The sequence below is a fragment of the Actinoplanes sp. URMC 104 genome (genome assembly GCF_051386375.1).
In the GTDB taxonomy this organism is placed as follows: domain Bacteria; phylum Actinomycetota; class Actinomycetes; order Mycobacteriales; family Micromonosporaceae; genus Actinoplanes.
The window spans coordinates 2247249-2637500 of sequence record NZ_JBPQTO010000002.1; the positions used below are offsets into that span (position 1 = coordinate 2247249).

Annotated in this window: 346 protein-coding genes, 10 tRNA genes and 3 pseudogenes (2 of these 359 running past the window's edge); 211 read left to right on the forward strand and 148 right to left on the reverse strand. The window is 71.5% G+C overall.

Annotated features, from left to right (window positions below; all coding sequences use genetic code 11):
• The 4 genes in view from ACSNN8_RS11525 to kdpF are tightly spaced (at most 1 nt apart) and all read right to left on the reverse strand, a layout consistent with a single transcriptional unit that may run on beyond the window.
• Nucleotides 1-541, reverse strand: the 5' portion of a protein-coding gene (locus ACSNN8_RS11525) for a potassium-transporting ATPase subunit C (protein WP_436648668.1). 305 nt of this gene lie to the left of the window's left edge; the window shows 541 of its 846 coding nt (coding positions 1-541); the start codon lies at nt 539-541; its stop codon lies off the left edge, out of view.
• 1 nt (nt 542) lies between these two features.
• Entirely contained in the window at nt 543-2591 is a 2049-nt protein-coding gene (gene kdpB, locus ACSNN8_RS11530) for a potassium-transporting ATPase subunit KdpB (protein ID WP_436648669.1), read from the reverse strand.
• The gene (gene kdpA / locus ACSNN8_RS11535) at nt 2588-4234 is read right to left on the reverse strand and encodes a potassium-transporting ATPase subunit KdpA (protein ID WP_436648671.1); all 1647 of its coding nucleotides are present in this window, start codon (nt 4232-4234) and stop codon (nt 2588-2590) included. Before kdpA ends, kdpB begins: the two co-directional genes overlap by 4 nt.
• Entirely contained in the window at nt 4234-4323 is a 90-nt protein-coding gene (gene kdpF / locus ACSNN8_RS11540; protein WP_436648673.1) for a K(+)-transporting ATPase subunit F, read from the reverse strand. The genes kdpA and kdpF overlap by 1 nt, the downstream gene beginning before the upstream one ends.
• A 342-nt stretch (nt 4324-4665) precedes the next feature.
• On the opposite strand from kdpF, the pseudogene ACSNN8_RS11545 reads away from it, so the two are divergent.
• Nucleotides 4666-6444: pseudogene (locus ACSNN8_RS11545) on the forward strand (PhoX family protein); the annotation flags it as partial.
• Nucleotides 6445-6517: 73 nt separating this feature from the next.
• Here ACSNN8_RS11545 and ACSNN8_RS11550 read toward each other — a convergent pair.
• Both ACSNN8_RS11550 and ACSNN8_RS11555 read right to left on the reverse strand, forming a co-directional pair.
• Nucleotides 6518-6964 (reverse strand): hypothetical protein, encoded by a 447-nt coding sequence (locus tag ACSNN8_RS11550; RefSeq protein ID WP_436648675.1) that lies wholly within the window; start codon nt 6962-6964, stop codon nt 6518-6520.
• Nucleotides 6965-7136: 172 nt separating this feature from the next.
• Nucleotides 7137-8279, reverse strand: a complete 1143-nt coding sequence (locus ACSNN8_RS11555) for a YibE/F family protein (RefSeq protein ID WP_436648677.1) — start codon at nt 8277-8279, stop codon at nt 7137-7139.
• A 332-nt stretch (nt 8280-8611) separates the two neighbouring features.
• Here ACSNN8_RS11555 and ACSNN8_RS11560 point away from each other — a divergent pair, with 332 nt between their 5' ends.
• From ACSNN8_RS11560 to ACSNN8_RS11575, 4 genes are all read left to right on the forward strand, one after another.
• Nucleotides 8612-9988 (forward strand): Y4yA family PLP-dependent enzyme, encoded by a 1377-nt coding sequence (locus tag ACSNN8_RS11560; RefSeq protein ID WP_436648679.1) that lies wholly within the window; start codon nt 8612-8614, stop codon nt 9986-9988.
• Nucleotides 9985-11292 carry a pyridoxal-phosphate dependent enzyme gene (locus tag ACSNN8_RS11565; protein WP_436648680.1) on the forward strand — a complete coding sequence of 436 codons (1308 nt, stop codon included), beginning with the start codon at nt 9985-9987 and terminating at the stop codon, nt 11290-11292. Before ACSNN8_RS11560 ends, ACSNN8_RS11565 begins: the two co-directional genes overlap by 4 nt.
• Nucleotides 11292-12437 carry an aminotransferase class V-fold PLP-dependent enzyme gene (locus ACSNN8_RS11570; RefSeq protein ID WP_436648682.1) on the forward strand — a complete coding sequence of 382 codons (1146 nt, stop codon included), beginning with the start codon at nt 11292-11294 and terminating at the stop codon, nt 12435-12437. The genes ACSNN8_RS11565 and ACSNN8_RS11570 overlap by 1 nt, the downstream gene beginning before the upstream one ends.
• Nucleotides 12438-12737: 300 nt before the next feature.
• The gene (locus ACSNN8_RS11575) at nt 12738-13466 is read left to right on the forward strand and encodes a class I SAM-dependent methyltransferase (protein WP_436648685.1); all 729 of its coding nucleotides are present in this window, start codon (nt 12738-12740) and stop codon (nt 13464-13466) included.
• A gap of 146 nt (nt 13467-13612) precedes the next feature.
• Here ACSNN8_RS11575 and ACSNN8_RS11580 read toward each other — a convergent pair whose 3' ends face one another.
• Complete coding sequence (locus ACSNN8_RS11580; protein ID WP_436648687.1) at nt 13613-18355, reverse strand: ExeM/NucH family extracellular endonuclease; 4743 nt, start codon at nt 18353-18355, stop codon at nt 13613-13615.
• A 239-nt stretch (nt 18356-18594) separates the two neighbouring features.
• Entirely contained in the window at nt 18595-20172 is a 1578-nt protein-coding gene (locus ACSNN8_RS11585) for a DHA2 family efflux MFS transporter permease subunit (protein WP_436648688.1), read from the reverse strand.
• 353 nt (nt 20173-20525) lie between these two features.
• Here ACSNN8_RS11585 and ACSNN8_RS11590 point away from each other — a divergent pair, with 353 nt between their 5' ends.
• Entirely contained in the window at nt 20526-22121 is a 1596-nt protein-coding gene (locus tag ACSNN8_RS11590; RefSeq protein WP_436648689.1) for a glucuronyl esterase domain-containing protein, read from the forward strand.
• A 44-nt stretch (nt 22122-22165) separates the two neighbouring features.
• Entirely contained in the window at nt 22166-22783 is a 618-nt protein-coding gene (locus tag ACSNN8_RS11595; RefSeq protein WP_436648691.1) for a TMEM175 family protein, read from the forward strand.
• Here the strand turns inward: ACSNN8_RS11595 and ACSNN8_RS11600 are convergent.
• Nucleotides 22769-23791, reverse strand: a complete 1023-nt coding sequence (locus tag ACSNN8_RS11600) for an alcohol dehydrogenase catalytic domain-containing protein (RefSeq protein WP_436648693.1) — start codon at nt 23789-23791, stop codon at nt 22769-22771. The genes ACSNN8_RS11595 and ACSNN8_RS11600 overlap by 15 nt on opposite strands.
• Nucleotides 23792-23912: 121 nt before the next feature.
• On the opposite strand from ACSNN8_RS11600, the gene ACSNN8_RS11605 reads away from it, so the two are divergent.
• From ACSNN8_RS11605 to ACSNN8_RS11615, 3 genes are read left to right on the forward strand one after another with little or no spacing between them, the layout of a single operon-like run.
• The gene (locus tag ACSNN8_RS11605; RefSeq protein ID WP_436648695.1) at nt 23913-24797 is read left to right on the forward strand and encodes a helix-turn-helix domain-containing protein; all 885 of its coding nucleotides are present in this window, start codon (nt 23913-23915) and stop codon (nt 24795-24797) included.
• A 17-nt stretch (nt 24798-24814) separates the two neighbouring features.
• Nucleotides 24815-25762, forward strand: coding sequence for an aldo/keto reductase (locus ACSNN8_RS11610; protein ID WP_436648697.1), 948 nt, complete (start codon nt 24815-24817; stop codon nt 25760-25762).
• 32 nt (nt 25763-25794) lie between these two features.
• Nucleotides 25795-26478 carry a hypothetical protein gene (locus ACSNN8_RS11615; protein WP_436648699.1) on the forward strand — a complete coding sequence of 228 codons (684 nt, stop codon included), beginning with the start codon at nt 25795-25797 and terminating at the stop codon, nt 26476-26478.
• On the opposite strand, the gene ACSNN8_RS11620 is transcribed toward ACSNN8_RS11615, so the two are convergent.
• A complete protein-coding gene (locus ACSNN8_RS11620) occupies nt 26421-27512 on the reverse strand; it encodes a glycoside hydrolase family 19 protein (RefSeq protein WP_436648700.1) in 1092 nt (363 codons plus the stop codon). The genes ACSNN8_RS11615 and ACSNN8_RS11620 overlap by 58 nt on opposite strands.
• A gap of 180 nt (nt 27513-27692) precedes the next feature.
• On the opposite strand from ACSNN8_RS11620, the gene ACSNN8_RS11625 reads away from it, so the two are divergent.
• Nucleotides 27693-28343, forward strand: coding sequence for a hypothetical protein (locus tag ACSNN8_RS11625; RefSeq protein WP_436648701.1), 651 nt, complete (start codon nt 27693-27695; stop codon nt 28341-28343).
• Complete coding sequence (locus tag ACSNN8_RS11630; protein WP_436648703.1) at nt 28340-29236, forward strand: hypothetical protein; 897 nt, start codon at nt 28340-28342, stop codon at nt 29234-29236. The genes ACSNN8_RS11625 and ACSNN8_RS11630 overlap by 4 nt, the downstream gene beginning before the upstream one ends.
• Nucleotides 29237-29257: 21 nt before the next feature.
• Here ACSNN8_RS11630 and ACSNN8_RS11635 read toward each other — a convergent pair whose 3' ends face one another.
• From ACSNN8_RS11635 to ACSNN8_RS11645, 3 genes are all read right to left on the reverse strand, one after another.
• A complete protein-coding gene (locus tag ACSNN8_RS11635) occupies nt 29258-30208 on the reverse strand; it encodes an FAD-dependent oxidoreductase (protein ID WP_436648704.1) in 951 nt (316 codons plus the stop codon).
• A 93-nt stretch (nt 30209-30301) separates the two neighbouring features.
• Complete coding sequence (locus ACSNN8_RS11640) at nt 30302-31096, reverse strand: SCO2525 family SAM-dependent methyltransferase (RefSeq protein WP_436648706.1); 795 nt, start codon at nt 31094-31096, stop codon at nt 30302-30304.
• A 277-nt stretch (nt 31097-31373) separates the two neighbouring features.
• Entirely contained in the window at nt 31374-35717 is a 4344-nt protein-coding gene (locus tag ACSNN8_RS11645; protein WP_436648708.1) for a HEAT repeat domain-containing protein, read from the reverse strand.
• 153 nt (nt 35718-35870) lie between these two features.
• On the opposite strand from ACSNN8_RS11645, the gene ACSNN8_RS11650 reads away from it, so the two are divergent.
• Entirely contained in the window at nt 35871-36893 is a 1023-nt protein-coding gene (locus ACSNN8_RS11650; protein WP_436648710.1) for an SCO2521 family protein, read from the forward strand.
• On the opposite strand, the gene ACSNN8_RS11655 is transcribed toward ACSNN8_RS11650, so the two are convergent.
• From ACSNN8_RS11655 to ACSNN8_RS11675, 5 genes are all read right to left on the reverse strand, one after another.
• Nucleotides 36894-37871 carry an SCO2522 family protein gene (locus ACSNN8_RS11655; protein ID WP_436648712.1) on the reverse strand — a complete coding sequence of 326 codons (978 nt, stop codon included), beginning with the start codon at nt 37869-37871 and terminating at the stop codon, nt 36894-36896.
• Complete coding sequence (locus ACSNN8_RS11660) at nt 37868-38785, reverse strand: SCO2523 family variant P-loop protein (protein WP_436648713.1); 918 nt, start codon at nt 38783-38785, stop codon at nt 37868-37870. Before ACSNN8_RS11660 ends, ACSNN8_RS11655 begins: the two co-directional genes overlap by 4 nt.
• 4 nt (nt 38786-38789) lie before the next feature.
• Nucleotides 38790-40643, reverse strand: coding sequence for an SCO2524 family protein (locus ACSNN8_RS11665; RefSeq protein WP_436648715.1), 1854 nt, complete (start codon nt 40641-40643; stop codon nt 38790-38792).
• Nucleotides 40644-41126: 483 nt separating this feature from the next.
• Complete coding sequence (locus tag ACSNN8_RS11670; protein ID WP_436648717.1) at nt 41127-41843, reverse strand: hypothetical protein; 717 nt, start codon at nt 41841-41843, stop codon at nt 41127-41129.
• Between the two features lie 235 nt (nt 41844-42078).
• Nucleotides 42079-42732, reverse strand: coding sequence for a hypothetical protein (locus ACSNN8_RS11675; RefSeq protein WP_436648718.1), 654 nt, complete (start codon nt 42730-42732; stop codon nt 42079-42081).
• A 2234-nt stretch (nt 42733-44966) separates the two neighbouring features.
• Between ACSNN8_RS11675 and ACSNN8_RS11680 the strand changes: the two genes are divergently transcribed.
• The 4 genes from ACSNN8_RS11680 (at nt 44967) to ACSNN8_RS11695 (ending at nt 46922) form a co-directional block, all read left to right on the forward strand.
• Entirely contained in the window at nt 44967-45278 is a 312-nt protein-coding gene (locus ACSNN8_RS11680) for a hypothetical protein (RefSeq protein ID WP_436648719.1), read from the forward strand.
• 316 nt (nt 45279-45594) lie between these two features.
• On the forward strand, nt 45595-45873 hold the full coding sequence (locus tag ACSNN8_RS11685; RefSeq protein WP_436648721.1) for a hypothetical protein: 279 nt from the start codon (nt 45595-45597) through the stop codon (nt 45871-45873).
• Nucleotides 45874-45949: 76 nt separating this feature from the next.
• Nucleotides 45950-46174 (forward strand): hypothetical protein, encoded by a 225-nt coding sequence (locus ACSNN8_RS11690; protein ID WP_436648722.1) that lies wholly within the window; start codon nt 45950-45952, stop codon nt 46172-46174.
• Nucleotides 46175-46364: 190 nt separating this feature from the next.
• Entirely contained in the window at nt 46365-46922 is a 558-nt protein-coding gene (locus tag ACSNN8_RS11695; RefSeq protein WP_436648725.1) for a hypothetical protein, read from the forward strand.
• 133 nt (nt 46923-47055) lie between these two features.
• Here the strand turns inward: ACSNN8_RS11695 and ACSNN8_RS11700 are convergent, their stop codons facing one another.
• Nucleotides 47056-47865 (reverse strand): hypothetical protein, encoded by an 810-nt coding sequence (locus ACSNN8_RS11700; protein WP_436649536.1) that lies wholly within the window; start codon nt 47863-47865, stop codon nt 47056-47058.
• Nucleotides 47866-48161: 296 nt separating this feature from the next.
• On the opposite strand from ACSNN8_RS11700, the gene ACSNN8_RS11705 reads away from it, so the two are divergent.
• Complete coding sequence (locus tag ACSNN8_RS11705; protein WP_436649538.1) at nt 48162-49691, forward strand: peptide deformylase; 1530 nt, start codon at nt 48162-48164, stop codon at nt 49689-49691.
• 3 nt (nt 49692-49694) lie between these two features.
• On the opposite strand, the gene ACSNN8_RS11710 is transcribed toward ACSNN8_RS11705, so the two are convergent.
• Nucleotides 49695-50807 (reverse strand): globin domain-containing protein, encoded by a 1113-nt coding sequence (locus ACSNN8_RS11710; RefSeq protein ID WP_436648727.1) that lies wholly within the window; start codon nt 50805-50807, stop codon nt 49695-49697.
• Nucleotides 50808-50949: 142 nt separating this feature from the next.
• Between ACSNN8_RS11710 and ACSNN8_RS11715 the strand changes: the two genes are divergently transcribed.
• Nucleotides 50950-51717, forward strand: a complete 768-nt coding sequence (locus ACSNN8_RS11715) for a CPBP family intramembrane glutamic endopeptidase (protein WP_436648729.1) — start codon at nt 50950-50952, stop codon at nt 51715-51717.
• Here the strand turns inward: ACSNN8_RS11715 and ACSNN8_RS11720 are convergent.
• Nucleotides 51714-52535 (reverse strand): hypothetical protein, encoded by an 822-nt coding sequence (locus ACSNN8_RS11720; protein WP_436648731.1) that lies wholly within the window; start codon nt 52533-52535, stop codon nt 51714-51716. The two genes, ACSNN8_RS11715 and ACSNN8_RS11720, sit on opposite strands and share 4 nt — an antisense overlap.
• 1411 nt (nt 52536-53946) lie before the next feature.
• Between ACSNN8_RS11720 and ACSNN8_RS11725 the strand changes: the two genes are divergently transcribed.
• The 6 genes from ACSNN8_RS11725 to ACSNN8_RS11750 all read left to right on the forward strand — a co-directional run bounded on the left by ACSNN8_RS11725 (nt 53947) and on the right by ACSNN8_RS11750 (nt 59870).
• Nucleotides 53947-54037, forward strand: a tRNA-Ser gene (locus tag ACSNN8_RS11725).
• A 36-nt stretch (nt 54038-54073) separates the two neighbouring features.
• Nucleotides 54074-54146 (forward strand) — tRNA-Arg (locus ACSNN8_RS11730).
• Nucleotides 54147-54338: 192 nt separating this feature from the next.
• A complete protein-coding gene (locus ACSNN8_RS11735; RefSeq protein ID WP_436649540.1) occupies nt 54339-55148 on the forward strand; it encodes a MerR family transcriptional regulator in 810 nt (269 codons plus the stop codon).
• A gap of 246 nt (nt 55149-55394) precedes the next feature.
• The gene (locus ACSNN8_RS11740) at nt 55395-58139 is read left to right on the forward strand and encodes an AAA family ATPase (RefSeq protein WP_436648733.1); all 2745 of its coding nucleotides are present in this window, start codon (nt 55395-55397) and stop codon (nt 58137-58139) included.
• Between the two features lie 80 nt (nt 58140-58219).
• Nucleotides 58220-59053 carry an alpha/beta fold hydrolase gene (locus ACSNN8_RS11745; protein WP_436648735.1) on the forward strand — a complete coding sequence of 278 codons (834 nt, stop codon included), beginning with the start codon at nt 58220-58222 and terminating at the stop codon, nt 59051-59053.
• Nucleotides 59054-59063: 10 nt separating this feature from the next.
• On the forward strand, nt 59064-59870 hold the full coding sequence (locus tag ACSNN8_RS11750) for an alpha/beta fold hydrolase (protein ID WP_436648737.1): 807 nt from the start codon (nt 59064-59066) through the stop codon (nt 59868-59870).
• 251 nt (nt 59871-60121) lie between these two features.
• Here ACSNN8_RS11750 and ACSNN8_RS11755 read toward each other — a convergent pair whose 3' ends face one another.
• From ACSNN8_RS11755 to ACSNN8_RS11780, 6 genes are all read right to left on the reverse strand, one after another.
• Nucleotides 60122-60709, reverse strand: coding sequence for an inositol monophosphatase family protein (locus ACSNN8_RS11755; protein ID WP_436648738.1), 588 nt, complete (start codon nt 60707-60709; stop codon nt 60122-60124).
• Nucleotides 60706-61752: a protein-L-isoaspartate O-methyltransferase family protein gene (locus ACSNN8_RS11760; RefSeq protein WP_436648740.1), complete on the reverse strand. Its 1047-nt coding sequence runs from the start codon at nt 61750-61752 to the stop codon at nt 60706-60708. Before ACSNN8_RS11760 ends, ACSNN8_RS11755 begins: the two co-directional genes overlap by 4 nt.
• Nucleotides 61753-61819: 67 nt before the next feature.
• The gene (locus tag ACSNN8_RS11765; protein ID WP_436648742.1) at nt 61820-62443 is read right to left on the reverse strand and encodes a nucleoside/nucleotide kinase family protein; all 624 of its coding nucleotides are present in this window, start codon (nt 62441-62443) and stop codon (nt 61820-61822) included.
• The gene (locus ACSNN8_RS11770) at nt 62440-63225 is read right to left on the reverse strand and encodes an HAD family hydrolase (protein ID WP_436648744.1); all 786 of its coding nucleotides are present in this window, start codon (nt 63223-63225) and stop codon (nt 62440-62442) included. Before ACSNN8_RS11770 ends, ACSNN8_RS11765 begins: the two co-directional genes overlap by 4 nt.
• On the reverse strand, nt 63198-64703 hold the full coding sequence (locus tag ACSNN8_RS11775; RefSeq protein ID WP_436648745.1) for a mannitol dehydrogenase family protein: 1506 nt from the start codon (nt 64701-64703) through the stop codon (nt 63198-63200). Before ACSNN8_RS11775 ends, ACSNN8_RS11770 begins: the two co-directional genes overlap by 28 nt.
• 58 nt (nt 64704-64761) lie before the next feature.
• Nucleotides 64762-65787: an SDR family oxidoreductase gene (locus ACSNN8_RS11780; protein WP_436648747.1), complete on the reverse strand. Its 1026-nt coding sequence runs from the start codon at nt 65785-65787 to the stop codon at nt 64762-64764.
• A 402-nt stretch (nt 65788-66189) separates the two neighbouring features.
• Here ACSNN8_RS11780 and ACSNN8_RS11785 point away from each other — a divergent pair, with 402 nt between their 5' ends.
• Nucleotides 66190-66891, forward strand: a complete 702-nt coding sequence (locus tag ACSNN8_RS11785) for a GAF and ANTAR domain-containing protein (RefSeq protein ID WP_436648749.1) — start codon at nt 66190-66192, stop codon at nt 66889-66891.
• Nucleotides 66892-66960: 69 nt separating this feature from the next.
• Here ACSNN8_RS11785 and ACSNN8_RS11790 read toward each other — a convergent pair whose 3' ends face one another.
• Together ACSNN8_RS11790 and ACSNN8_RS11795 are read right to left on the reverse strand one after the other, a co-directional pair.
• Nucleotides 66961-67920, reverse strand: coding sequence for an NAD(P)H-quinone oxidoreductase (locus ACSNN8_RS11790; protein ID WP_436648751.1), 960 nt, complete (start codon nt 67918-67920; stop codon nt 66961-66963).
• A gap of 65 nt (nt 67921-67985) precedes the next feature.
• Nucleotides 67986-69830: a ricin-type beta-trefoil lectin domain protein gene (locus ACSNN8_RS11795; protein WP_436648752.1), complete on the reverse strand. Its 1845-nt coding sequence runs from the start codon at nt 69828-69830 to the stop codon at nt 67986-67988.
• A gap of 218 nt (nt 69831-70048) precedes the next feature.
• Here ACSNN8_RS11795 and ACSNN8_RS11800 point away from each other — a divergent pair.
• The 5 genes from ACSNN8_RS11800 (at nt 70049) to ACSNN8_RS11820 (ending at nt 73402) form a co-directional block, all read left to right on the forward strand.
• Nucleotides 70049-70133: transfer RNA gene (locus ACSNN8_RS11800), tRNA-Ser, on the forward strand.
• 211 nt (nt 70134-70344) lie between these two features.
• Nucleotides 70345-70680 carry a hypothetical protein gene (locus ACSNN8_RS11805; RefSeq protein ID WP_436648754.1) on the forward strand — a complete coding sequence of 112 codons (336 nt, stop codon included), beginning with the start codon at nt 70345-70347 and terminating at the stop codon, nt 70678-70680.
• The gene (locus ACSNN8_RS11810; RefSeq protein WP_436648756.1) at nt 70664-70975 is read left to right on the forward strand and encodes a hypothetical protein; all 312 of its coding nucleotides are present in this window, start codon (nt 70664-70666) and stop codon (nt 70973-70975) included. The genes ACSNN8_RS11805 and ACSNN8_RS11810 overlap by 17 nt, the downstream gene beginning before the upstream one ends.
• A 518-nt stretch (nt 70976-71493) precedes the next feature.
• A complete protein-coding gene (locus ACSNN8_RS11815; RefSeq protein WP_436648757.1) occupies nt 71494-72123 on the forward strand; it encodes a DUF4352 domain-containing protein in 630 nt (209 codons plus the stop codon).
• A gap of 349 nt (nt 72124-72472) precedes the next feature.
• Nucleotides 72473-73402, forward strand: a complete 930-nt coding sequence (locus ACSNN8_RS11820) for a C40 family peptidase (RefSeq protein WP_436648759.1) — start codon at nt 72473-72475, stop codon at nt 73400-73402.
• Between the two features lie 66 nt (nt 73403-73468).
• Here ACSNN8_RS11820 and ACSNN8_RS11825 read toward each other — a convergent pair whose 3' ends face one another.
• Nucleotides 73469-74665, reverse strand: coding sequence for a GAF domain-containing sensor histidine kinase (locus tag ACSNN8_RS11825; RefSeq protein WP_436648761.1), 1197 nt, complete (start codon nt 74663-74665; stop codon nt 73469-73471).
• A 348-nt stretch (nt 74666-75013) separates the two neighbouring features.
• On the opposite strand from ACSNN8_RS11825, the gene ACSNN8_RS11830 reads away from it, so the two are divergent.
• Nucleotides 75014-75544 (forward strand): YbhB/YbcL family Raf kinase inhibitor-like protein, encoded by a 531-nt coding sequence (locus ACSNN8_RS11830; protein ID WP_436648762.1) that lies wholly within the window; start codon nt 75014-75016, stop codon nt 75542-75544.
• 56 nt (nt 75545-75600) lie between these two features.
• Here ACSNN8_RS11830 and ACSNN8_RS11835 read toward each other — a convergent pair whose 3' ends face one another.
• Nucleotides 75601-76314, reverse strand: coding sequence for a class I SAM-dependent methyltransferase (locus ACSNN8_RS11835; protein WP_436648763.1), 714 nt, complete (start codon nt 76312-76314; stop codon nt 75601-75603).
• A 266-nt stretch (nt 76315-76580) separates the two neighbouring features.
• Between ACSNN8_RS11835 and ACSNN8_RS11840 the strand changes: the two genes are divergently transcribed.
• Nucleotides 76581-78563 carry a hypothetical protein gene (locus ACSNN8_RS11840; RefSeq protein ID WP_436648764.1) on the forward strand — a complete coding sequence of 661 codons (1983 nt, stop codon included), beginning with the start codon at nt 76581-76583 and terminating at the stop codon, nt 78561-78563.
• A gap of 19 nt (nt 78564-78582) precedes the next feature.
• Here the strand turns inward: ACSNN8_RS11840 and soxR are convergent, their stop codons facing one another.
• Complete coding sequence (gene soxR / locus ACSNN8_RS11845; RefSeq protein WP_436648766.1) at nt 78583-79023, reverse strand: redox-sensitive transcriptional activator SoxR; 441 nt, start codon at nt 79021-79023, stop codon at nt 78583-78585.
• 45 nt (nt 79024-79068) lie between these two features.
• Here soxR and ACSNN8_RS11850 point away from each other — a divergent pair, with 45 nt between their 5' ends.
• Entirely contained in the window at nt 79069-79749 is a 681-nt protein-coding gene (locus tag ACSNN8_RS11850; protein ID WP_436648768.1) for a transketolase, read from the forward strand.
• Between the two features lie 8 nt (nt 79750-79757).
• Entirely contained in the window at nt 79758-80627 is an 870-nt protein-coding gene (locus ACSNN8_RS11855; RefSeq protein WP_436649542.1) for a transketolase family protein, read from the forward strand.
• A 3-nt stretch (nt 80628-80630) separates the two neighbouring features.
• Here ACSNN8_RS11855 and ACSNN8_RS11860 read toward each other — a convergent pair whose 3' ends face one another.
• Complete coding sequence (locus tag ACSNN8_RS11860) at nt 80631-81071, reverse strand: hypothetical protein (protein WP_436648769.1); 441 nt, start codon at nt 81069-81071, stop codon at nt 80631-80633.
• Between the two features lie 58 nt (nt 81072-81129).
• The gene (locus ACSNN8_RS11865; RefSeq protein WP_436648771.1) at nt 81130-82260 is read right to left on the reverse strand and encodes an acetyl-CoA C-acyltransferase; all 1131 of its coding nucleotides are present in this window, start codon (nt 82258-82260) and stop codon (nt 81130-81132) included.
• 34 nt (nt 82261-82294) lie between these two features.
• Here ACSNN8_RS11865 and ACSNN8_RS11870 point away from each other — a divergent pair, with 34 nt between their 5' ends.
• Nucleotides 82295-82702 carry a PH domain-containing protein gene (locus tag ACSNN8_RS11870; protein WP_436648773.1) on the forward strand — a complete coding sequence of 136 codons (408 nt, stop codon included), beginning with the start codon at nt 82295-82297 and terminating at the stop codon, nt 82700-82702.
• A 492-nt stretch (nt 82703-83194) separates the two neighbouring features.
• Here ACSNN8_RS11870 and ACSNN8_RS11875 read toward each other — a convergent pair whose 3' ends face one another.
• Both ACSNN8_RS11875 and ACSNN8_RS11880 read right to left on the reverse strand, forming a co-directional pair.
• Nucleotides 83195-84106, reverse strand: coding sequence for a rhomboid family intramembrane serine protease (locus tag ACSNN8_RS11875; RefSeq protein ID WP_436648774.1), 912 nt, complete (start codon nt 84104-84106; stop codon nt 83195-83197).
• A 22-nt stretch (nt 84107-84128) separates the two neighbouring features.
• A complete protein-coding gene (locus tag ACSNN8_RS11880) occupies nt 84129-84653 on the reverse strand; it encodes a peptidylprolyl isomerase (protein WP_436648776.1) in 525 nt (174 codons plus the stop codon).
• A 162-nt stretch (nt 84654-84815) separates the two neighbouring features.
• Here ACSNN8_RS11880 and ACSNN8_RS11885 point away from each other — a divergent pair, with 162 nt between their 5' ends.
• Complete coding sequence (locus ACSNN8_RS11885; RefSeq protein WP_436648777.1) at nt 84816-85499, forward strand: hypothetical protein; 684 nt, start codon at nt 84816-84818, stop codon at nt 85497-85499.
• Nucleotides 85500-85538: 39 nt separating this feature from the next.
• On the opposite strand, the gene eccB is transcribed toward ACSNN8_RS11885, so the two are convergent.
• The 3 genes from eccB to ACSNN8_RS11900 form a co-directional block, all read right to left on the reverse strand.
• Nucleotides 85539-86930 (reverse strand): type VII secretion protein EccB, encoded by a 1392-nt coding sequence (gene eccB / locus ACSNN8_RS11890; protein ID WP_436648779.1) that lies wholly within the window; start codon nt 86928-86930, stop codon nt 85539-85541.
• A gap of 31 nt (nt 86931-86961) precedes the next feature.
• Nucleotides 86962-88068 carry a magnesium and cobalt transport protein CorA gene (locus tag ACSNN8_RS11895; RefSeq protein ID WP_436648781.1) on the reverse strand — a complete coding sequence of 369 codons (1107 nt, stop codon included), beginning with the start codon at nt 88066-88068 and terminating at the stop codon, nt 86962-86964.
• 103 nt (nt 88069-88171) lie between these two features.
• Nucleotides 88172-89266 (reverse strand): PLP-dependent aminotransferase family protein, encoded by a 1095-nt coding sequence (locus ACSNN8_RS11900; RefSeq protein WP_436648783.1) that lies wholly within the window; start codon nt 89264-89266, stop codon nt 88172-88174.
• A 114-nt stretch (nt 89267-89380) separates the two neighbouring features.
• Between ACSNN8_RS11900 and ACSNN8_RS11905 the strand changes: the two genes are divergently transcribed.
• From ACSNN8_RS11905 to ACSNN8_RS11915, 3 genes are read left to right on the forward strand one after another with little or no spacing between them, the layout of a single operon-like run.
• Nucleotides 89381-90112 carry a sugar phosphate nucleotidyltransferase gene (locus tag ACSNN8_RS11905; RefSeq protein ID WP_436648784.1) on the forward strand — a complete coding sequence of 244 codons (732 nt, stop codon included), beginning with the start codon at nt 89381-89383 and terminating at the stop codon, nt 90110-90112.
• On the forward strand, nt 90100-91158 hold the full coding sequence (locus ACSNN8_RS11910; RefSeq protein ID WP_436648786.1) for an iron-containing alcohol dehydrogenase family protein: 1059 nt from the start codon (nt 90100-90102) through the stop codon (nt 91156-91158). The genes ACSNN8_RS11905 and ACSNN8_RS11910 overlap by 13 nt, the downstream gene beginning before the upstream one ends.
• The gene (locus ACSNN8_RS11915) at nt 91136-91882 is read left to right on the forward strand and encodes a CDP-alcohol phosphatidyltransferase family protein (RefSeq protein ID WP_436648788.1); all 747 of its coding nucleotides are present in this window, start codon (nt 91136-91138) and stop codon (nt 91880-91882) included. The genes ACSNN8_RS11910 and ACSNN8_RS11915 overlap by 23 nt, the downstream gene beginning before the upstream one ends.
• Here the strand turns inward: ACSNN8_RS11915 and ACSNN8_RS11920 are convergent.
• From ACSNN8_RS11920 to ACSNN8_RS11935, 4 genes are all read right to left on the reverse strand, one after another.
• The gene (locus tag ACSNN8_RS11920) at nt 91856-92431 is read right to left on the reverse strand and encodes a TetR/AcrR family transcriptional regulator (protein ID WP_436648790.1); all 576 of its coding nucleotides are present in this window, start codon (nt 92429-92431) and stop codon (nt 91856-91858) included. The genes ACSNN8_RS11915 and ACSNN8_RS11920 overlap by 27 nt on opposite strands.
• A complete protein-coding gene (locus tag ACSNN8_RS11925; RefSeq protein ID WP_436648792.1) occupies nt 92424-93257 on the reverse strand; it encodes an alpha/beta fold hydrolase in 834 nt (277 codons plus the stop codon). Before ACSNN8_RS11925 ends, ACSNN8_RS11920 begins: the two co-directional genes overlap by 8 nt.
• Nucleotides 93258-93330: 73 nt before the next feature.
• The gene (locus tag ACSNN8_RS11930; protein ID WP_436648794.1) at nt 93331-94848 is read right to left on the reverse strand and encodes an arylsulfotransferase family protein; all 1518 of its coding nucleotides are present in this window, start codon (nt 94846-94848) and stop codon (nt 93331-93333) included.
• A 29-nt stretch (nt 94849-94877) separates the two neighbouring features.
• Entirely contained in the window at nt 94878-96050 is a 1173-nt protein-coding gene (locus tag ACSNN8_RS11935) for a glycosyltransferase family 4 protein (RefSeq protein ID WP_436648796.1), read from the reverse strand.
• A 24-nt stretch (nt 96051-96074) separates the two neighbouring features.
• Between ACSNN8_RS11935 and ACSNN8_RS11940 the strand changes: the two genes are divergently transcribed.
• Nucleotides 96075-96935 carry an Fpg/Nei family DNA glycosylase gene (locus tag ACSNN8_RS11940; RefSeq protein ID WP_436648797.1) on the forward strand — a complete coding sequence of 287 codons (861 nt, stop codon included), beginning with the start codon at nt 96075-96077 and terminating at the stop codon, nt 96933-96935.
• 148 nt (nt 96936-97083) lie between these two features.
• Entirely contained in the window at nt 97084-98673 is a 1590-nt protein-coding gene (locus ACSNN8_RS11945) for a sugar transferase (RefSeq protein WP_436648798.1), read from the forward strand.
• Between the two features lie 241 nt (nt 98674-98914).
• On the opposite strand, the gene ACSNN8_RS11950 is transcribed toward ACSNN8_RS11945, so the two are convergent.
• A complete protein-coding gene (locus tag ACSNN8_RS11950; protein WP_436648800.1) occupies nt 98915-99784 on the reverse strand; it encodes a poly(ethylene terephthalate) hydrolase family protein in 870 nt (289 codons plus the stop codon).
• Nucleotides 99785-99918: 134 nt separating this feature from the next.
• Here ACSNN8_RS11950 and ACSNN8_RS11955 point away from each other — a divergent pair, with 134 nt between their 5' ends.
• The 10 genes from ACSNN8_RS11955 to ACSNN8_RS12000 all read left to right on the forward strand — a co-directional run bounded on the left by ACSNN8_RS11955 (nt 99919) and on the right by ACSNN8_RS12000 (nt 110632).
• Nucleotides 99919-101112 carry a sensor histidine kinase gene (locus ACSNN8_RS11955; protein WP_436648802.1) on the forward strand — a complete coding sequence of 398 codons (1194 nt, stop codon included), beginning with the start codon at nt 99919-99921 and terminating at the stop codon, nt 101110-101112.
• The gene (locus ACSNN8_RS11960) at nt 101109-101852 is read left to right on the forward strand and encodes a LytR/AlgR family response regulator transcription factor (RefSeq protein WP_436648803.1); all 744 of its coding nucleotides are present in this window, start codon (nt 101109-101111) and stop codon (nt 101850-101852) included. Before ACSNN8_RS11955 ends, ACSNN8_RS11960 begins: the two co-directional genes overlap by 4 nt.
• A gap of 125 nt (nt 101853-101977) precedes the next feature.
• Nucleotides 101978-102808, forward strand: a complete 831-nt coding sequence (locus ACSNN8_RS11965; RefSeq protein ID WP_436649544.1) for an alpha/beta fold hydrolase — start codon at nt 101978-101980, stop codon at nt 102806-102808.
• A 129-nt stretch (nt 102809-102937) separates the two neighbouring features.
• On the forward strand, nt 102938-103624 hold the full coding sequence (locus ACSNN8_RS11970) for a response regulator transcription factor (protein ID WP_436648805.1): 687 nt from the start codon (nt 102938-102940) through the stop codon (nt 103622-103624).
• Entirely contained in the window at nt 103621-104634 is a 1014-nt protein-coding gene (locus tag ACSNN8_RS11975; RefSeq protein WP_436648807.1) for an ATP-binding protein, read from the forward strand. The genes ACSNN8_RS11970 and ACSNN8_RS11975 overlap by 4 nt, the downstream gene beginning before the upstream one ends.
• Nucleotides 104635-104641: 7 nt before the next feature.
• The gene (locus tag ACSNN8_RS11980) at nt 104642-106192 is read left to right on the forward strand and encodes a DUF4153 domain-containing protein (protein ID WP_436648809.1); all 1551 of its coding nucleotides are present in this window, start codon (nt 104642-104644) and stop codon (nt 106190-106192) included.
• A 30-nt stretch (nt 106193-106222) separates the two neighbouring features.
• Complete coding sequence (locus ACSNN8_RS11985; protein ID WP_436648810.1) at nt 106223-106615, forward strand: hypothetical protein; 393 nt, start codon at nt 106223-106225, stop codon at nt 106613-106615.
• Nucleotides 106612-108234, forward strand: a complete 1623-nt coding sequence (locus ACSNN8_RS11990) for a cation acetate symporter (RefSeq protein WP_436648811.1) — start codon at nt 106612-106614, stop codon at nt 108232-108234. The genes ACSNN8_RS11985 and ACSNN8_RS11990 overlap by 4 nt, the downstream gene beginning before the upstream one ends.
• Nucleotides 108235-108275: 41 nt before the next feature.
• Nucleotides 108276-109055 carry an ABC transporter ATP-binding protein gene (locus tag ACSNN8_RS11995; RefSeq protein WP_436648812.1) on the forward strand — a complete coding sequence of 260 codons (780 nt, stop codon included), beginning with the start codon at nt 108276-108278 and terminating at the stop codon, nt 109053-109055.
• A 35-nt stretch (nt 109056-109090) separates the two neighbouring features.
• Entirely contained in the window at nt 109091-110632 is a 1542-nt protein-coding gene (locus tag ACSNN8_RS12000; protein ID WP_436649546.1) for an ABC transporter permease, read from the forward strand.
• A 6-nt stretch (nt 110633-110638) separates the two neighbouring features.
• Here ACSNN8_RS12000 and ACSNN8_RS12005 read toward each other — a convergent pair whose 3' ends face one another.
• Nucleotides 110639-110872 carry a hypothetical protein gene (locus ACSNN8_RS12005; RefSeq protein WP_436648814.1) on the reverse strand — a complete coding sequence of 78 codons (234 nt, stop codon included), beginning with the start codon at nt 110870-110872 and terminating at the stop codon, nt 110639-110641.
• Nucleotides 110873-110962: 90 nt separating this feature from the next.
• Here ACSNN8_RS12005 and ACSNN8_RS12010 point away from each other — a divergent pair, with 90 nt between their 5' ends.
• The 9 genes from ACSNN8_RS12010 to ACSNN8_RS12050 all read left to right on the forward strand — a co-directional run bounded on the left by ACSNN8_RS12010 (nt 110963) and on the right by ACSNN8_RS12050 (nt 119067).
• On the forward strand, nt 110963-111466 hold the full coding sequence (locus ACSNN8_RS12010) for a flavin reductase family protein (RefSeq protein WP_436648816.1): 504 nt from the start codon (nt 110963-110965) through the stop codon (nt 111464-111466).
• Between the two features lie 127 nt (nt 111467-111593).
• Complete coding sequence (locus ACSNN8_RS12015) at nt 111594-111950, forward strand: DUF485 domain-containing protein (protein WP_436648817.1); 357 nt, start codon at nt 111594-111596, stop codon at nt 111948-111950.
• Complete coding sequence (locus tag ACSNN8_RS12020) at nt 111950-113623, forward strand: solute symporter family protein (protein ID WP_436648818.1); 1674 nt, start codon at nt 111950-111952, stop codon at nt 113621-113623. The genes ACSNN8_RS12015 and ACSNN8_RS12020 overlap by 1 nt, the downstream gene beginning before the upstream one ends.
• 124 nt (nt 113624-113747) lie before the next feature.
• A complete protein-coding gene (locus tag ACSNN8_RS12025) occupies nt 113748-114953 on the forward strand; it encodes an LCP family protein (protein ID WP_436648819.1) in 1206 nt (401 codons plus the stop codon).
• Between the two features lie 10 nt (nt 114954-114963).
• Nucleotides 114964-115299, forward strand: coding sequence for a rhodanese-like domain-containing protein (locus ACSNN8_RS12030; protein WP_436648821.1), 336 nt, complete (start codon nt 114964-114966; stop codon nt 115297-115299).
• A 10-nt stretch (nt 115300-115309) separates the two neighbouring features.
• Nucleotides 115310-116101 (forward strand): glycerophosphodiester phosphodiesterase, encoded by a 792-nt coding sequence (locus ACSNN8_RS12035; RefSeq protein WP_436648822.1) that lies wholly within the window; start codon nt 115310-115312, stop codon nt 116099-116101.
• Between the two features lie 46 nt (nt 116102-116147).
• Complete coding sequence (locus tag ACSNN8_RS12040) at nt 116148-117341, forward strand: sensor histidine kinase (RefSeq protein ID WP_436648823.1); 1194 nt, start codon at nt 116148-116150, stop codon at nt 117339-117341.
• A gap of 50 nt (nt 117342-117391) precedes the next feature.
• Nucleotides 117392-118270, forward strand: a complete 879-nt coding sequence (locus tag ACSNN8_RS12045; protein ID WP_436648824.1) for a DUF5926 family protein — start codon at nt 117392-117394, stop codon at nt 118268-118270.
• A 50-nt stretch (nt 118271-118320) separates the two neighbouring features.
• Nucleotides 118321-119067 carry a glycoside hydrolase family 16 protein gene (locus ACSNN8_RS12050; protein WP_436648825.1) on the forward strand — a complete coding sequence of 249 codons (747 nt, stop codon included), beginning with the start codon at nt 118321-118323 and terminating at the stop codon, nt 119065-119067.
• Between the two features lie 9 nt (nt 119068-119076).
• On the opposite strand, the gene ACSNN8_RS12055 is transcribed toward ACSNN8_RS12050, so the two are convergent.
• On the reverse strand, nt 119077-120276 hold the full coding sequence (locus ACSNN8_RS12055; RefSeq protein ID WP_436648827.1) for an arginine deiminase: 1200 nt from the start codon (nt 120274-120276) through the stop codon (nt 119077-119079).
• 311 nt (nt 120277-120587) lie between these two features.
• Here ACSNN8_RS12055 and ACSNN8_RS12060 point away from each other — a divergent pair, with 311 nt between their 5' ends.
• The 5 genes from ACSNN8_RS12060 (at nt 120588) to pheA (ending at nt 124006) form a co-directional block, all read left to right on the forward strand.
• Nucleotides 120588-121322, forward strand: a complete 735-nt coding sequence (locus ACSNN8_RS12060) for a hypothetical protein (protein WP_436648829.1) — start codon at nt 120588-120590, stop codon at nt 121320-121322.
• Nucleotides 121323-121426: 104 nt separating this feature from the next.
• Nucleotides 121427-121888, forward strand: coding sequence for a PAS domain-containing protein (locus ACSNN8_RS12065; protein ID WP_436648830.1), 462 nt, complete (start codon nt 121427-121429; stop codon nt 121886-121888).
• A 96-nt stretch (nt 121889-121984) separates the two neighbouring features.
• Entirely contained in the window at nt 121985-122374 is a 390-nt protein-coding gene (locus ACSNN8_RS12070) for an ACT domain-containing protein (protein ID WP_436648832.1), read from the forward strand.
• Nucleotides 122375-122394: 20 nt separating this feature from the next.
• Nucleotides 122395-123033 carry a hypothetical protein gene (locus tag ACSNN8_RS12075; protein WP_436648834.1) on the forward strand — a complete coding sequence of 213 codons (639 nt, stop codon included), beginning with the start codon at nt 122395-122397 and terminating at the stop codon, nt 123031-123033.
• 25 nt (nt 123034-123058) lie between these two features.
• The gene (gene pheA, locus ACSNN8_RS12080; RefSeq protein ID WP_436648835.1) at nt 123059-124006 is read left to right on the forward strand and encodes a prephenate dehydratase; all 948 of its coding nucleotides are present in this window, start codon (nt 123059-123061) and stop codon (nt 124004-124006) included.
• 55 nt (nt 124007-124061) lie between these two features.
• Here the strand turns inward: pheA and ACSNN8_RS12085 are convergent, their stop codons facing one another.
• Genes ACSNN8_RS12085 through ACSNN8_RS12095 form a run of 3 tightly spaced genes read right to left on the reverse strand, consistent with a single transcriptional unit; the run spans nt 124062 to nt 125688 of the window.
• Entirely contained in the window at nt 124062-124796 is a 735-nt protein-coding gene (locus ACSNN8_RS12085; protein ID WP_436648837.1) for an AIM24 family protein, read from the reverse strand.
• Nucleotides 124797-124846: 50 nt separating this feature from the next.
• Nucleotides 124847-125209 (reverse strand): metallopeptidase family protein, encoded by a 363-nt coding sequence (locus ACSNN8_RS12090; RefSeq protein ID WP_436648838.1) that lies wholly within the window; start codon nt 125207-125209, stop codon nt 124847-124849.
• Nucleotides 125210-125259: 50 nt separating this feature from the next.
• Nucleotides 125260-125688 carry an OsmC family protein gene (locus ACSNN8_RS12095; protein WP_436648840.1) on the reverse strand — a complete coding sequence of 143 codons (429 nt, stop codon included), beginning with the start codon at nt 125686-125688 and terminating at the stop codon, nt 125260-125262.
• A 67-nt stretch (nt 125689-125755) separates the two neighbouring features.
• Here ACSNN8_RS12095 and ACSNN8_RS12100 point away from each other — a divergent pair, with 67 nt between their 5' ends.
• The 4 genes from ACSNN8_RS12100 to ACSNN8_RS12115 all read left to right on the forward strand — a co-directional run bounded on the left by ACSNN8_RS12100 (nt 125756) and on the right by ACSNN8_RS12115 (nt 129600).
• On the forward strand, nt 125756-126535 hold the full coding sequence (locus tag ACSNN8_RS12100) for a hypothetical protein (protein WP_436648842.1): 780 nt from the start codon (nt 125756-125758) through the stop codon (nt 126533-126535).
• A 69-nt stretch (nt 126536-126604) separates the two neighbouring features.
• Nucleotides 126605-127867: a serine--tRNA ligase gene (gene serS / locus ACSNN8_RS12105; RefSeq protein WP_436648844.1), complete on the forward strand. Its 1263-nt coding sequence runs from the start codon at nt 126605-126607 to the stop codon at nt 127865-127867.
• Between the two features lie 117 nt (nt 127868-127984).
• Entirely contained in the window at nt 127985-128797 is an 813-nt protein-coding gene (locus tag ACSNN8_RS12110; RefSeq protein ID WP_436648846.1) for an HAD family hydrolase, read from the forward strand.
• Nucleotides 128797-129600 (forward strand): HAD family hydrolase, encoded by an 804-nt coding sequence (locus tag ACSNN8_RS12115; RefSeq protein ID WP_436648847.1) that lies wholly within the window; start codon nt 128797-128799, stop codon nt 129598-129600. The genes ACSNN8_RS12110 and ACSNN8_RS12115 overlap by 1 nt, the downstream gene beginning before the upstream one ends.
• Here ACSNN8_RS12115 and ACSNN8_RS12120 read toward each other — a convergent pair.
• Nucleotides 129597-130166 carry a bacterial proteasome activator family protein gene (locus ACSNN8_RS12120; RefSeq protein WP_436648849.1) on the reverse strand — a complete coding sequence of 190 codons (570 nt, stop codon included), beginning with the start codon at nt 130164-130166 and terminating at the stop codon, nt 129597-129599. The two genes, ACSNN8_RS12115 and ACSNN8_RS12120, sit on opposite strands and share 4 nt — an antisense overlap.
• Nucleotides 130167-130220: 54 nt before the next feature.
• A complete protein-coding gene (gene ddaH / locus ACSNN8_RS12125; RefSeq protein WP_436648850.1) occupies nt 130221-131045 on the reverse strand; it encodes a dimethylargininase in 825 nt (274 codons plus the stop codon).
• Nucleotides 131046-131113: 68 nt separating this feature from the next.
• Here ddaH and ACSNN8_RS12130 point away from each other — a divergent pair, with 68 nt between their 5' ends.
• Together ACSNN8_RS12130 and ACSNN8_RS12135 are read left to right on the forward strand one after the other, a co-directional pair.
• Complete coding sequence (locus ACSNN8_RS12130) at nt 131114-131572, forward strand: Lrp/AsnC family transcriptional regulator (RefSeq protein WP_436648852.1); 459 nt, start codon at nt 131114-131116, stop codon at nt 131570-131572.
• An 84-nt stretch (nt 131573-131656) separates the two neighbouring features.
• Nucleotides 131657-133504, forward strand: a complete 1848-nt coding sequence (locus ACSNN8_RS12135) for a beta-propeller domain-containing protein (RefSeq protein ID WP_436648853.1) — start codon at nt 131657-131659, stop codon at nt 133502-133504.
• A gap of 163 nt (nt 133505-133667) precedes the next feature.
• Here the strand turns inward: ACSNN8_RS12135 and ACSNN8_RS12140 are convergent, their stop codons facing one another.
• From ACSNN8_RS12140 to mobA, 3 genes are read right to left on the reverse strand one after another with little or no spacing between them, the layout of a single operon-like run.
• Nucleotides 133668-134756, reverse strand: coding sequence for a T3SS (YopN, CesT) and YbjN peptide-binding chaperone 1 (locus tag ACSNN8_RS12140; RefSeq protein WP_436648854.1), 1089 nt, complete (start codon nt 134754-134756; stop codon nt 133668-133670).
• 59 nt (nt 134757-134815) lie between these two features.
• Nucleotides 134816-135091 carry a DUF6457 domain-containing protein gene (locus tag ACSNN8_RS12145; protein ID WP_436648855.1) on the reverse strand — a complete coding sequence of 92 codons (276 nt, stop codon included), beginning with the start codon at nt 135089-135091 and terminating at the stop codon, nt 134816-134818.
• Complete coding sequence (gene mobA, locus ACSNN8_RS12150) at nt 135088-135669, reverse strand: molybdenum cofactor guanylyltransferase (RefSeq protein WP_436649548.1); 582 nt, start codon at nt 135667-135669, stop codon at nt 135088-135090. Before mobA ends, ACSNN8_RS12145 begins: the two co-directional genes overlap by 4 nt.
• 156 nt (nt 135670-135825) lie before the next feature.
• Between mobA and fdhD the strand changes: the two genes are divergently transcribed.
• Nucleotides 135826-136653 carry a formate dehydrogenase accessory sulfurtransferase FdhD gene (gene fdhD, locus ACSNN8_RS12155; protein ID WP_436648856.1) on the forward strand — a complete coding sequence of 276 codons (828 nt, stop codon included), beginning with the start codon at nt 135826-135828 and terminating at the stop codon, nt 136651-136653.
• 8 nt (nt 136654-136661) lie between these two features.
• On the opposite strand, the gene ACSNN8_RS12160 is transcribed toward fdhD, so the two are convergent.
• Nucleotides 136662-137654, reverse strand: coding sequence for a DUF4192 domain-containing protein (locus ACSNN8_RS12160; protein WP_436648858.1), 993 nt, complete (start codon nt 137652-137654; stop codon nt 136662-136664).
• 114 nt (nt 137655-137768) lie between these two features.
• Complete coding sequence (locus ACSNN8_RS12165; RefSeq protein ID WP_436648860.1) at nt 137769-138272, reverse strand: GNAT family N-acetyltransferase; 504 nt, start codon at nt 138270-138272, stop codon at nt 137769-137771.
• 56 nt (nt 138273-138328) lie between these two features.
• On the opposite strand from ACSNN8_RS12165, the gene ACSNN8_RS12170 reads away from it, so the two are divergent.
• From ACSNN8_RS12170 to ACSNN8_RS12190, 5 genes are all read left to right on the forward strand, one after another.
• Entirely contained in the window at nt 138329-139210 is an 882-nt protein-coding gene (locus ACSNN8_RS12170) for a fructosamine kinase family protein (protein ID WP_436648861.1), read from the forward strand.
• A 100-nt stretch (nt 139211-139310) separates the two neighbouring features.
• Nucleotides 139311-140318 (forward strand): GTP 3',8-cyclase MoaA, encoded by a 1008-nt coding sequence (gene moaA, locus ACSNN8_RS12175; RefSeq protein WP_436648863.1) that lies wholly within the window; start codon nt 139311-139313, stop codon nt 140316-140318.
• A gap of 40 nt (nt 140319-140358) precedes the next feature.
• The gene (locus tag ACSNN8_RS12180) at nt 140359-140607 is read left to right on the forward strand and encodes a MoaD/ThiS family protein (protein WP_436648865.1); all 249 of its coding nucleotides are present in this window, start codon (nt 140359-140361) and stop codon (nt 140605-140607) included.
• A 178-nt stretch (nt 140608-140785) separates the two neighbouring features.
• Nucleotides 140786-142021 carry a metallophosphoesterase gene (locus ACSNN8_RS12185; protein ID WP_436648867.1) on the forward strand — a complete coding sequence of 412 codons (1236 nt, stop codon included), beginning with the start codon at nt 140786-140788 and terminating at the stop codon, nt 142019-142021.
• A gap of 75 nt (nt 142022-142096) precedes the next feature.
• Entirely contained in the window at nt 142097-145225 is a 3129-nt protein-coding gene (locus tag ACSNN8_RS12190) for a UvrD-helicase domain-containing protein (RefSeq protein WP_436648868.1), read from the forward strand.
• Here the strand turns inward: ACSNN8_RS12190 and ACSNN8_RS12195 are convergent.
• Nucleotides 145212-145886 carry a prepilin peptidase gene (locus ACSNN8_RS12195; RefSeq protein ID WP_436648869.1) on the reverse strand — a complete coding sequence of 225 codons (675 nt, stop codon included), beginning with the start codon at nt 145884-145886 and terminating at the stop codon, nt 145212-145214. The two genes, ACSNN8_RS12190 and ACSNN8_RS12195, sit on opposite strands and share 14 nt — an antisense overlap.
• Before the next feature lie 131 nt (nt 145887-146017).
• Here ACSNN8_RS12195 and ACSNN8_RS12200 point away from each other — a divergent pair, with 131 nt between their 5' ends.
• The 4 genes from ACSNN8_RS12200 (at nt 146018) to ACSNN8_RS12215 (ending at nt 150073) form a co-directional block, all read left to right on the forward strand.
• Entirely contained in the window at nt 146018-146677 is a 660-nt protein-coding gene (locus ACSNN8_RS12200) for an LppU/SCO3897 family protein (RefSeq protein WP_436648871.1), read from the forward strand.
• Between the two features lie 110 nt (nt 146678-146787).
• Nucleotides 146788-147993 carry an AAA family ATPase gene (locus ACSNN8_RS12205; RefSeq protein ID WP_436648873.1) on the forward strand — a complete coding sequence of 402 codons (1206 nt, stop codon included), beginning with the start codon at nt 146788-146790 and terminating at the stop codon, nt 147991-147993.
• Between the two features lie 28 nt (nt 147994-148021).
• Nucleotides 148022-148585, forward strand: a complete 564-nt coding sequence (locus tag ACSNN8_RS12210; RefSeq protein WP_436648875.1) for a DoxX family protein — start codon at nt 148022-148024, stop codon at nt 148583-148585.
• A 231-nt stretch (nt 148586-148816) separates the two neighbouring features.
• Complete coding sequence (locus ACSNN8_RS12215) at nt 148817-150073, forward strand: glycosyltransferase 87 family protein (RefSeq protein WP_436648877.1); 1257 nt, start codon at nt 148817-148819, stop codon at nt 150071-150073.
• Here the strand turns inward: ACSNN8_RS12215 and ACSNN8_RS12220 are convergent.
• The 4 genes from ACSNN8_RS12220 to moaC all read right to left on the reverse strand — a co-directional run bounded on the left by ACSNN8_RS12220 (nt 150060) and on the right by moaC (nt 153039).
• Nucleotides 150060-150473, reverse strand: coding sequence for a molybdenum cofactor biosynthesis protein MoaE (locus ACSNN8_RS12220; protein WP_436649550.1), 414 nt, complete (start codon nt 150471-150473; stop codon nt 150060-150062). The genes ACSNN8_RS12215 and ACSNN8_RS12220 overlap by 14 nt on opposite strands.
• A gap of 251 nt (nt 150474-150724) precedes the next feature.
• Entirely contained in the window at nt 150725-151960 is a 1236-nt protein-coding gene (locus tag ACSNN8_RS12225; protein WP_436648879.1) for a molybdopterin molybdotransferase MoeA, read from the reverse strand.
• A gap of 9 nt (nt 151961-151969) precedes the next feature.
• Complete coding sequence (locus ACSNN8_RS12230) at nt 151970-152461, reverse strand: MogA/MoaB family molybdenum cofactor biosynthesis protein (RefSeq protein WP_436649551.1); 492 nt, start codon at nt 152459-152461, stop codon at nt 151970-151972.
• An 86-nt stretch (nt 152462-152547) separates the two neighbouring features.
• Nucleotides 152548-153039 (reverse strand): cyclic pyranopterin monophosphate synthase MoaC, encoded by a 492-nt coding sequence (gene moaC, locus ACSNN8_RS12235; RefSeq protein WP_436648881.1) that lies wholly within the window; start codon nt 153037-153039, stop codon nt 152548-152550.
• A gap of 490 nt (nt 153040-153529) precedes the next feature.
• Between moaC and ACSNN8_RS12240 the strand changes: the two genes are divergently transcribed.
• The 3 genes from ACSNN8_RS12240 (at nt 153530) to ACSNN8_RS12250 (ending at nt 158335) form a co-directional block, all read left to right on the forward strand.
• On the forward strand, nt 153530-156085 hold the full coding sequence (locus tag ACSNN8_RS12240; RefSeq protein ID WP_436649552.1) for a putative bifunctional diguanylate cyclase/phosphodiesterase: 2556 nt from the start codon (nt 153530-153532) through the stop codon (nt 156083-156085).
• A gap of 479 nt (nt 156086-156564) precedes the next feature.
• Nucleotides 156565-157941, forward strand: coding sequence for a glycosyltransferase 87 family protein (locus ACSNN8_RS12245; RefSeq protein WP_436649553.1), 1377 nt, complete (start codon nt 156565-156567; stop codon nt 157939-157941).
• 7 nt (nt 157942-157948) lie between these two features.
• Complete coding sequence (locus ACSNN8_RS12250; protein ID WP_436649554.1) at nt 157949-158335, forward strand: zf-TFIIB domain-containing protein; 387 nt, start codon at nt 157949-157951, stop codon at nt 158333-158335.
• Between the two features lie 164 nt (nt 158336-158499).
• Here ACSNN8_RS12250 and ACSNN8_RS12255 read toward each other — a convergent pair whose 3' ends face one another.
• A complete protein-coding gene (locus ACSNN8_RS12255; RefSeq protein ID WP_436648882.1) occupies nt 158500-159681 on the reverse strand; it encodes an SUKH-3 domain-containing protein in 1182 nt (393 codons plus the stop codon).
• Nucleotides 159682-159797: 116 nt separating this feature from the next.
• Between ACSNN8_RS12255 and ACSNN8_RS12260 the strand changes: the two genes are divergently transcribed.
• From ACSNN8_RS12260 to ACSNN8_RS12275, 4 genes are read left to right on the forward strand one after another with little or no spacing between them, the layout of a single operon-like run.
• Nucleotides 159798-160223 (forward strand): YbaB/EbfC family nucleoid-associated protein, encoded by a 426-nt coding sequence (locus ACSNN8_RS12260; RefSeq protein WP_436648883.1) that lies wholly within the window; start codon nt 159798-159800, stop codon nt 160221-160223.
• Nucleotides 160216-160539 carry a hypothetical protein gene (locus tag ACSNN8_RS12265; RefSeq protein ID WP_436648885.1) on the forward strand — a complete coding sequence of 108 codons (324 nt, stop codon included), beginning with the start codon at nt 160216-160218 and terminating at the stop codon, nt 160537-160539. The genes ACSNN8_RS12260 and ACSNN8_RS12265 overlap by 8 nt, the downstream gene beginning before the upstream one ends.
• A complete protein-coding gene (locus tag ACSNN8_RS12270; protein WP_436648886.1) occupies nt 160536-164366 on the forward strand; it encodes a toxin glutamine deamidase domain-containing protein in 3831 nt (1276 codons plus the stop codon). The genes ACSNN8_RS12265 and ACSNN8_RS12270 overlap by 4 nt, the downstream gene beginning before the upstream one ends.
• The gene (locus ACSNN8_RS12275) at nt 164363-164698 is read left to right on the forward strand and encodes a hypothetical protein (protein ID WP_436648888.1); all 336 of its coding nucleotides are present in this window, start codon (nt 164363-164365) and stop codon (nt 164696-164698) included. The genes ACSNN8_RS12270 and ACSNN8_RS12275 overlap by 4 nt, the downstream gene beginning before the upstream one ends.
• Before the next feature lie 2 nt (nt 164699-164700).
• Here ACSNN8_RS12275 and dnaB read toward each other — a convergent pair whose 3' ends face one another.
• Nucleotides 164701-166116 carry a replicative DNA helicase gene (dnaB, locus tag ACSNN8_RS12280; protein ID WP_436648890.1) on the reverse strand — a complete coding sequence of 472 codons (1416 nt, stop codon included), beginning with the start codon at nt 166114-166116 and terminating at the stop codon, nt 164701-164703.
• A 398-nt stretch (nt 166117-166514) separates the two neighbouring features.
• On the opposite strand from dnaB, the gene ACSNN8_RS12285 reads away from it, so the two are divergent.
• Nucleotides 166515-169874 (forward strand): hypothetical protein, encoded by a 3360-nt coding sequence (locus ACSNN8_RS12285; protein WP_436648892.1) that lies wholly within the window; start codon nt 166515-166517, stop codon nt 169872-169874.
• A 152-nt stretch (nt 169875-170026) separates the two neighbouring features.
• Here the strand turns inward: ACSNN8_RS12285 and ACSNN8_RS12290 are convergent, their stop codons facing one another.
• From ACSNN8_RS12290 to ACSNN8_RS12315, 6 genes are all read right to left on the reverse strand, one after another.
• Nucleotides 170027-170803 carry a hypothetical protein gene (locus tag ACSNN8_RS12290; RefSeq protein ID WP_436648894.1) on the reverse strand — a complete coding sequence of 259 codons (777 nt, stop codon included), beginning with the start codon at nt 170801-170803 and terminating at the stop codon, nt 170027-170029.
• Between the two features lie 87 nt (nt 170804-170890).
• A complete protein-coding gene (rplI, locus tag ACSNN8_RS12295) occupies nt 170891-171340 on the reverse strand; it encodes a 50S ribosomal protein L9 (RefSeq protein ID WP_436648896.1) in 450 nt (149 codons plus the stop codon).
• A gap of 14 nt (nt 171341-171354) precedes the next feature.
• Entirely contained in the window at nt 171355-171594 is a 240-nt protein-coding gene (rpsR, locus tag ACSNN8_RS12300; RefSeq protein ID WP_007073789.1) for a 30S ribosomal protein S18, read from the reverse strand.
• A 35-nt stretch (nt 171595-171629) separates the two neighbouring features.
• Nucleotides 171630-172184, reverse strand: coding sequence for a single-stranded DNA-binding protein (locus ACSNN8_RS12305; protein WP_436648898.1), 555 nt, complete (start codon nt 172182-172184; stop codon nt 171630-171632).
• A 113-nt stretch (nt 172185-172297) separates the two neighbouring features.
• Nucleotides 172298-172588 carry a 30S ribosomal protein S6 gene (rpsF, locus tag ACSNN8_RS12310; RefSeq protein ID WP_436648900.1) on the reverse strand — a complete coding sequence of 97 codons (291 nt, stop codon included), beginning with the start codon at nt 172586-172588 and terminating at the stop codon, nt 172298-172300.
• A gap of 290 nt (nt 172589-172878) precedes the next feature.
• Entirely contained in the window at nt 172879-173868 is a 990-nt protein-coding gene (locus ACSNN8_RS12315) for a hypothetical protein (protein WP_436648902.1), read from the reverse strand.
• Nucleotides 173869-173997: 129 nt separating this feature from the next.
• Between ACSNN8_RS12315 and ACSNN8_RS12320 the strand changes: the two genes are divergently transcribed.
• Both ACSNN8_RS12320 and ACSNN8_RS12325 read left to right on the forward strand, forming a co-directional pair.
• Nucleotides 173998-174774 carry a deoxyribonuclease IV gene (locus ACSNN8_RS12320; RefSeq protein WP_436648904.1) on the forward strand — a complete coding sequence of 259 codons (777 nt, stop codon included), beginning with the start codon at nt 173998-174000 and terminating at the stop codon, nt 174772-174774.
• 22 nt (nt 174775-174796) lie between these two features.
• A complete protein-coding gene (locus ACSNN8_RS12325; RefSeq protein WP_436648906.1) occupies nt 174797-176779 on the forward strand; it encodes a hypothetical protein in 1983 nt (660 codons plus the stop codon).
• 54 nt (nt 176780-176833) lie between these two features.
• Here the strand turns inward: ACSNN8_RS12325 and ACSNN8_RS12330 are convergent, their stop codons facing one another.
• From ACSNN8_RS12330 to ACSNN8_RS12340, 3 genes are all read right to left on the reverse strand, one after another.
• Complete coding sequence (locus ACSNN8_RS12330; RefSeq protein WP_436648908.1) at nt 176834-178357, reverse strand: glycosyltransferase family 87 protein; 1524 nt, start codon at nt 178355-178357, stop codon at nt 176834-176836.
• Nucleotides 178358-178471: 114 nt separating this feature from the next.
• The gene (locus ACSNN8_RS12335; RefSeq protein WP_436648910.1) at nt 178472-181222 is read right to left on the reverse strand and encodes a transglycosylase domain-containing protein; all 2751 of its coding nucleotides are present in this window, start codon (nt 181220-181222) and stop codon (nt 178472-178474) included.
• Nucleotides 181223-181411: 189 nt separating this feature from the next.
• Nucleotides 181412-181882, reverse strand: coding sequence for a DUF5318 domain-containing protein (locus ACSNN8_RS12340; protein ID WP_436648912.1), 471 nt, complete (start codon nt 181880-181882; stop codon nt 181412-181414).
• A 155-nt stretch (nt 181883-182037) separates the two neighbouring features.
• Here ACSNN8_RS12340 and ACSNN8_RS12345 point away from each other — a divergent pair, with 155 nt between their 5' ends.
• Nucleotides 182038-182688, forward strand: coding sequence for a PadR family transcriptional regulator (locus tag ACSNN8_RS12345; protein WP_436648914.1), 651 nt, complete (start codon nt 182038-182040; stop codon nt 182686-182688).
• Between the two features lie 20 nt (nt 182689-182708).
• Nucleotides 182709-183788, forward strand: coding sequence for an inositol-3-phosphate synthase (locus ACSNN8_RS12350; protein ID WP_436648916.1), 1080 nt, complete (start codon nt 182709-182711; stop codon nt 183786-183788).
• A 197-nt stretch (nt 183789-183985) separates the two neighbouring features.
• On the opposite strand, the gene ACSNN8_RS12355 is transcribed toward ACSNN8_RS12350, so the two are convergent.
• From ACSNN8_RS12355 to ACSNN8_RS12370, 4 genes are read right to left on the reverse strand one after another with little or no spacing between them, the layout of a single operon-like run.
• A complete protein-coding gene (locus ACSNN8_RS12355; RefSeq protein ID WP_436648918.1) occupies nt 183986-184186 on the reverse strand; it encodes a hypothetical protein in 201 nt (66 codons plus the stop codon).
• Between the two features lie 30 nt (nt 184187-184216).
• Nucleotides 184217-184672 carry a methylated-DNA--[protein]-cysteine S-methyltransferase gene (locus tag ACSNN8_RS12360; protein ID WP_436648919.1) on the reverse strand — a complete coding sequence of 152 codons (456 nt, stop codon included), beginning with the start codon at nt 184670-184672 and terminating at the stop codon, nt 184217-184219.
• 32 nt (nt 184673-184704) lie between these two features.
• The gene (locus ACSNN8_RS12365; protein WP_436648920.1) at nt 184705-185115 is read right to left on the reverse strand and encodes a hypothetical protein; all 411 of its coding nucleotides are present in this window, start codon (nt 185113-185115) and stop codon (nt 184705-184707) included.
• A gap of 35 nt (nt 185116-185150) precedes the next feature.
• The gene (locus tag ACSNN8_RS12370) at nt 185151-186581 is read right to left on the reverse strand and encodes a CCA tRNA nucleotidyltransferase (RefSeq protein ID WP_436648922.1); all 1431 of its coding nucleotides are present in this window, start codon (nt 186579-186581) and stop codon (nt 185151-185153) included.
• Between the two features lie 117 nt (nt 186582-186698).
• Here ACSNN8_RS12370 and ACSNN8_RS12375 point away from each other — a divergent pair, with 117 nt between their 5' ends.
• The 8 genes from ACSNN8_RS12375 (at nt 186699) to ACSNN8_RS12410 (ending at nt 195324) form a co-directional block, all read left to right on the forward strand.
• Nucleotides 186699-187610: a hypothetical protein gene (locus ACSNN8_RS12375; protein WP_436648923.1), complete on the forward strand. Its 912-nt coding sequence runs from the start codon at nt 186699-186701 to the stop codon at nt 187608-187610.
• Nucleotides 187607-189370, forward strand: coding sequence for a murein biosynthesis integral membrane protein MurJ (murJ, locus tag ACSNN8_RS12380; RefSeq protein WP_436648924.1), 1764 nt, complete (start codon nt 187607-187609; stop codon nt 189368-189370). Before ACSNN8_RS12375 ends, murJ begins: the two co-directional genes overlap by 4 nt.
• 205 nt (nt 189371-189575) lie before the next feature.
• The gene (locus tag ACSNN8_RS12385) at nt 189576-191111 is read left to right on the forward strand and encodes a protein kinase family protein (protein ID WP_436648925.1); all 1536 of its coding nucleotides are present in this window, start codon (nt 189576-189578) and stop codon (nt 191109-191111) included.
• A gap of 22 nt (nt 191112-191133) precedes the next feature.
• On the forward strand, nt 191134-191823 hold the full coding sequence (sigM, locus tag ACSNN8_RS12390) for an RNA polymerase sigma factor SigM (protein ID WP_436648926.1): 690 nt from the start codon (nt 191134-191136) through the stop codon (nt 191821-191823).
• Nucleotides 191820-192641, forward strand: coding sequence for a hypothetical protein (locus ACSNN8_RS12395; RefSeq protein ID WP_436648928.1), 822 nt, complete (start codon nt 191820-191822; stop codon nt 192639-192641). Before sigM ends, ACSNN8_RS12395 begins: the two co-directional genes overlap by 4 nt.
• A 123-nt stretch (nt 192642-192764) precedes the next feature.
• Nucleotides 192765-193724 carry a thioredoxin-disulfide reductase gene (gene trxB / locus ACSNN8_RS12400; RefSeq protein WP_436648930.1) on the forward strand — a complete coding sequence of 320 codons (960 nt, stop codon included), beginning with the start codon at nt 192765-192767 and terminating at the stop codon, nt 193722-193724.
• Nucleotides 193725-193750: 26 nt separating this feature from the next.
• Entirely contained in the window at nt 193751-194074 is a 324-nt protein-coding gene (gene trxA, locus ACSNN8_RS12405; protein ID WP_436648932.1) for a thioredoxin, read from the forward strand.
• 101 nt (nt 194075-194175) lie between these two features.
• Nucleotides 194176-195324 carry an N-acetylmuramoyl-L-alanine amidase gene (locus tag ACSNN8_RS12410; protein WP_436648934.1) on the forward strand — a complete coding sequence of 383 codons (1149 nt, stop codon included), beginning with the start codon at nt 194176-194178 and terminating at the stop codon, nt 195322-195324.
• Here the strand turns inward: ACSNN8_RS12410 and ACSNN8_RS12415 are convergent.
• Nucleotides 195321-195989, reverse strand: coding sequence for a GNAT family N-acetyltransferase (locus ACSNN8_RS12415; protein ID WP_436648936.1), 669 nt, complete (start codon nt 195987-195989; stop codon nt 195321-195323). The genes ACSNN8_RS12410 and ACSNN8_RS12415 overlap by 4 nt on opposite strands.
• 175 nt (nt 195990-196164) lie before the next feature.
• On the opposite strand from ACSNN8_RS12415, the gene ACSNN8_RS12420 reads away from it, so the two are divergent.
• The 3 genes and pseudogenes from ACSNN8_RS12420 to ACSNN8_RS12430 all read left to right on the forward strand — a co-directional run bounded on the left by ACSNN8_RS12420 (nt 196165) and on the right by ACSNN8_RS12430 (nt 200566).
• Nucleotides 196165-197469, forward strand: a complete 1305-nt coding sequence (locus ACSNN8_RS12420) for a PLP-dependent aminotransferase family protein (protein WP_436648937.1) — start codon at nt 196165-196167, stop codon at nt 197467-197469.
• Nucleotides 197466-198437 (forward strand): D-alanine--D-alanine ligase family protein, encoded by a 972-nt coding sequence (locus tag ACSNN8_RS12425; protein WP_436648938.1) that lies wholly within the window; start codon nt 197466-197468, stop codon nt 198435-198437. The genes ACSNN8_RS12420 and ACSNN8_RS12425 overlap by 4 nt, the downstream gene beginning before the upstream one ends.
• 834 nt (nt 198438-199271) lie before the next feature.
• A pseudogene (locus tag ACSNN8_RS12430) lies at nt 199272-200566 on the forward strand (IS256 family transposase).
• Nucleotides 200567-200630: 64 nt separating this feature from the next.
• Here the strand turns inward: ACSNN8_RS12430 and ACSNN8_RS12435 are convergent.
• From ACSNN8_RS12435 to rpmH, 9 genes are all read right to left on the reverse strand, one after another.
• The gene (locus ACSNN8_RS12435) at nt 200631-201461 is read right to left on the reverse strand and encodes a hypothetical protein (RefSeq protein WP_436648939.1); all 831 of its coding nucleotides are present in this window, start codon (nt 201459-201461) and stop codon (nt 200631-200633) included.
• Nucleotides 201462-207168: 5707 nt separating this feature from the next.
• Complete coding sequence (locus ACSNN8_RS12440; RefSeq protein WP_436648941.1) at nt 207169-208251, reverse strand: ParB/RepB/Spo0J family partition protein; 1083 nt, start codon at nt 208249-208251, stop codon at nt 207169-207171.
• Nucleotides 208248-209426, reverse strand: a complete 1179-nt coding sequence (locus ACSNN8_RS12445; protein WP_436649555.1) for an AAA family ATPase — start codon at nt 209424-209426, stop codon at nt 208248-208250. The genes ACSNN8_RS12440 and ACSNN8_RS12445 overlap by 4 nt, the downstream gene beginning before the upstream one ends.
• A 798-nt stretch (nt 209427-210224) precedes the next feature.
• Nucleotides 210225-211145, reverse strand: coding sequence for a 16S rRNA (guanine(527)-N(7))-methyltransferase RsmG (gene rsmG, locus ACSNN8_RS12450; protein ID WP_436649556.1), 921 nt, complete (start codon nt 211143-211145; stop codon nt 210225-210227).
• 109 nt (nt 211146-211254) lie between these two features.
• On the reverse strand, nt 211255-211821 hold the full coding sequence (locus ACSNN8_RS12455; RefSeq protein ID WP_436648943.1) for a protein jag: 567 nt from the start codon (nt 211819-211821) through the stop codon (nt 211255-211257).
• A 138-nt stretch (nt 211822-211959) separates the two neighbouring features.
• Nucleotides 211960-212997, reverse strand: coding sequence for a membrane protein insertase YidC (gene yidC / locus ACSNN8_RS12460; protein ID WP_436648944.1), 1038 nt, complete (start codon nt 212995-212997; stop codon nt 211960-211962).
• Nucleotide 212998: 1 nt separating this feature from the next.
• Nucleotides 212999-213256 (reverse strand): membrane protein insertion efficiency factor YidD, encoded by a 258-nt coding sequence (gene yidD, locus ACSNN8_RS12465; protein ID WP_436648946.1) that lies wholly within the window; start codon nt 213254-213256, stop codon nt 212999-213001.
• Nucleotides 213253-213609, reverse strand: a complete 357-nt coding sequence (gene rnpA, locus ACSNN8_RS12470; RefSeq protein WP_436648948.1) for a ribonuclease P protein component — start codon at nt 213607-213609, stop codon at nt 213253-213255. The genes yidD and rnpA overlap by 4 nt, the downstream gene beginning before the upstream one ends.
• A 35-nt stretch (nt 213610-213644) precedes the next feature.
• Nucleotides 213645-213782 carry a 50S ribosomal protein L34 gene (gene rpmH / locus ACSNN8_RS12475; RefSeq protein ID WP_436648949.1) on the reverse strand — a complete coding sequence of 46 codons (138 nt, stop codon included), beginning with the start codon at nt 213780-213782 and terminating at the stop codon, nt 213645-213647.
• Between the two features lie 563 nt (nt 213783-214345).
• On the opposite strand from rpmH, the gene dnaA reads away from it, so the two are divergent.
• From dnaA to ACSNN8_RS12505, 6 genes are all read left to right on the forward strand, one after another.
• Nucleotides 214346-216106, forward strand: coding sequence for a chromosomal replication initiator protein DnaA (dnaA, locus tag ACSNN8_RS12480; RefSeq protein ID WP_436648950.1), 1761 nt, complete (start codon nt 214346-214348; stop codon nt 216104-216106).
• 731 nt (nt 216107-216837) lie between these two features.
• Nucleotides 216838-217008 carry a hypothetical protein gene (locus ACSNN8_RS12485; RefSeq protein WP_436648952.1) on the forward strand — a complete coding sequence of 57 codons (171 nt, stop codon included), beginning with the start codon at nt 216838-216840 and terminating at the stop codon, nt 217006-217008.
• Nucleotides 217009-219497: 2489 nt separating this feature from the next.
• A complete protein-coding gene (gene dnaN / locus ACSNN8_RS12490) occupies nt 219498-220631 on the forward strand; it encodes a DNA polymerase III subunit beta (RefSeq protein ID WP_436648954.1) in 1134 nt (377 codons plus the stop codon).
• Nucleotides 220632-220640: 9 nt separating this feature from the next.
• Nucleotides 220641-221612: a phosphogluconate dehydrogenase (NAD(+)-dependent, decarboxylating) gene (gnd, locus tag ACSNN8_RS12495; RefSeq protein WP_436648955.1), complete on the forward strand. Its 972-nt coding sequence runs from the start codon at nt 220641-220643 to the stop codon at nt 221610-221612.
• A gap of 7 nt (nt 221613-221619) precedes the next feature.
• Nucleotides 221620-222750 carry a DNA replication/repair protein RecF gene (gene recF, locus ACSNN8_RS12500; RefSeq protein WP_436648957.1) on the forward strand — a complete coding sequence of 377 codons (1131 nt, stop codon included), beginning with the start codon at nt 221620-221622 and terminating at the stop codon, nt 222748-222750.
• 409 nt (nt 222751-223159) lie between these two features.
• Nucleotides 223160-223705 (forward strand): DUF721 domain-containing protein, encoded by a 546-nt coding sequence (locus ACSNN8_RS12505; protein WP_436649557.1) that lies wholly within the window; start codon nt 223160-223162, stop codon nt 223703-223705.
• A gap of 4 nt (nt 223706-223709) precedes the next feature.
• On the opposite strand, the gene ACSNN8_RS12510 is transcribed toward ACSNN8_RS12505, so the two are convergent.
• The gene (locus ACSNN8_RS12510) at nt 223710-224276 is read right to left on the reverse strand and encodes a hypothetical protein (protein WP_436648958.1); all 567 of its coding nucleotides are present in this window, start codon (nt 224274-224276) and stop codon (nt 223710-223712) included.
• Between the two features lie 567 nt (nt 224277-224843).
• Here ACSNN8_RS12510 and gyrB point away from each other — a divergent pair.
• From gyrB to ACSNN8_RS12540, 6 genes are all read left to right on the forward strand, one after another.
• Entirely contained in the window at nt 224844-226796 is a 1953-nt protein-coding gene (gene gyrB / locus ACSNN8_RS12515; protein ID WP_436648960.1) for a DNA topoisomerase (ATP-hydrolyzing) subunit B, read from the forward strand.
• A 116-nt stretch (nt 226797-226912) separates the two neighbouring features.
• Entirely contained in the window at nt 226913-229420 is a 2508-nt protein-coding gene (gyrA, locus tag ACSNN8_RS12520; RefSeq protein ID WP_436648961.1) for a DNA gyrase subunit A, read from the forward strand.
• A gap of 3 nt (nt 229421-229423) precedes the next feature.
• Entirely contained in the window at nt 229424-230308 is an 885-nt protein-coding gene (locus ACSNN8_RS12525; RefSeq protein WP_436648963.1) for a DUF3566 domain-containing protein, read from the forward strand.
• A gap of 76 nt (nt 230309-230384) precedes the next feature.
• A tRNA-Ile gene (locus tag ACSNN8_RS12530) sits at nt 230385-230458 on the forward strand.
• A 129-nt stretch (nt 230459-230587) separates the two neighbouring features.
• Nucleotides 230588-230716: a DLW-39 family protein gene (locus ACSNN8_RS12535; RefSeq protein ID WP_436648964.1), complete on the forward strand. Its 129-nt coding sequence runs from the start codon at nt 230588-230590 to the stop codon at nt 230714-230716.
• Between the two features lie 12 nt (nt 230717-230728).
• A tRNA-Ala gene (locus ACSNN8_RS12540) sits at nt 230729-230801 on the forward strand.
• A gap of 149 nt (nt 230802-230950) precedes the next feature.
• On the opposite strand, the gene ACSNN8_RS12545 is transcribed toward ACSNN8_RS12540, so the two are convergent.
• Entirely contained in the window at nt 230951-231319 is a 369-nt protein-coding gene (locus tag ACSNN8_RS12545; protein ID WP_436648965.1) for a hypothetical protein, read from the reverse strand.
• A 763-nt stretch (nt 231320-232082) separates the two neighbouring features.
• Here ACSNN8_RS12545 and ACSNN8_RS12550 point away from each other — a divergent pair.
• The 4 genes from ACSNN8_RS12550 (at nt 232083) to ACSNN8_RS12565 (ending at nt 235366) form a co-directional block, all read left to right on the forward strand.
• A complete protein-coding gene (locus ACSNN8_RS12550) occupies nt 232083-232832 on the forward strand; it encodes a DUF6461 domain-containing protein (protein ID WP_436648966.1) in 750 nt (249 codons plus the stop codon).
• Between the two features lie 64 nt (nt 232833-232896).
• Nucleotides 232897-233433 (forward strand): helix-turn-helix domain-containing protein, encoded by a 537-nt coding sequence (locus ACSNN8_RS12555; RefSeq protein WP_436648968.1) that lies wholly within the window; start codon nt 232897-232899, stop codon nt 233431-233433.
• Nucleotides 233434-233540: 107 nt separating this feature from the next.
• Nucleotides 233541-234833, forward strand: coding sequence for a class I SAM-dependent methyltransferase (locus ACSNN8_RS12560; protein WP_436648970.1), 1293 nt, complete (start codon nt 233541-233543; stop codon nt 234831-234833).
• Between the two features lie 134 nt (nt 234834-234967).
• Nucleotides 234968-235366 carry an NUDIX domain-containing protein gene (locus ACSNN8_RS12565; RefSeq protein ID WP_436648971.1) on the forward strand — a complete coding sequence of 133 codons (399 nt, stop codon included), beginning with the start codon at nt 234968-234970 and terminating at the stop codon, nt 235364-235366.
• A gap of 7 nt (nt 235367-235373) precedes the next feature.
• On the opposite strand, the gene ACSNN8_RS12570 is transcribed toward ACSNN8_RS12565, so the two are convergent.
• Complete coding sequence (locus ACSNN8_RS12570; RefSeq protein WP_436648972.1) at nt 235374-235811, reverse strand: hypothetical protein; 438 nt, start codon at nt 235809-235811, stop codon at nt 235374-235376.
• 112 nt (nt 235812-235923) lie between these two features.
• Between ACSNN8_RS12570 and ACSNN8_RS12575 the strand changes: the two genes are divergently transcribed.
• Both ACSNN8_RS12575 and ACSNN8_RS12580 read left to right on the forward strand, forming a co-directional pair.
• Nucleotides 235924-236682 carry an SDR family oxidoreductase gene (locus tag ACSNN8_RS12575; protein ID WP_436648974.1) on the forward strand — a complete coding sequence of 253 codons (759 nt, stop codon included), beginning with the start codon at nt 235924-235926 and terminating at the stop codon, nt 236680-236682.
• Nucleotides 236683-236700: 18 nt separating this feature from the next.
• Complete coding sequence (locus ACSNN8_RS12580) at nt 236701-237252, forward strand: YbaK/EbsC family protein (protein ID WP_436648975.1); 552 nt, start codon at nt 236701-236703, stop codon at nt 237250-237252.
• Between the two features lie 37 nt (nt 237253-237289).
• Here the strand turns inward: ACSNN8_RS12580 and ACSNN8_RS12585 are convergent, their stop codons facing one another.
• Genes ACSNN8_RS12585 through ACSNN8_RS12600 form a run of 4 tightly spaced genes read right to left on the reverse strand, consistent with a single transcriptional unit; the run spans nt 237290 to nt 240550 of the window.
• Complete coding sequence (locus tag ACSNN8_RS12585; protein ID WP_436648977.1) at nt 237290-237931, reverse strand: DsbA family oxidoreductase; 642 nt, start codon at nt 237929-237931, stop codon at nt 237290-237292.
• A gap of 22 nt (nt 237932-237953) precedes the next feature.
• Nucleotides 237954-238379, reverse strand: a complete 426-nt coding sequence (locus ACSNN8_RS12590; protein WP_436648979.1) for a SufE family protein — start codon at nt 238377-238379, stop codon at nt 237954-237956.
• Nucleotides 238380-238398: 19 nt separating this feature from the next.
• The gene (locus tag ACSNN8_RS12595; protein ID WP_436648981.1) at nt 238399-238791 is read right to left on the reverse strand and encodes a CBS domain-containing protein; all 393 of its coding nucleotides are present in this window, start codon (nt 238789-238791) and stop codon (nt 238399-238401) included.
• Between the two features lie 25 nt (nt 238792-238816).
• Nucleotides 238817-240550, reverse strand: coding sequence for a proline--tRNA ligase (locus tag ACSNN8_RS12600; protein WP_436648982.1), 1734 nt, complete (start codon nt 240548-240550; stop codon nt 238817-238819).
• A 138-nt stretch (nt 240551-240688) separates the two neighbouring features.
• On the opposite strand from ACSNN8_RS12600, the gene ACSNN8_RS12605 reads away from it, so the two are divergent.
• The 12 genes from ACSNN8_RS12605 (at nt 240689) to ACSNN8_RS12660 (ending at nt 258091) form a co-directional block, all read left to right on the forward strand.
• Nucleotides 240689-241456, forward strand: a complete 768-nt coding sequence (locus ACSNN8_RS12605; RefSeq protein WP_436648984.1) for an SGNH/GDSL hydrolase family protein — start codon at nt 240689-240691, stop codon at nt 241454-241456.
• A 46-nt stretch (nt 241457-241502) separates the two neighbouring features.
• Nucleotides 241503-242402: a sulfurtransferase gene (locus ACSNN8_RS12610; RefSeq protein WP_436648985.1), complete on the forward strand. Its 900-nt coding sequence runs from the start codon at nt 241503-241505 to the stop codon at nt 242400-242402.
• A 60-nt stretch (nt 242403-242462) separates the two neighbouring features.
• Nucleotides 242463-244190 carry an HSP90 family protein gene (locus tag ACSNN8_RS12615; protein WP_436648987.1) on the forward strand — a complete coding sequence of 576 codons (1728 nt, stop codon included), beginning with the start codon at nt 242463-242465 and terminating at the stop codon, nt 244188-244190.
• A complete protein-coding gene (locus ACSNN8_RS12620; RefSeq protein ID WP_436648989.1) occupies nt 244187-246997 on the forward strand; it encodes a tetratricopeptide repeat protein in 2811 nt (936 codons plus the stop codon). The genes ACSNN8_RS12615 and ACSNN8_RS12620 overlap by 4 nt, the downstream gene beginning before the upstream one ends.
• A 44-nt stretch (nt 246998-247041) precedes the next feature.
• Nucleotides 247042-247647: a TetR/AcrR family transcriptional regulator gene (locus tag ACSNN8_RS12625; RefSeq protein WP_436648990.1), complete on the forward strand. Its 606-nt coding sequence runs from the start codon at nt 247042-247044 to the stop codon at nt 247645-247647.
• Between the two features lie 44 nt (nt 247648-247691).
• Complete coding sequence (locus ACSNN8_RS12630; RefSeq protein ID WP_436648991.1) at nt 247692-249011, forward strand: acetyl-CoA carboxylase biotin carboxylase subunit; 1320 nt, start codon at nt 247692-247694, stop codon at nt 249009-249011.
• A 4-nt stretch (nt 249012-249015) separates the two neighbouring features.
• On the forward strand, nt 249016-249894 hold the full coding sequence (locus tag ACSNN8_RS12635) for a hydroxymethylglutaryl-CoA lyase (RefSeq protein ID WP_436648993.1): 879 nt from the start codon (nt 249016-249018) through the stop codon (nt 249892-249894).
• A 294-nt stretch (nt 249895-250188) separates the two neighbouring features.
• Complete coding sequence (locus tag ACSNN8_RS12640; RefSeq protein ID WP_436648995.1) at nt 250189-251070, forward strand: hypothetical protein; 882 nt, start codon at nt 250189-250191, stop codon at nt 251068-251070.
• Nucleotides 251071-251387: 317 nt separating this feature from the next.
• Entirely contained in the window at nt 251388-252686 is a 1299-nt protein-coding gene (locus ACSNN8_RS12645; protein WP_436648997.1) for a chaplin family protein, read from the forward strand.
• Nucleotides 252687-252929: 243 nt separating this feature from the next.
• Nucleotides 252930-254459, forward strand: coding sequence for an acyl-CoA carboxylase subunit beta (locus ACSNN8_RS12650; RefSeq protein ID WP_436648998.1), 1530 nt, complete (start codon nt 252930-252932; stop codon nt 254457-254459).
• Nucleotides 254460-254472: 13 nt separating this feature from the next.
• Nucleotides 254473-255630, forward strand: coding sequence for an acyl-CoA dehydrogenase family protein (locus ACSNN8_RS12655; RefSeq protein WP_436649000.1), 1158 nt, complete (start codon nt 254473-254475; stop codon nt 255628-255630).
• A 67-nt stretch (nt 255631-255697) separates the two neighbouring features.
• Complete coding sequence (locus tag ACSNN8_RS12660) at nt 255698-258091, forward strand: ATP-binding protein (RefSeq protein ID WP_436649002.1); 2394 nt, start codon at nt 255698-255700, stop codon at nt 258089-258091.
• A 371-nt stretch (nt 258092-258462) separates the two neighbouring features.
• Here the strand turns inward: ACSNN8_RS12660 and ACSNN8_RS12665 are convergent, their stop codons facing one another.
• Nucleotides 258463-258948, reverse strand: coding sequence for a MarR family winged helix-turn-helix transcriptional regulator (locus ACSNN8_RS12665; protein WP_436649004.1), 486 nt, complete (start codon nt 258946-258948; stop codon nt 258463-258465).
• 102 nt (nt 258949-259050) lie between these two features.
• Between ACSNN8_RS12665 and ACSNN8_RS12670 the strand changes: the two genes are divergently transcribed.
• Both ACSNN8_RS12670 and ACSNN8_RS12675 read left to right on the forward strand, forming a co-directional pair.
• A complete protein-coding gene (locus tag ACSNN8_RS12670) occupies nt 259051-259629 on the forward strand; it encodes a YceI family protein (protein WP_436649006.1) in 579 nt (192 codons plus the stop codon).
• Nucleotides 259630-259779: 150 nt separating this feature from the next.
• On the forward strand, nt 259780-261246 hold the full coding sequence (locus tag ACSNN8_RS12675) for a glutamate--cysteine ligase (protein WP_436649008.1): 1467 nt from the start codon (nt 259780-259782) through the stop codon (nt 261244-261246).
• A 359-nt stretch (nt 261247-261605) separates the two neighbouring features.
• Here the strand turns inward: ACSNN8_RS12675 and ACSNN8_RS12680 are convergent, their stop codons facing one another.
• Nucleotides 261606-263066 (reverse strand): Hansenula MRAKII killer toxin-resistant protein 1, encoded by a 1461-nt coding sequence (locus tag ACSNN8_RS12680; RefSeq protein WP_436649010.1) that lies wholly within the window; start codon nt 263064-263066, stop codon nt 261606-261608.
• Between the two features lie 97 nt (nt 263067-263163).
• On the opposite strand from ACSNN8_RS12680, the gene ACSNN8_RS12685 reads away from it, so the two are divergent.
• On the forward strand, nt 263164-264111 hold the full coding sequence (locus tag ACSNN8_RS12685) for a PASTA domain-containing protein (protein ID WP_436649012.1): 948 nt from the start codon (nt 263164-263166) through the stop codon (nt 264109-264111).
• Here ACSNN8_RS12685 and ACSNN8_RS12690 read toward each other — a convergent pair.
• Nucleotides 264108-264407 (reverse strand): hypothetical protein, encoded by a 300-nt coding sequence (locus tag ACSNN8_RS12690; RefSeq protein WP_436649013.1) that lies wholly within the window; start codon nt 264405-264407, stop codon nt 264108-264110. The genes ACSNN8_RS12685 and ACSNN8_RS12690 overlap by 4 nt on opposite strands.
• Nucleotides 264408-264779: 372 nt before the next feature.
• Here ACSNN8_RS12690 and ACSNN8_RS12695 point away from each other — a divergent pair, with 372 nt between their 5' ends.
• The 3 genes from ACSNN8_RS12695 to ACSNN8_RS12705 all read left to right on the forward strand — a co-directional run bounded on the left by ACSNN8_RS12695 (nt 264780) and on the right by ACSNN8_RS12705 (nt 266476).
• Entirely contained in the window at nt 264780-265661 is an 882-nt protein-coding gene (locus ACSNN8_RS12695; protein WP_436649015.1) for a helix-turn-helix domain-containing protein, read from the forward strand.
• Nucleotides 265625-265849, forward strand: a complete 225-nt coding sequence (locus tag ACSNN8_RS12700) for a DUF397 domain-containing protein (protein ID WP_436649016.1) — start codon at nt 265625-265627, stop codon at nt 265847-265849. Before ACSNN8_RS12695 ends, ACSNN8_RS12700 begins: the two co-directional genes overlap by 37 nt.
• A 174-nt stretch (nt 265850-266023) precedes the next feature.
• Nucleotides 266024-266476 (forward strand): hypothetical protein, encoded by a 453-nt coding sequence (locus ACSNN8_RS12705; RefSeq protein WP_436649017.1) that lies wholly within the window; start codon nt 266024-266026, stop codon nt 266474-266476.
• A 4-nt stretch (nt 266477-266480) separates the two neighbouring features.
• Here the strand turns inward: ACSNN8_RS12705 and ACSNN8_RS12710 are convergent, their stop codons facing one another.
• The 3 genes from ACSNN8_RS12710 to ACSNN8_RS12720 form a co-directional block, all read right to left on the reverse strand.
• On the reverse strand, nt 266481-267092 hold the full coding sequence (locus tag ACSNN8_RS12710; protein ID WP_436649019.1) for a hypothetical protein: 612 nt from the start codon (nt 267090-267092) through the stop codon (nt 266481-266483).
• Between the two features lie 69 nt (nt 267093-267161).
• Nucleotides 267162-267986: a WecB/TagA/CpsF family glycosyltransferase gene (locus ACSNN8_RS12715; protein ID WP_436649021.1), complete on the reverse strand. Its 825-nt coding sequence runs from the start codon at nt 267984-267986 to the stop codon at nt 267162-267164.
• 399 nt (nt 267987-268385) lie between these two features.
• Nucleotides 268386-268471 (reverse strand) — tRNA-Leu (locus ACSNN8_RS12720).
• 202 nt (nt 268472-268673) lie between these two features.
• On the opposite strand from ACSNN8_RS12720, the gene ACSNN8_RS12725 reads away from it, so the two are divergent.
• The 7 genes from ACSNN8_RS12725 (at nt 268674) to pknB (ending at nt 277679) form a co-directional block, all read left to right on the forward strand.
• Entirely contained in the window at nt 268674-269465 is a 792-nt protein-coding gene (locus ACSNN8_RS12725) for an FhaA domain-containing protein (RefSeq protein ID WP_436649023.1), read from the forward strand.
• Nucleotides 269466-269470: 5 nt separating this feature from the next.
• The gene (locus ACSNN8_RS12730; RefSeq protein ID WP_436649024.1) at nt 269471-269959 is read left to right on the forward strand and encodes an FHA domain-containing protein FhaB/FipA; all 489 of its coding nucleotides are present in this window, start codon (nt 269471-269473) and stop codon (nt 269957-269959) included.
• On the forward strand, nt 269956-271452 hold the full coding sequence (locus ACSNN8_RS12735; protein WP_436649026.1) for a PP2C family protein-serine/threonine phosphatase: 1497 nt from the start codon (nt 269956-269958) through the stop codon (nt 271450-271452). The genes ACSNN8_RS12730 and ACSNN8_RS12735 overlap by 4 nt, the downstream gene beginning before the upstream one ends.
• An 80-nt stretch (nt 271453-271532) precedes the next feature.
• Nucleotides 271533-272993 carry an FtsW/RodA/SpoVE family cell cycle protein gene (locus ACSNN8_RS12740; protein ID WP_436649558.1) on the forward strand — a complete coding sequence of 487 codons (1461 nt, stop codon included), beginning with the start codon at nt 271533-271535 and terminating at the stop codon, nt 272991-272993.
• Nucleotides 272990-274486: a peptidoglycan D,D-transpeptidase FtsI family protein gene (locus ACSNN8_RS12745; protein WP_436649027.1), complete on the forward strand. Its 1497-nt coding sequence runs from the start codon at nt 272990-272992 to the stop codon at nt 274484-274486. The genes ACSNN8_RS12740 and ACSNN8_RS12745 overlap by 4 nt, the downstream gene beginning before the upstream one ends.
• A gap of 2 nt (nt 274487-274488) precedes the next feature.
• Complete coding sequence (locus tag ACSNN8_RS12750; RefSeq protein WP_436649028.1) at nt 274489-275823, forward strand: serine/threonine-protein kinase; 1335 nt, start codon at nt 274489-274491, stop codon at nt 275821-275823.
• Nucleotides 275820-277679, forward strand: a complete 1860-nt coding sequence (gene pknB / locus ACSNN8_RS12755) for a Stk1 family PASTA domain-containing Ser/Thr kinase (RefSeq protein WP_436649029.1) — start codon at nt 275820-275822, stop codon at nt 277677-277679. The genes ACSNN8_RS12750 and pknB overlap by 4 nt, the downstream gene beginning before the upstream one ends.
• Before the next feature lie 18 nt (nt 277680-277697).
• On the opposite strand, the gene ACSNN8_RS12760 is transcribed toward pknB, so the two are convergent.
• Genes ACSNN8_RS12760 through ACSNN8_RS12775 form a run of 4 tightly spaced genes read right to left on the reverse strand, consistent with a single transcriptional unit; the run spans nt 277698 to nt 281421 of the window.
• A complete protein-coding gene (locus tag ACSNN8_RS12760) occupies nt 277698-278348 on the reverse strand; it encodes an aminodeoxychorismate/anthranilate synthase component II (RefSeq protein WP_436649031.1) in 651 nt (216 codons plus the stop codon).
• A 1-nt stretch (nt 278349) separates the two neighbouring features.
• Nucleotides 278350-278658, reverse strand: a complete 309-nt coding sequence (locus ACSNN8_RS12765; RefSeq protein ID WP_436649032.1) for a hypothetical protein — start codon at nt 278656-278658, stop codon at nt 278350-278352.
• Between the two features lie 4 nt (nt 278659-278662).
• Nucleotides 278663-280609: a class E sortase gene (locus ACSNN8_RS12770; RefSeq protein ID WP_436649033.1), complete on the reverse strand. Its 1947-nt coding sequence runs from the start codon at nt 280607-280609 to the stop codon at nt 278663-278665.
• The gene (locus tag ACSNN8_RS12775) at nt 280609-281421 is read right to left on the reverse strand and encodes a DUF881 domain-containing protein (RefSeq protein WP_436649034.1); all 813 of its coding nucleotides are present in this window, start codon (nt 281419-281421) and stop codon (nt 280609-280611) included. Before ACSNN8_RS12775 ends, ACSNN8_RS12770 begins: the two co-directional genes overlap by 1 nt.
• A 177-nt stretch (nt 281422-281598) precedes the next feature.
• On the opposite strand from ACSNN8_RS12775, the gene ACSNN8_RS12780 reads away from it, so the two are divergent.
• The 7 genes from ACSNN8_RS12780 to ACSNN8_RS12810 all read left to right on the forward strand — a co-directional run bounded on the left by ACSNN8_RS12780 (nt 281599) and on the right by ACSNN8_RS12810 (nt 288560).
• Complete coding sequence (locus tag ACSNN8_RS12780; protein ID WP_436649036.1) at nt 281599-281862, forward strand: cell division protein CrgA; 264 nt, start codon at nt 281599-281601, stop codon at nt 281860-281862.
• Nucleotides 281863-282020: 158 nt separating this feature from the next.
• The gene (locus tag ACSNN8_RS12785; protein WP_436649038.1) at nt 282021-284171 is read left to right on the forward strand and encodes a (Fe-S)-binding protein; all 2151 of its coding nucleotides are present in this window, start codon (nt 282021-282023) and stop codon (nt 284169-284171) included.
• Nucleotides 284172-284243: 72 nt separating this feature from the next.
• Complete coding sequence (locus ACSNN8_RS12790) at nt 284244-285578, forward strand: hemolysin family protein (protein ID WP_436649039.1); 1335 nt, start codon at nt 284244-284246, stop codon at nt 285576-285578.
• Nucleotides 285571-286596 (forward strand): hemolysin family protein, encoded by a 1026-nt coding sequence (locus ACSNN8_RS12795; protein ID WP_436649041.1) that lies wholly within the window; start codon nt 285571-285573, stop codon nt 286594-286596. The genes ACSNN8_RS12790 and ACSNN8_RS12795 overlap by 8 nt, the downstream gene beginning before the upstream one ends.
• A 34-nt stretch (nt 286597-286630) precedes the next feature.
• On the forward strand, nt 286631-287503 hold the full coding sequence (locus ACSNN8_RS12800; protein WP_436649042.1) for a LamG domain-containing protein: 873 nt from the start codon (nt 286631-286633) through the stop codon (nt 287501-287503).
• 61 nt (nt 287504-287564) lie between these two features.
• Nucleotides 287565-288011: an SRPBCC family protein gene (locus ACSNN8_RS12805; protein WP_436649044.1), complete on the forward strand. Its 447-nt coding sequence runs from the start codon at nt 287565-287567 to the stop codon at nt 288009-288011.
• Nucleotides 288012-288173: 162 nt separating this feature from the next.
• On the forward strand, nt 288174-288560 hold the full coding sequence (locus ACSNN8_RS12810) for a VOC family protein (protein WP_436649045.1): 387 nt from the start codon (nt 288174-288176) through the stop codon (nt 288558-288560).
• On the opposite strand, the gene ACSNN8_RS12815 is transcribed toward ACSNN8_RS12810, so the two are convergent.
• On the reverse strand, nt 288545-288820 hold the full coding sequence (locus ACSNN8_RS12815; protein ID WP_436649559.1) for a YciI family protein: 276 nt from the start codon (nt 288818-288820) through the stop codon (nt 288545-288547). The genes ACSNN8_RS12810 and ACSNN8_RS12815 overlap by 16 nt on opposite strands.
• Before the next feature lie 32 nt (nt 288821-288852).
• On the opposite strand from ACSNN8_RS12815, the gene ACSNN8_RS12820 reads away from it, so the two are divergent.
• Nucleotides 288853-289713 carry an LLM class F420-dependent oxidoreductase gene (locus tag ACSNN8_RS12820; RefSeq protein WP_436649047.1) on the forward strand — a complete coding sequence of 287 codons (861 nt, stop codon included), beginning with the start codon at nt 288853-288855 and terminating at the stop codon, nt 289711-289713.
• 26 nt (nt 289714-289739) lie between these two features.
• Here the strand turns inward: ACSNN8_RS12820 and ACSNN8_RS12825 are convergent, their stop codons facing one another.
• Entirely contained in the window at nt 289740-290660 is a 921-nt protein-coding gene (locus ACSNN8_RS12825; protein ID WP_436649048.1) for a hypothetical protein, read from the reverse strand.
• A gap of 172 nt (nt 290661-290832) precedes the next feature.
• Here ACSNN8_RS12825 and ACSNN8_RS12830 point away from each other — a divergent pair, with 172 nt between their 5' ends.
• Nucleotides 290833-291291, forward strand: a complete 459-nt coding sequence (locus ACSNN8_RS12830; RefSeq protein WP_436649050.1) for a YcxB family protein — start codon at nt 290833-290835, stop codon at nt 291289-291291.
• Nucleotides 291292-291426: 135 nt separating this feature from the next.
• Here the strand turns inward: ACSNN8_RS12830 and dcd are convergent, their stop codons facing one another.
• Complete coding sequence (gene dcd / locus ACSNN8_RS12835; protein WP_436649051.1) at nt 291427-292005, reverse strand: dCTP deaminase; 579 nt, start codon at nt 292003-292005, stop codon at nt 291427-291429.
• 96 nt (nt 292006-292101) lie between these two features.
• Between dcd and ACSNN8_RS12840 the strand changes: the two genes are divergently transcribed.
• Nucleotides 292102-292602 carry a pyridoxamine 5'-phosphate oxidase family protein gene (locus tag ACSNN8_RS12840; RefSeq protein WP_436649053.1) on the forward strand — a complete coding sequence of 167 codons (501 nt, stop codon included), beginning with the start codon at nt 292102-292104 and terminating at the stop codon, nt 292600-292602.
• A gap of 40 nt (nt 292603-292642) precedes the next feature.
• Nucleotides 292643-292716: transfer RNA gene (locus ACSNN8_RS12845), tRNA-Gly, on the forward strand.
• Nucleotides 292717-293358: 642 nt separating this feature from the next.
• Here the strand turns inward: ACSNN8_RS12845 and ACSNN8_RS12850 are convergent.
• On the reverse strand, nt 293359-294519 hold the full coding sequence (locus ACSNN8_RS12850) for an alpha/beta hydrolase family protein (protein ID WP_436649054.1): 1161 nt from the start codon (nt 294517-294519) through the stop codon (nt 293359-293361).
• 22 nt (nt 294520-294541) lie between these two features.
• Nucleotides 294542-295084 (reverse strand): phosphoribosyltransferase, encoded by a 543-nt coding sequence (locus ACSNN8_RS12855; protein WP_436649056.1) that lies wholly within the window; start codon nt 295082-295084, stop codon nt 294542-294544.
• Nucleotides 295085-295184: 100 nt separating this feature from the next.
• Here ACSNN8_RS12855 and ACSNN8_RS12860 point away from each other — a divergent pair, with 100 nt between their 5' ends.
• Nucleotides 295185-296312 carry a PP2C family protein-serine/threonine phosphatase gene (locus ACSNN8_RS12860; RefSeq protein ID WP_436649058.1) on the forward strand — a complete coding sequence of 376 codons (1128 nt, stop codon included), beginning with the start codon at nt 295185-295187 and terminating at the stop codon, nt 296310-296312.
• Here ACSNN8_RS12860 and ACSNN8_RS12865 read toward each other — a convergent pair.
• Nucleotides 296309-296458, reverse strand: coding sequence for a hypothetical protein (locus tag ACSNN8_RS12865; protein ID WP_436649059.1), 150 nt, complete (start codon nt 296456-296458; stop codon nt 296309-296311). The two genes, ACSNN8_RS12860 and ACSNN8_RS12865, sit on opposite strands and share 4 nt — an antisense overlap.
• Nucleotides 296459-296756: 298 nt before the next feature.
• On the opposite strand from ACSNN8_RS12865, the gene ACSNN8_RS12870 reads away from it, so the two are divergent.
• Nucleotides 296757-298613 carry an acyl-CoA dehydrogenase gene (locus ACSNN8_RS12870; protein WP_436649060.1) on the forward strand — a complete coding sequence of 619 codons (1857 nt, stop codon included), beginning with the start codon at nt 296757-296759 and terminating at the stop codon, nt 298611-298613.
• A gap of 46 nt (nt 298614-298659) precedes the next feature.
• Here ACSNN8_RS12870 and ACSNN8_RS12875 read toward each other — a convergent pair whose 3' ends face one another.
• Nucleotides 298660-299178, reverse strand: coding sequence for a SixA phosphatase family protein (locus ACSNN8_RS12875; RefSeq protein ID WP_436649063.1), 519 nt, complete (start codon nt 299176-299178; stop codon nt 298660-298662).
• Nucleotides 299179-299267: 89 nt separating this feature from the next.
• Between ACSNN8_RS12875 and ACSNN8_RS12880 the strand changes: the two genes are divergently transcribed.
• Nucleotides 299268-299564: a DUF6458 family protein gene (locus ACSNN8_RS12880; RefSeq protein WP_436649065.1), complete on the forward strand. Its 297-nt coding sequence runs from the start codon at nt 299268-299270 to the stop codon at nt 299562-299564.
• Nucleotides 299565-299629: 65 nt separating this feature from the next.
• Here the strand turns inward: ACSNN8_RS12880 and ACSNN8_RS12885 are convergent, their stop codons facing one another.
• Nucleotides 299630-300469 carry an SDR family oxidoreductase gene (locus ACSNN8_RS12885; protein ID WP_436649066.1) on the reverse strand — a complete coding sequence of 280 codons (840 nt, stop codon included), beginning with the start codon at nt 300467-300469 and terminating at the stop codon, nt 299630-299632.
• A gap of 117 nt (nt 300470-300586) precedes the next feature.
• On the opposite strand from ACSNN8_RS12885, the gene ACSNN8_RS12890 reads away from it, so the two are divergent.
• Nucleotides 300587-300961, forward strand: coding sequence for a winged helix-turn-helix transcriptional regulator (locus ACSNN8_RS12890; RefSeq protein WP_436649068.1), 375 nt, complete (start codon nt 300587-300589; stop codon nt 300959-300961).
• On the opposite strand, the gene trhA is transcribed toward ACSNN8_RS12890, so the two are convergent.
• Entirely contained in the window at nt 300952-301629 is a 678-nt protein-coding gene (gene trhA, locus ACSNN8_RS12895; RefSeq protein ID WP_436649070.1) for a PAQR family membrane homeostasis protein TrhA, read from the reverse strand. The genes ACSNN8_RS12890 and trhA overlap by 10 nt on opposite strands.
• 110 nt (nt 301630-301739) lie before the next feature.
• On the opposite strand from trhA, the gene ACSNN8_RS12900 reads away from it, so the two are divergent.
• From ACSNN8_RS12900 to ACSNN8_RS12910, 3 genes are read left to right on the forward strand one after another with little or no spacing between them, the layout of a single operon-like run.
• Nucleotides 301740-302351: a 5-oxoprolinase subunit B family protein gene (locus ACSNN8_RS12900; protein ID WP_436649071.1), complete on the forward strand. Its 612-nt coding sequence runs from the start codon at nt 301740-301742 to the stop codon at nt 302349-302351.
• Complete coding sequence (locus ACSNN8_RS12905) at nt 302348-303172, forward strand: biotin-dependent carboxyltransferase family protein (RefSeq protein ID WP_436649072.1); 825 nt, start codon at nt 302348-302350, stop codon at nt 303170-303172. Before ACSNN8_RS12900 ends, ACSNN8_RS12905 begins: the two co-directional genes overlap by 4 nt.
• Nucleotides 303168-303917, forward strand: coding sequence for a LamB/YcsF family protein (locus ACSNN8_RS12910; protein WP_436649560.1), 750 nt, complete (start codon nt 303168-303170; stop codon nt 303915-303917). The genes ACSNN8_RS12905 and ACSNN8_RS12910 overlap by 5 nt, the downstream gene beginning before the upstream one ends.
• 139 nt (nt 303918-304056) lie before the next feature.
• On the opposite strand, the gene ACSNN8_RS12915 is transcribed toward ACSNN8_RS12910, so the two are convergent.
• From ACSNN8_RS12915 to pdhA, 6 genes are all read right to left on the reverse strand, one after another.
• Entirely contained in the window at nt 304057-305865 is a 1809-nt protein-coding gene (locus tag ACSNN8_RS12915; protein WP_436649074.1) for an NHL domain-containing thioredoxin family protein, read from the reverse strand.
• Between the two features lie 69 nt (nt 305866-305934).
• Nucleotides 305935-309426 carry an LppU/SCO3897 family protein gene (locus ACSNN8_RS12920; RefSeq protein WP_436649075.1) on the reverse strand — a complete coding sequence of 1164 codons (3492 nt, stop codon included), beginning with the start codon at nt 309424-309426 and terminating at the stop codon, nt 305935-305937.
• 297 nt (nt 309427-309723) lie between these two features.
• Entirely contained in the window at nt 309724-309861 is a 138-nt protein-coding gene (locus ACSNN8_RS12925; RefSeq protein ID WP_436649077.1) for a hypothetical protein, read from the reverse strand.
• 172 nt (nt 309862-310033) lie between these two features.
• Nucleotides 310034-311509 carry a dihydrolipoamide acetyltransferase family protein gene (locus ACSNN8_RS12930; RefSeq protein WP_436649080.1) on the reverse strand — a complete coding sequence of 492 codons (1476 nt, stop codon included), beginning with the start codon at nt 311507-311509 and terminating at the stop codon, nt 310034-310036.
• A gap of 5 nt (nt 311510-311514) precedes the next feature.
• A complete protein-coding gene (locus ACSNN8_RS12935) occupies nt 311515-312504 on the reverse strand; it encodes an alpha-ketoacid dehydrogenase subunit beta (RefSeq protein WP_436649561.1) in 990 nt (329 codons plus the stop codon).
• Nucleotides 312501-313640, reverse strand: coding sequence for a pyruvate dehydrogenase (acetyl-transferring) E1 component subunit alpha (pdhA, locus tag ACSNN8_RS12940; RefSeq protein WP_436649082.1), 1140 nt, complete (start codon nt 313638-313640; stop codon nt 312501-312503). Before pdhA ends, ACSNN8_RS12935 begins: the two co-directional genes overlap by 4 nt.
• A 1353-nt stretch (nt 313641-314993) precedes the next feature.
• Here pdhA and ACSNN8_RS12945 point away from each other — a divergent pair.
• Nucleotides 314994-315914 (forward strand): hypothetical protein, encoded by a 921-nt coding sequence (locus ACSNN8_RS12945; protein ID WP_436649083.1) that lies wholly within the window; start codon nt 314994-314996, stop codon nt 315912-315914.
• Nucleotide 315915: 1 nt separating this feature from the next.
• On the opposite strand, the gene ACSNN8_RS12950 is transcribed toward ACSNN8_RS12945, so the two are convergent.
• The 3 genes from ACSNN8_RS12950 to ACSNN8_RS12960 are packed head-to-tail and all read right to left on the reverse strand — an operon-like array spanning nt 315916 to nt 320466.
• Nucleotides 315916-317127 (reverse strand): hypothetical protein, encoded by a 1212-nt coding sequence (locus tag ACSNN8_RS12950; protein ID WP_436649085.1) that lies wholly within the window; start codon nt 317125-317127, stop codon nt 315916-315918.
• Between the two features lie 37 nt (nt 317128-317164).
• Nucleotides 317165-318835, reverse strand: a complete 1671-nt coding sequence (locus ACSNN8_RS12955; RefSeq protein WP_436649086.1) for a GTPase — start codon at nt 318833-318835, stop codon at nt 317165-317167.
• The gene (locus ACSNN8_RS12960) at nt 318832-320466 is read right to left on the reverse strand and encodes an ABC transporter (protein WP_436649562.1); all 1635 of its coding nucleotides are present in this window, start codon (nt 320464-320466) and stop codon (nt 318832-318834) included. The genes ACSNN8_RS12955 and ACSNN8_RS12960 overlap by 4 nt, the downstream gene beginning before the upstream one ends.
• Nucleotides 320467-321015: 549 nt before the next feature.
• Here ACSNN8_RS12960 and dnaK point away from each other — a divergent pair.
• The 4 genes from dnaK (at nt 321016) to ACSNN8_RS12980 (ending at nt 325252) form a co-directional block, all read left to right on the forward strand.
• Nucleotides 321016-322899, forward strand: a complete 1884-nt coding sequence (gene dnaK, locus ACSNN8_RS12965; RefSeq protein WP_436649087.1) for a molecular chaperone DnaK — start codon at nt 321016-321018, stop codon at nt 322897-322899.
• A complete protein-coding gene (gene grpE / locus ACSNN8_RS12970; protein WP_436649088.1) occupies nt 322896-323528 on the forward strand; it encodes a nucleotide exchange factor GrpE in 633 nt (210 codons plus the stop codon). The genes dnaK and grpE overlap by 4 nt, the downstream gene beginning before the upstream one ends.
• 67 nt (nt 323529-323595) lie before the next feature.
• Entirely contained in the window at nt 323596-324795 is a 1200-nt protein-coding gene (gene dnaJ, locus ACSNN8_RS12975) for a molecular chaperone DnaJ (RefSeq protein ID WP_436649090.1), read from the forward strand.
• A 22-nt stretch (nt 324796-324817) separates the two neighbouring features.
• A complete protein-coding gene (locus ACSNN8_RS12980) occupies nt 324818-325252 on the forward strand; it encodes a heat shock protein transcriptional repressor HspR (RefSeq protein WP_436649092.1) in 435 nt (144 codons plus the stop codon).
• 40 nt (nt 325253-325292) lie between these two features.
• On the opposite strand, the gene ACSNN8_RS12985 is transcribed toward ACSNN8_RS12980, so the two are convergent.
• From ACSNN8_RS12985 to ACSNN8_RS13000, 4 genes are all read right to left on the reverse strand, one after another.
• Entirely contained in the window at nt 325293-325739 is a 447-nt protein-coding gene (locus tag ACSNN8_RS12985) for a hypothetical protein (RefSeq protein ID WP_436649094.1), read from the reverse strand.
• A 128-nt stretch (nt 325740-325867) separates the two neighbouring features.
• The gene (locus tag ACSNN8_RS12990) at nt 325868-327076 is read right to left on the reverse strand and encodes a cation:proton antiporter (RefSeq protein WP_436649095.1); all 1209 of its coding nucleotides are present in this window, start codon (nt 327074-327076) and stop codon (nt 325868-325870) included.
• A 10-nt stretch (nt 327077-327086) separates the two neighbouring features.
• Nucleotides 327087-327584: a cation:proton antiporter regulatory subunit gene (locus ACSNN8_RS12995; protein ID WP_436649097.1), complete on the reverse strand. Its 498-nt coding sequence runs from the start codon at nt 327582-327584 to the stop codon at nt 327087-327089.
• Between the two features lie 22 nt (nt 327585-327606).
• A complete protein-coding gene (locus tag ACSNN8_RS13000; protein ID WP_436649098.1) occupies nt 327607-328836 on the reverse strand; it encodes a sugar efflux transporter in 1230 nt (409 codons plus the stop codon).
• A gap of 164 nt (nt 328837-329000) precedes the next feature.
• On the opposite strand from ACSNN8_RS13000, the gene clpB reads away from it, so the two are divergent.
• Nucleotides 329001-331589 (forward strand): ATP-dependent chaperone ClpB, encoded by a 2589-nt coding sequence (gene clpB, locus ACSNN8_RS13005; protein ID WP_436649100.1) that lies wholly within the window; start codon nt 329001-329003, stop codon nt 331587-331589.
• A gap of 58 nt (nt 331590-331647) precedes the next feature.
• Here the strand turns inward: clpB and ACSNN8_RS13010 are convergent, their stop codons facing one another.
• Nucleotides 331648-331824: a hypothetical protein gene (locus ACSNN8_RS13010; protein ID WP_436649102.1), complete on the reverse strand. Its 177-nt coding sequence runs from the start codon at nt 331822-331824 to the stop codon at nt 331648-331650.
• A 429-nt stretch (nt 331825-332253) separates the two neighbouring features.
• Between ACSNN8_RS13010 and ACSNN8_RS13015 the strand changes: the two genes are divergently transcribed.
• The 4 genes from ACSNN8_RS13015 (at nt 332254) to ACSNN8_RS13030 (ending at nt 337775) form a co-directional block, all read left to right on the forward strand.
• Nucleotides 332254-333138: a hypothetical protein gene (locus ACSNN8_RS13015; protein ID WP_436649103.1), complete on the forward strand. Its 885-nt coding sequence runs from the start codon at nt 332254-332256 to the stop codon at nt 333136-333138.
• Between the two features lie 72 nt (nt 333139-333210).
• The gene (locus tag ACSNN8_RS13020) at nt 333211-334662 is read left to right on the forward strand and encodes a hypothetical protein (protein ID WP_436649105.1); all 1452 of its coding nucleotides are present in this window, start codon (nt 333211-333213) and stop codon (nt 334660-334662) included.
• A gap of 1953 nt (nt 334663-336615) precedes the next feature.
• Entirely contained in the window at nt 336616-336993 is a 378-nt protein-coding gene (locus ACSNN8_RS13025) for an ArsR/SmtB family transcription factor (RefSeq protein ID WP_014440216.1), read from the forward strand.
• A 107-nt stretch (nt 336994-337100) separates the two neighbouring features.
• Nucleotides 337101-337775: a class II aldolase/adducin family protein gene (locus tag ACSNN8_RS13030; RefSeq protein ID WP_436649107.1), complete on the forward strand. Its 675-nt coding sequence runs from the start codon at nt 337101-337103 to the stop codon at nt 337773-337775.
• 127 nt (nt 337776-337902) lie between these two features.
• Here the strand turns inward: ACSNN8_RS13030 and ACSNN8_RS13035 are convergent, their stop codons facing one another.
• From ACSNN8_RS13035 to ACSNN8_RS13045, 3 genes are all read right to left on the reverse strand, one after another.
• Complete coding sequence (locus ACSNN8_RS13035) at nt 337903-338718, reverse strand: DedA family protein (protein ID WP_436649109.1); 816 nt, start codon at nt 338716-338718, stop codon at nt 337903-337905.
• Nucleotides 338719-338812: 94 nt separating this feature from the next.
• On the reverse strand, nt 338813-338995 hold the full coding sequence (locus tag ACSNN8_RS13040; protein ID WP_436649111.1) for a hypothetical protein: 183 nt from the start codon (nt 338993-338995) through the stop codon (nt 338813-338815).
• The gene (locus ACSNN8_RS13045; RefSeq protein WP_436649112.1) at nt 338992-340515 is read right to left on the reverse strand and encodes a hypothetical protein; all 1524 of its coding nucleotides are present in this window, start codon (nt 340513-340515) and stop codon (nt 338992-338994) included. Before ACSNN8_RS13045 ends, ACSNN8_RS13040 begins: the two co-directional genes overlap by 4 nt.
• A gap of 159 nt (nt 340516-340674) precedes the next feature.
• On the opposite strand from ACSNN8_RS13045, the gene fbaA reads away from it, so the two are divergent.
• Nucleotides 340675-341700, forward strand: a complete 1026-nt coding sequence (gene fbaA / locus ACSNN8_RS13050) for a class II fructose-bisphosphate aldolase (protein ID WP_436649113.1) — start codon at nt 340675-340677, stop codon at nt 341698-341700.
• 116 nt (nt 341701-341816) lie between these two features.
• Nucleotides 341817-342338 (forward strand): hypothetical protein, encoded by a 522-nt coding sequence (locus ACSNN8_RS13055; RefSeq protein ID WP_436649115.1) that lies wholly within the window; start codon nt 341817-341819, stop codon nt 342336-342338.
• Here the strand turns inward: ACSNN8_RS13055 and ACSNN8_RS13060 are convergent.
• Complete coding sequence (locus tag ACSNN8_RS13060; protein ID WP_436649117.1) at nt 342300-343523, reverse strand: LOG family protein; 1224 nt, start codon at nt 343521-343523, stop codon at nt 342300-342302. The genes ACSNN8_RS13055 and ACSNN8_RS13060 overlap by 39 nt on opposite strands.
• A gap of 18 nt (nt 343524-343541) precedes the next feature.
• Here ACSNN8_RS13060 and ACSNN8_RS13065 point away from each other — a divergent pair, with 18 nt between their 5' ends.
• Together ACSNN8_RS13065 and ACSNN8_RS13070 are read left to right on the forward strand one after the other, a co-directional pair.
• The gene (locus tag ACSNN8_RS13065) at nt 343542-344531 is read left to right on the forward strand and encodes an ADP-ribosylglycohydrolase family protein (RefSeq protein WP_436649119.1); all 990 of its coding nucleotides are present in this window, start codon (nt 343542-343544) and stop codon (nt 344529-344531) included.
• A gap of 342 nt (nt 344532-344873) precedes the next feature.
• Entirely contained in the window at nt 344874-345296 is a 423-nt protein-coding gene (locus ACSNN8_RS13070; RefSeq protein ID WP_436649121.1) for a DUF3151 domain-containing protein, read from the forward strand.
• On the opposite strand, the gene ACSNN8_RS13075 is transcribed toward ACSNN8_RS13070, so the two are convergent.
• From ACSNN8_RS13075 to ACSNN8_RS13085, 3 genes are all read right to left on the reverse strand, one after another.
• Nucleotides 345293-347161, reverse strand: a complete 1869-nt coding sequence (locus ACSNN8_RS13075; protein WP_436649563.1) for a chromosome partitioning protein — start codon at nt 347159-347161, stop codon at nt 345293-345295. The genes ACSNN8_RS13070 and ACSNN8_RS13075 overlap by 4 nt on opposite strands.
• An 825-nt stretch (nt 347162-347986) precedes the next feature.
• Entirely contained in the window at nt 347987-348952 is a 966-nt protein-coding gene (locus ACSNN8_RS13080) for a diacylglycerol kinase family protein (protein ID WP_436649122.1), read from the reverse strand.
• 1 nt (nt 348953) lies between these two features.
• Nucleotides 348954-350246, reverse strand: coding sequence for an adenylosuccinate synthase (locus tag ACSNN8_RS13085; protein WP_436649124.1), 1293 nt, complete (start codon nt 350244-350246; stop codon nt 348954-348956).
• Nucleotides 350247-350364: 118 nt separating this feature from the next.
• Here ACSNN8_RS13085 and purD point away from each other — a divergent pair, with 118 nt between their 5' ends.
• The gene (purD, locus tag ACSNN8_RS13090; protein ID WP_436649125.1) at nt 350365-351606 is read left to right on the forward strand and encodes a phosphoribosylamine--glycine ligase; all 1242 of its coding nucleotides are present in this window, start codon (nt 350365-350367) and stop codon (nt 351604-351606) included.
• A 1-nt stretch (nt 351607) separates the two neighbouring features.
• Here purD and ACSNN8_RS13095 read toward each other — a convergent pair whose 3' ends face one another.
• The gene (locus tag ACSNN8_RS13095; protein ID WP_436649127.1) at nt 351608-352060 is read right to left on the reverse strand and encodes an SCP2 sterol-binding domain-containing protein; all 453 of its coding nucleotides are present in this window, start codon (nt 352058-352060) and stop codon (nt 351608-351610) included.
• Nucleotides 352061-352187: 127 nt separating this feature from the next.
• On the opposite strand from ACSNN8_RS13095, the gene ACSNN8_RS13100 reads away from it, so the two are divergent.
• From ACSNN8_RS13100 to purL, 6 genes are all read left to right on the forward strand, one after another.
• Complete coding sequence (locus ACSNN8_RS13100) at nt 352188-352730, forward strand: ArsR/SmtB family transcription factor (protein ID WP_436649130.1); 543 nt, start codon at nt 352188-352190, stop codon at nt 352728-352730.
• Nucleotides 352727-354031, forward strand: a complete 1305-nt coding sequence (locus ACSNN8_RS13105) for an MFS transporter (RefSeq protein ID WP_436649132.1) — start codon at nt 352727-352729, stop codon at nt 354029-354031. Before ACSNN8_RS13100 ends, ACSNN8_RS13105 begins: the two co-directional genes overlap by 4 nt.
• Nucleotides 354028-355449 (forward strand): adenylosuccinate lyase, encoded by a 1422-nt coding sequence (gene purB / locus ACSNN8_RS13110; RefSeq protein ID WP_436649133.1) that lies wholly within the window; start codon nt 354028-354030, stop codon nt 355447-355449. Before ACSNN8_RS13105 ends, purB begins: the two co-directional genes overlap by 4 nt.
• Before the next feature lie 329 nt (nt 355450-355778).
• A complete protein-coding gene (purS, locus tag ACSNN8_RS13115; protein WP_436649135.1) occupies nt 355779-356036 on the forward strand; it encodes a phosphoribosylformylglycinamidine synthase subunit PurS in 258 nt (85 codons plus the stop codon).
• Entirely contained in the window at nt 356033-356737 is a 705-nt protein-coding gene (gene purQ, locus ACSNN8_RS13120; RefSeq protein ID WP_436649564.1) for a phosphoribosylformylglycinamidine synthase subunit PurQ, read from the forward strand. The genes purS and purQ overlap by 4 nt, the downstream gene beginning before the upstream one ends.
• Nucleotides 356737-359301 (forward strand): phosphoribosylformylglycinamidine synthase subunit PurL, encoded by a 2565-nt coding sequence (gene purL, locus ACSNN8_RS13125; protein WP_436649137.1) that lies wholly within the window; start codon nt 356737-356739, stop codon nt 359299-359301. The genes purQ and purL overlap by 1 nt, the downstream gene beginning before the upstream one ends.
• Nucleotides 359302-359367: 66 nt before the next feature.
• Here purL and ACSNN8_RS13130 read toward each other — a convergent pair whose 3' ends face one another.
• On the reverse strand, nt 359368-361146 hold the full coding sequence (locus tag ACSNN8_RS13130) for a carboxypeptidase regulatory-like domain-containing protein (RefSeq protein ID WP_436649138.1): 1779 nt from the start codon (nt 361144-361146) through the stop codon (nt 359368-359370).
• A gap of 182 nt (nt 361147-361328) precedes the next feature.
• Between ACSNN8_RS13130 and ACSNN8_RS13135 the strand changes: the two genes are divergently transcribed.
• The 5 genes from ACSNN8_RS13135 to amcA all read left to right on the forward strand — a co-directional run bounded on the left by ACSNN8_RS13135 (nt 361329) and on the right by amcA (nt 365987).
• Entirely contained in the window at nt 361329-361700 is a 372-nt protein-coding gene (locus ACSNN8_RS13135; RefSeq protein WP_436649140.1) for a sterol carrier family protein, read from the forward strand.
• A 108-nt stretch (nt 361701-361808) separates the two neighbouring features.
• Nucleotides 361809-363365 (forward strand): amidophosphoribosyltransferase, encoded by a 1557-nt coding sequence (gene purF / locus ACSNN8_RS13140; protein ID WP_436649565.1) that lies wholly within the window; start codon nt 361809-361811, stop codon nt 363363-363365.
• Between the two features lie 25 nt (nt 363366-363390).
• Nucleotides 363391-364542 carry a phosphoribosylformylglycinamidine cyclo-ligase gene (purM, locus tag ACSNN8_RS13145; RefSeq protein ID WP_436649141.1) on the forward strand — a complete coding sequence of 384 codons (1152 nt, stop codon included), beginning with the start codon at nt 363391-363393 and terminating at the stop codon, nt 364540-364542.
• Between the two features lie 148 nt (nt 364543-364690).
• Nucleotides 364691-365797, forward strand: a complete 1107-nt coding sequence (amcB, locus tag ACSNN8_RS13150) for a cyclophane-forming radical SAM peptide maturase AmcB (RefSeq protein WP_436649566.1) — start codon at nt 364691-364693, stop codon at nt 365795-365797.
• Nucleotides 365763-365987, forward strand: a complete 225-nt coding sequence (gene amcA, locus ACSNN8_RS13155) for a multiple cyclophane-containing RiPP AmcA (RefSeq protein WP_436649143.1) — start codon at nt 365763-365765, stop codon at nt 365985-365987. The genes amcB and amcA overlap by 35 nt, the downstream gene beginning before the upstream one ends.
• Before the next feature lie 128 nt (nt 365988-366115).
• Here amcA and ACSNN8_RS13160 read toward each other — a convergent pair whose 3' ends face one another.
• Together ACSNN8_RS13160 and ACSNN8_RS13165 are read right to left on the reverse strand one after the other, a co-directional pair.
• Nucleotides 366116-366328 (reverse strand): DUF3073 domain-containing protein, encoded by a 213-nt coding sequence (locus ACSNN8_RS13160; RefSeq protein WP_436649144.1) that lies wholly within the window; start codon nt 366326-366328, stop codon nt 366116-366118.
• 227 nt (nt 366329-366555) lie between these two features.
• The gene (locus ACSNN8_RS13165) at nt 366556-367635 is read right to left on the reverse strand and encodes a Glu/Leu/Phe/Val family dehydrogenase (protein ID WP_436649145.1); all 1080 of its coding nucleotides are present in this window, start codon (nt 367633-367635) and stop codon (nt 366556-366558) included.
• 151 nt (nt 367636-367786) lie between these two features.
• On the opposite strand from ACSNN8_RS13165, the gene ACSNN8_RS13170 reads away from it, so the two are divergent.
• Together ACSNN8_RS13170 and ACSNN8_RS13175 are read left to right on the forward strand one after the other, a co-directional pair.
• Complete coding sequence (locus tag ACSNN8_RS13170) at nt 367787-368626, forward strand: hypothetical protein (RefSeq protein ID WP_436649146.1); 840 nt, start codon at nt 367787-367789, stop codon at nt 368624-368626.
• A 291-nt stretch (nt 368627-368917) separates the two neighbouring features.
• Nucleotides 368918-369127 carry a BldC family transcriptional regulator gene (locus ACSNN8_RS13175; RefSeq protein ID WP_014687221.1) on the forward strand — a complete coding sequence of 70 codons (210 nt, stop codon included), beginning with the start codon at nt 368918-368920 and terminating at the stop codon, nt 369125-369127.
• Nucleotides 369128-369211: 84 nt separating this feature from the next.
• Here the strand turns inward: ACSNN8_RS13175 and ACSNN8_RS13180 are convergent, their stop codons facing one another.
• Nucleotides 369212-369589, reverse strand: a complete 378-nt coding sequence (locus ACSNN8_RS13180) for a PPOX class F420-dependent oxidoreductase (protein ID WP_436649148.1) — start codon at nt 369587-369589, stop codon at nt 369212-369214.
• Between the two features lie 18 nt (nt 369590-369607).
• On the opposite strand from ACSNN8_RS13180, the gene ACSNN8_RS13185 reads away from it, so the two are divergent.
• Genes ACSNN8_RS13185 through ACSNN8_RS13200 form a run of 4 tightly spaced genes read left to right on the forward strand, consistent with a single transcriptional unit; the run spans nt 369608 to nt 372793 of the window.
• Complete coding sequence (locus ACSNN8_RS13185; RefSeq protein WP_436649149.1) at nt 369608-370384, forward strand: class I SAM-dependent methyltransferase; 777 nt, start codon at nt 369608-369610, stop codon at nt 370382-370384.
• Entirely contained in the window at nt 370381-370953 is a 573-nt protein-coding gene (locus ACSNN8_RS13190; protein ID WP_436649151.1) for an RNA 2'-phosphotransferase, read from the forward strand. Before ACSNN8_RS13185 ends, ACSNN8_RS13190 begins: the two co-directional genes overlap by 4 nt.
• Before the next feature lie 32 nt (nt 370954-370985).
• Entirely contained in the window at nt 370986-371552 is a 567-nt protein-coding gene (locus tag ACSNN8_RS13195; protein WP_436649152.1) for a hypothetical protein, read from the forward strand.
• Complete coding sequence (locus tag ACSNN8_RS13200) at nt 371549-372793, forward strand: PrsW family intramembrane metalloprotease (protein WP_436649153.1); 1245 nt, start codon at nt 371549-371551, stop codon at nt 372791-372793. Before ACSNN8_RS13195 ends, ACSNN8_RS13200 begins: the two co-directional genes overlap by 4 nt.
• Nucleotide 372794: 1 nt before the next feature.
• Here ACSNN8_RS13200 and ACSNN8_RS13205 read toward each other — a convergent pair whose 3' ends face one another.
• On the reverse strand, nt 372795-373043 hold the full coding sequence (locus ACSNN8_RS13205; RefSeq protein ID WP_436649155.1) for a hypothetical protein: 249 nt from the start codon (nt 373041-373043) through the stop codon (nt 372795-372797).
• Nucleotides 373044-373138: 95 nt separating this feature from the next.
• Between ACSNN8_RS13205 and ACSNN8_RS13210 the strand changes: the two genes are divergently transcribed.
• Nucleotides 373139-373558, forward strand: coding sequence for a PaaI family thioesterase (locus ACSNN8_RS13210; protein ID WP_436649157.1), 420 nt, complete (start codon nt 373139-373141; stop codon nt 373556-373558).
• Nucleotides 373559-373608: 50 nt separating this feature from the next.
• On the forward strand, nt 373609-373998 hold the full coding sequence (locus ACSNN8_RS13215; RefSeq protein WP_436649159.1) for a hypothetical protein: 390 nt from the start codon (nt 373609-373611) through the stop codon (nt 373996-373998).
• Here ACSNN8_RS13215 and ACSNN8_RS13220 read toward each other — a convergent pair.
• Nucleotides 373995-374303: a hypothetical protein gene (locus ACSNN8_RS13220; RefSeq protein WP_436649161.1), complete on the reverse strand. Its 309-nt coding sequence runs from the start codon at nt 374301-374303 to the stop codon at nt 373995-373997. The two genes, ACSNN8_RS13215 and ACSNN8_RS13220, sit on opposite strands and share 4 nt — an antisense overlap.
• Nucleotides 374304-374344: 41 nt before the next feature.
• Between ACSNN8_RS13220 and ACSNN8_RS13225 the strand changes: the two genes are divergently transcribed.
• On the forward strand, nt 374345-374995 hold the full coding sequence (locus ACSNN8_RS13225) for an HAD family hydrolase (RefSeq protein ID WP_436649163.1): 651 nt from the start codon (nt 374345-374347) through the stop codon (nt 374993-374995).
• Between the two features lie 48 nt (nt 374996-375043).
• Here the strand turns inward: ACSNN8_RS13225 and ACSNN8_RS13230 are convergent.
• Nucleotides 375044-375379, reverse strand: a pseudogene (locus ACSNN8_RS13230) (transposase); the annotation flags it as partial.
• Nucleotides 375380-375705: 326 nt separating this feature from the next.
• Nucleotides 375706-376746, reverse strand: a complete 1041-nt coding sequence (locus ACSNN8_RS13235) for a TDT family transporter (RefSeq protein WP_436649164.1) — start codon at nt 376744-376746, stop codon at nt 375706-375708.
• 70 nt (nt 376747-376816) lie between these two features.
• On the opposite strand from ACSNN8_RS13235, the gene ACSNN8_RS13240 reads away from it, so the two are divergent.
• A complete protein-coding gene (locus ACSNN8_RS13240; protein ID WP_436649166.1) occupies nt 376817-377713 on the forward strand; it encodes a LysR family transcriptional regulator in 897 nt (298 codons plus the stop codon).
• Nucleotides 377714-377725: 12 nt separating this feature from the next.
• Here the strand turns inward: ACSNN8_RS13240 and ACSNN8_RS13245 are convergent, their stop codons facing one another.
• The gene (locus ACSNN8_RS13245; RefSeq protein ID WP_436649168.1) at nt 377726-378148 is read right to left on the reverse strand and encodes a YybH family protein; all 423 of its coding nucleotides are present in this window, start codon (nt 378146-378148) and stop codon (nt 377726-377728) included.
• 98 nt (nt 378149-378246) lie between these two features.
• On the opposite strand from ACSNN8_RS13245, the gene ACSNN8_RS13250 reads away from it, so the two are divergent.
• Nucleotides 378247-378618: a YciI family protein gene (locus tag ACSNN8_RS13250; protein ID WP_436649169.1), complete on the forward strand. Its 372-nt coding sequence runs from the start codon at nt 378247-378249 to the stop codon at nt 378616-378618.
• A complete protein-coding gene (locus tag ACSNN8_RS13255; RefSeq protein ID WP_436649171.1) occupies nt 378606-379802 on the forward strand; it encodes an RNA polymerase sigma factor in 1197 nt (398 codons plus the stop codon). The genes ACSNN8_RS13250 and ACSNN8_RS13255 overlap by 13 nt, the downstream gene beginning before the upstream one ends.
• Before the next feature lie 105 nt (nt 379803-379907).
• Here the strand turns inward: ACSNN8_RS13255 and ACSNN8_RS13260 are convergent, their stop codons facing one another.
• Nucleotides 379908-381233 carry a cryptochrome/photolyase family protein gene (locus tag ACSNN8_RS13260; protein ID WP_436649172.1) on the reverse strand — a complete coding sequence of 442 codons (1326 nt, stop codon included), beginning with the start codon at nt 381231-381233 and terminating at the stop codon, nt 379908-379910.
• Nucleotide 381234: 1 nt separating this feature from the next.
• Complete coding sequence (locus ACSNN8_RS13265; protein WP_436649174.1) at nt 381235-382122, reverse strand: phytoene/squalene synthase family protein; 888 nt, start codon at nt 382120-382122, stop codon at nt 381235-381237.
• 67 nt (nt 382123-382189) lie between these two features.
• Here ACSNN8_RS13265 and ACSNN8_RS13270 point away from each other — a divergent pair, with 67 nt between their 5' ends.
• From ACSNN8_RS13270 to ACSNN8_RS13300, 7 genes are all read left to right on the forward strand, one after another.
• Nucleotides 382190-383323, forward strand: coding sequence for a polyprenyl synthetase family protein (locus tag ACSNN8_RS13270; RefSeq protein ID WP_436649176.1), 1134 nt, complete (start codon nt 382190-382192; stop codon nt 383321-383323).
• Nucleotides 383324-383343: 20 nt separating this feature from the next.
• Nucleotides 383344-384825, forward strand: coding sequence for a phytoene desaturase family protein (gene crtI / locus ACSNN8_RS13275; RefSeq protein ID WP_436649177.1), 1482 nt, complete (start codon nt 383344-383346; stop codon nt 384823-384825).
• On the forward strand, nt 384822-385403 hold the full coding sequence (idi, locus tag ACSNN8_RS13280; RefSeq protein WP_436649179.1) for an isopentenyl-diphosphate Delta-isomerase: 582 nt from the start codon (nt 384822-384824) through the stop codon (nt 385401-385403). The genes crtI and idi overlap by 4 nt, the downstream gene beginning before the upstream one ends.
• The gene (locus ACSNN8_RS13285; protein ID WP_436649181.1) at nt 385393-386289 is read left to right on the forward strand and encodes a MerR family transcriptional regulator; all 897 of its coding nucleotides are present in this window, start codon (nt 385393-385395) and stop codon (nt 386287-386289) included. Before idi ends, ACSNN8_RS13285 begins: the two co-directional genes overlap by 11 nt.
• A 149-nt stretch (nt 386290-386438) precedes the next feature.
• Nucleotides 386439-386511: transfer RNA gene (locus tag ACSNN8_RS13290), tRNA-Glu, on the forward strand.
• A gap of 62 nt (nt 386512-386573) precedes the next feature.
• Nucleotides 386574-386647, forward strand: a tRNA-Asp gene (locus tag ACSNN8_RS13295).
• A gap of 15 nt (nt 386648-386662) precedes the next feature.
• A tRNA-Phe gene (locus tag ACSNN8_RS13300) sits at nt 386663-386736 on the forward strand.
• A gap of 951 nt (nt 386737-387687) precedes the next feature.
• Here ACSNN8_RS13300 and ACSNN8_RS13305 read toward each other — a convergent pair.
• The 3 genes from ACSNN8_RS13305 to ACSNN8_RS13315 form a co-directional block, all read right to left on the reverse strand.
• On the reverse strand, nt 387688-388551 hold the full coding sequence (locus tag ACSNN8_RS13305; RefSeq protein WP_436649182.1) for a hypothetical protein: 864 nt from the start codon (nt 388549-388551) through the stop codon (nt 387688-387690).
• 76 nt (nt 388552-388627) lie between these two features.
• The gene (locus ACSNN8_RS13310; RefSeq protein ID WP_436649185.1) at nt 388628-389641 is read right to left on the reverse strand and encodes a serine hydrolase domain-containing protein; all 1014 of its coding nucleotides are present in this window, start codon (nt 389639-389641) and stop codon (nt 388628-388630) included.
• A gap of 19 nt (nt 389642-389660) precedes the next feature.
• A protein-coding gene (locus ACSNN8_RS13315) for an MEDS domain-containing protein (protein WP_436649187.1) crosses the window boundary here: on the reverse strand, nt 389661-390252 show its 3' portion. The gene runs 221 nt beyond the window's last position; 592 of the gene's 813 nt are visible here — the last part of the coding sequence; its start codon lies off the right edge, out of view — the gene reads right to left on this strand; it ends in the stop codon at nt 389661-389663.

Genomic DNA, 390252 nt, shown 5'->3' on the forward strand with positions numbered 1-390252 from the left:
CAACGGTCACACCCGCGTACGCCTGAATGAACGGCCTCCCCGTCTCGTTGACCGACACCACTCTGGTCACCGGCCCGGTCAGCCCGTCCCGACGGAACACGGCCAGCACCGCCCCCACCCCGTCGGGCGTGCAGAAGGGCCGTCTGCCGTCGACGCCTTCAAGCTTGCCGACCGCCACGCTGCGGGCGCACACCTGGGTGAGCAGGCTGGGCGCGTCGGCGGTGTCCACCACGCTTTCGGGGCCGAGGTTGGACGCGGCGGTCGAGGTGGGGTCGTAGCCGTCGCCGGCGGCGGACGGGCGGCTCTGGAAGTAGCGCGGGTCGGGGGTGCCGTCCGCGTCGGTGAAGGACTGGCCGATGAGGGTGCTGCCGACGGTGGCGCCGGCGGCGTGGACGAGGGAGCCGTCCGCCTTGCCGGACAGGCCGGGGATCCGGCCGATCGCGACGAAGGCCAGCGGGTACGCGATGCCGAGCAGGACGGTCAGGACGAGCAGCGCGCGCAGCGCCGCGAGATGCTGGCTGAGCCAGGCGGGAAGTCGCATGTCAGATCCCGGGTACGAACTGGATGAGCAGGTCGATGAGCTTGATGCCGAGGAACGGCACGATCACGCCGCCGAGGCCGTAGATCCACAGGTTGCGCCGTAGCAGCGCGGAGGCGCTCGACGGGCGGTATCGCACGCCGCGCAGCGCGAGCGGGATCAGCGCCACGATGACCAGCGCGTTGAAGATGACCGCGGAGAGGATCGCGGAGCCGGGCGAGTGCAGCCGCATGATGTTGAGCGCGTCGAGGCCCGGGTACACGGCCGCGAACATGGCGGGGATGATCGCGAAGTACTTGGCGATGTCGTTGCTGATCGAGAACGTGGTCAGCGCGCCCCGCGTGATCAGCAGCTGCTTGCCGATCTCGACGATCTCGATGAGCTTGGTGGGGTCGGAGTCGAGGTCGACCATGTTGCCGGCCTCCTTGGCGGCCGACGTGCCGGTGTTCATGGCGACGCCGACGTCCGCCTGGGCCAGCGCGGGCGCGTCGTTGGTGCCGTCGCCGGTCATGGCGACCAGGCGGCCGCCCTCCTGTTCCTTTCTGATGTACGCGAGCTTGTCCTCGGGCGTGGCCTCGGCCAGGAAGTCGTCGACGCCCGCCTCGGCCGCGATCGCCGCCGCGGTCCGGGGGTTGTCGCCGGTGATCATCACCGTACGGATGCCCATGCGCCGCATCTCGTCGAAGCGGGCGCGCATGCCGGGCTTCACGACGTCCTTGAGGTGGATGACGCCGAGGACGCGCTCGTTCTCGGCGACCACGAGCGGGGTGCCGCCGTCGCCGCTGATCCGGTCCACGATCTCGGTGACCTCGGCGGACGAGCGGCCGACCCACTTGATCACCGCGGCCGCCGCACCCTTGCGGATCTGCCGGCCGCCGAGGTCGACGCCGCTCATCCGCGTCTGAGCGGTGAACGGTACGAAGGTCGCGTCCGGCAGCATCCCGGGCTCGAGCTCGGGCAGATCGGCCAGGGCGACCACCGAGCGGCCCTCCGGGGTCTCGTCGGCGAGGCTGGACAACTGCGCCGCGGCGGCCAGTTCGTGCGGGGAGACGCCGTCGACCGGTACGAACGCGACCGCCTGCCGGTTGCCGACGGTGATCGTGCCGGTCTTGTCGAGCAGCAGCGTGTTCACGTCGCCGGCGGCCTCGACCGCGCGGCCCGACATGGCCAGCACGTTGCGCTGCACCAGCCGGTCCATGCCGGCGATGCCGATGGCCGACAGCAGCGCGCCGATCGTGGTGGGGATCAGGCAGACGATCAGCGAGACCAGCACGATGCCGGTGACGCCGTGCGCGTCGACCGCCAGGGTGTCGGGCGCCGCGGCCTGGTACGCCTTGGAGAAGATCGCCAGCGGCTGCAGCGTCACGACCGACAGCAGGAAGATGATCGTCAGCGCCGCGAGCAGGATGTTCAGCGCGATCTCGTTCGGCGTCTTCTGCCGGTTCGCGCCCTCCACCAGGGCGATCATGCGGTCGACGAAGCTCTCGCCGGGCCGCTGCGTGATCCGTACGACGATGCGGTCGCTGAGCACCTTCGTGCCGCCGGTGACGGCCGAGCGGTCGCCGCCGGACTCGCGGATCACCGGGGCGGACTCGCCGGTGATCGCCGACTCGTCGACGCTGGCGATGCCCTCGATGACGTCGCCGTCGCCGGGGACGACCTGGCCGGCCTCGACGACGACCACGTCGCCGAGCTTGAGCTCGGTGGCCGGGATCTCCCGGCCGTCGCTGAGGTACGCGACCGTGTCCTGCTTGGCCGCGCGCAGGGCCGCGGCCTGGGCCTTGCCCCGCCCCTCGGCGACCGCCTCGGCCAGGTTGGCGAAGACGACCGTGAGCCACAGCCAGGCCGTGATGACCCAGGCGAAAACGCTCGGGTCGGCGATCGACAGGACGGTCGTGAAAACCGCGCCGATCTCGACGATGAACATGACGGGGTTGCGCCACATGACGCGCGGGTCGAGTTTGCGCAGCGCGTCAGGCAGCGAGCGGGAGAACTGAGCGGGCCGGGCCGGTGCGCCCTGAGGCGACCGGGGCTTTTCCAGGACAGCGGTCATGACAGGCCCTCCGCGATGGGACCGAGCGCGAGCGACGGCAGGAAGGTCAGCGCGACCAGCACGACGGTGACGCCGACGACCAGCCCGACGAACAGGGGTTGGTGGGTGGGCAGGGTGCCCTCGGAGGCGGGCACCGGGCGCTGCCGGGCGAGCGAGCCGGCCAGGGCCAGCACGAGCACCAGCGGCAGGAACCGGCCGAGCAGCATGGCCAGGCCCAGCGCGGTGTCCCAGAACGGGGTGTTCACCGTGATGCCCGCGAAGGCAGAGCCGTTGTTGTTGCCGGCGCTCGTGAAGGCGTACAGGACCTCGGAAAGCCCGTGCGGGCCGGTGTTGAGCGCCGTGGAGTTGTTGCCGGTGGCGAAGGCGGCCGCCGTTCCGGTCAGCACGACCGCTGGAGTGACCAGGAAGTACAGTGACGCGAGCTTCATCTCGCGGGCGCCGATCTTCTTGCCGAGATATTCGGGCGTACGGCCGACCATCAGCCCGGCCACGAACACCGTGATCACGGCGAGGATCAGCAGGCCGTACAGGCCGGAACCGACGCCGCCGGGCGCGACCTCGCCGAGCATCATGTTGACCATCGGCATCATCCCGCCGAGAGCCGTGTACGAGTCGTGGAACGAGTTGACCGCGCCGGTGGAGGTCAGCGTCGTGGCCGCGGCGAAGGTGGCCGAGTCCGGCACGCCGAACCGCGTCTCCTTGCCCTCCATGGCCGCGCCGACCGCCTGCGGGACCGTGCCCGCGCCGTGCACCTCGAACGCCACGGTCAGCGCGACCGAGGCGATCGCCAGCACGGCCATGACCGCGACGATCGCGTACCCCTGCCGGTTCTGCCCGACCATGCGGCCGAACACCCGCGGCATGCTGAACGGGATCAACAGGATCAGGAAGATCTGCAGCCAGTTCGTCCAGGTGGTGGGGTTCTCGAACGGGTGCGCCGAGTTGGCGTTGTAGAAGCCGCCGCCGTTGGTGCCGAGCTCCTTGATCGCCTCCTGCGACGCCACCGGGCCGCCGGTGATGTGCTGCGTGGCGCCGGTCAGCGTGGTCACGTCGGTGCCGCCGGAGAGGTTCTGCACCACCCCGCCGATCATGAAGAGCAGCGTGGCGATCGCGCAGATGGGCAGCAGCACGCGCAGCGTGATCCGGGTCAGGTCGACCCAGAAGTTGCCCAGCGTGGCCGACTTGCGGGCGGCGAAGCCGCGGACGAGGGCGACCGCGACGGCGATGCCGACGGCCGCCGAGACGAAGTTCTGCACCGCGAGGCCGGCCATCTGCACCAGGTGGCCCATGGCCGACTCGCCCGAGTACGCCTGCCAGTTGGTGTTGGTGACGAAGCTGACCGCGGTGTTCCAGGCAACGTGTGTGGTCACCGGGTCGAACCCGAGCGACAGCCACAACCTGTTCTGCAGGCGCAGGAAGGCGTACAGGAAGAGGATCGAGACGGCAGAGAACGCGAGCACGCTGCGGGCGTAGACACCCCAGGTCTGCTCGGCGTCCCGGTCGACGCCGACGAGCCGGTAGACACCACGCTCCACCGCGCTGCTGCGGCGCCCGCTCACCACCCGGTACATGTAGTCGCCGAAGGGCCGGTACACCGCGACGAGCGCCACCACGAGCGTGAGGACGAAGATCCAGCCGGCCATCAGAACTTCTCCGGGAACAGCAGGGCGGCGATCAGGAAGCCGGCCAGCAGCACGGCGACGACGCCGCCGGCGAGGTTGACGGCGCTCACCAGCGTTCGACCGCCTTGACCAGCACGGTCAGCGCTGCGAACAGCGCGACCGTGAGCACGACGAACACGAGATCAGCCACGGGGTGTCTCCTTGTTGAGGGCTGTTTTCGCTTACGCCCAAAGGCAATCGCGCCGGACGCCCGCCGTCACCGGTTGTTGACGCGTTCCGTACGCCCGAGGGCCGTTTGTTGACGCGTTGTTGACGCCGCTGCGGCGGCGGTCACAGCCGCTCACGAGCCGGCCAGGTCCCGGCGTTGAGCCTGCGTTCACCTCGGCGCGGCAGCCGCCGCACCGGCTCCGGCCGCCGCGCCCAAGCCCACCGGCAAGGCCGGCCGGATCGGCTTCAAGGCGATACCGCCGAACACGCTCGACACCCTGGTCGTCCCGAACGGGTACGACTCGTCGGTCGTGATCCGCTGGGGCGACCCCGTGGTGCCCGGCGCCCCCGACTTCGACCTGGGCAACCAGACCGCGAAGCGGCAGTCGCAGCAGTTCGGCTACAACAACGACTTCGTGGGCGTGCTGCCGTTCGGCACCTCCGACGACCGCGCGCTGCTCGTGGTCAACCACGAGTACACCAACGAGGAGCTGATGTTCCCGGGCTTCACCAGCCTGGACGCGCTCTCCGTCGAGCAGGTCAAGGTGGCGATGGCCGCGCACGGCCTGTCGGTCGTCGAGATCGAGCGGACCGGACGCACCGGCCAGTGGCAGCCGGTGCGCTCACGTCGGCCGGCCTACAACCGGCGCATCACCGCGCTCGAGACGGTGTTCGAGCTGGACGGCCCGGCGGCGGGCACGGCGGCGCTGAAGACCGCCGCCGACCCCAAGGGCCAGTACGTCATCGGCACGCTCAACAACTGCTCCGGCGGCGTCACGCCGTGGGGCACCGTGCTGTCCGGCGAGGAGAACTTCAACCAGTACTTCGTCGGCGGCGACGCGGTGGCCGAGGCCGACAAGCCCCGCCTGGCCCGCTACGGCATCTCGACGACCGCGCGCTACCCGAGCGGCTCGCGCAAGTGGGAGCGCGCGCAGGAGCGCTTCGACCTGGCCAAGCACCCCAACGAGGCGAACCGGTTCGGCTGGATCGTCGAGGTGGACCCGTTCGACCCGGACGCCCCGCCGCGCAAGCACACCGCGATGGGCCGCTTCAAGCACGAGGGCGCCAACGTCATCGTCGCCAGGAGCGGGCACGTGGTCGCGTACATGGGTGACGACGAGCGGTTCGACTACCTCTACAAGTTCGTGTCGGACAAGAAGTACATCCCCGGCAACCGGCGGCACAACCTGACGCTGCTCGAGTCGGGCACGCTCTACGTCGCCCAGGTCACCGGTGACAGCCCCGCCGCTGAGATCGACGGCACCGGCAAGCTGCCCTCGGACGGGGCCTTCGACGGTACGGGCAAGTGGATCAAGCTGGTCTCCGGGAACAAGTCGTACGTGCCCGGGATGACCGCCGCGGACGTGCTGACCTTCACGCGGCTGGCCGGCGACATCGTCAAGGCGACCAAGATGGACCGTCCCGAGGACGTGCAGCCCTCGCTGCGTACGGGAAAGATCTACGCCGCCATGACCAACAACACCAACCGTGCGGTCGGCGCCAACCCCGGCGTGGACGAGGCCAACCCGCGCGCCAATAACAAGCACGGGCACATCTTCGAGATCGTCGAGGACAAGGGCGACCACACCGGCGAGTCCTTCACCTGGTCGCTGCCGATCGTGTGCGGCGATCCCGCCGCGGCGGACACCTACTTCGGCGGGTACGACAAGACGGCCGTCTCGCCGATCTCCTGCCCCGACAACGTCGCCTTCGACAGCGCCGGCAACCTCTGGATCTCCACCGACGGCAACGCGCTGGGCAGCAACGACGGCCTGTTCGCCACGCCCATCGAGGGCCCCGAGCGCGGCCACCTGCGCCAGTTCCTCACCGTGCCGCGCGGCGCCGAGACCTGCGGCCCGTTCATCACCGGCGACGACCGCTCGGTCCTCGTAGCCGTGCAGCACCCCGGCGAGATCACCGGCGCCACGGTGGACAAGCCCGTCTCCACCTGGCCCGACGGCGACTACGCCAAGCCCGCCGTCGTGGTGAGCTGGCGCCTCGACGGCGGCCCCGTAGGCAGCTGACCCCCGGCGGCCGCGGCGTCCCATAGCCGCGGCCGCCACCGCGGCCGAGCTCGGGGTCCGTTCGGGGGCAACGTCAACGCGGGAGATCCTCGATCGGCGGTAGACCGAGCGCGCCGACGAAGCGGGCCGTCTTCACCTCGACAAACACGTCGGCGTCATCGAGACCGTCCTCTGTGGGCTCCTTGTCACCGGCGAGGTAGGTCCTCAGCTCAGCTTCCTTGGCTACGATCCGCGCGACATCGCCATCGCTGCGGAAGCGTGCCCACCAGGACGCCAGCCCCTTCGCTTCCCGTGCCACGTCCGTCGGATCGGACGCGTTCTGGTTCTCGAAGTACACCCGGGGAGTGAAGCCGAGGTACGCAGCGCCGCTTCCCGGGCCCGCAGGGCGGTAGACGACCTCCGTGAAGTCACTGTCGTGGATATCCACCAGGAGCCAAGGCTCTGAGGCCGAGGGCAGGTCGTCCCGCTCGCACCCATTCCACCGCTCGCCGTCGAACAGGTAGGTGCCGAAGAATCCCACTGTCGCCTCCTGCCGCCTCGGCCATGGGCTTCCTCACGGCCTGGCAAGATCATGCCAGCGGATGCCGAATTTGGTAGCAGCGCATCCAAGATGCGCAGCGGCCCATCTCTGCGGATGTCGGTGGCTGTCACCTGCGAGCAGCCCGGCGATACGCGCGGCAAGCGGCCGGCATCTATGTGAAGCGGTGCCGGCCATTGACGGGCAGGTCGGCGACCAGGACCGCGAGCGCGGTGGTGATCGGGACCGAGGCGACCAGGCCGATCGTGCCGACGGCGCTGCGGAGGATCTCCTGGCCGAGCAGTTCGCCGGTCAGCACGTCGGTCACGGGCTGCGCGCCCGCGGCGAGCAGCAGCAACAACGGGAGCGAGGCGCCGGCGTACGCGAGGACGATGGTGTTGACGGCGGAGGCCACGTGGGCCCGGCCGATGCGGATCGCGGCCCGGTAGAGCGCCCAGCGGCCGAGCCCGCCGGCCTGCGCCATCTCGGCGACCGTGGCGGCCTGGGTGACGGTGACGTCGTCGAGGACGCCCAGCGCGCCGATGATGATGCCGGCGAGCAGAAGGCCGCGCATGTCGATGTCGCCCTGGCTCGCCGACAGGAACGAGTCGTCCTCGTTGGCGACGCCGGTCAGGTGCAGGGCGGCGGTGAACGCGACGCCGAGCAGGCCGGTGACGACCAGGCTGGCGAGCGTGCCGGCGACCGCGACCGACGTGTGCACGGTGACGCCGTGGGTCAGATACAGCGCGGCGAACATGATCGCGGAGGCGCCGACGACCGCGACCAGCAGCGGCGGCGAGCCGTCGAGGATCGCGGGGATCACGAAAAGCAGCAGCACCGCGAAGCTGATCGCGAGGCCGGCCAGCGAGGTGAGCCCGCGCCACCGGCCGAAGACGAGGATCACGGCGATCGTGAGCGCCAGCAGCCAGACCAGCGGGCCGTCGCGCTGGTGGTCGACGATCGAGTAGTCCGCGCCGCCGGGCACCGCGCCGGGGAAGTGCAGCAGCACGACTTCGTCGCCGGGCTGCACGTTCACGGCGCCGGGGCCCTCCGGCCGGTCGGCGGTGACCTCCGGGCCGCCGTCGACGCGTACGGTGACTGATTCACCGTTCACGGCGGTGACCGTGCCGGACACGCGATCCCCGGCCGGCTCGGCTCCGGCGGGCAGGTCGACCCGGCCCGGCCACAGCACCAGCATCGCGATCAGCGTGGCGAGCGCCGCGGGCACCAGCACGGCGGCCACGACACGGCGGGTACGCCGGGACGCCGCCGGGAGGTGGTCGTGGGTGTGTGAGTGCCGGCCGCCCGCGCGATTCATGCGCAGCAGGTTAGCCCGCACGCCGAGCATGAATGAATGCACATATGCACAAGAAACTGCCGCCCCCAAGCGTGCCGAATCAACGACAAAGGTATTGACATATGCATCGGTAACGACGGGATCACCGAATGTATTGATTCCTCTTGGCGAGCGACCGGGCCATCGGCTACGTTGAGGAAACCGTCTCAGCGAAGAGATTGCCGACCCCACCTGACCTGCTCAACGGCCATCCGGGGAGTCGTTTCGTGCCTGCTTCGCATCCCCTTCCGCTGACCCCCAGAATCGAACCGGACACCCAATCGGTTCTCGCCGCGCCCGCGCTTCTGCATCAGTTGACGAACGCGCTCGGATCGCCTCTCAACGTTGTTCTGCCGCAGGCTCTCGCGGCCAATGCGGAGGCGTTCCGGGCGGTCTATCGGCGGCATCGGCTGCGCGGCCGCATCTATTTCGCCCACAAGGCGAACCGGTCCGCCGCCCTGCTGCGCGAGCTGGCCGCCACCGACGCCGGCAGCGGGGCCGGGGCCGACGTGGCCTCGCTGGCCGAGCTGCAGCACGCGCTCGGCGCCGGGTTCGGGCCCGGCCGCATCATGGCCACCGGCCCCAAGACCAGGGAGTTCCTCTGGCTGGCCGCGCGCAGCGGCGTCATCGTGAACGCCGACTCGCTCGACGAGCTGGACGAGCTCGCCGCACTGGTGGCGGCACACCGGCTTCCCCGCGTACGGGTGATGGTCCGCCTGTCCGGGTTCGCCTCGCCCGGCGTCCAGCTGGTCAGCCGCCGCAGCCGCTTCGGGGTGCCGTCCGCATTGCTCGCGGCGGCGCTGGACCGGCTCGAGAAGCACACCGACCGGCTGGAGCTCGTCGGCGTCTCCTACCACCTCGACACGGTCGGCCTGGCCGAGAAGGCGATCGCGCTCGAGTCCTGCCTGGCCGCGCTCGACGAGTGCCGCCGCCGCGACCTGCCGGCCTGGTCAGTGGACATCGGCGGCGGGTTCGGCGTCAACTACCTGGCCGACGGCGAGCAGTGGGAGCGGTATACGTCCGAGCTGGCCCAGGCCGTGCTGGGGCGCCGGCCGCCGATGACCTGGAACGGGCACGGTTACGGGCTGCGCAACCAGGGCGGCACCCTCCGCGGGACGCTGGGCCTCTACCCCGCGTACCGCCCGGTCGCCGGACCCTCCTATCTCGACCGGCTGCTGGCCACCCCGGCTCCGGAGCGACGCCGGCCGCTCGGCACGCTGCTGCTCGACAGCATGATCGACCTCGACGTCGAGCCCGGCCGCGCGCTGCTCGACCAGTGCGGGCTCGTGCTGGCGCGGGTGCTCGAGGTCCGCGACGGGCCGGACACCCTCGTACGGCTGGATCTCAACGCCCGCGACGTGAGCCTCGAGGAACACGGCGTGCTCATGGATCCGGTCGTGATCCCGCGGGAGGAGCGCGCCGCCGAGCCCACCGAGGTGTACCTGCTCGGCAACCTGTGCCTGGAGTCCGACCTGATCACGCGGCGGCGGGTGAGCCTGCCCGTCCGGCCCCGGCCCGGCGACCTGCTCGCGTTCGTCAACACCGCGGGCTACTTCATGGACTTCAGCGCCACCCGCGCCCTGCACCAGCCGATCGCCCGCAAGGTCGCGCTGTTCCGGACCGGCGGCGACTGGGGCTGGTGCCTCGACGAGCAGTACTGGCCCGTCCACGAGCGCGCGGAGGCAGCATGAGATTCGACGACATGACCGAGGCGATCGGCAACACCCCGCTGGTGCGCATCGACCCGGCCGTGCACGGCCTGCGCCACATCGACCTGTACGCCAAGATGGAGCTGCTCAACCCGTTCGGCTCGCTCAAGGACCGCGCCGCCTGGCAGATGGTCCGCCCGCTGCTGCCCGGCGCGGCCGCGCGCGGCGACACCGTGGTCGAGCTCTCCAGCGGCAACACGGCCAAGGCGCTCGCCATGATCGCCGGGATGCACGGGCTGCCGTTCAAGAGCGTGACCAACCGGATGAAGGTTCCCGAGATCAAGGACCTTCTTCTACTGCTCGGCGCCGAGATCGAGGAGCTGCCCGGCCAGGCGGAGTGCCTCGACCCGTCCGACACCGAGGACCCGCTCTCGCGCCTGCACCGCTCGCTGAGCGCGAGCGGCAGCGGATACCTGCACACCGACCAGTACTTCAACGAGCGCAACGTCGAGGCCCACCTGCACGGCACCGGGCCCGAGATCGTCAAGGACCTGGACGGCCGCGCGCCCGACTTCTTCGTCGCCTGCGTCGGCACGGCCGGGTCGTCGACCGGCGTGGCCCGCGCGCTGCGCCAGCACGACCCGGACGTCCGCGTGATCGGGCTGGTCGCGGCGAAGAGCGACTTCATCCCCGGCATCCGCACGATCGACGAGGTGCACGAGGTGGGGCTGTTCGAGCCCGGCGTGTACGACGCGATCGAGACGATCACCGCGGACGACGCCATCGACGGGCTGCTGACGCTGCTGCGCCGGTGCGGCACGCCGGCCGGGCCCACCGGTGGGGGCGCCTACCAGGGGGCCGTACGCCACCTGCGCGCCGTCGACGCGTCGCTGACCTCGCGCAGGACGGCCGTCTTCATCGTGTGCGACCGGGTGGAGAGCTACCTGTCGTATCTGCGCGACCGGCGGCCCGCGCTGTTCGGGCGTCCGGCGCGCCGCCACGACTCCCGCGACCTGACCGACGCGGAGATCGCCGCGGCGCCCACGGTCGACGTCGAGGAGGCGGCGCGGTGGCCCGGGCTCGTCGTCGACCTGCGCAGCCCGCACGCGTATCAGGCCCTGCACATCGACGGCTCGGTCAACATCGTCGACGAGCTGTTCGCCGAGCTGCTCCACGGTGGACTGCCGTTCGGCCGGCGCCGGCCGGTGCTGCTGGTCTGCCCGGTGGGCGAGAAGTCGGCCCGGTACGCCGCCTTGCTGACGCGGATGGGCCACCCGGCCGTACGGTCGCTGGCCGGCGGCATCATCGCGTGGCGCGACGCGGGTGCGCGGCTGGTGCGTGACTGATGACGCCTGCCATCCGCGCGCAGTTCCCCCAGCTCGTGAGCAACCCCGGGGTGGCGTACCTGGACAGCGCCGCCACCTCGCAGCGGCCGCAGGCCGTGCTCGACGCCGTGATGACGTACCTGACCAGCGAGAACGCCAATGCCGCACGCGGCACCTATCCGTGGGCGAACCGCACCACCGCCCGCATCGCGGCGACCGCGGACCTGGTCCGCGAGTTCCTGGGCGCCCCGGACGAGTCGGGCGTGCACTTCGTCGGCGGCACCACCGAGGGCCTGCGCCGAGTCGCGCTCGACTGGCTGCTCCCGCAGCTGCGCGACGGCGACGAGATCATCGTCCCGTACGCCGACCACAGCGCGAACCTCGTGCCGTGGCTGGAGGCGGCCGACCTCGCACGCCGCCGGGGCATCGAAGTCGTGGTGCTCCCGCTGCCGTACGACGCCGCGAACGACTACGACGTGGCGCGCCTGCCGGTCGGTCCGCGCACCCGGCTGATCGCCGCCACCCACGTGCACCACGTCTACGGCAACGACATGAACGTGCACCGGCTGCGCGCGGCGGCTCCCGGCGTCCCGATCTGCCTGGACGCCGCGCAGAGCTTCGGCCACCTGCCCATCTCCGTGACCGGCCTCGACGTGGACTTCCTGGTGTTCTCCGGCCACAAGGCGATGGCCCTGCCCGGCATCGGCGCCGTCTGGGCCGCGAACCGGCGCGGCCCCCGCTTTCAACCGGCCGGGTGGAGCGGGTCGCCGAACACCGCCGGCATCGTCAGCCTCGCCGCGGCCATGGAGTGGCTCTCGTCGGTGGGCCTGGCCCGGATCTCGGCGTACGTCACCGAGCTGGGCGCGCGCCTCACCGACGGGCTCGCCTCGCTGGGCAGCTACGAGGTGCTCGGATGTCAGAGCAGCCTGACGGCCGGCTCATCGGTGCAGCGCCGGCACGGGATCGTCACCTTCCGGCACCGCGGGATCGCCTCCAACGACCTTGGTTTCATCCTGGCCGCCGACGGTTTCCTCGTCCGCGCCGACGGCCATTGCCAGGGCTCCGAGGGAGAGAAGACTTCTTCCGTACGGGTGAGCCTGCACGTCTACAACACCCCCCACGAGGTGGACCGTCTGCTCGACACCCTCGCCGCCCTCAACGCTTGAGCCGCGCACCCGTCTGCTCGCCGCCGCCCTGCCCGCCCTCCCGACCGTCCGCCTGCCTGCCCGGCCCGCTCGCCTGCCCGACCCCCCGACCGGCCCGCCTGCCCGCCCTCCCGACCGTCCGCCTGCCTGCCCGGCCCGCTCGCCTGCCCGACCGCCCGACCGGCCCGCCTGCTCGCCCGCCCGCCCGCCTGCCAGCCCGCCCGACCGCCTGTCCCGCTCGCGTCAGCCGCCCCCGCCGCAACCATCCCCCGCCCACCTGTTAGAAATGGTTGTCATTTCCGTTGCTTCGAGGATGGGCCCATGCCGTCGATCGCCGTTGAATCCGCGTGCTGGCGCACCGCGTGGGACGAGGTGATGACCGGATTCGTGCCCGGCCTCGCGTCGCTGGAGGCGGTCGTTGCCGAGGCCGCCGAGGCGGTGCTTGGCCGGGCGCCCCACCGCGTGCTCGACCTCGGCGGCGGCCCCGGCCTGGTGGCCGCGCGGATGGCCGGCCGCTGGCCGCGCGCCGCGGTCACGCTGATCGACATCGACCCGGTGCTGCTCGCACTCGCCCGCGACGGCGTCCCCGGCACGGTGACGGTCCTCGAGGCCGACCTGGGCGACGACTCCTGGGCCACGACCGCCGGCGACGGCTACGACCTGGTCACCGCCATGATGACCGTGCACTACCTGCGCCCGCCGCTGATCCGGGCGCTCTACCGCCGCTGCCACCGCGCGATGTCGCCGGGCGGCCTGCTGGTCGTCGCCGACCTGATGCCCGACGACGGCCTGCCCTCGGTGACGGACGCGCTCAACCCCGCTCCGGGCGAGGCCGCCGCCGAGCTGGCCTGGGCCCAGTGGTGGGGCGAGGCGGCCGAGTCGTTCGGCGAGCTCATGGCCGCGCGCTCCGAGGTCTTCCGTTCGCGCGCGCCCGCCAACTTCGCCGGCTCGGTCGCCTGGCACGCCGCAGCCGTCCGCGACGCCGGGTTCCGCGAGGCCGGCCTTCTCTGGCGCGACGGCCGCCACGCTGCTCTGGTTGCGCTCGCCTGACACGACAGGGACAGCCGCCACGCCGCCCTGGTCGCGCTCGCCTGAAACGACGAGCGGACAGCCGCCACGCCGCTCTGGTCGCGCTCGCCTGAACGGGCGAGCCCCCGCCTCCGGCAGCGGAGACGGGGGCTCGTGACCGTTCGGTGCTACTTGGTGACCTTGACCGTGTAGGTCTGGGCCTCCGCGGCGTTGCCCGCCCGGTCGGTCGCCGTGTAGGTGACCTTCAGGGTGCCCTTCGCGGCGCCCTTGATACCGATGCTCCACGTGCCCAGCAGCGACGGGGCGTCGGTGAGCCGCTTGGCCTTGGCGGCCGCGTCGGCCTGCGACGAAGCCTTGACCCACGCGGCGCCGTCGTAGAAGAACCACCCGCCGGACCGCTCCTGGATCAGCGACGCCTGGACCGCGGTCGCGCCGACGCCCTTGTCGGTGACCAGGCCCGACACCGCCCGCCACGAGGACGCCGACGCCGGGCTCAACGGCACGGCCAGGTGCACGACCGGGGCGTACGTGTCGGCCGTGACCTTGACCGGGCCGACCGCCACGGCCGTGCCCGCACCGGCCGCGTTGTGCGGCGTGACCGTCACCGCGAAGGTGCCGGCCTTGGGATAGGCGTGCGTGACCAGCGCGCCGTTGGGCGACACGGTGGCGGACGCGCCGTCGCCCCAGTCGACGACGACCTTGGTGGCGCCGTCCACCTTGCTCACCGCGAGCACCGTGGACTGCCCGGCCCAGATCGACTTCGGCGCGAGCAGGTACTTGCCGGGCTGCGCCGTGACCTTGACGACCGCCGGGCCCTGGAAGCCAGCCGTGGCGGTGTTGCCGGCCCTGTCGGTGAGCCGCACCGACACGGTGTACGTGCCGGTCTTGGCGTACACGTGCGAGGTCGCCGAGTCGGACACCCCGTCGCCCCAGTCGACGTCGATCCTGGCCACGTCGTCGGCCAGCGCCACCTGGTTCAGCGTCACCTTCTGGCCGGCCCAGACCGCCGTGGCGCCCAGCGCGAAGGTGCCGGTCGGCGGGGTGCTGTCGGCCACGCCGGCGGTGCTGCGCGGCGCGGTGTCGGCGGTGACCGGTGAGTGCGCGGCGAAGTAGTTCACCAGCATCGTCAGGTCGTTGTCGCCGGTGGTGACGCGGTTGGTGCCCTTGCCGAGCGTGGTGAAGTTGTCGCCACCCGCGGCCAGGAACGAGTTCGACGTGACGCGGTAGGTGGCCGTCGGGTCGATCACGACGCCGTTCAGCTTGAGGGTCGACGCGATGATGCGTGAGCCCTGCGGCTGGGAGGCGTCGTACGAGTAGGTCAGCCCCTTGGACACGCCGAGGTGCAGCACCGGCCGGGACGCCCCAGCCGGCTGCCATTGCTCCTCGAGCACCTGCTTGATCTGCGCGCCGGTCAGCGACTGGGTGACCACGTCGTTGGCGAACGGCTGCACCGCGAACGCGTCGGCGTAGGTGACCGTGCCGTCCGTACGGAACAGCAGGTCCGCCCGCAGACCGCCCGGGTTCATGAAGGCGATCTGCGCGCCGCCGCGGCCGGCCGCGCTGGTCTGGTCGAGCTGCACGTCGGCGATGAAGTTGCCCAGCACCGACTCCGCCCCGCGGTCCTCGGCGCCCGCGCTGGTGTAGGCCCGCTTGATGTCCGCCGTGATCTTGCCGAGCGGCTGCTTGCCGAGCTCGGCGGCGGTCTCCTTGGCCTTCGCCACGATCGCGGCGACCTCGGCGTCCGCCGGGTAGCCGGTCACGTTGAGCAGTTCGGCCGTCGACTTGGTGACCGACTTGGTCGCCGGGTCGTACGTCAGCACGGCCTTGCCGACCCGCAGGCCGTAATCCTCCGCCTGGATCACCGGACGGGTGCGCTCGGTGCCCGGCACGGGCACCTCGAAGGCGTACGGCTGATGGGTGTGCCCGCTGAAGATGACGTCGATGTCGGCGCTGACCCGGGTGAAGTCGCCGAACACCGGGTCGGCCTGCAGCGCCGCCGCCGAGCCGATGTTCTCGGTCGCCGCGCCCTCGTGGGCGAGCAGCACGAGCACGTCGGCCTCGCCGTTGGTCTCGTTGCCGTCGGAGAGCTGCGTGGCCAGCGTGTTGGCCTCGGCGACCGGGTCGCGGAACTCGACGCCGGCGATGCCGTCCGGGCTGACCAGCGACGCGGTCTGCTCGGTGACCACGCCGATGTAGCCGACCTTGACCCCGCCGAGCGTCTGCACGCTGTAGCCGGGCAGCACCCGCTCGCCGTTCTTGTAGACGTTGGCCGCCAGGTACGGGAACTTCGCCCGGGACTCGACGCGGCCCTGCAGGTCGGCGAGGCCCTTGTCGAACTCGTGGTTGCCGACCGCCGAGACGGCCAGGCCGCCGGCGTTCAGCGCGTCGATCGTCGGGTTGTCGCCGTCGATCGCCGAGATGAAGGTGGAGGCGCCGATGTTGTCGCCGGCGGACACCCACGCGGTATTGGGGTTGGCGGTCCGCAGCTGGTCGACCATCCCGACGAGCTGGGCGGCGCCGCCGTTGCCGGCGGACGGCTGCTCGAGCCGGCCGTGGAAGTCGTTGATGCTCAGCAGCTGCAGGTCGACCGGACCGGTGGCCTTGGTCGACAGCCCCACGACGACCGGGTCGTGGTCGCTGGCCCGGTACGGGCCGGGGGCGTAGAACGGCGCGTAGCCGTCGTACTCGTACGCGAACGACTCGACCGAGTTGATGTTCCAGACGTCCACGCCCGTGACCCGCTTCGCGAGCGAGGCGGAGGCCAGGGCGTGGTCCAGCGAGCCGGACTCGCCGCCGAAGACGTACGACGCGTCGTCCACGTCCGCGACGTTGGAGTACCCGGCGTCGGCGAGCACCCGGATCGGGTCCTCCTGGCTGTACGCGTTGAAGTCGCCCAGCAGGAGCACGTCGGAGGTGCCGAGCGTGCCCACGAACGCGGCGAGCGCGGCCGCCTGCCGCTTGCGGTCACCGTTGTACGCGCCCTGCCCGTCGCCGGTGTCCACGTTGTCCCCGGTCGGGGTCGTCGAGGCGCTCTTGGACTTGAGGTGGTTGGCGACCACGGTGAAGGTGGCCGAGCCCGCGGTGAACGTCTGCGCGATCGGCTCGCGGGCGTTCGCCCACACCGACTCGTCGTTCACCGACCGGGCAGCGCCCTTGGGCGTCACCGCGGCCGGCTTGAAGATGATCGCGGTGGTGATGAAGTCCTGCTGCTCGGGGCCCGGCAGGTCGGCCGGCGAGCGTACGTAGTCCCAGGTGCCCGCGCCGTCGGAGGCATTCAGCGCCCCGACGAGCGTCCGCAGCGCCTCCTGCGGGTCGTCCGCCTCGAACCGGACCGAGTTCTCGATCTCCATGAGCGCGACCACGTCGGCGTCCAGCGCGCTGATCGCCGAGACGATCTTCGCCTGCTGCTTGGCCAGCGCGGCCTCGTCCGCCGCGCCGCGGGCCTCGCCGCCGAAGTGGACGAAGTAGTTGAGCACGTTGAAGCTGGCGACGCGGATGTCCCCGCCCACGTTCGCCGGAGCCGGCGTACGCGGGTTGGTGTCCTTGAACGTCGTGCCAGGCTCCGCGGGGTTCGCCGGCTGCAGGCGCCACTCGCTGAAGCCGTAGCTGAGGACGCTGGGCCCGAACTTCTCCACGGTGTCGCCCACGCGGACCGGGTCGTCCTTGGTCAGGTACGCCGGGGGGAGCCCGGCGGTGGCGAGGTTGGTGGTCCGGCCGTCGTCCAGCAGGATCCGCCGCACCTTGTTCGCGGCCTTGACCGCGCCGGCCTCGGGCGAACCCGGGCGGGCCACGTCGGTCGGGATCCTGGCGGGGTCGTCGCCCGCGGCCAGGATGATCTCGCCGTAGCGGTTGGCGTTGTAGACGTCCGAGACCGTGTACGCGCCGACGGGCGCGACCAGCATCGACTCGACCGACTCGCGGGCCGCGTCGTCGAGCGGCAGGCTCAGCGCGACCGGCGCGGGCAGCGGCACCCCGGTCGCGCAGACCTGCGTGTCGGCCTTCGCGGCGGTGGTGAGCTCAGTGAGCCCGTTGTACTCGGTGACCGTGCCGGTGACCCGCACCCGGTCGCCGATCGCGACCGCCGGCGCGTTGGCCGCGCTCGGGCCGAAGAACACGAAGATCGCGTCCGAGGCGGTGCCGGCCGCCACCGGGCGGTCGCCGCCCGTGCCCGCGGTCTGCACGTAGACGCCGTTGTAGCCGCCGGCACGGTGGTCCGCGGTGACGACGCCCTCCACGGTGACCTTGGTGTTGGCCACGGGGGTGTCCGCGCCGGTGCCCTGCACCTGCGCGATGGTGTGGGTGGCCGCGGTGTCGCAGCCGGTCGACGGCTCGTCGGGCTCGTCCGGGACGGCCACGTTGAGCTTGCCGAAGGAGGCGGCCGCCGGGGCCTGCCACTTCCCGTCGACCTTCTGCAGCGACTGCCCGGCGGGCGTGGAGTCGAGCTCCGCGACGCCGAGGTCCACGCTGGTCCGCCCGGAGGCGGGCCCGTTGGTCGCGGTCAGCACGCCCTCGTAGCTGAGGAACTCGACGACCGTGCCGTCGGGCCGCACCAGGGCCACGCCGTCGGGCGCGCCGTTCTGGATGCCGTTGGCGGGATAGGTCTGCACGACCACTCCGGCCTCGGGCACGGCGCCGCTGAGCGTCGCGGTGTGGTAGCTCGCGCCGCCGCTGCCGTTGTAGAGGACGATCTGCCAGCCGGTCAGGTCGAAGCCGGCCGGGGCCTGCACCTCGATCGCCTCACCGCTGTCGGCGCCGGCGTTGTCGTAGTGGATCTCGCTGAGGAACGGGTCTCCGGGGTCGGCGGCCACGGCCGGTCCGGCCAGGCTCAAGCCGATCGTGGTGGCGAGGGCTGCCGCGCCGACTGCTCGTAGCGCCGCCGCGGACGGGCCGCCGCGCAAAAATCGATGCATCGAGAACTTTCCTCCGAACGAAGGTGATCCGCCGGAGGCTAGGTAGCGAGCATGACGATGGACGCTCGAATAGGTAACGAATAGGCATTAGGGCAGGTGAATGCCCGGTGGCGGGTCGCTTTCCGGACACTCGTTGCGCCTCGGCGGCCCCTTCATTGTTCGCTTTTGTACGGCCACCCACAGAAAAACCGCCCCGCCTCACTCTGCGGTGGGGCGGGGCGGTTCTCGAAAGTGGAACGTCAGTGCATCATGATCGGCGCCTCGGCGGCGGGCTCGCCGGCCGCGCCCGCCGGGCCGAACGGGCGGCGCTTCTTGGGCAGGAAGGCGATCGGGATGAACGTCGCCAGCACCAGCGCGAACCCGACCCAGAACGTGGTCCCGAACGAGTCGGCCGCGAACTGCAGGCCGCGCTGGAGGATCTCCGGCGGCAGCGGGATCTGCGCGCCCTGGTTCACCGCGATCGCCGCACCCGCCTCGGTGATCGGCTCACCGGTCTGGGGGTTGTTGAGCCCGGGGATCGGCGTCGACTCGTTGAGCTGGCTGGTCAGGATCACCGACATGATCGCGGTGCCGACCGAGCCGCCGATCTGCTGCAGGATGTTGACCAGCGTGGAACCGCGGGCCACCTCGACGGGCTGCAGCGTCCGCAGCGCCGACGTCATGATCGGCATCATCGTGCCGCCCATGCCCAGGCCCATCACGAACAGCGAGCCGCAGAGGAACACGTACGACGTGTCGGTGTCCACCTGGGTGAAGCCGAAGAACCCGAGCGCGATCAGCGTCATCGCGAACGGCACCGTGCGCCCTACCGGGATCTTGTCGGCGAGCATGCCGGCGATCGGCATGGTCAGCACCGCGCCGATGCCCTGCGGGGCCATCAGCAGACCGGCGTCGAGCGTGGACTCGCCGCGCACCTGCAGGAAGTAGCTGGGGAACAGCAGGCCGGCGCCCATGAACGCGATGATGAAGACGAACAGCGAGATCGAGGCGACGCTCAGGTTGCGGTTGCGCAGCAGGCGCAGGTCGAGCAGCGGGTGCTTCGGCTTGAACGAGTACAGCACGAAGCCGATCACCAGCAGCGCGCCGATCAGCATCGTGACCCACACCTTGGGCGCCGTGATCGTGCCCTCCTCGGGCAGCGACGAGACGCCGAACAGGAACAGGGCCAGACCCGGCGAGAGCATCAGCATGCCGAGGAAGTCGAACGACTCCGACGGGTGCGGCTCGTCCTTGGGCAGCGCGAAGAACGCGTAGACCAGCGCGATCCCGCCGATCGGCAGGTTGATCAGGAAGACCCAGTGCCAGCTCGCGGCCTCGATCAGCCAGCCGCCCAGGATCGGGCCGCCGATCGGGCCGAGCAGCATCGGCACGCCGAGCACGGCCATCAGCCGGCCGATCCGCTCCGGGCCGGCCGCCCGGGTCATGATCGTCATGCCGATCGGCATCAGCATGCCGCCGCCGAGGCCCTGGATGACCCGGTAGGTGACGAGCTGCTGGATCGAGTCGGCGGTGGCGCAGAGCACCGAGCCGAGCGTGAACAACAGCAGCGCCATCATGTAGAGCCGCTTGGTACCGAAGCGGTCGGCTGCCCAGCCGCTCAGCGGGATCACGGTGGCCAGCGCCAGCGTGTATCCCGTCATGGTCCACGCGACCTCGGCGTACGTGGCGTTGAACTCGGTCTGGAACGTGGGCAGGGCGACGCTGACGACGGTGATGTCGAGGATCGACATGATCGCGCCGAGCACCACCACCCCGGCGATCTTGAGGACCGCGGCGTCGAGCTTGGCCGGAGGCCCTGCTGTGGCTTGTTCGGTCACGGGTGAACTCTCCCCCGGTCGGGTGTCTTGGCTCTTCAGGCTCGGCACGGAAGTGCTCATGCTCGCACCTCTGCGTCACGAGCGGCATCTCGTTTTCAGCGTGCCCTCAGCAAAGCGATCCGGGTGCCCCTTCCGCTGTCAGCCTGCCCTCCGATCCGGCGTGAGAGTCGTCACAGAAATGACGACGTCCGCGCAGCCCGCAAGTTTCGCCCCCGCTGACCTGGCGCCGGAGCCTGTCCTCGCCCCCGATGCGCTGGAAGTTTCCGAGAACATTGACACGCTTCTATGGCGCCGCGGAAACTCGATCGGGAGCGCTCCCATTCCCTCCCCCTTCCACCGGAAGGAGCAGCGTCGTGACCGTCCGTTTCCGGTTCCGCACGGCGATCGTGGTGCTGACCGCAGCACTCACGGCCGGCGCCGCGATGACCGCCATCCCCGCCTTCGCCGCTCCCGGCGTCGAGGACGAGGGCGCCGCCTGCGCCGTCCCCGCCCTCCCCGACTCCGGATCCCTGCCCACCGACGCCCGGCTGCCCGACCCGTTCCGCAAGCTCGACGGCACCCGCATCACGACGCGCGCCGAGTGGACCTGCCGCCGCGAGGAGATCAAGCGGCTGTCCGAGAAGTTCGTGTACGGCGAGAAGCCCGCGAAGCCGCAGTCGGTCACCGGCACGGTGTCGAGCAGCTCGATCACCGTCAACGTCGCGGCTCAGGGCCGCAGCGCGAGCTTCTCCGCCAAGGTCGAACTGCCGAGCGGCACGGGCCCGTTCCCCGCCGTCGTGGTGTTCGGCGGGTTCGGCGCCGACACGGCCGCGATCAAGGCGGCCGGCGCGGCGGTGATCAGCTACGACCCGTACGCGGTGGGCAAGGAAGGCACGCCGCGCACCAGCAAGCAGGGCGCGTTCTACAGCCTCTACGGCTCGTCCAGCCCGACCGGCCTGCTCATGGCCTGGGCGTGGGGCGTCAGCCGCATCATCGACGTGATCGAGCAGGCCGGCGGCAGCGTGCTGCGAGGCGACGCAACGGGGGTCACCGGCTGCTCACGGTTCGGCAAGGGCGCGTTCGTGGCCGGCGCGTTCGACCAGCGCGTCGCGCTGACCATGCCGATCGAGTCGGGCAGCGCCGGCGTGCCGATCTTCCGCGGCATCCCCGGCGAGGGGGCGCAGAGCCTGTCCAGCGCGTACGGGGAGCAGCCCTGGCTCGGCGACGCGTTCGGCTCGTTCACCGGCAGCCCCACCCGCCTGCCGGTGGACACCCACGAGATCGTCGCCATGGTGGCGCCGCGCGGACTGTTCATCATGGACAACCCGCACATCGCCAACCTGGGCCCGCGCTCGGCGAGCGTGGCCGCCCTGGCCGGCGCCGAGGTCTACCGGGCGCTCGGCGCGGGCGACGCCATCTCGTACTGGTCGGACGTCAGCGACGGCACCCACTGCGCCGGCCGCGCGGAGTGGCGGACCCCGCTGCAGCAGAACATCCGCAGGCACCTGCTGCGGACCGGCAACGACCCCGGCGCGATCCGCATCTCGAGCCGGGCGCAGGGCCGCCTGGCCGACTGGGTCAGCTGGCAGACGCCGGTTCTGGGCGGCGGCACATCCCCGACACCCACCGATCCCCCTACGACGCCCACCACCCCGCCGCCGTCCACTCCGCCGCCGACCGGCGCCTGCTCGGCGTCGGCGAGCGTCAACGCCTGGACCGGCGGCTTCGTCGCCACGATCCGGGTCACCGCCGGCGCCGCCCCCGTCGACGGCTGGGCCGTCGACCTGACCCTCCCGCCCGGCGCCGCCGTCACCAGCTCCTGGAACACCACCCGGACCACAACCGGCGGCACCGTCCGGTTCACCAACGTCGCCTACAACGGCGGGCTCCCGGCCGGCGGCTCCACCGAGTTCGGCTTCCAGGCCACCGGCTCCCCCGGCACACCCATCCTCACCTGCACCGCCTCCTGACCACGAGGGCGCGGCGGCGACCGCCGCCGCGCCATACTGCCTGCGTGCCCGAGCCGGAATCGGAGGTCACCTCCGAGCGTCTTGTCCTGTTCACCGACGCGGTCGCCGCGCTCGCGCTCACGCTGCTCATCCTGCCGCTGCTCGACGTGATCACCGACCTGTCGGAGGGGCATCCCGGCCTCGGCGACCTGGTGCGCGAGCACCGGGGCGACTTTGCGGCGTTCCTGCTCAGCTTCGCCGTGATCTTCCGGCTGTGGTGGGCCCACCACCGGATCTTCCAGCACCTGTCGCTGATCCGCCCGCGCCTGGTGGCGCTCAGTGCCTTGTGGACGCTGGCGATCGCGTTCCTGCCGATCCCGACCGCCATCATCACCGCGTACGAGCCGTCGGCCGGCAGCGTCGCCCTCTACGGCGGGGCGCTGGTGCTGGCCAGCGGCTCGCTGACGCTCCTTTCCCTGTACGCCCGGAGGCACCCCGCTCTGAGCGCCGGCCGTACCCCCGTGCCGGCCGCGGTCGTGGTGGGCAACTTCGCCGCCTTCCTCGCGCAGGTGGCGGCCACCGTGATCGGCGCCGTCTTCGCCGGCACCGTCAACTTCCTGGCGTTCCTGCTGATGTTCCTGACCACGCCGCTGGAGCGGGCGATCCGCTCACGCTGGAAGTGAGGCGGGCGTCAGCACCATCCGGCCGCGCGCCTCGCCGCTGAGCATCCGGTCGTACGCGGACTGCACCTCGGTCAGCGGGCGCGTCTCGACCAGCGGCCGCACGCCGGTCAGGGCGGCGAACCGCAGCGTCTCCTCGACCTCCCGGGCGGTGCCGGACGGGTGGCCGTGCACCGTGCGGCTCGTCGAGATCAGCTGGAACGGGCTCACCTCGATCGGGGCCGGGTCGGCGCCCACGACGATCAGCTCGCCGTTGGGGGTGAGGCCGTCGATCGTGGCGCTCATCGCCGCTGAGTCGCCCGCGGTGGCCAGCACGGCACGGGCGCCACCGAGCTCCTGCAGCCGCTCGGCGACGTCGCCGGCGGTGCTGTCCAGATAGTGGTGGGCGCCGAGTCCGGCCGCGGCAGCCGAGCGGTCGCCGCGCGCGATCGCCACGGTCTCGAAGCCCAGCTTGGCGGCGAACTGCACGCCCAGGTGCCCGAGCCCGCCGAGGCCGAGCACCGCCACGAGGTCGCCGGGCCGGGCCGAGCTGCCCCGCAACGACGTGAACGTGGCCACCCCGGCGCAGCCCATGGGCGCGGCCTCGGCGGCGGTGAGCGCGTCCGGGATGCGCGCCAGGGCGGTCGCGGGGACGACCAGCGCGTCGGCGTAGCCACCCGGATAGGCCCAGCCGGGCACCTGCAGGCGTACACAGTGGATGAGGTCCCCGGCCCGGCAGCTCGCACAGATGCCGCAGTTGCCGCCGAACCAGCCGACGGCCACCCGGTCGCCGGCGGCCCAGCCCTCGACCCCGTCGCCGATCGCGTCCACGCGACCGGCGATCTCGTGGCCGGTGACCAGCGGAAACGACACGGGGAACGCGGCGTTGACGAAGGCCGCGTCGGTGCGGCACACGCCGCACGCCTCGACGGCGACGCGCACCTGACCCGGGCCGGGCGACGGCTGCTCGGCCTCGACGATGCGGAAGGGGGCGCCCGGCTCGGAGACCTGGGCGGAACGGTATGTGGTCATGGGGACCATCGAACCGCCGCGGAAGGCGCGCTGAGCTGCGGGAACTGGCAAGGCGCACCCTAGGAACACCAGGACCAGGTTCGGGCTTCCACTCGCCCCGGCGCCGCCGATACTGGATCACGTGGCCTCCAACGCTGACCTCAAGGAGTTCCTGCGGTCCCGGCGCGCGCGTCTGCGACCCGAGGAGTTCGGCCTCGGCGAGACGGCCGGGGCGCGCCGCGTGCCCGGGCTGCGGCGCGAGGAGCTGGCCGCGCTCGCCGGCGTGAGCGTCGACTACTACGTACGCCTGGAGCAGGGCCGCAACCTCAACCCGTCCGAGCCGGTGCTCGACGCGATAGCGCGGGCGCTGCGGCTCGACGACACCGAGCGCGCCCACCTGTTCGACCTCGCCCGGCCGCGTGAGGCCCGCCGCCGGGCGCCGCGCCGGCCGCAGCAGGTGGCCCGGGCGACGTACCAGCTGCTCGAGACCCTCGACGAGGCAGCCGCGCCCGCGTTCATCGTCGGGCGCCGCATGGACGTGCTCGCGATCAACCGGGCCGGTCGCGCGCTGATCTGCGACTTCAACGCGTTGCCGGCCCGCCGGCGCAACTACGCGCGGTTCATCTTCCTCGACGACAACGCCCGGGCCCTGCACCCGGACTGGGCGGTGATCGCCGCCGAGACGGTGGCGACACTGCGGGTGGACGCGGGCCGCCACCCGGACGACCCGGACCTGTCGGCGCTGGTCGGCGAGCTGTCCGTGCGGAGCGAGGACTTCCGGCGGTGGTGGGCCGACCACCAGGTGCTGGCGCGCACGAGCGGCACCAAGCGCTTCCGCCACCCGACCGTCGGCGACCTGACCATCACGTACCAGGCTCTGACCCTGCCCGACGACGCCGAGCAGACGATGTTCGTCTACACGGCGCCCGCCGGCACGCCCGACCGGAACGCGCTGCACCTGCTGCTGCTGGGCGGCGACGAAGCTCACCCGATAGACCAGCGGCGCCGGGGTATCCGAACGGTCTGACCGATGAAGGGATGACCATGAGCACTCTGGGCAGCAGCGGCATCGAGGTGTTCCCGCTCAACCTGGGCGGCAACGTGTTCGGCTGGACCAGCGACGAGGCGGCCTCGCACCGGATCCTCGACGCGTTCACCGAGGCCGGCGGCAACTTCGTCGACACCGCGGACGGCTATTCGGCGTGGGTGCCCGGCAACTCCGGCGGCGAGTCCGAGACCATCATCGGCGGCTGGCTGTCCGCCCGCGGCAACCGCGACAGCGTCGTCATCGCCACCAAGGTCAGCCAGCACCCGCAGTTCCGGGGCCTCGCCGCCGCCAACGTCGCGGCCGCCGCGGACGCGTCGCTGAAGCGGCTGGGCACCGACCACATCGACCTGTACTACGCGCACTACGACGACCCGGGCACACCGCTCGAGGAGACTGCGGGCGCGTTCGACGCCCTGGTCAAGGCGGGCAAGGTGCGCGCCGTCGGCGTCTCGAACTACAGCGCCGAGCGGATCCGCGAATGGTTCGAGGTCGCGCGGCGCAACGGCTTCGTGCTGCCGGTGGCCGTGCAGCCGCACTACAACCTGGTCGAGCGGGCCGCGTACGAGCGGGAGATCGCCCCCGTCGCCGCCGACGAGAACCTGGCCGTGCTGCCCTACTACGCGCTGGCGAGCGGGTTCCTGACCGGCAAGTACCGCACGACCGAGGACCTCGCGGTCAGCCCTCGCGGCGGCGGCGCCCAGAAGTACCTGACCGAGGACGGCCTGGCCGTCGTGAAGACGCTGACCGGCATCGCCGAGTCCCGCGGCGTCGAGCCGGCCACGGTCGCGCTCGCCTGGTTGCGTACGCGTCCGAACGTCGCCGCCCCGATCGCCAGTGCCCGTACGGTCGAGCAGTTGCCGGCCCTCATCGCCTCGGCGACCCTCGACCTCACCGCCGACGAGACCACCGCGCTCGACGACGCCTCGGCGCCCCTGGCCCAGTAGCCGTCGGCCCGTCCATCCTGAAGAATCCTCGGATGATCGTGGCGGCAGTCTTTCCCGAGGCGTCGATCGGTACGGGCGTGTTCGCGCTGCGTCCGTCCGAGCAACTCGACGCCGACAGGCTGGAGAAGACCCTCCGTACGGCGGGCATCTGGTTCGTCGAACGCAACAGCCACCCCGAGCCCCTGATCCGAGCCGCAGCCGTCCCCGGCGGCGGCGTCCACCGCGTCGTGCTCGGCTACGGCTTCGGCGGCATGCCCGAGAAGCTGTGGGTGATCGGCCCGCGCGCCCTGCGCCACGTGCTGCGCCTGCTCGAGGTCGACCAGCCACCCCAGCGCCTGCCGGGCGAGGACGGCGACATCCCCACCCTCGACCAGCTGGCCGCCGAGTGGGACCGCTTCGCGCGGTTGCCGGTCGAGGCCCAGGTCGGCGCGAGCGTGCCGTGGCTGAGCCTCACCGGCAGGGCCAACCTCGAGGAGGTCCGCTCGGCGCCACCCCTGACCTTCCCCGTCCCCGCCCCACCGCCCGGCGCCCGCCGCGAGCTGGGGCCGCGGGTGCGGGGCTGGTTCTGGACCCAGCCCCTCGAGGCCGTGGGCCCGACCGAGCGTCGCCGCGTCACCGCCGACGGCGTGAGCGCCACCGCTCACGCCGTCGACGAGGGTCAGCAGGTGAGGTTGCCGCCGGTGGGGACGCCGAGGAGGCCGGCGAAGCGGGTGTAGCTCGCCACCCGGCTCGAGACCTGGCCCGGGTTGCCGCCGTTGCACTCGATGCTGTTGATGGCACGGATCGTCGTGCCGAAGCCCTGGCCGTTGACCATGGCGTTGTGCGACGTCGTGCCGGCCGCGCCGGTGCCGGTCATCCAGTACCAGAGGCCCGTCTGCCACGAGATCGACGAGTTCGTGGCCACCAGGTTGGGGTTGTTGAGCAGGTCGACGCCGAGCGCGTCGCCGGCGGCCTTGTAGTTGAAGTTCCAGCTCAACTGGATAGGGCCGCGGCCGTGGTAGGCCGACTGGCCGGCCGGGCACCCGTACGGCTGGGAGTAGTCGCAGTAGTGCGGCCAGTTCGCCTGGTTGATCTCGTCGATGTAGACCAGCCCGCCGGTCTCGTGGCCCACGTTGGCGAGGAAGGCCGCGGCCTCCTGCTTCTTGACCGTGTCGCTGCCCGAGGTCGCGAACGCGGGGAACTTCTTCATGGCGTCGACGAGACCCGCGTACGTGTAGAAGCTGTTGCGCCCCGGGAACATCGAGTTGAACTGGGCCTCGCTCACCACGAACCCGCTCGTCCCGCCGCCACCGCCGGTGTCCCCGCCGCCACCGCCGCCGTTGCAGGCGTACGGCGACCAGAACCACGTGCTGATGACCGGGTCGTAGCCCGGGTTCTCGTGCGTCGCCTGGTAGAACTGCCCGTTCGTGTACCGCACGACCGCGCCGACGGCGTAGAACTGCCCGGCCACCCAGTTCGGGTAGTTGCAGCCGGTCGTCCCACCGCCACCACCGCCGCTGCCGCCGGTGCAGGCCCCGTTGTCCTGCCACACACCCGAGCCACCGGTGCTGGGCGCCTCGCCCTGCGTCCACCACTTGGCCGTCCAGTTGCGGCTGTTGTACGACGCCGTCATGCCACCCGTGTAGACCGCGCCGCTGTTGTACGGCGTCACGCACGCGGCGGCCGCTTCGGACGCCGCCATGGGCGCCACCACACCCACGACGCTCACCGCCAGCACGGCGAGCATGGTGAGCAGACGTTTCCTCTTCATGGCGGACCTTTCGTGCACCGAGGGGGATAGGGGTGCGCGCGCGACACATCGACCACACCAAATGCGCCGAGGCCCGTCAATATCTGTAAACAAACTTTAGTCATTCGGGCAATCCAGGGAGCGCGTGACACCCGTCGATACCCTGACGACCGACTTCCCGCACTCACGGACGGCTTGGTGATGCCTCGTTCACGCCCACGCGGCGGCCAAGGCGGCGACGACGACGGCCCGCCACCGCCACGACGGTCCCGGCCCAGCCACGGCGGCGACGACGCGGAGAGCATTCGCGCCGCGCAGGACCGAGTGGGCAACTGGGCCGAGGACGGCCGGGCCGGCTCGTCGGCTCGCGGACCGGGCGGCCGCACCACGCCGGACGAGCCGAGCGGACCTCCTTGGCGAGCCGCCGACTCGGTCGTCGGCAGCGCCCGCGGCCTGGACGTGCAGCCGCCGCACCGGCGGCACACCATCGCCGGCGCGCGCGGCGGACGGGTGGACGAGGACAACACCGTCTACCTCCGGGGCTACGAGGGCGTGGCCGCCCAGGACGCGCAGGGCATCGCGGCGGGCGAGGCCACCTGGAACACCAGGACCCAGCGGTACGAGATAAACGGCCGCTCCTACGGCGTGGAGCCCAGCGGCAGGCTGTTTCCCGATTCGGGCATCGGTATGGTCAGGCTCGACCGCAACGAGTACGCGGCGCTCAAGGAGATCGCCAGGGCGGACGGCGACCTGTCCGCGGCGCCGCAGCTCAGCAGGAACCCCCGCTTCACCGCCAACCCCGAGGCGGTGGCCAGGGCAAAGGCGATCTACGACGGGACGTACGAGCCGTGAGCTACGGATTCTGGATCTTCGGCGAGCTGGATCGGGAACGGCTCGCCTCGGCGCTCGCGTCGATGCTGGCACTCGCTCCCGACCAGGTCGACGTCGGCGATGACGGCGAGGACGACCGCAACTGGGAGGCGCCGGTGAGCTGCACGGTCACCCCGCTGACCGGTCACCTGCACTGGCACCTGGACGTCTATCTCGGCGCGACGATCGCTCGGCCGCCCACCGAGCCCGCCGCGGCAGCCTGGCTGGCCGGCAGGCTGCGGACCGTCGTGGCCTACCGGGCGTCGACGTTTCCGCCGAGCGCCTTCTGGCTGGTCGGGCCCGACGGCAAGCGCACCCGGGCAAGGATCTACGAGGAGGACTCCGCCGACGACTACGGCCCCGCCGCCGTCCGCATCGATGTCGTGGAGCACCCGATCGCGGCCCTGCCCGGTCTGCGCGTGGCAGCGACGCCGGAGGTCATCCGGGAGCACCGGATGCCGACGCCGGTGGGTGACCGGCTCGAGGACTCGCTGGGGCCGCTGATCGGGACGGGCACGGCTGCGGCGGAGACGGCCCGGAAGGTCACCATGGTGCTCGGCGCGTGGGAGGCGATGGTGGCCCGCCTCGTCGCAGGCTGGCCGCCGGACGGCTGGTATCCCGCGGCGTACTACCGGGAGGACCTCGAGACCCGGGACGACCTCGCGCGCCTCGCGGAGACGCTGCCGGAACCGGCCCGGGGCGTCGCCGCCCGAGCGGTGGCCGAGGTGGACGGTCGCTTCGCGGAGCTCACCGACGACGACGGCGGCCGGGCGTTGGCCGCTGCCACCGGTCCGTTGCCGCCGGGTTCGTCGGACCGGTGGTGGTGGCACCGCATCCCGCACCCGCTCCCGTGGCAGGATCAGCCCGGCGCCTGACATGAGCCGCCGGGCGTCGCCTCAGGCGAGCAGGCTCACCGCGTATCGGGCGCACCCCCACGAGATGCTCACACCCGCGCCGCCGTGGCCGTAGTTGTGCAGCACGGCGGAGCCGGCCAGGGTGGTCCGCTCGACGCGCACCGGCTCGCGGGCCGGGCGGATGCCCACGCGATGGTCGATGACCTCGGCGTTCTTGAGCAGCGGCTCGATCTCCACGCACCGCGCGATGATGCCGGCGGCTACGGTGTGGTCGCGGTCGCGGTCGACGCGGTCCTTCTCGGCCGAGCCGCCCAGCACGACGAAGTCGCGGTGCGGCAGCAGGTAGGTCAGCTCGCGCTCGGTGTCGTTGTGCTCGGCCACGAACGAGGTGATGCCGGGGTTGGACACGACCACCAGCTCGCCGCGGATGGGCTGCAACCGGGGATCTGGTACGAGCTCGCGGGCGCCCATGCCGGTGCAGTTCGCGACCACGGGCGCCGCGGCGGCGGCCTCGGCCAGCGACGTGATGCGCCGCCGCTCGACGGACCCGCCGCGCTCGGCGAGCCGCTTCTCCAGGTAGGCCAGGTAGACGGGCATGTCGACGACCGGGACCGTGTAGCTCCAGCCGCTCGCGAAGCCGGGCGGCAGCTCCTCGGGGTCGCACATGCGGAAGTCGGGCACGCGCAGCGCCCACGGCGGCGCCTCGGCGTGGGTGCGGCACACCTCCCGGCCGAACACCATCGCGACGCCCGTCCCGTCCTCGCGGGCCAGCGCCTCGAGCTCGGCGAACGTCTGGTCGGCCCACTCCGAGACGCGCTCGTCCTCGATCAGAAAGGGCGAATAGATGGCGCCGGCGGCGTACGACGTCGTGTCCGCCGGGCGGTCCGCGGCCCAGACCCGCACGGAGTAGCCCGCATCGGCCAGACACACGGCCGTGGTCAGGCCGGACACGCCACCACCGACGACAAGGGCGTCCGGGGAGCGGCGACTCATCAGCCGAGCGTAACGGTCGGCAGCCGGTTCCGTGAATATCCCCGGCGCCGCCGCACGCTCATGACGATCAATGAAAGCGGCGGCGAGCAGGCCTTACTGCCGGTGCCCCAGCGCGAGAATCATGCCCTCGTAGCCGTCGCGCAACTGCTTCTCCGGCGCGCCCTCGGACCGATCCTGGGCGTCGATCGACCGGCCGCGGGTGTCCACTGTGTGGACTCGCAGATCCGAGGCGAAGGCGCGGAGACACTCGGCGATGCCGTCCTCGTCGACCTTGACCGCGGGGAACTTGTGGTCCTTGACCACGTAGCCGGTGGAGTTGCGCATGAACGCGGCCGCGAACGGCGCCCCGGGCTTGAGCGCCTCCATGAACGACGCGACCGCGCGCCGGAACTCGCCCTCGTCGCTGGTGATCGACTCGGCGACGAAGAACATCGTCCCGACGTCGAACTGCTGCTCGGGCAGGTCGAAGAGGCTGGCCTGGTGTACGGTCGCGGCCCGGGCCAGCCGGCGCCGGACGTCGCGGGAGCCGAGAGCCTCGTACGCCTTGTGCTCGCGCAGCGTCTGCCAATAGCGGTCCCAGTACGTCGAGTAGTGCGGCAGCTGCTCGCGGAGCCACGCGCAGTTCTGGGCGCCGTACTCCCAGAGCGTGATCTCGTCGGCGAGCGGAAGCATCGACATCGCCGGATAGAGGTTCGCGCCCGAGCCGACGTCGACGCCGGACCCGGCCGGGGTGGAGCTCGCCTCGGCGCCGAAGAAGTCGCGCACCATCTCGAGGAAGAGACGGTCGTCGGCGCGCATGAAGGCGTAGTTGGCCTTCCAGTAGTCGTGCGCCGCGAACGCGTCCCAGTCCACCTGCCCGTCGGGGGTCAGCGGGCGGCTCGGCTCCACACGGGTCCCGCGGGACCCGGCAGTGCCGCGGCGGGCCTGCCTCACAGCGGCGTGCGCCCCCATCTGCCAACAACTCCTCGATGCGGTGGAATCAAACCGGGATCAACGGCCCCTGTCTGGCACAACGTTTCGATCACGCACACGCAATTCCACTCCGGTGTGACATTCCACGTCGGAGCGGTGGTCAAACGGGCCGGACGGAAGCGTATCGGCGTCCCCCTTCGCTCTCAATGTCGGATCCATTACGGCTGAGATACGGCCTCGCCCCGCGGGCAGTTCATCCCGTACGGGGAAGTGGTGGCATTTCGCCGGGATCGGCGCCCGGCAGCCAGCTCAGCGTCTGCCCGGCCACCAGCCTGAGCTGCGGGTCCGCCGTGCCGCCGGCCAGCCTGGTCAGTCTTTCCCGGGTCCGCGGGTCGGCGGCGAAATACAGACCCAGCAGGCGTACGGCGGCCTCGCGCACGGACCAGTCCGGATCCTCCACGCCGGCGATCACGGCGTCGTAGACCTCCGACTGGGTGAACCGATTTCCCAACGTGGTGAGCGCCTCGCGGCGTACCAGCGGATTGTCGTCGGTTCCGGATGCCTCCAGCAGCGTGGGCAGCACCCACGGCGCGGCGGCGTAATGCTCGCCCAGCAATCGCACGGCGCACTGCCGGATCGTCGCGTCGTCGCCCGTGGCCCGTCCGACGAGATCGGTCACGTGCCGGGCCGCCGCCACCGATCCCGGCTCGACCGTCCTCGCGAGCGCGGACGCGGCCGCCTCCACGACGCCGGCATCGCGGTCGGTGCGGACGAGGTGGGCCAACGTGTCGCGGGCGGCCACCGGGTGCAGCCGGCCGAGCAGGGCCGCGGCCGCCGACCGTACGTGCGCGTTCGTGTCCTCTGTGGCGCGGCGGGTCAGGATGTCGTGGCCCGCCGGATGGGTGCCAAGCCAGTCCTCGACCGCCGCGGCGGCGCGCTCGAACACCTTGCCGCTCTGGTCGTGGCGGACCCGGTCGATCAGCGTGTCGCGGGCGCCGCCGGTCACGTCGTCGAGCCCGGCCAGCTCGTGCACCGCGGTCAGGCGTACGTCCCGGTTGTTGTCGGCCCGGCAGCGCTCGGCGATCAGCCGCTGGGCCTCGGCGTTGCCGCCGTGCCGCTGGGCGAGCACGCGCAGGGCCTGCTGGCGCAGCTGCGCCTCGGGATCGGCGACGGCGACCTCGCTGAGCAGCGCCCGCGCGCCGGCGCCGTCCCAGCGCGCGGCCACCAGACCGCTCAGCGCGGCGCTGCGCACGGCCACGTTCCGGTCGCCGGTGGCCCGGCGTTCGAGCACCTGCAGCAGCGCGTCGTCGGCCGGCGCCCACCGGACCAGGGCGGTCACGGCGGCCAGCCGTACGTCGGCGTCGCTGTCCTGTTCGGCGCGGGCGAGCGTGGCCTCGCGGATGTCCGGCCCGTCGCGGAACTGCTCGGTCAGCACCTGCACCGCGGCCAGCCTGATGTCCTCCTGCGGGTCGCCGGTCAGGCGGGCGATCAGGGCCGTGCGGGCGTCGGCCTGCCGGCGGTCGAGCGACCGGGCCAGGAAGCAGCGGGCGGCCTCGCGCAGGGCCGAGGCGTCGGGCTCCTGGGCGATCGCGCGCAGCAGCAGGTCGACCACGAACTCGTCAGCCGGCCACCGGTCGCCGAGCACACGCACGGCCGCCCGCCGTACGGCACCCTCGCCGTCGTTGCGCGCCCGCTGCACGAGCAGGTCGCGCACCTCGTTGCGCGAGCTGAAGTGGTCGAGCAGGGCCTCGGCGGCGAGCGCCACCACCTCGGCGTCGCGGTCCTTGCGCAGCACCGTGACGAGGCTGTCGCGCAGCTCGTGGTCGGGCGGGAAATGCTTGGCCAGGGCGCGTACGGCGTCGCGGCGCACGTTGGCGTCGGGGTCGCCGATCGCCCGGTTGACCATGAGCGCCCGCACCTCGGGCGTGGGTCCGTGGCGCTCGTCGAGGGCCAGCACCGCGGCCCGTCGCACGCCCGGCGAGCCGTCCTGGCGGGCGCGCTCGATCAGCACCTTGGCGAGCTCGTCGTCCACGCCGAACCGCTCCCCCAGGGCCTGGACGGCGTCGAGGCGCACACCCGCGTGCCGGTCCTCGCAGACGCGGCGCACGAGCAGCGCGCGGGCCGGCGACTCGGCCGGGCGCGGGCCCGCGAGGTCGGCCAGCCCGGCCACCGCCGCGTACGCCGCACGGCTGTCGCCGATGCGGGCCAGCTCACCGTCGAACACCTCCTCCAGGTGATCCGACGGCTTGGCCAGCACCGCTGCGAACTGCGCGGCCAGGCTCATCGTCGGCGCCCACAGCAGCCGTACGCCCCGGCGCCGGTACCACCTCAGGTAGTCGCCGCGGTTGGGCCAGTTGGCGCCGATCGCCCGCGCCGCGGGCAGGATCTCGTCGCCGAGCAGCGTGGCGAGCTCCGGGTCGTTGCGCCCGACGCTGTGCTCGAGCAGCAGGATGATCTTGCGGAGCAGCGCCCCGGCGGGCCGGGCCAGGTGCTGGTGCAGCGTGCCCGCCTCGGCCAGGCACTGGGCGGCCAGCGCGAGGTTCCACGGCGGCAGGTCGAACTCGCCCGGCGGCCAGGCGGTGTTGACCTCGTCGACGAGCATGCCGACCAGCTCCGCGGTGTGCGACTCGTGCAGTGACCCGGCGACCAGCCGCAGCACCTCGCGCCAGGACGGGTCGGCCCAGTGCGCCAGGAACAGCTCGCGCAGCTCCGGCATGCGCCACTGCTGGTCGTGCTTGAACTTCGCGACGATCGCCTCGGCGCAGAAGAACTCGAGGAACGTGCGGTGCACGAAGCCGTAGATGTCGAGGCCGTAGCGGCTCAGGATGAAGTTGCGCTCGCGGAACTGGCCGATCATCGCGAGCGCCACCCGGCCGGCCTCGGCGGGCGGCATGGCGTACCGGTCGCGCAGGTAGTCGGCGAAGACGTCCTTGAGGTCGTCCTGGCCGACGTAGTTGGCGCTCAGCGCCTGCGGCGCGGACTGCATGTGCAGCGCGAGCCGGCGCAGCAGGGCCTTCTTGTCGCGCAGGTCGATGAACTCGGCCCGGTCCGGCCGGTCCAGGTGCCGGTGGACGTCCCAGTTCTCGACCAGCACGTCGGTCGCGTGGTCGTAGAGCGTCCAGCGGTCCCGCGGCAGCCGCCGGTGCCGGCCGATGATCGCGAGGATCGTCAGCAGCAGCGGGTTGCCCGCCAGCTCGTGCAGCGCCGGCGACTGCTGCATCGCCTCGACCAGCCGGTGGCGCACCCGGTCGGCGCCGGCCGCGTCGCCGGGCTCGGACGACGGGCCCGGATACCACCGGCCGAGGAACTCGTTGATCTGGTTCTCGTCGAGGTCCTGCAGCGTGTAGTGCTCGAACCTCGCCTCGGTGAACAGCCGCCGCGAATAGCCGACGATGCGTGAGGTCACCACGACCCGTACGGCGGGGTTGCGGGTCTGGAAGTCGACGATCTGCTGCGCGAGCTCGCTGCGCCGGCGGTGGTCGAACACCTCGTCGAGGCCGTCGAAGATGAACAGCGCCCGGCCGCCGGCCTGCAGGTGGTTCTCGAGGGTGTCGCGGTCGAGGCCGAGCCCGTCGTTGTGGCTGCGGTGGTCGAGGTAGCCGAGGAAGTCGGCGCAGCGGCCCTCGCCGGCCGCGGCCACGTAGCTGCGCAGCTCGATGAGGAACGGCAGGTGGTCGGCGAGGCCGTGCGGCAGGCGGCTGCCGCGCGCGCCGGCCAGGCTGAGCGCGAGGTAACGCGACACGGTCGACTTGCCCGAGCCGGGATCGCCGAGCACCACCGTCGCGCGCACATCCGGCGCGGCGATCACGTCGAACAGCCGCTGCAACGGCTTCGCGCGGTACGACTGCTGCAGGCTGGCCAGCTCCGCGGCGTCCACGTGGTCGGGCAGGTCGGACGGGTCGAGGTCACCGCGGTCGCGCAGCCGTTCCAGCCACTCGCGGGGCAGCTCGGCCGGCGGCGGGTCGGCACGCACGTACGGCTCCACGAACACCGTGGTCAGCTTGACCTGCAGATATTCGCTGGTGCGCGGCGGGGTCAGCGAGTCGAGGTCGAGCCCGCCGTAGCTCTGCACCAGGCGCTCGTAGTAGCGGCTCAGGCTCTGCTCGCCGGCCGTCCCCCGCGGCGGGGCGGCGCGGCCGGCGTCGCGGACGTTGGCGATCGCGGCGGCCACCGCGCTCTGCAGGTCGGCCGGCCCGGAGAAGAAGCTGACCACGTGCTCGACCCGCAGCTGGTCGCGCAGCGTCTCGATCGCCCCGGCGTCCGCGCCCTTGTCCATCAGCGACCGCGGCCACGGCGCCTCCTCGGCGACCAGGAAGATCAGGCGCGGGATGCCCAGCCGCTCGGCCTCGCGGTACTCCAGCTCGGTGATGGACCGCGTCTGTCCCGGAGGGATGAATCCGTAGCGCCAGGCGAACACGCCGATGTAGAGATCGCAGCGCGCGACGTCGGCCAGGCAGCGGTCGAGCGGCCGGGCGTCGCCGGCCACGTAGCCCTCCATGCCGAGGACGTCGACGGACTGCCGCTCGAGGGCCAGCCGGACGGCTTCGCGGCATTCCCGGAGGTCGGAGTATGTCGAGGACAGATAGGCTCGCGTCATCACCGCCCCCAGGGCCGAGCGCAGTTGTCCGGTGACTCAACGTACCAGGGCGGCGCCATTCACAGGGATCACAGTCATCGGGATCAAACAATGACAGGGCCGACCGACATGGTTGTGCAACGGGCCGCCGATGCGGTGAAATCTGCACGATCGGTGACCGGTGAGGGGAAGGGTGATCTTACGAGTGCCGACCCGGCGCGCGCCGGCGTGCTGACCTTCGGCGAGATCCACACCGGACTCCTGCAGAACTCGACGGCACTGCCCAGCGATCGCGTCCAGGAGCTGCTCGATCTGGTCGTGGGCGAGCGCGTGCGCCGCTCCGAGCGACCGATCGCGTACGCCGCCTCGCCCGACCGGCTGACCGGAGTGGACTGCTCGCTGCCGTCGGCCACCAACCGCGACACGCGCGCCATCGGCACCGTGATCGGCCACGTGACCGTCACCGGCGGGCACATCGTGCAGGGGTCCGCCCGCACGACCGTCGTGCCGGTGCACCGGCACGGGTTGCGGCTGCCCTGGTCGCACTACCTGGCCCGGCCGGGCACGCTCGAGCCCATCGGCAAGTTCGCCGCCGCCGACGTGGCCGAGGGATTCCTCGCCGGCAACCGCCGCGCGGTCACCCTGGACGTCGGCGCGATCAGCGGCCGCGCCGTCGACGAGATCCAGGCGTCGTCGCTGCTCGACCGCAAGCGCCCGCTGCGGACCAGCCGCACCACGCTGCGCTGGGCCGTCCTGCCGGCGACGAAGGGCAACCGCGCCTCGTTCAGCATCGACTCCAAGACGACGCGCACGCTGCTGATCCACGCCGACGACGGGCAGCACCCGGCCGAACTGCGGGCGCTGTGCGAGGACCTCGCGCTGCACGACTGGCTGCTCACCACGATCCTCACCGTGCTCGACAACAGCCTCGACACGGCCGGGGGCCGTACGCAGCGGGTTCGTAAACTGCACCCCGCGGTCGACTGGCTGCTGCACCTGTGGATGCCCGCCGCGCACCTCGACCCGGCGATGCTGCCGCTGTGGAAGCTGCTCGACGAGCGGGCGGGCTTCAACAAGCAGTGGCGTACGTCGGTGGACCGGATCCGCGACCAGCTCAACCTCAACACGATGACCCTGCTCGAGGAGGCCGCCGAGAACGCCGCGGCGGCCGCTCCGCTGCCGTTCGCCGCGCCCTGATCAGGGCCGGTCGGCCACGAACAGGTACTCGATGCGCTCCCACAGCTCGGCGGGCAGCGTCATGCCCTCGGCGGTGCTGCGGCGGTTCACCTGGTCGGCGACCGCCTGCTCGACGTCGACCTGCTGCATGATCGTCCGGACGGCGTGCTCGACATTGAGGAAGCGGTGACCCAGGATCGAGAACGTCGTGTACGCGCTGAAGGCCGGCGCCTCCTCGTTGACCTGGGTGATCACCGGCAGCCTGTCCCACTCCTCGGGGAACCGCTCCAGGTGCACCGGGTTCGCGACCTTGGCGCCGCCGTAGCGGATCAGGCCGAGCCGCAGCAGCTGCCAGATCGTCGCCAGGTAGGGGCACGAATAGCGCCGCTTGCCGTTGCGCTCGTCCCACAACTGCACGTCGAGGAAGATCGAGTGGTTGTTGAGCGCGCCGTTCTCGGCCGGCGGCTGCCAGCCCAGGCCCGCCGCCGACATGGCCTGCCCCTCGCCGCCCGCGCCGGGGCTGCGCTGGCCGTTGCACAGCCAGCCGCTGACGGTGACCGGTGGGCGTACGCCCGTGCTGCCCGGATGCGGGTCGGGCACGAGCCGGCTGAGCACCAGCTCGGCCAGCGGCACGCCCTGGGCCTCCGCGCAGCCGGACTCGCGCGCGATGTAGTCGATGGTCACGTTCTGCGACTCGGCCGCCTTGATCAGCTGAGGCAGGACCTCGGCCGGCGAGCTGAACCGCTTGTAGTAGTCGTCGATCAGGAAGCACGTGCTGATCCGGGCGCGCTGCGAGGGCACCCGCTGGCGCAGGATGCTGGTGGTCGCCTCGATCCACGGGCGGATCCGCTCGAAGTAGCGCGCGAGCGACTCCGGGCCGGCCGCGAAGTCCTCGAAGTAGAGGTGCCCCAGCTCGATGGAGAGGTGGGACAGCGGCGTCGACCCGGGCCGGGGCTGGGCCTCCGCCTCGTTGAAGGCGACACTCCACGGGCTGCTCATAGTGGCTCCCAGGCCGAGTCGTCGATGATCTTCCTGGCCAGGCTCTCGAACGCGGACCGCGTCGACGGGTTGGCTATGCCCCGCATCAGCACGTCGTTGTCCGAGATGAGCTGCTCGCGCCACTGCAGCACCGGGTCGAGCGGCACGGACCCGAGCAGCAGCGACCGGCCCACGCGCAGCTGGCCGGCCAGGTCCTTGAGGCTGCTGTCGCAGGCCCGCAACCAGGCGACCTGCTCGGCCTGCAACCCGGCCAGCTCCACGGAGTCGGGGTCGACCACCGCGGTGTGCACGAAACGCAGCGAGTCGGCCAGGTCACCCTCCTTGTGACCGTACCTCTTGCCGGTGTCGAAGATGCCCCGCTCGCCGTAGACCAGGCCGGACGCGGCGATCACGTGCTGGCGGGTCCAGCGGTGGTAGACCAGCCAGCGACTCTTCACGGTCTGCATGGCGGGCATCGAGGTGGCGGCCAGCACCATCTCCAACGCGTACGAGCGTCCGGCGCTCAGGTCCACCAGGCAGACGTCGAACTCCTCGTCGAGCCGCAGGAACAGCCGGCAGCACCGGTCGATGACCTCGGAGGTGGCGACGAACTCGCCGCCGTCGATGTCGCCGGGCATCAGCACCATCCGGCCCGCGCCGAGCGGCCGGTCGCGCAGGCTGGCACGGTCGGACTCGGTCCAGATCTCCAGCCGCTGCGGTTCCGCGTTCACCCCCAGCAGGTACGAGTGCAGGCCGCCGTCGCGGGTGCCGCGCTCGACCTCGACCACGTCGAAGATGGACCCCGAGGTGGGCGAGCCGAAGTCGAAGTCGAGGTAGCAGACGTCGTTGCCCTGCAGCGCGCTGCGATAGAGCACGTTGCTGCTGGTGACCGACCGCCCGGTGCCACCCTTGTCGGACGCGGCGAAGATCAGCATGTCGTCACGCCTCCACGGCCACGTTGTGGCGGGCGGCCTCGAGCCGGTCGAGCTGGCGCAGCACGTCGATGGCGAGCGCGGCGGCGGTGCCGGGCCGCTCGGAGAGGATCTCGCGCGCGCGGCTCAGCGTGATGTTCACCAGCCGCAGCACGTCGCGCAGCTGCGGACCGGCCTCGAGCCCGCCGTTGAGCAGCTCGCGGTCGTAGATCTGCTGCGCCTCGCGCAGGAGGTCGACCGCGTAGCGGCCCAGCACCTCGTTGCGGGTGGGCGGCTGGTCGAGCACGTTGGCGACCGCGACCAGCGACTCGACGACCCGCTCGGTGTAGTACCAGGACGGTCCGCTGTCGGGGAAGGTCAGGTCGGGATAGACCGTCGCGGGGTAGTCCCACAGTCCCGCGTAACGGCCGCCCTGCGCGCGCCGGCGGTAGAGGTGGTCCCACACCTGGTCGCCCAGGTCGAGCAGGCGGGTCCGCTCGACCGGGTCGCTGATCAGCGAGGCGATGTTGACCGAGCGCAGCAGCAGCAGCGCCGAGAACTCCGGCACCGACCAGGCCAGCTTGGGCAGGTCGCCCTTGCCGTCTGCCGACCGCTCGCTGCCGCCGAGCGTGAGCTGCACGCCGGGGTAGTGCAACCGGATGTTGGGGTCGTCCTCGATCGGGCGGCTCGTGATGCGCGCCCGCTCGGCGAGGGTGGCGAGCACCCGGCCCACGCGGGCCAGCTCGCTGTCGCTGCCGCGCACCTGGGCCAGCCCCTTCACGGCGAGCGAGGTCACCTGCAGCGTGAAGTAGTCGGACTGCTCGCCGTCGTTGGTCTGCCACGGGATGTTCTCCAGCGGCCAGCGCTCGCCGCCGCCGAAGGTCGCCACCGTCGCCCAGTACGTGCGGGTCAGGTCGGACCGCAGCTGCAGCGCGCGGGCCAGCCGCTGCTGCTCCTCGTTGAGCAGCCCCAGCACCCGGGTGCGCTCGGAGAACAGCGCCTCGACCGCGTTCAGGGCGATGACGGTGAAGTAGAGGTACGGCTTGTCCTCGCCGACGCCGGCCGGCTGCTCGCCAATCTTCTCGCTCGTCTCGATCTCGGGAGCGTCGTGGACCACGCTCCACGACCAGCCGCACTCGAACAGGCGGTCGGGCAGCTCCAGGTCGCTGGTCTGGCCGGAACCGATGAGCACCTCGCGGAAGCTCGCGATCGTCTGCCGCAGCTCGGTGTGCAGCTGCGCCACCACCGACCGGCGCGGCAGACCGCTCTGGTTCACCGTGGTGCACAGCCGGATGCCCTCGTCGGAGTCGACCGCGAAGACGTTGACCGAGAAGCTGCGCAGCAGGCCGACCATCGCGGCGCTGAGCCGCAGGCTGGCCGCGGCCTCGAGCCGGTCGATCTGGGACCGCACGTCGCCGCGGGTCACCGAGCGCCGATAGACGCGGATGAAGCCGAGCGTGGCCAGCGAGAGCGTGATCGAGAGGGCGTACGAGTCGACGATAGGCAGCATGGTGTGCTCGGGCGCCGGGTCCTCGCCGGTGTCGGCGATCTCGTAGTAGCCCCCGCCGGCGAAGATGGGGGCGCCCTTCTCGGTGTAGCGCTCGAAGTAGTCGTTGAGCACCCGCGTGAGGACCCGGGGGATGTCGGTGGCGGTGCCCAGCTTGCGCAGCGCGTCGACCATGCGGTCGTCGGTCTGGTCGGGCCGGTCGAGGCCGAACGTCTCGACCTGGGTCGCCGGCAACAGCAGGCACAGCAGCTGCTCGGCGTCGGCGATCGAGTTGCTCCCGAACCGCCCGCCGGGTATCCATTCGCCGTCGCTCCAGGAGGACTTGGCGACGGCCTCCCAGATGTCCAGCAACTGCTGTCTCGGCTGCACCCTCATATGTATTCCAACCCCGTCCACGACTCGGCTGCCGCAGCCGGAGCGGCCCGCCGAAAGGCCAGTAAGGTTAGCGTAGTGGACAGGCGCCGCAGGTCAGCCCTCCGGAAATGGCCGGCGGGCGTGGCGTCGCCCTATCGGGGCCGTCTTTAGCCGATCTTGACGGCCCACCGAGCGGCGATTCCGGGACAGTAATAGCTGCACACATCGACTTCGCTCACCGCCCGGGCGGGCGCCGTCCTGCGGCGTCGTTCGTGCCTCGGCAGGCGCTATGCCGGAGTTCCGGGAATGCGCTTCGGACGCACCAAGGCACAAAACACCCATCTCGGCTGCACAGAGTGACCGCGGCGTTACCGCTCCCGCCGCTTCGCGCTCGCATTTCCCGGGATGAAGAATCGTCGCGTTCCCGCGCTTTGCCATGCCATTCCGGAGGCCGGCGTTCCGTCTTTGCCGTACGAATGTCAGTCACCATTCGGTGCGCATTGCTCAAGCGCTTCGGGCGCCGTTCGCCGGACCGCCGGGCGCGGGCGTTTCGGCCTCCGGGATGTCGGTGGCCTGCGGGCGGTCGGTCCACAGTGCGCGCAGCTGTCCCTGCAGGAATGCGGTGAGCCGGCGGCGGTAGTCGGCGTCGAAGACCTCCAGGGCCTCGATCTGCTCCTGCAACGCCGTGCGCTTGACCGACAGGCCGCCGACCGCGTCCTCGTACCGCTGCTGGGCCCGCACCTCCAGCTGCTCGGCCATCTTGCTGCCGCCGGCGATGATGCGCTCCGCCTCGGCGCGGGCGTCGGCGAGCTCCTTCTCCGCCTGCATCCGGATCTTGGAGGCCTGCGCCTGCGCCTCCCGCGCGATGGCCTCGGCCGCCATGCGCGCCCCGTTCAACGTCTCGTCCGCCTCGGCGCGCACGCGCTCGGCGTACGCCCGGGCGTCCTGCCGGATCTGCTCGACGACCACTTCGGCCTCGGCGCGCTGCTGCCGGGCCTGCAGGTTCGCGGCGGCGATGTACTCCTCGGCCGTACGCTGCGCCAGCGTCAGCACCTGCAAAGCGTCGCCGGCGGGCCGCTGCTCCGGCGCCTGCTGCTCCGGCGCCGGCTCCGCGGGTGCCGCCTGCAGCGGCAGGGTGATCACGGGGTACACCGCCGTCACACTGTCCAAGGGGGCGCGGCCACGCGGCTTGACGTGCCCGTTCGTCTGGTTGTCGTTCATGGGATCTCCTCGATCGAGGTGACGCGGTGGGGCGTCACCGCGCCGTCGGCACGACCCATAGAGCCCGGTGCCGCCGGGCGATATAACGCCCGGCGGCACCAGGGGTGACTCGAGGAACTCTCAGCCTATGGATCGTGCGATAGGACTCTCTTTCCGAACGATCTCAAACACGTCGTGAGCCTCCTGCCCGACCTGACCCTGGCGGGCTGCCGGAGAGCTCGGACGTGCCGCTGAGTCAGCGGGGGCCGGGGCGACCCGGGCCGTTGTTGCCACGACCGTCGTGGTCCCGGCCGTCGTTGCCCCGGCCGTCGTTGCCCCGGCCGTCGTTGCCCCGGCCGTCGTGGTGGTCCCAGCCACCGCGGTCGTCGTTGTCCCGGCCACCGCGGCCGTCGTGGTCCCAGTCGCGGCCGCCGTGGTGACGACGGTCACGGTCCCGGATCCAGTCCGACCGGTGCGAGCCCGGGCGGAAGTGCACGAACTGACCCGGGCGACCCGGACGGAGCGCGCCCGCCCAGACGGGACGGAACTGGGTCGGGAAGCCACGGACGACCTGGAACGGCCGGCCGAAGCCGAACCGGCCCCAGTTGTCGTAGTCAGCAACCTCGAGGGCCCACGCGCCCCGCCGGACGCCGACGCGGGTCAGGGTGCAGTTGTGGTCGTCCCACGCACCGGCCCGCTCGCCGTACTGGCCGGCCAGCTCGCACTGACCCAGCGTCCGGTAGAAGCCGACGACCTGGCTTTCGCCACGCCACACGTTGTGGCTCGCCACGGTCTTGCTCTCCGGGGTGGCGGCGCTCGGAGTCACAGCCTGCGCCGGGCCGGTTCCAACGGCCAGCGCGGCGAGCACACCGAACCCTCCCATGGTGATGGCGCGGGTGAGCTTGTTCATCGCGTTTCCCTTTCGTGCCGTATTGCGTGGTGTCTTACGGTATGGAAAACCGCATTTCGCCCACGTCGGATGTCGCCCCGGCGGTCATGCTCCAGCGCCGGATCGACCGGGCGTCGCTGACCGTTCGGCGGACCCCTCCCGGAGGGTCACCCCGCCAGCACGTAACGCTTCCTTCGGGCGCTCTCAACGCCCTGACCAGCCACAACACATGCAGCCACCGGTAACGGCCTGCTGGCCCGCCCGCCTCGCCGCTGTCCGCAGCTCCCATTTCCGGGCCGCGCCCTTCGCTGCTCAACTTCCGGCCCCACCGCCGCGCGACGCCTCCGCAGCTCCAACCTCCGGCCCACCGCCTTGCCACGCCTCCGCAGCTCCAACCTCCGGCCCACCGCCGCGCCACGCCTCCGCAGCTCCAACCTCCGGCTCGGACGCCGCGCCGCCCCTTTGCAGCTCCAACCTCCGGTCCGACGCCGCGCCACGCCTCCGCAGCTCCAACTTCCGGCCCACCGCCACGCCGCGTCTTCGCAGCTCCAACCCCCGGCCCACCGCCGCGCCGCCCTTAGCAGCTCCAACTCTCAGCCATCTACCAGGCGTCTGTCGGGAGCGCCTCCTCCCGGCCATCGGCTGTGCTGCTGTCAGCAGTTCCGGCTCGTCGCGGCAACCAGGCCCGCCCGCCGGCTGAGCATTGCCGCTGGGCCCGGTCTCTTGGGACGCCGCGATCCTCGATCTGCCCTGGCTCCGCACCCAGAGCCGATGCTGAAGCGAGCCACCGTTGCCGTTCGCCGTCGGCAGGACGGCCCAGCCCATGGCGCGCCTGATGCTGAACAACGCGTGCCGACCTCCACGGCCGACCTGGTTGGACGCCAGGTCGTCCTCCGTGGCTTGGCATCGTGCTGTCCACCACGCCTCGCGGAGATACCGGGCGGCCGAGCTCCGATCCGGCCGCTCACCACCCACGCCAGCCAGCCACCACGCCCGGGCTGCGGGCGTGCTTCCGTCAGCTACACCAAACGGCGCCCGTCCGAGCCGGGCGCGGCCGCGGGATCGGCCAGTCGGCTCGCTTGTTCCAGCCACCACCGACGGCGGCAAGAACCTCGAACACGGTGAGCGGGCGGCGATCCTGTGACCGTCCCCGTTGTTCGCCGGGTTCGACCTGGTGGTCGGCGACGGTGACCGGGGACGGCGTTTCCCGATAAAGCACCTGACTCATGCGGCACCGACAGCCCTAACACGTCCGCCCACACTGCATATAACGGACGCACCGCATGTGAACACGGGAGTGCAGGACGCTACGAGTGGCGGCCCGGCGGCGAACACGCCGGGTGACAGTGCCCAACCGCAGACGTGGAGACCCCGGAGCGCGTCGCACAGCCTTTGCTTTCACCGTCCGGCCGAAGGCACACCCGGCGTCCAGCACACGCGGTCACCGATGCGTTCCGCGCACCTTCGGTCATGCCCGAGCAGCCTAACGGCCCAGAAGCATCGACAACCATCCGATGTAGACACGCCGCATCCCGGGACATCGGCACCGCCGGCGCTGGAATGGGGTCGCGCTCTCAGGGCTCGATGTCACTACTCGTCAGGCGTAGTACGAGTCGGCAATCAGCGATGACTCTTCGCGCATCACCGGGAAAGAACCGGCCGATGCCGGGACGCCGAAGATCGGAGCAGCACCTGGCCGCGCGACGGCCCTGTTTCGTAGCCCGTACCTCGAATCGGTCTCGAAAACACTTTTCACGCCTCTTGCCCTCCGGCCGACAGCCCTGCTATCTCCAAGATTCATCAGCGCGGCCATCCGCCCGCGGATGGGTCAGACAATTCTGGCAAAATCTTCAAGCATGTCGAGTCACCGTGGACCCGTCGCCGGTCCACTCCGATCACTCTCCGTTTTCCTCCGGCGACTCGCGGTGCCCAAAGGCGACGGCCACAGGGGTGCCAGTGGTGGCGGCTGAAGCGGTGGCCGTGGTGGCGCCTGCGGCGACTGCCGCGGTGACGGACGGAGCGGTGGCCGCAGTGTTGGCCAAGACGGTGGCCGCAGTGGCGGCTGCAGTGGCGGCCGCAGCTATGACCGGGGCAAAACGCGCGGCGGTCACGAGGAAATGGGTGACGCGGCCGCCACGGTCCACCGAACAGGCTTGACGCGAACAATACCGTCACGTCCCTTTGTTTGATGTATGGAAATTGCGCTCTTTGTGTTGTCAGTCCGCGAGGGCGGGGTAATTCCGCGGTCTTGTCGGATGAAGATGGAACAGGGAACACATTTGATGAAGACCACCAATCTCACCCTCCCCGCCAAATGGCGAGCGGCGTACCGGGCGGCACTGGAGCTCCTCGAGAGCGACCTGCCCTACAACGATCCGCAGGACGCCGCGGCCCGCGCCCGCGTGCAACGCCTTCGCACCGACACGCGCCGGTGGATCCGTGAGCAGAAAGAGCTCGCGGCGGCCGGCGGCCTGTCCCCGGTGCAGACCCTTTTCATCAACCACATCCCCGACAACTGGCGCGAGATAGACCTGCGCCGGCGCCAGCGGCGGCCGTTGCACGGCTGAGGCTCGCCGTAACGGGTTGCCTACGCACCGCATCGGCCGATCGGTCAGCCGAGCCCGCTGCTCGTTCGGTCAGGGCTGCACCAGCGACCGAAGTCGGGCGTCGTCGGCTGCAAGTTCTACAACTTGCAACAAGCGGTTCATCAAGCGAACGGCGCTTCTGGAGGGACAGCACACCCGCAACCGGCAGCGGTGCCGGCGGTGGGCTGGTGGTGCGAACTTCGCGGCGTGAACCAACCGGGGATTCCCGTAGTCCCCCTCGGGAATCCCCGGCCGCAAGGCCGTACGGATGCAGAGCTCGGCGTAGATCAGGTGAACCATGACCGCACCCGGCAATGAATTCCTCATCGTGCTTCTCGGATTGAGCGTGCTGCTGTCGAGCGCCTATGCGTTCGGCCGGATGCACCAGTGGCACAGACGCGGCCGCGAACGCGACGACGCCTACCGCACCGGGTACGACATCGCGTCCCGCTCGATCCTGAGCATGATGGCCGCGAACCAGCAGGCCGCCCAGCCGGCCCCCGCGGACTACCGCGCCCGCCGAGGCGGCCGCCATGCGCGCCTGCACGCCGGCAGTGTCGATCGGCAGGCCGCGTAAAGCCGTACGAAAATGGGTGCCGAGGGAACTCGTACGATACTTTTCCCGGACGCTTCCGACGCCTAGGCTTGAATGCATGCCGATCGGAAACAGTAGCGCCTTGCAGATGATTGTCTACATCGTACTCTCGGTTTTGTGCGCGTACGGCGGCGGGCGTATTCATCAGTGGTACATGCACGGCATGGAAAGAGACCGCGCTTTCCGCGAGGGATACAACCACGGTTTCCACGCGCTCTTTCATCTCGCCGCCCGCGGCAGCCGGCCCGAGCCCGCGGCCGCCGACGAGCGGCCCACTCGCTGAGCCGCGGCGGCACATCAAGCCAAGCGGCAGATCAAGCCCGTTGGCAGATCAAGCCCCGGCGGCAGATCAAACGCTTCGCGACGGCTGTTCATCCTATGTGGCTACTTCGGCGTGTTGCTTGACCGATTTGTCCCTTCCTGCGTGCTTTCCTGATCTTGCACGTGATCCGCTTCACCGGAGGGGTATATCGATGTACAAGACGATGCGCGTCATCATGATGGCCGGCATGGGCCTGCTGGCCGGTCTCACGATCAGCGCCGGCCCGGCGCAGGCTTCCGGCTCGACGACGCAGCCGCAGGCGCAGGCCGGCGGCGGTCACTTCCACGGCCGCTACGAGGTGGTCGGCTACTTCCGCTCGCTGCCGGCCTGCGCGTTCGCCGGCCGCGTCGGCGCCACCCACGACAGGTTCGCCGACTACGACTGCGAGCTGGTCCGTATCGGCCTCCGTCGCGGCGCGTGGGCGCTCAAGGTCGAGCGTGACCTCGGCTGGGCCGGCCACGGCCACGGACACGGCCACGGACACGGCCAGTTCAAGGGCGTCAAGGGCGTGAAGGACGACAACGGCGTCAAGGGCGACAAGAACGACGGCTACGGCAACAAGGGCGACGTCAAGAACGTCAAGGGCGACAAGAACGACGGCTACGGCAACAAGGGCGACGTCAAGGACGTCAAGAACGACGGCTACGGCAACAAGAACGCCGCCGCCGACGACGACGACAAGGACGTCAAGGGCGCCAAGGGCTACTGACCAGCGCCGGTCCAGCAGGCGCGGACGGTGGTCCGCTGAACTGTGCGAGGCTCGCCGGTCATCCCTCCACCGGCAGTCACCACGTCTTTCCTGAAGTTGCCGGGCACGCCGATGGCGTACCCGGCAACTTCTGTCAGGACTTGATGCAGCAGCCTCGGCAGACCTTGGGCTGCGGCAGTGTGAACGCCAGGCAGCAGGTCTTGCGCTGCACGTCGAGCTTGCCGTTGTGGCCCGGCACCAGCTCGATCAGGCCGTCGACGCCCAGCGCCTCGTGCAGCCGGGCGATCGTCTCGGCGGACGGGCCGGGCAGCACGTCGGCGGAACGCAGGACGCCGTAGGCCACACCCGAGGACAGCGAGCCGAGCAGCGTGCGCTTTCCCAGCCGTACGCGGTCGTGGATCGCGTCGAGCAGCGGGTTCAGCTGCTCGTCGATCAGCGAGCGGCGCAGCTCGGCCAGCAGCGCGTCCTCGTCGGGCACGACCCGCACCTGGGGAAGGCCGGCGATCGCGATCGGGTCGCCGGGCAGCACGGCCACCGGAATGTCGGCGCGCAGGCCGAGGGTGACCAGCGGGCGCGGGTCGTCGAAGTGCATGAGCACGTCGCCGGCCGTCAGCAGCGGCACCCGGCGCGCCGAGGCCCAGCCGAGCACGGCCGGGAGCGCCAGCCAGTAGGTGTAGGCCTTCCAGGCCAGCGCGGCCGCGGCGTGCGGCTGGGCGTTCCAGCGGCGGCGGGCGGAGTCGAGCAGCGTGTCCAGGTGGTCGCCGGCGAGGGCGCGCGTGGGCAGCCAGCCGGCGGTGTCGTGGACGAGCAGGTCGGGGGCGACGCCGGGAATGTCCGTGCTCGTGCCGAACATGGCACGCAGCGTGGCCGTCACCGGAGCCAGCGGGTGGGCGGTCGTGACGGTGCGTGCGGCGCGCTCGAGGGCAGTGGTCACCGGCGGCATCCGCCCCGCGGCGGCGTGCACGACCGGGTCACCGCATTCACCTCGTCAAATCAACGTGTCGAGCCAGAGGAGGACACGGTGGCCGATACGCCGCCGTGACGACGACCCACCGTACACCTGTAAGGCTAGGCTAACCAAGCCCGACGTGAGGACGAATACCCTGTGCAAGGGCAACCTAACGGTGGGCGCGCACGTTGCCTGATTCGTCAAGGTATCTGTCGTGTACGCGCTACTAGCACCAACCGGACACCAGCGGCGGCGACACTGGGATTCTCGTCGCGAAGGGGACATCGATGATGACCACCTCGCCCGTCGAGCGGGCCGCTGATCAGTTTGTGACGGCTTTGGCGCACTGGCGGGTCGAGCGCGGCATGAGCAAGAAACAGCTCGCCGCGCGCATGGGGTTCGACCCCTCCTACGTCAGCCACGTGGAAGGCCGCCGACATAAGCCCACCGAGGACTTCGCCCGCCGGGCGGAAGCGGTCCTCGGCGCCGGCGGTGTGATCTGGCAGCGCTTCCAGGAGTACGACGAACTGCGGCACGCCCGCGGCACGACGCTGCACCGGGACCCACCGGTGCCTGTGCAGTGGCTGCCACCCGGCACCGGGCTCATCGTCGAGAGCGAGATCGCCGAGCTGACGTACGCCGACGGCGCCTACCGCTGCCGGGTCCGCCGCGCGCTCTACAACGCCGGATCCGAGCCCGTGACCAGGTACCTCGTGAAGATCGCGGTCGACCGGTACCCGAACGACCCGATCGGCTCGAACCGCCACCACCGCGAGCACCCGCTGACCTTCGACGAGATGGCCTTCGGCGCGTGCGCCGGCGAGGGCGACGCGGTGGAGCCGATGCAGTGGCGGATCAAGCTCGACCGGGACGCGTCCAAGGAGGTGTGGCTGCTCTTCGCCAACGAGCGAGGCCAGTTCGCGCTCTATCCGGGCGAGCGCACGACCATCCAGTACGAGTACCGGATCGGCGTCGAGAAGTGGGGCCAGTGGTTCCAGCGGGCCGTACGGCTGCCCACGCGGCGGCTGACCGTACGTCTGGACTTTCCGGACTCCTTCGACCCGCAGGTCTGGGGTGTCGAGACGTCGCTCGCGGCCGAGGTGCCGGTGCGCACCCCGATGGAGCGGCACGACGAGGGCGGCCGGGCGGTCTTCGAGTGGTCGACCGACGCGCCGCAGCTCAACGCGCGATATCGGCTCGAGTGGCGCTTCCGCGGCGCCGGCGCCCCGGCCTGCCCGGCGCTGGCGCCCGAGAGCAGCAGCAACGGCCAGCCGCGGGCCTCCGGGCAGATGCGCGGCATCGGGATCGTCCAGCGCGGCTCCGAGCTGCTGCGGCAGCGTGCCCGGCACTTTCAGCTGCCGCGCGAGGAGACGGCCGCCCGCGAGGCGGTGTCGGCCCTGCACGCGGCGCTGGCCCGGCTCGAGCAGGTGCACGACTTCACCAAGGGCGTGGGCCTGTCCGCGCCGCAGATCGGCCGGTCCGTGGCGGTCGCCGTGGTGCGGTCCGCCGACCGTGACCGCGAGCCGGTGGTGCTGATCAACCCGCGGATCGTCGGGGAGGGCGCCGAGCGCGACGAGCAGTACGAGGGCTGTCTTTCGTTCTTCGACTATCGCGGCCTGGTGCGGCGCCCGCTGCGCATCGACGTGGAACACGCCCGGTACGACGGCACGCGCGTGGTCTCGCGCTTCGAGCGGGCGATGGCCCGGCTGGTCGCGCATGAGATCGACCACCTCGAGGGGCGGCTGTACGTCGACCGGATGCACGCGGAGTCGCAGCTCGTGCCCGACCACCACCAGAGCGGCAAGCCCTGGGTCTACTGACGCTCAGAAGTCGCTGAAGCTGTCGTACTTGACCCGGATCGAGGGCACCTGCATCTCGGCGAGCGTCTTCAGGGTGGCCTTGACCATGGGACCCGAGCCCGAGACGAAGAAGTCGTGCTCGTTCCACGGGCCGTAGCGCGCGACGACCTCGGAGATGTCGCCGTGCTCACCGGGATAGGTCGGGTCGTCGCTGCAGGCGGTCACCACCGACAGCCACGGGTACCGCGCGGCGAGCCGGTTGAGCTCAGGCAGGTCGTACAGGTCCTCGCGGTTGCGGGCGCCGAAGAAGACGTGGACCCAGCGGGTGCGGTTGTAGCGGGTCAGCTCCTCGAGCAGCGACTTCACCGGCGCCAGGCCCGTGCCGCCCGCCACGAACACGGTGTCGCGTGTGGAGCGCCGGTCGAGCTTCATCGTGCCCATCGGCGCGGCCAGCCGCACCATGTCGCCGACCTCCAGCCGGCGCACGAGCGCGCTGGACACCCAGCCCGCACCCACCGCACGCACATGGAACTCGAGCGTGTTGTCGCGACGCGGGGCGTTGGCGATCGAGTACGTGCGCCACAGCCGCGGCTGGATCCGCGAGCACTCCACGCTCACGTACTGGCCGGCGCGGAACTCGAGCGGCTGCAGCGGCTGCACGGTGAAGACCGCGATGTCCCGGGCCCGCCGCTCGTGGGCGACCACCTCGGCGTACCAGTAGGGCGGGTTGGTGTCCGCCTCCGCGCCCTGCAGCATCCGCGCCGCGATCGTCGCGTACGCGTCGGCCCACGCCTGGTCGTACTCGACGCTCCACTGCTCACCGGCGTACGCCCGCATCGCCTCGATCAGCGAGGTGCCCACCACCTCGTAGTGCTCGGGTTCCACGTGGAACTTGCGGTGGTCGCGGCCGAGCGCGCGCAGATACTCGTCGAACTTCTCGGGATCCTCAAGCGTCTGCACGGCGGTTACGATCGCGTTCAGCAGCCGCGACCGCTGCACGTCCATGTGCACGGGGAACAGCTCGCGCAGATCCGGCCGGGACAGGAACATCCGCGCATAGAAATATCCGGCGACCTTGTCCTGATGCTCCTCGACGAGGGTCCAGCTCTCCTTGAGCAAGCGTCCGAGGTCTCCCATGACTTCAGGGTGCTCAAATGAGTCGGAAAGGCGACGCACGGCACGTGCGACGGACCCCGGCGAGCCGCAACGCTTGCCCTGAATAGTCCGTTTACTCCAAGGCCCGGATCATCCGTCGAGGGACAGCTCCTACAGTTGGCGCGTGACCCTAGAGCGCCGGCAGACCACGCGGCCGATCCTCACCGCCGAGATCATCATCGTGCTGATGCTGTCGCTCGGCCAGAGTGCGATCTACTCGGTGGTCTCGCTGGTCGCCAAGCTGACGGCCGACAAGCCGCTCTCGCAGCAGGCGGCGGTGCTCAACGCGTCCCAGTCGCCGCGGCCGTACCTCGACCTCACCTACCAGCTGCTCGACATCGTCTTCGACCTGATCCCGGTCGCGCTGGCGCTCTACCTGCTGCTGCGCGACCGCATCTCGCCCCGCGACGAACTCGGCCTGTCGGCCGACCGGCAACGCTTCGACTGGGGCTGGGGTGCGTTGCTGGCCGCCTGCATCGGGGTTCCCGGGCTCCTTCTGGTGTACGTCGCCAAGCTGCTCGGCATCAACGCGGAGATCGTGCCGGCGGCCCTGCAGCCGGTGTGGTGGGCGGTGCCCGTACTCGTCCTGTCGGCGATCCAGAACGCCGTGCTCGAGGAGGTCATCGTGGTCGGCTACCTGATGACCCGCCTCAAGCAGTGGGGCATGTCCACGGTCGCGATCATCGCGTGCTCGGCCGTGCTGCGCGGCTCGTACCACCTCTACCAGGGCTTCGGCGCCTTTGTCGGCAACGCGGTGATGGGCGTCGTCTTCGCGCTGTTCTTCCTGCGCTTCAAGCGCGTGACGCCGCTGATCGTCGCCCACACCCTGCTCGACGTGGTGGCCTTCGTCGGGTACGCCGTCCTCCCCGACTCCTGGCTGAGCTGGATCTAACCGCGGTAGTACGCCGTCGCCCGCGCCGCCGTGGTCTGCGCCGAGGAGCCGCTGGTCAGCACCGCCATCAGCATGCTCGTGCCCGGGTAGTAGCGGTTGACCGCCCGCAGCGCGGCCCAGACGGCCGCCTGCGGAGCGATCGTGCGCCCCAGACGCCGGATCGCCTCGCTGAGCCCGCCGGTGCCCGCCTCATGCTCCCGCACAGCCGCCAGCGCCGCCTCCGCCTGCTCGGCCGACTCGTGCACCCGGGTGATCACCAGAAGGTCCACCGCCCGCCGCGGATCCGTCGGATCCAGCCCGCGAGCGGCCGCCAGGTGCAGGATCAGCTCCGCGTCCGTCAGCGCCCTCGTGCCGACCAGAGCGAACGGCGCATACGACCCCGCCAGCGCACCGAACACACTGGTCAACGCCCCGAACCGGATGAACTGCCGGGTCGCCAGCCGGGTCAGCGTCTCCGGGGTGGCCGTCGGATAGGCCGACATCGTGGCGGAGGCCCATTCCCGGGCCCGCGGCCCGATGCTCTCCACCGCCGCCAGCGCCAGCAACTCGGGGGTGTGGGCCGGGTCGGACAGGACCTTCGCCCAGCGATCCGCCGTACGGCTTTCCTTCGCTCCGGCCTCCGACGAGCTCGTCGCGGGCGGTTGGTGGGCCGCCCGCACAGCCGACGCCGGCGCCACTTCTTCGGTCTTCTCGGCCGACGCCGCCTCACCGCCGAGCGCCGTCGTCCTGGCCGGCACCGCCTCACCGACCGGCCCGGCCTTCTTGACGGACGCCGCCTCACCGACCGACCTAGCCTCGGTGCCGGATGCCGCCTCCACCGCGGTTGCGGCTTCCGCTCTGGGCCCAGTCACTGCCTCGGGCGCGGTCTCCGCCTTGGGGGCAGTCTCCGTCTTGGGCGCGGTCTCAGCCTTAGGCGCACTCTCAGCCCTGGGCGCGGTCTCCGCCTTAGGCGCACTCTCCGCCTTGGGCGCGGTCTCAGCCTTGGGCGCGGTCTCAGCCTTGGGCGCGGTCTCAGCCTTGGGCGCGGTCTCCGCCTTGGGCGCGGTCTCCGCCTCAGGCGCACTCTCAGCCTTGGGCGCGGTCTCAGCCTCGGATGCGATCTCCGCCGTGGGTACGGCCTTGGCTGCAGGCGCGGCCTCCGCCTTGGCTGCCGAGGCGACCTTCAGTGCGGGCTGCGCAGCATGTGCTGCCGGTGTTGTCTCGTCAACGGGCGCCGACTCGGTGGGCGCAGCCTCCGCTCCCGGCGCCCGCTCTACCGGAGCTGCAGGCGCAGGGGCCGGAGTCGCCGGCGCGGCTCCCGCTGCCGACGTCCGGGCCTCAACCGGAGGTGTGGGCCCCGGCTTGGGAACAGCTGCAGGCGCGGGCCCCGGCTTCGGAACAGCCGCAGGCGCGGGCCCCGGCTTCGGAACAGCCGCAGACGCGGGCCCCGGCTTGGCAGTCACAGGTGTAGGCCCGGACTTCGCAGCGGCAGGCGTGGGCTCCACCTTCGCAGCGCCAGGCGTCGGCTCCACATTCGCAGCGGCAGGCGTCGGCCCCGGCTTCGCAGCGCCAGGCGTCGGCTCCGCCTTGGCAGCGGCAGGCGTCGGCTCCGGCTTCGCAGCGGCAGGCGTGGGCTCTGCCTTGGCAGCGGCGGCCGTCGGCCCCGGCTTCGGGACGGCCGAAGGCGGGGGCCCCGGCTTGGGGGTGTCCTTCACGACCGGCGTGGCCTTTGCGGCCGCGACCTTCTTAGCCGGGCTGCGCTTCGCCGGCTTGTCCGCCGCTTGCGACGACCCGGCCGCCTCGGACGGAGTGGCGGCCTTGGGCGGCCGCGGCTTACGAGCCGGCTGCTTGCGAGAAGCCTGCCCGGCCTCGGTCGACCCTGTGGCGCGCGTCACGCCTGGTTCTTCGCTCGGTTTGCGGCCCTCCTCGGAGCCCGCCGAATCCCCTCGCGGGTGATTCTCGCCACCGGGCGGCTGGAAGGTCACCGGGGGCGCGGCCTTCTTCTGCCGCCGTGGCACCCGGCCCGGCGGCGTCTCACCGGCCGGCTTCTCGCCTGGCGCGTTGAACGGGGGCCGAGGCGTGCGGGCGCGCCGCTCCGCGGGCGGATTCTCATCCATGCCGCAGCAGCCTAGCCCTCACCGCGGCATTTCTCCTGTTGGGGGAGGGTTCGGCGCGCGGGGTGGCAACCTCTTTGTGCAGCCCCGAGCCGGTCCGGTATCCTCAACCGTCGGTAGCCGTTACAGCTACCGGGGAGACTTCGCCTAGTCTGGTCTATGGCGCCGCACTGCTAATGCGGTTGGGGTTTTAAAGCCCCTCCCGGGTTCGAATCCCGGAGTCTCCGCGTGCAGAGCCGGTGTGTATGCTGGCAAAGCACTGAGCGCCCGTAGCTCAATGGATAGAGCATCTGACTACGGATCAGAAGGTTAGGGGTTCGAGTCCCTTCGGGCGCACAGCATGAATTGGCCGTCACCAGCGTTCCGCTGGTGACGGCCAATTTTATTTGGCGGTACCGCGCTGCTGGCGCTGACCACTACGGTCCTCCCGATCGGCCACCTGCTGCGGACGCTGGAACGGGAACACCTCGGCGTCAAGGAGTAGGTCCGGCTTGACCTTGTGCCTGCTGCAAGGGCCACGCTGGAGTGATGTTGTCGATCAAAGACTTCAGCGAGATGACGCACCTGTCCGCGCAAACACTGCGGTACTACCACGCCGAAGGTCTGCTCGTCCCCGCCCGGGTCGACGAGCAGACCGGCTACCGCTCGTACACCTTCGACCAGGTCGAGCAGGTCATGCTGATCACCGTCCTCCGGCAGGCGGGCCTGAGCGTCCAGCAGGTCAGGAGGGCAGTGGCCGAGCCGGACGTCGCGCCCGCTCTGTTACGCGAGCACACCGCGCAGGTCCAGCGGCAACGCCGAGAACAGGACGAGGCCATCCGAACCGCCCGGGACCTGCTGGAAACACAGCCGGAGCCGTCCGTGCGTCACGTGCCGGCGATGACCGTGGTATCCAGAACGGCACCGGTCACCCCGCTCGGACACGACCGGCAGGAGTGGGACGCGGCCGAGGAGATCCTGACCGCCGCGACCGCGGACCTGATCAAGGTGGTGGAGTCGTGCGGCGCGACGCCGACGGGCACGCCCTGGCGGACTCTGGCTCCCGGGGCCGCTCTGGCTGAAGAGGCACCCTCCTGGCTGGTGCACGTTGCGATCGTCGGCGAGGCGACGACACCGGCAGCCTTACCCACGGACGTCGAGGTGCAGGAGTACAGCGGCGGCGACGAGTTGTCGATCACTATGCCGGGTCGCACCTCGATAGCGAAGTACTGCACGGCGATCAGCCGGCTGTTCACCTACCCGATCGGCGATGCCTTTCCGGACGTCGGTCGGCTGCGTCATCTGGTCCGCGAGGACGGCGTCGAGTTCAGCGCGCCGATCCGCCGCGTCGATCAGTAGCGGCCTTGGGACCGATGTGAGGCGCACCACCCTGCCGCGGAAGGGATCCGTGAAATGTTCGGCTTGGTGCTCGAATGTGCCGAAGGCCCCCGGGGACCCGTCGTTCCTGCGAAGCCGGTGCGCATGCGATTGTGCGAATCAAGTCCCCCTCCGGCCGCCCGCCCGGCTCTCGGGAGACAGCCGTGGTCGCCGGACCGCGCCGGCCCTGCGGGCAGGGGAAGGTCGCACGAAGAGACGGAGCAAGGCATGCAACGACGGGCGCTGCTGGGTCGCGAGGCGGAACGCCGTGCGCTGAGTGGCCTGGTCGAGCAGGCGGCCGCCGGGTCGGGCGGCGCGGTGGTCGTCGTCGGCGCCCCCGGGATCGGCAAGTCAGCGTTGGTCGCCGAGGCGGCGGCACGAGCCGCGGACAGCGGGACCCGCGTGATCACGGCGGTGGGGGTGGAGTCGGAGGAGCACGTGCCCTGTGCCGGTCTTCACCAGCTGGTTCACCAATTGCGGGACGGGATCGACGACCTGCCGGGACCTCAGCGTGCCGCGCTGCGCGCCGCCGTCGGCCTCGTCGACGAGATCGTGCCCGATCTCTACCTTGTCGGCCTGGCCGCGTTGACCCTGCTGTCGGACGCGGCCGCGAAGGCACCCCTGCTGGTGATCGTCGAAGACGCCCATTGGATGGACCGGGCCAGCCTGGATGTGCTCGGGTTCGTCGCACGACGGATCGAGTCCGACCCCCTGGTCCTGGTCGCCGTTACGCGTGCCCTCGACAACCGGCTCGGATGCGCCGGGCTTCCGGTGCTGCACCTGAACCCGCTGACGGACGAGGTGTCAGGTGAGCTGCTGGACGCGGTGGCGCCCAGCCTGGGGCAGCAGGTCCGACGGCGGCTGCTGGAGGAGGCGGCCGGCAATCCGCTGGCGCTGACCGAGTTGCCGGTGGCGCTGCAGTCGGTCGGTGGAGCATACGCGCTCACCCCGGGTCCGCTGCCGCTGACCGAGAGGCTGGAGCGGACATTCACGGCCCGGGTCTCCCGCCTTCCGGTCGATACCCGTGCGGTCCTGCTCCTCGCGGCCCTCAACGGTGACGGGACGATGGACGAGTGCATCGCCGCGGCGACCCGGATGCTGGGGGCGGCGGTCGACATCGTCGCTCTCGGGCCCGCGGTCGGCGCAGGGCTGCTGGAGGCGCAAGGGATGACCTTCCGGCACCCGCTGATCCGTTCGGCGATGCACCACGCCGCGACCGCCGCGGAACGACAGGCCGCGCACGCCGCCCTCGCCTCCGTGCTCCAGGGACAACCCGACCGGCAGGCATGGCACCGTGCTGCCGCCACCGCCGGCCTCAACGAGCGGGCAGCGCGGGACCTGGACTCCACTGCCGACAGGGCCCTGCGGCGGGGCGGTGTCGCCGCGGCGCTGGCCGCGCTGCGGCGGGCGGCGGCGCTGACAGCGGACCCGTCCGCGCGTGCGGACCGATTGCTGCGCGCGGCGGAACTCGCCCTGGAGTCGGGCCAGTCCGAAGTCGTCGCGGATCTACTGGCCCAGGCCGGCTCGCTGGACCTCACGCCTCGGGACCAGGGCCGTGCGGCCTGGGTGGGACTCATTCGCGGCGAGTGGGCGCAGAGCGACGGCACCGCGCCTGCTGAGCTGGCCGAGCTGGCCGTCGAGATTGCCGCCGACGAGCCCTTGCTGGGGTTGCGCATGCTGTGGGGTGCGATCCTGCACTGCTATTACGGGGAGCCGGGGCAGGCCGCACGGCAGCGGGTTGCCGCCGCCGCCGACCGCATGCCCGTGGACGCGGACAACCCATGCTTGGTGGCCTTGCAGGCGTACTGCGCGCCGGTCGAACGCGGGCGAGCCGTCATCGAGTCCCTGGCCCGTCAGCTGGGGCGCTCGTCCGAGGACGCCGAGGGCGATCAGCTCCTCGGCGGTGCCGCGGTGACGATGGGTGCTCCCGCCCTGGCGATCCGGCTGACGGCGAGGCCGTTGGACGCTCTGCGGGCACGGGGGCAGCTGTCGATGCTGGCCCGCGTCCTCTGCACCCAGGCGGGGAGCGCCGCACGCCTCGGTGACGTACGCGCTGGTTCCCTCGCTGCCGAGGAGGCCGCCCGACTGGCCCGCGAGACCGGTCAGCCTCTCGTGCACGCGATGGTGCACGCCATCCGCGCGCAGCTCGCCGCCGTATGCGGCGACGCGCAGGTGGAGGAGTGGGCAGCGAAGGCCGAGCGCGCAGCCCTTCCCGGCGGTGTGCGCCCGGTGCTCGCCATCGTGCAGACGGCCCGCGGGCACGCCGCGCTGTGCCAGGGCCGCTACAGCGACGCATTCGGGCACCTGCGCCGGGTCTTTGACCCGGTCGACCTCACCTTCCACCCCTGGCTGCGCTTCTACGCGGTTGCCGAGCTGGTCGAGGCCGCCGTGCGCAGCGATTCAGCAGAGGCGGCACGCGACATCGTCGAGGAGCTGACCCCCCTCGAGGACCTTTCCCCTTCTCCTGCCCTGCTGTGCGGGCTGCGCCTCGCCCGCGCCCTGCTGAGCTCGCCGGACGCCGCCGAGCCGCTCTACCGGGCGGCCCTGGACGCCGCTCCCGTGGACTGGCCCTTCGAGCGGGCCCGGGTGCACCTCGCCCTGGGCGAGTGGCTGCGGCGGCAGCGCAGGCCCGCGGAGTCGCGCGTCGTCCTGCAGGCGGCGCGCGAAGTGTTCGACGCCCTCGGCGCGTCAGCATGGGCCGAGCGGGCACGGCAGGAGCTGCGCGCCGCGGGCGCGTCGTCCCCTCGGCAGGACCCGGCCGCGGTCGACCAGCTGACGTCGACCGAGCTGCACGTCGCCCAGCTAGCCGCACAAGGGCTGACGAACCGGGAGATCGGCGAGCGGCTGTACGTATCGCCCAGGACGGTCAGCACCCACCTCCAGCGGATGTTCCCCAAGCTGGGCGTGACTGCCCGCGGCGAACTCGCGGCGGTGCTGCGCAGCACAATGACGTACGCCGAAGACGTCGCCTGACGGACGCGGCCGATCCTCCCGGCTTCCTAGGTTTGTGCCATGCCCGGTCCGTACACGGCGGACGGGCGGGAAGGCACACCATGGGGACCATCACCGTCGGCATCGAGGGCTCGACCAGCGTCGAGCTCTACTACGAGGACCACGGCTCCGGCCAGCCGGTCGTCCTGATCCACGGCTACCCGTTGGACGGGCAGTCGTGGGAGAAGCAGACCGATGCGCTGGTCAAGGCCGGCTACCGCGTCATCACCTACGACCGCCGGGGCTTCGGCCGGTCGAGCAAGACCATGACCGGCTATGACTACGACACCTTCGCCGGCGACCTGGACAAGGTCCTGACGCAGCTCGACCTGCATGACGTCGTCCTCGTCGGGTTCTCGATGGGTTCGGGCGAGGTCGCCCGCTACCTCGGCACCTACGGCTCGCAGCGGGTGGCGAAGGCGGCCTTCCTGGGCGCGCTCCAGCCGTTCCTGCTGCAGGCGGAGGACAACCCCACGGGCGTGCCGCAGTCGGTGTTCGACGGCATCGCACAGCAGGCCGAAGCCGACCGCTACGCCTGGTACGAGAACTTCTTCGTCGACTTCTTCAACACCGACGAGACGCTGGGGTCCCGGCTCAGCGAGGCCGCGCTTCGCGCGAACTGGGCCACCGCCATCGGCTCGGCACCCATCGCGGCGTATGCGTGCGTCCCGGCGTGGCTGACGGACTTCCGGGCCGATGTGGAGCGCATCGACGTGCCCTCGCTGATCCTGCACGGCACCGCTGACCGCATCCTGCCGATCGACGCCACCGCCCGCGAGTTCCGCCGCCGCCTGCCCGACGCACGGTACGTCGAAATCGACGGCGCTCCGCACGGCCTGCTGCTCACCCACGCAGCCGAGGTCAACGCCGCTCTGCTCACCTTCCTCGCAGACTGAGAGTTCTGACATGCAAACGCTCAAGCACCGCGTCACCGTACGCATCACCGCTCTTCTGGCCGCGCTTGTCGCTGTCGCCGCGGCCGGCACGTCGAACGCGGTAGCCGCCCGCCCCGCCACGCAGAAGCCCACGATCGTTCTCGTCCACGGCGCCTTCGCCGACGGCGCAAGCTGGAACCCCGTCATCGAGCGACTGCAGCGGCGCGGTTTCACCGCTGTCGCCGTCGCCAACCCGCTGCGTGGAGTCCGTTCCGACGCCGAGGCCCTCGACGCGCGTCTCGCCGGCATCGACGGGCCCGTGGTGCTCGTCGGCCACTCCTACGGCGGTGCCGTCATCACCAACGTGAAGGCGCGCTCCCCGAAGGTCAAGGCGCTGGTGTACGTCGCCGCGTTCGCTCCGGCCGAGGGCGAGGCCGCAGCACAGCTCGCCGCGAAGTACCCCGGCAGCACGCTGGGTGAGACGCTGGCGCCGGTCGCACTGCCCGACGGCTCGAACGACCTCTACATCAAGCCGTCGTTGTTCCGGCAGCAGTTCGCCGCCGACGTCCCGGCGCGGCAGGCCGCCCTCATGGCGAGCACACAGCGTCCCATCCGGGACGCTGCGCTGGCTGAGGCGTCCGGTAAGCCTGCCTGGGCGAGCATCCCCTCGTGGTTCCTGCTGGCCGGCGCCGACAAGAACATCCCCCTTCAGGCGCAGAAGTTCATGGCGGACCGCGCCGGCTCCCGCGCCACCGTGACGGTCCAGGGCGCTTCGCACGCCGTGGCGGTCTCGCGTCCGGACACGGTTGTCAAGCTCATCGTCCGCGCCGCGGGCTGACCCGCCTCGGAGCCGTTGGCTACAGGTCGCGCCCGCGCTGCGACGGTCTCGCACGGGGAGAGCGGGGGAGCGACCTGTCACACGATCCGTGAAGTTCGGTGATCACGGCCTCGAACGGCACGACGCTGTCTCCCTGGGCGGGCTACGGAGTCATGCTCGTGTGGGTGGTGGGGGTGGTGCGGCGAAGGGATGCCTGAGGCGGCGTCGGAGCCACGAGCTCAGCCGCCGGGATCCCCGCTACGGATTGGCGGTCAGGGTTCGAGTCCCTTCGGGCGCGAACCCAGCCGCGCCGCCGACCTACTGTGGAGGATCCAACCGAGTGTGAGTGCGAACCTGGCCCGGTTCTTCTCGGTGGCTCCATGCCCGACCGCGTAGTCGCCGAGCGCCACTACGGCCTCGCTCCCCCGTGGCGTCGCACTGATCGCGATGGGCCGGCCGTCCGCATGGGCGCCGTGGCCTTCGGCGGCGGAGTAGCGATTGCCGAGGAATGGCAGGTCGATCACGCCGAGGACGGATCGGTTCTCCGTGATGAGGGCGAGCGAGATGGCGCAGAGCGGTGAGCCGTGGACGAGGTTGACGGTGCCGTCCACGGGGTCGAGGGCCCACAGCAGTCGCTCCGTCGCTCCGCTCAGGCCGTTCTCCTCGCCGAGGAAGCCGATCTCCGGAGTCTGTTCCGACAGGAAGGCACGCACCCGGTCCTCGATGGCGTAATCGACTTCGCTCGCCATGTCCCGATCGCCCTTGGCGGTCAGCACACCGGGCTGCATGGTGCGGATGAGATCCTGAGCGACGTCCAGTGCTCGATGAGCGACCGGCAAAAGGTCCGTGTAGTCGGTCATCGAAGCTGAACTCCGTGCTTCACCTGCACCAGGCGGAGATCCCAGCCGGGCATGCCGTCCGCCGCGAAGGTGAGAACCGGAGTGAAGGCGTCGGCGGCGGGTCGGCCGGCGTGCTCCCATTGCTGCAACCAGCCCCGCAACGCCTGCAGCGAAGGCGACCGTGGGCTGTCGGCAACGATGACGCCGTCGGTCTGCAGGACGGCGGCCGAATGGGGCGTGGTGTGGCCGATGCCTCGCACCTCGGCACGCAGCGAGACCATGCTCAGCTGTGGGCCGGCGTGGACCGCGGTGTGGGCGTTCCACGGTCGCCAGTCGACCGGGCCCTGCTCGTAGGCCTCGGTGTGGCCGGCGTTCATCAGCAGGTCCAGGGCGGTACGGGCGCCGGTGTGCAGCCAGTCGTCCTCCGCGCGCCACGCGATCGCGATCCACGACGGAGCCGGTTGCGGGATGCACCAGTCCACCCAGCGGGGCGGCACGGTGAGGACGTCGGCGACCGCTGCGACGGTGCTCTGCGCGTACCCGCCGAAGGTGAACGCCTCCACGCGTGGCCGGCGGTTGTCGAGGACGATGTTGGCGATGACGGTCGTGGACGGCAGCGCCGCGATCGGGAGGCACGCCACCAGCCGTCCGCCGGGCGTCAGCTGGTCGATCCAGGCGGCCGGGAGTCGCGGCGGCGTGCACCAGGCCACGATGCGGTCGTACGGCGCCTCGCCCGGATAGCCGGCCATGCCGTCCGCGTGGTGACAGCGCACGGTGGTGACGCCGCGCTCGTGGTGCAGCAGGTTCGCCCAGCCGGCGAGGTGCATGTCGACGTCGACGCTGACCACCCGACCGTGGGGGCCGACGAGTTCGGCCAGCAGCGCGCCGGAGTAGCCGGATCCGGTGCCGATCTCCAGCACCCGTGCCCCGGTGGGGACGTCGAGCGAACGCAGCTCCCGGTGGATCGAGGCCGGCTCCGAGCGGTGCACGGTCTCGCCCCGCTGCTCGTTGTGGGTGTAGAAGGTCGCCGAAACGGTGCTGAACGGATCGTCGGAGCTGTCCACACGCCTCCTCGGCGCTAGCAGGAGATGACGAGCCGGCGGCCGGCAGGAGATGACGAGTCGGCGGCGGTCAGCAGGAGATGACGAGGTCGGCGCGGGGGCGGGTGGCGGTGATCAGGCGGGCGTTGGCCTCGTCGGAGCCGAGGACCCACGCGCGGGCGGCGGCGGGCTGTTTGCCGTGCTCGATGTGGCGGTGGATCAGGCGTTCGACGCGCACGGAGTCGCTGATGTGCACGTACCACGTCTCGTCGAGCAGGGGGCGTACGCCGGTCCAAGGCCCGTCGTCGAGCAGCAGGTAGTTGCCCTCGGTGACCACCAGCGGCACGGTCGGCGGCGCGGGGATCGCGCCGGCGATCGGCTCCTCCAGGCGGCGGTCGAAGGTCGGGGCGTAGACGACGTCGGGGCCGGGGTGGCGCAGCCGCGTCAGCAGCGCCACGTAGCCGGCGGCGTCGAAGGTGTCAGGGGCGCCCTTGCGGTCGCGGCGACCCAGGCGGTCGAGCTCGGCGCCGGCCAGGTGGAAGCCGTCCATGGGGACCAGGACGGCCGCGGGTGCGAGGGCGTCGACCAGCTGCGCCGCCAGAGTGGACTTGCCGGCGCCGGGCGCGCCGACGAGCCCGAGCAGTCGCCGCGGCCCGGTGGCCAGCCGCCGGGCGCGGGCCACGAGATGGTCGAACGGCACGGCCGGTTCGGTCATGGGCGCCCCACCGGGGGCCGGTCGAGCAGCGCGACGGCCAGCTCGCCCCAGGAGTCGATCACCCTGCGTACGCCTGCTTCGGTGAAGGCGGCGCGGCGGCTGTCGCGATCGCCGGGGGCGACGAACATCAGGTTGCCGACCGTGGGGATGCCTGCTGCGACGGCCGACTGGGCGCCGGGCAGGGAGTCCTCGATCGCCAGGGCGCTTTCCGGCGCGACGCCGAGGCGTTCGGCGGCGAATAGGTAGACGGCCGGGTCGGGTTTGCTGGTGGGGCGGGCCAGGGAGTCCTCGGCGCTGAAACGGCTCGCGGGTGGGATCAGCTCGGCCAGGCCGGTGGCCCGGAAGCAGGCGTCCAGCCGGGACAGGGCGCTGGAGCTGACCGCGGCCAGCCGGTAGTGGCCGGCCAGCCGGCGCAGCGGGTCGAGCACGGCCGGGTCGGGGCGCAGCACGCTGCCGAGGTAGTCGCTGACCACCTGTTTCTCCTGCGCGACCCAGCCGTCGAGGTGTTCGGGGGTCAGCGTCGCCGCGGAAACACCGTTGGCTCGGGCCAGGTCGATCGCGGTGGTGCGGAAGTTCCGACCGGTGGTGGTCGCCAGCAGATAGTCGGGGGTGTAGGTGGCCGTGACGCCGAGCGAGGCCAGGAACCGGTTGGTGACTCCGGCCGAGGCGACGAACGCCGGTTCCTCCGAGGGGAACAGGTTGCCGTCGGCGTCGAGCAGCAGCACGCGGACGTCGGCGCCGCGCAGGGCTGAGCTCACCGCACACCGCGCACGGTCAGCCACGTCTGGATCGTCTCGCGCGGCCCGGCGGCGAGCGCCTCCGACGCCACGTGCAGGTCGCGGACGAACGAGGGGATGTCGGCGAGGCTGTCGAACACGTCCCTCATGTCGAGCAGCGGGCGCGGGTCGGCGCCCTTCTCGCGGGCCCGGGGAACCATCTCGTCCTGGCGCGAGCCCTCGATGTCGATCGGGTCGCCCGCGTAGTCCTCGCCCTCCAGGTACCGGAACCAGCCGGCCACCGCCAGCGTCAGCAGCGCGTGCGGCCGGTCGGCGTCGATCGCCTCGCGGATCGAGGGCAGCAGATAGGAGGGCACCTTCGTGGAGCCCCGCCGGCACAGGCGGCTGAGCTGGTCGGCGATCTGCGGGTTGGCCAGCCGCTCGAGCAGCGACGTCTTGTAGGCGGCCAGATCCAGACCCTCGACGCGGGGCAGCAGCGGCGTCACCTCGTCGACCAGGGCGGCGATGAACGCGGCGTACGCGGGATCGGCCATCACCTCGGCCGTGGTGCGGTAGCCGGCCAGGTATCCGAGGTAGCCGAGGGCGCAGTGGCTGGCGTTGAGCAGCCGTTTCTTGGTCAGCTCGTACGGGGCGACGTCGTCCACGAACTGCACGCCGACCTGGTCCAGCGGCGGCCGGCCGTTGCTGAAGCTGTCCTCGACGACCCACTGCGAGAACGGCTCCGTGATCACCGGCCAGCGGTCGGCGACACCGAACGAGCCGACGATCGCGTCGCGTTCCTCCGGCGTGGTCTCCGGGGTGATCCGGTCGACCATGCTGCTCGGGAACGCCACCTCCGCCTCGATCCACCGGGCCAGTTCCGGGTCGCGCAGCTCGGCGAACGAGACCACCATGGTGCGCGCCGCGGTGCCGTTGCCGGGGATGTTGTCGCACGAGAGCACCGTGAACGGCGCCACGCCCGCCTGCCGGCGGCGATCGAGCGCCTCGACCAGATAGCCGAACACGGCGTCCGGGCGTCCCGGGTCCTCCAGGTCGGGAGCCACCAGCGGGTCGTCGACGGCGAACTCTCCCTCGGCGTTCAGGTTGTAGCCGTTGCCCGTGATCGTCAGCGTCACCAGCCGGGTGGCGGGGTCGGCGAGCGCGTCGAGCACCTCCTCGCCCTGCTCCGGCGCGAACAGGTAGCGGCCCATCACGCCGATCACCCGTGCGGCCGACCCCTCGCGGCCGCGCTCGACCACCATGTACAGGCAGTCCTGGGACTGCAGCACCTCACCCATCTGCGGCGAGCGCAGCCCGACACCCGTCAGCCCCCAGTCGTCGGCCAGGCCGCGACGGGCCAGCTCGTCGAAGTACACCGCCTGGTGGGCGCGGTGGAAGCCGCCAACGCCGATGTGCACGACCCCGGGGCGCAGCGCGGCGCGGTCGTAGGACGGAACGTCGACGCCGTCCGGCAGCGAGCGCAGCGTCGCGTCGGTCAACGGTGACGCCTCGGCGGTGACGGCGGCGGCAGCTGATGCAGTCATGCAGATCCATTTCCTGGTACGGGATGCCGGCCACGTGGCGCGGGCGGCGGTGAGTTGCTCAGGTCGAGGCGACGGCCCGGGTTCGCGGAGCTTCCCCGGGCTCGCGGCGCAGCCTGCTCAGGGCCGCGGTCACCGCTTCACCGGGACGGATACGCCGGCCGACCAGTCGGGTGAACGCGCTGTGCCGCAACACCCGGCCGGGATAGCTGCCGTGCACCTGTCCGGGCCCGTCCAGCGGAGCGTCCACATTGTCGGTCCCGTTGTCCGGCCGGTCCGTGCGTTGCGTTCCCACGCCGAGGCGGCGGATCGACAGCAGCGCGTCGGTGAGGGCGGGCGAGAGCCGCTGACCGAGGAAGAAGCCCACCGCCGAGCCGCCGACGGGTATCTCCCGCCGTGGGTGGGTGGCCGCGTACACGATGCTGTCGGCGACCAGTTCGGGCGCGTACACCGGCGGCGGGGGCTTGACCATCGCGCCCAGCTTGCTGCGGGCGTGCTCGAAGAACGGCGTGTCGATCGAGGCCGGGAGGATGGTGCTGACCGCGATCGGCACACCCTCCTGAGCCAGCTCCATGCGCAGGCAGTCGTAGAACGCGCGCAGGGCGAACTTGCTCGCCGTGTACGGCCCGTGCAGGGGCACCGCCCGCACGCCCTCCACCGAAGCGACGCCGATCATCGTGCCGCCGCCGGACCGGCGCAGGGCCGGCAGCGCGGCGTGCACGCCGTGCACCTGGCCGAGGAAGTTGACCCGCATGACCCGGTCGAACTCGGCGTCGGTGATGTCCTCGACGCGCCCCCACACGCTGACCGCGGCGTTGTTCACCCAGGTGTCCAGGTGGCCGAAGTGCTGCTCGGCGGTGTCGGCCAGGGCCCGTACGGCCACGGGGTCGGTCACGTCGGTCGGTACCGCGATCGCCGTGCCACCGGCGACGTGGATCTGCGCGGCGAGCACGTCGAGCGCCTCCCGGCTGCGCGCGGCGCACGCCACCTTCGCCCCTCGGGCTGCGAACGCGAACGCGGCTGCCCGGCCGATGCCCGTCGACGCACCGGTGATGACCACTACCTGTTCGGATACCGGTTTGGGCATGTCCTCGCCTCTCTACCAGCCGAGATGTCGCCGTGCCGCCCGGTGGCGACGTGCCGACGACCGGGGCCGGGGCCGCATACCCCTCGGCCTCCGCTCCTAACGGCCCGGGCGAATCACAGGGGAGCGGTCGGCCCGGCGGCTGGTGGTTTCAACCGCCGGACCTGGGCGCGACACTGGCCGGCCAGCGCCGACCCCTGGAGCCCGGCTACCCGGCGATGGGCATCACACACGTACGCGTCTCGTCGCAGCGCGGCCCGGCCGGCCCGGGCGCCGCGTCCATGCCCGTTCACCCATGTCGGGGCGCTCGCGGTTTCCCCGCTCGACACCCCTTCCGCCGACGGTAATGATGGGCGCATGTCGTGGCCGCGATGCGCGGGGCGCGATCGAGGTGGGGGGCGCGTCATGGGCGAGAGAGCGCGTTTCGACGAGCGCCTGGCCACGATCGCCCGCGAACTTCTGCACGAACCCGACGTCCAGCACACCGTGCAGCGTGTGGTCGAGGCCGCCGCGACCCATCTCGGCAGCGAGGTGTTCGCCAGCGTCTCCCTGGTCAAGAAGCGCCGCAGGGTGGAGACGCCGGCCAGCAGCGACGACCGCGCGCTCCGGGCGGACCAGTTGCAGTACGACCTCGCCGAGGGACCCTGCCTGGACGCCATCTGGGAGCAGGAGACGTTCCAGATCGACGACATGACCACCGACGAGCGCTATCCCCGCTGGACGCGAGCGGTCGTCGAGCAGACCGGCCTCCGCAGCAGCCTGTCGCTGCAGCTGTTCACCAACAGGGAGCAGAACAGCCTGGGCGCGCTGAACCTCTACTCGACGCGACCCGGCATGTTCGACAGCGACGTCCGTGGGGACGCGATGGCGTTCGCCGCTCAGGCCGCGATCGCGGTCAGCAGCGCCGCCACCGAGGAGCACCTGCGCTCGGCGATGTCCACGCGCACCGTGATCGGCCAGGCCCAGGGCATCCTGATCGAACGCTTCAAAATCACTCCGAATCAGGCGTTCACGGTGCTCAGCAGGCTCTCCACCGACAGCAACGTCAAGCTTCACGAGGTGGCACGGCGCCTGGTCGAGACCGGTGAGGTGCCTCAGCAGCAGTGAGCAGCGGCGCAGCGCATGCCGCGCCGGGCGGGGCGACGTCGATGCACCGGGTGACGGCCGCGGCGGGGCTCACGGGGTCAGCAGGATCTTGCCCAGGTGGTCGCTGGACTCCATGAGCTCGTGTGCCTTGGCCGCCTCGGCCAGCGGCAGCGTGGTGTGGATGATCGGCTTGACGGCGCCGGCCTCGACGAGCGGCCACACGTCCCGGGCGACCGCGGCCACGATGCGCGCCTTGTCGGCGAGGGGGCGGGCGCGCAGCGACGTCGACGAGACCGAGGCCCGCTTGGCCATCAGCAGGCCGAGGTCGAGCTCGGCCTTGCGACCGCCCTGCATGCCGATCACCGTAAGGCGGCCGCCCGGGGCCAGGGCCTCGATGTTGCGGCTCAGGTATTTCGCGCCCACGATGTCGAGGATCACGTCGGCGCCGCGGCCGTTGAACGCTCGCACGCCGGTCACGAAGTCGTCGGTCGAGTAGTCGATCAGCAGGTCGGCGCCGAGGGCGCGGAGCCCGTCGTGCTTGCTCGTGCGGGCGGTGGCGACGACCGAGGCGCCCAGGGCCTTGCCCAGCTGGATCGCGAACGTGCCGATGCCGCTGCCGCCGCCGTGCACCAGCAGCGTCTCGCCTTTTCGCAGGCGATCACGGTCGACCACGTTCGACCAGACGGTGCAGCTGACCTCGGGCAGCGCGGCCGCCTCGGTGAGCGAGAGACCGGTCGGCACGGGCAGCAGCTGACCGGCCGGCACGGCGACCCTCTCGGCGTAGCCCCCGCCGGCCAGCAGCGCGCTGACCCGTTCGCCGACGTGATGGCCGCTCACGCCCGGCCCGACGGCGCTGATCACGCCGGCGCACTCGAGCCCGGGGTAGTCCGGCGCGCCGGGCGGCGGCGGATAGTGCCCCTGACGCTGGGCGACGTCGGCGCGGTTGACCCCGGCGGCGGTGACGTCGACGACGACCTCGCCCTCGCCGGCCGACGGGTCGGGCACCTCCCGCCGGACGAGCTGCTTGTCCTCGATCACGATCGCGTGCATGCCCTGAGCATGCCCGAGGGGTACGACGAAAAACGGCGGAGCCCGAAAGCTCCGCCGTCTCACCGTCAGCCCACCGACCACTTCTGGTTCGCGGCCCCGGTGCACGACCAGAGCTGGAGCTTGGCGCCGTTGGCCGTGCTGTTGTCCTTCACGTCCAGGCACTTGCCCGAGGCGGTGTTCACGATGTCGCGCGCGGCGGTGACCGTCCACTTCTGACTGGCGACCGTGCCGATGCAGTCCCAAAGGTGCACCACGGCGCCGTCCGCGGTCGAGTTGTTCGCCACGTCGAGGCACTTGCCCAGCCCGCGGATCGTGCCGTCGGCGCCCACGGTCCACTGCTGGTTGGTGTTGTTCGCGGTGCAGTCCCAGAGCTGAGGCTGGTTGCCGTTGGCGGTGGAACCACCGGTCACGTCGAGGCACTTGCCGCCCAGCCCGGTGATCGTCGAGGTGCGCGCGCCGCCGCCGGACTGCGTGCCGCTCCAGGTGAAGGTCGCCGAGGTGCGCGCCGGCAGGCTGTAGACGAACGACTGCCCGCCCCAGTTGACCTTCACGCTCTGCGTGCTCCCGCCGGCGTTGTACGCGATCAGCGCCTTGGAGCCGTCGCTGTTGCGGAACGCCACGTTCGGCACCGTGCCGTTGGCGGTGGAGTCGATGCGGACGGCCCCCGGGCGTACGAACTTGGTCAGGTGGCCCATCGTGTAGTACTCGACGGTGTAGTCGACCTGCCCGCTGCGCGCGTCGCCGCGGTGCACCGTGACCAGGCCGGTGCAGGTGCCGCAGCCGCCGTTGTGCGGGCCCATGTTCTGGTCGACCGCCAGCGACCACTTCGTCCAGCTGCGGCCCCAGTTGCGGAAGTAGTCGACCAGGTCGCCCATGTCCTCGGCGTGCTGGTCGGCCACCCAGGTGCCGCCGGAGTGCTCGGTCATGTACGCGTTGACCGACGGGTACTGGTTGTGCACGGCGGTCGCGGTCGACGGGTTGCCGCCGTAGTCGTGCCACGCGATGCCGCCGAAGTTGGGGTGGTTGCGGATGGCGGCGTCGGACACGAGCGGCGCGACCCACTGGTCGTACGTGTCGAAGTTCCAGTCGCCGACGAGCAGCTTGGTGGAGAGCCCGGCCGCCTGCAGCGCCGGCAGGAGGTCGTTCTTCGCGAACGACTGCAGACCCGGCACCGGCCACTGCATCGAGGGGTAGCCGGGGCAGCAGCCGGGCTCGTTCTGCTCGGTGACGTACCGGATCGGCACGCCCTGCGCCTGGTAGCCCTGGATGTAGCGGACGAAGTACTGGGCGTACGTCTTGTAGTACTGCGCCTGCAGGTAACCCTGGCTGTAGGCGTTGTTGTCCTTCATCCACGGCGGCGCCGACCAGGGCGAGGCCATGACGAAGGCGGACGGGTTGAGGCCGATCGCCTGCTTCGTGAGCGCCAGGATGTCGGCGTCGCGGGCGAGCGAGAAGTCGTTGAGGTCGCAGCAGGTGGTGTCGTACGAGTAGCTGTTCTGCGCCAGGTCGGACGAGCCGATGACGTTGCGGATCGCGCTCACGCCGATGCCCGAGGCGGGGCTGAACAGCTTGCTCATCACGTCGTTCTGCGCGGCCGCGGACAGCGAGCGCAGGTTGACGGCGGCCGTGTCGGTGATCGACGCGCCGGCGCCCTCGAACTGCTGGTAGGTCGTGTTCTCGTCGACCGTGATCGTCTGGGCCGCGGATCCGCCGCCGGTGGAGAACGCGACCGGTGACTGTTGTTGCAGCCCGCGCGTGACGGTGCGGCCGCCGCTGTCGCTGGTGGTGGTCAGATAGATGTTGACCGTCTCGTTGGCGGCGAACGCGTCGGGCGCGACGAGAACGGCCGCCGAGACGACCGCGGCCGCGGAGACGGCCCACGCGGTCTTTCTGGTTGCGGGGATGGACATGACGGGGGACTCCCTTGCCTGAGGTGGGGGCCTTGGCCGGGAAAGGTAAAGGCGGTGAACAATAAACATGGCCGTCGATGCAGTGTCAACCGGCAAGAGACCGCTTGGAGAGCGCATTCCAGCAGCTTGTCACCCTGTTAAGACTCTTAATTTAAGTTTGGCTGTGGACTCCCCGCCGGGACGCGCGCGGGGGTCTGGCACACTGGGACGGCAACACGGGAGGGCTCGCCTAGTGGCCGATGGCGCCGGTCTTGAAAACCGGTAAGGGGAAACTCTTCGTGGGTTCGAATCCCACGCCCTCCGCACCACAATGCCCACGTCAGCGCGGTGCCGTCCTGGGCACGGAAGGCAGCTCCCCGTACGCCTCGAGTACGGCGACCATCTCCGCGAGTGCGGCGGTGAGCCGGGCGCGCATGGCGTGGCCCGAGGGCCATCGACGCCGCGGGAGGCGCCGCCGATCGCACATGTCCGGGCCAGGCTCTCGCGGGCGTGGTCGGCGCCCAACCATCGCGAGGTGATCGGGGCTTTGCTGCCCGATCTGATCCGGGACGGTCAGACCGCCGTCCGGCAGGCCGACACCGCCCCGGGACGTCGCGCGGCGCAATCCGTGCTGGCGGAGATCTACTCGCTCGCGCAGTTCTTCGTGGCGTACCAGCCGGACGCGGCACTGCTGTGGCGGGTTTCCGAACGCGGGTTGATGGCGGCTCAGGAGTCCGAGGACCCGCGTGCTATCGGCGTGGCCGCCTGGCTGGCCGCACAAGCGCACCGCGACGCTGGGCCGGCGCTACCATCCGGTGACCTCGTTCTCCCAAGCGATCATGGGAGCGCACGCAGTGACCATCGCTGTTGAGCTTCGTCAGGGCGGCGAGTCGGTACGACAAGCTGCGGCGACCGATGCGGTGATCATCCCGTCCCGCCCCCGCCGCGCCCGGCACCGGATCGAAGAGGCACGCGGCTACCAACTCGACGGACAGGCGGACGTCGCCCTCGCCACCCTGGAGAAGGCGTACGAGGCAGCTCCGGAAACGATCAAGTACAACGGCTTCGCCAAGCGGATCGTCCTGGGAGAGGCGGAGTCCAGAGTTCCGGCCCGGCGTCAGCGCGCCAGTGAACTCGCCGTGAAGATCGGCCTGCTGGCCGCGTAGCGGTGCGGGCACAAACTGTGCCTCTGCTGCTCACGCCCCCGCCTCGCTGCGCTCGAAGGACGGTGCGGCGTCGTGACCGGCGTGCTGCATCAGCGCGACCCGTACGGCGCGAACGCGATGGACGTCGACCAGCCGGCAGCGAGGTCGAGCTGCTGCTATGTGACGAGCACGCCGAGAAGGCCCGCCATCTGCACGACCACCGGGTCGGGAGACGGGACCCTCCGGCCTGCGGCGTTGGCTGGGTTCGAACCCCGCCCTCCGTCCCGTCATCGGCCCTGCACGCAGGGGGGCACTTCGCGGTTCGCGTCGAAATGGCTCCAGCACCGGTCCCCGACGTCGTCAATATCCTCTTTCGAGTGATTAAACCAGGAAGATCGTCCCGGTTTGACGGTTTCTGCGGCGCGGCGGCGACGACTCGCGGGATGTGCCGCTCAGCATGAGGGAATCTCGGGCCGAGCAATCGGCCGGTGGGCCCGCGCTCAGCGAAACCCACCTGACGAGCGACATCGGGAGGTCTTATGACCAATACACCGTTGCGTCCCGCGCGGTCCGCGCCCCCGAGGCCGGAGCCGCCCGCGAACGCTCCCCGGCGCGGCAGGAAGCCGTGGATCGCGGGTGGCGTGCTGGCGCTCGTGGCCGCGGGAGTCGCCACTTACACCGTCGCCGGCAACGACAGCCCTCCGGTCGCCCCGCGCCCGGCGCAGACGTCGGCGGCGGTGGCGTCGGCCGAGCCTCAGGCGCTGCTGACGGCCCTGCCGGCCGGCGCCACCGCCTCGGAGGGGACGCTCGCCGTGTCGGTCACCGGCACCGAGTGCGGGCTCGCCTCGCTGGGCGAAGCGGATCTTCCCCTCGCCGCAGACGGCGAGTTCTGCCTGGTCAGCGTCGCCGTGCAGAACAAGGGACAGGAGCCGCGGCTGCTCGATCCCGGTGCTCAGCGCGCCGTCGACGCCGCGGGACGCTCCCATCGGGTGGCCGAGCAGGCCGCAGTGTTCGTGAACGACCAGGACCCGTCGCTGCTCGACGAGATCCCGGCCGGCGCGATCCGTGAGGGCGTGGTGCCGTTCGACGTTCCGAGGGGCACGCGACTCACCGCGCTCGTGCTGCACGAGTCGCCGGACAGTACGGGCGTACGGGTACCACTGTCCTGATCACGGGCATATTTCAGAAATCCACATTCACCGATCGAGTGCGTGACTCGCATTCTTTTCCTCGATTGAGGGAGGGTGATTGTGCGATTTCCGCCCCGCAACATTCCTGATGTGTGTTGGCATGGTCGACGGAATTAACGAGTAGTCCGGGTTCCCATTGCTGTCCGTCTTAGGACGGCGCCGGCGCGGCGCATCGTAATGCCCGCCGAGGGATTCGCGCGAGTGCCCCGGACCGATGTCGGAGGCAACACTGCACTGTCCGTCCCCGAGCCGGGCGTTCACCGCCGGCGCTATCGCGCTGGCCGTCATCTCACCGGCTCTAGACCCTACTGAGCACGCCGCAGAGGCAGTGCCACCCGTCCACCCGGCAGGTCACGACTCCCCGGACGACGTCCGGATCGAGGAACGCGCTGCCACCGCCGAGCGCGCTTCACGCGCCACCCCCCGGCGTTTCGCTCTCGCCCGTGCCGCTGCGGCGGCCCGGCCCCAGACCAACCCCTTCGCCGTTCCGGACGGCGGCCAGGCGCTGCGTGCAGCCGTCGAACTGGCCGTCGCCGACGAGCGGGAGGCACTCCGGACCGCCGAGACGCAGGCGGCGGTCGACCTGCGGGAACACCTGCGCGGTGTCCCGGAGGAGGACGAGCCGGCCGTCACGGACCCGACGGCCCTGTTCCGGGCGGCCGACGTGACCGCCCGGGCGCTGGCCGCCCGGCGGGCGACGCAGCTGCGCCGCGTGGCTGCCCTGCGGCAGGCTCAGGCATTGGCGCAGGTGCAGGTGCAGTCCGACTTCGACGTGCGGCCGGACCGGGCGGTCACGTTCGACGACGAGGTTCGTACGGGGTTCAGGCCCCGCTACAACCGCGCCGTGCCGCGCTACAAGCGGTCGGTGGTCGTCCGGCACGCCATCGCCAAGCGGAGCGGTGAGCGCGTCATGCGGCTGGGCAACGGCATGTCCGCGGTCATCGCGTTCGCCCGCTCGCAGGTCGGCAAGCGCTACGTGACCGGCGGGACAGGCCCGTACGGCTTCGACTGCTCGGGGTTCACCAAGCAGGCGTACGCGCTGGCCGGCATCCGGCTGCCGCACTCGTCCGGAGCCCAGGCGGCGCGGTCCCGGTCCGTCTCGCGCTCGCAGGCCCGTCCCGGCGACCTGGTCGTCGGTCCCGGGCACGTGGGCATCTACATGGGCCGCGGCATGATGATCGACGCGGGCAACCACCGCACGGGTGTGGTCTATCGCAAGGTGTATTCCGGCCTCCGGGTCGCTCGCATCGGACGCTAGAAAAAGAACAGAGGGGCGAAAACGGGTCGCATTGCGGCCCGTTCCACCTCGATCGGCACGCTTTTCTCAGCGTGGCAACGTCAGCCGTACGGTCGTGCCGGTGCCCGGCTCGCTCTCCAGGTGCACGCTGCCGTGGTGCGCGTCGACGATCGACTTCACGATCGCGAGGCCGAGACCCGGGCCCTGCGCCGCCATCACTTCGGCGGCGGCGCAGCGGTAGAACCGGTCGAACACGTGCGGCAGCTCGTCGGCCGAGATGCCCACCCCGGTGTCGGTGATGACGAGCTCCGGCTCGCCCCCGCCGGCCGCCTCGATGGTGATCTCACCGTCCGGCTGGGTGAACTTGATGGCGTTGACCAGCAGGTGGTTGAGCACCTGGGCGATCCGCTTGGCGTCCGCCCGGGCCGGCAGCGGGCGCTCGATGCGGTCGCGCAGCTCGACCCCGCGGTGCTCGGCCAGCGCCCGGCACGCCGCGGTGGCCTGGTGCGCGAGCTCGGCCAGGTCGACCTCGCCCAGGTCGAGCTGCACCTGGTCGTCGGACATCTTCGCCACGGTCAGCAGCTCGTCGATGAGCCGAAGCAGGCGGTCCGAGTTGCGCGACATCGTCGTGAGGAACCGGCGCGACGTCTCGGCGTCGAAATCGTCCTCGAGCAGCATCTCGAGGTAGCCGCGGATGGTGGACAGGGGTGTGCGCAGCTCGTGGCTGACCGTGGCGAGAAACGAGTCCTTCATGCGGTCGAGCTGGCGCAGCTGATCCGCGATCTCCCCCGCGTGCCGGGCGTACCGGCGCAGCTCGAGCTGCACCGACGCGTGCCGGGCGAGGCTGCGCAGCGCGCGCCGCTGGGCCACGGTGAGCGTCCGCGGCACGTGGTCGACGACGCAGACCGTGCCGACCGAGTGCGTCCCGTCGAGCACCACCGGCGCACCGGCGTAGAACCGGATCCCGTGCGCGCTCACCGCCGGATTCTCCGCGAAGCGGGGATCGCCGGTCGCGTCCCGCACCTCGAGCAGATCGTGCGAGGTGATGGTGTACGCGCAGAAGGAGAGCTCGCGCGGCACGCCCTCGAGGTCGGTCCCGACCTTGGCCTTGTGCCACTGCCGGTCGCGGTCGACCAGGCTCACCAGGCCCAGCGGCGTACCGCAGATCTCCGACGCGAGCAGAGCGATGTCGTCGAAGTCCTCCTCCGGCGGGGTGTCGAGGACCTGCGCGTCGTGCAGCGCCGCGAGCCAGCCCGGCTCATCGGCAGGCAGAGGGGCCCTCATCGTTCGATCGTCCCACCCTCACGCCCGATTTGGCGCGATTCGTCGACAAAGCGCCGCCGCCGGGGCCAGACAGCAGTCGGCACCCACCTTGGGGGGCGGGTGCCGACTTGCTGGCCGCCGGTTCGCTCTGCAGCGACCTATCGCCACCGGGCGCGGGGATCTCTGCCGCACACACCCGATCGGATGTCAGACAGAAGCATCACCCCGGCACCGGCCGCGGGCGCGCACCTGCTGTGCGTCCGCCCGATCGGGTGACAGCGCGGCGCAACGCGGACGAAAGGCAAGCGACACGCGAACCGACTACCCTTCGTGCGGAGAAGGCCTGCACACCGCCGGAGGATCATCACGATGAGTCTCGAACGCGCCGTAGCCCCGGATCCGTACGATCTCCTGCCCGAGGTCCCGTCGTTCACGGTGACCAGCACGGACGTGACCGACGGCCAGCCGCTCGACGAGCTGTTCGCCCACACCAGCGTGGGCGGCAAGAACCTGTCGCCCCAGCTCGCCTGGTCGGGTTTCCCCGACGAGACCCGCGGCTTCGTGGTGACCTGCTTCGACCCCGACGCGCCCACCGGCAGCGGTTTCTGGCACTGGGTGCTGGTCAACCTGCCGGCCACCGTCACCGAGCTGGCCCGCGGCGTCGACCCGCTGCCGGGCGAGGCGTTCTGCGTCCGCAACGACTACGGCGAGAGCAGCTACGGCGGCGCCGCCCCGCCGCCGGGCGACCGGCCGCACCGCTACGTGTTCGCGGTGCACGCGATCGACGTCGACAAGCTCGAGGTCCCGCCGGAGGCGTCGCCCGCCTACGTCGGCTTCAACCTGGCGTTCCACACGCTGGCGCGGGCGACCATCCGCCCGACGTTCCAGGTCAAGGGCTGAGCGACGCACGAGGAGAGGCCGCCGTCCCCACGGGCGGCGGCCTTCGCTGTGCGAGGTCAGCGGGGCGTGCGCGCCACCACGAAGACCGACTGGCCGAACGGCGGCTTCACGATGCTCTCGGCGGCCTTGGTCACCGGCAGCACGACGGAGTCGTACACCTTGACCATCGGGCCCTCCTTGGGGGCCAGCTTGAAGATGCTGGTCGCGCCGTAGTAGCCGATCAGGCCGAGCGCGTTGGCGTAGTGCATCTTCTCGATCTGCAGACCGGCCGCGTCCATCGCGGCGCGCATCGTCTTCTTGGTGTAGCGGCGGATGTGGCCGGTCGCGATGTCGACCTGGCTCATCGCGAACATGAACGCCGGCACGATGATGATGACCCGGCCGCCGGGGCGGACGAGCTCGGCCATGCTGCGCAGCGCGCCGACGTGGTCCTCGATGTGCTCGAGCACGTTGTAGGAGACCGCAGCGCTGTACTCGCCCGAGGCGTCGGACGCCGGCAGCAGCATCTGGCGCACGTCGATGTTCGGATGGTCGGCCATGCGCTCCTTGAGCTGCACGAGCCGGTCCGGGTCGGCCTCGGTGGCCGTGAACCGCGGAAGGTGCTCCGCCCACTCGATCGCGTAGTCCCCGAGTCCGCTGCCGATCTCGATCGGGTTGTCCCCGAGGTACGGGAGGGCGAGCTCGACGAACCACCGGCGGTGGTTCACGGCCGTGGCAAGGCCTTCGAGCACTTCGGACTGGATCCGCTGGTCTCCAGTGATGTCTGCCATATGTAAGGTTCCCTCGTCTTGCCGGTCCGAGCTGACAGCGGGACCGGAAGAGTTAACCACTTCTCCGCGCGTAACCGAAAGTTGAGCCCTGGGCGGGCGTCCATTATTTGCCTGATTGAGACATAGCCTGCTGGGTACTCGGGCCGGCCGGTTCCGGCGCGGCCGGCCGCGCCGGATGTCTCGAATACGTCGTTCATATCGGCTCGATCACGCATGACCCGCTCGACACTGCACCGTTACCAACCTCGGTTAGGCTCCCCCACGCTATGACGATTACGGGTATTGACTCGACAGGCAAGCCGGCCGGCGGGAACGTGCTGCCGCCGCGTCAAGCGACGGAAGCCCAGGACCTCGACGCGGAGCTCGCCGCGTTCGGCACCGGCGTCGCGCCGGCCGCTCCGGCCTCGGTCGTTCCCGATGTCGAAATAGCCCCTGAGCAGCAAAAACCTGCTCAGCGCCGATGGTGGCGCCGCCTCGACCGGCGCGACGTCCTGGCGACCCTGACATTCATCGCCATCGCGCTCTACCTGACCGCTCCCTTGTGGCTCAATCTCGATCATCAGTTACGCGATGATCCGCAGGATCAGGCTTTCTTTGAGTGGATGATGGCGCATGGTGCGCGGGTGCTCACCGATGGCGCATATCCGTTCTTCTCCGATCGGATGAATTACCCCGATGGTGTGAACATGATGGCCAACACCTCGGTGCTGGCCGTTTCGCTGCCGATGACGCCGGTGACTCTGCTGTTCGGCCCGCATGTGGCGTTCAACGTATTTCTCACGCTCGCGTTGGCACTCACCGGTGTCTCGTGGTATTTCGTGCTCTCCCGCGCCTTCGTCGCATCGCGGCTGGCGGCCTGGGTCGGCGCGCTGTTCTGCACCTTCGCGCCGAGCATGATCTCGCACGCCGGCGGTCATCCGAACATCGTCTCGCAGTTCCTCGTCCCGCTGATCATCTGGCGCACGCTGCGCCTGCGTGAGCCCGGCCGGGCCGTGCGCAACGGCCTGATCATGGCCGCCCTGCTGGTCTGGCAGGCGTTCATCAACCTCGAGATCCTGTTCATGACCGCGGTCGGTCTGGGCGTGTTTTGCCTGATCATGGCCGTGGTCCGCCGCCGGGAGCGCCACGGCGAGGTCCGCAGCTTCCTGCGCGGGCTGGTGGTCGCCGGCACGGTCACGCTGGCCGTGCTGGCCTACCCGCTGGCGGTGCAGTTCTTCGGCCCGCAGAGCTACCACGGCCTGCCGCACTTCGTCCGCAACTTCGGCGCCGACCTCGGCTCGTTCACCGCGTATTCGAGCCACTCGATCGCCGGCAATTCCCTGATCGCCGAGCGCCTCGCCCAGAATCCCGCCGAGGAGAATGCGTTCTTCGGCTGGGGCCTGGTGATTCTGTTCTTCGGCCTGATCGTGTGGATGCGGCGTACGGCCGCGGTTCTCGCGCTCGGCACGGTGGCCCTGCTGTTCGCGGCAATGTCGCTCGGACCGCGAATTTTCCTCAACGGCATCAACACCGGCATCCCCGGCATCTGGTCCGTACTGCACAGCGTTCCGGTGCTCAACTCGGCCGTGCCCACCCGCTGGGCGATGGCCATCGCGCCGGTCGTCGGCATCCTGCTGGCCCTGGGCGTCCAGCGGGCGATCGACCTGGTGCGGGCCCAGCCCGCCGCCCGCGGCCCGGTGCGCGTCGCCATGATCACCGCGGTCGCGATGGCCCTGGTGCCGCTCGCGCCCGTGCAGCTCCGGACGGCGCCGATGGCTCCCGTGCCCGAGTTCGTCACGTCGGGCGCCTGGAAGCAGTACGTCGACGATCAGCACACCGTCGTCACGCTGCCGCTGCCCGACTCGAGCTACCCCGACCCCCTGCGCTGGACCGCGACGACCGGCCAGGACATGCGCATCGCCGGCGCGTACGCCCTGCTGCCCAACCAGAACCCGCTCAACCCGGGCGACCGCACCGCGATGTTCTCCCCCGCGTGGCGCCCCACCAGCGGCCTGATGGCCTCGATCCGGCAGGGCAACCCGATCCCCGAGATCAACGACACCCGCCGCGAGATGACCCTGGCCGACCTGCGCTACTGGAAGGCCGGCGCGGTCGTGCTGACCCCCCAGATCCGCGACGTCGAGATGCTGCGCGCCATGACCGGCCTGCTCGGTCAGCAGCCCGCCTGGCAGGGCGGGGCCTGGGTCTGGGACGTCCGCCACCTGGTCGACGACCCCGACGCCGTGCTCACCGGCCCCGACATCGGCTGAGCCCGTCGGCGGCAGTCGATCAGCCGGGCGGGTTCAGCAGGATGCGGGCGCCCGTGCCCTCCGCCGCCAGGCGGTCGTCCGGGTTGACGAGCTTGCAGCGGTGCAGCGACAGGCATCCGCAGCCGATGCAGCCGGACAGGTCGTCGCGCAACCGCTGCATCAGCGCGATCTTCTCCTCGAGGCGATGCCGCCACCGGTCCGACAGCCGCGCCCAGTCGGCCCGGGTGGGCGTACGGCTCTCCGGCAGCTCGGCCAGCGCGCCGCGGATCTCCTCGAGCGAGACCCCGACCTGCTGGGCGATCCGGATGAACGCCACCCGGCGCAGCTCGGCACGGTCGTAACGCCGCTGGTTGCCCGACGTGCGCGTCGACCTGATCAGGCCCTCGCGCTCGTAGTACCGCAGCGCCGAGGGCGCGACCCCGCTGCGGGCGGACAGGTCGCCTATGGTGAGCGTCTCCATCGCGGTCCTTGAGTTGAAGTGAACTTCAAGTTGCAGCCTATCCCCATGACAGCGACAACGATCTCTACCGACCGGCTCGGTCCGTTGCTGCGTCGCCTCACGGGGGACGAGAAGCACGCGCCGAGCGCCCACTCGACGCTGGACGTGCTGTGGGTGCTGTACGACCGGGTGCTGCACGTGAGCCCCGAGACCGTGGACGCGCCCGACCGCGACCGCCTCCTGCTCTCCAAGGGCCACGGGCCGGCCGCCTACTACGCCGTGCTGGCCGCGAAGGGCTTCTTCCCCGAGTCGTGGCTCGACGACCTCGGCGGCTGGGACAGCCCGCTCGGGCACCACCCCGACCGCGTACGCATCCCGGGCGTCGAGGTCGGCACCGGCTCACTCGGGCACGGCCTCGGGCTGGGCGTCGGCGTTGCGCTCGGCCTGCGCGCACAGGGCTTCAGCCGGACGCGGACCTTCGTGCTGCTCGGCGACGCGGAGCTCGACGAGGGGTCGAACCACGAGGCCATCGCGTACGCCGCGGCGACGCGCCTGCCGATCACCGCGATCGTCGTCGACAACCAGTCCGCGACCCACGGCTGGCCCGGCGGGATAGCCGCGCGGTTCACCGGCTGGGACGTCTCCGTAGTGGACGGACACGACCGGGACCGGCTGGAACTCGCCCTCCGGCCGCGGCACGACCGCCCCAACCTGATCGTCGCCACCGTCGAGCGGAAGGGAAGCTGAGGACGATGATGCGCGACACGTTCGTCGCCACCACGACGCAACTGCTGGACGAGGACCCGCGTACGGCGCTGGTGCTCGCCGACATCTCGGCCGACGCCTTCGTGCGGGCCGCGCGCCGCCACCCCGACCGGGTGCTCAACGTCGGCATCCGCGAGCAGCTCATGGCGGGCGTCGCGGGCGGGCTGGCGCTCACCGGCATGCGGCCCTATCTGCACTCGTACGCCCCGTTCGCCGTCGACCGCGCGTACGAGCAGCTCAAGCTCGACCTGGGCCACCAGGACACGGGCGCGGTCGTGGTCACCATCGGCGGCTCGTACGACGCGGCAGCCGAGGGCTACACGCACCAGTCGCCCGGCGACGTGGCGCTGCTGGACACGCTCGAAGGCTGGACCGTGCACGTGCCCGGGCACCACGACGAGGTGCCCGCGATGCTGCGCGAGGCCGCCCGGCACGACGACCGGGTGTACGTGCGGCTGGGGGTGCAGGAGAACAGCCGGCCCTACCCCGACGGCGGTCGCCTGCGGCTGCTGCGCCGCGGCGGTCCGCTGGTGGTGGCGGTCGGGCCGACGCTCGACCCGGTGCTCGAGGCGACCGCGGGGCTGGACGTCACCGTCGCGTACACGAACCGGCCGCGCCCGTTCGACGCCGAGGGCCTGCGCGCGCTGGTCGACAGCGAGGTGGTGCTCGTCGAGCCGTACCTGGCGGGGACCTCGGCAGCCGCGGTGAGCGCCGCGCTGTCCGGGTTGCCGCACCGCGCGCTGCACCTGGGCGTCGGCCGCCGGGAGGTCCGGCGTTACGGCACCTGGCAGGACCACGCCCGGGCGCACGGCCTCGACGCGGCCGGCCTCCGCGCGTCGATCACCGGCTTCCTGGGGTGAGCCTCAGGCGGCCAGCGCATGCTGGCGGGCGTGGAAGACCTTCCGCAGCCGACCGTCCATGTGCGACACGGTCGCCGGGTTGCTCAGCCGCATCCGGAACCGCTCGCGCACCCCGTCGACCGCGGTCGCCGAGATCTCCAGCGCCGAGCCGGAGACCGACGGGCTCCAGGTCACGTTGCTCAGATGCCGCAGGTTCGCGTTGAGGTGCAGGCGCAGCCGGTGCAGCACCTTGGTCTCCTGGGTCACCACCAGCCGCCGATGCGTGAGCACCAGCATGAACTCGCCGGCCAGCGGGGCGTCCGGGCGCACGCACCGGCCGACCAGCACGGTCGTCTCGTCCGGCTCGACGCAGCGGCGGAAGATGGGCATGTGGCGGCTGACGGCCGGGATGGCGACACCGGCCTCGGCAGCGGCGGGAAGGAACGTACGGGAAAACACGTCCATGTGGCGTTTAACGGCCGTACTTCGGGGAAGAAGCTGCCACCGGACGATGAATGTCGGATTACAACCTTTCGACGATCGTCGCATTGGCCATTCCGCCACCCTCGCACATCGTCTGCAGGCCGTAGCGGACGCCGGACTGTCGCATGTGGTGCAGCATCGTCGTCATGATGCGCGCCCCCGACGCCCCGAGCGGGTGACCCAGGGCGATCGCCCCGCCGCGCGGGTTGAGCCGGGCACGGTCGGCGCCGGTCTCGGCGAGCCAGGCCAGCGGCACCGGCGCGAACGCCTCGTTCACCTCGTAGACGCCCAGCTCGTCGATCGTCAGGCCGGCCTTGGCCAGCGCCTTGGCGGTCGCCGGGATGGGCGCGGTCAGCATGATGACCGGGTCGTCGGCGGCGACCACGGCGGTGTGCACGCGAGCCAGCGGCGTCAGGCCGTGCGCGGCCGCCCACTCCGACGTGGTGACCGCGAGCGCCGCAGCGCCGTCCGAGATCTGTGACGCCGACCCGGCCGTGACCACGCCGTCGCTGCGGAACGGCGTCTTGAGGCCGGCCAGCTTCTCGAGCGAGGAGTCCCGGCGTACGCCCTCGTCGCGCTTCACCCCCGCGATCGGCTCGATCTCGGCGTCGAACTCCCCCGAGTCCTGCGCGCGGGCCGCCGCCGCGTGGCTGGTCAGCGCGTACTCGTCGAGTTGCGCCCGGGAGAACCCCCAGCGCTCGGCCATCATCTCGGCGCCCACACCCTGGCTGAACCCCTCGACGCCGTACCTTTTCAGGACCGCGGCGCCGTACGGGTCGGCGCCCTGCGCGCTCGACCCCATCGGCACCCGGGTCATCGACTCCACGCCGCCCGCCACCACCAGGTCGGCCTGGCCGGACAGCACGGTCGCGGCGGCGAAGTGCAGCGCCTGCTGGCTCGACCCGCACTGCCGGTCGAGCGTCGTGCCCGGCACCGACTCGGGCCACCCGGCCGCGAGCACGGCGTTGCGCCCGACGTTCCACGACTGCTCGCCCACCTGCGACACGCAGCCCCAGACCACGTCGTCGACATCCACCGGATCGAATCCCGACTGCTCGGCCAGGGCCCGCAGCACGTGCGCCGACAGGTCCACCGGGTGCACCCCGGCCAGTCCCCCGCCGCGCCGGCCGACCGGGGTCCGGACGGCTCCGACAATCACCGCATCACGCATGGGTCGACGGTAGCCCGGCTGCCATAGTGGTGACATGCAGTGGCGCATCAAGCCCGTCCTCCCCGTGGCCAAGCTGATCGGCGCCGTGGCCGTCGTCGTGCTGGCGTTCGCCTTCGCCGGCTACGACCCCGTGCGCTGGACGCTCGCCGCGGTCGTCGTCCTGGCCCTGCTCGTCTGGGCGCTGCGCGACCTGCTGCGCCCGGTCCGCCTGGCCGCCGACGCCGAGGGCGTCACGGTGCTGACCGGTTTCGCCACCCGGCGCCGCCTGGCCTGGAGCCAGATCGAGCGCGTACGGGTCGACCGCCGCACCCATCGGGGCCTGCGCAGCGAACACCTGGAGCTCGACGCGGGCGACGCCATCTACCTGCTGAGCGCCAACGACCTGGGCGCCCTCCCCGACGAGGTCGCCACCGCCCTCTCCGACCTGCGAGTCGACGCCTAGGTAGCCGCGCGCCCGTCTCTCCTGCGACCACCGTTCTCAACGCCGGCCACGTCGACGTTCCGCGCCCTTCCCAACGCCGGGACCCGGCCGGCCGCGAGTACGTCCGACATCGTCGACCGGCGACCGGGCCCATTTGTCACGGTTCGATCCAGTCGCCTGCAGACGGCGCACCCGCTACGACCAGGGTGCGTCTCTTGGATAATGGCTTGGTCCGGAGCAGGATCCCGGCGAGGGGTGAGTGCGGCTTGGTAGTGCACGGCGAGTTTGTCGGTGCGCATGGCCAGGCCGCGCCATTGTCTGAGCCGGTTGATGCAGCGTTCGGCGAGGTTGCGTCGGCGGTAGTGCTGCAAGTCGAAGGCCGACGAGTACGCCTTGTCGGCGAGAACCCGGTGGGGGCGTTGACGTGGGCGTCCGGGGCCCTGGCGGGGCACGGCAATCGCGTCCATGACCGCGTTGAACTGGGGTGCGTCGCCGGCCGGACCCGCGGCGCCTTCAGCCGAGGAGGATCTGGGTGCGCATCACCGCGGCTATCAGCAGGACCACGAAGACGGCGGCGCAGCCGGCGGCCTGGATCTGGGTTCGTCTCCTGGCCGGGGCGTACGCCAGGATGAAGGCGACCACGCCGCCGGCGACGAGGCCGCCGAGGTGGCCGGCGACGGAGACGTTGGGGACGCTGAAAGTGAAGATCAGGTTGACCACCAGCAGCGGGATCAGCTGGGTGACGTCGAGGCGCAGGCGGCGGTTGACGACGATCATCGCGAGCACCAGGCCGAAGATCGAGGTCGAGGCGCCCGCGGCGGGGGCGTTGGGGGCGGTGGTGACGTACGCCGCCACGTTGCCGCCGATGCCCGCCAGCAGGTAGAGCGCGAGGAAGCGCAGCGGGCCGAGCTTCTCCTCGAGGTAGCGGCCCAGCTGCCAGAGCAGCATCATGTTGAGCAGCAGGTGCAGCACGCCATAGTGGACGAACATCGCGGTGACCAGCCGCCACCACTCGCCCGCGGCGATGCCGTGCAGCGGGCCGCCGAGCACGTACGGGGCGTAGCCGAGCACCGACGCCCACCGGGTGACCGGGGTGTCGTCGCCCATCAGGCCGAACCAGCCGCCGGCGCCGGCGATCGCGCGTGGGCCACCGGCGATCGCCGAGATCACCATGACCAGCACGTTGATCGCGATGAGCGCCTGGGTCGCGTAGCCGGCGCGGCCGATGCTGCTGCCGCCGAAGGCGGTGCGGGCCTGGCGCTGGGTGCGCTTGCCCTCGGACACGCACTCGGGGCACTGGTGACCGACCGACGCCTCGTTCATGCAGTCGGGGCAGATCGGCCGGTCACACCGCGTGCACCGGATGTAGGTCTCCCGCGACGGATGGCGGTAGCAGACCGGAGCCGTCGAGGGAGCCTCACTCATGCGTCAAAGGTACTTCAGTTGGTCACGCGCGTTCGATCTCCACGCGCTCCACGACGACGTCCTCGCGGGGACGGTCGCCGGGGCCGGTCGGCGTGTTGGCGATCGCGTCGACGACCTTGGCCGACTGCTCGTCCGCCACCTGGCCGAAGATCGTGTGCCGGCGGTTGAGGTGCGGGGTCGGCGCGACCGTGATGAAGAACTGCGAGCCGTTCGTGCCCGGGCCGGCGTTCGCCATGGCGAGCAGGTACGGACGGTCGAACGACAGCTCCGGGTGGAACTCGTCGGCGAACTGGAAGCCCGGGCCGCCGCGGCCGGTGCCGGTCGGGTCGCCCAGCTGGATCATGAAGCCGGCGATGACCCGGTGCGAGATCGTGCCGTCGTAGTAGGGACCACTGCCCTTCTGGCCCGTGCGCGGGTCGGTGTAGTCCTTCGTGCCCTCCGCGAGCTCCACGAAGTTGCGCACGGTCGCCGGTGCGTGATCCGGGAACAGCTGGAGCCGGATCGGGCCGTGGTTGGTGTGCAGGGTGGCGTAAAGCGTCTCGGCCACGGGTACTCCTGTCTGTGTCGCGGTCGCCCCGGCTTGTACTCCTGACGGGGCGGTAGGACAGTTCCTTGCAGTTCGGATCCTCCCCCATGTGTCTGAACGGGCAGCGAGGGGGTACCGACACAGGGCACGATGACGTGAAGAGCCACAGGGAGGTGGGCACTGGTGTTGACGACTTTGCGCCGCAAGAGCCGCAGTGAGCGGATGAAGAACGAGCTCGGACAGGGCGTGGACCACTTCAAGCGGGCGGCGACGCTGGCGGCGCAGGAGACCAGCGCGACCGTCGGACCGACGTTGACCGCTGCGGTCGACAAGGTCCAGCCGGCCGCGGTGAAGGCCAAGGACGCCGCCTCGACCGGGTGGGACAGCGCCGTGGCCACGATCACCCCGCTCGTCGCCGCGGCGAGCGAGAACGCCAAGCAGGTGGGCAAGAGCGCCAAGCAGGTCGGCAAGAGCGCCAAGCAGGTCGGCAAGGTGAGCAAGCGCTCGGCGAAGCAGGCCGCCAAGGACAGCGAGCAGGCGGCCAAGGCCAACAAGAAGGCCGCCAAGCAGCTGAAGAAGAGCGCCGACAAGGCGGCCAAGGGCAAGCGCGGCCGCGGCTCCAAGCTGGCCGGTCTCGCGCTGATCGGCGCCGCGCTGGGCATCGCCGCCGCGTACGCCAACAAGCGTCGCCAGGCCGCGCAGTGGGACGAGTACGACCCGGCCGCGCCCATCACCCCGGCGCCCACGACGGTCGCGACGACGGTTCCGAACCCCGAGGACGCGGCGTTCGAGCCCGAGACGGTGGAGCCGGAGACCCGGCAGACCTTCACCTCTCAGAACGGCACGACGCCGAACACCCCTCGGTAACGACGAGACGATCGGGCGGGCTACCCCTGGTGGCCCGCCCTATTGCGGCGCCGGGCGACGGGCCAGCGCCGGATCGAGCGGCGGCCCCTGCGGCATCAGGGAGATCAGCTCGGACGGCACCTGCTGCAGCCGCACGCCGCCGTAGCCCAGCTTGGGCAGCAGCTCCCGGCCGGCCAGCGGATATTGCAGTCCGGTGTCGGTGACCACGCTGACCGTGCCGGTCTCGACCGGGGCGCTCGGCGACGCCGCCGAGACGGCGACCGCACCCCGGCCGCGCGCCACGAACACGCGGTCGGCCTGCACGCTGCCGGACGCCCTCTCGAGCCCCGAGACCGCTGCGGCGTCGGGGATGGTCGGGTCTATCCGGATGCCGTCGCCCGCCTTGTCGACCGGCAGCGTGATGCACGCCCGGGTCGGGGCGCCGTCGAGCATCTGCGGCACGGCCGGGGGAAGGCCTTCGGCCTCGCCCGCGTCGCTGATCCGCGTCTGCGACGTCCGCAGGCTGATGAAGGTGTTGCTGCTGACCGTGAGCGTCCGGCCCACGCCCGGCACCGTCGCCATGAGCCTGGCCTGCATCTCGGTGAGGGCCGCCTTGCCGTCGGCCAGAATCACCGCGAACTGCTGCCCGTCGGTGACCACCTGACCGACCCGGCCGTTCGTGATGACCGAGTCGCCGCCGAAGCCCGGGATCCGCGGGGCCACAAGGTCGGGCCCGGCAGGCACGGCGTTGAGCCAGGCGGGCGAGACCGGCCACGGCCGGATGCTGCTCAGGCCCAGCGCGTCGAGCGTCTGGGTGTTGCGGGAGATCGGGATCGCGAACCGCCGGTTGCCGAGCACCAGGGAGTTGCGGCCCTGGAAGTCGCGGACCAGCACGCCCCGGCCGGCGCGGGACAGCACGGTGCCGTCGGTGAGCCGGTGTCCGGCCAGCAGGGTGCTGCGAACCGTGGTGCCCGCCCCCTGGTTGTCGGTGCACACCGACCAGCGCTCGGTGAGCAGGGAGTTCTTGCCGGGCAGCGAGTCGGGCGCGTCCGGGATGCCCAGCGGGGCGCCGAGCGGCACCGACGCCAGCTTCTGAGACGAGACGCTCTTGAGCGACGGCTCCTGGCCCGAGGTGAGCAGCAGCCCCGAGGCGAAGTTGAGCACCGGGTGCAGCCGGGCGTCGCTCTCGAGGTAGACGAACCGGGCGCCGGTGCCCTTCTCCTGGAACACCACGCCGGTGTCGCGCGGGTTGACGCTGCTGTTGCCGGTGAGGATGCCGTAGATCGCCGCGGCGCCCACCGCGATGCTCGCGATCAGCAGGCTGACCAGGGCCGTCATGCCGGCGCGGCGCAGCGGCGAGCGCGACGGGTCGGGGTCGTGGGTGACCAGCGCGGCCACTACCCGCTGCAGCGAGTACTGGTACGAGTGGAGCTGGTCCTGACGCGACGGCACACCGCCACTTTAGGGTCCGCTGTCGATGTCCTCACAGCCAGCCGCTGCGCCGGAACACCCGGTACAGCATCACCGAGACCACCACGATGATCAACCACCAGGTGGCGTAGCCGTACTTCGCGGTCAGCTCGGGCATGTACTCGAAGTTCATCCCGTAGATGCCGGCGCCCGCGGTCCAGACGGTCGCGATGGCCGCCCACGCCGCGATCTTGCGCATGTCGTTGTTCTGGTCGACGGTCACCTGCGCGAGCCGTGCCTGCAGGATCGAGTTGAGCAGGTCGTCGAAGGAGGACACCTGCTCGACCGTACGGGTGAGGTGGTCCTGCACGTCGCGGAAGTACTTGCCGATGCGCTTGGGCACGATCGCCACGATCGTCGCGAGCGGACGTTGCAGCGGCACCACCGCGCGCCGGAACTCCACCAGCTCGCGCTTCATCTGGTAGATCGCCGGGATCGGGCTGGCGTGGTCGCGCGAGAAGACGCCCTCCTCGATCAGGTCGAGGTCGGACTCGACCTGGTCGGCCACCGCCACGTAGTGGTCGACCACCCGGTCGGTCACTGCGTAGGCCACCGCCCACGGGCCCTGCTCGATCAGGTCGGCCCGCTGCTTCTCCAGGTCGGCGCGCACCGAGCCGAGCTCGGAGGCGTCGCCGTGGCGGACCGTGATGACGAACTGCTCACCCACGAAAATCATCATCTGGCCGGTCTCGACCACCTGGGACGTCTCGGTGATCTCGCCGTGCGGCACGTAGCGGGCCGTGCGCATGACCAGGAAGTGCACCGAGCCGAACTGCTCGAGCTTGGGGCGCTGCTCCGCCTTGACCGCGTCCTCGACGGCCAGCTCGTGCAGGCCGTACGTGTGCGCGATGGCGCTCATCTCCTCCTCGCCCGGCTCGTGCAGGCCCAGCCAGACGAAGGCGTCGTCCTGCTCGCACGCCGTGCGCAGCGCCTCGTCGGGCGAGAACTCGCCGGGCAGGCGGCGGCCGGCCACGTAGACCCCGCAGTCGACGACCGCGCTGCCCGCGCGCCGGACGCCGTTCTCGGTGTGGTCGTCGGTCGTGCCGAGGATCCGGGTCATCGCCCGCACGGGTGCGGCGAAGGCTCGCGACAACGGCCTGCTCCGGCTTCGATCGCTCACCGGATCCCCCTTTCCACGCCACGACGCGAACCGCCCGAGGTTAACGGTGCCGGGCGGGCTCGTTTTTAGTACCCACCCGGCTTCCGTTCACCGCTGCGACGGCTCAGCCGCGCACCTCTTCGATCGCCTCGGCCAGGCGGCGTACGCCCTCGTCGATCTGGTCGACGGTGACCGCCGAGTACGCCAGGCGCACCGAGCTGCGCCCGCCGGAGAGCAGGAAGTCGCTGCCCTTGACGATGGCCACGCCCTTCTTCATCGCGGCCGGGAACAGCTTGTCCACGTCGACGTCGCCGGGCAGGTCCACCCAGAGGAAGTAGCCGCCGTCGGGCTCGGTGAAGGTGGCGCCGGGGATGTGCTTGCGCAGCGACTCGGCCAGCACGCGGGCGCGCTCGCCGAGCGCCGCGCTCACCGTCTGCACCGAGCGCTCGATGTCGCCCGAGACACAGAACTGGTGGACGATCGCCTCGGAGACCATGCCGGGCGAGATGTAGAGGTTGGTGGCCTTCTTCGCGATCGCGTCGATCAGCGCGGCCGGGCCCACCAGGTAGCCGACGCGGACGCCCGGGCACACCGTCTTGGTGAAGCTGGAGGCGTGGACGACCAGGTTGTCGGAGTCCATCGACAGCATCGAGGGCAGGGCCTCGCCGCGGAACCGGATGTCGACGTACGGGTCGTCCTCGAAAATCGTGAACTCGTACTGCGCGGCCAGCTCGAGCAGGACGCGGCGCTTGTCGGCGGAGAGCGTGATGCCGGCCGGGTTCTGATAGTTCGGGATGATGTGGGCGAGCTTGGGACGCACGCCCGACTCGAGCAGCGTGCGCAGCTCGTCGACGTCGATGCCGTCCGGCTGCAGCGTCACCTGGTGCACCTTGGCGCCGAGGTTCTGCAGGCTGAGCAGCGTGCGGTCGTACGTCGGCTTCTCGACCACGACGTCGTCGCCGGGCTGCACGAGGTGGTTGAACAGGAACGCGTCGGCCTGCAGCGAGCCGTTCGTCACGATGACCTGATCCGGCGAGACGCCGTGCTTCTCCGCGATCCACTTGCGCAGCGGGATGTAACCGACGGAGGTGCCGTAAGCGGTCACACCTGCGGGATCGGCCTCGAAGGCGCGCGCCGCGGCGGCCTTGAGCCCCTCGACGTCGATGATGTCCAGCGACGGGGCGCCCCGGGCGAAAGAGATCAGCTGCTCAGCGGTCATGGGAACAAGCTTACGAGCAGCCTCTATAGAATTTTCCTCTGCCTCTCTCCGTCCGGGGTATGGGACGCCAGCCGTTATTCTCCTGGAGTTCACCCAGTAGATGGAGATAACCCGATGATCGGTCTGATACTCGCCGCCGGAGCCGGACGCAGGCTTCGTCCCTACACGGACACCCTGCCCAAGGCGCTGGTGCCGGTGGACGGGGAGACCACGATCATGGACATCTCCCTGCGCAACCTGGCCGCCGCCGGGCTTACCGACGTGACGATCGTGGTGGGCTACCGCGCGAACGCCGTCGAGGAGCGCCGGGCGGCGTTCGAGTCCGAGTACGGCGTCAAGATCTCGCTCGTGCACAACGACAAGGCCGAGGAGTGGAACAACGCGTACTCGCTGTGGCTCGCCCGCGACCACTTCGCGCAGGGCGCGCTGATGGTCAACGGGGACACGGTTCACCCGATCAGCGTCGAGCAGACGCTGCTCGCCCAGCGCGGCCCGAGCATCCTGCTCGCCATCGACAACGTGAAGAAGCTCGCCGACGAGGAGATGAAGACGGTCTTCGGCCCCGACGGGCGGCTCACGAAGATCACGAAGCTGATGGACCCCGCGGAGGCGTTCGGCGAGTACATCGGCGCCAACATCATCGAGCCGGAGGCGGCGACCGACCTGGCCGACGCGCTCAAGGCGACCTGGGAACGCGACCCGAACCTCTACTACGAGGACGGCTTCGGCGAGTACGCGAACCGCGGCGGCGAGGTGCGGGCCGCGGTCATCGGCGACGTGGACTGGGTCGAGGTCGACAACCACGACGACCTGGCCAAGGCCCGGGGCATCGCATGCCGCTACTAGCCCGCAGCGTCCAGGCGCCGCTGCACATCCACGTCCGCCGGGGGGCGGTCGCCGATCTCGGCCGCATCCTGGCCGACGGCCGCATCTCGGCCGGCGGCGACGTGGCGGTGGTGGTTGGCCCGGGGCTGGGCGAGCGGGTCGTCGAGCTGATCCGGCCCTCGCTCGCGACGGCGGACGTCTTCACGACCACGGGCGGCACCCTCGACGCCGCCCTCGAGCTGGCCGCCAAGCTGCGGTCCCGGCCGTACGACGCGGTGGTCGGCATCGGCGGCGGCACTACGGTCGACGCCGCGAAGTACGCCGCCAGCCGGTGGGGGCTGCCGATGATCTCGGTCGCGACCAGCCTGGCCAACGACGGCATCGCGTCCCCGGTGGCCAGCCTCGTCAACGACGGGATCAAGGGCTCGTACGGGGTGCACATCCCGTTCGGCGTGATCGTCGACCTCGACTTCGTCGACACCGGGCCCGACCGCGTCAACCGCGGCGGCATCGGCGACGCGATCAGCAACATCAGCGCGCTGGCGGACTGGGAGCTGGCCCGCGAGATCCGCGGCGAGCCGGTCGACGGGCTGGCCGCCTCGCTGGCGCGAATGGGCGCCGAGGCGATCCTCGCGATGCCCGGCGACCTGCACGACGACGCGTTCGTGACGGTGCTCGCCGAGGCGCTGATCGCCAGCGGCCTGGCCATGGCGGTCTGCGGTAGCAGCCGGCCCGCCAGCGGTGGCTGCCACGAGATCATGCACGCGATCGACTCGCTCTATCCCGGCACCGCCTCGCACGGCGAGCTGGCCGGGCTCGGCGCGCTGTTCTGCACGTTCCTGCGGGGTGACGAGCGCCGGTTCGAGCAGATGGCCGCCTGCCTGGCCCGGCACCAGCTGCCCCGGGTGCCGGCCGACGTCGGGCTCAGCAGCGACCAGTTCGTCGAGGCCGTGCACTTCGCGCCGCGCACCCGGCCCGACCGCTACACGATCCTCGAGCACCTGGACATGACCCCCGACGAGATCAGCCGAAAGCTGGAACAGTATGTCGAAGCCGTCCACCGCTGACTCCGGCGCGGCCCCGGCGCCCCCGCCGGCTCCCACGGCGGCCGACTACTACGCCGTCAACCGCGGCGGCGGGCTGTTCAGCGAGGCGCTCAGCCAGCGGATCGGCGCGCGCCTCGCGGTGTTCGCGCACAAGCACGACCTGTCGCCGACCGTGCTGACCGTCTTCAACCTGGGCCTGGGCGGGCTCGTGTCGATCGTGGTGGTGGCCTCGGCGGTCCCGGTCGCCGACGGCCGGTTCTGGGCCTGGCCGATCGGGCTGCTGGCCCTGGTGGGCTGGCAGCTCGCGTACGCCTTCGACTGCGCGGACGGGCAGCTCGCGCGGGTCACCGGGCGCACCAGCCCGGCCGGTGCGCGCCTCGACGTGCTCTGCGACGTGGCGGTGCAGATCTCGCTGGTGGCGGCGCTCGCCGCGACCGCCGAGGCGCAGGTGCCCGACACCCCGGCGTGGCTGCTCGCCGCGTTCGCCGGCACCTGGATGGTCAACCTGGTCACCTCGGTGATGCAGACCTCCGACAAGGCCGCCAGCATGGTGACCAGCCGCTCGCTTCCCGTACGCCTGGTCAAGCTCGTGCGCGACTACGGCGCGGTGATCGCGCTGGCCGGGCTCGTGCTCACCGTCGCGCCACAGTGGACGATCTGGTTCGTCGGCCTGTTCACCCTGGTGAACGCGGCCTTCCTGGCCGCCAGCGTGATGTTCTCAGCGCGGGAGGCGCTGCGCCACTAACCCGTGGTGCACAAAGTCGACCAGCCACGCGAAGCTCTCGTCGACGTCGGTGTCCATCTCGAAGCCGCCGGCCGCCTCGATCGTCGCGAACCCGTGGAACAGGCTGCGCAGCAGGCGCAGCGCGTGGACGGTGTCGGCCGGGTCGACGTCGTACCCGGCCAGCACCGCCGCCAGCGAGTTCAGCACCCGCGCTCCAGCGACGGCCAGCGGATCGTCGGGCCCCTGGATGTTCAGCCGCACGGTGGCCGCGTACCGCCCGGGGTGCTCGACCACGTACGCCCGCATCGTCCGGGCGGCCGCCGCGAGCGCGTCCCGGCCGGCCAGCCCCTGCAGCGCGTCCCGCAGCGCGTCGCCCATCTCGGTGGCGGCCAGCACGGCGATCCGCCGGGTGAGGTCGGCCTGCGACTCGATGTGTTTGTAGAGCGAGGGCGCCCGCACCCCGAGCCGCTCCGCCAGGGCGCCCATGGTGACGTTGGCGAGCCCGACCTCGTCGGCGAGCCCGGCGGCGGCCCCGACCACGGCCGCCGGATCGAGCCCGGCCCTAGGCACGGGCGTTGGCCTTGAGGAACGGCAGCAGCAGCGCGACCAGCTCGTCGGGGAACTGCGTGTGCGGGTAGTGGCCCGCGCCCTCGATGACCTCGAGCCGGCCCAGACCCTCCGGCAGCGCCGCCACGATCGCCTCGCCCTCGGCCCGCGGGTCGCCCCAGTCCGGGTCGAGCGAGCCCTGCACGATCAGCGCCGGGCAGCGCACGTTGCCCAGCTGGGCCCCGGCGTCGCTCGCCGGCGTCGTCCCCATCTGCTGCAGCGCCTTCATCCGGCCCGGCTCGCCGAGTTCGGCCGTCATCCGCCGCAGCTGGTCGTCCCAGTCGGCGGGCTTGCGCCCGGGGAACGCGATGTCGAGGTACCGGAGCCACGCTTTCACGCTGCCCAGGATGCCGGTCAGAAGCAGCTGTGTCATGCCGGCGCGGTACCGCTTGAGCCGGAGGTCGCCCAGGTGGAAGGCCTGCGCCCGGGTGAACGACCCGAGCTCGGCGATGCCCGTGACCAGGTCGGGCGCCTGCGCCGCGGCGATCGTGACCGCGCCACCCGAGATCGACTGCCCGACGAGCACGGCCGGGCCGCCGAGGTGCCGGACCACGGCGAGCAGGTCGCCCGCTATGTCGGTGCGGCTGTACGACGGCCAGACGGCGCTCGACTCGCCGCAGCCGCGCAGGTCGACCGCGGCCACCCGGTAGCCCGCCGCGACCAGCTGCGGCACGACGAAGCGGTAGGACGCGCGGCTGTCACCCATGCCGTGGGCGAGCACGACCAGGGGGCCGGCGCCGGCGACCTCGTAGGCGAGGGTGCCACCGTCGACGGCGAGAAATTCGGTCATGACGACCTCCAGGCTTGGCTAATGTTGTTAGCTAAAAGCTAATTCCATTAGCCGAGCCTGTCAACATCCCTGGTCAGACGCGCACCGGAATGGCCGACGAGGCGCCCAGCACCTTCCCGGACGCGTCGAGCGCCTCGGTCACCACGTACTCGGGAATGCCCGGAACCGTCAGCGTCGTCTCGAAGCCGGTCCGCACCTGCTCGACCGCGCCGCCGGCCAGCGCGCCCGGCTGGGTGCCCCACCGGGCGCGCCACCGCGCCACCCCGGTGTGGCCGTTCCAGCTGGCCGAGACGATCACGCTTCCGCCGTCGACGCGGACGCCCATCGCGGGCTGGTCGCGCGGCTCGCCGGTCCACTCGGCCTTGTAGGCGCGGTAGGACTGGTTGTCCGGCGGCAGGTGCCCGGCGAGCCGCACGCTGCCGTCGGCGTTGTGCTCGGTGAAGTGCGGCATCTGACCCCACCCGATGAAGGAGCCGCCGTCGGCGAGCTCGCGGAAGCTGCCCTGGGTGGGCGCCGACAGCTTCTCGGGGTGCACGTGCTCGGCGACGAACGTCGTCCGCCGCGCCGCCTCGTCCACCTTGAACACGACCCCGCGCGAGAACTCCTTCTCCTTCGTGATGCCGGCGCCGTTGTCGAACAGCCCGTACGAGCCGTCGCGCCGCTGCCGGAAGTCGTGCTGCCACGAGAACCTTGTCCGGTCGTCGACCCGGAAGTCGGACTTCTTGCCACCGATGCGCCAGACGACGTCGCCGCTCCGCCGGTCGATCTTGTAGACGGTCCAGGTGTGCCGCGCCGAGATGATGATGTTGCCGTCGGCGGCGAGCCCGACCGAGTTGGCGTGGAAGTAGTCGTACGGCAGGTGTGCCGATTCGCCCTGCGGGAGCGGCGCGTACGACTCGTCCAGCGCCACGTGCTCGCTCGAGCGCCACTCGAAGACCCGTCGGCCGGTGGCGATGTCGATCTCCTGGATCACGCCCTCGTGCAGCACGCCGTCCGCGGGGCCGCCGACCGGCCTCAGGTCGTACGGAATGGGGTCGTAGATCCAGAACAGCGCGGTGTTCCGCGGGGTGAGCACGAGATCGTGCTGGTCGGCCTGCTCGGTGCCGGCCGCGCGCACCCGGGTGATCTCCCGGTACTGCTGGTCGGCGACGACGAACTCGCCCTGGCCGACGCCCTGCCCGCCGGTGCCCCCGATGGTGCCCTCCCACCAGGTCAGCACCGGCCTGTTGCGATAGCGCTGCGCCTTGAGGTCGATCGCGACGGTGGCCGGGTCGGGCACCTTGCGGAACCAGACCGGCGATCCGGTCTCGTCGACGATCAGCGGACCCCACAGCCCGGCTCCCGACGCGGGAGTCAGGAAGATGGAGCCCGCCACCGTGCCGTTGGCCGCCGTCGTGATCGTGACGTCGGGCAGCGTGCGCAGGTCGGGCCGGGATCGGTACTTGGGGTCGCCGGCCGGGGCGGCAGCCTGCGTCGCGGGGCCGGCCTCGCCGCCGTCGTGCCCGATCGCGTAGCCGATGCCGCCGCCGGCCAGACCGGTGAGGACGGCGCCGCCGGCGCCGAGCAGGACATTTCTCCGAGGAACGCTCACCTCGCGGGCGTTCCCGGCACCCCCAAGATCTACCTCCGCAGATGATCCGAGTTCGCTGTGAGATCGGTGTAGATCTCCAGGAGCCGGCCGGTGAGCACGTCGGGGTGGAACTCGCGCAGATAGCGGTCGCGGGCGACGGGCGCGAGCGCGGAGGCTCCGTCGCGGGCGAGCGGCAGGGCGGCGGCCATCGCTTCCGGCTGCGGCGGCACCACCCAACCGGCCGGGCCCACCATGTACGGGACGCCGCCCACGTCGGTGCCGAGCACGGGCCGCCCCGAGGCCAGCGCCTCCAGCGTCACCGTGGGCAGCACGTCGTTCCAGGTGGAGGCCACGATCATCACGGCCGACTCGTCGCGGAGCCGGCGTATCTCGTCGCGGCCGACGACGCCCAGGTAGCGCACGTCCGAGCGCTCGGCCGCCGCCCGCTCGGCCAGCGGCCGCAGCTCGCCGTCGCCCGCGATCCGCAGCGTGCCCAGCGACCCGTCCGGATGCCGCCGCCAGGCGTCGAGCAGCAGCGCCAGGCCCTTCTCGGGCGAGAGCCGGCCGCCGTACAGGAAACCCTCCCCTAGCGGCGCGGGCTCGCCCGGATCCGGCAGGGCGTTGGGCTTGACCACGATCCGCTCGTCCGCGATGCCGTAGTCGCGCAGGTGGGCGGCGATGCGGTCGGTCAGCGCGATGTACCGGTCGACCGAGCGCCAGGTGGGCCGGTGCACGGCCAGCGTCGTCGCCATCAGCGCGCTCTGCGCCGCCGAGCCCCGGTAGCAGCGGTGCTGCACGGCCGGCCAGCCGACCAGCTTGCCCCGGCAGTCCTGGCAGTTGTGGCCGTCGCGGAAATAGAGGCCCGAGGAGCAGACCTGACGGTAGTTGTGCACCGTCTGGATCACCGGCACGCCGTGCTTGTGGGCCGTGCGGACCACCCAGGGCGAGAGCAGCGGGTACGGGTTGTGCAGGTGCAGCACGTCCGGACGCTCGGCCTCGAGCAGCCGGGACAGGTCGCGCTGGGCGGCGCGGCCGTAGATCGGGGACAGCGGCAGCAACGCCTTCTCGGCCGCGGGCAGCTCGCCGATCGAGTCGGAGCTGCGCTGGAACGGCAGCACCTCCACCCCGGCGGCGCGGAGCTGCGCGATCTCGGTGTCCACGATGACGTTCTCGCCGGACGGGATCGCTTCCCGGTAACGGTTGTGCGCAACGACGACCTTCACGGCCAGAAACGCTACCTTTAGATCGTGCCCGAACTTCCCGAGGTCGAGGCGCTCGCTGCCTACCTGCGTGAGCGCGCGGTCGGCCACACCGTGCAGCGCTTCGAGGTCTCCTCGTTCAGCGCGCTGAAGACGTACGATCCGCCGCCCACCGCCGTCGCCGGCCTGCCGATCACCTCCGCCGGCCGCCACGGCAAGTTCCTCGACATCGGCATCGGCAACGAGCTGCACCTGGTCGTCCACCTGGCGCGCGCCGGCTGGCTGCACTACCGCGACGCGTTCAAGTCGCCCGCGCCGCTCAAGCCGGGCAGCGGGCCGATCGCGCTCCGGGTGCGGCTCGACGACGGCTCCGGCTTCGACCTCACCGAGGCCGGCACCCAGAAGTCGCTGGCGGCCTATCTCGTACGGGACCCGGCCGAGGTGCCCGGCGTGGCGCGGCTCGGGCCCGACGCGCTGGCGTTGTCGCGCGACGAGTTCGCCGCCGTGATCAAGAGCCGGAACGGGCAGGTCAAGGGCGTGCTCACCGATCAGGAGGTGCTCGCCGGCATCGGCAACGCGTACTCCGACGAGATCCTGCACGTCGCGAAGATGTCGCCGTTCGCGCTCACCGGCAAGCTCACCGACGAGCAGATCGACACGCTGTGGGCGGCCATGCGCGAGGTCGAGACCGACGCGGTGGCCCGCTCGGTGGGGCAGAAGGCGGCCGAGCTCAAGGGTGAGAAACGCGCCGGCATGCGCGTCCACGCCCGTACGGGATTGCCGTGCCCGGTCTGTGGCGACACCGTGCGTGAGGTGTCGTTCGCCGACAAGAGCCTGCAGTACTGCGCGACCTGCCAGACCGGCGGCAAGCCGCTCGCCGATCGACGGCTGTCCAAGTTGATCCGATAGCGGCGTATCGGTCACGCTACGTACGCGGTCGGTAAACCGGCACCACGTCCGCTTCTTTCCGCCCGATCCATCGGTATAGTGGCCCGGTCCCACGTTTCCGCGGCGTTGGTCACCCCGGTGTCCTGTCGCGGTGCGTAATCTTTTCCGGATGCGGGAGGACGTAGGCGAGGTGACCGCTAGCCTGCATCGCCCGGTTACCGACAGCAGCCGGAGCAAGCCCGTGCCGTACGACAGCTTCGAGTGGCAGCAGCAGCCGCCACCGAGCAACGGCGTACCCCGGTCGGCCTGGAACCGGCAGCACAAGCGCCTGTCGCGCTGGCACCGGCCCTACACGCTGGCTCTGGTCGTCCTCGATCTGATCTCCGTGGTGCTGGCCAGCCATCTGGCCGCGACGGTGATCGAGAAATCCCGCTCCGGTTTCATCGGCCGCAGCCTCGGCTTCCTGCACGGCGAACAGCTGTTCATCTTCTTCGCGTACGTGGTGCTGCCGCTCGGCTGGCTGGTGCTGCTCTGGGCCAACGGCACGTACGACCGCCGCTACCTGGGCCTGGGCAGCGAGGAGTTCAAGCGCGTCGTGCGCACGTCGGTCACCGTCGTGGCCTGCGTGTCGCTGCTGGCGTTCGCGACCAAGGCGCCGCTGTCGCGTGGCACGGTCGCCGCCGTCTCGCTGATGGCGCTGCTGTTCCTGCTCTGCGGCCGGGTCATCGCCCGGCAGGTGCTGCACTTCGCCCGCCGCAAGACCGGCCACGGCGCCCACCGCATGATCCTGGTCGGCACGCTGCCCGAGGCGCTCGAGGTCTACACCGCCGTCACCCGCAGCCCCGCCGCCGGCCTGATCCCGGTGGCCATCCACATAACGGACGGCTATGCGGCCGCCCGCGGCATCGAGACCCCCGTGCCGGTGTACGCCGCGCGCGACGTGCTGTCGCTGGTGCGCGAGGTGGGCGCCGACACGATCGCGGTCTGCGGCTCCGCCAGCGCCGAGCCCGGCGAGCTGCGGCGGCTCGCGTGGCAGCTCGAGGGCACCGGCGTCGACCTGGTCGTCGCCCCGCAGCTCACCGACATCGCCGGCCCCCGCGTGCACATCCGCCCGATCGAGGGCCTGCCGCTGCTGCACGTCGAGGAGCCCACCCTGTCGGGCCCCGGCTGGCTCGCCAAGAACCTGCTCGACCGCGTCGCCGCCGGCCTCGGCCTGCTCGTGATCAGCCCGATCCTGGTGGCCATCGCGATCGGCATCAAGCTCTCCGACCCAGGCCCCGTCTTCTTCCGCCAGCCCCGCGTCGGCCACGAGGGCCGCACGTTCCGGGTGTGGAAGTTCCGGACCATGTACGTGGACGCCGAGGAGCGCAAGCGCACGCTCGAGGAGCTCAACGAGTCCGACGGCATGCTGTTCAAGATGAAGAACGACCCCCGGATCTTCTCCTTCGGCGCCAAGCTGCGGGCCACCTCGCTCGACGAGCTCCCACAGCTGATCAACGTGCTCAAGGGGGAGATGTCGCTGGTCGGGCCGCGGCCGCTGCCCGCCGACGACGGCGACTATCTGGGGGACGTCCGCCGGCGGCTGCTGGTGCGGCCGGGGATCACCGGGCTCTGGCAGGTGTCGGGGCGTTCCGACCTGTCGTGGGACGAAGCCGTGCGGCTGGATCTCTACTACGTGGACAACTGGTCGTTGACCTACGACTTGGGCATCTTGTGGCGGACGATCTGGGTTGTGCTCAAGCGCAAGGGTGCTTACTGATCGCGCTTGGCGCGGTCGCGCTTGGTGCTGTCGTTCCGGTCGTTGCTGGTTGGGCTGATCGCCTTGGTCGCCCTCACCGCCGACATTGTTGGTCGCGCGGCTCGCCAGGCGGGCGGGCGGCGGGTCACCCTCACTGCCGCCGTCGCCGGCCGTCGCTGGTTGGGCTGCACCCCAGGCGCGACTTGCCGCTGAAGGGGCGCCCGCCGAACCCGTACCGCTGGTTCGGCGGGCGCGACATCGCTCAGGAGTAAGGGCAGGTGCTGCGCCACTCCTGGATCGCGGAGCCGGACGGGTTGGGGCAGAGGAACTGGTCGTAGCGGGTGTCGTCGTCGATGAAGCGCTTCAGCCACGAGATGCTGTACTTCGCGACGGTCACGTTCGTCGAGGTTGGCGCGGAGTGCGAAGCGTTGTTGAGCTCGAGGTAAGCCTTGTCGGCCGTGCTGGGCAGGCTCGTGTAGAACGGCTCGGAGTGGGAGCTCACGGGGGCCACGGTGTCGCTCTCGGCGCCGACGATGAGGGTGGGGACGCGGTCGTTCGACCAGTTCTTGGTGCCGTGCCACGGGGTCAGCGGGACGGCGGCCTGCAGCGACGGGCGGGAGACCGAGGCGGACAGGCTGCCGCCGCCGCCCATCGAGTGGCCCATGACGCCCAGGCGTGTGGCGTCGATGCGGGTGCGCACGCTGCTGGTACGGGTCAGGTAGTCCAGCGCCGCCAGCAGTTGCGTGCCGCGGCTCGCGGGCTGGTCGAGGGTGCTGAGCGTGTCGATGGTGATGACCACGAAGCCCTGTGACGCGATGCGCGGTCCGAGCCACGCGACGCTGGACTGCGAGGCGGTGAAGCCGGGCGAGATGGCGACCGCGCCGAACGTGCCCGCCGTGGTGCTGGTCGGGTAGTAGATCGTGCCGCCGCCGAAGCCGCTGACCGCGGACCGGGCGACGGTCGTCTGGGCGATCGCGAAGGAGCCGCGCGACGCCTCGATGCTGCTGGTCGTGGGGGCGGGGCCGCGCTCGTACGGGTTGGCGGCGAGGGCGGGCGAGGCGGGTGACGCCCCGACGAGGGTCACCGCGAGGATGACGGCGGCCAGGACGGCGCGAATTCTGGGAACGGACATGGTCACTCCCGAGGCCGGTATATCGATGTACGTCACAGTGTTAATCGATCCGTTACCAGCCGGTAATACCAATTGGCACCGTGCCAATACGGTATGGCTGGACGCCCGTCCGCTGACCGGTCACTATCTCCTCCGTGGCGGGACAGGTGGGCAGCGTGCTGGCGGTCGTGGCTGTCCTCGCGGCGCTGGCCGGGGCCGTCGTGGCGGTCGTGCGTCTGCGAGCGCGTCGCGGCATCGCCACGGCCATGCAGCGGGCCACGTACGACGTCCTGCACACCGCCGCTCTCGCCGCCGACCCGCTGCGTGCCGGGCTCACGTCCGGCACCGCAGGCAAGGCCGCGCGGCACCTGCGGACGCTGGTCGGCGCGGCGGGGCTCACGATCGTCGAGGACGAGCGCTGCCTGGCCTTCGACGGGCGCGGCAGCCACCACGGCGAGCAGTTCGCGGCGGCCGCCACCCGGGCCGTGGCCGCCCACCGCTCGATCGTGCTGTCCTCCGATGACCTGCCCTGCGACCGGGTCGACTGCGTGGTGCGCGGGGCCGTGGTGGCGCCGCTCTCCGGTCCGGCCGGGCAGGCGACCGCCGCGCTGGTCGCGGTCGCCGACGACCACCCCGCGCCGGGCCTGGTGCAGGCCACGCTCGAGACCGCCCGGTGGGCCGGCTCGCAGCTCGCGCTCGCCGAGCTCGACTCCTCGCGGGAGCGGCTCGCCCGGGCCGAGGTGCGGGCACTGCGCGCGCAGATCAGTCCGCACTTCATCTACAACGCGCTGACCGCGATCGCGTCGTTCGTCCGCACGGATCCGGAGCGGGCGCGGGAGCTGATCCTCGAGTTCGCGGAGTTCACCCGGTACTCGTTCCGCGCGCACGGCGACTTCACCACGCTCGCCGAGGAGCTGCGCTCGATCGACCGCTATCTCACCATCGAGCGCGCCCGGTTCGGCGACCGCCTGCAGGTGCGGCTGCAGATCGCGCCCGAGGTGCTGCCGGTGGGTCTGCCGTTCCTGTGCCTTCAGCCGCTGGTCGAGAACGCCGTACGCCATGGTCTGTCGCGCAAGCCCGGCGTCGGTATGGTGAGCATCGAGGCACGGGACGCCGGCGCCGAATGCCACATCACGGTCGAGGACGACGGGGTCGGCATGGATCCGGCCGTGTTCGCCGCGGGCATGCCCGAGACCGACGACGGGCAGCACGTGGGCCTGGCGAATGTGGACGAACGGTTGCGCTCGGTCTTCGGCGACCACTTCGGCCTGGTGGTGGAGACCGCGCCCGGAGCGGGAACGAAGGTGAGCATGCGAGTGCCGAAATTCCACCCGGGAGTACGGGCATGAGCCTGGTCGTGCTCGCCGTCGACGACGAGCCGCCCGCGCTGGACGAGCTGGCCTACCTGCTCAACGCCGACGGGCGCGTGGCCCACGTGCACCGGGCCGGCGACGCCACCGAGGCTCTGCGGGTGCTGCGCGACACCGAGGTCGACGCGGTGTTCCTCGACATCCGCATGCCCGGGCTCGACGGCATGGAGCTGGCCCGCATCCTGCGCAGGTTCGCCCGGCCGCCGGCGATCGTCTTCGTGACCGCGTACGACGACGGTGCCGTGGACGCCTTCGACCTGGGCGTCACCGACTACGTCCGCAAACCCGTCCGCGCCGAGCGCCTCGGCGAGTCGCTGCGCCGCGTGGCCGGCTCCCGCCTGGCGCCCGTGGCCGCCCCCGCTCCGCCCGCCGACGAGCCCACCATCCCTGTCGAGCTCGCCGGCACCACCCGCATGCTCCCGCGCTCGTCCGTGCGCTGGGTCGAGGCGCAGGGCGACTACGCCCGGTTGCACACGGCGGACGCCTCCCACCTCGTACGGGTCTCGCTGGCCACGCTCGCCGAACGCTGGGCCGACGCCGGTTTCGTCCGCATCCACCGCTCGTACCTGGTGCAGATCCGCCTGATCGCCGAGCTGCGCCTCACCGGTTCCGGCTACGTCGTCTCGGTCGACGGCGTCGAGCTGCCCGTGAGCCGCCGCCACACCCGCGAGCTGAAGGATCGCCTGATCAGGGCCGCCAAGCACGACTGGACCCGCTGATTTCCCACAGAGCTTCCACACGGTTTTCCACAGCTCCACGGACTTCTCCACAGAGTTATCCACAGGCTCGATGGGCGAGTCGCCGTCGAAGGCCCAGTTGTCCACAGGAAGGAACGGTGGTCGTCATGCGGCAGGCGCAGTTGTCCGCCGGCACCGTGGAGTACGACGACAGCGGCGGCGACGGACCGGTCCTGGCGTTCCTGACCGGCGCTTTCGTCGGCGCGACGCTCTGGCGGCACGTGGTCGCCGACCTGCGCCGGGACCATCGCTGCGTGGTGCTGGAGATGCCGCTCGGCGCGCACCGCATCCCGATGCGACCCGACGCCGACCTCAGCTCGCGCGGGCTGGCCGCGCTGGTGGCGGAGTTCCTGCGCGTGCTCGACCTGCGTGCGGTCACCCTTGTCGGCTGCGACTGGGGCGGCGCTCAGCTCGTCGCGGCCTATCACCCCGAGCGCCTGGCCCGGCTGGTGCTGCTGCCCCAGGAGTCCTTCGGCAACTTCCCGCCGGGGTTGCCGGGCCGTCTGCTGTACCTGTCGTCGAAGGTCCCCGGCGCCACGCTGGTGGCGTTGCAGACGCTGCGGGTGCGCGGCCTGCGCCGGTCCCCGGTCAACTTCGGGCTGATGTCCAAGCGCCCGGTTCCCGACGACGTCATGGATGCCTGGCTGGCGCCCGCCCTGAGCTCCGCCGGGGTCCGCCGGGACATGCTGAAGTACCTGCGGTCCACCCGCCGCGGCGAATACCGCGAGGCCGCCGCGAGGCTCGGCGGCTTCGCACGGCCGGCGCTCGTGCTGTGGGCTCCGGAGAGCCGCATGATGCGGGCGGCGAACGGCCCGCGTCTCGCGCGGGCACTTCCGCAGGGGCGGCTGGTCGAGGTGGCCGACAGCTTCACGCTCCTCCCCGAGGACCAGCCGCACGTCTGCGCGGCGCAGATCCGGTCCTTCGTCGCCGCCTCCTGAGCCGGTCCCGCCTCAGGTGATCTCCACAAGTCGTTCACAAACTCACCGCCCGGTCCGCACCGAAGGTCAATAGGCTGCCGCCGACGGCCGGTGCGGCTCGGGGGCTCACCGGCGCGGCTGGAGGTGGGGATGGAGACGGAGCGGCGCGTTCTCGTGGTGGAGGACGAGCGGACGATCGCGGAAGCGGTCGCCGCCCGGCTGCGGGCCGAGGGGTTCCTCGTGGAGGTCGCGGGGGACGGGCCGTCGGCGGTCGAGGCGGCCCGGCGCACGCCACCCGACGCGGTGGTGCTCGACGTGATGCTGCCGGGCTTCGACGGCCTGGAGGTCTGCCGGCGGCTGCAGGCGGAGCGGCCCGTCCCCATCCTCATGCTCACCGCCCGCGACGACGAGACCGACCTGCTGGTGGGTCTCGCGGTGGGCGCCGACGACTACATGGTCAAGCCGTTCTCGATGCGGGAGTTGGCCGCCCGCGTGCACGCGCTGTTGCGCCGCGCGGCCAAGCTGACCGTGGCGCCGCAGGGGCCGCCGACGCTGCGGTTCGGCGACCTCGAGATCAACCAGGCGGAGCGGCGGGTGCTGCGCGGCGGGGTCGAGGCGCATCTGACGCCGACGGAGTTCGACCTGCTGGTGCACCTGGCGGCCCACCCCCGTACGGTCCTCGCCCGCGAACGCCTGCTCGCCGACGTGTGGGGCTGGGCCGACGCCTCCGGCACCCGTACGGTCGACAGCCACATCAAGGGGCTGCGCCGCAAGCTCGGCGCCGACCTGATCCGCACCGTGCACGGCGTGGGCTACGCGCTGGAGGTTCAGCGGTGAGGCTGAAGCTGCCGCGGCCGCTCGACCCGGTGCGCTCGCTCAAGATGAAGATCATCATGGTGCTGCTCGCGGGCGGGGGCAGCGGGCTGATCTGGTTCTACCTCTGGCTGGGCTGGTTCCCGATCTGGACCGGCGTCACGGCGACGGTCATCGGGGTGACGATCGTGCAGTTCCTGGCGCGCGGCATGACCTCGCCGCTGCGCGAGATGACCGCAGCCGCGCGGGCCATGGCGCAGGGCGACTACGACCGGCGGGTGCGCGCCACCTCGGCCGACGAGGTGGGCGAGCTCGCGACCGCGTTCAACCAGATGGCCGCCGACCTGGCCGCCGCGGACCGGCAGCGCCGCGAGCTCATCGCGAACGTCTCGCACGAGCTGCGTACGCCCATCACCGCGCTGCAGGGCCTGCTGGAGAACATCGTCGACGGGGTGGCGAAGGCCGAGCCCGCGATGATGCAGACCGCGCTGGCCCAGACCGAGCGCCTCGGCCGCCTGGTCACCGAGCTGCTGGACCTGTCCCGCGTGGACGCGGGCGTGGCGCCGCTGATCCGCCATCCGATCGACGTGTCCTCGTTCCTCGACGACGTGGTGCGCGAGGCCGAGGTCAACGCCGCGGGCGCCGGCCGGGACGTCCGGTTCGAGGTCGCGGCGTCGCGGATCGTCGTGCCCGGCGATCGGGAACGGCTGCACCAGGTCTTCGCCAACCTGCTCGACAACGCCGCCCGGCACAGCCCGCCCGGCGGCACGGTCGAGGTCCGCGCCGGCCGCCGCGACGACCATCTGCTGGTCGCCGTGTCCGACGAGGGCCCGGGGATTCCGCCGGCCGAGCGCCAGCGGGTCTTCGAACGCTTCACCCGCGGCGAGCGCGCAAGCGCCGACGGCGGCGGCACGGGCCTCGGCCTGGCGATCGCCCGCTGGGTCGTGCAGCTGCACCGCGGCACGATCGCCGTCGTGGACTCGGTCCGCCCGGGCTGCGAGATCCACGTGACCCTGCCCCTGCGCGCTCAGTGAGGTTGCCTTGTCGATAGCCCCTGCCCAGACGAAACCCGCGACGCCGCTCCCGCAACTGCACGGCCCGTGGCTGTCGTACGTGCCGTGGGGACGGCACTGGTCCGGTCCCGGCCGCCCGGCCTCGACGCTCACCGTCGCGGCGGTCGCGGGGGCCGCCGTCGTTGCCGCACTCAGCCTGCCCCTGGACCGGCCGGGCATCGGCTGGCTGCTCACCGTCGTGGCCGCCGTGGCCGCCGTCGCGGTCGCCCGCGTCGCCCCGATCACCAGGGGCCCGCGTCCGCTGGTGTTCCGTCCGGCGCCCCGGCTGCGACCGGAGCAGATCGCCTGGGCCGCCGCGACGGTCGCGCTGATCGCGGTCGGCGCCTTCCGCTCGGCCGGCTGGCTCTTCGCCCTCTGCGTGCTGGTCGCCACGCTCACCGCCGCGCTCGCGCTGTCGGGCGGGCGGTCGCTGCGCAGCATCGTCGCGGCGTACGCCATGCCGTTGATCGCCGCGGGGCGCGCGGTGCCGTGGCTGGCCCGCGGTCTGGCCCGGCCGGGCGAGGAGAGGATCGGCAATGCCCAGGTACGCGTGGTGGCGACCGCGGCCGTGTCGGTCGCGCTGCTCGTCGCGTTCGGCGCGTTGCTCACCTCCGCCGACGTTCGGTTCGCCCACGCGCTCGAGCGGCTCGTCCCCGACCTGGGCGTCGACACGGTCTTCCGATGGATCTTCCTGCTCGGCCTCACGGCGATGGGGGTGGGCGGCGCCGCCTTCCTGCGCGTGGCGCCGGCCGACCTGTCCAGGCTGGACCGGACCGAGGGGCGCAAGGTTCACCGCTGGGAGTGGGCCGTACCGCTCGGCCTGCTGACCGTGCTGTTCGCCGCCTTCGTCGCCGTGCAGGCCCTGACGCTGGTGCAGGGCGACTACCGCGTGCAGGAGTACGCCGACGAGGCCCGCAGCGGGTTCTGGCAGCTCAGCTGGGTCGTCGGGCTGACCCTGATCGTGCTCGGCGGCGCTGCCCGCTGGGCGCCCCGCACCCAACCGGCGGACCGCCGGCTGATCCGGGGGATCCTCGGCGCCCTGACCGTCCTCACGCTGGTCATCGCCGCGACGGCCCTGCACCGCATCACCCTCTACACGGGCGAGTACGGCCTGACCCGGCTGCGGCTGCTGGTCTTCTGCTGCGAGTGCTGGTTCGCCGTCGTGCTGCTCATGGTCGTGGCGGCCGGGCGGACACTCCGGGCTCCCTGGCTGCCGCGCGCCGCGATCGCCGTGGGCGTCGCCGCCCTGCTCGGCCTGGCCGTGGCCAACCCGGACGGCATGATCGCCGAGCGCAACGTGCGGCCGCACGGCGACCGGCCGGTCGACCTGAGCTACCTCGGCGACCTGTCCCCCGACGCGGTTCCCGCCCTGGTCGCGGCGGACGGGCTGACCGACGATCAGCTCCTCTGCGTGCTCGGCCGGCTCAACACCTCGCCCGCGGCGCAGCCCGGCGACTGGCGCAGCTGGAACCTCGGACGGCACCGCGCCGGCGTCCTGATCGCCACCCGCGGCAACCCCACGTTCGACTGCACCGCTTGACATCCTGTCGCCGGCGGTCAGACTCCGGGCATGACCGCCGACGACCCGGGCACGGCCCCGCCGCGTACGCGCGTGGTTCTGGGCGAGGCCGCAGCCCGCCGGCGGCCCGCCGACCGTGCCCGCGCCGACCTCGCGGAACAGACGCCGGTCGGCGAGGCGCTGGTCAAGGGGCTGGTCCGGGCGCAGCTCGCGCTCGCCCTGCGGCTGGCGCTGGTGGTGGTGACCGGCCTGGGCGCCCTGCCGCTGCTGTTCGCGGTCGCGCCGGGCGTGGCCGAGGTCAAGGTCTTCGGCGTGTACCTGCCGTGGCTGCTGCTCGGCGGGCTGTCGTTCCCGTTCCTGATCGGGGTGGGCTGGGCGTACGTGCGCTGGGCCGAACGCAACGAGCAGGACTTCATCGCGCTGATCCGCAGGCCCGAGGCGTGAACCCGTACCTCGTCCCCGGCCTGGTGGTCGTGGTGCTGGTGACCGTCGGGATCGGCGTGTACGGGCTGCGGTTCGCCCGCACCACCTCGGACTTCCTGGTCGCGTCGCGGTCGGTGAGCCCCGCGTGGAACGCCGCGGCGATCAGCGGTGAGTACCTGTCGGCGGCGTCGTTCCTGGGCGTCGCCGGGTTGATCCTGCGCTACGGCGTCGACGTGCTCTGGTATCCGGTCGGCTTCGCCGCGGGCTACCTGGCGCTGCTGCTGTTCGTGGCCGCCCCGCTGCGCCGCTCGGGGGCGTTCACGCTGCCCGACTTCTGCGAGGTGCGCCTCGGCTCGCCGCTGCTGCGGCGCCTGGCCAGCGTGTTCGTGGTGTTCATCGGCTGCCTCTACCTGGTGCCGCAGCTGCAGGGCGCGGGCCTGACCTTCACCACGGTCGCCGGCGGCTCGTACGCCTGGGGCGCCCTGCTGGTCGGCGCGGTGGTGACCGCCAACGTGGCCCTCGGCGGCATGCGGGCGATCACCTTCGTGCAGGCCTTCCAGTACTGGCTCAAGCTCACCGCGCTGCTGATCCCGGTGCTCTTCCTGGTGCTGCAGTGGCAGTCCGACGGCCGCCCGCCGGTCACGCCCGCGGCGGGGGCCGCCTTCCCGGCCGCGACCACCGTGGTGATCGAGCAGGACGCGACGGTCGGGGGCGTGCCCGTCGAGAAGGGGCAGGAGCTGACGTTCGCGGCCGGCGACCCGGTGCCCGCGGTGAGCACTGTGGACGCGACGTTCGGCGCCGACTGGCTGCTCCCGGGCGGCAACAGCACACTGTTCGCCACGTACTCGCTGATCCTGGCGACCTTTCTGGGCACGATGGGCCTGCCGCACGTGCTGGTGCGCTTCTACACCAACCCGGACGGCGCCTCGGCGCGGCGCACCACCCTGGTCGTGTTGTGCCTGGTCGGCGCGTTCTACCTGCTGCCGACGCTGTACGGCGTGCTGGGCCGCATCTACACCCCCCGGCTGCTGATGACCGGCCGCACCGACGCCGTGGTGCTGCTGCTGCCCGAGGCGGCGCTCGGCGGCGGCCACCTCGCCCGGCTGCTCGGGGCGCTGGTCACCGCGGGCGCGCTCGCCGCGTTCCTGTCCACCTCGTCGGGCCTGCTCACCAGCGTCGCCGGGGTGGTCTTCACCGACGTGCTGCGCGGCGGCCGCAGCGGCTCGGTACGCGACTTCCGGCTGGCCACCGTGCTCGCCGCCGCCGTCCCGGTGCTGCTCTCGCTGTACGTCTCCAACATGGACGTGTCGCGGGTGGTCGGCCTCGCTTTCGCGGTGGCGGCCTCCAGCTTCTGCCCGCTGCTGGTGCTCGGCGTATGGTGGCGCCGCCTCACCGACGTGGGCGCGGTGGCGGGCATCCTGGCCGGTGGGGGCGCGTCGATGACCGCCGTGCTGATCACCGTGCTCGGGCCGCCGCTGCACGGCTGGCTCGCCGACGCGGTGGGCCAGCCCGCCGCGTGGACCGTGCCGCTGGCGTTCCTGGTCATGGTCACCGGCTCGCTGCTGACCAGCCGGCGGGTGCCGCACGACGTCGGCGCCACCATGCTCCGGCTGCACGCGCCCGAGTCGTTGCGGGTCTGATTGCGCTGGTCAGGCCGGGAACCACCCGATAGGTTCGGGGCATGACGGTGCCGGTTCCACGGGAGGGGGACCAGCCCGCGGCGATGTCGCTGCGCGGCCTGGTCAAGCGATTCGACACCAAGCTGGCGGTCTCCGAGGTCAGCCTCGACGTGCCCGCCGGCTCGTTCTACGGCCTGCTCGGCCCCAACGGCGCCGGCAAGACCACGACGCTGTCCATGGCCGTCGGCCTGCTGCGCCCCGACGCGGGCCACGCCGTGCTGCTGGGGCACGACGTGTGGGCCGACCCGGCCGCTGCCAAGGCTCGTCTGGGTGTGCTTCCCGACGGCGTACGCCTCTTCGACCGCCTCACCGGCCCCGAGCTGCTCGCCTATTCCGGCCTGCTGCGCGGCATGGACCCCACGGTCGTCGACCAGCGCGCCCGCGAACTGCTCGACGTGCTCGAGCTGGGCGCCGGCAACCGTACGCTGGTCGTCGACTACTCGGCCGGCATGCGCAAGAAGATCGGCCTCGCCTGCGCGCTGCTGCACGCGCCGCGGCTGCTCGTGCTCGACGAGCCGTTCGAGGCCGTCGACCCGGTCTCGGCCGCCCGCATCCGCGACATCCTCCAGCGCTACGTGGCCGGCGGTGGCACGGTCATCTTCTCGAGCCACGTGATGGAGGTCGTCGAGCGGCTCTGCTCGCACGTCGCGATCCTCTCCGACGGTGTGCTGCGCCTGCACGGCACGCTCGCCGAGGTGCGCGGCGACCGCTCGCTCGAGGACGTCTTCGTGCAGGTGGTCGGCGGCCGGGTCAGCACGGGCTCGGAGCTCGCGTGGCTCTGACACCCTGGCCGTTCGTCAAGCTCAAGCTGCGGCTCATGGTCAACGGGCTGCGCGACCGCCCGGCCCGCATCGCGCTGTTCGTCCTCGGCGTCGTGCTGGCCGGCTTCTTCGCCATCGCGGGCTACGCGATGTTCGCGATCCCCGGCGTGGTCGGCGACGAGCGCGCCGCCGGGATGCTGCTGCAGCTGGGCGGCGCGGCGCTGGTCCTGGGCTGGCTGCTGTTCCCGCTGCTGTTCTTCGGCGTCGACGAGTCGCTCGACCCGGCCCGGTTCGCGCTGTTCCCGCTGCGCCGCCGCACGCTGATCATCGGCCTGTTCGCCGCCGCGCTGGCCGGGCTTCCCGCGCTGTCCACTCTGGCCGCGACTGCCGGGATGGTGAGCACCGCGGCGGCCCTCGGCGGTGGTGGCGCGGCCGTCGTCCAGCTGGTCGGCGGCCTCGGCGGCCTGCTCGTGTGCGTCGCGGTGAGCCGCGCGGTGACCAGCGCGTTCGCCACCGGACTGCGGTCGCGGCGGTTCCGCGATCTGGCGGTGGTGCTGTTCGCCGTGGCGGCCGCCCTGCTCGGGCCGCTGCAGCTGGCGCTGCTCGCCGGGGCCGAACGCGCCGACTGGGACGCGTTCGCCGTGCTCGCCGACGTGCTCGGCTGGACGCCGCTGGCCGCCCCCTGGTCGGTGGGGCTCGAGGTGGCCGACGGGCGGCTGTGGGCCGTACCGCTGAAGCTTCTGATCGTCGCGGCCACCGTGGCGGGCCTGCTTCGGTGGTGGAGCGCGACGCTGGAGAACGCGATGCTGGGCTCCGAGAGCCGCGGTCGCGCCGGCAGCACCCAGGACGTGGGCTCGCCCACCGGCCTGCTGCTGGGCCGCCGGCTGCCGCGCACCCGCTTCGGCGCGCTCGTGGCCCGGGAGTCGCGCTACTGGTGGCGCGAGACCCGGCGGCGGGCGGCGCTGATCACGTTCGCCGTGGCGGGGGTGTTCCTGCCGGTGTCGATCTCGCTGAGCGGCGGGCCGGCCGGGACGATGGCGGTGTTCGCGGGCGCGATCGCGGCCATGGCGCTGGCCAACCAGTTCGGGTACGAGGGCAACGCGTACGCGGCGAACGTGACCGCCGGCGTCCCGGGGCGCGTGGAGGTGCACTCCCGCGCCGCGGCGCACGCGCTGTTCGTCCTGCCGTTGCTGCTGCTCGTGGCCGTCGTCGCGGGCAGCGTGTCCGGACAGCCCGAGCGGATCGCCGGCAACCTGGGGCTGCTCGTGGCGACGTACGGCGCGGGGCTGGGCCTGGTACTGCCCTTGTCGGTGCGGGCGCCGTACTCGCTGCCCGAGTCGACCAGCCCGTTCGCCGTGTCGTCCGGAGGCGGGCTGGCCAAGGGCCTGCTCGCGGTCGGGGTGATGCTCGGCACGCTGCTGCTCACCGTTCCGCTGCAGGTGCTGGCGTACGTGCTCGGCGCCGTGTGGCTGTGGGTCGGGCTGCCGGTGGGCGCGGCGTTCGGCTGCGCGGCCTATCTGATCGGCTCGGGCGTCGCGGGCGAGTGGCTCGACCGCCGCGCGCCCGAGGTGCTGGCCGCGGTGACCGCGGGCCGCTGACCCGGCTCAGGCGTACGCGGGACGCAGGCCGTCACGGCGCACGAAGATGCGGCGGCGCTGCACGGCGCTGCCGGACGGGCCGAGCACGTAGCCCTCCAGCCACAACCAGCCGTCGTACGTGCTGCGCGGGTCGACCCGGATCAGCCGGAAGGTCAGCGACCGGGCGCCCTCGAACTGCACGCTCGCCTCGCCGCCGATGTGCAGCACCTCGCCGGGTTGCAGCTGCACTTGCTGATGCACGGGCGCCTCCTCCCGGGTCGAACATAGTTGTTGATCAATCACTCCGGATAGGTCTGTGCACCTTCTGTAACCAAAGCAAGAATGGGATCCGTGACGATCCATTCCACCGACCCGTTCGCCACTCCCGACGAGGACAAGTCCCCGGTGCGGCGGCTGCGCGGGCGCCTGGCCGCTCCGGTCACGCTGTGGACGACGCCCGGGCCGGCCGGCCTCACCGTGTCGTCCACCGTGGTCGCGGACGGCGACCCGGGCCGGGTGCTCGGGCTGATCGACGACGAGAGCGATTTCTGGGACGCGCTGGAGGACAGCGGCCGGTTCGCGGTGGTCGCGCTCACCCCGGCCGACCGGCAGCTGGCCGACCGCTTCGCGGGGCTGATGCCGGCGCCGGGCGGGCTGTTCGCCGGCGCCGACTGGATCGACACCGCGTACGGCCCGGTGCCCGCCGGCTCGCGGACCTGGGCCGGCTGCCGGCTCGAGTCGTCGCGGGTGGTGGGCTGGGCGCTGCTGGTGGAGGCGGTCGTCGAGCGGGTCGAGCCGGCCCCCTCGCCGCTCCCCCTGATCCACTACCGCGGTCGATATCGCGAGCTGGGGTGACCGGCCCGGCCCGTTGAGCGCAGTCAGACGGCCGCTCGGCGCAGGGGCCGACCGGTCGCTCTCGAGCGCACCGAGATCTTCGTACGTTGCCGGAAAGTCCGCTCCACCCCGAAGGTGGTGAACCCCGGTGACTACCGAAGTGCCCTCGTCCTCCTCCGCCGAGAGGTACCGGGCCGTCCAAGATTCCGAGGAATTCGGCCGGCTGCGTTCCGCCGTACGCAGTTACGTCTTCCCGATGACGGTCGCGTTCTTCCTCTGGTATGCGCTTTACGTCCTGCTCTCCGCATATGCCCGCGGCTTCATGGGCGCCAAGATCGTCGGCAACATCAACGTCGCGCTGGTCTTCGGCCTGCTCCAGTTCGTCACGACGTTCCTGATCGCCTGGCACTACTCGCGCTATGCGGCCCGCAAGATCGACCCGCTGGCCGAGAAGATCCACGCCGACCTCACCGCCGGCGACGGCGTCAAGAAGAGCGAGGACTGATGGAGCCGCACACGCTCGCCGCCGAGGTCTCCACCTCCACCTCCCGCGGCCTCACGATCACGCTGTTCCTGATCTTCGTCGCCATCACGCTGGCCATCACGATCTGGGCCAGCCGGCAGACCAAGACGGCCACCGACTTCTACGCCGGCGGCCGCCAGTTCTCCGGCTTCCAGAACGGCATGGCGATCGGCGGCGACTACATGTCGGCGGCCTCGTTCCTGGGCATCGCCGGCCTGATCGCGCTCTACGGCTACGACGGCTTCCTGTACTCGATCGGCTTCCTCGTCGCCTGGCTGGTGGCGCTGCTGCTGGTCGCCGAGTACCTGCGCAACTCGGGCCGGTACACGATGGCCGACGTGCTCGCCTTCCGGATGCGCCAGCGTCCGGTCCGTACGGCGGCCAGCGTCTCCACGATCGTCGTCTCGATCTTCTACCTGATCGCCCAGATGGTCGGCGCGGGCGCGCTCGTCTCGCTGCTGCTGGGCATCAAGCCGGGCACCACGTTCCTCGGCATGGACGCGGACACCGCCAAGGTGGCCACGATCATCCTGGTCGGCGCCCTGATGATCGTCTACGTGATCGTCGGCGGCATGAAGGGCACCACGTACGTCCAGATCGTCAAGGCGTTCATGCTGATGACCGGCGCGCTGCTGATGACGATCCTGGTGCTCGCGCACTACAAGTTCAACCTGTCGCAGCTGCTCGGCGACGCGGCCGCCCAGTCGGGCAAGGGAGAATCCTTCCTCAAGCCGGGCCTGCGGTACGGCGTGGAGACGGCCAGCGCGTCGGCCACCTTCTACAGCAAGATGGACCTGCTCTCGCTGGGCATCGCGCTGGTGCTCGGCACGGCCGGCCTGCCGCACATCCTGACCCGGTTCTACACCGTGCCGACCAGCAAGATCGCGCGGAAGAGCGTGCTCTGGGCGATCGGCATCATCGGCACGTTCTACCTGTTCACGCTGGCCCTCGGCTTCGGCGCGGCGGCCCTGGTGGGCGGCAAGGCGATCACCGCGCAGGACAAGGCGGGCAACACGGCGGCGCCGCAGCTGGCCCAGGCGCTCGGCATCGACTACCTGGGCGGCGAGACCGGCGGCGCGATCCTGCTGGCGGTCATCGCGGCGGTCGCGTTCGCCACGATCCTGGCCGTCGTCGCCGGGCTCACGCTGGCGTCGTCGTCGAGCCTCGCGCACGACTTCTACGCCAACGTGATCAAGCGCGGCACCGCCAACGAGCGCGACGAGGTGAAGGTCGCCCGCATCTCGGCGCTGGTCATCGGCGCGGTGGCGATCGCCCTGTCGATCTTCGCGCAGAGCCTGAACGTGGCCTTCCTGGTCGCGCTCGCGTTCGCGGTGGCCGCCTCGGCCAACCTGCCGGCGATCCTCTACAGCCTGTTCTGGCGGCGGTTCAACACCTCCGGCGCGCTGTGGTCGATCTACGGCGGCCTGATCGCGGCGGTGTTCCTGGTGTTCTTCTCGCCGGTGGTCTCCGGCTCGGCGACCGCCATGTTCCCCGACAGCGACTGGCACTGGTTCCCACTGTCCAACCCCGGCATCATCTCGATCCCGATCGGCTTCCTGTGCGGCTGGATCGGCACGGTGATCTCGAAGGAGGACGACACGGCGAAGTACACGGAGCTCGAGGTCCGGTCGCTGACCGGCCACGGCGCGCACTGACGCGACGGCGATGCGGGGCCGGCCGGGCCGGTCCCGCATCACTCCTGGTAGGGGTCTCCCTACTTCGTGCCGCAGTCCGCGTGATGGCGGGGCGGACGGGCGTGAACTACGTAACCTTGGTTCCATGTCAGCGCCCACGTCCCCTTACGGGAGTTCCGGCCGAGCCTCCGTCCCGTCCTCCGGCCGGGCCCCGGCCCGCCCCACCGGTGCATACCGCGGCGCGTCCGCGCAGCGCGACAACTGGCCGCCTCGCGGCGGCGGGGGCGGTGGCGGCGGAGGCGGCGGCACCGGGGGCGGTCCCGGCGGCGGCAACTCCTACCGCGGTCGCCGGCCGAAGCCGCGCTGGGGCCGGATCGCCCTGCTGGCCGGGCTCGCCGTACTGATCATCGCGGTGATCGCGGGCATCTCGCTCTACGGCTACGCGTCGGGCCTCGACAAGGACCTCAAGCGCACCGACGCCTTCTCAGGCCTCAGCGACGACCGGCCCGCCAAGGCCATCGAGGGCGCGCAGAACATCCTGCTGGTCGGCAGCGACTCCCGCGACCCCGACGCCAAGGACGACGGGGCCGGCAAGTGGCGCGCCGACACGCTGATCCTCATGCACGTCCCCGAGGACCACAAGACGGCGCAGCTGGTGTCGATCCCGCGCGACCTGTGGGTCGTCGTCCCCAAGAGCAACGACGCGGCGTGCGGTGACGGCAGCCGCGCCAAGATCAATGCGGCGTTCGCCTTCGGCGGGCTGCCCCGCGCGGTGCACACCGTCGAGTGCCTGACCGACGTGAAGGTCGACCACGTCATGGCGATCGACTTCGGCGGCTTCAAGGAGGTCACCGACGCGCTCGGCGGCGTCGACCTCAAGGTGGAGCAGACGATCACGTCGATCCACAAGCCGCACCGGGTGTTCAAGAAGGGCATGATGCACATGAACGGCGAGCAGGCGCTCGACTGGGTGCGTCAGCGCAAGCAGTTCGCCCGTGGCGACTTCGCCCGCATGCAGCACCAGCAGGAGTTCCTCAAGGCGCTGATGGACAAGGCGGCGAGCTCGGGCACGATCACCAACCCCGGCAAGCTCAACTCGTTCCTCAAGGCCGTCACCGCCGCCGTCACGGTCGACAACGACTTCTCGTTGACCGACATGGCGGTCGAGATGCGCGGCGTACGCGGCAAGGACCTCACGTTCATCACCAGCCCCAACCTCGGCAGCGACACCATCGACGGCCAGTCCGTGGTGGTCTCCGACCGCGAGAAGGCGCTCGCGCTCTACAAGGCGATGGCCGCCGACAAGATGGGTGACTGGATGGCCGCGAACCTTAAGAAGAGCTCGGCGTAATCTGATTGCCGTGTTCGGACCACAGGTGCCCAGCGTGACCCCCGCCGACGTCGGCGACGATGCCTACCTGCTCGACGTGCGCGAGCCCGACGAGTGGACGGCGGGGCACGCTCCCGGCGCGCACCACGTGCCGATGATGGAGATCCCGGCCCGCATGGCCGAGGTGCCGACCGACGTCGAGGTGGTGGTGGTCTGCCGGTCCGGCGGCCGCTCCGGCCAGGTCGTGAGCTACCTGATGGGCAACGGCTGGGACAACGTGCGCAACCTCGACGGCGGCATGCACAGCTGGGCCGCCGCGGGCCGTGAAGTCGTCAGCGAGAACGGGCAGCCGGCACACGTCCTGTAAAACACAGTTTGTGAACGACTACCGTCCGCTCGTCTTCGCGCACCGTGGCGGAGCCGACGCGCTGCCGGAGCACACGCTCGGCGCCTACCTGCGAGCCCTCGCCGACGGCGCGGACGGGCTCGAGTGCGACGTCCGGCTCACCCGCGACGGCCACCTGGTCTGCGTGCACGACCGCCGGCTCGACCGCACGAGCAACGGCCGTGGCCTGGTCAGCACCAAGACGCTGGCCGAGCTCGACTCGCTCGACTTCGGCTCCTGGCACCCCGGCTATCCGGTGGACGAGGAGCCGCTGCCCGAGCTGTCCCGCCTGCTGACCCTCGACCGGCTGCTGGAGGCCGTGCGGGACAGCGGCCGCGACGTCCGGCTGCTCATCGAGACCAAACACCCGTCCCGGTACGGGGCCGAGGTCGAGCGCCGGCTCGTGGCCACGTTGCGCCGGTTCGGGCTGGCCGACCCCCGTCCGGATGACCCCGTCCGGGTGACAGTGATGTCGTTCGCCGCTTTGGCACTGCGCCGGGTGCGGGCCCAGGCACCGGCCATCCCGACGGTCTACCTGGTCGAGATCCTGCCGCCGGGGATCCGTCGTGGCCGGCTGCCGTTCGGCGCGCGGATCGCGGGGCCGGGGGTGGCGCTGGTGCGGTCCCGGCCCGGGCTCGTCCCGGCGATCCGGGCCGCGGGCCACCAGGTGTACGTCTGGACCGTCAACGACAAGGCCGACCTGGACATGGTGCTGGAGCACCGGGTCGACGGGGTCATCACCGACCGGCCCAAGTTCGTGCTCGACCATCTCGCCACATTGTGAGGTGCCCCACTATCGGGGCCGACGGAAGCGAGGCAGACTCGCAGGCATGCCGGACCGTCCCGACTACGGCGCGCTGACCCGGGGTCAGATCGCGATCCTCGACCGGATCAACGCCGGCGAGGCGGGGCTCCCCGTGCTCCAGCACGTCGTGCGGCTCGCGCAGGAGACGCTCGGCGGGCGCGGCGCGGGCTTCGCGGAGTACGCGTCCGACCACGGCCGCATCATCGCGGCCACCGGGGCGTGCCAGCCCGCGCTCGGCCGCCGGGTCGACCGGGCCGACACCCGGCTGCGCGGGGGTCGCACGCTGCTCATCCCGCTCGACTCGCTCAACGACGAGTTCGCCAAGCAGGTCGAGGGCGGCGACGTGCGCCGCATGCTGGGCGCCCGCTGCGAGGTCGGCGACACGATCGTGGGCTCGCTGCACGTCTACTTCGACGACCGCGACGACGAGCCCGGCCCCGAGCACCACGCCGTGCTCGAGCTGCTCGCCGCCCAGGTCGGCCGGCTCTACGCGGCCCGCGACGGCCTGCCCGTGCACAGCGCCGAGCAGGCCCGCCGGCAGGAGGGCCGCGACCTCTGGGTGGCCGTCACCAGTCACGAGCTGCGCACCCCCGTGACGGTGATCAAGGGGTACGCGGACACGCTGTCGAACCACTGGGACTCGCTGGGCGACGCCGGCCGTCAGGAGGCGGTCCGCATCATCAACACGCGCGCCGGCGAGCTGGCCCGGCTCGTCGACCGGCTGCTCTCGGCCGCCAGCGAGGACGGCGAGATCGGCGCGTCCCCGGCCGGGCCGTTCCACCTGCCCGAGGCGCTGCGCAGCGCCGTCGAGGAGCTGCCGGCCGACCTGCGCCGCCGGATGGTGCTCGACAACCTGCCCGCCGAGATGCCCAAGGCGTACGGGGAACGGGACTCGATCGCCACCATCCTGACCGAGCTCGCCACCAACGCCGAGAAGCACTCCCCGCCCGGCTCGACGGTCGAGCTGTGCGCGGGCGCCGACGAGGAGACGCTGCGCTTCCGGGTCTCCGACCGGGGCACCGGCATCCGGCCCGAGCACGTCGAGCGGGCCTTCGAGCGCTACTGGCAGGCCGAGGGCGGCGACCGGCGGCACCACCCGGGCGCCGGGCTGGGGCTCTACCTCGTACGCCGGTTGGTGGAACGCCAGCACGGCTGGGTGTCGCTGCGCCCTCGCGAGGGTGGCGGGACGACGGCCGAGGTCCGTCTTCCGCGCGCATAGTGCGGGGCGGAGTGTCCCTTTCGGGGAGTGAGCGCCTAGGCTGTCTCGCCGTGAGCAAGCGTCGCAACCAACGCCAGTCCGCACCCAAGCGCGAGAAGGTGCGGGACATCTTCGTGGCCCGCCCGTTCGAGGGCCTGGCCGACGAACCGGAGTGGATCGCGCTGCGCGAGCTGGTGCCCGCCGCCTCCGCGCCGCTCACGCTGCGGCCCGAGATCATCGAGGAGTACGGGGACCGCCCGGTCACGCTCTCCACGGTGCTGCCGATGGCGTGGCCCGCGATGACGCGCCAGGACGGCCGGGTCTTCATCGGCCTGCAGCGGCACGTGCAGTCCGGCGACGTCTCCCGCGACCTCGCCGTGGCGATCCTCAGCGCGCTGCGCACCGAGCCGGGCGACACCGTCTCCGTGCCGGCCCTGCCGGGCGAGGGCCTCCGCCTGCAGGACGTGCTGGCCGACGGCCCGCTCGACATCACCATGCACGACGGCTTCGAGTACTGGCTCGACGCCGAGCAGGCCGAGGACCCGACCGTGAAGGCGTCGCTCGAACGCGCCAACGCCTCGATCTACCCGACCGTGCGGCTGGCGGCGGCGCGGGCGGCGTACTGGTGCCGGGTCGCCCCCGACAAGGGCCACGTGCGCTGGGTGCTGCCCGAGGCCGAGGACCGCGCGCTGGACGCCCTGGCCCGCCTGTCGGCCGCCGGCGAGCTGCTGCTGGGCGAGCAGACCAAGTTCGCCGGCATGTTCCGCGCGCACGGCCTGCTCGTGCCCGTCTGGGACATCCCGGGCGAGCCCGAGGGCGCCGACTGGGAGGCGCCGCTGGCCGACTTCGCCAAGCGCTACGCCGACACGCTCGCCGAGACGGGCCCGCTCGACGCCGACGCCCGCCGCGCCAAGCAGGGCCTGATCGGCCGCCAATTGACGCTGAGATGATGGCCTCGCTCCGCTCGGCGGGCATTGCGTTGCGGTGAGGAGGGACGCGGATGGTGCTGGACGAGCGGTTCACCGGCGACGAGCTGGACCGGTCCGTCTGGGTGCCGTGGTATCTGCCGCACTGGAGCTCGCGCGCGCAGTCGGCGGCGACGTACGAGGTCGGCGGCGGGGAGCTGCGGCTCAGCATCCCCGCCGACCAGCCGCTGTGGGCCGAGGGCGTGCACCCGACGCCGCTGCGGGTGTCGGGCATCCAGAGCGCGAACTTCTCCGGGCCGGTCGGCAGCACGGTCGGCGGCCAGCCGTTTCTGCCCGACCAGCTGGTCCGGGAGGAGCAGGGCGAGTTCTGGGGCTACACGCCGGTCTACGGTGACCTGGAGATCCGCATGCGAGCGACCCTGTCGCCGCGCTCGATGGCGGCGTTCTGGCTCTCCGGGGTCGAGGACATCCCGGAGCACTCGGGCGAGATCTGCGTGATGGAGGTCTTCGGCACCGCCCCGCAGGACGTGGGGATGGGTCTGCACCGGTTCCGCGACCCGCACCTCACCGAGGACTGGGGGACGGTCACGCTGCCGATCGACGTCTCGGCCTTCCACACGTACGGGGTGAGCTGGCGCCCCGGCTCGCTGGAGTTCACGGTCGACGGCGAGGTGGTCAAGCGCGTCGGCCAGGCCCCCGACTACCCCGTGCAGCTCGAGATCGCCGTCTTCGACTTCCCCGACCGGGCGCATCTGGTCGAGGGGCCCGTGCCCGTGCCCGAGCTGGTCGTCTCGCACGTGACGGGTCGCCCGGCCGCGTGAATCACGCTCTCACCCGCCCAGCGGCACCCGCTCGATCGGGCAGCTCATACAGCGGGGACCGCCGCGCCCGCTGCCGAGCTCGGAGCCACTGATCCGCACGACCTCGATGCCCGCCCGCTCGAGCTGGGCGTTGGTCTCGACGTTGCGCTCGTAGGCGACGCAGAGCCGCGGCCCGATCGCGAGGGTGTTGTTGCCGTCGTCCCACTGCTCGCGCTCGGCGGTCACCGGGTCGAGCCCGGTGTCGATGATCCGCAGCCGGTCGATGCCCATCGCCTCGGCGGCGGCCTCGAGGAACGGGCGCGGCGCGGTCGCCCGCGGCTGGCCGTCGGCGTCCGCGGTCACCGTGTACGCCTGCAGGGTGTTGGCGATGTTCGGATACATCACGACGGCGTCCACGTCGACCATCGTGCACACGGTGTCGAGGTGCATGGTGGCGCGCTCCTGCGCGATCGGAACCGCCAGGATCGTCCGGGCCAGACCGGCCGCGAAGACCCGCCGGGCCAGCCGCTCGGCGCCGGCCGGCGTGGTGCGCTCGCCGACCCCGATCGCCAGCACCTCGGGCGCGAGCAGCAGCACGTCGCCGCCCTCCAGCCGTTCGAGGGAGGGGTCGTAGAGCAGCTCGGTGCCGGCGAACCGCGGGTGGTGGCTGTAGATGGCGCGGGTCAGCGTCGTCTCGCGGTTGCGGGCGGGCATCGCGAGGCTGGTGACCGCCACCCGGTCGCGCACCCACACCGACGAGTCGCGGGTGAACAGCAGGTTCGGCAGCGGGTCGATCACGAACTCGTGCCGGTCCATCATCTCGTAGACCAGGCCGCCCGGCCCGGGCTTGAGCTCCTCGTGCGCGAGGCCGGCCATCAGCACCTCGGCCAGCCGGCGCGGGTCCTGGTCGGCGAGGTAACGGCCCACGCTGTCGCGCAGCGTGTCGCCGAGTCGCCGGTCGGCCAGCACGCCAGCGGTGAGCTCCTCGCGGGCCGCGTCGACGGCGAGCGTCTCGGCGAGCAGCTCGCCGAGGTAGAGCACCTCGACGCCACGCTCGCGCAGCGCCGCGGCGAAGGCGTCGTGCTCCTCTTGGGCACGCCCGACCCACGGGATAGCATCGAAGAGCAGACTGTCGTTGTTCCTGGGGGTCAGCCGGGCAAGCTCGGGGCCGGGGCGGTGCAGCAGCACGGTGCGCAGCCGGCCCACCTCACTGTCGACGTAGTGCTCCACGTGCCGACGGTAGCCCACCCGTCGATCTCCTGGTAACCGCCCGGCACTGCGCGCGACGGCTCGATGACGTTCTGTCTAGATCATGGGACATCTGTGCGGGAGCGCGCCACGCCGACTAACTTGTTCTTGAAGTTGGTCGAACGGGGGAACAGGGCCGAGATGCACCATCCGCAAGAAGTAGCGATGCGTGAATGCGGCATTCATCCCCCCTCATTCCACTTTCTTTCCACTCCTGTGACTTGCTTCCGTGTGGGGTTGAGCACGTACGGTAGTGAAAAGAGAGCCCGAAGGACCTTTTGCCGGAGGTCGCAGTGACTGTCTTCCCAGCACGCCCTGCTCTACCCGTCCCATCGAACAGTCAGAGGGTCATCGACCGTCGCCCGGTCCAGCCCCCCGCTCTCGAGGCGCCCCGTCAGTCGCCCGCCGAGTGGGCCCGCCGCCGCCGTGCCGAGCGCGAGGCCCGTCGCCTCGAGGCCGCCGGCGCCCGCGCGCTGACCCGTCTCGACCGTCTCGGACCCAACTGGCACATCGTGGACTGGCCGCGCACCGACGCGCTGGGCTACTACGAGCCGGACCCGGCCGACGACCGCGCCGGCTTCCTGGCCATCGGCCCCGGCGGCGTCTACGCCGTGACCGTCGCCGACCACGGCCGCGCCCGGGTGCTCATCGCCGGCGACGTGGTGCAGATCAACGGCAGGCGTCCCCAATACATCGCCGAGGCGCGCCGCGAGGCCCGCCGGGCGAGCAAGGCTCTCTCCGCGGCCGTCGGCCTGAGCGTGCCGGTGAGCCCCGTGCTGACCTTCGTGGGCTCGGGCGTGATCAGCGTCCACGGGCTGCCCAAGGAGGTGCTCGTCGCCACCGACAAGGAGCTCGACCGGCTGCTGATCGCCGGCGGCGCGCGCATCTCGCCGGCCACCGCGAGCAAGCTCTCCGCCGTGGCGAACCACCCCGCCACGTGGGCGAACGCGCCCTACCGTCCCTCCGGCGACTACCGGTGGCACGGTGACGGACAAACGGCCGCTGACAAGCGGACAGCACGCCGGTAACGTTCCTTCCGGCTGTCGTCGACGGACTTCACGCCGCGGCGCACGCTCGGGAGACCGGGCGTCGCCGCGGCGAGCCGTTGATCCGAAAGAGCGAGGAGGACCGGGTGGCGCACGTCGAACTCTCACTCTCGGGAGCGTTCGTCCCCCAGGCGCGCACGCCCTCCGAGGCCGAGTTCGTGCCCAGCCTCGAGCGGTGGACGGCCCTCGTCGCGGCTGCACCGGAGCCCTGCCTGGTCATCGACGCGACGACCGCGATCATCGCAGTGTCGGCCTCGTGCGCCGAGCTGCTCGGCCTGGGCAAGCCTCCCGAGGTGCTCGGCAAGCCGCTCGGCGCGGTGCTCCACCTGATCGACTTCACCGCGGGCGGCGGCGAGCTCGAGGAGTCCGACGCCGAGAAGATCCCGCCGCTGCTGGCGTTGCGCAGCGAGCGCCTGGCCCGCGGGCTGCTGCGCGTGGTGCCCGCGCCCGGCGAGACCCCGCTGACCGTCGACGCGATCGCCACTCCGCTGCTCGACAACGAGCGCGTGGCCGGCTCGCTGACGTTCTTCTCCGCGGTCCGCTACTGATCCCGGCCCTCGTTACGAGGGTGTTTCACCATTTGTGGTGTTCGCCGCACCCGCGAGGCATGGGCAACTGCTGATCTCGAACCGTAGTCTGCCCTCATGCTTGATCTGGATCTGTTACCGGCGGAGTACGCGGTGTGCCGGCTTGCCGCCGGTTCGCCGGTTCCGGCTTCGCTGAGCGGAGGTCCGGACGACAAGAGCGTGGTGTCGCTGAGCTGGGACGCCGACGAGCTGTCGATCATCTGTCCGGCCGACCGGGCGCCCGAGGGCGCGGACGTCGACACCGCCTGGCGCTGCCTGCGCGTGGTCGGCCCGCTCGACCTCGCGCTCACCGGCGTGCTGGCCTCGCTGATCGGGCCGCTCGCGGACGCGCGGGTCAACATCGTCACGTTCTCCACCTTCTCGACCGACTACCTGCTCGTTCCGACCGTGCGGCTGAGCGAGGCGATCGACACCCTTCGAGCCGCCGGGCATCGAATAGCGTCCTGAGGCGGACTTACGATGGGCGCGTGTCCCCCCGCACACCCCTGATCCCCCTCGTGCTGGCCGCGGCGGCCGTGCTGCTCGGCGCGTGCGGCGAGCCGCCGCAGCCGCTGCCGTCGTCACCGCCGTACGCGCCCCCCAGCGCGGCGCCGATCTCGATCGGCCCGTCCGGCCCGATGCTGCCGACCGGGCTGCCCGACCTTCCGACCGCACTGCCCACCACGCTGCCGACCGGGCTCCCGACCGGGCTGCCCACGCCGCCGATCGGCGGCTATCCGACCGGCGGCCTCCCGCCGGCCCAGCCCCCGCGCACCACCACCACGACGACCGCGCCCGAGACCATCTCGCCGACCCCCACGCCGTCGCACGCGGCAAAGTGCCCGGCCGAGCCGACCGGGGCGCAGATCCTCGAGCTGATCAAGGGCCGGCCCGGCATCCCGGCCAAGCCGATGCGCGTCTTCGAGGGCCCGTTCTGCTCGGGCACGTGGTCGTTCGCCACGGTCGAGGCCACCGGCGACGACGCCGACGACCTGGAGCCGCTGATGGTGGTGGCCACCGGCACGGGCCCCACGCTCGCCCTGGTGGCGGCCGGTTCCGACGTGTGCATCAGCCGGGTGCAGACCGGCGCGCCGCCCGGCATCCGCGTGCTCGCCTGCGGTTTCTGAAGGCCCGACGGCCTAGAATCCCGGCATGCCTGGAACGCCGCCCACACGCTTCGTCTACCTCGGGCCGGAGGGCACCTTCACCGAGGCGGCCCTGCGCACGATCCCGGCCGCCGAGCACGGGTTGCGCACGCCGGCCCGCAGCGTGCCCGAGGCGCTCGAGGCCGTGCGCTCCGGCGAGGCCGACGCCGCGCTCGTGCCGCTGGAGAACTCGGTCGGCGGGGCCGTCCCGGTCACGCTCGACGAGCTGGTCACCGGCAGCCCGCTGATGATCACCCGTGAGGTCGTGCTGCCGGTCGAGTTCGTGCTCGCGGGCCGCGCGCTCGTCCCGCTGGCGGAGATCCGCTCGATCGCCGCCCATCCGCAGGCGTCGGCGCAGTGCCGCAACTGGCTGCTCGCCAACGTGCCGGACGCGGTCGTCGTCGACGTGCTGTCCAACGCCGCGGCGGCGATCAGCGCGGCGGCCGGCGAGCACGACGCGGCCCTCTGCGCGCCGATCGGCGTGCAGCGCAACGGCCTGACCGTGCTGGCCGGCAAGGTGGCCGACCACGCCGACGCGGTGACCCGGTTCGCCCTGCTCACCCGGCCCGGGCCGCCCGGCGAGCCGACCGGCGACGACGTCACGTCGCTGGCCGTCTCGATCCGCCGCGACCAGGTGGGGGCGCTGCTCGCGGTGCTCACCGAGCTGGCGGTGCGCGGGATCAACCTGTCACGCATCGAGTCCCGCCCGACCGGCGAGGAGCTGGGGACGTACGTCTTCTTCCTCGACTGCACCGGCCACGTGGCGGAGGCGAGGCTCGGCGAGGCGCTGCAGGGCCTGCGCCGCATCTGCGCCGCGGTGCACTTCCTCGGCAGCTACCCCCGCCACCGCCTCACGCCCGAGACCCCCGTGGCGTCCCCCCGAGGGCTCTCGAACGCGGACTTCACCGACTCCGAACAGTGGTTGAGCAGACTGCGCGCCGGTCTTATCGACTGATTCTCCGGCCGCAACCAAAGTCGCGTTGCGCCCGTCGGTGTCGAGGCCAGCAAGCTCAGTTACCGAAGATGTTGCCGAGGAGGCCGCCGTCCTGCTGCTGGCCTCCGGCGGCGCCGGCGAGGCCGCCCGGGGGCTCCTCGGAGGGCTGCACGACCACGAAGCCCTGGCCGGCGAAGCTCATCGTGAACCGCTCGCCGGTGTTACGGCCCAGCAGCGTGCCCAGGCCGAGCTGCTCGGCGCGGTGGTAGCCGGTCTGCAGGCTCGCCGACCAGCAGATCGCGGCCTGCGGGTCGACGTACGTCGGCTGGTCGACGGTGAGCACCACGGGGGTGCCCTTGGTGGTGACGGCGATCCGGCCGTACCCGCTGAAGACGCAGTTGAACAGGCCGGCGTTGGACATCATCCCGGCGCCCTGCACCATCTTGATGTCGTACTTCAGCGTCGAGTCGAAGGCCAGCACGTTCGCGCCGTTGATCGACAGCGCGTCACCGCCCTCGAGGTCGATCAGGTGCACGTCGGCGGCGTTGTCGGCCAGGAAGACGTCGCCCTGCCCGCGTACCCGCATGAGCGGCACGCCCTCGCCGGTCAGCTTCTGCTTGAGGAACTTGCCGATGCCGCCCGAGCCGAGCGCCTCGAACTGCACCTGGCCCTGGTAGGCGACCATCGAGCCGACGCGCGCCAGGAACTCGCCGTTCAGCTCGGCCTTGAGGAGCTTGGAGTTCTGGAGCCGCAGGCCGGGCTGGGCCGACTCCTTCTCCAGGTTTTCGGCGGAGAAAAGCTCGCTGCGCATGCACGCCTCCTGTGTGTGGTGATCTCAGGGTAGGGAGGGTGCGCCAGCGGTCAGCCCCACCCGAGCTCGTGCAGACGGTGGTCGTCGATGCCGAAGTGGTGCGCGATCTCGTGCACGACCGTGATCGCCACCTCGTCGATCACGTCGGTCTCGGTGTCGCAGATGCGCAGCGTCGGCAGGCGGTAGATGGTGATGCGGTCGGGCAGCACGCCGGCGTAGTCCCAGCCGCGCTCGGTCAGCGCCGTGCCCTCGTAGAGGCCCAGCAGGTCGTCGGTGCCGTCGGGTGGCTCGTCCTCCACGACGATCACCACGTTGTCCATGACCTTGAGCAGCTCGGCGGGCACCTCGTCGAGGGCCTCGCCGACGAGCTCCTCGAAGCGTTCGCGACTCATGTCGACCGGCACAGGTGCCATTGTGCACCGGCCGCCCTCGACGAGCGGCCGGTGCGCTTGGTGCGGCGGGGTCAGGCGAGCTTGGCGCTCAGCGTGATGTCGGCGCCCGGCGAGAGCAGGCGCGAGATCGGGCAGTTCGCCTTGGCGTCCTCGGCGATCTTCTGGAAGGTGCCGTCGTCGACGCCGGGGACGTCACCGACGGTCTCCAGGTCGATGCGGGTGACGCTGAACCCGGCGTCGGTCTTGTCCATGTGGACCTTGGCGACGGTCTCGACCGAGGTCGGCGTGAAGCCGGCGTCGGCCAGGGCCTTGGAGAACGCCATCGAGTAGCAGCCGGCGTGCGCGGCGCCGATCAGCTCCTCGGGGTTGGTTCCCTCGCCCTCCTCGAAACGCGACTTGAAAGAGTAGTTCCCCTGAAGCCCGCCCTTACCGGTCTGGATGGTGCCGGAACCCTCGGTGAGGTTCCCCTGCCAGCGGGCCGAAGCAGTGCGAATAGGCATGTCCTGAACGCTAGTCCATGTCACGGCTGCTGGCCGCTCGACGGGGGCAGCAGGCACCATGGTTGTCATGCCCCCGCCGCAACAGCAGCCGGTCGAGATTGATCTGACGCCGCCGGAGTCGGTGGTCGAGTTCGGTCCCTCGCCGGAACCGCGCCGCCGCCGCTGGTCCATGTCCGGTCTCGGCCGCGACCTGGCCGCCGACCGCCGGGCGGTGCCGCTGGCCGCGGCCGTCGCCGCACTGGCCGTGCTGGCCTCCCTGTTCTCGGAGTGGCAGGTCACCACGATCGATCCCGAGACGCTGGGCCCGGTGACCGGCGACCGCATCGTGCCCGGCAGCGTGGGTGACCTGGGCGGTTTCGGCTCGGCCTACCTGGTGGGCCTGTTCGCGTTGGTGGCCTCCGTGGTGCTGACCGTCGCCGGCCCGCCGCCGGGCCGCCGCTATGCCCGGCTCGTCGGCCTGAGCGTGGGCGGCACGCTGCTCGGGCTCCTGCTCGCGCTCGCCACCTCGCTGGGCAGCCAGAGCCTGGTCATCGACCGCATCTACACGGTGGCGCTCGACGAGGGCCAGATAACCGTGGCGTACGGGCGGGGCGTCTGGTGCGCGTTCGCCGGAGTGATCCTCGCCATGGCCGCGCTCTACCTCGCGGGGCGCCACGCGCCGACCGGCACGGCCGTCGCCGCAGGCCCCGTCGCGGCGCTGCCTGTCGACGAGCCCGACCCCGTCTGGTCGTGGCGCCGCCCGGCGTCCTCCGGGGACGACCGGCCCGCCGACGAGCCCCTCGACCTCACCGTCTCGCCGGCGCAGCCGTTCACGTCGACCACCGACGACCGCGACCGCCCGCGCTGAGCCCCGGGAGCGGGACGCAGGGGATATCCGGGTGCTGACCGGACTTCGCCGCCGGTAGGCTCGACACTCGTGATTGACCTGCGTCTGCTCCGCGACGACCCCGACCGGATCCGCGCCAGCCAGCGACTGCGCGGCGAATCCACCGAGGTGGTCGACGATCTGCTGCGCGCCGACGAGGCCCGCCGCTCCGCCACCCAGCGCTTCGAGGCCCTCCGCGCCGAGCAGAAGTCGCTGAGCAAGCAGGTCCCCAAGGCGTCCGGCGACGAGCGGGCCGCCCTGCTCGCGCGCACCAAGGAGCTCGCGGCCGAGGTCAAGGCCGCCGAGGCGGAGACCACGGCCGCCGACGAGGCGCTGCGACGGGCGCACCTCGCGGTGCCGAACGTGGTGCAGGACGGGGTCCCGCCCGGCGGCGAGGACGACTTCGTCGTGCTGCGCGAGGTCGGCGACCTCCCGCAGATCGAGGCCCCCAAGGACCACCTCGAGATCGGCGAGGCGCTGCGGGCGATCGACACCGAGCGCGGCGCCAAGGTTTCGGGCTCGCGCTTCTACTTCCTCACCGGCGTGGGCGCGCTGCTCCAGCTGGGCCTGCTGCAGATGGCGATCGCCCAGGCGGTCGAGCACGGCTTCGTCCCGTCGATCACGCCGTCGCTGGTCAAGCCCGAGTCGATGGAGGGCACCGGCTTCCTGGGCGCCCACGCGAGCGAGGTCTACCGGCTGGAGGCCGACGACCTCTATCTGGTGGGCACGTCGGAGGTGCCGCTCGCGGCGTACCACTCCAACGAGATCCTCGACCTCGAGGGCGGGCCGGCACGGTTCGCCGGCTGGTCGTCCTGCTATCGGCGCGAGGCCGGGTCGTACGGCAAGGACGTGCGCGGCATCCTGCGGGTGCACCAGTTCGACAAGGTCGAGATGTTCTCGTTCTGCAAGCCCGAGGACGCCGCCGACGAGCACCTGCGCCTGCTCGCGATGGAGGAGGAGATGCTCGCCAAGGTCGAGATCCCGTACCGGGTGATCGACGTGGCCGGCGGCGACCTGGGCTCGAGCGCGGCCCGCAAGTTCGACTGCGAGGCGTGGGTGCCGTCGCAGGGCCGGTACCGCGAGGTCACCTCGACGTCGAACTGCACGACGTTCCAGGCCCGGCGGCTCAACGTCCGTTACCGCGACGCCGACGGCAAGCCGCAGATCGCGGCGACGCTCAACGGCACGCTGGCGACCACCCGCTGGCTGATTCCGATCCTCGAGAACCACCAGCAGCCGGACGGCTCGGTGCGCGTCCCCAAGGCGCTGCAGCCCTACCTCGGCGGCCGGGACGTCCTCGAGCCTGCCCGGTAGTCACTGCTAACGGTGAATACATCCGTCGGCTACCAGAAGTCATAGTCGCTGGTAGCCGACGGGTGTACCGTTTTCCTTCCGCCCTCCGCGGGGGTTCGACACCCTCGGAGGTTCTAGATGGTCAAGCCTGGACTCCCCAAGCTCGTCGCGACCGACCTCGACGGCACGCTCGTCCGCAGCGACGACACCGTGTCCGCCTACACCCACGAGGTGCTCTCCCGCGTCCGCGCTGCCGGCATCCGCGTCGTCGGAGCCACCGGCCGCGGTCCCCGGCTCGCCTCGCTCACCCGCAACGACATCCGCGACGCCGACTTCCTCGTGATGGCGCAGGGCGGCTGGGTGCTCGACCAGACCGAGTCCGCTTACCTGCTGCAGTCCCGGCTGCCGGGCGCGGCCCTGGGCCGGGTGCTGGACGACCTCGAGGCGGAGGCCGGCGAGCTGTCGGTCATGGTGGAGGCGCTGGAGCACGACGACTCGCCGCTCTGGGGCGACTACGACCCGACCTGGCGCTACCCCGTGGTGGTCGAGCGGCGCACGCGAGCCGAGTGCTGCTCCGGCGAGGTCATCAAGGCCTTCGTACGGTCCTTCGCGTACGACGTCGACGAGCTGCTCGCGGTCGCGCGCCGGGTCGTCCCGCCCGCCGTGGCCTCGGTCACCCAGGCCGGGCTCAACTACGTCGAGATCTGCCCGGCGAACGTGGACAAAGGCACCGGCCTGGCGGTGGTGGCCGAGGCGGTCGGCGTGGACCCGGCCGACGTGCTGGTCTTCGGGGACATGCCCAACGACCTGCCGATGTTCGCGTGGGCCGGCTGGGGACGGGTGGCCGTGGCCAACGCGCACGCGGAGCTGCGGGCCGTCGCGGACGAGGTGACGCTCTCCAACGACGAGGACGGGGTCGCCGTCTATCTCGACCGGCTACTGTCGAGGTGATGTCCCCGTACAAACTCGTCGCCAGCGATATCGACGGCACGCTCATCCGCACCGACGGCACGCTGAGCAAGCGCACCATCGAGGTGCTCGCCGCTCTGCCGGTCCCCTTCGTGGTCGCCACCGGCCGCCCGATCCGCTGGCTGCAGCAGCTCTTCGAGCAGATGGCCGCGCCGGTCCCGGCGATCTGCGCCAACGGGGCGGTGATCTACGACGCGGAGACCGACGAGGTGCTGCGCGCCGAGCCGCTCTCGGTCGACCTGCTGCTCGACGTGAGCAAGCGGCTGCGCGAGGCGATCCCCGACATCGCGCTGGCCGTCGAGGTCGAGGACGGACGCTCCTTCTGGTACGAGGAGGCCTGGCCGGTGCGCTGGGAGGGCGACGACGACGACAAGGCCGTACGCGTCCTCGCCGCCCCCGAGGAGCTGACCAGCGTGCCGGCGGTCAAGCTGCTGGCCCGCTCGGCCCAGCACGGGCCGGACGACTTCGCCGAGCTGGTGACGACCACACTGGGCGGCATCGCCGAGGCGACCCACTCGTCGTCGAGCGCGCTGGTCGAGATCAGCGCGGTCGGCGTGACCAAGGCGGCCGGGCTCGCCTGGCACTGCGAGCGCTACGGCGTCGACAAGTCCGAGGTGGTCGCGTTCGGCGACATGCCCAACGACATCCCGATGCTGACCTGGGCCGGCCGGGCGGTCGCGATGGGCAACGCGCACCCCAGCGTCAAGGCGGTGGCCGACGAGGTCGGCCCCACCAACGACGAGGACGGGGTGGCGTCGCGCCTCGCGGAGCTGTTCGGTCTCTAGAGGTACTGACCCGTGCGGCCGTCGCTCGTGTTGTGCGGGCCGGGCTGGCCGGGCATGCCGGGCAGCGCGCCCATCGGCAGCGCGGGCCGGCCCTGCGGGCCGCGCATCTGCTCGAGCTGGAGCCGCGCTGCCATCTGCTGGGCGACCAGCGCCGCCTGGATGCCGTGGAAGAGACCCTCGAGCCAGCCGACCAGCTGGGCCTGAGCGATCCGCAGCTCGGCCTCGCTCGGCGGCGTCTCGCCCTCGAACGGCAGCGAGAGCCGCTCCAGCTCCTCGCGCAGCTCGGGGGCCAGGCCGTCCTCGAGCTCGGTGATCGACCGCTGGTGGATCTCGCGGAGCCGGCCGCGGCTGGCCTCGTCGAGAGGCGCGGCGCGGACCTCCTCGAGCAGCTGCTTGATCATGCTGCCGATGCGCATGACCTTGGCGGGCTGCTCGATCAGGTTGCCCGGCTCCTCGGGGCTCATGCCGCCCTCGGCGTCCATGGTGCCCAGCGGGCGCCCGTCGGGGCCGACCACGATGACGGAGCCGTCTTCCTGCTTCTCCGCGGTGCGATTCTCGTCGGTCATGCGGTCCATCTTCCCGCACGGCTCCCGGTCATCCGCCAGCGCCCGTGCCCTGTTTCACGGCCGCAGCTCGGCCACGGCGCACTTCACGCTGCCGCCGCCCCGCTTGAGCTCGGACAGATCGACGTGCACGGGCAGATAACCGGCCGCGCGCAGCTTCTCCCCCATCGCCGTCGCCTCGGTGTTGAGGATCACGTGACGCCCGTCGCTGACCAGGTTGAGCCCGAACGCCTCGGCGTCGGCGCGGTCGGCGAGCACCGCGTCGGGGAAGAGCTGGGCCAGCACCCGCTGCGAGGCCGCCGAGAACGCGCCGGGGTAGTAGGTGACGTGCCGGTCGTCGAGCGCGGCGAACGCGGTGTCCAGGTGGTAGAAGGCCGGGTCGACCAGGCGCAGCGACACCACCGGGCGGCCGAGCACCTCCTGCGCCTCGGCGTGCGCGGCCGGGTCGGTGCGGAACCCGTAGCCGGCGAGGACCAGGCCGCCGTACGCGCCGGGAAGGTACGCGAAGTCGCCCTCGCCCTCGTTGATCTGCTCCGGCCCGGCGTAGCGCCAGCCCTGTAGCTCGTAGAACTCGCGGTGCACGTCGGCCTCGGCGGTGCGCTGCGGATGGCGGAAGCGGGCGCCGTAGACGACCCCGTCGACGGAGAACGCCCCGTTCGCGGCGTAGACCATGTCGGGCAGCCCGGCGACGGCGTCGAGCACGTGCACGCGGTGGCCCAGGCTGCCGAGCATGTCGCGCAGGGTCTCCCACTGCTTGAGCGCCAGAACGGCGTCGACCGGAACGGTGGTGTCCATCCACGGGTTGATCGCGTACTCGACCGTGAAGTGCTGCGGCGGGCACATGAGATATGTCCGGTTCCGCGGCTCGCGCTGGTGGTTCATGGGCTAGAGCGTAGGTAGGCTGCGATGCACGAAAACAGCCGTAAGTCTTGTCCGTTAGGGGCGGATCGTTGCAACTGGACGCCGTTGATCAGCGAATCGTTGCGTTGCTCATTGCTGACGCGCGATCGTCGTACGCCGACATCGGGGCGAAGGTCTCGCTCTCCGCGCCCGCGGTGAAGCGGCGGGTCGACCGGCTTCGATCCAGCGGGGTCATCAAGGGCTTCACCACAGTGGTCGACCCGGCCGCGGTGGGGTGGACGACGGAGGCCTTCGTCGAGCTGTTCTGCACCGGGCGGACGACTCCGGCGCAGATCACCGTGGCCACCCGGCGGCACCCCGAGGTCGTCGGGGCGTACACGGTCTCGGGGCAGGCCGACGCGCTGGTGCACCTGCGGGCCGCGGACATCGGGCACCTCGAGCAGGCGCTCGAACGGCTGCGCGCCGAGCCGTTCGTCACCTCGACGCGCAGCATGATCGTGCTCTCCCGGCTGGTCGAGACGCCCACGCCCGTTCCCGCCGCGGAGTGATGCCGGGAACCCGGTGACTTCCCGGCGCGTCCAACCGGCATGTCGCGCCGAACTCCGTTCCGTGCCACTCTCCCGCCGGCCGGGTTGCCTTCACCGCACTCCTCCCGGCCGCGCTGCCTCGCGCCGCGCCTGCTGTCGCTGACCGCTGTCTCGCTGGCCGTCCTGCTGGCCGGTTGCACCGATCAGGCGCCCTCCGCCGCCACGTCGCCCACGCCGCGCCCCGCCCTCGAGCTCGTCGCCTTCGACTCCTGCGCCCAGCTCGAGAAGGACCTGCGGGCCGCCGCGCAGAAGGCCCAGGCCGACGGCCTCGTGGTGCCGGGCTACCAGCGCGGTCCGGCCGCCAACGCCGACACGGCTCGCGCTGCCTCCGAGTCCGCGGCGGGCGCGCCCCCGGCGAGCAGCACCAACGTCCACGAGGCCGGCGTCGACGAGCCCGACATCGTGAAGACCGACGGCCGGCGGATCGTCACGGTCGCGGGCGGCGTGCTGCGGGTCGTCGACCCCGCGACCCGTGCGCAGACCGGCAGGCTGGACCTCGGCATCGAGGCGTTCGGCGAGCCGGAGCTGCTGCTCGCGGGCGACCACGCGCTCGTGCTAGCCGACGGCGGCCCGGTCCGGCCGATGCGCGACGACACCCGGATCATGCGCCCCGCCAACGGCCGCTCCGAGGTGCTGCTGGTCGACCTGTCGAGCGGCTCGCCGCGGCTGCTGAGCCGCTATCGCGGCGACGGCCGGGTGGTGGACGCGCGTCAGCGGGGCGGCGTGGCGCGGGTCGTGGTGAGCAGCAGCCCGAAGATCCAGTTCCCGTACCGGGGAGACCCCGTTCCGGAGAACGTGGTGCAGGACGACCGCGACACGATCCAGTCGGCGACGATCGACGCCTGGCTGCCTTCGTGGGAGATCACCACCGGCGGCACGACCGCGCGCGGCCGGCTGGACTGCTCCGACGTGAGCAGGCCGGAGGCGTTCTCGGGCCTGACGATGCTGCGGGTGCTCACCTTCGACGTCAACGCGGCGGCGCTCGGCAACGGCGACCCGGTGGCGCTGGTCGCCGACGGTGATGCCGTCTACGGCACGAACGACAGCCTCTACATCGCGAACAACCAGGGCCGGCTGACCGGGGACACCGCGATCTACCGCTTCGCCCTGCCACCGGTCGGCAAGCCGGTGCACGCCGCCTCGGGCAAGGTGCCGGGCGTGCTGCTCAACCAGTACTCGATGTCCGAGTGGGACGGTCACCTGCGGGTCGCGACGACGGACGCCTCCGCCACGTCGTCGTCCTCGGCCGTGCGGGTGCTGCGGGAGCAGTCCGGCAAGCTCGTGCAGGTGGGCGCGGTCGAGGGGCTCGGCAAGGGTGAGCGCATCTTCTCCGTACGCTTCCTCGGCCCCCGCGGATACGTGGTGACCTTCCGCCAGACCGACCCGCTCTACAGCCTCGACCTCGCCGACCCCACCGAGCCGAGGGTCACCGGCGAGCTGAAGATCACCGGCTACTCGGCGCACCTGCAGCCGGTCGGCGAGAACCGGTTGGTCGGCATCGGTCAGGAGGCGGACACCCAGGGACGGACCACCGGGCTGCAGGTGTCGCTGTTCGACGTCACCGACCCGGCCGCTCCGAAACGCCTCGACCGGCACGTGGTGGCGAGCGGGCAGTCCGAGGCCGAGGCCGACCCGCACGCGGTCCTGTGGTGGCCGGCGACCAACCTGCTGGTGCTGCCCGTGGCCGACGCCCGGGACGACGGCGCGCTCGCCCTGCGGGTGACCGGCGACCGGCTGCAGCCGGTCACGCGGCTGGCTGCCGAGACGGCCGACGCGGGCCCGATGCGCCGCGCCGTCGTGGTCGGCGACACGCTCTGGTCCGTCACCGACCAGGGCCTGCTCGCCTCGAACGCGTCCACCCTGGCCCGCATCGGCTGGGTGGACCTGAACTGACCGCCGCGTCGCGGCCGGCCCGTCACGCCGGCCCGCGGCCCTCGAGCCAGGGCTCGCCCTGCACGGTCCGCCTCAGCCCCGCGTGGCCGCCAGGATCGAGCCCTGCCAGGCCGCCCGGTGCCCGCCTCCGCCCCGAGGCGGCCCGGGCGGCCTCCGGCTGCGCCTACAGATACATGCCCGTGCGGTGGTCCTCGGTGGGCTGCTTCGACGGGGTGGGCTTGTCGCCCTCGCCGAAGAACCGCTTGCCGCCGAACTCCCCGTGCAGCCGGTCGTCGAGCTCGTCGGCGAGGCCGGTCATCACCTGCACGGCAAGCATGAGGTGGGTCGCCTGGAAGTTGCGCCCGAACACCGGGATCGACGCCCACACCGTGTCCTGCGCGCAGTAGAGCCGCCCGATCGGCATCCGGTTGGTCAGCTCCGACAGCTTCACGTAGAGCTGCTCGGTCGGCTCGACCTCGGTGAGGATCGGCGAGAACACGTCCACCAGCGGCGGATTGTCGCGCACCCGGACGAACACCATCGCCGACCCGGCCCGGATGCCGATGTCGCCGTCCGCGTCGACCTGCAGCTGGTCGACCGTGGTCTTGCTCATCGTCGCGACCACCGTGCGGACCCGCTCGTCGAGCGGCACGACCTCGTCGGCCGCGTCCGCGAGCGCCGCCGCCAGCGTGCCGTCCTCATCGAGGTCGTCGAGGCTCAGCTCGGCGTCGATGCTGGGCTCGTGCCGGGCGGTGGCCAGCGGGGCGCTCTCGATGGGCTCGTCGTTCTCGTCGTGCACGAGGTAGACGAGGAAGGCCGGGTGCGGCGCCCCGTAGACGTCCCGCAGCGTGCGGGCGACCACGGTGGCGAGCCGGTTCGCGCTGTCCTGGGTGGAGCTCAGTCCGAACGAGTCGCCCGAGCCGGCCAGCACGCCCGGCGGCGACCACCCGAGCGCGACCAGGTCGGCGATCGAGCTGCGGTCCATGCGGTAGCCCTCGGGCAGCCCCGCGTTGCCGATCGCGAGCGCCTCGACGACGCCGCCCTCGAGCACGCGGATGCTGACGGAGTAGACGGCCAGCCCCGTGCCGGACGCGGTGGGGTCGAGCGTCAGGTCGACGTGCGCGCCCGGAGCGAGCGTCGGCAGCAGGTCGGCCAGCGCCCGCGCGAACTCCCGCCACGCCTCCCCGACCTTGGCCCGCAGGTCGGCCGTGGTGGGCTCGTCGAGCAGTACGCCCTCGTTGAAGTCGCCGCCGTCGGCGCTGTCAGCCGTCATGATCGTCACCTCCGCTCCCGCCACCCTATCGAGAGGCGTCCGCCCGCTCGCGCCCTCTCTCAGGTGCTGGGCGTGCCACCCTCGCCGGACGCGCCGGCCGGCCAGTCCAGGGCGAGGTCGCTGAGCCGATCGGCCACCACGGCCGGGTCGGCCCCCCGACCTGCGGCCAGCCCCAGCAGGTACGCCGTGACGGGCGCGCCCGGCCGCACGACCCCGTGCGCCACGTCGCGCGCCAGGTCGAGCACGAGCTTGACCGGAACGTCGCCCGGTTCGATGCCCGCCGCCTTCCCCGCCGCGATCACCCAGGCCTCGAGCTCGTCCGGCCCGCCGCTCACCGCGCCCACTCCTCGGCCGTACGCAGGTCGTCGTCGGTGTCGCAGTCGAACCACGGCGGCGGGCCCGGCCGCCGCCAGGACACCTCGGCCACGCGCAGGTGGTTCATCAGCTCGCGCACGGAGGCGCCCTCGAGGCTGCCCCGCTCCTCCGCCAGCCGGCTGACCGCCTGGCGCAGCGCCGCCGTCCGCCACACGCCGCACAGCATCTGCCGGCGGCCCTCGGCGTCGCGGTAGACCGCACCCTGCATCGGCGCGGACTCCGCGGTCAGCCGCAGCACGTCGATCGCCTCGCCGGTCAGCAACGGCAGGTCGGCCGCGAGCAGGGCCGTGTAGGTCACGTCGTCAGGCACGAGCGCCAGCCCCGCAGCGGTGGCCGCCACCGGCCCGGCGCCGGGCGGATCCTCCCTGGTGGAGTGCACGGGCACCGGCAGGTCGGGCGGAACCCGTCCGACCACGATCCGCGGGTCGGCGTCGTGCACCGCGGCCAGCACGCGGGTCAGCATGGGCTGCCCGGCCACGGGCAGGGTCGGCTTGTCCGCACCACCCATCCGCCGCGCAGCTCCGCCGGCCAGCACCACCGCCGCAAATCCCCCCACGTACGTACCGTATCCCGACCGCGTGTCGAGCGTGACCGCGCGCTCAGTTACCGGTCGTGGATCACTCTCGCGCCCCACAAGCCCCATCGATCCCCGCCGTGGCGAGCCGGACGGCACCATCCGGCCTACGCTCGGTTCATGGCGAGGACGATGACACGGCGGCCGGTCGTGAAGATCAATTTGGAGGCGTCCGGGGATCCCCGCCGCCGCCCCGACGACCTCGCCGCCGAGGAGCCGCTGGAGATCCGCGTCCGTAAGGCGCCGCTCGCGGTCACCATGCGGACCCCCGGCCAGGACATCGACCTCGCGATGGGCTTCCTGCTCACCGAGGGCGTGATCGGCGGCGCCGGCGACGTGGTCACCGCCCAGCTGTGCGCCGGCACCGACACGCCGAACACCTACAACGTCGTCGACGTCGTGCTCGGCGCCGACGTGCCGCCCCCGGTCACCGACCCGAGCCGCAACTTCTACACCACCAGCTCGTGCGGCGTGTGCGGCAAGGCCAGCATCGACGCGGTGCGGACCCGGTCGCGCTTCGACGTCTCGGCCGACCCGCTCAGCATCCCCGCGAGCACCCTGACCGAGCTGCCCGACCGCCTGCGCGCGGCGCAGCGCACCTTCGACCGCACGGGCGGCCTGCACGCGGCGGGGCTGTTCGGCTCCGACGGCGAGCTGCTCGTGCTCCGCGAGGACGTGGGCCGGCACAACGCCGTCGACAAGGTGATCGGCTGGGCGCTGCGCGAGGGCCGGCTGCCGCTGACCGGGCACGTCCTGCTCGTCTCGGGGCGGGCCAGTTTCGAGCTCACCCAGAAGGCGTGGATGGCCGGCATCCCGCTGCTCGCGGCCGTGTCCGCGCCCAGCACGCTGGCGGCCGAGCTCGCCGACGAGGCCGGCATGACGCTGGTCGGCTTCCTCCGGGGCAAGAGCATGAACGTCTACACCCGGCCCGAGCGCGTCACCGTCTGATCCGCGTCTCATCGCCACCTGCCCGCCGAGGGCGTGGCCGAGGAGGCGAAGTCGACGACGGACTCGTGGCCGATGCCGGCGGCGAGCAGCCGGTCGAGCACGCCGGCCATCCGGTGGCGCGGATCGTGCCGCAGCGCCCGGTCGACCGCGACGCGAGCCAGCGCGCCGTACCCGGCGCGCCACGCCGTGTAGGCCAGCATGGTCGCCGGCCCCGCGACCCAGAAGGGCTCCACCCGCCGGGTGACCTCCGTCCACAGGGCCGTGCGCCACTGCTCGTCACCGCTGCGGTCGATCGCGTAGCCGAGCACCATCCGGTTGGCCAGCAGCACGCCGAGCCGGGCGGTCTCCTCGAGGGTCAGCGACCGGCCGGCCGCGTACGTCTCCTCGGCCCGGTGGATGGCGGCGCGCCCGGCCCGCTCCACCTCGGCCTCGGGGTTGTCGTCGGTCGCGAGGAACCTGCCGAGCTTGGTGCACACGCCGGCGGTCACCGCGGTCATCCGCTCGCGCTGCTCCCCCTCGATCGGGGCCACCTGCGCCTCCAGCTCGCGCCGGCTGGGGAGGGCGACCTGGCCCTGGAACACCGCGGCCGCCGCGACCGGGTGGTGCGGCGAGGGCATCGGCCTGCCCGCCGATGGGCAGCAACTCTCGTCCGTGCAGTCGCACATCCACCAGCGGCCGGCGGTGATCCGCAGCTTGTCCCGGATGTGCACGCCGCCGCGGGAGAGCCCCGCGGCCAGCGCGTTCACCGCCGGATTCACGCGGTCGGCCGGGCCGTAGCCGAGGATCGTCGCCGCCTCGACGGTCTGCGCGGCGACCAGGGGGGCCAGCTCGTCGGGGGCCGCGCCGGGCGGCGGCAGGTCGTGCCGCGCGGCGAAGCTCACGTGCGGTCCCACCGTGCCGATCACGACGACGCTGTCGGTCGGGTGGAAGCCCAGCAGGTAGGGCGTGACGGCGAGGAGTTCGGCGGTGGAGCTGATGGTGAGCGTGCATTCGGGCTTCATGCCGGGCAGCGTGGCCCCTCGCGCCCCGGCCGCGAATGCCAACCGGCTCGCCTGTGGACGACACGCGGGTTATCCACCGGCGGGCTTTCGATCGGCCCAGCCGGCGGCGTTTCGTCAGGAGCGGAACTGCAGCTCGTGGAGCTCGAGGCCGTCCTCCTGCCACTCGTACGGCGCCCGGTTGAGGTCGAGGGTGAGCTCGATCGACGACACCACGTCGTAGCCGGCCGCGTGCAGGCTCCGGATGGCGTCGACGTTGCGCGACTCGGGCGAGATGGTCAGCGTCGTCATGTTCCGGCGGCGGGCCTCACCGGCGACGTGCCGCAGCAGCTTGCGGCCGACACCCTTGTGGCGGTGCGACACCGTGACGACGATCGGCTCGACCTCGCCGCCACGCCCGCGGATCACGAGTCCGACCAGCCCGATCACGCCGTCGTCCGCGTGGTCGGCCACCCACAGGCCGCCCAGGTCGAGCCGGGTCAGGTATTCCTCGAAACCCTCACCGGCGTCTTCCTCGGGCACGCCGTACATGCGATTGTGCTGGTTGGTCAGCTCGGTCCACAGGCGACGGCCCGCGGAGTGATCACTCGGACGGTACGAACGCACTGTGACAGGGCTCATGCCGACATTTTGACTCCGATTGCGGGCCACCGTAAGCCGAAGCGAAAGATAAGGCCGTGGATCTGGCGTACCTGCGCGCGCACCCCGAGCACCTCCCGACATTTCTCACCCACCAGCGCATCCGGGAGACCCCGGTGGGTGGGGGCAGCATGTCGGTCGCGAGCCGGCTCACGCTCGACGACGGGTCGTCCGTGTTCGCCAAGACGTGGCGCTCCGGCGAGCCGCCCGAGGGGTTCTTCGCGGCCGAGGCGTCCGGCCTGGAGTGGCTGCGGGAGGCGGGCGCGCCGGTTCCCGAGGTGATCGTCGCGCTGCCCACGATGATCGCGACCGAGTGGGTCGAGCCGGGCGAGCCCACGCGCGCGGCGGCCGAGCAGCTGGGACGCGACCTCGCCGCGCTGCACCGCTCGGGCGCCGACGCGTTCGGAGCGGCCTGGCCCGGCTACATCGGCCCGTTGCCCCTCGACAACACGCGGGCGGCCGGACCGTGGGGCGCCTGGTTCGGCGAGCGCCGCCTGCTGCCGTACCTGAAGATCTCGGTGGACCGCGGCGCCCTCTCCGACAGCGAGATCGGGCTGGTCGAGCGCATCCTCGACAACCTTGCGACGTACGCGCACAGCGAGCCACCCGCGCGCACGCACGGCGACCTCTGGCCCGGAAACGTGCTGTGGGCGGCCGACGGGCGGGCGTGGCTCGTCGACCCGGCCGCGCAGGGCGGTCACCGGGAGACCGATCTGGCCGAGCTCACCCTGTTCGGCGGCGCTCCCTTCCTCTCCTCGGTCCTCGGCGCCTATCGCGAGGCGTACCCGCTGGCCGACGGCTGGCAGGCCCGGGTGCCGCTGCACCAGCTGCACCTGCTGCTCGTGCACACGGCGGCGTTCGGCGGGAGCTACCGAGCCGACGTACGCGCCGCCGCGGAATCCACACTGCGCGAGATGTGATCGGATCGGTTGTCCACAGGCCAGGTTCGGTGGAGGTCATCGGGCCGGGAAGCGGCTAGATTCGATCCGTGGACATACGCAGCCGATCGGCGGTCGTGAGGTGATCCCGCTCGCCGACAGGTTCGGCCGGGTGGCCACCGACCTGCGCGTGTCGTTGACCGACCGCTGCAACCTGCGCTGCACCTACTGCATGCCCGAGGAGGGGCTGGCCTGGCTGCCCCGCGAGCAGCAGCTCACCGACGACGAGGTGGTCCGGCTCATCCGGATCGCGGTCGAGTTGCTCGGCGTCCGGGACGTGCGGTTCACCGGCGGTGAGCCGCTGCTGCGGCGCGGCCTGGTCGGCATCGTCCGGGCGGCCGCGCAGTTGACGCCGCGGCCCAAGCTCATGCTGACCACCAACGGCATCGGGCTCGACCGGCTCGCCGTGCCGTTGCGCGACGCCGGGCTCGACCGGGTCAACGTCTCGCTCGACACCCTCGATGCCGACCGGTTCAAGGCCCTGACCCGCCGTGACCGGCTCGCCGACGTGCTGCGCGGGCTCTCCGCCGCCGCCGGGGCCGGACTCACCCCCGTGAAGATCAACACCGTGCTCATGCGGGACATCAACGACGACGAGGCGCCGGCGCTGCTGCGGTTCGCGCTGGACAACGGCTATCAGCTGCGGTTCATCGAGCAGATGCCGCTCGACGCGCAGCACCGGTGGGACAGGCACACGATGGTCACCGCCGACGAGATCCTGGCCGACCTGGCGCCGTACGGGCTGCTCCCCGATCCGGTTTCACGTGGAACGGCGCCCGCCGAGACGTGGCTGGTGCCCGGTCACGTCGACGCCGCGGGCGAGCCGGCCCGGGTGGGCGTCATCGGCAGCGTGACCAGGCCGTTCTGCGGCGACTGCGACCGGGTGCGGCTCACCGCGGACGGGCAGGTGCGCAACTGCCTGTTCGCCACCGAGGAGAGCGACCTGCGCAAGCTGCTGCGCGACGGCGCCACCGACGGTGAGCTGGCCGAGGCGTGGCGGGTGGCGATGAGCGGCAAGCGGGCCGGTCACGGCATCGACGATCCCGCCTTCCTGCAGCCGGCTCGTCCCATGTCGGCGATCGGGGGCTGACGGTGCTCACGGCCATCAGCGCGCGGGGCGGAGGGGTGTCGTGGCGGCACTGACCATTCGTTACTTCGCCGGGGCGCGGGCCGCGGCCAACGGCACCCGGAGCGAGGCCGTCGAGGCGGAGACGCTCGACCAGCTCAAGCAGCTGCTGACCGACCGCCACGGCGAGCGTCTCGGCGTGGTGCTCAAGGCGGCGAGCTTCCTGGTCGACGGGCTGACCTGCCACGACCCGTCGGCCGCGCTGCCGGCGGAAGCCACCGTCGACGTGCTGCCGCCCTTCGCGGGCGGCTGACCCGGAGCTCGGCAGGGCATGGCGGGCTCCAGAGCGCAGGCGCCGGACGGGTAGATCGGCGACATGGCGACGGGTGGGCCGGAGCACGGGCACCATCGACTGTGGCCACCGGTGAGGTCAGGGGCCTCTCAGGAACGACCAGGACACTGTGCGGTGAAGTGAGCTGGGGAGGAAAGTCTTGGTCGCGTTCGTCGCGGTGATCTTCGTGGTCGTCGGGCTGATCCACTTCTATCTGTGGAAGCGGCTCGTCAAGGACCCGCTGCCGAAGGGGCGCGCCCGGCTGATCGGGACGGTCGTCGCCGTGGTGTTGTTCGTGCTGGCGCCGGCGACGCTGATCGGCGTGCGGTCCGGGGCGCTGCCGTGGCTGGCGTGGCCGGGCTACCTCTGGATCGCGCTCATGTTCTATCTGCTGGTCACGCTCGCGGTCCTCGAGATCCCGCGACTCGCGCTGACGCTGGCGTGGCGCTCACGGAGGCGTACGGCGAAGGGAAGCGCAGGCGGCGCCGCCCAGGGCGACCCCGTCGCGGGTGAGGCCGGGCAGAAGGCACCCGTGCTGACCGCCACCGACGGCGACCAAGGGGACGACAAGCAGGGCATCGACCGGCGGCTGCTGCTGGCGCGCGGCACGGCGATCTTCGCGGGGCTCACGGCGGCGAGCATCACGGGCTACGGCGTGAAGACGGCGCTCGGCGGCCCGCGGATCGACAGGCTTCAGATCCCGCTCGCGAAGCTGCCCCGGGCCATGGACGGCACCCGGCTGGCCGTGGTGTCCGACATCCACCTCGGGCCGCTGACCGGCATCGGCCACACCCGGCGCATCGTCGACGCGATCAATTCGGTGCAGGCGGACATCGTGTGCGTCGTCGGTGACCTTGTAGACGGCAGCGTGGCAGAACTCGGGCGGCTCGCGGCGCCGCTGGCCGAGATCCAGTCGCGGCAGGGGGCGTATTTCGTGACCGGGAACCACGAGTACTACTCGGGCTTCCAGCAGTGGGTGGACGAGGTTGCCCGCCTCGGCGTCCGGCCGCTGCGCAACGAGCGCCTCGAGCTCGGCGGCCTGGACCTCGCCGGCGTCAACGACCTGAACGGCGCCGACGAGGGCGACGCGCCGGACTTCGCCAAGGCGCTGGGCGACCGGGACACCGCCCGGCCCGTGGTGCTGATGGCGCACCAGCCGGTCGCCGCCCGCGACGCGGCCCCGTTCGGGGTCGATCTTCAGGTTTCCGGCCACACCCACGGCGGCCAGATGGCACCCTTCAACCTGCTGGTGCGCCTGGAACAGCCGGTCGTGTCCGGTTTGGGCAAGGTCGACGGTGTTCCGGTCTATGTGACCAACGGCGCCGGGTTCTGGGGCCCACCGGTGCGGGTCGGCGCGCCGCCGCAGGTCAGCGTCATCGAGTTGCGCTCGAAATAAGCGCGTCGGGAACATCAAGATCCGTGATTTCGTCAAGGCGTGGCGATTCGTGCAAGCGATGGAGGGCGTGACAGGATGCAGCGCGTGCCCTCGGACGACGCAGAAAATGCCGCGGACACGTACGTCGCGGATCTGCACATCCACTCGCGTTTCTCCCGTGCCTGCAGCCGTGATCTGACCCTGCCCAACCTCGCGTGGTGGGCGCGGCGCAAGGGCATCGCGCTGCTGGGCACCGGCGACTTCACGCACCCCGCCTGGTTCGACCACCTGCGCGAGAGCCTCACCGAGGACGGCCCGGGCCTGTTCCGCTACGCCGACGAGGCCGAGGTCACCAAGCGGCTGCCGGGCTCACTGCAGGCGAGCACGCCGGCGCGGTTCCTGCTCAGCGTCGAGATCTCCACGATCTACAAGCGGGACGACCGTACGCGCAAGGTGCACCACCTGATCTACATGCCGGGCTTCGACGCGGCGGCGAGCTTCAACACCGCGCTGGGACGCATCGGCAACCTCACCGCCGACGGCCGGCCGATCCTGGGCCTCGACTCGCGGGATCTGCTCGAGATCACGCTCGAGGCGGGCGGCTACCTGGTGCCGGCGCACATCTGGACGCCGTGGTTCTCGGCGCTCGGCTCCAAGTCCGGCTTCGACGCGATCGCCGACTGCTACGCCGACCTGGCCCACCACGTCACCGCGGTGGAGACGGGGCTGTCGTCCGACCCCGAGATGAACTGGCGCGTCTCCAGCCTCGACCGATACCGCCTGGTGTCGAACTCCGACGCGCACTCCCCCGCGGCCCTGGCCCGCGAGGCGACGCTGTTCACCGGATCGCCCGACTACGACGCCGTCCGGGACGGCATCGGCCTCGCCGGGACGCTGGAGTTCTTCCCCGAGGAGGGCAAGTACCACGCGGACGGGCACCGGGCCTGCGGGGTGAACTGGGAGCCGCAGCGCACCCGCGAGCACGGCGGCCGCTGCCCCGAGTGCGGCAAGCCGCTGACCGTGGGCGTGCTGAGCCGGGTCGAGGACCTCGCCGACCGGCCCACCGGCTTCCGCCGCGACCAGCACGTCGAGCACCTGATCCAGCTGCACGAGATCCTCGGCGAGATCAACGGCGTGGGCCCGAAGTCCAAGACCGTCGAGATCCAGCTGCACCACCTGGTCGCCACGCTCGGCGCCGAGCTCGACATCCTGCGCAAGGTGCCGCTGGACGCGATCGGGCAGGCGGGCGGCGACGACCTGCGCGAGGGCATCGCCCGGCTGCGCCGCGGCGACGTGCACCGGGTGGCCGGCTACGACGGCGAGTACGGCGTCATCACGCTCTTCGAGCCGGGCGAGCTGCGCCGGGCCGGGGCGCCGCAGGTGGAGACGCTTTTCGACGTGCCGCAGCAGCGCAAGCCCGAGCCGGCGCCCAAGCCCAAGCCGGTCAGGACGGTCAAGGAAGTCAAGAAGGCGCCGCCGCCGATCACCGCCCCGGCGAGCCCGCACGAGCCGTTCGAGCCGATGCTGGCCGGCATGGAGGAGGTCGGCACGGGCCTGCTCGACCGGCTCGACGCGATGCAGCGGGTGGCGGCGTCGGCGCCCGGCGGCCCGCTGCTGATCGTCGCGGGACCGGGAACGGGCAAGACGCGGACGCTCACCCACCGGATCGCCTATCTCTGCGCCGAGCTCGGCGTGTTCCCCGAGCGCTGCCTGGCCATCACGTTCACCCGGCGGGCCGCGGGCGAGCTGCGCGAACGGCTGGACGCGCTGCTGGGCGACGTGGGCGAGGACATCACCGTCGGCACGTTCCACTCCGTGGGGCTGACGATCCTCAAGGAGAACGCGCGGGCGGCGGGGCTGGCCGCGAGCTGGCGGATCGCCGACGAGGCCGAGCGCGAGGAGGCTCGCAAGCAGGCCGGCGACGACGACCACGCGTACGCGAAGCTGCTGCGCCAGCAGGACCTGGTCGACCTGGACGAGCTGATCAGCATGCCGGTCGCCCTGCTGCGCGACGAGCCGGCCCTGGTCGAGAAGTACCGGCGGCGCTGGCAGTGGATCTTCGTGGACGAGTACCAGGACGTCGACGAGACCCAGTACGAGCTGTTGCGCCTGCTCAGCCCGCGCGACGGCAACCTGTGCGCGATCGGCGACCCCGACCAGGCGATCTACTCGTTCCGCGGCGCCGACGTGAAGTACTTCCTGCGCTTCAACGAGGACTTCGTGGACGCGCGGCTGGTGCGGCTGACCCGCAACTACCGCTCGTCGGCGCCGATCCTGGCCGCGGCGGTGCAGGCGATCGCCCCGTCCTCGCTGGTCAACGGCCGGCGGCTCGACCCGGCCCGGCTCGATCCCGAGGCGCCGCTGGTGGGCCGCTATCCGGCGGCGAGCGTGGCCGACGAGGCCGACTTCGTGGTGCGCACCATCGACGACCTGGTCGGTGGCCTGTCGCACCGTTCGCTGGACTCGGGCCGGGTCGACTCGCGGTCGGTCGCGGCGGGCAACCTGTCGTTCTCCGACATCGCCGTGCTCTACCGCACCGACTCGCAGTCCGCCGCGATCGTCGAGGCGCTGTCGCGGGCCGGGGTGCCGGTGCAGAAGCGGTCGCACAATCGGCTGCGGGACCGGCCCGGCGTGCAGGTGATCGCCCGCGAGCTGCGGCACGCCGGCGGGCTCGGCGGTTCGCTGGCCGCCCGGGTCAAGCTGACCGCGCAGGTGCTGGCCCAGCGCTTCGCCGCGCCCACCCTCGACGGCGAGCAGCCGGCGCCGGAGGACATCTGGGCCGCGGCCGAGCTGCTGCTGCCGCTCGCCCAGCGGATCGGCGACGACATGCCGCGGTTCCTTCAGGAGATCGCGACCGGCGCCGAGGTGGACGCGCTCGACCCGCGGGCCGAGGCCGTCAACCTGCTCACGCTGCACGCGGCGAAGGGCCTCGAGTTCCCGGTCGTGTTCCTGGTCGGCTGCGAGGACGGGCTGCTCCCGATGCGCTGGCCCGGCGGCGCGGCGCGGGAGGAGGACATCGCCGAGGAGCGGCGGCTGTTCTTCGTCGGCCTGACCCGGGCGCAGGACCGGCTCTACGTCACGCACGCGGCCCGCCGGTTCCGGCACGGCAGCGAACGCGAGCAGAGCCCGAGCCCGTTCCTCGACGTGATCGATTCCGGCCTGTTCGAGCGGCTCGGCGACACCGTGCCGTCGCGCCCCAAGGATCGCCAGCTCAGACTGTTGTGACGGCCACGAGCGCGCCGCACAGCAGCGCCGGCCCTAGCGGCAGCACCCGTCCGCGCCGCGTGAGCAGCATCGCGAGCGCGATCGGCCCGTTGATCAGGTGCGGCACGACCAGGCCGACGATCACCGCGGGCCAGCCCGCGAAGCCCAGCATCGTGGCGAGCACGGCCGCGAGCTTCACGTCGCCCAGCCCCAGTCCACCCCCGGGCAACAGCGCAACCATCAGGTACGCCGTGAGCACCACCGCGCCGGCCACGAGCGCCCAGCCGATCCGCTCCGGCCGCAGCACGGCGAGCGGCACCACGGCCACCAGCGCGAACACCGCCACCAGCCGGTCGGGCAGGCGCAGGCAGCGCACGTCGATCAGGGCGAGCAGCAGGCCCGGCACCGCCGCGAGCAGGTGGATCGGCAGCAACGGCGACGACCCGAGGGCCGCGGCCGGCAGCGCTGCGACCAGGGCGCCGACGAGCATCACCGCGTACGCCCGGGAACACCGGCAGGATCGGCCGGCCCGCACCCAGGCGGCGAGGTCCTGACCGCACGAGGCGCACGCCGCGCGCGGGGGCTGTCCGAACGGGACGGCCAGCCGGTGGGCGACGCGGGGCAGGAAGGCGGACGAGGCAGCGCCGAAGACGGCGGCGAGGACGACCAGCTGTGCGGACACGGATCGGGACCGTAGCGTGCGGGCGTACGGTGTGCCGGTCGTGTTGACGACACCGGCGGCGATTCCGTCCGGCTTTGTGTCGGCCCCACACGCTACGGTGACAGCAGCAAAACCGTGCCGGAGGATCTCTGATGTCACAGAACGGCCCGTATTCCGGCCCTCCGTGGCCGCACGGGAGCTCCGACGAGCCGTACGCGGAGCCCGCCGACCCCTGGGGTGACCAGGGCGCGCCCGTCGCGGAGCAGTCCTCCTGGGGTGGTCATCCCCCGTCGATCCCGCAGCAGCCGGTGGGCTTCCACTCGGCGCCGATGAGCCCGCCCGCCGGCGAGGGCCCGTCGTGGGACCAGCCGGCGCCCGCGCCACCGAGGCGCAACACCGCGATCGTCGCGCTGGTCGTGACCCTCGGCCTGCTGATCGTGGCCGGCCTCGGCACGACGGCGTGGCTGCTCAACGAGCGTCGCGACAACAAGACGCAGGCTCAGCCCACCGCCTCCGCGACCGTCCCGGTGGCCGGGCCCGCGCCTGTGGGCAGCGAGGACGCGCGGTTCAACGTCAAAAAGGGCGACTGCGTGGTCAATGAGGGCACCGACGAGGAGCCCAACATGCGCGCCACCGCCTGCACGAGCGGGGCCTACGAGGTGCTCGCGCGGATCGTCGGCAAGACCAGCGGCGAGAAGGACGCGGAGCGCAAGTGCGGCAAGGTCACGGGCTACACGAAGTGGTTCTTCTACGACAGCCCGCTCGACGACCTCGACTTCGTGCTGTGCCTCAAGGAGCATAAGGCGCTCTAGCCGCGTCTAGCATCTCAGCTAGAGATTGCTAGATCATCCTCGACGTTCCTTGCGAGGTTTTGCTAGCTGACTCTAGCCATTTCGCTAGACGGCCCGATACGGTGCTATCCGTGGATCCGGTGAGGAACCCGTACGCCCCCGGCGCCGGTCAGCGCCCGCCCGAGCTGGCCGGTCGCGACCGCGAGCTCGACGCGTTCGACGTGGTGCTCGAGCGGATCGCGCGGGGCCGCCCCGAGCGCAGCCTCGTGCTGACCGGCCTGCGCGGCGTGGGCAAGACCGTGCTGCTCAACACGCTCCGGTCGGCCGCGATCGGCCGTCTCTGGGGCACCGGCAAGATCGAGGCCCGCCCCGACCAGTCGCTGCGCCGCCCGGTGTCCGCCGCGCTGCACATGGCGATCCGCGAGCTCGCTCCGCACCACCGCGATCCCGACCGGGTCGACGAGGTGCTCGCCGTGCTCAAGGCGTTCGCGCTGCGGGCCAACGACAGCTCCGCCAAGCTGCGCGACCGGTGGGCCCCGGGCATCGACGTGCCGCCGGCCCGCGGCCGCGCCGACTCGGGCGACATCGAGATCGACCTGGTCGAGCTGTTCACCGACGCGGCGTCGCTGGCCACCGACGTGGGCACCGGCATCGCGCTGTTCATCGACGAGATGCAGGACCTGGGGCCGGCCGACGTCTCCGCGCTCTGCGCCGCCTGCCACGAGCTGTCCCAGCTCGGGGCGCCGCTGATCGTGGTGGGCGCGGGGCTGCCCCACCTGCCGGCCGTGCTGTCGGCCGCGAAGTCGTACTCGGAACGGCTCTTCCGCTATCAGCGCATCGACCGGCTCGACCGCGTGGCGGCCGACTTCGCGCTGTGCGCCCCGGCCGCCCGCGAGGAGGTCGAGTACGAGGCGAAGGCGCTCGACCTGCTCTACGAGAAGTCGGGCGGATATCCGTACTTCGTCCAGGCGTACGGCAAGGCGACCTGGGATCACGCCCCGCAGAGCCCGGTGACCGACGCCGACGTCCGCGTCGCCGCCCCCGAGGCCGAGGCCGAGCTGGCCGTGGGCTTCTTCGGCTCGCGTTTCGAGCGGGCCACCCCAGCCGAGCGCGAATACATGCGGGCCATGGCGACGCTCTCCGGCGACCCGGGCAACGACATGGACGCGGCCGTGCCCACCGCGGAGATCGCGACCGCGCTGGGCCGCAAGCCCGCCAGCCTCTCGCCGGCCCGCGACGCGCTGATCAAAAAGGGGCTCATCTACTCGGGCGAGCGCGGCACGGTCGCGTTCACGGTGCCGCATTTCGGACGTTACCTGCGCACCCAGCCGGTGTGATCGCCGTCGGGCGGGTATAACCAGATCCATGAAGCCTGTACGCACGGCCGCCCGCGCGATGCTCGCGTCGATCTTCGTCGTCTCGGGCGTGCAGTCCCTCACCAAGCCCGACGCCAAGGCGGAGACCGCCGGCCGCGTCACCGAGCGGATCAAGCCGCTGCTCGAGCGGGCCGACCCGCGCATCCCGACCGACGCCCGCACGCTGGTGCGGATCAAGGGCGCCAGCGACGTGGTCGCCGGGCTGGCGCTGGCCACCGGCCACTTCACCCGTCCCGCGGCGGCGGTGCTCGCGGCGAACCTGATTCCGACCACCATCGCCGGCCACCCGTTCTGGGACAGGTCGCGCCCCGACGCCGCGGCGCAGCGCACCCAGTTCCTCAAGAACCTGGGCCTGCTCGGCGGGCTGCTGCTGGCCGCGGTCGACACCGAGGGCCGCCCGGGCCTGAGCTACCTCGCCGGCCACGCCGTCGACCGGTCGCAGCGCTCGATCAAGCGCTCGCAGCGCTCGGTCAAGCGAGCCCTGCGCACCGCCAAGCGGGAGGCCAGGATCGCCGCCATGAGCGCCGCCACGGCCCGCAAGCTGCCCGGCTAACAACCTCCGCGCGATCTCCCGCGTTAGAGCGGACGAGGGGCCGCGCGGCTGGCTCGCGCTCTCTATGCTCGTTCCCGCTCACCCGCGGCCCGCCTCCGCCATGACGCCGCTCTCGGCTTCGTGGCTGGCATGGCTTGGCCGTGCCCGGGTGACGAGAGCGACGGGGGTCGCGCCATGCCGGCGTTTGCGCAAGTGCGGATCGCAAGGTCCGCGGTGGTGGGGCTCGGGTGCGTGGCACTCGGGCTGATCGGGCTCTTCCTTCAGGCGTACGGGTGGCAGGCCCTCGCGCTCGACCACGCCGCGATCCACGGCTGGCTCGCCGGCGACGACCTGTACGGGTACCACTCGCCCGACCTGCGCCTGGGCACCAGCCTTCCGCCGATCGCCGCCGCCCTGATGGCCCCGCTCACCGCCCTGCCGGCGCCCGCGGCCGCGTGGCTGCTCGCGCTGGCCGGCACCGCCGCCCTGGTGCTCGCGCTGATCGTGCTGGCCGGCCCGGTGGCCCGCCGCTACCGGCGCCCCCGCGGCCCGGTCGTGCTGGTCGCAGCAGCCCTGGCCCTGGTCGCCGAGCCGGTCCGCGCGACGCTCGGCCTGGGCCACCTCGACCTGCTGCTGTTCGGCCTGATCACCGCGGACGTGGTCGCGCTGCGCCGCGCGGCGCTGGCCCGCCGGCGGGACGCCTGGTGGCCGCGCCCCGACTCGGCCCGCCCGCCGCGCGGCCGTTCCGACCGGCTGCGGCACATCTGGTCGACCGGGGCGTGGGGCGGCGTGGGCATCGGCGTCGCGACCGCCCTCGCCGTCGGCCCCGCGCTGTTCATCGTCTATCTGGTGGTGATCCGCCGGTGGCGGGCCGCAGCCACCGCCACGGTCACGGCGGTGTCGCTGACGCTGGCCGCCCTCGTGATCGCGCCGGACGCGACTGCCACGTGGTTCGGCACGGTGCTCACCCAGGTCGACCGGTCCGGTCCGGTCGGCGACCCGGCCAACCAGTCGCTCGCGGGGCTGCTCGCCCGCCTCTACGACTCGACGAGCACCCCGGTGCTGGTCTGGCTGTCGTTCGCCGTGCTGCTGCTCGCGGTGGGGCTGATCCGGGCCCGGGCGGCGCACGCCGACGGCGACGAGATCGCGGCGTTCACGCTGGTGGGGCTCACCGGCGCGGCGGCTGCGCCGGTCGCCACGACCCATCGGCTGATCTGGATGCTGCCCGCGGTGCTGATCCTGGTGGACGCGGCGGCCCGCATGCGGGTGACCCCTCGGCGGCCCCGGCGTTTCGCGGGGCTCGGGTACGCGGTGGGGGCGCTCGCCACGTACCTGCTGCTCATCGCGCCTCCGCAGTGGACGGTGGGTTGGAACGCGTACGCCTTCGCCGTGATCGTGCTGATGAACGCGCTGCCGTGGCGGCCCGCCGTCGTGCCGGCGAACCCGGTCGTACGCCGGCCCGTCGCGCCCGTGCGGGTGCCGGCGATCCCCGGGCCTAGGGGCAGTTGACCCACTCCTCGGCGCCGTCGGTGAAGACCTGCCGCTTCCAGATGGGCAGCCGCGCCTTCGCCTCGTCGACCAGCCGGGCGCAGGCCGCGAACGCCGCCGCCCGGTGCGCCGTGCTCACCGACGCGACCAGCGCGACATCGCCGATCGCCAGCGTGCCGACGCGATGCGAGACCGCGACCGCGTAGACGTCGGGATCGGCCGCGATCTCCGCGGCGACCTCGCGCAGCACCTGGGCGGCGCTGGGGTGGCCCTCGTATTCGAGCAGCGTCACCCCTCGGCCGTCGTCGTGGTCGCGCACCACGCCCTGGAACGACACGACCGCGCCGGCCCGCCGGTCCGCCACCGCCTTCTCATGGGCGGCCAGGTCGAGCGGGGTGTCCAGCACCTCGGCGATGACGATCTCACCGGTGGCGGGAGCCGCGCGATCGCCGTCGGCTGTCGTCGCTCGGCCGCCGACGATGATCGCCTCTCCGTCACGGGCGGTGGCTGCTTCCCCGCCGTGGGCGGCTGCGGCTTCCCCGCCGTGGGCGGTGGCTGCGTCGCTGTTGTGGGCGGTGGCTGCGTCGCTGTCGTGGGCGGAGGGTGCGTCGCTGTCGTGGGCGGAGGCTGCGTCGCTGTCGTGGGCGGCGGCTGCGTCGCTGTTGTGGGCGGTCATCGGCGTTCCCCCGTCGTGAGCGGTAGGGGCAGGAAGGGGACCAGGTCGCCGGCGGACGCCTCGGTCCCGGGGCGGACGACGACGAAGCCGTGCGCGTTGGAGAGCCCGCGCAGCATCGCCGAGCCGACGTGGCCGACTGGCGTCGCCGACCGTCCATCGTGGTCGAGCCGGGCCAGCGCGAGGTGGGTGTCGCCACCGCGGCCGCGGACGGGCGCGCTCACCTCGACCGTCGGCAGGGTCGGGGCGGGGCGGCCCTGCAGGCCCGCGAGCAGCGGCGCGACCAGGGTGATCAGCGCGATGACCGCGGACTGCGGGTTGCCGGGCAGCCCGGCCAGGAAGCGCGGCCGCCCGTCCGGCCCGGGCACGCGGGCCAGCAGCATCGGGAACCCGGGCCGCACGGCGACGGTGTTGACGATGTATTCCGCGCCCAGCTCGGTCAGGGTGGGGTGCAGGTGGTCGACCGGGCCGTGCATCGTGCCGCCGGTCGTGCACACCAGGTCGGCATGGGCAAGCGCTCCCCGTACGGCGGTGAGGTGCGCCTCGAGCGTGTCCTGCACCGGGCCGGCGACCGCCGCGGGGTCGACCGTAGCGCCGTAGCGCCGCAGCCAGCCGGGCACCTGCGGCCCGAGCGCGTCGCGGACCCGGCCGGCTCCCGGCGTGCCACCGGTGAGCAGCTCGTCGCCGAAGACGAGCAGCCCGGCGCGCGGCGCGGCAAAGACGGTGAGCGACTCGTACCCGCAGGTCGCCGCGACACCGATCACCGCGGGGTCGACCGGCGTGCCGACCGGCAGCAGCTCCTCGCCCTTGTGAGCCTCCTCGCCCGGCAGCCGCCACTCCGGGACGGGCCCGACCTTGGGCTCCCCGCTGACCCGGCCGTCGGCGTCGACAGTGGACGCCTCGATCCGCACGAGCGCCTCGGCGCCGGACGGGACCATGGCGCCGGTGGCGATCTCGACGCACGTTCCGTCGTCGGTCAGCGGCGGGGCTACGTGGCCGGCCAGCACCCGGCCGACGGGCCGCCACGGCTTCGGGCCCCGGACGGCCCAGCCGTCGATGCTCGAGGTGGGGAACGCGGGCAGGTCGGTCAGCGCGCGCAGCGGCTCGGCCAGCGTGCGCCCGTCGGCCGCCGGCAGCGCGACCGGCTCGGCCGGACCGGCGGCTGCGCGGCCCGCCGCGTACGCCAGCTCGCGTGCCTGCTCCCAGCCGACCGGGTTGGTGTCGTGACCGCTCACCGGTCGAGCCTATCCAGCCGCGCCGGACGCCGGATGATCTCCGCCCCGGATCTGGTCGACGGTGTGCCTCAGCAACGGCCCGAGCACCGCGAGACCGTCCTTGGCGCCGCCCGTCGAGCCGGGCAGGTTCACGATCAACGTGCGGCCGGCGACGCCCGCCAGGCCCCGGGAGAGCGCGGCGGCGGGAACCTTGTCGCGGCTGTACGCGCGGATCGCCTCGGCGATGCCGGGGATCTCGAAGTCCAGGACGTCGCGGGTCGCCTCGGGGGTGCGATCGGTCGGTGTGACCCCGGTGCCGCCGCTGGTGAGCACGACGTCGACGGCGTCGGCCACGGCCCGGCGCAGCGCCTCGGCCACCGGCTCGCCGTCCGGCACGACCACCGGCTCGTCGTCGACGGCGCAGCCGAACTCGCGCAGCCCGGTGACCAGGCGCGGGCCGCTGGTGTCCGCGTACACCCCGGCGGCCGCACGATTGCTCGCGACGATGACGCGCGCCGTGATGCGCGGCTTCTCGTGCGTTGCCCCGATCGCGGCCGCGCTCTCAGCTGCGGCCCCCTTGTCGGCGACGGGCCCGTTCTCGGCGGCCGTCACGGGCGGTCCTCCGGGCGTACCCACTCGCCGGTCTTTCCGCCCTCCTTGCGGAGCACCCGCACCGCCTCGATGCTCGCGGCCGGATCCACCGCCTTGATCATGTCGATCATCGCGAGGCCGGCGGTGGCCACCGCGGTGAGCGCCTCCATCTCGACGCCGGTGCGGTCGGCGGTCTTCGTGGTGGCGGTGATCTCGACGGTCGACGGGGTGAGTTCGAGATCGACGACCACGCCGTGCAGACCGATCGGGTGACAGAGCGGAATGAGATCGGGCGTCCGTTTGGCGCCCATGATCCCCGCGAGCCGGGCGACCGCGAGCGCGTCGCCCTTGGGCAGTTCGTCACCGCGCAACAGCGCGATCACCTCGGGCGTGGTCACCACTCGCCCGGCGGCCACGGCGCGACGGGCCGTCACCGCCTTGGCGGAGACGTCGACCATGCGCGCGGCGCCGGCCTCGTCCACGTGAGTCAGCAGGGATTCGTCGGGCATACCGGGAGCTTATAGAACCCGGCGACGATGATCTCGCGTACCAATAGGGTTGCGCGCTTCACAATTGTCAAGAATGAATCTTGGTGATCTCTTGGCTGGTCAGGTGGGGTCGGAAAAGCCGCGCTAATATCCCCTGGCCACTCGGCAATGGCAATCCGCTGAGTTAGGTGAACAACACACTCCGCCATGCGGACACTGCGGTTCAAAACGACTTCTCCGATTGCGCACGGTTCTGGCCCCGGGACTAGGGGTAATCGATTCACGAACGGTTATCGTGTTCTGCGCAAAACGGCACTAAACGCTATCAATTTCGCGTCTCCGCCTATATCGTTTCTTTCGTCGCGACGCACTTCGACCCCCTGAGAGATCCAGGCTTCCCGGATCCTCTTACCGCGAGGAGAAGAACGATGATCAAGTCGAACGACTGGAGCTGAAGACGGTGCGCGAAGGCGCACACTTGAATACGCTTGAGCCCGGACCTGTGTCCGATGTGCTCGGCGACTGGACGACCTCTTTGCGAAAGACCCAAAGCTCCAACGACGACGCGACCGGTCGGCAGCTCTCGCTGCTCATCGGTCTCGTCGTCGTTCTGGCGTGTGGCGCCGCGGCGGCCGACCTCTGGCATGCCGTTGCCCGGCCCGAACCGGTGCCGCACGTCGGCCTGCTGGCGCTGGTGGCCGTCGGCGCCGCGGTCGCCAACCGGGTGCGGGTCTACGTCCGCGTGCGTTCCAGCCAGGACGGCACCGCGTGGGGCGAGGTGCCGGTGCTGATCGGGCTGGTCTTCCTGCCGCACGGCTGGGTCGTGCTCTGCGCCGCGGCCGGCATCGCCGCGATCAAAATCATTGCCGGTACGCCGTTGCAGCGCACGGTCTACTCGGTCGCGAAGGAAGTGCTGACGGCGAGCACCGCCAGCCTCGTGCTCACGGTCACCGGCTCGCTGCCGGCGTCCGACTCGCTCAGCGCCACGTTCGTTCCCGTGACCTTGGCGTACGTGGCCATGTGGTTCGTCGACGACCTGGTCTTCATGCCGGTCATCTCCGTCGCCTCCCGCACGCCGATCCGGCAGATCATCCGCAAGGACTGGGACAGCCGCTTGATCGCCCACGCGTTCCGGCTGGTCACGATCCTGTACGTCATCGAGGTCCTCGTCTCGGGCGCCAGCCCGCTGCTGCTCGGCTTCGTGCCGCTGCTGATCGCCTGCCTGCACCTGTGGCACTCCCGGCAGCTGCGCACCAAGGAGGAGCGGCGCTCATGGCGCGAGCTGGCCAAGACCACCGACGAGCTCAACTCGGTCGAGCTGACCCAGGTGCTGCATGTGGCGGCGATCCAGGGCGCGCGGGTCTTCTCCTCCGACGAGGTGGAGATCGACCTGACCGGCAGCGGCGTCGACCGGGTGATCCACGCGCGGGGCAGCGAGGTCGTCTACGACGGTCCGGGGCCGCGCCGGTTCGACGCCGCCGGCGAGATCACCGCCGAGCTCGAGACCAGCGACCGCACCTACCGGGCCGGCGTGCTCACCCTCGGCTTCCACGGACGGGTCAAGCTCAACGAGTTCGAGCACTACAAGCTCAAGACGTTCGCCGCCGCGCTGTGCACGGCCATCCGCAACGCCACGGCGTACGCGGAACTGCAACGGCTCAACGAGCAGAACGCGTACGACGCCGCGCACGACCCGCTGACCGGCCTGGCCAACCGCCGCGAGCTCTACGAGCGCGCCGAGCGGCACTTCCAGGGCCGCAGCGAGGACGGCGTGGTCGCGCTGCTGCTGATCGACCTCAACCACTTCAAGGAGGTCAACGACACGCTCGGGCACGCCGCGGGCGACGCGGTGCTGCGCGAGGTGGCCCGCCGGCTGGCCGACGCCGCGCAGCCCGGCGACCTGGTGGCCCGGCTGGGCGGCGACGAGTTCGCCGTGCTGCTGGTCAATCTGCCCACGCCCGCGCTCGCCACGCCCCGCGCCGAGGCGCTGCTCACCACGCTGTCGCGCAGCGTCGCCGTCGAGGGCATGCAGATCACCGTCGAGGCGGCCGGCGGCATCGCGCTCGCGCCCGGCAGCGGCGGCGTCAACGAGCTGATGCGACGCGCCGACATCGCGATGTACCAGGCCAAACGGGCCGGACAGCAGACCGCGACGTACGCGCATTCGCAGGACACGGCCGACGTCAGCCGGCTCATGCTCGGCGGCGAACTGCACCGCGCGGTCACCGAGCACGAGTTCGTGGTCGACTTCCAGCCCATCGTGGACCTGGGCAGCGGCGAGGTGACGTCGGCCGAGGCGCTGGCCCGCTGGCACCACCCCGAGCACGGCTATCTCACGCCGATGGAGTTCCTCGAGACCGTGGAGCGGTCGGGTCAGCTGCCCGCGTTCGCCGACGCGGTGCTCGACCAGGCGCTCGCGGCCTCCGACCTGTGGCGCGAGGCCGGGTTCGACCTGCCCGTCGCGGTGAACGTGTCGCCGCGCAGCCTGCTCGATCCGAGCTTCCCCGAGGCGGTGCTGGCCCGCCTGCGCCGGCACGCCGTCCCGCCCGACCGGCTGATCTTCGAGCTCGCCGAGACGCTGACGCTCAGCCAGCTCGACGTCGTGGGCCGTGCGCTGGCCGACCTGAGCGAGGCGGGCGTACGGCTTGCCCTCGACGATTTCGGCACCGGCGTGTCGCCGCTGTCGGTCCTGTCCCACATCCCGGTCCACCAGCTGAAGATCGACCGTGAGTTCGTGGGCGCCGTCCAGACGTCCTCCGAGGCCGCCGCCGTGATCCGCTCGACGGTCGACCTGGCTCGCAGCCTGCACCTGACGGTGACCGCCGAGGGCGTGGAGAGCGAGCCGCAGCGGCATGCGCTGTGGAATCTCGGCTGCGTCGCCGGCCAGGGCCACCTGTTCGCGCGCCCCATGTCGGCCGCCCGCCTGCTCGCCACCGTCCAGCGCGGCACCGACGGCCGCCCCGGCGCGCTGGCCCCCTCCCTGCACGACGGCGCCGCGGTGGTCCGCATGTCGCGCCGCCGGTCTGCAGGCTCGGGAAGATCGTCTCTGCCACACTTGCGCGCGTGACAGATCGAGGCCAGACGGCGAGCGAACCCGCAGTTGACGGCCCGGCCCCCGGAGACCCGGCTCCCGCGGACGCCGCACCTCCCGCCACTCCGGAGACCGGCAAGGTGCCGGCCCCGCTGCCGGTCGATCGGCCCGCCGCACCCGCGGCCTCCACCTCCCCGGAGGCCACCGCGGCTCCAACCGGCTCCTCGATCCAGGACAAGGCCGCCGCTCCTTCGGAGGCCCCTCCCTCCCCGCGGTCGGCCGCCACTCCCGACGGCGGCCGCGACGAGAAAGCCAAGGTCACCGTCTCCCCCAGCGGTGACACCGCCGCCGGCCACGAAGGGAAGGCGCCGGACTCGGACTCTACGAGCGGACAGGCCGCCGATCGCGACGAGGCGCAGTCCGGGGCGGCCCCCGCCGATGGCCGAGCCACAACCGATGGCGCCTCGGCGACCCCGTCCGAGTCGACGCCCGTCACGGCGCCCCTCGACAAGGCTCTGCCCGAGAAGACGGAGATCGTCCCGGCCGGGCGGGTCGGGCGGTTCTTCGCTCGCGTCGACCAGGCGGGTGGCGGCTACCCGGTCGACCTCGTCCTCTATGGGCTGTCGACCGTCTTCGCGCTGATCACGGCGTTGAGCTCCACCCTCATGCCGCATCGGGCGTGGGGCTCGGTCGCCGTCTGGGCCTACGCCATCGCGTTCGTGCTGAGCGCCGTCCAGTTCGCCGGCTACCGCATCGCCGGCGCGCGACCGATAGCCTCAGTCGTGTTCGGCACCGCGGGAAGAGCGGCCCTCACCTGGCTGACCTGGGCCGGCGCGGCCCTGCTGCCGCTGGTGATGCTCGCGGTGGAGCGGGCCGGCGGCCGCACCGACCGCGCCCAGGAGGAGGTCCTGGTCGTCGAGCGCATGGGCGAACGCCTCGTTAACGACGGCACCCCGTACCTGTCCCGGGACGCGATCGCCGCCCTGCCCGCCGACGAGCGCCTTCTGGGCTACAGCCCGTACCAGCCCGGCATGTCGATCTTCGGCCTTCCCCGCGCGATCGCCGGCGACGCCTGGTGGACCGACGCCCGTGTCTGGTTCGCCCTGGTCACGGCGCTCGCCTTGATCACGGCAGTCCTGCTTCTCCGCCCTCGTCGCGCCGCGGAGCCTCACCCCGACGACTCACCGGCGACGGAACGGTGGCGGTCGTTCGCGATCGTCCGAGCGACACAGGCAGTCACCGTCCTGCCGATCTGCGCCCTCACGCTCGCGACCGGTGGCGACGACATTCCCGTGCTGGCGTTCTGTGTGCTCGCCTTCGCCCTGGCCGCTACCAACCGTTACGGCTGGGCCGGAGTCGCCGTCGGTGCCGCCGCCGCGTGCAAGCTCTTCGCCTTCCCCGTGGTGGCCGTGCTGCTCGTGCTCGCCCTGGCCACCGCACGCGGCGGCAAGCTCCTGCCCGGCGCGCTCGGCCTGCCCCTGCTGGTGCTGGTCCCGCCGTTCCAGGTGGACCAGGACGCGTTCGTCGAGAACGTGATCCGCTTCCCCACGGGCCACGGTCTCGTCACCAGCCCCGCGCAGTCGCCGTTCCCCGGCTACCTGATCGCGCAGAACGTGCCGGACGGCCGCCTGATCGCTCTGGGGTTGCTGATCGCAGTCGCGGTCGCCATCACCGTACGCATGATCTGGTGGTCGCCACGGTCCGCCGCGTCCGCCGCCTCGATCTGCGGCTGGGGTCTGCTCGCGGCGATCCTGCTCATGCCGACCACCCGCTTCGGTTACCTGCTTTACCCGGCCGCGTTCCTCGTCTGGGCCGCCGCCCTGCGCCCGGCACACAGGAACCACACAGCCACAAGTAGCCCGTTGGATGACACAGCCTTGTACCGTCTGTGAGATGCAGATGACCTGTCCGAAGTGTCACGGCGAGATGCGGGTGTACGAGCGCAGCGGCGTCACGATCGACCAGTGCACCGAGTGCCGCGGGATCTTCCTCGACCGTGGCGAGCTGGAGAAACTGTTCGAGGCCGAGTCGAACTGGAGCACTCGCCAGGCACCCCCGCGTCCCGCCGCCGCCCCTCAGCCGGGTTACGGCCAGCCACAGCCGGGTGGTTACGCCCCGCCCCCTCCGCCGCCCGCGCCGGGTTACGGCCAGCCCACCCACGGCTATCCGCCGGCCCCCGCTCCCGGCCACTACGCGCCCGCGCCGGCCTATGGTCACCACGGCCACTACCGGCACCACGGCCACTACAACCGCCGCAAGAGCTTCCTGCACAACCTGTTCGACTGACGGTTCGTGCCGCAGCCGCCGGTTCCCCGGAGCCGGCGGCGCGTAAGGGCTCGTGCCGCCGGTTCCCCGGAGCCGGCGGCGCATGACGGCTCGTGCCGCCGCCGATCCCCGGAGCCGGCGGCAGCACCACCGTGCCTCGCTGACAGCCAAGCGCCGGTCGTGGCTCACCACGTCCCGTCGTCGCGCACCCGCCGCGCCGGGCCGTCACCCGTGAGCAGGCCGGTCACGGCCTCGTCGAGGGTGCTGCCCACGAACCATTCGCCGCCCTGGTCGAGCAGGAACACGCGGCCCACCTCGTCGATCGCCACCACGGCGTCGCCGCCCTCGATCCCGATCGGGAAGAGCCGCGCCCCGATCACCTCGGCGAACTCCTGCAGAGCGGCCACCGCATAGGCACCCGGTACGGGATCGAGCAGCAACAGCCGGATGGCACGCCGCAGCCCCGGCCCCCGCCGACCGCAGCGCACGCCGGGAAAGTCCGCGACCGCGACCCTCGCTGCTTCGAACGGCTCCAACCGCCCGCCGGACGCCTCGACGGCCCGCTCAACAGCGTCATCACCGAGCCCGGCCGCGCCGATCCACCCGCCGCCGGCCAGCGTCCGCGCCACCTCGTGCGGGAAGCGCCCGGCCACCGGAATCCGCTCGGAGCCGTGCCGCCATTCTGTCGTGTACGCCAGATCCGACCACGGCAGCACGGCGAGGTCCACCAGAACACGAAGGCAGGTCTCGCACGGCCGATGCTCCTGTCCCGCCACGGGATCGCCCTGGTCCCGTACGAGATGGGAAGCGAAAGCCGACTCCCTCAGCCAGGCCCTCGCCTCGTCCAGCGACAGCGAACGGCCACGTGAGGCGTCGTGCAGCGCGTCGGACAGGGCGATCACCTCCGCGTGCCGTTCGGCGCCGCGAACCCCGTTCTCCGGCAGCCGCTCGGCCACCAGCGGATGGTGGTTGATCCGCTGGTCACCCTTCGCACCCTGCGCCCGGTACAGCCGGTCACCGGCCGTGAGGTGCGCGGCCGTCGTCGGGGTGGGCTGCCGACGGCTGAGCCGCAGCAGAGCCACCGCGGGGTCCACCGTGCCGGGCGGGGTGGGGCGGCGTTCGCGATAGACGGCCGCGATCTCCTCGGCCGGCACGCCAGGCCAGGTCGACACCGCGCCGGTCTCCCGGTCGATGACTGTGCGTGCACCGTCGCCCGGCACGGAGCGCACACCGGCCGGCTGGCGCGTCCAGACCACGTACCCCAGGTCGAACTCGTCGAGCATTGGCTCGCACCCGTATCCGCGCTGCTCGGACTCGTTGCGTGCCCACCGCGCGGCGATCCGCTCGGCCTCCGCTCGCGTGATCACGTGGCTGCTCCTCTCGCCGTCGGGAGACCCGCTGAACCCGATCGACCCGGGTGACGTTGACAGATTGAAACTAACCGAACACGCAAAGTCTCGGCACGGACGAGGAGTGTGGCCCGGTGGCGGCAACGGCGAATCGCGACGCGAATCGGGAACTACGTGATCGGCTCGCACAGGTGCACGAGCGGTATACGCGCCTGCGGTCCGATCTGGACGACCTGCAAAGGCGACTCGACGCGATCCGGATCTCCGCCGTTTCACCGGACGGACTCGTCCGCGTGACGGTCGGGCCGCGCGGCGAGCTGATCGATGTGCGATTGGGTCGCCGGGCCACCCGGAATATGGACAACGAATACGTTTCCCGGACGATCGTGGCAACCGTCCACAGTGCTTCACAGCGGGCGGCGGAACGCGTACAGGCTTTGATGGCCGACTATCTCCCGCCCGATTCCGGCGCCCTGCGATACCTGCGCGACCACAATTTCGGCTCGCTGCTGGGACGGTCCGACGAGATCGTCCAGGACGTGGCCGGCCGCCATGAGTAGCCGACGGCTGCGGCTCGACGCCGAGGAGGCGCTCGCCGGCTCGCACGCGCTGAGCGCCGCCGGCGAGGACCTCGACGCCCGCCGCACCCGGGCCGGCGCCGAGATCGCCGCCGCCAGCTCCGCCTCACCGTGGGGCCGCGACGAATACGGACAGTCCTTCGAGCGGCACTATCGGCCGTTCGAACAGCAGGTTCTCGTCGCCTGGCAGCAGATCGCGGCGTACGTGTCCGGGCTCGGCGACGCGGGCGCCCAATCGGTGCGCGACAACCTCGAGGCCGACGACCGGGCGGCGCAGCGGATCCGGGGCCGCTCATGAACCTGCTGCCCAGCCCCGTCCCGCATCCGCTCGAGTTCAGCCCGTTCGACGTGCCCGGCTGGGCGTACGAGGCGCTCGAATGGGTCGTCGGCTTCGACTGGCCGGCCGGCAACGAGGTCGCCACCTGGGACGTCGCCGACCGCTGGTACGCGCTCGCGACGTCGCTGACCGGCCCGAACGAGGCGGCGATGGCGGCCGCGAACCGGTTCCTCGCGGGCTACGGCGGCGAGGGCATCACCGCCGAGGGGTTCCAGGACGCCTGGCACCAGGTCGCGGGCGACGAGAACGCCCCGCTGCACGACCTGCTCCGCGCCTCGGACGAGCTCGGCCGGCTGGTCGAGGGCTGCGGCGCCGACATCGAGGCTGCCAAGCTCGAGGCCTGGATCGAGATCGGGATCTTCCTCATCGAGCTGGCCGGCATGGCAGTCACCGTCGCGCTGACCCTGGGCGCGGCCTCCCCCGCGGCCGGCGGCTTGATCGTCGCGACCCGGCTGGCCATCCAGCGGATCTTCCAGCGGCTCGCCGAACAGCTCGGCGCCAAGGCGCTGCGCCAGACCGCCGGCCGCGCAATCAAGCAGGTCGGCAGCCGTGAGGGGCTGCGGCGGCTGGGCCGCGAAGCGCTCGACGAGGGCTTCGACGAGGCGCGCGAGGAGATCGCCACCAACGGCGGCATTCAGCTCTACCAACAGTCGGCCGGCCGCTCCGACGGTTTCGACTTCAACGACCTGGGCCGGTCCGCCGCGGCCGGTTTCGCTGGTGGCGCCGCGGCGACCGGCGCCTCGGCCGGCTCGCACGGGCACGGCGGCTTGCTGCGCGGCGCCGGCGGCGAGGTGCTGGCCGAGTTCGGCGCCGCGGCCACTTTCGGGGAACTGCCCGATGCAGCAGGGATTGCAAAATCGGCTACCTCGGGCGCGGCCGGGTCCGCGGTGCACGCGATGCCGTCCGCGATCGATATCGGTCTCGCGGGTCCCGAGCTGGGCGCCGCCCCGACGGCCCTGCCTTCGGTCGCGGTGGGAGACCCGCTTGCGCCCTTCGCCCGTACGCCCGAAGTCCCGCCGTCGACGAGCGGTGCGGCACCCGAAGCAATCTCCATCGTGTCCCCGCCCACGGATCAGGGCCCAGCATTTCTTGCGCCGGACTCCAGCGTCTCTTCCCCTCCGGCGTCCTCCGCTTCCTCCCTCCTTACGTCTTTCTTTCCGGCATCCGATTCCTCAACGTCACCGGCTACTTCCCCATCCCCGGATTCGCCTGCGCCGCCATCCCCTTCTTCACCGTCCCCTTCTACGCCGTCCCTCTCTTCCGACTCGACCCTTTCCGACCCGCCCTCTTTCTCCGACTCGTCTTCTTCCTTCGCTTCATCCCCTTCTCCAGACTCGTCCCCTTTCTCCGCGCCTTCCTCATCCTCCGCGCCGTCCCCCACCTCGGCCGACCTCTCCCCCTCCGCGTCGTCCCCCTCCTCGGCCGACTTCTCCCCTTCCGCGCCGTCCCCCGCTTCGGCCGACCTCTCCCCCTCCGCGTCGTCCCCTACCTCGGCCGACTTCTCCCCTTCCGCGCCGTCCCCCGCTTCGGCCGACTTCTCCCCCTCCGCGCCGTCCCCCTCCCTGCCGGACGGGTCGAATCTCCTCGCGTCCACGGTCACCGAGCCGACCTCCGCCCCCTCCCCTTCGCCGGCCCCTACCACCAGCGGTTCCTTCGCCGGCTCGGTCGGCATGCCGTTCCTGTCGGCCCGCCGGTTCCCCGTCGACGCACCCGGATCCATCACTCCGGTTGCCCGCCGCACTCCACTCTCCGATCTGGACCGCATCGCCGAGGCCCTGGCTCCCCGGCCGCTGCCGCGCCGCTCGGCCCCGCCGTCCCCATCGCCCGCGGCTCTGCGCCCCGAGGCCCGCGACGAGCAGGCGTACTTCGGCTATGCCCGGCACGCCCGGCAGACCCACGAGCAGAACCGGCGCGACGAATACGCCGCCTACCTCGACGCCATTGCCGAACAGAACCGCGCCAAGATCCTCGACCTGGGCCGTCAGGCCGACGCGGCCATCCGCGCCGGCTCCACCCTGCGCGCCAGGCACCACCGCCGCCAGGCGCTCGAGCTGAGCGAGATCGTCGCCGAGATCGAGGACGAGATCACCCAGATCCGCTCCGGCGACCTGGCTCCCGACCGCGTCGAGGTCGATCCCCCCGAGTGGGCCCGCATCAACCACGACGTCGGCAACCTGGCCCCCGGCGGCGTCCGCACCGGCGACCTGTCCGCGCTCGACGGCTTCGGCGGCCGCCCACCCGTCGACCGCACCCGCCACTACAACGTCACCGGCGGCCTGCGCCCCCCGCTGGCCGTCCACCAGGTCGACCTCGAGAACGCCGTCCCCCGCGACAGCGCCGGCCGCGTCTCCCGCTTCCCCGACCCCCGCGAGGGCACCTGGTTCCGCCTCGCCAACGACGGCGGTCCCGCCGCCGACCCCACCCGGGGCCTGAACTGCGTGGACGGCGTACTGGCCCTCTTCGACACCTACATGCACGGCCGCCCGCGCGTGTCGGCCCCCCGCACCTTCGACGTCTACGTTCACGGCAACCCCGACCGTCCCCTGGGCGGAGAGGTCGAAGGCGTACGCCGCATCCGCCTGGCCACCGGCAGCGACTTCCAGAACCTCTGCCCGTACCTCGCCGACGCCGATCCCGCCCAGGCCAAACCCGCCATGGACCAGGCCGTACGCAACCTGACCCACCACCTGCTGAACACCGGCCACGGCGCGTACGCCTTCATCGTGACCGAACTCGAGGGCGGCGGCAGCCACTCCTGGGCGGCCGTCAACCAGAACGGAACCGTCCTGTTCCTGGACCCCCAGATAGGCCGAGTAGCCGAACACACCCCGATGTACCAGCACCACGGCGTACCCGCCCCCACCAACCTCGTCTCCCTCGAGGCGCTGGTAGTGAACGCCGCCGGCATCCCCACCCCTCTCCCCGGCCACGGCCCAGGCACGTGGTCCACCGAGGCCCCAACGGGAACGGACGAGGGGGTCGAAGCCATCCGCGCAGCGGAGCGGCAAGCGTTCGCCTCGCTCTCCTCCGCCGACCGCGAGGCTCTGATCGAATCGGTCGCGGAATCGGAAGCTACCGCGATACAGGTGTCGACCGATCTCCATGACGTGGTGCGGTCTCTCGCCGGCGACGCCCACATCGTCGACGAGGAGTATCGGGTCAAATCAGTCGAATCACTCGGCCGAAAGTACCTGGAGGACTTGATCCTTACTGGCTTGGACCTCGACACCTACTTGGCAACGGTCAAGGATCGAGTTCGCTTCTCCGTCGAAACACCCGAGCAGGGCTACGGGACTACGGTGGCCAGTGTGCTTGCCGGCCTTCGTCTCCGTGGCTATCGAACAACGCAGATGGCCAGCTTCTGGGCTGATCGCGGGCGGCACAACGGCCTCAACGTCTGGCTTACCGACGCAAGCGGCTTCCGCATCGAGGTTCAGTTTCCAACTCCGCTGTCACGTGCCATCGGTAAAGACACCCACCATAGTTATGAGGTGCTCCGCTTCGGTGGCAGTACCAGCTGGGACCGCGTCGACGCCTTCCTCAAGATCCTTCAAGTCAACAAGCAACGCGGCATCGATGAGCGCCGACCGTCCGATCTACACTTGATCGACGGAATACGAACGAAGGCGAGCACATTCGCCTCTTGGCTGGCCTCGGAAGCCGAAATGCTTACGCAGTACAAAGCAGCGCTCTCCGCGCGACGCATGTCGTTCGAAGATCACCTAAGGCAGTACGGGTTGGAGCGGGACGACGTTCCCGGCCTGGAAGAAATGGGCATGTTCGAATGACGAAGCACGACTTCGCCTACAAGGTGATCCTCAGCAGCCGCGACCCATCCACCATCACCAGCTTGGTCGCGTACCAGGCTGCGGCGGACCAACCCCTCCGGGCTGTGACGTGGAGCGTGCCTCAGCAAGAGTGGATCTTCGCGCCATACCTCGTCTCACGCATCCTTTTCGACGACATGGAACAAAGTCGGGGACGCACAGTTGACCGAACGACCGCCGAGCACGTGGCCCGCGAGGTGCTGCATACCGAACTTCCCAGCGAGATTGATCTTGCCGAGATGTCTGACGAGGGCGAGCGCAACGGCTGGAACTACGGGCCGCCCCGGGGGTGAGGTCAGACGATGGCCATGTCGACGAAGCGGGACAGGTGGAGCTGGGCGGCCACCGTCACGGTGTCGGTGGGGCCGTTTCGGTGCTTGGCCACGATGAAGTCGGCCTCGCCGGCGCGCGGGGACTCCTTGTCGTAGTAGTCGTCGCGGTGGAGGAGGATGACCACGTCGGCGTCCTGTTCGATCGAGCCGGACTCACGCAGGTCGGACAGTTGGGGGCGCTTGTCGGTGCGCTGCTCGGGACCGCGGTTCAGCTGGGACACGGCGATCACGGGGCACTCGATCTCCTTGGCCAGCAGCTTGAGACCACGGGACAGCTCGGAGACCTCCTGCTGGCGGCTCTCGGTCTTTTTCGGCGAGGACATCAGCTGCAGATAGTCGATCACGAGCAGCTTGAGGTTGTGCCGCTGCTTGAGGCGGCGCGCCTTGGCCCGGATCTCCATGAGGTTCATGTTCGGGGTGTCGTCGACGAAGATCGGGGCCTCGCTGATCTCGCCCATGCGGCGGGCGAGCTTGCTCCAGTCGTCGTCGGTGAGCTGGCCGGAACGCAGCACGTGCAGGGGCACGCGGGCCTCGGCGGAGAGCAGACGCATGACCATCTCGATCTTGCTCATTTCGAGCGAGAAGATGGCGCTGGCGCAGTTGGCGCGGATGGCCGCGTTGCGGGCGAAGTCCATGCTGACGGTCGACTTGCCCAGACCGGGACGCCCGGCCACGATGATCAGCTGCCCGGCGTGCAGGCCGTTGAGCAGCCGGTCGAGGTCGGAGAAGCCGGTCGGCACGCCGGTCATCACGCCGCCGGCGGCGCCCACGGCCTCGATCTCGTCCAGGGTGGGCTGGAGCATGTCGCCGAGGGCGGCGAAGTCCTCGCTCACCCGTTTCTCGGTGACGTCGTAGATCGCCTGCTGGGCCAGGTCGACGATGTCGTCGACGTCGCGCCCGCCGTTGCCGTTGGCGCCGTAGCCGAGCTGGACGATCTTGGTGCCGGCCTCGACGAGGCGGCGCAGGATGGCCCGCTCGCCGACGATGCGCGCGTAATAAGAGGCGTTGGCCGCGGTGGGCACGCTCTCGATGAGCGTGTGCAGGTAGGGCACGCCGCCGATGCGCTGCAGGTCGCCCGAGTCGGCCAGGGCGGCGGCCACGGTGAGGGCGTCGGCGGGCTCACCCCGCCCGTACAGGTCGAGGATGACGTCGTAGATCGTGCTGTGGACGGGACGGTAGAAGTCGTGGGTCTTGAGGATCTCGACGACGTCGGCGATCGCGTCCTTGGACAGCAGCATGCCGCCGAGCACGCCCTGCTCGGCCGCCACGTCCTGCGGAGGGGACTTGTCGAAGGAGCCGCCGCCCCCGGACGGCCCACCGCCGGACGACCCGCCGCCCGAGGGCTGGGCCGGCGGCCGCGTCTCGTCGGTGATCGACACCCGGACCTCCTCCGCTCGCCGTCTGTGCACCCCAGATCAAACAGCCTGGGTATGACACTTTCGGCTGATCCACACCATGATCAGGGAAAACTCCTGATCAAGCCCCGCGCCTGCGGCGGACCCACTCTACGAACCGGCCCCCGACCTGCCCAAGCGGCCCGGTGGACGAGCCTCGGGACAACCTGTGGACATCCCGCCTGAGCCTGTGGGCAGGCCTGTGCACAGCCTGTGTACAACGGTTGGGGACGACGCCGGGTGTGCCTTCGCGAGCAGGGATTACGTCGTCCCCACCTGTGGAGGGGGAAAAATACCTGCACAACCGCGAAAAGGTGCCCCTAGTGAGCAAGCCGTCGCGCCGAGACGTTGCGGTTCGGACGCTCGGCAGGCACGCTTTTCGGGTGGACCAACGGGAGTGGGACTACGGCGCCCGCATGTCGCGTGAGCGACGAGCGGCCGAGCCGTGGTCCTCCCGCAGCTCGGATTCGCCCGAATTCGTCGACCCTGAGCCGAAATGGTCCTCCCTGACCGACACCGGCAGCATGCAGCCCAGCGCCGAGGCGCTCGACTGGCAGCGCCGGGCCGACGCGTGGGCGCAGCAGGCCGAGTCCGACGAGCACCAGTCCGTCGAGCCGGCGAACCGCTGGTCCGACGCCGCTTCGACCGGCCGCACCACCTTCCCCGCCGACGGTGTGGGCTGGCGCACCGAGACGGCCGAGTGGCGTGCGACCGGCGCGCGCTGGCGGCAGACCACCGAGTGGCGCTCCACCACCGGCTCGCACGTCTGGCGGTCGACCACCGAGGCGTGGCAGACCGGCGGCAACAGCTCCTACCCGCCGGCCACCGAGACGCCCATGGCGCAGCCGGCGATCTCGAGCACTGCCTGGTCCGACGACGCGGACGCCGACTCGCGCCCGTCCTGGCAGGAGTTCGCCGACCCCGCCACGCCGAGCGAGTCGCACACCTCCACCGAGAGCGCCACCCCGAGCTGGCAACAGCCCTCACCCCGTACGCCCGCGGAAAGCTCCCCGTCGTGGCAGGCGCTCGTCGAGCCGCAGCAGTCGTCGTGGGACTCCCGCCCATCATGGCAGCGTGACGCGATCGAGGGCTCCGCGACCTGGACCGACGTCGCCGACCAGCGCTCGGCGGCGGCGAGCACGGCCGCCGACACGAGCGCTAGCTGGCTGCGCACCGAGAACCCGCGCGACGACGGCCGTCACCTGGTGCGCGAGGACGACCGGGCCGCCTGGCGACGCGAGCCGGCCGGTGGGTCACCCTCGGTGGGGCGGCGCCGCGCTCCCGAGCCACCGGCTCCTCCCACGGGGGGTACGGGCTGGTCCGGCGCACGCTCCGACGCGGACAACTGGGAGAACACGGACAACTGGGCCGGGCACACCGACACGGGCAGCATTCAGCTGTACGGCGACACGCCCGCGCCGCCCTCGACGTCGGCTCCGTGGAGCGCGGGCACCGGCTTCGGCTCCCGCAACGTCAACCGGCGCGACGACGGCGCCCGCCGCCCCTACGGTGACTCGCCCGGCTACCAGATGCCCCCGGCGGCCCCGTACGAGCCGCCTCCGCGCTCGCCCCGCCGCGACGACACGGCCTCGGCCCGCGCCCTGCCCACCGGCTACGACGAGACCCCGCGCCCGCGCTACGCCCCCGAGGACGAGCCGGCGGCCGGGGGACGACGTCAGCGCGGCCACCGTTACGCCGACGAGGAGCCCGCCCAGCCGAGCCGTGGCGCCGGTTCCTACTCGCCGCCCGAGCCGCGCGCCCCCCGCCGGGCCCGCTCCGAGCCCGACGAGACCGCGACGTTCAGCGCCGTCCCGATGCCGGCCCCGCCACCCACGACGCCCCGCAGCGCGCCGCCCTCCGCCTCCCGGAGCGCGCCGCCTTACGCGTCACCCGGCGCACCGTCCTCTGCTTCTCGCAGCGCGCCGCCTTACGCGTCACCCGGCGCACCGTCCTCCGCTTCCCGCAGCGCGCCGCCTTACGCCTCGCCCGGCGCACCGTCCTCCGCTTCCCGCAGCGCGCAGCCGTTCGCGTCTCCCGGCGTGCCGCCCGCTGCACCGCGCAGCGCGCCGCCGTCCGCTCCCCGCAGCGGGTCGGCTGCTGTTCCGCGCAGCGCTCCGCCCGCCGACCAGCGTGGCGGCTCCGGCAGGGGCCGCGCCCGATACGGCGGTGGCGCCGACTGGCGGGAACAAACCGGCTCGTGGGAGGCCGAGCCCGACACGAGCAGCTGGGTCCGCGACCCTGACACCGGTCAGTGGAGCCGCTCCGAGGACGACCCGCGCATCCTGGCGTGGCGGCGCGAGGCCGCCCGCCGCGAGGCGATGGGTGAGGGGCCGCCCGCCCTGCCCCCGGCGCCGGCCGACCCCGAGCCCGAGGCACGCCCGGAACCGCCGACCGGCGGATGGCGCAGCCCGCCGCCGCTGCCTCCGGCGCCCGCCCCGCGCAGCGCAGCCCCGTACGGCGAGACCGCCTACAGCCGCGGTGAGGACGTCGGCTACGACGTGCCTCGCAGCGGCGGCTACGGTTCCGCGCCCGCGCCGCGAAGTGCTGCCCCGTACGGCGACACCGGCTACGGCCCCGCACCGTCCAGCGCCGTCCCCGCGCGCGATTACGACGACGACCGGTACGACCCGCCCCGCGGCGGCGGCTACGGGCCCACGCCTCGCAGCGCAGCGCCGTACGGCGACACCGGCTACAGCCCCGCGCCACCCACCGGCCGCGGCTATCCGGACGAGCCCGGCACCGCCTACGGCTCCCCGGTCGCCGACCCGTACGGCGGCCGGCCCGCACTGCCGAGCGCGCCCAGCTCCCCGCGCTACTCGGGCGCCGCCTCCGTGCCGGTCAGCTCGACGCCCGGCTACCCCGACGCGTACGGCGACTCGCCGCGCTCGGGTCGTCGCCGCGCCGCCGAGGACGACGTGCCCGCCCGGCGCGACGTGGTGGACCCGTCGGCGTACGCGGCCCCGCCGATCACCCCGGAGGCCTGGCAGCCCGGGCCCGCGGCGCGTCCCGCCGAGCCGCCGCCCTGGTCGCAGCCGGCCGACACCGGCCGCCGTTCCGAGCCGGGGGCGTGGCAGCTCGAGGAGCGCCGTGAGCGGGCCCGCGGCAGTGCCACGTACCGCGACGGCGGTGGCGCCGACTGGCGGCGTGAGCTCGCCGACCGGAGCAACCTGACCGAGGGTGAGTCCAGGCGCTTCGGCACCTCGGACTACCAGCCCTTTCGGGCAGGCGGCTCAGCCGCCGTCTCCGGACAATCGAACTTATCCACCACGTCGACGTCGCTGATCTCGCCGGTTCCGCGGGAGGCGACGGCGGTCGCGCAGCGCGGCCCCGCGAGCTGGAACGGTCCTTCGGGCGCGTACGAGCGTCGCCCGGTCGCCGGCGGCTACCCGACGGGCCGGAAGAGCGATCTGCTCGACCCGGACGACGAGGAGGACGATCAGGAGTCCGGCGGCCCGCTCGCCGCGGTCGGCTACACCGTCATCTGGTACGGCGTTCCGGTCGTCCTGTTCGTCGGCTACATGCTGGTGCTCGGCGGGGGCGCGCAGGGGCATGCGCTGCAGACGCTGGGCAAGGCCGCCCCGCAGTTCCTCGTCTCGCTGGTGCTCAGCGTCCTCGTGGCGCTCGGCCTGCGCTTCGTCAGCCACTCATGGAAGGCGATCAGCGTCGGCCTGGCCGCGGCCGTGGTCGGCGGCGGGCTCGCCACCGTGCTGACCTCAGCCATCACCGGCAACAGCCTCAGCTGACCGCGACGCTCCGGCGGGCAGCGGCGAAGGAGCCGCCATCAGCCGACGGCAGCCGGCAAGCAGGCAAGCCGGCGTCAGCCGACCGCGACCGACGCCCGCCCGGCGAGCCGGCATCAGCCGACCGCGACCGACGCCTGCCCGGCGAGCCGGCATCAGCCGACCGCGGCCGACGCCCGTCCGGTGAGCCGGTGGATCAGCACGCCGGCCACCCAGACCAGGAACAACGAGCCGCCGATCAGCGTCACCGGCCGGACGAGGATCGTCATGACCGGCTCCCACAGCAGCGGGAACGGGCCGGTGCCCCAGTATTCGACGACGTCCGCCACCAGGTAGACGCTGACCAGCAGCGTGTGGAACGACAGCAGCGCCAGCCCGAGCACGCCCAGCCCGATCAGGCCGCGGGCCAGCCACGCCAGCCCGGCGCCGAGCAGCGCACCCACCAGCCAGAACACGGCGGCCAGCACAGCCACCCGCACGGGCTGCGCCCGGTGCACCCGGGCGGCGGCCGACTCGCCCACGTCGTACGCGGGCCGGACGACGAGCCGCCAGTCGCCGCTCGCGGCGGTGAGCTCGTCCTGCGACGGATCGCCCACCCGCCAGCCGGCCGCGCGCAGACGGTCCGCCATCCCGCCGAGGTCGCCGGCCGTGCCGGAGAAGCGGGCCTCGGCGTATCCCGCGCCGTACTCCTCGTAGCCGTTCCACAGCACGCCCGGATCGTCGGGGAAGGGCGTGCCGGACAGATAGGGCGCCCGATCGAACTCCGCGCCGCCCTCGTAGCCGGGTTTCGCCACCGCGACGATGGCCCGCATCTGCTCGTCGGTGGGCAGGTCGGCGGCGGCTCGCCAGCCGATCCAGGCGCCGATCGGCGCGGTCAGGGCCGCCACGGTGAGCGCTGTCCACAGCGCGGCCACGATCGCGATCTTGCGCACGGCGACACCCTACTCGGCGGGCACAAACGAAACGGCGCGCCGAGATCCGTGGACCTCGACGCGCCGTCCGAGAACGCGCTGGGCGTCTTACTTGGCGGCGACGACGTTCACCGGGAACGTCGCGGTCACCTCGGGGTGCAGCTTGACCTGGACGTTGTAGGCGCCCGTGGTCTTGATGTGGCCGGGCAGCTCGAGGCGGCGCCGGTCGAGGGACGGACCGCCGGCGGCCTTGACCGCGTCGACGATCTCGGCCGGGGTGATCGAGCCGAACAGCCGGCCGCCGTTGCCGGAGCGGGCGGTCAGCGTGACCTTGAGGCCGGACAGCTGGCCCTTGACCTCGTTGGCCTGACCCAGGTCACGGATCTCGCGCGCCTCACGGGCCCGCTTGATGACCGCGACCTGCTTCTCGGCGCCCTTGGTCCACTGGATCGCGAAGCCCTGCGGCAGGAGGTAGTTGCGGCCGTAGCCGTTCTTGACCTCGATGATGTCGCCGGGGGTGCCGAGGCCCGACACCTCCTGGGTGAGGATGATCTTCATATCGGTGATCCTCCTCAGCGCGCCGTCGCCGTGTACGGCAGAAGCGCCATCTCACGGGCGTTCTTGACCGCGCGGGCGATCTGCCGCTGCTGCTGCGAGGTCACCCCGGTGACCCGGCGGGCACGGATCTTGCCCCGGTCGGAGATGAACTTCCGCAGCAGGGCGGTGTCCTTGTAGTCGATGTAGGTGATCCCGTCCTTGTCGAGCGGGTTCACCTTCTTCTTCGGCTTGCGAAGCGCCGCAGCCTTAGCCATTGCTCTTACTCCTGAACTCGGTAAGCCCCGGAGGGCTAGAAGGGAGGCTCGTCGTCGAACGAGGAGCTGCTGCCGCCGCCGGAGCGGCCGCCACCGGAGGAGGCCGGAGCCGCCGTCGCCCACGGGTCGTCGAAGTTGTTACCTCCGCCGCCACCGCTGGACTGCTGACGGTTGCCGCCGCCACCACCGGAGGCGCCGAAGCCGCCGCCCCCGCCACCGCCGGAGCGGTTCATGCGCTGCACCTTCGCCGTGGCGTACCGCAGCGACGGGCCGATCTCGTCGACCTCGAGCTCGTAGACGGTGCGCTTCTCGCCCTCACGCGTCTCGTACGACCGCTGGCGCAGCCGCCCCTGCACGATCACCCGCGAGCCGCGTTGCAGCGACTCGGCGACGTGCTCGGCGGCGTCACGCCAGATGTTGCACGCGAGGAAGAGTGGCTCGCCGTCTTTCCATTGGCCCGACTCGCGGTCCATGGTCCGCGGCGTCGAAGCGATGCGGAACTTGGCGACCGCTGCACCCGACGGGGTGAAGCGCAGCTCGGGGTCGTCGGTCAAGTTGCCGACGACCGTGATGACGGTTTCTCCTGCCATGATCTTCTCCTCGCCGCTTTGCTCGTTCTCGGAGGAGGTTCTCAGAACCCCCTGACAAAAACGAGGCTTCGCGGTTCTTACCCGTTGCAGTGCGGCGAAGCCGCCTCAGCAACTCAGCGGGTCTCGGGCCGGATGACCTTGGTGCGCAGGATGGACTCGTTCAGCCGCAGCTGACGGTCCAGCTCGGCCACGGCCTCGGGCGTCGCCTGCAGGTCGACGACCGCGTAGATGCCTTCGGCCTTCTTGTTGATCTCGTACGAGAGCCGGCGACGTCCCCAGACGTCGAGCTTCTCCACCGAGCCACCCGCGGTCCTGATCACGTTCAGGTACTGATCGAGCGACGGGCCGACGAGGCGCTCCTCGAGCGAAGGGTCGAGGATCACCATGAGTTCGTAATGACGCAAGACGTTCTCACCTCCTGTGGGCTGAACGGCCACGGTCTCTCCGTGGCAGGAGGTCTTGTGTCGATCGCAGAGAAAAACCGTGGGCAGGCCCACGGCAGTCACACTGCGAACCGGGCAAGCATACCCATGACTGCCGCCCCGCCAAAAACGAAGGACCCCGCCTGCCGGCGGGGTCCTTCCTGGTGAAGCCGCGGGGCGCCCGATCCGCATTCGTTGGGTGGGACCTGGGGAGGAACGACCACACCGATGAGGTTGGACGCGGCCGCCCCGCGGAGCTTGTGAGTCACAGACTAAGCGATTCCCGCCCGATTTGCACGTTGCGACACGATTGACCGAATCGCACCGACGGAAACGCCGACCACGCAGACGGCGGCGATCAGCGCGAGCAGGCCCCGGGGACCCTCGTCCTGCATCGGCTCCAGCGCCGCCACGGGCTCCGCCGCGGCGATGTCGGTGGGCGGTGGAGTGGGGGTGGCCGGCTCGGACCCGACCGTCACCGGCTCCGGTTCCAGCGCCGGCACGCCCGGGAGGAGAGTCGGCTCACTACCGGGCGGCATCCCCGAGAACGCGGGTGTCGCGGCCCCCGGCGTACCGGCCGCGGTCGAGGTCTTGACCTTCGGCTGCGGAGCGGCGCCACCGTGCGGCATGGTCTGGACGGCCGGGGCGACGGTGTCGTGGCGGGGGAGGGTGCGGTGATCCGGATCCGGACGGCTGCCTGCCGGCTTGGCACGCGACGGGCGCTCGGCGGGCGCGGCACCGGGGGCCGACAGGACCGACGGCGGCCCATCGGAGTCACCCGAACGGGTCGGCGGCAGCGACATCGGCTCCTCTTCGTCGGTGGCGGTGGGCTCGGGCGCCGGTTCGGTCGCCGTCGTGGCCGGCGCGGAGGGCGAGGCCGTGACCATGACGGGCGTCGGCTCGTCGCCGAGCGTGCAGTCCGGCTCGAGCGTCACCGCGGTCGTCCCGCGGCGGAAGATCACCTCGGTCGACGCGCCCTCGGCCAGCGTGCCCTCGGCCTTGCCGCCCAGCAGGAGATCGGCGGCGTATCCGGTCTCGTTGACGACGCGGATCGTGCTCTTCGCGGGCACGGTCAGCGACTCCACGCTGGGACGCGACCGGCAGGAGAGGCCGAACATCCCGCCGCCCACGAAGGTCACCTGACGGGCGCCGTCCCCACCGATCGGGTCCGCGCTGGCCGTCCCGTTCGCGAGCATCGGCGCACCGAAGATCAGACCGCCCAGCACGATCGCCGTCACCCGCTGTCGGACCTGCCTCGACATGCACCATCTCCCACTTCGCACCGGCCGGGAGCCGATATCGGTCAAACGTGATCAATGGAGCTAACGAGGCCTCCCGAGGCGCGGTGACGCGCGGGGAGAACTGTCGGGGGGTCGTCGTAGTCTCGACCCATGCGCATCGGAGCCCATGTCGATCCCGCCGCGCCGCTCGAGGAGGCCGCCGCCCGCGGCGCCGAGGCGGTGCAGTTCTTCCTCACCGACCCGCAGGGCTACAAGACGCCCAAGCCGCGTGAGGACGCGGCGGCGCTGCGCGCGTCCGAGGTGGACGTCTACATCCACGCCCCCTACATCGTGAACGTGGCGTCGCCCAACAACCGCATCCGCATCCCCAGCCGCAAGCTGCTGATGGCGCACGCGACGGCGGCGGCCGAGCTGGGCGCCAAGGGGCTGATCGTGCACGGCGGCCACGTCGGCAAGGACGCCGATCTCGCCGCCGGGTTCGAGAATTGGCGCAAGGCGTTCGAATACGCCGAAAAGGACGGTGGATTGCCGCTGCCGATCCTGATCGAGAACACGGCCGGTGGCGACAACGCCTGCGCCCGCCGCTTCGACGACCTGGCCCGCCTGTGGGACGCGGTGGGCTCCTTCGGCGCCGGCTTCTGCCTGGACACGTGTCACGCCTACGCCGGCGGGGAGGACCTCGTCGGCATCGTCGACCGGGTCAAGGCCATCACCGGGCGCATCGACCTGATCCACGCCAACGACTCCAAGGGCGGGTTCGACTCCGGTCAGGACCGGCACGACAACCTCGGCAATGGCAAGATCGACCCCGAACTGATCGTGGCCGCCATCCGGGCCGCCGGTGCACCGGCGGTCGTCGAGACGCCGGGCGGCTCCGAGGGACAGACCGCCGACATCACGCTCCTGCGGGAGCGGACGGCTCGGTGACGCGCCGCACGGGGAGAGGGTCATGACCACCGAGCAGCCAGGGCCCTCGCGGCCCGCCGCCCCCACGGCCGGCCTCGGCACGGCGCTCCCCGTCCCGGCGCAGGCGGGGCCGCCCCGCAAGGAGAGCACCGCCCCGCCTACCGCTTCCACCAAGACCGACCTGCCCGCCGTCGCCGACGGTCCACAGAAGACGAGGCCCGCCGAGCCGCTGCCCTCGGAACGCCCGCCCGGCACCCCGCCGGACCCGTGGACCGCGTTCGCCACCACCGCCGAGCGGCCTCCCGGCCGGATCCGGCGCGGCACCCGCCGGCTCCTCCGGTGGCTGATCCACGAGTACGCCGTGGTGATCTACGCGAGCCTTCTGCTGGCCGTGGCGCTCACCTGGCCCACGCTGCGCTATCCGCTGCACACGCTGCCGCAGGACGTGTGGGACCCGTCGCGCCAGGCCTGGCAGATCGCCTGGGCGGGCCACATCCTGCTGACCGATCCGACGCGCCTGTGGCAGTCCAACGCCTTCTACCCGCTGGCCGACAGCTTCGCGTACGGCAACAGCCTGCTCGGCTACGCGCCGACCGGCATGATCGGCGAGGGACCGCTCGCCGCCACGCTGCGCTACAACATCCTGTTCGTGCTGGCCCACGCCCTGCTGGCGATCGGCGGCTACGCGCTGGTCCGCCAGCTGGGCGCCGGACGCACGGGTGCGGCGGTCGCGGCGGTCGCCTTCGCGTACGCCCCCTGGCGCCTCGCCCAGGAGGGCCACCTCGACATCGTCTCCGCCGGCGGCATCCCGCTGGCGCTCGCGATGCTGGCCCGCGGCCACGGCTGGTCGCTGCGCCGCGGCCTGCGCCCCGACCGGCGCAGCGCCGCCTGGGCGGTGGCCGGCTGGCTGGTCGCGGTCTGGCAGGTCAGCCTCGGCTTCTCGCTCGGCGTGCCGTTCCTCTATGTGCTCGGCCTGCTCCTGGTGGTCATCGCCGTCGGGGTGCCGATCCGCCGCCTGCGCCGCCCCACCGAGCGCCCGGTCCTCGGCTGGCGCCTGCTGATGACCGACACACTCGGCGCGCTGATCCTCGCGGGCGTCAGCGCGTTGATCGCCATCCCGTACTTCCGGGTCGCCGACGCGGGCCCCGCCGCCACCGAGATCGGCTTCTTCTCGCCGCCGCTGCGCAGCCTGCTGATCGGCCCCGCCGAGTCGCGCATCTGGGGTGCGCCCCACCAGGTGCCGCGCTCGTCGCTGCACTGGCCGGCCGAGATGGGGCTGCTGCCCGGCTTCGTCCTCTATGCACTGGCGCTGGCCGGGCTGGCGTTCTCGATCTGGACGCTGCGCCAGCGGCTGGTGCTGCTCGCGGGCCTGGCCGTCACGATCGTGCTCACCCTGGGCACGAATTTCTACGAGGGCCGCTGGAGCTACCTGCCGCTGTTCGGCCACCTGCCCGCCTCGCTCGGGCTGCGCATCCCGGGCCGGCTCATGCTCTGGGCCACCCTGCTGCTGGCGATCCTCGCGGCCGGCGCCGTGGCCGAGTTCGTCCGCCGCGCCGAGCACCTCGCCGAGCACCGCATCCCGCCGTGGCCCGGCCCGTGGCTGAGGCTGGCGACCTTCGTGCCGTTGCTGCTCGTGCTGGGGGAGGGCTGGAACGCGACCGCGCACCCGGTGGTGCCGGCTCAGCCCACCGCCATGCGGATCGTGACCGGGCCCATGGTGGTGCTGCCCACGACCGCCCTGGCCGATCAGACCGTCATGCTGTGGTCGACCACCCGTTTCCAGCCGATGGCCAACGGGTCGGGCGGGTTCGCGCCCGCCCGGCAGGCCGAGCTGCGCCGCAACGTCGCGACCTTCCCCGACGCCGCCAGCATCCAATACCTGCGCTCGCTCAACGTGGAACGTGTCGTCCTGCTGCGGTCGCAGGCGGCGGGCACGCCGTGGGAACGCGCCGGCGACATTCCCGTGGACGCCCTCGGCATCCGCCGCGAAGACCTGGACGACGCCGTCGTCTTCCACCTCCGCTGAGCCAGCCGAGCGCAGACCTGCTCGGCCGGCGACAGCGGGCCGGGGGAGTGGGCGTCAGACTTTCGCGACGACCTGCTCGGCAGGCGGCGGCGGGTCGAGCGGGGCAGGGGAGTGGTCGACGCGGAAGGTCCGGCGCAGGCGTTCGATCCACGGTGCGTCGGGCCCGTTGAGCACGCCGCCGTCGGGGTCGTCGGCGTACGTCCGGCGCACCGGGTCGAGCTCGGGCTTCCAGATCTCGCGGACGACCAGGCCGCACAGCACGATCACGGTGATCAGTCGCAGGCCCGAGGCCAGCACGAACGTGCCCTCGGGGATGACCGGCTTGCCGCCGGCGCCCATGAGCTCGGCGTAGAAGGCGGTGAAGTAGCCGAACTCGGCGACCGTCCACGCGAGGATCGCGCCCCAGCGGGGACGCGCCAGGACGATGAGCGGCAGCAGCCACAGCACGTACTGCTGGGACCAAACCTTGCTGGTGATCAGAAACGCCGCGACCACGAGAAACGCGAGCTGGGCCACCCGCGGACGGCGCGGCGCCAGCCAGGCCAGCAGGCCGATCGCTGCGCACGCCAGACCGAACAGGGCGTACGAGACCAGGTTGAGCGTCGGCACGTGGTCGCTGAGCCACTGGAACGGCCCCTGGTCGCCCGCCGCACCGGAGTTCCACTTGCCGTCGAGGTAGCGGCCGACGTACCACAGCGTGCCCCAGTCGATGGGCCGCTCGCTGTTGAGCCGGAAGAACCGCAGCCAGCTCTCGTGGTACCAGTAGAAAACGGGGAAGTTGACGGCTGCCCAGGCCACCGCGGCCGTGGCCATCGCAACCGCCCACGCCCGTACGGCCTTCGACCGCAGCGCCAGCACGAGCAGCGGCCCGAGCACGAACAGCGGCCACAACTTCGCCGCCCCACCCAGCCCCAGCAGCACGCCGGCCCACGCCGGATGCTTCCTGGCCCACAGGTAGAGGCCGCCGGCGGCCAGCCCGATCGCCAGGAAATCCCAGTTGACCGTCGCGGTGAAGAAGATGATCGGCGAGATCGCGAAGATCGCGGCGTCCCACGGGCGGCGCCGCCGTAGCGCCAGGATCACCGCCGCGGTCAGGACCGCCAGCGCCGACAGCACCAGCGCGTTGGCGTTGTAGAACCACGTGCCCTGGTTGATCTCGGGGTGGTCCTCGCCGTACGCGTGGATCGGCAGCCCCAGAGCGCCCATGAAGTAGCCGGTCACGACCGGGTACTCCACCGCCCAGTCCCGGTAGGGCACCGCGCCCTCGTTGAGGTGCTCGGCGTAGTACAGCGCCAGGACGTCGGTGTAGCAGAACCGCGTGTACTGCACGTTCTCCTGCCAGTCGCCGCTCTGGCACGGCGATTTCTGCACCCACGAGAACGCCAGCGTCAGGCAGGTCAGCGCGAGGATGATCCGCGTGGCCGTCCAGAACCGTCCCCGCCGCGCCTCGGGCCGCACGGCGTGTGACCCGAGCGGCCCGCCGATCGCCTCGGACACGCCTCGCACGAAGCCGTCCGAGGTCGCCGGCGCGCTCGGCTTGTCAGGGCGGTCGATGTCCTCGGACGGTTGCGTGCTCATGTCTTGGCATCATGCCGTACTTCCCCCCGGCGGTCGGGACGACGTACGGCGAGATGTGGAAACGAGACCGGCGCGCGCCCCGCAGGGGGACGCGCGCCGGTTCACGGCTGCCGGCTAGTTGCCGTCGTCGGGCTCGAACGTCGGCGTCAGGGTCGGCTGGGTCTCCGGCGCGTTGCCACCGCCGCCGTCCCCGTTGCCGCCGCCCTCGTCGTTGTTGCCACCGCCGTCGTCGGTGCCGCCGTTGTTGCCGGGGTTGGCGCCGCCGTTGTTGCCGCCGTTGTTCTGGCCGCCGTTGTCCTGGTTGCCGTTGTTGCCGCCGCCGTTGTTCTCATCGCAGTCGGGGCCGATGAAGCCGAGCACGCAGTTGCCGCCGTCATCGTTGTTGGACGGAGCCTGGACCGGCGGCGGCTCCTGGCCGTTGGCGTACGGGCTGTCCGGGTTGCCGGTCTCGACGCGATCGGGGAAGTCCTCCTGCTGCAGGTCCTTCGCCTTGATCACGGCGTCGAGGAACTTCTTCCAGATCTTCGACGGCGTGCCGGCGCCGAACATGTCCCGGCCGTTGGACTCCTTGAGCTCGACCTTGTCGCCGGCGCCGCCGACCCACACCGTGGCGGCGAGCTGCGGCATGCCGCCGACGAACCAGGTGTCGCCGCTGCCCTCCTTGAACTCCCACGTGCCGGACTTGCCGATGCCCTCCTGGCCGCCGCGCAGCTCACGGTCGTCGACCTCGACGATCTCCTTCATCACGGACTGGAGGTTGGACATCTGGTCGGCGTCGAAGACCGGCTTGCCCTCGACCTTCTCGTTGCGGACGGTCGACTTCTCGCCGGTCTCCGGGTCGACCCGGCTCACCGTCTTGATGAAGTGCGCCTCGTGGTGCACGCCACCGCCGACGATCGTGGCGACGCCCTCGGCGTGCTCGAGCGGCACGACGTGGTACTGGCCGAAGGCGACCTCGTTGTCGAAGTAGCCCTTCTTCAGCCACGTCGACTTGTCGGTCTTGGTCAGGTCGACCAGCTTGCCGTCGTCGGTGAACATGTGCTGGATGCCGGCGTCCCGGGCGGCCGCGATGACCTTGTCCCGGCCGATGGCGTCCGCGATCCAGTAGAACGGGAAGTTGTACGACTTGATCGTCGCGGTCTCGAGATCGCAGTACTTGATCTTGCCGCGGCAGACGGTGCCGGGGTCGGCACCCGCGTTGCTGATCTTCGTGCCGTTCGGCCGCAGCTTGGTGCCGTCCCAGGTCGTCTTGAAGGAGATGTCCTCCTTCAGCGCGGCGGCCAGCGTGTAAATCTTGAACGTCGAGCCGGGCGACTGGCCACCGGTGATCTTCAGCGTGTCGCCGCTCATGTAGCCGCCGTAGTCGATGCCCGTCGGGTCGTCACCGCCGTAGTAGCCGAGCACCCGCCCGGTCTTCGGGTCGATGCCGATCACCGCGGCCTGGTACGTCGCCGGCTTGCCGTTCATCGGCGAGCTCTCGCTCTTGCGCGAGCCCGCCTCCTCCGCCGCCTTCTGCACGTCCGGGTCGATCGTCGTCGTGACGGTCAGCCCGCCCTTGTCGAACTCCTGCTCGCTGATGCCCATCTCGACGAGCTCGGCGCGGACGTGCCTCATGATCATGTCGACCGGCTTGGAGACCGCGGTCTTGCTGGACGCCGCCTTGCTGACCTTCTTGACCTGGGGATAGACCCGCTTGTCGTAGACGTCCTGCGAGATCCAGCCCATCTCGAGCATGTTGGCCATCGTGTACTCCCACCGGGCCTTGGCGTCGGTGGGGTTGATGGTGGGGTCGTAGCCCTTGTGGGTGGCGGTCGGCTCCGGCTGCTTGATGATCGAGGCGAGAACCGCGGCCTCGTACGGGGTGATGGCGTTCTTCTTGCCGGGCGCCGTGAGCACCGACTTGCCGAAGTAGCCCTGCGCCGCGGCCTCGATGCCGTACCGGCCCCGGCCCAGGTAGATGTAGTTCAGGTACAGCCCCATGATCTGGTCTTTGCTGTACTTCGACTCCAGCTTGCGGGCGATCACGGCCTCGCGCAGCTTGCGGTTGATGCTGATCTCTTTGAGCTCGGCCGCGTGCCGCGCGTACTGCTGGGTGATCGTCGAGGCGCCCTGCGTGGCGCCGCCGGTGAAGTTGTTCCACGCGGCGCGGACGATGCCCTTCATGTCGATGCCGTGGTGCTTGTAGAAGTTCTTGTCCTCGGCGGCCGCGACGGCGTGCTCGACCACCTTGTTGATTTTCGCCTCGGGCACGACCGTGCGGTTCTGGTCGCCGAGCTTCGCGAGCACGGTGCCCTTGGAGTCGAGGATCACGTTCGACTGGTCCTCGCTGACCGGCGCGGGCAGGTCCACGTCGTCGAAGAAGTACGTGCCGCCCACCACACCGGCGCCGAGCAGGATGACCACCACGGCCGCCGCGGCGGTCAGGATGTTCGTGCGGCGGCGGCGCTTGGCGGCCTTCGACTTGTCGGTTCGCACCGGCCGGCCACCGCCGAGGCTGCCCTCGTCGCCGGGAGGACCCGAAGGACCAGGGCGTACGGCGGCACGCGCGACCGCGGCACGACCGGCGCCGGGCGGAGTCGCGGCGCCGACGGCGGCACGCCCTCCGACGCGGGCCGACCCCACGGAGGCGCTGCCCACGGGCGCGCCACCCACGGCCGCCGACCCGACGGAGGCCCGCCCGGTGGAGGATCCGACCGAGGCGCTGCCCACCGGCGCACGCCCGCCGGCCCCACGGCGGTACGCGTCGGGCGCCGGGCGCGCCGAGGCCGAGTAGGAGCGTGGCTGGTCGTCGTCTGGCGCCGAGCCGGCGGACCCGGGCACACGGGCCCGGGCGCGCGAGGACTGCTGTTCGCCGTACGAGTTCATGCGGTCACACCTCGGTCGCGGAGGCGCACGCGGGGAGAGCCCTGGAGGAGCTCCCGCCGGCGACGCCACGAGCGGACGATTCGGGCTGCGTACCGGCAGCCGCCCAGACGGATGTCAGAAATGACCGGCCGTGGCGCTGGATGCGCGAGCCGGTCGGGGTCGTCTCAACGGTAACGAGGGCGGTGCGCGTCATCCGCGACCGTCCCAGCGCGACGAGGACAACCCGGTTTCGCGGTGGCGGCCCGCGGCGGACGAGGCGGCGACCGCCTCGACCCGATCGAGTTCGTCGGCGGTGAGCGCGTCCCGGCCCAGCAGATATTGCTGGGACAGGTGATTCCACGCGCATGAGGGGCACACCTCAACGACGAACACCTGGAACTCACGCAGCGTCATCGCCAGCACAGGCAGCTCGGAGAGCTTGCGCGCCTGCCCGGCCGACTGCTTGAGCTCGTCGCCGTAGATGTAGTGCACGAGGGTCAGGTTGTCTCGGCGGCAGATCGGGCAGCGCTCCTCGGTCGGCTCGCCATGGAATCGAGCAGCACTTTTGAGGTATGGCGAGGCATCGCAGACCTCGAGCGTGCCGATCTTGCCGTTGTGCACGTCACGCAACACTGCCCGCTTCTGTAGCGAGTAGTCGACAACCTGCCGCTGCGTACGCATGGCGAAGAGAGTACGCGGTGAAAGGGCAAGGGGCGACAGTCATCACGCAGCGTGGCGCGCGTGTAGCTCAAACATGAACGGCTTGCGGACTCGGGACGACAGTTCTACGGTTGCGATGTATCGGGCCGATACATCGGGGCACAGGAGGTGGAGCGATGCTGGAACTGGCGATTCTCGGCCTCCTCCAGGAGACCCCCATGCACGGCTACGAGCTGCGCAAAGAGCTCGCGACCAAGCTGGGCACGATCCGCGCGGCGATCAGCTACGGCACCCTCTATCCCACGCTCAAGCGGCTCCAGGCGGCCGGTTGGATCACCGAGTCGGAGTCGGATCCGACGATGATCCCCCCGATGACGAGCAAACGGGGACGGGTTGTTTACAAGATCACTGCCGACGGCAAGGAGCGGTTCGCCGACCTCCTGGCCCAGGCGGGCCCCGAGACCTACGACGACGCCGGCTTCGGCGTCCACTTCGCGTTCTTCTCCCGGACCGACCGCGCCACCCGGCTGCGGATCCTGGAGGGCCGCCGCCGGCGCATCGAGGAGCGGCGCGAGGGCCTGCGCGACGTGCTCTCCCGGGCCGCCGGCCGCCTCGACGCGTACACGCTGGAACTGCAACGCCATGGACTCGACGCGTGTGAGCGCGAGGTCCGCTGGCTGGAGGAGCTCATCACCAACGAGCGCTCCGGCCGCGCCCCGGCGGCATCCGCCGGGACGCTCGACATCCCCGCCGCTGAGCCGCCACGAGAGCGACCGGCTGGGGACGCCACCCCCGAACCCCCGCGTCCGCATCAGGACCGGCCGTGATGAACAAGGAGGCAAACGCGATGGGCTCCGTCCGCGTCGCCATCGTCGGTGTGGGTAACTGCGCCTCGTCCCTCGTGCAGGGCGTGGAGTATTACAAGAACGCCGACCCCAACGACCGCGTCCCGGGTCTCATGCACGTGACCTTCGGCGACTACCACGTATCCGACGTGAAGTTCGTCGCGGCGTTCGATGTGGACGCCAAGAAGGTCGGCATGGACCTCGCGGAGGCGATCGTCGCCAGCGAGAACAACACGATCAAGCTGACCGACGTGCCGCCGACCGGCGTCACGGTCCAGCGTGGACCGACCTTCGACGGTCTCGGCACGTACTACCGCGAGATCATCGAGGAGTCCTCGGCCGAGGCCGTCGACGTCGCGCAGGCGCTGCGTGACGCCCAGGTCGACGTCGTCGTCTCGTACCTGCCGGTCGGCTCCGAGCAGGCCGACAAGTTCTACGCCCAGGCCGCGATCGACGCCGGCTGCGCCTTCGTCAACGCGCTGCCCGTCTTCATCGCCTCGGACCCGGCGTGGGCGCAGAAGTTCACCGACGCCGGCCTGCCGATCGTGGGCGACGACATCAAGAGCCAGGTCGGCGCGACGATCGTGCACCGCGCGCTCGCCAAGCTGTTCGAGGACCGCGGGGTCGAGCTGCTGCGCACCTACCAGCTCAACTTCGGCGGCAACATGGACTTCATGAACATGCTGGAGCGCAACCGCCTGGTCTCCAAGAAGATCTCGAAGACCCAGTCGGTGACCTCCCAGATCCCGCACGAGATGGTCAAGAGCGACGTGCACATCGGCCCGTCCGACCACGTGCCGTGGCTCGACGACCGCAAGTGGGCCTACATCCGGCTCGAGGGCCGCTCGTTCGGCGACACCCCGCTGAACGCCGAGCTCAAGCTCGAGGTGTGGGACTCCCCGAACTCCGCCGGCGTGATCATCGACGCCGTCCGCGCCGCGAAGATCGCCAAGGACCGCGGCATCGGCGGCCCGATCCTGTCGGCCTCGTCGTACTTCATGAAGTCCCCGCCGGTGCAGTACAACGACCACGACGCCAAGGAGTCCGTCGAGGCCTTCATCCGCGGCGACATCGAGCGCTGACCAGCCCCTGGAACGCATTGAAGGCCGGCCCGCCCCGCGGGTCGGCCTCTTGCGCACCTGTCACCGGATGCGCAGATGGGGAGCGAGCCTGTCAACCACTGCCACGAGAATCCCGGCATCTCGCACCCGGGCGTCATGTCCGGTCCACTCGGCAAGCATGTGCAGCAGATCCAACGCGTCCGGCCAGCTGTGCTTGCTCACCGATCGCCGATCATGTCGAAGAACTCGCGGTGTCCGGCGAGAATTTGGCGAGCCAACTGCCTCGTTTCGTTCTCCTTCGCACCGGCCATGAATGCGGCTATGAGCTGATCGATCGACGGCGCACCGGGCAACTGCCGACTCTCGCCGAGCTCGCGCAGACGTCGAGCGGCCTCCGGCTGCATGTCTTGAGTTGTCATGGAGCGTTTGTACGCGACTATAGGCACGCGTCAACCCCAGGCGCGAGCGAGCGCGATGCGGGCCTCCAGCTCGAGCAGCCGGCGCTTGCGGTCGAGCCCGCCGCCGAAGCCGACCATCTTGCCGCCGGCGCCGACCACGCGATGGCAGGGCACGATCACGGGGATCGGGTTGTGGTTGCAGGCCGTCCCGACGGCGCGCGCGGCCCCGGGGTCGCCCAGCGCGGTCGCGATCGCGCCGTAGGTCACCATCTCGCCGTACGGAATCTTGGCGATCTCACCCCAGACCGCCCGCTCGAACTCCGAACCGCCGCGCATCTCGAACGGCACGCTGAAGTCGGTCAGCTCGCCCGCGAAGTAGGCCTCCAGCTGCGAGACGGCCGGATGCGAGCCGGTCGGCCCGGGTCGCGCACCGAACCGCACGCCCACGACGGTGTCACCGGAGACGGCCACACCGAGCGGCCCGATGGGCGAGTCGACGACGAACATGGCTCGATTCTGCCCCCGGGGTACGACAAGTCCTAGAGGTAGCCGTTGTCGCGGCCCCACTCCTCCAGCGCGTCCGCGGCCCGCTCGCGCCGAGGGTCCGGACGCGGCTGCGTTCTCGCCGGCCGCAGCAGCTCGACAAGAGCGGTGATCGCCGCCAGCGGGACGGCGACGATCAACCCGAGGACCGCGTTCACCGCGACCAGCACGGCGTCGTCCGGCACGGAGGCCAGGCTGCGGGCCCAGTACGCGCCGTCGTCGCCGCCCGAAGTGGGGGAGCCGGGCGCGGCCTTGACCATGTCCGTGCCGAGCAGGCAGGCCGCGATCACGCCCGCCACCGACAGAGCGGCGAACCACAGGCGTGCCCGCCGGCTGCCGCGCCACCACAGGACGACCCACGCCGCGACGAGCGCGCCGGGCAGGAGGAACGGCGTGATCACTTCCACGCGGTGACGCTAACGACCGCGCGCCACCAGGACCGTCAGGACAGGTGCCCGTTGTCGCGGGCCCACTTGTAGAGCTCCGCCTCGGCCTCGTCGCGGGTCAGCGGCCCCCGGTCGAGGCGCAGCTCCTTGAGGAAGCGCCACGCCTGCCCCACGACCGGCCCCGGCGGCACGCCGAGCAGCTCCATGATGGCGTTGCCGTCGAGGTCGGGACGCACCCGCGCGAGGTCCTCCTCGGCGGCGAGCCGGGCGATCCGCTCCTCGAGCGCGTCGTAGTCGGCCGCCAGGTTGGCCGCCTTGCGCTTGTTGCGGGTCGTCACGTCGGAGCGGGTGAGCCGGTGCAGCCGGGTGAGCAGCGGGCCGGCGTCGGTCACGTAGCGGCGCACCGCCGAGTCGGTCCACTCGCCCCGGCCGTACCCGTAGAAGCGCAGGTGCAGCCCGACGAGCTCGACCACGTCGCTGGTGACGTCCTTGGGGTACTTCATGGCCTTCATGCGCTGCTTGGTCAGGCGCGCGCCGACCACCTCGTGGTGGTGGAAGCTGACCCGGCCGTCGCGCCCGACCGCCTTGGTGGCGGGCTTGCCGATGTCGTGCATCAGCGCGGCCATCCGCAGCGTGAAGTCCGGACCCTCGTCGCCCTCGAGCCGCATCGCGTTCTGCACGACGATCAGCGTGTGCTCGTAGACGTCCTTGTGCTGGGCGTGCTCGTCGATCTCGAGCTTGAGCCCGGAGATCTCGGGGATGAAGCGGTCGGCCAGCCCGGTGTCGACCAGCAGCCGGATGCCGGTGATCGGGTCGGCGCCGCACATCAGCTTGGTGAACTCGTCACGGATCCGCTCAGCGGTGATCCGGTCGAGGTCGGCGGCCATGTCGCGCATCGCGGCGAGCACGCGCGGATCCACAGTGAACTGGAGCTTCGACGCGAACCGGGCGGCCCGCAGCATCCGAAGTGGATCATCACCGAATGACTGGGCGGGCGCGGCGGGGGTGCGGATGACCTTGGCAGCGAGGTCGTCGATTCCCCCGTACGGGTCGGTGAACACGTGCCCGGGCAGCGACACGGCCATCGCGTTGATCGTGAAGTCGCGGCGCTCGAGGTCGTCGAGCAGCGAGGTGCCGTACTCGACCACGGGGTTGCGGGTCACACCGTCGTACGCCTCGGCCCGGTACGTGGTGATCTCGAGCCGCAGGCCGTTCTTCTGGATGCCGATCGTGCCGAACTCCCGGCCGGTCTCCCAGATCGCGTCGGCCCAGCCCCGCACCACGTCGAGGGTCTGCTCGGGCCGGGCGTCGGTGCAGAAGTCGAGGTCGTCGCCGAGCCGGCCGAGCAGCGCGTCGCGCACCGACCCGCCGACCAGGTGCAGCTCATGGCCGGCGGCACCGAAGCGGCGCCCCAGCTCGTCGGCGACGGGGGAGACCCGCAGCAGCTCGGCGACGGCGTTCTTCTGGGCGGTGTTCAACACAGACATGGGGTGACCAGGGTATCGGCCTCGGCGGTCAGGGGTGGCGGGCGGGGCGGCCGGATGGGGTGCGGCGTCGGGACGGGTGTCGTGGCAGGCGGCGATGCGAGCGGGCAGGATGGGCGGGTGCCCGTTCCTCCAGTGCTGCTCCGTCTGGCCGAGAATCCCGAATTCTGGGCCGGCAGGAGCGGCGCGACCAGCGACGACGACCCCCGTGAGCTGCGGGTGACCTTTCCGGTCACCGGCGGCTACGCGCTCGTGCTCGACCTCGATGCCGTCACCGGCGAGCGCACGCTCGGCCTGCGCGAGCCGGCCACGAGCGAGCCGGTCCAGCTCGGCTGGGCGCCGCCCGGCGGACCCTGCCCGGCGGCGATGCGCTGGTGGGAGCTCGAGCTCTGCGCCCGGGTGATCGCGTGGGAGGACCCGACGCTGCCCCATCCAGGCCTGGTCGTAGCGCTGCTCTCGCCGTTCGCGCCGGCCACCGCCGACGACGACGAGCACCAGATCGCGGCGGTGCGCGAGGCGGCGTACCGCTCGTTGCGCCGCGACGTGCCCCCGGTCGAGCCGTCGGGACCCGAGCAGGCGCCGCTGCCGCTGTTCACGGGCGACGACTGGTGGCCCGCCCCGGCGGCGCTGTCGCCGCAGGTGCTCGACGAGGCTGCCATCGCCGAGCTGAGCCGGCCGCAAAGAGCCTTCCACGAGGTACGGGCCGGGTCGCGCTTTCCCGCCGAGGGTCTGGCCGACCTGGTCCGCAAGGCCGCCGCTCACCTGCACGCCGTGCCCGGCCTGCAGTGGTACGCCGACACGCTGCCGCTGGCCCGGCTCATCCTCGACTCCGGTGATCTCCGGCCCGTTCCCGCGCTGCTGAGCGCGCTGACCGAGGCGGGCTGCGACCATCCGACGGTGCTCGACGCGCTGAGCGAACCGCTCGTCCCGGCGGAGGCGTGCTGGATGGTGGAAACCCTGGCGGGCGCGAAACCCGGGACACTCGCCTCTATCGTGTCGGGAGTGCCGCACGACGCTCAGGAGGATCGGTGACCGGCGGTCTTTACCGCAGCGCCCACGCCACGCCCGACGGTGAGCCTCCGCGGCCGGAGGACGGCGTCACGCTGATCTCGGTGGACGCCCAGGTGCCCGGCGTGGCGCCGATCGAGGACCAGGCCCTGCCGCCGGAGGACGTCCCGCCGCCCGAGGGCGATAGCACGGCCGGCACCAGCGCGATGATGGCGATCGCCAGCTTCGTGAGCCGGATCATCGGCTTCGTCCGCAACGCGCTGATCGGCATCACCCTGGGCGCGGGCATCGGCGACGCGTTCACCAGCGCGCAGTTCCTGCCCGGTCAGATCTACGAGCTGCTGCTCGGCGGCATCCTGTCCAGCGTGCTGGTGCCGCTGCTGGTCCGGCGGCGCAAGTCGGATCCGGACGGCGGCCTCGAGTTCACCCGCAGGCTGCTCACCTTCGCCGTCGTGTCGCTCGGCATCGCGACCGCCCTGGTGGTGCTGGCGGCCCCGGCGATCACGTGGATCCAGGCCGGCGACGACAACAGTGCCGCCTACCGCAGCCTGGTCACCGACTTCGCGTACTGGATCCTGCCGATCATCTTCTTCACCGGTCTGTCCGCGATGATCGGCGCGGTGCTCAACACCCGCGGGCACTTCGCCGCCCCCACGTGGGCGCCCATCCTGAACAGCCTGGTCGTGATCGCCGCCTGCGGCGTCTTCCTGGCGGTCTTCGGCAACGCCGGCGATCTGCAGCCGGAAGAGATGACCGGCGGCCAGATCGCGGTCATGGGCGGCGGCATGCTGCTCGGCATGGTGGCGCAGGCGCTCGGCCTGCTGCCGGCGCTGCGCAAGGTCGGGTTCAGCTGGAAGTGGCGCTGGGACCCGCGCTCGCTCGGCCTGCGCGAGATCGGCCGGCTGGCGGGCTGGATGCTCTGCTACGTCGCCGCCAACCAGATCGCCATCTTCGTCGTGGTGCGCATCCTCAACCGGGTCGCCGGTGACAGCGCCAGCGTGCTCGCGTTCAACAACGTGTTCCTGCTGATCACCATGGCGCACGGCATCATCGGGGTCTCGGTGATGACCGCGCTGCTGCCCAAGATGAGCGCGGCCGCCGCCGACGGCCGCTACGCCCAGGTGAGCGCGGACCTGAGCCGGGCCATCCGGCTGGTCACCGTCGCGCTGGCGCCGATCTCCGTGGTCTACGGCGTGCTGGGCACCCCGATCGCGGTCATGCTCTTCCAGGGCGGGGCGTACGACAACGGGGACGCGCTGGCCACCGGCACGGTGCTGGTGGTGGCCGCGTTCGCGGTGATCCCGCTGTCGATCAGCTACCTCTGCACGTACACCTTCTATTCCCTGCAGGGCAACAAGACGGCCGCGCTGATCAACCTGCCGGTGGTGGCCGTGCGCATCACCGCCTACTTCGTGCTGGCCGCGGTGCTCGACGCCTCCCGGTCGGCGGCCGGCATGACCGCGGCCAACGCCATCTCGTACGCGGTCTCGGCTCTCATCTCGCTGGCCGTGCTGCGGCGCCGGATCGGCCGGCTCAACCTGGGCACCGTCGCGGCGTCGCTGGTCAAGGTGTTCGTCGCGGCCGCGATCGCCGCCGGGCTCGGCCTGCTGGTCGTGCATTTCCTGCCGGGATCGGGCGAACCGAGCGGACGCGGTGAGGCCGTTCTGCAACTCTTCGCCGGTGGTGCGGTGATCCTCGTGGCCTATCTGGCCGCCGCGACCGTGCTGCGCGTGTCCGAGGTCAGTCAGGTGGTCGGGATGGTCCGCCGCAAACTCGGCCGCTGACCAGGTATTTCTCCAGACTCACCAGGCACACGGGGGCCGTCGGGGACCGTCCGTCCGCGAGCCGCGCCGGGGGGACGACCTGCCGCGGGATGGCCCCGGGCGGGTATGGTCGGTGTCGGCATGTGCTCTTCGCACGTCGTCATTTGCACCGAGCACGGGATTACCCAGCACGGGGTTCTCGTGCGTGGAGCACCGAGGAGGACTGGTGACCCAGGTCGGCGAAGGCCACGAGACCGCGGCCGATGCGGACGGACCGGTCATGACCTTCGGTGCGCCCACCGTCGGCGAGATCCTGGCCGAGCGCTACCAGCTCGAGGAGCACGTCAACGACGACAGCGCCGGCCGGCAGGTCTGGCGCGGCATCGACGTCATCCTGCGCCGCCCGGTCGCGGTGGTGCTGCGTTACCCCGGCGGCGACTCGGCCGCCGAGATGCTGCAGGCCGCCGTCGACGCGAGCCGCGTGATCCACCCCAACCTCGTCGGGGTCTACGACGCGATCGACGAGGGCACCCGGGCCTACGTGGTGCGCGAGTGGGTCGACGGCGAGTCGCTGCGCGAGATGGTCGCCGCCGAGGGCCCGCTCGACCCGGCCCGCGCCACCGCGATCGCCCACTCCATCGCCGACGCGCTGGCCGCCGTGCACGCCACCGGCATGGTCCACGGCAACGTGCACCCCGGCACCACGCTGATCGCCGACGACGGCCGGGTCGTGCTGGCCGACGCGCGCGCCGACTCCGCCGACAACATCGAGAACGACATGCGCGCGGTCGGCGGCATCCTCTACTTCGCGCTCACCGGCCACTGGCCGCACGCCGAGGTGGGCCCGTCCGGCCTGCCCGACGCCAACCGCGACGGCACCGGCAACCCGGCCGCGCCCCGGCAGATCCGCGCCGGCGTGCCCGCCTACCTCGACGACCTGACGATGGACCTGCTCGACCGCCGGGTGGCCGCGCCCGAGGCCGACTCGCTCACCGCCGAGCTGGCCCGGCTCGACGCCGCCAGCGAGGAGGAGTACGAGGAGGTCGGCCCGCTCCGGTTCACGCAGAGCGCGACCAGCGAGCCGGTCCGCAGCGCACCGAAGATCATCATCGGTGTCGCGGCGCTGGTCGTGATCGCGGTGATCGGTCTCGTCTTCGGCATCCGCGCGATCACCAGCTCGAACGACAACGACCAGCCGGCGAAGACGACGCAGGCCGGCGCCGGCACCCAGGCCGACAAGCCCGCCGACACCCAGACGCCCGCGCCCGAGCCCAAGAAGATCCCGCTGACGGCCGACATGGTGCGCATCGTCGACCCGCCCAACGGTGACCGCGACGACACCGGCGAGGCGAAATACACGGTCGACGGTGACGACGACACGGCATGGAAGACGCAGCGGTTCAAGCAGGCCAACTTCGGCAACAACAAGCCGGGCATGGGCGTGCTGATCGACCTGGGCAAGGCCCGCAAGCTCTCCGACGTGCAGGTCGTGATGTCGCAGCCGGGCGTCACCATGGGCATCCGCACGGGCAACGAAGATCCGGGTGACTCATCGTCCGGCGACGGCAAGATCATGAGCACCTACAAGCGGCTGGGTGACGGCGACACCGTGACCGACGGGACCCGCGAGATCTTCTCGGTCTTCAACCCCGACCAGTCCTACCGCTACGTGCTCGTCTTCCTGTCCAAACTGCCCCCGGCCGACGACGGGGACGGCGGCTTCCGGGTCGAGGTTCAGGAGATCGAGGTCTTCGGATACTGACGGTTCCGGTTAGATTGCTCGCGTGACTTCGGGGGACGTTTCGCCGGGCGGCGCACCCAGCGACGCCGAGCTCCTGCGCGCCCACGTCGAGGGCGACCGGGACGCGTTCGGCGAGCTGGTCCGCCGCCACCGCGATCGGCTCTGGGCCGTGGCGTTGCGCACGATCGGCGACCGTGAGGAGGCAGCCGACGCGGTGCAGGACGCGCTGCTCTCGGCTCATCGCAACGCCGCCCGGTTCCGCGGCGACTCGGCCGTCACCACCTGGCTGCACCGCATCGTGGTCAACGCCTGCCTCGACCGGATCCGCCGCCGCCAGGCCCATCCCACCGTCCCGCTGCCCGACGGCAGCCGCTCCGACGACCGGCCGTCCGGTGTGGAGCCGGCCGCGCCGGTGGCCGACCACGAGACCGCCCTGCTGGTACGCCAGGCCCTGGCCGAGCTGCCGGCCGACCAGCGCGCCGCGATCGTGCTCGTCGACGTCCAGGGCTACCCGGTCGCCGAGGCCGCCGAGATCCTCGACGTGGCGGTCGGCACGATCAAGAGCCGGTGCGCCCGGGGCCGCGCGCGCATGGCGCTGGCGCTCGGCGACCTGCGGAGCGGAGACGCCGGTCACGCCGCGGCACGGAACCAGGACGCCACCGAGACCGTCCCATCCGGACCGGGAACGGCGAAGCCGCGACCGGGGGAGCACGATCGGAGGGACCAGAGGTGACCGGGGCCGACTTCGGCAGCGTCGACATCGACCTGCTGGCGGACTACATCGGCGGAGCCCTCGAGGGCACGCCCGACGAGTCCGCGGTGGCCACGCTGATCGCCGAGGACCCGGCGTGGCGGGAGGCGTACGAGTCGCTCGGCGGCGGCATGGCGCTCGTGCAGGCGGAGTTGGGGCGGATGCAACCCGAGCCGATGCCCGCCGACCTGGCCGCCCGGCTCGACGGCATGTTCACCGCGCCGCAGCTCACCCTCGTACCCGGTGAGGCGCCGGCCGCGAAGCCCCGCCGCCGCCGGCGCTGGACCACCCCGATCGCCATCGCCGCCGGTGTGATCGCGTTCGTCGGGTTCGGCGCCGACTATCTCGCGGGCCGCAGCGACAGCCAGTCCGACTCGGTCGCATCCACCAGCGCTCAGGCCGAGGGGGCGATCACGCCCGCCACGACCCTCTTCAGCGGCATCGACTACACCCGCGGCACCCTGGCGTCCGAACCCGCCATCTCGCTCAGCTCGCCCAAGAGCAGCGGCGCCACGGCCTTCGGCGAGCAGGGGCAGGACCAGCGCGCGGCAGACCCCGACCCGGCGCTCGCCCGGCTGCGCGCCGGCGCCGCGCTCCAGGACTGCTTCGAGGCGATCCAGAGCGAGAACGCGGGCGGCGCCATCGCCGTCCAGTCGGTCGACTACGCCCGGTTCACCGGCGCGCCGGCCCTGATCGTCCGGTTCACCGCGGGCAACGGGGCCTGGGCCTGGGCGGCCGGTCCGGCCTGCGGCACGCCCGCCGAGGGCGCCGATACGCTCGACAAAGTCCCGGTACGCTGAACGACCACCCGTGAGGTCGGCCACGGCCGCGCGTACGGGAATGGTGTGTGCCTAGCATGGCGTTCTAGCGTGCAGTGTCGCCGAGCGGAATTCTGCGGCGAAGAGCAGACTGAGGAGTCGGCAGTGGACGAGGTCCGTAATCTGATCATCATCGGTTCTGGACCGTCCGGATACACCGCGGCGCTGTATGCCGCCCGGGCGAACCTCAAGCCGCTCGTGATCGAGGGCGTTCAGTCCGGCGGCGCCCTGATGACCACCACCGAGGTCGAGAACTTCCCCGGTTTCCGCGAGGGCATCATGGGCCCCGAGCTCATGGACAACATGCGTGCTCAGGCCGAGCGCTTCGGCGCCGAGTTCATCACCGACGACGTGACCCGCGTCGAGCTGGGCGACAAGCCCACCGAGGCCGGCACCGAGGGCCTCAAGACGGTCTGGGTCGGCGACAAGCAGTACTTCTCCCGCGCCGTGATCCTCTCCACCGGCTCCGCCTGGCGCCCGCTGGGCGTGCCCGGCGAGCAGGAGCTGCTCGGCCACGGCGTCTCGTCGTGTGCCACCTGTGACGGCTTCTTCTTCCGCAACCACCACATCGTGGTGGTCGGCGGCGGCGACTCCGCCATGGAGGAGGCGACCTTCCTCACCCGCTTCGCCGAGACGGTCACCATCGTGCACCGGCGCGACTCGTTCCGGGCCAGCAAGGTCATGCAGCTGCGGGCGCTGAACAACGACAAGATCAAGGTCGAGTGGAACTCGAAGGTCGAGGAGATCCTCGGTTCCGACGGCAAGGTCTCGGGCGTGCGCCTCAAGAACGTGCAGACCGGCGAGGAGAAGGTCCTCGACGTCACCGGCGTGTTCGTGGCGATCGGTCACGACCCGCGCAGCGAGCTGTTCAAGGGCCAGGTCGAGCTGGACGACGAGGGTTACGTCAAGGTCGACCACCCCTCGACGCGCACCAACATCCCCGGCGTGTTCGCCGCCGGCGACCTGGTCGACCACACCTACCGGCAGGCCATCACCGCTTCCGGCACCGGGTGTGCCGCGGCGCTGGACGCCGAGCGTTTCATCGCCTCATTCGTCGAGCTGTAAAGAGCCGTAGGACCAGGAGGGTCATAGTGGGAGCAGGCAAGCCGGTCACCGACGCCACCTTCGTGAGCGACGTACTGCAGTCGGACAAGCCGGTGCTGGTCGACTTCTGGGCGGAGTGGTGCGCGCCCTGCAAGAAGGTCGACCCGTTGCTGGCCGAGATCGCCAACGAGATGGGCGACAAGGTTCAGATCGTCCAGGTCAACATCGACGAGAACCCGGAGACCACGCGCGCCTACCGGGTGATGTCGGTGCCGACCCTGACCATCTTCAAGGGCGGCGAGGCCGTCAGCTCGGTGACCGGTGCGAAGCCCAAGAGCGCGCTGGTCAACTTCATCGAGTCGGCCCTCTGATCCGTTCCGATCGGCGCCCCGCCCCTGTCTGAGGAGCGGGGCGCTTCTCGTCGGGCGGAGTACGCTGCCCGGAGTCCTTCTTCGTTCCTAGGGAGTCGCGCGTGCGTTCCATCCGACGTGGAGACAGCGGCCCGGCCGTTGCCGAGATCCGATCGATCCTGGTCGGTCTCGAGCTGCTGGAGACCGCGGGAGACGTCTTCGACGACGCCATGGACACCGCGGTGCGGGCCTTCCAGCAGAGCCGTGGGCTCGGCGTGGACGGCCTGGTCGGCGACGAGACGTGGGGGGCGCTCGACGCGTCCCGGTGGCGGCTCGGCGCCCGCACACTGTTCCACTCGGTGCCCGACGCGCTCGTCGGTGAGGACGTACGCACCCTACAGGAGCGGCTCCTCGAAATGGGCTACGACTCCGGTCGCGCCGACTCGATCTACGGGCAGCGCACCGCCCGCGCTGTCGCCCAGTTCCAGCGTGAGGTCGGTCTCACCCCGGACGGCTCCTGCGGGCCCCAGACGATGAAGGCGCTGCGCCGGCTCGGGCGCAAGGTGGTCGGCGGCCGCCCGCAGTGGCTGCGCGAGGCCGAGGCGTTCCGCCAGGCCGGCACCAACCTGGTCGGCAAGACCATCGTGATCGACCCGGGGCACGGCGGCGGCGACGACTCGGGCGTCGTGGTGCCCGACGGCCCGCTGCGCTGGAGCGAGGCCGACCTCGTCTACGACCTCGCCTCCCGGCTCGAGGGCCGGCTGGCAGCGGCCGGCATGCGCGTGCACCTGACCCGCGGTCCCAAGCCCGCTGCGCCGATGAGCGGCGCCGACCGGGCCGCGCTGGCCAACAGCCTCGGCGCCGACCTGCTGATCTCGCTGCACCTCGACGGGCACGACAACGAGGCGGCCGACGGCGTGGCGACCTACCACTTCGGCACCGGCAGCGGCCTGAGCTCGACGGTGGGGGAGCGGCTCGCCAACCTGGTGCAGCGCGAGATCGTCGTCCGCACCGGCATGCGCGACTGCCACATCCACGCCAAGACGTGGGAGCTGCTGCGGCTGACCCGCATGCCCGCCGTCCGCGTCGACCTGGGCTACCTGACCTCGCCGCTCGACCGCGACCGGCTGGTCAACCCGCTGTTCCGCGAGCAGATCGTCGAGGCGATCCTGGCCGCCGTGCAGCGCATGTACTACCCCGTCGAGGCCGACGTGCCGACCGGCTCGATCGACGTGCGCCAGCTGCGCATGGTGCTGGCGCAGCGGGCCTAGCCCTCGGCGCTGCGGGTGGCCGTTGCCGGGCGCACCGGCCGCAGCAGCGTCTCGGGGCTCATCGAGCCGAGTAGCTTTTCCAGCGCGTACTCGACATCGGACTTCCACGACAGGGCCGTGCGCAGCTCGAGCCGCAGCCGGGGATAGCGCGGGTGCGGGCGTACGGTCTTGAAGCCCACCGACAGGAAGAAGTCGACCGGGGCCACGCAGCCGACCTGCTGCTCGTCCTCGGCCTCGCCGAACTTCGCGTCGCCGAACGCCTCGATCGCCTTGACCCCGCGCTTGGTCAGATCACGCGCGACGCCCTGCACGAGCATGCGGCCCAGCCCGCCACCGGCGAACGAGGCCACCACGTGCGCGGTCATCAGCAGCGCGGCGTCGGCGCTCACCGGAGAGGTGGGGAACGCCATCGAACGGGGGACGTAGGCCGGAGGGGCGTACATCACAAAACCGGCGGGCATGCCGTCCACGTAGATCAGCTTGCCGCACGAGCCCCACTCGAGCAGCGTCTGCGAGACCCAGGCCTCCTTCTCGAGACCGGGGTCGCCGGTGGCGCAGGCCCGCTCGGCGGAAACCGGGTCGAGTTCCCAGTACACGCACTGCCGGCAGGGCCGCGGAAGGTCCTCCAACGTGTCCAGGGTGAGGTTGACCAGCCGACGTGACACTGCATCCCCCTCGAGTGTTTCCCGGCCCGCTCCCGCAGGGGATCCTACGCCGCAATACTCATGAACGGGACCAGGTCGGGCACAGTGGCGGGTCAACGGAAGGCCCTCGATCGTTCCCGCCGACTACCATCGGACCTCGGCACCCGGTCCTCTTCCTATGGCGAGGTGAAGCCGCATGACCGGCACGACCCAGGACGACTACACCGATCGGTACGCGCGTCGTGTGCGTGGCATGACCACCTCCGAGATCCGCGCACTGTTCGCCGTCGCCAGTCGTCCCGAGGTGGTGTCGCTCGCAGGCGGCTCGCCCTACATCGCCGCCCTGCCGCTCGACGCGGTCGGCGAGATGCTCAACCAGCTCGCCGCCGAGCAGGGCGCCAGCAGCCTGCAGTACGGCATCGGCCAGGGCACGGTCGACCTGCGCGAGCGCATCTGCGAGGTGATGGCGCTCTCCGGCATCCACGGCGCGTCGCCCGACGACGTGGTGGTCACCGTCGGCGGCCAGCAGGCGCTCGACCTGCTCGCCCGCCTGTTCCTCGACCCGGGCGACGTGGTGCTCGCCGAGGGCCCCAGCTACGTCGGCGCTCTCGGCGTCTTCCAGGCCGCCCAGGCCCAGGTCATGCACGTCCCGATGGACGACGAGGGGCTGATCCCGGCCGCCCTCGAGGAGGCCATCGCCGCGGCCGAGCGCTCGGGCCGACGCGCGAAGTTCCTCTACACGATCCCCACCTTCCAGAACCCGGCCGGCGTCACCCTCACCGACGAGCGGCGCGAGCAGGTGCTCGACATCTGTGAGCGCGCCGGCCTGCTGGTGGTCGAGGACGACCCGTACGGGATGTTGTCGTTCGAGGGGGAGGCGCCGCTGCCGCTGCGGGCGCGCCGGCGCGAGGGCGTGTTCTACGTCAGCACGTTCTCCAAGACGTTCGCGCCCGGGCTGCGCGTCGGGTGGATCCTGGCGCCCCACGCCGTACGGGAAAAGCTCGTGATGATGAGCGAGGCGAACGTGCTGTGTCCGAGCGCGTTCGCGCAGGGCGCCGTGACGCAGTACCTGTCCACCATGCCGTGGCGCGAGCAGATCAAGGTCTACCGCGAGATCTACCGCGAGCGTCGCGACGCCATGCTCGACGCGCTGCGCGACCGCATGCCGCCCGGCACCACCTGGACCCACCCGACCGGCGGGCTGTTCGTGTGGGCAACGCTGCCCGAGGGTCTTGACTCCAAGGCGATGATGCCGCGCGCCATCGCCGCCCGGGTGGCATATGTGCCCGGCACCGGCTTCTACGCCGACGGCACGGGCACCAGCAACATGCGGCTCAACTTCTCGTTCTCGTCGCCCGAGCGCATCCGCGAGGGCATCCGCCGGCTGTCCGGCGTGATGGAGCAGGAGCTGGCCATGCGCGCCGTCTTCGGCTCCGGCCTGCCCACGTCCCGCCGCCGTGGCACGGCCGCCGCGGACGCCCCCGGACCCGACTTGGCATGATCTCTGCCATGACGGGTGACGATGTGCGCGTGATGGTGCTGGCCGGCGGGCTGTCCTACGAGCGGGACGTGTCGCTGCGCTCCGGCCGCCGTGTCCTCGACGCGCTGCGCGCCGCCGGCCTGAGCGCCGAGATGCGCGACGCCGACGTGTCGCTGCTGCCCTCGCTGCAGGAGGACCCGCCCGACGCAGTGGTGATCGCCCTGCACGGCGCGACCGGCGAGGACGGCTCCCTGCGCGGCGTGCTCGACCTGTGCGGCGTGCCCTACGTCGGCTGCGACTCGCGCGCCTCCCGCCTCGCCTGGGACAAGCCGTCGGCCAAGTCGATGCTGCGCGAGGCCGGCATCCCCACCCCCGACTGGGTGGCGCTGCCGCACGACCGCTTCTCCGAACTGGGCGCCGTGGCCGTGCTCGACCGCATCGTCGACCGCCTCGGCCTGCCGCTGATGGTCAAGCCCGCCCAGGGCGGTTCCGGCCTGGGCGCCGCCGTCGTCCGCGAGGAGGCCGCGCTGCCGCCCGCCATGGTGGGCTGCTTCGCGTACGACTCGACGGCGCTGGTCGAGAAGTTCATCCCCGGCATGGACGTGGCCGTCTCCATCGTCGACCTCGGCGACGGCCCGCAGGCCCTGCCCATCGTCGAGATCGTCCCCCGCGACGGCGTCTACGACTACGCCGCCCGCTACACCGCCGGACTGACCACCTGGCACACTCCCGCCCGGCTGGAACCTGAGGTCGCCGCGCGAGTTGCCGAGACCGCGCTGGCCGCGCACAAGGCTCTGGGTTTGCGGGACCTCTCCCGGGTCGACCTGATCGTCGCTCCTGACGGGTCGCCGCAGGTTCTCGGGATCAACGTGTCTCCTGGCATGACTGAGACTTCGCTGTTGCCGCTTGCCGTGCAGGCGGCCGGTCTGGATCTCGGCCACATCCTGAAGACCCTGGTGGAGCGCGCCGCCGTCCGTTCCCAGCCGTGAGGTCTCTTGTGCGCCTCGGCGACAGCCACCGTTGAGAGCGTCGGCTCCTGGAGTCTCGACTTTCAGGGCTTATGACTGCGCGTGGGGAGCCTGAAGCCGGGCCGCGGGTTGGGCGCGAAGCTAGACAACGCGTGGGCTGGGGGTCGTGAAGCGATACCCACGGCGGGTAGCTAGCAGGTGGGTGAGCGGGCGTCGACGCAGCGGATTGGTTGTGGGCGCCCACCGGAACAGCGCGGATGGCAGGACCAGACGCGCGAACAGCTCAGCTCCAACCGTGCGGGCGCAATGAGACCGTCCGGCTCCCGGCGTGCAGCGGTCGGTGCAACGACGCCCGTACGCAGACCTTCGTCGGCGCAACAGTTCCTGCTGCCAACGGGTCTGCCCGCGCGGCAGGCCGGCCGGGATCATCGCGCCGAGCTGTACGCGTCGCCTTAGCGGACGTCCGCGCAAGTGCGACCGTCTGACCGCAGCTCGCCGTGGTTCTAGCGATCGAACCGCTAGGTGCCGTAGCGAGCCGCCGGAATCCGGCGCCGTAGCCCGAACCGTCGAACCGGCGCCTCGCTGTAGCAGAGCCGTCGGACCACCCCGCGCGTAAAGCCCGACCCCGAGCCACGGCGCACGTCGAGGCCCGGCCTCATGCACCTGCGCCAACATCCCCGACAACTGATCACGGAAGCTCCCGAAGCCAACCGCCGCCAAGCCGGGTCAGAACTGCCCCGTCATCGCGCCCGCTACCGGCGCGCTCCGCGGAAATGTTGGCGCTACGAATGCTGCTTGCTGCGGCGGCGGGTCTGTAAAACAAACGGTGTAACTCCTGATCAAGGAGCGAACACCATGACGGATACAACGACGGCGGTGGATACTGCCGCGGTGCCGAAGAAGAGCAATCCTGCTGACGAGGTGTGGATGCCGAGCTGGTCGGCCGGCTGGTCGAGCAGGCCCGCGTAGCGGGCTTGCAGCTGACCGGCGAAGGCGGTCTGCTGCAACAGCTGACCAAACGCGTGGTCGAGGCCGCCCTGGATGGCGAGATCACCGACCACCTCGGCTATGACAAGGGAGACCCGGCCGGCAAGAACGGTGGGAACTCCCGCAACGGCAGCCGGTCCAAGACCGTGCTGACCGACGTCGGGCCGGTCGAGCTCAGCGTGCCCCGCGACCGAGACGGCAGCTTCGAGCCGCAGATCATCAAGAAACGCCAGCGCCGTCTGACCGGGGTCGAAGACATGGTCATCTCCTTGTCCGCCAAGGGCCTGACCACCGGCGAGATCCAAGCCCACCTGGCCGAGGTCTACGGCGCCGACGTGTCCAGGCAGACGATCTCCACGATCACCGACCGGGTCCTGGACGCGATGAGCGAATGGCAGAACCGCCCCCTCGACCCGGTCTATCCGGTGATCTTCCTGGACGCAGTGCATGTGAAAATCCGCGACGGCAAGGTCGCCAACCGGCCCATCTACGTCGCGTTGGCCGTCACGACCGAGGGCACGCGCGACATCCTCGGCCTTTGGGCCGGTGACGGTGGTGAGAGCGCCAAGTTCTGGCTGCAAGTCCTCACCGAGCTGAAGAACCGCGGTATCGCCGACGCCTGCATGGTCGTCTGCGACGGCGTGAAGGGCCTGCCTGACGCTGTCGGGCAGACCTGGCCATTGGCGGTGGTGCAGACCTGCGTGATCCACCTGCTGCGCAACTCGTTTCGTTACGCCGGCCGACAGCACTACGACGCGATCGCCAAAGCCTTGCGACCGGTTTACACCGCGGCAACCGAGCAGGCGGCCAAGGCCCGCCTCGGTGAGTTCGTCGAGGCCTGGGGCGAGCGCTATCCGGCAATCGTGAGGTTGTGGGAGAACGCCTGGGCCGAGCTCGTGCCGTTCCTCGCCTTCGACGTCGAGATCCGCAAAATCGTGTGCTCGACCAACGCAATCGAGAGCGTCAACGCCCGGATCCGCCGAGCGGACCGCGCCCGCGGGCACTTCCCGAACGAGCAGGCCGCACTCAAGTGCGTCTACCTGGCCATCATGAGCCTGGACCCGACCGGCGCCGGACGACGCCGCTGGGCGATCCGCTGGAAACCCGCCCTCAACGCCTTCGAGATGACCTTCGAAGGCCGCCTCACCCCAACCACCAACTAACCGCAGTTACACCGTTCGTTTGACAGGCCCGCGGCGGCTGCGCTGTCATCGCGTACGGGATGGGTCAGGACGGAGTTGACGCTTGGGACTGCGTCGTCTGTGGGCTTGTTGGGACGGTGGGGGCGCCAGGGTCCGTGGAGGCGGGGCGCTGTGTCGGAAGGAAGCCGCGCGGCGGGGAGTCGGTCCGCTCGTCGGCGATTGGGCCAGCGGGCACTTGGTTGCTCGCGTCGGGGGTGTTCGGTGAGTTCGCGTCGGAGTCGAGGGTGCCGGCGGCGGACTGGGCAGCGGTGTCGGCGTAGGTGAGCGTTGCAGGCGACTCCCACTGGATGTGGGGCGGCTCGGCGATCGCGGTGCCGCCGAACTCGGCCAGCCAGGCGGCGACGAGGGCGAGGTTCTCGCGCCACTGCTGTTCGGGGATGGCGGGGAGGATGTCGTCCCACAGCGTGAGGAACGTGCCGCGTAGCTGGAGCTGTCCGTACGGCCGGGCGAGAAACCACATGTGCAGGTGTGCCGAGCCGTCGCCCCAGCGGTTCACGTGTACGCGCGCGACACCCTCGAGGGAGCGGATCGCGCGCTCGAGGCGGACCATCATGACACCGAGCTCGGCGGCGAGGAGGTTTGGAAGGTCCCCGATGTCGAGGTGGGACCGGCATTCGAGGATCAGCACCATGGGCAGGCCGGTCGGCCGATCCATCGCCCGCACGCGCCAGCGATCGCTCACCCAGATGTACGCGTCGTCCGGCGTGTTGCAGGCAACGCAGTCGGCTGCATCTTCGCCACTGCGGGGTGGCTCGACCTCGACCGGGGCGGCGAGCGGTCTGACCCTCATGTCGCCTTCGAAGGGGAAGGACGGCCAGCGCGTGAAGTCCGGCAACGGTGCGGTGTTCTCGGGCACGGACGTGACCTTAGTCGAGCCCAGACCGCCTGTCCCGCGTCAATTTGGGACGTCGCCGCCGGGCGTAACGCCCACGCCGGCGGCCTCGCGACGTAGATCGTCGTCACCATCTGCGGGCATCAGGGCACGCCCAAAGTTATCCACAGAAGTTATCCACAGGTCACCCGGTTTCACGTGAAACACGACGTCGCAGCGTTGTACACCCTGTGGATACCGCGGTGGACAGTCTCCACGACATCAACGCCGTTTCACGTGAAACGAGCCGCCCCCGTTTCTCAACAAGCGCTACCCACAGCCTGTGGATAACCCAAACGGCGCACGACGTCGCAACTTCTCCTCGGATGCATACCGGGGGCATTGTTGGCGGCCTTCACCGACGGCCACGCCCAACCTGAACGGCTCTCACGTCACCCGGCGCGGTGGCGCCGACGACCCGACCACGGACAAAGTTGGGATCGAGTCGCGTCTGAGACCACGCGCCAGCAATATCGCCTCGCGACATGACGTGCCGACGAGCCGTAAGCGAGTGCCGAGACCCGGCTGATCGAGCTCGCTCGGCCAGCCCTGCGACTTGGCTGACAGCCTGCAGGATGGCGTGGCGGTGCGGTGGCCGTGGCCGGGCACGCGCGAGACGTGCACCCCTCGCCATGCCAATCTCCGGTGCTCCCTCAGGCGAACGACAGTCGTCTCGTCAGGGGTCGCCTACCGCTACGCCTCATCCACCGGGTGACGCAGCCCCAGGCTCCGTATGACTGCCACGGTCCAACCCCGCCCCCCGCTTAGGCCGCGCAGTCCGAATCGGCCGCACATGTCTGCCACGATGATCGGTACCTCAAGTGGCCGACGAAGGCATGCTTCTCGTTCAGGATGAGGTGCCTCCCCATCAACGAGCGACCGTGCGGGCGGCTACGCACCGCTTGGCATCGGCCGGTTCCTCCTTAGCAGGTCGAGCTGGCACCGGGGAGCGCAGATCTCTGCGCGTCCTGGGCGAGCGTCGGCGCCTTGGCACGATGCGGTCGAGCAGACGGACGGCGACCGCTGTTCGTCCGCGGTCTTGGCATCGGCACAGTCGTCATCCCGATGCCTACATGCCGCGGCATAACCCGTCCCGTCGACCCCGACCCAACGCGGCGACCAAGCGGTCGCGATGTGACGTCGATACGGACGACCGCGCTTCGATGTCCACCAACCAACCCGAGCCACAGCGCTGTGCCGCTTGTGGGCGAGCCTGCCTCGTACCGCTCATCGCGCGGCGGATTCGAGCAACTCTGGCAATGCACCACGGCAGCTTGGGCCCTCGTCCTGCCGCCCAGCACATCGCTGACCGCTTCAGCCGGCGAGCGTGCTGAGAGCCTGGCAGTCCCTCTACCGCATACCGCTTTCGAACGCGCAACGCGGCGGCTCACCACGACACCTCACTAGCCGACTGCGGTCTGCTTGGGCCGATCGCACCCTGGCCTGAGCCCGCTGCCCTCTCGGGCCTGACACCAGTCGACGTACTTCCCGGTCGTGTCGGAGGTGGTGCTCTTACGTGCGTGCATTGTCCGCCGAGTGTGCGTGGACCCCGATCGGCACGCGTCCTAGCTTTTAAGCCTCACCGCTGAAGGTAGAAGCTGCGGGTTAAGGCGTGTCCAGTCGGTGGCCTCGCGCTGGCTTTCGGCGAGGACCTAGTAAGTCTCTCGCCAATCCCGGCTCGACCGGGCCACGTGAGCAAGAAACAGCAATTGCAACCGTGCGAGCTAGCAGGCCGGGTCTGCGGGTTCACGGCCGACAGCGGGCCGTTCGTCCAGAAGCGAACGCCAGCGCCGCAACGCCGTGGACGCCGGGCGGGACTCGCAACGCCGAGGAGCGGAGAGGCAGGAACCTCGTAACGCGGAGGAGCAGAGACGCCGAGCCCCGCATCGCGTAGGAGCGACTCCGCAACCTCGAACTGCGAAGTAGCAGAGACGCCGGCGCTACACCGCGGAGGAGGCAGACACGCCGGAGCTTCAGACCGCGAAGGAGCAGAGACGCCGGGCCCGGCACGCGGAAGAGCCGGGACGCCAGAACCCCACACCGGGCGGAGAGCAGAGGACCCGGGTCCCGCTCCGCGGAAAAGCAGAGACGCCGGGCCGGCCCCATACCGCGGAAAAGCAGACACGCGGGAACCCGCACCGCGGAGGTCAGATCGTCGCCACGAACATGCCGGAAGTCGGTACGCAAAGGCCGGGAGCGCACCGATGCGAGAAGCAAAGTCGGGATTGCTCAGTCTGCGTCCGAGTCGGCGGGTTCACTCGGGCGTCCTGAAGTGCTCCGGGTGCCACTCCAGCCATAACGCCATCCCTCTGGCAACCCCGGTAATTTGCGCGTCGTGCCCGCCGAGCGCGAGGAAGTCGTCGCGGCCGAAGATCGTCCATGACCGGATGGTGCGACCATGGATCCGAGAAGCCAGGTCTCCAGATAGGCGTCTTCTTGAGCTCCGCCCACCAACGCCGTCGAGACTCGACCGTATCTGCGGGGCTGGCCTTAAGGCGCAGTCGTAGGTTCACGACAACTGCGACGTCTTCACCAGGTCAGCACCGTGCGTCCGTACGTCTGGACGCAGGCCGCGACTGAGCTGTTCCGAGTCAGCTGCGGTGAAGAGCTAGGGAAGCGCCGTTCTGAGATCACGCGCTCCTGCGGCAACAATCGGTCGTCGGCGGGGCTTACGGAGATTGCTTCGGCCATGGCCATCTCAGGCTGCAAGTGCAGGCCCTCGTGCGGTTCCGCGTTGAGACATCAGCACGACCACAGGTCGGACCCGATTGTGCCGCCTTGGGAGACCGATCGGGTTTGGCGCTTTCTTACTCGACGTATATGAACGGTTTCGTCGGCGGTCGGCGTGGCTGAAGGCCGTCGGCCGGCATCCCGGCCCCGGCACGCGTCTAGCGACAGCCGCGGACAGAGATGGCGGGCTGGCGGCTGCCGACTTCAGAACACTTTCGCGGCTCGAACTTCGGAAGAATCCGTAGATACGCGGCGGAGGATGCAGGGAGGAAGGGCGTCCCCGACCTAGCTGAGCTATTGCAGGGCAGAAGCCTACGCAGGAAGTCAGTAAGGCGACGCCAAGTGGCGCCGAGGCGACACTGCCCAGTCGTCACTAGGGCGGAGCCGGGGCCGCAGCGCAAGTCAACGAGCTTAGTCAAGGGAGAGGCGGGATTGCGGCTGTGAAGCGGCTCCTCCGGGCGAAGGCTTGAGCGCTTCGAGTATTCAGCTTGAAGAGCGCCGTTGGGACATCCTGCGTTTCACGTGAAACGGCTCCTGGCTCCTGGCTCCTGGCTCCCGGCTCCCGGCTCCCGGCTCCCGGCTCCCGGCTCCCGGCTCCCGGCTCCCGGCTCCCGGCTCCCGGCTCCCGGCTCCCGGCTCCCGGCTCCCGGCTCCCGGCTCCCGGCTCCCGGCTCCCGGCTCCCGGCTCCCGGCTCCCGGCTCCCGGCTCCCGGCTCCCGGCTCCCGGCTCCCGGCTCCCGGCTCCCGGCTCCCGGCTCCCGGTGAGGCTAACCGAACCGCTCCTGTTTCACGTGAAACGGCGCAGAGTGCGGGATTGAGAAATGCCGAGACCTCCCTCGAGCGGGCCGGCTTGTCGCGGCGGCCGAGCGCACCTCGCGTAGAACCGATGCCCTTGAGCGTGCAGAGCATTCGTAGGAGCACGGGGCACCTCGAGCACACCACAGCAATAGCCCCTGAAGACGTCGCGTCACTACGAGGGGGACTCAATGTGCTCCTCGCACGACGGATAGCCGTCCCCCAAAGTCGGATGCCGTGCCGTCGTCCTTGATTGAGGATGTGATGCCCGCTGGCCGGGAGCAGCGTGATGTCGACCTCCACCGTCAGATGTTGCAATCGTGGTGGCACGGCCAATCGGTTGTTGGATCGGCGGTCAAGGGGGGTGTAGAAGGTCGTGCGGCCGTCGGCCAGCGCTACGAAGTGCGCGCAGTGGGCGTAGCCGTCGGTGCAAGGGCCCGGACTTCGACCTATGCGGCACTGTGGGGCACTGGTGGCGTGGCAACTACGTGTGGGACTTCTGGCTTGCGGATTACCGGAGGCCAACATCGCCGACGAAGCCGGGCTGAGCCTGAGTCGTTCGACCTACGGCAGCGCGTGTGTCTGACATCGAGCCCGCGTCCGCCATGCCTCAGATTCAGCGGCGGCTCTCGGGCCGGCTCGCTCGCACTCGTAGGCGCCACATACTGTCTAGAAGAGGCGGTGCTGGTCGCCCCGCCAACCTTCACTGGGACAGCGCACCGTTCGGGCTTACGGTGCCGCAAGTGTGGTGCGCTTAGACGCTGACGGGATCCCGGACGTTGTTGAACTCATGCGTCCGTAGCTCGGTAGGAGTGCGCCTGCCTCGTCAAGGTCGCCGGTCAAGCGGCGATAGCTTCCACCCCAAAGGCCAAGCCGATCATCACAGAGCAGGTGGCTCAAGTTCGGTTTCACGTGAAACGGATGCCTCGAGCTTTGTTGCGGCAGAAAACTGCTGACTCGGAGGGAATGCGGCCAGGACGGACACGCCGATGAGCTACGCGTCGAGCTGTCCGACGGCCAGCAGATGCGCACCCGCTATCTCGTCAAAGTGAGGTATCTGCATAGCCATCGCATCGGACAGGCTCGTGTACGTCAGCTGGGACCAGCACGGTGACAGCCAGGGGGTGGCCGCCGACCCGGGCGGCCACCGCGTCGCTTTACGCCTCAGCGGGCGAGGACGCGACTCGTGCAGAGGTCACTTATGCAGACGGGCGATGTGCGCTGTATGACTGTTCGACGCAGCAGGAGGTGCCTACTTCCGTCAAAGGAGAAGCACTGAACCCAGCCAGTCGACAGGTCATCTGGTACGCCAGCGTCCCTCCTGCTCGGTGTTGGGCCAGAACCCTTCCCGCATGGACCTGGCACCTTCTCCCGATCTCCATCGCGGTGCGCCGGTGGCTTCCGGTTCCCGAATGAGACGAAGCGAAATCGACTGTTAGAGCGCGCGGGCGGGCGCCGATCGACCCGTTGTCGAGGAAAACAATCACTATTGACGCAACCGGGGTGCTGAGCGAGTCGGGAACGACTATCCAACGATCTAGCAAGTACGTAAGCGGCAGAGCGGCCACGCCTCGAGCCGCCTTAAGCCCGACAACTGAGCCGAGGTGGCGCAGAGCTCCAAAGCTGAACAATCGATCCCTGCGTCTCCAGTGCGCCACATGGCAACGGTTCACCCGGGTTGGCGTCAGCAGGGATGAGGCAAAAAGCTTGTTTGGCCCCCGCTCGTCGAGGTGCTGTCGGACCGACGCTACTTCTAAGCCCATGCCGGCTCAGGTCCAAGCGTTGAGGACAAATGCATGAAGCTGACCCCGCACGATCTGATCTTTAGATCCAGGGCACTGCCTGGGTAGCTTCCCATCTTTGCCAGGTCTCGACTCGGACGATCAGCAAAGGCGAACTCTGCCTTCCGTGAACATGACGTACCTACATAGGGCTGTAGGGTTTAGCTGTAAGGGAGGCGACAACCGATCGGGCCAAATAGGGCGTTCTGGTTCGTCTTCAAGGTCGACTAGGAGAGCGCCAAAATCTCAGGAGAATGGCTCTGACAGAACCGGTTGGGCCCAACAGATTGCCGCGAGAGCCCTCCCGCAGACCACCGCACCGCCCTCAATAACGAAGGGCACGCGAACCGAATCGCGTGCCCTCAATTCCTTACTTGCGGTGTCGACTAGCTGTCGGTGTTGGCGCCCTCTTCGTCGACGCCGATCATGCCGACTATGCGCTCGAGGTCGTCGACCGTGGCGAACTCGATGGTGATCTTGCCTTTGTTGCGGCCGATGTCGACCTTCACGCGGGTGTCGAAACGGTCGGACAAGCGGTCGGCCAAGTCGTTCAGCGCCGGCGCGTGGACCTTGGCACGGCGGGTGGGAGCGGCCTTCTTGGCCGGGCCGTCGGCGAGGGTCAGCGAGACGAGCTCCTCGGTGGCGCGCACGGAAAGGCCCTCGGCGACGATCCGCAGCGCGAGCTTCTCCTGAGCCTCGGTGTCTTCGAGGCCGAGCAGGGCGCGGGCATGGCCGGCCGAGAGAACACCGGCGGCGACCCGGCGCTGGACGGGCGCGGGCAGGTTCAGCAGGCGGATGGTGTTGGAGATCTGCGGTCGGCTGCGGCCGATCCGCTTGGCGAGCTCCTCGTGCGTGGCGCCGAACTCCTCGAGCAGCTGCTGATAGGCGGCCGCCTCTTCGAGTGGATTGAGGTTGGCCCGGTGGATGTTCTCGAGCAGCGCGTCCCGCAGCATGGCGTCGTCGCGGGTTTCGCGGACGATGGCGGGGATCGACTCGCGGCCGATCGCCTGGGCGGCACGCCAGCGCCGCTCACCCATGACGAGCTCGTACCGGCCCTCGGTCAGCTCGCGGACGACGATCGGCTGCAGGAAGCCGACCTCCTGGATGGAGGTCTTGAGCTCGTCCAGCGCCTCGTCGTCGAAGACGTGACGCGGCTGCTTCGGGTTCGGCTCGATGGCCGTCACCGGCAGTTCGGCGAAGCGCGCACCGGGAACCGGGGCAAGGTCGTCGGCAGACGTCGGCGTCGCAGCCGGCTCCTCAGCCGCAACCGGTGCCGGGGGAGCAGGGTCCGCTTCGGGAGCAGAAGTGGGCGCCGGAGAAGCCGGTGCGTCAACGACGGGAGCGGCAGCAGCAGTCGCGGAACCACCGACGGGAGCGGCAACAGGCTCGGCAACGGGAGGAGCGGCGGGCGCCGTCGGAATCAGCGCGCCAAGGCCGCGGCCCAATCCGCCCCGCGGACGGTTCTTCATGCCGTGCCTCCCGTGTTGACCCCACGCATCGCGATCTCCAGGGCGGCCTCGAAGTAGCTGGTGGCGCCCCTTGATCCCGGATCGTAGGTCATCACGGACTGGCCGTAGCTGGGCGCCTCCGACACCCGCACGTTGCGCGGGATGACGGCGTTCAGAACCTTGCTGCCGAAGTGATTGCGTACGTCCTGCTCGACCGCGTCGGCAAGCCGCGTACGACGGTCGTACATCGTCAGGAGGATCGTCGAGACGTCGAGCGTGGGGTTCAGGTGCTGCCGAACCAGGTTGATGTTGTTGATCAGCTGGTTGAGGCCTTCCAACGCGTAGTACTCGCACTGGATCGGGATGAGCACCTCCTGCGCCGCGCACAGGGCGTTGACCGTGAGCAGGCCGAGCGACGGCGGACAGTCGATGAACACGTAGTCAAACTGCTCGGGGTGGGCCGCGATCGCCCGCGCCAGTCGCGACTCGCGCGCGACGACGGAGACGAGCTCGATCTCGGCGCCGGCCAGATCGATGGTGGCGGGCACGCACCACAGGTTCGGGATGCCCTCGACCGGCTGCGCCACCTCGGACAGCGGCACGTTGTCGATGAGGGTGTCATAGACGTCCGGTACGCCGGCGTGGTGCGGCACGTTGAGTCCGGTGGAGGCGTTGCCCTGCGGGTCGAGGTCCACCACGAGTACCCGGTTGCCGTGCAGCGCCAGGGCCACGGCGAGGTTCACCGTCGTGGTGGTCTTGCCGACGCCGCCCTTCTGGTTCGCGACGCAGAGCACCCTCGGGTGGTCCGGACGCGGCATGGTGATCTCGCCGCTCGGGTTGAGGATCTGCACAGCTCGCAACGCTTCCATGGCCAGGGGCGGATCGTCTTCATCCCGGCCCGGCGTTTCACGTGAAACGTGCTCGTCCGGTGCCGAAGGAGCCTCAGCGGGTGACGCCGGAGACCCCGAAACGGGCGATGCGGACACCGGGGCGGCCGAGACGGGTACGGGTGATGAGGCTACCGCCGGCGGTCCCGAGCGCGGAGCCGGGGCCGAGCGACGGGGTTCTTCGACCGAGGGCGGGGGAGCCGGCGTTCCGTAGATTTGGCCGCCGGGCTGGCCGCTCGCCGCACGAGGCGCAGGAACGCCCTGTTCAACGGTGTTGAAGGCGCCACCGCGGCCGTCGACGCCCGTCAACGATCCACGATCGTGATCGAGAGGTGACTCGGTTTCACGTGAAACACCGTACTCATGCACCGTTTTATCCCTGTTGGTGAGGAACGGGTCGGTCGGCGACACGTGCGTTCCGGCGGGAGTTGACCGGTCCACACTATCGACGCCCGGCCAGCCTACGGCCGTCGGGCGAGCCTCGCCATGGCCTACCGCCTGATGGTGCAAGCGCATCCATGAGTCTTCCCCCAGCGCGGACGACTCGAACGCCCTGCCACCCGTAAGGGACCCTGTCTCCTCGCGGTCAGCGATCACCCCTTCGAGAGCGATCGGTCGAACCTCCGCTACCGGCGAGTGCAGCGACGACGACTCAGCACCTTTTCCCGTACGCCGGGAAGCGCGCAGCAGCCGCCGAAAGGCCGCTCTCGCGATGCCCCGCGGGCCATCGTCCCCCCGTGAATCTGTCAGTGGCTCGGATGATCCGCCAGCGGCGGCCGCCCGCGGCTCGGCATGACCGTCGTGCTCGCTCAGGCCCTGCCCGGAGTACCCGCCCAGTCCTCGATCGTCGGCAAAGGCCGGACGCCCCGAATGACCTTCCAACCGCGCCGCGGCCTGACGACCGGGGTCGCGTACCGAGCTTTCGTCCAAGTGCGGTGGGGAACCTCCTGACGCAGCCCGGTCGGCCGGCGGAGTCTCCTTGTCCGGTGGTGCCCACATGGGCGCCGGAACGGTGTCCCCGTGTTCCACATCCGAAGGGAACCCGGTGCTGCCCTGATCGGGGCGCCTCGCCTTCGTGTTCCGTTTCCGCGCGCCCCGCCTGGACATCTAATCCCTCCGCGATCTCCCTCGCCCGGAGCCACGATCACGCCTGCCGGAGCGTCCGGCCGCGTCGCGCCCCGAGTTCGCCGCCCGGGTGGGCGGCGTCGGCCTCGACTGCACGACTACCTCGATCACCGTGGTGGGCGGGTCGATCAAGCCCTCCCCGCACAGCCGGAGGGCCGGATCCGAACCGCCCAGGGCGGCCACCGCGTCCCGGTGCTCCGCCGCTTCCTCGGCGGCGGTGGCACCCTTGAGGGCCAGCAGCCGGCCGCCGACCCGAGCCAGCGGCAGGCACCAGCCGGCCAGCCGGTCGAGCGGGGCGACCGCCCGCGCGGTGACGACGTCGGCGCCGGCGGGGGGTCCGTCGACGACGTCCTCGGCTCGTCCCCGCACAACCGTGACCGATTGCGACAGGCCGAGCGTGGTCACCGCCTCCGAGAGGAACGCGGTGCGTCGTGCCAGCGGCTCGACCAGCGTGATGTGCAGGTCCGGTCGTGCCACTGCGAGCACGATACCGGGCAAACCGGCACCGGACCCTACATCGACCACCGAAGCGCCGATAGGGATGATCTGGGACACTACTGCACAATTGACCAGGTGGCGCTCCCAGATGCGCGGAGCCTCTCGCGGCCCGATGAGCCCGCGTACGACTCCGTCGGTGACGAGCAGCCGCGCATACTCCACAGCGAGTCCCAGTCGATCACCGAAGATCTCAGCGGCCGCGTCGGCGATCTCCGCGGGCGGCTCGGCTCCCACCGCGGACGCAGAAGGGGCTGTTCGGGCAAGCCCGGCGTCAGTTGGCGCAGACTCACCGCCGCGGACAGGAGTGATCCCGGGTGCCGGCGGTTCCGTGGGCGAGGCGGTAGCGGCGTCCGGAGAGGGCGAACGGCCCTGGGGCGGTGACGCCGGACGGCCGGGAAAGGCGATCGGGCGCCGTACGCCCCGGCCTTGGACCTTTTTGCCCCGGAAAGGCGCCGGCCCGGGCGATTGCTCACCCGGGCCGGCGTCTCCCGCGCCTTGGCGTGGGTTGGTCACCTCAGTCCGCCGCGCGCACCACGATGCGCCGGTTGGGCTCGACGCCCTCCGACTCGCTCTGCACGCCGCTGATCGCGTTAACCACGTCGTGCACGCACTTGCGCTCGAACGCGGACATCGGCTCGAGCCGTACGGGGTCGCCGTGCTCCTTGACCTTCTCGACCGCGTTGCGCGCGACCGCGGCCAGCTCCTTGCGGCGCGACGCCCGGTAGCCGCCGATGTCGAGCAGCAGGCGCGAGGGCGAACCGGTCGCCCGGAAGATCGCCAGGCGGGTCAGTTCCTGCAGCGCCTCGAGCGTGGCGCCGCGCTGGCCGACCAGCGGCTGCAGCCGGCCGCCGACCACCTCGACCATCGGCCGACCCGCCGACACGAGCTCGTCGATGTCGCCGTCGTAATCGAGGATGTCCAGCAGACCCTCGACGTAGTCAGCGGCGATCTCGCTCTGGCGGAACAGGTCGCCGTCGGAGGCGACGGTCTCCGACGTCTTGGTCTCCTCGGCCGTCGCGGATGAGGCCTCAGCCTCCGACGACGCGGAGACCGACGATTCGGGAGTGCTGGTGTCGGTCACGGTCTCATCTCCGTATTGATCGGGCCGGACCTGCTCGGTCCGCTGTTTCCCGCGGCGAAGGGAGCGGTGTGCCAGGCCGCGGGGAGGTCTCGGCAAGGGGAGCGCCCGGGTGCCCGTCGTACGACACCCGGGCAGCGATCATCCCTTGGGTTTGCTCGCCGGTCGGGCGCCCTTCTTGGGATTCACCGGTTTGGCACCGGGCTTGGGCGCGACGGCCTTCTTGGTGTCGACGACCGGGGTCTGCGGCTCGGGCTGCTTGCGGCCGAACAGGCCACCGGCGCGGCCGGGCTGCACCGGGCCCTTCGGGGCGGCGCCACCGGCGGCGGGCTTCTTGGCCGGCGGACCGGACGGACGGGCGGGCGACGAGCCGCTCTTGCCGGCCATCTGCGGCGGCGGGAACTTGCGGAGCACCCACTGCTGCTGGGCCAGCGTGAACAGGTTGTTCGTGACCCAGTAGATGATCACACCGATGGGGAACAGCGAGCCGGAGATGAGCAGCGAGAGCGGGATGCCGTACAGCATCAGCCGCTGGATCATCTTCTGCTGCGGGTCCTCGGCCCACCCGGTCTTGAGGATCATCTGACGGCTGGTCAGGTAGGTGGTCGCCATCATGACCAGCACCAAGATGCCCGCGATGATCTTGACCGTGGTGCCGTTGGCCTGCAGCGCGGTGAGCTCCTGGGCGGTGGAGCCGAACTTGCCCGCCAGCGGCGCGGTGAACAGCGACGCGTGGGTCGCGCTCTCGAACTGCTCGACGGTCCAGCCGTACAGCGTCTTGCCCGCGTTGTCCGGGTTGAGCCGGCGGAGAACGTGGAACAGGCCCAGGAAGACGGGGATCTGCAGGAACATCGGAAGGCAGCCCATGAGCGGGTTGGCCTTCTCCGTCCGGTACAGCTCCATCATTTCCTTCTGGAGCGTCTCCCGGTCACCCTTGTGCTTCTCCTGCAGCTCCTTGACCTTGGGCTGCAGCGCCTGCATCGCCCGCTGGCTCTTGATCTGCTTGACGAAGACGGGGAACAGGATGACCCGGACGGTCACCACCAGGAAGACGATCGCCAGCACCCACGACCAGTTCGTACCGAGGAACCGGCCGTCGGGCACCCCGATGAAGTCCCACAGGGCGTGCCAGCGCAGAAGGATCCACGAAATGGCGTAGTAGATCCAGTCGAGACTCAATTCAGGCTCCAGTCACATCGGCAGGACGGTGACGGATCGGGTCAGGTACCGGGTCGTACCCGCCGGGGTGGAAGGGGTGGCAGCGCAGGAGCCGCCAGACCGCGAGAGCTGTCCCTTTCACAGCGCCGTGACGCGCCAGGGCTTCCTGGGCGTATGCGCTGCACGAGGGATAGAACCGACAGCGAGCCGGCAGCACCGGACTCACCCAACGACGGTACGCGACCACCATCGCGGTCAGCACACGGGCAAGCAGGCTCATCGCGGCCGCCGGGGTCTGCGGGCCGCGGCGAGCGCGGCGGCGAGGTCGTTCTCCAAGGTGGCGTACGAGGCTCCGGCCGCGGCGGGGAGGGCACGGACCACGAGCATCGATCCACCGGACAGCTCGCCGAGCAACGGACGCACCAGATGCCGCAGGCGGCGGCGGACCTGGTTGCGGATCACGGCGTTGCCGACGGCCTTGGATACGACGAAGCCGGCGCGCGCCGTGGAGGCTTGCGCCGGCTCCTCGAGAAGCAGATGGACGACAACCGTGCCCCGGCCGACTCGGCGGCCACCGCGGATCGCTGCGGCGAAGTCGGCGCTACGCCGCAGTCGCTGCGCCGCGGCCAGCACGACTACCTGGGCATTCCGGCCCGACAGCCGCCGGCTCAGGCCGACAGCTTGTCGCGGCCCTTGGAACGGCGGGACGACAGGATGGCGCGGCCGGCACGGGTGCGCATGCGCAGCCGGAAGCCGTGGGTCTTGGCACGCCGGCGGTTGTTCGGCTGGTAGGTGCGCTTGCTCACGTCAAAACTCCGTCTTCGTACTTACATCCAGGGGGCATCAAAGCTGCAAGACGCCACTTTACCAGAGCGCGGCGGAGCAACCGCTCGACCCTACGCAGGGGTGCCGCGCCGGTCAACCATATCGTGAGGCGGCACGCGGCTCGTCTTTCTCCACAGCTGGTGAACTTTTTCCTGCGACCGGGCGCTTGCCGTCCGATGGGAGAGTTGATGCCGCGGCGAGGTCGCTGTTAGCGTGCCCGTTTGCTGGTCAACAGCGCTGCACGCATACCACGACGAGTCGGCCAAAACCAGACAAGCAGGTGAATCGTTCGCCACGGTGAGCCTGTTCAAACCGCGCCGTACAGGCTCCGGGAAGTCTGCCGACCATCCGGCCGGGGAGCGTCAGCCGGTAGTGCACAGGTTGTGGATAACCTGTGGACAGCCGGTGGCGCCGAGCGTCTTCAGCACGTTAGATGTGGTGCTGGGTTGGGGGGAGCCGTCGATTGCCCGAGGGGGCAGCGACGGGCAAGGCGGTCCGGACAAAAGGTCCACCGGGGGTCGGTGGCGATGGGGGTGGCGCGGCGGTGGCCGATCAGGTCGACCTGAGCGGTGTGTGGAAGGCGACGCTGGATGAACTGGCCGACGAGATCTCGTCGCGTCAGCAGCGCGCCTATCTGCAGCTGACTCAATTGCGCGCCATCGTCGAGGACACCGCGCTGCTGGCCGTCCCCGACGCCTTCACCAGGGACGTCATCGAGTCGCGCCTGCGTCCGGCGATCACCGAGGCGCTGAGCCGCCGGCTGAACCGACCGATACAGGTCGCGGTCACGGTCAAGCCCCCGGAGGACGGCTCCGGCCTGCCCGGCACCGTGTACGGCACCCCGCTCGAACCGCCGCCCGAAGAGGCCCCCGAATCGCAGCCGCGGCACTACGCCGAGCCGCAGCGACAGCCCGAACCCGCTGGTTACGACGGCTATCCGCCCGGTTCCGCGCAACGCTCGGCATATCCGCGCGGGGTTCCGGCCGCCCGCGGTGGTCAGGAAGCTCTCTTCGGCGACCTGCCACCGGCGCCCGCCCCGGTCAACCGGATCGGCAACCCAGTGGCGCATGTCACTGAAAAGGCTGAATTCAACGACGCGCCCGCGCACCGGATGGCGTCCGAACCGTCGCATCTGCGCGACAACAACCGCCAGCCGGACGGCCACGCCGGCGGCAGCGACCCACGCGAGGACACGCTGCCGATGCGCGGCGACAACGGTCCCGGCCGCTCGCCGCTCGACATCCGCCCGTCGAGCAACCCGCGCGGCACCAACGACGGCAACCGTCTCAACCCGAAGTACATGTTCGAGACGTTCGTCATCGGCTCGTCCAACCGCTTCGCGCACGCGGCCGCCGTCGCCGTCGCCGAGTCACCCGCCAAGGCGTACAACCCGCTTTTCATCTACGGCAGCTCCGGCCTCGGCAAGACCCACCTGCTGCACGCGATCGGCCACTACGCGACGACGCTCGGCCACGCCCGCTCGGTGCGTTACGTCTCCACCGAGGAATTCACCAACGACTTCATCAACAGCCTGCGCGACGACAAGACGCAGGCCTTCCAGCGGCGCTACCGCGACGTCGACATCCTGCTGATCGACGACATCCAGTTCCTGGAGAACCGCGAGCGTACGCAGGAAGAGTTCTTCCACACCTTCAATACGCTGCACAACGCCAACAAGCAGATCGTCATCAGCTCGGACCGTTCCCCGCGCCAGCTGGCGACCCTCGAGGACCGGATGCGTACGCGCTTCGAGTGGGGCCTGCTCGCCGACATCCAGCCGCCCGACCTGGAGACGCGCATCGCGATCCTCCAGAAGAAGGCCGCGCAGGAACGCATGTACGCCCCCGACGACGTCCTCGAGTTCATCGCCTCGCGCGTCTCCAACTCGATCCGCGAGCTCGAGGGCGCGCTCATCCGCGTGACCGCGTTCGCGAGCCTCACCCGTTCCTCGGTCCAGCTCTCCCTGGCCGAGGAGGTGCTGCGCGACTTCATGCCAGACGGCGCCGGCCCCGAGATCACCGCCGACCAGATCATGGTGTCCACCGCCGACTACTTCGGCGTCTCCCTCGAAGACCTGCGCGGTCACTCCCGCTCCCGGGTGCTCGTGAACGCCCGCCAGGTCGCCATGTACCTCTGCCGCGAACTGACTGAACTCTCCCTTCCTCGCATCGGCCAGGCCTTCGGCGGCCGCGACCACACGACGGTCATGCACGCCGACCGCAAGATCCGCCAGCACATGGCCGAGCGGCGGTCGCTCTACAACCAGATCGCCGAGCTGACCAACCGCATCAAACAAAACACCTGACCCCATTTCCAGTACGCGGCCGCGCAGTTCCAGCCGAGGGCGAGTTTTCGGTCGCCGGGCGTGGGGTGCGCTCGGTCTTCCAGTGAGGTCGTCGCGAGCCTTGATCGGTGTTGTCCACATACCGGCTTAAGCGGCCCAGATCGACCACGCGCAGGCCTCGTGCACCCGGCGCACGGCCCGCCGAGCTGTCTGCGGGCGGACTGGTGAGGCCGGCATGTCCCCATGTCCGGCCTCCGACGACGGTTGTGGCACACGCTGCCGCTCCAGCCGAAAACGACCGGCCGACGGTTATCCACATCTTGATGCCTGGAGCTACCCGGCCGATCGACCGGCCGGGACCGGCTGTCGGGTGGGCGGCGCTGCTGCTGCTCGACTATCTGGCCGCACGAGTTCGTCCACGCGCCAAAGCGTTCCCTGTAGGCGGCCGCTGGCGATGGTTGTCCACACGCCGGCGGTTCAGGTGAAGGCAATCGGCCGACAACGGTCATCTCCACTCTGCTGCTCGACGCGGGGCGGCCGGTTCGCAGCGAGTTGTCCACGCCGGCGCTCACCTGCCGGCGGCCCGGCCTCGTGACGGGTTATCCACACGCCAACGCTTTTGCGTGCAGGCGGCCGGCGGCCCGGCCCGGCGCCCCGGTCCAGGTGCAGCCGCACGGAGAGGTCGCCGGTGAGTCCGCACAGCAGCCCGGTCCGCGACCAACTCGGCGACAACGGCCTTGTGCGGCGACGCCGTGGAGAAACGGCTCAAGGACCTCGACGCGCACATCACCGAGATCGACGTCGCCGCCTCGACGTGCGCAGATGCAGCTTCGTTCCGATGGACGCCTGAAGCTCCAGCTGAGCAGGACCGGCCCGGAGCGGTTATCCACATGCTGGCGCTCGAGCCGACCAACCGGGGATGAGCTTCCGATGATGGCGCCCAGCCGACTGGCAGGAACGGTTATCCACACGCCGGCGCTCGAGCCGACCAACCGGGGACCCGGGATGAGCTTCCGACGATGGCGCCCCAGCCGATTGGCCGGAACGGTTATCCACACGCTGCCGCTCGCGGTTGATGCGGCTGAAGGTGACCAGCGCGAGGTTCGCCGCGTTGAGCATGAGGTCGACGCGGCCGAGCGCCACCGCCGGGGAACGGTTTTCCACAAGCTGTGTCGTCGAGCATGAATCCGGCGCCGGATCTCCTCGGCCAGCTCGGGGCTGCGGGCGTCCGGGGCCTTCAGGATGAGCCGGTCGGAGGTGCGGTCGACGCGGTTGATGACTCTCCAGGGCAGCCCGACCGACGTCTCCCCAGGTCAGCGCCTCGTCTCAGGGTTGTCCGGGGAGGGGCGTCCCTCCAGTGGCGATCTGGCACTCGACATTGCAGCTGTGCAGAGCGAGCTCTGCCGACAACCAACGGTCGACCGGGTGCGGTGACCGGCGGTCGTGAATTCGGTCGTGCATCTGCAGCAGCCAAGTAGACGCGGTCGGGTCCGCACGCTGTGGGTCGCAGCTCCGGCACGCCGGCGAGGACGGCATCGCCGCGACCTCGACGGGCCACGATTGCATCAAGTGTCCTGGTCAGAGCGTTAGTCGCCTCTGGACGCGGGCTTCAGAAGGGCGTTGTACCGAGTTATCCACAACCCGATCGTGTAACCGGTAAGAGCGAATTACTGGCGTTCCGCCGCATTCGTCCACAGGTTATGCACATGGGCTACGTGGACGGCTGAGACTTCTCCACAAGAGGGGGCGGAGCGGCCGCCGGGATCGGGTGCGGCGGCCGGCTGATGAGGCGATGGGAACACTCATCCCCAACCGGGTTTTGTCAACGGTGGGACGGGACCGTTTCGTGCCAACGTTGTCCACACTAATTCACAGGCGTTCACAGGGGTTTATCCCCAGCGGTGGACAACCGGCGGACGCGGTCTGCACAGATGTGGACAACTCCTGGGGAAATCGATGTGGACAGACACGGAGCGTCATCTCGGTTTCCACGTCCTGTGGACGGCTGTGGATTGCCTGTTGAAGAAACTGGGGACGACGGGCCGGTAGCGTCTCGACGCTATCCACATGCCGGGGGACAAACCCGGTGGATATCCGGTGGATAGCCGGTGGACAACGGTGGACAACCGTCGCGAGCGGCTCGGCTGTGGACGCAGACCCGGGTTTGTACCCCGGTTTCCCACATGTGAATCACCGGTGGATAACTCTCTGACCTGCGCAAACTTGAGTTCTCCACACTATGCACAGGACCGATGAAGACGACTAGTTATCTCTCTAAGAAAACAAAAAGCAATCAACGGCGTTGTGGAAGTTGTGGATTGGCTTGCTGACGGCTCGTCGGTGGTCCGGCTCTTCAAGAGCGCACCGAAGCCAGGAGTGGGGACAGGCGGACGAGTGGGTGACGGGTGAGACGAGGGCAGGCATGGCGCACGGGCAGCATCGCCGCGGACGTCTCCGACCCTCGAGGACCGGCAGTGGCCCTCTGCGCAGTCGGTGACTGCTCGCACGGCAGGACGGCGCCGGGGTGCACGGACACGGGAGGCGGTGGATCGACACCAAATGGCCGACGGACACGGCGCGCCAGATGGACACCAGGTGGTCGACGGACCTGAGGCGGTGGATGGACACCAGGTGGTCGACGGACCTGAGGCGGTGGATGGGCGTCCGATGGTTGACGGGCACGACGCGGTCGACGGGCACGCGATCAACGGACGTGAAGTGGTCGACGCCTGCACGGCAAGACCGCGTAATGCTCGACGGCTGCAGAGGTACCGCGCAGAGCTCGACAGCTGTGCAGCGACCGCGTGATGCTCGGCAGCTTCGGAGAGGTTGCGTGGTGCTGGGTGGCAGCGTCGGCAGTGGTCGACGGCTGCGCAGCGAGATCGCGTGGTGCTCGACAGACGCCGAGCGAGACCGCGTAGCGCTCGACAGACGCGGAGCGAGACCGCATGGTGCTCGGCGGCTGCGGAGATCGCTCGGTGCTCGGCGGCCGTGCAGAAGGCCCGCCAGTGGTCGGCAGCCGGGCAGGTAGGACGGCGTGGTGCTCGGCGGCCGCGGACGGGAGGGACGGCGTAGTGCTCGACGAGGCGGTAGGCGTGGGAGCAGGCGACCGACGCAACCCCGTCGGCGCAGGAGGCCGCTGAGTGGACGAGACGCGCCGGACACGACCGCGGCAAGGATGGGGGCACGCAGGCCGTCTCAGCGGGTGCGAGAGGGCCGACCAGGGGACTGCGGGCACCCCGGCCCGTACGGAAGCATCTGCACCGACGAACGGCACGTTGCGAAGCAGCCAGGGCGGCTCACGAGCGGTCACCATGGTGGACGACACTGATTAGGCCACGATCGGCTCGACGCATAAGGTTCGTAGGGGTCGACGACGCCCCCGACACGAGGAAGCGACGCGGAGGACAGCATGAAGTTCCGGGTGGAGCGAGACGCACTCGCCGACGCCGTGGCGTGGACGGCGAAGAGCCTGCCCAGCCGGCCGTCGGTGCCGGTGCTCGCCGGCGTCATGCTGCGCGTCACCGACAGCCGCCTGCAGGTCTCCGGCTTCGACTACGAGGTCTCCAGCCAGGTCACCGTCGAGGTGCAGGCCGACGCCGACGGCGCCGCGCTGGTCTCCGGCCGGCTGCTCGCCGAGATCACCAAGGCGCTCCCGGCCAAGCCGGTCGACATCGCCGCGGTCGGGGCGCACCTCGAGCTGGTCTGCGGCAGCGCCCGCTTCACCCTGCCCACCATGCCGGTCGAGGACTACCCGAGCCTGCCCGAGATGCCCTCCAGCGCCGGCACCGTCGACGCCGCCGCGTTCGCCGCCGCCGTCGCCCAGGTGGCCGTCGCCGCGGGCCGCGACGAGACGCTGCCGATGATGACCGGCGTGCGCCTAGAGCTGAACGGCTCGACGATGGCCATGCTCGCCACCGACCGCTACCGCCTCGCCATGCGCGAGATGGAGTGGAACCCTGACGACCCCGAGATCAGCCTCAACGCGCTCGTCCCGGCGAAGACCCTGAACGACACCGCCAAGACGCTCGGCCCTCTCGGCGGCTCGGTGGTGCTGGCGCTCGCGCAGGGCAACGCCGGCGAGGGCATGATCGGCTTCGCGGGCGGCACCCGCCGTACGACCAGCCGCCTGCTCGACGGCGCGAACTACCCGCCCGTACGCTCGCTGTTCCCCGCCGCCTCCAACGCGCAGGCCCAGATCACCGTGGCCGCGCTGGTCGAGGTCGTCCGTCGTGTCGCGCTGGTCGCCGAGCGCACCACCCCGGTGCTGCTGAGCTTCAGCGAGGACGGTCTGGTGGTCGAGGCCGGTGGGACGGAGGAGGCGCGCGCCAGCGAGGCGATGGAGGCGGCCTTCACCGGTGAGCCGCTCACCATCGGCTTCAACCCGCAGTACCTCATCGACGGCCTGCAGAACCTCGGTTCCGCGCACGCCGTGCTCTCGTTCGTCGACGCCTTCAAGCCCGCTGTGATCTCCCCCGCATCCGAAAACGGCGAAATCGTGCCCGGTTACCGCTATCTGATCATGCCGATCCGGGTAACGCGCTGATACTGAAGGTTGTTCAGGGTCGACCTTGACCGGCGATCGGCCGCAGCCAGCCGCCCTGGACAGTCTTCACGGCAGGAAAGCACCGCCACACCTAGGGGGAACACCATGCAGCTCGGCCTCATCGGTCTCGGCCGAATGGGTGGGAACATGCGCGACCGGATCCGCGCAGCCGGACACGAAGTGGTCGGTTACGACCACCACCCGGAGAACAGCGACGTCAAGGACCTGGCCGAACTCGTCTCCAAGCTCAGCGCTCCGCGAGTCGTGTGGACCATGGTCCCGGCCGGTCAGATCACCGAGGACGCCATCAACGAGCTCGCCGAGCTGCTCGAGCCCGGCGACATCATCATCGACGGCGGCAACTCGAAGTTCACCGACGACGCCCCGCGCGCCGAGCGGCTCAAGCCGAAGGGCATCAAGTACCTCGACGTCGGCGTCTCCGGCGGCGTGTGGGGCAAGACCAACGGCTACGCGCTGATGGTCGGCGGCGACGCGGAGGACGTGGCCACCTGCCAGCCGATCTTCGACGCGCTCAAGCCGGCCGGCGAGTTCGGTTTCGCGCACGCCGGCACGCACGGCGCCGGCCACTACGCCAAGATGATCCACAACGGCATCGAGTACGGCATGATGCAGGCGTACGGCGAGGGCTACGAGATCCTGCTGGCGTCCGAGCTCGTCCACAACGTGCCCGCGGTCATCAAGAGCTGGCGCGAGGGCAGCGTCGTCAAGTCGTGGCTGCTCGACCTGCTCGACCGCGCGCTCGACCAGGACCCGGAGCTCGCCAAGATCAAGGGCTACGTCGAGGACACCGGCGAGGGCCGCTGGACCGTCGACGAGGCCGTCCGTCTCGCCGTGCCCGCGCACGTCCTCGCCGCGTCGATCTTCACGCGCTTCGAGTCGCGTCAGGACGACTCGCCGGCGATGAAGGCGGTGGCCGCGCTGCGCAACCAGTTCGGCGGTCACGCCGTCAAGTCCGTCTGAGCAGGCCGTGTACGTACGCCGGGTCGAGCTGGCCGACTTCCGTTCCTACGAGCGGGTGGCGGTCGACCTCGAACCCGGCGTGTCCGTGCTGGTCGGGCAGAACGGCATGGGCAAGACCAACCTGATCGAGGCGCTCGGCTACGTGGCCACTCTGGACAGTCACCGGGTGGCCACCGACGCCCCGCTCGTGCGCGCCGGCGCCTCGTCCGCCGTGATCCGCTGCGCGATCGTCCACGAGGGACGTGAGCTGCTCGTCGAGCTGGAGATCGTTCCCGGCAAGGCCAACCGGGCCCGGCTCAACCGTTCGCCGGTGCGCCGCCCGCGGGAGGTGCTGGGCGCGCTGCGCATGGTGCTGTTCGCACCCGAGGACCTCGAGCTCGTACGCGGTGACCCGTCCGAGCGGCGCCGCTACCTCGACGACCTGCTGGTCGCCCGCCAGCCCCGCTACGCCGGGGTGCGCTCCGACTACGACCGCGTCGTCAAGCAGCGCAACGCCCTGCTGCGCACCGCGTACCTGACCCGCAAGGTCGGCGGCAACCGCGGCCAGGACCTGTCCACGCTCGCCGTGTGGGACCAGCACCTCGCGCATCACGGCGCCGAGCTGCTGGCGGGCCGGCTCGAGCTCGTCGCCGCCCTCGGGCCGCACCTGACCAAGGCGTACGACGCGGTGGCGGCCGGCCGCACGACTGCGGCCATCGCGTACGCGTCCCGCCTCGGCGAGGGCCTCACGCCCGACCGGCCGGCGCTGGAGGAGGCGCTGCTCGCGTCGCTGCAGGAACGCCGTACGGCCGAGATCGAGCGCGGCGTGACGCTGGTCGGACCGCACCGCGACGACCTGACGCTGGCCCTCGGCGACCTGCCCGCGAAGGGCTACGCCAGCCACGGCGAGTCCTGGTCGTTCGCGCTGGCGCTGCGGCTGGCCGCGTACGACCTGCTGCGCTCGGACGGCATCGAGCCGGTGCTCGTGCTGGACGACGTCTTCGCCGAGCTCGACGGCGGCCGGCGGGAGCGCCTCGCCGCCCTGGTGTCCGACGCGGCCCAGCTGCTGGTCACCTGCGCGGTCCCCGAGGACGTGCCGGCCGCGCTGCGCGGCGCCCGCTTCGACGTGACGACCGGATCGGTGACCCGTGCCGACTGACCCGACCGACCGCGAGCGGCACGACGACCTGGTCCGCGAGCGCCACCAGGGCCTGGCCCGCGAGCGCAACGCGGACCTGTCCCGCGGGTTGCGCGACGACCTCGTCCGCGAGCAGCGCCCCCCGCGCGCCCGCGGCGACCGGCCCGACGCCCCGTCCATAGCGGAACGGTTCTATCCACAGGCCGATCCCCAGGGGCTCGTCCGGTCCGAGCTCGGCGATGTGGACGACGGCTGGTACTCGGCGGAGCCGCCGGCCGACGACTGGTACCCGCCGGAGAACGACGAGGCCGCTCCGGCGGGTTCCCGAGGCGTCAACCGCCGAGGAGCCGCCGGCAAGCCGAGCGGCCGGGGCGGACGAAGCGGCGACAGCGGCTCTCCCGGTCCTCAGGGTGCCGACCCCGCCCCGGGTATGGGAGAAGACGTTTCCGGCCCGCAGGAGGACGCTGAAGGCCCCTCAGGACCGCAACTGGCCCGCGCCGTGCTCGATGCCGCGCTCGCGAAGCGCCGGGAAGCGGCGGCCCGTCCCCGCCGACGCGGCTCCGGCACGGGCGAGGGCGGCGGACGGCGGCTGCGGGGCTACTCGGGACCGGGCCCGGACCCGCGCGATCCGCAGCTGTTCGGCGACGTGCTGCAGCGGCTCATGAAGGCGCGCGGCTGGGAGCGGCCCAAGGCCGAGGCCACGGTGTTCGGCGCGTGGGAAAAAGTGGTCGGCCCCGAGATCGCCCAGCACAGCCGGCCGGTGAAGCTCGACGCCGGCGTGCTGACCGTCGAGGCCGAGTCGACGGCGTGGGCGACCCAGCTGCGGCTGCTCGCCGCCACGCTGCTGCGCAACATCGCCAAGGAGGTCGGCCACAACGTGGTCACCAAGCTCAACATCCACGGCCCGGCCGCCCCGTCGTGGAACCGCGGACCCCGCCGGGTGCAGGGGCGGGGACCGCGCGACACCTACGGCTGAGCGGTCAGTAGTCGGCGAAGACCGCGTATCCGCGCTCGGCGCACCGCCGGTAGAAGGCGCCCAGGATGGCCAGCTCCGACCGGGCGAAGCTCCAGTGCGGCGGGTTGCCCGCGTCGTCGTGCAGGGCGGACAGGCGCTGGTCGAGCCACCGCAGCTGCTGCTCGGCGAGCCGGCCGGCCGCGACCGCGTTGCGCATGACGCCGGCCACCGAGTCGAACGTGACCAGGTCGCCGTACTTCTCGTGGCCCTCGACGAAGCGCTCCAGCCCACCGGCGATCCAGGCGCAGCCGTCCGGGTCGATCACCGGGTCCTCGTCCTCGGCCGCGGCGTCGGTGGCGTACAGCACGCCGCCCAGGCCCAGCAGCAGGTCGACGAGCTCCGTGTACGCCGTGGCTCGCACCGAGCCGGTCTTGGCTATGTGCAGTGCCAGGGCTCCGGTGGGCGCGGCGATCTGCGGCGCGTCGGCGATCGCCCCGAAGTCGACGAACTCGGCGGGAGCCACCGGGTCGTAGTACTGGTTCGTCCGCGGCCAGTGCACCGCGACGTTGTCCAGCCCCTTGTCGTGCGCCATGTGCGGGCCACCCCTCCTCGACCTGCGGCGCGGCCGTCCGGCCCTCACCGGCCCGCGCGGGCAGAGGTTACGACACGAACCTCCGCCGTTGGGAGGCAGTGTCGCAGTGCGTGGCCGCGAGCCGCGGCAGGCGCGCCCTGGCGATCGGCCGCCGGATCACTTGCCGTTGCGTGAGGCCCCCGTTCCGTGTAGGGGGAGACTGGGGAGCGGCCTCCGATGCGGCTACGGCAATCTGAGGCACCCGGAAGGGGTGCCGCACCCTCGCCAACTCGCTTCGGCGGAGTAGAATCGATGGAGACCGGGAAAACTTCTTGCTGACGATCGCGGTTCGGTCCTGTCCGGGGCGAGACCCTGACGAAACGGACCGCTGTCGTCACGCTACGCGGTTTTCCCAGCCGATCACGATCCGCGGGCCTGCCGCGGCGACCGGCGTGCACGGTTCCACCGGTGGTCCGCTCCTCCCCGCGGGTTGTCATCTGTGGCTCACCCTGCCTGCCGCCGCCCGCCGCGCGCCCGCCGACCCCGTGCGCGGCCCTGGCGGGCCGCAGCACGAGAAAGTGGCCGAGGGTGGCAGAGAACAAGCAGGAGTACGGTGCCGAGTCGATCACCGTGCTGGAGGGCCTCGAGGCGGTCCGCAAGCGCCCGGGCATGTACATCGGCTCCACCGGTGAGCGGGGCCTGCACCACCTGGTCTGGGAGGTCGTCGACAACGCGGTCGACGAGGCACTGGCCGGCTACTGCGACACGATCGACGTGGTGCTGCTGGCCGACGGTGGTGTGTCGGTGACCGACAACGGCCGTGGCTTCCCGGTCGACCTGCACCCCAAGCTGAAGAAGCCGGGCGTCGAGGTGGCGCTGACCGTGCTGCACGCCGGCGGCAAGTTCGACAACAAGGCCTACGCGGTCTCCGGCGGTCTGCACGGCGTCGGCGTGTCCGTCGTGAACGCGCTCTCCACCAAGATGTTCGTCGAGATCAACAAGTCCGGCAACGTGTGGCGGCAGCACTACACGGCGTCCAAGCCGGGTCCGCTCGAGAAGGGTGAGACCACCGACACCACCGGCTCGATGGTCCAGTTCTGGCCCGACCCCACGGTCTTCGAGACGGTCGAGTTCGACTGGCAGACGATCTACCGCCGCCTGCAGGAGATGGCCTTCCTCAACCGGGGCCTGACCATCAAGCTGTCCGACCTGCGGTCCGACTCGGTCGACGAGAACGGCGAGCCGCGCAAGGTCACCTTCATGTACGAGAACGGCATCGCCGACTTCGTGCGTCACCTCAACGCCACCAAGAACCCGATCCACAAGACCGTGGTCGAGTTCCAGGCCGAGGACACCGAGGCCCGCATGGCCCTCGAGATCGCGATGCAGTGGAACGAGTCGTACGGCGAGTCGGTCTACACCTTCGCCAACCGCATCAACACCCACGAGGGCGGCACCCACGAGGAGGGCTTCCGCGCCGCGCTGACCGGTGTCGTCAACCGGTACGGCAAGGACAAGAAGCTGCTCAAGGGCGACCAGAGCCTCTCGGGTGAGGACATCCGTGAGGGTCTCGCCGCGATCATCTCGGTGACCCTGGCCAACCCGCAGTTCGAGGGTCAGACCAAGACGAAGCTCGGCAACACCGACATGAAGAGCTTCGTGCAGCGGGTGGCCAACGAGCAGCTCGCCGACTGGTTCGACCGCAACCCCGCCGAGGCCAAGCAGATCATCACCAAGGCCGACCAGGCCGCCCGGGCCCGCATCGCGGCGCAGCAGGCGCGCAAGCTCGCCCGCCGCAAGTCGCTGCTCGAGTCGGGGTCCATGCCCGGCAAGCTCGCCGACTGCCAGTCGACCGACCCGCGCGAGTCCGAGCTGTTCATCGTCGAGGGCGACTCGGCCGGCGGCTCGGCCAAGCAGGGCCGCAACAGCCGCATCCAGGCCATCCTGCCGATCCGCGGCAAGATCCTGAACGTGGAGAAGGCCCGCATCGACCGGGTGCTGAAGAACAACGAGGTCCAGGCGCTGATCACCGCGCTCGGCACCGGCATCCACGAGGAGTTCGACGCCGCCAAGCTGCGCTATCACAAGATCGTGCTGATGGCCGACGCCGACGTCGACGGCCAGCACATCCAGACGCTGCTGCTCACGCTGCTGTTCCGCTTCATGCGGCCGCTGGTCGAGATGGGCCACGTCTACCTGGCGGCCCCGCCGCTCTACAAGATCAAGTGGAACAAGCGGGGCGACGACGCGCAGTACGCGTACTCCGACCGCGAGCGTGACGGGCTGATCGCGCTGCGCCAGCAGAAGAAGCCGAACGCGAAGCCGGACGACATCCAGCGGTTCAAGGGTCTCGGCGAGATGAACTTCCACGAGCTGTGGGACACGACCATGGACCCGGCCACCCGGACGCTACGCCAGGTGACGCTCGACGACGCCGCCGTCGCCGACGAGCTGTTCAGCGTGCTGATGGGCGAGGACGTGGAAGCGCGGCGCTCCTTCATCCAGCGAAACGCCAAGGACGTGCGGTTCCTCGACATCTAGGTGACGTCGAGGGACGTCTGTATCCACAGCGTCCGCCGCCTTTCCACAGCGTTATCCACAGCAGTATGCGACTTTCCGCCGTACTTGTCTGGTTTCACCTTGAGTAAGGGTTAACAGTGACTGACACTCCCGAGCCCCCCGACGGCGACGAGGCCCCGGACACCGGCGGCGTGGCCCAGCGGGTCGAGCCCGTCGGCCTCGAGGTCGAGATGCAGCGTTCGTACCTCGACTACGCGATGAGCGTGATCGTGGGACGGGCGCTGCCCGACGTCCGCGACGGCCTCAAGCCGGTGCACCGCAAGATCCTGTACGCGATGTACGACTCCGGCTTCCGTCCGGACCGCGGCTACGTCAAGTGCGCCCGCGTCGTCGGCGACGTGATGGGCAACTACCACCCGCACGGCGACTCGTCGATCTACGACGCGCTCGTGCGCATGGGCCAGCCGTGGTCGCTGCGCTACCCGCTGATCGACGGCAACGGCAACTTCGGCTCGCCGGGCAACGACCCGCCGGCGGCCATGCGGTACACCGAGTCGAAGCTCTCGCCTCTCGCCATGGAGATGCTGCGGGACATCGACGAGGACACCGTCGACATGCAGGACAACTACGACGGGCGTACGCAGGAGCCGACGATCCTGCCCGCGCGGTTCCCCAACCTGCTGGTCAACGGCTCCGAGGGCATCGCGGTCGGCATGGCCACCAAGATCCCGCCGCACAACCTGCGCGAGATCGCCGCCGCCGTGCAGTGGGCGCTGGACAACCCGGAGGTCGACGAGGCCACGACGCTCGACGCGCTGCTCGAGATCGTCAAGGGCCCGGACTTCCCCACCCACGGCCTCATCGTCGGCAAGCAGGCGATCCAGGACGCGTACCGCACCGGTCGTGGCTCGATCCGCATGCGCGCCGTGGTCGAGGTCGAGGAGGACCCGCGCGGCCGGCCGCAGCTGGTGGTCACCGAGCTGCCGTACCAGGTCAACCCCGACAACCTCGCCGAGCGGGTGGCCGAGCTGGTCAAGGAGGGCAAGCTCACCGGCATCGCCGACATCCGTGACGAGTCCTCCGGCCGTACCGGAATGCGGTTGATCCTGGTCCTCAAGCGGGACGCGGTCGCCAAGGTCGTGCTGAACAACCTCTACAAGCACACCCAGCTGCAGGAGACGTTCGGCGCCAACATGCTGGCGCTGGTCGACGGCGTGCCGCGCACGCTCAACCTCGCGCAGTTCATCCGCTACTACGTCGAGCACCAGATCGAGGTCATCCGCAGGCGTACGGCGTACCGCCTGCGCAAGGCCGAGGAGCGCGCGCACATCCTGCGCGGCCTGGTCAAGGCCCTCGACATGCTCGACGAGGTCATCGCGCTCATCCGGCGCTCGCCCACGGTCGAGGACTCCCGCCAGGGCCTGATGCAGCTGCTCGACGTCGACGAGGTGCAGGCCACCGCGATCCTCGACATGCAGCTGCGCCGGCTCGCCGCCCTCGAGCGCCAGCGGATCATTGACGAGCTCGCCCGCATCGAGATCGAGATCGCCGACCTCAAGGACATCCTCGCCAAGCCCGAGCGGCAGCGTGCCATCGTGGCCGAGGAGCTCGGTGAGATCGTGCAGAAGTACGGCGACGAGCGCCGCACCCAGATCATCCCGTTCGACGGCGAGGTCTCGATGGAGGACCTCATCGCGCGCGAGGACGTTGTGGTGACCATCACACGTACCGGTTACGCGAAGCGGACGAAGACCGACCTGTACCGCTCGCAGCGGCGCGGCGGCAAGGGCGTCAGCGGCGCCACGCTGCGGCAGGACGACATCGTGTCGCACTTCTTCGTAATCTCGACGCACGACTGGATCCTGTTCTTCACCAACAAGGGCCGGGTCTACCGGGCCAAGGCGTACGAGCTGCCGGAGGCGGCGCGCGTCGCGAAGGGCCAGCACGTCGCGAACCTGCTGGCGTTTCAGCCCGACGAGCACATCGCGCAGGTCATCCAGATCCCGAACTACCAGGTCGCGCCGTACCTTGTGCTCGCCACCAAGAATGGTCTCGTGAAGAAGACCCGGCTCGAGGAATTTGACTCCAACCGCAGCGGTGGCATCATCGCCATCAACCTGCGGGAGGACGACGAGTTGGTGGGCGCTGCGCTGGCGGCATCGGAGAACGATCTACTGCTCGTCTCCAAGCACGCCCAAGCGATCCGGTTCAATGCGACCGACGAGGCGCTGCGTCCCATGGGCCGGGCCACGTCGGGCGTCATCGGCATGCGGTTCAGCGACAACGACGAGCTGCTGGCGATGGAAGTGGTGCGCGAGGGCATGGATGTGTTGGTCGCCACCAACGGTGGGTATGCGAAGCGGACGCCCATCGAGGAGTATCCCGTACAGGGCAGGGGCGGTAAGGGCGTGCTCACCGCGAAGATCACGGAACGCCGTGGTGGACTGGTGGGAGCGCTCGTGATCAGTCCCGAGGATGAACTATTTGCCATCACCAGCAATGGTGGTGTCATCCGGACTCCCGTGAAGCCTGTACGGCGCACGCGGGATCGGAACACAATGGGGGTCAAGCTGATGGACCTCCCAGAAGGTGTAACCATCGTGGCGCTTGCTCGCAATGCCGACGAGCCTGACGAACAGGACTAGTTGATGCCGGAGACACAGGCGAAGTCGGGAGCCACGGGGAGCTCAGCGACGCCGAACGAGGCGGCCAAGGACAAGGCTGCCCCGAACGGACGCGACGCAGCGGCCCGCGCCGCGGCCCCGGCCGAAGCCCCGTCCCCGCCCAAGTTCACCCGGGCGCCGGGCATGGCGCCCCCGCCCGGTGAACCGGCCGCCGACAAGGACGGCTCCGACGCGAAGCGGCCCGGCGGGGCCGTGAAGGGCTCGGCCAGCGTGCCGGCCGTCACCAAGGGCAAGGGCGCGGCCCCCGGCAGCACCTCGGGCCGGGTCAGCGTGCCGCCGCCGGCCAAGCCGGGCGGCACGGGCCCGCAGCAGCGGCCCGGTGGCGACACGGGCGCCGCGGCCAAGGGTGCGGCCCGCCCGCAGGGCGGTCAGGGTGCGGGCGCGGCCACGGGCTCCGCGGCGGTGGGCGCTGCCCGGGTCACCGAGACGGTCCGGTCGGCGCGGTCCGCGGTCTCGTCGGCCGCCACCCGCGGTCCCCGGCGTGCCCGGCTGAACCTCAAGCGGATCGACCCCTGGTCCGTGATGAAGTTCTCCTTCGCCGTGTCTGTGGTGCTCTTCATCGTGGTGGTCGTCGCCACCTCGGTGCTCTACCTCGCGCTGGACGCCATGGGCGTCTGGAGTGAGGTCAACACCAGCCTCGCGGAGCTGGTCAGCGCGAGCGGCGGCGACGACGCGTCGTCCAGCGGCGGTTTCCAGATCACCGCGTGGGGCGTGATTGGCACGTCAATGCTGGTCGGGGCGGTCAACGTGGTGCTGTTCACCGCGCTGGCCACGCTTGGCGCGTTCATCTACAACGTGTGCGCCGACCTGGTGGGCGGCGTCGAGCTGACGCTCGCCGAGCGGGACTGAACGACGACGGGTCAGGGAGCCACCCCCGTTTTGGTGGCTCCCGACCGTGTGCGGTAACCTTCGGTGTCGCAGTTGAGGGGCTATAGCTCAGTCGGTTAGAGCGCAGAGCTGATAACTCTGAGGTCGCTGGTTCGATTCCAGCTAGCCCCACGAGTGATGGGGGTCCTGCCCGCGTGAGTGCGCGGGCCGGGACCGCTCGTCATGTCGGTCGAGATGCATGGTGGCCGCCTTCGCGCGGTGCTGCGGCCCTTTCTTTCCCGCTGGTCCTGGGGGTTTGTGATGCTGAAGAAGCTCCTCATCGTCGCGGGTGTCGTGGGCGCGGCCACCCTGGTGTTCAAGCGGGTCAAGGCCTCCAGCGACGAGCGGGCGCTGTGGCACGAGGCCACGACCGCCCCCGACCTTCGCTAAGGTTCGATTCCGGGGGCCCTAGCTCAACTGGCAGAGCACCGCCTTTGCAAGGCGGGGGTTAGGGGTTCAAGTCCCCTGGGCTCCACTTTTCAAGCCTTTCACCAGGCGAACGCCGAGGCAGATCGTTGGGGACACCTCCGGGACACCTCACCGGATATCCCACCGCCCGGCGGCGGCCGACGCGCCGGCTGACCTCGGCGGCTTGAGACCGATGTTGGGCGGCATAGTGTGCCATCACCGCGGCGATGCTCTCGAGAACACCCGCTCGATGACGACGCGGACGGTATCGGCCTCAGTGTGAAGGTCGACCTCCACCCATACGTCGCATGGCCCGTCCGCCGTCCAGAGCGGCAGCAGGGCACACCACTCGCCGCGTTCCTCCAAGGGGAACATGAAGGCTCCGTCGTTCTGCCACCAGTCCTGCGGAAGAGGGGCTAAAGGCTGAGGATTTCGTTCGAGGAGCGCGGCGGTAGGAGCTACGGCGTGGGGCGCCAACAGACCGGCGTGGACGAGCGCATCCAGGTCGCCCGCCGCCAGTCGGGCTGCTACTGCTTCAATGGCCGGCCTGAATTGTGGAACCACCGGCACGTCGTACGGCTCCATCGCAAGATGGTCGCAGACCGTCGTTTGCCTGCTCTGACCGGCAAGCGAAGGGTTGCCTCCGGCGGGGATCTCCGACACAGATGGGCTTTGGGGTCCGGAAGTTGGGGGAGCGGTGGGGGAGCCGATCAAGATCATCGGCGACACTCGAGTCGCCCAGAAGCTCCTGGTTCTGGCGGTCGACGCAGCGGCAGCCGTCCTGGCACCCGAGCGCCTCACTGATCCGCAGACCCGCGCCGGCGCGCCGAGCCACAGCAGGCCGTGATGCCGCTGCGGTACCCGCGGCGAGGCGTTGGGCGAGCCACAGGAGCACGTCGGTCTGGTCGATCGAGCACAGAGCGCGGTTGCCGAACGCTGGGGCACGATGCAGGCGCAGGTTCGATTCAATCCGGCCGGGTTCCGTGCGTCATAGCGCTGTTCGGCTCCGCCCGAACTCGCGGTGGTGACGGGCTTGAGAGCTGGCCGACGGCGCGAGCTTCGGTCAGTGGTCATCCGTCGAAGCGGACAGCCCCGGCGGGAAGCGCTTATAGGCGAGGGCCAGGGCAGCCACCACGGCTGCGGGTACGGCGAACAGGATTATCACGGGAACGTCGGCGCCGCTGAAGAGCCACCGCACCATGCCGGCGCGGATTTCTCGGGTTTGCGGACTCGCTGGTTGGGGATCTGCCGTGGACGGCCGGACCGAATGGGAACCGTGCGCGGGCGGCCGGCGGGAATCCGCGGACCGGGGTCTCGCGGGCGCGGGAGATTTGATCTACTGGGCGCCGTGCGGCGGCGGGTGATGTTGAGTCTGATGGCCGGCGGGCTGCTGGCGGGGTGCCGATCCCAGCCGAGCTTGCCGGAGGCGTCGCCGTCGTCGGCGCCGGGAACGACGGCAGTGCCGCAGACGTCGGGGGCCGCCGCGGGAACGGCCGCGTCGGCGCCCCGGCAGGCCGTGGCTTCGGACTACGCGTGGTTCCAGCAGGTGACCGACCTGAGCAAGGGATTCTGCTTCGTGTGGGTGCGCGACCTGCGCAGCTCCGAGGTGATCGAGCGGATGGGCGGCGAGGAGCTCGAGCGCATCGTCTGGCAGCAGATGGTCGGCGCCGGCGACGGGCAGCGCGGCGCCACGGACAAGTACTACTTCGGCGTCACGCGCCTCGACGACGACTGGGCGCTGGTGATCGAGGACAACGGCACGCTGGGCCGCGCGGACGACCTGCTGCGGCCGCTGTCGGCCGGCACGACGGTGGTCTGCCACTATCGCGCGGCCAACGGCAGCGGGCGGTTTCTGCTGCTCGAGGACTCGGTCGTCCAGGTGGACTTCGACCCCGCGACACCGGCGCGCCGCACCGGTACCCGGGCGGGTGAACTGGGCCGGCTGGTGCAAGCGGTGGGCTTCGATGGTCCGGCCGGCTCCGCACGCCGTACCTCGGCGGCGTTTGCGCTGGCAGAGCGGCTCACCGGCGTACCCCTGGACCTCGAAGGGCTGCAGAACCGTACCTATGCGTTCAGCGCGGCACCAACCGGTCAGTGAAAGAGTCAATAGCCGTTCGGTTGTTGCATGCCCAGCACAGTCAGGCCAATATCCACGTGTGACGATGCGCACGACCGATTTGCTCACCATTGGTGAGGCCGCGATCCTGCTGAGGTTCCCGCGGCGGAGCGTGCTGGACCTCTGTGCGCGCGGGCTTCTGCCGTACGTCAGTGTCGGCTCGCATCGGCGGGTGCGCCGGGCCGACGTGGAGGCGCTGATCCACCCGGTGCTGACGCGGGCCGAGCTCGAGGATCTGTGGCTGCATCAGGCGATCGCCGCCCGGCTCATCGCGCGGCCCGCCGCCGTGCTCGCGGCCGCCGAGAGCAACCTGCGCCGGCTGCGGCGCCTGCACCCCGCCGGCCAGGAGTGGGAGTGGCTCGACCGGTGGGAGGCGCTGCTCGAGGGCGAGCCCGCGGCCGTGCTCGACGCGCTCACCTCGCCGGCGCGGCACGCGGTGAAGCTTCGCTCGGCGTCGCCGTTCGCGGGCGTACTGTCCGAAAGGGAGCGTCGCGCGGTGCTGGACGCCCTCGCGGAGAGCCGCCGTGACCAGGCACGTCCCATGCGCCTCGACAGCCTCGAACGCGTCATGCGCGCAGTGTGAGTCGTCGCTCACAAAACTCTAGAAGCACCTTATGTAAATCGCCGCTCCGGGCGGATAGTGAGTCGGTTCCAAGATTCGGTCGCGCGATGTGCGCCCGGGAGGTTCCGATGCCGACCACGATCCCTCACCCCACCACCGCGTCGCGTCTGCAGAGCCTGCTCGAAACGCTGCTCCAGACCCCGCTGCCCGTACGCCTGCGCGCCTGGGACGGTTCCACCGCCGGCCCCGACGACGGGCCCGTGCTGATCATCCGCCACCGCCGTGCGCTGCGCCGGCTCATGTGGCAGCCCAACGAACTGGGCCTCGCCCGCGCGTACGTCGCCGGTGAGATCGACGTCGAGGGTGATCTCTACGACGCGCTCGCCCGTCTCGCCGCGCTGATCTGGCGCTCGCCCGACCTCAGGGACGTGCCGATGCGGACGGTCGCGGGCGATCTCGTACGCCTCGGCGTGCTCGGCACCCAGCCCAAGCCGCCGCCGGAGGAGATGGTCGTCACCGGCGCCCGGCACAGCAGGCGCCGCGACCGGCAGGCGATCAGCCACCACTACGACGTGGGCAACGACTTCTACCGCCTCGTGCTCGGGCCCAGCATGGTCTACTCGTGCGCGTACTGGACGTCGGACGAGCCCGGGTACGGCCTGGCCGACGCGCAGCGCGACAAGCTCGACCTGATCTGCCGCAAGCTCGGCCTCGCCCCGGGTCAGCGGCTGCTCGACGTGGGCTGCGGCTGGGGCAGCCTGGCCATCCACGCCGCCCGCGAATACGGCGTGCAGGTCGTCGGCATCACGCTCTCGACCGAGCAGGCGGAGTACGCCCGCAAGCAGGTCGCCGAGGCGGGCCTCACCGGGCAGGTCGAGATCAGGGTCGAGGACTACCGCGATCTCGAGGACGGGCCGTACGACGCCATCTCGAGCGTCGGCATGGCGGAGCACGTCGGCATCGGGCCCTACGCGGAGTACGCGGCGATCCTGCACAGCCGGCTCAAGCCGGGCGGCCGGCTGCTCAACCACCAGATCGCGCGTCTGCACCTGCCGCCGAGGCAGCCGCACCAGCAGCGCGGCTTCATCGACGCGTACGTCTTCCCGGACGGTGAGCTGGCGCCCGTGGGCACCACCGTCACGCTGCTCGAGGAGGCCGGTTTCGAGGTACGCGACGTGCACGCGCTGCGCGAGCACTACGGCCGGACGCTGCGGGCCTGGGTCGCGAACCTCGAGGCGGAGTGGCCGGCCGCCGTACGCCTGACCAGCCCCGGCCGGGCGCGAGTGTGGCGTCTCTACATGGCGGCGTCGGCGCTGGCCTTCGAAACGGGTCGCATCGGCGTCAACCAGGTGCTGGCGGTCAAGGACACCCGGGACGGATCGAGCGGCATGCCGCCCACGCGCGGTGACTACGCGGTCTGATCCGTATCGGTCGTCGTGGCGAGTGTCCGGATAGGTCTGACCCGGAAGCCTTGTGGCAGAACGAATGTGGACGATATCCACAGGCTTCGACTCCGCCCTGCGGAACGGGCGTGGGGCCAGTTAGCCTGCGACACGTGAGCGAACGAAAACGGGCCGCTGCCGTGATCGTGCGGGACGGGCGCGTACTGATGGTTCATGAACGCAGCCGGCGATCCGGTGGCGGCGAGTGGTGGACCTTGCCGGGCGGGGGCCTGGAGCCGGGTGAGACCGCGGAGGAGGCGGTGCGCAGGGAGGTGTTCGAGGAGACCGGCCTCGTGGTCAGCAACGCGCGGTACGTGCTCGAGATGCCCTACCCGTCGGGCATGACGTCGGTGTTCACGGTGACCGTCGCGGACGGCGAGCCGCGCATGGGCATCGACGACGGCGTCGGCCCGGAGCTGCTGGGGCTCGACTGGCTGCCGGCGCCCGAGCTGCCGACGGAGACGAGCAACGGCGTGCCCGTGCCGCCGATGATCGTGGTCCTGCCGCACTGACGATCGGTCAGGCCACCTCGGCCTCGGCCGCGACGGCGACCGGGGTGGAGGAGTCGGCCCGGCTGCCCGGCACCGGTGCGTGGTACGCGGCGTCGCCGGCCGCGCGGCGCCGCTCGGTCACGAAGTAGGCGCAACAGGCCGTGTAGGCGACCGCGAGCGCGAGCCCCACGGCCCGCGTCGGCAGCGAGTCGAGCACGAGGATGCTCAGCAGCAGCGCCGCCTCGGCCCACACGCCGAGCAGCACGGCGTTGATCGTGTCCCCGCGTGTCCAGCCCATCGACGCGCGCCGTGCCTGCCGCTTGATCTCGTCGAGCAGCGAGTGCCCGAGCGCGAGGGTCAGCGTGCCGAGCAGCAGGGTCGCGGACACCGAGCGGTGGTCGCCGCCGACCGACGCGGCCATGGCCGTTCCGCCGGCCAGCAGGGCCAGCCCGCTCACGGTTCCCACCCGCGCTCCGCGTCGCTCTCTCACAACCCTCGACAGTCGGCAGCCGCGGCCGCTTTCTGAGGAAGAGCGCGCGACCACGTCACGACCGGCTGCCCCGGGTCGTCCCGACTGCATGACGACGACATCGACAGTTCTGGTCACCGGCGCCGGCGGACTGCTCGGGACGGCCACCGTTCCCCGGCTGACCGCGAACGGATACGGGGTGCGGCCGATGAGCCGCAGCGCCCGGCCGGGATGGGTGACGGCCGATCTGCGTACGGGAAAGGGTCTTGCCGACGCGGTGCGAGGCGCCGACGCCGTCGTGCACCTGGCCTCTTCGCCCCGCGGCGCCCGGAGGACCGACGTGGCGGGGACTCGGCGGCTGCTCGCCGCTGCCCGGGCGGCCGGCGTGAAGCACCTGCTGTTCGTGTCGATCGTCGGGGTCGACCGGGTGCCGCTGCCGTACTTCCGCGCCAAGCTCGCGGTCGAGCGGGACATCGCGCGCAGCGGCGTGCCGTTCACGATCCTGCGGTCCGCGCAGTTCCACCCCTTCGCCGAGGACCTGCTCGCGGCGTCGGCCAGGCTGGGTCCGCTGCTCATCGATCCGGCGTTCCTGGCGCAGCCGGTGGACGTGGGGGACGTCGCGGACCGGATCGCCGCGCTGCTGGCGGGGCCGGCCGACGGGCGGACCGTCGAGTTCGCCGGGCCACGGGTTCTGACCTTCGGCGAGGCCGCGGCGACGTGGCTGGCGGCCCGCGGGGATCGCCGGCGCGTTGTGCGGATGCGACTGCCCGGCCGGTCGGCGCGGTCGATCCGGGACGGCGGGCTGACCACCACCGCGGCCCCGACCGGCACCCGTACGTGGGAGGACTACCTGGCCGCTGAGTATTGAGCGACTATTGCGGGCGTGATGGGAACCCTGAAACTCGAGCCCGCCCAGTCCCGGCCCGATCTGCTCGCCGACCCGGTTGCCAAGGCGCTCGCCGTCTGGCCCGAGGACGCCCCGATCGACGGTGACCAGGTGCTCGTGGCGCCGATCGACGCGGGCCTCGCCGACACCGCCGCCTTCTGCGAGGCGTACGACGTGGGCCTCGACGTCTCGGCGAACTGCGTGATCGTCGCCGGCAAGCGGGGCGAGACCGTCCGGTACGCGGCCTGCATCGTGCTGGCGACCACGCGCGCCGACGTCAACGGCGTCGTGCGGCGCCGCCTCGACGTGCGCAAGTGCAGCTTCGCGCCGATGGACGACGCGGTGCGCCTGACCGGCATGGAGTACGGCGGGATCACCCCGATCGGCCTGCCCGCCGACTGGCCGATCCTGGTCGACGCGCGGGTCGCCGCCGCCCCGCACGTGATCATCGGCTCGGGCGTACGGCACAGCAAGATCGCGATCGCCGGACCGGCCCTCGGCGCGCTGCCCGGCGCCGAGGTGATCGAGGATCTCGCCCGCCCGATCGGCTAGAGCACCGACGTCGGTCGATGTCGTTTCACGTGGAACGTCATCGACCGGCGTCGACCGCCTCACGTCGGGCGATCTCTTCGAGGGCCGCGACCAGCGTCGACGTCTCCTGGGCGCCCTGCACGGCGTACTTGCCGTCGATGACGAAGAACGGGACGCTCGAGATGCCCAGTTCCCGCGCCTCGGCCAGATCGGCGTCGACCGCGCCGGCGCCGGCGTCCGACTCCAGGTAGGTGGCGGCCGCACCCTCGTCCAGGCCGATCGAGCGGGCGACGGCGACCAGCACGCGACGCGATCCGATGTCGAGCCCGTCGGTGAAGTGGGCCCGCTGGAGCGCCTCCAGCATCTCGGCCTGGCGCCCCTGGCTGCCGGCCCACGCGATCAGGCGGTGGCTGTCGAACGTGTTGGCGGTGATCGCTCGGTCGTAGTTCAGCCGCAGCCCGTCACCGGCCGCGATCGCGGTGACGTGCGCGAGCATCTGGCCGACGCGTTCGGGGCCACCGAACTTCGCGGCCATCGCCTGCCTGAGCGGCAGGCCGCGGGGCACCGGCGACGGGTCGAGCTGGAAGGCCCGGAACGTCACGGCGACGCCGCCGCCGAACCGGCCGATCGCCGCCTCCAGCCGCCGCTTGCCGAGATAGCACCACGGGCAGACGACGTCGGACCAGACCTGGATGTCCACGGGGCTCCGTTTCGGCAAGGGCTCAGGCAGCCGCCGCGACCTGGCGCTTGAGGCGCGCGAGGATCGCCGAGCCACCACGGATGCGCAGCGGGCTGATCGCCTGCGACAGGCCCATCCGGGCGTACAGGTCGTCGGGCACGGCCAGGATCTCGGTGGTCGTCGCGCCCTCGAGGCCCTCGGCGAGGATGCCGGCGAACGCGCGGGTGGTCGGCGCCTCGGGCGGGCAGTCGAAGAAGGTCTCGACCGTGTCGTCGGGGCGGACCACGGCCTTGAGGAAGAACTGGGTCTGGCACTCCGGCACCTGCTCCATGCCGTCGTGCGCGGCCAGGTCGGCCGGCAGCGGCGGCATGGAGTCGGAGAACTCGAGCAGCATCTCGAGGACCACCTCGCGCGGCGCCGAGGCGAACTCGTCGACGATCTCGGCGAGCTTGGGGGGCATGTCGGTCACACCGACGACCCTAACGCGGTCAGGCGGCCGTCGACGTGGGCAGCAGCGCCACGTCGCTCAGGCTCAGGATGCCCACCACCTTGCGGTCGGCGTCGCAGACCAGCAGCCGGCGGACGCCCCGCTCGCGCATGGCTTGCACGGCCTCCTCCACGGTGGCCGACTGCTCCACCATGATCAGCTCATGGGACGTGATCCGGCCGAGCGGGGTCGACGTCGGCGCGAGGTTCTCGGCGATCGCCCGCACCACGATGTCGCGGTCGGTGACCAGGCCGATCATCGTGGGTCCGCTGGTCACGACCACGTCGCCGATGCCGCGGTCGCGCATCACCTGCGCCGCCTCGTCCAGCATCGTCGCCTCCGGCAGGTAGACCACCTGCCGGGTCATCACCTCGGCGACCGACGCTCTGGCCATGCGACACCTCCCGTTGCGGCTGGAGTTACCCGAGTGAAGCAGCGATTACACGCGGTATGTCCGTCAGTGGCACGTCGTTTCGCTCCCCCGTGCGACGGTCGCGGAACTCGGCGTACCCCTCGCTCAGCCGGCGCCCCACCACGACGGACCGGGCGATGCCGATCAGCTCGGCGTCGGTGAACTTGACGCCGGCCGAGACGCCGGCGCGGTCGTCCACGAGGACCCGCAGCCCCGCCCCGGTCAGCTCCGCGGCGAGGGCCAGCGCGGCCTCAAGCTGCCCGCCCCTGCCCGCCGCGACCAGGTGCACGTCGGCCGGCGCCACCTCGTCGGGCCACAGCAGGCCGCGCTCGTCGTGATGCTGCTCGGCGATGGCGGCGACCGCCCGTGAGACGCCGATCCCGTACGACCCCATGGTGGGCCGGGCGGGCTTGCCGTCGGCGCCCAGCACATCGACCCCGAACGCGTCGGTGTAGCGGCGGCCCAGCTGGAAGATGTGGCCGATCTCGATGCCCCGGCGGAGGGTGAGCGACCCCGATCCGCAGGCCGGGCACGGGTCGCCGGCCCGGACCTCGGCCGCCTCCACCGTGCCGTCGGGGGTGAAGTCGCGGCCGGCCACCACGTCGACGGCGTGTCGGCCGGGCTCGTTGGCGCCGGTGAGCCACGCCGTGCCGGGCGCGATCCGCGGGTCGGCCAGGTAGCGTGCCGGGATGCCCTGCGGGCCGATGTAGCCCTTGACCAGGTCGGGCCGCGAAGTGAAGTCGTCGAACAGCGTGGCGGTGGCGGGTGCCAGCGAGGCGTCGAGCCGCTTGAGGTCGACCTCGCGATCGCCGGGCACGCCGACCACCAGCACCTCGTCGGCGGCGCCCGGCCGGTGCACGGTCACCACGACGTTCTTGAGCGTGTCGGCGGCCGTCCAGTCGGTGCGGCCACCGAGCCCGCGCTCGTTGGCGAGGTCGACCAGCGAGGCGATGGTGGGAGTGTCCGGGGTGTCGTGGACCTCGAGCGGTCCGGCGGTGACCGGCACGGCAGGCGGCGCGGGCGTCACGACCGCCTCCGTGTTGGCGGCGTAGTCGCAGGACGTGCAGCCGGCGAACGTGTCCTCGCCCACCTCGGACGTGGCGAGGAACTCCTCGGACGCCGAGCCGCCCATCGCGCCCGAGGTGGCGGCGACGATCGTGTGTGCCAGGCCGAGCCGCGCGAAGACCCGCTGATAGGCGGCGCGGACCTCGCCGTAGACCGACGCCAGCTCCGCGTCGGTGAGCGAGAACGAGTACGCGTCCTTCATCAGGAACTCCCGCCCGCGCAGCAGGCCGCCGCGCGGGCGGGCCTCGTCGCGGTACTTCGTCTGGATCTGGAACAGCAGCAGCGGGAGGTCGCGGTACGAGCTGGTCATCTCCTGCACCAGCAGCGTGAACATCTCTTCGTGGGTGGGCGCGAGCAGGTAGTCGGAGCCGCGCCTGTCCTTCAGCGTGAAGATGTCGTCGCCGTACTCGGTCCAGCGGTTCGTCACCTCGTAGGGCTCGCGCGGCAGCAGCGCCGGGAAGGCGACCTCCTGGCCGCCCACCGCGGTCATCTCGTCGCGCAGCACGGCGATGACCCGGTCGAGCACGAGCTTGCCGAGCGGCAGCCAGGTGTGGCCGCCCGGAGCCGCGCGACGGACGTATCCGGCGCGCACCAGCAGCCGGTGGCTCGGCACCTCCGCGTCCGCCGGTTCCTCGCGCAGGGTCCGCAGGAGCAAGGTGGACATTCGCAACAGCATGCGCAGCAGCGTAGGGAGGGGGACCCGGATCCGGCAGCCCATTAACGGGGTGTCGCCAGCGTCACGCTACCCGTCCCCTTGATCGGGTGGAAATGTGTTCCCCACGAGCAAGTTTGAGGGAACGTTAAGGGGGCGGCGATGGCTTGGCACAGCTTCGTTGCTATGGGGGACAGCTTCACCGAGGGCTTGAACGACGCGTACCCGGACGGCACGTTCCGCGGATGGGCCGACCTGGTCGCCGCGCGCCTCGCCGTCGACGCCGGACCGGATTTCGGCTACGCCAACCTGGCGATCCGCGGCCGGCTGCTGGACCAGGTGATCAGCGAACAGCTGGAGCCGACGCTGGCGATGCGGCCGGGCCTGGTCAGCTTCGCCGCGGGCGGCAACGACGTGCTGCGGCCGCGCGTCGACCCGTACGCCCTGGTGGAGCGCATCGAGCCGCTGGTGGCGAAGCTTCGCGACCAGGGCACCGACGTGATCCTCTTCCGCTTCGCCGACGTCACCACCAACCTGCCCGCCGTGCTCGGCCGCCGGGCCGCCGTGCTCAACGACGGCGCGCGCATGCTGGCCGAGCGCTACGGCGGCTACCTGGTCGACCTGTTCGCCGACGACGCCTTCCGGCACCCGCACATGTGGGCGCCGGACCGGTTGCACCTCTCCCCGGCCGGGCACCGCCGGGTCGCCGGCCACGTCCTCACCGCGCTCGGCGTCGGCTGCGACGAGGACTGGATGCTGGTGCCGCCCCGGCCCGAGCCCACGCCGTGGCTGCTCGCCCGCGGCGCCGACCTGCGCTGGGCGCGCGAGCACCTGGTGCCGTGGGTCGGCCGGCACCTGCTCGGCCACTCGTCGGGCGACCTGGTCACCGCGAAGCGGCCCGAGCTGTCGCCCGTCGGCTGCCGGAAGTGACGTAGACCGCGCCGGATCGCACGCCGGAAAGGACTAGCGTGGCGGCATGTCTGTTGCGAACGATCCGGCGCCCGCCCTCCAGGCGTACGCGCATCCCGAGAAGCTGGTCACCACCGAGTGGCTCGCCGCGAACCTGGGCACCCCGGGCCTGGTCGTCGTCGAGTCGGACGAGGACGTGCTGCTCTACGACACCGGCCACATCCCCGGCGCGGTGAAGGTCGACTGGCACCTCGAGCTCAACGACCAGCTCACCCGCGACTACCTCGACCCGGCCGCCTTCGCCGCGATGTGCGAGGCGAAAGGCATCGGCCGCGACGACACGATCGTGTTCTACGGCGACAACTTCAACTGGTGGGCGGCCTACGCCCTCTGGGTGTTCACGCTGTTCGGCCACCGCGACGTGCGGCTGCTCGACGGCGGCCGGCAGAAGTGGGCGGCCGAGGGGCGTGAGCTGACCCGCGAGCGCACCGAGCGGCCCGCGGCGAGCTACCCCGTCCCGGCGCGCAACGACGGCGACATCCGCGCCTTCCGCGACCAGGTGATGGCGCACATCAGCAGCGGGCGGCCGCTGGTCGACGTGCGCTCCCCGCAGGAGTACACGGGCGAGCTGACGCACATGGAGGCGTACCCGCAGGAGGGCGCGCTGCGCGGCGGGCACATCCCGGGCGCGGTCAGCAAGCCGTGGAAGTCGGCGGCCAACGAGGACGGCACGTTCAAGCCGGCCGACGAACTCGCCAAGATCTATCGCGACGAGCTGGGCCTGGAGTCGGGCGACGACATCATCGCCTACTGCCGCATCGGCGAGCGGTCCAGCCACACCTGGTTCGTGCTGCAGCACCTGCTGGGCTATCCCCAGGTGCGCAACTACGACGGCTCCTGGACCGAGTGGGGCAACCTGGTGCGCGCCCCGATCGCGAAGGGCGCGGAGCCGGGCGGGCTGAGCTAGATCAAAACGGGGCGGGCGACCGCCCCGTTTTTGTCGGTCGCACGCGGTACCTTCTCCGCCGTGAGCAGAACGTTCCAGGTCGATCTGCGCGGCATCGTCGACCTCCTGAGCCACCACCTCTACGCGAGCCCGCGGGTCTACGTCCGCGAGCTGCTGCAGAACGCGGTCGACGCGATCACCGCCGCCGGCGTCCCGGGCCGCGTCTCGCTCGTCACGGGCGACGGCGTGCTGCGCGTGACCGACGACGGCATCGGCCTCACCGAGGCTCAGGTGCACGAGCTGCTCGCCACGATCGGCCGCAGCTCCAAGCGCGACGAGCTGGGCTTCGCCCGGCACGAGTTCCTCGGCCAGTTCGGCATCGGCCTGCTCTCCTGCTTCCTGGTGGCCGACGAGATCCGGGTGCACACCCGGCGCGCCGGCGCCGAGCCGGTGTTGTGGACGGGCTACTCCGACGGGCGCTACGAGGTGGGCCCCGGCGACGACCGCGAGCCGGGCACGACCGTCACCCTGCTGCCGCGCCACGGCTGCGAGCACCTCCTTTCCCGTACGACGGTGCGCGAGCTCGCCGGGCTCTACGGCTCGCTGCTCCCGGTGCACGTCGAGGTCGACGACGACCCGGTCACCACGGGCACGCTTCCGTGGCAGGGCGGCGACCTCACGGCGTACGCGCAGGAGGTCTTCGGTTTCCGCCCGCTCGACGTCGTGCCGCTCGACGTGCCGGTGGCTGGGCTGACCGGCGCCGCGTTCGTGCTGCCCACCGCGGTCAACCCGGCGACCCGCGGCGGTCATCGCGTCTACCTCAAGAGGATGCTGCTGGCCGAGAGCGTCGAGGGGCTGCTGCCCGAGTGGGCGTTCTTCGCCCGGTGCGTGGTCGACAGCACCGAGCTGCGGCCGACCGCGAGCCGCGAGGCGCTCTACGACGACGGCCTGCTCGCCGAAACCCGCGAGGCGATCGCCGACCAGCTGCGCGGCTGGATGGTGCGGCTGGCCACGACCGACCCGCGGCGGCTCGGCGAGTTCCTGGCCATCCACCACCTCGGCGTCAAGGCGCTCGCCCTGCACGACGACGAGATGCTGCGGCTGGTCGAGCAGTGGGTCCCCATCGAGACGAATGTGGGACACATGACGCTCGCCGAGTTCCGTGAGCAGCACGGCATGCTGCGCTACGCGGCAGGTCACGACGAGTTCCGCCAGATCGCGTCGATCGCGGCCGCGCAGGACCTGGGCGTCATCAACGGCGGCATCGTCTACAACGCCGACATCGTCGAGCGTCTGGCCACTGTGGATTCCACCGCACGCGCCGAGCGGATCGAGCCGGCCGACGTGGCGGCGCGCTTCTCGGCCGTCGACACCGAGACCGAGCTGCAGTTGCGCCCGTTCCTCGCGGCCGCCCAGCGTCGCCTCGACCGGCTCGGCTGCGAGGTCGTGGTCCGCGGCTTCGACCCGGCGACCGTCCCGGCCCTCTATCTTGTGAGCCGGGCGGCCGCCTTCAACGAGCAGCTCACCACGGGCCGCGACGCCGCCGACGACCTGTGGGGCGGCGTGCTCGACGCGCTTTCGCGCGCGACGACGGCCGAGCGCCCGCAGCTGGTGCTCAACCACCGCAACGCCCTGGTCCGCCGGGTCACCACCATCGGCGACCCCGAGCTCGCCGGCCTGGCCGTCGAGTCGCTCTACGGCCAGGCGCTCATGCTCGGGCAGCATCCGATCCGCCCGGCCGACGCCGCGCTGCTCACCAGTTCGTTTCTCGGCCTGCTCGACCGGGCCGTCCCGGGGGAGGGCCGATGAGGACCGCAGACGAGCTGTGGGACCTGCTCCAGCAGGCGCGCGCGATGCCGCACGGCGCGGCCCAGATCGCGCTGGTCGAGCAGGTGTTGCGGCACGCCGACACGGCCGGTGACCCGCAGCTGGCCTTCACCGCGCGGCTGCTGGCGACCAACGCGTACACGTACGGCGGCGAGCCGGCCAAGGCGTTCGTCAGCTTCGCCTGGGCGCTCAACGACTTCGACCGCAATCCCGGGCCGCACCACGCCCGCGGCAAGCACACGCTGCTGTGGCACTTCAAGACCATGGTCAGCGCGATGACCGACTTCCCCGAGATCCCGCTCGACCGCACCTACGCGGTGCTCGACGACATGGAGCGGCGCTACCGCGAGGACGGCCACAGCCTGCAGGCGGTCTACAAGCACCGCTACCTGGTGGCCGCCCACGTCGGCGCGCCCGAGACCGACGAGTGGTTCGCCCGCTGGCAGGCCGCGCCCCGCGACGACCTGTCCGACTGCATCGGCTGCGACCCGTCCTCGGTCGCGCACTACTACAACGACCGCGGGCGCTACGCCGACGTGATCACCACCGCCGAGCCGGTGCTCGCCGGGGAGCTCAACTGCACCGAGCAGCCGCAGGGCATCCTGCACGAGCTGATGACGGCCTACCTGCACATCGGTCGGCTCGCCGACGCTGCCGACGCGCACCGCCGGTCCTACCGCCTCGAGCGCGGCAACCTGGCCGACCTGTGGAACCTCGGCACCCACGTGGCGTTCTGCGCGCGCACCGGCAACGAGCACCGCGGGCTCGAGATCCTCCAGCGGCACGTCGACTGGCTCGACAAGGCGCCGTCCCCCGCCGCCGACATGCACTTCGCGGCGGACGCGGCCATGCTGCTGCGCCGGCTCACCGAGCTCGGCCACGGCGACACGGTGATCCACCGCCGCGAGCACGGCGACAGCACCGCCGCCGACCTGGCGGCCGAGCTGTCCGCCCGGGCGGTCGCGCTGGCCCGGCGGTTCGACGAGCGCAACGGCACCGACCACCAGAGCCGGATCATCGCCGACGAGCTCGCCGCCGAGCCCTACGGGGTGAAGCTGGCGCTCTCCCCGACCGCCCGCATCGCGGCGCCCGCCCCGGCCGCCGACCCCACTCCCGCTCCCGCACCGCCCGCTCTCGAGGTCCCGGCCGGAGCCGGCCCTGCCGAGCTGCTCGATCTGGCCCAGCAGCAATACCGCGCCGACCGCGACGCGGAGCTGGCCGCGGTGCTCGATGCTCTCGACGCCCGCTTTCCCCGGCTCGACGACCCGCTGCTCGCCGGCCGCCGCGAGCTGATGGCCGGCAACCGGCTGCGCACGGCCGCTCACGCCCGGGCGAACGGGGCCGGGCGTGACCTGATGCGCGAGCACTCGGCGCGGGCGCTCGAGCTGTTCGCCGAGGCCGGCGCGGCGGGGGAGCTGAGCGCGCTGCGCGCCCGGATGGCTGTGGACGACCTCTACGAGGGCGGCGAGCCCGACGAGGAGCCGATCCGCGCCGACGTCGCCTTCCAGGAGGAGCACGGCGGCGCGTTCGAGCGGGGCAGCGCGTGGACCAGGCTGGCCATCGCGCATCTGCGGGCCGGCCGGCTCGACGAGGCGACCGAGGCGTGCGAGCGCGCCGGCGCATACGCGCAGGAGGTCGGCGACGAGCGGACGATCGCCCTGCACTCGTTGTTGCTGGCCCGCGTCGGCTTCGCCACGCACCGTCACGACGAGGCCGTGGCGGCGGCGCGCACGGCGTTCGGGTTCTACCGCACGCACGGTCCCGCCCGGCGGATCGCCGAGGCCGGCACGATGCTCGGCCACGTCACCGGCGACCCGGCCGAGAAGGTCGAGGCGTTCGGCGCGGTGCTCGCGACCGGCGTCCCCGACCAGGCGCTCGCGGTGCGGGTGGGCCGGGGGAACGCGCTGCTTCAGCTGGACCGCGCCGACGAGGCGATCCCCGACCTGGTCGAGGCCGTGGCGTTGTGCGCCGAGGCCGGCCACGAGCTGGGCGGCGCCCACGCCCGCGGTGATCTGGCGCACGCCTATCGCGAGGCCGGGCGCCCGGTCGAGGCCGCGGAGGTGCTCGAGGAGGCGCTCGCGCGCTTCGAGCGGCTGGGCGAGGACGACGCGGCCGACAACGCGCGCTTCCAGCTGGCGGGGCTCTACCGCGAGCTCGGCGATCCCGACGGTGCTCTCGCGCTCTACCGCACCCTGATCGAGCGGCTGGCGGACGATCCGCACGGTCGCGGGCAGACCGCCGAGGAGGCCGCGGGCCTGCTCTACGACCTCGACCGCGACGCCGAGGCGGCCGACACGTTCGAGGCCGCCGCCTCGGCGCTGCACGAGGCCGGCGACCTGATCGGCGAGCTGCGCGCGCTGCGCCGCGGCGCGATCGCCCTGCACTACGCCGACCAGCCCGAGCGGGGCGTCGACACCATCCGGCTCATCGGCGAGCGGTTCGACGCGCTGCCGGCCGAGCTCGCCGCCGAGCCCAACGCGATCTTCCAGCGGGCGATGACCGCCTTCGCGGCCCACAACCTGTTGATGCCGCGCGGGCGCTACGCCGAGGTGCTGCCCCATCTGCGCGGCGCGCCCGAGCAGCTGCGGGGGATCGGCGCGACCGAGCAGGCCGACACCCTCGAGGGAATGCTGGGCGAGGCTCTGCTGCGTTCGGGCGCGGCGGCCGAAGCCGAGGCACTGCTGCGCGCGTTACTCGATCGGCTGCCCGGGGATGCTTCGCACCGTGAGATCGCCGCCGCTCTGCACGAGGAGGCTCTGGCCGCCGTGGAGGGCCGCACCACATCCTGAACGCCCGTTAAGGCAAGGGCTTGACAGAGGGTTAGAGTGACCACGTGACAACGGTTGATCAGCAGCAGCGCCAGGGCCCGCCCGCGCCCCGGCGGCGGTCGCGCCGCGACGAGATCCTCGAGATCGCGGTCGGCCTCTTCGCGGCCCGGGGCTATCACGGTGTGTCGATGGACGACATCGGCTCGGCCGCGGGGGTCACCGGACCGGCGCTCTACCACCACTTCGCCGGCAAGGAGGCGATGCTGGTGGCCGCGCTGATCCCGGTGAGCGAGGGCCTGCTGCACGGCGGCAAGGCCCGCGTCGCCCAGCACCCCGAGAACGCCAGCGCCGCGCTCGCCGACCTGATCGACTTCCACGTCGAGTTCGCCCTGGCCAACCCGGCCGTCATCGCCCTGCACCTGCACGAGCTCGACCGGCTGCCCGAGGAGCCGCGCCGCCAGATCCGCCGCCTGCAGCGCCTCTATGTCGAGGAGTGGGTGGGTGTGCTGGCCATGCTGCGCCCCGAGCTCGACGCGGCCGAGGCGCGGGTGCTCGCCCACTCGGCGTTCGGCCTGATGAACTCCACTCCCTTTCTCGGCGGCGAGGTCGACCGCCGCCGTCGCGCCGCGCTGTTGCGCGAGGCCACGATGCACGCCCTGACCGGGCGGTAGGAGAAAAGCCCCACAAGGGCTGACACGAAAAGAGAAGGTCAACGATGATCGACTCGCTGCTCATCGCCAACCGTGGCGAGATCGCCCGCCGGATCATCCGCACCGCACGGAGGCTGGGCGTCCGCACGATCGCCGTGCACTCCGAGGCGGACCAGGGGATGCCGTTCGTGCTGGAGGCGGACGAAGCGGTCCTGCTGGGCCCGCCGCAGAGCTACCGCGACGCGGACGCCATCCTGGCCGCGGCGAGGACCACGGGCGCGCGAGCCATCCATCCCGGCTACGGCTTCCTGAGCGAGAATGCCGGCTTCGCCCGCCGCGTCGAGGAGGAGGGGCTGATCTGGGTCGGCCCCGGCGCCGACGCGATCGCCGCGATGGGCGACAAGATCAAGGCACGCAACCTGATGGCGGCCGCCGGTGTTCCGGTCGCGCCCGGCACCGAGGACCCGGTCGCCGGCGTCGACGCGGCGCTCGAGGCGGTCGCCGGCATCGGCTATCCGGTGATGGTCAAGGCGGCCGCGGGCGGTGGCGGCATGGGCATGGCCGTCGCGAACGACGAGGCCGCGCTGCGCACCGAGGTCGAGAAGGTGCGTGCCTTCGCCGAGCGCATGTTCGGCAGTGGCGACGTGCTGCTGGAGCGCTACTTTCCGCGGGTGCGCCACGTCGAGGTGCAGATCCTCGGCCTCGCCGACGGTCGCGTGATCGCCCTGTCCGAGCGGGAGTGCTCGGTGCAGCGCCGCAACCAGAAGCTGGTGGAGGAGGCGCCCAGCCCTGCCGTCACGCCCGAGCTGCGCGAACGGTTCCTGGCCGCCGCGGTGAAGGCGGGTGAGGCCGTCGGCTACCGCAACGCCGGCACCGTCGAGTGCCTGCTCGATCCGGCCACCGGCGACTTCTTCTTCCTCGAGATGAACACCCGCCTGCAGGTCGAGCACCCGATCACCGAGATGATCCACGGCATCGACCTGGTCGAGCAGCAGCTGCGCATCGCCGCCGGCCTCGACGTCGAGGTGCCGGAGCGGACCAGCGGCCACGCCATCGAGCTGCGGATCAACGCCGAGGACCCGAAACGCTTCCTGCCCGGCCCCGGCACGATCACCACCTGGGTCGAGCCGACCGGTGCGGACGTCCGGGTCGACTCCGGCTACGCCGAGGGCACCACGGTCGGCATGGCGTACGACTCGCTGATGGCCAAGCTGATCGTCCACGGCGCCGACCGCGGCGACGCGATCGCCAAGGCCCGCGCGGCGGTCGCCGGTTTCGCGATCGCGGGGCCGAAGAACAACCTGCCGTTCTTCGCCGAGCTGCTCGAGAACGACGAGTTCCTCTCGGGCGACTACGACACCGGCATCGTCTCCCGGATGAGGTGAACCGATGACGTCCGTGAGCATCCGCGAGGTCGCTCCCCGCGACGGCCTGCAGAACGAGGAACCCATCCCCACCGACGCCAAGGTGCGCCTGATCGACGCGCTGAGCGAGACCGGGGTGCGGCGGATCGAGGCGGTCTCGTTCGTCCACCCCCGGGCCATCCCGCAGATGGCCGATGCCGACGAGGTGTGGGCCCGGGTCCACCGGCACCCCGGCATCCGCTACTCGGCGCTGATCCCGAACACCCGCGGCGCGCAGCGGGCGCTGGCCGCCGGCTTCCGCGAGATCGAGGTCGTGGTGTCCGCATCGGACACTCACAACCGGCGCAACCTCAACCGGTCGACCGCGGAGTCGCTCGACGACATCGCCTCGCTGATCCCGCTGATCCACGAGGCCGGCGCGACCGTCGAGGTGATCGTCGCGACAAGCTTCGGATGCCCGTTCGAGGGCGACGTCGACCCCGCCCGGGTGGCGGCGCTGGTGGAACGCGTGCGTGCCGACGGCGCGGACCGGATCGCCTTCGGTGACACGACCGGCATGGCGACGCCGCGCCGCGTCAGGGATCTGCTGTCGGCCGTACGCCCCGATCTGCTGCATTTCCACAACACCCGGGGCACGGGCCTGGCGAACATCCTGACCGCGCTGGAGCTGGGGATCACCGAGTTCGACGCGAGCGTCGGCGGAATCGGCGGTTGCCCGTACGCGCCGGGCGCCTCGGGCAACGTGGCCACCGAGGAGGTCGTCCACATGCTGCACGACATGGGCATCGACACCGGAATCGACCTCGACCGCCTGATCTCCACCGCCGAGATGGCCGAGAAGCTGCTCGGCCGCACACTTCCCTCCGGTGTTCTGCGCGCCGGACCGCGCACCAGGCTGGTGTGATTCCCTGCGCGATCATTTTTCCTATTCGCCCGCGTGACCGGTCCCCCCTCGTTTCGTTACCAATACCGAGTAGCCGATATCGCCGATTCGGGCGGTATCCGCTACCGGTTCAGCCGACACGACGAGGGGCGGATCATGGTGGGACTGGGGGTCGAGCGCACACAGTGCGCGGCGCACCCGGTGCCGTCGAAGCCGCCCGCCGGCGCGACCACGCCCTTGCCGCCTCACATCCAGGGGGCGGAGCGGCAGTCGGAGCGCCGCGCGCGACACACCGGAGCCCGGTGGGGTCTGCGCGTGCTCGTCGTCGGTGGCCTGGCCGGTGCGGCGTGGCTGCTCACCGGCGCTGCCGCCCAGGCGGCGGAGCGGGCCGACGGGCCGGACGGCTCGTTGCTCGGTTCCGTCATGGGCGCCGACGTCACCTCGCCGGTCACCGGCCTCCTGCAGGCGGCCGCCCAGCCGCTGGAGATCAGCCGACCGGCGTACCACGACCATGACATGGTCGCCGACATCCTCGACGTCCCCCGGCAGGTGCTCCACCGCCCGGCGGCGACGTTCGACGAGATCGTCGACGACCCGGCCTGGATCACGTCGGACACCTACGACGGTGCCGACGAGATCCCGGACGAGGTGGCCGCTCCCCACCGCCCCACCGGCGGAAAGACGGCCCACCAGCGTCTCGCCGCGGTGACGGACGCCGTCGCCGACGCCGAGCCGCCATCCGGCGAGACGCCGCAGCTCGCGGCGGACGAGCCGGTCACGCTCCCGCAGCCGCTCGTTCCGGACGAGCAACCCGAGCAGCGGAAGCACACGGCCCTGCCTGCCCCGGCCGCCGGCCATCGCGCCGCGTCCCCGGTCAAGCACCGCAAGGCCTCCTCCGCGTCGTCCGCCCACCGGCACCGCCACGACACCGCTCACGCGGTGAACGCGAAGCCTGAGACGGCGCAGGAGGAAAGCACCCCCGGTGGTGACGGACCTGCCGCGCCCCTGCGGCTGCACCTCGGGGACGTCAGCGGCACCCCGGCGAACGCGCCGGGACCCTCGATGGAAGGCGGCTCCGCGGCCTTCCTGCCGGCCGCGATCGCGAACAGCACGATGGCTCGCCACGTGCCGGCGATCGCGTCCGATGTCGACGTCCGGCGGCACGACGCCGAGGCGCCGACCGTCTCGCCCGACTGAGTGATGGCGCCCGGCGGTCCGCCCGGCCGCCGGTGAACCGGCCGGCACCGGCTTCGGTGTCCGCGTCCTTCATCGATTCCCCAACCGCTTGCGAACAAGCGGCGAATCACCGACGCCTGGAATTCACTCGCACCGCATCGCGGCGCCCGAGGGCGCACGTCGACAGGCGGGGTCAGGGCACAACAAATCGAGCCAGGGCACCGCTGCGCCCGAATGCATTTCCGTGATGCCTCAATTGAATAAGCAACACCATTCTGCCGAACATTTCGAAGGGCATTTCTTTCCTCATGAAGACTTGGGTTCGTAAGACTCTGAGCGTGGGCGTCCTGGCCGCCGGCGCCCTGCTGTTCGCCCCGGGCGCCGCGAACGCCGACGTCCGTCAGACCACCGGCAGCAACGTCGGCATCCTGAACGGCACGCAGATCGCCGTTCCGGTGCAGGTCCCGGTCAACGTCGTCGGCAACTCGCTCGGCATCCTCGGCGTGGCCGACGCCCGCGGCGTCGGGGTCAACCACACCGAGAGCGGCCGTCGCAACGGCGGGCAGGCCACCGGGCAGAACGTCGGGATCCTGAACGGCACCCAGGCGTACCTGCCGGTCAGCGTTCCGGTGAACGTGGTCGGCAACGCCGCCGCGGTCGGTGGCCTGGCCAGCGCCTCCGGCGCGGGCGTCAACCGCACCGAGAGCACCAGCCACCGCCGGCACGACCGGGACGGCTGGGACCGGGACGGCCGCCAGTTCACCGGCTCGAACTTCGGCATCGGCAACGGCACCCAGATCTACGCGCCGGTCGACGTGCCGATCAACGTCTGCGGCAACTCGCTGTCGATCCTCGGGTTCAGCTCGGCCAACGCCGTCTGCGCCAACAACGTCTTCGGTGACCGGGGCGGCCGGCGCCACTTCCGCGAGAGCGGCTGGGACCACCGTGGTGGCTCGCAGGTCACCGGCTCCAACTTCGGCGTCGGCAACGGCACCCAGCTGTACGCGCCGATCAGCCTGCCGCTGAACCTGGCCGGCAACTCGGCCTCGGTGCTCGGCGTCTCGCAGAGCCGCGCGGTCGCCGTCAACGAGTCGACCCGTGACGACGACGACTTCACCCAGGCCACCGGCAGCAACGTCGGCATCCTGAACGGCACCCAGGTCGGCGTGCCGATCAACGTGCCGGTCAACGTCTGCGGCAACTCGCTGGGCATCCTCGGCGCCGCGCAGTCCGTTGCCGGTTGCGCGAACGGCGACCTCGGTCGTGACCGTGGCCGCAGCTGGGACAACGACGACTTCGACGGCGACCACGGCCGCCCGGGTCACTTCCACGGCGACGACGATGACGACTTCGCCGGCGTGAAGGACGACGACGACTACAAGGGTGACGGCGGCGTCAAGGACGACAACGACGGCTACGGCGACGGCGACGTCAAGGACGACAACGACGGTTACGGCGACGTCCAGGACGACGCGGGCGAGGAGCCGGCCGACACCGACGACGGCTACGGCGACGTGCAGGACGACGCGGTCGGTTCGCACAGCAAGAGCAAGGGCGGCCGCGCGACCGAGGCCTCCCCGATCTCGGGCCTGACCCAGACCGTCGGCGGCCTGGGCCTGCTGAACACCCTCCGCTGAAGCTCGCTCTCCCACGGGGGTTAGCGAAAGACCGGGTCGCACCGGTCCCGGGTGCGGCTCGAACGACGCCAGGAGGCGTCGGGTAACAAGCCGGTGTCCCTCCACGACGCCGGTTCGCAGGAAAACGGACGGGAGTCTCCGCGACGGCGGAGGCTCCCGTCCGTCGTTGCCGTGCGCTTATCGGATGAGATAACCTAACGCTCGTTAAGCTTGAACGAGCGTTCAGGTCATCCGGGAGGCGATGTGGCGATCGACGACGAGGCGCTCGCGCAGGTGCGCAAGCGGGTGCTGGCCGGCGGCGCCGAGCGCTACCACGCCGCGAACGCCGCGAAGGGCAAGCTGTTCGCCCGCGAGCGGATCGCGCTGCTGGTCGACGAGGGCAGCTTCGTCGAGGACGGCCTCTATGCCAACAGCCTCGCCGACGGGCTGCCCGCCGACGGTGTCGTCACCGGGGTCGCGCGCGTCGACGGCCGCGAGGTCTGCCTGATGGCGAACGACTCGACGGTCAAGGCCGGCTCCTGGGGCGCCCGCACGGTCGAGAAGATCATCCGCATCATCGAGCGCGCGGTGCAGTACGGCGTGCCGATGGTCTATCTGGTCGACTCGGCCGGCGCCCGCATCACCGACCAGGTCGACCTGTTCCCCGGCCGCCGTGGCGCCGGCAAGATCTTCCACACGCAGGTCAAGGCGTCCGGCGCCATTCCGCAGGCGTGTGCGCTTTTCGGCCCGTCGGCGGCCGGTGGGGCGTACATCCCGGCCTTCTGCGACATCGTCGCGATGGTCGACGGCAACGCGAGCATGTATCTGGGCTCCGACCGGATGGTCGAGATGGTCACCGGCGAGAAGACGACGCTCGAGGCGATGGGTGGCGCGCGGGTGCACTGCGCCGAGTCCGGCGTCGGCCACTTCCTGTGCAAGACCGAGCAGGACGCGCTCGACACCGTGAAGGCGTACCTGTCCTATCTGCCGTCGAACTGGGAGCAGCGGCCGCCCGCCGCGGAGGCCAAGGACTCGCCGGGCACCGACCTGGGCGCGCTGGTCCCGGCCAGCGAGCGGCAGGCGTTCGACATGCGGCGCTACGTGAAGGGCCTGGTCGACGCCGGCTCGTTCCTCGAGATCCAGGCCCTCTGGGCGAAGGAGCTCACGATCGGCTTCGCCCGGCTCGACGGCGAGGTCCTCGGCGTCGTGGGCAACAACTCGATGTTCAAGGGCGGCGTGCTGTTTCCCGACTCCGCCGACAAGGCGTCGCGGTTCGTGCAGCTCTGCGACGCGTTCAACATCCCGCTGCTGTTCCTCTGCGACGTGCCCGGCTTCATGGTCGGGTCGGCCGTCGAGAAGCAGGGCATCATCCGGCACGGCGCCAAGATGATCACCGCGATCTCCGAGGCCACGGTGCCCAAGATCTGCGTGGTGGTCCGCAAGGCGTACGGCGCCGGTCTGTACGCCATGGCCGGGCCCGGCTTCGACCCGGACGCCACGATCGCGCTGCCCACCGCCAAGATCGCGGTGATGGGGGCGGAGGCGGCGGTCAACGCGGTCTACGCCAACAAGATCGCCGCGCTGGACAGCGACGAGGAGCGTGCCGCGTTCGTCGCCGAGCGCCGCGCCGCGTACGAGCAGGACATCGACATCATGCGGCTGGCCAGTGAGCTGGTCGTGGACACCGTCGTCGAGCCGGGCGACCTGCGCGACGAACTCATCCGCCGCTACCGCGCCGCCCGTGGCAAGGAGCGCGGCTTCGCCCGGCGCCGCCACGGCGTCACGCCCGTCTGACAGGAGCACAACCATGGTCGACTTCCGGCTCGACGAGGAGCAGGAGGCGCTGCGCGTCACCGTGCGGGACTTCGCCCGCGAGCAGGTCGCGCCGGTGATCGCCGAGCACTACGAGCGCAAGACCTTCCCGTACGACGTGATCCGCCAGATGGGGAAGATGGGCCTGTTCGGCCTGCCGTTCCCCGAGGAGGTCGGCGGCATGGGCGGCGACTACTTCGCGCTGTGCATCGCGCTCGAGGAACTGGCCAGAGTGGACAGCTCGGTGGCGGTGACCCTCGAGGCCGCCGTCTCGCTCGGCGCCATGCCGATCTACCGCTTCGGCACCGCGGAGCAGAAGGAGCGGTGGCTGCCCCGGCTCACCTCCGGCGAGGCGCTGGCCGGGTTCGGCCTCACCGAGCCCGGCACCGGCTCCGACGCGGCCGGCACGACGACGCGCGCGGTCTACGACGAGGCCACGGACGAGTGGGTCATCAACGGGACCAAGGCGTTCATCACCAACTCCGGCACCGACATCACCTGCCTGGTCACGGTCATGGCGGTCACCGGCGCCAACCCGGACGGTTCCAAGGAGCTGTCCACGATCATCGTGCCCTCGGGGACGCCGGGCTTCACCGTGGCGCCGGGCTACTCCAAGGTCGGCTGGTGCGCCTCGGACACCCACGAGCTCTCCTTCGACGACGTACGGGTCCCCGCCGCCAACCTGCTCGGCACGCGCGGCCGCGGGTTCGCCCAGTTCCTGCGCATCCTCGACGAGGGGCGGATCGCGATCGCGGCGCTCTCGGTCGGGCTCGCCCAGGGCTGCGTCGACGAGTCGGTCCAGTACGCGAAGCAGCGCGAGGCTTTCGGCCGGCCGATCGGCAACTACCAAGCCGTCCAGTTCATGATCGCCGACATGGAGATGCGGGCGCACACCGCGCGGCTCGGCTACTACGACGCCGCGGCGCGCATGCTGGCCGGCGAGGACTTCAAGCGGTACGCGGCGATCGCCAAGCTGAACGCCAGCAACGCGGCCATGGAGAACAGCCGCTGGGCCACCCAGGTGCACGGCGGGTACGGCTTCATGAACGAGTCGGCGGTCGGCCGCTTCTACCGCGACGCCAAGATCCTCGAGGTCGGCGAGGGCACGTCCGAGGTGCAGCGCATGCTGATCGCCCGGGGGCTCGGCCTCTGAGTCCGCTTTCCGACAAGATCCGATCTCTGGTCGCGGGCCGCCTGAACCCACCCTAAGTTCAGGTGTCATGGGGGGTTTCGACGCCGAGCTGCGCCGTCAGCGGCTGCGCGCCAAGCTCACCCAGGAGGAGCTGGCAAGCCGGGCAGCCGTCGGCGTGCGCACGGTCCGCGACCTGGAGCGCGGCCGCTCGTCCCGTCCGCAGCGCACGACGGTCGAGCTGCTCGCCGCCGCGCTCGGGCTGGCCGGCGCCGACCGGGAGGCGTTCCTGGCGGCGGCCCGCGGCCAGGCAGGCGAGGACGCCCTGCCGCCCACAGGCTTTCAGCGGGTGCTGCCCACCGGCACGCTGATCGGCCGCGACGACGACCTCGCCGAGATGACCGCCCAGCTCACCGCGCCCGACGGTCCGCGCGGCATCACGCTGGTCGGCATCGCCGGCGTCGGCAAGACAAGCCTCGGGTTCCTGGCCGCGCACCGGGTAGGCGCGGCCTATCCGGGCGGCGTGGCCGGCATCGTGGTCACCGACAACTGCACGGTCGGCGAGATGCTCGGCAGCATCTCCGCGGAGTTCGGGGTGGGCCGGCCCGACGACCTGCCCGCGCGCTTCGCCGGCCGGTCCGCGCTCGTGTTCGTCGACGCCGTCGAACGGTCCGCCGACGCCACCGCCGAGATGCTCACCCACCTGCTCGAACGGCTACCGGCGCTGCGGTTCCTCGCCACCGGCCGGCACCCGATCGGCCTGCCCGCCGAGCGGGTCTGGCCGCTTGCTCCGCTGACCGCGCCGCCGCCCGGCACCCCGGACACGCTCGCGGAGGTGGCGGCGTACCCCGCGGCGAGGCTCTTTCTGGAACGCCTCGGCCAGGTGCGCCACGCCGAGCCGCAGTCCGACGAGATCGCGTCGCTCGCCCCGCTGGTCCGCCGGCTCGGCGGGCTGCCGCTCGCGCTGGAGCTGGCGGCCGCGCGGGGCCGGGTGCTCACCGTTCCCGAGATCCTCGACCGGTACGGCGACCGGGTGCTCGACCTCGACCGGCCCGGCTCGCGGGAGCCGCTGGTCTCGCTGCGCGACGCGGTGGCGGCCAGCTACTACCTGCTCGGCGCGGGCGAGCAGCGGGCGCTGCGCCGGCTCGCGATGTTCCGCTACCGCTGGTCGATCGGCCTCGCCGAGCAGCTGATCGACGACCCCGGCGCCGACGTCGTGCACCTGCTCGACCGCCTGCTGGAGCTGGGCCTGCTCAGCGTCCGCGGGCACCGTACGTTCCGGTTCCGGCTGCTCGACGTGGTGCGCGACTACGCCGCCGAGCGCGCCGCCGCCGAGGGCGAGCTGGACGAGGGCCGCCGGCGGCACGCGCAGGTGCTCGCCGACTTCGCCGAGCAGGTCTGGCCCGACCTCACCGGCACCCGGCTGGCCGAGGCCGCGAGCCGGCTCGACGACGTGGCCGGCGACTTCGGCACCGCGCTGGCGTACGCCGCGGGCGAGGACCCGCACACCGCCCTGCGGATCGCCGCGGCGCTGCCCCGCTGGTGGCGCTTCCGCGGGCGCGACGTCACCGGACGGCAGTGGCTGCGCCGGCTGCTCGACGACCCCCGTACGGCCGACGCCGACCCGGCCACCCGCGCATGGGCCCGCATCGGCCTGGCCCAGCTCGCCCGCGAGCACGGCGCGGGCGGCGAGGAGATCGGCTCGGCGACCGCGGCGCTGGCCGAGTTCGAACGGCTCGACGTGGTCGCGGGCCAGCTCACCGCGCACGCGCAGCTTGCCGCCCTGTGGATGAGCGTCGGCGACTACACACGGGCCCGCGCGCACGGCGAGGCGGCGCTCGTGCTCGCCCGCCGCGGCGGCCAGGCCCGCGACATGGCCGTCGCCGAGAACAACCTGGTGTGGCACGAGATCCGCCAGGGCGACCTGCCGGCCGCGCGACGCCGGCTCGCCGCGGTGGACGAGCTGGCCGGGCGCTGCGGGGAACAGCGGTTGCGGGCGCTGGCGCTGGCGAACCTGGCCGAGGTGGCGCGGCTCGACGGGCAGCCCGAGGAGGCCGTGCGGCTGGGCCGGGCGGCGATGACGGAGCTGGCCGAGCTGGGTGACCCCGGGCACCGGAGGCGGCTGCTCGCGACCATCGGGCTGGCGCTGACCGAGGCGGGCCGGGTGGACGAGGCGGTCGTCGTGCGCGACCAGTTGCGGCCCGGCGACAACGACCCGCCCGACGGGCCCGCGGCGGTGGTCGAGGGAGCGGTCGCCCTGCATCGGGGCGAGCCGAAGCGGGCGGCCGAGGCGTTCGCGCGGGCTGCCGAGGCGTACGAGGGCGACCACGATCCGCGCGACGTCGTGGAGGCATTGGTGGGGCTGATCGTCAGCACGCCCGACCCGGACGAGCGCGAGGCGGCGGTGCGGCGGCTGGACGACATGTGCCGCTCGGACGGGCTGACCCTGCTGCCGCGCGAGCGTGAACGGCTCGGGACGATCTGAGACGGCCTGTCGCTCGAGGGGTCCTGGCCGGGCGTGGACGGCCGGCGTTGCGTGCCCCCCACGCGCCGACCGTCGCAACGCCCCAACCAGTTACGCGGCGAGAACGAAGCTCCCCCGTCAAAGCCCCGCCGTCGCCTCGGTCGCGCCGCATCCCCCTGCGCGGATCACAGTAGCCGCGCCACGAACCGAAACGCGGGAGATTTGTCCGTTTGGACCGCCGCGTCGGCCGGTTCTGCCGGTAGTTCTGCCGGTTTCCACAAGATCTTCCGGCGGTGCCGGTCACGGTCCGCTTTGTGGCGGCTTCGTCGGGTGGCTCGCTTTTCCGGCGCTGTCCCGGTCTCGGCCGGGCGGGCTCGCTTCGGGCGGGCTGGTCAGGCGGCCGGGCGTTCGTCGGCGCTGCCGGCGGTCGCGCACGGGTTGACCGCGTCGCGGATCTTGCGGAGCGACCCGAGCAGGCCGTCGAGCTCGGCCGGGTCGAGCTGGCCGATGAACCACTGCTGCAGCAGCTCGAGGTGCCCGGGGAGGACGTCGTCGAGCCGGCGGCGGCCGGCGTCGGTGATCACGGCGTACGAGCTGCGGCGGTCGGTCGGACACGCCTCGCGGCGCACCAGCCCGTCGCGGTCCATGCGGTCGACCACGCGCGTGACGCCGCTTGTCGACAGCGACGTCTGCCCGGCGAGGTCGGTCATGCGCAGCCGCCGCCCGGGGGAGCGGGCCAGGCGCATGAGCACCTCGAACTCGACCGCGGAGAGGCGGTGTTCCTCGAACTGGGCGGCGAAGCGGGCGGTCAGTCCGGTGTACGCCTCGGCGAACAGGCCGATGGCGGTGAAGCGGGGGTCGTTCAGGTCCGTACTCACGGGGCCAGTCTACACCGGCACTTGACACAGGGAATATTGCGCGGCATATAGTTGCTCCGTCAGACAAACATCTGTCACCGCGCTTCGAGAGAAGGAACAGTCATGACCGAGTCCGTCGCCACCACCCGCGCGTTCGAGGGCCTGCAGATCCCCGCCGCCGGCACGTACGACCTGGACGCCGCGCACAAGCGGGTCGGCTTTGTGGCGCGACACCTCATGGTCAGCAAGGTCCGGGGCCAGTTCGCGGACGCCTCGGCCGTCATCACCGTCGGCGAGGACCCGCTGCAGTCCTCGGTGACCGCAACGATCAACACCGCGAGCATCGAGACCGGCCAGGTCGACCGCGACAACCACCTGCGCAGCGGCGACTTCTTCGAGTCCGAGAAGTACCCCGTCATGACGTACCGCAGCACCGGCATCAAGAGCCACTCGGGCGGCGAGTTCGTCCTGGACGGCGAGCTCACGATCAAGGACGTGACCAAGCCCGTCGAGCTGGTCGTCGAGTTCGAGGGCGCGGGCACCAGCCCGTACGGCCAGAGCGTCTTCGGCTTCAGCGCGACCGCCGAGATCGACCGCGAGCAGTGGGGCCTGACCTGGAACATGGCCCTCGAGAGCGGCGGCGTCATGGTCAGCAAGAAGATCAAGATCGAGATCGAGGGCGAGGCCATCCGCCGCGCCTGAGACGACACAGTCCACTGTCGAACCGCCGTCCGGTCATGCCGGGCGGCGGTTCGTCGTCGTGTGGCGCGACCACCGGGAGTGAGGCAAGGTAGACCGAGCGCACACGTTCGCTCACAGAGTGGTGATCGACATAACCGCTCAGGAGGATCAGTGGGCAAAGATCCGGCGACCGTCGTCTTCGCGCCCGAGGACCGCGTCACCTACCGGCGCAAGGTACGCCGATGCCTGGACGTCTTCACCCAGCTGCTCGAGCGGGGCGCCTGGTGCGACCGCGAGGGGATGACCGGGTTCGAGATCGAGCTCAACCTGATCGACGAGGACGCCCGACCGGCGATGCGCAACGCCGAGGTGCTGGCCCAGATCGGCGACCCCGCGTTTCAGACGGAGCTCGGCCGGTTCAACATCGAGCTGAACGCGCCGCCCCGATCGATCGCCGGCAGCGGGCTCGGCGACTACGAACGCGAACTGCTCGACATGCTCGGCCGCGCCGCCGCCAAGGCCGACTCCCGCCTCGTCATGATCGGCATGCTGCCCACCCTCACCCCGGGCCACCTGGTGCGCGGCAACCTGAGCGCCAACGAGCGGTACCGGCTGCTCAACGACGAGATGGCCGGCGCCCGCGGCGAGCACTTCCACCTCGACATCCGCGGCGTCGAACGGCTGCAGAGCGCCAGCGCCTCGATCGCTCCCGAGGCCGCGTGCACCAGCGTGCAGTTCCACGTGCAGGTGCCGCCCGACCGGTTCGCCCGCTACTGGAACGCGTCGCAGGCGATCGCCGGCGCCCAGGTCGCGGTCGGGGCGAACTCGCCGTACCTGCACGGCCGCCGGCTGTGGGCCGAGACGCGCATCGCATTGTTCCACCAGGCCACCGACACCCGTCCGGAAGAGCTCAAGGCTCAGGGCGTACGCCCCCGGGTCTGGTTCGGAGAGGGCTGGATCTCCTCGGTGGTGGACCTGTTCGAGGAGAACGTCCGCTTCTTCGCGCCGCTGCTGCCGATCCTCGAGGACGAGGACCCGGTCGAGGTGCTGCGCGCGGGCGGCGTGCCGCGGCTGGGGGAACTGCGCCTGCACAACGGCACGGTCTATCGCTGGAACCGGCCGGTCTACGACGTCCGCGACGGCCGGCCGCACCTGCGCGTCGAGAACCGCGTGCTGCCCTCCGGGCCGACCGTCGTGGACCTGCTCGCGAACGCCGCGTTCTACTTCGGGCTGATGCGCGAGCTCGCCGAGGAGGAACAGCCCATCTGGTCCCGGCTCCCGTTCGGTGTCGCGCGCGACAACTTCTACGCCGGCGCGGTCGCCGGCATCGAGGCCACCGCCCACTGGCCCGGCCACGGCGAGATCCCGATGGCGCGGCTGGTGCGGTCGGTGCTGCTGCCCAAGGCGTACGCCGGGCTGGACCGGTACGGCGTCGAGCCGGCTCTACGCGACCGCCTGCTCGGCATCATCGACGAACGCTGCCGCCTCGGCCGCAACGGCGCCACGTGGCAGACCGAGGCCGTACGCCTGGGGGAGAGCCGCGGAGCCACCCGGAGCGCCGCCCTGCACGACATGCTGCTGCGCTACTGGGAGCTGCACCGCACCAACGAGCCCGTCCACACTTGGCCGGCTGCCTGACGGCGCGGTCCACACCCGGCCGGCTGCCTGGCGGCGTGGTCCACACCCGGCCGGCTGCCTCACAGGCGTGGTTCACACCCGGCCCGCTGCCTGGCGAATGCAAATTGTCCATATTTGGCTGGCTGCCTGACGAGTGCGTTTTGTCCACACTCGGCCGACCGCCTCACGGGTGAGTTTGTCCACATCGGCGAGCCCGTTCACCTCTGGCCGGCCGCGTGAAGGCGCGTTATCCACAGGCCCCGCCGCCGGCTCTTGCGGCCGCGTAGGCTGCCCACACCCGGGTGGGCGGGGGAGGCGGCGGCGCTACCGGATGATCCACAGGGCAGCCTCGCGCGAATGGGGCGAAAGGGGCGGTCGGCTCAGCTTCCGGCGGGGGGCTCGGGGTTGATCCGCGCCACGGAAGGCTCGGCCGGGGGTGGGGTCACTGTGGACCTGGTGGGCCTGCCGGAGGAGGGAGCGGGGGCCGGCCTGGGCCGCGGGCGAGCAGGGGCGGCGTCGGCGACGGGGTCCACCGGGTGGCCGTTGGTGGGATGCGCGGGCGGCGAGGCGGGGGTGGCATCCGTGGAGGAGCCGTTGGCCGCCTGACGGGGGACGGGGCGGGCGAAGAACTTCTTCTTGGGCGGCTTCGTCTGGAGGGGCAGGTCGGTGAGGTCGGCGGCGGGAACGGCAGGCACTGCGGCGATGCCGGTCGCGGTCGTCGCCGGGTCGGCAGGGGCGGCGGACGAATCGCCACCGGCGAACGAATCGGCGCGGGCAGCCGAGGCACGGGCCGAGGTGCGGTCAGCCGAGGTGCGGTCAGCCGAGGTGCGGTCGGCCAAAGTGCGGACGTCGGCTGAGGTGCGGGAGGCGGCAGAGGTGCGGGACGCGGCAGCGCCGCGAGGTGACCGAGCGGCGAAGGTACGGGCGGCGGCGACCGTGATGGCGGAGCCGGCCAGGCCGGCCAGCACGGCGTACGGGGCGATCAGGTAGGCCGACTCGATGGGGCCGAGCGCGCCGGTGAGGCGCGGGGCGAGGGCCAGGAAGGCGGCGGCCACCAGCAGCGGGCCGGCGATGCCCGAGGTGGCGGCGCCGGTGCCGAGGTCGCCGCGGCGGGTGGCGGGGGCGGCGGCGAGGGCGCCGATCAGGAAGGCTGCGGTCAGGGTGAGCAGCGCACTGGGCCAGTAGATGGTGCCGTAGCGGCCGCTGTTCGCGACCTCGGCGAACTGCCAGCTCGTCAGGTAGGTGGCGGAGTCGCGGTGCACGGCGAGCTCGACCACGATGCCGGCGATGGCGAGCGCCCACAGCCAGGCGCCGGTGGCCATCAGGTTGGCCGCGACCGGGCGCGACGACACCGCCCAGTACGCCATGAACAGGCCCAGGACGAGCCCGACGACCGCGTAGCCGCCGGCGATCACCTGCGGCGAGAACGTGTCGGCCCGTACGGCCGCACGAGCCGGCAACGCGACCAGCGCGACCGTCACCATTGCCCCGACCGCCGCGCACGCGGCGAGAGCGAAACGCCAGGGGCCGCTCGTGCGGTGGCCGGGGCCTGCGCGGAAGCGGCTGCCGAGCACGGCCCCGAAGACGGTGGCGCTCGCGGCGATCCACGTGGCCCAGCCGAGGCTGCCCAGCCAGGCGCTGTCGTCGGAGGCGGCGGTCACGGGCCAGACGACGACGCCCAACCCGTAGCCGAGGCCGAGTTGTGCGGCGCCCGCACCGGCGGCAGCGCCCGCCGCGGTGGCTATCCGTGCCGTCCAGCCCTTGTCGGCCATGCGCCGCACTGTAGCGGCCCGTGCGGACGCCTGCGAATCGGCGAGCCGCTGCTCGTACGGGGGTTTCATCCGTCGCCACCTGGTGTGTTTGTCCTGCGGAGGCCAGACATGTCCCGCAAGATTCGATACGTTGACCCGTGCGGGTGACCTAGCCGGAGGAGTGGCGATGTCCGACGAGAGCGACGAGACGCGACGTTTCTCGCCCGACGACGCCGACGGCCCGTCCCCGGCGGGGAAGCCCGCGGCGGAGAAGCCGGCGAACCTGGACGCCACCCAGGTCGACGGCGCCCCGGTCGATGCGCCCATGGGCCGCGCCGCGGTTCCGCCGCCGGACGACGAGGACACGTTCCCGGGCAAGGGCAGCCGCGACGACGACACGCTCGACGACGTACGCCGGGTGCCGCCCGTCCGCGACGACCCGACGGTGGTCGCCGGCAAGCCCGGCTCGACCGCGATCATGCCGCCGGTGGGCGACGACGACTGGGCCGCCAGCCGGGCCAACCCCGCCTGGCAGGGACGAGCCGAGGTACGCGCTCCGCAGCCGGGCCGCGGCTATCCCGAGGTGGACTGGGCCGCGTCGGCCCCGCCCGCCCAGCGCGACCGCTGGTGGATGCCGATCGTCGTGGGGATCATCGCGCTGATCCTGCTCGCCGTGCTCGGCTGGGCCATCTACCTGATCGTGTCGGACTCCTCGGGCGACGAGGCTCCCGCGCCGGTCACGAGCGCGCCGGTCACGAGCAGCGTGGTGGCGCCCACCGAGACCGTCACGACCGAGACGTCGTCACCCAGCCCGTCGCCGACCACGAGCTCGCCGGAGCCGTCGCCGACCACGACCGAGCCGACGAGCAGCGAGGTCACCATCCCGGCGCTGCGCGGCCTGGCATTGCCCGAGGCGCAGCTCGCGCTGCGGTCGATGGGGCTGAACTACCGCCTGATCTTCCGCCAGGCGCCGGACGTGCCGGGCGGAACGGTGATCGACAGTGATCCGGTGGAGGGGCAGGAGGTACCACCGGACACCACGGTCACGCTGGTGGTCGCGGCCGATGCCACGACCGGGCCGACGGGTACGGCCACCACCGAGCCCACGGACGGCGCGGGCGCGGGCGGCAACTAGCGGTTGGTGCGGACCGCGCGGGCCGGGATCGGGCCGCTGCCCAGCCCCGGCTGGCGGCCGTTGCGGGCGCGGGGGTCGGGCGCCTTGCCGACGGCCCGCAGGCCGCTGACCTGGACGAAGATCGACCTGCGCTCCACCGCGTCCCCGGATGCGTTCAGCTCATAGCCGTCCAGCCAGATCCAGCCCTCGTACGTCGGCCAGTCGTGGACCCGGATGACACGGAACAGCATCGGCGCTGCGAATTGGACGCTCGCCGCCTTCGTCACGTGTATGACATCACCGGACCGAGGAAGCACGTCGTCTCCTGCCCTGAAAGTCTTGACACGAAAGCACCAAGTGTGCCCCGCGTAAACGCTTCTGCAAGCTTTCCATGATGCCAATCACCAAAAGCGTTGCGGAACGTCACCGTCACCGATCTCCCGGCCGGCCCGAAGTGGATCAGTCCACGTCGGACAAACCGAGGGATTGGTACCCCGTAAACGGTGGTGTATGTGCGCTTCCTGCGGGACCGCCGCCATGTCACCCGTCCGAGCCGAGTGACGTCGGCCATACCGAAAAGATTGCACCACGAGTCCGGTCGATGCAAGTTGCATGTCAGCCCTTAGTGATTACCAGTCGGTAGGCGCCGTCAACTTGAATCGTTAAATGATCGACAGGAGACTGGTGTCGTGAATCAGCATCGCAGTCCCACCATTCGGCGTCGCCGCCTCGGGGTCGAGCTGCGCCGGCACAGGGAGGCGGCCCGGGTCACGATCGACGTCGTGGCGGATCGACTCGGTTTCTCCACGTCCAAAGTGTCCAGAATTGAGACGGGAAATACCAGTGCGAGCCCCGGCGATGTGCAAGCCATGCTCGAGATCTACGGCGTGGCCGACGAGGTCAAGGGCGAACTTGTCCAAATTGCCCGAGAAGCGCGGCAAAAGGGTTGGTGGCATCCTTTCTCGACCGTTTTGACCGGAGCGTACGTCGGCCTGGAAGCTGCAGCAAGATCGGTCAGGACGTACGAGTCGCAGGTCGTTCCGGGTCTGCTGCAGAGCGAAGAGTATGCAATTGCGATGATTCGGGCCGCCCGACTGGGGGACACCGACCAGGAAATCGCGCGCCGGGTCCGCGTCCGGATGGAGCGCCAGTCGTTATTGATTCAGGACGATCCGATTGATCTTTGGGTGGTGCTCGATGAGGCGGTGGTGAGCCGGCCGGTCGGCGGCGACGCGGTCATGCTTGATCAATTAGCCAGATTGATCGACGTGGCCCGGCTGCCGAACGTCACGTTGCAGATCTTGCCCTTCGCGGCGGGGGCGCACGCCGGGATGGACGGCACGTTCGCCATTCTCGAGTTCGAGGAGGAGGGCGACGCGGACGTGGTGTTCACCGAGAACGCAACGGGCGGCCTGTTTCTCGAGAAGGCCGAGGAGCTCAGCAAGTACATCTCCATCTTCGACGCCATCCGGACGTCGGCCCTCCCTCCGGAGGAGTCCATCGGGATGATTCAAATGCTGGCAGAGGAGCCATTGTGGAAGTCGAAGCGAAGGGTTTCCGGATCGATCTGAGCCGGGCGCAGTGGTTCAAGAGCACCCGCAGCGGGCCGAACTCCGACAACTGCGTCGAGGTGGCGTTCGTGGACGAGGTGATCGCGGTGCGCGACTCCAAGAACCCGCAGGGACCGGCTCTGATCTTCACGGCCGCCGAGTGGGACGCTTTCGTCGGCGGCGCCAAGGACGGCGAGTTCGACCTCTGAGCCTCGAGGTCCGTCGCCGAGCGGCCGGTCCTCCCGCCCCGGGGCGGGAGAGCCGGCCGTAGTCATTTCCCCGCTCGCCTCGTTGAACGGCAAAACGCGGCCCGGACCGCGCGACACCGGCGGGACTGCTTTCCCCGCGGAGTCGCTTCCCCCCGAGCGAGGCAAGGCAGACAGATGACGATTGGTTCGGAAAACCTCAGCAGCGGCTCCTCGACGGCGCAGGACCGGTTCAGCGGAGGAGTCAGCGCGTACCGGCAGAACCGGCGCGAGGCCGCGCTGGCCGGGGATCCCACCGACGGCGAGCTGGTGTCGCGCAGCAGTTCCTCGGGCCTGCCCACCCGGTCGCCGGGCCGCTCGCACAGCATCGAGCCGACCAGCCCCCTCGACCGGGCGGCCAGCCTGCCGTCGCTGGACCTGCAGGGGCTGACCGAGCCCGTGTTCCCGTCGAGCGGCTGGCCCGACTCCGGGTCGTCGCAGTCGATGGCCGACCACCCGCTGCTGCGCGGACTGCTGCTCGAGCTGCCCGCCCGCGGCACCCTGCCCCCGTCGGACTGGCTGGACCGGTGGTTCGAGGCGGCGCGTTCGATCCTCGAGCTGCTCTATGTGCAGGAAGCCAAGAAGGGCTGACCGTTCAGCGGGAGTCGACCGGCACCCGCGGCCGCCCGCGGGTGATCGGCGCCAGGGCCTGCAGGCTCAGGCGGCTGTGCCGCAGGCCGGCGCGTACGCCGATGGCCAGCACGGCCACACCCACCACCGTGATCGCGATGCCGGCCAAGTCGGCGCCCGGCACCTCGACCACCCCACCGGCGATCGGCAGGCCGAGCAGCGCCGCCAGGCCGGTGACCTGCAACGGCACCAGGATCAGCGGGTGCGCGGCGGCCGCGCGCAGGGCCGGCGGCACCGGGGTCTGCGGCGCGGTGGCGAAGGCTCCCGCGCCCCGCCGCACCCGGGTCAGCCGGCGCAGGCTCGCGGTGAGCACGACCATGGCCGGTACGGCCGGCACGAGAGCCGCGGCCGGGGCCGCCGACTCACCCGGCAGCAGCGCGGTGACCACCGGCACGGCGACGAACACCGCCGCGCCGCCGGCGACGAGCGCCGAGAGAAGACCGGCGCGGCGGCGCAGTTCCAGCGCCGAACGCGCCGACGGCAACGCGTCGGCCAGCAGCCCGGCCAGGAGCCAGACGACGACGAGGGCGCCGGCGAGGATGAGGTCCGCGACGATGTTCACATCGACAGCGTTCACCTCGGCGTGCTGAGGCGAAACCGGGTTATGCCCCCACCGGGCCCGTAGGGGAAACCGCGGTCGTGACCCCTAGACGGCGAAGGTCGTCACCGGCTCGGTGGCCGGCGCGGGCGGCGTCGCCTTCCACAGTCCACTTCGCTGCGCCGCGAGCCGGGCGAGGTAGGCGGGGTTGAGCAGCACATATCGCTTCCAGAGCCGCTTGGGCTCCAGCCCCAGGCGCCACAGCCACTCGAGGGCGTACTTCTGCATCCACGCGGGCGGGTTCTTGAGCAGCCCGGCGTGATAGTCGAACGCGGCGCCGACCGCGAGCAGCGGCATGTCAAGAAATGGACGCATCGCGTACGTGAAGATTTCCTGCCGCGGACACCCGAGCCCGACCAGCACGATGCGCGCGCCCGACGCCTTGATCCGCTCGGCGATCTCCTGCGCCTCGCCCGGGTGCGACGTCCGGAACTTCGACGCCTCCACGCCGGCGATCTTCAGCGCGGGGAACATCTTCTCCAGCGCGGGCACCAGCCGGTCGAGGGTGGGCTGCGTGGAGCCGTACAAGTAGATGGGAAGCCCCTCGGCGGCGGCCTGCTCGACCACCTTGAGCGTCAGCGTGGGGCCGTAGACGCGGTCGGCCAGGCCGGCGTGGTGCAGCAGGTTGAGCGCCCAGCGAACGGGCTGACCGTCGGGTGTGGTGAGGTCGAAGGAGTTGAGGCGCGCGTTGTGCGCCCTGTCCTGCACGCCGGTCATGACGCCGTGGACGGCCAGCGCGGTCACCGCGTAGGGGCGGCGCTCGCGAGCGGCCTCCAGGATGCGGGCGGTGGCTTCGGCGTATGTCGTGACGTCGACGAGAACGCCGAGCACGCTGCGCTTGCCGGTCTGGGTTGCGGCCTGGTTGGCAGTCACGGATGCATCCTCGCGGTCGACGTCACACCGGCAATTTTCCGCCGCCGAGCATAGCGAGCGACCCCCGGTCACCCGATCGGTGTGGACGACGGAAGCCGTTTCAAGATCGCGCCATGTAACGCCATCCCGAACCCCCTCCCACCCGGGGCGGGTGACAGCCTAGGGGCTCGGGGAAGGGCGCTGCGGGTTGTCCACAGGCAGGTTGATACAGCACTGTGACCAAGTCACTCAGCGCAACCTTCCCCCTGACGACGGCCGAGGGCGGCTTGCGGAGAGTGACACGCCGCACGTCCGGCCGCCCCAGCCGCGAGTGACAAATCCCCCATCTGAAGCCACCGCGCCGACAGGGCGGACAACGACGAAGCGCCGAGGTCCTCACGGACACCCGGCGCTTGCGACTGGTGGGGATGGGGGGAGTTGAACCCCCACGTCCTTTCGGACACACGGACCTGAACCGTGCGCGTCTGCCATTCCGCCACATCCCCGTGGCACTTGCTATGAGGCCGCCCGGAGGCCTGCCTTTTTGTTACTGGCTGCGACAGACTACGCTGTCGCACGTCACCAAGCGAGTTGATATCGCCCTCGACGCCAGGGAACACTATCACGGCGTCGAGGGGCGTCATACGAGGGTCAGAAGTGCCGGTCGTGCTTGAGCAACGGATGCGCAAGCGGCGGCCGGATACCATCATGTCCTCGGAAGCCGAGGAGGAGCCGGTGAGCGTGCTGCAGCGCTTTGAGAAGCGATTGGAAGGCCTTGTCGAAGGGGCCTTCGCCAAGGTGTTCAAGGGTGTCGTGCACCCGGTGGAGATTCTGAATGCCATGCAGCGGGAGGCCGAGGCGCACAAGGCCATCCTTGCCGGTGGCCGGACGCTGGTGCCGAACCGCTACGTGATCGACCTGTCGCCCTACGACCACAGCCGGCTGGCGCCCTACGCCGCCGCGCTCGCCCAGGAGCTGGCCCAGTCCCAGGCCGAGTTCATCGGGGAGCAGGCGTGGACGGTCTACGGCGACGTGATCGTCGAGATCGAGCGGGGCGACGGGCTCGACACGGGCATGTTCCGCGTCACCGCCGAGGTCTACACCGGCGGCGAGGTCGCCCCGGTGCAGCAGCCGGCGTACGACGCGGGCCCGCAGTACCCGCCCTACGAGCAGCCGGGTGGCTACCCGCAGCACGGCGGCGGCGCGCCGAACGGGCGCGGTGGCGTGGGTCTCATCTCCGGTGACGGGCGCACCTACCCGCTCCAGATGGGCTCGACCGTGATCGGCCGTGGCGACCAGGCCAACCTGCGCCTGCCCGACGTCGGCATCTCGCGCCGGCACGCCCGGCTCGACTACGACGGCAACCAGGTGGTCCTGACCGACCTGGGGTCGACCAACGGCACGATGGTGAACGGTCAGCGCGTGTCGGCCGTGGCGCTCAACCCGGGCGACATGATCCAGCTGGGCACCACCACCCTGACGTTCCGAGTGGACGGCTAGGCACCTTGCCCGAATTCGTCCTCACCGTCGCCCGGTTCGGCTTCCTCATCCTGCTGTGGATCTTCGTGTTCACGGTGGTGGGGGTCATCCGCCGGGATCTCTTCGCTGGGGTCCGGTCCAAGAGCATCGTCGCCAGCCCTCGGGGGGTGGGTGGCGCGGTGCCTCCGGCGGGCCGGCCCGCGGCGAAGGCGAAACGCGGTAAGGCGGCCAACCAACTCGTGGTGACGGCCGGCCAGCTCGCCGGCACGCGCATCACGCTGGGCGAAGCGCCGATCACTATCGGTCGTGCCGAGGACTCGACGCTCGTCATCACCGACGACTTCGCCTCGGCCCGGCACGCGCGGCTCGTGCCGCGGGACGGCCAGTGGTTCGTCGAGGATCTCGGCTCGACGAACGGCACCTACCTCGACCGCGGTAAGGTCTCCGGACCTACTCCCGTCCCCCTTGGCGTACCGATCCGCATCGGTCGCACTTCTCTCGAGTTACGGCCATGACCCTGACCCTGCGCTACGCCGCTCAGAGCGACCGCGGTCTGATCCGAGACCTGAACCAGGACTCCGTCTACGCCGGGCCGCGGCTGCTTGCTGTCGCGGACGGCATGGGCGGCATGGCCGCCGGTGACGTCGCCTCCAACATCGTCATCGCCGCGATGGCGCCGCTCGACGAGGACGTCCCCGGCGACGCTCTGGTGGATGCGCTGCGCCACGCGGTGGGCACGGCCAACCAGCAGCTGCGCGACACCGTCGACGCCAACCCGCAGCTCGAGGGCATGGGCACCACGTTGACCGCGGTGCTCTTCTCGGGCAGCAAGTTCGGCATGGTGCACATCGGCGACAGCCGGGCGTACCTGCTGCGCGCCGGCGAGTTCGCCCAGATCACCAAGGACGACACGTACGTCCAGATGCTGGTCGACGAGGGCCGGGTCAGCCCGGAGGAGGCGAGCAGCCACCCGCAGCGCTCGCTGCTCACCCGCGCGCTCGACGGCCGCGACATCGACCCCGAGTACTCCGTGCGCCAGGTGCTCAAGGGCGACCGCTACCTGATCTGCAGCGACGGCCTCTCCGGCGTGGTCAGCGCCGACACGATCGCGCAGACGATGCGCGAGATCACCGACCCGCAGGCGTGCGTCGAGCGGCTGGTGCAGCTCGCGCTGCGCGGTGGCGGGCCCGACAACATCACCGTGGTCATCGCCGACGCGACCGACGCCGACATCGTCGAGCAGGCGCCGATCGTGGGCGGCGCCGCCGCGATCGACCGCGGCAACAACACGGTCGCCGACAGCTCCACCTCCGCTGCGCGGGCGGCCGCGCTGCAGGCCCCGCGCCCGCCGCAGCCGCAACCCGAGAGCGACAGCTACGCCGAGCCCGAGCCCAAGGGCCACCCGGTGCGGGCCACGCTGCTCGTGCTCCTGCTGCTCGGCGTGCTCGGCGGCGGCCTGTGGCTGGGCTACCAATACACGCAGAAGCAGTACTACGTCGGCGCGACCGAGGCGGGCCAGCTCGCCATCTTCCGGGGCGTGCCGGGCGAGATCGCGGGCCTCGATCTGTCCAGCGTCAACGAGACCAGCCCGTCGCGGCTCGACGACCTCACCGTGGTCGCGCAGGACAGGGTCAAGCAGGGCATCCACGCCAACGACCGGCCGGACGCCCAGCGCATGCTCGCCGAGCTCACCGAGGACGTCCCCTCCAACCCGAACCTCAAGCCGCTCTGCGTCACCCCCACCACCGCGCCGGTCACGCCGGCGCCGTCGGTCGCGCCCTCGGTCCGGCCGAGCGCCGGGGCCGGCAACACCGCCGCCGCGGGCACCGCGCCGCGCGGTACCGTCGCCGGGACCCCACCGCGCACCACCGCCGGTGGCGTCGGAACCGGCAGCACCGCCGCCGCCGGCGCCGCGTCGCTGCCGTCCTCCGCGCCCGCCCTCACGCCGTCCGCTCAGGCCGAGCCCGCGCCCGCTGCCGATCCGGTCGGGTGCCGGACCGTCAACTGAGCTTCGGCTCGACCACGTCTGGGGATCTTTCTTTGACCGCGCCCGCCGTGCCTGCCTCCTCGCCCGCCTCCACGGGCGAGATGGCGCGTATCCCGGGGATGAAGACCCACCGCAACGCCGAGCTGGGTCTGCTCGCGTTCGCCATGGTGCTGGTGGCGGCGTACGGCGCCACCGTCGAGGCGAGCCGCATCGGTGAGATCACCCCCACGTTTTGGGTACCGGCCGCGTTGCTGAGCGTCCTGTTCCTGGGCCTGCACGTGGTGGTCCGCTACACCGCGCCGTACGCCGACCCCGTGCTCATCCCCGCGGTAGCCCTGATCAACGGGCTGGGCGTGGGGTTCCTGCGGCGGCTCGACATCGGCGACGCGCTCTCGGAGCGCAAGCCGATCCCGGGCATCTTCTCGGGCATCGGCGGCCGCCAGCTCGCGTGGACGCTGATCGCGCTGATCCTCGCGGCGATCCTGCTGCTCGTGGTCCGTGACCACAAGGTGGTCTCGCGGTACGCGTACACCCTGGGTCTGACCGGCATCGTGCTGGTGATGATCCCGGCCGTGCTGCCCGGGAGCTTGTCGGAGGTCAACGGCGCGAAGCTGTGGATCCGCATCGGGTCGTTCTCGATCCAGCCGGGCGAGTTCGCGAAGCTGGCCCTGGTCTCGTTCTTCGCGTACTACCTGGTGCGCAAGCGTGAGGTGCTCTCGCTCGCCAGCCGCCGCTTCCTCGGCATCGACCTGCCGCGCGGGCGCGACCTCGGCCCGGTCGTCACGGTGTGGCTGCTGAGCCTGCTCGTGCTGGTGTTCGAGAAGGACCTGGGCACCGCGCTGCTGTACTTCGGCCTGTTCGTGGTCACGCTCTACGTCGCCACCGAGCGGGTCAGCTGGCTGATCATCGGTCTGCTGCTGTTCTTCGGCGGCGTCTACCTCGCCTACCTGCTGGGCGCCTCGGTGGGCGGCCCGTTCGCGAACTTCTACGACCGCGCGCAGGTCTGGCTCGACCCGTTCGCCACCGAGAACTACGACCGCATCGGCGGCAGCTACCAGCTCGTGCAGGGCCTGCTCTCGCTCGGCACCGGCGGGCTGTTCGGCACCGGGCCCGGCGCCGGCTCCCCGCGGTTCGTGCCCGAGGTGCAGAACGACTTCATCTTCGCCGGCATGGGCGAGGAGATCGGCCTGTTCGGCCTCTCCGCGCTGCTGGTGCTCTATCTGCTGATCGTCGAGCGGGGGCTGCGTTCCGCGCTGGCGGTGCGCGACTCGTTCGGCAAGCTGGTCGCCGGCGGCCTGTCGTTCACCCTGGGTTTGCAGATCTTCGTCATCCTGGGTGGCATCACCGGGCTGATCCCGCTGACCGGTCAGACGACGCCGTTCCTCTCGTCCGGCGGATCGTCGCTGATGGCCAACTGGCTGCTGATCGCCATGCTGCTGCGGATCTCCAACGCGGCGCGCGGACCGGCGGCCAGCGGCGGCGGAGGCGACCGGGCCGGTGGCGGCACCAAGAAGGCACCAGTACAACTGCACGGCGCTCCGACGGAGGTGATCAAGCCGTGAACGCACCACTTCGACGGGCCGGCGTGGTCACCCTCGTGCTGTTCGGGCTGCTGTTCGCGAACCTGAACTGGGTTCAGGCGTACAAGGCCGACGACTACCGCACCAACGACTACAACCGCCGGGTCGTGGTGGCCCAGTACGAGCGGCCGCGCGGTGTGATCGAGGTGGGCGGCACCGGCGTGGCGACCAACAAGGTCACCGACGACGCCCTGAAGTACCTGCGCGTCTACCCCCGCAAGGAGAGCTACGCGCACGTCCTCGGCTACCGGCCGGTCGGCCTGGCCGCGACCGGCATCGAGAACGCCGAGAACGACTTCCTGTCCGGCGAGAGCGACGCGCTGTTCGCCGACCGGGTCAAGGACATGTTCACCGGCAAGAACACCGGTGGCGGCAACGTCCTGCTGACGCTCAACGCCAAGGCGCAGGCCACGGCGTACAAGGAGCTGGTCAACAACGAGCGCGGCGTCGACAAGGGCGCGGCGATCGCGATCGACCCGCGTACGGGCGCCGTGCAGGCCATGGTCTCGATGCCCAGCTTCGACCCGAACCCGCTGGTCAGCCACGACGAGAAGGCCGCCGCGGCCGCCTACAACAAGCTGAGCAAGGACGAGGACCAGCCGCTGCTCAACCGGGCCACGGCCGAGACCAAGCCGCCCGGCTCGACGTTCAAGGTGATCGTGTCCGCGGCCGCCCTGCAGAACGGTTATCAAACCGATACCGAGATCCAGGCGGGCAGCCAGTACGAGGAGAGCGGAGCGGTCATCCGCAACTCCGAGGACGAGGTTTGCCCTGGTAGCCAGATCGACCTGAAGGAAGCGCTGACCGAGAGCTGCAACACCGGCTTCGCCCGGCTCGGCGTCACCCTGGGCCGCGACAAGGTCATCAACATGGCCAAGGCGTTCGGTTTCGCCGACGACCAGCTGACCGTCGGCAACCTCGAGGGCAGCGGCCTGCCGGTCGCCGCGAGCGACACCGGCAAGATCCTCAACCCGGACGGCAGCGCCGACAAGGGCGCGCTGGCCCAGTCGTCGATCGGCCAGCGCGACGTGCGGATGACGCCGATGCAGGGCGCGCTGATCGCCGCGACCGTCGCCAACGGCGGCAAGCAGATGCGCCCCTACCTGGTGCAGAAGCAGCTCAGCCCCGACCTGCGCACGATCTACACGGCCAACCCCAAGGTCCTGCGTACGCCGATCAATGACCAGGTCGCGACCGGGCTCAAGGAGATGATGGTCAGCGTCGTCGAGAACGGCACCGGCAAGCGCGCCCGGATCGACGGCATGGAGGTCGGCGGCAAGACCGGCACGGCGGACAACGCCGAGGGCGCCGACCCGCACGGCTGGTTCATCGGCTTCGCCTTCAACGACAAGGGCGAGGCGGTCTCCGCCGCGTGCGTCATGCTGGAGAACGTGCCCGGTGGCCACGCCAGCGCCGAGGCTGCCCGGATCGCCGGGCTCATCATGGCAGCGGCGGCGGGCCGGGGAGGGGACTGAGCATGATCAGCCCTGGGGTGACCCTCGGCGGCCGGTACCGTCTCGACGAGCGGATCGCCGGCGGTGGGATGGGCGATGTCTGGCGCGGCACCGACGAGGTGCTGGGCCGGACGGTCGCTGTCAAGATCCTGCTGCCCGCGCTGCTCGACGAGCCCGGCTTCGCCGAGCGGTTCCGGGGCGAGGCCCGCACCATGGCCACGATCAACCATCCCGGGGTCGTCGACGTCTACGACTACGGCAGCGACCAGCAGCTCGCGTTCCTGGTCATGGAGTACGTCGAGGGCGACGCCCTGTCCCGCACGCTGAGCCGGGTCGGCCGGCTGACCCCCGCCCGCACGATGGCGCTGATCGCCCAGGCGGCCGACGCGCTGCAGGCGGCGCACGCCAACGGCATCGTCCACCGCGACGTGAAGCCCGGCAACCTGCTCGTGCGCCCCAATGGCACGCTGGTGCTGACCGACTTCGGCATCGCCCGCTCGGCGCTGGTGGGCCAGCTCACCGTGGCCGGCTCGGTGCTCGGCACGGCGTCCTACATCTCTCCCGAGCAGGCCTCCGGAGCGGTCGCCACGCCCGCCTCCGACGTGTACGCGCTGGGCGTGGTGGCCTACCAGTGCCTCTCCGGGCACCGCCCGTTCGACGGCGCGACGCCCATGGAGATCGCGATGAAGCACGTCCGGGAGACGCCGCGGCCGCTGCCGGGCGACATCCCGCCGCAGGTGCGCGCGATCGTCGAGCGTGCCCTGGCCAAGGACCCGAACGCCCGCTGGCCCTCGGCCTCGGCGCTGGCCGCCGTCGCCCGGCAGGCCGCCGCCTCGCTGGCCTCGACCGCGCAGCACCCGGTCGGCCAGCCGGTGCGCGCCGCCGGCTCGGTCGGCTCGGTGGGGGTGCACCCGCCGACCGGCTATCCGTCGAGCGGCGCGCCGATGCCCGGCTCACCGGTGAGCGGCACGGCCCGACCGCCGTACCCCCCGGTCTCCCGGCCCACCTCGGGCGCGCGGGGAGCCGCGTCGGTGCCCTCTTCGCCCCCCGTTCAACCGCAGCCCTACCGCCAGCCGTATCAACCACAGCTGGCGCCGGCCGCCAAGCCGGAGAGCTCCGGCGGGCGTCAGGTGCTGATCGTGCTCGCCGTGGTCCTGGCTCTGCTGGTCCTGCTCTGTGCCGGGGTCATCTCGTTCCTCTACAAGCAGGGCCAGGACAACCAGGCCGGCCGCGGCACGGCCGTCGTGCACACGGGCGTCGCCGTTGGGGAGCCATCGGCGGCGTCGTACCGTCCAATCACGCAGGCGGGTGCGAGTCCCGGCTGGATCCGAGCTAACGAAGGACGACAGACGTTATGACGGCGCAGGCCCGCCTGCTCGGTGGCAGGTATCAGGTCGGCGAGCTCCTGGGCTACGGCGGCATGGCCGAGGTGCACCGCGGACGCGACCTGCGGCTCGGCCGCGACGTGGCGATCAAGATGCTGCGCACCGACCTGGCCCGCGACGCGACGTTCCAGGAACGGTTCCGGCGCGAGGCGCAGAACTCGGCGGCCCTGAACCACCCGGCCATCGTCGCCGTCTACGACACCGGCGAAGAGATCTCCTCGACCGGCGAGAAGCTGCCGTTCATCGTCATGGAGTTCGTCAACGGGCGGACCCTCAAGGAGGTGCTCGCCCAGGAGCAGCGCATCCCCTACCGCCGGGCTCTCGAGATGACCGCCGACATCTGCGCGGCCCTGGAGTTCAGCCACCGGCACGGCATCATCCACCGGGACATCAAGCCCGGCAACGTGATGATCACGCAGAACGGCCAGGTCAAGGTCATGGACTTCGGCATCGCGCGGGCCCTGGCCAGCGGCGCGACCACCATGACGCAGACCAGCGCGGTCATCGGCACGGCGCAGTACCTCTCGCCGGAGCAGGCCCGCGGTGAGGCGGTCGACGCCCGTTCCGACGTGTACGCGGCGGGCTGTGTGCTGTTCGAGCTGCTCGTCGGCCACCCGCCGTTCGTCGGCGACAGCCCGGTCAGCGTCGCCTACCAGCACGTGCGGGAGGACCCGCGGGCGCCCAGCGACATCAACCCCGAGGTCCCGCCGGACGTCGACGCGATCGTGCTCAAGGCGCTGGCCAAGAACCCGTTGAACCGCTACCAGAGCGCGCAGGAGATGCGCGCCGACGCGCTGCGGGCCGTCGCCGGGCGCCCGGTCATGGCCACCCCGGTGATGTCGCAGGCCGAGACGATGGCGATGCAGGACGCGACCCCACGGCAGTGGCAGCCGCAGGCCGCCACGACCATGCAGCGGCCGGTGGCGGGCGGGCCTCCGCGGCCGCCGGAACGCCGGTCGTCGTCGTGGGTGTGGGCGTCGCTGGCGGCGCTCGGCGTGCTGGTCGTCGTCGTGCTCGGCGTCGCGCTGGCCAAGCAGCGCGACAACGACAACACCAACGCGTCCGCCGGGACACCGACCTCGGCGCCCGCGGTGACCCACACGATGCCCGATCTGGACGGCAGGACCGACGCCGAGGCGCTCAAGGCCCTGCAGGCTGCGGGCATCCCCACGGCGCAGATCTCGCGGGACAAGCCGACGACCGACTCCGACTGCAACGGCACCGTGGTCGAGCAGAAGCCCGCCGCGGGCAGCAAGGTCGGCGCCAACGACCCGGTGACCTATCAGCTGTGCCAGAAGCCCGACCGGGTGCCGGTCCCCGATCTGGTCGGATCGACCCGCGACAGCGCCATCAGCACGCTCGAGGACCTGGGTCTCAAGGCGGACCCGCGGGAGGTCGACAACCTCAAGCCGGCCGGCATCGTCGTCGAGGTCGAGAAGGCCGGCCGCGAGGTCGAGCCCGGCACGACCATCACCGTGAAGTACTCCAACGGGCGGCTGGTCAAGGTTCCCGACGTGGTCGGCAAGAACTTGGCGACGGCGCAGGGCACCCTCGACAACGCCGGCCAGTTCAACATCGCCACGGTCGACGTGCAGGACCCGAACGGCGAGCCCGGCACGGTCATCGAGCAGTCCCCGCGGGCCAACTCGACGGCCGAGAAGGGCGACAAGATCACGCTCACCGTGATCGCGGAGCCCGAGCCCGGCGACACCGATCAGCCGGACCCGGGCGACACCGAGACGCCGGGCACCGGGGGCAACGGCGGCACCGGCGAGAACGGCCTGATCGGCAATTCCGTCGGCACGCTGCGCCGGGAAGACATCTTCTGACGTACGCGGGAGGCGCGCCTAAGCGGTCGCGAAAGCGGCGCGGCGGCGCGTCTCCACCTCGGCGGCCAGCGGCGGCGCCTTCTCCAGCGCCTCCGGCAGGCCGCAGGAGGCCAGCCAGTTCGCCAGCATGGTGTGCCCGCCCTCGGTGAGCACGGACTCGGGGTGGAACTGCACGCCCTCGATCGGCAGCTCGCGGTGGCGCATCGCCATCACCACGCCCGACTCGGTGCGACCGGTTACCTCGATCTCGTCGGGCAGCGTCTCGGGCACGACCGCGAGCGAGTGGTAGCGGGTGGCGGTGAACGGCTCGGGCAGGCCCGCGAGCACGCCCTCGCCGTCGTGGTGCACCTCGGAGGTCTTGCCGTGCAGCAGCTCCGGCGCGCGTGTCACGGTGGCCCCGAACGCCGCGCCGATCGCCTGATGCCCGAGGCAGACGCCGAACATGGGCACCTTCCCGGCGTACGCCCGGATGACGTCCATCATGATGCCGGCGCGCTCCGGGGTGCCGGGCCCGGGAGAGAGCAGGATGCCCGCCGCCCCGAAGCCGCCCACGTCGGCCACCTCGATCTCGTCGTTGCGCCGCACCTCGCACTCGGCGCCGAGCTGGCCGAGGTACTGCACCAGGTTGAACACGAACGAGTCGTAGTTGTCGATGACCAGGATGCGCACGTCAGTCCCCAGGGATCTGGCCGCCGTTCGTGGCGGCGTCGGAGGGATGAGGCTCGTTCGACTCGGTGCTGTACGGGATCTCCTCGGGCGCCTCCTCGGGGGCGTCCGTCGAGGTCACGTCCGCGTTCTCGCCGCCGGTGCCCTGCTCGGTGCCGGTGCCGACCTGCACGTCGTCGAAGGGCAGCAGCGGCGTCGCCCACGGGAACACCACGTACCAGAGCAGCGCCGTGGTCGCCGCGACCAGCCCGAGCGAGCCGATCACCTTGCCCCACAGGCCGCCGGGCAGCTTGCGCCAGATCCAGGCGTACATCGCGTCACGCCCCCTGGATCTCGGCGGGCATGCCGGCCTTGTCGGCCTTCTGGTCCCGCTTGGCGGTCGACACCAGCTCGGCGTGGATGATGAGCCGCTCGTAGTTGTTGTATTTCGGGTTGCAGGTCGTCAGCGTGAGCAGCGCCCTGGTCGGCTTGGCCTTGGGCTTGCCGGGCACCGGGGCGACCACCTCGACCGCGCTGGGCTTGACGACCTCCTGCTGGTAGACGCGGTACACGTACCAGTTGGAACGGGTCTCGACGCCGATCACGTCGCCGTCCTTGAGCTCGTCGAGCCGCCAGAAGATCTTCTTGATCCGGTGGCCGGCGACCGAGAAGTTGCCGACCTGGCCCGGCTTCGCGGAGTCGGGGTAGTGGCCGGGCGCGTAGCGGATGTCGTCGGGCGTCACGCCGTCGACGACCACCCACTCCTTGTCGAACTTGGGGATGTAGAGCCGGCCCACCAGGTTGGAGCCGGGTGCGGCCGGTCCCTTCGAGGTGGCCGACGGGGTGGGGCCCACGGTGGGGTCGTTCCACGCCTGGTCGAGCTCGGTGTCGAGCGCGTTCTGCTCGTCCTGCACCTTGGCGGAGTTGCCGAACACCTCGTAGCCGGCGAACAACAGCACGATCAGGCCGAACGTGATCATCAGCTCGCCGGAGACGCGGACGGCGCCGCGGATGCGCGAGCCGAGCGTCGGGCGGGTCAGCTCGGAGTAGACGCTCTTGTAGCCCTCGCCGGTCTGCTCGGGGCGCAGCTTGACGACCTTCTCGCCGCGCTTGGGCTCCTCCGCCGCGGAATCGGCGGCCGGAGGCGGCGGCTGGGCGCCGGGCGGCGCGGGCGAGACCGAGGCAGCGCCGAGGGCGGCGTTGGGCTCGGCCTGCGCCTTCGCGGCTTGCGCGGCAACGCCGGGCACGGCGGACAGCAGCGCGGTGGGCGCCTTGACGGCGGGCGGCTGCTCGGCGGGCGGCTTCATGGCGGGCAGGACGCCGGTGGGAGCCTCGGACGTACGGATGACCGCCGTCTCGCGCGGGTCCTGCGCGGCGCCCGCGGGCAGACCGGGATTGACCGGCACCGCGGGCCGATGGTGATCACCCGGGCCGGCGAAGCCCTGCGCGCCGGCGGGCACGGGCGGCACCGGGGGGCGTACGCCGGTGGCGGGCGCGGGGTCGTCGAAGCCGGAGCCGCCCTGGGGGACGCCGCTGAACGGCGCGTTCGCGCTGCGTCCGGCCGGGTGGCCGAAGGCCGGGCCGGTCGTCAGCGGGCTGCCGAGGGCGGCGCCGGCCGCCGGAGCGCCGTACGGGCCGTTGGCGCGCTGGGGACTCCCGGGGACGCCGTAGGGGCCGCTGGGCCCGTTGACGCCGTCGTGGGGCGTCTGAGCGCCATGAAAGGGCGACTCGGTGCCGCCTTCGTGGGACCTCTGGGCACCGGGGGGCGGCTCGGCGAACGAGGACCCGTTCAAGGGGACGCCGTGCTCGTGCGGCCAGGCCGCGTCGGGGCGCTGTGCCCGGCCGGTCGGCGTGCCCGTCGGCGGGATGACCGGTGGCGGGATGACCGGTGGTGTGACCGTCGCGGGCCGGAACACCGCGGGCGGGGCGGCGGCCTGCTGCGCGGCGGCCTGGTGCTCGAAGGCCTGCTGCTCGGCGGCCGCGGCGAAGAAGTCGAACTCCTGGGCGGTACGTGCGATCCGCTGCTGGGCCTGCTCGTCGGCGCCCAGCACGGCCGTCTCGGCCGCGGAGGGCGGCGGCGGCGTCGCAGGCGGCGGGGTGCGCCGGGCTGCCTCGGCAGCGGTCGGCTGACCGCCGAGCCCGAGCGGCGGGGCGAGCGGCCCGCCGGGCACGCCGTCGGGCGACGCGTCGGTGATCCGCGGAATGTACGCCGTCTGGGCGTCGGCGTCGGGCGCGCGATGCCGCCCCGAGCCGCCCCCGGCGGACGGATTTCCCGGTGCGGCCATTACTTGGCAACCCGCGCGGATCGGAGGTCACTCGACCCGTCGTACGCCCGCACTGTCACGTTCCTCTCGACGGTTTCCGCGTAGCCGAGGCCGAAGTCGGCGACGGCATCCCGGAATTGCTGGACTCCTTCCGCGGACTCCAACGCGCGATGCATCGCTGTGGGTTCGCCAATAGCCGTGATCTTGAACGGCGGCGAGAACACTTGGCCGTGAAGCAGCAGCGTATTGCCCACACAGCGTACCGCGCTGGTCGAGATGACGCGGACATCCATGATCGACATTGCCTCGGCGCCACCGGCCCAGAGGGCATTCACGACCGCCTGCACATCGCCCTGGTGCACGACCAGATCGTCGTTGTCGGGAGCGTTCGCGGCCACGAAGTCGTTGCTGCGGCGCGACGAGTCGTCGAGCGTGACGGTGAGGCCCTGACCCTGCAGGGCGGTGAACCCGGCGGGCCCCAGGCGGCCGTCGGCGCGCCGGCGGGCCTGCTGCACCGGGCCGTCGACCCCGGCGAGGCGCGCCGTGTCCTGATCGACCGCCGCGCGAAGTTTCGCGGCCGTCTGCTCGCGCGCCTCGAGCCGTGCGCGCTTGTCGGCGATCAGCTGGGTGAGCTGGGGACGGCGGTCGTCGCGCAGCGCCGTGCCGTCGGCCGTGGTCGCCGAGGTGGTGAACAACAGGCCCGCGGCCAGCGCAATCAGCGGTACGCCCACGGACCAGCCGCGCGGGCGCAGCGCGGGCCGGCGTGGTTTCAGACCGCGCAATGCGCGGCGCAGAACGAGCCGCCACGAGGGCGTGCCGGTGGTGTATTCCACGTGCTCGTCTCCCCCCGGAAATCCGCGCCGGACATTTTCCTCGCCCGGCGGGTGCCTGTCCGCCCGCCGCCTTGACTACGCTAGCTGTCGAACATTAATCGCCACGGGCAGCATTCGGGGTCGCCGAAGCCGCTCAGCGGTGGGTTGTTCACCACTCGTTGCCCTCAGGAGAGCACCGTGCCGAAGTCTCAGGTCCGCAAGAAGAAGGTCTACACGCCGCCGACGGACATCCGTCCCGCGGCGACCGCGGCGTCCAAGAAGCCGAGCCCGGTGTGGCTGCCGATCAGCGCCGTCGCGCTGATCGTGATCGGCATCGCCTGGCTGGTCGTGTACTACCTGTCGTCCCAGCAGTACCCGGTGGAGTCGCTGCGGTACTGGAACCTGGCGATCGGCTTCGGTTGCATGGTGGGCTCGCTCGTCATCCTGTCGCGCTGGCGATAGCCCGGAACGCCCGCTACGCGCGGGTAGTGTGACTTCATCCGGATAAGCGCACCCCGCGCCGCTGGCTCGGGGTGCGCTTTGCGCCTGACGTGCAGCCGTCGATTACTCGTGGGTAACATGGGCTCGGCGGATAGCCGAGGCGAGGAGGCACACCACAGATGGGCATCGCGCAGATCGTCGCCACCGTCCTGGCCGGCGCCGTCACCGTCGTGGCAGTCGTGCTGGCGGTGCGCGCCGTGCTGACGATCACCGCGGTGATCCGGCAGGGCCGGCCCGACCCGACGCGCACCGTGGACCGCGGGACGCGCACGAAGACCATGCTGGTCGAGACCCTCGGGCACACGCGGATGCTCAAGTGGTCCGCGATCGGTGCGGCCCACTGGTTCGTGATGGTCTCCTTCATGATCCTGTTCCTGCTGGTGGTCGAGGCGTACTTCGAGGTTGTGGACCCTTCAGGTGGGCTGCCGATCGTCGGGCACTGGGTCGTCTACGGCCTGGTCACCGAGTGGATCGGCATCCTGGGCCTGGCCGGCATCCTGTACCTGATCTGGCGGCGGCAGCGCGACAAGCCCGGCAGCAAGAAGCGCAGCCGGTTCCTGGGCTCGACGATGTGGCAGGGCTACTTCGTCGAGGCCGTGATCGTGGGCGTGCTGATCTGCGGCTTCCTGATCCGCGGCTTCAAGGTCGCCAACGACACCTTCGAGTTCCCCGCGTGGGCCACGCCGCTGTCGCACGGTGTCGGCGCGCTGCTGCCGGCCGCGCACGACGGTCCCACCTGGGTGGCGCTGGTCAAGCTGTTCATCTCGATGGGCTGGCTGATCACCATCGCGCTCAACCCGACGATGGGCGTGGCCTGGCACCGCTTCCTGGCGTTCTTCAACATCTTCTTCAAGCGCGACCCGGCCAAGCCCGCCGGCTCGGGGCTGGGCGCGCTGCGGCCGATGATGAGCGACGGCAAGCCGCTCGACTTCGAGGAGGCCGATCCCGAGAAGGACCAGTTCGGCGTCGCCCAGGTCGAGCAGTTCACGTGGAAGGGCCTGCTCGACTTCTCCACCTGCACCGAGTGCGGACGGTGCCAGTCGCAGTGCCCGGCCTGGAACACCGCCAAGCCCCTGTCGCCCAAACTGCTCGTCCTCAGCCTGCGCGACCACGCGTACGCGAAGGCTCCTTATCTTCTGGCCGGTGGCGGCAAGGACCTGACCGGCGAGGAGAAGGCGACCGAGGCCCAGCTCGCGCACATGGACGTGCTGGCGCTGGCCGAGGGCAACCGCCCGCTGATCGGCACCGCCGAGGAGCAGGGCGTCATTGACCCGGACGTGCTGTGGTCGTGCACCACCTGCGGCGCGTGCGTGGAGCAGTGCCCGGTGGACATCGAGCACGTCGACCACATCGTCGACATGCGCCGCTACCAGGTGCTGATCGAGTCGAGCTTCCCGTCCGAGGCCGGCGTGATGCTGCGCAACCTCGAGAACAAGGGCAACCCGTGGGGCGCCCCGCAGAACACCCGTGAGGACTGGACCAAGGGCCTGGACTTCGAGGTGCCGCGGGTCGGCGAGAAGGACGACTTCGAGTACCTGTTCTGGGTCGGCTGCGCCGGCGCGTTCGAGGACCGGGCGAAGAAGACCACCCGCGCGGTCGCGAAGCTGCTGCACGAGGCGGGGGTCGACTACGCGATCCTCGGCGAGGGCGAGACCTGCTCGGGCGACCCGGCGCGGCGCATCGGCAACGAGTTCGTCTTCCAGATGCTGGCCCAGCAGAACGTCGAGACCCTGAACGAAGCTTTCGGGGACCGACCGGTCAAGAAGATCGTCGCGACCTGCCCGCACTGCTTCAACACGCTGGGCAACGAGTATTCGCAGCTCGGCCTCGAGGTCGAGGTCGTGCACCACACTCAGCTCCTGCAGCACCTGGTGGCCACGGGCAAGCTGACCCCGGTGCAGCCGGTCGACGGCGGCGTCACCTACCACGACCCGTGTTACCTGGGCCGGCACAACCGGGTGTTCGACGCCCCGCGCGAGGTCCTCGGCTCGGCCGCGGGCGAGATCACCGAGATGCCCCGCAACTCCGAACGCTCCTTCTGCTGCGGCGCCGGCGGCGCGCGGATGTGGATGGAGGAGAAGATCGGCAAGCGGATCAACGTCGAGCGTACGGAGGAGGCCCTGGCCACCGGCGCCAAGACCATCGCCGTGGGCTGCCCGTTCTGCTACACCATGATCGGCGACGGCGTCACCGGCAAGGGCGAGCAGGACAACGTCGAGGTCGTGGACGTCGCGACGGTCCTTCTGCGCTCGCTCAAACAGGAGGTATAGGCAGGCTCACCTCCGTCCCCGGCACACCCGGAGTGCCCTCGTCCGGCACAATGGGACCGAGGTGAACCGATCATGGACGGCGTGCTGCTGACCGCGGTGCTCCCGTTGGCGGCGTTCGCGCTGCTCACGGCGGGCAACGCGTTCTTCGTGGCCGCCGAGTTCGGGCTGGTCACCGTCGACCGGGCCGAGATCGCCACGCGGGCCGGCTCGGGCGACCGCCGGGCCCGCACGGTCGAGCACGCGCTGCACGAGCTGTCGTTCCAGCTGTCCGGCACCCAGCTGGGCATCACGCTGACCGCGCTGCTCACCGGCTACCTCGCCGAACCGGCACTCTCCAAGATCTTCGAGCCCGCGGTCGAGCCGATCGCCGGCGACGCCACCGAGGGCGTCACGCACGCGCTCGCGCTGATCGTCGCCACGCTCCTGTCGATGCTCTTCGGCGAGCTCGTGCCCAAGAACGCCGCGCTGGCCCGCCCGATGCGCGCGGCGCTGCTGACCGCCGCCCCGCTGCGGACGTTCTCCAAGCTCTTCAAGTGGGTGATCGGGGGCCTCAACGGATCGGCCAACTGGCTGGTCCGCCGGCTCGGCATCGAACCGCAGGAGGAGCTGGCCAGCGCCCGCTCGCCCGAGGAGCTGGGGCTGCTCGCCGCGATCAGCGCCCAGGCCGGCGCGCTGCCCGCCGAGACCGCCACGCTGATGCGCCGCACGATCCGCTTCGGCGAGAAACGCGCGGCCAAGGCGATGACCCCGCGGGTCGACGTGGTCGGGCTCAAGACCACCGCCAGCGTCGCCGAGCTGATCGCGGTGGCGCGCGAGACCGGGCGCACCCGCTTCCCCGTCTACGAGAACACGATCGACCTGGTCATCGGCGTGGTCGGGGTGACCGACGCGCTCGGCGTGCCACCCGAGCGGCGCACCGCCACCGCGGTGGCGACCATCGCGCGGGAACCGGTGTACGTGCCCGAGAGCCTCGGCCTCGACAAGGTGCTCGCGGCGCTGCGCGCGGCCGACGCCGACCTGGCGATCGTGGTGGACGAGTACGGCGGCACCGACGGGGTGGTCACGGCCGAGGACCTGATCGAGGAGCTGGTCGGGGAGATCGCCGACGAGTACGACGTCGAGCCCGCCGAAACCTCGACGCAGGAGCTCACGGCGCCCGACGGCGAGAAGACGTACCTGGTCGACGGCCTGCTGCGCGAGGACGAGCTGATGGAGCAGACCGGGTTCGCGCTGCCCGAGGGGCCGTACGAGACGCTGGCCGGTTTCCTGCTCGCCCGGCTGGGCCACATCCCCCTGGTCGGCGAGTCCTACGAGACCGACGGGTGGGAGTTCACGGTGATGGCCGTCGACCGGCACCGCGTCGAACAGGTGCGCGTGGCCGCCCCGCCGGAGGTCGCCGATGACTGAGCTGCTGGTCACCGTGCTGCTGCTGATCGGCAACGGGCTGTTCGTGGGCGGCGAGTTCGCGCTGATCGCCTCGCGGCGTACGGCGCTGGAACCGCTGGCCGCGACGAGCAAGCCCGCCCGCTGGGCGCTGTCCGCGATGGGGCAGATCCCGCTGATGATCGCCGGCGCGCAGCTGGGCATCACGATCTGCTCGCTCGGCCTGGGCGCGCTCGCCGAACCCGCGCTCGCGCATTTCCTCGAGGGCCCGTTCCACGCGATCGGCCTGCCGGAGGACGCCGTGCACCCGGTGGCCTTCGTGCTGGCCCTGGGCGTCGTGGTCTTCCTGCACACGGTGATCGGCGAGATGGTGCCGAAGAACATCACGCTCGCCGGGCCGGAGCGGGCGGCGCTGATCCTCGGCCCGTTCATGCTGGCGTTCTGCACCGCCACGAAGCCGCTGCTCAACGCCATGCGCTGGGCGGCCAAGGTGGTGCTGAGGATCTGGTCGATCGAGGCGACGGACTCGGTGAAGACCGTCTTCACGGCCGAGGAACTGGCCGGCATGGTCACCCAGGCGCGCAGCGAGGGGCTGCTCGGCACGGAGCAGTACGCCCGCATCCACGCCGCGCTCGGCCTGCACGACCGTACGGCCGGGGACACGCTGCGCCCCTGGTCGAGCGTCACCACGATCGCCGACGACGTCTCGCCCGCGACCCTGGAGGCGGTGGCGACCCGCACCGGCCGGTCACGCTTTCCGGTGGTGCAGCGCGAGACCCGCCGGGTGCTGGGGTTCGTGCACGTCAAGGACATCCTCGGGTACGCGGCGGAACGCCGCACGCGGCCCATCCCGCCCGAGATCATCCGGCCGCTCGCGGTGGTGGCGCCGGACCGTACGCTGGCCGACCTGCTGCTCACGATGCGCCGTGACCGCCTGCACATCGTGCTCGTGAGCGACGGCCGACGGCCGCTCGGCGTGATCACTTTGGACGACGTCGTGCACGCGGCCGTGGGCGAGCCCGGGCATCAGCTGACCCACTAACCATCGTCGGCGGGCCATTCAGGACAATAGTGTCATGGCTCGCAAACGGTGGTGGCTTGCTCTGGCGGGGGCCCTGATCCTCGTCGGTGGTCTCGCGTACGCCCAGCGTCCTTCGACGCCGCCGGCGTTCGCCAAGGTGAAGGCGTCGCCCGACGCGGTCCCGACGCCGCGTTCGCAGCGCCTGGTGGTCGGTCTGGCCGGGCTTCTGCCCGTGCAGCAGCCGACCGGCGCCGCCTCCGCGCCGCCCGGGCACATCGGCGTCGCGAAGGGCCCCGTGACGGTGCGATACACCTTCGACGGCGGTGTCGGCCGGCCGCTCACGGACGTCGCGGGCCGCCGCGCGCTGCGCCCCCTCGGCCAGAACGGTGGTGCGCTCCGCCTCGTACGGCAGGGTTCGGGTCTGGCCGTTTCCTATCCCGAACGGTGCCGCCTCGCGCGCGAACGCGACTGCCCGCGGGCGATCCTCGAAGGCTCACGCGACGACACGCTCAACCCCGGAACAAGGCGTTTGCGGTACGGCGCGTCCGTGCGCATGACCCACGCCGACCTCGCCGACGGCGCGAACGTGGTGCAGAAGGGCTACTCGGTGGGCGGCGACGGCCAGTACAAACTGCAGGTCGACCACCGGCTCGGACACCCCAGCTGCGTGCTGGCCGGCAGCGGCCACATCTATCGGGCCGAGCCCCTGCTCGACGTCGCCGACGGCCGCTGGCACGAGTTGGAGTGCGCCCGCTCCCACGACAGGCTGACCCTCACGGTCGACGGTATGCCCGCCGCCGAGGTCGCCGTGCCCGCCGACCTGTCCATCGCCAACGCCGAGCCGTTGCGGGTCGGCGGCAAGGGCACCAGCAAGAGCAACGACCAGTTCGCCGGCGAGATCGACAACGTCTTCATCAGCATCGACTGACCTTTTTTCGGCCCCTGCACATCCGTCGACGCCCCGACAGCGGGCGTGCTCCACTCACGAGATGCGATTCGATGCCGATACGAAGGCCTCGCCGCAGCAGGTACGCGACGCCCTCACAGACTTCACCCACCGCAGACTGCAGATCTGGAACCGCACCCTCGACCCGAAGACGTACGAGCTGCGCGAGCAGGGCGACACGTGGGCAGTCGCCCGGGAGAGCAGTCCCCGATCACCGTTCTGGGTGGTCGCCCGCTACGACTGGTCCGACGCCGCCGTGATCCGCTGGACGGTCGTGGAGAGCAGCTACGGCGGAGGCGGCGCCGGTTCCGTCCGGATCACCCCACGCCCCGGCGGCGGCAGCCGGCTGCACGTCGAGTGGACCAACACCGGCGCGCGCCTCTCCCAGCGGCCGATGCTGTTCCTGCTGCATCAGGCCCCCACTGCCCGCCTGATCTCCCGCCTGTGGTCGGCCACGCTGGACCGCTATGCCCGCGGCGGTCTTGGCTAGGGGGTGAAGGCCTTACGGACCTGAACTGCGACCTAACGGCACGTCTGTGGCGCAAATCTTGAGCGACCGCCGGGTGTCACGTCGGCCGGTGCGACGGACATTCGATGAGCTTTGGGGAGTTGCGCGGTCTACCCGGGAGAACCGACTACCCCGGGAGATCCCATGACCTCGATACATCCCATCGTCAGCACGCCCGATCTGGCCCGGCTGCGCGCCTTTTACGAGACGGTGCTCGGCGCGACGCAGACCCTCCGCGAGCCCGAGGAAGGCCCCGAGTTCTACGTCGAGCTGCGCATCGGCGGGTCCACGCTCGGGCTCGTGCAGAACGACGACACCCAGGTGGGTGCGCCGGTGCGGATCATCCTCAGCGCCGACGTCGGCGATGTCGACGCGCTGCTGCCCGCGGTGGAGTCGGCTGGTGGCACTGTGCCGGGGCAGGCCAACGACATGCCGTGGGGCCAGCGGGTCGCGCACGTCCTCGACCCGGACGGCAACATGCTCAACCTGACCGCCTGGCTCCGGCCACGGGAGGGCTACGGCTTGGGGTAGTCCTTGAGCGCGCCGCGGCTGGGGGTCCAACCGATCGCCGAGTACTCGGCGACGCCGCGCAGGACGTACGGGTCCTGGGCGATGAGCTCGCGGGCGCGTGCCTCGTCGTCGACGTTGAGCAGCACGACGCCGCCGGTGGGCGCGTTCTGGCGGCCGGCGGTCACGACCAGGCCCTGCGCCTCCAGGCCGTCCAGATAGGCCAGGTGCGCGTCGCGTGCCTCGTCGACCTGCTCGATCGGGGCCAGGTACTTCGAGATCATCAAGTACACGCAACGATCGTACGATCGGAGTCGTGGAAAACTTCGGGCGGTACGGCATCTGGATCCCTCACCGGCAGTGGCCGACGGACGCGAACGAGATCGCGTCGGCGGCGCAGGAGCTCGAGAGCCTGGGCTACGGCTCGGTGTGGATCGGCGGCAGCCCGCCGGACGACCTGCAGCTGCCCGAGGCGATCCTGGCCGCCACGTCGTCGCTGGTGGTGGGCACGAGCATCGTCGACATCTGGCACAGCCACCCCGAGGTGCTGGCGGCCAGCCACACGCGGGTGAGCACGCAGTTCCCGGGCCGGTTCTCTCTGGGCGTCGGCTCCGGTCACGCTCCGTCGGCGGCGTCGGTCGGGCAGGCGTACGTCAAACCGCTGACCAAGCTGCGCGGCTTCCTCACCGAGGGCCTGCGCCGGGTGCCGCCGGGCGAGCGCATGATCGCCGCGCTCGGGCCCAAGGCGCTGGCGGCCGCCCGGGAGCTGACCGCCGGCGCGCTGCCGTATCTGATGCCGCCCGAGCACGCCGCCGAGGCCCGCGAGATCCTCGGGCCCGACCGTCTGCTGATCCCCGAGCAGAAGGTGTTCCTGGGCACCGACCCGGCCGTCGCGCGCTCGGTGGGCCGCAGGGTGGTGAAGAGTTATCTGTCGCTGCCGAACTACACCAACGCCTGGCGCCGCTTCGGCATCACCGACGACGACCTGGCCGGCGAGGGCAGCGACCGCCTCATCGACTTCGCCGTGGCGTGGGGTGACGGCCCGGCGGTGCGCTCCCGCGTCGACGCGCACCTGTCCGCCGGGGCCGATCACGTCGCCCTGCAGGTCCTGTCGGCCGACGCCGGGCCGGTCCTGCCCCGTAAGGAGTGGCGGGCCATGGCGGAGGTCCTGTTCTAGAGGCGGGCCTCCGCCACGGCTGCGGGTCACATCAGGGCTTCGACGGCGGCCGGGGCACGCGTGAGCGTCACCGTGGTCGCCGGCAGGTCCACCCGTACGGTGTCGCCCTCGTAGTTCGGGTCGCTCGCCCAGGCGCTGCCGGTCACCTCGGCCTTGCCCTTCTGGAACGGCGTGGTTCCGGTCGGGTCGGCCACGGCGCTCCACGACGTGTCCTGGCCCGCCACGCAGTCGACCTGCACGGTGAACGGCCCGCGGATGATCGTCTTCTGCTTGACCTGGGTGACCAGCCCGGTCACGTTGACCTCGGTGCTGGTGTTGCAGGCCACGGTGCCGTGCACGGTCGCCTTGCCGTTGAGCTTGCTGAACAGCCCGTCGGCCGCCGTCGTGACCGTGTACTCGAGCGGCGCCGGCGGCGGCGGGTTGCCGATCACCACGCGGCCGCGCAGGGCCGGCTCCAGGCCCTCGCAGTGCTGCTCGAAGGTGGCGTCGAGCCGTTCCACGTACCCGTTGGGGCCGTACTCGGCCTCGGTGACCACGAACGAGCCCTCGATCGTGTTGCAGCCGCGCCCGTTGCCGCTGATGTCGATGCCCGCGCCCGCTCCGCTGAACGGGGCGCGTGTCGCGTTCGGGTACTCGCCCGGGGTCAGCTGCTTGCCCTGCGGCGCCCGCAGGTCCATCGACCACCAGTCGCCGTTGGCCGCGTTGATCGACAGGTAGACGCCGCGCAGGTTGTCGTCCGCCCGGATCGTCAGCTGGTCGCCGGCCGCGGCGTCGTAGCTGTACGTCGCCCCGCCGGTGATGTAGTCGCCCTCGTCGCCGGACATCGTGAAGGTGCCCGCCTCCACCGGTTGAGCCTGGGCGGGTGCGATCCCCGTCACCAGCCCCGCCACGCTGACGGCTCCGGCCAGCACGGTCGCCGAGACGACCCGGCGCATGCGTACGCTCATAGCTTCCTCTTCCCCGTTGGTGGTCCCACTGCCAGGGTATAGACATCGACTCATGTACGCGCGGTCCCGGTGACCAAATCGGACAGACGGGCGTTTCCGGCCGCCCGGGCCGAGCCCTCATCCGCCGACCGGACGATGCTGGACCGGGTTGCCGGAAAGTTACATTTTGAGGGTGTTTCTGCAGATCGTCGCTCGCCCGGACCTCGGCCTGACCGTGGCCGCCCTGCGCCGCGGGCTTCGCCGGCCGGTCCTGTTCGCCCGGCTGGCCGGGTGGACGATGCTCGGCGCCGCCGCGCTCCTGGACGGCCTCAACGTCACGTTGCTGCTGGCCGGTGTCGTTCTGGCCGTGGTCGTCCCGATATTGCTGATCAACGGCGGCGCCCGCCGGGCCCTGCGCGAGGCCGGCCCGGCCACCCTCGAGATCTCCGACGGCGGCGTGGCGTGCTCGACGCCGGACAGCCGGCACGCGTACGCCTGGAACGCCATCACCCGCGTCGACCACCTCGCGGGTCAGCTCGTGCTCGGCCTGGGCGCGGGCCGTTTCCTCCAGGTCCCGACGCGCGGGCTCACGCCCCAGCAGATCCACGAGGTGCTGACCACGGCCTCCGCCCACGGCGTGCCGGTGGGTTGAGCCCAACCACTCACGCACGTCGCCCGGGCGGGGTGAGCGTTCCGGGCGCGCCAGCGCCCTGCTCGCCCCGGCCGGGTCCCGGCGGGAGCGACGGTCCGTACCCCCCACCCAGGCACGACATCAGGCTCTTGAATGTCAGGTTGTCGGCCAGAGGCGGAAGTTCTGCGCGGACCGGCTCGGGGTCGGACCGCGTTGGCCCTGGTAGCGCGAGCCGTAGACGGCCGAGCCGTACGGGTGCTCGGCCGGGCTCGACAGCCGGAAGATGCACAGCTGGCCGATCTTCATGCCCGGCCAGAGCTTGATCGGCAGATTGGCCACGTTGGACAGTTCGAGCGTGACGTGGCCCGAGAAGCCCGGGTCGATGAAGCCGGCGGTCGAGTGCGTCAGCAGGCCGAGGCGGCCCAGGCTGCTCTTGCCCTCGAGGCGGCCGGCCAGCTGCTCGCCGAGCGTGATGACCTCGAGGGTCGACGCGAGCACGAACTCGCCCGGGTGAAGCACGAACGGCTCACCGTCGGTCACCTCGACCAGCGCGGTGAGGTCGTCCTGCTGCTCGGCCGGGTCGATGTGGGTGTAGAGGTGATTGTTGAACACCCGGAAGAAGCGGTCCAGCCGCACGTCGATGCTGGACGGTTGCAGCAACGCCGGATCGAAGGGCTCCAGAGCCAGGTCACCAGACTTGATCTCGGAGACCAGGTCGCGGTCGGAGAGCAGCATCGCAACACCATACCGAGGCGGACCGACGCCCTTTTCACCTGCCCGTTCGGCGTGTTCCGATGGGCGTGTCGAACATGTGTTCGATAGAATACCCACATGGCTACCTGGTCCGATTTCGTCGCCGCCGAGCCCACCCTCGCCGCGGGCATCCGCGCGCTCCTGCAGCAATACGGTCCCGGCCTGGCCTACCTGGCCACCGTGCGGGCCGACGGCGGCCCGCGGCTGCACCCGGTGTCACCCGTCGTCACCGACGAGGGCCTCTACTGCTTCATCGTCGACTCTCCGAAACGCCGCGACCTCGAGCGCGACGGCCGCTACGCGCTGCACTCGTTCCCACCCGAGGAGAGCGACGACGAGGCCTTCCTGACCGGCCGGGCCACCCGCGTGCGCGACCCGTTGGTGATCGCCCGCCTGGCCGAGGCCCTGCACGCGTCGCCCCACGTCGACTGGCGCCTGTTCGAGCTGTCGATCGAGACCGCGACCCTGCGCACCCACGGCCCCGCCGGCGCCGTCCCGCTGGCCGCCCTGCCGATCGTCGCCCCACTGACCCGCTCGTGGCGCGCCGAGTTACCCCGCCCTCTGGCAGCGGTGGGTTGATGTCCTCTCCGGGCCCCACATCAGGTACAGTGGGGCCGCCGCGGGTGTAGTTCAATGGCAGAACATCAGCTTCCCAAGCTGACAGTGCGGGTTCGATTCCCGTCACCCGCTCCACTACGAAACGCCTGGTCACGGCAAATGCCGAGGTCAGGCGTTCGTCGTCTCGACGTACTGTCAGCTGCCGTCGTGCCATTCGGTGAGGAGTTGCGGCACTCGACAGCTCCCCGGCGACGGTGGCCCGCGGCTCCTCCGCCGTTCGTCCCGGATCAGCTGGTCACGGCTCTACGGCTCGTCCATCGCCTCCCTTCATCTGAGCGTGACTGACCGGGACAATGGCCCGAGTGGAGATCATCCGATGGGCTGAGGTCGAAGCGTGGTTCGATCCCTCACAGAACGGCAGCGCCCCAGATGTGGTGGTGCCTGATACGACGATCGCGGACTGGGAGGCGCTGCTGAGGCTCATTCGGTCTGAGGACTGGCGCGAAGGCGAACGCCGTGCCATCGCGAGTGGCGACGCGGGGTCATTCCAGGCCGCTCAGGGCACCTTCGAGCTGCGTCGCAGGCGGTCCGCCACGGGATCTTGTGCGGTTCCCAAGCTGACAGTGCGGGTTCGATTCCCGTCACCCGCTCCACGTACGGAAGCCCTGGTGAGGACATGGTCCAGCCAGGGCTTCCGCGTTTCTAGGCAGCTGAAACAGGTTGCGCGCCGATCGCCGCGAGCGGCCCGGGTAGGACGGGCCGGGTCGGCGGATCGAGCTAGGGTGCCAGGAAGTGGACCTCCGGGTAGCGGGAGGACGGCCCGTCCAGCAGCGGCTGAGTATGTCCGCGCAGGTGCAGGTCGAGGAAGGCCGTGACGTAGGCGCGGGTGATCTCGCTGGCCCGCTGTCCTGGCAGCGTCTGGATCGGCTGCCCGACCTGGTCGGCCAGCGGCGCGAGGTCGGTGAACGAACTGTGCGTGGTGCCGGTGACGCCCGCCCAGAGCTTCCAGCCGCGCAACTGCCGCCAGGTGTCGGTCCAGCTGGGATCCGTTCCGGGGCCGTGGTCCTCGCTGCTGATCATCAGGAACGGACGCCGGAACGGTGTGCTCAACGCCGGAAAGAAGGATCCGTCCAGGTTCACCCCGGCGTCGACCCGGCGGTCGGTGAGCATGGTGCTCAGGGCGCTCGCCCCGCCGATCGAGTGACCCGCCATCGCGATCCGGTGCGGATCGATCGACCGGCCCCCGGACCAGGCGGGGGTGCGGGCGAGCAACCGGTCCAGGACGAACGAGACGTCCGCTGCCCGCCCGGCGGTCACCGCGGCGCCGTCGATGTCCTGGCCGCAGGCGAGACACTCGGCGACCCGACCGTCCGGGAAGCTCACGCCGGAGGACTCGTAGGTGTGGTCGATCCCGGCTACGACGTACCCGTGGCTGGCCAGATCTTCGGCCATACCGGTGAGGGTGGCCCGTGGGTTTCCGAGGCCCGGGGAGAGCACCACCAAGGGAGACCTGCGTGCTCCGGGCAGCAGCGGGGCGTTGGCGTGGGCGTGCGTCCGGACCGTGGACAGGGCATCGGCCGGCACCCCGTCGATCCCCTTCAGGAAGAGCCCGGATTCCTCAGCCGTCATGTATTGCGCCCGCGGCCCCGCGACCCGGCGGGCCGGATACCAGACGGAAACCATGAGTTCCCGCCGGACGGCTGGATTCCACGGATCCGCCCGGTGCCGATCGATGAGATCCAGCGTGGCCGATCCCACCGCGTGCGGACCGGTCGGCGCCGGCAAGGCCAGCTGGACGGCGGGCGGGCCGGCGAATGCGGTGGCTGGCGGGGCGGCGAAGGCGGCCGAGGCGATCAGGGCGCTCATGCTGCAACCCGTTACCAGCCAGCTGAGTCTTCTCATGCCCTCATCGTTGGCCCGAGCCCGCGGCCCGTCCATCCGGCATCACCCTGACCAGACCCTAAGGCTCGATGTCGTCGCCGGTGAGGAGGCCGCGCAGGGTGAGCTCGGCGGCCACCTCCGGTCGGCACTCGTTGACGATGACGGCGGTGCCGACGTACGCGTCGCCGAAGAGGGAACGCAGCGCGCGGGCCTGGGCGCCGGTGGCGGCCCAGTCGTCGACGACCAGCACGCGGTCGCCGGGGCGGATCAGCTGGTGACGTACGCCCAGGTGCTGGGTCTCGCCGCGGTGGTCGGCGGGCACCTCGGCCCAGATCATGGGCTCGGCGATCGGGCGCCGGGCGCCGGCCCGGTACGCCTCGACGAAGCCCACCCCGAGAGCCCGCGCGACCAGCGGTCCCACCAGGAAGCCGGTGACCTCGGGCGAGACCACCACGGTGGGGGAGTCGGCTCGGAACAGGCCGGCCAGTCCCTCGCCCAGACCGGCCAGGATCGCCGGCTCGCGCCACCAGCCGGAGCGGTCGCTGACCACGTAGCCGCTGCCGTCGCCGGGGTCGGTCCAGCGGAACGCCGCCCTCAGGTGATCACGCAGATCGGTTGTCACGCGGACATCCTGTCACTGCACGGTCGTCCCGTTCGGCCGCCCGGCCAGAACCCGCTCAGACTAGGGGTCAACTTAGTGCGGTCTGTCCCCTCCATCGGGCATGCTGTTCCGCGTAACCATGCCTACCTTGCCGCCGGGCCGTCGCCCGCTGAGCCCTGGATCCCGCGCCGGCCTCGGCGCGGCCCTCGTGCTGCTCGCTGTCGTGTCCGCCGTGGAGCTCGCGGACAACTCCACCGCCCACTTCGTGGGCCTGTTCGCCGCCGTGCCGTTCCTCGCGGCCGTCTTCGCGTTCTGGCAGACGGTGCTGGTGGTCGGCGTGCTGGCCACGATCGTCGGCATGGTGTTCCTGGGCGCGGCCGGCCCGCTCACAGTGTCCGGCACGGTGAACATCCTCGGCATCCTGCTCGCGACCGGCATCGCGGCAGCGGTGGCGACCATGCGGCAGCGCCAGGCCGACCGGATCGCCGAGCTGCAACGGCTCGCGCTGGTCGCGCAGCAGGCGGTGCTGCGGCCGCTCGGCCCGCAGGTGGGCTCGCTGGCGATCGCGGGGCGCTACATCTCGGCGACCGCCGCGGCCGACATCGGCGGAGACCTGTACGAGGCGCTGGACACCCCGTACGGGACCCGGATCATCATCGGCGACGTGCGCGGCAAGGGCCTCGACGCGGTCCGGCTGGCGAGCATCGTGCTGGGGTCCTACCGGCACGTCGCGTACGAGCGTGCCGACCTCAAGACGGTGGTGGCCGACCTCGACCGGGCGGTCGCCCGCAGCGTCGGCGACGAGGACTTCGTCACGGCGGCCCTGCTCGAGGAGCGCGGCGGCACGCTGACGATCGTCAACTGTGGACATCCCGCGCCGCTGCTGCTGCGCCGCGGCGAGGTGATCGCGCTGGAGCCGCAGGCGCCCGCGCCCCCGCTGGGGTTCATGCCCGAGGTGAAGCCGCGCGTCGAGCGGCTGGAGCCGGGCGACCGGCTGCTGCTGTTCACCGACGGCCTGGGCGAGGCGCGGCGTGAGGGCGAGTTCTTCCCGACCGCCGACCGCGCGTGGCGGTTGCTGGGCCACGGCACGGTCGGCGACGGGCTGGCCTCCCTCGAGGCGGCCCTGGTGGACTGGGTCCACGGCCGTCTCGAGGACGACATCGCGCTGGTCCTGCTGGAGTACGCGGGACCGGACGACGGCCCGACCGTCCCGATGCCGAGCTGGGAGGTCGGGGCCGCCGGCAGCTAGGCCTCGGCCGGCGACGCGGACGAGGTGACGGGCTCGGGCGTGACCGGGGCCGGCGCCGGCTCGGGGCGACGGTGGCGCCCGACGTAGTGGCGTGGCTGGTCCGCCCGGCGGGGCTCCGGAATGAGGCTCTTGAGCGTGGCGAACATGGCGCGCCCCCTTTGGCGGCAGGTCGAAGACGAAAGCTTCGTATCTATCCGGAGCAACGAGCCGCCGAGCGTGCCGATACGTCAGTGGCGCATGGGAACCCGCAAATAGCCGAACGACCGTCCGGCTTGCCACCCGATCGGAGACGTTTGATGCGCGAATCGACGGACGAACCCCCGCATCTAGGTGGTTGGTCACGAAACTCCTCGCGGCTTGTCCGTCCCTACCGATGGGTAATACAGTGGTGGTTACTGACGGGTAACTGAGCCGGCGGGCGTTCGGAGAGCGGGGCCAAGCAGCATGACTCACTACAAGAGCAACCTTCGGGACCTCCAGTTCAACCTCTTCGAGGTCTTCGGGGCGGACCAGGCGTTCGGCCAGGCGCCGTACGACGAGATCGACGCGGAGACCGCGCGTGACGTCCTCGCCGAGGTGAACCGCCTCGCCACCGAGGACCTCGCCGCCAGCTACATCGACGCCGACCGCAACCCGCCGGTCTTCGACCCCGCGACGCACACCGCGCCGCTGCCGGAGTCGTTCAAGAAGTCGTTCGAGCAGTGGATGGCCGCCGAGTTCTGGCGCCTGGACCTGCCGGCCGCGCTCGGCGGCACGCTCGCCCCGCGCGCCTTCTGGTGGGCGCTGGCCGAGAATGTGCTCGGCGCCAACGCCCCCGTCTGGATGTACTCCTCCGGCCCCTCGTTCGCGTCGGTCGTGCACGCCGAGGGCACCGAGGAGCAGAAGCAGTGGGCCAAGCTCTTCGTCGAGAAGCAGTGGGGCTCCACGATGGTGCTGACCGAGCCGGACGCCGGTTCGGACGTCGGCGCCGGCCGCACCCGGGCGATCCCGCAGCCCGACGGCTCGTGGCACATCGAGGGCGTCAAGCGGTTCATCACCTCGGGCGAGCACGACCTGACCGACAACATCATCCACTACGTGCTGGCCCGCCCGGTCGGCGTCGAGGGTGTGGGCGGCCCGGGCACCAAGGGCCTGTCGCTGTTCATCGTGCCGAAGTACCACTTCGACCCCGAGACGGGCGAGCTCGGCGAGCGCAACGGCGTGTACGCCACCAACGTCGAGCACAAGATGGGCCTCAAGGTCTCGAACACGTGCGAGATGACCTTCGGCGAGCACGGCACCCCCGCGAAGGGCTGGCTGCTCGGCGAGGTACACCAGGGCATCCGCCAGATGTTCATGATCATTGAGTACGCCCGGATGATGGTCGGCACGAAGGCGATCGCGACGCTGTCCACGGGTTACCTCAACGCCCTCGAGTACGCCAAGAACCGCGTGCAGGGCGCCGATCTGGTGCAGAACGACGACAAGGCCGCCCCGCGCGTCACGATCACCCACCACCCCGACGTGCGCCGGTCGCTGATGCTGCAGAAGGCGTACTCGGAGGCCCTGCGTGCCCTGGTGATCTACACGGCCACCTGGCAGGACAAGGTCGCGATCGCCGAGGCGTCCGGCCACAAGGAGGCCGCGAAGGCCGCGAGCAAGGTCAACGACCTGCTGCTGCCGCTGGTCAAGGGCGTGGGCTCCGAGCGGGCGTACGAGCTGCTCGGGCACGAGGCGCTGCAGACGTTCGGCGGCTCGGGCTTCCTGCAGGACTACCCGCTCGAGCAGTACGTGCGGGACGCGAAGATCGACACCCTGTACGAGGGCACGACCGCGATCCAGAGCCTCGACCTGATCTTCCGCAAGATCGTGAAGGACCAGGGCGTCGCGCTCGCCACGCTGGCCGGCGAGATGCAGAGCTTCGTCGAGAGCGAGGCCGGCAACGGGCGGCTCAAGGAGGAGCGGCTCGCGCTGGGCCGGGCGCTCGGCGAGATGCAGCAGATTCTCGGGACGACGATGGGCTGGCTCGGCGCCGTGCAGGGCGGTGAGGCCCGCGAGCTCTACAAGGTCGGCCTGAGCTCGCGCCGGGTCCTGCTCGCGCTCGGCGACGTGATCCTCGCGTGGCTCCTGCTGCGGCAGGCCGAGGTGGCGCTCAAGGCGCTGGGCGGCGAGGTGTCGCCGGCCGACAAGAACTTCTACGAGGGCAAGGTCGCGGCGGCCCGCTTCTTCGCCCGCGAGGTGCTGCCCCGGGTCGGCTCCGACCGCCGCATCATCGACAACACCACTCTGGACCTCATGGACGTCTCCGAGGAGGTGTTCTGATCCTTCCGCGCTCGAGAGCCGGCGGACGCCCCTTGTCCGCCGGCTCTCAGCCTCTGGCGGTGTGGCGTTCGAGCAGCCGCATGGAGCGCGGCTCGGTGGACGCCCAGGAGCCCTCGGCCCGGTGCACCGCCAGCCCGGCCGTCTTGAGAACCACCTCGACCCCGTCGTACTGCTCGTCGGGGATCATCAGCAGCGAGACCGCGGAGACCGTGGGGTTGTGGCCGACCACGAGCACCGTGCGCGCCGACTCGGGAACCTTGCGCAGCAGGTCGAAGACCTCGGTCGGACCGCCGTCGTAGAGGCTCTGCTCGTAGTGGACCTCGGGCGTGCCGCCGCCGGGACGGCCCTGCGCCATCGCGATCGACACCCCCTGCCACGTCTGCCGGGTGCGGGTGGCGGGGGAGCAGAGCACCAGGTCCGGATGCAGGCTCCCGTCGGCCAGCCAGGCGCCTGCTGCGTCGGCGTCGGTCTGGCCGGCCGTGGTCAGCCTCCGGTCGAAATCCGGGCGGGCGTCGGGCGTCTCGGCCTTGGCGTGGCGAAGGATCACGAGCGTTCGGGCGGTCATCCGTCCAGCTTGCCTGATTGAGTTTTCCGGCGCGTGGGTAAACCGCTTCCCGAGGCATTGACCACGGTGAGGATCAAGGGAGGCCCGCGATGGGCATCGGCGGAAGTATCTTCCTGCTGGCGTTGGGGGCGATCCTGGCGTTCGCCGTCAACGCGGACATCAGCGGGATCGACATCAACATCATCGGGTGGATCCTGATGGCGGCCGGCCTGATCGGCCTGGTCATCACGCTCTGGTACTGGAACAGCCGTCGTCGCACGGTCGTGACGCGGCAGAGCGCCGCCGGCCCGGCCGGCACCGCGCCGTACCCGAACCAGCAGGTGCGCAGCGAATACCAGGAGGTCCGTCGCGAGGACGCCCCGCCGCCCCCGCCCCCCGGTTACTGATCCGGCGAGACTCGCGACGCCGGCGCCGCTCATCCCCCTGGCGGCTGCCGGCGTCGCGCGCATTCTCAGGCCTTGAGCGCGTCCCGGACGTACGAGGCGACCGAGGCCGGCGGCCGGCCGATCAGCTGCTGCAGGTCGTCGCCCTGCACGTGCAGCGCGCCCTGTGAGGCGGCCCGGTCCGCATCGGCGATCACGGCCGCTGCGGCCTCGGGCAGACCCACGCCGACGAGCATCTCGGCGTACTTCTGCTCGCCCAAGTCGGTGTACGTCACCGGCTTGCCCGACTGCTTCGCGATCTCCGCGGCCAGCTCGCCGAGCGTGACCGACTCGCCGCCCAGCTCGTACACCTTGCCCTCGTGGCCCTCGGTCGTGAGCACCGCGGCAGCGGCCTCGGCGTAGTCGGCCCGCGGGGCGACGCTGATCCGCCCCTCGCCGGCCGCGCCGAACAGGCCGTGCTCCAGCGCCTGACCGATGTTGTAGTTCTCCAGGTACCAGCCGTTGCGCAGGAAGACGTACGGCAGACCGGTCTCGCGGATCATCTGTTCGGTCTCGCGGTGCTCGCCGGCGATCCGCATGTCGCTCGTGTCGGCCTTGGGCGCGCTGGTGTAGACGATCCGGCCCACGCGGGCGGCCTTCGCGGCGTCGACGACGTTGCGGTGCTGCGGGAGCCGCTTCCCGACCTCGCTGCCCGAGATGAACAGCAGCTTGTCGGCGCCCTCGAACGCCGCCCGCAGCGCCTCGGGATCCTCGTAGGAGGCCTGCTTCACGGTCACGCCCAGGTCGGCGATCTTCTCGACCTGGCGGCCGATCCCGACGATCTCGCTCGCGGGCACGCCCCTGGCGAGAAGCGACTCGATGGCGAGCCGGCCGAGGTGCCCGGTGGCGCCCGTGACGACGATGGTCATGCTGTCCTCCTGGATGGTTGTTCTGACGAACAGACCCAACATCGCAGGTCAGTGGTCACTTCCCGATGGATAGAAGGCACCTTGAAGTGCAGTACTCACTCGAGGGATAGTAAGCAGGTGGAGGCGAGTGCGTACGCGAAGAACTGTCCCAGCCGGCAGATCCTCGACCGGATCGGCGACACGTGGAGTGTGCTGGTCGTGATGATGCTCGCCGACGGCCCGCAGCGGTACACGGCGCTGCAGAAGAGGATCGAGGGCGTGAGCCCCAAGATGCTCACCCAGACGCTGCGCGGCCTCGAGCGCGACGGGCTGATCGCGCGCACGGTGCACGCCGAGGTGCCGCCCCGGGTCGACTACACGCTCACCGAGCTGGGCCGCAGCCTGCTCGACCTGGTGGGCGCGCTGGAGAAGTGGGCCGTGCTGCACATCGACGACGTGCTCACGGCCCGCGAGGCCTACGACAACCCGGGCGTACGGGTGGGTCAGGCGTAGAGCGCGAAGTAGATCGCGATGTGGTGGCAGAGCGCGGCCACCAGCGTGCACGCGTGGAAGAACTCGTGGTGGCCGAAGACCTCGGGCCACGGGTTCGGCCGGCGCAGCGCGTAGAAGACCGCCCCGAGGCTGTAGATCACGCCGCCGACCGCGAGCAGCACGAGGCAGGCGACCCCGCCGCGGTGCAGCACGTCGGGCAGGATGGCGACCGCGCCCCAGCCGAGCGCCAGATAGAGCGGCGCGCCCGCCCATCGGGGCAGGTGCGGCCAGATCGTCTTGAGCGCCACGCCGCCGAGCGCGCCACCCCAGATCAGGCTCAGCATGACCGTCGCCTTGGCCGGCGAGAGCAGCTCGATACAGAACGGGGTGTAGGTGCCGGCGATGAAGATGAAGATCATCGAGTGGTCGGCCCGGCGCATGATCTGATAGCCGCGCTCCGACCAGACCCGCCGGTGGTAGAGCGCGCTGATGCCGAACAGGCCGCAGACGGTGAGGCTGTAGATCAGGCAGCTCACGAAGGACTCGATGCCCGGCCGGCTGAGGGCGATCGAGCTGAGCACGATGCCACAGACGAGCGCGACGAAGAACGCGTACTGGTGCAGGCGGCCGCGCAGCCTCGGCTTTCCGAGGTCGGCCGGCTTCATCCGGAACGGTGCGGAGGTCGTCACAGTACCAGGTTACGGTATCGTAAGTTACCAGTGGGTAGTGAATGTGCTCACTCGGGATCTGTGTATTGCACGCGTCGCCGGAATCAAACCTCGCTGGCAGGATGACGGGCATGAGGTCACGACGGGCCGGCGCCTCCGCTCTGCTGATCGAGTGCGACGACGGTGACCAGGTGGAGGCCTGGCGCCGCGAGGTGACGCGGCGGCGCGACGCGGGCGAGTTGCGGGTGGCCGACATCGTGCCCGGCGCCCGCACGCTGCTGCTCGACGGCATCGAGCCGGGGACGGCCGAGGCGATCGAGGGTTGGGCCGAGCCGGATCCGGCCGCCGTCGAGCGCGCCGCGGAGCCGGTGATCGAGATTGCGACCGTGTTCGACGGCGAGGACCTGGCGGACGTCGCCGAGCGCTGGGCGGTGCCGGTCGACGGGGCCGTCGCCCGCCTCACAGAGACCACCTTCACCGTGGCGTTCAGCGGGTTCGCGCCCGGGTTCGCCTACATGCGCGGTCTCGGCGAGCAGTTCGCCGTGCCCCGGCTCGACGCCCCCCGTCCGCGGGTGCCGGCCGGCTCGGTGGGGCTGGCCGGCGAATACTGCGGCATCTATCCCACCGCCTCGCCGGGCGGCTGGCGGCTGGTCGGGCACACCGCGGAAGAGCTTTTCGACGTACGCCGTGAGCCCCCGGCACGGCTCACCCCCGGCGCACGCGTACGGCTGGTGGCGGCGTGATCACGGTGGTGCGGGCCGGCCCGCAGACGACGGTGCAGGATCAAGGACGTCCCGGGTACGCGCATCTGGGCGTGCCGCGTTCCGGAGCGCTCGACGTCCCGGCCCTCCGGCGTGCCAACGCGCTGGTCGGCAACCCGCCCGGGGCCGCAGCCCTGGAGACCACGCTGATGGGCTGCGCGCTGCGCTTCGAGCGGCCGGCCCGGGTGGCGGTCACCGGCGCGCCCGCCGTCGTCCGCGTCGACCGGCAGCGCGTGGACCCGGGCGTGATCGAGGTGGGCGCCGGGTCCGTCCTCGACGTGGGCCGGGCGAGCCGGGGCGTACGGTCCTATGTGGCCGTGCGGGGCGGCATCGACGTCGAGCCCGTGCTCGGCAGCCGCTCGACCGACACCCTGTCGGGCCTCGGCCCGCCCAGGCTGACCGACGGCATGACCCTGCCGATCGGCGACACGGCCGGAGATCGCGGAACCGCAGAGGAAGTTGAGATCGCCGACGACGTCGAGCTCGGGGTGTGGCTCGGGCCGCGGGACGACTGGTTCCGGGCCGAGCAGCTGTTCGCGAACGCGTACCGGGTGAGCCCGATGAGCAACCGCGTCGGATGCCGGCTGAGCGGCGCGGCGCTGACCCGCGTGCGCGAAGGGGAGCTGCCGCCGGAGGGTGTGGTGCTCGGGGCGATCCAGGTGCCGGCGGACGGGCAGCCGCTGATCTTCCTGGCGGACCACCCGACCACGGGCGGCTACCCGGTGATCGGCGTGGTTGCCGACGTGACCCCGCTGGCGCAGGCCCGGCCGGGGAGTACGGTGCGTTTCCGTGAGCTCCATTGACCTGAACGCGGACCTCGGCGAGGGCTTCGGCCGGTGGTCCCTGGGCGACGACGAGGCCCTGCTGAGCATCGTGACCTCGGCGAACGTGGCGTGCGGCTTCCACGCCGGCGATCCGTCCACGATGCACCGCATCTGCGGCGCGGCGGTCGAGCGGTCGGTCGCGATCGGCGCGCAGGTCGGCTATCGCGACCTGGCCGGCTTCGGGCGCCGGCGCATCGACTACGAGCCGGGCGAGCTGCGCGACGACATCCTCTACCAGATCGGCGCGCTCGAGGCGTTCTGCCGGGTGGCGGGGGGACGGGTCCGCTACGTGAAGCCGCACGGCGCGCTCTACAACACCGCGGCCGTCGACGAGGGCCAGGCGGGCGCGGTGGTGGCGGCGGTGCGGGCGTACGACCCGGGGTTGCCGGTGCTCTGCCAGCCGGGGTCGGTGCTGGCCCGCCTCGCCGCCGGCGAAGGGCTGCGCGTGGTGGGGGAAGGGTTCGCCGACCGGGGATATCGGGCCGACGGGACGCTGATGCCGCGCTCGCTGCCGGGGGCCGTGCTGCACGACCCGGGCGCTGTGGTCGCCCGGGCCGTACGGATGGCCGTCGACCGGGTGGTGGAAACACCCGACGGCGAGATCGTGCCGTCGCCGGTGGCCTCGATCTGCGTGCACGGGGACACGCCGGGCGCGGTGGAACTCGCCTCGCAGGTGCGCAGCGGGCTCGCGGGCGCGGGGCTGTCCGTACAGCACTTCAGCTGATCACGCCCGTTTTCCCCAGCGGCCGGTTGTCCACAGGCCCCGCGCCGTGATCATCGAAAATCGCCATACTGTGGCCGGAGGACGGGGGCCCCCAGGGAGGGTGGGCCGTGGGCTGATGGGCCGATGCGCTGCCGAATGATCAGCTGTCTGCGGCGTCCATGCCGCGCAGGATCAGGGGCAGGCGGGTGGGGCCGTCCGCGGTCACCACGACGGGCACGCCCCAGTCCTGCCGGGTCAGGTGGCAGGCGGCGAACTCGACGTCGACGTCGCAGGTCGCGGCCTGGGCCACCACCTGCAGCACGCCCTTGGGCACGTCCGGGTTGATCACCAGGGCGCGCGACAAGTCGGTGGTCACGCCCGCGCCGGAGAGCAGCAGCTCGGGCGGCGAGGCGGACACCTCCAGTCGGGTGGACGGGCCGAACTGCGTGTCGAGCTTCTGACCGGGTGCCGGCGTGAACACCACGTCGAGGGTGAGCTCGCCGGGAGCCACCGGAGAGGCGGGGCGTTCCGTACGGTGCCGCTCGCCGCTGACCGTACGGACGGCACCGGGGGCGAGGCGGGTCAGGCGGTGCGCCGCAGACTCGACCACCAGCACGTCGCCGCCGGAAGTGACGACCACGTCGCTGGGTTCGGCCAGCCCGGTGTCGACGGTGGACACCTCGTCGGAGTGCGGGTCGAAGCGGCGGATCGCGCCGTTGTACGTGTCCGCGACCAGCACCGAGCCGTCGGGCAGCGCGGCCACGCCCAGCGGGTGCTGCAGGAGCGCCTCCTTGGCCTGCCCGTCGACGTGCCCGAAGTCGAACAGGCCCTGGCCCACGGCGGTGTGCAGGACCCCGTCGGCGATGTAGCGCAGGGCCGAGGTCTCGCTGTCGGCGATCCACAGCCGGTCGCCGCCCACGGACAGGCCGGACGGCTGGGCCATCCACACGTCGGGGATCGGGCCGTCACGCAGCGACTCGACCGTGGTGCCGGCGTACACGCCGACCGTGCGCTTGATCGGGTCGAACCACCAGAGCTGGTGGATGCCGGCCATGGCGATGATCACGCGGTCGTCGTACCAGGCCAGGTCCCACGGCGACGACAGGTCGGCGGCCAGGGCGTCGTGCGGGTGGTCGTCGACCGAGGACCGCCACGGGCGGCCCGAGCCGGCCACGAGCGTGATCTCGCCGTCGGACAGGCGCAGACCGCGCAGCTGGTGGTTCACCGTGTCGGCGACCACCACGTCGTAGCCGGCGGACGACGCCACCTGTGCGGGCAGCAGCAGAAGGCCCTGCGGCTCGCTGAACGGAGCGCCGCGCTCGCCGCCGCCCTCACCCCCGCCGAACCGGCGTACGAGCGTCTCGCCGTCCGCCTCCACCTCGACGACCGAGTGCCGGGCCGAGTCGCTGACCAACAGGTGCCCGCCGGGCAGCTCGACCGCCTTGCCGGGGAAGCGGAACACGGTGTCGGCGGCGGGCCTCGGCACGTACGGGCCGTCGCCGCGGTGCAGGGTGCCGTCGGCGGTGTGCTTGGCGATCAGCTCGTCGATCAGCCGGGACAGGCCCTCGGCGTGACCCTCGCCGGCCATCGAGGCGACCAGGTAGCCGGTCGGGTCGATCACCGCGAGCGTGGGCCAGGCCTTGGCCGCGTACTGCTGCCACAGGTGCATGTCGCCGTCGTCGACGACCGGGTGGTGCACGCCGTAGCGCTCGACGGCCGCGGCCAGCGCCTCGGGGTCGCGCTCGTGCTCGAACTTCGGCGAGTGCACGCCGATCACGACGAGGGCGTCGCCGTACTTCTGCTCCAGCGGCCGCAGCTCGTCGAGCACGTGCAAGCAGTTGATGCAGCAGAACGTCCAGAAATCGAGCACCACGACCTTGCCGCGCAGGTCGGCGAGGGTCAGATCCTTGCCGCCGGTGTTCAGCCAGCCTCGGCCCCGCAGTTCGGGCGCCCGCACACGTGCAGTCATCGCACCATCGTGCCGCACCGGATGATCCGGCACGGCACGAAGGTGGTCAGGATGACAGCCGTACGCGGGTCAGGCGTTCGGCTTGAGGCAGAGGACCTGGCTGCCGTCCGAGGTCGGGTTGACGACGTACGGCTGCTGCGGGTCGGCGCACTCGGCCTTGTCCTTCACAATGGACACCACCTGGAACGACGAGGCGTCCGAGCACTCGGCCTTGACCGCGGCGTCGCCGTCGCGCTTCACGCACTCGCCCTGGATCACCGACAGCGTCTTGTCGTTGCCGCCTGCCACCAGATAGACGATGCCGAACACGATGCCGAGCAGCAGCAGCGCGCCCACCACGACCGAGATGAGGATCGGCAGCACGCGGACGTGCGGCGTCTCCGGCTTCGGCTTCTCCTCGGGCTTGAAGCTGTCGAAGCGACCCTGGTCGGCCTCGACACCGGGCCAGCTGGTCGTCTCCTCCGGGGTCGGCGGGGTGACCGTGGCCCGGCTGGCCGCGCCGACGCGGTCCGGGTCGAAGCCGTTGGGCTGGTCGGGGCCGAAGCCGTTGAGTTGATCGGGCCGGGGCGGGCCGAAGCCGTTGGAACGCGGCTGGGTCGCCGGGTCGAAGCCGTTGAGGCCCGGAGGCATCGGCGGTAGCGCGGGGGCCGGGACGAACGGCTGCTGGTCGCGGCCCGCGATGTCGGTGGTCGGCTCGCTGTACGGCTCGCCGGGCCGGCCGGGCCGCCCGCCGGGCCGATCCGCGTACGGGGAACCGGGCGGCGCGGGCTCGGGCGCGGTGCCGGGCAGCGCGGGCGCGGCCATGCCGGTCGGCGGCGGGTTGCCGGGAGCACCGGGCGGGGCCACGCGTGCGCTGGCCGAGGCGCGGGCACTCGCGCGGGCCGGGGACTGCGGGGCGACGCCGGGCTCGTGCGAGTCGTCCGGGCGTCCCTGGTCCGCGGGCGAGCCGAAGGCGCCCTGGCCCGCGTTCTGGCCCGCGGGGGAGCCGAACGGGTTCTGGCCGGCGTTCTGACCGGCGGGGGAGCCGAACGGGTTCTGGCCGGCGTTCTGGCTCGCGGGGGAGCCGAACACGCCGGGAGCCGACGCGGCGCCGAACACGCCGGGAGGCGGCGCGGACTGGTCGTCGCCGGACCGGCCGGAGAACGGAGACTCGGGCAGGAACGCGCCGTGACCCTGGTCGGGCTCGTGCGACTGCTCGGGCTGCCCCTCGTCCCCGGGCTCGGCGGGCGCAGCCCGGCCGTAGACCCGGGCCTGGGGCGCGGCCGACGGCGGCGGCAACTCGGTCGGCTCGACCGGCCGGGCCGTGGGCACCGACGCGCTCGCCGTCACCGGGCGGGCCGACCCGACGGCTGCCGGGTTCTCCGAGGGGTCGCGCGGCGCCGGGACGGAGCCGTTGCGCGAGTCGGCGACCGGCGAGCCCAGCGCGGCGCCGGGCACCCGCTGCGGGTATCCGGAGTCGGACTGCTCCGGCCGGCGGTACAGGGCGTGGTCGTCGTCGCCGTACGGCAGGGAGTCGTCCCGCTCGTCGTCGCCGCCGAACGGCGAGACCGGGCGGGCGGACCCGTACGCCGGGCGGGCGGAGCCGGCGGCGTGATCCTGGGCCGCCGGAACGTCCCCACGGTCGGAGCCTGGGCGAGCCGAACCGGACGGGCCGAACGCGCCCGCCGCACGGGCCGACCCGAAGGCGGGCGCGTGGTCGCCGGCGTTGTCCTGCGCGGCCGGGTCGTCGTCGTAGGGCGAGGCGGGGCGCGCCGACCCGAAGGCCGGTCGGGCCGATCCGGAAGCGATCGCGTCGCCGGCCGGTCGGGCCGAGCCGAACGCCGAGGGACGGCCGTAGCCCTCCTCGTCCTGGTCCGCGGGGGTGTCACCGTCGGTGGGGCCGAAGGCCGGGCGAGCGGAGCCGAAGGCGGCGGGCCGTCCGAAGGAGTCGGGCCGCGCCGAGCCGAAGGCCGGGCCCTCGTTGCCCGGGGCGGAGTCGCCGTCGGGCCGTCCGAAGGAGTCGGGCCGCGCGGAACCGAAGGCCGGGGCCTCGTTGCCCGGGGCGGAGTCGTCGTCGCCCCGGCCGAACGGCGGCGTCGGGCGGGCCGAGCCGAAGGCGGGCCGGTTGCCGAAGGGTGAGTCGCCGTCGGCGGCGGGACCGAACTGCGCGGCCGGCCTGGCGCTGCCGAAGGCGGCGTCGTCCGAGCTGTCGGCTGCGGGGCCGAACTGCGCGGCCGGCCTGGCGCTGCCGAAGGCGGCGTCACGTGAGCCGTTGGCGGCCGGGCCGAACTGGGCGGACGGCCTGGCGCTGCCGAAGGCGGCGCCGGCGGGCGGCTGCTCGGGAGCGGGCTCGCCGGGGGTGCGGCCGAACGGGTCGGGCAGGCTGCCGCGCTCCGGCTCGCCGCGGGAGGGCTCGGCGGGCTGCGCGGCGGCGGCCGGGGCGCCCTCGGCGGAGGAGCGGCCGAACGGGTCGGAGAACGGCTCGGGACGACCGTAGGGCGGAACCTCGTCGGCGGAGGGCGAGGCCTGCCCCGAGGCAGGGCCGAACGCGCTGAACCCGTCGGGCGGGCCGAACGGGGCCTGCTGGCCCCGGATCGGCAGGTCGCCGAGGCCGGCCTGCTGGGGCGCGGCCGGCTGGAACGGCGTCAGGACGGGGCCGGACGGCTGGTCGGCCTCGCCCGGGGCGCCTCGCAGCGGGAAGCCGCCGCTGTCGCCGCCACGGCGGGTCGGGAAGGCCGAACCGCCACCGCCAGCGCCTCGCAGCGGGAAGCCGCCGCTGTCGCCCGAGCGAGCCGGCTGCTGCTGCGGGGCGTCGGGCAGGTCGGTGAGGGTGGCGCCGGGGACGCGGACCCGCTGGTCGCCGAACGCCGAGACGCCGGGCGGGCGGCCGGTGGCCGGGTCGGCCGGCGCACTCTCGGCCGAGCCGTGCTCGGCGGGGCCACGCTCGGCGGGACCACGCTCGGCCGGGCCGCGCTCGCCGGCGGCCGCGAAGCCGTTGAAGCCCTCGACCCCGCCGATGGGGTTGCCCGGGTTGGCGTTGCGCTGCGGCAGCGGGGCGCCCGGGCGCTGGATGAAGCTCTGCTCCGGAGGCGTGCGGGCCGGCGGCGCCGAGGGAGGCGTCCAGGCCGGCTCCGACTGCTCGTCAGCGGGGGCCGCGGAGCGCGACGGCAGGGCGCCGAAGACGGACGAGGGGGCAGCGGGGGCGGCCTCGCCGGGCGTCACCGAGCCGTACGGCGAAGCGGCGCCGCGCTGCGGCAGCGCGCCGGGCTCGGGCGCCGGGTGGCGCTGCGGGAGCGCGCCCTCGTCGGGCGCGGGCACGCGGGCCGAGCCGTACGACGTGCCGGTCGCGGCGCGCGGGCCGTCCTGGCCGAACGTGGGCACGGCGGGAACGACGAACGGCGATCCACCGTTCGGCGTGGCCTGCGGCGGCGGGCCGTAGGAGCTGGGGCCGTCGGTGGGCAGCGGTGCGGAAGCCCGGCCCGAGACCCGCCGACCGTCGGCGTCCGGCGGGAAGCCGTCCGACGGTCCGCCCGACGTGGCGTCGGCCGGTTGGGAACCGGCGTAGTGCCCCTCGGACGTCATGAGCGCCTCCTCATTTCATGCGGCCGTGCCAGCTCTGCACGGACGCCGGCGTTTGCCCGCGTCGTGCCCAGCTCTGAGGCCAGGCCGTGCGGAGCCCCGATCGTGATCGAAGCCCCGGCCTTCGCGCCGACCGGCCGAGCCGGCCCGATGGCCGTGCCCAACCGTACCGGGCGACGGCGGCAGGAGGAATCCCGGTGTACGCCCGGAGGGGACGACTCGAAAGATCTTGAAAAGCGGCGTAACGACGCGAACGGCCCGTCCGGAGGGGGATCCGGGCGGGCCGTGGCGCCGGCGCGATCAGAGCGCCCGGCGCTGCGCGAAGATGGCGATCTCGTCGCGCATCGACTGGGTGGGCGCGCTCATCCAGGCGCGGTCGATGGCGCGGGTCTGGCGGTTGATCAACCGGCGCTGACGGACGCGGTCGACGATGGTCATGCTCTTCACTTCCCTCGGGCCGGGGGTGCCGGCCCATCGTGGTGCTCGTCCCGTGATGAGTCCATTGTGCTGCACCACGGGACGAGTTTCCAACGATCTAGGGGGTGACGTCGCGCACTGGCCTACGTTTCGTAGGTCAAGAAACTCGCTTGCCTAACGACCTTCGGTGTGCCTAGGTCCACGAGAGCAGTGCCCCCTCGGGGTCGGTGAGGAAGTCGCCGATGTCGCGCAGGAACTTCGAGCCGAGCTCGCCGTCGATGATGCGGTGGTCGAACGACAACCCCAGCGTCGTCACCTGACGAACCTTGATCTTGCCGTTGTGCACCCACGGCATCGGCTTGATCGCCCCGAACGCCAGGATCGCCGACTCGCCCGGCGGCAGGATCGGCGTGCCCGTGTCGACTCCGAACACTCCGACATTCGTGATCGACAGCGTCCCACCGGCCATATCGGACGGCGGGGTCTTGCCGGACTTGGCGACCTGCACCAACGTGTCGAGCGCCTCGGCGAGCTCCCGCAACGTGAGACGCCCGGCGTCCTTGATGTTGGGAACGATGAGGCCGCGCGCGGTCGCGGCGGCGATGCCGAGGTTGACGTACTCCTTGACGACGATCTCGCCCGTCTCCGCCGACCAGGTCGAGTTGACCATCGGGTGCCGCCGGACCGCGAGCAGGACGGCCTTGGCCACCAGCAGCAGCGGGGAGAGCCGAACGTCGCGGAACTCACGCCGCGCCTTGAGCTTGTCGAGCGCCTTCATCGTGCGGGTCGCGTCGACCGTGAGGAACTCGGTGACGTGCGGCGCGGTGAACGCTGAGGCGACCATGTTCTCCGCGGTGAGCTTGCGGACGCCCTTGACCGGGATCCGCTGCTCACGGCTCGCGTCGTAGACGGCCGCGGCCGGGGCGGGGGTCACCGCGGGTGCCGCGGCCTGCGCCTGCGTCGCGCCTGCGGCGGCCAGCTGTACGTCCTCCCGCGTCACCGACCCGAGCGGGCCGCTGCCGGTGAGCGTGGCGAGGTCGATGCCCAGGTCGCGGGCGAGCTTGCGGACCGGTGGCTTGGCGAGCACCGGCCCGGACCGGCGCGTGCCCACCGCCGGAGCCGGCGCGACGACCGCAGGCGGCGGCGTCACCGGAGCCGGAGGCGCGACAGGAGCCGGCGCGGTGACCACGGCCGGGGCCGAGGCGACCGGTGCGCTGCCGTTGGGCGTACCGGTGCGGGGCCGCCTTTTCGCCGTCGTGGTCTTCGGGCCGTAGCCGACGAGCACGGCCGTGCGGCCGCCCGGCGCCGGACCACCGATCAGACCCGGCTCCACGGCGCCCTCGGCCGGCGCGATCTCGACCGCGGCCAGCGACTCCGCGGACGGGACCGGGCCGGTCTCGCCGGAAGGCAACGGACCGGCGGACGGGTCGGTGTCGATGGCGACGATCGGCGCGCCGACCTCCACCGTCGTGCCGGCCTCGACGTAGATCTTTGAGATCACGCCGCCCCACTTGGCCGGGATCTCGACGGCGGCCTTCGCGGTCTCGACCTCGACGATCGGCTGGTTGAGCTCGATCGTGTCACCGACCTTGACCAGCCACGCCAGGATCTCGCCCTCGGTGAGCCCCTCACCCAGGTCGGGCAGGTTGAACTCCTTGATCCGCGACATCGGCGTCACCAGCCGAACGAGCGGTCGACGGCGTCGAGCACGCGGTCGAGGTCGGGGAGGTAGTCCTCCTCGACCCGGGCGGCCGGATAGGGGATGTCGTAGCCGGTGACGCGCAGCACGGGAGCCTCGAGCGAGTAGAAGCAGTGCTCGGTGATGCGCGCGGCCAGCTCGGCGCCCAGGCCGATGTTGCCCGGGGCCTCGTGCACCACGACGGCGCGACCGGTCCGGCGGACCGAGGCGTAGATCGTCTCGTAGTCGACCGGGGACAGCGAGCGCACGTCGATGACCTCGAGGTTGCGCCCGTCCTCGGCGGCCGCGGTGGCGGCGTCCAGGGCGGTGCGGACCATCGGGCCGTACGCCAGCAGCGTCGCATCGGTGCCCGCCCGGGCCACCCGCGCGGAGTGCAGCGGATAGGCGCCGGCCAGGTCGGCGTCGAGGTCGACCTCGCCCTTCTCCCAGTAGCGGCGCTTGGGCTCGAAGAAGACGATCGGGTCGTCCGAGTCGATGGCCTGCTGGATCATCGTGTACGCGTCGGCGGGGTTCGAGCAGGTCACCACCTTGAGGCCGGGGGTGTGCGCGAAGTACGCCTCGGGCGACTCGGAGTGGTGCTCGACCGCGCCGATGCCGCCGCCGTACGGGATGCGGATGACGATCGGCAGCCGCACCTTGCCCTTGGAGCGGTAGAACATCTTCGCCACCTGGGCGACGATCTGGTTGTAGGCCGGGAAGACGAACCCGTCGAACTGGATCTCGCAGACCGGCCGGTAGCCGCGGATGGCCAGGCCGACCGCGGTGCCGACGATGCCGGCCTCGGCGAGCGGGGTGTCGATGACCCGGTCCTCACCGAAGTCCTTCTGCAGGCCGTCGGTGATGCGGAAGACGCCGCCGAGCTTGCCGACGTCCTCGCCCATCACGACGACCTTGGAGTTGCGCTCGAGCGAGCGGCGCAGGCCGTGGTTCAGGGCCTTGCCCACGGTCACGGTCTCGGCCATCAGTGGTCGCTCCCCTCGAACGAGGCGTGGTAGTCGGCGAACTGGCGGCGCTGCGCGTCGATCTCGGGCGAGCCGTTCGGGTAGGCGTGGTCGAACATCGTCACCGGCGCCGGGTCGGGCATCGCGAGCACCCGCTCGCGCAGGTCGAGGGCGAGCGCCTTGGCCGACTCGTCGACCTCGGCGAAGAAGTCGTCGTCGCCGAGCTGCTGCTTGGCGAGGAACGCGCGGAGCCGGGAGATCGGGTCCTTGGCCTTCCACGACTCGACCTCGCTGGCGATGCGGTAGCGGGTCGGGTCGTCGGAGCTGGTGTGCGCTCCCATCCGGTACGTGTAGGCCTCGATCAGCGTCGGGCCCTGCCCGTTGCGCGCGTTGTCCAGTGCCGCCCGCGTCACCGCGTAGCTGGCCAGCACGTCGTTGCCGTCGATGCGTACGCCCGGGAAACCGAACCCGGCCGCGCGGCGGTAGAGAGGGATGCGCGTCTGGCGCTCGAGCGGCTCCGAGATCGCGTACTGGTTGTTCTGGCAGAAGAAGACGATGGGCGCGTTGAACACCCCGGACCAGACGAACGCCTCGTTGACCTCGCCCTGGCTGGTGGCGCCGTCGCCGAAGTAGGCGATCACGGCCTCGCCGTCGGGGCTGCCGGTCTTGCCGTCCATCGTCACGCCCATCGCGTAGCCGGTGGCGTGCAGCGTCTGCGAGCCGATCACGATGGTGTAGCCGTTGAAGCGGTGCTCGTTGGCGTCCCAGCCGCCCTGGTCGACGCCGCGGAACAGGCCGAACGGCATGATCGGGTCGATCCCGCGGGTGTAGAGGACGCCGTGCTCGCGGTAGGTGGGGAAGGCCATGTCCTGCGGGCGCAGTGCCCGGCCGGAGCCGACCTGGGCCGCCTCCTGGCCCAGCAGGCTCGCCCAGATGCCCAGCTCGCCCTGCCGCTGCAGGGCGGTCGCCTCGGCGTCCAGACGGCGGACCGTCACCAGGTCGCGGTAGAGCCCCCGGTACTCGTCGTCGGTGAAGTCGACGGAGTACGTGGTGCCGTCCGCGGTGGTGACGCTGTCGATGCGTTCGCCGTCGGGGGTGAGCAGTTGGACGAAGCCGCCCGCGGGAGCGTCAGCTCCCACTTCGCGTTCGCCGTTCGCCATCGGTGTCTCCCTGTTCATCTCTGCGCCCGCGACGGGTGTCGCCCGTCCGCGCGGCGGACCGCTGGTCGCCGCGCCTGACCCTGGTGAGGTTGCCGCGCGACGTTTCGGCGCGGGCCTGAGCCCCGCCGGGGAGTGACGGCCCCCACCACGTGCCCCGCTGGGTCGGCGAAGCGACGGCGGCGGTGCCGTCGCCCCCATCCTGACAGAGAACGTGAGCCTCATTACAGATCGGTTCGATCACACCCGGGAAAATTCCCAGCAATATCGGTGCCCATGTTTGTCCAAATAAGCGGCTTTCGTACGGCCACTACCGTACGAACAGCCAGTCCACGCCGCTGCCGATATGCCCATGCGTCGTTGCCCCGGATGTCCGCGGCGGATCGGTGTTGATCATTGCAGCCGCCCCGCGGTCGCCGATGCCACGACGCCGAGAGGGGGCACCCGGCCGTGCCGGACCAGCGCGACGACAACCTCGTGCCGCCGATGAAGGTGATGCGCAAGCGCCTCAACGGGGTGTACCGAGCCGACTCCGGATTCTCCGGGCCGACGCGTCGCTATGTGCTGATCGTGGCGATGCTGGTGGGACTCGCCTCGCTGCCGACGCTGGCGGCGATCACGGCCGGTTCGCATCAGCTGTCGGGCGGGCGCACGGACACCATGGACATCCCGTTCCTGCCGCCGGCCTCGTCGGGTCCGGTGCAGCAGCAGCCGTCCTCGCCGTCGTCCTCGCCGTCGCCGTCGTCCTCGGCGCCGGGCGGGTCGCTGCAGGGTGGCTCGCAGAGCGCGGACGCCGCAGTGCGAGCCGGGCGGATCCTCGGCCAGGCGACTGCGCCCGCCGACTCGGCCGGCTCACGCCGCGATGCCGGCGGCGGTTCCGGGCGGGACGGGGCACGCGGCGGAGGGTCTTCGAGCGGCACGGCGGACGGCGGCGGATCGCGCGGCGACGGATCCGGTGACGGATCGCCCGGTGGGTCTCGTCGCGGTGGCTCATCGGGCGGATCGCGCAGCGACGGCTCGTCGGGCGGCTCGCACGGTGGGGGATCGCAGGGCGACGGCTCGTCGGGCGGCTCGCACGGTGGGGGATCGCAGGGCGACGGCTCCTCGGGTGGATCGCGCGGTGACGGCTCCTCGGGTGGCTCGCGCGGTGACGGCCCGTCCGGTGGGGGGTCGCATGGCGGCGCTGATGGCGGTGGGTCGACCGGTGGCGGGTCGCGCGGGGGCGTACCCGATGGGGTTGAAAAGCCGGGGAACAGCGGGAACTCAGGCGCTGAGCGTGACGAACCCGCCGATGCGGGTACGAAGCCGGAGAAGCCGAGGGACCGACAAGGCCCCGGTCAGTGGCGCCGCGCCAGCTTGCCGGACGACTCTCACCGTCCCGACCGCGACGACGCTGACTCATCCGACGACAACGAAGCCGATGACAACGACTCCGGGCACGACGACTCCGGGCACGACGACTCCGGTCACCACTCCGGGCACGACTCCGACGGCAACGGCTCCGGGCGCGACGACTCCGGTGCCGAGCACCACGTCGGCCGCCATTCCGACGACGGCGACTCCGGCGCGGAGGACGGCGACTCGGGTTCCGGTGGCGACGACGCGAGCTCCGATGACGGTGGCTCGGGTTCCGACGGCGGTGACGCGAGCTCCGATGACGGTGGCTCGGGTTCCGACGGCGGTGACGCCGACGCGGATGACGGTGACTCCGGCTCCGATGACGGCGGCTCGAGCTCCGATGACGGTGACCGGGGCTCCGCTCACGGTGACTCGGGCTCCGGTGACGGCGGCTCAGGCGACGGTGACGGCGACGAGCGCGGCCGGCACGACTCCGATGACGGCGGCTCAGGCGACGGCGACGAGCGCGGCCGGCGCGACTCCAATGACGATGACGACGACGACGCGTCCGGCGACTCCGGCAGGCATCGTGCCGAGCCCGCCGACCGGCCCCGGCACCGCCGGTGCGAGCAGAGCAAGTACAGCAGGCCCACCCACCGATCCGTAACCCGTCACCGGTCCAACGACTGGTCCGAACACAGCCGGAGGTCCGCTGTGGCCGAACGTCCGCACAACATCCGTTCCACCGCGATCCTCGACCGCGGCCACGCCAACAGCGGGTGGCACGACGACAACCGGATCGCCAACCACTCCTACCGCGGCAGCCACCGCGCCGGGAGCCTGCACCACGCCGACGATCAGACGCCCGCGCAGCAGCGGAGCTCGCGGGTCGGGCGGCACCACGCCGAGCACAACGAGGGCCAGTCCGGCCGCTGGTGACTCAGGGGCCGTCGAGGCGGTGCCGGTTGGCGTCGAACCAGGCGTCGATCGCCTCGGTGTCGTTGGGGTCGACGCCCTCGGAGATCAGCTGGGCCACCGCCGCGGTCGCCGGGCTGCGCTTCTCGCCGGTGGCGTAGAGCCGGGCGAACTCCGGGATCATCTCCTCGACCAGCTGGTCAGTCTGCTCGGCGGCCGCCTCGGGCAGGTCGCGGCGCCGGGTCGCGTACGCCGACCAGGCCCGCGTCACCCTCGGCAGCATCGCCGCGTCGTCCATGTCGAGCACCGCGCGCCGGTGCACCCAGTCGAGCAGGAACAGCCCCGCGACCGCCGGGCTCCAGCGCAGCGGGTCGGGGTCGGGCAGGCTCGACGCGTGGTCGAGGATCAGGCTCAGGCAGAAGTGCAGCGACGCCAGCTCCTCGTCGGCGTGCACGCCGTCGAGCCCGAAACGCGCCGCCTCGGGCGAGGCCAGGAAGTCGCGCACCAGCTCGGATCCGCTCGTCACGGGCGGCTCGGTCAGCGGCGGCGTGGTGGCCGCGGGCAGCAGGGCCAGCCGCGCGCCGGCCAGCGCCCGGTCGGTGGCGAGCGAGCCCTCGGCGGGCAGCTCGCTCAGCCCGTCGGTGATCTCGAGGTGCCGCGCGACCTCGCCGCGCAGCCGGCCCGGGTCCTCCTCGCGGAACCAGGTCAGCTCGTCGCCGGCGCACATGTCGCGCACCTGCTCGAGGATCCGGTCGGCCGAGCCGCCCACGAAGACGTCCTTGGCGATGCCGATGTTGTGGTCGATCAGCGCGACCACCGCGTGCTCGGGGCCGCCGTCCTGTGCGTCGTCGTAGGCGTACGTGACCAGATAGGACGTCTGGTCGCCGAACACGTCGCCGTACGCGTAGAAGCCGGTCGGCCGCACCCGCCCGAGCTGGGCCACCCACGCCGGCGCCTGCGCGCCCCGGCGGACTTCGGCCGCGCCCTCGGCGTCGGGCACCAGCGCCGCGAACACCTCGCGGATCGTCGTCGCCGACGCCGTGCGCCGCCGGGCGGTGGCGGCCAGGAACTCGCCGACGAACGACCGCACGGCCGCGGCCCGGTCCTCCCGCGCGACCGCGTAGACACTGCCGAGCAACGCCGTGCCCAGCATCTCGGCGTCCAGCGCGCAGTCGAGTTTCGCCACGTCGCGGGCCGCGTGCAGGACCGCCTCGTACGGGGTCTGTGGTGCCGGCATGTCGCGAGCCTACCTGGCACTGTGCGTGCCGGGACTACTACGAACGCACCGCCGTGAGAGCTTCACGCGCCTGTGCGTACGCGTTCAGCACCTCCCGCACCGGCGCCACCACGTATTCGCGCCCCACCTCGGTCACCGAGGCGCGCAGCCGTTGCTCGGCCCGCCGGCGTGCCCGTCTGGCCCCGACCCCGACGGCCGGGCGCAGCAGCAGCCACAGCAGCAGCCCGGCGAGCAGCCCGCCGACGAGCAGCACGGTGGGCAGCGGGACGATCCCGACCTGCGGATTGTCCAGTGCGGGCAGTCCGAGGATCCGCAGGACGTAACCGAGGATCAGCCAGCCCAGCCCCACCACCGCCGCGGCCAGGAACAGCCAGTGCAGCGCCCCGGCCGCGCGCCACCACAGCGGCGTGCGGTTCAGGCCCAGGTCGGTCCTGCCCACCGCGCGGTCGAGCGCGTCGGGCAGGTCGGCCGAGCGGGAACGGGCGGCGGTGGCCAGCGCCGGCTTCCACACGTCGGGCAGCGGCGCCGAGGCGCGGCCCGAGACCGCGCGCACGGCCAGGCCCACCGCGGACTTCTGCGCCGCGTCGGCCTCGGGCAGCGAGGTGCGCGGGACGATCTCTGTGGACACCGCGTCGGTCTTCGCCTCGGACGAGTCGCCGATGTGCAGCCGCTTCAGCGGGTCGGGGCGCAGCCGGCGCAGTCCGCGGGTGAGCGGCCAGCCGGTCGCGGCCGCCGCCCGGTGGCGGTAGGCCGCGGCGCTGGCGTCGGCGACCGCGTGCACGCCGGCCGAGGCGGCGAGCGCGTCGGTGAGCTGGCGGACCGTGGCGCGGTCGACCTCGTCCTCGGCGGCGGGCGGTCCGATCATCGTGGTGAGCGGCTCGCTCACGCTGTCGAGGTCGGCGGCGACGCGGCGCAGCGCGGCCTGCCGCTCCGCGACCGTGGTCTCGAGCGAGCCGCGCAGCTCGTTGAGCATGCCGGGCTGCTTGGCCGAGGTGGCCAGCACCGGCGCGTCGCCCAGGCCGTCCTCCACGAGCAGCCGCTTGAGGTCGTCGAGCACCAGCGCGGTGTCCTGGGTGGACAGCCGGTCGGCCTGGTTGAGCACGACGACGGTGACCGCGGAGTGCGTCTGGAACTGGGACAGGTAGGCCTGGTGCAGGATCCGGTCGCCGTACTTCTGCGGGTCGACCACCCAGACGATCAGGTCGACGAGCCCGAGCAGCCGGTCGACCTCGAGGCGGTGCCCGCGCTCGACCGAGTCGAAGTCGGGCAGGTCGAGCAGCACGAGCCCGCGCAGCGAGGCCTCGTCGTCGCCGTCCAGCGCGCTCTCCCGGATGAACCGGTGGCGCGGCAGCACGCCGACCCAGTCGAGCAGCTTGCTGGCGGGCTCCAGCGGCCCCCAGACGCAGGCGTGCGCCACCCCGGTCGTGGGCCGCCGCACGCCGACCGGCGACAGCTTGAGCCGTGCCAGCGCGTTGAACAGGCTGGACTTGCCGCTGCCGGTGCTGCCGGCGAGCGCGACGACGGTGTGGTCGCGCGACAGCGAGAGCCGGTTGCCGGCCCGCTCGACGAGCGTGTGCGCGGCCACCAGCTCGCTGTCCGGCAGGTGCGGGTCGACCAGGCGCAGGAACCGGCTCAGCGCCTCGAGCCGCTGCACCAGCCGGTCGGCGTCCACCCGCTCTTCGCCACGCAGCTTTTCCACCAGGCTCATGCGCTTCCCGTCAACGCCAGTTCGGTACGGGCAGTCTCCACGTCCGCCGCGGCCTGCCGCAGGCGGGCCCCCGGTTCCGCGTCGAGGCCGACCGCGGCCAGCCGGTCGGTGAACCGCGCGGCCTCCTCGTCGAGCAGCTTGCCCACGCGGATCAGCAGGTCCTCGCGGGCCTGCGTGGCGAGCGTCCGGATCGCCTGGTCACCGAAGATCGCCTCGAGCACCTTCTGGGCCGCGACCGCGCTGCCGGCGCCCGCGGCGACCTCGAGCCCGGTGGGGATGAACGCGGTCGAGGTGAAGACGGCGATCATCACGGCCAGGCCGACGCCGTTCACCGCGTACGCCGCACCGCGCGCGACGACCCTCTTCTCCGCACCCTCGGCGCGCACCAGGCCGAGCACCCACTGCTGCCAGTCGCGCACCAGGCGGTCGGCCCGCTCGGCCAGGTCGGCCGCGGGGCGCTGCAGGCCCGGCTCGAGCAGCGCGGCGCCTGCCGGGTGCGCCTGCCAGCCCGCGTACGCCTGCTCCGCCGCGTCGGCCGCGATGCCGCGCAGCAGTGTGACCAGCTGGGACTCGAGCGCGACCTGCAGGTTGCGCCCGGGCATGGGCCGCCCGGTGATCGCCGAGACGAACCGGTCGCGCAGCTGGCCGACCTTGCTCTCCAGCGTCTTGAGGAACTCGCCCGTGCCCACGAACTCCTGCCAGCGGGCCAGCACCTCGCCGCGCAGCAGCCGGCCGTCGCGCAGCCCGTCGGCCATCGTCTGCCGGCCGGCGCGGTAGGCGGTCGTGACCCGGTCGCCCAGCGCCTTGGCGGCCAGGGCCTGCTCGTCGGCGGCGTCGGCCAGCCCCTCGACGGCGGGGCCGAGCGACATGAGCGCGCCGTCCAGCGTCTGGCGCACCACGGCGCTGCGCGCGTTCGCGTCGGCGGCGAGCCGGTCGAACCAGTCGTGCAGCGGCTTGATGACGTCCTCGCCGATCAGGCCCTGACCGTCGAGCCGGGTCTCGGGCAGCACGAACAGCGGGGCGGCGCCCAGGTCGCGCACGTTGAGCATGTCCTGCAGGTGGGTGGCGACCTCGGTGGCGGCCTCGGCGGGCACCCGGTCGAGCACCAGCGCGATCACGGTGCCGCGCAGCCGGGCGGTGGTGAGCAGCTCCCACGGCACGGCGTCGGCGTAGCGGGCCGCGGTGGTGACGAACAGCCACAGGTCGGCGGCGGCGAGCAGCTGCGCGGCCAGCTTGCGGTTGCGGTCGACCACGGAGTCGATGTCGGGCGCGTCGAGGAACGCCAGGCCGGGCCCGAGCGCGGGGGCCGAGACGACCTGCAGCGCGCCGGCGTCGTTGCTGGGCTCGCGGGTGCGGGTCAGCCCGGGCAGCAGCTGGCCCTGCTGGAACCAGGGCAGGTCGGCGGGGTTGCTGACCAGCACCGGCGAGCGGGTCGTCGGGCGCAGCACGCCGGCCGTGCTCACCGGGGCGCGCACCAGGCTGTTGACCAGCGTGGACTTGCCCGCGCCGGTGGAGCCGCCGACGACGACCAGCAGCGGCGCGTCGAGCCGGGCGAGGCGGGGCAGCAGGTAGTCGTCGAGCTGCGTGACCAGCGCCGTGCCGACCCGCTGCGCCTCCTCGGCCGAGGGCATGACCAGCGGGTACGCGGTGCCGCCGATCTCGGCCCGCAGCCGGCTCAGCGCTTCGGCGAGCCGGCCCAGCGCGGGCGGCGGCGCGGGCGGCGCGGCGGCCACCAGCGCGTCGGCCTCGGCCAGGTCGGCGGGGCGGGCGACCTCCTGGCCGGCCACGGGCTCGGGCGCAGGGTCGGGCGCCGGCGCCTCGGCGCCGGGTTCCTGATGTGGCTGACGGGGCACGACGGGATCCGTACGATCGGTGTGGTCCACGGCATCGGTGGGCGCCGTGCTGACCTGCGTGTTTATTTCCACTGAGCCCGCCGGAGAAACCGCCTCGGCGGACAGGGCCGCCTGCCCGACCGCGTCACCGTGCGTCGTCACGGCTAAAGAGTGCCTGATCTATGCATGCGGGACAACAGGTACCGGTATGCCGTGACCGGACAGGTATCTGCCGAACTGCAGTTGCGCCAGGGTGACTCAACTTCGACTTGACGATGTGCATGCCCGTGGCATCATTGAGTCGGTTCCACTCAACCTTGTCTGAGAAACCCCGAAGCGAGGAACACCATGGCACGTGCGGTCGGCATCGACCTCGGCACCACGAACTCCTGCGTCAGCGTTCTCGAAGGAGGCGAGCCCACCGTCATCGCCAACGCGGAGGGCTCCCGGACGACCCCGTCCATCGTCGCCTTCGCCCGCAACGGTGAGGTGCTCGTGGGTGAGGTCGCCAAGCGTCAGGCGGTGACCAACCCCGACCGGACCATCCGCTCGGTCAAGCGTGAGGTCGGCACGAACTGGTCGATCGACATCGACAGCAAGAAGTACACCCCGCAGGAGATCTCGGCGCGGGTCCTGATGAAGCTGAAGCGCGACTCCGAGGCCTACCTCGGTGAGACGGTCACGGACGCGGTCATCACCGTCCCGGCCTACTTCAACGACGCGCAGCGCCAGGCCACCAAGGAGGCGGGCGAGATCGCCGGCCTCAACGTCCTGCGGATCGTCAACGAGCCCACCGCCGCCGCTCTGGCGTACGGGCTCGACAAGGGCTCCAAGGAGCAGACCGTCCTGGTCTTCGACCTCGGCGGCGGCACCTTCGACGTCTCGCTGCTCGAGCTGGGCGACGGCGTCATCGAGGTCAAGTCGACCTCGGGCGACAACCACCTGGGCGGCGACGACTGGGACCAGCGGATCATCGACCACCTGGTCAAGACGTTCCGCGGCGAGCACGGCATCGACCTCGGCTCCGACAAGATGGCCCTGCAGCGTCTGCGCGAGGCCGCCGAGAAGGCGAAGATCGAGCTCTCCGCCGCGACCACCACCAGCATCAACCTGCCCTACATCACGGCCGGCCCCGACGGCCCGCTGCACCTGGACATGTCGCTGTCGCGCGCCGAGTTCCAGCGCATGACCCAGGACCTGCTCGACCGTTGCAAGGGCCCGTTCGAGTCCGCCATCAAGGACGCCGACGTCAAGCTCGCCGACATCGACCACGTCATCCTGGTCGGCGGCTCGACCCGCATGCCGGCCGTCGCCGAGCTGGTCAAGAGCATGACCGGCAAGGAGCCCAACAAGGGCGTCAACCCGGACGAGGTCGTCGCGGTCGGCGCCGCCCTGCAGGCCGGCGTGCTCAAGGGTGAGGTCAAGGACGTCCTGCTGCTCGACGTGACCCCGCTGTCGCTGGGCATCGAGACCAAGGGCGGCATCATGCACAAGCTGGTGGAGCGCAACACCACCATCCCGGCGCACCGCTCCGAGGTCTACACGACCGCCGAGGACAACCAGCCCTCCGTGCTCATCCAGGTCTTCCAGGGCGAGCGCGAGATGGCGGCGTACAACAAGAAGCTCGGCACCTTCGAGCTCAGCGGCATCGCGCCGGCGCCCCGCGGCGTACCGCAGATCGAGGTCTCCTTCGACATCGACGCGAACGGCATCGTGCACGTGTCCGCCAAGGACCTGGGCACGGGCAAGGAGCAGAAGATGACGATCACCGGCGGCTCCGCGCTGCCGAAGGACGACATCGAGCGCATGATGCGTGACGCTCAGGACCACGCGGACGAGGACAAGAAGCGCCGCGAGGACGCGGAGACCCGCAACCTGGCCGAGCAGCTGCAGTGGCAGACCGAGAAGTTCCTGGCCGAGAGCGGCGACAAGCTGCCCGAGGACAGCAAGAACAAGATCGGCGAGGCGCTGGGCGAGCTGCGCGGCGCGCTGGGCGGCACCGACATCGAGAAGATCAAGGCTGCGCACGAGCGCCTGTCGCAGGTCTCGCAGGAGGCCGGCTCGCAGCTCTACTCGCAGGGTGACGCGGCCCAGGCCGCTGCCGGCGCCGGTGCTCCCGGCGACGACCAGGGCGCGCCGAACGGCGCCGCGGGTGGTCCGAACGCCGGCCCGGCGTCCGGTGGCGCCGACGACGTCGTCGACGCCGAGATCGTGGAGGACGACAAGAAGTGACTGCCACGGACGACGAGAACGACGGTCAGGCGACCGAGCGGGTCGTCCGGGACCGCGGCACGGCGGACGCCGAGGCCGACGAGCCCAAGGCCCCCACGGCCAAGGGCAAGGCCACGGTCGGCGCCCACCGGGCGGCCGACGCCGAGGAGCAGGCTCCCCCGGCCGAGCAGGCCGAGGAGGCCAAGCCGGCCCTGGGCGCCGAGCTCGAGGCCCTGCGCGCCGAGCTCGACGAGCGGACGCACGACCTGCAGCGGGTCACGGCCGAGTACGCCAACTACCGCAAGCGGGTCGACCGCGACCGGGGTGCGGCGGCCGAGCAGACGACGGGCGCGGTGCTGACCGCGCTGCTGCCGGTGCTCGACGACATCGACCGGGCCCGTGAGCACGGTGACCTGGTCGGCCCGTTCGCCTCGGTGGCGGAGTCGCTGACCACGGTGACCGGCAAGCTGGGGCTCGTGGGCTTCGGCGACAAGGGCGACCCGTTCGACCCCAACCGCCACGAGGCGGTCGCTCACCAGACGTCCGCGGACGTCACCGAGCCGACCTGCATCGAGGTCATGCGCCGCGGCTACACGCTGGGCGAGCGGCTGCTGCGACCGGCGCTGGTCGCGGTCGCCGACCCGGAGTGACCTCACACGTTCGTCCCGCCTGCCGCCTCGCGGCAGGCGGGACCTTCCGCAGGAGGGGGGAGGCGGGATGAGCTCGAAGGACTGGCTCGAAAAGGACTTCTATGCCGTTCTCGGCGTGCCCAAGTCCGCTCCGACCGACGAGATCAAGAAGGCGTACCGGAAGCTCGCCCGGGATCTCCACCCGGACCGCAATCCCGGGAACAAGGAGGCCGAGGAGCGGTTCAAGGCCGCCTCCGAGGCCTACGACGTGCTCTCGGACGACAAGAAGCGCAAAGAGTACGACGAGATGCGCTCGCTGTTCGGCTCCGGAGCATTCCGCCGCGGGGCCCGCTCGGGCGCCGGCACGCAGTTCGACCCGTCCGACCTGTTCGGCGGGTTCAGCGGTGCGGGCGCGGCGGGCGGCGCGGCCGGTGACCGGCGCTTCGGCGGCGCCGGCTTCTCCGACATATTCAGCTCGATATTCTCGGGCGGCGGGCCAGGTGGTGGCGCCGCCCGACGAGGTGGACCGCGTCGCGGGCGGGACGTCGAGACCGAGGTGACGCTCGACTTCGCGCAGGCGGTCAAGGGCACGACGCTGCCGCTCACGCTGCGCTCGGCCGGCGAGTGCGAGACCTGCCACGGCAACGGCGCCGCGCCCGGCACGTCGCCGCGCACCTGCCCGCAGTGCCAGGGCAGCGGGCTGATCTCGCGCAACCAGGGGTCGTTCAGCTTCTCCGAGCCGTGCCGCGACTGCCAGGGCGCGGGCACGATCGTCGACCAGAAGTGCCCGGAGTGCCGGGGCACGGGCGGGGTCACCAAGAACCGCACGATCAACGTCCGGTTCCCGGCCGGGGTGGCCGACGGCCAGCGCATCCGGCTCAGCGGCCGGGGCGAGCCGGGCGACCGCGGCGGGCCGGCGGGCGACCTCTACGTGCAGGTCATGGTGCGTCCGGACGAGCTGTTCGGGCGTACGGGCGACGACCTCACGCTGGTCGTGCCGGTCACCATCGCCGAGGCCGTGCTGGGCACCGACCTGCGGGTGCCGACGCTGGACGGCCCGGTCACGCTGCGGGTGCCGCCGGGCACGCCGAGCGGCCGCAAGCTGCGGGCGCGCGGCAAGGGCGTGGCCCGCAAGAACGGTCCGCCCGGCGACCTGATCGTCACCGTCGACGTGCAGGTGCCGGGGGGTGTCACGGGGGAGGCCCGGGACGCGCTGGAGCGGTTCGCCAAGCTGACCCCGCCGGCCGGGCGGGAGCGGCTCGAGGCTCGGGTGCGCCGGAACGGTTAGACCAGCGAGTGGGGGGTGGATTATGCATGAGGAGATCAGCATCTCGGTCGAGCAGACCTCCGACGCGAAGGTTCTGATCATCTCGGTCGCGGCCCGGCTGGCCGGGATGCACCCGCAGACGCTCCGGCAGTACGACCGGCTGGGGCTCGTGCAGCCGGGCCGGGCGGGCGGCGGCGGGCGGCGTTACAGCGAGCGGGACGTCGCGCTGCTGCGCGAGGTGCAGAAGCTCAGCCAGGAGGAGGGCGTCAACCTGGCCGGGATCAAGCGGATCATCGGGCTCGAGCAGCTGGTGGGCGACCTGCAGCAGCGGGTGCACGAGCTCGAGCAGGAGCTCACCGAGGCGTACACCCGGATCGCCCAGCTCGAGAACCCGTACGGCCGGGGTGATCTCGTGCGCCAGGAACGCCCCTCGACCGCCCTGGTCGTGTGGCGCCCGCGCAGGGCCTCGGACAGATGAGAAAAGCCCCGCTCGGGACGAGCGGGGCTATCTGCTTCTCTCAGCGCCGGTTGTAAAGGCCCAGGCGGCGCGGGTGGCGCACCAGGCCGCCCTCGATCCAGTCGGCGTAGTCGAAGATCTCGGGGCGGCTCATCAGCACGCGGCAGTTGTGCGCCCAGATCGACATGGGCTCGTCGCCGACCTCCTCGGCGCGCTCCACGTATTTCTTGAGCCGGCGTTTGCGCAGGCCGGACGCGTTTTGCCGGACGCCGTCGGCGGCGTAGATGTACATGCAGTGCTGCGCGAAACGCCGCGCCGGGCACTGACGGTCCATCGCCAGCTCGAAAAGGGTGGGCGCCAGGACGTCGCCGGAGATCAGCAGATCCCAGTCGGGCGGCATGCTGCTGAGGGGGACGGCCGCGGGATGGTAGGCCCACGCCTGAAGCTCCTCCGGCCGAGGATCGACCGGGTTGGCGAACCCATAGAAAGTCGACTCACGCACTGCCACGTCGCCGCCCGAGAAAGTCCGATAACACGTAGTTGTCGGGTGGGAACGGTAGCGCGCCGACGATGTCCTGCGGAAGTGTCAGAGGCTCACTTTCAGATACTTGTCAGTAGCAGCGAGCAGCCCAGACGTCATTCGTCGGCGGTCAGCGGCTGCACCGGAGGCCGCGACGGCTGCCCCCGCCTGCGGATGAAGGCCTTGAACCACTCGTAATCGGGCAACCTGGCGAGCACCGGACCGGACACGACGGTTATCAGCACGTACGCGGTGGCGAGCGGGGCGAGGCGCGGCTCGACGCCCGAGGCGACGGCCAGCCCGGCGATGACGATCGAGAACTCGCCGCGCGGCACCAGCGCGAGCCCCGCGCGCAGCCGGCCGGGCACGGCGATGCCCACCCGGCGGGCCGCGAGGTATCCGGTCAGCACCTTGGTGAGCATCGTGAGCACGGCCAGCCCGAGCGCCGGCAGCAGCACGGGCGGCATGTCGGCCGGGTCGGTGGACAGGCCGAAGAACACGAAGAAGACCGCGGCGAACAGGTCCCGCAGCGGCGAGAGCATCTGGGTCGCGTGATGGGCCACCGGGCCGGAGATCGCGATGCCGACCAGGAACGCGCCGACCGCGGCCGAGACGTTGAGCTCCTCGGCGACGCCCGCCACGAACAGCGTCAGCCCGAAGACGCCCAGCAGCAGCGCCTCGGCGTCGCGGGCCGAGATCAGCGCGCTGATCTGGCGGCCGTACCGGATGGCGACGACCAGCACCGCCACCACGGTCACCACCGCGACGCCCAGCGCCTTGGCGCCGCCGAGCAGCCCGACCCCGGCCAGCACGGCGGTGACCAGCGGCAGGTAGAACGCCATCGCCAGGTCCTCGATGACCAGCACCGAAAGGATCACCGGTGTCTCGCGGTTGCCGAGCCGGCCCAGGTCGCCGAGCACCTTGGCGATCACACCGGACGACGACACCCACGTGATGCCGCCCAGCACCAGCGCGGCCTGCCAGTCCCAGCCCATGACGAAGGCGAAGGCGGCCCCGGGCAGCGCGTTGAGCAGCGCGTCGATCAGCCCCGCCGGGGCGGCCGCCCGCAGGTTGCTGACCAGCTCGTTGGCCGAGTACTCCAGGCCCAGCATGACCAGCAGCAGGATGACGCCGATCGAGGCGCCCACCTCGATGAACTGCTCGCTGGCCGACAGCGGCACCAGCCCGCCGTGCCCGAAGGCGAGGCCGGCCAGCAGATAGAGCGGGATGGGTGAGAGTCCGAAGCGGCGGCCGAGCCGGCCGAGCATTCCGAGCGCGAAGAGCAGCGCGCCGACCTCGATGAGGAGGATCGTCGTGTCGTGCATCGCCGCAGCTCTAGTCGCCGGGGTCGCCGGCCAGGATGGCGGACACGCCGTCCAGGCCCTTGCGGGTGCCGACCGCGACGACCACGTCGTTCGCCTCGAAGACGAACCCCGGCCCGGGCGACGGGATGACCTCGCGGTCGCGCATCACCGCCACGATCGAGGCGCCGGTGCGGGTGCGCGCGCGGGTGTCGCCGAGCTTGCGGCCCACGAACTGCGAGCCCGCGGGCAGGGCGATCTGCTCGGTGAGCAGGCCGGCTGCCTGCTGCCGCAGGTCGGCGAGCTGGCCCAGCATGAGCGAGGCGCCGAGCACGTCGGCGAGCGCCTCGGCCTCGTCGTCGGTCAGCGGGATCGACGCCAGGCACGAGTCGGGGTCGTCCACGTCGTAGAGGACCAGGTCGCGGCGGCCGTTGCGGTGCGACACCACCCCGACCGTACGTCCCGAGGAGGTGACCAGGTCATGCCGGACACCGATTCCCGGCAGCGGAGTCTGTTCCACCCGTACGCGCACGATCACCACGGTAACCCAGTGGTCACGCCGTTCCGGTCAGCACCTGCTCACGGGGCACATCGGGGACGATCCGCCGTCCGCGCCGGGCGACGAGGATCAGCAGCAGCCCCAGCACGCAGAGGCCGAGGTTCACGCCGTACGCGAGCCGGTAGTCGAAGTGCTGGGCCAGCCCGAACGCCGGCGCCGCCAGGATCTGGCCGATCGGGAACGTGTTGGTGACCATCGTGGTGGCCCGCCCGGGGTGCGCCGGCATCAGGTTCTGCATGTACGTGATGCTCAGCCCGCCGACGGCCGCGATGAAGGCGGCGTTGAGCAGCTGCGCGGCCGCCAGCACCCACACCGACCCGGCCGTGGTCGCGATGAGCTGGTACGCGATGCCGAAGCCCACCCCGGCCAGGATGAGCCGGCGCAGCGGCAGGCGCGAGCCCAGCGCGCCGAAGCCGAGCAGCAGCGGGATCTCCAGCGCCGCGCACAACCCGAGGATCAGGCCCGCCTGGCTCACGTCGCCGCCCAACTCGGTGCTGACGTACAGCGGCATCGCCTGCACGCCCAGCGTCATCGCGGTCTGTACCACCGTCAGCCCCGCGACCAGCAGAAAGACCGTCGAGCGGGGTGCCTCGGGCGCCTGCCGCTCGACGCGCTCGGCGTGGCCCTCGGGCGCCGTGACCTCGGGCAGGAACCGCCACACGATCAGCGCGGCGATCGCGTACATGACCGCGACCAGGCTGTACGTGTAGGTGAAGCCGCCGTCGGCGAGCACGAACGCGGCCAGCGGGGGACCGGCCACCCAGGCCACCGAGAACAGCATGCGCAGCGTGCTGATCCCCATGGCCGCCCGCTTGGGGTCGCCCTGCTGGAGCACCTGCCGGGCGTACGCGAAGCTCTGCGGGAACAGCGTGCCGGCCAGCGCGGTCAGCGTGACGGTGATCGCGAGCAGCGCCCAGTAGTCGCGGACGAACGCCGTGAGCGCGGCCCCGGCCATCCCACCGAACGCGGCGGTGAGCAGCAGTTTGCGGCGCACGGGGCGGCGGTCCGACAGGCGCCCGGCCAGCGACGACACGAGCACGCCGGACAGCGGCGCGACCAGCAGGAAGACGGTGGTGCGCAGCGGGCTCGCGTGGACGCCGTCGCTGAGGAACAGGGCGAGGAACGGGCCGACGAACGAGGTGCCGATCCCGACCGCGATGAAGATGAGGGCGAGCGGGAGCAGGCGCCGCGACATGCTGCCACGGGCCGGGGGTGCGACGGCCATGATGCCCAACCGTACGGCGCTGGCAGCGGTCCTCCACGGGCTCGTGGCGACCGTCACGACGGCTTCACCCGTGCGCGTTGTCGACGTGGCGACGGGGGCATAGAGTTGAGTTGACTCCACTCAAGTCTTAGCTTCAGATTCTGCGGTGATTTCCCGAGGAGCCCATGAACGCCGAACGCTTGACCACCAAGAGCCGCGACGTGATCACGGGGGCCGTCGCCGACGCAGGTCGCCGGGGGCACGCCACCGTCGAGCCGTGGCACATGCTGCTCTCCCTGCTGGACACCGGCGGCTCGACGGCCTCCGCCCTGCTGCGCGCGGTGGGAGCCAACCCCGCCGACGTACGCCGGGTCGCGCTGCGCGCCGTCGAACAGCTGCCCTCCGCGCGGGGCGCCAGCACCGCCGAGCCGAGCCTCTCCCGCGAGTTCGTCAACGCGATCGGCGAGTCCGAGCTGATCGCCCAGCCGCTGGGCGACGAGTACGTGTCGACCGAGCACCTGCTGGCCGGCCTCGCCCGTGTCGGCGGCGCCGTGGGTCGCGCGCTCAAGGACGTCGGCGCCACCGAGGAGGCCCTGGTCGCCGCGTTCCCGCAGGTCCGCGGCGGCGACCGCCGGGTCACCAACGCCGACCCCGAGCAGACTTACAAGGCGCTCGAGAAGTACAGCGTCGACCTGACCGCGCTCGCCCGCGAAGGCAAGATCGACCCGGTCATCGGGCGCGACGCCGAGATCCGCCGCGTGGTGCAGGTGCTCTCGCGGCGCACCAAGAACAACCCCGTGCTGATCGGCGAGCCGGGCGTCGGCAAGACCGCGATCGTCGAGGGCCTGGCCCAGCGGATCGTGGCCGGCGACGTGCCCGAGACGCTGCGCGACAAGAAGCTGGTCTCGCTCGACCTCGGCGCGATGGTCGCCGGCGCGCAGTACCGCGGTCAGTTCGAGGAGCGGCTCAAGAGCGTGCTCGAGGAGATCCGCAACTCCAACGGCCAGGTCGTCACGTTCCTCGACGAGCTGCACACGGTCGTCGGCGCGGGCAAGGGCGAGGGCTCGATGGACGCCGGCAACATGCTCAAGCCGATGCTGGCCCGCGGCGAGCTGCGCATGGTCGGCGCCACCACGCTCGACGAGTACCGCGAGCACATCGAGAAGGACCCCGCCCTCGAGCGGCGCTTCCAGCCGGTCGTGGTCGGCGAGCCCACGGTCGAGGACACGATCGGCATCCTGCGCGGGCTCAAGGGCCGCTACGAGGCCCACCACCGCGTGCAGATCACCGACGCCGCGCTGGTGGCGGCCGCCTCGCTGTCGGACCGCTACATCAGCGACCGGTTCCTGCCCGACAAGGCCATCGACCTGATCGACGAGGCCGCGTCCCGCCTGCGCATGGAGATCGACTCCCGGCCGGTGGAGCTCGATCAGCTGCAGCGCCAGGTCGACCGGATGCGCGTCGAGAAGCTGGCGCTGGAGAAGGAGACCGACCCCGCGTCGGTGGCCCGGCTCGAGCGCCTCAACCGCGACCTGATCGACCGGGACCGCGAGCTCGCCATGATGAACGCGCGGTGGGAGCGCGAGCGCGGCGGCCTCAACCGGGTCGGCGAGCTCAAGAAGCAGCTCGACGAGATCAAGGCCTCCCTGGAGCGCGCGCAGCGCGACGCGGACTGGGAGACGGCGTCGCGCCTGCAGTACCAGGAGATCCCCGCTCTGGAGTCGGAGCTGGCCAGCGCGTCGGCGGCCGACCAGGAGGCCGCCTCCGAGCCGCCGATGGTCAAGGAGGAGGTCGGGGCCGACGACATCGCCGAGGTGATCTCGTCGTGGACCGGCATCCCGGCCGGCCGGATGATGGAGGGCGAGACCGCCAAGCTGCTGCGCATGGAGGAGTCGCTGCGCGAGAAGGTGGTCGGCCAGGCCGAGGCCGTCGCCGCGGTGTCCTCGGCGGTCCGGCGGGCCCGGGCGGGCATCGCCGACCCCGACCGCCCGACCGGCAGCTTCCTGTTCCTCGGCCCCACCGGCGTCGGCAAGACCGAGCTGGCCAAGGCGCTGGCCGGGTTCCTGTTCGACGACGAGCGCGCCATGGTCCGCATCGACATGAGTGAGTACGGCGAGAAGCACTCGGTGGCCCGGCTCGTGGGCGCCCCGCCCGGATACGTCGGCTACGAGGAGGGCGGGCAGCTCACCGAGGCGGTGCGGCGCCGCCCGTACAGCGTGGTCCTGCTCGACGAGGTGGAGAAGGCCCACCCGGACGTCTTCGACGTGCTGCTGCAGGTGCTCGACGACGGGCGGCTCACCGACGGGCAGGGCCGTACGGTCGACTTCCGCAACGCGATCCTGGTGCTGACCTCGAACCTGGGCTCGCAGGTCGCCGACATCACGATGGGCGACGACCAGCGGCGCGACGAGGTGCTCGCGGTGGTGCGCGCGCACTTCAAGCCCGAGTTCCTCAACCGGCTCGACGACATCGTCGTGTTCCACGCGCTGACCCGCGACGACCTGGCGGCGATCGTCGACATCCAGCTCGGGCGGCTGCGGCACCGGCTCGCCGACCGGCGGCTCAGCCTCGAGGTGACGCCGCCGGCGATCGACTGGCTGGGCGAGCACGGGTACGACCCGATCTACGGCGCCCGCCCGCTGCGCCGGCTCGTGCAGTCGACGATCGGGGACTCGCTCGCCAAGGCCCTGCTGGCCGGGGAGATCCGCGACGGCGACACGGTGCGGGTCGAGCTGGCCGACGGCAAGGACGGCCTCGTGGTGTCGCGCGGCTGAGTCCACGTACGGGAAAGGGCCCCCGGCGACGCTGCCGGGGGCCCTTCTCGCGTACTTCTCAGGTTGTGGCCGGCCTCTGCCGGTAGGCCTGGGTCATCAGCACGTCCGTGACGACCTGCTCGCCGTCGTCGGACCAGATCCGGATGCCGTCGCGGTGCAACTGGTAGCGGACATCTTTGAAGCGGGTCCTGGTGTCGTCATGGTGAACGACGGTCAGAGTGTCGGCGTGGGGCATGGGACTCACCGGTCCTTACAAGGTCTGGGGCCGCCGCGGAGTGGTCACGCGGCCGGCGTAACGGGACTTTCGCCCGGCTAGGACGACGGTCTGCCTCGGCCCAGGCGGCTGTTGCGCGGGGCGGGCGACTCGTGGCGCGGGCAGGTGGCATCGCGGGAGCCTCTTGCTGCCGCGTCGGTGCCACGGAGGGAAGTGTAGGGAGCGCGGGCGACCCGTGTCGCCCCCTGAACGAGCGACCTATTTGCGGATATTTCGGTCATCGTCGCCCGATGTTGCCACACAGTGCCGCGGTGTGCGGGCCGGTCGCGGATATGGCGGCCGCCCGATACCGTGAATGGATCAAGATTTGGGGGCATTGTGACCGTTCCGAGCTACCCGGCACCCGGCTACCCGGCACCTGAGGCGCGGTCGCGCCCGACCGTCGTCACCGTGGCGACCTACCTGCTCTACCTCGTGGCCGCGATCCAGGTCATCAACGCGCTGATCACCTTCGCGATCGCCGGCGACCTCACCGACGCCGCCCGCGACGCGTACGCCGGCACGGACGCCGAGGGCGCCGAGTCGTTCGTGAGCGTCGTCTTCATCGGCGGCGCAGTGATCAACCTGCTGCTCGGCGCGGGCTTCGCCGTGCTGGGCTTCTTCGACAGCCGCGGCAAGAACCCCGCCCGGATCGTCACCTGGGTGATCGGCGGCATCTCGCTGTGCTGCTTCGGCGCGAGCCTGGGCAGCACGGCCCTGGTCGGCGCCGTGGACACCGGCGGCACGACGACCGGCGGCCCGACCGAGGCCGAGGTGCAGCGACGACTCGACGACGCCATGCCCGGCTGGTTCTCGTCGACCACCACGACGCTGTCGGTGCTGGCGCTGCTCGCCATCCTGGGGACGATCATCCTGCTGGCCCTTCCGGCGGCGAACGAGTTCTTCCGCAAGCGGACCAGCGCGGCGTGGGATCCGTCGACGCCCTATCCGCCGTATCCCGGTGGGTACGGTCCTCCTTCCGGCGGTCCCGGTTACGGCGCCCCCGGGGCGCCTGGCTATGGACAGCCGGGTGGCGCTGGTTACGGCGCTCCGGGCAGCTCCGGTCCCGGCGCTTTCGGCGGCTCCGGTCCCGGCGCTTCTGGCGGCTCCGGTTACGGGCAGCCCGGTTATCCCTCTTACCCCTCTTATCCCGGTCAGCAGGGCCAGCCCGGGCAGCCGGCGCCCGGCCTGCCGCCGTATCCCGGCGCGACGCCGCCCCAGGACCCGTACGCCCCGCCGCCCCCGCCTCCCTCCGGCGGCGACCAGCCCCCGAAGCCGCCCACCGACCCGGCCTGACCGGGTTCGCACCCCGTTTCCCGTTGCGTCCGGGTAGGTTCGGGCGCAACGGATCACCGCGGGGAGTCGTCGATGTCGTACCCAGTCCAGCCACCGCCGATCGCAGCCGCGCCGCCGCCCTCGCCATCCGGCCGCCCGCCCACGGTGACGGCCGCGGCCGCACTGCTGTGGCTGATGGCCGGCGTAGGCCTGGTCTACGCCATCGCCACCCTGGCCGTCGTGCCCGGCACGGTCAACCGTTTCCGCGAGGTCAGCGGCCAGACCGGCGTGTTCCAGCGCTTCTCCGGCGACGACGACCCCGAGTACTACGTAGCCGTCGTCTGGCTGGGCGCCGCCATCGCCCTGGCCCTGGCAGTGATCGCCTTCGCCCTGTTCGTCGTCGTCGGCCTGTCACTGCGCCGCGGCTCCAACCTGGCCCGCATAGCCACCCTGGTCGTCTGCGTCCTCGGCGTCCTCGGCGGCGCCGCCAGCGTCCTCACGGTTGCCGTCCAGCGCAGCGGCGAAACCGCCCCCTGGACCCTGGGCGCCGAGCTGTCCGAGTCCTACCCCGGCGGCTGGATCGGGACGAACGCCGCCCTCTCGGTGGCGCAGATCCTCGGGTACGCCTTGGTGGGGATCCTCGTGCTGTCGGCGCCGCGCGCCTTTTTCCGCCGTACCGCTGCGTCGCCGCTCGCGTACGGTCTGCCTTACCCCGGCGCATCGGCTGCGGGTCCCGTTTCCAGCCCTGCTTATCCCGGTTCGAGTATGGGTCATCCCGGTGCCGGCCACCCCGGTGCGCCGGCTTCGAGCGCGGGCTATCCCGGTGCGCCGGCTTCGAGCGCGGGCTATCCCAGTGGGCCGACTTCGAGTGCTGGCTATCCCGGTGGGCCGACGTCGAGCGCGGGCTATCCCGGTGGGCCAGCTTCCAGCGTGGGCTATCCCGGGGCGCCGACTTCGAGTGCTGGCTATCCGAGTGGGCCGGCGCCGGCTGGGGGCTATCCGGGTGCGCCGGGCTGGGGGGTTGCTTATCCCGGTGCGCCCAGCCATCCGCCAGTGCCAGGCTCCAACTACGGTTTCCCTGCCGCCGATTCCGCGCCCACTCACGGTGCCCTAGGCCCGTCGCAGAACGGCCCCGCTCAGTCCTCCCCGGCCGACTCGCCCTACGCCCCTCCAGCCGGCTGGACCCCCGACGCCGTATGGGCTTCCCCCGCCCCCACGCAGCCGACTCCCGCCTCCAACCCACCGGCCGACCCCAACTCTCCCTTCGCGCGCCCATCCGACATCCAGGCGGCTTCGAATCCGCCCACCCCCGAACCCCCGATCCCGGCCGATGCAGACGCGCCGTACGCCCGCCCGTCCGCCGACCAGGCCCCGCCCACGACAGCGCAGCCGAACGCCCCGACCCCACCCATGTCCGCCCCCACGAACGTCGCGACCCAGCCCGTCCCGGCAGCATCGCCGTACGAGACGACTTCCTCGGCGGCCGAGCGTCGCGCAACTGAGCCGGACGGCTCTCCACCGCCGAAGGCCTCACCAGAAGCCTGAGGGCGAGCCCACTCCCCACCCACCCGAGCCATCGCTGAACGCCAGCGCGGCACGACTGGCGGGACGCCAAGTTCGCAACAGTGCGGCCGGCACGCCCGCGAAACGACGAGCGCAAGCCTGTGGACAACCCGCTCCACCCACTTGACACGGCGTAAAGTCACCGCCACTTCCCTGGGTGGGCGGGGGAGGCGGTGGCCGTACCGCGATCTTGGCGTGCGCGAAGACGCCGAGAAGCCCCGGCTGGGCGCGTGCGTGGGCGAGGCGGCGGTGACGGTGGCCGGTTGCACGCGATGTAGGCAGCATGAACCGGCTGGCGTGAGCAGCTGGAGCACGGGCATGCCCCTGGCGACGTGAGCAACATCGGCAGCGATCGGCTGGGCACGGATGCGAGCGAACCAGCGGCCGGCTGGGCAGGAATGCGAGCGAACCAGCGACAGCGGCTGGCTGGGCACGCGGATGCGAGTGAACCAGCGGCAGCGGCCGGCTGGGCACGCGGATGCGAGTGAAGCACCGGCGGTGCCAGGTCGGGCCGGTGTGTCAGGCGGGCCGCGGTAATGGTGGCCGGGCGCGTCCGTGAACGGCGATCAGCGTGAGCGAACCGAAGCAGTGGTGGTCTGAGCTGGAGAGGCGCACCCCGCGCCCACCCGAGGGCGTGATGGGAGCAGCGCCCCCGGTCGGGTACGAGCGTGTCAGAAACAGCACCAGCGTGAGCGCGGGCCCACGATGGCCCGGTCCACCGCGCCGGCATGGCCGGGGCGCGCGCGTGGGTGGACAGCGACGAAGGCGAGGCTCGCGTCATCGGCCGGGTGCGCGTACGGGCGGGAGAGCGCCGGCGGTTTGGCTTACGCGAGCGGAAGTGCGGCGACGGCTCAAGCGGGTGCGACAGCGGCCGAAGGCCTGACTTCGCGCAATCGGCTGTGCAGCGGCGGCCACGGTGGGGTGCGGGTAGGACGGCGCCGACGGTTCGGGAGGTCGAACCGGCCGCCCGGAGACACCGCAAGCCGGCCGAAGAAGTAGCGCACGGTGAGCACCACCACTCCGGGCAAGGCGGGGGCTGGGCCGCGACAACCATCGGCCGGCGGGCATGATGAGTTCCGGACACCACACTGTCGGATAGTTACCGACCGGTTACCCCCTCATATTGATGGGTATGGGTCACCCGAACGGGTAGCTTTGATGTCCGGCCACGTACCTCAATCGGCTGTCCGTATAGCGCGCCGGTGGCCGGTCGGGGGGTGTTTTTCGCTGAATGGGTAAACGTCGTGTCGTTCGGTTCACAGCAGCTTCCCAGCACCCCGACCGGGTGATCTGTCGGGCAACCGGCATGTGACGCGGGGCATAGGAGCTTTGAGCTGCATCGATGTTCTGGGCATCGGGCGAAAGGGACGAGCAAAACTGTAAGGTTTGTTTTTAGATAGGCACAATGCCGTGCGTCAATAGTTACGTTCCGCACCGCCGGGGCGAAAGGTTCCAGTTTCGTTCCAGCCAGTACGCTCGATGCATGCAAGCACGCCACGACCTGCGTAAATTCATCACTGAATTGTCCGTCGCGCAGCGTGGCGCCGTGCTTTCATCGGGTCGTGAACTTCCGGGGCGGGCCGCCCGCCCGGGGGGATCGCCGGGGGTGGCGAGATGACGACGCCCAGGCTCCTGCCGAGCCGGGGCGAAACGGATCCACGACCCGAAAAGGATCGAGGAATTGACAATGTGGGGCGTCTCACTCCCGGGGCGGGGAGCGAGAGCTCGACACGGAAGAGCAGCGACCTGAAGGCGGCTGAGGCGTTGCAGGAGGCAGAGACCGAAGTCGGTACGAAGGTGCTGGTCGGATCGGGGGCTCGGGTTGCCGGGCAGTCCGGGCCGACCGACCCGGTGATCGACGTCGGCCTTACGGCCTGAAAGTTAGCCGGTTCGTTCCTGCGCACATGCAGGAGAATCGATGCAGTTGGTGGAAGGATGGAGATCGTGGGAACTGCGTTGGCGGAAATGACAATGCCTCAGATCTCGCCGCTTGCCGGCGAGCCAATCGAACGTGCCGACGCCGAGCGGCTGGCGGGTGTCCTCAAGGCACTCGCCGACCCGGCGCGGCTGCGGCTGCTCAGCCTCATCCAGTCCGCGACGGACGGTGAGGCCTGCGTTTGCGACCTGACCGCTCCGCTCGGGCTGTCGCAGCCGACCGTGAGTCACCACCTGCGGATCCTGACCGAGGCTGGTCTGCTTGAGCGGGAGAAGCGGGGCGTGTGGGCGTACTACCGGCTTGTGCCGACCGCCATCGCGACCATCGCCGACCTGCTGACCCCGCCTCGCAAGCGGGCCACCAAGAAGGCGCGCTGACCGCTCCAGCAGGGAACTGCCTGGCGTCACCGGCATCACGTGGGGCGTGACGCCAGGCCGCAGACCTCTCTCCTCCAGTCCACCCCCAGGACCTTCAGGAGCAACGGGTGAACTACGTCCACGGCGATCTGCGCGACCAGCTCGCGTACGTGGGTTTCGACGTGGTCCAGGCCGGCCTCGTCGCCGGCTCCGGCGGCAACCTGTCCGCCCGGATCCCCGACGAGGACGCCATCTGGGTCACCGGCAGCGGCTCGTGGCTGGGCCGGCTCAGCCGCACCACCTTCGCCGCCGTACGGGTCTCCGACGGCTCACCCGCGACGGTCGGCACGGTGCCGCCGCCCGCGATCGAGCCGACCAGTGAGCTCGCGCTGCACCTGGCGCTGTATCGGGCCCGTCCCGATGTCAACGCCGTCATTCACCTGCACCCGCAGACCGCGCTGCTGCTCGACGCGCTGGGTGAGCACATCCGGATCATCACCACCGACCACGCGTACTACCTGCGCCGTGTCTCGACGGTGCCGTTCCGGTTGCCCGGCACGACGGAGCTGGCGGCCCTCACCGCCGCGATGGCTGCCGACGGCACCGACTGCCTGGTGCTGAGCCAGCACGGCTGTGTGGTGCTGGGCGACTCGGTCGAGCTGGCGCACAAGCGTGCGCGCAACCTCGAGGAGGCTGCGGAGCTCACCTATCGGGCTCTCGCCGCCGGCCGCCTCGAGAACCTGCGCGACTGTCCCGAGCAGTTCCTCGACCGGCTGTACGGCGCGAGCGCCGTCACTGTCTGATCCACCCGCTCGACGCGTCCCGCCCCCGGAGGGCGTGCGAGCACGATCCATCCCCACCGCAACGGCCAGCGCCCGGCGCAACCCCTCGAGGGGCCGCGCCGGGCGCTGTCGTGTCCGGTGCCGGGGCTCAGTGGCGGCGGTGCGAGCGCGGGTGGCGCTCGTCGTCCTCGTCCTCGTCGCGGACGGCCTCGACCAGGCCGGCGATGCTCGCGGCGGCCACGATGCCGATGGCGGCGGCCGGCTCCGGGTCCGCGGCCGGGCCGGCGTTCTTCTTGTGGCGGCGTTCGCGCAGGATCTCGATGAGGATCGGCAGCAGCGAGATGAGCACGATCAGCGCGACGACCGGCAGGATGTAGCGGTCGATGTGGTCGCCGATCGCGTCGTAGATCTCCTGCGCCAGGGCGCGGCCGATGATGATGATGCCGTCGGTCCACAGGATCCCGCCCACGACGTTCCACACGAAGAACTGGCGGGCGGGCATGCCGAGCGTGCCCGCGACCGGGTTGAGGAACGTGCGCACGATCGGGATGAAGCGGGCGAGCACCACGGCCTTGGCCGGGCCGAACTTCTGGAAGTAGTACTCCGCCTTCTCGACGTACTCCCTCTTGAACAGCTTGGAGTCGGGCCGGTCGAACATGCGCGTGCCGTAGCGCGCGCCCAGCCAGTGCCCGAGCTGGGCGCCGGCGATCGCGCAGATCGGCGCGCCGATCAACAAGCCCGTCAGCGACAGCTGGGTGCCGTTACCGAAGATCGAGTCGGCCACCGGGGAGGCGGCCACGCCGGCGAGGAACAGCAGCGAGTCGCCGGGGAAGAAAAACCCGACCAGCAGACCTGTCTCGGCGAACATGATCGCCCAGACACCGACCACGCCTAAGGTGTGCAGCAGATCCTTAGGATCCATGGGGTTGATGGCGAGGTTTTCGCCGAGCGCGCGGATCGTCACGAGGAGCCAGGGTACCGCCAGTTACCTACGTCTTTCGTGTCCACTTGCTGTGCGGAAGGTTTCGGTACACCAGCCCGAACGGCTCTGGACGCGGTCAGCGGTACTCGTCGTCGTCCGGCACGATCTCGCTCTGCTCGTGCGCGTCCCACTCCGGCGTCTCGACGGCCACCTCGAGCGGGCCCGGCGTGCGGCTGTCGTCCGCAGGGTAAGCGTCGGCCCACTGCTCGGCGGCGTCCGCCTCGGGCGTCTCCAGGTCGACGTCTCGCGGGTAGGTCATCGTGTGCTTCCTTCCGATGGCGGTCCGGCCCACGTTCCCTTCCCAGCATGCGCGCAAACCGGTCGTCCGGGGCGACGTACGGCCAGCAGAAATCCGACGAAGACGAGCGCGGCCCCCGCCAGCCCGGCCCACGCCACCGGCGGGCCGGTGATCGGCAGGGCCACGCACGTGGCGCCGGGAACGGTCACCGCCAGCTGCGCGGCGCTGGTGACCTCGCCGTCCAGGCCGAGCACCTCGACCCGGCCGGGCGTGCCGCAGCCGCCGGTCACGTCGACGGCGTTCTCGAAGGTGATCCGCTGCCCCGGCGCGAGTTGCCGCTCGAGCACGCAGTACCCGTACTCGCAGCCGACCGTCCCGGCCTCCTCGACGTTGCCGGGCAACCGCACGACGATCGCGAGTCCGTTGTTCGGGAACAGATCGGGGCGGAACGTGCCCGGGCCGAAGTTCACCAGTCCCGGCCGCAGCACGACCTCCTTGCCGACTGCCGCCGTACGCCGGAGCCCGACCGCGGCGAGCGCCGGCCGACGGTCGCCGCCGACCGTGAACGTCGCGGTGGCGTAGTCGTCCTCCGGGCGTACGTCGGACTGTGGCTTGTCGTTTTGGGAAGCGGCCAGCGGCTCGAGGGTGAGCACGCCGTCCCGGCCGGGCGTGCCGTAGTCGTCGAGTGCGAGGTCGGCCCAATCGGCCTTGGTCATCCACTGGTACGTCACCCGCGCTCGGCTGCCGGGCACCGAGTCGGCGGGCGACCGCAGCGTGAGCGGCGCCGAGAGCGTGTAGCCGCGTCCCGGCGCGAGCGGGGTGTCGAAGGCGCAGAGCAGCGCGACGCCGTAGCGGCAGTTGCGGAACGACGACGGGCCGAGCAGCCTCGGGTCGGCGTCGACGAGCAGCACGACGTCGCTCACCTCGATCGTGCCCTCGTTGCGCACCACCGGCGTGAGGCGGGCGGAGCGTCCCGGAGCGGCTCCGACCGTACGGTCCGGGCCCGCCGCCAGATCGACCCCCTCACCGACCTGGATGATCGACAGCGCGGTGCCGGTGGGGCCGTCGCCGGCCCGCGCGGTCACCGTCACGCCGGCGCTGTCGCCGGTTCGCGCGGAATCCTTCGGCGTCACGGTCAGCACGGCGGGAACCTCGAGCGACCCCGCGGCGGACAGCGTCGCGTCCCACGAGCAGAAGATCTTTTCGGCCGTACGGCGGCAGGGCAGCACAGCCTGCACCGGCGTCTGCCCGTCCGGCGCCGCACGGGCGCTCGAGGTGTTGCCGTGCTCGATCTCCACGTCGGCGAAGGCCGTGGCGCCGCCGAGGTCGACGGTCAGCTCCAGGTGCTGCCGGGCGGCCGGCTCGGCGGCCCCGACGCGTACCCAGAGCGGGGTGGTCTTCGGAGGGCCGGCGGGTGCCAGCGTGACCTGTGCGAGGTGTGGTTCGGCCGTGGCGTCCGCGGGCGCGGCCGCGGCGGGGCTCGACGGCAGCAGCAGCAACAGCAGGAGCGCGACCGGAACCGCCCGCGGGAACAACGCCATGGACGGAGCGTAAATCGCCCTCTATGTCCTGTGCGCCGGATTCGGAGGAGAGTTACGGGGTCATTTCCCAACGCCGGAACGCCTACGGAATACTGCCTGCTGGAGGACAGCGCGGTCCTGCCCTCTCCTCTGACAGACAAAAGAGCAAGGAGCGCACCGATGCCCATCGCTTCTCCCGAGGTCTACGCCGAGATGCTGGACCGCGCCAAGGCCGGCGCGTTCGCCTACCCGGCCATCAACGTCACCTCCTCGCAGACCCTCAACGCGGCCCTGCAGGGCTTCGCCGAGGCCGGCAGCGACGGCATCGTCCAGATCTCCACCGGCGGTGCGGAGTACGCGTCCGGCCCCACCGTGAAGAACATGATCACCGGTGCGGTCGCGCTCGCCGAGTACGCCACCGAGGTCGCCAAGAACTACCCGGTCAACATCGCGCTGCACACCGACCACTGCCCCAAGGACAAGCTGGACAAGTACGTCCGGCCGCTGCTCGCGCTGAGCAAGGAGCGCGTGGCCAACGGCAAGGCGCCGCTGTTCCAGTCGCACATGTGGGACGGCTCGGCCGTGCCGGTCGACGAGAACCTGCAGATCGCCGAGGAGCTCCTCAAGGACGCCGCGGCCGCGCACATCATCCTCGAGATCGAGGTCGGCGTCGTGGGCGGCGAGGAGGACGGCGTCTCCGCCGCGATCGACGACAAGCTCTACTCGACCGTCGAGGACGGCCTGGCCACCGCCGCCGCGCTGGGCCTGGGCGAGAAGGGCCGCTACATGACGGCCCTGACCTTCGGCAACGTGCACGGCGTCTACAAGCCGGGCAACGTCAAGCTGCGTCCCGAGATCCTCAAGGAGATCCAGGACGCGGTCGGCGCCAAGTACGGCAAGGAGAAGCCGTTCGACCTGGTCTTCCACGGCGGTTCCGGCTCGCTGCTCTCCGAGATCCACGGTGCGCTCGACTTCGGCGTGGTCAAGATGAACATCGACACCGACACGCAGTACGCGTTCACGCGCCCGGTCGTCGACCACGTCATGAAGAACTACGACGGCGTGCTGAAGATCGACGGCGAGGTCGGCAACAAGAAGGCGTACGACCCGCGCGCCTGGGGCAAGCTGGCCGAGAACGGCCTCGCGAAGCGCGTCGTCGAGGCGTGCGAGCACCTGCGCTCCTCGGGCACCACCCTGTCGAAGTAATCATCGACGTAGTCGTTTGAACACAGCCGGTTCCCCATGCGGGGGACCGGCTGTTCTCGTGTTGCGGCCTCACGCAGAGGCGTGGGTACGATCGTCCTTCCGCCGGGAGGAGGATCATGACCGTTGTCGGCATCGAGGGTTATGCACCCTCGTGGCACCACGATGCCGAAGCCCTCGCAGCGGCCCACCGCACCAGGTTCGTGCGGCTCATCGGGCGGAGGCTGCGATCGAGCTGGCTCATGTGGGACATCGCCGAGCGCGGCTGGTTCGCCGACGGCCCGGTGATCCTCGACTTCGGAGTCACGCACGTCGAGATCACCCATCGTAAGTTCGACGAGTGCGCGATCACCTGGGACCAGATCGACCTCAACGTGCCGATCGACTGGTACGAGCACTTCGACTGGCGCCCCGACCCGCACGCCGCCCTGCGGCACGCCCGCGGGTGCGTGCTGCGCGCCGTCAACATCATCGAGCTGATGACGGTGGCCGAATGGCGGCCCCGGGTGCTGCACGCCGTCGAGTTCCTGTTCGACGGCGCGCGGTTGGCCATCTACAACGCGATGGACGAGAACGGCATCACCGACGTGCCCGAGGCCGACCTACCGGTCACCAACTGGCGCCGGGTCCACGTCGCCTAGTGCGAGCGCGTCCATCGCCTCGTCGAGCGAGTCGGTGACCACCACCAGGTTCGACTGGTCGCCGTGCGGGCTCTTCGCCAGCAGCGGCCGCAACAGCTCCTCGACGGGCAGCTCCCGCCAGTGGTCCACGCCCAGGAACACGAACGCGCCGGACGGCCCGTCGGTCTGGTAGAAGGTCTTCGTCGCCGCCTGGAAGATCTCCTGCACGGTGCCGGCCCAGCCGGGCGCGAACACGATGCCGCCGCGCGACAGCCGCAGGATCGAGTCCTCCCGTACGGCGTTGGAGAAGTACTTGCCGATCTGCCCCGCGAACAGGTTCGCCGGCTCGTGCCCGTAGAGCCACGTCGGCAGCGCCAGCCCGCCGTGCAGCAGCCGGCCCGGAATCCCGCTGCCGGGCGCCGGAAACGCGGCGCGAACGGCGAGAGCGGCGGCCGTGTACGGGTCGTGGTCGGCGAAGTGCGGCGCCGCCGAGAGCATGGTGATCGCCTCGTCGAGCTGGCCGGCCGGACGCTCCGAGAAGTAGGCCCCCAGGTTCGCCGCCTCCATCACGCCCGGCCCGCCGCCGGTCACCACCAGCCGCCCGGCCCCGGCCAGCCGCCACGCCAGCGTCGCCGCCATCCGGTACGCCGCCGAGCCGCGTGGCGCCGCGTGCCCGCCCATGATGCCGACCGCCCCGGCCCGGCCGTGCGCCTCCACCCACGCGGCCAGCGCCTTGAGCAGCGCGTTGTCGATGCCGGCGTCGTGCAGCCGCTGGGCGATCGCCTCGCGGATGTCCGGCGACGCGCCACCGTGCGCCACGAAGTGGTCGTAGACGCGGGTGTCGTACATCCCGGCGAAGCCGTCGGCGGCGAACCCGTACGACAGGTCCTCGGGTGTGTAGAGCGTGGCCGGGTGCGTCGGATAGGGCCGCGCGTCGAACGGCGGGATCAGGTGCGCCCCGCGGCGGATCAGGTCGATCTCGACGTCGTCGCTCGCCAGCCGGCAGCCCACGAACAACGTTCCGCTGACGTCCACGTCGGCCAGCGCGGGCGGGTCGAGGTCGAGCCGCAGCCCGAGGACCACCAGACCCGCCAGCGACTTCGCGGCGAGGTGATGGTCGAGCTCCGCGCGCGATTCGATCTCGTGGGCGGTGGCATCGAAGGGGATGGTTCCGCCCAGTACGGGCTGTAACGGGTCGCCGGACATGACCGTAGGGTAGCCACCGTGCGAAACGCTGCGGGATCACTATTCGGCCTGGCCTACGGGGATGCGCTCGGCAAGCCCACCGAGTTCGAGGACTACACCACGATCGTCGCCCGGTACGGTCCGCAGGGCCCGCGGGAGCTCACCGGGCATCCCGCGCTCGTCACCGACGACACCCAGATGGCGCTCGCGGTCGGCGAGGCGATCCTGGCAGCCCCCGAGATCACGCCGGCGTCCGTCGAGCCGCTGCTGCGCCAGGCCTTCCTCGACTGGGCGGTGAGCCCCGACAACAACCGCGCACCCGGCAACACCTGCATGCAGGCGTGCGCGGCGCTGCGCGACGGGCGGCCGTGGCAGCAGGCGACCGTGGCCGGGTCGAAGGGCTGCGGCGCCAACATGCGGGTCACGCCGGTCGGGCTGGCGCCCGGGCTGAGCGACGACGTGCGTGCCGGGCTGGCCCAGCTGCAGGCCGGTCTCACCCACGGGCATCCGACCGGGCTGGCCGCGAGCGAGCTGACCGCGTACGCCTGCACCTGGCTCGCCGGCGGGCTCAAGCCCGGCGATCTGCTCGAGGCGCTGCGCGAGCGCGCCGACAGCCAGCGTGGGGTGTATCACGAGGCTTGGCTGGGCGACCTGTGGAAGCAGTCCTCGGCGTCCTCACCCGCGCAGTTCATCGCCCGCGGCTGGGACGAGACGGCGGCTGCCCTCGACCGGGTCCGTGCCGCCCTCGCGGCCGGCGACTTCGCCGGCGACCCGTGCCTGGCCACCGGCGAGGGATGGATCGCCGAGGAGGCGCTGGCGACCGCGCTGTACTGCTACCTGATCTCGCCCGACGAGCCGGTGGCCGTGCTGGGCCGCGGCGCCGCCTCCTCCGGCGACTCCGACTCGATCGCCTGCCTGGCCGGCGCCTTCGCGGGCGCCGCCCTGGGCATGGAGGCCTGGCCGGCCGCCTGGCAGGAGCAGATCGAGTACGCCGACCGCCTCACGCGCCTCGCCGAAGCCTGGGACTGACTCGCCCCGCCCGCGCGGGTCTCCCGCGCCGGGCTCTCCTCCCGCGCCGACTCCTTCCCGCCCTGTCCCTCCCGCACCGACCCCCTCCCCGCCGGCCTCCTCCCGCGCCGGCCTCCTCCCGCGCCGGCCTCCTCCCGCGCCGGCCTCCTCCCGCGCCGGCCTCCTCCCGCGCCGGCCTCTCCTATCGCGGCTTCTCCCGCGCCGGCCTCTCCTGCCGCGCGGCTTCTCCCGCGCAGGGCCCTCCCTCCCGCGCCGGCCGGTCCTCCGCCCCTCCCTGTCTCGCGGGCGTGGGATTGCGGAGTCGGTCGGAATGGATCGTGGGCGGGCCGGTTGAATAGGGGCATGCAGAACCTGCTTCCCGAGCCCCCGGCCACCCTGCTCCCCGCCGACGTCGAGGCCGACAAGGCCCTGGCGGAGGCCACCGCGAGCGGCACGGCCGCCGCCTACAAGTCCGTCGCCGCGGCGCACCCGGCCTACAGCGGGGGCTGGGCCGCCCTCGCCGCCGACGCGCTGGCCGCCGGCGAGCCGGTCACGGCGTACGCGTATGCCCGTACCGGCTATCACCGCGGCCTCGACGCGCTGCGCCGCAACGGCTGGAAGGGCCACGGCCCGATCCCGTGGTCGCACGAGCCCAACCAGGGCTTCCTGCGCTGCCTGCACTCCCTGTCGCTGGCCGCCGCCGAGATCGGCGAGGCCGACGAGGCCGCGCGCTGCGCCCAGTTCCTGCGCGACAGCGACCCGGCCGCCGCGGACGCGCTGAGCTAGAGACCTTCCGCTACGGCCGCCGCGATCTTCAGCCACGCGTCCTTGGTGTTGTTGGAGAGGTGGCCGTAGCGGATGGGCTCGCCCGAGTCGATCAGCTTCTCGTACGGGGCAAGCATGACCGCCCTCGTACGGGCCGCGAAGTGCCGCTGGATCGCGGGCAGGTCGATGTCCTTGCGGGTCGGCGGCATCGACACGACGCTGACCGCCTGACGCACGAGCCGCTGACGGCCGCTCTGCTCCAGGTGGTCGAGCATCCGCGCCGCGGTCTCGGCCGAGTCGTTGCGGGCGGACATCGTGATGACCAGCTGGTCGGTGGCGTCCATGGCCGCCTGCCAGTTCTGCGCCCGTACGTTGTTGCCGGTGTCCACGAAGATCAGCTTGTAGAACCGGCTGACGATCTCCCGGATCTCCCCGAACGCGCTGGCCGTGAGCATCTCGCCCGCGGTCGCCGACTCGTCCGACGCGAGCACGTCGAACATGCCCTCGCCCTGCGCCCGCACGTACTGCGAGAGGTCGCCCACCCGGCCGTGCGAGCCGCGGAACAGGTGCAGGTCGCGCATCATGTCGCGGACCGTACGGGCGTGGAAGTCCTGCTGGGCGCGCATGCCGAGGGTGCCCTGCGTCTCGTTGTTGTCCCAGGCCAGCACGTAGCCGCCGCGCTTCTGCCCGAACGTCATCGCCAGCAGCAGCACGGCCACGGTCTTGCCCGCGCCGCCCTTGGGGTTGACGACGGTGACCTGCCGCAGCCCGCCGAAATTGCGGCGGACCATCTCGACGTCCTGCTTGTACTCCTGCTCCCGCTTGCCCGGCGCCAGCCTGACCAGCCCCATCGTGCCCTTGCGCAGGATCGCGCGGGCACCCTGCGTCGCCACCGGGTCGGCCGGCTTGGCCATGCGCCGCCGCGCGAACTCCTCGGCGGTCGGCGTGCCGTCCGACACCCACGGCAGATCCTGGAACGGGTCCGTCGGCGGCGGCTGCAGGGCCTGCGGATCCATGGTGGGCGGATAGGGGCCGGGCGGCGGATACGCCTGCGGACCGTAGGGGGCCGGTTGCGGGGGTACGGCCGCGGGGCGGTACGCGGGCGGTTGCGGGCCGGGTTGCGCGGGGCCGTGCGCGGGTGGTTGCGGGCCGGGTTGCGCTGGGCCGTGCGCGGGCGGCTGCAGACCCGGTTGCGCGGGGGGTTGCGGGCCTGGCATCGCCGGGCCGGACGCGGGCGCCTGCCAATCCGGCTGAGCCGGGCCGTGCGCGGGTGGTTGCGGGCCTGGCATCGCCGGGCCGGACGCGGGCGCCTGCGAACCCGGCTGAGCGGGGCCGTGCGCGGGTGGTTGAGCCGGTGCGGCCGCGGACCCACGCGTGGCTGACTGAGCGGGTACGGCCGTGGTCCCGGGCGGCTGCAAGCCCGGCTGCGCTGGCGGGGCCGAGGGGCCGGACGCGGGCGCCTGCTGAACGGGCGGACGGTAGACCGGGCCGTCGCCGAACTCACCATTCGCTGGTCGCTCGACCGGCGGGGGCACCGAAGCTGACGCCGTGGCACGGGGAGGCGCGGACTCCGCAGGAGCGTTCCGCCGCGACGCATCCTGGTCGATCGCGGCAGCTGGGCTCTGCTCGGCAGTGAGAGGAACGCGCTGGTGGGGAGCCGGCGGCGCGCTTTGCTGCGCGGCGGGGAACGCATCCTGATGATGGGCGGACGAGGCACCCGGCTGGGACGCGCTCGCGTGAGCGGCGGGGGAGGCGTCCGGATGCGCGCTTCGCTGAGCGGCGGGGGACGCGCTCGGGCGGAAAGCCGGAGGCGCGCTCTGCTGCGGCGGGGGCACCGGGCGGTATGTCGGCGGCTGGGACCAGGGCGAATCCGGCGAAGTGTGCACACCGGACTCGGGTGAGATGGGCTCGGCCGAGATGGGGGCGGGCGCCGCGCTCGAGGGCGAGGCGGGCAACTCGGGCTCGACGGGCGGCTCGAGGTGGGGCCACGGCTGAGCGGGCGACTCCGAAGCGGGCCGGGCCTCAGCGGACGGCTCCGAGGCGGGCCGGGCCGGGGGCTCGGGATAGGGCCAGACCTGCGCCGGCGGCTCGGGATCGGGCCACATCGGCGCGGGCTGCTCACTGTTCGGTCGCACTTGCGCCGGCTGATCGCTGTTGGGCCACACCTGCGCAGGCTGTTCGCTGTTCGGCCAGACCTGAGCGGACGGCTCCGAAGCGGGCCGGACCTGGGCGGACGGCTCCGAAGCGGGCCAAACCTGGGCGGGCGGCTCGGAGGCGGGCCAGAGCTGGGCGGGTGGCTCGGAGGCGGGATGGGGCTGGGCGGGCGGCTCGAGGTTGGGCCAGGGCTGGGTGGGGGGCGCAGTGCCGTTGTGGGCCGGGCGGGGTGGGGGCACCTGGATGTGGCCGGGAGGTGGCACGGGCACGGCCACGGGAGGGGGCACGGGGATGCGCTCACCGGGGCGGTACATGCCGGGGGCGCCGTGTTGCTGCGGCAACGGCACGGCGGGTGGCGCGTCGTGCGGGACGGGGCGGCCGTGCACGGGGGCTTCGAGTTCCTCCGGCGCCCAGAACGGCTCGACGTCGCGGTCGGGCTGCGCGGGGGTGCCGGACGAGCCCGGGACGTAGACGCGGTCAGCGTTCTCGTCCTCCACCGAAGCCACGGATGCAACCCTCCCCGGATGCCGTCTCGTACCTGCGTCCTACACAGTAGGTCAGCCCGTGAACACCGCCCAGGCTCCGGCCTCCGTCCACCAGGACCGCTTGCGGTTCATGGCGCCGCCCACGCCGTCGTCGAGGAACTGGATTTCGCCGTCGCGGGGGAGCACCGAGACCGCCCGGCCCCGCGCGCGGCGCACCTCGACGCGCATCTTCGTGCCGCGGAAGCGCTGTTTGACGATCGTCGGCACGGCCACGGCGACCTCGACCTTGCCGTCGAGCGCGTCGCCGTCGGCGAGCATCCGCAGGCCCGCGAACTCGGCGTAGCCGGCGCCGTTGCCGATCGCGCAGGCCAGGATCGGGTCGTCGCCGTTGGAGAGCACCGCGTCGTCGACCTCGACCCGGCCGCGCCACGGCACCGCCCGGCCGTCGTCGTCCATGCCGCCGACCAGCGCACCGTCCACGGTGACCGATCCGCCGTCGTTGCGCAGCAGGTCGAGCCGGCGCACCGAGTCGCCCAGGACGGCCTGCGCGACGGCGGCGGGCGTGCGGGGCAGACCGAGCTGCGCGGCCAGATCCGTGGTGTTGCCCGTGTCCAGCGGCAGGATCGCCAGCGGCGGCAGGTCGGGCACCGTACGGTTCAGCGCGAGGTCGTCGGGCCGCTTGCTGGGCGGCGGGGCGTACCGCCGTACGAGCCGGCGCACCACGGCCCGCAGCTGCCCGTCGGTCGCCGAGGCCACCACCAGCCGGGTCCTGCCGTCGGAGGCGGGCCAGGTCAGGCCGTCGGGCCGGGCGGGGCCGTCGAGCCGGGCGATCACCTCGTCGATCTCCTTGTCGGAGGCCGCGGTGACCATCTCGACGCGGGCGCCGGCCGCGGTGAGCGCGTCGGCGCACTGCAGCACCGGCACGCGCGGCGCGCATGCCGTGGCCGGGGCGGAGCACCCGCCGCAGTCCGAGCCGCACGCGCCCGCGCCCGCGGAGCCCTGGCCCTCGGCGAGGCTGAGCAGGACCACGTCGTACATCTCAGGCTCCGCTCAGCACCGAGTGGCGCTCGATCACCTGGTCGCGCGCGGGGCCGACACCGACCACCGAGATGCGGGCCCGGATGCGCGCCTCGACGAACTCGACGAAGTGCTGCGCGTCCTTGGGCAGGTCCTCGAACGTGCGGGCGCCGGAGATGTCCTCCTTCCAGCCGGGCAGCGTCTCGAAGATCGGGATCGCGTGGTGGAAGTCGGTCTGGCTGATCGGCATCTCGTCGTGGCGCACGCCGTTGACCTCGTACGCCACGCAGACCGGGATCTCGTCCAGGTCGTCGTAGTTGTCCAGTTTGGTCAGTACGAAGTCGGTGACGCCGTTGATCCGCTGGGCGTAGCGGGCCATCACCAGGTCGAGCCAGCCGATGCGGCGGGGACGGCCGGTCGTGGTGCCGTACTCGTGCCCGACCTCGCGCAGGTGGTCGCCGAACTTGTCGTGCAGCTCGGTGGGGAACGGGCCCTCGCCGACGCGCGAGGTGAACGCCTTGAGCACGGCGACCACGCGGTCGATGCGGGTCGGCGGGATGCCCGAGCCGGTGCAGGCGCCGCCGGCCGTGGCGTTGGAGCTGGTCACGAACGGGTACGTGCCGTGGTCGACGTCGAGCAGGGTGGCCTGACCGGCCTCGCACAGCACGACCTTGCCGGCGTCGAGCGCCTCGGAGAGCTCGAGCGCGGTGTCACCGACGTACGGGCGAAGTCGCTCGACGTAGGACAGCAGCTCGCCGACCACGTCGTCGGGCTTGACCGCCTGCCGGTTGTAGATCTTCGACAGCACCTGGTTCTTGAACGACAGCGCGGCCTCGACCTTCTGCCGCAGGATCGACTCGTCGAACAGGTCCTGGACCCGGATGCCGACGCGGTTCATCTTGTCGGCGTAGGTGGGGCCGATGCCGCGCCCGGTCGTGCCGATGCGCCGGGCCCCGAGGTAACGCTCGGCGACCTTGTCCATCGAGCGGTTGTACGACGGGATGACGTGCGCGTTCGCGCTGATGCGCAGCCGCGAGGTGTCGATGCCGCGCGACTCGAGCCCATCGATCTCCTGGAACAGCACCGCGAGGTCGATCACCACGCCGTTGCCGATGACCGGGACCACGCCCGGGGTCAGGATGCCGCTGGGCAGCAGGTGCAACGCGTACTTCTCGCCCTTGATCACGACGGTGTGACCGGCGTTGTTGCCGCCGTTGAACTTCACCACGTAGTCGAGCCGGTCGCCCAGCAGGTCAGTGGCTTTGCCCTTGCCCTCGTCGCCCCATTGGGCGCCGACCAACACGATCACCGGCACGTGCGTGAGCCTTCCGTAGAACAGGTCGTACTCGGCGAAGGTCCGGGTACTGCCGAAGTTTACGCGACCGCCCCGGTGTGCGACGGCGGGAAGTGGAGCGCCGGTAGGATCGCCGGTCGTGCGCGTACTTCTGATCGGTTCCGGCGGCCGCGAACACGCCCTCGCCCTGGGCCTCGCCGCCGACCCGTCCGTGGACTTCCTCGCCGCCGCCCCCGGCAACCCGGGCATCGCCCAGGTCGCCGAGCTGCACGAGGTCAAGGCCACCGATCCGGCGGCGGTGGCCGCGCTCGCGGTCGAGCTGGCCGCCGACCTGGCCGTGGTCGGCCCCGAGGCGCCGCTGGTGGCCGGAGTCGCCGACGCCGTACGCGCCAAGGGCATCGCCTGCTTCGGGCCGAGCGCCGCGGCCGCGCAGCTGGAAGGGTCCAAGGCGTTCGCCAAGGACGTGATGGCCGCCGCGGGCGTGCCCACCGCCCGGTCGTACGCCTGCACCGGCGCGGACGAGGTGCGCCGCGCGCTCGACGACCTGGGCGCGCCGTACGTGGTGAAGAACGACGGGCTCGCCGCCGGCAAGGGCGTGGTGGTGACCGACGACCGCGACGCGGCGGAACGGCACGCGGCCGACTGCGGACGGGTCGTCATCGAGGAGTACCTGTCCGGCCCCGAGGTCTCGCTGTTCGTGGTCACCGACGGCACCGCGGCCGTCCCGTTGATGCCGGCGCAGGACTTCAAGCGGCTGGCCGACGGCGATCAGGGGCCCAACACCGGCGGCATGGGGGCGTACGCCCCGCTCGACTGGGCGCCGGACGACCTGGTGCCGCGGGTGCTGGCCGAGACCGTCGAGCCGACGCTGGCCGAGATGCGCCGCCGGGGCACCCCGTTCGCGGGGCTGCTGTATGTGGGGCTCGCGCTCACCCCCGACGGGCCCAAGGTGATCGAGTTCAACGCGCGCTTCGGCGACCCCGAGACGCAGGTGGTGCTCGCGCTGCTCGAGACGCCGCTGGGTGGCCTGCTCAACGCCGCGGCCACCGGCACGCTCGCCGGGCACCCGCCCCTGCGCTGGCGCGACGGCGCCGCGATCACGGTCGTGGTGGCCAGCCGGAACTACCCCGGAACGCCGCGTACGGGCGACGTGATCGAGGGCGCGGAGGTGCCCGGGGTCATCCACGCCGGCACCGCCCGCCGCGACGACGGCGCGCTGATCACCGCCGGCGGCCGGGTGCTGAGCGTGACCGCCACCGGCCCCGACCTGGTCGCGGCCCGCGAGGCGGCCTACGCCCTGGTCAACGGCGTACGCCTCGACGGCGCCCAGTACCGGACGGACATCGCCCTGAGCGCCGTCGAGGGCCGCATCACGCTGTAGCTCAGGCCTTGGGGATGTCGAACAGCTTGGCCACGTTGGCGGCCAGGCCGAGGTCGCCCTTTGCCTTGATCTTGCCGGTCATGAACAGCATCATCGGGTTGCCGTCGCCGGAGACGACCTTGAGGAAGGTCACGGCGTCCATGGTCATGGCGAGCTTCGGGTCGCGGACCGGCTGGTTGGTGACCGTGCAGGCGCCGTTCTCGATCACCGTCTCGTAGGTGTCGCTCGCGCCGCCCGCGCCACCGGTGATGATCCAGTGGATGACCGCGGTGGTGTTGCCGGCCCGCTCGGGGCGGAACAGGGTCGGCATGCGGTTGAAGACCTCGTCGAGGATCTTGGCGCGCGCGTCGCCGGACATCACTTCGGCGATCTGGGAATCCGGCGTCGCCTTGACGAGCTGGGCGAACTCCTTGGGCCCGATCGAGGCGAGGGAGTCCGGGTTGAAGTCAGTCATCGGTGACCTTTCGGGATGAGCCAGCTACTCGTCAGTAACCTTAGCGGCTGAGCCGCTGCTCCGTGCAGTGTGCCACTCCCAAAGAACTGTTGGACAGTCGCGGCGTCCGTTGCCTAGACTCCCCAACATGTCTTTGGGAGATGCGCGCGACACCGCCGCTCTGCGGGCCACGGCCCATCCCGTACGGCTGCGGATCATGTCGTTGCTGACCGGCGCGCCGATGACCGCGGCCGAGGTCGCCCGCGAACTGGGCCTGACCCACGCCAACGCCAGCTATCACCTGCGCAACCTGCACTCCGCCGGGATGATCGTCGTCGCCGGCGAGGAGAAGATCCGCGGCGGCGTGGCCAAGCGCTACCGCTACGACCACGCGAACGACAGGGCCGCCGAGACCCCCGAGCAGAAGCGGGCGCTGTTCGCCGCCCTCGGCAGCGAGCTCGTCCGCCGGACGGCCGCCGGGCAGTTCGAGGCGAAGATCCTGCTCGGCGACGGCGAGTTCTGGATCGACCGCGAGCGATGGGCCGACCTCCGCGGCCGGTTCCGCGAGCTCGTCGCGGAGCTGCACGACGCGGCCCAGCCGCCGCGCAGCCCCGGCACCGTCCGCACCAGCACGACCGTGGCGATGTTCGAGATGCAGAGCGGCTCGGCCGGCGACGGAGGCGCCGAATGAACGGCAACCTCGCGCCGCTGCGCCACGTGCCGTTCCGCTTCCTGCTGGCCGGCCGCACGATCAACGCGCTCGGCAACGCGTTCGCGCCGCTGGCGCTCGCCTTCGCCGTCCTCGACCTCACCGGCTCGGCCACCGACCTCGGCCTGGTGGTGGGCGCGCGGACGCTCGTCAACGTCGCGTTCCTGCTGTTCGGTGGCGTGCTCGCCGATCGCATGCCGAAACACCGGCTGATGGTCGGCGCCAGCCTTGCCGCGGCGGCGACGCAGGCCGTGGTGGCGACGCTGGTGCTCACCGGCACGGCCACCATCCCGCTGCTCGTCGTCCTCGGCGCGGTCAACGGCATGGTGGGCGCGCTGGCCCTGCCGGCCAGCTCGTCGATCCTGCCGCAGACCGTGCCGGCCGACATCCGCCAGCAGGCGAACGCCGTGAACCGGCTCGGCCTCAACTCCGCCGCCATCCTGGGCGCGCCGCTCGCCGGCATCGTCGTCGCCGCGTCGAACCCCGGCTGGGGCATCGCGGTCGACGCGGCCACGTTCGCCGTCTCCGCGCTGCTGTTCCTGCCGCTGCGGTCGGTCGCGCGGCCGGCGGCCGCTCCCGTCGAGAACGTCGGCGGCGCAGGCCAGACGCCGGCTGTGCCCGCGGTCGAGCCGTCCCGGCCGAACGTCTTCGCCGACCTGCGCACGGGCTGGACCGAGTTCCGCTCGCGCACCTGGCTGTGGGTCGTCGTGGCGGGCGCGGCGCTGGCCAACGCGGTGTGGGGCGGCGGCCTGTTCGTGCTCGGGCCGGTGGTCGCCGACGAGACCATCGGCCGCCGCGCCTGGGGCATCGTGCTCGCCGCGGAGACCGCCGGCATGATCGTCGGCGCGCTGATCGCGATGCGCGTGCGGTTGCGGCGGTTGTTGTTCTTCGGAACCGTGTGCCTGTTCGGCATGATCGCGCCGATGCTGCTGCTCGGGACCTATCCGCATCTCTGGGCGCTGATCGCCGGAGCGCTGGTCGCCGGGCTTTCGCTCGAGCAGTTCAGCGTCGCCTGGGAAACGACGATGCAGGAGCACATTCCGGCGGACAAGCTGGCCCGCGTGTATTCGTACGACATGGTCGGCTCGTTCGTGGCCATGCCGATCGGCCAGCTCGCCGCCGGCCCGCTCGCGCACGCCTTCGGCGTCCGTCCGGCGCTCGTCGGCGCCGGCGTGCTGATGGCCGTCTCGGTGGGCTTCATGGTGAGCAGCCGCGATGTCCGCACGCTGCCGCACAAGCTGCCCGAACGCGCCGCGGGCAGCGTGAAAGAATCGGTCGCGTGAGCATCCCGAACGTCCTCGCCGCCCGTTACGCCTCGTCCGACCTCGTCGCCCTCTGGTCCCCTGAGGAGAAGATCCGCATGGAGCGCCGGCTCTGGCTGGCCGTCCTGCGGGCCCAGCGCGATCTCGGCGTGGCCGTCCCCGAGGGCGCCGTGGAGGCGTACGAGTCGGTGCTCGACCAGGTCGACCTGGCCTCGATCGCGGCCCGCGAGCGCGTCACCCGCCACGACGTCAAGGCGCGCATCGAGGAGTTCAGCGAGCTCGCCGGCTTCGAGCAGATCCACAAGGGAATGACCTCGCGCGACCTGACCGAGAACGTCGAGCAGCTCCAGGTGCGCGCCTCGCTCGAGCTGATCCGGTCCCGCGTGATCACCGCGCTGGCCCGGCTCACCGAGCGCGCGGTCGAGTACTCCGACCTGGTCATGACCGGCCGCTCGCACAACGTCGCCGCGCAGGCCACCACGCTGGGCAAGCGGTTCGCCTCGGCGGCCGAGGAGCTGCTGATCGCGTACGAGCGGCTCGACGATCTGATCGCGCGCTATCCGCTGCGCGGCATCAAGGGCCCGGTCGGCACCGCCGCCGACCAGCTCGACCTGCTCGACGGCGACTTCGACGCGCTGGGCGCCCTCGAGCGGCGCGTCGCCACCCACCTCGGCTTCGAGCGGGTGCTCAGCAGCGTCGGCCAGGTCTATCCCCGGTCGCTCGACTTCGACGTCGTCTCGGCGCTGGCCCAGATCGTCGCCGGGCCGTCCTCGCTGGCCACCACGATCCGCCTGATGGTGGGCCAGGAGCTGGTCACCGAGGGCTTCAAGCCGGGCCAGGTGGGCTCGTCGGCGATGCCGCACAAGATGAACACGCGCTCGTCGGAGCGGGTCAACGGGCTCGCCGTGATCGTCCGCGGCTACCTGTCGATGGTCGGCGAGCTCGCCGGCGACCAGTGGAACGAGGGCGACGTCTCGTGCTCGGTGGTGCGCCGCGTCGCCCTGCCCGACGCGTTCTTCGCCACCGACGGGCTGTTCCAGACGTTCCTCACGGTGCTCGACGAGTTCGGCGCCTACCCCGCGGTGATCGCCCGCGAGCTCGACCGTTTCCTGCCGTTCCTCGCGACGACCAAGATTCTGGTCGCGGCCGTCCGCAAGGGCGTCGGCCGCGAGGTCGCACACGAGGTGATCAAGGAGCACGCGGTCGCGGTCGCGCTGGCGATGCGGGAGAAGGGCGCCACGGTCAACGACCTGTTCGACCGGCTCGCCGCCGACGGCCGGCTGGGCCTGGGCCGCGCCGAGATCGACACCCTGGTCGCCGACCGGGCCGCGTTCGTCGGCGCCGCGCCCTCGCAGGTGCGTGCGGTGGCCGACCGGGTCGCGACGATCGTGGCCGCGCACCCCGAGGCCGCGCAGTACGCGCCGGCGCCGATCCTCTAGCGGCGACGGCCGCTGGGGCACGGCGGAGACGATGGTCACGCCGCGCCCCGGCGGAATCCGCTCCGTGCGGTGGTGGGGCGACCGCCCGCACGGTCTTGACGGAGATCGATATCCCGACCGTATTGCCCGGGTGTGCCGCTGCCTACAGCCCAGTTGGCCCCTATCACCGGTGTGATGACCCGCCGACCCGATCGACCACGTGTTCGAGATCACCCGTGACGTGCCTGCTCAGCGCGCTCCACGTCGCGTGCGCGACACCGGCCGGGAAACGGATTGCGGAGTTCACAAGGTAGGCTCCACGTGCTTACACCTATCAGTCAGGAGTGCCCGTGGCTCGCGTCGTGGTCGACGTCATGCTGAAGCCGGAGATCCTCGACCCGCAGGGCCAGGCGGTGGCGAACGCGCTGCCCAGGCTCGGCGTCACCGATGTCTCCTCCGTCCGCATCGGCCGGCGGATCGAGATCGACTTCGCCGGGGAGCCCGATCTCGACCGGGCTCGTGAGATCGCCGACAAGCTGCTCGCCAACCCGGTGATCGAGGACTTCACCATCCACGTCCACGAGGACGCTACGGCGGAGGTCGCCTGAACATGCGCATCGGTGTGGTCACCTTCCCGGGATCGCTGGACGACGGGGACGCGGCCCGCGCCGCGCGCATCGCCGGCGCCGACGTCGTCCGTCTCTGGCACGGCGATCCCGACCTGCACAACGTCGACGCCGTGGTGCTGCCCGGCGGGTTCTCGTACGGCGACTACCTGCGCTGCGGCGCGATCGCCCGGTTCGCCCCGGCCATGGAGTCGATCGTCGACGCGGCCCGCGGCGGCCTGCCCGTGCTGGGCATCTGCAACGGCTTCCAGATCCTCTGCGAGGCGCACCTGCTGCCCGGCGCGCTCACCCGCAACCAGCACCTGCACTTCCGCAACCGCGACCAGTGGCTGCGCGTCGAGTCGACGGACACCGCCTGGTCCAACGGCTACACCGCGGGCCAGGAACTGCTGATCCCGGTCAAGAACGGCGAGGGCTGCTTCGTCGCCGACGAGCGCACGCTCGACCAGCTCGAGGCCGAGGGTCGCGTGGTCGCGCGCTACATCCGCGGAAACCCGAACGGTTCGCAGCGCGACATCGCCGCGATCACCAACGAGGCCGGCAACGTCGTCGGCATCATGCCGCATCCGGAACACGCGGTGGAGGCGCTGACCGGCCCGTCGATGGACGGCCTCGGCTTCTTCACCTCCGTCCTGCGGGCCCTGGCCGGCACCGCGGGGGCAAGCGCAGGGGGACACCAGTAATGACGACGCAGCCGGACACGTCCGCCCCGCCGAAGCAGACGGGCTTCGCGGCGACCGACGTGCTGGTCAACGAGTTCGACGGTGGGCCCGACACCGTGCAGCGCGCGGACAGCACCCCCGACGAGCTGCAGCCGCACACCGAACTCGGTCTCAAGGACGACGAGTACGACCGGATCCGGCAGATCCTGGGCCGGCGCCCCACGGCGTCCGAGCTCGCGATGTACTCGATCATGTGGAGCGAGCACTGCTCCTACAAGTCGAGCAAGGTGCACCTGCGCCAGTTCGGTGACAAGGCCCCGCGCGGCACCCGGATGCTGGCCGGCATCGGCGAGAACGCCGGCGTCGTGCAGATCTCCGACGAGCTCGCGGTCACCTTCAAGGTCGAGTCGCACAACCACCCCAGCTTCGTCGAGCCCTACCAGGGCGCGGCCACCGGCGTCGGCGGCATCGTGCGCGACATCCTCGCGATGGGCGCCCGCCCGATCGCGGTGATGGACCCGCTGCGCTTCGGTGCGGCCGACCACCCCGACACCGCCCGCGTGCTGCCCGGCGTGGTCGCGGGCATCGGCGGCTACGGCAACTGCCTGGGCCTGCCCAACATCGGCGGCGAGATCGTCTTCGACCCCACCTACCAGGGCAACCCGCTGGTCAACGCGCTGAGCATCGGCGTGCTGCCGGTCGAGCGGCTGCAGCACAAGGAGGCGGCCGGCGTCGGCAACATCGTCGTGCTGCTCGGCGCGCGCACCGGGCGTGACGGCATCGGCGGCGTCTCCGTGCTGGCGTCGGCCACCTTCGACGAGGAGGCCGAGCAGCGCCGCCCGTCGGTGCAGGTCGGCGACCCGTTCATGGAGAAGCTGCTGATCGAGAGCTGCCTCGAGCTCTACGACGCCGGCCTCGTCGCGGGCATCCAGGACCTTGGCGGCGCGGGCCTGACCTGCGCGCTGACCGAGACCGCGGCCGCGGCCGGCACCGGCATGCGGGTGTGGCTCGAGCGGGTGCCGCTGCGCGAGGCGTCGATGTCGCCGACCGAGATCCTGGCCAGCGAGTCGCAGGAGCGCATGCTGCTGATCGTCACGCCGGAAAACCTCGAGCGCGTGCTGACCGTCGCCGAGAAGTGGGGCGTGTGGGCCACCGCGATCGGCGAGGTCACGCCCGCCGGCGAGGACGGCTCCCCGGGCCGCCTGGTGATCAGCTGGAACGACCATGTCGTGGTCGACGTGCCGCCGGGCTCGCTCGCCGACGACGGCCCGGTCTACGCCCGCCCGATCCGCGAGCCCGCCGACCTCATACTGCTGCAGGCCGACAAGGCCGAGACGCTGCCCCGCCCGTCCACCGGCGACGAGCTGCGCGAGACGGTGCTGCGCATGATCGCCTCGCCGAACCTGTGCGACAAGACGTGGGTCACCGAGCAGTACGACCGCTACGTGCTCGGCAACACCGTGCTGGCCCAGCCGGAGGACTCGGGCGTCCTGCGCATCGACGAGCGCACCGGCCTCGGCGTCGCGCTGTCGGTCGACGGGAACGGCCGCTACGCCCGCCTCGACCCGTACGAGGGTGCGCGGCTCGCGCTCGCCGAGGCGTACCGCAACGTCGGCGTGACCGGTGCCGAGCCGGTGGCCGTCACCGACTGCCTCAACTTCGGCTCGCCCGAGGACCCGGCCGTCATGTGGCAGTTCGCCGAGGCCGTCCGCGGCCTGGCCGACGGCTGCCAGCAGCTGGGCACCCCGGTGACCGGCGGCAACGTCAGCTTCTACAACCAGACCGGCGCCGCCGCGATCCACCCCACTCCGGTGGTCGGCGTGCTGGGCGTCTTCGACGACGTCGCCCGGCGCATCCCGATGGGCTTCCCGCAGCCCAGCGGCGACGGCGACCTGATCTTCCTGCTCGGCGACACCTCCTGCGAGCTGTCCGGCTCGGAGTGGGCCTGGGTCACCCACGGCCACCTCGGCGGACGCCCGCCCAAGGTCGACCTCGAGCACGAGCGCCGGCTGGCCCAGCTGATGGCCCGCGCGTCGCAGGCCGGTCATGTCGTCGCGGCGCACGACCTCTCCGACGGCGGCCTGTCGCAGGCGCTCGTGGAGAGCTGCCTGCGGCGCAACGTGGGCGCCCGCATCGCGCTGGCCGACGACGGCAACTCCGCCTTCGTCCAGCTGTTCAGCGAGTCCGCCGGCCGCGCGCTGGTCGCGGTGCCGCGCGGCCACGAGAAGGCGTTCGCCGCGCTGGCGCAGGAGCACGGCATCTCGTGCACGGCGCTCGGCATCACCTCGGCCGAGCCGGTGCTCGAGGTGCGCGACCAGTTCACGCTGCCGCTCGACGAGGCCCGTACGGCCTACGAGGGCACGCTGCCCGCGCTGTTCGGCGGCGCGGCCGAGCTGGCCAACCGGCACGGCGACCCGGAGCACGCGGCCGACCCGACCGCGCCGCAGAGCCCCGACCGCGGCAACGAGATGCTGGTCGCGGCGGCGTCCGGCGCGGCGATGGAGTCGGCGGCCCCGATCGAGGCCGACGGCATCCCGGCCGCGTCGGCGGCGGAGGTCAAGCAGCCCTCGCCCGACGAGGACTGACCGCCACAGCACGCAGCGAAAGGGCCCCGCGATTGCGGGGCCCTTTTCGTTCGGTCGTGCGGGAACTCAGTAGTCGTGACCGCCGCGCCGCGGGCCGGGCGTGCCCTGCCGAGGCTGCCCGCCCTGGTCGTAACCGCGCTGGTCGTAGCCGCCCTGACCGCCGTACGGCTCGTCGTAGCCGTCCTGGTCGTAGCCGCGGCCCTGGCCCTGGCCCTGGGCCTGGGCCTGGTGGGCGTCGTAGCCGCCGCGCTGGTCGGCATAGCCGTCGTCGTAGCCGCCGTACTGCTGAGCGCCGTACTGGCCGCCGTCGGGCCGGCCGTAGCCGTCGTTGCCCAGGCCGCCGCCCGGCGCGTCCCACGAACCGTAGCCGGCCTGGCCGCCCTGCTCCTGGCCGTAGCCGCCGGACTGGTAGCCGCCCTGGTCGTAGCCGCCGTAGCCCTGGTCGTCCTCGGGCCGGTACATGCCGGTGGGCTCGCTGTAGGCCGCGTAGCCGCCGGGCTGCTGACCGCCGGCCGGGGGCGGTCCGCCGTACTGGGTGGGCTCGCCGTACTGGCCGGTCGCGCCGTACTGCTGCGTGCCGCCGTACTGCTGGGTGCCGCCGCCGTACTGTTGCGTGCCCCCACCCTGCGGGCCGGCCTGGTCCCAGCCGCCGGCCTGCGCCCCGGCGAACCCGCCCGACGGCGGCATCGGCGCGCCGTAGGGGTCGGGGAACTCGTCGTCGACGATCGGGCGCTGCAGCACGGTCGGAGCGTCCGCCATGGACGGACCGCCGGGCAGCGGAGCGATCATCGTCTGGTCCGTGGCACGCCCGCCGCCCACCGGCGCGGCGACGCGGGTCGCGTCGTTGAACCGGCCCTGGCTCGGCGGCACCACGCCACCCGGGCCCGCCAGGCCGGTCGGGTCGTCGTCGTCACCGTCGTCGCTGTTGCGGCGGCGCAGCACCACGAGCACGATCGCGCCGATGCCGGCGGCGACGAGCAGGATGCCGATGACGATGTAGAGCATCGAGCCGCCGTCGTCCTGGGTCGCGGCGGCCTCGTCGGTGGCCGGCTGGCTGGCCGTCGTCTCCTCGGGCGCGGCCTCGGTGGTCACCGCGCTGGTCGGGCTGGCGCTCGCCGTCGCGCTCGGCTTGGCCGTGGCGGACGGGGACGCGGGAGCCTCCGACTTGAGCGTCAGCGTGACGTTGAGCTCCTCGTCGGCCTGCGCCTGACGCTGGATGGTGGCCGACTGGAAGCCGTCCTTGCCGGCGCCGATCGAGATGGTGCCGGGCGCGATCGGGTTGCTCTCGGAGGAGCGGAACGAGTACGACCCGTCGCGGTCCGACGTCGCGCTGAAGGTCCGCTCGGTGCTGTCCTGCATGCCGACCGTGGCGCCCGAGACCGGCTTGCCGTCCTGGTCCTTGATCTTGCCGGAGACCCGCCGGACGGACTGCGGCTTGTCCGGACCCTGGATGGTGATGCTCTGGCTGGCGCGGCCCTGCTCGCCGTTGATCGAGGCGACGATCTCGACCGTCACCTGCCGGGTCTCGCCGGCGTTGACCGTCGGCGCGGTGAGCTTGACGTTGAACTCCTCGCCGTCGGCGTCGACGCGTGCGAGACGGCCGCAGTCGGCGCCGTCACAGTCCATGCCGCCGCCGTTGACGTTGATGTTCGCGGGGGCGCCGCGGCCGTTGCCGTTGCCGTTGTTGGTGTCGGCGACCTCGAAGCTCATGTCGAGCCGGCCGCCCGAGAGCACCTGGGTCTGCAGTTCGGTGATCTGCACGTTCGGCGGGCTGGCGAATGCCACCGCGGGCGCGGCGAGCACTCCGCCGACGACCACCGCCAGTAACGCACCGGCCTGGGCCACCCGGGCTCGTAGGTGCGTTGTCACCATCCACCGCCTTCCGGTCGCACGGTCTCCCGGCGATTCAGGGTGCCGGTTACATCCCGCGACTAAAAACACCGTCGGCCACTATGCCTTGTCATACGTCCATCGCGCGACCCAGGGCCGCGTACCAATCTCGTCGAAGCGAGTCGTATCGTCCCGACGTGTCCCCTGCGCACAATAAATCCGAGTCCGTGAAGCAAGCGTTGGACGCGCTGGACCGTGGCGTCGAACCCGAGAGAACAGTGCTGCGTGACGCCGTGCGAGCACTCCTGACGGAGTTGTCCCGCAAGGCGCCTGGCCGTTCGGTGGAGGTCCGGATTCCGCCGTTCGGCGCGATTCAGTGTGTTCCCGGTCCCAGGCACACCCGCGGCACACCGCCCAATGTGGTCGAGGCGGACCCGATGACCTGGCTGCTGGTCGCCACGCAGCGTATGACCTGGGCAGATGCGGTGCGTGACGGACGGCTGCGGGCGAGCGGCATCCGTACCGACCTGACCGAATACCTCCCGCTGACCGGCGCCGGGGCGGACTGAACCGGCGCCGGCCCGGCGTCGAGCCCGGGCCTCAGCCCGTCGGCTCGCGTACACTGGGCGGTCGGACGGTCCAGCAAGTTCGAGCAGATCAGCATGAGGGAGCGACAGGTGCCCCGAGGCGACGGCCGGTTGACCGACGATCTCGACCCCCAGGAGCGCGGCCCCCAGGATGCCTGCGGCGTCTTCGGCGTCTGGGCCCCCGAGGAAGAGGTCGCCAAACTCACCTACTTCGGGCTCTTCGCTCTGCAGCACCGCGGCCAGGAGGCCGCGGGCATCGCTGTGAGTGACGGCTCCGGCGTGGTGGTCTACAAGGACCTCGGGCTCGTCTCCCAGGTCTTCGACGAGCCCACGCTGGCCAGCCTGCGCGGCCACCTCGCGATCGGGCACGCGCGTTACTCCACGACCGGCGGCTCGAACTGGGAGAACGCCCAGCCGACGATCCGGGCCACCACGGCCGGCACGACGATCGCGCTGGCGCACAACGGCAACCTCGTCAACACCGCCGAGCTGGCCCGCGAGGTCGCCGAGCGCGGCCTCGAGGCGGACAGTGCCACGTCCGACACCGCGCTGGTCACCCAGCTGCTGGCCAGCCGTCCCGACCTCTCGGTCGAGGCCGCCGCGCTCGAGGTGCTGCCCACGCTGCGGGGCGCGTTCAGCTTCGTCTTCATGGACGAGACCACCCTCTACGCCGCGCGCGACCCCCAGGGCGTACGTCCCCTGGTCCTCGGCCGCATGGAGCGCGGCTGGGTGATCGCCAGCGAGACCGCCGCGCTCGACATCGTCGGCGCCAGCTTCGTCCGCGAGGTCGAGCCGGGCGAGATGCTCGCGGTCGACGAGCACGGGCTGCGCTCCACCCGGTTCGCCGCGCCCGAGCCCAAGGGCTGCCTGTTCGAGTACGTGTACCTGGCCCGCCCCGACACGACGATCGCCGGCCGCAACATGTACTCGGCGCGCGTCGAGATCGGCCGCCGGCTCGCCAAGGAGCACCCGGTCGAGGCCGACCTGGTCATCCCGGTGCCCGAGTCCGGCACCCCGGCCGCGATCGGCTACGCCGAGGCCTCCGGCATCCCCTACAGCGCCGGCCTGACCAAGAACGCGTACGTCGGCCGCACCTTCATCCAGCCGTCGCAGACCATCCGTCAGCTCGGCATCCGCCTCAAGCTCAACCCGCTGCGCGAGGTCGTGCGCGGCAAGCGCCTGGTCGTGGTCGACGACTCGATCGTCCGCGGCAACACCCAGCGCGCGCTGGTGCGCATGCTGCGCGAGGCCGGGGCGCTCGAGGTGCACGTGCGGATCTCGTCACCGCCGGTGAAGTGGCCGTGTTTCTACGGCATCGACTTCGCCACCCGCGCCGAGCTGATCGCCAACGGGCTCGACAACGAGGGCATCCGCCGCTCGGTCGGCGCCGACTCCCTGGGTTATGTTTCCCTGGAAGAGCTGGTGCAGGCGACCGAGCAGCCGAAGTCCCGCCTGTGCATGGCATGCTTCGACGGCCAGTATCCGATCGAGCTGCCGGCCGGCAACCTGATCGGCAAGCACCTGCTCGAGGGCGTCGGCAAGCGCGCATCGATGCCGGCGGCGAGCGACGAGGCAGCGACGGCGGCCGTGGCCGAACTCGAGACGGAGTACGACCTCCACGAGTACGCCGGCCACAACCAGTCGTGACCTCGCAGACCACAAGGGGAGAAGAGTGACGCACGTGTCCGAGCGCAACAGTGCCGGATCCAACGGCGCTGAGGGCGGCGACCGCCGGCCGTGGACGGCCGGCGGCGGCCGCGGCGTGCGCAAGCGCACGGCCACGTACGCCGACGCGGGCGTCTCGATCGAGGCCGGTGACCGGGCGGTCGAGCTGCTGAAGTCGAAGGTGCGCAAGACGTCGCGCCCCGAGGTGATCGGCGACCTGGGCGGCTTCTCCGGCCTGTTCCGGCTCGACACCGCGAAATACAAGAGCCCGATCCTGGCCTCGTCGACCGACGGTGTCGGCACCAAGCTGGTGATCGCCCAGCAGCTCGACATCCACGACACGATCGGCATCGACCTGGTCGCCATGGTCGTCGACGACCTGGTGGCGTGCGGCGCCGAGCCGCTGTTCCTGCTCGACTACATCGCCTGCGGCGAGGTCGTGCCCGACAAGGTGGCCGAGATCGGCGCCGGCATCGCGGACGGCTGCCGCTACGCGGGCTGCGCGCTGCTGGGCGGCGAGACCGCCGAGCACCCCGGTGTGCTGCGCCCCGACGAGTACGACGTGTCCGCCACCGGCGTCGGCGTGGTGGAGGAGAGCGAGATCCTCGGCCGCGAGCGGGTCGAGGTGGGCGACGCGGTGATCGCGATGCGGTCCTCGGGTCTGCACTCCAACGGCTACTCGCTGGTGCGCCACGTGCTGCTCGGCGCGGGCCGCATGCGTCTCGACTCGGTGGTCGACGACTTCGGCACCCAGCGCACGCTCGGCGAGGAGCTGCTCACCCCCACCAAGATCTACGCCAAGGACTGCCTGGGGCTGATCGAGGAGACCGACGTCCGCGCGTTCTCGCACGTGACCGGCGGCGGCATCCCGGGCAACCTGGTGCGCATCCTGCCCGAGACCGTCGACGCGGTGGTCGACCGCTCCACCTGGCGCCCGCAGCCCATCTTCGACCTCATCCAGGCCAAGGGCCGCATCGAGGACAACGAGATGGAGGCCACGTTCAACATGGGCGTCGGCATGTTCGCGATCGTCTCGGCCGATGACGCCGACCGCGCGATGGCCTACCTGACCGGCCGTGGCGTCGAGGCGTGGCAGGTCGGCGAGGTCATCGAGGGCACCGGTGAGGTGCAGATGATGGGCCAGTACACCCGGGGCTGAGCCGCCGGACGCAGATCCGCGTGTGTCGATATCCGGCACATGCGGATCTTTTTCATTTACTCCGCTGGACCGCGGGGCCTAGCCTCTGACGTGAGTTCTTCACGCTTTCGGCGGACGGGGGTACAGCATGGCGCAGGCCTGGAGCGGCATGCGCGGCATCGCACCCGTCCCGACCTACGTCGTCATGCAGCCCACGACGCTCTGCAACCTCGACTGCGCCTACTGCTATCTGCCGTTCCGCGCCGCCGACAAGCGGATGCCGGTCGCGGTGGCGCGGGCGGTCGCCGCCTCGGTCGACCGCTGGGCGGCCGGCGGCCGGTTCTCGGTGGTGTGGCACGGCGGGGAGCCGCTGGCGGCAGGGCGCGAGCATCTGGCCGCCCTGATCGAGCCGTTCGGCCCGGGCGTCGAGCACCACGTGCAGACCAACGCCACGCTGATCGACGACGCGTGGTGCGACTTCTTCCGGACCCATGACGTACGCGTCAGCGTGAGCATCGACGGCCCCGAGGCGCGCAACGGTGAGCGGGTCACCCGCGGCGGCCGGCCGGCGTACGACCGGATCGTGCGCGGGATCGAGACGCTGCGCCGGCACGGCCTGCCGTTCTCCGCGCTCTGCGTGGTGGGCGATCCGCGTCCCGGCGCCGCCACGGAGCTGTACGAGTACTTCCTCGAGCTCGGCTGCGACGTGCTGGGCATCAACGTCGAGGAGCAGGAGGGCGTGAACACCCGCGCCAACGGACGCGCCGCCGCCGACGTCACCGCGTTCTGGGCCGAGCTGGTCACCGCCTGGCGCGCGGACCCCCGCATCCACCTGCGGGAGGTCGAGTGGTCGTTGCGGTACGTCTCGGCGGTGCTCGACGGAACGGCGGACGACCTGCTGCCGCGTCGGCTCGACCCGATCCCGACCGTCGCGCACGACGGCTCGGTGGTACTGCTCTCGCCCGAGCTGGCCGGCTTCACCGATCCCCGCTACGGCGACTTCACCAGCGGTAACGTGCTCAACACGCCGCTGGCCGACATCCTCGCCGGCGCGGCGGCCACGCCCTGGATCGGCGAGTTCCTGCGCGGCGTGGAGTCGTGCCGCGCGACCTGTCCGTACTTCGGCTTCTGCGGTGGGGCCCACGCGGCCAACCGCTACTTCGAGCAGGGCCGGTTCGACACCACCGAGACCGACCACTGCCGCAACAGCAAGATTCGCCTACTGGAGGGAGTGCTGGACCATGCCCGAGACCACGAGTCCCCGGCCGTCGTCTGACGCAGGGATCGACCCGGTGACGGCAAGGGTGCGTGACACCCGGGCAGGACTGGCAGCGCTCCTGGAGGAGGCGGAGAAGGCCAGGCGGGACCGCGCCGAGAGCACGGCGGAGGAAGGCTCGGCGGTCTGCGCCTGGAACCACTTCGAGAACATCCCGACGTTCTACAACTGGAACAACCGGCCCCGATGAGGCGGCACGGCGGGTTCGAAGCCCACGCGAGCATCAGCCCGCGTGGGCTTCACTGTTGTTGACCGTCGGATGGTGACCACGACACACACGAAGCACGCGGGTGTGCCGCGTGCTCTGTGCGATACGGGTCAGCGCCTTGTCGGCGACCAGGTGTCCTGATCGTCGTCAGCATCATCCTCGTCATCGTCGACGAACTCATCGTTGTCGTCGTCGAAGTGACGGTCGGACTTACCGGCACCCGCCAGTTCGCGCTGCAAGGCGGTGAGGTCGGTGTTCGGGGAGTGGTACTTCAACTCCCGGGCCACCTTCGTCTGCTTGGCCTTAGCACGGCCGCGCCCCATGGCTCGACCCCCTCGCACAGAATTCGGGGCAGCCCGAAGGCGGGCCCCGATGACGTCAGGCATCTCTCGTGGGTCTTACGGTACATGGGCGATGCCGCCTTCGGCACCTCGGGTTGCGTGTGACACTGCCGCGCGTCGCGGTTTTCCGTCCCGGAACGCGCAGCAGGCACTCAACCGCTCTCTTTTGCAGCCGGGGGCCCACCTTTTGGTGGCCGAAACTTGGACGTTCAGCCGAGATGGATGGAGCGGAGGCGGCCGACCTGGGCCATGCGCTCCTCGGCGAGCCGGTCGGCCGCGACGGCCGGCGCGACGCCCTCGGTGTCGGCCAGCCGCAGGATCCGGCGGGTCGTCTCGAAGATGCCGGTGGCGCGCAGCTTGGCGCGCTCGAAGTTGAAGCCCTCGATCTCGTCGGCGACCTGGATGACGCCGCCCGCGTTCACCAGGTAGTCGGGCGTGTAGAGGATGCCCCGCTCGGCCAGCGTCTTCTCGATGCCGGGGTGCGCGAGCTGGTTGTTGGCCCCGCCGGTGACCACCTTGGCGCGCAGCACGGGCACGGTGTCGTCGTCGAGCGCGCCGCCGAGCGCGCAGGGGGCGTACACGTCGAGGTCCGAGGTGATCAGCGCGTGGGTGTCGGAGACGAGCTCGATCTGGGGGTAGGTCGTCCGGGCCCAGGCCAGCGCGGCCTCGTTCACGTCGGTCGCGATCACCGAGGCGCCGTCCTCGATCAGGTGACCGGCCAGGTACTTGCCGACCTTGCCCAGCCCGGCGATGCCGACCGTGCGCCCGGCCAGCGTGGGGCTGCCCCACGTGTGCTCGGCCGCGGCGCGCATGCCCTGGAAGACACCCCACGCGGTGAGGATCGAGGAGTCGCCGGCGCCACCGTGCTCGAGGCTGCGGCCGGTGACGTAGCGGGTCTCGCGGGCGATGAGGTCCATGTCCGGCACGTACGTGCCGACGTCGCAGGCGGTGTAGTAGCGGCCGTGCAGCGACTCGACGAACCGGCCGTACGCCCGCAGCAGCGCCTCGGACTTGATCCGGGCCGGGTCGCCCCAGATCACCGCCTTGCCGCCGCCCAGGTCGAGGCCGGCGAGCGCGTTCTTGTAGGCCATGCCGCGGGAGAGCTTCAACACGTCGGCGAGGGCGGCCTCCTCGCTCTCGTACGGATAGAAACGCGTGCCGCCGAGCGCCGGCCCGAGGGCCGTGGAGTAGATCCCGATGATCGCCTTGAGGCCGCTCTGCCTGTCCTGGCAGAAGACGACCTGTTCGTGACCGCTGGCGTCGGTGCCGTCGGTGTCGAACACGCCCATGGCTGTTCTCCTGATCTTTTGCGGGCCCTCGTGGGGCGGAACGTGCCGGCGGGGGTGTGCCGGACATTTGCGAGCCTAGTCGGGTGTCCCGCGCCGGGATTACGTCCGCGCGGGAAGTTCCACCCGGCCGAATTCGTGAAAGGATCGCGCCGTGCCGTCACTGTTCGCGTCGTACCTGAGGGTTTACGAACCGCTGACCGCCTTCGACCGCGACCGCCAGGTTTTCTGGCGCAAGTACGCCCGCGAGGGCCGCGCCCTGGGCCCGGTCGAGGGTCCGGTCCGCCAGCGGTCGGCCGTGCTGGAGGCGCTCGGCGCGGGCTGGACGAGGCTGCCCGACCTGCCCGACGAGGCGTACGTGTTGCAGTGGGGCGAGCACCTGCTGGTGTGCCCGTGGAACCTGCGCCTGCGGGTTGCCGAGGCGGCCCTCAACGCGCGCGACGGCGTGCCCAGCGTGCTCGCCGACGCGTTCGTGCCGCCGGTGCTCGCCGGGCAGGCCAAGGCCGTGGTGGAGGACTGGCGCAGCGGTGCCAAGGTGCTCGAGCACGGCGTGCCGCGGGTGCACGAGCAGATCGCCACCTGGGGTGTGCCGCTGCGCTGGTTCGTCTTCGTCGACCTGGAGGAGCGCGAGATCGACCTCTCCCCGGGCCGGCGCACGCTGCGCTACCGCACCGAGATCTCCAAGGCCCGGCGGCGCGCGCACCGGGGCGTCGCGGTGCTGCGCAAGTCGCTGGGCGACGCCCCGATCACCGAGGCGGTCGAGGAGGGCACGCGGTGGCTCGAGGAGTTCCACCCGCGCTCGATCGTCGAGCTCGACTACGGCGGCCTCGTCAACCTTCTTCCGGATGACGTGCTGACCGGTGACGATTCACCCGGAGTGGTGGCTGCCGGACTTTCGGCACTGTCCCGCGGGGACGCCGACGACGCCTCCTCGGCGTACGAGAAGCTGGTCGACCGCTGGCGCGCGGTGCAGCTTCTCGAGCGGTGCAACTAGCCCGATTGACCTGCCAAAAGCCGGACAAAGAGGCATGATTTTCCGCGATTGGGAGCGCTCCCGAGGTGAGCACTCTTCGTGATCATCTTCTGCCGAAGCGTGATAATCGCACTAAACGGGACACTATCTGGCGTAGAAAACGCGCAAAAATCGGGCATGCTTCATCCGTCTATCTGAGGACGTTAGTCCGTTCGGCCCATGTCGGACATCGGGGACTAGCCGGACCATGAGAGACGCACCGGCCGGCGGGACCCCGGCCGATGTTTTTAGGTACCTGTGGAGGAGTGACCGATGGCATCGCGTACGCACGATCCTGAGCCGCTACTAACACCGGCCGAGGTGGCGTCGATGTTCCGTGTCGACCCGAAGACCGTCACCCGGTGGGCGAAGGCCGGCAAGCTGAGTGCGATCCGCACTCTGGGCGGCCACCGTCGTTACCGGGAGTCGGAGGTTCGCGCCCTGCTGCAGGGGCAGATCCCCACGCAGCGTCAGGGCGACTGACCTCGACCTCAGTCGAGACGACGAAACGTTGCAGGGGGCGAACGCTGGGGAAGGCGATCGCCCCTTCTTCGTATCCGCCCGCCTTCAGACGGGGTCGACGACGATGACGGTGATGCGCTCGCGCTGCCCCGGCAGCCGGTAACGCAGCATCCCGGCCAGGCCCGCCACGCGGTACTTGCGGCCGAGCACCCCGGCGAAGCGGTCGCGCTCGGCGTCGCCGACGATCCGTGCCGTGCCCTCGACTGTCTCGCCGCGCACGTTGCCGCGGAAGTCGCAGGCTGCCACGGTGACGCGCGGGTTGTTGCGCACGCGCTTGACCTTTCCGGACCCGCTCTCGGTCCAGATCGCCACGCCGGCGCCTGCGGGCAGCACCCACACGGGTGTCGGGACCGCGCGGCCGTCCCTGCGGAATGTCGTCAGCAGGACGTACTTCTCGGAACCGAGTTGCTCCAGCGCGGCCATGCGCCAAGGGTAGTGACCATGGAGCAGCCACCGATAGGCGACGTGTTCGGCGAGATGATCCGGGACGCGTACGCCGTCCGCACCGGCGTGGGCCCGCGCCCGCTGGCCGGTGGGCGGGTGCCGCGTCCGGTGATCGAGATCATCGAGCGGGACGACGGGCTGGTCAACGGCGCGCCGGCCGACCACTACCTCGACGAGCCCGGCGAGTGGCAGCCGCACGACCACCGGGCGCTGCGCCTCTGCCGCGGGCACGTGCTCGACATCGGGGTGGGAGCCGGGCGTACGGCCGTCGAGCTGCAGCGCCGTGGCATGGCGGTCACCGGGCTGGACACCTCACCCGGGGCCATCGAGGTCGCCCGCAAGCGCGGGCTGCGCGACACCGTGCTCAACACCGTCGACGCGTACGCCTCGGCCGACGCCCGCTACGACACGTTCCTGCTGCTGGGCAACAACCTCGGCCTGCTCGAGAACGCCCAGCGGGCGCCGGTGCTGCTGGCCGCGCTCGCCCGGCTCGCCAACCCGGGCGCCCGCATCATCGCGCAGGGCACCGACCCGTACGGCACCACCGACCCGGTGCACGTCGACTACCACCGGCGCAACCGCGAGCGCGGCCGGTTCGGCGGCCAGCTGCGGCTGCGGCTGCGCTACCGGCGGCTCGCCACCGAGTGGTTCGACTATCTGAACTGCTCGGCGGCCGAACTGGAGTCGCTGCTCGAGGGCACCCGCTGGCGGCTGGCCTCGGTCGACGACCAGGACCGTCCCTACTACCTCGCGGTCATGGAGCTGACGCCGTGACCGGGCTGAGCCGCGACCAGGTGCGCACCAGCCGGCGCATCTCGATGGTGCTGCGGCACCGGCCCGAGTCGGCCGGGCTCACCCTCGACGCGTACGGCTGGGTGCCGGTCGCCGACCTGCTCGCCGCGCTGAGGATCACCCGCGCCGAGCTCGACCTCGTCGTCGAGCACAACGACAAGGCGCGCTTCGCGGTCGAGCGGCGCGCGGACGGCACCGATTGGATCCGCGCCAGCCAGGGGCACTCCCGCCGGGTCGACGTCGACCTCGGACTGCCGCCCGCCGACCCGCCGGAGGTGCTGTTCCACGGCACGCCCCGGAGCAACCTCGAGCCGATCCTGCGCGAGGGGCTGCGGCCGCGCAGCCGGCACCACGTGCACCTCTCGCCCGACGTGGCGACCGCGCTGGTCGTCGGCCGTCGCCGCGCGGCCGACGTGGTCGTGCTGCGGGTGGCCGCCGGCGAGATGGCGGGGCACGGTCACGTGTTCCACCGCAGCGCCAACGGGGTCTGGCTGACCTCCGCGGTGCCGCCGGAGTACCTCTCGCGCGAACTCCACAGTGGCTCAAGGTAACGACGTGCCGGACTCGCCGTTAGCGTTGAGGCATGGCGAGGATCACCCGGCGTCAGCTGACGAACCTCCTCGGCGCGCTCGGTGTCGTCGCCACGCTCGGCGGGCTGGGCTACGGGCTGCCGGCGATCGACCGGTCGCTGCCGTCCGGGCGCGCGGTGCGCACCGACGAGCCGTACCTGATCGGCGCGGGGGTCACCGTCGTACCGCCGCCCGGCGCTGTTCTGGACGTGACCGGCACCCGGCCCGGCGAGACCGAAGGCACCGTGCTGTTCCGGCTCGGGGCGGTGCGCTACGCCATCGCCGTACGCCCCTTCGACGGCGACCTCGAGGCGGCCGCCGCCCGGCTGCGTAAGCGGATCGTGGACGCCACCGGATACCAGGTCACCGGCGCCCAGCTCGCCGTGAGCACGGCGGGCGGGCTCGCCGGGTTGCAGGGCGGCTACACGGCGCCGGGGCGCGGCGGGCGGTACGCGGTGTTCGTCGCCGACGGGCTCACCATCGAGGTGACGGTCAGCGGCGACGACCTCGACCTCGGTCGTACGTTGCCCGCCATCGAGGCCGGCACCCGCACGCTGCGGCGCGACGGCGCACCCCGATGACAGAACCGGTCGTCCGGCCCGCCCGCGGTCCGCTGTCCACGTCGGCCCGCGTCCCGGCGTTCTGGGTGGTGCTCGCCCTGCTGATCGCCGGCGGCGTGCGCATGGCCGGGACGACCGGGCGGTTCTTCACGACGTACCCCCGGGCCACCGCGCTCGCGGTCGCGCTGTTCGCCCTGCTCGCGGTGCCGTTCTGGCTGATCGTCCGGGAGCTCGACTTTCACGAGCGCGAGCCCGCCGAGCTGCTCGTGCTCGCCTTCGCGTGGGGCGCGCTGGTGGCGACCGCGGTCTCGATCCCGGGCGGGATGGCGCTGGAGAACTTGATGGCGAAGCTCGGCTCGCCGCACCTGGCGGCGGACTGGGGCGCCGCGATCGCGGGTCCGACCGTGGAGGAGATCGCCAAGACGCTGGGCGTGGTGGCGATCGTGCTGGTCGCCCGCTCGCAGGTCAACAGCGTGCTCGACGGGGTCGTCTACGGCGCGATGGTGGGCCTCGGGTTCCAGATCGCCGAGGACGTCGTCTACGCCGTCGGGGCGGTCGCGCTCGCCGGGCAGGGCGACCAGGTACAGCCGGTGATCGCCACGTTCCTGCTGCGCGGCTTCCTCGCCGGCGTCTGGAGCCACACGCTCTTCGGCGCGCTGGCCGGCGCGGGCATCGGCCACCTGGTGGTGGGCCGCTCGCACCGCGTCGCCGTCGCGGTCACGGCCGTGCTGGGCGCGTGGGGCGCGCACGTGCTGTGGAACTCGCCGTTGATGATCGACGGCCTGGGCAACGGCGCGGTGGCCCTGCTCGGCGTGCTGCTGCTCAAGGGGCTGCCGCCGCTGGTGCTGATCCTGTTGCTGGTGCGGCACGTGCACGACCGGGAGGCGGACTACTACGCCGAGCAGCTCGCGGCGCTGGGCGATCCCGAGCTGATCACGCCGGCCGAGCTGCGGGCGCTGGGATCCGGGTCGCGGCGGGCGTCGGCGCGCCGGCTCGCGGGGGCCCGGGCGGGGCGCGGAGGGCGTACGGCCGTACGGCGTCTGCAGCGTGCCCAGGCACGGCTGGCGGTCGAGCTCAGCCGGGCCGCGCCGCTCACGGCGGCTGCCGACGTGCGCGCGCAGCGGGCCGTGCTGCGGCGGCTCGGTCATCCCGAGGCGGCCGCGGGCCCGGTGTCGTGGCGGCACACGGCCTCGGCGATCGCCACGACGGTGGTGGCGATCGCCGTCCTCTGGGTCGCGCTGAGCGCGCTGGGCGGCGCCTGACTCAGACGGCCGGGGGCAGCCCTCCGTCGCCGTCGACGATCTGGTCCGGGTTTCCGTCCTGATCGAGGTCGACCATCGTGATGTCGACCTTGCCGTCGCCGTCGGTGTCGAACTGGAAGACGTCGGGCTTGCCGTCGCCGTCGGTGTCGGTCACCCACACGTCGGGGCGTCCGTCGCCGTTGGCGTCCTGCGCGATGAGGTCGACGCGGTCGTCGCCGCGCGTCTCGACGGTCTCCTGCGGCTCGGTCATGCGGGCCTCCCATAGGGGTGGGAACACGGTCGCAGGGAAGAGTAGGGCCCATTTCACAGGACCGCGAGCCGGGCCTCGCCGGTAACGTTCATCGAATGGACATAGCGGCCGACAGCGTTCAAGACCTGTTCACCACCGGTGGCGGCGGGTCGCTCGGCGAGCGGATGGGCATCCAGCTCACCGAGGCCTCCGCCGAGCGGGTCGTGGGCACCATGCCGGTCGAGGGCAACACCCAGCCGTACGGGCTGCTGCACGGCGGCGCGTCGTGCGTGCTGGCCGAGACGCTGGGCTCGGTGGGTGCGGTGATGCACGGCCAGAGCGTCGACCGGCCGTTCGCGGTGGGCGTCGACATCAACGCCACCCATCACAAGTCGGCCCGTTCCGGGGTCGTGACCGGCGTTGCCACACCGGTGCACCGCGGCCGCACGATGGCGACGTACGAAATCGTCATCACCGACGACAGCGGCGAGCGCGTGTGCACCGCACGGATTACTTGTTTGCTGCGGGGGGCTTGATTTCCCCGCCCGGCGGGCGAACCTTGACCCGTCCACGTACCTTCTTTCTCGTGACCGAGGTACCACAGCACGCTATCGACGACGCGACACTCGTGCTCGAGAGTGCGCTGAGCGGCGACAGTGACGCGGTGGTCGGCACGTTCGACTCCGTGGTCGACCGGTCCGGCATCGTCGGGGCCTACGACGTCGCCTGGTGCCTCGCCGCCACGATGGTCGGCCAGGTGCCCTCGGGCGGCGCGTGGACGCTCGACTTCCCCGGCATCGACGACGCTCGCTACGACAAGCGCTGGGTGGCCCGTTTCGTCAGCGCGTACGTGAACGGCGACATCCCCACCGGCGAGGCCCTGTTCGGCGCCGCGATCGCCGACGGGCAGCTGCCCGACTGCCTGCTGGCCCTGGCCGGCTCGACGGTCGCGACGCTGCGCCACCGCGCGGCCTAACGCCCCTTGAGATAGAGCGCCTTGGCGTACTGCGCGGCGGCCGCCTCGTTGTACATCGACGCCAGCGACATGTAGAACTCGTGGTCGGCCAGCGCCGACTGGGCCTGCGCGGTGCTTTTCCAGCGGATCGCCGCGTCCACCTCGGAGAGCCCGCGGGCCTTGAACTGCCGGCGCATCGCCATCCGCCCGGCCCGGAACGCCTCCTGCGCCTCCTCGGCGCTCTTCATCGCCGCGAAGGCCTTCTCGCTCAACGCCTCCGCCATGGTCCAGGCCGCCTGCTCCGCCGCGTTCGTGAATGTCAGCACGCCGTCCTCCTCGCCCCGCCCGCCCTTGACAAGATCGATACATGTTGCTGCTTCTCGACCTGGACAACACTCTTATCGACCGCACAGCGGCCTTCAAGGCCTGGGCCGCGGCGCGCTTCGGCGAGTCCGAGGTCGCGTGGCTGACCGAGGAGGATCGCGACGGCTACCGGCCGCGCGAGGAGCTCGCCGCGCTGATCGCCGACCGCTACCGCCTCGACGCGGGCGACGTGCTGGTCGAGCTGCGCGCCGGCATGGTCGAGCACCTCGAGCCCGACCCCCGCGTCGCGGACGCGCTGACCGCGCTCGCGGGCGCCGGCTACGTCCCGGTGGTGGTGACCAACGGCCTCGTCGCCCAGCAGGAGGCCAAGCTGCGCCGCACGGGTCTGGACCGGCTGGTGGCCGGCTGGACCGTCTCGGAGGCCGCCGGCGTCCGCAAGCCGGACCGTCGCATCTTCGAGCTGGCCGCCGCGTCGGTCGGCCACCCGCTCACCGACGGCGGCTGGATGGTCGGCGACCACCCGGAGTTCGACATAGCCGGCGGCGCCGCGGCCGGCTTGCGGACGGGCTGGGTCTCCGCCGGCCGCTCCTGGCCGGCACACCTCAACCGCCCCACCTTGTCCGCGCCCGACTGCGCCACCCTCCTGCGGCAGTTGCCACCCCCGGAAGGTCGCTGTAGTGCCCTTCCGCGTTGACACGGCGTTGCCGCTCGAGACCTGAAAAGAACTCCGGCGCCACGAACGATCCAGGCTCTTGCGGTGGGCGTCCTGGTCGCTCTTGCTCGGGATGCACGCGCGGATGCCGCGGGTGCGCAGGTGAGCACGGTTGGCCTTGGATGTGTACGCCTTGTCGGCCAGCACAATGTCCGGCCGGCCGCCGCCGGCTCGGGCGACACGCACCCTCGCGAGGACGGGGATGAACTGCGGGCTGTCCCCACGCTGTCCGGCGGTCACCACCACCGCCATCACCTTGCGGCCCTGTTCACAGGCCAGATGAGTCTTGGCGGTCCACCCCGCCTCGCGACCGGCCGAGGGCGTGATCGGCAGGCTCTTTTGCACGCCACCGGGCGGCTCCTTCTGCCCCTTGCTCCGACTCAACCGAGCCCTGCACCGCCGCCATCACCCGCGCCTTTCGTGCACCTTCGATCGGTGAACTCGCGGCTCACGACGGGAACGAGCCCCAATCAACTCAGGCCGGGCGGCGGCGCAGGCCCGCTCGGCTCGTGACGACCCGGTAGCCGTCCTCGAACTCGAGGAGAGCGCTGTTGCGGCTGCCGCGGATCAGCACCCGGCACGGGCGGCCGGCGCGGTCGACGCCGTCGCCGAACCAGGGAACGCGGGCGCGGACGCCCGGGTACTCGAGGGTCCGCCACGTCCACGTCCAGACGTACGGGAAGCCGGGGATGTCAGGCCTCCACCGCGACGCGCAGCGCCATCGGGGCGGGCTGCCGCAGGTCGCCGCGGCGCAGGGATCGGGCGGTGCGGGCGGCGACGACCGTCCAGGCGGTGAGCAGCACGGTGAACAGTATGACGGCGAGCCCGGTGAGCAGTGGCGAGCCGGTGCGGGAGGCCAGGCCGGCGGTGGCGGTCACGACGGTGCCGACCGGGAAGGTGAAGCTCCACCACGTGAGCGAGAACGGCAGGCCGGCCCGCGCGGTGCGGATGGTGATCGCTGCGGCGAGGGCGGCCCAGAAGAGCGCGAAACCGAGGGTGGGTACGCCGTAGAGCAGCGCCACCATCTGGGCGCCGGTGGCGTACGGGTCGGGAAGAACGCCCTCCGCGGCACGGCCCAGCAGGTGGAACGCGGTGATCGACTGCCCCAGCGGGCCGAGCACGATCCACAGGGTGGGGACCATCCGTGCGGCGCCCGTCTGGTGGCGCACCAGGCGGGCCCAGATCTGCGTGATCACGATGACGGCGGCGAACAGGCTGAGGCCTGCCAGCGCGTAGCAGGCGAGCAGCAGATCACAGCCGTACGGCACGTGCGGCACCAGCAGCGCGCCGGTCGCCGCCGACACCATGGGCGACACGACCGGCATCAGCCAGCCACCGAACGCGGCGTCGGAGCGGGCGGCCCAGCCGGGACGGGTCATCATCCGGTACGGGACGGCGACCGCCACGACCAGGCCCAGCGCGGTGCCCGCGCCCCACAGCACCAGGTCGGCGGCGACGGCGAACGAGGCGGGGCCGAGCAGCAGCGTGCCCGCCCCGACGGTCATCAGCGCCATCGGCGGCGCACCCCAGAACTGCACCAGCACCGGGTCGTCGGCGTGGCTGGTGCCGTTGCGGGCGGCGGCGATGACGAGGGCGGCGAGCAGCAGGGCGGCCAGCAGCCACATCGCGGTGGCGAAGGCGTGCAGGCCCGGCACCCGTACGGGAAGGGTGGCGGCCGCGGTGGCGACGATCCCGGTGCCCATGACGGAGGCGAACCAGTTGGGTCCGAACATGCCTCAACCCTGCGGCCGGCGCGGGCGATCCGGTAGGTGGCAAGCACGCCTGAGGTCATAACCTACCTTTATGCCTCTGCCGCCGTTCGCCGCCGACCTGACCGGGTTCGACCTGCTGCTCAGCGTCGCCCGGCTGGGCAGCGTGGGGCGCGCCGCCGCGGAGCACCGCATCTCCCAGCCGGCCGCGAGCGCCCGCCTGCGCGAGCTCGAGCGCCGGGTCGGCCTGACGCTGCTGCACCGCACGCCGCGCGGCTCCACGCTGACCGCGACCGGCGCGCTGGTCGCCGACTGGGCCCGCTCGGCGGTCGACGCGGCCGAGGCGCTCGCGGCCGGGCTGGCCGCGCTGCGGGCGACCCACGAGAGCCGGCTCACGGTCGCGGCCAGCCAGACCGTCGCCGAGTACCTGCTGCCCGCCTGGCTGGTCGCCCTGCGCGCGGCCCATCCCGGGCTGGCCGTGACGCTGCAGGCCGCCAACTCCGCGGACGTGGCCGCCGCCGTGCTGGCCGGCCAGGTCGAGCTCGGCTTCGTCGAGGGTCCGGACCTGCCCGCCGGGCTGCACGCCGAGGTGGTGGCGACCGACCGGCTGGCCGTCGTGGTGGCGCCCGCGCACCCGTGGGCCCGGCGCCGGCGCGCGGTCACGGCCGCCGAGCTGGCCGCCACGCCGATGGTCTCGCGGGAGGCCGGTTCGGGCACGCGGCGCGCCTTCGACCAGGCGCTCGGCGATCTGGTCGCGGCCGCCCCGCTGCTGGAGCTCTCGTCCACCACCGCGATCAAGCACGCGGTCGCCGCCGGTTCGGGCGCCGCGGTGCTCAGCTCGCTGGCCGTGACCGCGGAGCTGGCGGCCGGCACCCTCGTGGCCGTGCCGACCGCCGTGCCGCTGCAGCGTCGGCTGCGCGCCGTGTGGCGGGCCTCCGACCAGCTCATCGGCCCGGTCCGCGACCTGTACGCGATAGCCCGCCGCGCCTGAGCGCCGACCGGGTCAGGGCTTCAGGTCGATGGCGGCCGCGAACGAGCCGTCCATGTGGAACGGCACCGACTCGTGCTCGTGCACGACCAGCCAGCGCCCGTCGAGGCGGCGCAGCCCGAGGGTCACGCGATACCAGAGCCGGAACGACTCGCCCGTCGCCTTGGAGGTGCCGGTCATCGAGTCGATGCTGGTCGCGAACGCGACGTCGCCGTCCGCGGTGATCTCCAGCTGGGTGACCTCACGGCGCGGCGGGGCCTCGAAGGTGGCCAGCCACGCCTCGATCGGTGCGGGGTCGCTGCTGTCGACGCGCGAGCCCAGCGGCGGCGCGAGGTCGAAGGTGACCACCTCGGGCGCCGAATATGCCAGGAAGCCTCGCACGTCGCCCTTGCTGAGCCGCTCGGCCCGGCCCTCGACGACCTCTCGGATCTCCTTCATCTCTGCTCTCCTTCGAAAGAAACTCCCGGAACTTCCGTCCGGGACGTCGAAGCCGGCGGCCGAGTTTCGACATGCTGGGAGAACAGAGGAGACGACCGATGAAGTACATGATTCTCATCCACTCGAACCCGCGCACGCTGGCGATCTGGGACACGCTCACCGACGAGCAGCGGATGGCGTTCGGGCGCGGGCACATGGAGCTCAACGAGGAGATCGCCGAGGCCGGGGTCGGCGTCGCCAGTGAGGGGCTCGCCGACCCGTCGCTGGCCCGCTGGGTGTCGGTGCGCGGCGGCGAGACGATCGTGTCGGACGGCCCGTACGCCGAGGTCAAGGAGCACCTCGCGGGCTTCTACCTGATCGACGTGCCGACGATGGAGGACGCGGTCGCGTGGGCGGCCAAGGTGCCCGACGCCGCGAACACGGAGGTGGAGTTACGCCCGATCCTGGACATGAGCGGGTGGGAGTTCTGACCCCGCTCGAAGACGTTCTGCGCACCGCCGCGCCGCAGGTGCTGGGCGCGGTGGTGCGCCGCTACGGCGACTTCGACCTCAGCGAGGACGCGGTGCAGGAGGCGCTGGTGGCGGCCGCGCGGCAGTGGCCGGCCGAGGGCGTGCCGGACGACCCGCGGGCGTGGCTGATCCGGGTGGCGTCGCGGCGGCGCATCGAGATGCTGCGCAACGAGGAGGCCCGGCGCCGGCGCGAGGCGCTGCCACCCGATCCGGTTCCCGAGGTACGGGGCGACGACGAGCTCACGTTGCTCCTGCTCTGCTGCCATCCGGCCCTCACGCCGGTCTCGCAGGTCGCGCTGACGCTGCGCGCGGTCGGCGGGCTGAGCACCGCCGAGATCGCCCGCGCGCTGCTCGTGCCGGAGAGCACGGTGGGCCAGCGGATCAGCCGGGCCAAGAAGAGGATCAGGGACGCCGGGGCCCGCTTCGTGCCGCCCGCGGACGACGAGCTCGCCGAGCGGCTCCCGGGCGTACGCCAGGTCCTGTATCTGATCTTCAACGAGGGGTACACCGCGAGCTCCGGGTCGTCGCTGCACCGCGTCGAGCTGAGCGCGGAGGCGATCCGGCTGACCCGGCAGCTGCACCGCAGGCTGCCGCACGACGGCGAGGTGGCCGGTCTGCTCGCGCTGATGCTGCTCACCGACGCCCGCCGCCCGGCGCGCACCCGTCCGGACGGCGCCCTGGTACCGCTCGCCGACCAGGACCGTACGCTCTGGAACCGCGCGGCGATCGAGGAAGGCGTGGCCATCGTCACCGCCGCGCTGCGCGACGCCGAGCTGGGCCCGTTCCAGCTGCAGGCCGCGATCGCCGCGGTGCACGACGAGGCGGCGGTCGCCGGGCAGACCGACTGGCCGCAGATCCTCGCGCTCTACCGCGTGCTGGACGTGCTCGCGCCCGGCCCGATGGTGACGCTCAACCGGATCGTCGCGCTCGCCGAGGTGGACGGCCCGCTGGTCGGCCTGCGTGCCCTGGACGAAGCCGATGCCGTGCTCGCCGGGCACCACCGGGTCGCCGCCGTCCGCGCCCACCTGCTCGAACGCGCCGGCGCCGCCGAGGAGGCCCGGCGGCAGTACCTGCTCGCCGCCCGCCTGACGCTGAGCCTGCCCGAGCGCCGTTATCTGGAGTCGCGGGCCTCGCGTTTGCGCTGACCGGCGGGCGGGGGACAGGGCGCGGGGCCCGTCGGCCTCGACGTTATGACGGACGCAACGGCCGGCGGGCCCCGCTTCAGACCCGCCCGGGCGTACCGGGCGGGGTCACGGCCGCAGCCACACCGCCTCGTCGCGGTGTGATTCCAGCGGCCCCGGGTAGTCCAGGCCGCGCCGCACCTCGGCGGGCAACCGCCAGGGCTGGTGGACGGCGCCACCCTCGACACCCTTGAGTTCGGGTACGTAGCGCCGAACGTACACGCCCTCGGGGTCGAACCGCTGGGCCTGCCGGATCGGATTGAAGCGGCGGTAGGGACGCGTGTCGTTCCCGGTGCCGGCCACCCACTGCCAATTGCCCGAGTTGTTCGGCACGTCGCCGTCGAGCAGGTAGCGGAAGAACCACTGCACGCCCGGCCGCCAGTCGATGCCGAGGTGCTTGGTGAGGAACGCCGCGGTGATCAGCCGGGCGCGGTTGTGCATCCAGCCCTCGGCGCGCATCTGCCGCATGCCCGCGTCGACCACCGGAACCCCGGTGAGCCCGTCCTTCCAGTGCTGCAGCGCGTCGTCGTCGTAGCGCCAGGTCGTGTCGCCTGCCAGCCGCAACGGCTCGGTCGACAGCTTCGGGAAGACGAACGCGACCTGGTAGTAGAAGTCGCGCCAGGACAGCTGCCGCACGTAGTCCTCGGCGTCCTGCTTGATCGCGGCGTTCGCCAGTTCCAGCGGTGACAGGCATCCGAAGCGCAGGTACGGGCTGAGCCTGCTCGTGCCGTCGGCGGGCAGATCGTTGTGCAGCTCCGGGTAGGGGCCGATGTGCCGCAGCCAGGTGGTGAACAGCCGGCGGGCCGGGGTCTCGCCGCCCTCGGCCGCGTCCGGGGAGTCGCCCTCGGGCGGCTCGGGCAGCGGGCCGGGAACGATCCCGGGCGGCACCGTGATCTTCTCGGGCGTGGCCACCTCGGCCCGCCACTGCGCCGCCCGCCAGGCGCGGTGATAGGGCGAGAAGACGCGGTACGAGCTGCCGCCGCCGCCCGGCCGCACCGCGCCGGGGTCGACGACGGTGAGCCCGGGGAAGAGCCGCAGCGCGATCCGGTGGCGTTCGCACTCCTCGCGGAACCGCTGTTCCCGGCGCCGGGCGTACGTGCTGACGTCCGCCGCCATCCCGATGCCCTCGGCGCCGGCCGCGCGGGCCACCTCGATCGCCTCGGCGACCGGGTCGCCCGTGCGCACCACCAGGTCGCCGCCGCGCTCGCGCAGGGCCGCGCGCAGGTCGGCGAGCGCCTGGTGCAGGAACCGGGTGCGGTTGGGCGACAGCTTCTGCAGCTTGGGGTCGAGGACGTACAGCGGTACGACGTGCTCGGCGTTGGCGCAGGCGGCGGCGAGCGCGGGGTTGTCCCGCACGCGCAGGTCGCGGGTGAACAGCACGACGGCGGTGCGCATGTCAGGCCGCCGTCCGTACCGGTGTGCCCGCCCGGGTGAGCAGGCTGCGCACCGCGACCGCAGCGCGGCGCCGGTTGGGCACGGTGGCGCGGGAGGCGAAGACGTCGTAGTCGTTGGCCTCGACCTCGCCCAGGATGCCGCCGTAGAGCGCGAACGCCGTCCGCATGCAGGCCTGCGAGGCCGGCTCGAGCAGCACAATCCCGGGGGCGGCGGCCGCGTAGTGCTCGCGGGCGACGCCGATCTCGTACCGGATCAGGTCCTTGACCGCGGGGGTCGCGCGGCGCTCCTCGAGCTGCTCGCGGGTGACGCCGAACCGGCCGAGGTGCGACTCGGGCAGATAGACGCGGCCGCGGTCGAGGTCCTCGGCGACGTCGCGGATGAAGTTCGTGAGCTGGAAGGCGAAGCCCAGCTGGCGGGCGGGCTCGCGGGCGGCGGCCGGGTCGCCCGAGCCGAGGATCGGCAGCATCATCGTGCCGATGACGGCGGCCGAGCCCTCCATGTAGTCGAGCAGGTCGTCGTACGTCGCATAGGACGTCTCTGTGAGGTCCATCGCCATCGAGCGCAGGAACGTCACGAAGTCGTCGACGTCAAGATCGAAAACTGCGATCGTGTGCAGGACCGCGGGGAGCAGCGGGTCGTCCACCGGTTCGCCGCGCAGGCCGGCCACGAAGCGATCCGACCATTCGGTCAGCCGCGCGGCGCGCTCGGCCGGGGGCAGCTCCGCGGTCTGATCGACGATCTCGTCGGCGAACCGGGTGAAGCCGTACAGCGCGTGCACGTGGCGTCGTTTCCAGGACGGCAGCAGGCGGGTGGCCAGGTAGTACGTGCGGCCGTGGCGTTTGTGCAGCTCGCGGCACCGCTCGTAGGCGGCGGCCAGGTCGGTGTCCAAGAGAGCCTCCGGAAAAAATCGACGCACGAATCGACTCAACATCTGTTTGCAGGGTACGGTACCCCCCGTGGCCAATCACACCCTCCAGGGAAACCGGCACCGGGGGATACCCCGCCAGGGCGCCTCCCCGCACGCGCTGATCGACGCGATCCAGGGAACGCTCGCCGACTTCCTGGCCGCCCAGATCGCCTCGCTCGACTCGATCGACCCGGCTCTCGGCGGGTTCGCCCGCACCGCCCGCGACCTCGTGCTCGCCGGCGGCAAGCGGCTGCGCCCGGTCTTCGCCTACTGGGGGTGGCGCGGCGGCGCCGGCCCCGACGCGCCGCTCGAGCCGGTGCTGCCGGCCTTCGCCGCGCTCGAGCTCATGCACACCTTCGCGCTCGTGCACGACGACGTCATGGACGAGTCGGACACCCGCCGCGGCATGCCGACCGCGCACCGCATCTTCGCCGGGCAGCACGAGACCGACGGCGGCGCCGGCGACTCCGCCCGCTTCGGCTCCTCGGCCGCGATCCTCATCGGCGACCTCTGCCTCGTCTGGGCCGACCAGCTGCTGGCCCGCGCTTCCGCGCCGCAGACCGTGCGCGCCTGCTACGACCGCATGCGCGTCGAGGCGATCGCCGGGCAGTACCTCGACGTGCTCGGCGAGAGCCGGCCCGCCGCGTGGTCGGTCGAGCGGGCCCTGCTCGTCGCCCGGCACAAGACCGCCAGCTACACCGTGCAGCGCCCGCTGCAGTTCGGGTTCGCGCTGGCCGGCCTCGCGGATCCCCGGATCGACGAGGCGTACGGGGGCTACGGGCTCGCCGTCGGTGAGGCGTTCCAGCTGCGCGACGACCTGCTGGGGGCGTACGGCGACCCGGCCGTCACCGGCAAGCCGGCCGGCGACGACCTGCGTACCGGCAAACCCACCACCCTGTTGATGCTCGCCCGCAAGCTCGCCACCCCGGCGCAGCGGGCCGAGCTGACCATGGACTCCGCCGGAGCCGTCAACCCCGCCGACGGCTCCGGCGGCCTGACCCCCGCACAGATCGAGCGGCGCGCGCGGCTCATCGCCGAGACCGGCGCGCCCGCACGGCTCGAGGCGATGATTCAGGAACGGGTGTCCGACGGCGTCGCCGCGCTGGCCGGCGCCCCCATCCACGAGGAAGCGCGCAACGCCCTCATCAAGCTCGCGGTCCGCGTGACGCACCGCCCTGCATAGTGTCGATCCGGGAGGTGCACATGCGAACAGTGACAGGAAAGACCGACCACGTGGTCGTGGTCGGCGCCGGGCTGGCCGGCCTCGCCAGCGCCCTGCACCTGGCCGCGGCCGGGCGGCAGGTGACAGTGGTCGAACGCGAGACGGTGCCCGGTGGCCGGGCCGGCCGTCTCAGCGTGCAGGGCTACGAGTTCGACACCGGCCCCACCGTGCTCACCATGCCCGAGCTCATCGCCGAGCCGCTCGCCGCGGTCGGCGAGGAGCTGTCCGACTGGCTCGAGCTGACCCCGCTCGACCCGGCCTACCGCGCCTACTACCCCGACGGCTCCACCCTGGACGTGCGCACCGACACGGTGCGGATGGCGGCCGAGATCTCCCGCGTGATCGGGCCGCGCGAGGCGGACGGCTATCTGCGGTTCGTCGACTACACCCGCGAGCTGTGGAAGCTCGAGCGCGACAACTTCATCGACCGCAACCTGGACACGCCGCTCGACCTGGTCAACCTCAACCTGCTCAAGCTGCTGGGCATGGGCGGGTTCCGCCGTCTCCAGCCGAAGATCAACCAGTTCTTCCGCGACCCGCGCACCCAGCGGATCTTCTCGTTCCAGGCGATGTACGCCGGACTCGCGCCGCAGGACGCCCTGGCGATCTACGCCGTGATCGCCTACCTCGACTCGGTCGCGGGCGTGTACTTCCCCAAGGGCGGCATGCACGCCGTTCCCCGGGCGCTCGCCGGCGCCGCGGAGAAGCACGGCGTCACGTTCCGATACGGCACCACGGTCACCGACGTCGAGACCGCCGGCGGCCGCGCCACGGCGGTGATCACCGCGGACGGCGAGCGCATCCCGGCCGACGTCGTGGTGCTCAACCCCGACCTGCCGATCGCCAAGCGCGACCTGCTGCCCCCGCGGCCGCAGCGGCGGCTGCGCTATTCACCCTCCTGCGTGGTTCTGCACATCGGATCCCGGCAGGCGTACAGCAAGATCGCGCACCACAACATCCACTTCGGAAAGAGCTGGCAGGGTACGTTCGATGAGATCATCGACAAGGGCCTGCTCATGAGCGATCCCTCGCTGCTGGTCACCAACCCGACGCACACCGACCCGTCGGCGGCGCCCGCCGGGCGGCACAGTTACTACGTGCTCGCGCCCACGCCCAACCTCGAAGCCGGCCCGATGGATTGGCGCAACGGCCTCGGCGAGCGCTACGCGGCGTCGCTGATCCGCACCCTCGAGAGCCGCGGCTACGTCGGCTTCGGCGACGGCATCGAGGTCCAGGAGATCATCACGCCCGCCGACTGGCAGGACCAGGGCATGGCGGCCGGCACGCCGTTCGCCGCCGCGCACACCTTCGCCCAGACCGGCCCGTTCCGCCCCGCGAACCTGCACCCGGGCCTCGACAACGTGGTCTTCACCGGCTCGGGCACCCAGCCGGGCGTCGGCGTGCCGATGGTGCTGATCTCCGGCAAGCTGGCCGCCGCCCGCATCACGAAGGCAGGGTCATGACCGCCCGCGAGTCCCACCTGGTCGAGCTCGTCGACGCCGAGGGCGCGGCGCTCGGCCAGGCCACCGTCGCCGACGCGCACCGCGCCCCCGGCCGGCTGCACCGGGCGTTCTCGGTGTTCCTGCGCGACCCCTCCGGCCGGGTGCTGCTGCAACAGCGCGCGGCGGTGAAGACCCGGTTCCCGCACCGCTGGGCGAACACGTGCTGCGGTCACCCGCTGCCCGGCGAGGCGGTGCCGGTCGCGGCCGCGCGGCGCCTGATCGAAGAGGTCGGGGTCGCCGACGTGCCGCTGACCGAGGTGGGGGTCTACGCGTACTACGCCGAGGACCCCGCGACCGGCCGGGTCGAGTACGAGTACGACCACGTGCTCGTCGGGGACCTGCCGGTGGGCGTACGGCCGTCGCCCGACCCGGACGAGGTGGCCGACCTGCGCTGGGTGGCCGTGCCCATGCTCCTCGAAGACCTGGAGAGCGACCCCCGGTCGTACGCTCCCTGGCTCCTCGGCGTGACCCAGCGTCTCGCCGCCGCGTCTCAGGAAGGGCGTGTCGATGCCGGATCCGCTCGGCCCGATGGCCATTGAGGGGCTGACCGCCGGGGCCGTCGCCCGCCGACTGGGGGTGGCGGTCACGACGCTGCGCACCTGGCATCAGCGGTACGGGCTCGGCCCCAGCGAGCACGTGCCCGGGCATCACCGCCGCTACACCGAGCAGGACCTCGACCGTCTGCAGGTCATGCGCCGGCTGACCGCCCAGGGCGTCGCGCCGGCCGAGGCCGCGGCGTGGGCCCGGCGCGCCCCCGCGGACGCCTTGTCGCCGCCCGCCACCGCCCGGCACGGTGGCGGCAACTCCATCGCACTGGGCTCCGCCGTGCCTGCCGCCCGCGGCCTGGCCCGCGCCGCGATGCACCTCGACGCCCCCGCCATGCGCGACATCCTCGAGATGGTGGTGGCCGAGCGCGGCGTGCTCGGCGCCTGGAACGACGTCGCCATGCCCGTGCTGATCGGCATCGGCGAGCGCTACGAGGCCACCAAGCGGTTCATCGAGGTCGAGCACCTGATCTCCCGCACGATCACCGAGGTCTTCGGCGCCGTGCCCCGCCCCGACAGCTCCCAGCCGCCGCGCGTGCTGCTCGCCGCCGCCGACGAGGAACAGCACACGCTGCCGCTGGAGGCCCTGGCCGCCGCGCTGGCCGAGGCGGGCGTGCCCACCCGGCTGCTCGGCGCCCGCGTGCCGGCCGCCGCCCTGGCCGACGCCGTCGAGCGCACCGGACCCACCGCCGTCGTGCTGTGGTCCCAGACCCCGGTGAGCTCCGATCCCGCCCAGCTCGCCGACCTCACCAGGCTGGCCCACCCGCCCCTGCTGACCGCGGCCGCCGGCCCCGGCTGGCCGGCGCCGCTACCCGACGGGGTGGTCCAGCTCACCAGCCTCGCCGACGCCGTGGAAACCGTCCGCGCCGCCGTGGCCTGACATCTGCCCAGCTCAGAGCGTTGCCGCCACGAAGGGGATACCGGTTTGGAGTCGGGCGGGGGGATCACGTATGCTTTCCAAGCCTCAAGCGGGGGCCCGGTTGGGGTCAAGGACGCCGAGCATTGCAGACGTGCAATGCTGGCGGAGTTGCCCTCATCGTCTAGTGGCCCAGGACGCCGCCCTTTCAAGGCGGTAGCACGGGTTCGAATCCCGTTGGGGGCACTGGTAGATTAGCGGCAGGCAACGGTCGCTAAGATGCCAAGTAGTAGAAGTAGTAAGAGCAAGGTCCTGTGGAGCAGTCGGAGTGCTCGCCGCCCTGTCAAGGCGGAGGTCGCGGGTTCAAGTCCCGTCAGGACCGCAAAGCAAGTTGCTAGGCCAGGTAGCTCAGTTGGTACGAGCGTCCGACTGAAAATCGGAAGGTCGGCGGTTCGACCCCGCCCCTGGCCACGAGACCGAGGCTGACGAGTGCCCGCGGAGAGCGCGGGCCGTGTCGGCCTCGTTTTTCTTTGCGCGACTTCGTCGCGCGTAGCGGGGGCTACGCCACCCGCACCCTTTCTGCCGGGCGCTTGCGCTTGGTGGGTGGTCGCTGTGGGCAGCGGTTTTGTTTGCGCTGGCTTTGTTCGTGAGTTCCGGTGCCAAGCGTCGCTGAGTTTCGGCCCATCGAGATCTCACCTCTCGATGTTCGGGAGTTTGGACGTGCACCGCTCACGCACGGTAACGGGTGCAGGAGACAGGGCGCCTTGTCCGCGGCAGATCAGTGCGTTCGTTCGCGAGGACCGGGATCCACTCCGAACTTCTCGATCATGAATCGCCAGAAGAGCGGAACCGCGTCAGCGACAGGCCTCTCGATCGCCTCGTCGTGACCCGTTACAGATTGATGCTCGATGCGCACCAAACCGCTGCCTGGCTCGCGGAGCGAGCCAGGCGCCCGTACGACAACCACTCCGTAAGAGGGCTCAGGGATCGGACTGGGCACCACAATCAAGTCGTGCATTGACGTGCAGGCCGCCAGAGCCCCGGTCTGATCCGAGGCGAGTACACTCTCGACGATGTCCGACATGTGTCGGAACTGGGCGTATCGAGCGGCCATGTCTCCAAGGATGGCTTCGATCTCGACCCACGGTCGCTGCCGAAAGGGATGTGGCCAACCGTGGCTCCTCATGCGTCTGATGATCGCAGGTGGCCACGTAGGTAAGGATCATCGAGCGGTCAGGAACCGCGCATGGCGCCGGTCCTCACGAACATTACGGCGCGGAGTGCCGGCAAGGTGGCGCCGAAAGTCGCGAACATCTGGCGCCCGAACTCGCGAACGAAGCCATTTGCGCGCTTCACCGCGATCAACGCTCGTGCGCGATCGGTCAGCGCGGTGCCGGGCGGGAGGGCTCGCACGGCGCTGGGTCAGGGGCGGAGGACTCGCCAGGCGCCGTAGCGGTGGATGGCGACGCCGGCGTAGGAAGGGGTCGTGCGGGTGACGATGTCCACCTGGGACAGGACCTTGAGCATGTGGCGGCTGCCCTCCTCGGCGAAGGTGCAGTACGCGCAGTCGCCGAGCGGGTCGGTCTCGGCGGCGAGGCGGACACGCTTGCGGGCGGCGGCGCCGCGGCGCAGCCAGTCCTGACTGACGGCGACCATCGAGTTGGGGCCGGTGGCGGTGTCGCGGTAGCTCATGACGGTGACGGCGTCGACGCGCCTGAGCACCTCGTCGGCGAAGTTGGCAGCGCCGAGCCTGTGCTCGCCGTACCAGAAGGGCACGTCGGCCTCGATGGGCAGCGGGCTGCCGGCGCGCAGACGGTCCAGCAGGGTCAGGTACGAGCGTTGCGTGCCCGCGGGATCGGTCCGCCACGCGGGCAGCGCGTACGGCTCGACGTCCAGGTGGATGCCGCTGAACAGGCCGGTGGCCAGCACGGCGTTGCGCCAGGCGACGGCGTTCGACGGGCTCGTGGCCCAGTCGGGCTCGCCGCCGAGCGCGGTCAGGCGGATGCCCGCGGCGCCGGCGCGTTTCCGCAGGTCGCGCAGCCGCGGCAGGCTGCCGTCGGTAGCGACGGACCAGGGCACGTACGCGAAGATCTCCGTCACCCGTTGCGCCCCGGCCCAGGCGATCACCTCGTCGGGGGCGTACGCGCCCCAGAGCCACATCGCACGGGTGCCCGCGGGTGCGGCCACGAAGGTGCCGGCGGTGCCCGCGACCGCAGCCGCGGGCACCGTCAGCGAGGAGGCCGCGAGAATGGCGGACACCAGTCCGGCCCGCCACCGCTCCCTCACGACCGCCTCCTTGTGTGAACCCCTATTCCGCGAGGGTTCAGAATCGGTCGCCGCCGACGGCGGATGAGGGTTTCGGCTACGGCATCGCGGCGTCGATCCGGTCGAGCGCCGCGAAGTCGCCGAGGCGCCGGGTGACGTACGCGATGGCCAGCCCGCGAGCGGGGTCGGCGTAGCCGGCGGAACCGCCCGTGCCGCCGTGCCCCCAGGTGCCGTCCGGCTCGATCTGCACGCCGAGCCCCCAGGTCGTCTCGCGGCCGACGAACAGGTCGGGTCCGACGTACTGCGGCACGGCGAGCGGGGGAAGGGAACCGTCGAGCATGGCCGCGTAGAACCGGGCCACTCCGGTGGCGCTCGCGTGCAGATTGACCGCGGGAACGGCCGCCCGGCGCCATTCGACGCTGTTGAGAACGGTCAGATCCCGGGCGCCCGCGGGATTTCCGATCGCCCGGCTCTTCAGCGAGCCGGGCTCACCGCCGTTGCGCGCCGGCCAGTCCGGCGCGTCGAACTCCAGCTCGGCGCACCGCGCGAGGTCCCCATCGGACAGTGCGAACGCGAAGTCGAAGCCGAGCTCGTCCGCGACGAACCGCGCCGGATCCCGGCCGTCGACCCGGCGCACCAATTCGCCGAGCAGATGCCCGTACGTCAAGGCGTGCTCGCCGGCCATCGTGCCCGGCTCCCATTCCGGCTGCGCCGCGGCCAGATCACCGCAGAGCAGATCCCAGTCGCCGAACGCGGACGCCGGCCGCGGCACCGGAAAAGCCGGCAGACCGGCAGTGTGCGAGAGGACCTGGCGTACGGAAGCCGGGGTTCGAAAGGACGGCCAGTACGCGGACACGGGCGCATCGAGGTCGATGAGCCCGCGGCCGGCCAGCAGCACCACCGCCATGGCGATGACAGGCTTCCCGGTCGAATACACCTGGACCAGCGTGTCCGTCTGCCACGGCCGTGTGCGGGCGGCGTCGGACCAGCCCTCGACCACCTCCACGACCGGTTCGCCGTCGCGCAGGATCGTCAGCGCCGACCCACCGCGCGGATCGGTGGCGAACGCCTCGGCGACTGCCCGGAACTCCGGTGCGATGTGACCATTCATGATCGCCGACGGTAGTGCGCTACCGGTCCCGGACCAACAACCGCAGATTCGGCACGGCGTGCGCCCCCGCGACGCGCAGCGTGTTCCCGGTCCGCCGGTCGCCGACGACGATCATGTGGCGGTTGCGGGGCAGCCCGGCCGCCGCGCGCACGATCACCGCAGCCGCGCCGTCGTCGAGCCCGCGCAGATGACCCAGGTTCAGGTGTACGTCCGGATCCAGCCGTACGGCCTCGGCCAGCGCATCCTTGAGCGCGCCGGCCCGCTGCACGTCGAGCACCCCGGCCACGCGGATGCCGGGCGGCACGTGCTGGCGGCAGATCCGCAGGTCCGCGTCCTCGTAATAGACCGCGGCGGTGACCGTACGGGGGTGCGTCCGGGCCGCGTACGCCAAGGTCACCGAGTCGAACGCCTCCCGGTCGTACTCGCAGAGCGCGGTGAGCCCGCCGTCCGCGAACAGCTTGGCCACCTCGTTCTCGAAGGCGAGCAGCTGCTCCGCGCCCGCCTGCGGCCGATCCGCCCAGCACATGTCCAGGGTGACCCGCAGCCCGCGCGGCGAACGCCCGACCTCCGCGCTCAGCCGGCGCACCATGGCGCCCGCGCTCGGCGCCGCG

What these genes read in the sequence shown, in the direction of transcription:
- kdpB (WP_436648669.1), bottom strand. Translation starts at nt 2,591, where the DNA reads ATGACCGCTGTCCTGGAAAAGCCCCGGTCGCCTCAGGGCGCACCGGCC.
- kdpA (WP_436648671.1), bottom strand. Translation starts at nt 4,234, where the DNA reads ATGGCCGGCTGGATCTTCGTCCTCACGCTCGTGGTGGCGCTCGTCGCG.
- ACSNN8_RS11555 (WP_436648677.1), bottom strand. Translation starts at nt 8,279, where the DNA reads ATGAATCGCGCGGGCGGCCGGCACTCACACACCCACGACCACCTCCCG.
- ACSNN8_RS11565 (WP_436648680.1), top strand. Translation starts at nt 9,985, where the DNA reads ATGAGATTCGACGACATGACCGAGGCGATCGGCAACACCCCGCTGGTG.
- ACSNN8_RS11570 (WP_436648682.1), top strand. Translation starts at nt 11,292, where the DNA reads ATGACGCCTGCCATCCGCGCGCAGTTCCCCCAGCTCGTGAGCAACCCC.
- ACSNN8_RS11575 (WP_436648685.1), top strand. Translation starts at nt 12,738, where the DNA reads ATGCCGTCGATCGCCGTTGAATCCGCGTGCTGGCGCACCGCGTGGGAC.
- ACSNN8_RS11580 (WP_436648687.1), bottom strand. Translation starts at nt 18,355, where the DNA reads ATGCATCGATTTTTGCGCGGCGGCCCGTCCGCGGCGGCGCTACGAGCA.
- ACSNN8_RS11600 (WP_436648693.1), bottom strand. Translation starts at nt 23,791, where the DNA reads ATGACCACATACCGTTCCGCCCAGGTCTCCGAGCCGGGCGCCCCCTTC.
- ACSNN8_RS11610 (WP_436648697.1), top strand. Translation starts at nt 24,815, where the DNA reads ATGAGCACTCTGGGCAGCAGCGGCATCGAGGTGTTCCCGCTCAACCTG.
- ACSNN8_RS11615 (WP_436648699.1), top strand. Translation starts at nt 25,795, where the DNA reads ATGATCGTGGCGGCAGTCTTTCCCGAGGCGTCGATCGGTACGGGCGTG.
- ACSNN8_RS11620 (WP_436648700.1), bottom strand. Translation starts at nt 27,512, where the DNA reads ATGAAGAGGAAACGTCTGCTCACCATGCTCGCCGTGCTGGCGGTGAGC.
- ACSNN8_RS11625 (WP_436648701.1), top strand. Translation starts at nt 27,693, where the DNA reads ATGCCTCGTTCACGCCCACGCGGCGGCCAAGGCGGCGACGACGACGGC.
- ACSNN8_RS11635 (WP_436648704.1), bottom strand. Translation starts at nt 30,208, where the DNA reads ATGAGTCGCCGCTCCCCGGACGCCCTTGTCGTCGGTGGTGGCGTGTCC.
- ACSNN8_RS11645 (WP_436648708.1), bottom strand. Translation starts at nt 35,717, where the DNA reads ATGACGCGAGCCTATCTGTCCTCGACATACTCCGACCTCCGGGAATGC.
- ACSNN8_RS11655 (WP_436648712.1), bottom strand. Translation starts at nt 37,871, where the DNA reads ATGAGCAGCCCGTGGAGTGTCGCCTTCAACGAGGCGGAGGCCCAGCCC.
- ACSNN8_RS11660 (WP_436648713.1), bottom strand. Translation starts at nt 38,785, where the DNA reads ATGCTGATCTTCGCCGCGTCCGACAAGGGTGGCACCGGGCGGTCGGTC.
- ACSNN8_RS11665 (WP_436648715.1), bottom strand. Translation starts at nt 40,643, where the DNA reads ATGAGGGTGCAGCCGAGACAGCAGTTGCTGGACATCTGGGAGGCCGTC.
- ACSNN8_RS11670 (WP_436648717.1), bottom strand. Translation starts at nt 41,843, where the DNA reads ATGAACGACAACCAGACGAACGGGCACGTCAAGCCGCGTGGCCGCGCC.
- ACSNN8_RS11675 (WP_436648718.1), bottom strand. Translation starts at nt 42,732, where the DNA reads ATGAACAAGCTCACCCGCGCCATCACCATGGGAGGGTTCGGTGTGCTC.
- ACSNN8_RS11680 (WP_436648719.1), top strand. Translation starts at nt 44,967, where the DNA reads ATGAAGATGGAACAGGGAACACATTTGATGAAGACCACCAATCTCACC.
- ACSNN8_RS11685 (WP_436648721.1), top strand. Translation starts at nt 45,595, where the DNA reads ATGACCGCACCCGGCAATGAATTCCTCATCGTGCTTCTCGGATTGAGC.
- ACSNN8_RS11690 (WP_436648722.1), top strand. Translation starts at nt 45,950, where the DNA reads ATGCCGATCGGAAACAGTAGCGCCTTGCAGATGATTGTCTACATCGTA.
- ACSNN8_RS11695 (WP_436648725.1), top strand. Translation starts at nt 46,365, where the DNA reads ATGTACAAGACGATGCGCGTCATCATGATGGCCGGCATGGGCCTGCTG.
- ACSNN8_RS11700 (WP_436649536.1), bottom strand. Translation starts at nt 47,865, where the DNA reads ATGCCGCCGGTGACCACTGCCCTCGAGCGCGCCGCACGCACCGTCACG.
- ACSNN8_RS11705 (WP_436649538.1), top strand. Translation starts at nt 48,162, where the DNA reads ATGACCACCTCGCCCGTCGAGCGGGCCGCTGATCAGTTTGTGACGGCT.
- ACSNN8_RS11710 (WP_436648727.1), bottom strand. Translation starts at nt 50,807, where the DNA reads ATGGGAGACCTCGGACGCTTGCTCAAGGAGAGCTGGACCCTCGTCGAG.
- ACSNN8_RS11735 (WP_436649540.1), top strand. Translation starts at nt 54,339, where the DNA reads ATGTTGTCGATCAAAGACTTCAGCGAGATGACGCACCTGTCCGCGCAA.
- ACSNN8_RS11740 (WP_436648733.1), top strand. Translation starts at nt 55,395, where the DNA reads ATGCAACGACGGGCGCTGCTGGGTCGCGAGGCGGAACGCCGTGCGCTG.
- ACSNN8_RS11745 (WP_436648735.1), top strand. Translation starts at nt 58,220, where the DNA reads ATGGGGACCATCACCGTCGGCATCGAGGGCTCGACCAGCGTCGAGCTC.
- ACSNN8_RS11750 (WP_436648737.1), top strand. Translation starts at nt 59,064, where the DNA reads ATGCAAACGCTCAAGCACCGCGTCACCGTACGCATCACCGCTCTTCTG.
- ACSNN8_RS11755 (WP_436648738.1), bottom strand. Translation starts at nt 60,709, where the DNA reads ATGACCGACTACACGGACCTTTTGCCGGTCGCTCATCGAGCACTGGAC.
- ACSNN8_RS11765 (WP_436648742.1), bottom strand. Translation starts at nt 62,443, where the DNA reads ATGACCGAACCGGCCGTGCCGTTCGACCATCTCGTGGCCCGCGCCCGG.
- ACSNN8_RS11775 (WP_436648745.1), bottom strand. Translation starts at nt 64,703, where the DNA reads ATGACTGCATCAGCTGCCGCCGCCGTCACCGCCGAGGCGTCACCGTTG.
- ACSNN8_RS11780 (WP_436648747.1), bottom strand. Translation starts at nt 65,787, where the DNA reads ATGCCCAAACCGGTATCCGAACAGGTAGTGGTCATCACCGGTGCGTCG.
- ACSNN8_RS11785 (WP_436648749.1), top strand. Translation starts at nt 66,190, where the DNA reads ATGGGCGAGAGAGCGCGTTTCGACGAGCGCCTGGCCACGATCGCCCGC.
- ACSNN8_RS11790 (WP_436648751.1), bottom strand. Translation starts at nt 67,920, where the DNA reads ATGCACGCGATCGTGATCGAGGACAAGCAGCTCGTCCGGCGGGAGGTG.
- ACSNN8_RS11795 (WP_436648752.1), bottom strand. Translation starts at nt 69,830, where the DNA reads ATGTCCATCCCCGCAACCAGAAAGACCGCGTGGGCCGTCTCCGCGGCC.
- ACSNN8_RS11815 (WP_436648757.1), top strand. Translation starts at nt 71,494, where the DNA reads ATGACCAATACACCGTTGCGTCCCGCGCGGTCCGCGCCCCCGAGGCCG.
- ACSNN8_RS11825 (WP_436648761.1), bottom strand. Translation starts at nt 74,665, where the DNA reads ATGAGGGCCCCTCTGCCTGCCGATGAGCCGGGCTGGCTCGCGGCGCTG.
- ACSNN8_RS11830 (WP_436648762.1), top strand. Translation starts at nt 75,014, where the DNA reads ATGAGTCTCGAACGCGCCGTAGCCCCGGATCCGTACGATCTCCTGCCC.
- ACSNN8_RS11835 (WP_436648763.1), bottom strand. Translation starts at nt 76,314, where the DNA reads ATGGCAGACATCACTGGAGACCAGCGGATCCAGTCCGAAGTGCTCGAA.
- ACSNN8_RS11840 (WP_436648764.1), top strand. Translation starts at nt 76,581, where the DNA reads ATGACGATTACGGGTATTGACTCGACAGGCAAGCCGGCCGGCGGGAAC.
- soxR (WP_436648766.1), bottom strand. Translation starts at nt 79,023, where the DNA reads ATGGAGACGCTCACCATAGGCGACCTGTCCGCCCGCAGCGGGGTCGCG.
- ACSNN8_RS11850 (WP_436648768.1), top strand. Translation starts at nt 79,069, where the DNA reads ATGACAGCGACAACGATCTCTACCGACCGGCTCGGTCCGTTGCTGCGT.
- ACSNN8_RS11855 (WP_436649542.1), top strand. Translation starts at nt 79,758, where the DNA reads ATGCGCGACACGTTCGTCGCCACCACGACGCAACTGCTGGACGAGGAC.
- ACSNN8_RS11860 (WP_436648769.1), bottom strand. Translation starts at nt 81,071, where the DNA reads ATGGACGTGTTTTCCCGTACGTTCCTTCCCGCCGCTGCCGAGGCCGGT.
- ACSNN8_RS11865 (WP_436648771.1), bottom strand. Translation starts at nt 82,260, where the DNA reads ATGCGTGATGCGGTGATTGTCGGAGCCGTCCGGACCCCGGTCGGCCGG.
- ACSNN8_RS11870 (WP_436648773.1), top strand. Translation starts at nt 82,295, where the DNA reads ATGCAGTGGCGCATCAAGCCCGTCCTCCCCGTGGCCAAGCTGATCGGC.
- ACSNN8_RS11875 (WP_436648774.1), bottom strand. Translation starts at nt 84,106, where the DNA reads ATGAGTGAGGCTCCCTCGACGGCTCCGGTCTGCTACCGCCATCCGTCG.
- ACSNN8_RS11900 (WP_436648783.1), bottom strand. Translation starts at nt 89,266, where the DNA reads ATGACCGCTGAGCAGCTGATCTCTTTCGCCCGGGGCGCCCCGTCGCTG.
- ACSNN8_RS11905 (WP_436648784.1), top strand. Translation starts at nt 89,381, where the DNA reads ATGATCGGTCTGATACTCGCCGCCGGAGCCGGACGCAGGCTTCGTCCC.
- ACSNN8_RS11910 (WP_436648786.1), top strand. Translation starts at nt 90,100, where the DNA reads ATGCCGCTACTAGCCCGCAGCGTCCAGGCGCCGCTGCACATCCACGTC.
- ACSNN8_RS11915 (WP_436648788.1), top strand. Translation starts at nt 91,136, where the DNA reads ATGTCGAAGCCGTCCACCGCTGACTCCGGCGCGGCCCCGGCGCCCCCG.
- ACSNN8_RS11925 (WP_436648792.1), bottom strand. Translation starts at nt 93,257, where the DNA reads ATGACCGAATTTCTCGCCGTCGACGGTGGCACCCTCGCCTACGAGGTC.
- ACSNN8_RS11945 (WP_436648798.1), top strand. Translation starts at nt 97,084, where the DNA reads ATGCGGGAGGACGTAGGCGAGGTGACCGCTAGCCTGCATCGCCCGGTT.
- ACSNN8_RS11950 (WP_436648800.1), bottom strand. Translation starts at nt 99,784, where the DNA reads ATGTCCGTTCCCAGAATTCGCGCCGTCCTGGCCGCCGTCATCCTCGCG.
- ACSNN8_RS11960 (WP_436648803.1), top strand. Translation starts at nt 101,109, where the DNA reads ATGAGCCTGGTCGTGCTCGCCGTCGACGACGAGCCGCCCGCGCTGGAC.
- ACSNN8_RS11965 (WP_436649544.1), top strand. Translation starts at nt 101,978, where the DNA reads ATGCGGCAGGCGCAGTTGTCCGCCGGCACCGTGGAGTACGACGACAGC.
- ACSNN8_RS11970 (WP_436648805.1), top strand. Translation starts at nt 102,938, where the DNA reads ATGGAGACGGAGCGGCGCGTTCTCGTGGTGGAGGACGAGCGGACGATC.
- ACSNN8_RS11985 (WP_436648810.1), top strand. Translation starts at nt 106,223, where the DNA reads ATGACCGCCGACGACCCGGGCACGGCCCCGCCGCGTACGCGCGTGGTT.
- ACSNN8_RS11995 (WP_436648812.1), top strand. Translation starts at nt 108,276, where the DNA reads ATGACGGTGCCGGTTCCACGGGAGGGGGACCAGCCCGCGGCGATGTCG.
- ACSNN8_RS12000 (WP_436649546.1), top strand. Translation starts at nt 109,091, where the DNA reads ATGGTCAACGGGCTGCGCGACCGCCCGGCCCGCATCGCGCTGTTCGTC.
- ACSNN8_RS12020 (WP_436648818.1), top strand. Translation starts at nt 111,950, where the DNA reads ATGGAGCCGCACACGCTCGCCGCCGAGGTCTCCACCTCCACCTCCCGC.
- ACSNN8_RS12025 (WP_436648819.1), top strand. Translation starts at nt 113,748, where the DNA reads ATGTCAGCGCCCACGTCCCCTTACGGGAGTTCCGGCCGAGCCTCCGTC.
- ACSNN8_RS12040 (WP_436648823.1), top strand. Translation starts at nt 116,148, where the DNA reads ATGCCGGACCGTCCCGACTACGGCGCGCTGACCCGGGGTCAGATCGCG.
- ACSNN8_RS12050 (WP_436648825.1), top strand. Translation starts at nt 118,321, where the DNA reads ATGGTGCTGGACGAGCGGTTCACCGGCGACGAGCTGGACCGGTCCGTC.
- ACSNN8_RS12070 (WP_436648832.1), top strand. Translation starts at nt 121,985, where the DNA reads ATGCTTGATCTGGATCTGTTACCGGCGGAGTACGCGGTGTGCCGGCTT.
- pheA (WP_436648835.1), top strand. Translation starts at nt 123,059, where the DNA reads ATGCCTGGAACGCCGCCCACACGCTTCGTCTACCTCGGGCCGGAGGGC.
- ACSNN8_RS12085 (WP_436648837.1), bottom strand. Translation starts at nt 124,796, where the DNA reads ATGCGCAGCGAGCTTTTCTCCGCCGAAAACCTGGAGAAGGAGTCGGCC.
- ACSNN8_RS12090 (WP_436648838.1), bottom strand. Translation starts at nt 125,209, where the DNA reads ATGGCACCTGTGCCGGTCGACATGAGTCGCGAACGCTTCGAGGAGCTC.
- ACSNN8_RS12095 (WP_436648840.1), bottom strand. Translation starts at nt 125,688, where the DNA reads ATGCCTATTCGCACTGCTTCGGCCCGCTGGCAGGGGAACCTCACCGAG.
- ACSNN8_RS12100 (WP_436648842.1), top strand. Translation starts at nt 125,756, where the DNA reads ATGCCCCCGCCGCAACAGCAGCCGGTCGAGATTGATCTGACGCCGCCG.
- ACSNN8_RS12110 (WP_436648846.1), top strand. Translation starts at nt 127,985, where the DNA reads ATGGTCAAGCCTGGACTCCCCAAGCTCGTCGCGACCGACCTCGACGGC.
- ACSNN8_RS12115 (WP_436648847.1), top strand. Translation starts at nt 128,797, where the DNA reads ATGTCCCCGTACAAACTCGTCGCCAGCGATATCGACGGCACGCTCATC.
- ACSNN8_RS12120 (WP_436648849.1), bottom strand. Translation starts at nt 130,166, where the DNA reads ATGACCGACGAGAATCGCACCGCGGAGAAGCAGGAAGACGGCTCCGTC.
- ddaH (WP_436648850.1), bottom strand. Translation starts at nt 131,045, where the DNA reads ATGAACCACCAGCGCGAGCCGCGGAACCGGACATATCTCATGTGCCCG.
- ACSNN8_RS12140 (WP_436648854.1), bottom strand. Translation starts at nt 134,756, where the DNA reads ATGACGGCTGACAGCGCCGACGGCGGCGACTTCAACGAGGGCGTACTG.
- fdhD (WP_436648856.1), top strand. Translation starts at nt 135,826, where the DNA reads ATGGCGAGGACGATGACACGGCGGCCGGTCGTGAAGATCAATTTGGAG.
- ACSNN8_RS12160 (WP_436648858.1), bottom strand. Translation starts at nt 137,654, where the DNA reads ATGAAGCCCGAATGCACGCTCACCATCAGCTCCACCGCCGAACTCCTC.
- ACSNN8_RS12165 (WP_436648860.1), bottom strand. Translation starts at nt 138,272, where the DNA reads ATGAGCCCTGTCACAGTGCGTTCGTACCGTCCGAGTGATCACTCCGCG.
- ACSNN8_RS12190 (WP_436648868.1), top strand. Translation starts at nt 142,097, where the DNA reads ATGCAGCGCGTGCCCTCGGACGACGCAGAAAATGCCGCGGACACGTAC.
- ACSNN8_RS12200 (WP_436648871.1), top strand. Translation starts at nt 146,018, where the DNA reads ATGTCACAGAACGGCCCGTATTCCGGCCCTCCGTGGCCGCACGGGAGC.
- ACSNN8_RS12210 (WP_436648875.1), top strand. Translation starts at nt 148,022, where the DNA reads ATGAAGCCTGTACGCACGGCCGCCCGCGCGATGCTCGCGTCGATCTTC.
- moaC (WP_436648881.1), bottom strand. Translation starts at nt 153,039, where the DNA reads ATGCCCGACGAATCCCTGCTGACTCACGTGGACGAGGCCGGCGCCGCG.
- ACSNN8_RS12250 (WP_436649554.1), top strand. Translation starts at nt 157,949, where the DNA reads ATGACCTGTCCGAAGTGTCACGGCGAGATGCGGGTGTACGAGCGCAGC.
- ACSNN8_RS12265 (WP_436648885.1), top strand. Translation starts at nt 160,216, where the DNA reads ATGAGTAGCCGACGGCTGCGGCTCGACGCCGAGGAGGCGCTCGCCGGC.
- ACSNN8_RS12270 (WP_436648886.1), top strand. Translation starts at nt 160,536, where the DNA reads ATGAACCTGCTGCCCAGCCCCGTCCCGCATCCGCTCGAGTTCAGCCCG.
- ACSNN8_RS12275 (WP_436648888.1), top strand. Translation starts at nt 164,363, where the DNA reads ATGACGAAGCACGACTTCGCCTACAAGGTGATCCTCAGCAGCCGCGAC.
- rplI (WP_436648896.1), bottom strand. Translation starts at nt 171,340, where the DNA reads ATGAAGATCATCCTCACCCAGGAGGTGTCGGGCCTCGGCACCCCCGGC.
- rpsR (WP_007073789.1), bottom strand. Translation starts at nt 171,594, where the DNA reads ATGGCTAAGGCTGCGGCGCTTCGCAAGCCGAAGAAGAAGGTGAACCCG.
- ACSNN8_RS12305 (WP_436648898.1), bottom strand. Translation starts at nt 172,184, where the DNA reads ATGGCAGGAGAAACCGTCATCACGGTCGTCGGCAACTTGACCGACGAC.
- ACSNN8_RS12315 (WP_436648902.1), bottom strand. Translation starts at nt 173,868, where the DNA reads ATGTCGAGGCAGGTCCGACAGCGGGTGACGGCGATCGTGCTGGGCGGT.
- ACSNN8_RS12320 (WP_436648904.1), top strand. Translation starts at nt 173,998, where the DNA reads ATGCGCATCGGAGCCCATGTCGATCCCGCCGCGCCGCTCGAGGAGGCC.
- ACSNN8_RS12325 (WP_436648906.1), top strand. Translation starts at nt 174,797, where the DNA reads ATGACCACCGAGCAGCCAGGGCCCTCGCGGCCCGCCGCCCCCACGGCC.
- ACSNN8_RS12330 (WP_436648908.1), bottom strand. Translation starts at nt 178,357, where the DNA reads ATGAGCACGCAACCGTCCGAGGACATCGACCGCCCTGACAAGCCGAGC.
- ACSNN8_RS12335 (WP_436648910.1), bottom strand. Translation starts at nt 181,222, where the DNA reads ATGAACTCGTACGGCGAACAGCAGTCCTCGCGCGCCCGGGCCCGTGTG.
- ACSNN8_RS12340 (WP_436648912.1), bottom strand. Translation starts at nt 181,882, where the DNA reads ATGCGTACGCAGCGGCAGGTTGTCGACTACTCGCTACAGAAGCGGGCA.
- ACSNN8_RS12345 (WP_436648914.1), top strand. Translation starts at nt 182,038, where the DNA reads ATGCTGGAACTGGCGATTCTCGGCCTCCTCCAGGAGACCCCCATGCAC.
- ACSNN8_RS12350 (WP_436648916.1), top strand. Translation starts at nt 182,709, where the DNA reads ATGGGCTCCGTCCGCGTCGCCATCGTCGGTGTGGGTAACTGCGCCTCG.
- ACSNN8_RS12355 (WP_436648918.1), bottom strand. Translation starts at nt 184,186, where the DNA reads ATGACAACTCAAGACATGCAGCCGGAGGCCGCTCGACGTCTGCGCGAG.
- ACSNN8_RS12360 (WP_436648919.1), bottom strand. Translation starts at nt 184,672, where the DNA reads ATGTTCGTCGTCGACTCGCCCATCGGGCCGCTCGGTGTGGCCGTCTCC.
- ACSNN8_RS12370 (WP_436648922.1), bottom strand. Translation starts at nt 186,581, where the DNA reads ATGTCTGTGTTGAACACCGCCCAGAAGAACGCCGTCGCCGAGCTGCTG.
- ACSNN8_RS12420 (WP_436648937.1), top strand. Translation starts at nt 196,165, where the DNA reads ATGACCGGCACGACCCAGGACGACTACACCGATCGGTACGCGCGTCGT.
- ACSNN8_RS12425 (WP_436648938.1), top strand. Translation starts at nt 197,466, where the DNA reads ATGATCTCTGCCATGACGGGTGACGATGTGCGCGTGATGGTGCTGGCC.
- ACSNN8_RS12440 (WP_436648941.1), bottom strand. Translation starts at nt 208,251, where the DNA reads ATGAAGAACCGTCCGCGGGGCGGATTGGGCCGCGGCCTTGGCGCGCTG.
- yidD (WP_436648946.1), bottom strand. Translation starts at nt 213,256, where the DNA reads ATGAGCCTGCTTGCCCGTGTGCTGACCGCGATGGTGGTCGCGTACCGT.
- dnaN (WP_436648954.1), top strand. Translation starts at nt 219,498, where the DNA reads ATGAAGTTCCGGGTGGAGCGAGACGCACTCGCCGACGCCGTGGCGTGG.
- ACSNN8_RS12505 (WP_436649557.1), top strand. Translation starts at nt 223,160, where the DNA reads ATGGGAGAAGACGTTTCCGGCCCGCAGGAGGACGCTGAAGGCCCCTCA.
- ACSNN8_RS12510 (WP_436648958.1), bottom strand. Translation starts at nt 224,276, where the DNA reads ATGGCGCACGACAAGGGGCTGGACAACGTCGCGGTGCACTGGCCGCGG.
- ACSNN8_RS12525 (WP_436648963.1), top strand. Translation starts at nt 229,424, where the DNA reads ATGCCGGAGACACAGGCGAAGTCGGGAGCCACGGGGAGCTCAGCGACG.
- ACSNN8_RS12535 (WP_436648964.1), top strand. Translation starts at nt 230,588, where the DNA reads ATGCTGAAGAAGCTCCTCATCGTCGCGGGTGTCGTGGGCGCGGCCACC.
- ACSNN8_RS12545 (WP_436648965.1), bottom strand. Translation starts at nt 231,319, where the DNA reads ATGGAGCCGTACGACGTGCCGGTGGTTCCACAATTCAGGCCGGCCATT.
- ACSNN8_RS12555 (WP_436648968.1), top strand. Translation starts at nt 232,897, where the DNA reads ATGCGCACGACCGATTTGCTCACCATTGGTGAGGCCGCGATCCTGCTG.
- ACSNN8_RS12560 (WP_436648970.1), top strand. Translation starts at nt 233,541, where the DNA reads ATGCCGACCACGATCCCTCACCCCACCACCGCGTCGCGTCTGCAGAGC.
- ACSNN8_RS12575 (WP_436648974.1), top strand. Translation starts at nt 235,924, where the DNA reads ATGACGACGACATCGACAGTTCTGGTCACCGGCGCCGGCGGACTGCTC.
- ACSNN8_RS12580 (WP_436648975.1), top strand. Translation starts at nt 236,701, where the DNA reads ATGGGAACCCTGAAACTCGAGCCCGCCCAGTCCCGGCCCGATCTGCTC.
- ACSNN8_RS12595 (WP_436648981.1), bottom strand. Translation starts at nt 238,791, where the DNA reads ATGGCCAGAGCGTCGGTCGCCGAGGTGATGACCCGGCAGGTGGTCTAC.
- ACSNN8_RS12600 (WP_436648982.1), bottom strand. Translation starts at nt 240,550, where the DNA reads ATGCTGTTGCGAATGTCCACCTTGCTCCTGCGGACCCTGCGCGAGGAA.
- ACSNN8_RS12605 (WP_436648984.1), top strand. Translation starts at nt 240,689, where the DNA reads ATGGCTTGGCACAGCTTCGTTGCTATGGGGGACAGCTTCACCGAGGGC.
- ACSNN8_RS12610 (WP_436648985.1), top strand. Translation starts at nt 241,503, where the DNA reads ATGTCTGTTGCGAACGATCCGGCGCCCGCCCTCCAGGCGTACGCGCAT.
- ACSNN8_RS12620 (WP_436648989.1), top strand. Translation starts at nt 244,187, where the DNA reads ATGAGGACCGCAGACGAGCTGTGGGACCTGCTCCAGCAGGCGCGCGCG.
- ACSNN8_RS12630 (WP_436648991.1), top strand. Translation starts at nt 247,692, where the DNA reads ATGATCGACTCGCTGCTCATCGCCAACCGTGGCGAGATCGCCCGCCGG.
- ACSNN8_RS12635 (WP_436648993.1), top strand. Translation starts at nt 249,016, where the DNA reads ATGACGTCCGTGAGCATCCGCGAGGTCGCTCCCCGCGACGGCCTGCAG.
- ACSNN8_RS12655 (WP_436649000.1), top strand. Translation starts at nt 254,473, where the DNA reads ATGGTCGACTTCCGGCTCGACGAGGAGCAGGAGGCGCTGCGCGTCACC.
- ACSNN8_RS12660 (WP_436649002.1), top strand. Translation starts at nt 255,698, where the DNA reads ATGGGGGGTTTCGACGCCGAGCTGCGCCGTCAGCGGCTGCGCGCCAAG.
- ACSNN8_RS12670 (WP_436649006.1), top strand. Translation starts at nt 259,051, where the DNA reads ATGACCGAGTCCGTCGCCACCACCCGCGCGTTCGAGGGCCTGCAGATC.
- ACSNN8_RS12680 (WP_436649010.1), bottom strand. Translation starts at nt 263,066, where the DNA reads ATGAAACCCCCGTACGAGCAGCGGCTCGCCGATTCGCAGGCGTCCGCA.
- ACSNN8_RS12685 (WP_436649012.1), top strand. Translation starts at nt 263,164, where the DNA reads ATGTCCGACGAGAGCGACGAGACGCGACGTTTCTCGCCCGACGACGCC.
- ACSNN8_RS12705 (WP_436649017.1), top strand. Translation starts at nt 266,024, where the DNA reads ATGACGATTGGTTCGGAAAACCTCAGCAGCGGCTCCTCGACGGCGCAG.
- ACSNN8_RS12725 (WP_436649023.1), top strand. Translation starts at nt 268,674, where the DNA reads ATGTCCTCGGAAGCCGAGGAGGAGCCGGTGAGCGTGCTGCAGCGCTTT.
- ACSNN8_RS12735 (WP_436649026.1), top strand. Translation starts at nt 269,956, where the DNA reads ATGACCCTGACCCTGCGCTACGCCGCTCAGAGCGACCGCGGTCTGATC.
- ACSNN8_RS12740 (WP_436649558.1), top strand. Translation starts at nt 271,533, where the DNA reads ATGGCGCGTATCCCGGGGATGAAGACCCACCGCAACGCCGAGCTGGGT.
- ACSNN8_RS12750 (WP_436649028.1), top strand. Translation starts at nt 274,489, where the DNA reads ATGATCAGCCCTGGGGTGACCCTCGGCGGCCGGTACCGTCTCGACGAG.
- pknB (WP_436649029.1), top strand. Translation starts at nt 275,820, where the DNA reads ATGACGGCGCAGGCCCGCCTGCTCGGTGGCAGGTATCAGGTCGGCGAG.
- ACSNN8_RS12765 (WP_436649032.1), bottom strand. Translation starts at nt 278,658, where the DNA reads ATGTACGCCTGGATCTGGCGCAAGCTGCCCGGCGGCCTGTGGGGCAAG.
- ACSNN8_RS12770 (WP_436649033.1), bottom strand. Translation starts at nt 280,609, where the DNA reads ATGGCCGCACCGGGAAATCCGTCCGCCGGGGGCGGCTCGGGGCGGCAT.
- ACSNN8_RS12785 (WP_436649038.1), top strand. Translation starts at nt 282,021, where the DNA reads ATGGGCATCGCGCAGATCGTCGCCACCGTCCTGGCCGGCGCCGTCACC.
- ACSNN8_RS12790 (WP_436649039.1), top strand. Translation starts at nt 284,244, where the DNA reads ATGGACGGCGTGCTGCTGACCGCGGTGCTCCCGTTGGCGGCGTTCGCG.
- ACSNN8_RS12795 (WP_436649041.1), top strand. Translation starts at nt 285,571, where the DNA reads ATGACTGAGCTGCTGGTCACCGTGCTGCTGCTGATCGGCAACGGGCTG.
- ACSNN8_RS12800 (WP_436649042.1), top strand. Translation starts at nt 286,631, where the DNA reads ATGGCTCGCAAACGGTGGTGGCTTGCTCTGGCGGGGGCCCTGATCCTC.
- ACSNN8_RS12805 (WP_436649044.1), top strand. Translation starts at nt 287,565, where the DNA reads ATGCGATTCGATGCCGATACGAAGGCCTCGCCGCAGCAGGTACGCGAC.
- ACSNN8_RS12810 (WP_436649045.1), top strand. Translation starts at nt 288,174, where the DNA reads ATGACCTCGATACATCCCATCGTCAGCACGCCCGATCTGGCCCGGCTG.
- ACSNN8_RS12815 (WP_436649559.1), bottom strand. Translation starts at nt 288,820, where the DNA reads ATGATCTCGAAGTACCTGGCCCCGATCGAGCAGGTCGACGAGGCACGC.
- ACSNN8_RS12825 (WP_436649048.1), bottom strand. Translation starts at nt 290,660, where the DNA reads ATGAGCGTACGCATGCGCCGGGTCGTCTCGGCGACCGTGCTGGCCGGA.
- dcd (WP_436649051.1), bottom strand. Translation starts at nt 292,005, where the DNA reads ATGCTGCTCTCCGACCGCGACCTGGTCTCCGAGATCAAGTCTGGTGAC.
- ACSNN8_RS12840 (WP_436649053.1), top strand. Translation starts at nt 292,102, where the DNA reads ATGGCTACCTGGTCCGATTTCGTCGCCGCCGAGCCCACCCTCGCCGCG.
- ACSNN8_RS12850 (WP_436649054.1), bottom strand. Translation starts at nt 294,519, where the DNA reads ATGGACGGGCCGCGGGCTCGGGCCAACGATGAGGGCATGAGAAGACTC.
- ACSNN8_RS12860 (WP_436649058.1), top strand. Translation starts at nt 295,185, where the DNA reads ATGCTGTTCCGCGTAACCATGCCTACCTTGCCGCCGGGCCGTCGCCCG.
- ACSNN8_RS12865 (WP_436649059.1), bottom strand. Translation starts at nt 296,458, where the DNA reads ATGTTCGCCACGCTCAAGAGCCTCATTCCGGAGCCCCGCCGGGCGGAC.
- ACSNN8_RS12870 (WP_436649060.1), top strand. Translation starts at nt 296,757, where the DNA reads ATGACTCACTACAAGAGCAACCTTCGGGACCTCCAGTTCAACCTCTTC.
- ACSNN8_RS12875 (WP_436649063.1), bottom strand. Translation starts at nt 299,178, where the DNA reads ATGACCGCCCGAACGCTCGTGATCCTTCGCCACGCCAAGGCCGAGACG.
- ACSNN8_RS12880 (WP_436649065.1), top strand. Translation starts at nt 299,268, where the DNA reads ATGGGCATCGGCGGAAGTATCTTCCTGCTGGCGTTGGGGGCGATCCTG.
- ACSNN8_RS12885 (WP_436649066.1), bottom strand. Translation starts at nt 300,469, where the DNA reads ATGACCATCGTCGTCACGGGCGCCACCGGGCACCTCGGCCGGCTCGCC.
- ACSNN8_RS12900 (WP_436649071.1), top strand. Translation starts at nt 301,740, where the DNA reads ATGAGGTCACGACGGGCCGGCGCCTCCGCTCTGCTGATCGAGTGCGAC.
- ACSNN8_RS12915 (WP_436649074.1), bottom strand. Translation starts at nt 305,865, where the DNA reads ATGACTGCACGTGTGCGGGCGCCCGAACTGCGGGGCCGAGGCTGGCTG.
- ACSNN8_RS12920 (WP_436649075.1), bottom strand. Translation starts at nt 309,426, where the DNA reads ATGACGTCCGAGGGGCACTACGCCGGTTCCCAACCGGCCGACGCCACG.
- ACSNN8_RS12925 (WP_436649077.1), bottom strand. Translation starts at nt 309,861, where the DNA reads ATGACCATCGTCGACCGCGTCCGTCAGCGCCGGTTGATCAACCGCCAG.
- ACSNN8_RS12930 (WP_436649080.1), bottom strand. Translation starts at nt 311,509, where the DNA reads ATGTCGCGGATCAAGGAGTTCAACCTGCCCGACCTGGGTGAGGGGCTC.
- pdhA (WP_436649082.1), bottom strand. Translation starts at nt 313,640, where the DNA reads ATGGCGAACGGCGAACGCGAAGTGGGAGCTGACGCTCCCGCGGGCGGC.
- ACSNN8_RS12950 (WP_436649085.1), bottom strand. Translation starts at nt 317,127, where the DNA reads ATGCCGGCACCACAGACCCCGTACGAGGCGGTCCTGCACGCGGCCCGC.
- ACSNN8_RS12955 (WP_436649086.1), bottom strand. Translation starts at nt 318,835, where the DNA reads ATGAGCCTGGTGGAAAAGCTGCGTGGCGAAGAGCGGGTGGACGCCGAC.
- ACSNN8_RS12960 (WP_436649562.1), bottom strand. Translation starts at nt 320,466, where the DNA reads ATGCCCTCGGCCGAGGAGGCGCAGCGGGTCGGCACGGCGCTGGTCACG.
- dnaK (WP_436649087.1), top strand. Translation starts at nt 321,016, where the DNA reads ATGGCACGTGCGGTCGGCATCGACCTCGGCACCACGAACTCCTGCGTC.
- dnaJ (WP_436649090.1), top strand. Translation starts at nt 323,596, where the DNA reads ATGAGCTCGAAGGACTGGCTCGAAAAGGACTTCTATGCCGTTCTCGGC.
- ACSNN8_RS12980 (WP_436649092.1), top strand. Translation starts at nt 324,818, where the DNA reads ATGCATGAGGAGATCAGCATCTCGGTCGAGCAGACCTCCGACGCGAAG.
- ACSNN8_RS12990 (WP_436649095.1), bottom strand. Translation starts at nt 327,076, where the DNA reads ATGCACGACACGACGATCCTCCTCATCGAGGTCGGCGCGCTGCTCTTC.
- ACSNN8_RS13000 (WP_436649098.1), bottom strand. Translation starts at nt 328,836, where the DNA reads ATGGCCGTCGCACCCCCGGCCCGTGGCAGCATGTCGCGGCGCCTGCTC.
- clpB (WP_436649100.1), top strand. Translation starts at nt 329,001, where the DNA reads ATGAACGCCGAACGCTTGACCACCAAGAGCCGCGACGTGATCACGGGG.
- ACSNN8_RS13010 (WP_436649102.1), bottom strand. Translation starts at nt 331,824, where the DNA reads ATGCCCCACGCCGACACTCTGACCGTCGTTCACCATGACGACACCAGG.
- ACSNN8_RS13020 (WP_436649105.1), top strand. Translation starts at nt 333,211, where the DNA reads ATGTCGTACCCAGTCCAGCCACCGCCGATCGCAGCCGCGCCGCCGCCC.
- ACSNN8_RS13025 (WP_014440216.1), top strand. Translation starts at nt 336,616, where the DNA reads ATGGAGATCGTGGGAACTGCGTTGGCGGAAATGACAATGCCTCAGATC.
- ACSNN8_RS13040 (WP_436649111.1), bottom strand. Translation starts at nt 338,995, where the DNA reads ATGACCTACCCGCGAGACGTCGACCTGGAGACGCCCGAGGCGGACGCC.
- ACSNN8_RS13045 (WP_436649112.1), bottom strand. Translation starts at nt 340,515, where the DNA reads ATGGCGTTGTTCCCGCGGGCGGTTCCGGTCGCGCTCCTGCTGTTGCTG.
- fbaA (WP_436649113.1), top strand. Translation starts at nt 340,675, where the DNA reads ATGCCCATCGCTTCTCCCGAGGTCTACGCCGAGATGCTGGACCGCGCC.
- ACSNN8_RS13055 (WP_436649115.1), top strand. Translation starts at nt 341,817, where the DNA reads ATGACCGTTGTCGGCATCGAGGGTTATGCACCCTCGTGGCACCACGAT.
- ACSNN8_RS13060 (WP_436649117.1), bottom strand. Translation starts at nt 343,523, where the DNA reads ATGTCCGGCGACCCGTTACAGCCCGTACTGGGCGGAACCATCCCCTTC.
- ACSNN8_RS13070 (WP_436649121.1), top strand. Translation starts at nt 344,874, where the DNA reads ATGCAGAACCTGCTTCCCGAGCCCCCGGCCACCCTGCTCCCCGCCGAC.
- ACSNN8_RS13080 (WP_436649122.1), bottom strand. Translation starts at nt 348,952, where the DNA reads ATGTACGACGTGGTCCTGCTCAGCCTCGCCGAGGGCCAGGGCTCCGCG.
- ACSNN8_RS13095 (WP_436649127.1), bottom strand. Translation starts at nt 352,060, where the DNA reads ATGACTGACTTCAACCCGGACTCCCTCGCCTCGATCGGGCCCAAGGAG.
- ACSNN8_RS13100 (WP_436649130.1), top strand. Translation starts at nt 352,188, where the DNA reads ATGTCTTTGGGAGATGCGCGCGACACCGCCGCTCTGCGGGCCACGGCC.
- ACSNN8_RS13105 (WP_436649132.1), top strand. Translation starts at nt 352,727, where the DNA reads ATGAACGGCAACCTCGCGCCGCTGCGCCACGTGCCGTTCCGCTTCCTG.
- purL (WP_436649137.1), top strand. Translation starts at nt 356,737, where the DNA reads ATGACGACGCAGCCGGACACGTCCGCCCCGCCGAAGCAGACGGGCTTC.
- amcB (WP_436649566.1), top strand. Translation starts at nt 364,691, where the DNA reads ATGCGCGGCATCGCACCCGTCCCGACCTACGTCGTCATGCAGCCCACG.
- amcA (WP_436649143.1), top strand. Translation starts at nt 365,763, where the DNA reads ATGCCCGAGACCACGAGTCCCCGGCCGTCGTCTGACGCAGGGATCGAC.
- ACSNN8_RS13160 (WP_436649144.1), bottom strand. Translation starts at nt 366,328, where the DNA reads ATGGGGCGCGGCCGTGCTAAGGCCAAGCAGACGAAGGTGGCCCGGGAG.
- ACSNN8_RS13165 (WP_436649145.1), bottom strand. Translation starts at nt 367,635, where the DNA reads ATGGGCGTGTTCGACACCGACGGCACCGACGCCAGCGGTCACGAACAG.
- ACSNN8_RS13175 (WP_014687221.1), top strand. Translation starts at nt 368,918, where the DNA reads ATGGCATCGCGTACGCACGATCCTGAGCCGCTACTAACACCGGCCGAG.
- ACSNN8_RS13180 (WP_436649148.1), bottom strand. Translation starts at nt 369,589, where the DNA reads ATGGCCGCGCTGGAGCAACTCGGTTCCGAGAAGTACGTCCTGCTGACG.
- ACSNN8_RS13185 (WP_436649149.1), top strand. Translation starts at nt 369,608, where the DNA reads ATGGAGCAGCCACCGATAGGCGACGTGTTCGGCGAGATGATCCGGGAC.
- ACSNN8_RS13195 (WP_436649152.1), top strand. Translation starts at nt 370,986, where the DNA reads ATGGCGAGGATCACCCGGCGTCAGCTGACGAACCTCCTCGGCGCGCTC.
- ACSNN8_RS13200 (WP_436649153.1), top strand. Translation starts at nt 371,549, where the DNA reads ATGACAGAACCGGTCGTCCGGCCCGCCCGCGGTCCGCTGTCCACGTCG.
- ACSNN8_RS13205 (WP_436649155.1), bottom strand. Translation starts at nt 373,043, where the DNA reads ATGACCGAGCCGCAGGAGACCGTCGAGACGCGCGGCGACGACCGCGTC.
- ACSNN8_RS13210 (WP_436649157.1), top strand. Translation starts at nt 373,139, where the DNA reads ATGGACATAGCGGCCGACAGCGTTCAAGACCTGTTCACCACCGGTGGC.
- ACSNN8_RS13225 (WP_436649163.1), top strand. Translation starts at nt 374,345, where the DNA reads ATGTTGCTGCTTCTCGACCTGGACAACACTCTTATCGACCGCACAGCG.
- ACSNN8_RS13235 (WP_436649164.1), bottom strand. Translation starts at nt 376,746, where the DNA reads ATGTTCGGACCCAACTGGTTCGCCTCCGTCATGGGCACCGGGATCGTC.
- ACSNN8_RS13240 (WP_436649166.1), top strand. Translation starts at nt 376,817, where the DNA reads ATGCCTCTGCCGCCGTTCGCCGCCGACCTGACCGGGTTCGACCTGCTG.
- ACSNN8_RS13245 (WP_436649168.1), bottom strand. Translation starts at nt 378,148, where the DNA reads ATGAAGGAGATCCGAGAGGTCGTCGAGGGCCGGGCCGAGCGGCTCAGC.
- ACSNN8_RS13250 (WP_436649169.1), top strand. Translation starts at nt 378,247, where the DNA reads ATGAAGTACATGATTCTCATCCACTCGAACCCGCGCACGCTGGCGATC.
- ACSNN8_RS13260 (WP_436649172.1), bottom strand. Translation starts at nt 381,233, where the DNA reads ATGCGCACCGCCGTCGTGCTGTTCACCCGCGACCTGCGCGTGCGGGAC.
- crtI (WP_436649177.1), top strand. Translation starts at nt 383,344, where the DNA reads ATGCGAACAGTGACAGGAAAGACCGACCACGTGGTCGTGGTCGGCGCC.
- idi (WP_436649179.1), top strand. Translation starts at nt 384,822, where the DNA reads ATGACCGCCCGCGAGTCCCACCTGGTCGAGCTCGTCGACGCCGAGGGC.
- ACSNN8_RS13285 (WP_436649181.1), top strand. Translation starts at nt 385,393, where the DNA reads ATGGCCATTGAGGGGCTGACCGCCGGGGCCGTCGCCCGCCGACTGGGG.
- ACSNN8_RS13310 (WP_436649185.1), bottom strand. Translation starts at nt 389,641, where the DNA reads ATGAATGGTCACATCGCACCGGAGTTCCGGGCAGTCGCCGAGGCGTTC.